Origin of the sequence: Enterobacter kobei (assembly GCF_001729765.1) — a bacterium.
GTDB lineage: Bacteria > Pseudomonadota > Gammaproteobacteria > Enterobacterales > Enterobacteriaceae > Enterobacter > Enterobacter kobei.
Genome location: NZ_CP017181.1, coordinates 3,893,495 through 4,353,403 on the forward strand (window position 1 = coordinate 3,893,495; position 459,909 = coordinate 4,353,403).

A 459,909-nucleotide genomic window follows, 5' to 3' on the forward strand; every position below is an offset into this window, starting at 1 on the left:
TCAGTGTGATGCCATTGTGCTTTACACGCGCTATATGAGCGAAAAGGCGATCATCAAACTGATGAATACCGTGCAAACGCCGCTGGTGGTCATCAACCGTGAAGTCAGTCAGGCTCCGGATCGCTGCGTGTTCTTCGAACAGCAGGATGCCGCATTTAAGGCGGTGGATTACCTGATCAATCAGGGCCATCGGGAGATCGCCTGTATTACCGTCCCTATCCACACGCCCACGGGTAAAGCGCGGCTGATGGGCTATCGCAAAGCGCTGGAAAAGCACGGTATTCGCCTGGACGAGCGTCGAATTAAGTACGGTGATGCCGGAATGACGAGAGGCTATGAGCTGTGCAAGGAGCTGATTGCCGACGGCGTGCCGTTTAGCGCCCTGTTTGCCTGTAACGATGATATGGCACTGGGTGCGTCCAAAGCGTTGCACCAGGCAGGACTCAAGATCCCGCAGGATATCTCCCTGTTCGGTTTTGACGATGCCCCAAGCGCGAAGTGGCTGGAGCCTGCGCTTTCATCGGTTTATCTGCCAATAGATAACATGATTATTACGGCCATCGATCAGGCGATCCGGCTGGCAAAAAACCAGCCGGTCGATGCGATCCCGCCGTTTACCGGCACGCTGGTATTACGCGATTCGGTCACTACCGGGCCGTACTTTACTCAGATGAGTTCTAAAGCCAGCAGTTCCTGAATGGTCTGACGACGACGGATCAACTGCGCTTTGCCGTTATCAAACAGTACTTCCGGCAGCAGCGGGCGGCTGTTGTAGTTCGAGGACATCGACGCCCCGTACGCCCCGGTGTCGTGCAGCACCAGGTAATCGCCCGGCTTCACCTCTGGCAGCGCGCGGGTTTCCACTTTTCCACCTTCCTGCTGAGTGAAGACGTCCCCCGATTCACACAGCGGGCCTGCGACAACCGTCTCGCGGCGCGGCGCATGCGTTAAATCGCGGCCATCAGCGGCCAGCGCGGTAATGTGATGATAGCTGCCGTACATCGATGGACGCATCAGGTCGTTAAAGCCCGCGTCAATCAATACGAAGTGGCGGGAGCCCATCTCTTTGACGCTGCGTACCTGCGCCACCAGCACACCGGCTTCGGCCACCAGGAAACGACCCGGCTCAATTTCCAGCTTCACGGCATGACCGAGATGGGCGGCGATTTGGTCACGCGCGGCGCTCCACAGGCCGTAATAGTGATCGGTGTCGATCGCCTCCTCTCCTTCGCGGTAAGGAATGGAAAGCCCGCCCCCGGCGGAGATCGCCTCAAGATCCTGGCCAAAATCGACAACCTGGCGCACCATCGCTCCGCAAACCTGCCCCAGATGGCCGTAATCCACGCCAGAGCCAATGTGCATGTGAATACCCACCAGCTTCAGGTTGTAACGCTGCAACACGTCAAGCGCGGCTGGCATGTCGGCATACCAGATGCCGTGCTTGCTGTTTTCGCCGCCGGTGTTCGTTTTTTGGCTATGACCGTGACCGAAACCCGGATTCACACGCAGCCAGACGCGATGACCTGGTGAAACCTGACCCAGCTGCTCCAGCATATCCACCGAACCGGCATTTACCGGCACCTGCAGTTCATGCACGCGCGCCAGCGTGGCGTCGTCAATCAGATCCGCAGTAAAGACAATCGCGTCTGGATCGGTTTTCGGATCAAATCCGGCCGCCAGCGCACGTTCGATTTCACCCAGCGAGACAGAGTCAACCTTGACCCCCTGCTCACGCATCAGGCGCAGGATGTGAATATTTGAGCAGGCCTTCTGGGCAAAACGCACCACGTCAAACTGATGCAGGGCCGCGATCTTCTCGCGAACGATCTGCGCGTCGTAGACCCATACCGGGCAACCAAACTCGGCGGGCAGGCGCAGCAGATTTTCGGCATTTAAATCGGTATCAGTTTGATTGAGCGGGCGTGGCATGGTCTTCTCCGGATAAATTCATTTTTCATGATTACGCCACAGCGGAAGGAGAATAAAAAATATCGTTTTATCGTGAGTCTATGCAAAAATGATATGGACAGTTCTCTGCTTTCAGGTGCCCTATGCCCGCTGTGAATTTACGCCATATAGAGATTTTTCACGCTGTGATGACCACCGGCAATCTCACCGAAGCCGCGCAGATGCTGCATACGTCGCAGCCGACGGTCAGCCGCGAGCTGGCGCGCTTCGAAAAGGTACTGGAACTGAAACTGTTCGAGCGCACCCGGGGCAGACTTCACCCGACGGTGCAGGGGTTGCGCCTGTTTGAGGAAGTCCAGCGCTCCTGGTACGGGCTGGACAGAATTGTCAGTGCGGCGGAAAGTCTGCGCGAGTTTCGTCAGGGCGAGCTGTCGATTGTCTGTCTTCCGGTTTTCTCTCAGTCTTTTTTACCGACCCTGCTTCAGCCTTTTCTGGCCCGCTATCCGGAGGTCAATCTCACCATCGTGCCGCAGGAGTCCCCCCTGCTTGAAGAGTGGCTTTCAGCACAGCGTCATGATTTGGGCCTGACCGAAACGCTCTCCACGCCTGCGGGAACGGCACGCACGGAGTTACTTTCTTTAGATGAAGTGTGCGTTTTGCCCGCCGGGCACCGGCTCGCCGGTAAGACAGTGATTGCACCAGAGGATTTCCACGGGGAGAACTACATTAGCCTGTCGCAAACCGACAGCTACCGGCAGCTGCTGGATACGCTTTTTGCTGAGCATCAGGTGAAACGGCGGATGGTAGTGGAAACGCACAGCGCGGCGTCAATATGTGCAATGGTGCGGGCGGGCGTCGGCGTCGCGGTCGTTAACCCGCTCACGGCGCTGGATTACGCCGGGAGCGATATCGTGATTCGCCCGTTTAGCCTATCCGTTCCGTTCACCGTGAGCCTGATCCGCCCGCTACACCGTCCGGCCTCCGCGCTGGTGGACGCATTCACCGAACACTTAATGGAGCACGCCCGCCAGGTGGCGCTTCGCTTACCTGAACGGCAAAACCCATTATGAGAGCATAAACTCCACGGCATCGGCAGCGTGAATGGCGGCGGTATCAAAGACCGGGACCGGGCTTCGCTCTGCAGGCACCAGCAGGCCGATCTCCGTGCAGCCGAAGATCACCCCTTCAGCCCCCTGCTGCGCCAGCTTTTCAATCACGCTGACGTAATACGCCCGGGAAGGCTCGCTGAAGGTACCCAGGCACAGTTCTTCGAAGATAATCTGATTGAGGCGTGCCCGGTCTTTCTCATCCGGTATCAGGCTTTCGATGCCGAACTCGCTGTGCACACGCCCGCGATAGAAATCCTGCTCCATGGTGTAGCGCGTGCCGAGCAATGCCACGCGCGACATCCCCGACGAGCGAATCGCACGTCCTGTGGCATCGGCGATGTGCAGGAATGGCAGCGAACAGCGTGCTTCAATGTGCGATGCAACTTTGTGCATCGTATTGGTACACAGCAGAATGCCCTGCGCCCCCGCACGCTCCAGCCCCAGCGCGGCATCCGCCAGTATTTCACCGGCTTTATCCCACTCTCCGCTCGACTGACAGGCTTCAATTTCATGGAAATCAACGCTGTGCAGCAGCAGACTCGCAGAATGCAGTCCGCCCAGACGCTGCTTTACCCCTTCGTTAATCAGGCGGTAATAAGGGATTGTCGATTCCCAGCTCATCCCACCTATCAGGCCGATCGTTTTCATTATCTCTCCTTATCTCTGGTATCTCTTTTAACACAACCGACGCCCATAAAAAAAGCGCTGTATTCAGCGCCTTTTTAAACCCTGCGTTTATTGTGTCAACGGCTCTGACAGCGGATGACGGGAGAGCATCGCTTCACGCAGCAACACGCTACCGCAGGCAAAGAGCCCGCCCAGGAGTGCCGCCAGAATTACAATCAGAGGTTTGCCCGGACCGTCTTTTTTCACCGGCAAAGACGGAGAAAGCTGATACCTGAAGGGTTCAAGCTTAACGTCTGCAAAGGAGAGATTTTTCAGCTGCGCCAGATAGTATTCCCGGTTCTGGAAGTCCGCGTTCAGCTCCGTCACATCTTTGAGATTTTTTTCAATCTGCAGCTTTTGCGCGATTCCGTCAGCACCGAGCGCAACGGAGTAATCCGGGTCATCTTTTACCGCCTGCCCGCTGCTGTAGACTGGCTTCTTAATGCCCGCAGCATTTGCCACTTCCAGCGAATAATTCAGCCGCTGCAGGTTAGTATTGTGAATATTGGTCAGACGCACACGGTCGAGCTTAAGCTGCTGCTCTACCTCATTCGTCCTGAGGGCGATCTGGTTACGGATATTTTGCACCGTCTCTTTTTCAACAACCGCCGCGATATAATTGATATACCCCTCCAGTACGGTTTGCGCATCACTGGCTTTCGGTGCCGTGAAGCTCAGAGTCCAGGAGACATAAGGCACTTTATCCGCATCTTTTACCTGTGCGTCATTCACCGCTTTCATTCTTTCCGCAATATTGACGACCGCACGGTGCAGTTCAAGCGCGTCAACCTCAACCTCTTCAAGCTGTGACATGACGTAAGGGGAAGAGGTCAAATACTCTTTGAGCAATGACTGCGACTGGAATTTTTTGATAAACAGGTCAAAGATTTCCGAACGTGTCACCTGCGCCTTCACGTCAAGAACCTGCAGCGCAACCATCATCTGGCGCAGCGGGTTCCACTGCGTCTGCTCTGCCGGGGTGATCACCGCTTTACTGGTCCATTTTTGCGGCAACAGAAACGCAATAGCCAGGCCTGCCAGCGCAAAGATAAAGACGATGGTGACGATGCGTTTTTTCGCGGCCAGCAGAACATCTAACAGACCCAGAAGGTCGATCTCTTTTGGAGAGATTGCGGGGGTAGCATATGAAGGAAAATCGAGATCCGTATTTTTTTTGAAATCCATTGCTGACATAGCCGTTCTTCTATTGCGATTGCAGTAAAGTTCTGCCTGGTGAGTTCAGTTTTCAGATAATACTAGGAAATGAGAATAATCTGAACGCAAGAATCGGCTATGTGTGCGCTTGCTATCAAAGTTGGTAGTTATTTACAACATGGCTCTTGTTAAACATCGATCTAGAAAAAAGCCGGGTGGCGCTAGCGCTTACCCGGCGTACATTTTGCCCACGCAGGCCCAGTAAACGTAGGGCCCCCGGTATTCACATTACACGCCGATATTACGCAGTTTTTCCCCGGCCATCAGTTTGCGTTCAATATGTTCCAGCGTCACACCTTTGGTTTCCGGAATCAGCCAGAAGGTCACGCCAATAAACGCCACGTTCAGCACCGTGTAGAGCCAGAAGGTTCCCGCAGCGCCAATGGCATCCAGCAGCGTCAGGAAGGTCGCACCAATGATCATGTTCGACACCCAGTTGGTGGTGGTGGAACAGGTGATCCCAAAGTCACGGCATTTGAGCGGCTGAATTTCGGAGCACAGGATCCACACCACTGGTGCGGCGCTCATCGCGTAACCGGCAATACACATCATGGTCATCCCGACAGAAAGCCAGGAAAGACCGCTTGAGGCCGTGCCGTTATCAAACTGCATCAGGCAGTAGCCTAGGATCAGCGTACCGAGAGCCATCACGCTAAAGCCAATTTTCAGCGCCGGTTTACGCCCGGCTTTATCGACGGTGAATACCGCAATAAAGGTGGCGAACATAAAGGTGAGCCCCACCACCAGCGTGGCAATCATCTGCTGCTCAGTGGTGGTAAAACCGGCCATTTTGAAGATGCGTGGCGCGTAGTACATGATGATGTTCATCCCGGTGAACTGCTGCATCGCCTGCAGCAACATGCCGAGGAACACCGCGCGGCGCACGTTGCGGTTGATCTTAAACAGCGCCCAGCCCCCCTGTTTCAGCTTCAGGCTTTCGCGGATTTCGTTCAGCTCTTCACGCGCTTTTTCAGAAGTATCGCGCAGCATCCGCAGCACCTCTTCCGCCTCGACGTGACGCCCTTTTTGCGCCAGCCAGCGCGGGCTATTGGGCAGGAAGATCACTAGTACAATCAGCACCACCGCAGGCAGCGCCAGCACGCCGAGCATGGCGCGCCAGTTGCCGCTGTAGCTGAAGTACGTATCGGACAGGAACGCCAGCACGATGCCCAGCGTCACCATCAGCTGATACATACTGATCATCTTGCCGCGCACATTCTCACTTGCCATCTCAGAGAGATAAAGCGGTGCCGTGTAGGAGGCGATCCCCACTGCCACGCCGAGCAGCACGCGGGAAAGCAGCAGCACCTCTACGTTGGTCGCAAATGCAGAGCCAATCGACCCCGCAACAAACAGGACGGCGCCGGCCATCAGGCTGTATTTACGCCCGAGGCGGAACGAAAGCCAGCCGTTAAACAGCGCACCGATAGCCGCACCAAGCATCATGCTGCTCACCACCCACTCCTGCAGGCGATTACTCAACGTAAAATGATCGGTAATGAACGGCAGCGCCCCGGCGATGACGCCGATATCCAGGCCAAACAGCAAACCTGCTACAGCAGCCGCAATGGAGACAAACTGGTTCATGCGTCGGGTATCGCGCAGCGCAGCGGGCATCAGGGTAGAGTCATTGATAGATGTCATATTTTTCCTGCCTCAACAGCAAAATTTGTTAAGTGAAATTACGAGAAAGCGCGGAAAAGTGTCAGGCTGGAATTCGCGAAGATATGGATGATTTCGCTATGGCATAGCGATCTGTGATGGACATTACAATTTCAACTAATCCTGAATAATCACAATATTTTACTAATCCGTTAATTTTTAAGGAATAAAAGTGTGATAGCGGTCATTTATCATTTTTCGGTATGGATTTTTCGTGTTTATCGATATGGATTTTGACAATTTTTAAGCAAAAAAAACCTCCGCTGAAGCGCAGAGGTTTTGTCAGAAGCGACGTTATCGTGCCAGCCAGCCGCCATCCACCGCAATGGTATAACCATTGATGTAGTCCGAGGCTGAGGAGGCCAGAAACACAACCGGCCCCATCAGGTCACTCGGCAGACCCCAGCGCCCGGCCGGGATACGCTCCAGAATGGCCGCACTGCGTTCTTCGTCCGCCCGCAGCTGCTGGGTGTTATTGGTGGCCATGTAGCCCGGGGCAATCGCGTTGACGTTGATATTGTGCTGCGCCCACTCGTTCGCCAGCAGACGGGTCACGCCCATCACCGCGCTTTTTGACGCCGTATAAGACGGCACGCGGATGCCGCCCTGGAAGGAGAGCATCGAGGCGATGTTAATGATCTTGCCGCCTTTTCCCTGCGCGATGAAGTGCTTTGCCGCCGCCTGAGACATAAAGAATACGCTCTTAATATTCAGGTTCATGACGTCGTCCCAGTCAGTCTCGCTGAAATTAATCGCGTCTTCACGACGGATCAGACCCGCGTTGTTGACCAGAATATCAATATGGCCCCATTCCGCCACCGCGCGCTCAAGCAGTTGCGGAATGCCGTCAATTTTACGCAGGTCGGCGGTCAGGCTAAGAAAACGACGCCCCAGCGCAGTCACGCGCTCAATCGTTTCTGTGGGTTCAACGATATTAATCCCGACGATGTCACAACCCGCTTCCGCCAGACCTAACGCCATCCCCTGACCCAGGCCGGTGTCGCAACCGGAAACCACCGCCACTTTGCCCTGCAGAGAAAATGCATCCAGAATCATGTTAGTTCCTTACTCTTCAGCGCCTGTCACCAACAGGCAGATAGATACTTAACTGCCCGCGACTAGCGCAGATCCTTAACAGCAACGTGGTCCATGTCATCGAAGACCTGGTTTTCGCCGACCATACCCCAGATGAAGGTATAGGCTTTGGTCCCTACGCCAGAGTGAATAGACCAGCTTGGTGAAATCACCGCCTGCTCGTTATGCATGACGATATGGCGCGTCTCCTGCGGCTGCCCCATCATGTGGAACACGCAGGCATCGTCGTCCATGTTGAAGTAGAAGTAGACTTCCATGCGGCGTTCATGGGTATGGCACGGCATGGTATTCCACAGGTTGCCCGGAGCCAGTTCAGTCAGCCCCATGCTGAGCTGGCAGGTTTCCAGCACATCCGGAACGAAATATTTATTGATGGTGCGACGGTTACTGGTGAGGTTATCGCCCAGCGTTACGGGCGCTGCGTCCTCAGGCGTCACTTTTTTGGTCGGATATGAGGTATGCGCAGGGGCGCAGTTGTAGTAAAACTTCGCGGGCTTACCGCCGTCGATGCTGGCAAAGACCACCTCTTTCGCCCCTTTACCGACGTACAGCGCATCGCGGTGACCAATCTCGAAGCACTGGCCGTCCACGGTAATCGTGCCCGGCCCGCCGATATTAATCACCCCCAGCTCACGACGCTCCAGAAAATAGCTCACGCCCAGCTGTTTACCCACTTCCCCGCCCACGGAGACGGTTTTTGCCACCGGCATAATGCCGCCGACAATAATGCGGTCGATATGGCTGTAGACCATGGTGTACTTGTCGGCCTCGAACACCTGCTCAACTAAAAACTCACTGCGCAGCCCCTGCGTGTCCAGCGTTTTGGCGTGCGCACTGTGAATGCTTTGTCTGACGTCCACGGTAACCTCCAGATGTGGTCATGCCCAAAAGAAGAAAATAAACGAAACAACGTTCCGTTTTCATGATGAACACATACTATCGGCATAAAATAGGCTTTTCAATTAAATTCAAAACAACGTTTCATTTTTTATTTTGTTTATAACGAAAATGACACCCGGATCACGGTTAAGAGGTATGGGAATGAAGGGAGGATAAAAAAAACCTCCCGGAGGAGGTTTCATTAATCAGGAAAGATTAGCGTTCGATGGCCAGCGCCACCCCTTGCCCGCCGCCTATACAGAGCGTTGCTATCCCTTTGCGGGCATTGCGTTTTTTCATTTCGTGGACCAGTGAAACCAGTATCCGGCAACCGGACGCCCCGATAGGGTGACCCAGCGCAATGGCTCCACCGTTTACGTTGACCCGCAGCGGATCCCACTCCAGCATTTTGCCGACCGAGATCGCCTGCGCGGCAAACGCTTCGTTCACTTCAATCAGATCCACATCGGAGAGTTGCCACCCTGCGCGATCCAGACAGCGACGGGTAGCGTAGACGGGTGCGATCCCCATCAGTGCCGGATCAACACCCACGCTGGCAAACGCCTTGATACGGGCCAGGACAGGGAGATCCAGCTCCAGGGCTTTGCTTTCACTCATCATCATAACGGCTGCGGCGCCGTCGTTAATGGAAGAGGCATTGCCCGCCGTGACCGAGCCCTGGGTTTCAAACGCAGGATTGAGTCTTGCCAGGCCTTCAGCACTGGCGTCAGTGCGCGGCTGTTCGTCAGTATCCACGACAACCACCTCGCCGTTCTGACGCTGCGTGCTGACCGGGACAATCTCGTCGCGAAAACGACCAGAATCAATCGCAGCACGCGCCTTTTGCTGGGAACTGAGCGCGTAAGCATCCTGCAATTCACGGCTGATACCGTACTCGCGCGCCAGGTTTTCCGCCGTCACGCCCATATGATAGTCATTGAACGCATCCCACAGCCCGTCATGCACCAGGCTGTCGAGCAACTGACTGTTACCTAACTGCGCGCCGGTACGACTGTCGGTGAGAACGTGCGGCGCACGGCTCATATTCTCTTGTCCGCCAGCAATAACCACATCCGCTTCACCGCATTGAATGGCTTGCGTAGCGAGATGAAGCGCTTTGAGTCCTGAACCACAGACGTCGTTGATGGTGATGGCGGATACGGTGTTGGGCAGACCGCCTTTCAGGGCCGCCTGGCGCGCAGGGTTTTGCCCGGCTCCGGCAGTGAGAACCTGCCCCAGGATCACCTCATCAATTTCGTGTGCGGCGACCCCGCTACGTTCCACCAGCGCTTTGACCACCACGCTGCCCAGGTCAACCGCCGAGTGACGCGCGAGCGCTCCCTGAAAACAGCCGATAGCTGTACGCAACGCACCCACTATGACGACATCTTTCATCACGACCTCTGTGTTAAATGACATGACGATAGTAGAGGATTGTTACTGGCAATTATCTTAATTGTTTAAAAATAGTGAGTTTAATCACAAGGATTAACGGACATCCTGCAGATACTGCCGCAGCCAGCTTCCGGCAACGCCGGGAGGGGATCGTTTATTCCACAGCAGATCGATGCCGATCGCCCTTGGCCAGCCAGGCACATTGAGCTGAACAAGGGATTTCGCGGCGGCAAATTCATCCACCAGCGCGCACGGCAACACGCACCAGCCGAATCCCTGCACTGCCATACTCAAGAGTAACAGGTAATTCGGTGCTGACCAGACGGGTCCTCGCGCAATTTCAGCCTCGCGTTCCAGATAGGTGCTAAGCCGCAGTTCGCGCCAGCCGTGCAGCTCGTCACTCTGCACTTCGGCTTGGCCCGCCAGGGGATGCGTGGTCGCAACATAAATTGCCATACGGGTCTGCATCGGCAGGCGGGTAACGCCAATGTCGGTGGGGTAACTGTCCCGCGCTTCCGTCAGCCCCACCTGCGCTCGCGCCTTTTGCAGCAGATCGATCACATCCTCTTCCTCGCCAATCAGACATTCGAACGCCGTATGGGGAAAGCGAGCGTCAAACTGCTTCATCATCTCTTCCAGCACGTCCGGGTTCAGGGTATCGGAAAGGACAAATGTCAGACGCGCCTCCGTTTGTGCCGTTAGCGACACCGCCAGTTCATCCAGCCGCGTGCTGGCGGCAAGGATGGCCTGCACATAACCCAACACCTGTTCACCCTGAGCCGTTAACACCGGCTGACGCGCCGAGCGGTCAAACAGCTCAAAACCGAGATCGGCTTCAAGATGGGCAATGGAGGTGCTGATCGTCGACTGACTTTTACGCAGCCGGCGTGCGGCGGCAGAGAAAGAGCCAGCCGCAACGGCCTCAACAAACGCGGTAAGGGCTTCAGGTGAATAGCGCATAACCTATCTACTTTATCGATGGATACCATCTTTAATATATCAGCTTTAACGATAAAAATAGGCCGCATCACCGCCCATACCGGCGAATTAATGAGGTCTACACTATGCAACATCAGGATGCACTCCACCGTAAACTGCCGGAGCGGATCTTCCATGCAGTCTGTTTCGAAGGGATTGCCACGGCGATCCTCGCCCCTACGGCCGCGTGGCTCATGCAGCGCTCCGTAGTGGAAATGGGGGGATTGACCGTTATTCTGGCCACTACCGCCATGCTCTGGAACATTATTTATAACTTCGGTTTCGACCGTTTCTGGCCAGTCCAGCGGGTAACACGCACGGCAAAAGTGCGTGCGCTGCACGCCCTGGGGTTCGAATGTGGATTTATTGTGATTGGCGTGTCGATTGTCGCTGCCGTGCTGGGCGTCACCTTGCTTCAGGCATTCACACTGGAAATAGGTTTCTTCCTGTTCTTCCTGCCCTACACCATGTTCTATAACTGGGCATACGATAACCTGCGTGAGAAATTCCTTAAGCGTCGCCAGCAACGACGCGCCCTGGCAGGCTAAATGCTCTCTGGCCGGACGCCTGTTCCGGCCAAACGCCAACGAAGCAACTGCGCTCTACGAGCATAACTATGGTAAATTGCACGCCATTCTGATGGTTTGATAGTTGAAACGTTGCTCTAATGTCGAAAATTTGGTCAAAAGATGAGACTCTCTGGAGTTTCGCTCTCTATGGCACGGCCGTGGGCGCAGGAACGCTGTTCTTGCCCATTCAGCTGGGCTCTGCAGGCGCTATTGTTCTGTTTATTACCGCCCTTGTGGCCTACCCGTTAACCTACTGGCCGCATCGCGCGCTGGCGCAATTTATTCTCTCTTCAAAAACAAAAGGCAATGAAGGGATCACCGGCGCCGTCTCGCACTATTACGGCAAGAAGATTGGCAATCTGATCACCACACTCTATTTCATCGCCTTCTTTGTGGTGGTGCAGATTTACGCGGTGGCCATCACCAACTCGTTAACCGAGCAACTGGCAAAACACCTGACGGTGGATACCGCCGTGCGCGTGCTGGTCAGTTTAGGTGTGGTGCTGGTGCTGAATCTGATCTTCCTGATGGGACGGCATATCACGATAAAGGTGATGGGCTTCCTGGTATTCCCGCTGATTGCCTATTTCCTCTTTGTCTCGATCTACCTGACCGGGAACTGGCAACCCTCGCTACTTACCAGCCAGATGGCCGTTGATCGCCATACGCTGCATCAGGTATGGATTTCCATTCCGGTGATGGTGTTTGCCTTCAGCCATACCCCGATTATCTCGACATTTGCCGTGGATCGTCGCGAGAAGTTTGCTGACGCCGCCATGGATAAATGCAAGAAGATCATGAAGGTGGCGTACCTGATTATCTGCCTGAGCGTGCTGTTCTTTGTCTTCAGTTGCCTGCTCTCGATTCCGCCGTCCTACATTGTGGCCGCCAAAGAGCAAGGGGTAACCATCCTGTCAGCACTGTCGATGATGCCCTCTTCTCCCGCATGGCTCGGCATTTCCGGGATAATCGTGGCGATTGTTGCGATGTCGAAATCGTTCCTCGGCACCTATTTTGGGGTCATTGAGGGGGCGACGGAGATCGTGAAGTCGTCGCTCAATCAGGTTGGTGTGAAAAAGAGCCGCGCCTTTAACCGCGCGATTTCCATTATGGGTGTGTCGTTAATTACCTTCGCGGTCTGCTGCATAAACCCGAACGCGATTTCGATGATTTACGCTATCAGCGGCCCGCTTATCGCCATGATTTTGTTTATCATGCCGACGCTGTCGACGTACCTGATCCCTTCTCTGAAGCCTTACCGCTCCCCTGGCAGCCTGCTGACGCTGATCGTCGGCGTGCTGTGCGTGTCGGTGATGTTTGTTGGCTAATGTTCCCGCCATACATTGTGCCGGGTAGCGCTGCGCTTACCCGGCCTACATTCCTACAGAGAATCACGCCCGGATATCGTCATATTCCCGCGTATTATCAAACTCATGTTTCGCAAACGGACACAGCGGAATAATTTTACGGTTCTCACCGCGCATCTTCTCGACCACTTTCGCCACCAGCTGTTTGCCAACGCCCTGCCCTTTCAGGCTCGGATCGACATCAGTATGCTCAATAATGCTCAGGTGCTCGCCGGTCGGCACGAAGACAATCTCCGCCACCTGATTTCCGTCTGCATCATTCACGTAAAACTTGTTATGGCCTTCCAGAATATCCATGGTTCCTCGCTTATTTTTGGCGATACTTCATCGCACCGCTCGGGCAGGTATCAATTACGCGTACAACCGTTTCGACGTCCACTTCATCAGGAATAATCCACGGTTTACGTTTCAGATTAAACAGCTTTGCGCTCCCACGCACGCAGTTACCTGAGTGTTTGCAGATCCCGGTGTTGAAGTACACGTCAATTTTCTCGCCGGTATAGGCCCGGTAACCCGCATCCAGTAGTTCTTTATCCATGACATTGCCTCTGTAATTATTCTCGTGCTGAATGAAGCATAGCCTTACGGGATCCCGATGGCTATCACGCTGAAAACGAAAAGCCAGCTCACAACTCTTTTCTTACCGGATTGCGTCCACTATTTGCACATGTCAGGCTCCATAAATATCCCCTTTTCCAAGGCTAGCGCGGGTTGAATGAAACGCAGACTCTCTTTTCAGGTAAAGCTGTTTTTAGCGCTGGTGTGCTTCTCCTGCCTGCTGTTAGTGCTGCTGGGTACGATCCTGTTTCATTTTATTGACCGGCAGCTCCATCACGATCTCGGCCAGCGCGCCCGGGTTCAGGCCAGTGAGATTGCGCTGATGCCGGGTCTGGCGGAAAAGGTGGCGGCCAGAGATATCCCCGGCATCGCCCGGTTAATTCAGCCGCTGCGTGCCGAAAGTGACGCCAGCTATATTGTGATTGGCGATACCCACGAGCAGCATCTTTATCATTCGGAATCCCCGGAGCGCATTAATTTACCGATGATCGGCGGTGATAATGCCGAAGTACTCAAGGGCAAAACCATTATTTCCGTGCGTCAGGGCGGGATTGGGGTTTCGCTGCGCAGCAAAGCGCCCATCTTCAATGCACAGCATCAGGTGATTGGCATTGTCTCGGTCGGCTATCTGACTTCGTATATCGCCAACATTAACGCCCGCATTCTCTGGCAGGCCGGTTTATACGGGATTGCCCTTCTGCTGCTGCTGTTTATTTTCTCTTGGCTGTTTACCCGCAACCTTAAAAAACAGATGTTCAGACTTGAGCCGAAAGATATTGCCCAGCTGGTTTTGCAGCAAAGGGCGCTGTTAGAAGCCATGTATGAAGGGGTATTTGCCGTCAATGAAGAGAAGCAACTGATTTTAATTAACCGCGCGGCACGAGAAATGCTGGATATTCATCGGAGTGAAAAAGATCTTATCGGCAAGCCGCTGGACGAGGTTCTGCAAACCTCGCCGGGGTTTTTAACACAGCGCTACGCCTCGGTGAGCAGCGGCCGCCACGACCAGATTGCGGTACTTAACCAGCGCGAGGTCATCGTCAACCGCGTGGCGATTGAGGTCGAGCCTGGCGTTGAAAGCGGCTGGGTATACAGCTTTCGCGACAAAAACGACATTAATACCCTCAGCAGCCAGCTCAGCCAGATCAAACGCTATGCCGACAACCTGCGCATTATGCGCCACGAACAGCTGAACTGGACCGCGACGCTGGTGGGGTTGTTGCAGATGAAACACTATGACGAAGCGATCCGCTATATCCAGGTGCAGTCGGAAGGCGCACAGCGCGTGCTGGACTTCGTGTCGGCCCATTTTGCCTCTCCGGCCTTATGCGGGCTGCTGCTCGGGAAATATGTCAGCGCACGGGAAAAAGGGGTTGAGCTACAGTTTGATCCCGCATGCCAGCTCACCCGCATGCCGTCCCGCCTCAGTGAAACGGAGCTGATGTCCATTATTGGTAATTTGCTGGATAACGCCGTGGATGCGACCCTCACCGCACCGGTCCCCGCGCCGGTAGAACTCTATATTTCCGATCGCAACCTGGAGCTGCTGATTGAGGTGGCCGACCGGGGCTGCGGGGTGGATGATGCGCTGAAGCCGCATATCTTTCGACAGGGATTCAGCAGCAAGCCGGACAGTGAAAACGACATTGTGGGTACCGAGCACGGTATCGGCCTGTTTCTGGTGGCAGGCTATATCAACAAAGCGGGCGGCAGCATTGAGATTGCCGACAATACGCCGCAGGGCACGATTTTCTCTGTATTTATTCCGAATGGGCTAAAGCATGACCCATGCACTTGATGTTGTGATCGTTGAGGATGAGCCGCACCTGGCGGAGCTGCATCGCGAGTATATTGAGCAGAACTTTCATCTGCACGTGGTGGGCATCGCCGCGTCGATTGAGCAGGCATGCAGCCTGATTCGCCAGCATCAGCCGCGGCTTATTCTGCTGGATAACTATCTTCCGGACGGCAAAGGCGTGGAGTTAATCGACACTCCCCTGCTGAAAAGCTATGAGTGCTCGGTGATCTTCATCACCGCCGCCAGCGATATGCAGACCTGCAGCCATGCCATGCGCAGCGGCGCGTTTGATTACCTGATTAAACCGGTCTTTTTCCAGCGCCTGCACGCCTCGCTGGAGCGTTTTATGCGCTTCATCCACACCGTGCAGCAGGTAAAAGTCGTTGATCAGCATGCGCTGGATCGCCTGTTTAACCTGCCTGCTGCTGAATCCCCGCACACGCCGTCGACGAAGGGCATTGAGCCTCAGACCCTGGAGCGGATCAAACGGCTGTTTGCCGATCGTCCCGACAGCGCAATGTCGGTGGAGGAGGTCGTGGAAAACGTCGGGGTCAGCAAAACCACGGGGCGTCGCTATCTTGAATACTGCGTGGAGAGTGGGTTAATCAGCGTCGAAATGCTGTACGGCAATATCGGTCATCCCAGAAGGCTATACCGTAAAGCCCCCGATAAAACGTAATCCGCGAACATTAGCCAGCAAACGTTCGCGGATTCTATGGTGTTAATTGCTGAAACGACGGTGACAATCACACTTCGGAATCATCGCCCGCTTCCCCCTATTGTGGGTGGAGGCCGATAGGCTATGTTGACAATTAGTTCCTCAAATGTAACTAAAAGGTTAACTATAATGTCGAACACATTCCGAATTTCTCTGATTACCGCTACCGTCCTGTTCTCCGCTTCTGCGCTGTCTGCCCTGCCGCAGGGCTATCCGGCTGAGTATCAAAAGGTTGTCGATGCCGCCACGAAAGAGGGCAAAGTTGTCATCTACTCCACCACCGACACCAAAGCCGCCGGGCCGCTGATCGAAGGCTTCGAAAAAACGTATCCAGGCATCAAAGTTGAATATAACGACATGAACAGCACGGAACTGTACAACCGTTTTATCAGCGAACAGGCCTCCGGTGGCGGGAGCGGTGATGTGGTCTGGAGCTCGTCCATGGACACCGGACTGAAGCTCGCCGCTGACTACGCTATGGAGTACAAATCGCCGGAGCAGAGCCAGCTGCCGAAATGGGCGGTCTGGAAAGATAAGGCGTACGGCACCACCTATGAGCCGGTGGTCTTTATCTACAACAAACGCCTGATCCCGGCCGGTGACGTGCCGGATTCACACGCCGCGCTGGCGAAGCTGATTGCCAGCCAGACGGATAAATTCAAGAGTAAAGTCACCACCTATGACATTGAGAAATCGGGTCTTGGTTTTATGCTCTCAGTGCAGGATCACAAGGCCGATCCAAATTACTTTAAAACCCTGGCCGACGTTGCCAAAGGTGGCTTAGCGGTGCAGTCGTCTACCGGCACCATGATGGAGAGGGTCTCCTCCGGTGAAAACCTGATCGGCTTCAATATCCTTGGTTCTTACGCTGAAGCGCGTGCGAAGAACGACCCGTCGCTCGGCATAGCCTATCCAAAAGATTACACCCTGGTGCTGTCGCGCGTGTCGTTCATCAGCCAGCAGGCGCAAAACAGCAATGCGGCAAAACTGTGGCTGGACTATGTGCTGTCTGAAAAAGGCCAAAGCATCCTGGCAAATCAGGCGGACATTCCATCCATTCGTAACGATATCGAAGGCAAAAACGATATCGACGGCCTGACCAAAATCCTCGGCAATGCGCTGAAGCCGATCCCGGTTGATGAATCGCTGCTGGAGTATCTGCAGCCGAAGAAACGCCTGGAGTACATCAAAGAGTGGCGTGCAGCCGCCGCCAAATAAGCGTCCTGGCGCGGCGGCGTGCGCCGTCGCGCGTCTGTTCATCTGACTGAGTTCATTTTTCCGGGCTGCAACACCAGGGATACCCCATGAATACATTACGCAGAAAGTGGCAAAGCCTGCCGCGCGGTATTGTCGTGTTGATAACCGCCCTGGTTATCTATACGCCACTGTCGTTTATCGTGATACAGAGCTTCCTGTCCGCCCCGTTCTTTTCCCCGGCAAAAGAGTGGAGCCTTGAATCATTTGGTTTTATCTTCACCGACCCTGATTTCTACAAGGCCCTGAGAAGCGGCTTTCTTCTCGCGTTCGGGCTGGTCATCATTGCCATTCCGCTGGGTGGCGTGCTGGCGTTTCTGATGGTGCGTACCGATCTGCCAGGCCGACGCCTGATCGAACCGCTGATCCTGGTCCCGATTTTCGTTTCACCGATGGTGCTGGGTTTTGGCTATGTGGTGGCTGCCGGTCCGGTGGGCTTCCTGTCCCTGTGGGCACAGGCGCTGATCGGCTTTGTGCCGTGGAACATCTATGACATGTCGAGCATCGTGGTCATTGCCGGCCTGACGCATGTTCCGCATGCCTATCTCTATATTTCCTCCGCGCTGCGTAGCGTAGGCTCCGATGTGGAAGAAGCCGCGCGCACCGCGGGCGCCTCTCCACTGCAGGTGATGACCTCCGTCAGCCTGCCGATGGTGCGGCCATCCATCCTGTACGCCATCGTGCTGCTGTTCTTCCTCGGGCTGGAAGTGTTTGGTCTGATGCTGGTACTTGGCGATCCGGAAGGCAACATGGTGCTGGCGACCTATCTGTACCAGCTGACGAACAAGCTCGGAACGCCTTCCTATCATCTGATGGCGGCGGTCGCCGTGGTGCTGATTTGCATCACTATCCCGCTGGTCATGCTCCAGCGTCGCCTGATGCGCACCGCCAACCGCTTTGTTACCATGAAAGGGAAAGCCTCTCAGGCTCGCGCGTTACCACTGGGTAAATGGCGCTGGGTGGCCGGGGCGGTGGTCGCCTTCTGGCTGACTGTCACCATCGGCGTTCCCCTGCTCGGCGTAGTGCTGCGCGCGTTCATCTCCAACTGGGGGGTGGGCGTTTCGCTGTGGGATGAGCTTTCGCTGAGTACCTTCCGCACCATCTGGGCGCAGCCTAACCTGCTGCGCGCCATCGTCAACTCGATGTCGATTGGCGTGATTGGCGGCGCACTGGCCGTCGCGTGCTACCTGTTTGTTGGTATTGCCATGCACCGTAAACCGGACAACACCACGCGGTTCCTGGATTACAGCGTGCTGGTGCCGCGCGCCGTGCCGGGATTGCTGGCGGGTCTGGCCTTTTTGTGGGTGTTTCTCTTCCTGCCGATGTGGCTGGATAACGCCCTGAAATCCGGCTGGCTTTCCGGATTCGTCTGGACCGACTGGATGCGCGAAAACGTCATCGTCTGGCTGCGCTCGCTGCGCAGCACCATTTTCAGCGTCTGGCTGGCTTATACCGTGGTGTGGATGGCTTACGGACTGAGGCTCATCTCTTCCACGCTGTTGCAGGTGGGGCCGGAGCTTGAAGAGGCGGCACGCAGCACCGGCGCGACGCGCGGGCAGATCACCCGCCATGTCACCATTCCGCTCTCCCGCTACGGGCTTATCGGCTCATGGCTGCTGATGTTCCTGATCTTTGAGCGCGAATATTCAACCGGTGTGTACCTGCTCTCCCCCGGCACGGAAACCATCGGCTCGATGCTGGTTTCCCTGTGGGCCGCGGGTGCAATTGATATCGTGGCGGCGCTCTCTTTCATTAATATCCTGCTGGTCGTGGTAGGTCTGGGCATTGCCCTTCGTTTCGGAGTGAAATTACATGATTGAATTAGCGGTTGACGATCTGCACTTAACCTACGGCGACAATCCTGTTTTAAAAGGGGTCTCCATGAACCTGAAACGCGGCGAAGTGGTCTCCCTGCTGGGCCCTTCCGGCAGCGGCAAAACCACCCTGCTGCGCGCCGTCGCGGGTCTGGAAAAACCGACCCAGGGGTCGATTGTCATTGGCCAAAATAAAGTTTATGACGGTACGCCGCGCAGCGAGGTTCCGGCGGAGGAGCGTAACCTGGGGCTGGTGTTCCAGTCCTACGCCTTGTGGCCGCACAAAACCGTATTTGAAAACGTGGCCTATCCGCTCAAGTTGCGTAAAGTCCCGGCTAAAGAGATCCAGCAGCGCGTACAGGATGTACTGGACCAGCTGGGTCTCGGCCATCTTGGTAAACGTCATCCGCACCAGCTCTCCGGCGGGCAGCAGCAGCGCGTGGCGATTGGCCGGGCGCTGGTCTATAACCCGCCGGTGATTTTGCTGGACGAGCCGCTGTCCAACCTCGACGCCAAACTGCGCGAAGAGGCCCGCGTATTTCTGCGCGAGCTGATCATTAAGCTCGGGTTATCTGCGCTGATGGTAACGCACGACCAGAACGAAGCGATGTCGATTTCCGACCGCATCCTGCTGCTCAACAACGGTAAAATCGAGCAACAGGGTACACCGCAGGAGATGTACGGTTCGCCGAAAACGCTTTTTACGGCCGAGTTTATGGGCAGTAATAACCGCCTGCATGGCAAAATCACCGAAGTACGCGACGGCAAAGCACGCATTGAAGGAAAAGACTGGGTGCTCTGGGGCCAGGCGGGTGAAGGGGTACAGAGCGGTAATGAGGCTACGGCGGTGATCCGCGTCGAGCGCGTGGCGGTGGTCGAGGGGCCGGGGGAAAATCAGCTTGCGCTGCCGCTCCTCACCAGCATGTATCTTGGCGACCGCTGGGAGTACCTGTTCCGCACGGCGGGGGATGATTATGTGATCCGCGCTTACGGGAATGAGCTTCGCGACCCGCAGCATTGTCATCTATCGCTGCCAGAGAAGCATGTCTGGATATTCCCGAAAAACTAGAGAAATCGGCCTGCCATTCAGTGGCTAAACGGGATGGCAGGCCGACACTCAAAGCGCGAATGCGCTCCGCCATACTTATTTCAATCGTTTACCTGTTTCATCAACGACCTTCTCGCCGTCTTCCTTCGCGAAAGCCGCTTTCTGCGCATCCGGAAGAATATCCAGAACCACTTCTGAAGGACGGCACAGTTTGGTTCCCAGCGGTGTCACGACAATAGGCCGGTTAATCAGGATCGGATGCTGCAGCATAAAGTCGATTAACCGATCGTCAGTAAACTTATCTTCCGCCAGCCCCAGTTCTTCATAAGGCTCGACATTTTTACGCAGCAGCGCACGTACCGTGATCCCCATATCTGCAATAAGTTTGACCAGTTCATCGCGAGACGGCGGATTCTCCAGGTAATGAATGACGGTCGGTTCATTTCCGCTGTTGCGGATCATCTCCAGCGTATTACGCGACGTACCGCAGGCCGGGTTGTGATAAATAGTGATGTTGCTCATAACAGTATCTCATTACAAAGTGAAAGAGAGACGTAGCGCCAGCGCGGCCAGCGTTACAAACAGCACAGGCAGAGTCATAACGATCCCGGTGCGGAAATAATATCCCCAGGTAATCGTCATGTTCTTCTGTGAAAGGACATGCAGCCAGAGCAGCGTTGCCAGGCTCCCAATAGGGGTGATTTTTGGCCCCAGGTCGCAGCCAATCACGTTGGCGTAGATCATCGCCTCTTTGATAACACCGGTTGCGGTGCTGCCATCAATAGAGAGCGCACCAACCAGCACGGTCGGCATGTTATTCATGATGGAAGACAGGAAAGCCGTCAGGAAGCCGGTACCCAGCGTCGCGGCCCAGAGTCCTTTATCCGCCAGCACGTTCAGCACACCTGAAAGGTATTCGGTAAGCCCGGCGTTGCGCAGGCCGTAGACCACCAGGTACATCCCCAGCGAGAAGATGACGATCTGCCAGGGTGCGCCATGCAGCACTTTGCCCGTGTTAATGGCATGGCCGCGTTTCGCCACAGCAAACAGGATGACGGCCCCCACCGCCGCAATCGCGCTCACCGGAATACCGAGCGGCTCAAGGACGAAAAAACCTACCAGCAACAGAATTAAAACGACCCAGCCGGTACGAAACGTCGCCGGATCTTTAATCGCTTTTGCCGGTGTCTTAAGAAGAGACAGCTCGTAAGTCGGCGGGATATCTTTGCGAAAGAACAGATGCAGCATCACAAGCGTGGTGACAATGGCTGCAATATCGACCGGAACCATCACCGACGCGTATTCGGTGAACCCCAGACCGAAGAAGTCTGCCGAAACAATATTCACCAGGTTTGACACAATAAGCGGCAGACTGGCGGTATCGGCAATAAACCCGGCGGCCATCACGAATGCCAGCGTGGTGCCTTTGCTGAACCCTAATGCCAGCAGCATGGCAATCACGATCGGTGTCAGAATAAGAGCAGCACCGTCGTTGGCAAACAGTGCCGCTACCGCTGCGCCGAGCAGAACGATATAGGTAAAGAGCAAACGGCCCCGACCATTCCCCCAACGCGATACATGCAGCGCTGCCCATTCGAAAAAGCCGGATTCATCAAGCAGCAGGCTGATAATAATGACGGCAATAAACGTTGCCGTCGCGTTCCAGACGATATTCCACACCACCGGAATATCGCCTAAATGCACAACGCCTGAAATCAAAGCCAGGGCTGCGCCCAGCGTCGCGCTCCAGCCGATCCCCAACCCCTTCGGCTGCCAGATAACCAAAACAAGGGTCAGGACAAAAATAGCGCCTGCCAGTAACATAAAACCTCCTGACAGAGCGGCTCTGCCGCCCTGTATTAACCAAAAAATTAACGCATCAACGCTCTGAGCTTTTCGATACCGGCAGGCTCTGACGCCAGTAGCGGAACAAGCGCTATACGGTCAGCATGCTGATGCTTAACCGCCTCAATCTGCGGCAATTCCTGCCGGGCGCGCTGGCAAAGCAATGGAGAATGCGTATCCGCAATAGAAAGGCTGTTATTGATAATCCAGCCCCACGGATGAATCCCCGCGCGTTCAAGATCGGCCTGCAAATTCGCTGCCTCCAGCACAGGAGTGGTTTCCGGAAGCGTAACCAGCAGCACTTTGGTTCGCTCCGGGTCCTGAAGCTGCATCATCGGGGTAGTAAAATGGCCTTTGTCGCCCATTTTTTTGGCAATTTCGCGGTGATAAGCCCCGGTTGCATCCAGCAGCAACAGCGTATGCCCCGTGGGAGCCGTATCCATCACCACAAACCGCTTACCTGCTTCGCGGATCACGCGGGAAAATGCCTGGAAGACGGCGATCTCTTCAGTACAGGGGGAACGTAAATCTTCTTCCAGTAGCCGTTTCCCTGCTTCGTCCAGATCTTTTCCCTTCGTCTCAAGGACATGCCGGCGATAGCGTTCGGTTTCCTCGTGTGGGTTGATCCGGCTGACCTGCAGGTTATTCAGGCTGCCATTTAGCGTTGTGCTGAGATGTGCGGCGGGATCGGAGGTGGTGAGATGGACATCAAACCCCATGTCTGCCAGCCTGACGGCGACGGCAGCCGCCATCGTGGTTTTACCCACGCCACCTTTGCCCATCAGCATAATCAGGCCGTGTTCGTTACGGGCGATATCCTCGACCAGGCCAGAGAGCGATGCGTTTTCAGGCGTATCCAGGGCGTTCGTTGCCGGGAGCGGTAATGCCTCAGAACGGCTTTCCAGCAGGCCCTTTAATGCCGACACGCCAACCATGTTGACGGGTTGCAGTAATAAGGTATCTGTCGGCAGCCCGGATAAACCGGCAGGAAGATTTGCCAGGGCCTCTTGCTCCCGTTGCCATATCGCAGCAGCCAGTGCGTCATGTTCCGCTTCGGCTGCCGGCAAAACGCCATTAATCACCAGATACTGGTTTTTCAGGCCGATCGCCGCCAGTTCTTCATGGGTGCGGGCGACTTCCTGCAAAGTGGATTTCTGCAGTCGTGCAACCAGAACCAGACGGGTACGCGCAGGATCGGATAACGCCTCTACCGCGTGTGCGTACTGCTCACGCTGTTTTTCCAGCCCGGCCATTGGGCCGAGACAGGAAGCACCGTCCGGGTTACTTTCAATGAAGCTACTCCAGGCGCCGGGAAGCTGGAGCAGGCGAATAGTGTGGCCCGTCGGCGCTGTATCAAAAATGATGTGATCGAAGCGGGTCAGCAGGGAAGCGTCTGTCAATAAACCGGTGAACTCATCGAACGCCGCAATCTCAGTCGTACAGGCGCCGGAAAGCTGCTCGCTGATGCTGTTAACGACGTCATCAGGCAAAAGCCCCTTAACAGGATCAACGATTCTGGCGCGATACTGCTGTGCAGCTTCCTGTGGGTCAATCTCCAGAGCGGAAAGCCCGGGAACGGCATTAACAGAGTGGATCGTGTTACCGATAGTTTGATCAAAGACCTGGCCGACATTGGAAGCGGGATCGGTACTCACCAGCAATACCCGCTTACCCCGTCCCGCCAGGCGGATAGCCGTCGCGCAGGAAATGGAGGTTTTGCCCACTCCGCCCTTTCCGGTAAAAAACAGGTAAGGCGGGATATTCTGTAAGAATTTCATATGTCCTCCCGACATACTTAGCAACAGGAAGTCTTCCCACCACAGCAGCCGGTGGGCGCCAGGCCCACTTTTTCCAGCGGGATCCCAAACCAGCGAGCCAGCTCAGCGCGTTTTGGATATCGCCCGGCCATTACCGTTTCACCGTCCAGCAACAGTAGCGGAAGCCCTTCTGCTCCCGAGGCTTCAAGGAAGGCTTTCGCTTTTTCGTTCTGAACGAAGCTCATGGGCTGCTGCGCCAGGTTGTAACGTTCCACCTGTACGCCGCGTCCTTTCAACCACTGCACATCCGCAGAAAAATCAACCAGAACCTGATCGACATCTGAACCACATACGCCGGTACTGCAGCACAATGCCGGGTCAAACACCGTTAACGTTTTCATTCTGAACACCTCACATTTGAAAAATCATATATGTTCAGGCAAATTTTTTTTAGAGACAAATAGCCTTACCGCTACCAGAGCAATTTGCCGTTGCCAGCTTACGGGCGATGGCCTGTACGTCGTCCTGCTGGCTTAACCAGGCTTGCTCAATCACCTGAGCAGCCCATGACGGAATATGCGGGGAAAGACGATAGTGAACCCACTTGCCCTGCTTACGATCCTGCAATAGCCCACTTTCCCGTAGCATTGCCAGATGACGGGAGATCTTGGGCTGCGACTGATCCAGCGCTGTGCAGAGATCGCATACGCACAACTCTCCCATCTCTCTGAGCAGCAGTACGATGCCCAGACGGGTTTCATCGGAGAGGTATTTGAAGAGTTGTAAGGATGTTAGTGACATCAAACCTCCTGAGTATTTACCAACAGGATACTCGGCATGAACGAAAACTCAATACACATTCGGAAAAACACATATGTTTTTAATGATGGGTTTGAATCGCGACGGATGCTTTATGCCTTATAAGAAGAATGAGACTATTAGCACTACTAATACCCGATTAAAATTAGTGACTTGCCCCATCCGATCTCACCAGTAATAATACCGCCCAGAAACGTTACCAGGATAATAATCACTCACCAAAACAAAATGAAAATCTTTTTAGAAATAGTGGCGCTGTCAGTGCTATGGCTCGTCATCGGCTGGATCTTCTGTCGTGCATGGATGCGAGGCTGCAACGGGGAAGATAAATGATCAGATTGTCGCTTGAGGAAGTATTAGAAGGACTTGAACGTCATAGCTTTATCTTTGAAGACGAACAACAGCATTCTCTGATCGTATTTATACTGACCTGCATTTACGCCCAGGCGTCACAGGGTACAGGAGGCCAGCCAGATCACTGGAATGGCTAATTACCGCACCAGGGAGTACAGTCCTTTATTTTCCGGGATAAGAAATATCAGCAGTGACTAAATGCGTCTCTGATTTATCAGTTTGGATGTGATACGCAAAATTATACCGCTCCCCAGATGTAAACTTATTACTGATCCCATAAACCAGCAAAAAAAAATAATCAGCTAAAACAGAAGCTTGTTGTTCAAGGTAAAGGGAAGAGGTTACAAGGCTTTTAAAGGAGTGGAGCGGGCGAAGGGAATCGAACCCTCGTATAGAGCTTGGGAAGCTCTCGTTCTACCATTGAACTACGCCCGCTTTGAGGTGCGTAAGGCATTATAGACCTTACGCCTCTTCATACAAGCCTCTTCACCACTAAGTGGCGATGAAATAATCACTTAGCACTTCGGTTTGCTGCCGGGTGCCGGAAGATAACGCTGCGGATCGATGGCCGTCGCCTTATAACGAATCTGGAAGTGCAGCTTCACCGAATCCGTTCCCGTGCTGCCCATGGTGGCAATCTTCTGCCCTGCTTTGACGTTTTGCCCGTTATTGACCAGCATCGTGTCGTTGTGCGCATAGGCCGTGATGTAGTCTTCGCCATGCTTAATCATGATCAGGTTACCGTAGCCGCGTAGCTGGTTACCGACATAAACCACCTTACCTGCGCCTGAGGCATAAACCGGCGTACCGCGTGCAGCGGCGATATCAATGCCTTTGTTACCCCCTTCAGACAGGGAGTACGGCAGCACCACTTTACCGCTGGCTGGCCAAATCCAGCAGCGTTGACCGACCGGTGGCCAGGAGGACTGCGGCACCGCATAGGATGGCGTCACTTTGGCGGTTTTGCCTTTCGCAGAAGATTTTTTACCCGAGGTCGAACTGCCGCTAACCTTCAGCTTCTGCCCCACTTCGATGGTATACGGTGGAGAGATGTTATTCAGACGCGCCAGATCCTTCACGCTGGTCCCCGTCGCACGCGAAATCCGATACAGCGTGTCACCGCGCTTAACGGTGTAGACCGAACCGGAATAGCTGCCCATATCCGAAGATTTACTCCCCGAACAGCCGGCCAGTAATAATGTCAGCGTCAGGCAAAAAATGGCGATGATGGGGTTTCTCGTCAGGCTTCCTGCAAACAAAACAGATCCTCGGTCAGCGTGAATGGCGCCCTATGATACCAGCCCTGGCAGAAATGGGTCAGCCCTTTTCCGCTCTGTGGGTCAAACCGTTCGTATAAGAATGCCGTATAATACTGCTCTGCTGATGGTGCAGAACCATCCGCATCGTTGGCACTGGAGCACGAATGAGTATTCAAGAACACGTTATTTTGGTAAACGACCAGGGAATGGTGATTGGCACTCAGGAAAAGTACGCCGCACACACCACCCAAACCCCTCTGCATCTGGCCTTCTCCTCCTGGCTGTTTAACGCCGAAGGGGAGTGTCTGGTCACCCGACGCGCGCTAAGCAAAAAAGCCTGGCCGGGTGTCTGGACGAATTCCGTCTGCGGGCACCCTCAAACCGGTGAAAAGACGGAAGAGGCGATTATCCGCCGCTGCCGCTATGAGGTTGGCGCTGAAATCACGGCGATTACCCCCGTGGCCGCCGAGTTTCGCTACCGCGAAACCGATCCTTCCGGGATTGTGGAAAATGAGATTTGCCCGGTATTCGCGGCACGCATTACCAGCGAACTGCGTATTAATCACGAAGAAGTGATGGAATTTGAATGGGTTAAGCTGGAATCGTTGTTCCACGCCCTAAACGCCGCGCCCTGGGGTTTCAGCCCGTGGATGGTGCTGGAAGCAACGGTCGCACGAGACGCTTTGAGAGCGTTTGCCGCGCAATAAAAAAGCCCCTTTCGGGGCTTTTTTTACATCTTAACGCCTTATTTCACCGGACGCATCGCCGGGAACAGGATCACGTCACGGATGGTGTGGCTGTTGGTGAACAGCATGACCATACGGTCGATACCAATACCCAGACCCGCCGTTGGTGGCAGGCCGTGCTCCAGCGCGGTCACGTAGTCTTCGTCGAAGAACATCGCTTCGTCATCGCCCGCTGCTTTCGCATCAACCTGATCCTGGAAGCGCTGCGCCTGATCTTCCGCATCGTTCAGCTCGCTAAAGCCGTTGCCGATTTCACGGCCGCCGATGAAGAATTCGAAACGGTCAGTGATTTCCGGGTTCTCGTCATTACGACGCGCCAGCGGAGACACTTCAGCAGGGTATTCGGTGATGAAGGTCGGCTGAATCAGGTGCGCTTCGGCCACTTCTTCGAAGATCTCGGTCACGATACGGCCCAGACCCCAGCTCTTCTCTACCTTGATACCGATGCTTTCCGCGATCGCTTTCGCAGAGTCGAAGTTATCCAGATCCGCCATGTTGGTTTCAGGACGGTATTTCTTGATTGCTTCGCGCATGGTCAGTTTTTCGAACGGCTTGCCGAAGTCGAACACTTCTTCACCGTAAGGGACCTGGGTGGTGCCCAGAATGTCCTGCGCCAGGGTACGGAACAGGGATTCGGTCAGCTCGATCAGATCTTTATAATCTGCATACGCCATATAGAGTTCCATCATGGTGAACTCTGGGTTATGACGAACGGAGATACCTTCGTTACGGAAGTTACGGTTGATCTCGAATACGCGATCAAAGCCACCTACCACCAGACGCTTCAGGTACAGTTCCGGCGCGATACGCAGGTACATGTCCAGGTCCAGGGCGTTATGATGGGTGATGAATGGACGGGCAGACGCACCGCCTGGAATCACCTGCATCATCGGGGTTTCCACTTCCATAAAGTCGCGGTTCACCATGAACTGGCGAATACCGGCCATGATCTGGGAGCGAATTTTGAAGGTCTTGCGGGATTCATCGTTAGAGATGAGATCCAGATAACGCTGACGATAGCGCGCTTCCTGATCCTGCAGGCCGTGGAATTTGTCCGGCAGCGGACGCAGCGCTTTGGTCAGCAGACGCAGCTCGGTACAGTGGATAGACAGTTCACCGGTTTTGGTTTTGAACAGTTTACCTTTCGCGCCAAGGATATCGCCCAGATCCCACTTCTTGAACTGCTCGTTGTAGATGCCTTCCGGCAGATCGTCACGGGAAACATACAGCTGAATACGGCCACCCACGTCCTGCAAAGTCACGAAGGAGGCTTTACCCATAATACGACGGGTCATCATACGGCCAGCAACGGCCACTTCGATGTTCAGCGCTTCCAGCTCTTCGTTCTCTTTACCGTCGAAGTCAGCGTGCAGTTGGTCTGAGGTGTGGTCACGACGAAAATCGTTCGGGAACGGCACGCCCTGCTCACGCAGCGCTGCCAGCTTCTCGCGGCGGGTTTTCAGTTCGTTGTTAAGATCGACTACCGCGTCAGCGCCCTGTGCTTGTTGTTCAGACATGTTGGTTCCTCATAACCCTGCTTTCAAACTTGCTTCGATAAATTGGTCCAGGCTGCCGTCCAGCACCGCCTGCGTGTTACGGGTTTCAACCCCGGTACGCAGGTCTTTGATGCGGGAGTCATCAAGGACGTAAGAACGGATCTGGCTGCCCCAACCGATGTCGGACTTGTTATCTTCCATCGCCTGTTTCTCAGCATTTTTCTTCTGCATCTCCAGCTCATAAAGCTTCGCTTTCATCTGCTTCATGGCCTGGTCTTTGTTCTTATGCTGGGAACGGTCGTTCTGGCATTGTGTTACCAGCCCGGTTGGAATGTGGGTAATACGCACCGCCGATTCCGTACGGTTAACGTGCTGACCACCCGCACCGGAGGCGCGATAAACGTCAATACGCAGGTCCGCCGGGTTAATTTCGATATCAATATCTTCGTCAACTTCCGGGTAAACAAACGCCGAGCTGAAGGAGGTATGGCGACGGCCACCGGAGTCGAACGGGCTCTTACGCACCAGACGGTGAACGCCGGTCTCGGTACGCAGCCAGCCGTAGGCGTAGTCGCCAATGATCTTGATGGTGACGGATTTAATACCGGCCACTTCACCTTCAGACTCTTCGATGATTTCGGTTTTGAAGCCGCGCGCTTCTGCCCAACGCAGGTACATACGCGTCAGCATGCTGGCCCAGTCCTGCGCTTCGGTACCGCCAGAACCTGCCTGAATATCGAGGTAACAGTCAGCGCTGTCGTATTCGCCGGAGAACATACGACGGAATTCCAGCTGCGCCAGCTTCTCTTCCAGCACGTCGAGTTCTGCCACGGCTTCGTTAAAGGTTTCTTCGTCGTCGGCTTCGACGGCCAGCTCGAGCAAACCGGAAACATCTTCCAGCCCCTGAGCCATTTGATCCAGCGTATCTACGATAGCTTCGAGAGAGGAACGCTCTTTACCCAGCGCCTGTGCGCGTTCAGGTTCGTTCCAGACGTCCGGCTGTTCCAGCTCGGCGTTTACTTCTTCAAGACGCTCTTTCTTGGCATCGTAGTCAAAGATACCCCCTAAGAACGTCAGAGCGCTCCGTGAGGTCCTGAATACGGTTTTTTACCGGATTAATTTCAAACATGGTCTGTTTTCTTTTATGGACTTGTCAAAATGCGGTGATAAGAGCGGGATTGTACCGAATCCACGCCCTTTTTTATAGAGATTACTGCCGCTAAATTGGCCAGATATTGTCGATGATGATCTGAAGGGTGCGGTTTCCGCGAAACTCGTTGATATCCAGTTTGTATGCCAGTTCGACCTCGCGCACGCCGTTGTCCGGCCAGATGGCCGTATCGACGTTGAAGGCGATGCCGTCCAGCAGCGGTCCGCCGCCAACGGGCTCAACCATGACTTTCAGATGACGCTCGCCGACGATACGTTGCTGAAGCAGGCGGAAACGGCCGTCGAACAGCGGTTCAGGGAACATCTGTCCCCACGGACCGGCATCGCGCAGCATCTGCGCCACGTCCATTGTCATCTCATGCGGTGAGAGCTCGCCGTCGGACACCACTTCTCCCTGCAACAAGGCAGGGTCAATCCAGTCGGTGACCAGTTCACCAAATAGCCGCTGAAATTCGTCAAATTTCGCCTCTTCCAGCGACAGACCCGCCGCCATCGCATGGCCGCCAAATTTGATCATCAGGCCCGGGTACAGCGTATCCAGACGCTCCAGTGCATCACGCATGTGAAGACCCTGAATCGAACGGCCAGAGCCTTTCAGCGTGCCGTCACCAGCCGGGGCAAACGCGATCACCGGGCGGTGGAAGCGCTCTTTAATGCGCGAGGCCAGAATGCCAACCACACCCTGATGCCACTCAGGATGATACATCGCCAGCCCGCCCGGCAGCGTTTCACCGCTGCGTTCGAGTTTTTCGCAAAGGGTCAGCGCTTCGGCCTGCATTCCCTGCTCTATCTCTTTACGGGTCTGGTTCAACGCGTCGAGCTCATTGGCCAGGACGCGCGCTTCGCCGATGTTATCGCACAGCAGCAGCGCCACACCGACGGACATATCGTCCAGCCTTCCGGCAGCGTTCAGACGCGGCCCGAGGGCAAAACCCAAATCACTTGCCGCCAGCTTGAGCGGATCGCGGTTGGCAATTTCCAGCAGCGCCTTAATCCCCGGACGGCACTTGCCCGCGCGAATGCGGCTTAAGCCCTGCCAGGTCAAAATACGGTTATTGGTATCGAGCGGCACGACATCCGCGACGGTACCCAGCGCCACCAGGTCGAGATATTCGGCCAGGTTTGGTATGGCGATACCGCGTGATTCGAACCAGCCCTTATCACGAAGCAGGGTCCGCAGCGCCAGCATCAGATAAAACGCTACCCCCACACCGGCGAGAGATTTTGACGGGAAATCGCAGTCGCGCAGGTTGGGATTGATGATCGCTTCAGCGTCCGGCAATGTTTCACCCGGCAAGTGGTGATCGGTGACCAACACCGGGATCCCCAGCGCGTGCGCATGATCGACACCTGCATGGGAAGAGATCCCGTTATCAACGGTCATGATCATCTGTGCCCCGCGGGCGTGAGCCTGATCGACCACTTCCGGGCTGAGGCCGTAACCGTCTTCAAAGCGGTTCGGCACAAGGTAAGTGACGTTATCGCAGCCCAGCGCGCGCAGACTCAATACGCTCAAGGCCGTACTGGTTGCGCCATCTGCATCGAAATCCCCTACCACCACAATACGCGTTCCCTCACGGAGCGCGTTGTAGAGCATTTCGATGGCTTTTTCGATGCCGTTGAGCTGCTGCCAGGGCAGCATCCCTTTGACGCTGCGTTCAAGATCCTCAGCACTGCGCACGCCGCGGCTGGCGTAGAGACGCTTCAGCAGGGGTGGGAGATCGTCTGGCAAATCAACCGGTTCAACCGCCTCGCGGCGGCGCAATTTTATCGGGGCTTTCACGCGGATTATTTACCACCAAACTGTTTCTGGTGCGCGTCGAGGAACTCTTTCATCTCTTTTGGTCCCTGGTAACCCGGCACAACATAGCCATTGCTCAGGACAATCGCTGGCGTACCGCTTACGCCGAACTGCACGCCCAGCGCGTAGTGGTTAGCAATATCGATATCGCAGGACGCAGACTTAACCTCTTTACCGCTCATCGCATCGTCAAACGCTTTGTTGCGATCTTTCGCACACCAAATCGCTTTCATGTCTTGCTCTGGCTGGCTCTGCACGCCTGCACGCGGGAAGGCCAGGTAACGCACGGTAATGCCCAGCGCGTTATAGTCTTTCATCTGCTCATGGAGCTTGTGGCAGTAGCCACAGGTGATGTCGGTGAAGACGGTAATCACATGTTTTTCCTGCGCCGCTTTATAGACGATCATCTCTTTTTCGAGCGCATTCAGGTTTTTCATCAGCAGCTGGTTGGTGACATTGACCGGCTGCGCGCCGCTCACGTCATACATTGGCCCCTGAATAATATGTTTGCCGTCTTCGGTGACATACAGCACGCCGCTGTTAGTCAGTACCGTTTTCATCCCGGCAACCGGTGCAGACTGGATGTCGCTGCTGGTAACGCCCAGTTTAGCCAGTGACTGTTTAATAGCGGCGTCATCCGCATGGGCGAACCCGGTAAAAGAGGCTGCCAGCAGGGTGAACAGCGCGAAAGACTTTTTCATAGTTGATCCCGTTACAATTTGTCGGCACTCACGCACGAGGGTGGTGCTGTTGGTGTAGCTGCCGCAGGCGTTCCGTCGCGACATGGGTGTAAATTTGCGTCGTAGAAAGATCGCTGTGTCCCAGTAGCATCTGCACCACGCGTAAATCTGCGCCGTGGTTTAACAGATGCGTCGCGAAAGCGTGACGCAATACGTGCGGCGAAAGCTTTTCACTGTCGATACCCGCCAGTGTGGCGTAATGCTTGATGCGATGCCAGAACGTTTGTCGTGTCATCTGCTGTGCGCGCTGGCTCGGAAACAGGACGTCGATAGACACGCCATTGAGCAACCATGGACGGCCATGCTCAAGATACGTTTCCAGCCAGTAAACCGCTTCTTCTCCCAGCGGCACCAGCCTTTCCTTATTTCCTTTACCGATGACGCGCACCACGCCCTGACGCAGGCTGATGTCGCTCATCGTCAGGCCAACCAGTTCAGAGACACGCAAACCGGTAGCATACAATAGCTCAAGCATGGCTTTATCGCGTAACTCCAGCGGCAGGTCAACAGCAGGTGACTGTAATAATCTCTCAACTTGTGCTTCGCTGAGATCTTTCGGCAGCCGCTGCGGGAGTTTAGGGGACGCCAGAAGCGCACTCGGATCGTCTTCCCGAATCTTCTCACGGTAGAGATGCTGGAACAGCCGACGCATCGCGCTGAGCAAGCGTGCAGAACTGGTGGCCTTATAGCCCCCTTCAACCCGTTCCGCGAGCAGCGCCTGAAGGTCGTCGCTTTGCGCACTCGCCAGCGATAATTCGCGACGCGCCAGCCACTCCACCAGCATGGTGAGATCGCGCCGATAGGCACTGAGCGTGTTCTCGGCCAGATTTTTCTCCAGCCACAGCGCATCGAGAAACTGTTCAACGAGTGCGAGATCCTTTTCCACATCGGCCCCTTTGATTCTGCAGTCAGGCCATTATGCCTGATTGCGACCGGTTTCTGGTACACTACGCACAAAGTCAAAGCATGAATTGAGATAGTTACGCGATGAATATTGGTCTTTTCTATGGTTCCAGCACCTGCTACACCGAAATGGCGGCAGAGAAAATTCGCGACATCATTGGCCCCGAACTGGTGACGTTGCATAACCTGAAAGATGACGCGGTCGCGCTGATGGAACAGTACGATGTACTGATCCTCGGTATCCCAACCTGGGATTTTGGTGAGATACAGGAAGACTGGGAAGCCATCTGGGATCAGCTCGATTCAGTCAATCTCGACGGCAAAATTATTGCGATGTACGGCATGGGCGATCAGTTGGGCTACGGCGAATGGTTTCTTGATGCACTTGGCATGCTGCATGACAAACTGGTACCGAAAGGGGCGACGTTTATCGGCTACTGGCCAACCGAAGGATACGAGTTCACCAGTCAAAAACCGATCATTGCCGACGGCCAGCTGTTTGTCGGACTCGCGCTGGATGAAACCAATCAGTACGATCTCAGCGACGAGCGCCTGCAGGCCTGGTGCGAACAGATACTTGGCGAAATGGCAGAAAAATTTAGCTAAGTGGATTACTCCTGCGTCGGCTGTTGCAACAACATCCGGCGCAGATCTCGCCATTCTGAAGCATCCATACTGTCAGCCGCCAGCCACAGGTGCTGGCAACGCCCGCCGTCCACATTGCGTAACCGTAACATCATGCCGGAGTTGAGCATCCATGGCATACCCAGAATATCCCACTCTTTTCCCTGCCAGCGCAGGCGGGAATCCATCAGTAACTTGATCTCACCCTGACGAGCATTAATGCGACGCTGGCTGCGTACGCTGTCAAAAACGACAAACGAAAGTAATAGCAGCCACAGCGGTGTATAGCTCAGGGGCCATGGCATGAGTAACACGATGGCCGCAACCAGGCCGTGGAGCATTAACGACATCCACTGCGAGCGCCACGAGACGCGAAGATCAGATTGCCACAGGACCACGTTCCCGATTCCGTGTTTGAATTAATTGCACCATCCGTTGCAACTCGGTGTCGGCGGGTTTGCCGTGGTTCATCAGCCAGTTGAATAAATCTGGATCGTCAGACTCAAGCAGGCGAACAAACAGCCGCTTATCATCATCGCTTAAGCTGTCATACTCATATTCGAAGAAAGGCATGATGGAAATATCAAGTTCACGCATGCCGCGACGGCATGCCCAGTGAATACGGGCCTTGTTGTTAATATCCATGTTCAGTTTCCTGCATTACGTTTGGCACAGTCGGGCCCCCGTTCAGTGTTCTTTATTTCTCTACGGGGACACCAGCTAGTGTAACGTGTTTTTGACCGTTTCATTACTGGAATATTGCGATCAACGAGCAGGCTTCCAGAATAACCCCTACAAAGACAGCGGATTACACTATTTTGCGTAGCGCTACGCATAACCGGTTTATGGCACAAATGGTCTGCTGAAAGCGCTTGCATTGCCAGCAGGCTCTTTTACCATTAGGCATTATCAAAGCGTTAAGCAATTCAGGATATCGTTATGGCATTTACACCATTTTCTCCTCGCCAGCCCGCCGCCTCTGCGCGTCTGCCGCTGACGCTTATTTCTCTTGATGACTGGGCGCTGGCGACGCTCGCCGGCGCCGACGCCGAAAAATACCTCCAGGGCCAGGTCACCGCCGACGTCAGCCAGATGACCGAACACCAGCACCTGCTGGCGGCGCATTGTGACCCCAAAGGCAAAATGTGGAGCAATCTGCGTCTTTTCCGCCGTCAGGACGGTTTTGCCTTTATTGAACGCCGCAGCCTGCGAGATGCGCAGCTCAAAGAGCTGAAAAAGTATGCAGTCTTTTCCAAAGTCACTATCGTCCCGGACGACGAACATGTTCTGCTGGGCGTGGCGGGCTTCCAGGCACGTGCCGCGCTGAAAAATCTGTTTGCTGAGCTGCCGGATGCAGAAAAACAGGTCGTCAGCGAGGGGGCCACCTCCATCCTGTGGTTTGAACATCCGGCGGAGCGCTTCCTGCTTGTCACGGATGCCGCAACCGCCGAACGCGTCACCGAAGCACTGCGCGGCGAAGCGCAGCTCAACAACAGCCAGCAGTGGCTGGCGCTGAATATTGAAGCCGGTCTGCCGATCATTGACGCCGCCAACAGCGCGCAGTTTATTCCACAGGCCACTAACCTGCAGGCGCTGGGCGGCATCAGCTTTAAAAAAGGCTGTTACACCGGCCAGGAGATGGTGGCGCGTGCAAAATTCCGTGGGGCAAATAAACGTGCACTGTGGACACTGGCAGGTCATGCCAGCCGCGTACCGGAAGCGGGTGAAGATTTAGAGCTGAAAATGGGCGATAACTGGCGCCGTACCGGCACCGTGTTAGCCGCCGTACAGCTGGATGATGGTCGTCTTTTAGTCCAGGCCGTCATGAACAACGACATGGAAGCCGACAGCGTGTTCCGCGTGCGTGATGATGCGAATACGTTGAGTATTGAGCCGTTACCGTATTCGCTGGAAGAGTGATGCTGTATCGCCCGGTGGCGCTGCGCTTACCGGGCCTACCGATCCCGTCGGTCGGGTAAGGCGAAGCCGCCACCCGACAACAAACTACACCTGCCCCACATACAAATAAATTGCCAAAAAATGGCACACGCTGCCGCCCAGTACAAAACCATGCCAGATGGCATGATTGTATGGAATGCGCTTGCAGACGTAGAAAATGACGCCCAGCGAGTACACTACGCCTCCCACTGCCAGCAACGTAACCCCGCCAACCGCCAGCTTAATCGCCAGTTGATACACCACAATCAGCGACAACCACCCCATGGTCAGATAGGTCACCAGTGACAACACTTTAAACCGGTGTGCAATGGTTAGCTTGAAGAGGATCCCCAGCAGCGCCAGACTCCAGATGACAATCATCAGTCCGCGCGACAGCGGCGAGTTGAGCCCCACCAGCAGAAAAGGCGTATAGGTTCCTGCAATAAGCAGATAGATAGCACAGTGGTCAAATTTCTTGAGCCATATCTTGGCCCGTTGATGCGGAATCGCGTGATAGAGCGTCGACGCCAGGAATAACAGGATCATGCTTCCGCCATACAGGCTATAGCTGGTAATCGCCATCGCGCTGGCATTGGTATCAACCGCCTGTACCAGCAATAACACTAAACCGACTATCCCAAACACCAGGCCAATGCCATGGCTGATGCTGTTGGCTACTTCCTCCGCCAGTGAATATCCCTGTGCGATTAATGGTCTGCTCGCCATACAAAACTCCGGGAAACTAAAGATGATTATTCATCGCATGACTATGCTAACTGAGAATGATTCCAGTGAACACCTGTTAGCTAAAATATTTTCCATGTAATTTTTTTACAATAAAAATCAAAAGCATAGATATATTTTTCACCTGACATTTGTTCACATTAAAATTTATGCGTTATGAATCAATAGCATAAAATTAGATCCTGCCGTCTGGCTGCATGTTATGATGGTTAAACGAGGTCTGAATGAGAGTTTTGCCACTGTGAGTATGTTCACCCACTCCGCCATTGCCAGTCTCAATAACCTGGAGATGATGGTCTACAACTATGTCATTAAAAACCGTGACAAAGTGATGTACATGACCATCCGCGAACTGGCGGATGCGGCGGGCGTCTCAACCACCACCATCCTGCGCTTTTGCCGTAAGCTCAACTGTGAAGGGTATTCTGAGTTTCGCGTGCGCTTTAAGCTCTATCTTGAACAGAACGAACCTCAGCAGGCGAATTTCGGCGCCAGCGAAATTATCAGTTTCTTTAAAAGCGTGAATAATGAAGAGTTCGACGCTTTACTGGATGACGCGGTAAATATCATTCTCTCTTCGGAGCGAATTATATTTGTCGGCGCAGGGACATCAGGATCGCTGGCAAAATACGGTGCCCGTTTCTTTTCGAATATCGGAAAATTCAGCAACCATATTGATGACCCTTATTTCCCGGTCACCAATGATATGGCGAAAAATGCACTGGCAATTGTGCTCTCTGTGTCGGGCGAGACCGAGGAGATCCTGCGCTTCGCCAGCCAGTTCAGCCTGCATCACTGCAAGGTTCTCTCCATTACCAGCCATGAACACTCGCGCCTGGCAAAACTGGCGGACTTTAATCTCTCCTGGCACGTTCCCCAGACGCGTATTGCAGGCGTCTACGACATCACCACACAAATCCCCGTTATCTATATTCTGGAATCTCTCGGACGCAAACTGGCGAAGAAACTGGCGGAATAAAACATCCTGTTTTTTTGATGTGACAAATCACAATTTCCGCGAATTGTTATATCGTGACATTCAATTTCGCTTTGCTAGACTCAAAACCAATACGTCATTTATTGAGAATAGCAGCGATGAAAAAATTGACCTTACCGAAAGATTTTCTATGGGGCGGTGCCGTTGCGGCGCATCAGGTTGAAGGCGGCTGGGACAAAGGCGGCAAGGGGCCGAGCATCTGCGACGTACTGACCGGCGGGGCGCACGGCGTGCCGCGCGAAATCACGCAGGACGTAGTGCCGGGTAAATACTACCCAAATCACGAGGCCATCGATTTCCACGGCCACTACAAAGAAGATATCAAGCTGTTTGCCGAGATGGGCTTCAAATGTTTCCGCACCTCGATTGCCTGGACGCGCATCTTCCCGAAAGGTGACGAAACGCAGCCAAACGAGGAAGGGCTGAAGTTCTATGACGACATGTTCGATGAGCTGCTGAAATACAACATCGAGCCGGTGATCACCCTCTCCCACTTCGAAATGCCGCTGCACCTGGTGCAGGAGTACGGCAGCTGGACCAACCGTAAAGTGGTCGATTTCTTTGTACGCTTCGCGGAAGTGGTTTTTGAGCGCTACAAGCACAAGGTCAAATACTGGATGACCTTCAATGAAATCAACAACCAGCGTAACTGGCGTGCGCCGCTCTTTGGTTATTGCTGCTCAGGCGTGGTCTATACCGAACATGAAAATCCGGAAGAGACCATGTACCAGGTGCTGCACCACCAGTTTGTGGCGAGTGCCCTGGCGGTGAAAGCCGCGCGCCGTATCAATCCGGAGATGAAAGTCGGCTGCATGCTGGCCATGGTGGCGCTCTATCCGTTCTCCTGCAAACCGGAAGACGTGATGTTCGCCCAGGAATCCATGCGCGAGCGCTATGTCTTTACCGATGTTCAGCTGCGTGGCTACTATCCGTCTTACGTACTGAATGAATGGGAGCGCCGCGGTTTCTCCATCAAAATGGACGCAGGCGATGAGCAGATCCTCCGCGAAGGTACCTGCGACTATCTGGGCTTCAGCTACTACATGACCAATGCGGTGAAAGCGGAAGGTGGCACCGGTGACGCGATTTCTGGCTTCGAGGGCAGCGTACCTAATCCGCACGTCAAGGCGTCCGACTGGGGCTGGCAGATTGACCCGGTGGGCCTGCGTTATTCCCTGTGCGAACTATACGAACGCTATCAGAAGCCGCTGTTTATCGTGGAAAACGGCTTCGGTGCTTACGATAAGGTGGAAGAGGATGGCAGCATCAACGATGACTATCGTATCGACTACCTGCGCGCCCACGTTGAAGAGATGATCAAAGCCGTCACCCACGATGGCGTGGATCTGATGGGCTATACGCCATGGGGCTGCATTGACTGCGTGTCATTCACTACAGGCCAGTACAGCAAGCGCTACGGTTTTATCTACGTCAATAAACACGACGACGGCACCGGCGACATGTCGCGTTCCCGTAAGAAAAGCTTCGAATGGTATAAAGGCGTGATTGCCAGCAACGGCGAGCAACTTTAACGCCGTAACGCCGGGCGGCGCTACGCTTGCACCGGCCTACAAAACCTGCGAATCGTAGGCCGGGTAAGGCGAAGCCGCCACCCGTCGTTTATTTCCCGCCCGCCAGTTCAATAAAACTGCCCGTCACGTATGACGCCTTCTCGCTCAGCAGCCAGACTATCGCCTGCGCGACCTCTTCCGGCTGGCCGCCGCGCTGCATCGGCAGTAACGATTTCACGCGATCCACCCGCCCCGGCTCCCCACCAGACGCGTGAATATCGGTATAAATCAGCCCGGGCCGCACGCAGTTTACGCGGATACCCTGCGCCGCTACCTCCAGCGATAATCCGGTAGTCAGGGAATCTACCGCGCCTTTGGAGGCCGCGTAATCGACATACTCCCCCGGCGCGCCCAGACGAGACGCGGCAGAGGAGACATTGACAATCGCGCCACCCTTGCCGCCATGTTTGTGCGACATGCGCTTTACCGCCTCACGGCAGCAGAGAAAATAGCCCGTGACATTGGTGCTCAGCACGCGGTTAATGCGTTCAGCGGACAGATTCTCAATAGTGGATTGCTCAAACAGGATGCCTGCATTATTGACCAGCGCGGTAAGGGGCTCACCTTCGCGATCGAGGCTGTCAAACATGGCCATGACCTGCGCTTCATCGCTAATGTCTGCACGCAGGGCAAATGCTTTTCCACCCGCCTCAACGATCTGATTGATGACGTCCTTTGCGGCTTTGATATTGTGGTGATAGTTCACCGCCACGGTATAACCTTCGCGAGCCAGTTGCAGCGCGGTGGCTTTGCCAATGCCGCGGCTGGCGCCGGTGACCAGTGCAATTGCCATTGTCTTCTCCCAATAAAAAAGCCGGGTGGCGGCTTCGCCTTACCCGGCTTACGTTACTACAGCAAAAAAATTACTGGTATTCGCTCATCGGCACACAGGAGCAGAACAGGTTACGGTCGCCGTATACGTCATCAAGACGCTTCACGGTCGGCCAGTATTTATTCGCCACGCCTGCCGGGAAGACAGCCAGTTCACGGGAATAACCGTGATTCCACTCGGCCACCATCTCGTGCTGGGTGTGCGGAGCGTTAACCAACGGGTTATCTTCCAGCGTCCATTCGCCGTCCTGCACGCGGTCTATCTCCATGCGGATGGCCAGCATCGCGTCAATAAAGCGGTCCAGCTCGGCTTTGCTTTCAGACTCCGTTGGCTCCACCATCAGCGTACCCGCAACCGGGAACGACATGGTTGGTGCGTGGAAGCCGTAGTCGATCAGACGCTTGGCGATATCCAGTTCGCTGATACCCGTCGCTTCTTTCAGCGGACGAATATCGAGGATGCACTCGTGTGCCACACGCCCATCGCGACCGGTGTAAAGCACCGGGAAGGCCGACTTCAGGCGAGTCGCAATATAGTTAGCATTCAGGATCGCGACCTGGCTTGCCTGTTTCAGCCCTTCCGCGCCCATCATGCGGATGTACATCCAGCTGATTGGCAGGATTGAAGCGCTACCGAACGGTGCAGCAGAGACCGCGCCCTGACGGGTCAGCATACCTTCAATCTGCACGACGCTGTGACCCGGCACGAACGGCGCCAGATGCGCTTTCACGCCGATAGGCCCCATGCCCGGACCGCCACCACCGTGTGGGATGCAGAAGGTTTTGTGCAGGTTCAGGTGCGACACGTCCGCGCCGATGAAGCCCGGAGAGGTAATGCCCACCTGAGCATTCATGTTCGCGCCGTCGAGGTACACCTGACCACCGAACTGATGCACCACTTCGCACACTTCGCGGATGGTTTCTTCGTACACGCCGTGAGTCGACGGGTAGGTCACCATGATGCAGGAGAGCTTATCGCCCGCCTGCTCGGCTTTCGCGCGCAGGTCGGCCAGGTCGATGTTACCGTTCTTATCACACGCCACGACCACCACTTCCATGCCCGCCATCTGGGCAGACGCCGGGTTGGTGCCGTGGGCAGAGCTCGGGATCAGGCAGATATCACGGTGGCCTTCGTTACGGCTTTCGTGATAGTGACGGATTGCCAGCAGCCCCGCATATTCACCCTGCGCGCCGGAGTTCGGCTGCATGCAGAGCGCGTCATAACCGGTCAGTTTCACCAGCCAGTCGGAAAGCTGGTTGATCATGACATGATACCCTTCCGCCTGCTCTGGCGGGCAGAACGGGTGCAGCTCGGAGAACTCAGGCCAGGTGATAGGGATCATTTCTGCCGCGGCGTTCAGCTTCATGGTGCACGAGCCCAGCGGGATCATCGCCTGGTTCAGCGCCAGATCTTTGCGCTCCAGAGAGTGCATATAACGCATCATCTCGGTTTCGCTGTGATAACGGTTGAACACAGGATGCGTCAGGATAGCGTCATTGCGCAGCATGCTCTCCTGAATAGAGCGGCTGTCATGCGCGACCTCTTTGTCCAGCGCATCAATATCCAGACCGTGCGCGTCACCCAGCACGACATTAAACAGGTTGACGATATCGTCGCGCGTGGTGGATTCATCAAGGGTGATGCCCACGGCGTGATGAATGTCGCTGCGCAGGTTAATTTGTGCGGCATCCGCACGTGCCAGCACCGCCGCTTTATCTGCGACGTCAACGCACAGCGTGTCGAAGTAGTGCTCATGACGCAGCTTCAGGCCTTTCTGCTGCAGGCCACAGGCCAGAATATCCGCCAGACGGTGGATGCGGCTGGCAATGCGTTTCAGCCCAACCGGGCCGTGGAAGACGGCGTACAGGCTGGCGATGTTTGCCAGCAGAACCTGAGAAGTACAGATATTAGAGTTCGCTTTCTCGCGGCGGATATGCTGCTCGCGAGTCTGCATCGCCATGCGCAGCGCGGTGTTACCGGCGGCATCTTTCGATACGCCAATAATGCGGCCTGGCATGGAACGTTTAAATTCATCTTTCGCGCCAAAGAATGCCGCGTGCGGTCCGCCGTAGCCCATCGGCACGCCGAAACGCTGGGCCGAGCCGAATACAATATCCGCACCCTGTTTGCCCGGAGCCGTCAGCAGCACCAGCGCCATAAAATCAGCGGCAACGCTGACCACCACTTTGCGGGATTTCAGCTCGGCAATCAGTGCGCTGTAATCATGCACTTCGCCGGTGGTACCCACCTGCTGTAACAGCACACCAAAGACGTCCTGGTGATCCAGCACTTTGTCAGCGTCGTCGACAATCACGTCAAAACCAAAGGTTTCCGCACGGGTACGCACCACGTCCAGCGTCTGCGGATGCACGTCCGCCGCCACGAAGAAGCGGTTGGCATTTTTCAGCTTGCTGACGCGTTTTGCCATCGCCATGGCTTCAGCTGCCGCGGTCGCTTCATCCAGCAACGAGGCGGAAGCGATATCCATCCCGGTCAGGTCGAGCGTCACCTGCTGGAAGTTCAGCAGCGCTTCCAGACGGCCCTGGGACACTTCCGGCTGATACGGGGTATAGGCGGTGTACCAGCCCGGGTTTTCCAGCATATTACGCAGGATAACCGGCGGTAACTGCACGTTGGTGTAGCCCATGCCAATGTAAGACTTATAGCGCTTGTTAAGGCCAGCGATGGCCTTCAGCTCCGCCAGTGCGGCGAATTCCGTGGTGGCTTCTCCCACCTGAGGCGGCGTGGCAAGCTGGATGTCTTTTGGCACGATCTGGCCGATCAGTGCGTTTAATGAATCCGCGCCAACCGTTTTCAGCATCTCCTGCTGTTGCTGAGCATCCGGCCCAATGTGACGTTCAATGAAAGCGCCACGGTTTTCAAGCTGGCTTAAAGTCTGTGTCATGAGCGATGGTTCCTGAAACGTGCAGTGAATCGTAGTTATCTGTAACGCTGTTGCCCGGTGGCGCTAACGCTTACCGGGCCTACGTTGATCTGTAGGCCGGATAAGCGCAGCGCCATCCGGCAAAACGTTATTCGTCTTCCAGTAATGCTTCGTACGCGGTCGCATCCAGCAGCGCGGCAACCTGAGATTCGTCACTGGCTTTGATCTTGAAGATCCAGCCACCTTCATAAGGCTCGCTGTTCACCAGCTCCGGCGAATCGCTCAGCGCGTCGTTCACGGCCACAATTTCACCGCTTACCGGTGCGTAGATATCGGATGCTGCTTTAACGGACTCCGCCACGGCGCAGTCATCGCCCGCGCTCACGGTTGCGCCCACTTCCGGCAGGTCAACAAACACCATGTCGCCCAGCAGCTCCTGCGCATGCTCGGTGATCCCTACGGTGTAAGTGCCGTCCGCCTCTTTGCGCAGCCACTCGTGTTCTTTGCTGTATTTCAGTTCTGCTGGCACATTGCTCATTGAAGTTCTCCTGATAAAAATAGTTAGGCGACCGGCTTACCGGCGCGAACAAAAATCGGTTTGGTCACGTTGACCGGCATTTCGCGGTTGCGGATTTGCACCACCGCCGTCTCGCCAATGCCTGCCGGCACGCGAGCCAGTGCAATACTGTAGCCCAGCGTCGGGGAGAAGGACCCGCTGGTGATCACGCCTTCGCGCGGATTGCCGTCGGCATCGGTAAAACGCACCGGCAGTTCTCCGCGCAGCACGCCTTTTTCCTTCATCACCAGACCAACCAGCTGTTCAGTGCCCTTCTCGCGCTGCATTTCCAGCGCTTCACGGCCAATAAACTCACGGTCAGCGGGTTCCCATGCAATGGTCCAGCCCATGTTGGCCGCCAGCGGAGAGACGCCTTCGTCCATCTCCTGACCGTAGAGGTTCATCCCCGCTTCAAGGCGCAGCGTATCGCGCGCGCCCAGGCCAGCCGGCTTCACGCCCGCTTCCACCAGCGCACGCCAGAAATCAGCTGCTTTCTCGTTTGGCATGGCAATTTCATAGCCCGCTTCACCGGTATAGCCGGTCGTGGCAATAAACAGATCGCCCGCCTGCACGCCAAAGAAGGGCTTCATCCCTTCGGTGGCTTTACGCTGCTCGTCGCTGAACAGAGGCGCGGCTTTCGCCTGCGCGTTCGGCCCCTGCACGGCAATCAGCGACAGATCGTCACGGACGGTGATGTCGATGGCATAAGGTTCGGCGTGTTGGGTGATCCAGGAGAGGTCTTTTTCGCGGGTGGCGGAGTTTACAACGAGGCGGAAGAAGTCTTCGGTGAAGTAGTAGACGATAAGGTCATCAATCACGCCACCCGAGGCGTTCAGCATACCGGTATAGAGCGCTTTCCCCGGTGTCTTCAGCTTCGCGACATCGTTCGCCAGCAGATAACGTAGAAACTCCCGGGTGCGGCTACCGCGCAGATCGACAATTGTCATATGGGACACGTCGAACATACCGGCATCGGTGCGCACCGCGTGGTGCTCATCAATTTGCGAGCCGTAGTGCAGCGGCATCATCCAGCCATGGAAATCCACCATGCGGGCGCCGCATAACACGTGCTGTTCGTACAAAGGAGTCTGTTGAGCCATCTTGTCCTCGTTGAAAAATTCACCGTGAAACCCGGTATCGGCCTCGTTTCCGAATGCCGACGCAAACGTTCTCTTTTACCTGAACTTACCACCGAAACCGGCGGTTAACCATAAGGTAAAACGGGTCATCACATTAGCTTATGACCAAAAAACGCTGAAAAGCCTACAGAGTTATTCACTGGAAAAATGCGATTAACCCCGCACAAAATTAACAATGATCTAACAGGATTTAGCACATGGTGATATTTCATGCGGAAAAACGGGCCGAATTTCCGTCACATAAAAATCATGACATTAGATTATCTAATGCGAAAAATGACGTGGAATTAGAATATTTCAAACGAGGGAATTTTCCCGGCACAGAGGCCGGGAAAAGAAAGTGTGACGGGGGTCTATTTTATTTCAGCCAGTCCGGCAGGTCGTTAAGACCCATCGCCTGACGCAGGAATTGAGGTTTGACGCCAGGGAGGGTATCGGCGAGCTTGAGCCCAATATCACGCAGCAGTTTTTTCGCCGGATTTGCCCCGGCAAACAGCTCGCGGAAGCCCTGCATGCCTGCAAGCATCATCGCCGCACTGTGCTTGCGGCTGCGCTCGTAGCGACGCAGATACACATGCTGCCCAATATCTTTACCCTCTCGCTGCAGACGACGCAGCTCTTCTACCAGCTCCGCCGCATCCATAAAGCCGAGATTAACGCCCTGCCCGGCCAGCGGATGAATGGTATGGGCCGCGTCGCCCACCAGCGCCAGACGGTGCGCGGCAAACTGACGCGCATAGCGTCCGGTTAAGGGGAAGACCTGACGCTCGCTCTCAAGAGTACAAAGCCCCAGACGGTTATCAAACGCCACGCACAGTGCCTGGTTAAAGGCCTCTGGCGTCGCCTCATGCATCTGCTGCGCTTTTTCCGGCACCAGAGACCAGACAATTGAGCAGAGATGAGGATCGCTTAACGGCAGGAATGCCAGAATGCCGTCGTTGTGGAAAATCTGGCGCGCCACGCCGCCGTGAGGCTCTTGGGTACGGATCGTCGCCACCATGGCATGATGGCGGTAATCCCAGTAGGTCAGCGGAATATCCGCTTTATTGCGCAGCCAGGAGTTAGCGCCATCAGCACCGACCACCAGACGCGCGGTGAGCATATCGCCACTTTGCAGGGTGATAAACGCCTCGTTTTCGCCCCACGCAACCTGCTGGATTTGCGCAGGCGCAACCAGCGTTACGTCGCTGCACTGCTGAGCTTTCTGCCACAGCGCGTGGTGGATCACCGCATTCTCAATGATGTGACCCAGATGGCTATAGCCCATGCTTTCATCATCAAAAGCAATATGACCAAAGCTGTCTTTGTCCCATACCTCCATGCCGTGATAGCAGCTCGCACGCTGGGCTACGATATCTGACCAGACGCCAAGGCGCGTCAGCAGCTTTTCGCTGGCCGCATTTATTGCCGACACGCGGAGTTCCGGCGGGGCATCAGGTGCGACGGGCTGAGGCTGCTTTTGCTCCAGCACGGCCACACGCAGGCCGCTGCCTTGTAATCCGCAGGCCAGGGCCAGTCCAACCATTCCGCCGCCAACGATGGCAACATCAACATTTTGCACAGTGATAACTCCTTAACGCGCGACCCAACCCAGGGTCCGCTGCGCCAGCACGTCGCGTGCCGGAATGAACAGTTCCATCGCCATCAGCCCGAGGTTGCGACCGGCAACCAGCGGCGCCCAGCGATTGGCAAAGAGATGGACTAAACCATCGGTAACGCCGATTGTCGCCTCTTTATCGGCCTGACGTCGCTTCTGGTAATGGCTGAGTACCGGGTATGCGCCGCAATCTTTCTGTTCGCTCCACGCTTGCGAAAGCGCTTCGGCCAGGCTCATCACATCCCGCAGACCCAGATTAAAACCCTGACCCGCGATGGGGTGAAGCGTTTGCGCGGCGTTGCCGACCAGCGCCACGCGGTGCGAAACAGACTGTGATGCGGTAGTTAACGACAGCGGGTATACCGCACGTTTTCCCGCATGGGTAATGCGACCCAGCCGCCAACCAAACGCTTTCTGCAGTTCACTGCAAAAACGTTCGTCGGACCAGGCCTTAACGTCTTCCGCCTTTTCCTGCGGATGGCACCAGACCAGCGAGCAACGACCATCCGACATCGGCAGCATCGCCAGCGGACCGTGCTGCGTGAAACGCTCAAACGCCCGGCCGTTGTGTTCTGCGGCAGTAGAGACGTTCGCAATGACCGCAACCTGCCCGTAAGGCTGCTGCTGCCACTCAACGCCGCACTGGGTTGCGAGCGCCGAGCGCGACCCGTCCGCCGCCACAAGAAGCTGGCCGTCGAGAACGGTGCCATTATCCAGCGTCACGCTGACCGTTTCTTCACTGCGGGTAAAGCTCGCAACGCGTGACGGACAATGCAGGATCACGCCTGGCGCGTCCTGCAACAGACGAAACAGGCGCAGGCCAACATCATGGAGTTCAACGACCTGACCCAGGGCGTCAATACGATAATCATGGGCATCCAGCGTCACAAACCCGGCATGGCCGCGATCGCTCACATGCACGGTATGAATGGCGGTGGCGCAGTCGGCAATCGCCTGCCAGATGCCAATTCGGGAAAGCTGTTGGCAGGTTCCCTGCGCCAGGGCAATGGCGCGAGAATCAAAGCCGGGGTGATTCTTCGTTTGTGGTGCAACCGCCTCAACGAGATGCACCGGAAGCTGCCCCTTCGTCAAATGCGAGATCGCCAGTGCCAGGGTGGCGCCGGTCATGCCGCCGCCAACGATAATCACGCTCATACGCGTGCCGCTGCCATCAGCGCCTCGATATCGTCTGCGTGTTTCACCACGCTCGCGGTCAGGTTTTCGTTACCGGTTTCGGTGATGACGATGTCATCTTCAATACGAATGCCAATTCCGCGGTACGCTTCGGGCACATCGGCATCCGGCGCGATATACAGCCCCGGCTCGACGGTCAGCACCATGCCCGGTTCCAGCACGCGTGAACGGTCGGTACCGTACGCCCCCACATCATGCACATCCAGCCCCAGCCAGTGGCTCAGGCCGTGCATAAAGTACGGACGATGCGCATTTTCGGCGATCAGGGTGTCCACGTCGCCTTTCAGGATGCCAAGCTTCACCAGTCCGGTAATCATGATGCGCACAACTTCGCCGGTCACCTCCTGAATGGACGTGCCCGGGCGATACAGCGTGAGCGCCGTTTCAAGTGATTCGAGAACGATGTCATAAATTGCTCGTTGCGCGGGCGAGAACTTACCGTTCACCGGGAAAGTACGGGTGATGTCACCCGCGTAGCCCTGATATTCGCAACCGGCGTCAATCAGCACCAGATCGCCATCGCGCAGCGCACTTTCGTTTTCGGTGTAATGCAGAATGCAGCCGTTCTCCCCGCCGCCGACAATGGTGTTGTATGACGGGAAGCGCGCGCCGTGACGGTTAAATTCGTGGTGAATTTCGCCTTCCAGCTGGTATTCGAACAGACCAGGACGGCATTTTTCCATGGCGCGGGTGTGTGCCAGGGCGCTGATTTCGCCAGCGCGGCGCATCACGTTCAGCTCTTCTTCAGATTTGAACAGGCGCATCTCATGCACCACCGGACGCCAGTCCGTCAGCGTGGCCGGCGCGGACAGATTCTGACGCGAGCCTTTGCGCAGCTTATCCAGAGCGGTGAAAACAATCTCATCGGCGTACGCATATTCGCCCTGTGCGTGATAAAGCACGTCGAGGCCGTTGAGCAACTGATAGAGCTGCTGATTGATTTCGCTAAACGCCAGCGCGCGGTCGACGCCCAGCTTCTCCGGTGCGGCCTCTTGCCCTAAGCGGCGGCCAAACCAGATTTCAGCGGTTAAATCGCGTACGCGGTTAAAAATCACGCTGTGGTTGTGGGTGTCATTACTCTTAATCAGCACCAGGACCGCTTCCGGCTCGTTAAAGCCGGTGAAGTACCAGAAATCGCTATTCTGGCGATAGGGGTATTCGCTGTCGGCACTGCGCGTCACTTCCGGCGCGGCAAAAATCAGCGCCGCACTGCCGGGCTGCATTTTTGCCAGCAGCGCCTGACGACGGCGCAAATACTCTTGTTGCGAGATAACCATGACACCCTCCTGTGCGTTATTTTTCTCAATGTAAGGTTGGCTTACGAACTTCCGGCGCGGTCGGCTGTGAGCGCGTAAAGTTGTCGTGGCACAGCAGCGCCGCCACGCGCACGTACTCAATAATCTCTTCGAGGGACATTTCCAGCTCTTCCTGGTCTTCCTCTTCATCGTAGCCGAGCTGGGCGATGTTACGCAGATCGTCGATCGCTTCACCCGCTTCGCCGGTCACTTTATCAAGCTTAGGCTGGGTTACGCCCAGGCCAAGCAGATAGTAGTTTACCCAACCCGCGAGCGCATCGGCACGATCGAAGACGCTGACGTCATCACCTTCAGGCAGATAAAGCTGAAAAAGGAAGCCATCGTCTTCCAGCGAATCACTGGTTGCCGCATGCATTTTACGCAGCGATTCTGCCAGCTCGTGGCCAAACGCCAGCCCTTCGTTCGTGAGGTCGTGGATCAGCGGCTGCCATGAGCTGTCGCTGTTTCCGCCGCACAGTATGCCGCTGATCAGACCGTGCATTTCGGCAGGGGTAAGTCCGACTCCCTGCTGGTTCAGTAACTGGTTTAAATCCTTGTAACCAGGCATTTCGTTCTGTATAGACATACGCATTCGTCATCAAAGGGAGGATATTCATGATATGCTACCACTTTGGACCCTGGTGATACCAGAAAAGGGCTTGTATCTTCACATCAGGGTAGCTATAGTGTCGCCCCTTCGCAGCCCCCGGGGCAGTAAGCGAAGGCAGCGCAGTCAATCAGCAGGAAGGTGGCATGTCTGCACAACCCGTCGATCTCCAGATTTTTGGCCGTTCACTGCGAGTGAATTGTCCGCCTGAACAAAGGGATGCTTTGAATCAGGCTGCGGACGATTTGAATCAGCGGTTGCAAGATCTAAAAGAACGCACTAGAGTCACAAATACTGAGCAGCTGGTTTTCATCGCCGCGTTGAACATCAGCTATGAACTGACTCAGGAAAAAGCGAAGACCCGCGACTACGCGGCTAGCATGGAGCAGCGCATTAAAATGCTCCAGCAGACCATAGAACAGGCATTGCTTGATCAAGGTCGCAATCCCGAAAGACCGGGACCAAAGTTTGAATAACACTTCTCAGTTGACTATGGTAGAGTAACTGTGAAGACAAAATTTCTCTGAGATGTTCGCAAGCGGGCCAGTCCCCTGAGCCGATATTTCATACCACAAGAATGTGGCGCTCCATGGTTGGTGAGCATGCTCGGTCCGTCCGAGAAGCCTTAAAACTATGACGACACATTCACCTTGAACCAAGGGTTCAAGGGTTACAGCCTGCGGCGGCATCTCGGAGATTCCCTCTTTCTTCTTCTACCTACTACCATGACTCAATTCCCTGAAGTTTCTGCCTCACGCCAGGATATCCGTCAACTTATTCGCCAGCGTCGTCGTGCACTTACGGCTGAACAACAGTCGCATTTTGCCCAGCAGGCCGCCGCCCGCATGATGGCGTGGCCCCCGGTGGTTATGGCTAACACGGTCGCTCTGTTCCTGTCGTTTGATGGCGAGCTCGATACCCAACCACTTATCGACCAGCTCTGGCGCGCCGGGAAGAAGGTTTATCTGCCGGTGCTGCATCCTTTTAGCAAAGGCAATCTTCTGTTTCTGCACTACCATCCGCACAGCGAGCTGGTGGTGAATCGTCTGAAAATTACCGAGCCCAAACTCGACGTGCGCGACGTGCTCCCGCTGTCACAGCTGGACGTGCTGATTACGCCGCTGGTGGCGTTTGATGAACAGGGTCAGCGCCTGGGCATGGGCGGCGGTTTTTATGACAGAACGCTGCAAAACTGGCAGCAGTACGGATTACAGCCGGTGGGGTATGCGCATGATTGCCAGGCTGTAGAAGCGTTGCCCGTCGAGAAATGGGATGTGCCGTTGCCAGCGGTGGTGACGCCATCGACGTTGTGGGAGTGGTGAAACAGGCGTGCAGCCTGATGCCCTCACCCCAGCCCTCTCCCACAGGGAGAGGGTGAAAACATAAAAAACGGTAACGATAGTTACCGTTTTGCATTTACCTCGCCACCCGACACCATCAGTAAAGCAGACGCGCGCGAATCGTCCCCGGAATAGCTTTCATGCTCTGCAGCGCTTTCTCGGCAACATCTTCATCCGCTTCGATATCAATTACCACGTAACCCATCTGCGAGTTAGTTTGCAGGTACTGGGCGGCAATGTTGACGCTCTGCTCGGCAAAGATTTGGTTGATAGCCGTCAGCACGCCAGGACGGTTTTCGTGGATGTGCAGCAGACGGCGACCACCGTGCAGCGGCAGAGACACTTCCGGGAAGTTCACCGCAGAGAGCGTGGAACCGTTGTCGGAGTATTTGCTCAGCTTACCCGCCACTTCAAGGCCGATATTCTCCTGCGCTTCCTGAGTAGACCCGCCGATGTGTGGCGTCAGGATCACGTTGTCGAATTCGCAGAGCGGAGAGTTAAACGGATCGCTGTTGGTGGCTGGCTCCGTCGGGAACACGTCAATGGCCGCCCCCGCCAGATGCTTACGCTTCAGAGCATCGCACAGCGCAGGGATGTCGACCACCGTACCGCGCGCGGCGTTGATCAGCAGTGAGCCTGGTTTCATCAGCGCCAGCTCTTCTGCACCCATCATGTTTTTGGTGGACGCATTTTCCGGCACATGCAGGCTTACCACGTCGCTCATGTTCAGCAGGTCAGAGAGATGCTGCACCTGCGTCGCATTCCCTAGCGGCAGCTTGCTTTCGATATCGTAAAAGTAGACGTGCATCCCCAGAGATTCCGCCAGAATCCCCAGCTGAGTACCGATGTGGCCATAGCCGATGATACCCAGTTTTTTACCGCGCGCTTCGTATGAGCCCGCAGCCAGTTTGTTCCACACGCCGCGGTGCGCTTTGGCGTTAGCCTCCGGAATACCGCGCAGCAGCAGCAGTAATTCGCCAATCACCAGCTCCGCCACGGAACGGGTGTTGGAGAACGGGGCGTTAAATACCGGGATACCGCGTTTGGCGGCAGCATTCAGATCAACCTGGTTGGTACCGATGCAGAAACAGCCAATCGCAACCAGCTTCTCCGCCGCAGCAATAACGTCTTCCGTCAGTTGAGTACGGGATCGCAGGCCAATGAAATGGGCATCACGGATGGACGCTTTCAGCTCTTCGGTATCGAGCGCGCCCTTGTGAAATTCGATGTTGGTGTAACCCGCCGCACGAAGGCTATCAAGCGCTTTCTGATGCACGCCCTCGACCAGCAGGAATTTAATCTTGTCTTTCTCCAGTGATACCTTTGCCATTTCCCCGACCCTGTTTTTTATCTGAACTGATGTTGTGCTGGATTGAAATCCGCTGTAGCCAACATATCAAAAAAAACTATTGCAGCAATATGAACGTTTGCGTCGGCACTCTGAAGAAAAGTCATACAGGGCAAAATGACAGAGCAAAATGCTAAGGAAATTTACAAACGTGGCAGGATCGGCAAAAGAGGTGGAAAAACGTGACACAAGTCACCGAATTTAGCTTTTAAAAAATTTTTTAGCGGGGGGAGCGCTCCCCCCGTCAGATCATTTTACGATGGTTTTCACACCGTCAGCGGTGCCGATCAGCGCCACATCCGCGCCACGGTTGGCGAACAGCCCTACGGTGACAACGCCTGGAATAGCGTTAATCGCATTTTCCAGGGCAATCGCGTCGAGAATTTCCAGGCCGTGCACGTCGAGGATCACGTTACCGTTATCAGTGACCACACCCTGACGGTATTCCGGACGACCACCCAGCTTCACCAGCTGACGGGCAACCGCACTACGCGCCATCGGGATCACTTCGACCGGCAGCGGGAAATTACCCAGAATATCGACCTGCTTGGAGGCGTCAGCGATGCAGATAAATTTGTCTGCAACGGAAGCGATGATCTTTTCACGGGTCAGCGCTGCGCCACCGCCTTTGATCATCTGCATGTGGCCGTTGATTTCGTCTGCGCCATCAACGTAAATCCCAAGACGATCCACTTCGTTGAGATCGAAAACGGTAATGCCGAGGCTTTTCAGCTTTTCCGTGGACGCATCAGAGCTCGAAACCGCGCCCTCGATCTGCCCCTTCATCGTGCCCAGCGCATCGATAAAGTGTGCCGCCGTTGACCCCGTACCAACACCGACAATGGTACCTGGCTGTACGTACTGGAGAGCGGCCCATCCTACTGCTTTTTTCAGTTCATCCTGCGTCATGATCGTTTTGCCTGTGGTGTGAAAACTCAGGGCGCATTATAGAACACGTCGAATGGATTTCGTCTGCCACAAAGGGAAAATTGTGTCATAGTGCAGATTAAGCAAAATTTAGGAGCCAGCCAGAGCAATGAAACGTCCGGACTACAGAACACTACAGGCACTTGATGCAGTTATTCGTGAACGCGGTTTTGAGCGCGCAGCGCAAAAGCTGTGTATCACCCAGTCCGCCGTATCACAGCGTATCAAACAGCTTGAAAACATGTTCGGGCAGCCGCTGCTGGTGCGTACCGTGCCGCCTCGCCCAACGGAGCAAGGTCAAAAGCTCCTCGCCCTGCTGCGCCAGGTTGAGCTGCTGGAAGACGAGTGGCTGGGTGACGAACAAACGGGCTCCACGCCGCTGCTCCTCTCTCTGGCGGTCAACGCCGACAGTCTGGCGACCTGGTTACTGCCCGCCCTTGCCCCGGTTCTGGCCGACTCCCCTATTCGCCTGAATCTACAGGTTGAAGATGAAACCCGTACCCAGGAACGTCTGCGTCGCGGTGAAGTTGTTGGGGCGGTCAGTATTCAGCCTCAGGCGCTGCCAAGCTGCCTGGTGGATCAACTGGGGGCGCTGGACTACCTGTTTGTGGGTTCAAAAGCCTTTGCGGAGCGCTACTTCCCTAACGGCGTCACCCGCGCCGCGCTGCTGAAGGCGCCTGCCGTGGCGTTTGACCATCTGGACGATATGCATCAGGCGTTCCTGCAGCAGAACTTTGACCTGCCGCCGGGCAGCGTGCCGTGCCATATCGTCAACTCGTCTGAAGCTTTTGTGCAGCTTGCGCGTCAGGGCACTACCTGCTGTATGATCCCGCATCTGCAGATTGAGAAAGAGTTGAAAAGCGGTGAGTTGATTGATTTAACGCCGGGGCTGTATCAGCGCCGGATGCTCTACTGGCATCGTTTTGCGCCGGAAAGCCGCATGATGCGCAACGTCACCGATGCACTGCTGGCGTATGGGCATAAGGTGTTGAGACAGGATTAAAAAGAAAAAGCCGGGTGGCGGCTACGCCTTACCCGGCCTACAGGTTACTGAGCCGGTTTCGGCTGTGCTGCAACGGGCTCCAGCTGGAACACCACATCCACCTGATCGTCGAACTGAATGGTTGGCTGCTCGTAAGTTTCCTGCGCAGAAACCGGTGCCGCGTCAGCCTTCATCATCCGTACCATCGGGCTTGGCTGATAGTTAGAGACGTGGTAACGCACGCTGTATACCGGGCCAAGCTTGCTCTTGAAGCCGGACGCCAGTTGTTCAGCCTGGTGAATGGCATCATCAATCGCCGCTTTACGCGCTTCGTCTTTGTATTTCTCCGGTTGCGCAACGCCCAGCGACACGGAACGGATTTCGTTCAGACCGGCCTTCAGCGCACCATCCAGCAGTGAATTCAGCTTGTCCAGCTGACGCACGGTCACTTCAACCGTACGCACGGCACGGTAGCCTTTCAGGATGCTTTTGCCGTTCTGGTAGTCGTAATCCGGTTGGGTACGCAGGTTAGCAGAGCTGATGTCTTTCTTGGCGACACCGTTCTGTTCCAGGAAGGAGATATATTGCGCAACGCGGTCGTCCGCCTGTTTTTTGGCAGAGGCGGCATCTTTCGCAGCCACGTTGACTTCAATTGCCAGGGTTGCAACATCCGGTACCGCGTCCACGCTTGCGGTGCCTGACGTGACAATGTGCGGGCCATCCGGCAGTTCACTCGCCTGCGCCGACACCGCACCTAAACTCACTAATGCCGCCAGGGCCATCACTTTAAACTTCACTGTCATTCCTCCATGTTGCGAAGAGTGCCCCAGAAACAGGGCGCATGCCAGCAAGCTTAGCGGGTCTGGCTCAGTTGTCCATAAGACAACGCTTAGTTGAGCAAACCCTGAACATGATGAACGCCCTCTTTCGCCAGCTGGAAAGCGATAAACCACATCACCAGACCGACCAGCGTATTAATGATGCGCTGGGCTTTGGCGGTCCGCAGTCGTGGCGCCAGCCACGCCGCCAGAATCGCAAGACCGAAGAACCACAGGAACGACGCGCTGACGGTTCCCAGCGCAAACCAGCGTTTAGGCTCAACGTCTAACTGTCCGCCGAGGCTACCCAGCACCACGAAGGTATCCAGATAGACATGCGGGTTAAGCCAGGTCACCGCCAGCATGGTGACGATAATCTTCCAGCGCCCCTGCTTCATCACTTCAGCGCTTGCCAGTTCGAGGTTACTGCTCATCGCCGTTTTCAACGCACCGAATCCGTACCACAGCAGGAAGGCCACACCGCCCCAGGTCACCAGCGCCAGCAGCCACGGCGACTGCATCAGAAGCGCACTCCCGCCAAAAATCCCGGCGCAGATCAGCAGCAAATCGCTCACCGCGCACAGCAGGGCAATCATCAGATGATACTGGCGGCGAATACCCTGGTTCATCACGAACGCATTCTGGGGGCCGAGGGGAAGGATCATGGCCGCACCTAAAGCAAGCCCTTGAAAGTAATAGGATAACATGACGAAATTCTCACAGTAATGTTCTGGATGCAGACTATACTGCGCGAATCACATTAGAGGAAATGGATAATATTAATTGGGGATTAGCGGGGCTTATAAAAGTAAAGCCCGGTGGCGCTGACGCTTACCGGGCCTGGGTGTGACGTTACTCTGCTTCTTTGACTTTTTTGACGTTTACGTCCATCTGCGGATACGGGAAGCTGATGCCGTTGGCGTCAAACTCACGCTTAATACGTTCCAGCACGTCCCAGTATACGTTTTGCAGATCGCTGCTTTTGCTCCAGATACGCACCACGAAGTTGATAGAGGACGCGCCCAGTTCGTTCAGGCGTATAGTCTGCTCTTTATCCTTCAGAATACGATCGTCGGAGGCAATGATGTTGCTAATCAGTGACTTCACCTGATCGATATCAGAGTCGTACGCTACGCTGATAATCAACTCATTACGACGTACCGGCTCACGGGAGAAGTTGGTGATGTTCCCGTCGATGACCTTCTTGTTCGGCACTATCACGATTTTACCGTCTATCGAACGCAGCGTGGTGGAGAAAATCTGCACATTCAGCACGGTACCCGCCGTGCCGCCAAGATCGACATATTCACCGGCGCGGAACGGACGGAAGGTGACCAGCAGAACGCCAGCCGCCAGGTTAGCGAGCGAGCCCTGAAGTGCCAGACCAACGGCCAGACCGGCGGCACCCAGCACGGCAATGACGGAGGCGGTCTGAACACCAACACGGCCTAATGCCGCAATGAGGGTAAACGCGATAATGCCATAGCGCACCAGCGCTGACAGGAAATCAGCAACCGTGGCGTCAATGTGGCGAGTGAGCATGACGCGATTGATGGCTCGGGAAACGGTACGGGCAACAATCATCCCCACGACAATAATGGCAATTGCCGCCGCAATATTCACGGCGTAGCTGATGAGCAGCGCCTGATTGCGCACCAGCCAGGAGCCAGCGTTATTGATGCTATCTACAACACCGAGATCTTCCATTTATCTTTCCTTATGCTCTTATAAACAACAAAAACCATCCCATAGCGAGACAGGCAGGTCAGTAAAGGGTAAACAAAAAGTACGCGTATTGCCAAGCAGATCACAAAAACAGGTATTGCAGGATATGGAAAAAGCATAAAAAAAGGCCCGCTATTGCGGGCCTTTTAACGCTTTCAGCAGCTCAAATTACAGAACGTCAACCGCGTTCAGTTCTTTGAATGCCTGCTCCAGACGAGTAATCATTGAAGTCTGTGCAGCGCGCAGCCATACGCGTGGATCGTAGTATTTCTTGTTCGGCTGGTCTTCGCCTTTCGGGTTGCCCAGCTGACCCTGCAGGTAAGCTTCGTTAGCTTTGTAGTACTGCAGGATACCGTCCCAGGTAGCCCACTGGGTGTCGGTATCGATGTTCATTTTCACCACACCGTAGCTGACGGAGTCTTTGATTTCCTGAGCAGAAGAACCGGAACCGCCGTGGAAGACGAAGTTCAGGCTGTTGTGAGGCAGGTTGTGTTTCTTAGAAACGTATTCCTGAGAATCACGCAGGATGGTTGGAGTCAGAACCACGTTACCTGGTTTGTAAACGCCGTGTACGTTACCGAAGGACGCTGCAATGGTGAAGCGTGGGCTGATTTTGCTCAGCTCGGTGTACGCGTAATCAACGTCTTCTGGCTGGGTGTACAGGGCAGAAGCGTCCATGTGGCTGTTGTCCACGCCGTCTTCTTCACCACCGGTGCAACCCAGTTCGATTTCCAGAGTCATGCCCATTTTGGCCATGCGCGCCAGGTACTTAGAGCAGATTTCGATGTTTTCGTGCAGTGACTCTTCAGACAGGTCGATCATGTGAGAAGAGAACAGTGGTTTACCGGTGGCTGCGAAGTGTTTTTCACCCGCGTCCAGCAGACCGTCGATCCACGGCAGCAGTTTCTTCGCGCAGTGGTCGGTGTGCAGGATAACAGGAACACCGTAGTGCTCAGCCATCTGGTGTACGTGGTGCGCACCAGAGATAGCGCCCAGGATAGCAGCACCCTGAGGAATGTCAGTTTTCACGCCTTTGCCCGCGATGAACGCAGCACCACCGTTAGAGAACTGAACGATAACCGGTGCTTTAACTTTGGCAGCGGTTTCCAGTACGGCGTTGATGGAGTCGGTACCTACGCAGTTAACTGCTGGCAGAGCGAAGTTGTTTTCTTTAGCTACCTGGAACACTTTCTGTACGTCATCACCAGTGATAACGCCAGGTTTTACGAAATCAAAAATTTTAGACATGTTGCTTAGTCCTGTATCTTCGGCCGTTAGAAAAGGTGCGAGCTCTGATAAGCGCGCTGAAAATTGGGCAGGTTTCCCTGCCCTTGAATGGCTTACTTCTTAGCGCGCTCTTCGAGCATTGCTACTGCTGGCAGAACTTTGCCTTCCACGAATTCGAGGAATGCACCGCCACCAGTGGAGATGTAGGAGATCTTGTCAGCGATACCGAACAGATCGATAGCTGCCAGGGTGTCACCACCGCCTGCGATAGAGAACGCTTCGCTGTCTGCAATAGCGTTAGCCACGATTTCAGTCCCTTTGCGGAAGTTCGGGAATTCGAACACGCCAACAGGACCGTTCCACAGGATAGTTTTTGCGTTTTTCAGGATATCAGCCAGTTTTTGTGCAGAAACGTCGCCCAGGTCCAGAATCTGCTCTTCATCTTTGATGTCGTTAACAGATTTCAGGGTCGCGGTTGCGGTTTCGGAGAACTCGGTCGCCACGCGAACGTCAGTTGGAACCGGGATGTCACAGGTGCCCAGCAGGCGTTTCGCTTCGTCAACCAGGTCCGCTTCATACAGGGATTTACCCACGTTGTGGCCTTGAGCAGCAACGAAGGTGTTCGCGATACCACCGCCAACGATCAGCTGGTCAGCGATTTTTGACAGAGAATCCAGCACGGTCAGTTTGGTAGACACTTTAGAACCACCAACGATAGCGACCATTGGACGAGCAGGTTCTTTCAGCGCTTTGCCCAGTGCTTCCAGTTCGTCAGCCAGCAGAGGACCCGCACATGCTACGTCTGCAAATTTACCGATACCGTGGGTAGAGGCCTGAGCACGGTGCGCCGTACCAAATGCATCCATCACGAAGACGTCGCACAGTGCAGCGTATTTCTTAGACAGGGTTTCGTCGTCTTTCTTTTCGCCTTTGTTGAAGCGAACGTTTTCCAGAACAACCAGCTCACCAGCAGCCACTTCAACGCCGTCCAGGTAATCTTTTACCAGGCGAACCGGGTTGGACAGTTTGTCTTTCAGGTAATTAACCACTGGCAGCAGAGAGAACTCTTCGTTGTACTCGCCTTCGGTAGGACGACCCAGGTGGGAGGTGACCATCACTTTCGCGCCCTGCTTCAGAGCCAGTTCGATGGTTGGCAGGGATGCACGGATACGCGCGTCGCTGGTCACTTTACCCTCTTTAACCGGTACGTTCAGATCAGCACGGATGAAAACGCGTTTACCAGCCAGATCCAGATCGGTCATCTTAATTACAGACATGGTGAATCCTCTCGTTGATTCTTAAAGTTTTGCAGACGCACGATGCGTCTTACCTGAAACCTTGTGCGGCCATTGCTAACGTGGTGTCGAGCATCCGGTTAGCAAAGCCCCATTCGTTATCACACCAGACCAGCGTCTTGATAAGGTGTGCGCCACTGACCCTCGTTTGCGTGCCATCAACAATAGCGCTGTGTGGGTCGTGGTTAAAATCTACTGAGACCAACGGTAATTCCGTATAGTCAACTATACCATGAAATGCTCCCTGTGCCGCTTTTTGCAGCAACAGGTTGACTTCGCAGGCTTTTACCGGTTTTTTCACCGTCACGCTCAGGTCGATTGCGGTGACGTTAATCGTCGGGACACGCACGGCAATCGCTTCAAAACGGTCATTAAACTGCGGGAAAATTCGGGTGATCCCTGCCGCCAGTTTCGTATCTACCGGGATGATTGACTGGCTCGCCGCGCGAGTGCGTCGTAAATCCGGATGGTAGGCATCAATAACCTGCTGGTCGTGCATGGCGGAGTGAATCGTGGTCACGGTGCCGGACTCAATGCCATACGCATCGTCTAACAGTTTGATGACCGGAATAATGCAGTTGGTGGTACAGGAGGCGTTGGAAACGATGAGGTGTTCAGCCTGCAGCTCATGCTGGTTGACGCCAAACACGACGGTCGCGTCGAGGTCGTTACTGCCGGGATGAGAAAACAGGACTTTTTTCGCACCGGCTGCCAGGTGAGCTTCGCCATGTTCGCGATTGCCGTAAACCCCGGTACAGTCGAGCACCACATCCACGCCCAGCTCACGCCACGGTAGCCCTGCGATACTGCTTTCATGCAGCACGCGGATGGCATCGTCACCGACAAACAGCTGCTCTCTTTCCTGGCGAACATCCCAGGCAAAGCGGCCGTGGCTGGTGTCATATTTCAACAAATGCGCCATGCCCGCAGCATCCGCCAGTTCGTTGATTGCCACCACGGTTATTTCCGCACGACGCCCGGATTCATATAAAGCACGAACCACGTTGCGCCCGATGCGACCGAAGCCATTAATCGCTACGCGTACGGTCATAGATCTCCTGCAAAGCTATCCCTGAGTTTGAGGTGGCTGAAAGAGTAATCCAGCTACGCCCGAAGGGGAATCTTTGCTATCACAAACTGCGATTGATTGGTCAATTGTCGAACATTTAATCGACTGAAACGCTTCAGCAAGAATAAGCGAATCGAGGAATAAAAGGAATGGCTGTCCAGATGAATAAGCGTGCTATATGACATGCGTCACATTTTCGGTGGAATAATGCCGGGGAGGTAAAAGCAAAACGGTAACCCAAAGGTTACCGTTTTTAGTGTTTGCACCCTCTCCCTGTGGGAGAGGGCTGGGGTGAGGGCGTCAGCCCGCACCGTACAAGCAATTACAGCAGTTCTTTCGCCTTAGCGACAACGTTATCAACGGTGAAGCCGAACTCTTCGAACAGCAATTCTGCCGGCGCAGACTCACCGAAAGTGGTCATACCGACGATAGCGCCGTTCAGGCCCACGTATTTGAACCAGTAGTCAGCGATACCCGCTTCCACTGCCACACGCGCAGAAACCGCTTTAGGCAGAACAGATTCACGGTAAGCCGCATCCTGTTTGTCGAACGCATCGGTAGACGGCATGGAGACCACGCGCGCCTTCACGCCTTCGGCAGTCAGTTTTTCCCATGCTGCAACCGCCAGTTCAACTTCAGAACCGGTCGCGATGAAGATCAGCTCAGGCTGGCCTGCACAGTCTTTCAGCACATAACCACCGCGAGCGATGTTCGCCAGCTGCTCTGGCGTACGCTCCTGCTGTGCCAGGTTCTGACGGGAGAGGATCAGCGCAGTTGGGCCGTCCTGACGCTCAACGCCGTATTTCCACGCTACCGCAGATTCAACCTGGTCACATGGACGCCAGGTGCTCATGTTCGGAGTCACGCGCAGGGAAGCCACCTGCTCTACCGGCTGGTGAGTTGGGCCATCTTCGCCCAGACCGATGGAGTCGTGGGTGTAGACCATCACCTGACGCTGTTTCATCAGCGCAGCCATACGCACGGCGTTACGCGCATACTCTACGAACATCAGGAAGGTAGAGGTGTACGGCAGGAAACCGCCGTGCAGGGAGATACCGTTGGCAATCGCGGTCATACCGAATTCACGTACACCGTAATGGATGTAGTTACCGGCAGTGTCTTCGTTAATTGGCTTAGAACCTGACCACAGAGTCAGGTTAGATGGCGCCAGGTCAGCGGAACCGCCGAGGAATTCAGGCAGCAATGGACCAAATGCTTCGATCGCATTCTGGGACGCTTTACGGCTGGCGATTTTAGATGGGTTCGCCTGCAGCTTAGCGATGAATTCGTTCGCTTTCGCGTCGAAGTCAGACGGCATTTCGCCTTTCATACGACGGGTAAACTCAGCCGCTTCCTGAGGGAAGGCTTTCGCATAGGCGGCGAATTTCTCGTTCCAGGCAGCTTCTTTCGCCTGGCCCACTTCTTTTGCATCCCACTGAGCATAGATCTCAGATGGAATTTCGAATGCAGGGTGTTTCCAGCCCAATGCTTCACGGGTCAATGCGATTTCCGCGTCGCCCAGCGGTGCGCCGTGGGAGTCATGCGTACCCGCTTTGTTCGGAGAACCGAAGCCGATGATAGTTTTGCACATCAGCAGGGACGGTTTATCGGTGACCGCGCGCGCTTCTTCTACTGCACGTTTAATCGAGTCAGCATCGTGGCCATCAACGCCGCGCACAACGTGCCAGCCGTAGGCTTCGAAACGTGCTGCGGTGTCGTCAGTGAACCAGCCCTCAACGTGACCGTCGATGGAGATGCCGTTGTCATCATAGAACGCAACCAGTTTGCCCAGCTTCAGGGTACCTGCCAGGGAGCACACTTCATGAGAAATGCCTTCCATCATGCAGCCGTCGCCCATGAACGCGTAGGTGAAGTGGTCAACAATGTCATGACCAGGACGGTTGAACTGCGCCGCCAGCGTCTTCTCAGCAATCGCCATACCCACTGCGTTAGCAATACCCTGACCCAGTGGGCCGGTGGTGGTTTCTACGCCAGCGGTGTAACCCACTTCCGGGTGACCTGGAGTTTTGGAGTGCAGTTGGCGGAAGTTTTTCAGCTCTTCAATAGGCAGATCGTAGCCAGTGAGGTGCAGCAGGCTGTAGATCAGCATAGAGCCGTGGCCGTTAGACAGCACGAAACGGTCGCGGTCAGCCCATGCCGGGTTCTGCGGGTTGTGGTTAAGGAAATCACGCCACAGGACTTCGGCGATATCTGCCATACCCATAGGGGCACCCGGGTGGCCGGATTTGGCTTTCTGTACTGCATCCATGCTCAGCGCACGAATAGCATTAGCAAGCTCTTTACGTGAGGACATTTTAACTCCAGATCGGACTGTTAAAGGCCATGCCCTTGACGACAGCGCGTTTTGGGCTACGCCGGAAAAAAGTGCCAACAATGTAACCCAAGCCGCAGGGCATGTACATGGACCATTCTTTTGCAGCTTAAGAAATCTCTGGATCATGCTCGCATGTTGCGCAATCTGCTCGCCCGCGCCTGTAGATATTCCTTATACTTATCCCGGCCCCGGCTTCGTTGCGGGTGCACTTTTCGGATTTTATTGAGATTAACAAGTACGGAAGCAACTTCATGAAAATGCGTGCAATAGTGCTGGCCCTGGGTACAACGCTCATGCTGAGCGGCTGTCAGAATATGGATTCTAACGGTCTGATGACGTCAGGCGCAGAAGCCTTTCAGGCCTACTCCCTGAGCGATGCGCAGGTTAAAGCGCTGAGCGATCAGGCCTGTAAAGATATGGACGGAAAAGCCACGATTGCGCCGGCTAACAGTACCTACACACAGCGTCTGAATAAGATTGCTTCCGCGCTCGGCGATAACATCAACGGTCAGCCGGTGAACTATAAGGTTTACATGGCTAAAGACGTCAACGCCTTCGCGATGGCAAACGGCTGCATCCGCGTCTATAGCGGGCTGATGGATATGATGACCGACAACGAAGTGGAAGCGGTTATCGGCCATGAAATGGGTCACGTTGCGCTCGGTCACGTGAAAAAAGGGATGCAGGTCGCCTTAGGCACCAACGCCATCCGTGCGGCGGCTGCCTCTGCGGGCGGTATCGTGGGCAGCCTGTCTCAGTCACAGCTCGGCGATGTCGGAGAAAAGCTGGTCAATTCCCAGTTCTCCCAGCGCCAGGAGTCCGAAGCGGATGACTACTCTTACGATCTGTTGCGCAAACGCGGAATTAATCCGTCAGGTTTAGCCACCAGCTTCGAAAAACTGGCGAAGCTGGAAGCGGGACGCCAGAGCTCCATGTTTGACGATCACCCGGCCTCAGAAGAACGTGCACAACATATTCGCGACCGTATGGCCGCAGATGGAATTAAATAATTCTGGAAGGAGGCAAATTTGCCTCCTTTTTATTTCGCATGAATTGCCAACTTAATCGCACGTATCGGTAACTCCCGCAAAACCCTCTCCATATCCGGCTCTTAGCGCTGAAACGTCTGGACACATAATTATTGCAATCATTAACCATTCGGGTAATTATCCGACCTGCAGTAATTCATTTTAATATATTAAGACAGAGACGTTCCCTCCGTGAAAAAAGAATTATCGTTAATTGGTTTAGGTTTATTCGCCGCATTACCCGCCGCTGCAAGCCAGCAATCCGACAGTCAGGGTTTTATTGACGACAGCCATCTGGACCTGTTTTTACGCAATGCGTATATCAGTCGCGACTATCATCAGGGCCAGCAGGATAAAGCCGAATGGGGCCAGGGTATTATTGCCACCTTCACATCCGGTTATACCGAAGGGCTGGTGGGCTTTGGTGTAGACGGCATTGCACAGTATGGCGTTCGTCTGGACGGTGGCCGTGGAAAAAGCGGTGCGGGCGGTATCGACTTCTTTAAACAGGAAGACGATGGCCGGGCAAAATCCGATTTAGCGAAATTTGGCGCAACCGCCAAAATGCGTATCTCAAATACCGTGCTGAGCTACGGTAGTCAGCGTCCTGAGCTGCCGATCGTGAATGCCGACAACTCCCGCCTGCTGTTTGAAAGCTACACCGGCACCCTGCTGACCTCAAAAGAGATCGACGGTCTGGAAGTCAACGCCGGTTACTTCACCGACGAGCAGCGCAAAAGTGATGACCGCCACGACAGCGGCCTGAAGAGCCTGACCTTCGGTGGCGCGAGCTACCAGTTTAACGAGCAGTTCAGCGGTGCGGTGTATGCCTCGCATAATGAAGAGGTAATGAACAAGCAGTACCTGGGCCTGAATTTCAAACAACCGTTCAGCACCGGGCAGCAGCTGGTACTCGACTTTAACGGCTATAACTCGCGTCTGGAGCAGGGTTACGCCGACAGCCTCGACACGGGCCGCAGCAACACCATCTGGAGCCTGGCAGCGAGCTATATCTGGGACATTCACACGTTCAAAGTGGCATACCAGCAGAGCAGCGGCAGCACCGGCTACAACTACGGTGGCTACCGCAACCAGGGCGGTGTGGGTGACGGCGGCAACACCATCTGGCTGGCTAACTCCTACTGGTCTGATTTCAACGGCGAAGACGAACGCTCATGGCAGGCATCGTACGGCCTGGACTTTGGCGGACTCGGCCTGCCGGGCCTGAGCTGGACCACCGCCTACGTGCGTGGCGATAACATCAAAACCTCTGAAACCAGCAACGGCAAAGAGCATGAGTGGTTCAACCAGATCCAGTACCAGGTGCAGGATGGTCCGGCGAAAGATCTGAAGCTGAAGCTGCGCTATTCCGTGCTGCGTGTCTCCAGCAACGCCAGCGATTACAACGTGGGTGGGGATGAGATCCGTGCTTACGTGGAATACCCGTTTAACGTGTTCTGATGAAAAAAGCCGGGTGGCGGCTTCGCCTTACCCGGCCTACGGTTTTTTCGCTGTTATTGAGTGAGAAACCGTAGGCCCGGTAAGCGCAGCGCCACCGGGCGATATCCACGATATCAATACAGCGTCTTCTGCGGCGGCCCGGCAAACTTCAGGGCGCCAATCTGCCCCATCCGCACTTCCACTACCGACGGGCCCGGCATCGCCAGCGCTTCTGTCATAACGGCATCAAAATCCTCGGCACGCTCAACGCTCCATGCCTGCAGGCCAATTGCCTGCGCCAGCAGCGTGAAGTCCGGCGTATGCAGCTCGTTGTAATACTGACGCCCGCCGAAATACTTATCCTGAATACCACGCATTACGCCGTACCCCCCGTCGTTCATGATCAGCAGCGTCACGTTGGCTTTCTCCTGGGCCAGCGTCGCCAGTTCGCCGAGGTTCAGACTCAGACCGCCATCACCCACCAGCCCCACAACCTTGCGCTGCGGGTTAGCTATCGCGGTGCCAATGGCCATCGGCAGCCCCATACCAATGGCTCCGGCCAGCGAGTGAATGTTCATCAGCGGGCCGTTGGCGCGGAACAGGCGGCTGCCCCACAGGCTGCCGGACACGGTGATATCGCGCACCAGCAGGCCGTCCTGCGGAAGCGCTTTCTCGATGGCATCGTTAAGTCTCGCATAGGGGCCGCACTGATCGCGCAGGCCCTGCCCGGCTTGCTCAACCGCCTGTTGAACCAGCGCGTCCCACTGCGCGTTGCCCCACTCACGCCCCTGTACGTTGTCGGCCAGCGCGCTAAGCAACGCGGAACAATCGGCTATCAGCGTGTTATCCATCAGATAATTACGGCTCGCCGCCGCCGGATCGATATCTACCTGTACCCGTGGAGACGGCAGCGCCAGCGTCCATGAGCGGGTTTCGTTGCTGCGCAGGCGTGAACCGGCGACCAGCGTAAAGTCACATTGCGCGATGAGCGCTTCAACCGATGGCGAGTTGTGAAACGCCCGCAGACTACCGCGATGGCTGTCCGGCAGCACGCCGCGCGCGTGGGTGCTGGAGATGACGGTGATGCCTGCATCCGCCAGTTTTTTCACCGCATCAGCGCTTCTCAGCGCTCCGCCGCCCAGCCACAGCAACGGCTGTTTTGCCTGCTTCAGCTGCGCCCAGAGTGCGTCAACTATCGCGGGGTCCACGGTGGCGACCGACGTCGGTTTCATCGGTGCGGTCACCAGCGAAAGCGGAATATTGGCACTCTGAATATCAATCGGGATCTCAACAGAGACCGGCCCGCACGGCGGCGTCTGCGCGTCCTGAATCGCTTTGTGCAGGATAGCTATCGCCTGGTTGGCGTTGCTGATGCGGTACGCCCGTTTGGAGCTGGCCTTCAGGAAGCTCAGCTGGTCGCGGGTTTCATGGATAAATCCGGTATCGGCATCCAGCCAGGCTTTTTCGACCTGTCCGGTTAAATGCAGCAGCGGCGTGCAGGCGTTCATCGCTTCTACCAGCGCGCCTACCGCGTTACCCGCACCCGCACCGGTGCTGGTCAGCGCCACGCCGAGACCGGAAAAACGTCCGTGGGCGTCGGCCATGGTCACGGATCCCGCTTCACCGCGCGCGGGCACGAAGCGAATGTTGCCGCGCTGCCCGACTGCATCCGCGATTGGCAGGTTGTGAATGGAGATGACGCCGTAGATGGCCTCAACCTGATACTGCTCCAGCGTTCTGGCGATGGCGTCGCCGACGGTTATCATTTCGCTCATTGCTCACCCTTTCTCAGTCGCACCAGTGGTTGACGCTGTTACCCGTCGCCAGATAAATGCTCTTTTGCTGCATCCAGGCTTTCAGCCCCTGAATGCCCTTTTCGCGGCCCAGACCGCTCTCTTTAAAGCCCCCGAACGGGGTTGAAATCGCAAAGACTTTGTAGGTGTTGATCCACACCGTGCCCGCCTCAAGCTGTTCGCTCAGGCGCAGCGCGCGCCCGGCATCGCGCGTCCAGATCCCCGCCGCCAGGCCGTACACCGAGTCGTTGGCCTCGCGGATAAGCGTGGCCTCGTCGCGAAACGGCATCGCCACCAGTACCGGGCCGAAGATCTCCTCCTGACACGTGCGGGCGCTGTTGCTCAGCCCTTCGATGAGGGTGGGCAGGAAGAAACTGCCGTTTGCCAGCTCAGGATCGGCCGGGATCTCCCCGCCGCACAGCACGCGGCCCCCTTCGCGCTTCGCCAGCTCGACGTAATCCTGCACGCTCTGACGATGTTTAGGGTTAATCAGCGGCCCGACATGGGTACCGTCAGTAAACGGATGTCCGACGCGCAGCCCGCGCGTGAGCTCAAGCAGCCGCGACATCAGCGGCGCGTAAATGCTCTCGTGGATAAACAGCCGTGAACCGGCGATGCACGCCTGCCCTGCCGAGCTAAAAATGCCGTAGCAGATGCCGCGCGCGGCCTGCTCGATGTCTGCGTCTTCCAGCACGATGGTCGGTGATTTTCCGCCCAGCTCCAGCGATGCCGGGATCAGCTTTTCCGCCGCCACGTGTGCAAGATGGCGGCCCGTAGTGGTGCCACCGGTAAAGGAGATTTTGCGCACCTTAGGGTGACGCGCCAGCGCATCGCCAATCACCGAGCCTTTACCGGGTAGCACGCTCTGCAGCCCGGCGGGCAGCCCGGCCTGTTCAAAAATACGCGCCAGCTCCAGCGCCATCAGTGGCGTGGCCTCGGCAGGTTTGAGGATCACCGCATTTCCGGCGGCAATCGCCGGGGCAACCTTTTGCATTTCGCTGGCAATCGGCGAGTTCCATGGCGTGATGGCAGCCACCACGCCGAGCGGTTCATAGCGGCTCAGGGTCAGCAGATCCGGCTGGCGTGGCGTCGGGAGTTCCCCTTCCAGCAGCTCGCAGGCAGAGGCAAAGTAGCGCGCTGTCCCTGCCGCACTCATCACCAGCCCACGCGCCTCCGCGAGCGGCTTGCCGTTATCGCGGCTCTGCATTTTCGCCAGTTCCTCGACGCGGGATTCAATCAGATCCGCGACCTTATGCAGGATCCTCGCGCGCATGTGCGGCAGGCTGCTGCGCCACGCGGGATCGCGCCACGCCCGCTCGCCGGCCTCGATTGCGTCATTCAGATCGTCGAGACTTGCCGCATTCAGCGTCGCATTGATCGACCCGTCTGCCGGGAAATGGCTCTGCATCGGGTTGCCTCCACCATGTCGCCAGTGGCCGCCGATAAAAATCTTCAGATCGTCCATCGTCGCTCCTCAGCTCAGGGCCAGCTCGCGGCAGGCGCGTACCGCGCTCAGTGCTGCAAGAGTGGAGGTTTTAGGGTTAGACGCCAGCGGCAATCCACTCAGCTCAAGATGGAACTCGCCGAACACGCCTTCGACATGCAGCGTGTGGGTATTGCGCTTCGTTGCCGGGTCGACCATCAGCTGCACGCGCGTCTCGTCCATCCCGACGCCACCGAGCGCCACCGTCGCCGCCACGTTGGCGTTCGCCGGGAACAGGCGCGCCGCCTCGCGGGCGCTGCCTTCAAAGAAAACGCTCGCCTCAGACACCGCGTTAAGGTCGATAAGCTGCTCAGCATAACTGCCGCGCCAGCTGGCCGGGCTTTTGCGCGACTGATAGGTCACGCGTTCCAGCCCGCCCTCTTTCGCCGCCGCAAGCCCGTCGATACCGGCAACCGCGCCGGAGAGCAACGTCAGCTTGCCCCCAGCACTGAGCAAACGCTGCTCCAGCGCGCTGTCCGCCAGCGCGCCGGTGGAGATCACCGCGAGATGCCAGCCGCGACGCAATATGTCCTCGCCGTACTGCGCCACCGCCTGCTGGCTGGCGCACTCCAGCACCAGATCGGGCGTGTCAGCGCATGCCACCGGCGTACCGAGCGCCATCACTGCATCACCAAACTGTGTGTGAATCGCCGCATGATGAGATTCACGCGCCACGATCCAGCCAATAGCCACGCCCGCGGGTAAACGCTCAATCACCGCCTGCGCCATGGCGCCAAAACCAATTAACATGATCTTTTTCATAATGTGTCCTTACAGGTGGCGGCAGAAGCCGCCGGAAACGTCCAGCGAGGCGCCGGTGGTGAATGACGCCAGCGGCGAGGCGAGGAACAGCAGCGCCTGCGCGGGCTCCTGCGGTTTGCCGAGACGCGCCATCGGGATGCCACGTTTACGCGCGATATCCGCCGTCCACTCCGGCCAGCTCTGACTTTTGTCCGTCCGGCTCTCAAAGCGGCGCTGCCACTGCCCGGACTCCACCATGCCGAGCAAAATGGAATTCACGCGGATACCTTTACCCACCAGCTCTTTTGAGAGCGTCAGCGTCATATTCAGCAGCGCAGCACGGGCGGCAGAAGTGGCGATCATGTGCTCCTCCGGCTGCAGCGCCAGCAGGGAGTTCACGCAGGTAATGGAGGCGATATCGGACCGCTCCAGCAGAGGCTGAAACGCCTGCACCGGGTTGATCACCCCGAACAATTTCAGTTCGGCTTCGTGCAGCCACGCTTCGCGCGGGGTATCGCTGAAATGCGCCACGTAGCCCTGCCCGGCGTTGTTGATCAGCATGTCCGCCGCGCCAAAGCGGGCCTGAACGGCATCCGCAAAGCCCTGGACTTCGGCAGCGTTTAGCACGTCGCAGCGGTAGGAGAAAATCTCGCCGTCGGGGTATTCGTTTTGCAGCGTCGCGTGGGCGCTGGCGAGCCGGTCCGGGTCTCGGCCGCAGAAAGCCACTTTTGTCCCCTCGCCCAGCAGCAGGCGCAGCGTTTCAAAGCCAATGCCAGAAGAACCGCCGGTGACTACCGCTACGCGCCCGTCAATTTGTGCATTCATCGCGCACCTCTTCGTTAATGCGTAAAAGCTGTTGGTTAAAAAACGCCGCGTTATCGAGATAGCTGGCGTGCCCGGCCTGGGGAATGGCGGTAAACGGCATGCCGTAGCGCAGTGCCAGCCCCTGCACCAGCTCGGGCTGCGTGATCGCATCCTGCTCGCCGCACCAGACCTCAAACGTGCCGGAGTAACGTTTAAGCCAGCCGTGAATATCGTCGTGTGCCAGCATCCACGCGGCGGCAAGGTAGCCTTCAGGACGCAGCTTGCGCATGCCCGACGCGACGGTGGCGATATCTTCCCCGCGGGCGCCGGGGCGCAACAGCTTCGCCGCGCGGGTCTGGGCAAGGATTTCACCGCCCAGCGCCATCTGCTGCTCGCGGCTGCGCCAGACCTGCTCGCGTTGCTCCGGTGCGGCCTGACCGTAGCCCTGCGCGGCATCTGCCAGCACCAGATGCCGCACCCGGTCGGGAAACTTCGCCGCAAAGGCGCTGGCGACCAGCGCCCCGAGAGAATGGCCGACCAGTACCGCCTGCCAGACGCCCGCGCGGTCAAGCATTGCCGCCAGTGCATCGGCGTAATCTCCCGCACTCGCCCGTTCTACGGTCAGCATCGGGCTTTCGCCATAACCGGGCATGTCCCACGCCAGCACGCGAAAACCCTTCAGTGCCATCTGCTTATGCCAGGAGGCAGCACCCGAGCTGATCCCATGCAGCAGCATCAGCGGAATGCCGCTTCCCTGTTCACGAAAACCCGTCATCATGCCCCCTTAGTTCCGCTTCACTTTTGAAAGCGGATGATCGGCGGGATAGGTCGGGATTTCCGGCTTATTGGTCCCCAGCATGACGCACATCAGCGCCTCTTCTTCCCCGTGGTTAAACAGGCCGCGATAGATACCCGGCGGGACGGAGATCAGGTCACGCTCGCGCAGCACGGTTTCGGTGTAGTGTTCGCCGTCCTGGATCATCAGCGTGATTTGCCCTTTAAGCATGAAGAACACCTCTTCCACGTCGTCATGCAGGTGCAGCGGCCCTTCACACTTCGACGGCAGCACCATGGTGGAGAAGGTGAAATGGTCCGCCTGCACGGTGTTGGTGTCGTTCGCCACGCCCGTTGCGCCGGTGCCGATGTAGCGCATCTGCGCCCGGCGATATTTCGGGTCATAGTCGGCCTGGAACTTCAGCGCGTTCCAGTCGTACTTACGGCCTTCAAAGCGCGCGATGCGCGACTCGACCCACTCTTCCATCGTCAGGTGCTCAGGTTTGATGCCTGATTTATGGGTTACGGTTGAATCAGTCATGACACTCTCCTCAGTAACGTCTCAGCAGCGGCAGTAACAGGACGCAGCCCACCGCCGCCATCACCGCCAGAAAAATCAGCCCGGAATCCATGCTGTGGGTGAAGGCGATAAGCGCCCCCATCACCGCTGGCGACAGTGCGCCCGCGAAGTTTCCCAGCCCGTTGAAAATGCCGCCCGCCGTCGCGCTCACCCGTGGATGAGTGGCCTTCGCCAGCAGGGCAAAAATGTTGGGTGCGCCAGTGCCCCACATAAAGGTGCTGAAGCTCATCGCGGCGATGATGGTCAGCGGGGTGTCGAGGTGCATGACCGCCGCCAGCCCGACAGCCGCGCCCGCCATGGAAATAAAGCAGGCTGCCGCACGCTTATCGACCCGGTCAGAGAGCCACGCGCCAATCACTTCGCCCGCCAGCATGGCGATGAACGGCATCGACGACAGCCAGCCCGCATGCTCCAAGTGAATGCCTTTGCCTTTGATCAGGTAGCCCGGCAGCCAGCCATTGATGCCCCACAGGTAGGTCAGGAAGGCGATGTTAAAGATGCAGATGATCCAGAAGTGCGGGCTGACGAACAGCTCGCGCCGCGCGGCACGCCGCTCATCCTGAGACGCCTGCGTGGTGCCAGGTTTCGCCTCCAGGCGGATACCACGCAGACCGACGCGCACGAAAATCAATACCGGCACGGTAAGCATCGCCATCACGAAGAAGGTGCTCTGCCAGCCGAAGGTGTTCAGCAGCCAGAGGGAGAGCGGAAAACCAATCGCCGCGCCCACCGGCGTGCCAAGCAGCCACAGCATGGTGGCACGCGCCTGCAGATGCTGCGGGAAGTTGTGACGCACAATGGCGAAGGCCAGCGGGAACAGCGGCCCCTCCGCCACCCCCAGCAGAATGCGCAGCACGATCATCAGCGTATAGTTGTGGGTAAAGCCCATCGCCACCATCAGCACGCACCAGATCGCCATCATCCCGGTCAGCAGGCGCAGCGGCGCGATTTTATCCCCCAGCCCGCTGAGAAAGACTGACGAAAAACCGTAGCTCAGCAGAAAGGCGCTCATCAGAATGCCGAGGCGCGTGGTGTCGAAATCGATCCCCATCGCCTGCTGGAAATGGCTGTCAGAAAACAGCGCCGCAATACTGATTTTGTCGAAAAACGCCAGCAGCACGCAGGCCAGCAGCGACAGCGGGATAGCCCAGCGCACTGCTTTTTCAGGCGTGCGGGTTCCCTCACCGCCTGCCTCAACGGGCGCGGTGTTGGTCTCTAATGTGGTCATCTCTCCCCCTACGGGTGCGGGTTAGCTATCGCAATGACATCAGTGAAAAAGTCGGGTCGGCGAGCGGTACGTCCGATAAATCCCGCCCTGCCGCCATCCAGCGTTTCGCCAGCTTGACGGTGCGCGCATCGTTAAACGCCACCAGCTGCGTCAGTCGTCCGTTTTCATCCAGCGAGAAAAAGAGCGAATCTTCACGCGCTATCGTGTTGCTGCCCGGATGCGGAATGCCGAGGATCTGAATATTGTGCTGGTATTGATCCGACCACAGCCACGGCGCGTCGTCGTAGCCTGGCGCATCGGGGTTGAGCATCGCTTTCGCCGTCGCCACCGCCTGATTCTGGGCAAATGCCCACGACTGAATGCACAAGCCGTAGTGGTGATGCTGAGCCACATCGCCAGCCGCAAAGATGAACGGATCCGAGGTACGCCCATGAGCGTCCACCACGATCCCGCGCCCGGTATGAAGCCCCGCATCGTGCGCCAGTTCCAGATTGAGATCGACGCCGATCCCGACCACCACCGCATTAAAGGTTTCGCGCTGGCCATCACAGTGAATAACCGGCAGGCCATTGTCGTCCTCCAGCTCCAGCGCGCCGCAGCCGGTACGGATGTCGACGCCCTGTTCGCGATGGATGGCCGCTAAGCGTTGCGATACTTCTCCGCTCACCGACCGCATGCACAGCGCGGGCTGCTGCTCGAACAGCGTGACCGCCACGCCGTTTTTGCGCGCGGAGGCGGCAATCTCAAGGCCGATCCAGCCGCCGCCCACAATCGCCAGGGTTTTACTCTGCGCCAGACGCCCCTTCAGACGCTGCGCGTCCTGCCAGTGGCGCAGGGTATAGACCTGCGGATGCGCCGCCCACGCCTCGCCCGGCAGACGCGCCCGCCCTCCGGTGGCAATCAAAAGAATGTTGTAACTAAGATGCGTACCGTTGCTTAAACACACCGTTTTTGTCTGACGGTCGATCTGCTCCGCACGCAGTGGGCGGTACCAGGTCAGATCCAGCGCCTGCTGTGCCTCTTCGGAAAACAGCCGCGGGAGCGCCGCGTCAGGCTCCAGCAGAGACGCCTTCGACAGCGGCGGACGTTCGTAGAAATCCCACGCTTCTTCCGCCACCACGCAAATCTCGCCCTCGAAGCCCTCGTCGCGGAGGGTTTTTGCCGCCCAGCCGCCCGCCTGACCGCCGCCGATAATGACAATGCGCGACGTCATACCGCCTCCGGCTTTTTCTGCTGACGGCGCGTGTCGTGGTCGATGCCGCCTTCCACCGCCCATTCGGTGAAGGAGACCAGCGAATGCTCCAGCTCGCGCGGCTGCCAGTTTTCGGTCAGGTAATCGTCGTTGGTGTAATACTCAAACGCGCCGCCGGTCGGGCTGTTGACGTACCAGAAATAGGCCGACGACACCGGATGACGGCCCGGCCCAATAAACGTGCTCCAGGCGTTTTTATTCATCGCGATACCGCCGCCGATCACCTCGTGGATGTCGCGCACCGTAAACGCAACGTGGTTTAGCCCGCGCTTGCGGTTCGGTAATTGCAGCAGGAACAGGTTGTGATGGCCGCCGCGCACGCCGCAGCGCAGGAATACGGCGCGATTGATGTAGCGGTCAGAGACCTGGAAGCCGAGCACTTCGCGATAGAATGTCTCCACCGCGGCCAGCTCCTCAACGAAAAACACCACGTGCCCGACGTTAATCGGCTGGGCGCGATCGTAGACCGGGCTGGGGGTGTCGATTCGGCGAGCGTCTCCCCACTGGTTAATCGGCTCAACGTTCAGCTCCACGTCGGTCTGCTGGCTGACCTGCACGCGCAGCGTCATGCCGTTCGGATCGCGGCACTCCAGGGCGTCGCCCACTTCACGAAAGCCAGGCTGCCCGGCAAGCTTCGGGCGCAGCGCATCGAGGTCTGCCGGGGTGGCCACCGCCCAGGTCATACGGCGCAGGGTGTTGCCCGCTTCAAAGGCTGGCGGCAGGTCGGGGCTGTCGATCGGATTAAGCTCCACGCGCGCGCCGCTCAGGGTGGTAAAACGCTGGCCGCTGGCATCGCCCGTCAGGCCAAAATCACGCATAAATTTGGCGCAGTGCGTCAGGTCTTCCACGCCAAATTCCAGCTTTTCAATTCCGGTTACACTCATCGTTCGTTGCCTCATCTGGCCCAAATTGGGCGTAAAACATGCCCGACGCACTGAAGCGCCTGACGTTAACTCACTGATTTAACTGGCCTGTGACAGGTACCCTAAGAAGCCAGAAATTTTATCTGCCGCGAGGCGAACCTCGTTCTGGAGCCGCTCGCGGTCGGTCTGCGGGATCTCCTCCGACGGCACCAGAATGCTGACCACCGCCGCCACGCGCTGGCTTCGGTCATACACCGGATAGACGATGGAAGAGATGCCGTGGCGGAAGAAAGACTCGCCAATCACATATCCGCGGGCTTTGTCCTGCTGCACCATCTGCCACAGGGCTTCGCGGTCGTGAAGCTGCCCCGGCGTGTTGCCCGGCAGCCGCTCGTGCGGGAACAGCTGTTCAAAATCGGCGCGGGAAATATCGGTCAATAACATGCGGCCAAGCGAGGTACAGTGCACCGGCAGACGGGTGCCAATGCTGACCTGATTGATACGCGACCCGGCGGCGCTGACGCGGGCAATGTAAATAATGTCGCGTCCGTCGCGGATCGCCAGATGGCTGCTGCACTGGCTGACATCGCGAAGCTGCTCGATCACCGGCTGGCCTACCTGCGCCACGTCCAGCGAGGCGATGTACTCAAAGCCCAGGCGCAGCACGTTCATGCCCAGCGAGAAGGTATTGGTGCGCGCATTGCGCTCCAGAAAACCCATATACTCCAGCGTCTGCACCACGCGGTAGGCAGTGGCCTTCGGCATATCCACCAGCCGGTGTAGCTCGGCAAAGGTCAGCTCGCGATGCTGCTCGCCGAAGGCCAACAGCAGCTGCAAACCGCGTTCAAGCCCCGGCACCAGATACTTCACTTCCTGATCGTTTGCCATAATCGCCATACCTTAGTTAAAGACAAAACCGCCGTTGACCGGGATCAGCTGCCCGGTGATAAACCGCGACAGATCGCTTAAGAGCCAGACCACGCTGCCGGTGACATCCTCCGGCTGCTGCGCGCCCGTTAACGCGCGGCCATTTTCGTAGAGCTGATGGCGTTCGGCGGGCACATATTCGGTGGCCTCGACGCGGGTCAGCCCCGGCGCGATAGCGTTGATTCGAATGCGTTTTTCCCCCAGCTCGCGCGCCATTGAGCGGGTCATCGCAATCACCGCCCCCTTACTGGCCACGTAGGCCATCAGGCGCGGCGCGCCCCACAGCGCGGTATCGGACGCCACGTTCACAATCCCTGCCCCTTCGCGCAGCAGCGGCACGGCGGCACGCGTCACCAGCCAGGTGCCCTTGACGTTCACGCTCATCACCCGATCCCAGAGATCCGGATCGTAATCCAGCATGTTTTTACCGCCCACGCCGGTCGCCATTGCCGCGTTGTTCACCAGACCGTCAATCTGCCCCAGTTTGCCAATGGCGCTGAATACCTGCTCGATGGACTGCGGATCGGCCAGATCGATAACGTGCGATTCGGTTACATACCCTTGCTCGCTCAGACGGTGGGCGCTTTCGGCCAGCTCGCCTTTGAGGATGTCGCACATCACCACGCAGGCACCTTGCGCAGCGCAGGCGCTGGCAAAGTGGTAACCCAGCCCGCGCGCGGCGCCGGTCACGACGATGCGCTTCCCGCTCAGCAGTCTGTTCATCAGGCGGCTCCCTGCTGCGCTTCGCGCATCGCCAGCTGTTCTTTCGCGGCCTTTTGCATCATGCGGCGCAGGCGCGAGAGCCCGACGTCGTGCTGGTAGAGGTATTCATGGTCACGGGCATTTGGCGCCAGGCTTTCCAGCACCACGCGGTCCTGCTCCAGCACTTCCCAGTGCAGTTTTTCCAGACGATTGCGGTACATAAAGCGCCACATATCGCGCTGCCAGCCCTGCACGCGGCGGATGCGCCAGAAGAAGACGCGGCAGTTGTCGTTATCTTCCGGCACCACCATGCCGACGATAAAGAAGTGGCCGCCCGGTCCGAAACGCTTCTTATACGGAATGGAGAGACGCATCCAGCAGGTGCCGCTGTTGCCCAATTCCACCCAGTCGAAATTGACGCCGCTCTGCCCCTTTTTCTCGAAGATGAAGCCGGTTTTGGTCGGCTGAAGCACCATGTCGGCCTTGCGATCCCCTTCTGCCATCGAATGTGACGACGAATGCAGATAGGTGCCGTGCATCGGGTCCATGACGTTTTCCAGCGCGTACTGGTAATTGCATTTCCACGCGGCGGTGCAGAGGAAGTTGCTGAAACTGTCCGTGTCGGCGAGCTCATCCGGGAAAGTCAGCTCGTCCGGCTGCTGGTCAGCAGTGACGCCGAACCACAGGAAAATGGCGCCGTGCGCCTCCTGCACGTTATAGCTGCGCACGCACTGCTGGCCGACCAGCGGGCATTTGTCCACGGCGGGCACATCTTTCACTTCGCCATTGCCCGCCACTTCCACGCCGTGGTACCAGCAGGCAATACGGTCCCCAAGGTTCCAGCCCATCGACAGGCGTGCGCCGCGGTGCGGACAGCGGTCTTCCAGCGCCTGCACCTGGCCGTCTTTATTGCGCCAGACCACAATCTGCTCGCCCAGGCGGGTAATCCCCACCGGCGCGGACTGCACTTCCCAGCTCGCCAGTACCGGATACCAGAGGCCGCGCAGACCTTTATCCAGATAGTTTTGTACGGTAGTCGTCATCGCGTTGTCCTCAGTAGCCGTTAACCTGTAAGAATGCCTGGAAGCTGGCGTCGCTCCAGGGCTCGCCCTGCTGGTCGTGCATGCGCACCGCGTTCAGCCCGTTCACCAGCTCCGGCAAGGTTTCAACGCCCTGCTCGAAGAGATCTTCCAGCGTCGCGATCAGGTTCATCTCCCAGTTTTCCGGCTCACGGCTGCGGGTTTGCCAGATCAGGTTCTGGTAATCGCCTGGCTTATGAATGGCACCGTTACCGCCTTCTGCAGGCGGAGTAAACTGGCGGCTTTCCGGCAGCGCCGGGTTGTAGTTCAGGGTGTCGCTCATGCCACGCTCTCCTCGACGAAGGTAATCTGGATTTGGTTTTCAAAGACCCGAACCGGGTAGCGGTTAAGGTTGCGACCACCGGGGCCATGCAGGCACTGGCCGGTTTTGACGTCGAACACCGCCTCGTGTAGCGGGCATTCCACCTTGCCATCTTCGACGAAGCCCTGGCTCAGCAGGGCATATGCGTGCGGGCATACGTCTTCCAGCGCGTAATATTCACCGTCAATCAAATAAACGCCGATCTCTTTACCGTCGACGTTGCCGCTAAAAGGGAAATCTTCCTGTACTTGTTCTGCGTCACATACGCCTATCCAGCTCATCACGATCCTCCAGGCTTTTGTTTCATATATGAAACTCTGTTTCTTATTTAATACGGTCAATATAAAAGCGATGAATGTTTCGTCAAGCGCGAATGTGACGAATTTGTTAACCAGGAGGTAATTAATTAACTAAGTGTGCAAAGGATCACGAAAAAATGCAGCGATATGAAATTTTCATTATTGCCGCGTGAAAGAATACGATTTTTCGATAGTCTAAAATTTCAAAAAACAGATATTGACTTCTTTTCTTTTTGCTCATTAAAAATAAAAAGGTGGCACGTCATCGTGTTTCACCTGTGAAACTTATTTTTACTTTATTCTTAATAAACAATGAGTTTCACAGGTGAACCATTTTACACCCGTGACAATCACTCTGATAAAAAATATTCACACGCGCAGACATAAGGCAGGCATCATGACGGCAAGATGGCAAGGTACAATTGCACTCTTATTACTCATAATTATTTCCTACATCGACCGTGTGAATATCTCGGTAATGATTTTACACCCGGAATTTGCCACACATTTTCAGTTAAATGAAAACAGAATGTTACAAGGAATGCTCATGACCTGCTTTCTGCTGGGTTATGGTTTTTCGGCTTTATTATTAACGCCAGTTATTGAAAGCAAACTTCATTATCGGCAGGGATTATTAAGCAGCATTGCGATTTGGGCCGCGGTCTGTGCGATTTCGCCCTTGCTCGGCTCGCTGATGGGGATGCTCATTGCGCGCGTGATTCTGGGGATTGCGGAGGGGCCGCTCTTTTCATTAAAAACGCGCTTTATCAGCGAGCGCTTTGACGCAGAAGAGATCGGCAAACCCAACGCGGTGACCGCGCTGGGCGTCTCGCTCGGGCTGGCGGTGGGCTTTCCACTGATCACCTGGCTGATGGCGCATCTGGGCTGGGCGGGATCGTTCTACGCGTTGGCCGTCATGAATCTTGTGCTGGGTGGCGGGTTAATCTGGCGCTTTCTGCCTGCGCCCCAGAGCCGGGGGAAGATGAAAAAGCCGGGATGGGTGCAGACCTTCACCCTTGCCTGGCAAACGCCGCTGCTGGGCTGGATCCTGTTGGTTGAAATCGCCACGCTGAGCTATCTCTGGGGGAGCAGCGCCTGGCTGCCCGCATGGCTGCGCGATGAACATCACTTCTCACTGCATGCTACGGGCCTGCTTGCAGCCATTCCCTTCCTGCTGAGCCTGGGATCGAAATTTTTGGGCGGCGTGCTGCTCGACAAAATGCGCCCGGAACAGGCACCGCTGCTGTTTGTGGTGGGAGGCGCGTTAACGGCGCTGTCCGTGGTCGCGCTGATGCTCAGCCATCAGCCTGTCTGGCTGGGGATGTTTATGTTGTCCGCCAATGCGTTCTGGGGACTTCAGGGAGCTGCGATCCCTGCGGTGATCCAACATCATGCCGCGCGGGAAGCGGTGGGTAGCGCGTATGGGATCATTAATGGCATAGGGAATATCTGTGCGGCGTTTATTCCGCTGCTGATGGGGGTGGTGATGAAATCGGTCGGGTCGGTCAGCTCTGGCTTTTCGGTCCTGGTCGTGTCGCAGGCGATCACCCTTCTGGCCGGAGGAATGTTGCTGCTGCGCATGCGTCGCGCAGCAGCAATCAGCGCCTAAGGCTTATTCGCCTTTTTTCGCCGCCTGAATGTAGAGCATTTCCAGTGCCAGGGTCGCTGCCGCCAGGGCCGTGATTTCGGACTGGTCATAGGCTGGCGCCACTTCCACCACGTCCATCCCGACGATGTTCAGATCCTTCAGGCCGCGCACCAGCTTGATGGCGCGGTCGGACGTCAGGCCACCGATCACCGGCGTACCGGTGCCTGGCGCAAAGGCAGGATCCAGGCAGTCGATGTCGAAGGTCAGGTAGACTGGCATATCGCCGACAATCTGCTTCACCTGCGCGATGATGTCGTCCACGCCGCGATCGTTCACCTGGCAGGCATCCAGCACGGTGAAGCCGTTGTCTTTGTCGAACTCAGTACGAATACCGATCTGCACGGAGTGGTTCGGATCGATCAGGCCTTCGTTCGGTGCAGTGTAGAACATAGTTCCGTGGTCAAACTCGCAGCCGTTCGCGTAGGTGTCGGTATGCGCATCAAAATGGACCAGCGCCATTTTGCCAAAGTGTTTCGCGTGGGCGCGCAGCAGTGGCAGAGTCACAAAGTGGTCGCCACCGAAGGAGAGCATACGCTTACCGGCAGCCAACAGTTTCTCGGCGTGGGCCTGCAGCTTTTCGCTCATCTCACGCGCGTCGCCGAAGGCATACACGAGGTCACCGCAGTCAACCACGTTCAGGCGCTCGCGCATGTCGAAGTTCCACGGGAAGCGGTTATGCTCCCAGGCCAGGTTGGTGGAAACCTGACGGATCGCCGCCGGGCCATGACGTCCACCGGCACGACCCGAGGTTGCCATATCGAACGGCACACCGGTGATCACCCAGTCAGCATCGCTGTCGTAGGGCTGGAAGTTCATCGGAAGGCGTAAAAAACCAAACGCGTTAGATACCAGAGAGTTGTCGTACTGATGACCTAAAGTGCTCATGTCCTGACCTCTTAAAAGTCGTTGCATTAGATACAGATGAAAAAAAATCCCCTCCGCGTCGTTAAACCCGACGAGGAAGGGATTGATGTCCTTACTGCTTTTGCCTAATGCTAGCCTCTGGAACGTGAAGATTCAAGCTCACTTTTCAAAACATAAATCAATTGTGTTGCCAGACTTTTACGGCTCCTAATTATTCACCATACCGATAAAATTCATTTTTAGAATTGATATTATCTTAACCCCCCCATTTCTTCGCATTATTTGCGTTTAAAAGTTTGAAGCAAAACTTAATTCATAAATTTAATAAATATACCATTTTAAAACTAGGAATATATTTAGGCTGGGACGATAGCGGTGGAGGAGATGACCTCTATACAATAGCCCCCCCCAATGAAATGATATGGATATTTTTATGAATAAGTTATCTAAGCTGGCAATCCTGGCCGTTCTTTCAACCATCGGTACCGCCGCGGCAGCAGAAGATGGCACGATTACTTTTGAAGGTACTATTAGCGACGCAACCTGTACTATTACCGGCGGTGACGCACAGGGCGAATCTGAAAGCCCAGACTTTACCGTTCATTTACCTTCTATTAGTACAACCGCGCTTGCAACGGATGGACAGCGTGCGGGCGATACCCCATTCCACATTACGTTAAGCGGCGCAAACTGCACCAATGGCAAAGTTGCCAGCGTATTCTTCGAACTGGCGCAAAGCACCAATATCGATGCCACCACCGGTAACCTGAAAAATACCGTGGCTAAAGCGTCAGGCGGAGCGGAGAAAGTTCAGGTTGGTTTACTGGATTCTTCAAAAGCAAAACTGAACCTGAATACTGCAAACGATAGCGCTAAAACTGTTACGGTTGCCGGTAATACGGCTCGCTTTGATTACTGGGCACAATATGTGGCGACGGGTGGTGCATCTACTGCCGGTCAAGTCTCAACCGACGTTGTGTACTCCATTAAATATCAGTAATCGCGCGCACCGCGGGTTTATCCGCTAAAAGTATCACCTAAAGGATTAGGCCAGATGTTAAAAAAACTTGTTATATCTTCTGTATTCATGATGACGCTGGCCTTTTCCTTTGCGGCCAGTGCAACGATTCAAATTATGACGACCCGCGTGGCATTCAACGCCGGGGAGAAAGAACAAACGATTCGTATTAATAACGTCAGCAAAGCGCCTGAACTGGTTCAGGTGTGGCTTTCCAGCACCGATAAGAGTGACGGCATCGCCAAAGAAGATTTGCCTTTCTTTATCACCCCACCGGCGGCCAGAATTAACGGCCAAAAGGGGAAAGTTTTCCGCATATTCCAGACGGAAGGCGCCGCCGCGAAATATCCAAAAGATCGTGAAACGGTTCTGTGGCTCAATGTCCTGGATATTCCGCCTGAAATGGCGGAAGACGTAGATAAAAATCAGCTAAAGATGGCGTTCAGAACGCTGATTAAATTTTTCTATCGCCCGGTTGGTCTGAAAGGTAATCCGATGAAAGCGGCGGATGAATTAACCTGGCAATTGAAAAAAGCAGCCAACGGTTATGACGTCGTTGGAACAAATAATTCGCCTTTCCATGTAAGCATGACAAATGTCTGGCTCAGAGATGCTCAGGGTAAAGATGTCATGATTGATGGCGAGATGATCGCGCCATATAGCACGCTGGTATATCACTTCCCGCAGGTTAACGCCGTGCAGGGGAAAGGGACATTCCAATACAATTATATTACCGATCTGGGTGCCTATATTAAGCGCACGTATAACTTCTGATTAGTAATCATATTGACCAGGACGGTGATATGTCGATGTTTTACAAGAAAACTAACATTCTGCGGGTGATTAGTGGCTTTGTCATTTCGGTGACCATTGCGCCACTCGCAGTATATGCCAGTGATACCAGTAAGCCGATGACATTTTCTCGTGGGTTTATGAAGTATTACGATAGCGGAATCGATCTGACACAATTTGACGGCGTTGAAAAAATACTGCCGGGGAAATATACGCTTGAGGTTTACAGCAACCTCAAGCCGGTTAATACCTGGACCGTTACCTTTGTGGCTGCAAATAATGAGCAGGGATTCAACGCCTGCATGACGCCCGAAATGGTCGTCCGCTTTGACGTCGACACATCAAAACTTCCCCCCGACTGGTAGCAGAATACCTGCATTATTCTCCCTGAGCTGATTAAAGGCGCGACGGTTAATTATAATGCGGTAGAAGAACAGCTGGATGTCACGATTCCTCAGGCAATGCTGCTGAATACGCCTGCGGGTTACGTAAGCCCGGAGTTATGGGATAACGGCGTACCGGCGCTGATGTCCTCCTATACCCTTAGCGCCACCAGTTCACGTTATCGCCCCGCTCAGGACAACGCGACCTATCTCTACAGCAATTTGCACAACACCCTCGCACTGGGGGCATGGCGTTTTACGACCTACGACAGCCTGAGCTCCGGCAGCGACACGGAAAATACCGGCGTACAGCATATCCAGGCCTATGCAGAGCGGGCCATTGCGCCGCTGCAATCGCAGATAGTGCTGGGCGATCTGAACACCACCGGTGATTTTTTTGACACTACCGCCCTGCGTGGCGTTCGTCTCGCCACGGACGATCGCATGCTTCCCGACTCGGTACGCAACTATGCCCCGGTGGTGCGCGGCATCGCCAACAGCAACGCCACGGTGACCATCAAGCAGGCTGGCAACACCCTGTATGAAAAAGTGGTGCCGCCTGGGGAGTTCGCCATCAGCGATCTCTATGCGACCGGCTATAACGGCGATCTTGAGGTCACCGTAAAAGAGACAAACGGCAAAGAGTCCTACTTCGTGGTCCCCTACTCCAGCGTGCCGCAGCTGCTGCGCGAAGGTTACTCCCGCTACTCTGTGGCTGCGGGTGAAATCCGCGATACCTGGCTGAAAGAGGATCCGAAAGCGGTTGAGGGCACGTTTCAGTACGGCTTATTCAATAACTTTACCGGCTACGTTGGCGGACAGAGCGCGTTCGAAGGTGATTATGCGGCGCTGATGACCGGTTTTGCGATTAACACCCGTCTGGGCGCATTAGGCGTAGACGTGACGCGCTCTTTCACCCGCTTCGAGGGGCAGCCGGACACCGCAGGCTGCGGCACGTTCTGCAATATGAGCCTGCGCATTAGCCTGGCGAAGACCCTCCCGACAACCGGGACGAACTTCAGCCTGATTGGCTATCGCTACTCCAGCGCGAATTTCTACTCCCTGAGCGACGCGGTCAGCCTGAAGCGCTCGATTGAAGCCGATGAAGAAGACTTTCTCCCGGAACGCTATCGCGAGCGACTGGAAGCCAACATCAACCAGACGCTTCCCGCCGGTTGGGGAAGCTTCTACGTCAGCGGGTTTGTGGGCAACGTCTGGAATAACGAGCAGGGCCGGAATGAAAAGTCGAACTTCGTGCTGGGCTACAACAACCAGTTTGGCATCACGACCTGGGGGATCTCCCTTGGCCGCACCAATAACGACGATGGCGACCACGAAGATACGCTCTACCTGAACGTGAGCATGCCGCTTGGCCACCACTACGAGAAGCAGGCTCGCCTGGGGGCCAACTTTAGCTATAACAGCGAAGAAGCCAACTTCCGTACCTCGCTGAACGGCTCCGCCGGGGAACGCTCACAGTTTGGCTTTGGCGGCTATTTCAGCCAGTCCAACACACCGGAAACTAACTTCGGCATGAACCTCTCCTACACGGGCGAGAGCGCCTCGGGCGGGATGACCTACAGCCAGTCCCGGGACTCCTTTATGGGAGGGGTCAACCTGAACGGCGGCGTGGTGGTGCATGAAGGCGGCATCAACTTTGTGCCGACCCTCGCAGACACCATTGGCATCGTGGAAGCAAAAGGCGCAGAAGGCTCCCGCATCTACCCGGATTCCCAGGCCGTCATCAAAGACAACGGCTACGGCATTGTCGGGTATCTGGTGCCTTACAAGTACAACGAGGTGTACGCCGACCCGAAAGGCACCGCGTATACCGTCGAGGTCGACGACACCCGCCGAACCATCGTGCCAACCTCCGGCGCGGCAGTGCTGATCAAAATGGACACCCAGGCCAATCGCCAGAGCTTTGTGCGCTTTATGCAGCCTTCCGGCGAAGTGATCCCATTTGGTGCGTCGGTACTGGACGAATCGCACAACGCGATCGGCATGGTCGGTCAAAACGGCGTGGCGATGGTGGCGCTTAAGGAAGGCCAAAACGTCTTTACCCTCCAGTGGAAGAAAAATAAAAAGCCCGCGCAGTGCGGTGCGCGTTATGTGAAGCAAGGCACTGAGGACCGACCAACCAAGGAAGAAGCGTTTAAGGCTATTGAAATTACCTGCATCAATAACGGGGCAACACCATGAAACGGATTTTTACGGCTGCGCTGATTCTTTTATCCACGGCGTTTATCTCTTTAACGTGCAACAACGCCTATGCGGCGTTGTGCACCCTCACGTCCCCGTTGGCGACGCTGAATATCATGGACGACATCACGCTTAACGTCATAAAGCAGCGTGAAGTCGGCAAGGTTTTATGGAGCAAAACCTATCAGGTGCCGGACGTCAGCTACACCTGCGACGCGTCCACCCAATCTTCATGGCATTCAAGCTATTCGCGAAGCTATATCCGGTCGCAGATTGATCATGTCTATAACACCGAAATCCCGGGGATAGGCATTCGCATGCGATGGCCCACGCAGACCGAATCTTCATGGCTGCCGGGTAACTCGGGTTCGCCGACCACGTGCTCCACCGGTTGTGGAGTGAAAAACAGTACGGTTCTGGTGGAAATGGTCCAGACCGGCTCGATGCCTGAAGGGGAATACTTTATTCCAGCGGGTAAGGTGGCGGAGGCACTGGTGATCCCGTCCGCCGATGAAAGCGAAAAACTGCCGATTATGGCCATCAACTTTGGTGTTGCCATTAAGGTGGTTACCGCCTCGTGCTCCATTTACCCCTCGGCAACAAACGTCGATTTAGGCACCTATAACATCGCCGATTTTCAAAACGACGATACTTTTCAGGGTGTTAAAAAAGACTTCAGCATCACCGTGGGCTGCCCTTCTACGGAACAAATTGGCATCACTTTCAACTCCTTAATTAACACCCCTTTAGGCGCGTTGACCGGTGTGATCGGCGTTGAAAGCGGCGATGGCTATGCAAGCAATTTCAGTATTCGCCTTTTTGAGAAGAACTCAACCGCGATCACGCTGGGTAAGGAGAAGGTCTATACCGCCTCCACGCTCACCAAAAACTATCAGGCACAAATCTATGTTGGCGGCGGGGTCGATCGTAAGACGGCCCTCACCCCCGGCAAAGTTGTCGGCGCCGTTCAATACACCGTTGTCATTAAATAACGCTCAGGGAGAGAGTGATGCGTTGTCATTTTAAAATCAAAAACGTCCTGTTTTTACTGCCTTTATTACAGGTGGCCCATGCCGCCATACTGCCCTCAGTTCAGAACAAGCAGGAACTTGACCGCCTGGAGCGGCAGAGTAACCAGTATCTGATTGAAGAGGCGAAAAGAACGGAAGCGTTGCTGCAACAGCAGCGCGCAATTCGCGGCGAAGACGCGGAGACCGGCCTGCCGGCAAATTCATCGTGGAAGTTCAACGTAACCCGGATCGAGATCCTCGACGATCATCTGTTCGACGGATCGCCGCAGCGCGAGGAGATCGTCCAGCGCTATCTGGGTAAGGATCTTGGTAAATCTGACATTTTCACCTTAGTGAAAGAGTTAACGGATTTTTATATTTCCCGTGGCTATGCCACCACTCTTATCAGTATCGACCCCGGCAACATCAAGAGCGGTACGCTTAAGCTTCGCGTGCTGTGGGGAAAGATTAACGATTTTAAGGTGAACGGCCAGACACCGGGCCTGCGTGATAGCACGCGTCTTTTTACCGCCTACCCGTTTGCCAAAGACAAGATCCTCAATATGCAGGATGTCGACCAGATGGTTGAGAACCTGATGCGGGTCTCGGAGAGGGATAATATTAGCGTTGAACCCTCAATCATTAATGGCTATTCCGATCTTAACCTGATTCATCAGCCCTCATTTCCGATTGACGCGGCGGCGGGGTTAAATAACTCCGGGAGCAAATCAGAAGGCTGGCAGCAATATTACGGCAGCCTGACGGCAAAAAATATTGCCGGATTAAACGACATTTTTAATGCGTATTACTCGTGGAACGATCTGAAAAATAATAATGATAAACAGGACTCCTGGTCATTTAGCTACAGCGTGCCGCTGGGCTATTGGGGGTTTGATACCAGCTATTACAAATCCGAATACGAAAAAGGCATCGACGGCGGCTTCGGCATTTACGATTCCGATGGCACGTCAGAGCGTGCATCCCTGCGTATCAGCCGCATGCTGATGCGTGGCGCAACGGGCAAAACCAGCGCCTGGATGAAAGTCGAACGCCGGGATAACTACAACGGCATCGAAAACGCGCGCATTGACGTTAGCTCAAAAACCTACACCTCGCTGGCGTCGGGCCTGACCTACGTTGGCGCCATGGGCGGTGGCTGGTTCTATGGCGATCTGAGCGTCACCGCGGCGGTGCCGTGGTTTGGTTCAGCCCGCGACGGCGATAAAGACCTTGAGGGTTTCGACGTCGATTATCTGAAATACAACGGCATTGCCTCCTGGACGCGCCCGCTCGCTAAGTTTGGCCGACTCGGCATGACCTACGAGCTGAACAGCGGTTTTCAGTACACGCCGGATGTGCTGGTGAGTGATGCCAAAGTGACTATCGGCGATGAATACACCGTTCGTGGTTTCAAAGACGATAACGTGATGAGCGACAGCGGCGCGTGGATTGCCAATAGCCTGCAGTTTCCTTTCGATATTGGACTGGCCGGTATTTACCAGCTGACTCCCTATATTGGCTACGACGCTGGCTTCACAAAAGATAATTGCCCGAAAGGCGTCAATGTCTGCGACAGCCAATTCATGATGGGCGCATCAGTGGGCGTTAAAGCCACTGGCAGCCATTTCTCTTCCTACGTTATGGCAGGGTGGCCCGTTAAAAAACCAGACTCAATGGAAGAAGAAACCGTCGATAACACGGTGGTTTATTACAAAACGGAAATTAACTTCTAACAAAGGGAAGAATAATGAAAAACAAAAACACACGCAGCGGAAAAATAACCACGCGCAATTTGCATAAGCGGCTCTGCCCATTATATCTGTCTTTGGCCGGCATTTTCTCGGCCCCGGTCGATGCGGCAACCACGCCTGATAATCGTCAGTCGAAAGGCCCTACCATGGGCCAGGCGGCCAACGGCACGCCCGTGGTGAATATTGCCGATCCTAATGCGAAAGGCATCTCCATGAATAAATTCAACGAATTTAACGTTGAAAAACAGGGGATGATCTTTAACAACAGCATGCAGGACGGCGTAACGAAAATTGGCGGCTATGCGGTAAAAAACGCCCAACTGCAGCACGAAGCCAGCGCCATTATCAGCGAAGTAACGGGTGCGAAAGCGTCCTACATTAACGGCACGATGGAAGTTTTCGGTAAAAAGGCCGACATCATCATTGCCAACGAAAACGGCATTAGCGTGAACGGCGCAACCACCATCAATGCCAACAGCCTGACCCTCAGCACCGGTAAAGTGCAGGCAAATAACGACGGTTCCTATAAGCTGGCGGTCGAAAAAGGGGCGGTATCCGTCACCGGTCAGGGCATTAATACCGACGGGCTGGGCTACTTTGACATCGTTAGCCGCAGCGCGCAGCTGGAAGGCGAAATTGCCGGTAAAGCAGACATCAAAGTGCTGGCGGGCCAGAACGACTACGACCTTGCGACCCGTAGCCACACCGTGCGTAACAAAGGCGACGGACGGGGTCCGGCCGTGGCTATCGACGGTAGCGCGCTTGGCTCCATGTACGGCGGAAAGATCCAGCTAATCAGCACCGAATCCGGGGCGGGCGTCCGTCATGCCGGCGGCATTATCGCCAGCAGCGATCTCGAGATCAGTGCGGATGGCGACATTACGCTCGCCAGCCTGTCGAGCGAGAAAAATATGTCGCTCTCCGGCAAGAATATCACCCTGAACAAATCCACTTCCGGCGTTCAGGCAAAAAACGACATTATCATGAACGCCCTGGCGGGCATCACGCTGAATAACGACGTGATCGCCTCAACCGGCAAAATCCGCATTGATGCCAGCTCGCTGGTGCAAAATGCCGCCTCGCTGGTAACCAACAGCACCACCACCACCGTTCCGGCGATTCAGATTAACGTCGCGGGCCAGTATACCCTGAACGGCAAACTGCAGGCGCTGGACGCCAACGGCAAGGTCATTGCAGACGGCGTCGTGACGCTGAAAAACGGCGATTTCGTTGTGAAGGTCAACGGCGTTGAAGTGCCGTTTGCCTCGCTGATCTCGGATACCCAGGTGATCAGCCACAGCGGTGACGTACAGATTACCGCAGGCAGCATGAATAACGGCGGCGGCAGCGTCCTGGCGAAAAAAGGCACCCTGCAGTTCACCCTGAAAGAGGCCTTTGTGAACAGCGGCTCCGTCAGCGCCACGGGGGACCTGACGATTGCGTCCGGCTCACTGAAGAACGACGGCGTGCTGTACGCATCCAATAACCAGACGCTCCGCGTCGGCAACCTGGACAACAACGGCCGCATCTTCGCGGAAAAACGGCTGGTGATGAACGCCAGCGCGCTGAACAACCGTGGAAACATCGGTGCGACCACTGACGCACTGCAGGTCACCACGACCGGCAATTTGACCAACAGCGGCACCCTCGTGGGTGATGCGGCAGCCGTCAGCCTGAACGTCGGCGGCGACGTCGACAACAGCGGTAACATCATCAGCAACGAAAAAGATGTCTCCCTGACTGCCAGCGGTAAATCCATCAAGAACCAGGGCAAAATCGAGGGGAAAAACGTTACCCTGACAGCGTCCAACGCCGACGCGACGCTTGAAAACAGCGGTACGCTGAACGCCAGACAAAAAGCGCAGGTGAAAGCGGCGAAGCTGAATAACAACGGCGGAACCCTGAGCGCAGCGGGCGATGTTGCGCTGAACGTCAGTAAGCAATTAAATAACACCCACGGCGGCGAGATCCTGGCGGGAGAAAACCTTACGCTGGACGGCGCGCAGACGACTGCACTGACCAACGACAATAGCCGGATCCAGGGGAAAAACGTCACCCTGACCAACATGTCCACTCTCACCAACACGGGCGACGCCGTTCTGCTCGCGAGTGGGGCGATGGATCTGTCCGGCACAACAACGCTGACCAACTCGGCCTCCGGCATTCAGGCAACGTCCATCCTGCTGGACCACATCGGCACGCTGAATAACATCAGCGATGCTACCCTCTACAGCAGCGGCAATCTCACTCTGTCCAACATCGGTACCCTCACCAACGATGCGTCTCAGCTGGTTGCAGACGGTGCGCTGGCGATGCTGAACATCACAAACGTATCCAACACCAACAGCGCCGCGATCGTCGGTAGCGGCAGCGTAACAATCAGCAATGTGGATACGCTCCACAACAGCAACAGTGCGGTGATCCAGTCTGAGCATGCCCTCAGCATGAACAACGTGGGTACGCTGAACAACAGCACTGACGCGGCGCTCCTCGCCTCGGGCAACATGACCCTGGACGGTGTGAATACGCTGAACAATGCCTCGGTGATCCTCAGCGATGGCAGCATTACGATGCAGAACGGCGACACGCTGCACAATAACGGCGTCGTGCAGGCGGGCACCGATCTGATTATCCGCAATATCCGAAGCCTGATGAACGACGGGAGCGACCATGTGCTCATGGCCCTGCGGAACCTGACGATCGAGGATGTGGATTCCCTGACCAACTCCAGCCAGGCGGTGATCACGGCCAGCATGAACACGGTGCTGAACGCCGTTGGCGTACTGACTAACCTCTCCGGTGGGGTGATTCAGGCCGTTGATGGGGCGTTAACCGTCGCGGCAAATTCGCTCCTCAACAGCGGCAGTGAAAATGGTTCGAATTCGACTCTGGTGGCGGGCGGCGATGTGATCGTGACGTCAGAGAATGTGACCAACGAGAGTGGCGCGGCCATTGTCTCGACGGATAACAACCTGACGCTGAACGTGAAGAACACCCTTAACAACAGCGATGAAGCCGTGCTCGCAGGGGCAAAAACGACCTCGCTGAATGTTCAGACAGGCAACATCAAAAACACCACTGAAGCAGTCATTGCGGGCACAAATATTGCAGTTGCGACCAAAAACCTGCAAAACGATGCCAACGCCTCCATCACCGCCGACCGGGATCTGCAGCTGACTCTCGCCAGCCTGAACAACACGGCCGGTATTCTTGAGGCCGGACGCGATCTCACGCTTAGCGTTGACAACAGCCTGACCCTCGACGCCAATAACCAGAATATCTACGCCGGACGCGCGATGGCGATCGCCACGCACGGCGACTTTACCAATAGCACCCAGATGGAAGCGATTGGCGATTTGACCGTGAATGCAGACGGTAATTTCACCAACGCCGTCTCTATCGTGACCGGAGGCGATCTCAACGTCACCGCGGGCAATATCACCAACAATGCCGGTAGCCTGCTGTGGACGATGGGCGATATGAGTCTGGAAGCCCGTAACGGTACTTTCTTCAACGGCGTGTCGGGTAACGTGCTCAGCATGGGCGATATGTCGATTATCGCGAAGGAGATCCATAACCAGGCCGGGATCATTCGCGCAGAGAAGGACGTGAATTTAGACGCGGAATCCATCAGAAACGAAAGTAGCTATACCGGCGACGAAATCTCCATGACGGGTTATCAGAACGCCAGTGCGGTATATAGCACCGTTGAGCATCTCGCGACGAAATCTAACACCATGATTAACTTCTCAATGCCGGTTGTGACCTCGGGATTGAGACTGGATCATCAGGCCGAGATCAGCGCGGGCGGCAACATTAATATTAACCAGCGCAATATCTACGACAGAAAACAGATTACAAACAAAGGTGGTCTGATTCAGGCGGCGAAAGATATTACGGTTACCGGTGATATCTACAACTCACCGGAATACGGTGAAATGTCCATTTATGATTATCTGCAGCTGCCGTTAGAGATGCAGGGCGGGCTCACCTATCAGTGGCATTTAGGCGCCTATCATACGTCAACGTGGAACTTTGATACTCTTTACCAGTTCCTCGACTTCGAGTTTGGCAATGGCGCAGCGGCCGGTAAGACAGGCAGTGATGACCCTGAAAAAGCGCTCTGGTACAACGCCGTCGTGATGACCGGCAACGAGTCCACGCTTTTCAACAAAATGATGTCCGACATCTTCGGTGAAACCTGGCAAACCACCGACTACGGTACAATGTGCGGTATCTGGGCGAGCGTAACAGCCTCCAATAATGAGGCATTAAAAAACAATAAAACCTACTTCGTTCCTTCTGAAAAAGGCGAGATCACCGCGGGCGGTAACTTTACGCATAACGGCGGCACGCTGGATAACGGTATTGCGGACGCTGGGGTGATTAACAGCCACAGCGACGTAAGCGATATCGACGTGGGTGAATACACCGTGGATACGGTCATTGCCGGTTACGATGTCCAGGTAAATACCAAGAAAATTGACGAGCTGGCGATGGGCATTAGCCCGATGCCAACCATCAAGGATATGGTCTCCATTCCGGGCATGTTTGAAGTCTCAACCGACTTTAAGAAAACCGCCGAAGCGGAAAAAAATGGCACGGCTTATCCGGGGCCAGCCAACAATATCGTTCCGATCTTTGAAACGCGTCCGTCAATGATCGATCAGAGCGCTTACACAGGATCGGATTACTTCTTCGATCAGGTGGGCTATGACCCGCAGAAGCCGGTTAACGTTATTGGTGATAACTACTTCACCTCAGAATTGATCCGCCGTGAGATCAACAGCTCGGTGGGCAGTTTCTTTTCGATCCGTGATGGTCTGGAAGGCGACGCGCTGGTGCAGGCCCTGATGGATAATGCAGGCTTGGCAGCACAGGACAGCGAGCTGGGGCTGGTTGTTGGTCAATCCCTGACCGAGGAGCAGCGCAACGGACTGGACGCCGATATCGTCTGGTTCGTCAATCAGACGGTGAACGGCGTGGACGTGATGGTCCCGGTCGTGTACCTGTGCCCTGAAACGCTTCGTCAGATGGAGAGCGGAGACGTTAACGGCGGCACCGCGACCGTTCATGCCGGTGGCGATATGAACGTCGACGCGAACAGCATCAATAACGCCAACGGTACAATCTCATCCAAAGGCGACATGACGCTGGTCTCTGATGGGGATATCAACAACGTTAGCAACGGCATGAGCGCGGGTATCTCTGCGGGCGGCGACATCAATATGTCCAGCACCAGCGGCAATATCAATAACAACGGCGCGGCGATTAACGCTGAGGGCGACGTGAACATGTCCGCAGCTCAGGGTGACATCACCATGACGGCCAGCGTAGGGCGCGATGAGAGCGGCAAGCAGGTGATCCACGCCTTTGAGGACGGCGTTACCGCAGGCGGCAGCATTAACATGGAGGCTAAATCAATCACCTCCAACGCGTCGGATATTACGGCGGGTCAGGATGTAAGCATGAAGGCCACCGACGGCGACGTCACCTTCAATGACCTGCATGAAATTGACGCCACGCGTATCATTGATAACGACGTCAGAAGCGCGCTCAACTACACGATGTCTGATACCTCAACCACCACGGGCAAAGCCATTGGCGCGAATGTTTCCGCTGGCGGCAACATGAGTATCGAGGCCAAAAACGACGTGGTGATGGAAGGGGGGACCTACAACGCCCAGACCGGCAGCATCACCGCTGAAAATGACGTGACGATCAAAACGTCCCAGGACGTTGCTCACGAAGAACAGCACAGCTCGTCACGCGAGTTTGTCATCAGCGCGGGCGTCAGCGGCGGCGGCCTGTCGGTTAACACCAGCTACGGCACCATGGACGGCGGCAGCACCGAAACGACCTCCGGCGACTATGTCAGCGCAGGATCAGAATCCGACACCTCCGCTATCGGCAAGAAGCCTGGCCGTGCGCCGGTGAATGATACGGCTGGCTTCACGTTTGGCATGAGCACCTCCAGTGACTCGTCCGTCACCGACAGCAAAAAGAACACCAATGCCGCAATCAACTTTGGCCAGTCCGGGATGATTGAAGCCGGTAAGACCGCTGACATTGGTGGGGCGGATCTCAGCGCGGGCAATGCCCTGACCATCAACGCCGAGGACGTCGCGACCACGAAATATGAAGATGAGATGAAAAACACCTCATCCCATAAAGCGACGTCGTTTGGTATCACGGGTGAAGCCCACAGCACCCTTGTAGATACCTTTGATAAAGCCGGTAACCTGATTGAAAAAGGCACCGAAGGCCAGTCTGCCAACGCCGGAACAACGGCTGCGGAAGTGCTGGGCGAGGCCTCTAACCTGCTGCTCAACGATCTGGCTGGCGGTTCCGTTACCATTGGCGGCAGTTCGTCTAAATCGCACTCGACCTCCACCTCCACGGCGGAAAACATTAACCACATCAGCGCCAATAACGTTTCGATCAACACCAAAAAAGACACCACGTTGAACGGAACAGACATTAGCGGCCAGAACGTTGAAATTAACGCAGGCGGCGATGTGAACATGAATGCGGCGAAATCCACATCCAGCTACAGCAACACCACCGAGGAGCACTCGGCGGGCATCTCGGCTGGGGTGGGCGTGGATCTCTCCGGCGTGAGCGGCGGCGCGTCTGTCGACTACAGCGGCAGCAAAGAGACCGGAACAGGCAACAGCACCAGCTACACCAACAGCACCATTACGGCAGGCGACGTCAAAATTAAGTCCGGCGGCGACATGACCATGAGCGGTGCCAACATTGACGCCAATACCGCGGACGTGGATGTTGCAGGGGATATGACCGTGAACTCCCTTCAGGATACGGTTCACACGGACAACGAGCGTGCCAACTGGGGTGCATCCGTCGGTGTAGCCGTGTCGACGAAAGGCGTGATGCCTACCGGGGCCGTTAACGGCGGCGGCGGCTCAGAGGCTTATGACTCGGCAACCACCGCGAAGCAGTCCGGCATTCACACCACGGGGGACGTGCAGGTGAAAACCGGCGGCGACCTCAACATGGCGGGGGCCAATATCGTCTCTGATAATGGCACCGGTAACGTCAACGTTGCGGGCAATATCAACGCCAAAGACCTGCAAGATACCGTTGAGCAGGACGGCCTGTACGGCGGTGGCGGCGTAGGTATCGGTGGTTTGCCGGGTAAAAAAGGCGGCATTCCATCGGCTAACATCTACGTGGATACGGTCGATGAGATCCACCGTAACGAAACGCAGAAATCCACCATTTCCGTGGGGGGCACCACCAGCAAAGGTACGACTGGCGAGATCAACACCAACAAGGATGAGATGTCCGTTGTCACCCGTGACGAAAAAGAAGCGGGTAACAATATCTCCTATACCCTTGCGGATCCTGGTATCGGTAAGAAGAAAAAAGGCAGTTACGACGTCGATACGCCGAGCGACCACCGCAATGGCGGCGGCTCGTCGAAGCATTCAGGCGATGGCACGAAGAAGAAAGAGGATACGCCAGCGAAACCTGCGCACAGCGAAGCGGTGCCTGCCGTTACGCCGTCGAAAGCGGACAATCTTAAGCCTGCGCCAAAACCGGCTGACAGCACGACGAAGACGGATACCACCCCGTCTGGAACCGCGCACAGCGAAGCGGTGCCTGCCGTTAAGCCGTCGAAAGCGGACGATCTGAAGCCTGCGCCGAAACCGGCTGACAGCACGACGAAGACGGATACCACCCCGTCTGAAACCGCTCACAGCGAAGCGGTGCCTGCCGTTACGCCGTCGAAAGCGGATGACCTGAAGCCTGCACCGAAACCGGCTGACAGCACGACGAAGACGGATACCACCCCGTCTGAAACCGCGCACAGCGAAGCGGTGCCTGCCGTTACGCCGTCGAAAGCGGATGACCTGAAGCCTGCACCGAAACCGGCTGACAGCACGACGAAGACGGATACCACCCCGTCTGAAACCGCGCACAGCGAAGCGGTGCCTGCCGTTACGCCGTCGAAAGCGGACGATCTGAAGCCTGCGCCGAAACCGGCTGACAGCACAACGCCGAAGAAAAAATGGGACGTTCCAAATACGAATTACCCAACGCTTTCTCCGGGTTCTGCAACCGGTAAAACCGGCAAAGATATGCCGAAAACGCCAGAGCACAGAAAGTGGAACGGCGACATGACCAACGGCGTGGCGCCGTCGAGCAACCCGAAAGGCACCGACGTCAAGCTCTCGCCAGGTTCGTCCACCGGTCAGACCGGCATGGACATGCCGAAAACGCCTGAGCACAAGCAGTGGAACGGCGACATGACCAACGGTGTCACGCCGTCGAGCAACCCGAAAGGCACCGACGTCAAGCTCTCGCCGGGTTCGTCCACCGGTCAGACCGGCATGGACATGCCGAAAACGCCTGAGCACAAGCAGTGGAACGGCGACATGACCAACGGCGTGGCGCCGTCGAGCAACCCGAAAGGCACCGACGTCAAGCTTTCGCCGGGTTCTTCCACCGGTCAGACCGGCATGGACATGCCGAAAACGCCTGAGCACAAGCAGTGGAACGGCGACATGACCAACGGCGTGGCGCCGTCGAGCAACCCGAAAGGCACCGACGTGAAGCTCTCGCCGGGTTCGTCCACCGGTCAGACCGGCATGGACATGCCGAAAACGCCTGAGCACAAGCAGTGGAACGGCGATATGACCAACGGCGTGGCGCCGTCGAGCAATCCGAAAGGCACTGACGTCAAGCTCTCGCCAGGTTCGTCCACCGGTCAGACCGGCATGGACATGCCGAAAACGCCTGAGCACAAGCAGTGGAACGGCGATATGACCAACGGCGTGGCGCCGTCGAGCAATCCGAAAGGCACTGACGTCAAGCTCTCGCCAGGTTCGTCCACCGGTCAGACCGGCATGGACATGCCGAAAACGCCTGAGCACAAGCAGTGGAACGGCGATATGAGCGCAACAGCACAGCCGAAGCAGTGGCTGCCGCTAATGGCGGAAACGCCAATTAATATCTATGCGAAGGTGACCATTACGTTCCAGGACGAACAGCTGAGTTAACCCCCCTCTCCCCGTCGTTCACCGGCGGGGTTTTCATGTAGCCATAAAAAAGGGTCTGACCACGGTCAGACCCTTTTCATATTTAACTGGCGGAATAATTATTCGTCTTCGAGATAAGTATACCCGTACAGCCCCGCCTCAAACTCTTCCAGGAACTGCTGCTGCAATGCATCGTCGAGACCGGTGTTTTTCACCTGGTCGCGGAACTGGGTCAGCAGCGTTTTCGGATCGAGCTGAACGTATTCCAGCATGTCTGCCACGGTATCCCCCTCGTCAGACAGCTCAACTTCCACGCTGCCGTCAGGGAAGACAAACACGTCAACCGCTTCGGTATCACCGAACAGGTTGTGCATGTTGCCGAGGATCTCCTGGTACGCCCCAACCATAAAGAAGCCCAGCATCGGCGGGTTCTCCGGGTCGTACTCCGGCATTGGCATGGTGGTGGCGATACCGTCGCCGTCAACGTAGTGGTCGATAGCACCGTCGGAGTCACAGGTGATGTCCAGCAGCACCGCGCGACGTTCCGGGGCGTGGTTCAGCCCTTCCAGCGGCAGAACCGGGAACAGCTGGTCGATACCCCATGCATCCGGCATCGACTGGAACAGCGAGAAGTTGACGTAAATCTTATCCGCCATACGTTCCTGCAGCTCGTCGATAATCGGACGGTGCGCGCGGTTGCTCGGGTCGAGCTGCTTCTGCACTTCATGGCACATGTTCAGATAAAGCTGCTCCGCCCACGCACGCTCCTGCAGGCTGAAGGTGCCTGACGAGTAGCCGACGTGAATATCGTGCAGATCCATCTGGCTGTCGTGCAGCCATTCGCGCAGGGAGCGACGCGTGCCCGGCTCGTGCATCTCCTGCCAGGTTTCCCACATGCTTTGCAGGGAACGCGGTGCATCATCCTGCGGCGGCGTCGCTTCGGAAATTTCGCTACGCTCAACGCCGATGATATTAGAGACCAGCACCGTATGGTGCGCGGTCACCGCGCGACCGGATTCGGTGATCACCGTCGGGTGCGGCAGGCCGTGCTCTTCACAGGCATCACCGATCGCCCAGATGATGTTATTGGCGTATTCATTCAGACCGTAGTTCACCGAGCAGTCAGACTGCGAGCGGGTCCCTTCGTAGTCCACGCCCAGGCCACCGCCCACGTCGAAGCACTGAATATTCACGCCAAGCTTGTGCAGCTCAACGTAAAAACGGGCTGATTCACGCACGCCGGTGGCGATATCGCGAATATTGGCCATCTGCGAACCGAGGTGGAAGTGCAGGAGCTGAATGCTGTCCAGACGACCGCGCTCGCGCAGAATCTCCACCAGTTGCAGTACCTGGTTCGCCGCGAGGCCGAATTTGGATTTTTCACCGCCGGAGGACTGCCATTTACCGGAACCCTGAGACGCCAGACGCGCACGCACGCCGAGGCGTGGCACCACGTTAAGACGTTCAGCCTCTTCCAGCACGATCGCGATTTCAGTCATCTTCTCGATAACCAGATAGACCTTGTGGCCCATCTTCTCGCCAATCAGCGCCAGACGAATGTACTCACGGTCTTTGTAGCCGTTACAGACAATGACCGAACGGGTCATGCCCGCATGCGCCAGAACCGCCATCAGCTCCGCTTTGGAGCCGGCTTCGAGGCCCAGCGGCTCGCCGGAGTGGATAAGGGACTCAATCACGCGGCGGTGCTGGTTCACCTTAATCGGGTAAACCAGGAAGTAGTCGCCTTTATAGCCGTAGGATTCACGCGCGCGCTTGAAGGCGGCGTTAATAGAACGCAGGCGATGTTGCAGGATCTGCGGGAAGCAGAACAGTGCAGGCAAACGCTGGCCCTGTGCTTCACGGGCTTTCACCAGTTTGGCGAGGTCCACGCGCGCTTCAGGGACGTCCGGATCCGGGCAAACGCTGATGTGGCCCAGTTCGTTGACGTCGTAGTAGTTATTGCCCCACCAGGCAATATTGTATGTGCGCAGCATCTTGCTGGCTTCCTGGGAGCTCATCGCAACCTCCTGCATAGAACGTAGTACACCCTGTTCGCCCGCTGACGAAGGCGAAAAAGAAGACATGTCGTCAGACATAGCGAACCTCAACTCTTTGTATTAAGTGTAAAACAGTTGACTACTATCGCAGCGTTATACGGCGATAACAACCCATAAACGGCTCCGTTTCCCAGCAGAGTATGCTGAAATCCAGACCGTGCGACCGGTTTCTTATTCATATCATTGTAAAACACGTATCCGAACTCTGTATGACAAGGTTCGGCGAAACCACGAGAAAACTCTTGTATTAACAAGAGCGCCCTTGTTCAGTTTTCACACAGCCTGACCGGCCCTGGAATCCTGAGAAGCGCCGAGATGGGTATAACATCGGCAGGTTTGCAGACTAGAAATGCGGGTTGCGGGAATCAAATGCGCGCCAGAACGGCTGCGCTGAATTAGCGGAAAACGATGGTTCATTATCTCGTATCACCTCCACGGCCGCCTCTGCTGAAACGGACCCCAAGCCAAAGCTAAAAGTTCACTGCTTAACCCGGCTGGAAGTGGCGACTCGATGAGTTCATCGAGCGCTTATTTTGTATGAGCCGCGCGCCGCGTTTTATACCGAGAAGGGGGCTAAAAAGCAAAACAAAAATGCGTGGGTTGCCAGCGCCGTCAGGAAAAATTTCCAGCAGACATTTCAACGCCGTGAGAGATGAATCAAAAAAAACTGGAAATCGGGCGAAGAAGTGACCTAAAATAGCCATCCAGATGTTAATCCATCTATACTGATTAACACTCATACTGCCAGTGTCAAAAACCTGCAGGCCTTGGTAGAATGATCTCCTTTGGCTATTCCACACAGCAGCTTGAGCTAACCAAATTCCTCTTAGGTGAAATAAAACATGGCAAAACACCTGTTTACGTCCGAGTCCGTATCAGAAGGACATCCTGATAAAATTGCTGACCAAATCTCCGATGCGGTGCTGGATGCGATCCTGGCGCAGGATCCTAAAGCGCGCGTCGCGTGCGAAACCTACGTCAAAACTGGCATGGTTCTGGTTGGCGGTGAGATCACCACCAGCGCATGGGTTGATATCGAAGAGATCACCCGTAACACGGTGCGTGAAATCGGTTATGTGCATTCTGATATGGGCTTTGATGCCAACTCTTGCGCGGTGCTGAGCGCCATTGGCAAACAGTCTCCAGACATCAACCAGGGCGTTGACCGTGCCGATCCACTGGAACAGGGCGCGGGCGACCAGGGCCTGATGTTTGGCTACGCGACCAACGAAACCGACGTGCTGATGCCAGCCCCGGTCACCTACGCGCACCGTCTGGTACAGCGTCAGGCTGAAGTACGCAAAAACGGCACCCTGCCGTGGCTGCGCCCGGATGCAAAAAGCCAGGTCACCTTCCAGTACGATGACGGCAAAATCGTTGGCATCGATGCAGTGGTACTGTCTACCCAGCATTCCGAAGAGATTGACCAGAAATCCCTGCAAGAAGCCGTGATGGAAGAGATCATCAAGCCGGTTCTGCCGACCGAATGGCTGAGCTCTGCGACCAAATTCTTCATCAACCCAACCGGACGCTTTGTTATCGGCGGCCCAATGGGTGACTGCGGTCTGACCGGACGTAAAATCATCGTTGATACCTACGGCGGCATGGCACGTCACGGCGGCGGTGCGTTCTCTGGTAAAGATCCGTCTAAAGTTGACCGCTCTGCGGCATACGCGGCACGTTATGTTGCGAAAAACATCGTTGCTGCCGGCCTGGCAGACCGCTGTGAGATTCAGGTTTCTTACGCCATCGGCGTGGCTGAGCCAACCTCCATCATGGTTGAAACCTTCGGTACCGAGAAAGTGCCTTCAGAACAGCTGACCCTGCTGGTACGCGAGTTCTTCGACCTGCGTCCATACGGACTGATTCAGATGCTGGATCTGCTGCACCCAATCTACAAAGAAACCGCGGCATACGGTCACTTTGGTCGTGAACATTTCCCATGGGAAAAAACCGACAAAGCCGCCCTGCTGCGTGAAGCTGCCGGTCTGAAATAATCGACTGACAAGAGCGTTAAAAAAGCCAGCCTTTGTGCTGGCTTTTTTTGTGTCGGGTGGCGGCTGCGCCTTACCCGACCTACGGGGTATGGAGCTTTTGTAGGCCGGGTAAGGCGCAGCCGCCACCCGGCAATGTTTGGAACCGCTTACACGCCAGTCCATGTGCCTCGCTTTCGGAATAATCTCTTTGCGTGATGGCATTTCTTGTGCTGTTACATTTCCTTTCAGTTAAGTCTGAAATGTATTCTTTCGCGATGCATATCACCTCATTTACCTCTATATTTTCAAAGCTTTAATAATTTTTACGGTTACACACCAGTGTAACCGATTACACCAATGTGATTAATCTCACATATTTTTACGGGTCACTCACCTACCCTTAACATCAATAAAACTGATAACCCAACTGGAGGGCATAATGCCTGACAATAAAAAACAGGGGCGTACGTCCAACAAGGCGATGACATTCTTCGTCTGCTTCCTCGCCGCCCTGGCAGGTTTACTTTTTGGCCTGGATATCGGCGTGATTGCTGGCGCCCTTCCCTTCATCGCAGACGAATTCCAGATTAACGCGCATACCCAGGAATGGGTGGTCAGCTCGATGATGTTTGGCGCAGCGGTTGGTGCTGTCGGCAGCGGCTGGCTCTCCTTCAAGCTCGGACGTAAAAAGAGCCTAATGATTGGTGCCATTCTCTTCGTCGCCGGTTCACTCTTCTCTGCTGCCGCCCCTAACGTTGAAGTGCTTATTCTTTCCCGCGTACTGCTGGGGCTGGCCGTCGGCGTCGCGTCCTACACCGCCCCGCTCTATCTCTCTGAAATTGCGCCAGAGAAAATTCGCGGCAGTATGATTTCGATGTACCAGCTGATGATTACCATCGGTATTCTCGGGGCTTATCTTTCCGATACCGCGTTCAGCTACAGCGGCGCATGGCGCTGGATGCTTGGCGTGATCATCATCCCGGCCATTTTGCTGCTGATTGGCGTCTTCTTCCTGCCGGACAGCCCACGCTGGTTTGCCGCAAAGCGCCGCTTCCACGATGCCGAACGGGTGCTGCTGCGCCTGCGCGACACCAGTGCGGAGGCGAAAAACGAGCTGGAAGAGATCCGCGAAAGCCTGAAGGTGAAGCAGTCTGGCTGGGCGCTGTTTAAAGAGAACAGCAACTTCCGTCGCGCAGTATTCCTCGGCGTGCTGCTGCAGGTGATGCAACAGTTCACCGGGATGAACGTCATCATGTATTACGCGCCAAAAATCTTTGAGCTGGCGGGTTATACCAACACCACCGAGCAGATGTGGGGCACCGTCATCGTCGGCCTGACCAACGTGCTGGCGACCTTTATCGCGATCGGCCTGGTGGACCGCTGGGGACGTAAACCTACCCTGACGCTGGGCTTCCTGGTCATGGCGATCGGTATGGGCGTGCTGGGCACCATGATGCACGTCGGCATCCACTCCCCAACCGCACAGTATTTTGCGGTAGGCATGCTGCTGATGTTTATCGTCGGGTTCGCGATGAGCGCCGGTCCGCTGATTTGGGTACTGTGTTCTGAGATCCAGCCGCTGAAAGGGCGTGATTTTGGTATCACCTGCTCAACTGCAACCAACTGGATTGCCAACATGATCGTCGGCGCGACGTTCCTGACCATGCTCAATACCCTGGGCAATGCCAACACCTTCTGGGTCTACGCCGGTCTGAACATCTTCTTTATTGTGTTGACCATCTGGCTGGTTCCAGAAACCAAACATGTTTCACTGGAACATATTGAACGTAACCTGATGAAAGGTCGTCCACTGCGCGAAATCGGCGCACACGACTAATCCTCTTGCGGGAGGCGCCTCTTGCGCCTCCCCGCTTCGCGCTTTATGCTCTGCCCCTATGAAAGCTCCCCGTCTCCCCATCGCCCTTCAGCAAGCCGTTATGCGCAGCCTGCGGGAAAAACTCGCCCAGGCGAACCTGAAGCTCGGTCGGAATTACCCTGAACCGAAGCTCGTCTATCAGCAGCGTGGCACCGCGGCGGGTACTGCCTGGCTGGAATCGTATGAGATCCGCCTGAACCCGGTGTTGATGATGGAAAACCAGCAGGCGTTTATTGAGGAAGTGGTGCCGCATGAGCTGGCTCACCTCCTGGTGTGGAAACATTTTGGTCGCGTCGCGCCGCACGGAAAAGAGTGGAAGTGGATGATGGAGGCAGTACTGGGCGTTCCGGCGCGCAGAACTCATCAGTTCGAGCTGGAATCTGTACGTCGCAATACGTTCCCCTACCGCTGCCAGTGTCAGCAGCATCAGCTTACCGTCCGCCGCCATAATCGCGTGGTCCGCGGCGAGGCGACCTACCGCTGCGTCAAATGCGGCGAACCGCTTATTGCGGAGTAATCATTTGAACATTCAGGAACTTTCCTGATCTGACTGATTGCATACAGGAAAAACATTCGTTACGTTGCGGGCTCGTTTTGACACGGAGTGTAAGATGTCCCGTAATTTTTCTCTCGCGGTCGCCTTTCTGACGACAGCGTTCTCAGGCCATGCTCTGGCCGATGGTATCAACAGTTTTTCCCAGGCCAAGGCAGCAGGCGTGAAGGTGAACGCCGATGTGCCGGGCGATTTCTACTGCGGCTGTAAAATTAACTGGCATGGTAAAAAAGGGGTCGTGGACCTGGAGTCCTGCGGCTATAAGGTGCGTAAAAACGAAAACCGCGCCAGCCGCATCGAATGGGAACATGTCGTTCCGGCATGGCAGTTTGGCCACCAGCGCCAGTGCTGGCAGGATGGCGGTCGTAAAAACTGTTCTAAAGATCCTGTCTACCGCCAGATGGAAAGCGATATGCATAACCTGCAGCCCGCCGTGGGTGAAGTGAACGGTGACCGCGGCAACTTTATGTACAGCCAGTGGAACGGTGGCGAAGGCCAATATGGCCAGTGCGGCATGAAGGTGGATTTTAAAGAAAAAGTCGCCGAGCCGCCTGCCCGCGCGCGCGGCAGCATCGCCCGCACCTACTTCTACATGCGTGACCGCTACGACCTCAACCTCTCCCGTCAACAGACGCAGTTGTTCAATGCGTGGGATAAGCAATATCCGGTGACGGAGTGGGAATGTCAGCGCGACGAACGCATCGCCAGAGTCCAGGGGAATCATAACCCGTACGTCCAGCGGGCTTGCCAGGCGCAAAAGAGCTAACCTACACTACGGCAATTCGCTTATCTCGCATGACATATGGAATTTCTGACTATGCGCATTCCTCGCATTTACCACCCTGAACTGATTACCGCAGGTCGCGAAATCGCCCTGTCTGACGACGCGGCCAACCACGTTGGCCGCGTGCTGCGCATGGGGGCTGGCCAGGCAATACAGCTTTTCGACGGCTCTAATCAGATTTTCGAGGCGGAAATCACCCGGGCGGATAAAAAAAGCGTACATGTGAATGTGTTGCGCGGTGAAGTGGACGATCGTGAATCGCCGCTGCACATCCACCTGGGCCAGGTGATGTCGCGCGGGGAAAAGATGGAATTCACCATTCAAAAATCCATTGAGCTGGGTGTAAGCCTCATTACGCCACTTTTTTCCGAGCGCTGTGGCGTTAAACTGGATGCGGAACGTCTGAACAAAAAGATCCAGCAGTGGCAGAAAATTGCCATTGCGGCGTGTGAACAGAGCGGCCGCAACCGCATACCGGAGATCCGCCCGGCAATGGACCTGGAGGACTGGTGTGCCGAAGAGGAGAGCGGGCTGAAGCTCAATCTTCATCCGCGCGCCAGCGCCAGCATTAATACGCTGCCGCTGCCCGTTGAACGTGTACGCCTGCTGATTGGCCCCGAAGGCGGCCTGTCGGCGGAAGAAATTGCGATGACGGCGCGTTACCAGTTTACTGATATTCTGTTGGGACCTCGCGTTCTGCGCACTGAGACAACGGCACTCACGGCCATTACCGCGCTACAGGTACGGTTTGGCGATCTGGGTTGAAGTATAAACGGAGAAGAACATGATTAAGCTCGGCATCGTGATGGACCCCATCGCAAACATTAACATCAAGAAAGATTCCAGCTTCGCTATGTTGCTGGAAGCGCAGCGTCGCGGCTATGAGCTCCACTATATGGAGATGAACGATCTTTACCTGATCAACGGTGAAGCCCGCGCGCGTACCCGCATCGTTAACGTCGAGCAGAACTACGACAAATGGTACGAGTTTGGCACCGAGCAGGATATTGCCCTGGCCGATCTCAACGTTATTCTGATGCGTAAAGATCCGCCGTTCGACACCGAATACATCTACTCCACCTATATCCTTGAGCGTGCCGAAGAGAAAGGGACGCTGATCGTCAATAAGCCGCAGAGCCTGCGCGACTGCAACGAGAAGCTTTATACCGCCTGGTTCTCAGACCTGACGCCTGAAACGCTGGTGACCCGCAGCAAAGCTCAGTTGAAGGAGTTCTGGCAAAAACACGGCGATATCATCATGAAGCCGCTGGACGGCATGGGCGGCGCGTCTATTTTCCGCGTGAAGGAAGGCGACCCGAACATTGGCGTGATTGCCGAAACCCTGACCGAACTGGGTACCCGCTACTGCATGGCCCAGAACTATCTGCCCGCCATTAAAGATGGCGACAAACGCGTTCTGGTCGTGGATGGCGAACCCGTACCTTACTGCCTGGCACGTATCCCACAAGGTGGCGAAACGCGCGGTAACCTGGCGGCCGGTGGACGCGGTGAGCCGCGCCCGTTGACAGAAAGCGACTGGGAAATTGCCCGCCGCGTTGGCCCAACGCTTAAAGCCAAAGGCCTGATCTTTGTTGGCCTGGACATCATTGGCGATCGCCTGACGGAAGTGAACGTCACCAGCCCAACCTGCATTCGCGAAATCGAAGCGGAGTTCCCGATCTCGATCACCGGAATGCTGATGGACGCTATCGAAAAACGTTTACAGAAATAATCTGTGACAGCGCCCGGCTTTATCCCCATACTGGGCGCTGTCGCTTTTTAAACCAGGAAACAGTACCTCTGACAATGAATTTACAGCATCACTTTCTTATTGCCATGCCTGCTCTCCAGGATCCGATTTTTCGCCGCGCCGTGGTTTATATTTGTGAATACAATGAAGACGGCGCGATGGGCATTATCATCAATAAGCCGCTGGAAAACCTGCAGGTTGAAGGGATTCTGGACAAGCTGAAAATCCCGGCTGAAGCGCGACTGCCGGAGATCCGGCTTGATAAACCGGTGATGCTGGGTGGACCACTTGCAGAAGATCGCGGCTTTATCCTGCATACCCCGCCGGTATTCTCTTCCAGTATCCGCATCTCCGATAACACCGTGATCACCACCTCGCGCGACGTGCTCGAAACGCTGGGTACCGCAGAACAGCCTTCCGCAGTGCTGGTGGCGCTGGGGTACTCGTCGTGGGAGAAAGGCCAGCTTGAGCAGGAAATCCTCGATAACGCCTGGCTTACCGCACCAGCGGACATGAATATTCTGTTTAAAACCCCGATAGCCGATCGCTGGCGCGATGCGGCAAAACTGATTGGCATTGATATTCTGACCATGCCTGGTGTCGCGGGGCACGCCTGATGAGCGGAACACTTTTGGCCTTTGATTTTGGTACCAAAAGCATTGGCGTCGCTGTGGGTCAGCGCATCACCGGTACCGCGCGTCCGCTCACGGCCCTGAAGGCCAACGACGGCACGCCTGACTGGAATCTTATCGAACGTCTGCTGAAAGAGTGGCAACCGGATGATGTTATCGTTGGGCTGCCGCTGAATATGGACGGCACCGAACAACCCCTTACCGCCCGCGCGCGTAAGTTCGCCAATAAAATCCATGGCCGCTTTGGCGTCTCCGTGAAGCTTCACGACGAGCGTCTTAGCACCGTCGAAGCGCGTGCTGGCCTGTTTGAGCATGGTGGCTTCCGGGCGCTCAACAAAGGCAGCGTAGACTCCGCCTCTGCCGTCATCATCCTCGAAAGCTATTTCGAACAGGGCTATTAATCTCAGGGGCCTATAGCCGCCCCTGCGCCCGTCTCTCCGCCACGCTCTGATCAAAGTTCTGCATTCCCGCCTGCTGGCCTGTTTGAATGATACCGGGCAGTTGCCACGTTTTTCCTTCACGAATCAGATTTGCCGCCGCCGGGGTATTCACCAGCAGTTCATACAGCGCGACACGCCCACCCTGCAGGTCGGGAAGCAGCCTCTGTGCCAGCACCGCACGCAGGCTACCGGCCAGCTGGTTACGTACCGGGTCTTTCTCCTGCGCCGGGAAGGTGTCCACCAGCCGCTCAATGGCCTGCGAGGCACCCCGCGTATGCAGTGTCGCCAGCACCAGATGCCCGGTCTCCGCCGCCGTCAACGCGAGACGGATCGTCTCTGCATCACGCAGCTCCCCCAGCAAAATCACATCTGGATCCTCGCGTAACGCTCCGCGCAGCGCCTCGACAAAAGACGGGCAGTGCTGACCTATTTCCCGCTGCTGAATCAGGCAGCGTTCGCTCCGGTACAGATACTCCACCGGATCTTCAAGCGTGAGGATATGCCCGTCAGTATGGTGGTTGAGAAAATCGACCATCGCCGCCAGAGTGGTGGATTTGCCGCTGCCGGTCGCCCCCGTCACCAGAATCAACCCGTTGTCACTGGATAACAGTTCCGGAATGGCACGCGGCACGCCCAGCGAAGAGAGTGGCGAACAGGTGCGTGGCAGCAACCGCAGGGCGATGGACACCCCGTTAATCTGCTTAAACGCACTCCCGCGCAGACGCTGGCCTTCTGCCACCGTCACGGCAAAATCGACCTGACCGTGAGCCCACCAGCTTCCCTGCTGCTCATCATTGAGCCACGCTTTTAATAACGCCCCGACATCTGGCGGCGGAAACGGCGCGGGTTCAAGGCGTCCTGACCGGCGCCAGCGGGGTGGCGAATCACTGCACAGGTGTAGATCGGAGACGTTATGATTTACACTAAGGGCCACCATTTCTTCCACATCCATAGACTACTCCTCGGAAAATGAACGACATTGCGCATAACCTGGCACAGGTCCGGGACAAAATCTCAGCTGCCGCAACGCGTTGCGGCCGTGCTTCAGAAGAAATTACGCTCCTTGCAGTCAGCAAAACCAAGCCTGCGAGCGCCATCGCAGAAGCGATTGATGCAGGCCAGCGCGCATTTGGTGAGAACTACGTGCAGGAAGGCGTGGATAAAATTCGCGACTTCCGGGAAAAGGGGAATACGGATCTTCAGTGGCACTTTATTGGTCCACTGCAGTCGAACAAAAGCCGTCTGGTGGCAGAGCACTTCGACTGGTGCCATACGATTGACCGTCTGCGCATTGCCACACGCCTGAACGAACAACGCCCGGCAGAGATGCCAGCGCTTAACGTGCTGATACAAATCAACATCAGCGACGAAAATAGCAAGTCCGGCATTGCGCTAAGCGAGCTGGATGCGCTGGCCGCAGACGTGGCCGCCCTGCCACGCTTAACCCTGCGTGGGCTGATGGCTATTCCGGCGCCAGAGTCAAGTTATGAAAGGCAGTTTGCCGTGGCACAGCAAATGGCTGTAGCATTTGAGGCGCTTAAAGCGCGCTACAACACGGTAGACACGCTTTCTCTGGGCATGTCGGATGATATGGAAGCCGCCATCGCGGCAGGCAGCACTATGGTGCGCATCGGTACCGCCATTTTCGGTGCGCGCGACTACTCCAAATAATAAGGAAACTTGAGGAACGCCATGAAGACGTTGACTTTCCTGCTCTCAACGGTCATTGAGCTGTATACGATGGCGCTTTTGCTGCGCGTCTGGATGCAGTGGGCCCGTTGTGATTTTTACAATCCGTTCTCCCAGTTTGTCGTGAAAATCACGCAACCTATTGTCGGGCCCCTGCGCCGTATTATCCCGGCCATGGGTCCCATCGACAGCGCTTCGCTGCTGGTAGCGTTTATTCTTAGCGTTATCAAAGCCATCGTGCTGTTTATGGTCATCACCTTCCAGCCGATTATCTGGATTGCCGCCGTGCTGATTCTGATCAAAACCGTCGGTCTGCTGATTTTCTGGGTGCTGCTGGTGATGGCCATCATGAGCTGGGTGAGCCAGGGGCGTAGCCCGGTAGAGTATGCCCTGATTCAGCTGGCCGAGCCGCTGCTGCGTCCGATCCGTAACTTACTTCCCTCTATGGGCGGCATCGACTTCTCCCCGATGATTCTGGTTCTGCTGCTCTATGTGATCAACATGGGGATCGCTGAACTGCTGCAGTCTACGGGCGACATGCTGTTGCCGGGGCTGTGGATGGCGCTATGAGTGCCGTAAGCACCTGCGCTGACGGGCTGGTTTTGCGGCTGTATATTCAGCCGAAAGCCAGCCGTGACAGTATTGTTGGACTGCATGGCGACGAGTTAAAAGTCGCCATCACCGCCCCGCCGGTTGACGGTCAGGCAAACGCGCATCTGACCAAATATCTGGCAAAACAGTTTCGCGTGGCCAAAAGCCAGGTCATCATTGAAAAAGGCGAACTGGGGCGGCATAAACAGGTAAAAATCCTCAACCCGCAATCCATCCCGACGGAAGTCGCGGCTTTGACAGAACAGGACTAAACCATGCAGAAAGTTGTTCTCGCGACCGGCAACGCCGGTAAAGTGCGCGAGTTGGCCTCGCTATTAAATGATTTTGGGCTGGATGTGGTCGCTCAGACCGATCTTGGCGTAGATTCTGCCGAAGAGACGGGGCTGACGTTTATTGAAAATGCGATCCTGAAAGCACGCCATGCCGCGCAGATTACCGGTTTGCCCGCCATTGCCGATGACTCCGGTCTGGCTGTCGATTTTCTTGGCGGCGCGCCGGGGATTTACTCTGCTCGTTATTCCGGTGTTGATGCAACCGACCAGCAGAATCTGGAAAAGCTGCTTGTTGCCCTGAAAGACGTACCGCATGAACAGCGGACCGCACAGTTCCACTGCGTGCTGGTCTATCTGCGTCACGCAGAGGACCCGACGCCGATCGTCTGCCACGGTAGCTGGCCGGGCGTGATTACCCGTGAAGCTGCGGGCAACGGCGGTTTTGGCTACGACCCGATTTTCTTTGTCCCGTCCGAGGGCAAAACCGCAGCGGAACTGACCCGCGAAGAGAAAAGCGCGATTTCCCACCGTGGGCGCGCACTGAAACTGTTACTGGAAGCACTGCGTAATGGCTAATTTGCCACCTCTGAGTCTTTATATTCACATCCCGTGGTGCGTGCAGAAATGCCCGTACTGCGATTTCAACTCGCACGCGCTGAAAGGTGAAGTGCCGCACGATGACTACGTTGCGCATCTGCTGGCTGACCTGGACGCCGATGTACCTTACGCACAGGGACGTGAAGTTAAGACCATTTTCATTGGTGGCGGTACGCCGAGCCTGCTGTCAGGCCCGGCGATGCAGACGCTGCTGGACGGCGTGCGTGCGCGCCTGAACCTGGCCGCGGATGCTGAAATTACGATGGAAGCCAACCCCGGTACCGTTGAGGCCGATCGTTTTGTCGAGTATCAGCGTGCAGGCGTGAACCGTATTTCCATCGGCGTGCAGAGCTTTAGCGAGCCAAAACTGAAGCGCCTGGGGCGCATTCACGGCCCTGAGGAAGCAAAGCGTGCGGCAAACCTGGCGACAGGACTGGGTCTGCGCAGCTTTAACCTCGATTTGATGCACGGCCTGCCGGACCAGTCGCTCGACGAAGCGCTGGACGATCTGCGCCAGGCGATTGAACTTAACCCGCCGCATCTGTCCTGGTATCAGCTCACCATTGAACCCAACACGCTGTTTGGTTCCCGTCCTCCGGTTCTGCCGGATGACGACGCGCTGTGGGATATTTTCGAGCAGGGCCACCAGTTGTTAACCGCTGCGGGGTATCAGCAGTACGAGACGTCTGCGTATGCGAAACCGGGGTATCAGTGTCAGCACAACCTGAACTACTGGCGTTTTGGCGACTACCTGGGAATTGGCTGCGGCGCGCACGGTAAGGTGACTTTCCCGGACGGTCGTATTCTGCGTACCGCCAAAACCCGCCACCCGCGAGGGTATATGGAAGGCCGTTATCTCGAGCGCCAGCACGACGTTGAGGCGGCGGATAAACCGTTTGAGTTCTTTATGAACCGCTTCCGCCTGCTGGAAGCCGCGCCGCGCGCGGAATTTGCGCGTTACACCGGTCTGCCGGAGTCAGTGATTCGTCCTCAGATTGACGAGGCGCTGGCGCAGGGGTATCTGACTGAGTGTGAAGATTACTGGCAGATCACCGAGCACGGCAAACTGTTCTTAAATTCCCTTCTTGAGCTGTTCCTCGCCGACGATTCCTGAAGGCTAATTCAGGTTTTTGCATCCCGTTCTGCCGGCTGAAGGAAAAGCTGGCAGAGTGTGGGGATGGAAAACTCAAAACAACTTCGCAAACAAATGACGCCCGAAGAATTTCGCCTCTGGTATTTGCTCAGAGGTCGTCGGTTCTTTGGCTATAAGTTTCGCCGCCAGATGCCGATTGGGCCGTATGTTGCAGATTTTGCCTGTTTTAAGGTGAAATTGATTATTGAGCTCGACGGAGGGCAACATCAAAGCAAAGAGAAATACGATTCACGTCGTACAGAGTTTTTGCATACAAATGGCTGGGAAGTCGTGCGATTCTGGAACAATGAATTTACTTCTCAGGAAGAGGAAGTGCTGACGGTTATTCTTCAAAAATTGCAGAGCCTGATGCCCTCACCCTAACCCTCTCCCACAGGGAGAGGGAACGTTTACACCCTCTCCCCTGGGGAGAGGGCCGGGGTGAGGGGCCCAGCGCGCAGAGGATTACTTCAACGTCCCCACCAGCGCCTTCCGGCTATCTTCCAGCGACACCACGCGTTTACACACGTCTTTGCCGAACTGCTGGAAATCATCTTCCTGGTTCTTCCACTCGTTCTGAATTGAGGTCTGCAAGCCACCCAGACTGCCCAGCACGCCCTGCAGCGGGTTACCGCCGCCCTTCAGGACCGCTTTAGCCCCCATCTCGTTGATGCTGTCCTGCAGAATGCCGCCCATCGCCTGGTTCACCAGCTGCTGTCCGTCAGCACGGACCTGATCAATCGCCTTGTAGTGGAACGTCAGGCCATCAGAGCGCGTCTCGATAATCCGGTTCATCTGCTCTTTGAGCTGCTTATCGAGCTTCGTCAGGCGGGAGCGCATATTGCTACTCTCCCCCACCTCTTTGGTAATGATCTTATCCAGTGCAACACGGCTTTTTTCGACGCGCGTCAGGGCTCCTTCATTAATCCATGGCAGCGCGGTACGCAAATCGGCCTGATAGTCTTTCGCCTGCTCACGCTGTGCGGCTGTCAGATTGTACTCTTTGCCGTTAAAGGTGACGTTCCCTTGCGGCGTAATCACCAGATTGCCGTTCTCGCCTTTGACCTGCACGGTTTGCGGGCTTAACACCACGTCATCACGCGGGGTGACGCTACATTTATACTCCGCATGGGCGGTGAATCCGGTTGCCATCAAAGCAACAGCCAGCAACGTTTTGCGCATCTTAAACACTCCCTCAGACAAAATGGGCCAGCTAATGCTGGCCCTTGACTGCTTTATTAGTCCCACCAAACGTCGAAAAGTTCGCTGACGCGGACATCTTCCAGCTTGTGGTCTTCAAGCCATTTACGAACCAGCGCCTGATGTTCTTCGGTGCATTTACCCACTTCCTGGGTGCAGATCAGACCTTCCCACGCCAGGTAACCGCTACCGTCGAAGGCCAGCTTGTTGGGCTCAATCACGTCGTTGATGAAGGCATCCACGTCCTGATCGATCTGTTCTATACTGGTGCCTTCCGGGAAACGCCACGCAACGGAGAAACCCACTTCCTGGAATTCTTCGATATGCATTTTTTTACGCAGACGACGGCTACGATTCTTTGCCATTATTTCACCCTCTCGAACATTAAGTCCCATACACCGTGACCAAGACGATGGCCACGCTGTTCAAATTTCGTTACCGGACGTGAATCCGGACGCGGAACATAGTCGTTGCTTTCAGACTGGTTTTTATACCCGTCCAGAGACGACATCACTTCCAGCATATGTTCCGCATAAGGTTCCCAGTCGGTCGCCATATGGAAGACGCCGCCCAGTTTCAGCTTGCTTTTCACCAGCTCGGCAAACGGTGCCTGAACGATACGGCGTTTATTATGACGTGCTTTGTGCCACGGGTCAGGGAAAAAGAGCTGAACCATGGTTAAAGAATTGTCAGGAATCATTTTGTGCAGCACTTCCACCGCGTCATGACACATGACGCGCAGGTTCTCTACACCCTCTTCATGGGCAGTTGCGAGACACGCGCCGACGCCCGGGGAGTGCACTTCAATACCGAGGAAGTTCTGCTCCGGGCGAGCTTGCGCCATGGTCACCAGAGAGGTGCCCATACCAAAACCAATCTCCAGCGTGACTGGCGCTTCGCGGCCAAACAGCCCGGCAAAGTCCAGCGGCTGCTCGCTGAACTCAACGCCCATCACCGGCCAGTAGTTGTCCAGCGCATGTTGCTGCCCTTTTGTCAGGCGGCCCTGACGACGGACAAAGCTGCGAATACGGCGCAGCGGGCGACCGTTTTCATCAAATTCCGGTGAAATGACGTCGTTTTTCATAAAAGAGTTGTCTGCTTGTGAGAATGTTCGGGAAACGGGCATTATCCAAAGTTAAGGCGTCTATGCAAGCATGGGAAAGATCCGGTTTACAGCAGATTGACGCTGTGCTGCAATCTGCGTCCCTGATTATGTGAATCGATGACCATGCAAGCCTCTCAATTTTCAGCCCAGGTGCTGGACTGGTACGACAAATACGGGCGTAAAACCCTGCCCTGGCAAATTGAAAAAACGCCTTACAAAGTATGGCTCTCCGAAGTGATGTTGCAACAAACGCAGGTCGCCACGGTGATCCCATACTTTGAGCGTTTTATGGCACGCTTCCCGACGGTAACAGACCTGGCGAATGCCCCGCTGGACGAGGTATTGCACCTGTGGACAGGCCTGGGCTATTACGCCCGCGCGCGTAATCTGCACAAGGCCGCGCAGCAGGTCGCCACGCGCCACAACGGTAAATTCCCGGAAACCTTCGATGAAGTGGCAGATTTACCCGGCGTCGGGCGTTCAACGGCGGGAGCCATTCTCTCTCTCTCTTTGGGTAAGCATTTCCCGATCCTCGACGGCAACGTGAAGCGCGTGCTGGCACGTTGCTATGCCGTGGACGGCTGGCCCGGTAAAAAAGAGGTTGAGAAACGTCTGTGGGAGATCAGTGAAGCGGTTACCCCGGCCAACGGCGTCGAACGTTTTAACCAGGCGATGATGGATCTGGGTGCGATGGTTTGCACGCGCTCAAAACCCAAGTGCGAACTCTGCCCGCTCAATACTCTCTGCGTGGCCTACGCTAACCATTCGTGGTCGCAATACCCGGGGAAAAAACCGAAGCAGACGCTACCGGAGCGCACCGGTTACATGCTGCTGATGCAGCACGGCGACGAGGTGTTCCTGGCCCAGCGTCCACCGAGCGGCCTGTGGGGCGGTCTATATTGCTTCCCGCAGTTTGAAGGTGAAGATTTGCTGCGTGAATGGCTTAAACAGCGCGGTATTGCTGCCGATAACCTGACACAGCTGACCGCGTTTCGCCATACCTTCAGCCATTTCCACCTGGATATTGTGCCGATGTGGCTTCCCGTGTCCTCATTTGCCTCGTGCATGGATGAAGGCACCGCTCTCTGGTATAACTTAGCGCAACCGCCATCAGTCGGGCTGGCGGCTCCCGTGGAGCGCCTGTTACAGCAATTACGTGCCGGTGCAATGGTTTAGCATCGACAAGAAAAAGAGGAATGAGTATGGCCAGAACGATTTTTTGTACTTTCCTGCAGCGTGACGCTGAAGGCCAGGATTTCCAGCTTTATCCGGGTGATCTGGGTAAACGCATTTATAACGAGATCTCCAAAGAAGCCTGGGGACAGTGGCAGAAAAAGCAGACCATGCTGATTAACGAGAAAAAGCTCAGCATGATGAACCCGGAACACCGCAAGCTGCTGGAACAGGAGATGGTGAACTTCCTGTTTGAAGGCAAAGACGTGCATATCGAAGGCTATACGCCTCCAGAAAAATAATATTGAGCGGCTGTTGCCGGGTGGCGCTGCGCTTACCCGGCCTACAAAACCGTAGGCCCGTGCAAGCGAAGCGCCGCCGGGCAATAGCAACGACTAAGCAAACACAACACGCACGCCCGGAATGATGAAAAAACTTTTAGCGCTAGCCCTTGTTGCGCCGTTGCTGGTCTCCTGTTCGTCAAAAAAAGGCGATGATTACAACGAAGCCTGGATCAAGGACACCAACGGTTTTGACATTTTGATGGGGCAGTTTGCCCACAACATCGAGAACATATGGGGATTTAACGAAGTTCTTATTGCCGGACCGAAGGACTACGTTAAGTACACCGACGCCTATCTGACCCGTAGCCACATCAACTTTGATGAGGGTACGATCACCATTGAAACCATCGCGGGTACTGACCCTGCGGCACGACTGCGTCAGGCGATTATCAAAACCCTGCTGATGGGTGACGACCCGGGATCTATCGATCTCTACTCCGATGCCGACGATATCACCATCTCGAAAGAGCCGTTCCTGTACGGTCAGGTTGTCGATCAAACCGGCCAGCCAATCCGCTGGGAAGGTCGCGCCACGAAATTTGCCGACTATCTGCTGCAGACGCGACTGAAGAGCCGCTCTAACGGCCTGAAGATAATTTATAGCGTCACCATCAACCTCGTGCCGAACCACCTCGACAAGCGTGCGCATAAGTATCTTGGCATGGTGCGTCAGGCATCACGTAAGTACGGCGTGGATGAGTCGCTGATCCTGGCGATTATGCAGACCGAATCGTCGTTCAACCCTTACGCAGTTAGCCGTTCCGACGCCCTGGGGCTGATGCAGGTAGTCCAGCACAGCGCCGGTAAGGACGTCTTCCGCGCGCAGGGCAAATCCGGCACGCCGAGCCGTAGCTATCTGTTCGATCCCCAGAGCAACATTGATACCGGCACGGCCTATCTGGCGATGCTGAACAATGTTTATCTCGGCGGCATCGATAACCCGACCTCACGCCGCTATGCCGTAATCACCGCCTATAACGGCGGCGCGGGCAGCGTGCTGCGCGTCTTCTCGAACGACAAAGTGCAGGCCGCAAACATCATCAACAGCATGGCGCCGGGGGATGTTTACTCAACCCTCACCACCCGCCACCCATCAGCGGAGTCCCGCCGCTATCTGTATAAGGTCAATACGGCGCAGAAGAACTATCGTCGTCGCTAAAAAACTCCCCCTCACCCTAACCCTCTCCCCAAAAGGGAGAGGGGACTTGAACACCCATACGAAAATGTTATTTGCATCACAATCCAAACTGCAAATTAATGTGGATTGCATTTTTTTGCGGGAGGTAACAAAACATATCGTTGCCAACTGATAGAATTGCATCAAATAACAACCCTGAATGTTCCAAAAACAACATATCTCCCGCTCACTTGTGAGGAAAGTAACATGAACCTTAAGCTGCAGCTTAAAATATTGTCGTTTCTGCAGTTCTGCCTGTGGGGTAGCTGGCTGACTACACTCGGCTCCTATATGTTTGTGACGCTCAAGTTCGATGGTGCGTCAATCGGTGCCGTCTACAGCTCGCTGGGTATCGCGGCGGTCTTCATGCCAACACTGCTCGGTATCGTGGCGGATAAATGGTTAAGTGCGAAATGGCTGTACATGCTTTGCCATCTGGTGGGCGCGGGGACGCTGTTTATGGCGGCCGAAGTGACCACGCCGGGGGCAATGTTTATGGTGATCCTGCTTAACTCGCTGGCCTATATGCCAACGCTTGGGCTGATCAACACCATCTCTTACTACCGCCTGAAATCTGCCGGGATGGATATCGTGACCGATTTCCCACCAATCCGTATCTGGGGCACCATCGGCTTTATCATGGCAATGTGGGGCGTGAGCTTCGCAGGCTTTGAACTGAGCCATATGCAGCTCTACATCGGTGCCGCGCTCTCCGTGCTGCTGGCGATCTTCACCCTGACGCTGCCAACCATTCCGGTTTCAAACCAGCAGAAAAACCAGAGCTGGAGCACCATGCTCGGTCTGGACGCGTTCGCGCTGTTTAAAAACAAACGGATGGCGATCTTCTTTATCTTCTCCATGCTGTTGGGCGCAGAGCTGCAGATCACCAACATGTTCGGCAACACCTTCCTGCACAGCTTCGATAACAATCCGCTGTTTGCCGGAAGCTTTATCGTTGAGCATGCGTCGGTGATGATGTCCATCTCTCAGATCTCTGAGACGCTGTTCATCCTGACCATCCCGTTCTTCCTGAGCCGCTACGGCATCAAGAACGTCATGCTGATCAGTATCGCGGCATGGATGTTGCGCTTTGGTCTGTTCGCCTACGGCGACCCGAGCGCATTCGGCACCGTACTGCTGGTGCTGTCGATGATTGTTTACGGCTGTGCCTTCGACTTCTTCAACATTTCCGGTTCCGTATTCGTGGAAAAAGAAGTGAAGCCTGAAATCCGCGCCAGCGCACAGGGCATGTTCCTGATGATGACCAACGGCTTCGGCTGTATTCTGGGCGGCGTGGTGAGCGGTAAAGTGGTAGAGATGTACACCACCAACGGCATCACCAACTGGCAGCCGGTGTGGCTGATCTTCGCCGCATACTCGCTGGTGCTGTTCTTCGCGTTCATCGCGCTGTTCAAGTACAAGCACGTGCGTGTGCCGAACGGTGCGCAGCCGATCGCGCATTGATTGTTGTGCCCGGTGGCGCTAACGCTTACCGGGCCTACAAAACCAAACCGTAGGCCGGGTAAGGCGAAGCCGCCACCCGGCTATTTTATTCCAGACAGCACCCACCCCACCGACAGCAAATCCGCGCTGCCGCCCGGACTCAGATTGCGTTCTATCAATGCGATATCCATTTTAAGCAACGCTTCGCGGTCCCAGCCGTTAGCCAGCAATTCCCGCGCGTAGTCCTGAACGTAGCGCAGCCCTTCCATGCCACCGCGCGACACCAGATTGCTGTCCTGATTGACTGACATCAGGCGTAACAGCAGGCTGTGAAGCGACCGTCCGTTCCACTGTGCCAACGCCTTACGCACCGTGGCAAAGCCGCTTTCCGCCTCACCGCGCGCGCCGGTTAAGCCGTGCTGCTGAAACTGCCGCTCGCCCGCCGTCGCCTGCCCGCTGCGCGCGGCCAACTCTCGCGACACCAGCCCGCGGCAGATGTTACCCACCTCACAACAGAGGCTGTCCGCAGAAAGATTGTTCACACGTCCGGCGGCGAAGCACAGTAAACCCAGGGCAAAAATCCCGCCTTTGTGCGTATTCACGCCGTTCGTCGCGGCGTACATCGCCTGCTCGCAGGCCATCCCCATTGGGCGGATAATCCGTAGCTGTGCGTCAGCGGGCTTATCCGCATGCGCGTTACCAAGTTCAGCAAAGCGCGCAAACCACGGCGTAATCGCCGCAATGCTGCGGGCAAACAGCGCGTGGTCCATATCGCGGTGGGAACCGTTATTGAGCTTGTCCACCAGCCCCGGTTTGGGCGTCAGCTCCAGCTCCTGCCACAGTGCCGCTTCGGCAAGCGCGGGCACGTCCGCAATGCGGGGTTTAGTCGCGAGCAAACCAGTCATCAATCATCTTCTCCACCCGGGAAACCACCTGCTCAACGGGATGGTTCCGCGAGCGGGAACAGGCATGCGCAGGTTCGTCGCAGATCAGGCAGCGTCTGAGATTTGCCCCCAGCGACTGACGCCCGACGTGGCCATGCTGAGGGCAGATAACATCCAGATCCCACAGCCTGCCGAGCGGGTGCGTCTGCTCCAGATCCGCGCAGTGCGCTTTAATTTCCGCTGCCGGATGAGCCACGCACCACAGGGCCTCGGGCCCGGTCGGAAGCCACAGCACCTGACGGTCCAGCACCTGCCAGCGGTTCTCCCATAGCAGCTGGTCGCACGTCTGGAGCGCTACGCCCATGGTGTTGCGATAGCGCAGGCTGTCTTTAATTTCCCCTGGCGTGACCAGCGTGAGGGAAATCACCGGTTGTTGATAGTGCTCAAGCATGTCAGCCTGACGCGCTGCGCGGCGCTCTTTCGCCGCCAGCAGTTCGTCCAGGCTGACACCCGTCCGCACGGGTGTCGCTACTGTCATAATCACTCCTTCACCTGTCGCACGGTGTCGATCACGCTGCCGTCGCGGTAGCGGATCACCCCGACGATTTTGTCGGTAAACTCAATCGGCTTTGGTACGCCCGTCAGCGATATCGCCCGTTCATAGAGCGCGTTGATATCCACAATCTTCAGCCCGGCAGCCATCAGCCGCTCACGTACCTCCGGGCGCGCCGGGTTAACCGCAATGCCGTGATCGGTGACCAGCACGTCGATGCTCTCACCCGGCGTGAGGCGCGTGGTAACGCGCTTCACGACCGTCGGAATGCGGCTGCGCAGCAGCGGCGCAACGACGATGGTGAGGTTCGCCGCAGCGGCCACGTCGCAGTGTCCGCCGGACGCGCCGCGCATCACGCCGTCGGAGCCGGTGATGACGTTGACGTTGAAATCAACGTCGATTTCGAGGGCGCTGAGGATCACCACGTCGAGCTGGTCGCAGCTTGCCGCCTTGCTGCCGGGGTTGGCGTAAACATTGGTGGAGATCTCCACGTGGTTCGGGTTGCGCGCCAGAGACGCCGCCGCCTGGCCGTCAAAGCACTGGGTGTCGAGCAGCTTTTCGATGAGCCCCTTCTCGTGCAAATCCACCAGGCTGCCGGTGATGCCGCCAAGCGCGAAGCGCGCCTTCACGCCGCTGCGCTCCATTTTCTCTTCCATAAAACGCGTGCAGGCGGTCGCCGCCGCGCCGGAGCCGGTCTGCATTGAGAAGCCCGGGTAAAAGTAGCCGGAATGTTCAATCACGTCCGCCGCATAGCGGGCGATCATCAGCTCGCGCGGGTTGCTGGTGACGCGCGCCGCGCCAACGCTGATTTTCGCCGGGTCACCGACGCTCTCAACCTGCACGATGTAGTCCACCTGGTCCTGCACCAGGCTGGCGGGCATATTGGGGAACGGCACCAGTTCTTCGGTCAGCAGCACCACCTTGCGGGCAAAGTGCGCATCCACCATGGCGTAGCCCAGCGAGCCGCAGCAGGATTTACCGTGGGTGCCGTTGGCGTTGCCAAACTCATCGCTGCACGGCACGCCGAGAAACGCCACGTCGATATTCAGCTCGCCGTCCTGCAAGAGCTTCACGCGCCCGCCGTGGGAGTGAATTTGCACCGGCTCGTCCATCAGCCCGTGGGAGATTGCATCCGCCAGCCTGCCGCGCATTCCGGAGGTGTAAATGCGGGTGATGACGCCGCTTTCAATATGCTCGATCAGCGCGTCATTGCAGGTCATCAGCGAGCTGGAGGCCAGCGTCAGGTTTTTGAAACCCATTCGCGCCAGCAGCGCCACGACGGTGTTGATCACCCGGTCGCCTTCGCGAAACGCGTGGTGGAAAGAGATGGTCATCCCGTCCTGCAGGCCGCAGCGCTTCACCGCCTCTTCAACGGAGGCGCAGAGTTTGCGGCTGTGCTTCGCGTCAGCATCCGCCAGCCACGGCGTCGCGCTGTGGGCGGTATCAAACGGTTTTAAGCCCCGCAGATGGGGGAAATTCATATGGAGAAGTTCAGTCTGGTTCATTCTGTCATCCTTACCGACGCACGCCGGAGGCCGCCGCGCGCTCCAGCACCACCTGCGCGTGGTTAATAATCGGTGCATCCACCATTTTGCCGTTGAGCGACACCACGCCCAGGCCGTTACGCTCGCCCTCTTCTGCCGCCTCAATCACTCGCTTCGCGTGTTCCACCTCTTCCTGCGTCGGGGCGTAAGCGTTATGCAGCAGGTCAATCTGGCGCGGGTTAATCAGCGATTTGCCGTTAAAGCCCATCTTGCGGATCAGATCGACCTCGCGCAGGAACCCGGCCTCGTCGTTAACGTCTGACCACACCACGTCGAAGGCGTCGATGCCCGCCGCGCGGGCGGCGTGCAATACGGCGCAGCGGGCGTAGAACAGCTCGGTGCCGTCGCCGCGCTCGGTCTGCATATCCATCACATAATCAAAGGCGGCCAGCGCGATGCCGATGAGGCGCGGGGAGCTGCGGGCAATCGCCACGGCATTTATCACGCCAATGGCCGATTCAATCGCCGCCATGACGCGGGTAGAGCCGACCTCGCGGCCGCACTCGCGTTCAATACGCGCCAGGTGACCCTCCAGCTCGTAGATATCGTCCGGGGTATCGGTTTTCGGCAGGCGAATCACGTCCACGCCCGCCCGCACGGCGGCTTCCAGATCCAGCAGGCCAAACGGCGTGCTCAGCGGGTTAATGCGCACCACGGTTTCGATATCCTGATACATCGGGTGCTGTAGCGCGTGGAACACCAGCATGCGCGCGGTGTCTTTCTCGCGCAGGGCAACGGCGTCTTCCAGGTCAAACATGATGGAATCAGGCCGATAGATAAAGGCGGTGGAAAGCATGGCGGCGTTGGCGCCCGGCAGGAACAGCATACTGCGGCGGAGTTTGCTCATTTCAGCGCCCCCCAGTTGATGGTTTGATCATCGGCGGCACGCATCAGCGCGCTTTGCAGGCGGGCGCGAATAACACAGTCCAGCGCCCCTTTATCTTCAATAATGATGAGTCCCTGGTGCACGTTCATGGCGCGCAATGTGTCGTTGACCACCTGGCGAATCTGCTCGCCAAACTGCTTAATCACTTCACTGTGGATGACTATCTCCAGCTCGCCGTGAGCGGGAGCGATTTTCACCATCAGGTCGCTGGACTCCTGCGTGCCGGCCCGCGCCTCCCTTACAATATTCATGATAAATTCCTGGTAGTTATGCGACTTCGGCACTCGCACGGTAATGCGTTTCGAGATGCGCGAAGGTGGAGTCCGGGACAATCTCCCGGATCCGGGAAAACTGCTGTGTCTTGAGTAAATGGCGCACTTCGGACGCGGAAATGGCGTTGCCGGTGGCCTTGATGCGCGGCATTTCCACCACCTCAATATGCGAGGCCAGCAGGTCGTGCAGCGTCTGGTTGTACTGCCGGGTGATATCGCAAAAGGGCTCCGAGCCGATGAAGCGGTGGGTGATGCCCAGCGCCGGGGCAATAAAGTCCCGGAAAATCAGCACGTCGATTTCACTCCACGCCTGCTGCACTTTGCCGGTCTCCTTCAGGAAGTAGGCCGGGAAAGTGGCGCGGGAGATGATGTACTGCGAGCCTTCATGCACCACCACGTTCGGCAGATGCGCCACGCCCGCCCGCACCATCTCAATGCGCGCGCTAAACGGGAAGAACGACGCATCTTCACGCACTACGAAGAGATGCAGCGCATCGCACTGCTGCGCCGCCTGCTCCACCAGATGGCGATGGCCGAGGGTGAAGGGATTGGCGTTCATCACTATCGCGCCAATGTTCTCCCCGCTTTTGCGCTTCGCGCGCAGGGAACGGCAGTAGCGTTCGATCCCCTGCGGGGTGTTCTCCATCAGCACCGCGTTGTTTCCGCTCTGGGCAATCGGCCAGAAGCCACTGCGGGCAAAGCGCTCCCGGTTGCACGGACGGGTGCAGAGGAAGAGGTGAAAATGGCCGCGCTCCAGCGCCGCATTTTCCACCTCAGCCAGCAGCCGCGCGCTGAGGTTCTCGCCGCGAAGCTGCTCGTTGACCGCCACGCATTTGATGACGTTGGCGGCAAGCCCTGCGCAACCCACCAGCTGCGAGCCGGACCAGGCTTCGACAAACAGTGTGATGTCGTTGTCCAGGCCCAGGCCGCTGTCTGCCAGCAGGTAGCGGATCTGGCTTAAGCGTTCCGGATGCTTCGCCACCAGAGTGTGGCGAAAATCGATGGGTTGACTGTTCATGCCGTTTTACTCAGTGTGCTGCCGCAAGCCCGACGGCGGGCGCTTCCACGATCACGTTGCTCAGATGACCGATATGCTCGATCTCCACCTCAATGCGATCGCCCTCTTTCATAAACAGCGGCGGGTTACGCTTTTTCCCCACCCCGCCCGGGGATCCGGTGATGATCACATCGCCCGGGCTGAGGCGGGTGAAGGTGCTGATGTACTCGATCAGCTCCGCAACCTTGTGGATCATGCTGCTGGTGTTGTCTTCCTGCACCATGCGGCCGTTCAGCCAGGTGCGGATTGCCAGCTGGTGCGGATCCGGGATCTCATCCGCCGTCGCCATCCAGGGGCCAAACGCGCCGGTCTGACGCCAGTTTTTTCCGGCTGTAAACCAGGTGTGCTGCCAGTCACGGGCGGAGCCGTCCATGTAGCAGCTGTAGCCCGCCACGTGGCGCAGCGCGTCGTCGCGGCTGATGTTCTCCCCACCTTTGCCGATGATCACCGCCAGCTCGCCTTCGTAGTCGAATTCACTGGAGTGGCGCGGCTTCAGCACCGGTTCGTTATGGCCGGTCTGTGAATCCGGGAAGCGGACAAACAGCGTCGGGGCCGGGTTATGCTGGTCAAACTCCTTGCGCTTGTCGGCGTAGTTCATGCCCACGCAGAGAATTTTTTCCGGCTGCTCAATCACCGGTAAGAAGGTGATAGCGCTCATCGGCACGTCCACCGCGTCGTTCAGGTAGCGGGTGGCCTGCGCCAGCCCGTTGCCCTGCAGCAGCGCCTTGAGGTCGCTGTAGCGGTCGCCGAGACGGCGGCCTAAATCAATCACGCCGTCGGCCTGGACGATGCCGTAGCTGCGTTTTCCCTGGTATAAAAAGCTTGCGAGTTTCATTGTTCTTTCCTGAAAACTTAAACGAGGAAGTTGCCCAGAATCAGCAGAGAGATAGAGACGTTAATCGCTCCGCCGATACGGGTAGCAATCTGGGCGAACGGCATCAGGCTCATGCGGTTGCCTGCGGTCAGGATCGCCACGTCGCCGGTACCGCCCTGCCCGCTCTGGCAGCAGGAGACGATGGCGACATCAATCGGATGCATACCGATCTTTTTGCCGACGAAGAAGCCGGTCGCCACCAGCGCAGAAACGGTGCTGACAATCACCAGCAGGTTGCTGACGGTGAACGCCGCCACTAGTTCGTGCCACGGGGTGATAGCCACGCCGACGGCGAAGAGGATGGGGTAGGTCACGGAAGTCTGGAAGAATTTGTAGACGACCTGCGAACCTTCCAGCAGGCGCGGAGAGGCGCCGTTGCAGAGCTTCACCAGCACCGCCATAAACAGCATGCCGACCGGGGCTGGCAGGCCAATGAGCTTGTGGCCGAGCATGCCCAGCATGTAGAGCAGCACCGCCAGCAGGGCGCCAGAGGCGATTGTGGTCACGTCCGCTTTACCAGAGAACGCAGGCTGAGAGACGGTGGTATCGGCATTGGCGCGGTTAGGCATCAGCTGGCCTTCACCGGTCAGGTGCGGGTAGCGCTTACCAAGCTGGTTCAGGCAACCGGAGATAATGATCGCAGTCAGACCGCCGAGCATCACCATCGGCAGCACGCGACCGAGCGCTACGCCCTGGTCCATGTGCAGCAGGGTGGCATAACCGATGGAAAGCGGAATTGCGCCTTCCCCGACGCCGCCCGCCATAATGGGCAGAATGATAAAGAAGAAGATCTGGAACGGCTCCAGACCCAGCGCGAGACCAACGCCCATCCCCACCAGCATGCCGACAATTTCACCGCACAGCATCGGGAAGAAGATGCGCAGGAAGCCCTGAATCAGCACCGTGCGGTTCATGCTCATGATGCTGCCGACGATAATGCAGCAGATGTAGAGATAGAGAATATTGGTGGATTTATAGAACTTCGTGGTGGACTCGACCACCACATCCGGCAGCAGGCCGTAATAGACCAGCGCGGAAGGGATAAAGGTGGCGCAAATCGCCGCCGCACCGAGCTTGCCGACAATCGGCAGGCGCTTGCCAAACTCACCGCAGGCAAAGCCGAAGAAGGCCAGGGTCGCTACCATCACCACGATGTCGCTCGGCAGCTTTCCGCCCAGACAATCAATCGCAATCAGTGCGCCCGCCAGAACAAACAGCGGCAGAGGGATAATCCCGATTTTCCAGGTATCCATAATATGCCACCAACGCTCTTTGAGCGAGGGTCGCTGAATTTCAATCGGGTCGTGGGTAACAGAGAAAGAATCGTCAGTTGTGCTCATAATAAGCCCCTTGGTTATTTTGTGCGTTCAGCTTAGAGTCACAAAGGCTTACTTTATGTGAGGGATGACATATTAAAAGCGAAGTTTTAATGGCCACTATGGTTTTAATGGTTTCTTTTATTTAATGTGATTTATGCCTTATTTATTATCGTGGTTTTTATGGTTTCTTTTCTGAATTGAACAAACAAATAACATTTATTCATATAGCCTGAACGAGGTAAGCCCTCAGGATAAATCTTTTACAGCACCCGCTGTGCAAGGGATCACAAGTTTTCGGCAAAGCGCAGGCAGCCACAGAAAAAAAGATGATATATTGGCGATCTTTGTCGCTACCTTGCGTGATAGTTATGAAAGTCTCTTTCCAGATTAAGTTGTTTATTTCGCTGGTTGCCTTTTTCTCAGTGCTTTTTGCGTTACTGGGCGGATATTATTATGCCGATGTCGGTAAGCAGCTTTATCAGGAAATGAGTGCGCGCGCAAAAATACAGGCGGAGGAGATTGCGCTTATTCCGTCATTACGCAATGAAGTTGAACAAAAAGATATCACCGCGATCCATGATTTTATGCAGAAAATGGCTGCCCATAGCGATGCCAGCTTTATTGTCATTGGAGATAACACGGGAAAGCACCTTTTTCATTCCGTCTTTGCCGACAGAGTGGGCACGACGCTGGTTGGCGGCGACAATGAGGCCGTCCTGCAGGGGAAAAGCACGACAACCATCCGTAAAGGCGGACTGGGTATTTCGCTGCGCAGTAAAGCCCCTATTTTCAACGATGCCGGGCAGGTGGTTGGCATTGTTTCCGTGGGCTATCTCACCAGCTACCTGGATACCATTACCGTCAGTAAAGTGGTCAATATCCTGATTGCCGCCGTGCTGCTGCTTTTGGCCCTCTTTATCTTCTCCTGGTTCTTTACCCGCAGTATAAAGAAGCAGATCTTCTCCCTCGAACCGCGAGAAATCGGCCTGCTGGTACGTCAGCAAAAGGCGATGATGGAATCTATCTACGAAGGGGTGATTGCCATTGATAACGAGCGGCGCATAGAAGTGATCAACCAGGCGGCGCGCAAACTGCTGGGGCTGAGCCAGCCGGCGCGTGAACTGCGCGGGCAGTTGATAAGCCAGGTGATCGACCCGGTCCCGTTCTTCGACACGCAGACGATGCTGGCTAAAGATACCCACGATGAGATTTGCCGTTTTAACGATCTCACGGTGATTGCCAGCCGGGTTCACATCATGCTTGAGGGCTCGCTGCAGGGCTGGGTGATCACCTTCCGCGATCGCAACGAAATCGACTCTCTGAGCGCCCAGCTCAGCCAGGTAAAGCGCTATGTCGATAACCTGCGCATTATGCGTCACGAGCAGTTAAACCGGATGACCACCCTCTCCGGCCTGCTGCATATGGGCCGCTATGAGGAGGCGATTGGCTATATTCAGGCGCAGTCGGAACATGCCCAGGAGCTGCTGGACTTTATCTCGTCGCGCTTCAGTTCTCCCACCCTGTGCGGCCTGCTGCTCGGGAAAGCCGCCCGAGCGCGGGAAAAAGGTGTCGAGCTGAGTTTCGACCCGGCCTGTCGGCTGGATAAGCCGTTCCTGCCGCTTGGGGAGCAAGAGTTGATTTCGATTATTGGTAACCTGCTGGATAACGCCATCGAAGCAACACAGCGCTCGCCGCTTCCCCATGCGCCAGTGGAAGTGCTGATAAAACTCAGCGAGCAGGAGCTGATTATTGAAGTCGCCGACCAGGGCGTAGGCATTAAACCGGAGATCCGTGAGCGGATCTTTGAACGCGGCATCACCACCAAAACACGCGGCGATCATGGGATTGGTCTGTATCTGATCGAAAGCTACGTTATGCAGGCTGGCGGCGCGATAGAAGTTGCCGATAATACCCCACGCGGCGCCATTTTCTCACTGTTTATCCCGGCCTCGGGAACCGTCCGGCAACTGGAAGACACCGACTATGCAACATGAACTTATCGACGTACTGATTGTTGAAGACGAGAACGAACTGGCACAGCTGCACGCGGAGCTCATCAGCAAACACCCGCGTCTGAGACTGGTGGGGATTGCCTCGTCACTGGCCGACGCGCAGGTTCAGCTTGAGCGTAAACAGCCTCAGCTGATGCTGCTGGATAACTATCTGCCGGACGGCAAAGGCATCACCCTTATCAGTAACCCGATGCTGACCCGCGCCAACTGCTCGGTGATTTTCATCACCGCCGCCAGCGATATGGACACCTGCAGCCAGGCCATCCGCAACGGCGCTTTTGACTATATCCTTAAGCCGGTTTCCTGGAAGCGCCTCAGCCAGTCGCTGGAGCGCTTTGTGCAATTTGCCGAACAGCAGCGCGTCTGGAAGATTGTCGATCAGCAAAACGTCGATTCACTGTATCAACTCCAGGCGAAGAACTACCGCCAGGACAACGGCAGCAAAGGGATTGAGGAGAATACGCTGGCCCGGGTGCAGGCGCTGTTCAACGACAAGGCGACGCACTGCTTTACCGTGGATGAGGTGGTGAGCGAAACGGGGTTGAGTAAAACCACTACCCGGCGCTATCTGGAGCACTGCGTGGAGGCGGGGTTTCTGAGCGTAGAGATGCTGTACGGGAAGATTGGGCATCCAAGGAGGATGTACAAGCGTAGTGCGGTTTGATGAAACGTTCCCTCTCCCTGTGGGAGAGGGTTAGGGTGAGGGCAGCAGCCCGCACTACCTCAACACATACCCATACAGCCGTTTAATCCCGTCCGCATCCTTCTCGCTGTATACCCCCTGCAGCTCCGGCGAGAAGCCCGGCAGCAGGTTGATGCCCTCTTCCAGCGCCAGGAAGTAACGCTGTACCGCCCCGCCCCAGACCTCACCCGGCACCACGCACAGCACGCCAGGCGGATAGGGCAGCGCCCCTTCGGCAGCAATGCGCCCTGCGGCATCCCGTATGCGAACCAGCTCCACCTCTCCGCGAATATAGGCCCGGTTTGCATCCTGCGGGTTCATTACCACCTCAGGCAAGCTCTCCTTGCGGAACATCGCCTTCTGCAGATCTTTTACGTCAAAGCTGACATAAAGATCGTGCATCTCCTGACACAACTGGCGGAGGGTGTAATCCCGGTAGCGCACCGGGTATTTCTGGTAGATGGTCGGCAGTACGTCCGCCAGCGGCGTATCGTCTTCAATATGCTGCTCGAACTGTCCCAGCATTGCCACCAGCTGCGCCAGCTTCTCGCTGCTTTCAGCTGGCGTCAGCAGGAACAGGATTGAGTTGAGATCGCATTTCTCCGGCACGATGCCGTTTTCGCGCAGGTAGTGCGCAAGAATGGTCGCCGGAATACCGAACCCGGTATATTCCCCGGTTTCGGCATCAATACCCGGCGTGGTCAGCAGCAGCTTGCACGGGTCGACAAAGTACTGCTCGCGGGCATAACCCGCAAACCCGTGCCATTTCGCCCCCGGCTCGAAGCTGAAGAAGCGGCGCTCGCTGGCAATGGCGTGCGTCGGATGATCCTGCCACGGCCGCCCCGCCACCACCGGCGGGATAAACGGCTTAATCATATGGCAGTTGGCAATGATCGCCTTGCGCGCCTCAATGCCCAGCTCAACACACTCCGCCCACAGCCTGCGCCCACTCTCGCCTTCATGAATTTTGGCATTCACATCCAGCGCTGCAAACAGCGGATAAAACGGACTGGTGGAGGCGTGCAGCATAAACGCATTGTTCAGCCGCTTATGGGGGCAGAACCGCGCCTGGCCACGAATGTGGTTATCCTTTTTATGGATCTGCGACGTTTGCGAGAACCCGGCCTGCTGCTTATGCACCGACTGGGTCACAAAAATGCCAGGATCGTTCTCGTTCAGCTCCAGCAACAGCGGAGACGTTTCCGCCATCATCGGAATAAATTGCTCGTAGCCCACCCAGGCAGAGTCAAACAGGATGTAATCACACAGATGGCCGATCTTGTCGATCACCTGACGGGCGTTGTAGATCGTGCCGTCATAGGTGCCAAGCTGGATGATCGCCAGGCGGAACGGACGCGCCTCGTCGGCTTTCTCCGGCGCAGCCTCGCGGATAAGATCGCGCAGGTACGCGTCATCAAAACAGTGCTCGTCAATCCCGCCAATAAAGCCAAATGGATTACGCGCAGCCTCAAGATACACCGGCGTGGCCCCAGCCTGAATCAGCGCCCCGTGGTGGTTGGATTTATGGTTGTTGCGGTCGAACAGCACCAGATCGCCACGCGTCAGCAGCGCGTTGGTCACCACCTTGTTGGCCGCCGACGTGCCGTTCAGCACAAAGTAGGTTTTATCCGCATTGAACACTTTCGCCGCGAACTTTTGCGCATGCTTGGCGGACCCTTCATGGATCAGTAAATCCCCGAGTTTTACGTCAGCATTGCACATGTCGGCACGAAACACGTTCTCACCGAAGAAATCAAAAAACTGTCGTCCCGCCGGATGCTTTTTGAAAAACGCCCCGTGCTGGTGACCAGGACAGGCGAAGGTGCTGTTACCCATCTCCACGTACTGGCTCAGGGTGTCGAAAAACGGCGGCAGCAGATTCTCTTCGTAACGGCTGGCAGCAGTCTCCAGTTCCAGAAACTCCTGCGCTTTCCCCGAGATGACCGCGGTAGCACCGTCAGGCACGTCCGTTTGCTCCTGCGAGAAAATAAACACCGGTAGCTGAAAGCCCGTGCGTTTCAGCAACGCGAGAATACCGCTGCGACTTTCAGCAGTTGTCATGACGACTGCCGCCACATCGGTAAAATCCGTGTTATCCAGCGTCACCTTTTCACGGTGGGTTGAGACAGTGGAGAGCAGCTCGCGGCTGACGGCAATTTTCATGGTTTTCATAGGCGCTAGTTACCCTCACCGAACGGTGAGACAGGGAGGAGAAAATTCGCGCAATAATGTCACCTTTTATTTTGAGGTGCAAGAAGGAATCAATATGCACAAAACCTTCCAAAGCTAAGCGTAATGCCCGCTTTGCGTGTCATAATCATGCAATACCAATGATTAAGTAACAGGAGTTAGCGGTGGTAATTGGACCCTTTATCAACGCCGGCGCAGTGCTGCTGGGCGGCATACTTGGCGGCGTGTTAAGCCAGCGGCTACCGGAGCGTATTCGTACCTCCATGCCGTCTATTTTTGGCCTGGCCTCGCTGGGCATCGGCATCCTTTTAGTCATCAAATGCGCCAACCTGCCCGTCATGGTGCTGGCAACGCTGCTCGGCGCACTGATTGGCGAATTTTGCTATCTGGAAAAAGGCATCAATAACGCGGTAGGCAAAGCCAAAAACCTGATTGCCCGACCCGGTAAGGCGAAAAACGGTTCGCACGAGTCGTTTATTCAGAACTACGTTGCGATCATTATTCTGTTTTGTGCCAGCGGCACCGGGATATTCGGTTCGATGCAGGAAGGGATGACGGGCGATCCGAGCATATTAATTGCGAAAGCGTTTCTCGATTTCTTCACCGCCACCATTTTTGCCACCACGCTCGGTATCGCCGTCGCGGCAATTTGCGTTCCGATGCTGCTGATTCAGCTGGCTCTCGCCACCTGCGCCGCGCTGATACTCCCGCTCACCACGCCGGCGATGATGGCAGACTTTACCGCCGTCGGCGGCCTGCTGTTGCTGGCGACCGGGTTACGCATCTGCGGGATTAAGATGTTTGCCGTGGTGAATATGCTGCCCGCGCTGCTGATCGCCATGCCGCTCTCAGCGCTCTGGACGCGCTTTTTCGCTTAAGAGTGCGGCGAAATGGCGAGAGATTGCGCAGTCCGTAACGAAAACAACATTTTTCGTTGACGGCAGGAAGCAGATCAGGTTTAATGCGCCCCGTTGCCCGGATAGCTCAGTCGGTAGAGCAGGGGATTGAAAATCCCCGTGTCCTTGGTTCGATTCCGAGTCCGGGCACCACTATTTAGAAAACCCAGCCTATGGCTGGGTTTTTGCTTTATGGCTACGGCCGATTTCTGTGCGCTGATAAGCGTGGCTTTAATGCAGGCACGCTTACGCTAATAGCCCGATAAGCTAATACAGGCGGTGGCTCTTTTTTATTACTTAATTTTGCCGGATAAATTGCTGACCTGATTTGAAAGGTTGTCGTTGCTCCGCTTCATGTCATCAAGGCTTCTTTGCAAACGCTCGATCTTACTCTCCTGCTCAGAATTCTTTCTCTCAAGCTGTAAAACCTTCTGAGTTAGCTCATCGACTTTGCGGTTGTCGGACTTCATCTTCCTCAGGCTATCCTGCATCTCCCGTAGGTCCGACTCCCTGAAATCAGAAGGCTCGATTTCATCTGCATCAGAAATTACCGGGATATATCCTCCATTAGCGCTGCTGGGTTTGATACTAACCTGAACTTTATTTAGCCCCGCAGAGTGCGCGTAACCTATTGAAGAAAAATAAAAAAAAGAAACAACACACAGACCAGACAGATATTTATTCATTTCTAACGTCCTTTTAAATTTTTCAATCACTTCCAGGAGTCTCCTTCTGGTATCACCCGCTGAGGATAAAACACATGGCTTAGCCTCTGGCAGTTCATAAACGGGGTTAAAGAGCAGAAGATACTGTTCGTTTTTCATTATAATACGCGTTTCCTCTCCCCCAAAATCCAACCGCCACCCGCTCATTTTCTGCCACCTTATATCCGCCGGTATCGAGATAAACGCGTTACCACGCACCTTATCAAAGGTATCTCCCATGCCCATCAAAGATATAATCCTGCTTAGCCCCTGCCTGTCAGGGCACCTTGTCCGCTACAACGGTACCGATAAATCCTGTTCCTCAGATCTGCTGCAACACTGGCGCGAAGAAGGCCGTCTGGTCACCCACTGCCCGGAACTGGCGGCATGGCTGGCGTTGAAAACTGCGCAGAGTCAGGGCGGGATTGAAAATCCCCGTGTCCTTGGTTCGATTCTGAGTTCGGGAACCACTGTTTAAAGAACCCGCCCAAAAGGCGGGTTTTTGCTTTTGGTCTCTTTTCAATCTAGGGATCGTTCCCAATCACATCCAGCAGTTTATTTTTAAAGATAAACAAACACGCCTCATTGAAGTTCTCCGCCCCCAGCCGTTCCGAAAGCGCCGTTCGTTTGCGGTAGAGGCTTTTCACCGACGTATTCAGCTCATCGGCAACGGCTTCCATCGACATCCCTGCCCTCAGCAACCGCAGCATGATCGCCTCGTGCGTGCTAAGCCGTAAGTTAAGCAGCCATTTGGTTGTCAGACGCCTGCCCTTCATATTGAGCACCAGATTAAACAGCGACGCCATATCCGGCGCGGTGAGCGACGTGTTCATAAACAACTTCATACTGAGTAGATTCTCTTCGCGATGTCGCATATCCATCATAACGCAGCAGATCGTTTTCCTTGTTCTGGCCGGATGGCGTATCAGGTAATCATATAAACGGAGCGGAGAACGACTATCAATCAATACAGAGTATTCGTCGGCACCATTATCAAATATGTTTCTGTCAATCGAGTCGAGCAGGATAATATCTGGAAAAAAAAGCCTCATGCCCCTGACAAGATAGCGATCCTGAGTCACTAACACTATTGAAGTTGCCACTAACCATCCCTTTTAGATTAAAGCAAGAACGCTCCTTCCGAGAGAAGGCCGCCTTCGTTTTATAGCGCTGTTATATTAACGACAAATGTATTCTGGCTTTGAACATCCCTCAATACACACATTGATGAGTAAGACTTCCTGTAGACCATCATTCAATGTCTGACATTAATTATAAATAAAAAACAATCTCAGAAAAGACACTTCGCTAAACATTAAGAATTTTTGTCATGAAACTTCCCAAACATGCACAAGAAAGTACTTTAATTGATGCTTCCAGGCCTCATTAAAAATATAAACAAATTTGTCACAATAAAAATAAAATACTTAAATATCATAATGTTATAAATACAAAACCCCTTCAATATAATCATAAAAAACCGCTCACTACAGAATTATCTCAAAACCACCCACCCTCTATTCACCATATTTATCCGGCAACATATCAGGTGTACATTACCGTTTACCCAATCCACCGAGATAAGGATCCATAATTACCTTTAAGTAAGTACCCCATAACGTTACTGCATTCAGATTTAATGTTCTCATTTATCGCCTTTAACGCACAGTTAAAAGGCAGCCGTGTTATGCAATGGATTCATGATAAACAAATGGCAAATAGATATGGAAAGATCGCTTCGCTTCAATACGTTATTCTTTTATCGCACCCCAGGATTATTGTTACTGTTATTACTCTTTCCTGTTCTGGTTCAGGCAACGGAATCCGTTTATGAACAACAGATTCAACAGGCGCGTAACGGTAATTACACGCCATTTCTTGATTATCTGCAGCATTATCAGCAACAGCACGCCCTGACGCCTGAACAGGTCGCAGACTGGTTACAGGTGGCATCCTGGGCAGGTCATGATGATGAGGTGATTGAGGTCTGGCAGCGTTATGGCATTTATATGCCGCTGCCCGCTCGCGGCGTTGCTGCCGTTGCCCAGGCCAGGAGAAATCAAAAAGCGTGGCAGCCAGCCTTATCGCTCTGGAAAGAGGCGTGCAGCCTTGCGCCGAATAACGATGATTATCGTATCGGCTATATCAAAACCCTGGCCGATGCCCGCATGGATGCACTCGCGCTGCAGGAAGCCCGGCAGCTGGTCACCCAAAACCCCACTCAGGCGCATCTTCAGACGCTCTCGTATGTCTGGTTACGCCAGGGAAAAAGCTGGGATCGGCTTCTGGCGGACACGCGCGCACTGGCTACCGCGCCAGAGAATAATGTCCTGCTCAGCGAGCTTGTCGACGCCCTGACGGATAACCGCGTGAATACCCCCGCGCTCATACTTTCACAGCGGGTGCCGCTGTCCCCGGCGGAGCGTCGCCGTCTTGAGCGTAACGCCGCCGCCGAAAGGGTTCGCCTTGCCGATGTGCCAGGCAGAACAGAAAAGGAGCGCCTGCAGCTTGCGCAATCTGCGCTGAATCGTTACGACGTTCTGCTTTCTCGCTGGAAAAGCGAGCCGCAGGCGGCGGAAGATGTCATCCTTGCGCGTATAGACCGGCTCGGCGCGCTGTACGCCCATGCTGATTATCCGCAGGTCATCAGCGAGTATCAGGATCTTACGGCAGCGCAGCACCCGGTGCCGGACTGGGCAATCGGCTGGGTTATCTCCGCGTATCTGCAGGAGAAAAACGCCGATGCCGCCTTCTCGCTTCTGCAACGCTATCCGCAATACGCCGCCGATCCGCAGGACGAAGAGCACGCACTTTTCTACGCCTGGCTGGATACCGGGCAGTATCGGGCCGCCCGCCAGTATGTAGAGCGCCAGACCCGTAACGTCCCCTGGACCCGCTACGATTTCGGTTCCCCTACCCCTCAGCCGAACGATCGATGGCTCACCGGGCAGTCTCTCCGTTTTAACTATCTGCTGGCGACCTACGCCCTGCCTGAAGCCGAAAAGCTGTCTCAGCGTCTGGCGACAACGGCGCCGGGCAACCAGGGATTGCAGATTGACTACGCCACTTTGCTACAGGCGCGGGGCCTGCCGCGTGCGGCCGAGCAGAAGCTGAAAATGGCGGAGGCACTGGAGCCATCAAATCTGGAGCTTGAGCAACAGCAGGCTTACGTCGCCATGGATCTACAGGAGTGGCAAGAGATGGATTTACTGGTCGACGACGTGCTTGCTCGCGCGCCGGTCGATCGCAGTGCCCGTCGTCTGGACAGGCTCAGAACGGTTCATCATATGTCCGAGCTGCGCCTCAATGCGAGCAAGGGTTTGCACTCCGATAACCCCGTCAGCGGTACGCACGACCTGAACTGGGACGCCACGCTCTATGGCCCGCCAGTTGCGGATAACTGGCGGCTGTTTGCCGGCACCCGCTATGCAGAGGGTAATTTCGATGAAGGCAAAGGCACCAGCCGCCACCTCCTGGGCGGCGTGGAATGGCGGCCTCGTGACCTCCAGCTCGAAGCCGAGCTCTCCAGCAACCGCTATCACGGCGCGAACAAGCCGGGGGCTCGCCTTTCCACAACTTACTTTCTCACCGATAACTGGCAGCTCAGCGGCAGCCTTGAACGCGTATCTCGCACCACGCCCTTACGGGCATTACGCAACGGGATTAGCGCCAACCGGGGGGAAGGCGGCGTGCGCTGGTATCAAAACGAGCGACGTGAGTATCAGTTTAGCGCCGCCGTCAGCCGCTTCTCAGACCACAACCACCGTCAGGAATACACCCTTACGGGTAAGGAGCGTCTCTGGCAAACCCCGTCCCTGACGCTGGATCTCGAACCGGGGATCGCCGCCAGTAAAAACAGCCTGCGGGACACGCTCTATTACAACCCGGCGCGGGATCTGTCCGTAACGGCCGCTCTGTCCGTCGATCATGAGATGTATCGCCATTACGACACCCTCTGGAGCCAGCAGTTCGTGGCAGGCGGCGGCAGCTACTGGCAGAAAAACCAGTCCGCCGGGGCCATCACCCTGCTGGGCTACGGACAACGCATCCAGTGGAACAACGTCATCGATACCGGCGTGATGCTGAACTGGGATAAACGCCCTTACGACGGCAAGCGCGAGAGCAATCTCTCCGTCACGTTTGATGCGACTTTACGCTTTTAAGGATGAATATGCTGAACATACGTTTTTCCGTGAGTGTGATACTCATCGGCTGGTTCTGCCTCAGCGCGAGCATTTGCGCCCAGGCACTCCCGTTTATTGCCCCCAAAGAGAGACCCCAGCTGGAGGCGAGCAAGCCCTGGCCAACGAATCGATTTCTGGTACTGGCCTACCACGACGTCGAAGATGATGCCGCCGATCAGCGCTACCTCTCCGTTCGCACCAGCGCGTTAAACGAGCAAATAAGCTGGCTTTTGCATAACGGCTATCACGCCATCAGCGTGCAGGACATTCTGGACGCCCATGACGGAAAAAAAACGCTGCCGCCGAAAGCCGTTTTGCTCAGTTTTGACGACGGCTACAGCAGCTTTTATACCCGCGTCTGGCCACTGCTTCAGGCCTGGAACGTCCCTGCCCTGTGGGCACCGGTAGGCAGTTGGGTGGACACGCCAGCAAATCAAAAGGTCAATTTTGGTGGTCTGATGACGCCCCGCGATCGCTTCGCAACGTGGGACATGGTGCGCGAGCTCAGCCAGTCTCCGCTGATTGAGATCGGCTCACATACCTGGGCCTCCCATTACGGTATCGTGGCTAACCCTCAGGGAAGCCGCGAGCCTGCCATCGCCAATCGCTTTTACGATAAGGCGACGGGCCGCTATGAAACCGATCGGCAGTTCAGCCAGCGGATCGGCGACGACGTGCATAAAGTGACCGAGAAAATCACGCAGGTGACGGGCAAAGCACCGCGCGCCTGGGTCTGGCCTTACGGTGCCGCCAACGGTACGTCGCTCGCCATCGCCAGACAACAGGGTTACCAGCTGGCCTTTACGCTGGAAGACGGTCTGGGGGACGTAAATGACCCTGGCAACATTCCCCGTCTGCTGATCGGCGGTAATCCTTCGCTAAAAACCTTTGCCAGTTCGGTCAGCCAGATCCAGGAACACGATCCCGTTCGCGTCATGCACGTCGACCTCGACTACGTTTACGATCCCGATCCGGCCCAGCAAACCCAAAATATCAACAGGCTGATCCAGCGAGTTTACGACATGAAAATCAGCCATGTTTTCCTGCAGGCGTTTGCCGACCCGCAGGGCGATGGCCGGATCAACGCGCTCTATTTTCCCAACCGTCGGCTTCCGGTCCGCGCCGATCTGTTCAATTTTGTCTCCTGGCAGCTCCAGACCCGTGCGGGGGTGAAAGTCTTCGCGTGGATGCCGGTGCTCTCGTTCGATCTCGATCCCTCCCTGCCGCGCGTGCAGCGTCGGGATCGTCAAACGGGCCAGCTGCACGAGGCCACTGAACCTTATATCCGGCTCTCCCCGTGGAACCCGCAGGTTCGCCAGCAGGTGACGGACATCTATGAAGATCTGGCCCGCTATAGCACCTTCAATGGGATTTTGTTCCATGACGATGCGGTGCTGACGGACGTTGACGATGCCGGACAAGACGCCGCTCAGGACACAACGCGTCAGAAAAGCCGTCTGCTGATGGGCTTTACCCGTGCGCTGGGCCAGGCGGTGAAGCACATCCGGGGACCGCAGATCAAAACCGCACGCAATATGTTCGTCTTACCCATCCTTGAGCCTGAAAGCGAAGCCTGGTTTGCACAGAATTTTGATGATTTTCTGGCGGCCTATGACTGGACGGTGCCGATGGCCATGCCGCTGATGGAGTCCGTTCCGGCGAACGAAAGCGACGCCTGGCTGACGCGTCTGGTTAACGTGGTCGCCGCTCGTCCCGGCGCGCTCGATAAAACCATTTTCGAACTGCAGGCCAGAGACTGGGAGCAAAAACCGCAGCGTGCCGTTTCCGATAAACAGCTTGTCCAGTGGATGCGCGTTCTCCAGCTGAACGGCGTCAAAAACTACGGCTACTACCCCGACGATTTCATCAACAACCAGCCTGATATCTCCCGCATCAGGCCTGAATTTTCTTCCTACTGGTACCCTGACAATGACTGATCGCATCATCGCTTTTTCTATTTTGTGTCTGGTATTCGGGTTGCCTTTAGGCGTGGCCGCCCTCTTTACCGGCGAACTGATTCTGGATTTTGTGTTCTTCTGGCCGCTGTTCATGTCCGTGCTCTGGGTCACCGGCGGACTCTATTTCTGGTTTCAGCTTGAACGCCACTGGTCGTGGGATAAAGAGACCCCGCCACCCTCGCTCGCTGGCGAGCCGCTTATTTCCATTCTGATCCCCTGTTTCAATGAGGAAAGGAACGCCAGAGAGACCATCAGCGCCGCGCTGGATCAGCGGTATAAGAATATAGAGGTTATCGCCATTAACGATGGCTCTTCTGATAACACGGCGGACGTGCTGCAGCAGCTGGCGCAGGAGCAGCCGCGCCTGCGGGTAATTAACCTCGCGGAGAACCAGGGAAAAGCCGTCGCGCTAAAAGCGGGTGCCGCGGCAGCCCGGGGCGATCTGCTGGTCTGCATTGATGGCGACGCCCTGCTCGACCGCGACACTGCGGTTTATCTGGTAGCCCCGCTGATTCAGTATCCTCACGTCGGCGCGGTCACCGGCAATCCGCGCATTCGCACGCGATCCTCGCTGATTGGGCGCATTCAGGTGGGCGAGTTCTCGTCCATTATTGGCCTTATCAAACGCACGCAGCGGATCTATGGCCGGGTCTTTACCGTGTCCGGCGTCATCGCCGCCTTTCGCCGCCAGGCGCTGGCGGACGTCGGGTACTGGAGCCCGGATATGATCACGGAAGACATCGACATAAGCTGGAAGCTTCAGCTGCGCCACTGGGATATCTTTTTCGAGCCGCGGGCGCTGTGCTGGATCCTGATGCCGGAGACGCTCAAAGGCCTGTGGAAACAGCGCCTGCGCTGGGCTCAGGGCGGCGCGGAGGTGTTTCTGGTCAACCTTCGCAAGGTTGTGCGCTGGGAGCATCATCGCATGTGGCCCCTGTTTCTGGAGTACGCGCTGTCCACGCTGTGGGCGTTCGCTTACGCGATGACGGTACTGCTGTTCATTATCAGCCAGGTCGCGCCGATTCCCGCCAGGCTGACCGTTGAGACCCTGTTCCCAACCGCGTTCACCGGTCTGCTGTTGGGCGTCATGTGCCTGCTGCAGTTCCTGGTCAGTTTGTTCATCGAGCGGCGATACGAGCGGAAGGTGGCAAGCTCGCTTTTCTGGGTGATTTGGTTCCCGATGGTGTACTGGATGATTGGCCTGTTCACTACCCTCGTCGCGTTTCCGAAAGTCATGCTTAAACGTCAGCGTGCCCGCGCGCGCTGGATCAGTCCGGACCGGGGAAAAGGAAGCATTCAATGAACGAAAATACCTTAATTTTGACTGAACATCGGCTGTTACCACGTCTTTTCGATGCCGCGTTAACTCTGGTGGCGTGGGGAGGATTTCTGTTTTTCCTGTATGCCAGGCTGTGGATGCAGTTAACCGAAGAGAGTGAACACCGGTGGAGCGTCATTATTGCCTCCTTTAATACGGTGTTGATCTATTTGCTGTTCGCCGCGCTTAACGGATGGCTGCTGATTTTGTGGTATCAGTACAACCGCCGCCGCACGCATGTAAGACGGCGTCAGCCGGGCTATTTTCACCAGGAGGAGCTGGCCCGCAGCTTTAATGTCTCACCACAGATCATCTCCGAGATGAGCCAGTACAACCTGCTGACGGTCTATCACGATCGGATTGGCCGTATTATTGATCTAAAGATCAGTCAGCAGGACGAGGAAGAAGAGTGAAGAAACGTCCCCGCAGAATGGTCTGCGGGGAGCTATTTCGAGCGGTTCTGAGTTACTTATCCTTCACCACAATCAGCGGTTCAATATCGCTCTCTTTCTTCACCACCAGCGAGTCATCTCCGCGCAGACAGGTGCCGCCGTAGTTCCCGCCGACGGTAAAGGTGCAGACCTGAATGTATTTGCCGTCAACGTTTGGCAGGCACCACAGCTGCTGGTAAATGTTTTTGCGATCGATAAACTTGCCGCTGGATTTATCCAGCAGTTCGTCCTGGGCGCTAATGAGATCGATATTGCTGCCGCAGCGTCCGGCAATCGGCTTGACGGCATAACCGGTCTGTTTCAGCAGGTCGTTAACCTCAAAATCGGTGTCGAGCAGGTAACGGTGGTTCGGGAAAAGCTGCCACAGTACCGGCAGAATGGCTTTGTTACCCGGTATCACCGTCCACAGCGGCTCAAAGACCAGCACTTCCGGACGCAGCAGGACGTCGATCAGGCGCACTTCACCCTCGGGATGTCCGGTCCGAATCGGCACGGCGGCATATTCGGTTTCGCTGACCTCGCGGATTTGCTCTATCGCCGTTTCCCACGCCCAGGTTTTCCACACGCAGTTGACGTGGCGACCTTCGTCGTCAATCAGCTGCCCGGCAGCATCCCAGCTTAGCGCCCCCAGCCCGTGCAAAATTTTGGTTTCAAACCCGGCCTGCAGCAGTGAACGCTGAATAAAGAGCGCGTGATAATCCTCTTCGACATCGTTGTCCTGCATGATGTGCACGAACGGACGCGCGTGGCTGTGTTTCCACGCGCCGGTCAGCTCTTCCAGCAACCCTTCTGCCGGGTTATGACCGTGGCCGCGATAACCGTTTTTCACCCACTCTTCGAGAATCAACCCGCCCTCGGTATGGCAGGACGCGGAGTCGGCATTGTACTCGTAGACCTTAATCCCGCGCTCATCCATGCAAAAATCCATACGGCCGGTGATCATATGGTGACGACGCCACTGCCAGGAGAGGCGCAGGCGCGGCCAGAGGATTTTTGGAATGTCGAAAAGCGCCAGCAAATTGTCGTCTTTCAGCACCTTGTCCGTCGCGTGCAGGTACATCAGGTGCAGTTCGTTGGTGGCCTTGATCAGCTCCTGCTCGGCGCTTTCGGTGATGGTGAAGTACTGGCAGGGATCTTTATTGATCACATGACCGTTCGCGCGGATATACGCCTGCTGCAGCGCGTCATTTTCGTTGAGCCATTTTCCGTCGAACTGACGTTTGTTTTTCAGCCGCGCACCGCGGATTTTCAGCAGTTCACCGTCGATTTCCGGCTGGGGAATGCTGTGTTCCGTGTCGTCGGTCTGGATCATCCAGCCGAGAATTTCCGTGTCGCTGAAGGTGTCATGGATTGTGTAACATCCGTTCTCCACGCTCAGCCGCAGCTCGCGCGTCCACTGCTGCCCGAGCGGCAGCGGGGAGTGCAGGACGTTCTGCTCTGCAATGCGCACCTTGTCGTCCAGAAGCTGGGTGATCACCGCCACGTGGCCGGTCTCATGAAACTCTCCACCCTTTTGCCAGATCAGCAGCGCCCCGGCGCGCGGCGCGCGCTTCGAGCCGTTGGCAAACGCCTGAAGGGGCAAAATGTTATCGTTCACCACCTGACGCAAAAAGCGCAGGGAGAAGATCTCCCACGCCATGCCGACGTCGGTAAACACGAAACCATAGTTGAGGAACAGGAAACGGCGGGCAAACTCAACACACTGCCATTTGTGGCCCATGTATTCGTTGCCGATATAACTGCGAAAATCCGCATCTTCCGGGTATTTTCGCGGGTCCAGACTGCTGTAATTTGAAGAGTAAATCGCCACGCCACCCGGCGCATAGCCTAACAACGTCCCGAATGGCGCATCACTGCTTAACTTTCCTTTACGCATGTATCCAACCTAAAACAGGCAGGCGGCAATTTTTTGAAGGGTTGTCGTCGTCTGCACGTTGTAATTAACCTGACAGAGGTGGAATTATCATACACCTGCCCTGTCCATTACGCTCGCATCGTTAAACGGTTCCCCTGCCACCTGCTAAACTGCCTCAACACAACACCAAAGAGGCAGGCCAACATGTCAGACGAAAACACCTATCAGCCACCGAAAGTGTGGGAATGGAAAAAGAACGGCGGCGGCGCGTTCGCCAATATTAACCGCCCGATTTCGGGCGCGACGCATGAGAAAGATCTCCCCGTGGGCTCCCATCCGCTGCAACTTTATTCGCTGGGAACACCTAACGGCCAGAAAGTGACCATCATGCTTGAAGAGCTGCTGGCGCTGGGCGTGACGGGCGCGGAGTATGACGCCTGGTTGATCCGCATCGGCGAGGGCGATCAGTTCTCCAGCGGGTTCGTTGAAGTGAACCCGAACTCGAAAATACCGGCGCTGCGGGATCACTCCACGACCCCACCAACGCGCGTCTTTGAATCCGGCAATATCCTGCTCTATCTGGCAGAGAAATTTGGTCACTTCCTGCCGAAAGATCCGGCGGGACGCACCGAAACGCTGAACTGGCTGTTCTGGCTGCAGGGCGCGGCGCCATTCCTGGGCGGCGGTTTTGGTCACTTCTACAACTACGCGCCAGTGAAAATTGAGTACGCGATCGATCGCTTTACCATGGAAGCCAAACGCCTGTTCGACGTGCTGGATAAACAGCTGGCGCGCGGCCGTTACGTGGCGGGCGAGGAGTACACCATCGCGGATATGGCGATCTGGCCATGGTTTGGCTGCGTGGCCCTGGGTAGCGTCTATAACGCCGCCGAGTTCCTGGATGCCGAAAAGTACACCAACGTCCAGCGTTGGGCGAAAGACGTGGCGAACCGCCATGCCGTGAAGCGTGGACGCATCGTTAACCGCACCAGCGGCGAGCTGAACGAGCAACTGCACGAACGCCACGCGGCGAGCGACTTCGATACCAACACGGAAGACAAGCGTCAGGCGTAATGCTTTGCCGGGCGGGTCACCGCCCGGCAGATGAGATCCTTGCCAGGGCATGATTAGCCTAAAGGTTGAGCCGCAATTGCTGGCACTATCTGGCCGTTTTTCTCGCGCAGATGTGAGAAACGACGTATCAACCGACAGCAGTCACAAAGGATCTGTTATGAAACTTATTAAAACAACGCTGGTCATCAGCGCTCTCCTTTTTTCCACCTCGGGAATGGCCATCGACAAAACCGCCGCTGGCGCGGTAGCGGGCGCTGCCATTGGCGCGGCCACAGGCAAAGATCTGAAATCCACCGTCGGCGGTGCCGTTGTTGGCGCAGGTACAGGTGCCATGTTCAAAAACGGCGAAAAAGGTAAAGACGCACGTAAGGGGGGTGCCGTGGGTGCCGTCGTTGGCGCAGGAGCGGCTGCCGTGACGGGCAAGAGTGTGCTGAAAGGAGCGGCCGTGGGTGCGGGCACGGGTGCACTGATTGGCGAAGCGACCCACTGATAAGCATTGCCGGGCAGCGCTGCGTTTGCCCGGCCACAGCGTTGTTCAATAATCCCCCCCTGCCAAATCTCTCGTTTTTGCGATCCGCTTTCTGAAAATTATCTTCCCACTCAGTTATTACGATGCAAACAATTGCCTGTCATAGCCTGAAGATTACAATGCTTTGCTTATCGTAAACTACAGGCTACAATAATGGCTAACGTTAAACACTACATTACAGCTGATGGATATGATCCTTTTGATGCATATCTGCGAAGTTTGAAAGATCCCATAGCAAAAGCCATGATTGCCACGCGTGTCGCCAGAATGTCGACGGGTAACTATGGCGATTGCAAACCATGCAGAGAGAGTGTGTCAGAGCTCAGAATTGACCGGGGACCCGGCTATCGTGTCTATTTTAGTGAAGTCTCCGATCCGGCAGATGGCGCAGTAAGTCTGGTGCTATTGACTGGAACGAAAAAAAAGCAAAATGCAGACATTGAAAGGGCCGTTGAGTACCTCAACGACTACAAGCGCAGAATATAAGAGGAAATCGCAATGGCTAAATCAGTACTTCATGATGACGCAATGGTACAACTCCTGAAAGATTCTCCGGATTTCGCGCCCGTCTATCTTCACCAGGCTTTCATTGAAATTGACGAGCCAGGAGGCTATGAGGCGTTCATGCTCGCCTTACGGCATGTGATCGAAGCCTCTGGCGGGATGACTGTTATTGCAAAACGTGCTGGTATTTCTCGCGAATCACTTTATAAATCACTCTCACCAAACGGTAACCCCTCATTTAAGCGTATCGCAGAAGTGGCATCTGCAACGGGATATCCGATTTCCCGAATTGCAACAGCAGGGTTAAACGATAATACAAGGCCGCATCAGGCGGCCTTGTAACGTTGTGTTATGCCGTCAGGCGGAACTTCTGCACCGAACGCTGAAGCTCTTCGGTCTGACGTTCCAGCGCGGCGGCTGCCGCGGAAACCTCTTCCACCAGCGAGGCGTTTTGCTGGGTGACGCCGTCCATCTGCGTAATGGCAATCCCGACCTGCGAAATGCCCTTGCTTTGCTCTTCAGAAGCGGAAGCGATTTGCTTCATAATGGTCGTCACTTCCGTCACGTCGCGTAAGATGGCATCCATGGTCGTGCCCGTGTCGCCCACCAGCTGTGCCCCCTGTTCTACGCGATTAACCGAATCAGCAATCAGCCCCTCAATTTCCTTGGCCGCGTTGGCGCTGCGGCTTGCCAGATTACGGACTTCCCCCGCGACGACGGCGAAACCGCGGCCCTGCTCGCCCGCGCGTGCCGCTTCAACGGCTGCGTTGAGCGCCAGGATATTGGTCTGGAAGGCAATACTGTTGATGACGTTGGTGATTTCAGCAATTTTCTTCGAGCTTTCGGAAATACCGCTCATGGTGGTAACCACCTCTTCCACCAGCGAACCGCCGCGGCTGGCAGTGGTTGAAGCCACATCGGCAAGCTGGCTGGCCTGACGCGCGCTTTCCGCGTTCAGTTTCACGGTGGCGGTCAGCTGTTCCATGCTGGCCGCCGTCTCTTCCAGCGCGGCAGCCTGCTCTTCGGTACGCGAAGAGAGATCGTTATTGCCGCTGGAGATTTCCGTCGCCCCGCGCCAGATATTTTCACTGCCCGAGCGAATCGTACTGACGGCTTCACGCAGGCTGTCCTGCATGGCACTCAGCAGGGGAACCAGTTGTCCCACACAGTTGCGGCCGAACGGCGCAATGGGCTGGCTGAGATCGCCCTGGGCAATCTGGCGGAACTGCTGGCGGATACGCTCCAGCGGTTTTACCAGCATCGCCACCAGGTAACGGTCGGTAAAAAGCAGAATCAGCAGACCGATAATCGTGGCGACGATAATCACCGTGCGGGTCATACTGGTCAGGCCGTCCACCACCACGCGGGTACTGTCGAGCGTGTTCGCAGCGGCAGTGTTGAACGCCTCGGCAGCCGCACCGAACGCACGGCTCAACGGTGGCGTGACGTTGTTGGCCTGCTGGCGGTAGCCTTCCAGAGCCCCCTGCTTCGCCTGCGCCATTTGCGGCGTCACGCCCTGGTCGAGCAGCGCCTGCCAGGAGCCGATCACCCGGGATGCGATCGCCTCATCCATCGGGCCGGGTGACATCGCTTTCATCTCGGCCAGTTTCTTGCCCATGTTATCCAGCGCCTGTTGGGCGGAGGACAAATCGGGCGTGCCGCCAGCGGCTTTGACTTCCATTGCGCGGCTCAGGCGGGTCACGAAGCGGAAATACTGATCGTTGCCCTGGCTCAGTACCGTCATCTGTTTCACCAGATGGCGATCAACTTCATTGCCCTCTGAAACGCGTGACAAAGACCAGGTGCTGTACAGCCCAACGCCCGCCCACATTAAACAAAAGATCCCGAGAATCGTCAGCATGACGAAGCGGATCGTGAAATTACGTAGCATATTCATAAGATTTCCTTGCCGTGAGGGTGAATTCGCCCAGAGGCGAGTACTTCTCTCTTTATCGGCAGGCAGCGCGGAAATTATAACCTTTTGTGATTATTTTTAATTAGCGCGGCTTCACAGGTCGCACAGCCATGGTTAATTATTACCTTTCAATATGAAGGGGTTAAACCCTGTCATCGCTTCTGTGAACAATTTATGATTTGATAAACGCAGAATAAAAACGCTGTTTCGAAAATTCATTAAATAAGAAAGGAGACATCATGTCCTGGCACCCTTCCCCTGACCGCTACGAGAACATGCAGTACCGCTATTGTGGAAAGAGCGGCCTGCGTCTGCCCGCGCTGTCGCTGGGTTTATGGCATAGCTTCGGCCACGTCCAGCCTCTCGATGCCCAGCGCGCACTGCTACGTAAAGCCTTCGATCTCGGCATTACCCATTTCGATCTTGCAAACAACTACGGCCCACCGGCAGGGAGCGCAGAGGAGAACTTTGGCCGCCTGCTGCGAGAGGACTTTGCCGCGTACCGCGACGAGCTCATCATCTCCACTAAAGCTGGTTACGACATGTGGCCGGGGCCGTACGGTTCAGGCGGTTCACGCAAATACCTGCTCGCCAGCCTCGATCAAAGCCTGAAACGCATGGGGGTCGAGTACGTTGATATTTTCTACTCCCACCGCGTGGATGAAAATACGCCGATGGAAGAGACGGCCTCAGCGCTAGCCCACGCCGTGCAGAGCGGCAAAGCGCTGTACGTCGGGATCTCGTCCTACTCAACGGAGCGCACTCAAAAAATGGCCGGGTTACTGCGCGAGTGGAAGATCCCGCTGCTCATCCACCAGCCGTCCTATAACCTGCTTAACCGCTGGGTCGATAAGACCGGATTGCTGGATGCGCTGGAAGCAAACGGTACGGGGTGCATCGCCTTTACCCCGCTGGCGCAGGGTCTGCTGACCGGGAAATACCTGAACGGCATTCCGGAAGGTTCTCGCATGCAGCGAGAAGGGCATAAGGTGCGCGGGCTGACAGAGAAGATGCTGACCGACGCCAACCTGAGCAGTCTTCGTCTGCTCAATGAGATGGCACAGGCGCGTGGCCAGACCATGGCGCAAATGGCGTTGAGCTGGTTACTGAAAGATGCGCGCGTAACGTCAGTGCTGATTGGTGCCAGCCGTCCGGAACAGCTTGAGGAGAACGTCCGGGCGCTGGATAACCTGCGCTTTACAGAGGACGAACTCACGCGGATTGACCAGCATGTTGCGGATGGGGAGTTGAATCTGTGGCAGGCGTCGTCGGATAAATAGTGCAGATTGATGCCCTCTCCCCTCTGGGGAGAGGGATATGCACTTTACTTCTTACTGATCTTATCCAGATACCCCATCACAAACGCCGACAGCACAAACGTCAGGTGGATAATCACGTACCACATCAGTTTATTATCCGGGACATTCTTCGCGTCCATAAACACGCGCAACAGGTGGATAGAGGAGATCGCCACAATCGACGCTGCCACTTTATTCTTCAGCGACGAGGCATCCATTTTGCCCAGCCAGTTGAGCTTCTCCTTGCGCTCGTCGATATCAAGCTGGGAGACAAAATTCTCGTAGCCGGAAAACATCACCATCACCAGCAATCCCCCCACCAGGGTCATATCCACCAGCGACAGCAGAACCAGAATCAGGTCCGCTTCAGCAATGGAAAAAATGTTCGGCAGAACATGCAGGATTTCCTGAAAAAACTTAATCGTCAGCGCGATAAGTGCCAGCGAAAGGCCAAAATAGACGGGAGCCAGTATCCAGCGGGAGGCGTACATGGCATTTTCAAAGAAGCGTTCCATAAAGTCCTGTTTGCAAAAGAAACCAGCGCCCAGTATATCTCAACGGCACTGGCTATTTGCAAGAACTCAACTGTTCATGACTTAGACGTTGTCCGGATTAACCTCCGGACGCGCATACTCCGGCCAGACCAGCACCACAAGTTCGGGGTAGGCTTCCAGACTGAACTCACGAAAACACTGGCGAAGGTTTAATACGTCCAGGTCTGAATACGAGACCTTCTCTCCGTTAAGACAGCGCTTTTTGATATTGTCGTAATATTTATAAACCGCTGAATTCAGGTCGCTGCAACGACGCTGCGCCTCAAACAGACCGGGCGTGTCATTAATTTCGGACATTTTCATACGCTTAATTGTCGCGTGTAAAAAGTCGATATATTCGTGATTTACCCGCCAGTACCAGACAGGCGTAACAGAGTTCATCAAAACAGAGAAATGGTCTTCACCTTCCTCTTTTGTCATCAGTTCAGGCTGTGGAGGTTCACTGGTGTCTTTCGACACTTTCGTTTTATTGAACTCCTGCATCAATAAAAGCACACCAGCGGTCAGTAATAGTAATGTGATGACCGTAAAAAAGATGCTGTTCATGGGTTGGCTCCATTTTTTTTGATTTTAAAATTGCCTCATGATATTGTCAACGAATCTCACGCCTTTACCAACCCCACCCTGTTGAAAATAAAGGAAATTAAAAAATGCTGCCCGACTATCTCGTCCCGGCTAAGTACCACATTACGCCTGTGGAACAGCAACCGACGGAAGAAGAAAAAAAGGCCAGTTTCACTCAGGGGAAAAGAAAGCTCTCCGATTTCGAGCCTGATATATTAATTGGTGTTTCCCGCACTGGCAAATCCCGTAATATGTTGCTGGAGGAGCACGATCGCCATATAAAAGACCGCTTATTTCGCGCTATAAAAATTGAGGCCTTCGTCCACCTGCTGAATGACCTCCAGGCTGAAGGCGAAATAGATGCCCAGAAACTAAGTCAAATAATGGCTGAAAAAACAAAAGAAATAAATGAAGCGGGCAATGAAATTTGGCTTAATCTAATTACGCGTGAAAAAAACAACCCTATTTTTTATACCCTTGGGGAAGATTAACGTGAAAGAAGTTAAAGACAACGACGTTTATTTGACTTTAGATGATAAAAAAAGTGATGAATTTATCTTAAAGCAAAATCTCGACGCCCTGAGAAACACAAAAAATATCGAGATGACGCGTATTACGCAAGACCTGGTATCGATTCCGGCGACGCTGGTGCGGCTGAAATGGCAGAATCGCCGCGAGATTTACCCGCTACAGGTCAAAGAAGAGATTTACGGTGCGGTGATAAATAGCCTCATCGAGCAGCAACCCGAGCTGAAAGAGAAGCTGCTGGGCCGGCTCGAGGCCAACTATCAGTATCTGCTTGCCAGAGAAGTCGCCACCCTGCGCCTGACGCGCAAGCTGTCAGCCGGTGAGTACCGTACCTCAAACGTCACCTGCGTTGCGCTCGACGAAGACACGCTGGCAACCTCCTCTGCCGCGCAGACGGATAATAAAAACGCATAAACCGACAGACATAAAAAAAGCCGGCTTTCGCCAGCTTCTTTACTATTTTTTGGCCGCTTTCTCTTCGCCGACCAGTCCAATCTTCAGATAACCCGCCTGATGCAGCGTGTCCATCACCTTCATCATGGTTTCGTAGTCGACGGTTTTGTCCGCACGGAAGAAGACGGTGGTGTCTTTCTTGCCGCCGGTTAGCTGATCCAGCGCCGGAATAACCGAAGCATCCGTTACCGGTTCGTTACCCAGGAACATCGATTTATCCGCTTTCACCGAAAGATAGATGGGCTTTTCCGGACGCGGCTGCGGCTGGCTGGACGAGGCCGGCAGATTCACCTTCACGTCCACCGTCGCCAGCGGCGCAGCGACCATAAAGATAATCAGCAGAACCAGCATGACGTCGATAAACGGCGTCACGTTGATCTCATGCATTTCACCGTTATCGTCCAGATTTTCGTTTAGACGCATCGCCATAATATCAACCTACGCGCAGTTTAGACGCCGCATGCACCGGTTTCACGGCGCTGGCATTCAGGTCGAGATCGCGGCTTTGCAGCAGCAGAACCTGAGCGGCAACGTCACCGAGCGTGGCTTTGTAGCTGCCAATCATACGCGCGAAAATGTTATAGATAACGACTGCCGGAATCGCCGCGACCAGACCAATCGCCGTCGCCAGCAGCGCTTCTGCGATACCGGGCGCAACAACCGCCAGGTTGGTGGTTTGAGTCTGAGCGATACCGATAAAGCTGTTCATGATGCCCCAGACCGTACCGAAAAGACCGACGAACGGCGAAATTGCGCCAATGGTAGCCAGATAACCATTACCACGTCCCATGTGTCGGCCAACGGCCGCAACGCGACGCTCCAGACGGAAACCGGTACGCTCTTTAATGCCTTCGTTATCTTCACTGCCAGCGGAGAGTTCCAGCTCGTTCTGCGCTTCGTTCACTAACAGGGTGGTCAGGCTTTTTGCGTGGAAGGATGAGGTTATATCAGACGCCTGATCCAGAGAGCGGGCTTCTGCCAACTGCTGCTGTTCCCGCTTGAGGCGACGCTTCTGCGAAAGCAGCTCGGCGCTTTTGCTGAAGAAGATAGCCCAGGTGACAACGGACGCCAGAATCAGGCCGATCATCACAATCTTAACCACGATGTCAGCATGTTGATACATGCCCCAAACGGAGAGATCCGTCTGCATCAAATTATTACCCACTCTGTATCTCCAGGACGCAAATCACAAAATCTGAACGTAATAATATCAAAACGTCGTCGAATTGATAGTAGTTCTCATTAGTATTTGCATGGTGCCGTAATTTTCGCTCACTTTCCTTGCGCTTACGCAGTAAAAATTTCTTATGCGGTTTTTTGCTAATATTTTCTGCTTATTCGATAAGCATGCGGGTGAAGTTTTTCACAATCGTGGTAGTCTGGACGTCCAGACGTATAAAAACAGGGTTAGCGAACATGACTAAGAAGCATCTTGATACCACGCTGGTACAGGCCGGACGCAGCAAAAAATATACGCAGGGTTCGGTTAACAGCGTGATTCAACGCGCCTCCTCCCTGGTGTTTGACACCGTTGAGGAGAAAAAAATCGCCACGCGTAACCGCGCAAAAGGCGGGCTGTTTTATGGCCGTCGCGGCACGCTAACCCATTTTTCTCTGCAGGAAGCGATGTGCGAGCTGGAAGGCGGTGCGGGCTGCGCGCTGTTCCCGTGCGGTGCGGCTGCGGTCGCCAATACCATTCTGGCGTTTGTGGAACAGGGCGACCATATCCTGATGACCAACACCGCCTATGAACCCAGCCAGGACTTCTGCACCAAAATACTCAGTAAACTCGGCGTCACTACCGGGTGGTTCGATCCGCTGATTGGCGCAGGCATTGCCGAACTTATTCAGCCAAACACGCGCATCGTGTTCCTGGAGTCTCCCGGTTCAATCACCATGGAAGTGCACGACGTACCGGCTATCGTGAAGGCCGTGCGCAGCAAAGCGCCGGAGGCGATCATCATGATCGACAACACCTGGGCGGCGGGCGTGTTGTTTAAAGCGCTGGAATTCGACATTGATATCTCGATTCAGGCGGCGACGAAATACCTGATTGGCCATTCAGACGGGATGATTGGCACAGCAGTATCTAACGCGCGCTGCTGGGATCAGCTGCGTGAAAATGCCTACCTGATGGGCCAGATGGTCGATGCAGATACAGCCTACATGACCAGCCGCGGTATCCGCACGCTGGGGGTTCGCCTGCGTCAACACCATGAAAGCAGCCTGAAAGTGGCAGAGTGGCTGGCTCAGCATCCACAGGTTGAGCGCGTTAATCATCCTGCGCTTGCGGGCAGTAAAGGCCATGAATTCTGGCAACGTGACTTTACGGGCAGCAGCGGGTTGTTCTCGTTTGTGCTTAAAAAACGGCTAGATAATGACGAACTGGCAAACTATCTGGATCACTTTACCCTCTTCAGCATGGCCTACTCCTGGGGCGGTTTTGAGTCCCTGATCCTGCCTAATCAGCCGGAGCAAATCGCGGCTCTGCGCCCTGGCGGCGAAGTGGACTTCAGCGGCACCCTGATTCGCCTGCACATCGGTTTAGAAAATGTGGACGATTTAATTGCGGATTTATCAGCAGGGTTTGAACGTATCGTGTAGAGTGCTCGCTGAAAATGTACTCCCCGGACGCTTTTCTTAACACTGCAAGCAGAAAAGTCTGCATGAGTTGCGCCTGCGATCAATCCCGGCAGGTATAATTGGGAGTACAATAGCGTTATCTCTGCTGTTCCACAGGAAAGTCCATGGCTGTTATTCAAGATATTATCGCGGCGCTCTGGCAACATGATTTTGCCGCACTGGCGGATCCGCACGTTATAGGCGTCGTCTATTTCGTGATGTTCGCAACGCTGTTTCTGGAAAATGGATTACTGCCAGCCTCGTTTTTACCCGGTGACAGTTTGCTTTTGCTTGCCGGGGCATTGATCGGTAAAGGCGTTATGGACTTTACGCCAACGATGGTTATCCTCACCTCTGCCGCGAGCCTGGGCTGCTGGCTGAGCTATCTGCAGGGCCGCTGGCTGGGGAATACGCGCGTCGTAAAAGGCTGGCTGGCGCAGTTACCGCATAAATATCATCAGCGGGCGACCTGTATGTTTGACCGACACGGCCTGCTGGCGCTGCTGGCCGGACGTTTTCTGGCTTTTATTCGCACCCTGCTGCCCACCATGGCGGGTATTTCCGGCCTGTCGAACCGCCGTTTTCAGTTCTTCAACTGGCTGAGCGGCCTGCTGTGGGTGGGGGTCGTGACCACGTTAGGCTACGCGCTGAATATGATCCCCTTTGTGAAACACCATGAAGATCAGGTGATGACATTCCTGATGGTGCTGCCGATTTTCCTGCTGGTAGCCGGGCTGGTGGGAACCATTGCGGTGGTGATTAAGAAAAAGTACTGCAGCGCATAAACAAAAGCCGGGTGGCGGCTACGCCTTACCCGGCCTACGTTTCTCGTCAGGCGCCCTGCATCGTTCGTATACGCGACGCATCTTCTCCCGGCGTGACGCCGAAATAGCGCTTAAACTCCCGACTAAACTGCGACGCACTCTCATAGCCCACCCGCATTGCCGCCGCGCTGGCCTTCATGCCGTCGTGGATCATCAGCATCCGCGCCTTATGCAGCCGGTAGGTCTTGAGGTATTGCAGCGGCGAGGTGCTGGTCACCGATTTAAAGTTATGGTGAAACGCCGAGACACTCATGTTCGCTTCCGCGGCGAGCTGATCGACGCTGAGGTTTTCCGTGTACTGGCTCTCAATACGCTTGAGCACGCGGCTTATCAGACTGAAGTGGGTCTGTCGGCTCACCAGCGCCAGCAGCGCTCCCCCGCCGGGGCCCAGCAGTACATGATAGAGAATTTCGCGAATGATCTGCTTGCCCAGGATACGCGCGTCCAGCGGCCGCTCCATGACGTCCAGCAGACGCTCGATGGCGCACAGGATCTCTTCAGACAGCGTGGCCGAGTTAATCCCGCTTGAAGCCATCGACGGCTGGAAGAGTTCATCTTCGCCTATCTCCATCAGCAGTTCCTGCAACTGAAGGATATCGACATTAACGCGAATACCCGCCAGCGGGACCTCCTCTGTCGCGAAAGTTTCACATTCAAAGGGTAAAGGTACTGTCAGAAGCAGATATTCATTGGTGTCGTAGCGGAACACGCGGTCATTGATATAACCAATTTTATGGCCCGAAAAGAGAAAAACGATGCCCGGCTGGTACATCACTGGCGTGCGCGTCCCGGGCTGCGTGCCATAGAGCAGACGAATATCAGGCAACGGATCGCTGACACTATTTTTATTATCTATCAGTCTCTTAATCTGCGCGGTAAGCTGAAGGCAGATCGCTTCACGGTTCATTTTTCGTTACTCCGGGTACGTTTTCCGACTTTCACAGTTTGCGCACTTTCCCGAGGTTTCTCCAGCGCTCTGTAGAAATGGGCAAGACATTGGCAGGAATGTGCATTGAGAGCCTGGTCCCGGAGCGCCACAATGTGCAGCATCAGGCAGGCATCAGTGCCGCCACGGTTTTTCACCCACTAAAGGGAACGAGCAATGAACAATTTTAATCTCCATACCCCAACCCGCATTCTGTTTGGCAAAGACGCAATCGCTGACCTGCGTGCGCAGATCCCCGCTGATGCGCGTGTCCTGATCACCTACGGTGGCGGCAGCGTGAAAAAAACCGGCGTGCTGGATCAGGTTTACAGCGCCCTGGACGGTCTGGACGTGCGTGAGTTCGGCGGCATCGAGCCAAACCCGTCTTACGAAACGCTGATGAATGCGGTAAAAATCGCCCGTGAAGAAAACATTACTTTCCTGCTGGCGGTCGGTGGCGGTTCCGTTCTGGATGGCACGAAGTTCATCGCGGCGGCAGCGCACTACGCTGACGGCGTTGACCCGTGGCACATCCTGGAAACCCGCGGCAGCGACATTAAAAGCGCAATCCCGATGGGCTCCGTGCTGACCCTGCCAGCCACCGGTTCCGAATCCAACAAAGGCGCAGTGATCTCCCGTAAAACCACCGGTGACAAACAGGCCTTTATGAACGAGCACGTGCAGCCTGTCTTCGCTATCCTCGACCCGGTTTACACCTATACCCTGCCTGCACGTCAGGTAGCGAACGGTGTGGTTGATGCCTTTGTTCACACCGTTGAGCAGTACGTGACCTACCCGGTGAATGCCAAAATTCAGGATCGTTTCGCGGAAGGCATTCTGCTGACGCTGGTTGAAGAAGGTCCGAAAGCGCTGAAAGAGCCGGAAAATTATGACGTTCGTGCCAACGTCATGTGGGCGGCAACGCAGGCGCTGAACGGTCTGATCGGCGCAGGCGTGCCGCTGGACTGGGCGACCCACATGCTGGGTCACGAACTGACGGCGATGCACGGTCTCGATCACGCTCAGACGCTGGCGGTGGTTCTGCCTGCGCTGTGGAACGAAAAACGGGATACCAAACGCGCCAAACTGCTGCAGTACGCAGAGCGCGTGTGGAACATCACCGAGGGTTCTGACGATGCGCGTATTGACGCGGCCATCGAAGCGACACGCAACTTCTTCGAAAGCCTGGGCGTACCAACGCGCCTGTCTGGCTACGGCCTGGATGGCAGTTCTATCCCTGCTCTGCTGGAGAAACTCGACGCGCACGGCATGACCCAACTGGGCGAGCACGGTGACATCACGCTGGACGTCAGCCGCCGTATCTACGAAGCGGCACGCTAAGCGTTTTTGTCCTCCCGACTTTCGTTTTTTGACATTTCGTCCAGACTTAATGCACACCCCATCGCCGGAGCCCCCCTCCGGCGATGCGCACCTGAAGGAGGAAAAATGGCAAACCAAACCGTAATCAAGCTGCAGGATGGCAACGTGATGCCCCAGTTGGGGCTAGGTGTATGGAAAGCCGGTAACGACGAGGTCGTCTCCGCCATTCATAAAGCCCTGGAAGTCGGCTATCGGTCAATTGATACCGCCGCCGCCTACAAAAACGAGGACGGCGTAGGCACTGCACTGGCCAGCGCCGGCGTCCCCCGCGATGAATTATTCATTACCACGAAACTGTGGAATGACGATCAAAAACGCCCTCGCGAAGCCCTGCAGGAGAGTCTGGAGAAACTTCAGCTCGATTTCGTCGATCTGTATCTGATGCACTGGCCGGTTCCCGCCATCGACCATTATGTTGATGCCTGGAAAGGGATGATTGAACTGCAAAAAGAGGGGCTGGTGAAAAGCATCGGCGTCTGTAACTTCCAGGTTCATCACCTGCAGCGCCTGATTGATGAGACAGGCATCGCACCGGTGATTAACCAGATCGAGCTGCACCCGCTGATGCAGCAGCGCCAGCTTCACGCCTGGAATGCGACCCACAAGATCCAGACTGAATCCTGGAGCCCCCTGGCGCAGGGTGGCGAGGGGGTCTTCGATCAGAAAATCATCCGCGACCTGGCGGATAAATACGGCAAAACGCCCGCACAGATCGTCATTCGCTGGCATCTGGACAACGGCCTGGTCGTTATTCCGAAATCAGTCACGCCATCACGTATTGCCGAGAACTTCGACGTCTGGGATTTCCGCCTGGACAAAGATGAGCTGGGTGAGATTGCGAAGCTGGAGAAGGGCAAACGCTTAGGGCCGGACCCGGATCAGTTTGGCGGTTAAAAAAAGCCGGGTGGCGGCTTCGCCTTACCCGGCCTACGTGTCTACATAAAAAACCCCGGCAAGCCGGGGTTTTTTATTTACGCTTTGCGCTTCACGGGCTTCTTCGCATTCGAATTACCGTTCGAACGCTGATGCACAATCGGCGTGTGCTTGGTCAGCGCCGGGCGCGTATTGCGGTTCTGGCGACGCGCTTCGCGCATCTCATCCAGCGTCGGGGCCGGTACCAGGCAGTCGCGGCGTGAACCGATCAGGTGTTTTTTACCCATCTCTTCCAGCGCCTGGCGGATCAGCGGCCAGTTTTTCGGGTCATGATAACGCAGCAGCGCTTTATGCAGACGACGCTGTTTATCCCCTTTTGGCACCACCACCTCTTCACTCTTGTAGCCAATCTTACTCAGCGGGTTCTTGCCGGTGTAATACATGGTCGTCGAGTTGGCGAGCGGTGACGGGTAGAAGTTCTGCACCTGATCCAGACGGAAGCGACGCTGCTTCAGCCACAGTGCCAGGTTCACCATATCCTCATCACGCGTGCCGGGGTGCGCGGAGATAAAGTACGGGATCAGGTACTGCTCTTTGCCCGCCTGCTTTGAATACGTGTCGAACAGCTCTTTAAAGCGGTCATAGCTGCCCATACCCGGCTTCATCATCTTCGACAGCGGACCTTCTTCGGTGTGCTCCGGCGCAATCTTCAGGTAGCCGCCCACATGGTGGGTCGCCAGCTCTTTGATGTAGCGCGGATCTTCCACGGCGATGTCGTAACGCACCCCGGAGGCAATCAGGATCTTCTTGATGCCCTTCAGGTCGCGCGCGCGACGATAGAGATTGATCGTCGGCTCGTGGTTGGTATCCATATGCTCGCAGATGCTCGGATAGACGCAGGAGAGACGACGGCAGGTTTGCTCCGCGCGCGGCGACTTACAGCGCAGCATATACATGTTCGCGGTTGGACCGCCAAGGTCGGAGATCACACCGGTAAAGCCTGGCACCGTGTCGCGAATCGCTTCGATCTCATTGATGATCGAATCTTCAGAGCGGCTCTGAATAATACGGCCTTCGTGCTCGGTAATAGAGCAGAATGAACACCCGCCGAAGCAGCCGCGCATGATGTTGATCGAGAAACGGATCATCTCATATGCCGGGATGCGGGCGTTGCCGTACGCCGGATGCGGTACGCGCTTGTACGGCAGCGCAAAGACACTGTCCATCTCTTCGGTGGAGAGGGGGATCGCTGGCGGGTTGATCCAGATAAAGCGCTCGCCGTGCTTCTGCATTAACGCGCGGGCACAGCCCGGGTTGGTTTCGTGGTGCAAAATACGGGACGCATGGGCGTAGAGAACTTTGTCAGCCTTGACCTTCTCGTAAGACGGCAGCAGCACGTAGGTTTTTTCCCACGGTTTCGGGCGCGGCGGCTGCACGACAATCGCCTTTGCTTCCGCTTTCTTTGGCTCAACCGGTTTATTATCCGCACACGGCAAATCTTCGCCGTACGGGTGTGGGATAGGATCGATTTTGCCCGGCATATCAATGATGCGGGAATCCACCCCGCTCCAGCCCGGCAGCGCCTCTTTCACCATGATGGCCGTATTGCGCACGTCGCGGATGCTGCTCACCGGTTCACCCTGCGAGAGACGATGCGCCACTTCCACCAGCGGACGTTCACCGTTGCCGTAGATCAGCATATCGGCTTTGGAATCCACCAGCACCGAGCGGCGAACGGTATCTGACCAATAGTCGTAATGCGCGGTGCGTCGCAGACTCGCCTCAATGCCCCCCAGGATCACCGGCACGTCTTTCCAGGCTTCTTTACAGCGCTGGGTATAGACGAGGGTAGCGCGGTCCGGACGTTTGCCCGCCACGTTATCCGGCGTATAGGCATCGTCATGGCGCAGCTTACGGTCGGCGGTATAGCGGTTGATCATCGAATCCATGTTGCCCGCGGTCACGCCGAAGAACAGGTTCGGTTTACCCAGACGCATAAAGTCGTCTTTGCTGTTCCAGTCAGGCTGGGAGATGATCCCCACACGGAAGCCCTGCGCTTCGAGCATACGGCCGCAGATGGCCATGCCGAAACTCGGATGGTCAACATAGGCATCGCCTGTGACCAGAATGATATCGCAGCTGTCCCAGCCAAGTTGGTCCATCTCTTCCCGGGACATCGGCAGGAACGGCGCCGGTCCAAAGCAGGCCGCCCAGTACTGGGGCCAGGAGAAGAGGTCACGATCCGGCTGGATCAGGGAAATGGCGCTCATAATGCTTCCGAAGAAAAAATAGACAAAAGGAGCGGGATTATACGCTGTTCATCCGTCCAATTTGAAGAAAAGGATGCAGGAAGCAGACATAAAATCGCGGAAGTCGTTAAAATACAGCGCCCTGTTAATTTTGCATCATAATTACCCCTGACGCCTCCGGTTCTCTGCCGCCGGGAGGCATTCTGGCGTGGAGTTTCCGTGTGAAGTTCAACGATTCGTTACATGTGTCTCAACTGCGGGTTGTGCTCCACCTCTGCGGTTTCCTGGTTCTGCTGTACAGCCTTTCAATGCTGCCGCCGATGGTCATTGCCCTGCTGCACAAAGAGCGGACCTACTTTGCGTTTTTAACCACGTTTCTGACCTTTTTCAGCCTCGGGGGGTTAACCTGGCGGGCGACCCGTCACGCTGGCATACAGCTGCGCACCCGTGACGGTTTCGTGATCATTGTGCTGTTCTGGCTGCTGTTTTCAGTGATCAGCGCCATGCCGCTCTGGATGGATGATGGTCTGCATCTCTCTTTTGCGGATGCGCTCTTCGAAGGGGTGTCCGGAATCACCACCACCGGGGCAACGGTGATCGGGGACGTCAGCGCCCTGCCTAAGTCGTACCTTTATTATCGCGCCCAGCTCAACTTCATTGGCGGGTTAGGCGTCATCGTGCTGGCCGTCGCGGTACTGCCGCTGCTGGGCATCGGGGGCATGAAGCTGTATCAGTCAGAAATGCCCGGGCCGTTCAAAGAGGAGCGCCTGACGCCCCGGCTTGCCGATACTGCGCGTACCCTGTGGCTGACCTATTTCGCGCTGGGCGTGACCTGCACGCTGGCCTACTGGCTGGCGGGGATGCCCGTTTTTGACGCCATCTGTCACGGGCTTTCAACTGTGTCACTGGGCGGGTTTTCTACCCGCAGCGAGAGCATTGGCTTTTATGACAGCCACGCAATTGAACTGGTTGCCGGGGCCTTTTCGCTGCTTTCTGCCTTTAACTTTACCCTCTGGTACGTCGCCATTGTCAGACGCACCCTGAAGCCGATCCGCCGCAGCCCGGAGGTCAAATTCTTTCTCAGTGCCGCCGCGGTGATTATCCTCATCACCGCCTGGCAGGTCTGGCATGCGGGAATGTACAACCCCACGGATAGCCTGGTACACGCTTTCTTCCTTGCCAGCTCGATGATGACCGATAACGGTCTCGCGACGGCCGACTATGCCCAATGGCCTGCCCACACCATCTTTTTACTGTTGAGCGCCAGCTTCTTTGGTGGCTGCGTCGGCTCGACCTGCGGCGGGATCAAAGCGCTGCGTTTTCTCATTATGTTTAAGCAGAGTATTCAGGAGATGAATCAGCTGGCCCATCCGCGCGCGCTGCTGAGTATTAAGGTGGGCAAAAGCGTGGTGAATGAACGCGTTCTGCGTTCGGTATGGAGCTTCTTTTTTCTCTACGTGATGATTACCGGATTTTTTGTCTGGGCGCTTAATCTGATGGGCTATGACCTGTTTACGTCATTCGCCACGGTTGCCGCCTGTATCAACAATATGGGACTGGGTTTTGGCGAGACAGCATCAACGTTTGGCACCTTAACCGAAGGGGCAAAACTGCTGATGTGCGCGGCAATGATCTTAGGGCGTCTGGAAATCTACCCGGTGCTGATTCTGTTCTCGCGCTTTTTCTGGCGGGCATAACACATTCCCGGCGAACCGGGAATGTCAGGGGGTTATGGCGCGGGGTTGATCAACATCTGCCCCACGGAGCCCCTATCCATCATCTCCAGCGTCTGGCTATGGAACAGGAACGGGAAGTGCGGCCACGAAGGCTGACCATAGTAGACAAGCAGTTCGACCTGACCATCCACCCAGACGGTATCTTTCCAGCCGCGATCTTCCGGGAACGGCATCGCACCGTTGACGTTACGGATCAGGAAGGACACCCCTTCAATATGGAACGACTGCGGCATATCTGAACGGACCGTCCAGCGCTCCCAGGTGCCCTGCTGGGCGGTGATGTCGATACGGTTGACGTCCCACAGCGCGCCGTTGATGCCCGGATCGTCGCCCAGGCTGATATCACGGCTGCGCACCGGCGAACCGCCCATGATCTCCTGCGGCAGCAAACGCATCGGCAGGCTATCGGTGACCAGCGGCAGCAGGCCGGTTGGACGCAGGGTTAACACCAGCGTTGAGACCAGAATGCTCGACGGCTCGAAGAACCCGCGAATACGGTCAACAATGCTCGCGGCTTCGCCACAGGTGACAGAGACTTCATCCCCGTTGGTCATATCCACCAGAATTTCCCGACGTTCCCCCGGCGCCAGCGCCAGTTGCTTAACGGAGACCGGCGCAGGTAAAAAGCCCTGGTCACCGGAGATCACGTGGAGCGGGCGGCCATCGCTCATCTGCAGCTGATAACGACGGGAGTTAGAGGCATTAAGCAAACGCAGACGCACCCAACCGCGGGAAACTTCGACATACGGGCTTTGCGCACCGTTTACCAGCAGCGTATCGCCAACAAAGCCACCGCTCCCCGGCTCGCTGTACTCCGGCGTGCCAAAGTTATCCAGGCGCTTATCCTGAATAATGATCGGGAAATCATCCACGCCGTAGTGGTTCGGGATCGGCAGCGACTTGCTGACCTCATCTTCCACCAGCCACATCCCGGCCAGACCGTTATAGACCTGCTGCGCCGTGCGGTTAGGCGTGTTAGCGTGATACCACAGCGTTGCCGCGCTCTGGCGGATCGGCAGGACGGGTGCCCAGTCGGCGTTGGGAGACATCATGCGCGCCGCGCCACCGATCAGCGGGCCTGGAACCTGTAAACCGCTGATGGTCATGGCAACATTTTCAGTGGTGCGGTTGCTGTAAATGAGCTTAACGTCATCGCCGTTCCACACGCGAACGGTTGGCCCGAGGTAGCGCCCGTTAATGCCCCATACCTGCGCGCGCGTGCCCTGGGTAAAAGACCAGTGGCTGCGCTGTAGCGTCAGAAATAGCGGCTGGCCGCGACGGGATTCAATCAACGGCGGAATGGGCAGCGGCTGTTGCTGCCCGGCGGCGCTGGCTGTCAGCGGCATCGCACCCGCACAGAGGGCAATCCCCGAAGCCTGAATAAACTGACGCCGACTGAGTGACATATAAGCTCCATCTGAAACGACTAACAACGCGGGAATTCGTTTTCCCTTTAACGCCGGATTAAATCTTACCGGCGGCTTCTCTTTCTGCGACTTCTTTGTCCAACTGCGCAATACGCTGAGCCATCAGCTCGCGGCAATGTGCTGCCAGCTCGCGTACCTGGTCTTTACCGTATTTGCGGGTATCGACAGGCGGCAACATTTCGACAATCACCAGACCATTATTCAGGCGGTTGAGATTAATCTTATTCGAAGTATTGGAAACGCACACAGGAATAATTGGAACACCCGCCGCAATTGCGGCATGAAAAGCGCCCGTTTTAAACGGCAGCAGGCCACGCCCACGGCTACGCGTTCCTTCCGGGAACATCCAGATGGATATTTTGCGCTTTTTAAAATGATTCACCACTTCCGCAATGGTGCTGTGTGCTTTTGCGCGGTTATTACGGTCGATCAGCAGGTTACCGGTCAGCCAGTACAACTGGCCAAAAAACGGGATCCACAGCAGGCTCTTTTTCCCCACCGTCACGGTCGGCGGCAGAACGATATTGGAGGCCGTCACCATATCGTAGTTGTTTTGATGGTTGGCGATATAGATGGCATTACCGAAGTTCTCTGCCCCTTCAGGCAGGCGTTTTTCAACCTTCAGACCAAACAACGGTGCAAGGCGGCCGAACATATGGCCGAAGGTGGCAACGTGCTTAGGATTGCGCGGGCTGAACAGGCAATAAATTGAGCCGAAAACACAGACCAGAATACAGTAGATAACGGTAAGAATAAGACGAACAATATATAGCATAGCGACCTCTGAAGCCCCAACAGCTGACAATTATACTTCACCTGTGGCCAGGTAAGGACTTTATTACGAGCGCGTATTGTTAATCGCAACGCACGAATTAACAACGATTTTACGGGAAATTTTATTGAACTTCCCCCTCCGGACGGAGGGGGATATCACGAGACTACTCTTCGCTGTCACCCGCGCTGCTGCGCGCCGGTGAATCTATCTCCACACGGTCGATACGCTGCAGGCCGCGCATCAGCGAACCGCGACGACCGCGTTCGCCCACCACTTTCTGCAGCTCTTCCGGGCGCAGTTTGATCTTACGCTTGCCAACATGAATGGTCAGCGTGCTCTGCGGCGGCAGCAGGAAGAGGTGCGCCAGACCATCTTCACCTTTCGCGGCTTCCGCCGACGGGATGTTGATGATCTTGTTGCCCTTCCCTTTCGACAGCTCCGGCAGGTCGCTGACCGGGAACATCAGCATGCGTCCGGCGGAGGTGATCGCCAGCAGCATATCGCTTTCGTTCTCGATCACCAGCGGCGTCATCACGCGAGCGTTGTCCGGCAGGCTAATCAGCGCTTTACCGGCACGGTTACGCGACACAAGATCGTTAAAGGTACAGATAAAGCCATAACCCGCGTCAGACGCCATCAGCAGCTTCTGGTCATCGGCTTCCATCAGCATATGATCAACCGTCGCCCCCGGCGGCAGCGTCAGCTTACCGGTAAGCGGTTCGCCCTGGCCGCGCGCGGAAGGCAGCGTGATAGGGTCGATGGCGTAGCTGCGACCGGTGGAGTCGATAAACGCCACCGGCTGGTTACTCTTGCCTTTCACCGCCGCTTTAAAGCTGTCTCCGGCTTTGTAGCTGAGACCCGGCGCGTCGATATCATGGCCTTTGGCGCTGCGCACCCAGCCGCTTTGCGACAGCACAATGGTCACCGGCTCGGAAGGCTGCATGTCATGCTCGTTCATTGCCTTCGCTTCTTCGCGCTCGTGCAGCGGAGAACGACGATCGTCGCCGAAGGCATCAGCATCCGCCTGCAGCTCTTTCTTCAGCAGGTTATTCATCTTGCGCTCGGACGCGAGGATCGCCTGCAGCTGATCGCGCTCTTTTTCCAGCTCGTTCTGTTCACCGCGGATCTTCATCTCTTCCAGTTTGGCGAGATGGCGCAGTTTCAGTTCGAGGATCGCTTCCGCCTGCGTCTCGCTGATGCCAAAGCGCGACATCAGGGCCGGCTTCGGCTCGTCCTCGGTACGGATGATCTCAATGACTTCGTCGATATTGAGGAACGCCACCAGCAAACCTTCGAGGATATGCAGGCGCTTCAGCACTTTCTCCAGACGATGGTTAAGACGACGGCGGACCGTATCGCGACGGAACGTTAGCCATTCGGAGAGGATCTCCAGCAGGTTTTTCACCGCCGGGCGTCCGTCAAGGCCGATCATGTTCAGGTTGATGCGGTAGCTTTTTTCCAGATCGGTGGTGGCAAACAGGTGGTTCATCACCTGCTCCATGTCCACGCGGTTGGAGCGCGGCACGATCACCAGACGGGTCGGGTTCTCGTGGTCAGATTCGTCGCGCAGGTCGTCCACCATCGGCAGCTTTTTATTGCGCATCTGGGAGGCGATCTGCTCGAGCACTTTCGCGCCGGAAACCTGGTGCGGCAGCGCGGTGATCACCACAGCGCCGTCTTCTTTATTCCACACCGCGCGCATGCGCACGGAGCCGCGACCGTTCTGGTAGATTTTGCGAATTTCCGCACGCGAGGTGATGATTTCCGCTTCAGTCGGATAATCCGGCCCCTGAACGATATCCAGCAGCTCGTCGAGCGACGTTTTAGGCTGCTCAATCAGGGTGATGGCGGCTTTCGCCACTTCACGCAGGTTGTGAGGCGGAATATCTGTCGCCATACCGACCGCAATACCGGTGGTACCGTTCAGCAGGATGTTTGGCAGACGCGCAGGCAGCATCTTCGGCTCCTGCATCGTACCGTCGAAGTTTGGCACCCAGTCAACGGTTCCCTGACCCAGCTCGCCCAGCAGCACTTCGGCATATTTAGAGAGACGAGATTCGGTATAACGCATCGCCGCGAAGGATTTCGGATCGTCCGGTGCCCCCCAGTTCCCCTGACCATCCACCAGCGGATAGCGGTAAGAGAACGGCTGCGCCATCAGGACCATCGCTTCATAACAGGCGCTGTCGCCGTGCGGATGGTATTTACCCAGCACGTCACCGACGGTACGGGCGGATTTCTTGAACTTGGCGGTGGCGTTCAGCCCCAGTTCGGACATCGCATAGACGATGCGGCGCTGAACCGGCTTCAGGCCATCCCCGATAAACGGCAACGCCCTGTCCATGATGACGTACATGGAGTAGTTCAGGTAGGCGTTTTCCGTGAATTCATGTAGCGCGAGGCGCTCTGCCATATCGCTCATTACGTGTGATTCCTCAACTCAGAAACCGATGGGTTTCAGGCAATATTGCCGCAGATACTACCCTATCTGACGAGTTGAGTCACAAAGAAAAAGGGCCGGGTGAGCGGCCCTTTTCGGGTTATTTGTTCAGCTTGATAACCTGCTTCACATCGATTTCAAACTCGTTCCAGTCTTTATCGACTTTACCCTGCAGCTCCACTTTATCCTGCGGGGTCACGGTCACGCCGTTCCAGCGCTTGTGGTCAATTTCGACCACCACCGTACCGGACTCATCGCGGAAGGTGTAGCGGTCATCGGACAGGCGCTCGGTAATGTTCCCGCGCAGCTTCACCCAGGCATCGTCCTTCAGATCTTTCACTTTAGCCGCGGTGGTGAGGTTGGCGTTGTTATCGACAAAACCGCCCTGCTGAGTTTGCGTCTGGGCCGGCGTGGCGGATGGGCCACTAAAACCGCCCTGAGCAGCAAAGACCGGCGCGGTGGTCATCATCATGATGGCAGTAATTGCAGCGAATTTTTTCATCGTAATCTCTCCCTTTAATGTCGTTTCGCAGTCCATTAAACAGGGTAATCCTTAACAACTTCTTAAGGGGAAAATTTATTTATTTTTACTGTACACCAGCCGCTTAGAGAGGGTTTACTGGCGGCATCAAGGAGGGAACATGCGCATTTTACTGGTAGAAGATGACAAGCTCATCGGCGATGGCATCAAAGCGGGCTTAAGCAAACTGGGCTTTAGTGTGGACTGGTTTACCGAGGGGAAAACCGGGCAGGCCGCGCTCGCTTCCGCGCCCTATGATGCCGTGGTGCTGGACCTGACGCTGCCGGAAATTGACGGTCTGGACATTCTGCGCGCCTGGCGTGAAGGCGGACACAGCGAGCCGGTACTGATCCTGACGGCGCGGGATGCGCTGAACCAGCGTGTTGAAGGGCTGCGCCTCGGGGCGGACGATTATCTCTGTAAGCCTTTTGCCCTGATCGAAGTGGCTGCCCGCCTTGAAGCGCTGGTGCGCCGCAGCCACGGCCAGACACGCAGCGAACTGCGCCACGGCAAGGTCACGCTCGATCCAGCGAGCCTTATCGCCACGCTGGATGGCGAAACGTTAACGCTTAAGCCTAAAGAGTTCGCGCTGCTGGAGCTGTTAATGCGTAACGCAGGCCGGGTACTGCCGCGCAAGCTGATCGAGGAAAAACTCTATACCTGGGACGATGACGTCTCCAGCAATGCCGTCGAAGTCCATGTTCATCATTTACGCCGCAAGCTCGGAAGCGACTTTATCCGCACCGTACACGGCATCGGTTATACCCTGGGTGACGCATGAAATTGAGCCTGAAGCTGCGCCTGACGCTGCTGTTTTTAGTCCTCTCTCTAACGGCATGGTTCGCCGCCAGCCTGGTGGCCTGGCAGCAGACCACCCACAAGCTGGATAAGCTGTTCGATACGCAGCAGATGCTGTTTGCCAAACGACTGCTGACGATGGAACTGGACGAGCTTCATGCGCCAGCGCGCATGCGAGAGGTGCCGAAAAAAGCCAAACACGGGCATCTTGACGACGACGCGCTGGCCTTTGCGATTTACGCTTCAGACGGCACGATGCTCCTGAACGACGGCGAAAACGGCCGCGATATCCCGTATCACTATCGCCGTGACGGCTTTGACGACGGACGGCTTCAGGACGATAACGACGAATGGCGCTTTTTATGGCTAACCTCGCCAGACGGGAAATACCGCGTGGTGGTCGGCCAGGAGTGGGAGTACCGGCAGGATATGGCGCTCGACGTCGTCAGCTCACAGCTGACGCCTTGGCTGGTGGCGCTGCCGGTAATGCTGCTGTTGCTTATTGTCCTGCTGAGTCGGGAACTGAAACCGCTGAAAAAGCTGGCACAGACCCTGCGCGCGCGCTCGCCGGATGCCACCGATGCCCTGCCCACCCAGGGCGTACCGGCGGAAGTGCGCCCCCTGCTCGACTCGCTGAATCATCTCTTTGCGCGTACCCAGGAGATGATGACCCGCGAGCGCCGCTTTACCTCCGATGCCGCCCATGAATTACGCAGCCCGCTGGCGGCGCTGAAGGTGCAAACCGACGTGGCGCAGCTCTCTCAGGACGATCCGCAGGCGCAGGAAAAAGCGCTGACGCAACTGCACGCGGGCATCGATCGCGCGTCCCGCCTGGTGGATCAGCTCCTCACGCTGTCGCGTCTGGACTCGCTGGACAGCCTGGACGGTGTAGAACAGATAGCGATGGCCGATTTGCTGCAGTCCGCGGTAATGGATATCTACCCTCCGGCGCAGCAGGCGGGCATTGATATTCGTCTGAACATTAACGCGCCAGAGGTGACGCGCACGGGTCAGCAACTGCTCCTGAGCCTGCTGGTACGTAACCTGCTGGATAACGCCACCCGTTACAGTCCGCGCGGCAGCGTGGTGGATGTGACGCTGGATGCGCGTCGCTTTACCGTGCGCGACAACGGCCCGGGTATTTCCCCCGATGCGCTGGCGCGTCTCGGCGAGCGCTTTTACCGTCCGCCAGGTCAGGATGCCACCGGAAGCGGGCTGGGGTTATCCATTGTGAAACGCATCGCCGCCCTGCACGGGATGCACGTCGCGCTGGGCAACGCCCCTGAAGGCGGCTTCGAAGTGAACGTCAGCTGGTAAAAGATTATTGCATTTAACGCAAAAGACTTTGCACATTTTGCTCATTTTTCCGCTCCGTCCTCGCGCGTAGAATACCCGGCATACTCTCAGTCACGAGGACAAATAATGAGCAACATTTTGATTATCAACGGCGCAAAAGAATTTGCGCACTCTAAAGGCCAACTGAATGACACCCTGACCGAGGTCGCGGATGGTTTCCTGCGCGACGCCGGGCATGATGTTAAGGTCGTGCGTGCGGACAGCGAGTATGACGTGAAGGCGGAAGTGCAGAACTTCCTGTGGGCCGACGTAGTGATTTGGCAGATGCCGGGCTGGTGGATGGGCGCACCGTGGACGGTGAAAAAGTACATGGACGACGTCTTCACCGAAGGTCACGGTTCACTGTATGCCAGCGACGGCCGCACCCGTTCAGACGCGTCGAAAAAATACGGTTCCGGCGGTCTGATTCAGGGCAAAAAATATATGCTTTCCCTGACCTGGAACGCTCCTCTGGAAGCCTTCACCGAAAAAGATCAGTTCTTTGAAGGCGTGGGCGTCGACGGCGCGTATCTGCCGTTCCACAAGGCGAACCAGTTCCTGGGGATGGATCCGCTGCCGACCTTTATCGTCAACGACGTAATTAAAATGCCGGACGTCCCGAGCTATATCGCAGAATATCGCAAGCATCTCGCGAAAATTTTTGCTTAACTGGTAGCCTGGAATTAAAGGAGTAGTAACCATGCTTACAGTAATCGCAGAAATCCGTACTCGTCCAGGTCAACATCACCGTCAGGCGGTGCTGGATCAGTTCGCGAAAATTATCCCAACCGTACTGAAAGAAGAAGGCTGCCACGGCTACGCGCCGATGGTGGACGCCGCTACTGACGCAAGCTTCCAGGCCACCGCGCCAGACTCCATTATCATGGTTGAGCAGTGGGAAACCGTCGCCCATCTTGAAGCGCATTTGCAGACCGCACATATGAAAGCGTGGAGCGATGCGGTGAAAGGTGACGTGCTGGAGACCCACATCCGTATTCTGGAGCAAGGGGTTTAAGTTCGTGGAATTTGCCGGGTGGCACTGCGTTTACCCGGCCTACAAAACCTGAACCGTAGGCCCGGTAAGCGTTAGCGCCACCGGGCTTTTTTCGCACCTTAAACCTCAACTGCTATGCTTATTCTGACTTCATGATTAACAGGAGGATGGAATGGGTCTTTTTAACTTCGTAAAAGAAGCAGGCGAAAAGCTGTGGGATAACCTGACCGATCATAAAGGCCAGGGCGACAAAATCACCGAGCACCTCAAGAAACTCAACATTCCCGGTTCAGACAAAGTCCAGGTTAACGTTACCGACGGCAAAGCCAGCGTAACGGGCGACGGGCTGACCCAGGAGCAGAAAGAGAAAATCCAGGTCGCCGTCGGGAACATCGCGGGCGTCAGCGAAGTGGAGAACAATATCACCGCGACCGATGCCAAAGATGAAGCCACCTACTACACGGTAAAATCCGGCGATACCCTGAGCGCTATCTCCAAAACCGTGTACGGCGATGCCAACCAGTACAACAAGATTTTCGAGGCCAATCGCCCGATGCTCTCCAGCCCGGATAAAATCTACCCGGGCCAGACGCTGCGTATTCCTAAAGCGTGATCCACGAGTCGGGGGGGACCCCCGACTGTTTTTAACCGCTTTTCTTCCCCGGCTTTAACCCACGATGCAACTCATTGATACGCTTCATCGACTTAATGGTGCGCTGCGGTTCGGTGGAGGCAACGGATAAAACAATCATCTCCAGACACAGCAGCACCGTGCCATGAAGCGGGATTTTACCCTTCTCTCCGCCACGCGGGACGTGGATCACCACGCTGGCCTCTTTACTGAATTGTGAGTCGGTGGCATTGGTCAGCAAAACGGTGGGGATCCCCAGGCGTTTCGCCTCGCGCAGCGTGGTTTGTCCTTCCCGATGCGCAGATTTTTGCGCCATCATGATCAGCACATCGCCGCGCTGGAGCCCAATCAACTGTTCCGCAAGCCCTATCCCGGTACGGTTGAGCGGCATGGCGGGGAGTCCCATCCGGCTGAACAATCTGGCGGTGTATTCGGCCAGAACCCCGGACGCGCCAATACCAAACAGGGCAACCTGCCTCGCCTGAGCCAGCAGTGAGACCGCCTGCGCCATCGCGAGGCGGTTGTGGGGTTCAGACAAGACGTTACAGGTATGCTGGTGCCCCTCCAGCACGAAATCAATGCTCGCATTGACGTCGCTGGTAAGCGTATTCACCGTGGTGGAGATTTTTTCGCTGGAGGTCACCACCGGACCAAACCACTGCTCCAGCGTCTGCTTGAGATCGCGCAATCCACCAAAACCGAGTGCCTGGATGGCGCGGACGACGGTGGCATCCGACGTTTTAAGCAGCGTCGCGATCTCCATCGCCGTCTGTTCCATCACCGCTTCACGATTTTCATTGATATAGCGCGCCACCAGCAGCAGCCGCGGCGTAAGCTGGTGCGCCCGCGAGCGGAGGCGGTCGCCGAAAACATCGACTTTTCGGCTCATCGTGACGCCTCCGGCAAAGGACGTCCGGCAATCTGCGACTGCACCTGCGCGGCCATGAGCCCTAACGAGGCGAACGAGTTCGAGATGGCCTCTTCGCGCGAGATCAGTACGTAGTGGCCGGTTCGGCAGGCATTCAGGAACTGACACCAGCCGGGCATGACCGCATACATTGCTGCCAGCTCATCCTGCGGTTTGCCGCCCGTATCCCCGCGCCAGGTAGCGAAAACGAAATCAGCATCCAGCTCCGGCAGCCGTTCAGCACTGACGTCAATCCGTCCGCCCTCCGGGATGGACTCAATCAGCGGCGGGAAGGTAAACCCGGCATCACGCAGGACGCGCCCCAGCGAATGGTAGCTATGCATGGCGTTGATTTTCCCCTGATTAGCCTGAATCACCGACACGGTGATTTTGCGTGTGTCGATAGTCGCCTTCAGCGCCTTGATTTGTTCCTGATAGCGGCGTTCAAGAACCTTGAGCCGCGCCTGCGTGCCCGTCAGCTGCGCCAGTTTGCGGTAGATCTCCGGCGCGCCGCCGTCGAGATGATCGATACTCACCGTCGGGGCTATTTTTTCCAGCTGCTCCACCGGCGTGTTGCGGGTCGGCTCGGTAATGATCAGGTCCGGTTTTACCGCGGCGATGGCCTCAATGTCGATATCGGCAGTGCCGATAAATTTGATGTCGGAATTATCGAAGTCGACGCCGGTCAACATGCCGCTGGACCGCAGAAAGTGGCTACCGTCCGGTCGCGTGCGGCCATGGCTCGCCACGGGCGGTACGCCAAGCTCAATCAGTGGAATGGTGATATCCAGATCGTGTAACGAGACGATCCGTTTCGGATGTACCGGTACCACCACTTTCCGGTTCAGATCGTCCGTAAACGTCTGGGTCGGCTCGGCCGCACCCACCGCAAAGCCTACCAGCACCAGCATCGCAAACAGTACGCGCATCATAGTCTCCTAAAATCTGTCCCGACGCTGCCAGAGCAGCAGCAGGAAAAAGGGTCCACCAATCAGTGAAATCACAATGCCCGCAGGCAGCTGCAGCGGGAGGAATGCCAGCCGCCCGACGTTATCCGCCAGCAGCACCAGCAGCGCCCCCAGCACGGCGCTTCCCGTCAGGAGCGCGGTTTGCCCGCCGCGCAGCAGCAGGCGCGCCATATGTGGCGCAATGAGCCCGACAAAACCAATACTGCCCACGCAGGAGACGCAGGCCGCCGTCAGCACCACCGGGGCGAGAACGCGCAGCAGCGCCAGTCGGTTTGTGCGCACCCCCAGTCCCGCCGCCGCGTGGTTGCCGAGCAGCGCCACGTCGGCAGCGCGGGCGGTTAATAACAGCAGCGCAAATGCCGGAAGCGACCAGGCCGCCGCAATGCTGACCAGCGTCCAGTTTGCCGCGTGCAGGCTTCCCGCCAGCCATAGCATCGCCGTCTGCACGTCGCGCACGTCCGCCGTGGTCATAAAGACGCCCATTGCCGCGGCGAAGGCCCATGAAACGCCGATGCCGATCAGAATGAATCGTGGACGCGAAATATCACGCGCCAGGGCCACCACCAGCAGCGCAGTGAGTAGGCCTCCGGCTATGCCGACCAGCGGCCGCCAGCCTAGTCCCAGCGCCGGAAACTGAAAAATCAGCAGCAGTACCGCCGCGCTACAACCCTCTTTCACGCCGATAAGCCCCGGGTCCGCCAGGCCATTGCGGGTAATGGACTGCATTGCCGCGCCAGCCATGCCGAGCATCGCGCCGCACAGTACCGCCATCAGCAGGCGCGGCAGACGGATATCCATCACGATGTAGTGCGTCTCTGGGGTCAGGCTTTCGGGATAAAACAGCGCTCGCCCGATGGCGGATGCGGGGACGGGAAGCGAGCCGTGCGTCAGGCCAAAAGCGGTTAGCAAGCAGGCCGCCAGCGTCAGGACGGCCAGGCACGCCAGCGCTTTTGGACGAACCAGCGCCGAGAAAGCCCCCACGCGTAACGCACGCAATCCAGCCCGGTTCATTTGAACATCCTTGCAGCCATGAAGATAAAGACGGGCGCGCCGACCAGGGCAGTCATGATGCCGGTTGCCAGCTCCCAGGGCGTAAACAGCGTGCGGGCAGCAATGTCCGCCAGCAGCAGAACCAGTGCCCCGCACAAGGCAGACAGCGGCACCATCACGCGCAGATCGACCGACACCACACGGCGAATGAGCTGCGGCACCACAAGGCCGATAAAGCCAATCGGCCCGGCGAGGGAGACCGCCGCCCCGCAGAGCAGCGCGATAGAAAGCAGAGCGAGCAGGCGGGTTTTCAGCAGCGACACGCCCAGCCCCTGCGCCATCCTGTCGCCCATCGCCAGCATATTGAGCGAGGGCGATAACCCGAGCGCCAGCACAAACCCCATGGCTGCCACCCACAGGGCAGCGGCGATCGTTTCACCGCTAAGCCCTGCTAAATCTCCCGCCAGCCAGGTCCGCATGGCGAGCAGCGTCTGTTCATCCAGAATGAGCACCGTGGCGGTAATCGACGCGGCAAACGCCGACATCGCCACGCCGCACAGGGTCACCTTCATCGGCGTGAGCCCGGCGCGGCCGGACGAGGAGAACATCAGTACCAGCAGAAACAGCGCAGCGGCGCCAGCGGCGGCAATCAGTGGGCGTCCAAACGGCAGCGTTAGCCCAAGCGCGCTCGTCAGTACCACCGCCAGTGCCGCCCCGGCATTGAGCCCCAGAATATGCGGTTCGCCGAGCGGGTTGCGGATCACGGATTGCAGCAGCACGCCCGCGACGCCGAGGGCAGCACCTGTCACCATCGCGCCGCAGAGACGCAGCAGCCGCAGTTTGATAATGATGTTATGGTCGAAATTGCGCGGGTCGAAATGGAAGAAGGCCTCCACCACCGTCTTCGGGGCGATAAAACGCGCACCGATACCCAGATGCGCAATCGCGCCCATCGCCAGCAGCAAGGTGAAAAGCAGGAAAGCCAGAGAGGTGCGCATCATGGCTGTTCCGTGACCTGGCGGAACGGCATAAAGAACGGTTTGCCGGTCAGCGGATTGATGGACATATGCACGTCGACATCAAATACCGCTTTAATCAACGCCGGCGTGCAGACGTCGCCCTCATGTAACACGCCCTCCACTTTTCCCTGGCGTAAAAAGACCAGTGAATCACCATAATTCACGGCGAAGTTAAGATCGTGCAGCACCACTACCACGGTACGTCCATGCGCGCGGGTCAGCGTATGCAGCAGCTCCAGGATCTCCACCTGGTAACGGAGATCGAGGAAGGTTGTCGGTTCATCCAGCAGGATATACGGCGTTTGCTGCGCCAGCGCCATGGCGATCCAGCAGCGCTGGCGCTGGCCGCCGGACAGGCTCTCGACAGGCCTATGGGCAAACTCCGCCGTGCCGGTCAGGCGCAGCGCCTCTTCCACTGCCCGCTCGTCTTCGTCGCTCCACTGGCGCATAAAATTCTGCCACGGGAAACGCCCGCGCGAGACCAGCTCGAAAACGGTTAACCCTTCCGGCAGCAGCGGCGACTGCGGCAGGATGCCAAGCTGGCGGGCGACCGCTTTCGTCGGCTGCGCGTGGATTGCCTTGCCGTCGAGAACGGCCGCGCCGCCCAGCGGCTGGAGTAAGCGCGCAATCGTACTCAGCAGCGTCGATTTTCCGCAGCCGTTCGCGCCCACCAGAACGGTTATTTTCTGCTGCGGGATCGTAAGGGAGATATCATCAACGATGATTTTTTTCTGGTAACCGGCAGAAAGATTCTCCAGAACCAGTCCCGGTTTTTGGGTGTTGTGAGCCACGTGAATGCCAACGTAATGAAAAACAGCAATAAATATAAATAAAAATCATTCTCTTTTGAGAGTTTGCCGCCGCGTCATGTAGTAGTCAAGTGAAGAAATACCCTTGAAAAACCAGGGATAACGGGGCATTGATACGCGATACAAAACACAAATAAGTATCTATTTTTCAATCAATTAAATGGTTAACCTTTTGTATTTTCGTCACGTTTCGCCTGTGTAGCCAATTTTTATCTTTTTTCATTTACTACTACATGACTGCATGATTGAATGATTCTCAATTACATGTTCGATGCCGGTTCTGGCTAACGAGCAGACCATTAAGGGCAATGACTCACACATTCTTCCGTGGAGGTGATTCACGGATATTTCGGGATAACAGATGTAATGGCTACGTTCACACCTTCACTCTCTGGGGTAAAAGGGCGCGCGCTCTTTTCTCTGCTGTTTATCGCACCGCTGGTACAGGCCGCAGACGCTAATACGGCTAAAGACGGCGAAACGCTTACCGTTATCGCCGATCCCACTGCCGTGGCGGAGGCCACCAACGGCTACCAGCCGCTGAACACCTCCACCGCGACGCTGACCACCATGCCCATGCTGGATATCCCGCAGGTGGTGAATACCGTCAGCGATAAAGTGCTTGCGGATCAGCACGCTACCACGCTCGATGAAGCGCTGTATAACGTCAGCAACGTGGTTCAGACCAACACCCTGGGCGGTACGCAGGATGCCTTTGTGCGCCGTGGATTTGGCGCGAACCGCGACGGCTCGATCATGACCAACGGTCTGCGTACCGTCCTGCCGCGTAGCTTCAACGCCGCTACCGAACGCGTGGAGGTGCTGAAAGGCCCGGCCTCAACGCTTTATGGCATTCTCGATCCGGGCGGCCTGATTAATGTCGTCACTAAACGCCCGGAGAAAACCTTCGGCGGCGCAATTTCTGCCACCTCCTCCAGCTTTGGCGGCGGCACCGGACAGGTTGACGTGACCGGCCCGATTGACGGGACCCGTCTGGCGTACCGCCTGACAGGGGAGTATCAGGACGAGGACTACTGGCGCAATTTCGGTAACGAACGCAGCACCTTTATCGCCCCCTCCCTGACTTGGTTTGGCGATGATGCCACGGTGACCGTGCTCTATTCCCACCGCGACTATAAAACGCCGTTCGATCGCGGCACGATCTTCGACCTCAACACCAAACAGCCGGTGAACGTCAATCGCAATACCCGTTTTGACGAGCCGTTTAACATCACTGACGGGCAGTCCGATCTCGCTCAGCTTAACGCGGAATACCGCCTTAATAGCCAGTGGACCGCGAAGTTCGACTACAGCTACAGCCAGGATAAATACAGCGATAACCAGGCCCGCGTAATGGCCTACGATGCCAAAACCGGTAACCTGACCCGTCGCGTGGATGCGACCCAGGGCTCAACCCAGCGCATGCACAGCACCCGCGCGGATTTGCAGGGCAACGTGGATATCGCGGGCTTTTACAATGAGATCCTGACCGGCGTGTCGTATGAAAATTACGATCTGCTGCGTACGGACATGATGCGCTGTAAGAACGTCAAAGGATTCAATATTTACCATCCGGTTTACGGCAAACTCGACAAGTGTACAACCGTCTCCGCCGCTGACAGCGACCAGACGCTGAAGCAGGAGAGTTACTCTGCCTACGCGCAGGATGCCCTGTACCTGACCGATAAATGGATCGCCGTCGCCGGGATGCGCTATCAGTATTACACCCAGTACGCCGGTAAAGGCCGTCCTTTCAACGTTAACACCGACAGTCGCGACGAACAGTGGACGCCAAAGCTGGGGCTGGTTTACAAACTCACGCCGTCCGTTTCGCTGTTTGCTAACTACTCCCAGACGTTTATGCCGCAGTCGTCCATTGCGAGCTATATTGGCGACCTGCCGCCGGAAACGTCGAATGCTTACGAAGTGGGCGCAAAGTTCGACCTGTTCGACGGGGTTACTGCCAACATCGCGCTGTTTGATATTCACAAACGCAACGTGCTGTATACCGAAAGCATCGGGGGCGAAACCATCGCCAAAACCGCGGGCCGCGTGCGTTCTCAGGGCGTAGAGGTGGATCTCGCCGGGTCGCTGACGGATAACACCAACATTATCGCCAGCTACGGCTATACCGACGCGAAAGTGCTGGAAGACCCGGACTATGCGGGTAAACCGCTGCCAAACGTACCACGCCATACCGGTTCCCTGTTCCTGACCTACGATATTCATAATGCGTTTGCCGGGAATACGCTGACCCTCGGCGGCGGCGGGCATGGCGTGAGCCGTCGCTCAGCGACCAACGGTGCGGATTATTATCTGCCGGGCTATTTCGTGGCGGATGCGTTTGCGGCGTACAAGATGAAGCTGCAGTATCCGGTGACGCTGCAGGTCAACGTGAAGAACCTGTTTGATAAGACCTACTACACGTCATCTATCGCGACCAATAATCTGGGCAACCAAATCGGCGATCCGCGTGAAGTGCAGTTTACGGTGAAGATGGAGTTTTGATGTAAAAAAGCCCGGTGGCGCTCACGCTTACCGGGCCTACGATCCATTCCCTCTCCCTGTGGGAGAGGGGTAGGGTGAGGGCATCAGGCCTCAATATCCGCCATATCACCCTTCTCCTGCAGCCAGTTACGTCGGTCTTCCGAACGTTTCTTGGCAAGGAGCATATCCATCATGGCATTCGTTTGCTGTTCGTCTTCGTCGCTGATGGTCAGCTGCACCAGACGGCGCGTATTCGGATCCAGCGTCGTTTCACGCAGCTGCATTGGGTTCATCTCACCCAGCCCTTTAAAGCGCTGGACGTTAGGCTTGCCCTTCTTACGCTTCAGCTGTTCCAGCACGCCCGCCTTCTCTTCTTCCGTCAGCGCGTAATAAACCTCTTTGCCGAGGTCGATACGGTACAGCGGCGGCAGCGCCACGTGGACGTGACCGTTTTTCACCAGCGTGCGGAAGTGCTTCACGAACAGCGCGCACAGCAGCGTGGCAATGTGCAGACCATCGGAGTCCGCATCCGCGAGGATACAGATCTTGCCGTAACGCAGCTGGCTCAGATCGTCGCTGTCAGGATCGATACCGATCGCTACGGAAATATCATGCACTTCCTGCGAAGCCAGCACTTCATCTGAAGAGACTTCCCAGGTGTTCAGGATCTTACCCTTAAGCGGCATGATCGCCTGATATTCACGATCGCGCGCCTGTTTGGCCGACCCGCCCGCCGAGTCCCCTTCCACGAGGAACAGCTCGGTACGGTTGAGGTCCTGTGCGGTACAGTCCGCCAGCTTGCCCGGCAGCGCAGGGCCGCTGGTCAGCTTTTTACGTACCACTTTCTTCGCCGCACGCAGACGGCGCTGGGCGCTGGAAATCGCCATTTCAGCCAGCATCTCTGCCGCCTGAACGTTCTGGTTCAGCCACAGGGTAAAGGCATCTTTCACCACGCCGGAGACGAATGCCGCACACTGACGTGACGACAGACGCTCTTTGGTCTGGCCGGCAAACTGCGGATCCTGCATCTTCACGGAGAGCACGTAGGCGCAGCGATCCCAGATATCTTCCGCCGACAGCTTCACGCCGCGCGGCAGAATGTTGCGGTATTCGCAGAACTCGCGCATCGCATCCAGCAGGCCCTGACGCAGGCCGTTGACGTGCGTACCGCCAAGCATGGTGGGAATCAGGTTGACGTAGCTTTCCGTCAGCAGCTCGCCGCCTTCCGGCAGCCACAGCAGCGCCCAGTCCACCGCTTCAGTGTCACCGCTAAAGTTACCGACGAACGGTTTTTCCGGCAGCGTCGGCAGGCCGTTTACCGCTTCGCACAGATAGTCATTAAGACCATCGGCGTAGCACCAGGTCTGCTCGGTGTTGTTGACGTGATCGGTAAAGGTGATTTCTACGCCCGGACACAGCACCGCTTTCGCTTTCAGCAGGTGCGTCAGGCGAGAAACGGAAAAACGCGGGCTGTCGAAGAAGCTTTCGTCTGGCCAGAAGTGGACGCTGGTACCGGTGTTGCGTTTGCCGCACGTGCCGACAACCTGCAAATCCTGCACCTTTTCGCCGTTTTCAAACGCGATGTTATAGACCTGACCGTCGCGACGGACGTTCACTTCCACCCGTTTGGACAGGGCGTTAACCACGGAGATCCCCACGCCGTGCAAACCGCCGGAGAACTGGTAGTTTTTGTTGGAGAACTTACCGCCCGCGTGCAGACGACACAGGATCAGCTCAACGGCAGGCACGCCCTCTTCCGGGTGGATGTCCACCGGCATGCCGCGCCCGTCGTCGATAACTTCCAGCGACTGATCGGCATGCAGGATGACGTCAACGCGTTTGGCATGGCCCGCCAGCGCTTCGTCCACACTGTTATCAATAACTTCCTGGCCCAGGTGGTTTGGGCGCGTTGTATCGGTGTACATCCCCGGGCGGCGGCGAACCGGCTCAAGCCCGGTGAGGACCTCAATGGCATCAGCGTTATAGGTTTGCGTCATGATTTAAACTAGCAATTCGCATTGATTGTCAGTGGCTGTGCAGTCCAAGAAAATCGACAATCTGGGTGAAATGATTCTCAAAGCCCGTGAAAGCATGGTTTCCGCCTTCTTCTATAGTCTGGCGGCAGGATGCGTAATACGCCACTGCCTGGCGGTAATCCAGCACTTCATCACCCGTCTGTTGCAGCAGCCAGATGAGATCCGGCGCTTCAAGCGGGTCGACCTGCATAACTTTGAGATCGTAAATATGGCGTGACTCTAGCACATATTGCTGCCCGGTGTAGGGGTTCTCGTTTTCACCAAGAAAGTCCCTCAGCAGCTCAAATGGCCGTACCGCCGGATTCACCACAACGGCCGGCAGCATAAAGCATTGCGAGAGCCAGGTGGCGTAGTACCCGCCCAGCGATGAGCCGACCACACCAAACGATTCACCGCCGTGTTCAAGCACGATGGATTCGAGCATTTCCGCCGCCTCCGCCGGATAAGGCGGCAGCTGCGGGATAATCATCTCAACATGGGGGTGATGCTCGCTCAGCCACTGGCGAAACTGTGTCGCTTTTGCGGAGCGCGGCGAGCTGTTGAATCCGTGCAGATAAAGGAGAGTAGACATCAATAGCCTTCTGAAGCGGTATCTGGTCGGAATTGCGCGCCTGCCAGACGGCAGACTTCCGTGGTCAGCGTGCCGTCGGCATGCAGTTCCAGCCAGCGCCAGCCTGGCGCGATAGTATCCAGCGTAAAGTTGGCACAGTGCGGTTTAAACTGCACGCAGGTCGACGGCGTCGCCAGCATGCGGCGCCCGTTCCAGTCGAGATCCTGTTCCTGATGAATGTGTCCGCACAGCAGATGTTTCACGCGGGGGAACTTCGTCAGCACGCGATCCAGCGCGGCGGAGTTACGCAGGCTGTGTTGATCGAGCCAGCTGCAGCCCGCCGGGAGCGGATGATGATGCAGCAACAGCAGGGTATGACGTTCAGGTTCGGCAGCCAGTTTGGTCTCCAGCCAGTCGAGTTGAAACTCGCTTAACTCACCGAGCGGGACGCCAAATACCTGGCTGTCCAGCAGCAGGATCTGCCACTTTTCACCCGCAAAAACACACTTCGCCGGAGAAATCCCCGCGTCCTGGAGCGAGCTGTACATCGCGGGCTGGAAATCGTGGTTTCCCGGCAGCCAGACGCAAGGCACGCTAAAGCTCGCGATGCCTTCAGCAAAATGCTGGTAGGCCGCGGAGGATTGGTCCTGCGCCAGATCGCCTGTTGCAACTATCAGATCGCAGTCGCGATGTTCAGCGTGAATGGCGCTAAGTACTGCCTGATAGCTCTCCCAGGTATTCACCCCGAGCAGCGTCTCATGCTTTTCGGCAAAAAGGTGGGTATCGGTGATTTGTAATATCCTGACTGGCGCCCCACCAGCAACAGTCAGGTTCAACAGGCTTTCCAAATGGTGTCCTTAGGTAGGTTTATGACGCTAACAAACCGGAATCGCCATTGCTCCATGTGCTAAACAATATCTTAGCCAGTCGGCTAAAAACTGGTTAATTTGATGCTTTTCGTCGCGTTGATGCAACTTTTTATTCGGATAATCATACCGCGCCTTGAAGCGAAAGATCTGCTGACTCGAACACACTTCAGCGACCATCGCATCATGATAGAGGCGCACCGTCATTGACGGCAGGCTCCAGTAGCTAATGCTGGGCGCCGTTTGTTCAATTTCGACCAGCGTAGTGTAGCGCGTTGATTCTGTTATCGTTAACCGATACTGCGCATTGCTCACCTGATAGCTTACCGTTTCGCCGGGTGCGTCATTTCTCGGCAGCAGGCGGCGCAATTGTGCGAAATTGGTTTCGCACAGGCGCATCATTTCTGGGAAGTCAGGTGTATAGCGCTTCATTTTTTCCACTCGTTTCGTAATGTCTGATAATGCAGTTGCAGCCATTGCAGGGCAATGACAGACGCTGCGTTGTCGATTTTCCCCTCTTCTACCCACTGATAAGCCTGTTCCCGGCTCACCACATGAACCCGAATATCTTCGTTTTCATCAGCCAGACCGTGGATCCCTTCCGCCGTCGTGGCGTCCACTTCGCCCACCATGATGGACAAGCGCTCGCTGGTGCCCCCCGGGCTCGCCAGATAACTCAACACCGGTTTTGTACGACCAACCACCAGCCCGGCCTCTTCCAGCGCCTCGCGGCGGGCGACGTCTTCAACCGTCTCGCCCTCTTCGATCATCCCGGCCACCATCTCCAGCAGCCACGGGCTCTCACTGACGTCATACGCGGCGATGCGGATCTGCTCCACCAGCACAACTTCGTCACGCACTGGGTCAAAGGGTAGCAAGACAGCCGCATGCCCGCGCTCAAAAATTTCGCGTCTGATTTCGCCGCTCATTTCACCGTTAAACAGGCGATGCCTGAAACGGTAAAGATCCATTGAAAAAAAACCGCTATAAAGCGTTTCTCGTGCAATAATTTCTACATCGTTTTTGGCGAATGTCACGGGCAACTTTTCTGGTTTTTGCATGAGTCGAGTCCTGGTAGCAATGGTGATGAAATTGTGAATTTCAAGGCTGTTTGGCTGCCGTTTGTAAGGCTATATGGTAGATTGGGTAATGACTCCAACTTACTGATAGTGTTTTATGTTCAGATAATGCCCGATGACCTTGTCATGCAGCTCCACCGATTTTGAGAACGACAGTGACTTCCGTCCCAGCCTTGCCAGATGTTGTCTCAGATTCAGGTTATGCCGCTCAATTCGCTGAGTGTAACGCTTGCTGATTACGTGCAGCTTTCCCTTCAGGCGGGATTCATACAGCGGCCAGCCATCCGTCATCCATACCACGACCTCAAAGGCCGACAGCAGGCTCAGAAGACGCTCCAGTGTGGCCAGAGTGCGTTCACCGAAGACGTGCGCCACAACCGTCCTCCGTATCCTGTCATACGCGTAAAACAGCCAGCGCTGACGTGATTTAGCACCGACGTAGCCCCACTGTTCGTCCATTTCAGCGCAGACAATCACATCACTGCCCGGCTGTATGCGCGAGGTTACCGACTGCGGCCTGAGTTTTTTAAGTGACGTAAAATCGTGTTGAGGCCAACGCCCATAATGCGGGCGGTTGCCCGGCATCCAACACCATTCATGGCCATATCAATGATTTTCTGGTGTGTACCGGGCTGAGAGGCGGTGTAAGTGAACTGTAGCTGCCATGTTTTACGGCAGTGAGAGCAGAGATAGCGCTGATGTCCGGCAGTACTTTTACCGTTACGCACCACGCCTTCAGTAGCTGAGCAGGAGGGACAACTGATGGAGATGGAAGCCACGGGAGCACCTCAAAAACACCATCGTACACTAAATCAGTAAGTTGGCACCATTACCGGTAGATTGTTGCAAATTACCGCCAGATGGCACGTAACGCCAACCTTTTGGTGTGGATGATTCTGTTAGAATCGGCAATTATTTTTTAATTAGATCAGCGCTAATACTGCTTCACAACAAGGAATGCAAATGAAGAAATTGCTCCCCATCCTTATCGGCCTGAGCCTGACGGGCTTCAGTGCAATGAGCCAGGCGGAAAACCTGTTACAGGTCTACCAGCAGGCACGTCTGGGCAACCCTGATTTACGTAAATCAGCGGCCGATCGTGATGCTGCGTTTGAAAAGATTAACGAAGCGCGTAGCCCACTGCTGCCGCAGTTAGGTTTAGGTGCAGATTATACCTACAGCAACGGTTTCCGCGACGCTAACGGCGTTAACTCCAATGCTACCAGCGCCTCACTGCAATTAACACAGACGCTGTTTGATATGTCCAAATGGCGTGCCCTGACCCTGCAGGAAAAGAGCGCGGGTATTCAGGACGTCACCTATCAGACCGATCAGCAGACGCTGATCCTGAACACGGCCACCGCGTATTTCAACGTGCTGAGCGCCATCGACGCGCTCTCCTACACTGAAGCGCAGAAACAGGCGATTTACCGTCAGTTGGATCAAACCACCCAGCGCTTCAACGTGGGTCTAGTAGCGATCACCGACGTACAGAACGCCCGTTCACAGTACGACACCGTGCTGGCTAACGAAGTGACCGCGCGTAATAACCTCGACAACGCGCTCGAAGCGCTGCGTCAGGTCACCGGCAACTACTATCCTGAGCTGGCCTCTCTGAACGTGGACAGCTTTAAGACGGATAAACCGCAGGCGGTTAACGCGCTGCTGAAAGAGGCGGAAAACCGCAACCTGAGCTTGCTGCAGGCGCGTCTGAGCCAGGATCTGGCCCGCGAGCAAATTCGTCAGGCGCAGGACGGCCACCTGCCAACCCTGAGCCTGAGCGCGTCTACCGGCGTCTCTGATACCAGCTACAGCGGCTCTAAAACCAATACGTCACAGTATGACGACAGCAATATGGGCCAGAATAAAGTGGGCCTGAGCTTCTCCCTGCCGCTGTACCAGGGTGGTCAGGTTAACTCGCAGGTGAAACAGGCGCAGTACAACTTTGTTGGCGCGAGCGAGCAGCTGGAAAGCGCGCACCGCAACGTGGTGCAGACCGTTCGCTCTTCCTTCAACAACGTGAACGCCTCTATCAGCAGCATCAATGCCTATAAACAGGCCGTGGTGTCTGCACAGAGCTCCCTGGACGCGATGGAAGCCGGTTACTCCGTGGGTACACGTACGATTGTTGACGTGCTCGACGCGACCACCACGTTGTACAACGCGAAACAGCAGCTCTCCAGCGCACGTTACCAGTACCTGATTAACCAGCTGAACATCAAACAGGCTCTGGGTACGCTGAACGAGCAGGATCTGCAGATGCTGAACAGCACGTTGGGCAAACCGGTTTCAACGTCGCCAGAAAGCGTCGCGCCTGAGAACCCGGATCAGGTTGCCGCCGTTGATAACTTCAACGCTAACGGTAGCACCCCTGCGGCACAGCCAGCCGCCGCGCGTAGCACGGCCCCCGCAAGCAGCGGTTCTAACCCGTTCCGTCATTAAGCATTGCCCGATGGCGCTTCGCTTATCGGGCCTACTTAATCGTAGGCCGGGTAAGCGAAGGGTATGAACCGGAAACATGGGTAACACTTTAGACCGGATACATGGGTAACAGTTATAACTGGCATAGAAGAGGAGACTCGCTATGCCCTGGACTGAGACCCGACCTATGCAACGCCTTGATTTTATCCGTGCCTGCCATGCAGGTACGGACTCCTTCTCCGCGCTTTGCCGTCTTTTTGGCATCAGCCGTAAAACCGGCTATAAATGGCTTCAGCGTTTTGACCCTTCTGACCTGTCATCTCTCTCGGACCGGTCGCGTGCGCCACGCTCCCACTCCCGGACGGTTCCTGATGATATCGCCGGACACCTGACTGCCCTGCGTCAAAAACACCCTGACTGGGGGCCAAAAAAACTGCGGATGTGGTTGCTCAATCATCACGTCGATTTTACCGTACCTGCCGCCAGCACTATCGGCGATATCCTCAAGCGCGAAGGCCTGGTTCCGGATAAAAAACGAAAACGCAGAACACCAGGCAATCGCCAGCCCCTGACCATCATCAGTGAGAACAATCAGGTCTGGAGCGCTGATTTTAAAGGCAAGTTCAGGCTGCTCAGCAGAGAGTACTGCCATCCTTTCACCCTGACCGATAATCACAGCCGGTATCTGCTCAGCTGCCGGGGAACACACCGTGAGAGTGAACCCTTTGTCAGAGAGTGCCTGACGGATGCGTTCCTGGAATATGGTCTGCCGGAAGTGCTTAGAACCGATAACGGCCAGCCCTTCGCGGGAACAGGAATAGCCGGATTAAGTCGTCTTGCCGTCTGGCTAATCAAGCTGGGCATCAGGCCGGAGCGTATCAGAAAGGGGCATCCGGAAGAAAATGGCCGCCATGAGCGAATGCACCGCTCCCTGAAAAGTGCGGTGAAACAGGGCAACACCTTCATGACGATGGAAGAACAACAGCGGTGGTTCAGTGACTACCGGAAAGAATTTAACTACGAAAGGCCGCATGAAGCACTGGCGGGAGCAACGCCCGGAACGGTATGGCAACCCTCAAACCGACACTGGGATGGCCGTGTTCCTGAATATGCTTATCCGGAAGGAGGTACAGTCTACAGGGTGAAATCGAGGGGGACCCTCTATATGGGAAAAAAGGGTACGGTGTTCCTGAGTGAAGCACTGACTGGGGAGTACATCATGCTGGAAGAACAAGATGATGGCCTTGAGGCCATCATCTTTAATGGGATAACGCTTGCGTACTACGACCGAAAAACCCAGAGTGTGCTCCGGATAGACTAAAAGTGTTACCTATGTTCCCGGTCTGATCTGTCACCTATGTATCCGGTCATACAGAAGCGCCACCCGGCGCAAAATCACACCCGAACGTAAGCCAACGTAAAGATCCCCCTGATTCCGCCCCTCTTCGCTTCATTTTCAACCACTCATCCTCTATCCTGAGCGTTATTACCACTGGGTCCTGGAAGACAAATATGAAACGGACAAAAACGATTAATCACGCGTCGTTCCGCAAAAGCTGGAATGCGCGCCACCTCACGCCCGTTGCGCTGGCGGTTACGGCTGTCTTTATGCTGGCAGGCTGTGAGAAAAACGACGAAACGGTTTCGCTGTATCAAAACGCAGATGACTGTTCCGCTGCAACCGGTCAGGCCGCAGAATGTAAGACGGCGTACACCAACGCGCTGAAAGAAGCGGAACGCACTGCGCCGAAGTATGCCTCACGTGAAGACTGTGTGGCGGAGTTTGGTGAAGGCCAGTGCCAGCAGACGCCAGCTCAGGCAGGTATGGCGCCGGAAAATCAGGCGCAGGCGCAGTCCAGCGGCAGCTTCTGGATGCCATTAATGGCAGGTTACATGATGGGCCGCCTGATGGGTGGCGGCGCGGGTTACCAGCAGCAGCCGCTGTTTAGCTCGAAAAACCCGGCCAGCCCGGCCTATGGTCAATATACCGATGCCAGCGGCAAAGGCTACGGCGCAGCAACCCCGGGCCGTACCGTGACCGTTCCGAAAACCGCAATGGCGCCGAAACCTGCGACCACCAACACCATTACTCGCGGTGGGTTTGGTGAGTCTGTGGCGAAACAGACCAGCATGCAGCGCAGTGCGTCAGGCACCTCTAGTCGCTCAATGGGCGGCTGATCATGGAACGAGTCAGTATTACCGAGCGCCCGGACTGGCGCGAAAAAGCGACCGAGTACGGGTTTAACTTCCACACCATGTACGGGGAACCGTACTGGTGTGAAGATGCTTACTACAAGCTCACGCTCGCTCAGGTGGAAAAGCTTGAAGACGTGACCGCAGAACTGCACCAGATGTGCCTGAAAGTGGTGGAGAAAGTCATCGACAGCGACGAGCTGATGACCAAATTCCGCATTCCAAAGCACACCTGGAGCTTTGTCCGTCAGTCATGGAAAACGAATCAGCCTTCGCTCTACTCTCGCCTCGATCTGGCATGGGACGGCGTGGGCGAGCCTAAGCTTCTGGAAAACAACGCGGATACGCCAACCTCTCTGTACGAGGCGGCATTCTTCCAGTGGATTTGGCTGGAAGATCAGATGAACGCCGGAAACCTGCCGGCAGGCAGCGACCAGTTCAACAGCCTGCAGGAGAAGCTTATCGCGCGTTTCGCCGAGCTGCGCGAGCAGTTTGGCTTCAACCTGCTGCACCTCGCCTGCTGCCGCGACACGGAAGAAGACCGTGGAACGGTGCAGTATCTGCAGGACTGTGCCGCCGAAGCCGACGTGGCGACTGAATTCCTTTATATCGAAGATATCGGTTTGGGAGAAAAAGGTCAGTTTACGGATATGCAGGATCAGGTGATCAGCAACCTCTTCAAGCTCTATCCGTGGGAATACATGCTGCGCGAAATGTTCTCCACCAAGCTGGAAGATGCGGGCGTGCGCTGGCTGGAGCCGGCATGGAAAAGCATTATCTCTAACAAAGCTCTGCTGCCGATGCTGTGGGAAATGTTCCCGAACCACTCAAACCTGCTGCCAGCGTATTTTGCAGAAGATGATTTCCCGCCGATGGAGAAATACGTCGTTAAGCCGATTTTCTCCCGCGAAGGCGCGAACGTGTCGATTATCGAAAACGGCAAAACGGTGGAAGCGGTTGAAGGACCGTACGGCGAAGAAGGGATGATCGTCCAGGCATTCTATCAACTGCCGAAGTTTGGCGACAGCTATACGCTGATTGGCAGCTGGCTGATTAACGACCAGCCCGCCGGGATTGGCATTCGCGAAGATCGCGCGCTTATCACGCAGGATCTGTCACGGTTCTATCCGCATATTTTTGTAGAGTAAGATCTGCCGGGTGGCGGCTTCGCCTGACCCGGCCTACGGTTTTGTAGGCCCGGTAAGCGTAGCGCCACCGGGCATGTTTTCACCCTACCTGCACCGACAGCATACTCAAACTACCCATCTCAATACCATCGACCGGGAGTGTCACCGGCTCCTGACCATCCCACGCGCCAAGAACGTACAGCAGCGGCAGGAAGTGTTCCGGCGTCGGGTTAGAGAGCGAACCGCCTTCGTGATCCAGATAGTTCACTAACGGGTGCTCTTCACCCGGTCCCTGCCAGGTCAGATTGGCTTTCACGTAATCGTTGAAAGCAGTAGCCCACGGGTACGGCGTATTTTCACCGTGCCAGCGTGCCGTGCGCAGGTTATGCACCACGTTGCCGCTCGCCACCAGCATGATGCCTTCATCACGCAGCGTCGCCAGCTTACGCCCCATTTCCAGATGCCAGGCTGCCGGTTTGGTGCTGTCGATGCTGAGCTGCACCATCGGGATATCCGCATCAGGATACATTTTAATCAGCACGCCCCACGAGCCGTGGTCAAAGCCCCAGGCCTCTTTATCCAGCGCTACAGGAACAGGCGCCAGCAGTTCGACCAGACGCTCTGCCAGTGCAGGCGAGCCCGGTGCCGGATAGTGCGTGTCATAAAGCGCCTGCGGGAAGCCGCCAAAATCATGTATGGTTTTTGGCGTTTCCATGGCGGTCACGCCCGTTCCCCGGGTGAACCAGTGTGCAGATACCACCACAGTCGCTTTCGGCCGCGGCAACGTCTCCCCCAGCTGACGCCAGGCGCGGGTATAGACGTTGTCTTCGAGAACATTCATTGGGCTTCCGTGGCCTATAAACAGGGCGGGCATACGGGAAGAAGTCATGATGATATCCTTACAGAAGGTGTTAATTTAATGGTGCTACATTACGCGCAATCTGGCGCAGATGAACGCAGATAAGCATGAAGATCATCATCAGGAAATTTGAACATCCGGAACAACATAAGAAAAAATGAATGTCAGTGATGAGATTGAACCTGATTCAGCGCCAGGCAGCAGGCATCGGCGGTGGCAAACATACTAAAAATTAATAAATTCAATGAAAAAATAGGTAATGACTCCAACTTATTGATAGTGTTTTATGTTCAGATAATGCCCGATGACTTTGTCATGCAGCTCCACCGATTTTGAGAACGACAGCGACTTCCGTCCCAGCCGTGCCAGGTGCTGCCTCAGATTCAGGTTATGCCGCTCAATTCGCTGCGTATATCGCTTGCTGATTACGTGCAGCTTTCCCTTCAGGCGGGATTCATACAGCGGCCAGCCATCCGTCATCCATATCACCACGTCAAAGGGTGACAGCAGGCTCATAAGACGCCCCAGCGTCGCCATAGTGCGTTCACCGAATACGTGCGCAACAACCGTCTTCCGGAGCCTGTCATACGCGTAAAACAGCCAGCGCTGGCGCGATTTAGCCCCGACGTATCCCCACTGTTCGTCCATTTCCGCGCAGACGATGACGTCACTGCCCGGCTGTATGCGCGAGGTTACCGACTGCGGCCTGAGTTTTTTAAATGGCGGAAAATCGTGTTGAGGCCAACGCCCATAATGCGGGCGGTTGCCCGGCATCCAACGCCATTCATGGCCATATCAATGATTTTCTGGTGCGTACCGGGTTGAGAAGCGGTGTAAGTGAACTGCAGTTGCCATGTTTTACGGCAGTGAGAGCAGAGATAGCGCTGATGTCCGGCAGTGCTTTTGCCGTTACGCACCACCCCGTCAGTAGCTGAACAGGAGGGACAGCTGATAGAAACAGAAGCCACTGGAGCACCTCAAAAACACCATCATACACTAAATCAGTAAGTTGGCAGCATCACCAAAAAATAGTACTCACTGATAGTCTCTTTTTTTTACACGTATTTTTACATTTATTTATTTCCTGAAAGTCAACTTTTAAATAAGACATTATTATCGCTAATATGACCTTTGTTTCACGCGACTGAAAAATCCATTTTTCGCTGTTAATCCGATACTAAAGATCACTTCAGATTATATTTTAATGTTGACTACATTTATTTTTAAGAGCAATTAATCGCACTCACTCTTTTTTCACAGGTATAATCTCATGGTAATTTTCTGAAAATTAATATTCAGAGTATGAATTCATTGGAAAAGGATATTTTCATGCATGCAGGTAAAAAAGCACTGTTAGCCGTTGCGATGGCGACAATTATCTCTGGTTCAGCATTTGCCGCCGATCAGGGCTCCGGGAAAATTAAATTTAAAGGCGTTGTTATTGACGCGCCTTGCAGCATTGCACCAGACAGCGTTGATAAAGAGGTGGATCTCGGCGAAGTGACCACCGCCGTCATCAATGCAAACAAGAAGTCCACCCCCGTAGCGGTAGATATTAACCTGCAGAACTGCGTTCTGTCAGATCCCGACGATGAGACGGCGACGCCAATAACCAAAGTGGAAGTGACGTTCAGCAGCACCGCCACCTACGCATCAGATACCAGCCTTCTGAGCAACACCTATGCAAGCGGTGCTGAAAACGTCGGTGTCCGTCTGCTGGACAACGACGAAGCAAACATCACCCTTGGCTCGGCAAAAACGGTGGATCTGCTGCCTAATTCAGACACCCAGACGCTGCACTTTAAAGCGCGCATGGAAGTGCCAACAGGTACCACTGCCACCGCGGGCCAGGTTGAAGCTAACGCCAACTATGTGCTGATGTATAAATAACGATTAAACATGATCCGTTATACCGACTGGTGATGTTTACCAGTCGGCTTTTTTATTTATTCGAGTAACAGAATGATGAAAAATAAATCACAATCGATAATCATCATTACTGCCATCTTGCTTGCGCACGCCGTCTCTGCCACTGAATTTAATATTAATGCTATCGATAAAGATTTAAGGTCGGGCATTGATCTTTCTCGCTTTAAAGAAGAGACGTCCGTTACGCCAGGACGTTATTTTGTCACCGTCGCGATCAACGATATTCCACTGGCAAACGGCTGGGAACTGACCTGGAAAGAGGTTGATAACAAAGCCGAAGTCTGTATTCCCGCAGAACTGGCAGACACCTTTGGCTTGCAGGACACTATTCGTCAGACCCTAACGCTTAAACAGGGCTGCGTGGATTTTACCCCGCAGGCGGATATTAAATTCCGCTTCGAGCAATCAACCCAAACGCTGCACGTCACCGTACCTCAGGCCATGATGCAATTTCGTCCGAACGACTGGATGCCCCCCTCCACCTGGGACAACGGCGTGGCCGGCGTGCTGCTGGACTACAACCTCTTTGCCAGCCATTATCAGCCGCAGGAAGGTAGCAGCACGGATAACGCGAACGCCTACGGTACCGCAGGTGCCAACCTGGGTGCATGGCGGCTACGTAGCGATTATCAGTACAATCAAACGCATGCCGAGGGAGGGTCAACCCATAACGGCCGCTTCTCACGCGTCTATATGTTCCGTCCTCTGCCGACGCTTGGCGCGAAACTGACGCTGGGTGAGACAGACTTTCAGTCCGCTATCTTTGATGCCTTTACCTATACCGGGGCGTCGCTGGTCAGCGATGAGCGCATGCTGCCCTGGTCTCTTCGCGGCTATGCACCGCAAATCGCCGGGATTGCGCAAACTAATGCCACCGTCACGGTGAGTCTCGCCGACCGCGTGATTTATCAAACTAAGGTGCCACCCGGCCCGTTTGTAATTCAGGATTTGAACCAATCCGTCCAGGGCACGCTGGACGTTAAAATTACCGAAGACGATGGCCGCGTGAGCACGTTTCAGGTGTCCGCCGCCTCCGTGCCCTTCCTGACGCGCAAGGGCCAGGTTCGCTACAAGCTTGCCGTGGGCAAACCCCGCGAAGATGCATCGCATGCCCTTGAAGACAGTGCCTTTATGAGCGGCGAGTTCTCGTGGGGCCTGTTCTCCAACACCTCACTGTACGGCGGCACGCTCGCCGATGGCGATAACTATCGCTCCATCGCAGCGGGCATCGGGCAAAACCTCGCGCTGATCGGGGCCCTCTCCTTCGATGTGACCCAGGCGACCAGCCAGCTCCCGAACAAGCCCTCTCAGACGGGTTACAGCTATCGCTTCAACTACAGCAAACGCTTTGATACCACGGGAAGCCAGCTTACCCTGGCCAGCTACCGCTACTCCGACCCGCAATTCCTCAGCTACGCACGCTTCCTGGACAGCGAAAATAATGACAGCCAGTCGGAAAAACAGACGTTTAGCATCACGGCCAGCCAGTACATTCCCGCGCTGTCACTCAATCTCTACCTTAGCCTGCTCCGGCAAACCTGGTGGGACGAAGCGCCATCCAATACGGGCAGCCTGACCGCGGGGTATAACTTCGATCTGGGCCGCTGGAAAAACCTTGGCGTTTCGGCATCGTTCAGCAAAACCCACTATGAAGATCGCGAGGACGACAATCAGTTCTACCTGTCTCTCAGCGTGCCGCTGGATCCTGACCATCGCCTCAGCTATGACCTGCGCAACAGCGACAACCTGAGCCAGACCCTCTCGTGGTACGACACCTCTGATAAGAACAACACCTGGGGCGTTTCTGCCGGTACCGAAAGTCAGCAGACCGATGCAGGCGCGCAGTTCAGCGGAAACTACCAGCACTACTCCCCGCTCGGCGATCTCAACGTTTCCGGAAGTTATAAGGCGAATGACTACAGCTCCCTCAGCGCCAGCTGGAATGGGTCCTTCACCGGTACGGCAAAAGGCATGGCCCTGCACCGCCGCAGCTACGGCAACGAACCGCGTGTCATGGTGAGCACGGACGGCATCAGCAATATTCCGCTAAACATGTCGCGTGACCAGACCAACGCCTTCGGGATCGGGGTGCTTCCTTCGTTCTCCAGCTACTCACCGTCGAGCGTGCAGGTCAACCTGAACGATCTCCCCGAAGGCGTAGACGTGGATAACCGCGTCATGACTTCGACCTGGACAGAAGGGGCCATCGGCTACCGCCAGATCGCCACCCGGGCGGGAAATGATGTTCTGGGCATCCTGCGAACCGCATCAGGCATGCCGCCGCTGGGCGCGCGCGTCCAGATGGCGGATAGCGGTAAAGACGTGGGTATCGTTGCCGACGAGGGCCATGTCTGGCTGGGCGCCGTACAGCCCGAGCAGCAATTCCTGGTAACCTGGGGCGACGCCAGCCAGTGTCGCTTCACGCTACCTTCACACCTCACTAACCTTTCGCAGCTTATGCTGCCGTGTCAGTAAATTATGATGAAACTCACTCCACTGAAAAGCCTGTGCCTGATGTTGATCGGTACAGCATTCGCCACCCAGGCGGCCATTAATCTGGATCGTACCCGCATCGTCTTTCCCGAAACCGACAAGGCCAGCAGCCTGAAGGTCGATAACCAGAGCAAAACACTCCCCTATCTTGCGCTCTCCTGGATTGAAGACGAAAACGGTCGTAAGGAAGACAGCCACTTTATGGTGCTTCCTCCGATCCAGCGCATTGAACCCGGATCGTCATCCCAGGTCAGGATCGTGAAGCAGGCGGCCACCAGCGCGCTGCCGAAAGATCGGGAATCGCTCTTCTACTTCAACCTGCGCGAAGTGCCACCAAAAAGCGCCAGCCTCGACGATGATCGCAGCGTCATGCAGGTCGCCATGCAGAGCCGTATCAAGCTGTTCTGGCGCCCGAAGGCTATCGTGAAAAAAGCAGGCGATCGTTCTGAAATGCGCATGGAGGTGACGGCAACGGCAAAAGGGCTGACAATTCATAACCCTACACCTTATTACCTCACCCTCGCCTGGCTAAGCAAAAATGGTAAAACCATGCTGCCCGGCTTTGACAGCCTGATGCTGGCACCCTTTGCCAGCGCCTCTGTCACCACCGGTGGCTATCACGGCAGCTATTACAGCATTGGTTATATCGACGATTACGGCGCACTGCGAAAGCTTGACGCGACCTGTCAGGGGACGTCGACCTGCCAACTTAAGGATGCGAAGGCCACAAGCGATGCGAAAGCTCACTAATGTTTTGATCGCGATGCTGCTGGCGCTGCTGCCCTTAAAAGCCGCGCTGGCGCTCGATTGCTATCTGGGCGCTCAGGGCGGCCCGGTGGAAGAGACAAAAACGATCAGTCCGTTTGCTATCCCCAGCAATGCACAGGTGGGGCAAAAGATCTGGGAATCTGACGACATTAAAATCCCGGTCACCTGTAACCACGATGTGGCCGGCAGCTTCGAAAAAGAGGACGTCTATGCCTGGGTCAACCCCTATCCAGCCGCTTCCGACCCTTACTACGAGCTGGGGGTCACCTATGAAGGCATGGATTATGACGCGACGGGGCAACCAAACGGCGTAGATACCCGCCAGTGCCTTGATAATAACAACATCACCATGTACACCCCGGAACAAATTAAGCAAATGGGGTGGGAGAACCGGCTATGCTCAGGCAATGCCAATGATATTCACACCACGCGCACGTTCATTGCCCGACTGCGCCTTTACGTTCGTATAAAGGCCGTTCCGCCGCACGGCTACAAAAGTTCGCTGGGGGACTACGTCGTGGTGCAGTTTGACGGAAAAGGCGGGGTTAACCAGATGGCCGATGCAAAAAACCTCAAGTACCACATTAACGGGTTACAAAACATTACCGTCCTCGACTGCGGCGCAACCTTCAGTATTTATCCTGAGAACCAGGAGATTGATTTCGGTACCTTCAGTGCTCGCGACATCGTGAATCAGCAAACGCGCAACCGCACCTTTACGGTTAAAACCACGAAAGTGCAGGACGCCCAGTGTTCAGATGGCTTTAAAATGGACTCATCGTTTTACACGACGGAGTCGCTCTCCGAAAACGACACTGCCCTGTTGATTGGAAATGGCTTAAAGCTACGTATCCTCAATGGAACCCAGCCTTATACCTTCAACCACTACGAAGAGTATGCGGATTTCACCGGGAGTACGTTGAACTATGAACAAACCTATACCGCGGAGCTCTCCCCAGACGCGGGAAAAGCCATTCAGTCAGGTCCGTTCGAAACGGTGGTGCTGTTTAAAATTAACTACCACTAGCCACAAAAAAGCCGGGTTTCCCCGGCTTTTTCACATCAGCGGTTTCAGCTGGCTTTGCGCTCGTGCGCCTGGCGGTACTCCACCAGATCTTCAATCGTGACTACCGGCATGTTGTGCAGACGCGCAAAGGTAATGCACTCCGGCGCGCGCGCCATGGTGCCATCATCGTTAGTCAATTCACACAGCACGCCAGCAGGTTTAAAGCCTGCCAGGGTCACCAGATCGATAGTCGCTTCGGTATGACCACCACGGGTCAGCACGCCGCCCGGCTGCGCACGCAGCGGGAAGACGTGGCCAGGACGGTGCAGATCGGAGGGTTTCGCCCCATCCGCAATGGCTGCACGCACGGTGGTCAAACGGTCAGCCGCCGACACACCGGTGGTTACGCCATGTGCAGCTTCAATGGTCACGGTAAAACCGGTCCCGAAGGCGCTGGTGTTATTTTCAACCATCATTGGCAGATCAAGCTGCTGGCGGCGTTCTTCGTTGATACACAGGCATACGATGCCGCTACCGTGACGGATGGTCAGCGCCATCTGCTCAACGGTCATGTTTTCGGCAGCGAAAATCATGTCGCCTTCGTTTTCACGGTTTTCATCGTCAAGCACCATCACACCGCGGCCTTCGCGCAGTGCATCCAGTGCATGTTCAACACGTTGAATTGAAGTGCCAAAAGAGGAAAGTAGCGTCTGATTCATGGTAAAAAAACCTCATTAACATTATGGTTACCAGAATCAGGGCAGTCTTAGGAGCGCCGAACAAGCGGCAAAAAGATAACGTGAGCGGGCCCATGCCCGACTGGATCGTTACTCTCTCCCATCCGGACTCTAACCGTCGGCCCCGGAATTACACCGGATCTGCTGACCTTTGAGTAGTCACCCAAAGCGCTCGCGGGCTTTCAGCGTGAAGCTGATTTACCGCCGGTGGGGAATTTCGCCCCGCCCTGAGAATAAGCGAGATAACTATAACGCTATTGATTATGCTGGGCAATGCATAAGCATCAAACAATTTTGTTTACCCCGGGCATGACGCGCTACAATGGACACTGACACCTTTCCATCAAGGGAAACGACAATGATTGACCCAAAGAAAATTGAGCAAATTGCGCGTCAGGTTCATGAATCCATGCCAAAAGGCATTCGTGAATTTGGTGATGACGTTGAGAAGAAAATCCGCCAGACGCTGCAGGCGCAGTTGGTTCGCCTTGATTTAGTTAGCCGCGAAGAGTTCGACGTGCAGACGCAGGTTCTGCTGCGCACCCGCGAGAAGCTGGCGCTGCTGGAACAGCGTCTGAGCGAGCTGGAAAACCGTCATGCACCGGAAGAAGTGAAGCCGGCACCGGCGATTCCACCGGTGGATGATCAGGCATAAGTGCGGCCTGTTGTGCCCGGTGGCGCTTCGCTTACCGGGCCTACATGATCCCGGCGCAGCCGCCACGCGACATGAAAAAAACGGGCCAACTGGCCCGTTTTTTTTACTGACTGTCTTTCTGGATCTTCCTGATGATGTTGGTGGTTGAACATCCGTCCTCAAAGTTGAGCACCATCACTTCACCACCGTTGGCCCAGACCTCTTCGCTACCCGCGATTTGCTCCGGCTTGTAATCACCGCCTTTGACCAGCAGGTCCGGCAGAATGCCAGCAATCAGGCGCTGCGGGGTATCTTCTTCAAACGACACCACCCAGTCCACCGCTTCCAGCGCGCCGAGCACAATCATGCGCTGCTCCAGCGGGTTCACCGGACGTGTTTCGCCTTTCAGACGTTTGGTCGACGCATCGCTGTTGACCGCCACAATCAGACGATCGCCCAGCTTGCGCGCATTCGCCAGATAAGAGACGTGACCCGCATGCAGAATGTCGAACACGCCGTTGGTCATCACCACTTTCTCGCCGCGTTTACGCGCAGCGGCAACAGCCACTTTCAGCTCATCTTCGGTCATGACGCCAAAACCGGTGTCGGCACGCCCGCGCACCGCGTTTTCCAGCTCGATAGGGGAAACGGTTGAGGTCCCGAGTTTGCCGACGACCACACCCGCCGCAGCGTTCGCGAAGTAGCAGGCCTCTTCCAGGGAGTTACCCGCTGCCAGCGTCGCCGCCAGCACGCCGATCACCGTATCACCGGCTCCGGTCACGTCGTACACTTCCTGCGCCTGGGTTGGCATATGCAGCGGCGCTTTGCCCGGCTGCAGCAACGTCATCCCCTGCTCGGAGCGGGTCACCAGCAGCGCAGAAAGCTCGAAGTCAGCAATGATCTTCATGCCGCGTTCAACCAGTTCTTCTTCGGTTTTGCACTTGCCCGCCACCGCTTCGAACTCAGAGAGGTTTGGCGTCAGCAGCGTCGCGCCGCGATAGCGCTCAAAATCGGTGCCTTTCGGATCAATCAGCACCGGCACGTTAGCGTTACGCGCCAGCTGAATCATCGTCTGCACGCTCGCCAGCGCACCTTTAGCGTAGTCGGACAGCACCAGCGCACCGATATTACCCAGCGCCTGGTTAATGCGCTCGTGCAGCGGCTCAGGATCAACGCCTTCAAACCCTTCTTCAAAGTCGAGGCGGATCAGCTGCTGGTTGCGCGACAGCACGCGCAGCTTGGTAATCGTTGGGTGGGTCGGAACAGAAACGAAGTCGCACTTCACGTTCACGTCCGCCAGCGACTTGCTCAGCGCACGCGCCGCATCGTCGATGCCGGTCAGGCCAACCAGACGCGACTGCGCGCCCAGGGAGGCAATGTTCATCGCCACGTTTGCCGCGCCGCCGGGACGCTCTTCAATGGTGTCGACCTTAACCACCGGTACCGGCGCTTCCGGAGAGATACGGCTGGTTGGCCCATACCAGTAGCGATCCAGCATCACATCCCCGACAACCATTACTCCAGCACGTTCAAACTCTGGCAGTGTTACTTTCATTCCTGACTCCAGAAAGATTCACAATTTGCGCGCGATAATATCACACTTGATTTGTTACGCACGGCTCCACCAGCCATTTCTGCCAGCTTGCCGTCACCTGGGCGCGCTCTGCGGCAAAACAGTCCAGCGCGACATGTCCCGGCTGCTCCTGCAACGCCAGGTGATGAAGTTCATCGCGCAGCGTGGTGTAGGCGCGGGTTAAGGCCTGCGCCTCTTGCTCGTCCATAATATCGTTTTGCGCCAGCAGTTCCAGAATACGCACGTTATCCGACCAGCGCGTCAGCTTCGGCTTATCGTGTGCGTGCAGCAGCACCAGATACTGAGTGATAAATTCAATATCGGTAATACCACCCTCGTCGGCTTTAATATCAAAGCGATCGCGATGCTTATTGCCCAGATGCGCGCGCATTTTCTCGCGCATCTCGCGCACCTCAGTCTGCAACGTACTGCCCTCGCGCGGGGTGGTCATGACCGCCTTGCGAATCGCATCGAACTGCGCGTGCAGCTGCGGATCGCCATAGACCACGCGGGCACGCACCAGCGCCTGATGCTCCCACGTCCAGGCTTCGTTTTTCTGATAATCGGCGAAGGATTCCGTTGAGGTCACCAGCATGCCCGCCGCGCCGGACGGGCGCAGGCGCGCATCCACTTCATACAGAATGCCGGACGAAGTGCGGGTGCTGAACAGGTGCATAATGCGCTGGGCCAGGCGCAGATAGAACTGACGCCCGTCGATTTCGCGCTCGCCGTCGGTCATCACGTCCGCCGGGCAATCATGCAGGAAGATCAAATCCAGATCGGAACTGTATCCCAGCTCCCAGCCGCCGAGCTTGCCGTAACCCACCACCGCGAAGCCGCGCCCTTCTCGATCGGCCAGATGTTTTGGCTGACCGTAGCGGGCTACCATCTGCCCCCACGCCTGATGGACAACCGCGTCAATAATCGCTTCCGCAAGCCAGGTTAAGTGATCGCTCACTTTCATCACCGGCAGCGTTCCGGCAATATCGGCCGCCGCCACGCGCAGCATCTGTGCCTGTTTAAACTGGCGCAGCGCCTCCAGCTGTTGCTCTTCGTCCTCTTCAGGCACGCGCAGCAAATACTGGCGCAGCTCGTCACGATACGCATCCGTCGCCGTCGGCTGATAGAGCGTGTTCGGGTCGAGCAGTTCGTCCAGCAGCAGCGGGTAACGCGCCAGCTTGTTCGCCACCATCGGCGACGCGGCGCAGAGCGTTATCAGGTGCTTCAGCGCGCCCGGAAACTCGCTCAATAGCTCAAGATAGGTGGTACGCGTGATAATCCCGCTCAGCAGCGGCATCATGCGCGACAGCGGCACCGGCGCGTCTTCTCGCGAGCAGACCTCGCTCAGCAGATGCGGCATCAGATGATCCAGCACCTGACGACCGCGCGGCCCGATGGCGCGTTTGTTTAGTTCGAGACGGAAATCGGCAATTAAGGCCACCACACGATGGCGGGCATCATCGCTTAAGTGCGTCAGCACCGGCGTGGTGTCATCTTCCTGGAGCGCATCCTGCCACAGCTCGCGCCAGTGCTCGGAGAGCGCATCATCCGGGGATTCACTTTCATCGTCGCCAATCAGATCGTTAAAGATGCGGCGCACGCCTGCCATGTGTGCGTCCAGCGTTTCGGTCAGTGCCGCCCAGTCGTCCGCACCCATGCCCCAGGCCAGACGCGCCCGGTTCAGCTCATCGCCCGGCAATGTCTGCGTCTGCTCGTCATTGATGCTTTGCAGCAAATTTTCCAGACGGCGCAGGAAAAGATAGGCTTCGCGCAGGGTTTGCGCGTCGCCGTCCGGCAGCAGGTGCAGTTGCTCAATGGCGCTCAGCGTCGGCAGAAGCGAGCGCGACTGCAGCGACGGCTCTCGCCCGCCGCGAATGAGCTGGAAGACCTGAACGATAAATTCAATTTCACGAATGCCGCCCGCGCCGAGCTTAATATTGTCCTTCAGCCCACGGCGGCGAACCTCGCGGGCAATCATCCCTTTCATATTACGCAGGGACTGGATCACGCTGAAATCAATGTAGCGGCGGAAAACGAACGGGCGCAGCATGGCGCGAAGTTCGTTAGCATAAGCGTCGTCGCTGTCGCCCATGATCCGCGCTTTGACCATTGCGTAACGCTCCCAGTCGCGCCCCTGTTCCTGGTAATAATCCTCCAGCGCGGCAAAGCTCAGCACCAGTGGACCGCTGTCGCCAAACGGGCGCAGGCGCATGTCAACGCGGTAGACAAAGCCGTCCTGCGTCGGCTGGTCCAGTGCCTTGATCAGACGCTGGCCGAGGCGGGTAAAGAACTGGGCGTTGTCCAGCTCGCGGCGCCCGCCGCGCGTCGAGCCGTTTTCCGGCCAGGCAAAAATCAGGTCGATATCTGAGGAGAAGTTCAGCTCGCAACCGCCCAGCTTCCCCATCCCCAGAATCAACAGCGGCTGCGGAACCCCTTCTTCACTGCACGGCGTGCCCCACTCTTTACAGCAGGCGGCGTAGAGCCAGTCTCGCGCGGCGATGATCAGCGTTTGCGCCAGCTCGCTCAACTGCTGCAACGTACTCTCTTCGCTCACCAGCGCCAGCGACTGCGCCCAGGCAATGCGTACCATCACCCGGCGGCGAAACTGACGCAGAACGCGCATCAGCGTCGCTTCATCAGCCACATCTGCCAGCGCGGCTTGCAGCCAGCTGGCATACTGCCGCCACTCGTTCGCCTGCGGCGGTGCGCTCTCCAGCTCTGCCAGCCAGTCCGGGTTGGCACTCACACTTTCCTGAACAAAATCACTGAACGTGAGCACGCTTTTGGCCTGCTCACTTAACGATGACGCCGGTAAAGACTCGGGCAGACGTTCGCAAACGGTCTGCCAGTGCTGCTGTAACTGCGAAGAAAGCGGCATATCAGGGGTTCCTTGCCAGAATTAACGTTTTCCGCTGTGCAGCCAGTACGGATCCTGCGAAATGGCCTCGTTGCGGAAATGCTCGATCTCAATCTGCTGACGGGTTTCAATGGCATGCTTGAGCCCCTGCCAGTTTTCCAGCCAGGCCTGCGCCTTCACGCCCTCATACGCCCCCGACAGCAGCAACATGCTGTCGATATTACGCGCCAGACGGGGAAGCTGATCGCCGTACTGGTCACCCAGCGGATGTGCGAAGGTCGTTCTCAGTTCGGCAGCGTGACGGGATAGATGGATATCCGCGAAGCGTTTAAAATTATCCGCGATTTTGGTCTGCGCTTTTGCATCCAGGAAGCTGCGCCAGCCGCGCGTCACCAGAAACTCGGTCAGCGCCAGTTTTGCCGCGGCGTTTTGCGGGCTGTAGATCACCGTTTGCGCGGAGACATCGGAATGCATCAGCGTTTCAGTTTGGGTCAGCAGGTCACGTAAGTGAGCACTTGCTTTACGCGGTACGATACCGCCAAACAGTGCTAGGGCATGACGCACCAGCCCTATGGCGGCCAGCACCTGTTTGCTGGCATTTTTCACGTTACGCGCCCAGAGTTCCTCATGGTACTGCCATTGAGAGAGGGCCAGCTCCAGCGCCGCTTCCATGCCCTGTTCAATGCTGGCCTTCGGAACAACACGCAGAATCGGGGTCTCTCTCAGCAGGCGTGGCGCATTCCCGGCCGCCAAATGGTAACCGCGCGCCGCTTTACTCAGGCTGCCCTGACGTAAACCCGGCTGGCTCACCAGCTTGCGCGCCAGTTTCAGCACGTCGCTGGCATCCCCTTCCAGCAGTTCCAGCTCCAGCTCGCAAATAGGCTCCTGGAACTCACCCGCCTTCACTTCGCCTAAATCCAGCGCGATTTCAATGCGGCTCTTACCTTCCGTCACCAGCCATTTCTCACGGCAAAAATCGGTGCTGAACAGCGGCTGTACCTGCTCTGCCAGCGTGGCAGGCCGTTCACCTTCCGGCCAGACCTCCGCCGGGAAACGATCCAGCTCAAGTTCTGGCTTACTGATGTCGATATTGTATTCCGGGCGCTGGTGCAAACCGCCGACCACGCGGCCGGCGATTTTCATCGTCATCTCGTAGCGCCCGTTTGCGCCGCGGATGCGCAGCCCCATATCGTGGCTACGCAGCCAGTTGTCCGGCGTTTCGTAGTAGATGTTGAGCAACTGTACGGGTTCATGGTGCTCGCCGGAGAGCGTATGCAGATGCTGGCGGAGCGCGTCAACGCTGTCTTTTTCGACGATAAATTTTAATTCGATTTCCTGAGCCATAGCCTTGTACTTTTGCGGGCGTCACAGACGCGTCAATGAGGGCGAACTTCCTCGCCATTTGTTTGTCAGTACATAGTATTTTGCGCCAAATTGCCATGCAATGAGCAATTTGACGGGCGTAAATGTGTAGAGTCGTGACACAGATGATTCTGATTGCTGACGAATGCTTTGCGTAGAGACACTGTTGCCACTACTATCGTTCCACTATTTATGAAAATAACGACTAATGATGCTTAAATTACGCCTGATTGGACTTACTTTACTCGCTTTTAGCGCCGCAACCGCAGTGCACGCTGAAGAGAAGCGTTACGTTTCTGACGAACTGAACACCTGGGTACGCAGTGGCCCCGGAGATAATTATCGCCTCGTGGGCACGGTGAATGCCGGCGAGGAAGTCACCCTGTTACAGACCAACGCGGACACCAACTATGGTCAGGTTCGCGACAGTACCGGTCGTACTTCCTGGATCCCGCTGAAAGAGCTGAGCACCGTACCAAGCCTGCGCACGCGCGTTCCGGATCTGGAAAACCAGGTGAAGACCCTGACCGACAAGCTGAACAACATCGACGGTACCTGGAACCAACGCACCGCAGAGATGCAGCAGAAAGTGGCACAGAGCGACAGCGTGATTAACGGTCTGAAAGAAGAGAATCAAAAACTCAAAAACGAGCTGATCGTCGCGCAGAAAAAGGTAAACGCCGCGAATCTGCAGCTTGATGACAAGCAGCGCACCATCATCATGCAGTGGTTTATGTATGGCGGCGGCGTGCTGGGCGTGGGTCTGGTGCTGGGTCTGGTCCTGCCGCATCTTATCCCAAGCCGCAAGCGTAAAGACCGCTGGATGAACTAATTCGTCTTCTCTGCCAGACTTACGTATCATTCTGGAAAAGAGAAAACGGGAGAGTTGGGCGTGAAGAGTTATCTGGTCGGTGGTGCGGTACGTGATGCGTTGTTAGGTCTGCCGGTCAAAGATAAAGACTGGGTCGTCGTTGGCGCCACCCCGGAAGAGATGCTCGACGCGGGCTACCAGCAGGTAGGCCGCGATTTTCCCGTGTTTCTTCATCCGCAAAGCCGCGAAGAGTACGCTCTGGCGCGTACCGAACGGAAATCCGGCTCCGGCTATACGGGTTTCACCTGCTACGCCGCGCCGGACGTGACGCTGGAGCAGGATTTGCTGCGCCGCGATCTCACCATTAACGCCCTGGCACAGGACGAAAACGGCCAAATCATCGATGCCTACGGCGGGCGGGATGACCTGCGCAACCGTCTTTTACGTCACGTCTCCCCGGCATTTTCTGAAGATCCGCTCCGCGTTCTGCGCGTGGCGCGCTTTGCCGCGCGTTACGCCCATCTGAGCTTCCGCATTGCGGATGAGACGATGGCGCTGATGACGGCCATGACCGAGGCGGGCGAATTAGAACACCTGACGCCGGAGCGCGTCTGGAAAGAGACGGAAAATGCCCTGACCACCCGCAACCCACAGGTCTTTTTCCAGGTCCTGCGTGACTGCGGCGCACTAAAGGTGCTGTTCCCTGAAATCGACGCGCTGTTTGGCGTACCCGCGCCGGCAAAATGGCATCCGGAAATTGATACCGGTGTGCACACGCTGATGACGCTGAGCATGGCGGCCATGCTCAGTCCTGAAGTAGACGTGCGTTTTTCCACCCTCTGCCACGATCTCGGCAAAGGCTTAACGCCGAAAGAATTCTGGCCACGGCATCATGGTCACGGCCCGGCAGGCGTAAAGCTGGTAGAAGGGCTTTGTCAGCGCCTGCGCGTGCCGAATGAGATCCGTGACCTGGCAAAACTGGTCGCTGAATTCCACGACCTGATCCACACCTTCCCGATCCTGAAACCCGCCACTATCGTGAAGCTGTTCGATAATATCGACGCCTGGCGCAAGCCGCAGCGCGTGGAGCAGATCGCACTCACCAGCGAAGCCGACGTTCGCGGCCGCACCGGGTTTGAAGCATCCGATTACCCTCAGGGGCGACTGCTGCGCGAAGCGTGGATTGTGGCAAAAGCGGTGCCGACGAAAGACGTTGTCGAGGCAGGATTTAAAGGCCCGGAAATTCGTGAAGAGCTGACGAAACGGCGAATTGAGGCCGTAACGGCGTGGAAGGAAAAACGTTGCCCTCAGCCGAAAGACTGAGGGCAGTGGGTCATCAGAAGAAGACCACGTAAACGGCAGCCGCGACAATAAAGCGGTAGATCGCGAACGGAATGAACGAGATACGCTTAATCAGCTGCAGGAAGGTTTTGATGGCAATCAGCGCCACGATAAAGGCGGTGACAAAGCCCACGGCAAACATCGGAATGTCACCCGTGGTCAGGAAGCCAATGCTTTTGTAGAGATCCAGCGCGGTGGCGCCCATCATCATTGGCACCGCCAGCAGGAACGAGAACTCCGACGCCGCGTAACGGCTCACGCCCATCAACATCCCGCCGGAAATCGTTGCCCCAGAACGGGAGAAGCCCGGCCACAGCGCCAGACACTGGAAGCAGCCAATGATAAATGCCTGACGATACGTCATATCGTCCAGCCCTTCCGCACGCGGGGTTTTAGGCTTCAGCACTTCGGCAGCAATCAGCAGGAAGCCACCGACCACCAGCGCGTACATCACGTTAATAGGGTTAAACAGCGATTTGATGGCATCGTGGAAAACCAGGCCCAGCACCACTGCGGGGATCATCCCGAGCAGAATATGAATGAGCGTCAGGCGCCCCGAGCCTTCGCCTTCACGCTGCGGCAGACGGCCAAAGTGGATGCCGATCAGGCCAAACAGGCGACGCCAGAACATCACGACCACCGCCAGAATAGAACCGAGCTGAATGACGACTTCAAACGTCTTTGCGGTATCGCCTTCAAAGCCCAGCAGATGGCCAACGATAATCATATGGCCCGTACTGGAAACTGGCAAAAACTCCGTCAATCCTTCGACCACACCCAGTATTGCCGCCACCAGCAGCGAGTGCATATCGCTCATCTATAAACCCCTAAAAAGATATAAAAAAAACGGTCGCCCCAACGGCTCCCGTGAAAGATACAGCTATAAGACCGATATAACCTAAAATGGTTTAGCAATTATGACGTTAAATCTTGCCTTTCAGATTTGTGCCACGCTCGATAATCACGCCCACATTGGCCGCACGCGCTACCGCTCCCGGCTTGCTCAGCTTGATGCGCACCCACGGTGAGTTGAATTTGGTCAGCAGCAGTTCCGCCACCTCTTCCGCCACACGTTCCACCAGCGCAAAACGCTGTCCTTCCACATGGCCGATGACCGTTTCACTGATGTCGGCGTAGCTCAGACAGTCATTCACATCATCGCTTTTTGCTGACTTGCGGTTATCCCAGCCCATTTCGATATCGAACACTAACTTCTGCTCGATGGTCTGTTCCCAGTCGTAAACACCAATTGTGGTGATTACCGAAAGTTGCTCTATAAATACAATATCCATCACGACCTGCCTGCTTTTTGGCTAAACCGGATACCACTTCCGGCGAATTATGCGTATTATCCACAGATGCTGAGAATACAGATACATTTTCAAAACGGAACAGCGTTATGAGTGCAATCGCGCCTGGAATGATCCTCCTCGCCTATCTTTGCGGCTCAATCTCCAGCGCCATCCTGGTCTGCCGCATTGCCGGGTTACCTGACCCGCGTGAAAGTGGTTCCGGGAATCCGGGAGCGACCAACGTACTTAGAATTGGCGGCAAGGGAGCAGCCGTAGCGGTTTTGATTTTTGATGTTCTGAAAGGGATGCTACCCGTCTGGGGCGCTTATGCGCTGGGCGTCACGCCGTTCTGGCTGGGGCTCATTGCGATTGCGGCCTGCGTCGGCCACATCTGGCCCGTTTTCTTCGGTTTTAAAGGTGGTAAAGGCGTTGCAACCGCCTTTGGCGCTATCGCCCCTATCGGCTGGGATCTTACCGGCGTAATGGCGGGCACCTGGCTGCTCACCATCTTGCTGAGCGGTTATTCCTCGCTCGGCGCCATCGTCAGCGCGCTCATTGCCCCGTTTTACGTCTGGTGGTTCAAACCCCAGTTCACCTTCCCGGTGTCAATGCTCTCCTGCCTGATCCTGCTGCGTCATCACGATAATATTCAGCGTCTGTGGCGTCGTCAGGAGACCAAAATCTGGACGAAGCTCAAGCGAAAGAAAAAAGATCCGGAGTAAAACGCGCAACGCCGGCAGCAGAAAACGTATCCATAAGCGACTCATATGACAGCCTTCATTTCCGCCAGGGCATACTGAAACGTATCCCGATGGTGTGGAAATGGATGCAGCATGTTAGCAGCTCAGGTCACTGATAATACGTATAAAGGCTGGCAGGCATCGCTTGCCCTGCTGTTTTGTCACACCCCTGAGAAAACCCTCCTGCACGCCGCCCACCACGTCGGGCCGCTCACCGTTCAACGCCCGTTTTATCCCGAAGGGGAAACCTGTCACCTCTATTTACTGCATCCGCCCGGCGGCATTGTGGGCGGCGATACGCTGGACATTTCCGTTCGGCTGGACGCCAAAAGCCACGCGCTTATCACCATGCCCGGCGCCAGTAAGTTCTATCGCAGCAGCGGCCCGCAGGCCTGTCTGAATCAACACTTTTATCTCGATGATGGATCCACGCTGGAGTGGCTGCCGCAGGATACCATCCTCTTTCCCGGTGCCAATGCCGCACTGCGCTCCGTCTTCCACCTGAAGGGCTCCAGCACGCTGCTGGCGTGGGAGTTGTATTGCCTGGGTCGCCCGGTAATCGGTGAAACCTTCAGCCACGGCACGCTGGAGAGCCGCCTTGAGGTCTGGGTGGACGATGAACCGCGCCTGATTGAGCGCCAGCACCTGAGCGACGGCGATCTTGCGCCCGTTGCCGGACATCCGTGGCTCGGCACGCTGCTGTTCTATCCGGCCGGGGAAACGCATCTTGATACGGTCCGCGAGCGCCTCGCACCGCTGGGAAATTATGCAGGTGCAACGCTTACCGACGATCTGCTGTCGGTGCGTTTCCTCTCCCACGATAACCTGATTTGCCAGCGGGTGATGCGCGACATCTGGCAGTCGCTTCGCCCGCTTCTCACCCCTAAAAATGCCTGTTCGCCGCGTATCTGGCAGACATAAGAGAAACGTTATGGAACTGACCCCCAGAGAAAAAGACAAGCTGTTGCTGTTCACCGCCGCGCTGGTTGCCGAACGCCGCCTTGCGCGCGGGGTTAAGCTCAATTATCCAGAATCGGTCGCGCTGATCAGCGCCTTTATTATGGAAGGCGCGCGCGATGGCGAAACCGTCGCCTCGCTGATGGAAGCGGGTCGTCACGTTCTGACGCGCGACCAGGTAATGGAGGGCGTACCGGAGATGATCCCGGATATTCAGGTGGAGGCCACCTTCCCGGACGGCTCCAAGCTCGTCACCGTCCACAATCCGATCGTCTAAGGAGCACGTCATGATCCCTGGCGAATACCAGATCCAGCCCGGCACGGTTGCCCTCAACGTCGGGCGTGAAACCCAACAAGTGATTGTTGAAAACCACGGCGACAGGCCGATACAGGTCGGATCGCACTATCACTTTTACGAGGTCAACCCGGCGCTGAAGTTCGACCGGGAAGCCACCAGAGGCTACCGGCTGAATATTCCGGCAGGCACCGCCGTGCGTTTCGAGCCCGGCCAGAAGCGGGAAGTCATGCTGGTACAGGTGACGGGCGCGCAGCGTATTTTCGGGTTTCGCGGCGAGGTGATGGGGGAGGTGAAAAATGGCTGACATTTCACGCCGGGCGTATGCCGATATGTTCGGCCCCACCACCGGCGATAAAGTGCGGCTGGCCGACAGCGAGCTATGGATCGAAGTGGAAGACGATCTCACGGTCTACGGTGAAGAGGTCAAATTCGGCGGCGGAAAGGTGATCCGCGACGGTATGGGCCAGGGGCAGATGACCGCCGACGACTGCGTGGATCTGGTGCTCACCAACGCGTTGATCGTCGATCACTGGGGGATCGTGAAAGCCGATATCGGCGTCAAGAACGGGCGGATCTTTGCCGTCGGTAAAGCCGGTAACCCGGATATTCAGCCCGGCGTGACGATCCCAATCGGCGCCGCAACGGAAGTGATTGCCGCCGAAGGGAAGATCGTGACCGCGGGCGGGATCGACACCCATATTCACTGGATCTGCCCGCAGCAGGCGGAAGAGGCGCTGGTCTCCGGCGTGACCACCATGATCGGCGGCGGCACCGGCCCTGCGGCGGGCACCAACGCCACCACCTGCACGCCAGGGCCGTGGTACATCGCGCGTATGCTGCAGGCAGCCGATACGCTACCAGTGAATATCGGCCTCCTCGGCAAAGGTAATGGCTCTAACCCGGACGCCCTGCGCGAGCAGGTCGCGGCTGGCGCCATTGGGCTGAAGATCCACGAAGACTGGGGCGCAACGCCCGCGGCGATCAACTGCTCGCTGGAGGTTGCCGAAGAGATGGATATTCAGGTGGCGCTGCACAGCGACACGCTGAACGAGTCCGGGTTTGTCGAGGACACGCTGGCCGCGATTGGCGGGCGCACCATCCACACCTTCCATACCGAAGGCGCGGGTGGCGGCCATGCGCCGGATATTATCACCGCCTGCGCGCATCCGAATATTCTGCCCTCCTCCACCAACCCGACGCTGCCCTACACGGTGAACACCATCGACGAGCATCTCGACATGCTGATGGTCTGCCACCACCTCGACCCGGATATTGCCGAGGACGTGGCGTTTGCCGAGTCGCGCATTCGCCGGGAGACCATCGCCGCTGAAGACGTGCTGCACGATATCGGCGCGTTCTCGCTCACTTCGTCAGATTCACAGGCCATGGGCCGCGTGGGAGAAGTGATTATCCGTACCTGGCAGGTTGCGCACCGCATGAAGGTCCAGCGCGGCGCCCTGCCGGAAGAGACCGGCGATAACGACAACTTCCGCGTGAAGCGCTATGTCGCTAAGTACACCATCAACCCGGCGCTGACCCACGGCATCGCCCATGAGGTCGGTTCCATTGAGGCGGGCAAGCTGGCGGATCTGGTGGTCTGGTCACCGGCGTTTTTTGGCGTCAAACCTGCCACCATCGTCAAAGGTGGAATGATCGCCTGCGCGCCGATGGGCGATATTAACGCCTCGATCCCCACGCCGCAGCCGGTGCATTACCGCCCGATGTTTGGCGCGCTGGGTGCCGCGCGCCACGCCACCCGGCTGACGTTTATCTCCCAGGCCGCCAGCGCGAACGGCGTCCCGCAGCAGCTCAATCTGCAAAGCGCCACGGCGGTGGTGAAAGGCTGCCGGACGGTGAAGAAGACCGACATGATCCACAACGGTTTACTACCCAATATTACCGTCGATTCGCAAACCTACGAGGTGCGCGTCGACGGTGAACTGATAACCAGCGAACCGGCCGACGTTCTGCCGATGGCGCAACGCTATTTCCTGTTCTGAGGAGTGATGATGATCTATTTAACCCAACGCCTGGACCACGCGCACCCGATTACCGCCAGCGTCACGCTGCCGATTGACGTGCGGGTGAAAAGCCGCGCCCGCGTGGCGCTGAACGACGGCCGCGACGCCGGGCTGATGTTGCCGCGCGGCCTGCTGCTGCGCGGGGGCGACCTGCTGACGACAGACGACGGTAGTGAGGTCATCGAAGTGATCGCAGCGGCAGAGTCGGTCTCCGTGGTGCGCTGCGCCGACCCGTTCCTGCTCGCCCGCGCCTGCTACCACCTGGGCAACCGCCACGTGCCGCTGCAGATCATGCCCGGCGAATTGCGCTATCACCACGATCACGTTCTCGACGACATGCTGCGCCCGTTCGGGCTGGAGGTGACCTTCGACTCCCTGCCGTTTGAACCGGAAGCGGGCGCCTATGCCAGCGATGCCCACAGCCATAGCCACTCTCACGCTCATTCACATTAAGGATTAATTATGCGCAAGCTCCTCCCCCTGTTACAGCTGGCCTTTTCCGTTCCGGCGCTCGCCCATCCAGGCCATGGTGCCGACAGCTTCCAGGCCGGTTTTTTCCATCCCCTGACCGGGCTCGATCACCTGCTGATGCTTACCGGCGCGGGCGTGCTCTCGGCGCTGAGTGGCCGCAAACTCCTGCTACCGTTTGCCACTCTCGGGATGATGCTCGTTGGCGCTGTTGCAGGCAGTCTGCTCGGCGGATTTAGCGGCATGGAGATGCTGATTATCGCCTCGCTGGCGGTCTGCGGCGTGATGATGTTTAAAACTGAAAACCGTCTGCTGCTGGCGGTACCTGCTCTGGCGATGTTCCACGGCTGGGCACACGGTGTGGAGATGTCCGGCCACAGCTTCTGGCTCTTCACCAGCGGGTTTATGTTCGCCAGCGCCACGGTGCTGTGCGCCAGCTTCGCGGCAGGATTACTGCTGCGCCGTCATGACGGCCTGCGTAAAATGTTCGGCGGTGGGTTGATTGTCTCTGCCCTGCTGGCGTTGATGAGCTGATGGAGCACGCCCGCCAGTGGCTGCGCCTGATGCAGCTCTCCAGCAGTAGCCTGCCGGTTGGGTCGTTTACCTGGTCGCAGGGGCTGGAGTGGGCGGTAGAGGCAGGCTGGGTCACGAATGCCGACGCCTTTAAACGCTGGCAAATCCAGCAGATGGAGCAGAGCTTTTACTGCGTCGATCTGCCGCTCTTTACTCGCCTGTATCTCGCCTGCGAACAACAGGATTGGGTGGCGGCAAAACGCTGGACGGCATACCTGCTCGCCTGCCGGGAAACGCGCGAGCTGCGCGATGAGGAGCGCAACCGTGGCGCGGCCTTTACGCGCCTGATTAAAAGCTGGGAGCCTGACTGCCCGACTGAATGGCTGACACTGTGTATGCAGAGCCAGCTCTGCGGCATGGCGTGGCTCGGCGTGCGCTGGGGCATTGGCGCGCGCGAACTGGCGCTCAGTCTCGGCTACAGCTGGATTGAGAGCGCGGTGATGGCGGGCGTTAAGCTGGTGCCGTTTGGGCAGCAGGCGGCGCAGCAGCTGATTATCGACCTGAGCGACCACTTCGCCGCCGGGTTCGAAGAGGCATTTTTACGTGACGACGACGCACTGGGTGCAGCCACGCCGCTGTCTGCCATCGCCTCCGCTCGCCACGAAACACAATATTCACGACTATTCCGTTCCTGAGGAGTCAACATGGCTGATTACAAACATCCCCTGCGCGTCGGCGTCGGCGGCCCGGTAGGGTCGGGTAAAACCGCCCTGCTGGAAGCGCTCTGCAAGGCAATGCGCGATACATATCATCTGGCGGTAGTCACTAACGATATCTACACCAAAGAGGATCAGCGCATCCTGACCGAGGCGGGCGCACTGGAGCCGGAGCGCATTGTTGGCGTGGAGACCGGCGGCTGCCCGCATACCGCCATCCGCGAAGATGCCTCGATGAACCTGGCGGCGGTGGAAGCGTTAAGCGAGAAATTCGGCAATCTGGACCTGATCTTCGTAGAAAGCGGCGGGGATAACCTGAGCGCGACGTTCAGCCCGGAACTGGCGGATCTCACTATCTACGTGATCGACGTGGCCGAAGGGGAAAAAATCCCGCGTAAGGGCGGGCCGGGGATCACCAAATCTGACTTTCTGGTGATCAACAAAACCGATCTCGCACCCTACGTGGGTGCGTCGCTCGACGTGATGGCGCGCGATACCAACCGCATGCGTGGCGAGCGTCCGTGGACGTTTACCAATCTGAAAGCGGGTGACGGTCTGGCGACGATTATTGCGTTTCTGGAAGAAAAAGGGATGTTGCGGGTGTAATGCGGTTTATCGCCGGGTGGCGGCTTCGCCTGACCCGGCCTACGGTTTTTGTAGGCCCAGTAAGCGCAGCGCCACCGGGCAAAAAACTCACGCCTCAGGCAGTTCCGCCAGCGGCCAGCGCGGACGCACGGACACGCTCAGGTCAGACGTTGCCCCCGCGTTAAGACGCACCATCCCGGCGTAAGCGATCATCGCGCCGTTATCGGTACAGAACTCTGGACGGGCATAAAACACTTCCCCGCGACGCTTTTGCATCATCTCAGCCAGCTTCGCGCGCAGCGTGCGGTTGGCGCTGACGCCGCCCGCCATCACCAGACGCTTAAAGCCGGTCTGATCCAGCGCGCGCTTGCACTTGATCATCAGCGTATCGACCACCGCATCTTCGAACGCGCGGGCGATATCGGCACGGGTCTGTTCGCTGTCGTCGTTATTACGAATCGTATTCGCCGCGAAGGTTTTCAGCCCGGAGAAGCTGAAGTCCAGCCCTGGACGGTCGGTCATCGGACGCGGGAAGACAAAGCGCCCTTCCGTTCCTTGCGACGCCATTTTCGAGAGCATCGGGCCGCCAGGATAATCCAGCCCCAGCAGCTTGGCGGTTTTGTCGAACGCTTCACCGGCGGCGTCGTCGATCGACTCGCCCAACAGCGCGTATTTGCCAATGCCCGTTACGCTAATCAGCTGCGTATGACCGCCGGAAACCAGCAGCGCAACAAAGGGGAACTCAGGCGGATTCTCTTCCAGCATCGGCGCCAGAAGGTGACCTTCCATATGGTGAACCGGAATGGCCGGCACGTCCCACGCGAACGCCAGCGAACGGCCTACCGTCGCGCCAACCAGCAGCGCGCCCACCAGACCCGGACCCGCGGTATAGGCCACGGCATCAATATCAGTTGAACGTAACCCGGCCTCTTTCAGCGCCGCCTGAATCAGGGGAACCGTTTTACGCACGTGGTCACGAGAGGCCAGTTCCGGCACGACGCCGCCGTAGTCAGCGTGCAATTTCACCTGACTATACAGTTGGTTGGCCAGAAGGCCTTTTTCGTCGTCGTAAATGGCGATGCCGGTTTCATCGCAGGATGTTTCAATACCCAGTACACGCATGACTTGTTTTACCTCGTTTCACTACCGCGCAGTGTAGAGCCTGGGCGGGGTGATGTAAAACTTTGTTCGCCCCAGGAAGAAGGCTCGTGTATACTCCTCACCCTTATTAAAGTCCCTTTCAAAATCGCATCGGTGCTTTACAAAGCAGCAGCATTTGCAGTAAAATTCCGCACCATTTTGAAATAAGCTGGCGTTGATGCCAGCGGCAAACCGAATTTATTAAAGGTGAGAGTTACATGCCGGTAATTAAAGTACGTGAAAACGAGCCGTTCGACGTAGCACTGCGTCGCTTCAAACGTTCATGCGAGAAAGCAGGTGTTCTGGCTGAAGTTCGTCGTCGTGAGTTTTATGAAAAACCAACGACCGAACGTAAGCGCGCTAAAGCTTCCGCTGTGAAACGTCACGCGAAGAAACTGGCTCGCGAAAACGCACGCCGTACTCGTCTGTACTAATCGCTTGAGGGCCTCAGCCCTCAATTGACAGACAGGGTAGTAGTCGTAAGGCCGTGCTTCCGGAAGGAATGCGCGGCTTGTTTTCGTTTATAAGTCGCTTAAATTTTTGGGGCATATGGCCGGAAGAATCCCACGCGTTTTCATCAACGATCTGCTTGCCAGAACCGACATCGTCGATCTCATCGACGCGCGGGTAAAGCTGAAAAAGCAGGGCAAGAACTACCATGCGTGCTGTCCGTTCCATAACGAAAAAACCCCCTCTTTCACCGTTAACGGTGAAAAGCAGTTCTACCATTGCTTTGGCTGTGGCGCACACGGTAATGCCGTCGATTTTTTGATGAACTACGACAAGCTCGAGTTCGTTGAAACCGTCGAAGAGCTGGCGGCGATGCATAACCTTGAAGTGCCGTATGAAGCAGGCAGTGGGCCAAGTCAGATCGAGCGCCATCAACGGCAAACGCTGTATCAACTGATGGATGGCCTGAATTCGTTTTACCAACAGTCTCTTAAGCACTCTGCGGCTGAGCCTGCGCGTCAATACCTGACAAAGCGCGGACTGAGCGACGATGTGATTGCGCGTTTCGCTATTGGTTACGCCCCGCCCGGCTGGGATAACGTGTTAAAACGTTTTGGCGGCAATAGCGAAGATCGTAAGTCTCTCATCGACGCAGGCATGCTGGTCACCAACGACCAGGGACGAAGCTACGACCGCTTCCGTGAACGGGTGATGTTCCCGATCCGCGATAAGCGTGGCCGGGTGATTGGTTTTGGTGGTCGCGTGCTGGGTGATGCCCTGCCGAAATACCTCAACTCCCCGGAAACCGATATTTTCCATAAGGGCCGCCAGCTTTACGGTCTTTATGAGGCGCAGCAGGATAACGCGGAACCTCCGCGTCTTCTGGTCGTCGAAGGCTATATGGACGTTGTCGCGCTGGCGCAGTACGACATTAACTACGCGGTGGCGTCATTAGGAACGTCCACGACGGCAGACCATATCCAGCTGCTGTTTCGCGTCACCAACAACGTGATTTGCTGTTACGACGGTGACCGCGCAGGACGCGATGCCGCCTGGCGTGCGCTGGAAACGGCGCTACCGTATATGACCGACGGGCGTCAGCTACGCTTTATGTTCCTGCCAGACGGCGAAGACCCGGATACGCTGGTGCGTAAAGAGGGCAAAGCGGCGTTTGAAGCGCGGATGGATCAGGCTCAGCCGCTCTCCACGTTTCTGTTTAACAGCCTGATGCCGCAGGTGGATTTAAGTACCCCTGACGGGCGCGCGCAGCTCAGTACGCTGGCGCTGCCGTTAATCAGCCAGGTGCCCGGCGAAACGCTGCGTATCTATCTGCGTCAGGAGTTAGGCAACAAGCTCGGCATTCTGGATGACAGCCAGCTTGAACGTTTAATGCCTAAACAGGCTGAAAACGGCACGGTTCGCCCCGCGCCTCAGCTAAAACGCACAACCATGCGTATACTGATAGGGTTACTGGTACAAAACCCCGAACTTGCTCCGCAAGTGCCATCGCTGGCGGGTTTGAACCACGAAAAATTGCCCGGACTTGGCTTATTTTCAGAACTGGTCAACACGTGTTTGTCTCAGCCAGGTCTGACCACCGGACAACTTTTAGAACATTATCGCGGCACAAAAGAGGCCGCTACCCTTGAAAAATTGTCGATGTGGGACGATATAGCAGATAAGGACATTGCAGAAAAAACGTTCACCGACTCGCTCAACCATATGTTTGATTCGATGCTTGAGTTGCGCCAGGAAGAGTTGATAGCTCGCGAGCGCACGCACGGCTTAAGCAGCGAAGAACGCCGGGAACTCTGGATGATTAACCAGGAACTGGCGAAGAAATAAGTGAAAGACAAAAGTATTTAACGGCTTAAGTGCCGAATATCGATCGGGGAGCCCCCGGCAGCCGCACTGAGAGGCAGCGGCAAAAATATAAGTACGCCCTCGCTTTAAAGGTTGGCAGCCCCATCGCCGACACCAATCAAACGAATTAAGTGTGGATACCGTCTTATGGAGCAAAACCCGCAGTCACAGCTGAAACTTCTTGTCCAACGCGGTAAGGAGCAAGGCTATCTGACCTATGCCGAGGTCAATGACCATCTGCCGGAAGATATCGTCGATTCAGATCAGATCGAAGACATCATCCAAATGATCAATGACATGGGCATTCAGGTGATGGAAGAAGCACCGGATGCCGATGATCTGTTGCTGGCTGAAACCTCCAACAATACCGACGAAGATGCGGAAGAAGCTGCCGCACAGGTACTGTCCAGCGTTGAATCTGAAATCGGGCGTACCACTGACCCGGTCCGCATGTACATGCGTGAAATGGGTACCGTTGAACTGTTGACTCGCGAAGGCGAAATTGACATCGCAAAACGCATCGAAGACGGGATCAACCAGGTTCAGTGTTCTGTTGCCGAATACCCTGAAGCGATCACCTATCTGCTGGAGCAGTACGATCGCGTTGAAGCGGAAGAAGCGCGCCTGTCTGACCTGATCACCGGTTTTGTTGACCCGAACGCGGAAGAAGATCTGGCGCCTACCGCGACTCACGTTGGTTCCGAACTGTCTCAGGAAGAGATGGATGACGACGAAGACGAAGATGAGGAAGAAGACGACGACAGCGCGGACGATGACAACAGCATCGACCCGGAACTGGCGCGTGAGAAGTTTGCCGAGCTGCGTACCCAGTACGAAGTCACGCGTGACACCATCAAAGCGAAAGGCCGCAGCCATGCCGCCGCGCAGGAAGAGATCCTGAAACTGTCTGAAGTATTCAAACAGTTCCGCCTGGTGCCAAAACAGTTCGACTACCTGGTAAACAGCATGCGCGTGATGATGGATCGCGTACGCACCCAGGAACGCATCATCATGAAGCTGTGCGTTGAGCAGTGCAAAATGCCGAAGAAGAACTTCATCACCCTCTTCACCGGCAACGAAACCAGCGAAACCTGGTTCAACGCCGCTATCGCGATGAACAAGCCGTGGTCTGAAAAACTGCACGACGTGAAGGACGATGTCTATCGTGGTCTGCAAAAGCTGCATCAGATTGAAGAAGAGACCGGCCTGACCATCGAGCAGGTCAAGGACATCAACCGTCGTATGTCTATCGGTGAAGCGAAAGCCCGCCGTGCGAAGAAAGAGATGGTTGAGGCGAACTTGCGTCTGGTTATCTCTATCGCCAAGAAATACACCAACCGTGGCCTGCAGTTCCTGGATCTGATCCAGGAAGGCAACATCGGTCTGATGAAAGCGGTAGATAAGTTCGAATACCGTCGTGGTTACAAGTTCTCCACCTACGCTACCTGGTGGATCCGTCAGGCTATCACCCGCTCTATCGCGGATCAGGCGCGCACCATCCGTATTCCGGTGCATATGATTGAGACCATCAACAAACTCAATCGTATCTCCCGCCAGATGCTGCAGGAGATGGGCCGTGAGCCAACGCCGGAAGAGCTGGCTGAGCGCATGCTGATGCCGGAAGACAAGATCCGTAAAGTGCTGAAGATCGCCAAAGAGCCAATCTCCATGGAAACACCAATTGGTGATGATGAAGATTCGCATCTGGGTGATTTCATCGAGGATACCACCCTCGAGCTGCCGCTGGACTCTGCCACCACCGAGAGCCTGCGCGCTGCGACGCACGACGTTCTGGCCGGCCTGACCGCCCGTGAAGCAAAAGTGCTGCGTATGCGTTTCGGTATCGACATGAACACCGACCACACGCTGGAAGAAGTGGGTAAACAGTTCGACGTGACCCGCGAACGTATCCGTCAGATCGAAGCGAAGGCGCTGCGTAAGCTGCGTCATCCAAGCCGCTCTGAAGTGCTGCGTAGCTTCCTGGACGACTAACTTGTCCTGACAGTGAAAAAGCTCCCTTCGGGGAGCTTTTTTTTGTTTATTCCCTCTCCCTGTGGAAGAGGGTCAGGGTGAGGGCATCAGGCCGCAGAGTCCCTAAAGCCCTCGCACCATTAGCGCCTCATCCAGCTCCCGATACGCCTCCACCAGCTTATCCAGCGTTGCCCTGTTAAGCCCGCTTGGATTCGGCAGCACCCACACCTGCGTCACGCCGATGGTAATGCTCTGCTTACCCCATTTAGCGCCGCGCTGGCTGAACGCCTGCTCGTAGGCCTGCTTGCCGAGGATCGCCAGCGCTGCGGGCTGATAGTCCTCTATCTTTTTGACCAACTCCCGTCCGCCGCTGCGGAGCTCATGCAGGTTGACCTCGCTCGCCTGCACCGTCGGGCGCTCAACAAGCATAGTAATGCCGCAGCGCGTATCCAGCAGGTGCTGTTCCTCTTCGGGCCTGAGTAATCTGTCGGTAAACCCGGCCTGGTGGATCACTTTCCAGAAGCGATTGCCCGGATGGGCGAAGTGAAAGCCGGTGTGCGCCGAGGACTTACCCGGGTTGATTCCGCAGAACACCACCCGCAGGCCAGGGGCCAGAATATCGTTGATCATTTTTACTCCCGATCAATCCATCGTAAGGGAAGTATAAAGGATTGATTATGCATTGTTTATAAAAACAGCAGGCAGGTGTGAATGGCTGGATTGCTGTAGAGAGTTACTTTATAATTCACCGCCACGGCCCCTTAGCTCAGTGGTTAGAGCAGGCGACTCATAATCGCTTGGTCGCTGGTTCAAGTCCAGCAGGGGCCACCAAATTTTAGCTTTAGAATCATATAATTAAGCCACTCTCGCGAGTGGCTTTTTTGTTTATAAGTGTTTGAGTGTCGCAAAAGTGTCGCAGTAGTTGCTACTAGAAACTCATTTATCAGCGCCTCTATCACCATTCCTCTGCTTTTCCTACTGAAGCTTTTTAATCATCGGAATGAGCTTTTTCGCCTTTTCTTTTACATAGTCGTCAAGATGAAGTTGCAAGCGCTCGTCGGTAATGACTCCAACTTACTGATAGTGTTTTATGTTCAGATAATGCCCGATGACCTTGTCATGCAGCTCCACCGATTTTGAGAACGACAGTGACTTCCGTCCCAGCCTTGCCAGATGTTGTCTCAGATTCAGGTTATGCCGCTCAATTCGCTGAGTGTAACGCTTGCTGATTACGTGCAGCTTTCCCTTCAGGCGGGATTCATACAGCGGCCAGCCATCCGTCATCCATACCACGACCTCAAAGGCCGACAGCAGGCTCAGAAGACGCTCCAGTGTGGCCAGAGTGCGTTCACCGAAGACGTGCGCCACAACCGTCCTCCGTATCCTGTCATACGCGTAAAACAGCCAGCGCTGACGTGATTTAGCACCGACGTAGCCCCACTGTTCGTCCATTTCAGCGCAGACAATCACATCACTGCCCGGCTGTATGCGCGAGGTTACCGACTGCGGCCTGAGTTTTTTAAGTGACGTAAAATCGTGTTGAGGCCAACGCCCATAATGCGGGCGGTTGCCCGGCATCCAACACCATTCATGGCCATATCAATGATTTTCTGGTGTGTACCGGGCTGAGAGGCGGTGTAAGTGAACTGTAGCTGCCATGTTTTACGGCAGTGAGAGCAGAGATAGCGCTGATGTCCGGCAGTACTTTTACCGTTACGCACCACGCCTTCAGTAGCTGAGCAGGAGGGACAACTGATGGAGATGGAAGCCACGGGAGCACCTCAAAAACACCATCGTACACTAAATCAGTAAGTTGGCACCATTACCCAAAACCGGATAGCCGAACAGCGGTAGGCAATTTGGCTATCGCGTTTGAGCATTATAACGAGCACCACCCGCACAGCGCCTTGGGATACCGTTCACCCCGGGAATTTCTGCGCAGTCGGGTATCACAATCCTAAGCGGGAAAAAGTGTCTGGACCTATGGGGTCAAATCCAGTAGATTTTAAGTTTAAGCTTTGGGAAATCAACAAGACGGCATAGCGAATGATCCCCTCTGGCAAACCAAGCCGACTGTCGCCGAGGCTAATCCCTCTTGTGGTTTTTTTGAGCGGCCTGTGCTCCACCGTAGTGCTTTACCAACTCATCGTCGAGTCCGTCGATCAACGACAACAGGTCTACTTCGACTTCCGCGCCCGGGAGGCTGCTGAGCGCATCGAGAACCGCATGGCCACCTACCAGCAGGTCCTGCGGGGCACGGCCGGGTTCTTTGATGTGCATGATGATGTCGGACGTGAAGATTTCCGAAGGTATTCCGATCGCCAGGCTCTGGACCAGTACCTGCCTGGCATCCAAGGCGTGGGCTTCGCCAGGGCCATCCGGCCTGCCGATCTGCAAACCCACATCGATCAGGTCCGCGCCGAAGGCTTTCCCTCTTACACGGTGCAACCAGCAGGCCAACGAGACCTGTATTCCTCGATCGTGTATCTGGAGCCGTTTTCGGGACGCAACCTGCGTGCCTTCGGCTTCGACATGTATTCAGAACCCGTGCGGCGCGAGGCCATGCAGCGCTCGGTAGATACGGGTGCCATCGCGCTTTCGGGGCGTGTGCGTCTCCAGCAGGAAACGGGGGTTCAGGAGCAGTCGGGGTTCCTGATCTACCAGGCGATCTACGCTACTGACCAGCCAGCGGCAACCGTAGCAGAGCGCCGGGAACAACTGTGCGGCTGGGTCTATGCATCGTTTCGCATGACAGACTTCCTGCAGGGTCTCCTCGGAGAGCAGGAGCGTGACCTGATCATCGACATCTTCGACGGCGAAGAGATGGTTGAAGCGACACGAACTCACTTTGGCAGTTCAGGGCGTACCGATATCCGTCCAAGGTTTGAATCGGTGCATCGGCTGCGCATGATGGGACAAACCTGGACCGTTCGCGTGCATGGCAGCACGAGCCTTCTGCAACGGGTGGACAGAGGGCTACCGATCGTGATCGCGGTAACCGGTGTCTTGCTCAGTGCCATGCTGGCTGGGCTGATGTTTTTGCTGGTGTCGGGTCGGTCCCGGGCAGAAGCGGCGGCCCGCGCGATGACAGAAGACCTGTCTATGGAGAGGTCTCGATTGAGTGCCATTCTTGAAGGCACCCGGGTCGGCACCTGGGAGTGGAATGTCCAGAGCGGTGAAACCGTCTTCAATGAGGAATGGGCGAGGATCGTTGGATACAAGCTCCAAGAGCTTGAGTCGATCTCCATCGGGCACTGTTGCAAATAGTCGGTGGTGATAAACTTATCATCCCCTTTTGCTGATGGAGCTGCACATGAACCCATTCAAAGGCCGGCATTTTCAGCGTGACATCATTCTGTGGGCCGTACGCTGGTACTGCAAATACGGCATCAGTTACCGTGAGCTGCAGGAGATGCTGGCTGAACGCGGAGTGAATGTCGATCACTCCACGATTTACCGCTGGGTTCAGCGTTATGCGCCTGAAATGGAAAAACGGCTGCGCTGGTACTGGCGTAACCCTTCCGATCTTTGCCCGTGGCACATGGATGAAACCTACGTGAAGGTCAATGGCCGCTGGGCGTATCTGTACCGGGCCGTCGACAGCCGGGGCCGCACTGTCGATTTTTATCTCTCCTCCCGTCGTAACAGCAAAGCTGCATACCGGTTTCTGGGTAAAATCCTCAACAACGTGAAGAAGTGGCAGATCCCGCGATTCATCAACACGGATAAAGCGCCCGCCTATGGTCGCGCGCTTGCTCTGCTCAAACGCGAAGGCCGGTGCCCGTCTGACGTTGAACACCGACAGATTAAGTACCGGAACAACGTGATTGAATGCGATCATGGCAAACTGAAACGGATAATCGGCGCCACGCTGGGATTTAAATCCATGAAGACGGCTTACGCCACCATCAAAGGTATTGAGGTGATGCGTGCACTACGCAAAGGCCAGGCCTCAGCATTTTATTATGGTGATCCCCTGGGCGAAATGCGCCTGGTAAGCAGAGTTTTTGAAATGTAAGGCCTTTGAATAAGACAAAAGGCTGCCTCATCGCTAACTTTGCAACAGTGCCGATTTTGGCGTTTTCCGATTCCTCCATGGCGAACACAAAAGATTTATCCAGCTTTATTCCGTCGAACGGGAAGCGTTTCAGATAGCTTAATGCCGAGTAGCCGGTTCCAAAGTCATCAATCAAAAAGCGTACGCCGATATCCTTCAGCTGCTTCATGGTTTCCAGCGTGATATCCGGATTGGAAATCGTCACGTTTTCGGTAATTTCTAACTCCAGCCGGGACGGTTTAAGCCCCGATTTTTGCAGCGCAGCCTTTACCCGTTTCGCCAGGCCACGGGTATTAAACTCCACCGCCGAAATATTGACCGAAATAACCAAATCGGGCGAGAGATGCACCATATCTTTACAGGCTTTCTCCAGCACCACATCACTCATGAAAACGATCAGGCCCGTCTCTTCCGCAAGCGGGATGAACTGATCCGGCATCAGTAAACCGAGACGCGGATGCTGCCAGCGAACCAGTGCTTCGACAGCAGCGATACGCGAGGTTTTAATGTCGTAACGGGGCTGATAAACCAGCTGAAACTGGTCTGTGCATAACGCTTCACGAAACTCTTTTTCCATTTCCCGGCGCTGAATTAAGTACTCGCCCATGTTGGGTTCGTAAAACACCCAGTTATTGCGACCGGTATTTTTCGCTTTATACAATGCGATATCGGATAACCGAATCAGATCGCTGGCGTTCATTGCATCCTGAGGCGCCAGTGCAATCCCCATACTCACGCTGATATACACTTCATTGCCGTTAACGATAAAAGGCCGGCTTATTTCACTGGCAATGCGCTGGCAGAGCGTCTCTATGTCTTTACGCACATAAATATCCGGCAGAATAAGGATAAACTCATCTCCGCCCTGCCGGGCAACCAGATCGATTTTACGGGTACAGGACCGCAACCGGCTGGCGACTTCATTGAGTAACGCATCGCCCGCATTGTGGCCGAATAAATCATTTACCGGTTTGAATTTATCCAGGTCGAGGCTGATCATGGCCAGGGGATGATCCGGATCGGGTAAAGAACGCAGCTCACTTTCCAGAAACTCTTTCATTCTGACCCGGTTTGGTAGGCCGGTTAATTCATCATGCCGCGATAAATACTCGGCACGCTCCTGCGCCTCCACTTCCAGAGTGACATCGGTCACCGTACCGCGAAAGCCCATAGAACCATCATCCATAATGGCGCGCTTCGCCACCACATTGCAGTAACGCTGATGGCCCTGAGCTGAGAAATAGCGGGCCTTTTTGAGCGTGTAATTACTGCTCGTCTGCGGATTCAGCAGCCAGTGATGAAAAAGGATTTTGTCGCTGTGGATGAAATCCAACATGTTCCGCCCAAGCCAGTCGTCAGAATGATGACCGGTAACGCCGGAAAAACGGTCGGATAACCACGTTAGCCGTGCCTCGCTGTCCGCTTCCCAAATCCAGTCGGTGGTGGCTTCAATGACGTCGCGAAAGCGTCGTTCACTTGCCGTAAGCGCTTGTCGGCTTTGCTCAAGCAGGAAAACATTTTCGTCATTAATTTGCGCTTTGATTAACGCACCACGCCGCATCAACCAGGTAAATGCAATGGTCGATAACATCAGAATGATGATTAACGGCAGCTCCCGGTTCATCAGCGCTCTGCCCGGATCGTCGCTTCGCCACTCAATCAGAACATCGCCATTATCAATGGGTAAAATAAGCTGAGCTTCCCGGTAGTCGGCTTTCAGGTGTGGCTCCATTCTGCCGAACGTATGCGCATTATGAATGCCGTATTCGTTGCCCATTTTCTCCAGTTTAACGGGCGTTAACACGTCGGCGAAAATCAGTACCGAGGCATCTTCCGCCACCGGCGTGATGCTTTCATCGTCTCCCGACGTGATCCGGGCCGCCGCCAGTAAGGTGAGTTGCCCGTTGGTCATCATAAGGCGTGAGACGGCTTTACCCTGGCTTTGTGAGAGGTCGTTAAAAAGTTCTTTGGTGATGTTCCGGTTAAGCCATTTCTCGAAAGGCTGGCTGACAAGATTTCCTTCAATGACGCTATAACGCGTCTCCCCGGCGGGAGACAAAACAAATACGCCTTCATACTGGTAATTCGTGTAAAGCGATTCACCAAGGTTCTGGCTGTCCCATGCCCATTTAACATTCACCTGCTTGTGCAAATTATTATACGCTTCGCCCCAGTCGGCATTATCCATTAAATTTGTGCGTATCTTTTCCTGCCGGTTAGTGAGGGCTTTTTGCAAAAGTAAACTGCTGCGCGCGTCTGCTTTATTATTAAGATTATCCGCGATATATAAAAGATTCACTATTGCCGCCAGAAAGAGACTGCTCAGCAACGCCGCGGTAATAATAAAATTTTTCTTTACTATGCCACTGGTTTCTCCTGAAAAACTACTTACTTTGTTGAAGCGCTGCCAGTTCATTTTCCCCATCTCTTAACGGGTGAGAGTCCATTGGCCTGAAATAGGCACAGCCCGCAGAGGCAGTATCGGCAGAAACGGATTTTTATTTAGTGCCAGCTTTCTGTTTTGCTAAGGAAGGTGCGAATAAGGGCACTGTTGCAAAGTTAGCGATGAGGCAGCCTTTTGTCGGTGATGCTGCCAACTTACTGATTTAGTGTATGATGGTGTTTTTGAGGTGCTCCAGTGGCTTCTGTTTCTATCAGCTGTCCCTCCTGTTCAGCTACTGACGGGGTGGTGCGTAACGGCAAAAGCACTGCCGGACATCAGCGCTATCTCTGCTCTCACTGCCGTAAAACATGGCAACTGCAGTTCACTTACACCGCTTCTCAACCCGGTACGCACCAGAAAATCATTGATATGGCCATGAATGGCGTTGGATGCCGGGCAACCGCCCGCATTATGGGCGTTGGCCTCAACACGATTTTCCGCCATTTAAAAAACTCAGGCCGCAGTCGGTAACCTCGCGCATACAGCCGGGCAGTGACGTCATCGTCTGCGCGGAAATGGACGAACAGTGGGGATACGTCGGGGATAAATCGCGCCAGCGCTGGCTGTTTTACGCGTATGACAGGCTCCGGAAGACGGTTGTTGCGCACGTATTCGGTGAACGCACTATGGCGACGCTGGGGCGTCTTATGAGCCTGCTGTCACCCTTTGACGTGGTGATATGGATGACGGATGGCTGGCCGCTGTATGAATCCCGCCTGAAGGGAAAGCTGCACGTAATCAGCAAGCGATATACGCAGCGAATTGAGCGGCATAACCTGAATCTGAGGCAGCACCTGGCACGGCTGGGACGGAAGTCGCTGTCGTTCTCAAAATCGGTGGAGCTGCATGACAAAGTCATCGGGCATTATCTGAACATAAAACACTATCAATAAGTTGGAGTCATTACCCTTTTGCAGTACGAGTTTTAATGATTCATTTTTTTTCAAATGCCGCAGATTAAACCGGGAAGGCAAGGAGCGCTGAAGAGTAGCGATCTCGTTCGATTCCAGCCCCGAGCGGGTGGCTGAAAGGTAGGCATTTTCTTTTACGACATCGGTAGAATACATTTACTGGAATTCGCCGTTAGCATGAACACTGCGGCGTATGCTAGGGGTTTTCAGGAGGCGTGTCATCTGTCAGTTAATCGGGAGCACCGTTGATGGTCGTCATTTTTGTAACATATCTTGTTTCCCGTTTGCTCCTGAAGCTCTGGGAACTGTATGACCAGCCCGACGGTGATGATTAACGGGACTGAAACAGGTTACGGCAGAGCAATATGGGGCTCATGTCCTGCTACGTAACCCGTCAGTAAAGCCCTGCTGCGCACCTGACGCTAAGCACTAACCCGCTTGCAGTTACCTGGTCGAATACAGCCCGCGAAGCTTTCTTGCCTGCGTCTGATGTGCTTCCGCACCGGCATTATTGACCTGCTCATGCACGAGAGCGGCTTTTTCTCCGGCATTCAGTTCGTTAAAAGAAGAAGACGAGGTCTTTGAATTTGCATCACTGCCGGACAGCATTTTTTTATGTTCCTCAATCATTTTCTGATGCGCATAGGACGCGCTGTTGTTCATAAATGAATGAGCAACAATGGCCCTTTCATGTTCATTCATTTCAGAGAATGAGGGCGTGTTGTTTTTATTAACCCTGTCCGGTAAGTTTTCATGCGTCGAGGAATTCACATGACTGACGGCTGAGGCATTATTAACAAATCGATGTGCTTCATGGGCAATATCACTGGACTGAGCAAAAGCTGCCCCACAAAATAAAGCTGTAAACGCAGTGGTAGTGATTAATATATTCATGTGTAATTACCTTCTGAGGTACATAAAAGATGTCCTTATGATCATATATAAAAATAATCAACCTGTGGGGAAGATGACGTAAATGTAATACAGCTATGTACATTACACGATTGTAATGAATTTGTTTCTTAAGGTGTGCTAGATTCATTTCATTGTAAGTGGATGAACCAGTAATTTAATTTAAATCGGTTCTCGAATTCTGTCAGTAACCATACTTTAAATAAGGGAATGCGCATGCTGTTGAAAACGTCTCGACGAACTTTCCTGAAGGGGTTAACCCTCTCTGGCGTAGCCGGAAGTCTTGGCGTATGGAGTTTCAATGCGCGTTCCAGTCTGAGCCTGCCAGTTGCCGCATCCCTGCAGGGTACTCAGTTTGACCTGACCATTGGTGAAACGGCCGTCAATATCACGGGCAGTGAGCGTCAGGCCAAAACAATCAATGGAGGCCTGCCGGGGCCCGTTCTTCGCTGGAAAGAAGGTGACACCATTACCCTGAAGGTCAAAAACCGTCTTAATGAACAGACGTCCATTCACTGGCACGGCATTATTCTTCCGGCCAATATGGATGGTGTTCCGGGGCTGAGTTTTATGGGCATAGAGCCTGATGATACCTACGTTTACACCTTTAAGGTTAAGCAGAACGGGACTTACTGGTACCACAGCCATTCCGGTCTGCAGGAACAGGAGGGGGTATACGGTGCCATTATCATCGATGCCAGGGAGCCAGAACCGTTTGCTTACGATCGTGAGCATGTGGTCATGTTGTCTGACTGGACCGATGAAAATCCTCACAGCCTGCTGAAAAAATTAAAAAAACAGTCGGATTACTACAATTTCAATAAACCAACCGTTGGCTCTTTTTTCCGCGACGTGAATACCAGGGGGCTGTCAGCCACCATTGCCGATCGGAAAATGTGGGCTGAAATGAAAATGAATCCGACTGACCTCGCGGATGTCAGTGGCTACACCTACACCTATCTCATGAACGGGCAGGCCCCGCTGAAAAACTGGACCGGACTGTTCCGTCCCGGTGAAAAGATACGCTTACGGTTTATCAACGGCTCGGCAATGACCTATTTCGATATCCGTATCCCCGGGCTGAAAATGACGGTCGTGGCTGCAGATGGCCAGTATGTAAACCCGGTTACCGTTGACGAATTCAGGATTGCCGTTGCCGAAACCTATGATGTCATTGTGGAGCCTCAGGGTGAGGCCTATACCATCTTCGCACAATCCATGGACAGGACCGGTTACGCTCGAGGGACACTGGCCACGAGAGAGGGGTTAAGTGCTGCCGTTCCCCCCCTCGATCCCCGTCCTCTGTTGACCATGGAAGATATGGGTATGGGGGGAATGGGACATGATATGGCAGGAATGGACCACAGCCAGATGGGAGGCATGGATAACAGCGGAGAGATGATGTCTATGGACGGTGCTGACCTTCCGGATAGCGGGACATCCTCCGCGCCCATGGATCACAGCAGCATGGCCGGTATGGATCATTCCCGGATGGCCGGAATGCCGGGTATGCAAAGTCATCCTGCGTCAGAAACGGATAACCCACTGGTTGATATGCAGGCGATGAGCGTCTCTCCGAAATTAAATGATCCGGGTATTGGTCTTCGAAATAACGGAAGAAAGGTTCTCACGTACGCGGATTTGAAAAGCCGCTTTGAGGATCCTGACGGACGTGAACCTGGCCGTACCATAGAACTGCATTTAACCGGCCACATGGAAAAGTTTGCCTGGTCATTTAACGGAATCAAGTTTTCAGATGCCGCACCGGTGCTGCTGAAATACGGTGAGCGGCTCAGGATCACGCTGATCAACGATACCATGATGACTCACCCCATTCACCTGCATGGTATGTGGAGCGATCTGGAAGATGAAAACGGTAATTTCATGGTTCGTAAACACACAATAGATGTTCCCCCTGGTACAAAACGCAGTTACAGAGTGACAGCAGATGCGCTTGGCCGCTGGGCGTATCACTGCCATTTGCTCTATCACATGGAAATGGGAATGTTTCGTGAAGTCCGGGTGGAGGAATGATGCGAATGAAGAGAAATTTGAAGGCCATACCTGTTCTGGTCGCCGGTTTGTTTACCTCACCGCTTTCTATTGCGGCGGGCTCCGTCTCTGCAGATCCCCACGCCGGGCACGACATGTCTGCCATGCAGATGCCAGCAGATGAGAATTTCACTGAGATGACGTCAATGGAGCCCATTGTAACTGAGAGCAGAACGCCAATTCCGCCTGTTACCGATGCCGACCGGAAGGCTGCATTCGGCAATTTACAGGGGCATGCGATTCACGACAGTGCGATTAATTATCTGGTTCTGCTGGATCAACTGGAATGGCAACGGTCGGATAACACCAACAATTTCAGCTGGAGTGTTAACAGCTGGATTGGAGGCGACACAGATCGGATTTGGCTAAAGAGTGAAGGTGAACGAAGCAATGGGGAAACGGAGGCGGCTGAAGCGCAGTTACTCTGGGGACATGCGGTTGGCCCATGGTGGGATTTGGTTGCGGGTGTCAGGCAGGATTTCAGACCTGCTTCTGCCCGGACCTGGGCTGCTGTCGGTTTTCAGGGGCTGGCACTCTATAATTTTGAGTCTGAAATTACGGGTTTTGTCAGTAATGGCGGAAAAGCAGCCCTTCGTCTGGGAGGAGAATACGACGTTTTACTGACTAACCGGCTCATACTCCAGCCATCCTATGAGGTGAATTTCTACAGTCAGGATGATGAATCGCGGGGTCGCGGCAGGGGACTGACTGACACAGAGCTGGGGCTCCGGCTGCGCTATGAAATACGCCGTGAGTTTGCACCCTATATAGGCGTTTCCTGGAATCAACTTTACGGGAAAACATCCGATATGGCGAAAAGAGAAGGTGAGAAAGACCATCAGGTAGTATTCCTGGCGGGAGCCAGAATCTGGTTTTAACGCACTGATATAAAACACTCAACTAAACAGGTAAATAAAATGTCGATTTTAAATAAAGCCATTCTTACAGGTGGCCTCGTTATGGGCGTTGCTTTCTCTGCTATGGCCCATCCGGAATTAAAAAGCTCTGTGCCACAGGCTGATTCAGCCGTAGCGGCCCCGGAAAAGATTCAGCTTAATTTCTCGGAAAATCTGACCGTGAAATTCTCAGGTGCAAAATTAACGATGACGGGTATGAAAGGCATGTCATCACATTCTCCGATGCCGGTCGCGGCAAAAGTGGCGCCAGGCGCTGACCCTAAATCGATGGTCATTATTCCGCGAGAGCCTTTACCCGCTGGCACTTATCGTGTTGACTGGCGCGCGGTTTCTTCAGATACGCACCCTATTACCGGTAATTACACCTTTACAGTGAAGTAATATTATGAACGACCTGATTATGATTGTTATTCGTTTTCTTCTTTATCTGGATTTGATGGTAATATTTGGATTGCCATTTTTTCAGATATATGGAATAAGCGGTGTCAGACATGAAACCTATAACCTGACTAATTTCAGGTCGTTTATAACCTTTGCTGTTGTTACAGGCATCATTCTTACTGGCATTAATATGCTCCTGGTATCTAATGCCATGAGTGGAGTAACTGACCTCAGAGAATTATCCATCCATGTTATCGAGATGGTGATAGAAGAAACTGATGTGGGTATTAGCTGGATTGTCAGGCTCTGTGCCCTGTTTACCACACTCGGTGCTTTGTTCCTTTACACTAATAAGAGAGTATTGTCCTGCCTGCTGATGACGATGAGTGGGGGCGTGGCGCTGGCTACACTTGCCTGGGGAGGACACGCCGTTATGCATGACGGTCTGCATTACTATCTCCATTTACTGAGCGATCTGACCCATCTCGGTGCTGCAGGTGCCTGGACAGGTGCTCTGGTTGCATTTGCTATCCTGCTGATGCGCAGAAACGAGCATAATGCACAGAGCGTCATTGTGATATCTGACTCCCTGGCAAAATTTGCCACGGCAGGAACGGTGATTGTTGTAGCCCTGATCCTGAGTGCGCTGGTCAACTATCTGTATATTGCTGAGGGTAACTTAACTCCCTTATTCAACAGTTCCTGGGGGAGGATATTGCTTGCCAAGACGGCTCTGTTTGTTCTGATGCTTCTTCTGGCTGCAGCAAACCGGTTTCACCTGGGTCCCCGGCTTGAAGTTATGGTCAGGGAAGGGAATTATGATCGCAGCGTTGCCCTGATGCGAAACAGCATCCTGACAGAATTCGTTGTTGCGATTATCATTCTGGGCGCCGTAGCGTGGCTCGGAATGCTTGCTCCGTCTCAGGTCAGCTAGGGGACAGCCAAAGCTCATGCGTGAGATTTTTACTTTCATATCAGCGAGTTGACCATGCAGCGTATTTTAATCGTTGAAGACGAACAAAAAACAGGTCGTTACCTGCAGCAGGGACTGGTTGAGGAAGGCTATCAGGCCGATCTCTTTAATAATGGCCGCGATGGTCTCGGGGCCGCGTCGAAGGGACAGTATGATTTGATAATACTGGACGTGATGCTGCCTTTCCTCGACGGGTGGCAAATCATCAGCGCACTGAGGGAGTCCGGGCACGAAGAACCGGTCCTGTTTTTAACCGCAAAGGACAACGTGCGGGACAAAGTGAAAGGACTGGAGCTTGGCGCAGATGACTACCTGATTAAGCCCTTTGATTTTACGGAGCTGGTTGCACGTGTAAGAACCCTACTGCGCCGGGCACGCTCGCAGGCCGCAACAGTCTGCACCATCGCCGATATGACCGTTGATATGGTGCGCCGGACCGTGATCCGTTCGGGGAAGAAGATCCATCTCACCGGTAAAGAATACGTTCTGCTTGAGTTGCTGCTGCAACGCACCGGAGAAGTGTTACCCAGGAGTCTTATCTCGTCCCTGGTCTGGAACATGAATTTTGACAGTGATACGAATGTGATTGATGTCGCCGTGAGACGTCTGAGAAGTAAAATTGATGATGACTTTGAGCCAAAACTGATCCATACCGTTCGCGGTGCCGGATATGTCCTGGAGATCAGAGAAGAGTGAGGTTCAAAATTTCCCTGACCACACGCCTGAGCCTGATTTTTTCTGCGGTGATGCTTACGGTATGGTGGTTATCAAGTTTTATCCTGATTAGCACCCTTAATGGCTATTTCGATAATCAGGACCGAGATTTTCTGACAGGTAAACTTCAGCTCACCGAAGAGTTTCTTAAAACAGAGACGTTCCGGAACAAAACGGATATTAAGTCATTATCAGAAAAAATAAACGATGCGATGGTAGGGCACAATGGTTTATTCATTTCTATAAAAAACATGGAAAATGAAAAAATTGTTGAACTCTATGCCAAAAATTCTGTTGTTCCAGCGGTCCTGCTTAATAAGTCGGGTGATATTCTCGACTATATGATCCAGACGGAAGAAAATAACACCGTGTACCGCAGTATCTCGCGGCGGGTTGCCATGACGCCGGAACAGGGTAAAAGCAAACATGTCATCATTACGGTTGCCACGGATACTGGGTATCACACCCTGTTTATGGACAAACTCAGTACCTGGCTGTTCTGGTTCAATATCGGTCTGGTCTTTATTTCTGTTTTTCTGGGCTGGCTGACCACACGTATTGGTCTGAAACCGTTACGGGAAATGACCAGTCTGGCTTCCTCCATGACTGTACACAGCCTGGATCAGCGTCTAAATCCCGATCTGGCTCCGCCGGAAATCTCTGAGACCATGCAGGAGTTCAATAATATGTTTGATCGCCTGGAGGGGGCATTCCGGAAACTGTCAGATTTCTCGTCTGACATCGCGCATGAGCTGCGCACACCAGTCAGTAATCTGATGATGCAGACGCAGTTTGCACTGGCTAAGGAAAGGGATGTTTCGCATTACCGCGAAATTTTATTCGCTAACCTGGAAGAACTGAAAAGGTTGTCACGAATGACCAGTGACATGCTTTTTCTGGCACGTTCAGAGCATGGTCTGCTGCGGCTGGATAAACATGATGTGGATCTGGCAGCCGAACTGAATGAATTACGTGAGTTGTTCGAGCCCCTGGCAGACGAAACAGGAAAGACAATCACGGTTGAAGGAGAGGGCGTTGTTGCCGGAGACAGCGATATGCTCCGACGTGCTTTCAGTAACCTGCTTTCCAATGCAATCAAGTATTCTCCCGATAACACCTGTACAGCGATACACCTTGAGCGTGACAGTGACTGTGTGAACGTGATGATTACGAATACGATGTCCGGCCAGGTTCCCGCTAATCTGGAACGTTTGTTTGACCGGTTCTATCGCGCAGACTCATCAAGGTTCTACAACACGGAAGGCGCGGGGCTGGGATTATCAATTACAAGGTCGATCATTCATGCTCACGGCGGCGAGCTGTCAGCAGAACAGCAGGGGCGGGAAATTGTGTTCAGTGTGCGTCTGTTAATGGATTAATACCGTTATTCAGGAGAAACCCGGAAGGTGACAAAAATGTCATCGTTCAGTCACGCGATAAACAGAGGCGGTTTTTTATAATCAGCCATAAATCAGGACAGCGTGATAATTCAATCGCCCGGTTCCTGGCGTGATGATCAACCAGCCCTGAGATCAAATGCTTTCTCTGTTATAAGCATTGATTGTTCGGGTATGAAAACACCGGAGACCCAACCATGAAAAAGATCCTTGTATCCTTTATTGCCATGATGGCTGTCGCTTCATCTGCCTGGGCTGCAGAGACAATGAACATGCATGACCAGGTAAATAATGCCCAGGCGCCTGCCCATCAGATGCAATCATCCGCTGAAAAAAGTGCAGTTCAGGGGGAGAGCATGAAAATGATGGATATGAGCGGTCACGATCAGGCCGCAATGTCCCATGAAATGATGCAAAACGGCAATTCTGCTGCCCATCAGGACATGGCTGAAATGCATAAAAAAATGATGAAATCCAAGCCAGCAGCTTCTAACGAAACAGCAAAATCATTTTCCGAAATGAACGAGCATGAGAAAGCCGCTGTTGTGCATGAGAAGGCGAATAATGGTCAATCTTCCGTTATTCATCAGCAGCAGGCTGAAAAGCATCGCAGCCAGATCACCCAGAATTAACCCGCAGCTCCACTTGTTAGACCCTCATTTGACGCCGAAGTCACTGGCTTACGCTCCCGTCCGGGAGCGTTTTTTTTAAACCAAATGAAAGATTATGTCTGTGTATGATTAATCGTAGTCTGCGGCCTGTTATGAACTAAATGAACGACGGACTAAATTTAACATAAGATAGATTACACGAACTAAGTAATTGATTTTTATGTATTTAAAGTTTCTTGCCCGATTATATCCAGGGTTCATGCCGTGCCGTATCCTGAGACTGGCTGAGAATACGTATGACCGTAACCACCGAATGCGATGGCACAAAATAGATCATGTGCTGTTCCACCGGCAACGAGCAGATATCTTCTCCCAGCTCTGCGCGATGCGTGCCGATGTCATGCATGGCCAGCACATCAAACACTGCGGCTATACGCCCGATATACGCATCCGCCTGAACAACCCCGAACTGTCTGAAGCTGTAGTCCCAGATAGCCTCCAGATCTTCTTCTGCTTTTGGTGTCAGCTCAATCTCTTTCATTTGCCATCCTGGCCCTGACATTATTCAGGAATGCATCCTTGTTCCATGGTTTCGCCTCGCCGCTGCTGATGCCTTCGGCCAGCAGATCGCGCAGTTCCTGAAGGCGTGATTCAGCTTGCTTCTCGCGCAGCAGCCGCAGCGCGTCACGCATGACTTCGCTCTGGGTTCGGTAATCACCGGCCTTAACCAGGGAATCGATAAATTCACGCAGCTCATCACCCACGTCCACCGTCATTGTACGGGCCATAACCCCTCCGTTTCATTATGTAAGATTTGTTCTTACATCAGTATATCATTTTAGCATCAGGCTTCCATGCTCAGTGATCGAGACTATGGACTGCATTTATGAGATCAACAGGGATGCGAAATCAGGTAATGACTCCAACTTATTGATAGTGTTTTATGTTCAGATAATGCCCGATGACTTTGTCATGCAGCTCCACCGATTTTGAGAACGACAGCGACTTCCGTCCCAGCCGTGCCAGGTGCTGCCTCAGATTCAGGTTATGCCGCTCAATTCGCTGCGTATATCGCTTGCTGATTACGTGCAGCTTTCCCTTCAGGCGGGATTCATACAGCGGCCAGCCATCCGTCATCCATATCACCACGTCAAAGGGTGACAGCAGGCTCATAAGACGCCCCAGCGTCGCCATAGTGCGTTCACCGAATACGTGCGCAACAACCGTCTTCCGGAGCCTGTCATACGCGTAAAACAGCCAGCGCTGGCGCGATTTATCCCCGACGTATCCCCACTGTTCGTCCATTTCCGCGCAGACGATGACGTCACTGCCCGGCTGTATGCGCGAGGTTACCGACTGCGGCCTGAGTTTTTTAAATGGCGGAAAATCGTGTTGAGGCCAACGCCCATAATGCGGGCGGTTGCCCGGCATCCAACGCCATTCATGGCCATATCAATGATTTTCTGGTGCGTACCGGGTTGAGAAGCGGTGTAAGTGAACTGCAGTTGCCATGTTTTACGGCAGTGAGAGCAGAGATAGCGCTGATGTCCGGCAGTGCTTTTGCCGTTACGCACCACCCCGTCAGTAGCTGAACAGGAGGGACAGCTGATAGAAACAGAAGCCACTGGAGCACCTCAAAAACACCATCATACACTAAATCAGTAAGTTGGCAGCATCACCAGAATTTGCGGTGCGCAAGATTCTGGAGAAACTCAGAGTCAGGGTCACAACGCAAACCGGCAGGGCATTCTGGCATTATGTTCAGGGCTGGCTGTTAACCGCGTGTCGCCAGGGGAATATACAGCATGAATCATTCATTACCCGACATTCTTCCCACTATCCGGAACGCCAGCCAGCTCAGTCCCGCTGCACTCGATATGGTCAAACTTCTCGCACTTCTGGCCATGATTATCGACCACACCAATACGGTGTTTCTGTCGTCTGCCTTGCCGGTGATGTATGCGCTTGGCCGGATGGCCTTCCCCCTGTTCACGCTTATATGGGCGATGAACGTACAGCGCCCCCCGGAACGACTGCAGAAGAGAGCCAATCGTCTGTGGATCTGGGCAATCATAACGCAGCCGGTGTTCAGCCTGGCCTTCCAGAATCAACAGCCCTGGTGGGCCCTGAACATTCTGTTCGTGTTTGCAGGCGTCACGCAGTTGCTTGCCCTGCAGTACCGGCACGGCCGGAAAGGAATGCTTGCCGGGTATCTGCTCCTGGCCCTTATGATTTGGCCCCTGCAGCCGGCAAGTTACGGGCTGGCAGGAATAACGCTGGCCATCAGTATGGCAACGGTTTCTGGCAGCGATACACCCGGAGTGCAGCGGCTGGCAGCCATCACTGCCGTGCTGTCACTGATTTGTTTAAACGGGTTATCGCATCTCCTGGATATGCCCGCAGAAACATTATTACTGGCCACGCTGCCTACTCTGGCATTCCCCCTGGCAGTGGTTTCATTCTGCAGGCAAATCTGTCCGGAGGGCCGTAGGCGTTTCATGCCGCGTAATTTCTTTTATTATGCTTACGCCGGCCACCTGGGGATTATTGGTCTGGTACAGTCTACTTTTGGCTGATTTAGAATGACGTGATGGCTATCAGTGAGAAAGAGCTGATAGCCGTAACCACCTGTCAGGTTATCGGTCGGGCTTAACTGGTTATTAGCGCAGGGCATGTTAAACTTCCCGCAGGGAAAAGGAGAGAAGCATGAACCATGAAAGTGATCTGATGAACCACGGCTTCAGTGAAGAGGACATTGTCCGACTGCGGGCCAGTTCAGCTAAAACGGGTACGGAAATGGATACTCTGCTGAACGATCTGGCAAACCGTTTTAAGGCCCTGATATGGGTGCTGTCAGTCATGTTACTGATTCTTGTGGCCACACTTTTGGCTGGCTCGAGGGTGCATGCAATTTCCTTTGGCGTGGCTATTCTTGTTCTTGGCACTCTGTTTACGATTACCATGCCTTTGAAGCTGGCCTATAAATCATGGCATTACCGCCGGAATCTCATTTCCCAGCGTCATCAGAAGTGATCAGATCGAAAACAACCTTAGCCTTTACCCCCCATCCCACAATTTTCATTGTCAGTTTACCCCGGGACATGGTGTCGATTTTCCGGTAAAAATCGGTGCTGATATAGTTAAACAGACGCCATGTCCCTGGTCTGGCCATTAATCCATAGACACTGTAGATATTGCCTGCAAGCGCGATCCCGTTGTATATCCCTAACCCTGTTGATCGTTCAAATCCCATGAATTTAGCGATGTTCATAGCACCATCACCAAACATACCCTGCGTGTCAGGTTCATTCAGGAACTGACGACCAACTTCACGGGTTATCGTGTTGGCCGAGTCGACAATCAGAATAGCCCCGGCAAGAACGCCTACGGGGGTCATTGAGGAAGTCAGCACGAAGCCAAATACGCCCTGCATACCTGCCAGCACCACTTTAATTCCTGAGATGACATAACCGACCATCCGGTCTTCATCCCTGACGTATTTGATCTGGGCATATAGTTTCGCATAACCGGTCTGGAGCTGCCGGCTCTGCTCAAGCAGACTGCTGTTTTCTGCCTGCAGGTTACGCAGGCAGGTCATGCACTCTTCGTCAGACTTTGCCCGCCGGGCACGCTCAAATTCGCCATTAATGACAGATTTAATTTCATCGATGAATTTGAGACGCGTCAATCCATCCCCCAGATGTCGGGCGCCAACAATATTAGCGGTATTGACGAGTTTGCGGGCCTCCAGATTAATCATGGTTTCTGCCCAGACTCGAGCCTGGCTTTTGTTTCCCGGAAGAATTATATCCATTTTTCTCATCCTGATTGAAAATCACCCGTTAAAGCTTATCGCGCTCCCGGATTTAGGCAACCCTGCTTTAAAGGGTACATATATGCCGCGAAGCGGCATGGAGACGCCAGCCGGAGCTGAACCGGGTGATTCTGGTGAGGGGCGTCGTAACCGGCATCAGCCGTTACGGATTGATAGGTTCTGCCAATCCCATCCCTTTCCCTGCAAAGCCATACCCGCTTAAAACTTTCTGATTGCTAATGTGCGCGGTCGGAGTGAGTCCGTCAAGGCCAGAGGCCGCTGACGGGCTGTATCTCCGCGTTAGCGCCGTGAGGCGCTTACGAGCGTGTACCGCGAACTTACCGCGAATCGACTTACAGCCATAGCTATTTCTAGTTACAACATCCCTCTTAAAGCGAAGTTGTTCCGGCCCTTTGGGCCGGGGCGGCGTCGGTTTAGCAGGGGTTAGGTATGTATGCGGTGCCGGGTTCTGGCCAGAAAGGGGCCCGGCGCTTGCGACGGGAGGTACTTTTGATTTTGTTCTGAGCGCGAGGCCGTGAGGCCGCTGCATGCGAAGGCATTTTTCGTTATCCACAGAGTGACTGCAGACAAAGATCTACTCTGGAATGAAATGAACAGAGAGATAAAAACGGTGAAGTAAGACTGTTTTGCGGAATGTCTTTTATTCGTTTCCGGGTTACTTCACTTATTCGTTTGCGGATTTCTGTGTAAAATAAAGAGACAGTGGCCACTGGGGGCCATAACGACAAGCAGAACGTCATGGTGACCGGAAGGAGAACGGAGTGAAGGTTGAAAAATGAGCAGGGTGGCCGAAAAAAACCAGCACGAAAAGCCCCGGTGAGGGGCCCGTAAACAAGAAGACTGTTGTGTCGTCTGTGACTAGTCCGGGGGAGAAAGCGCCAGATCCAGCTGGTAAAGATGCTGGATGGCCAGAGCCTTCAGGCGCTCAGATGTGCACCAGTACGCTTCGTCAGGCGGGAGGGTGCGGTAAATCCATTCAGACATTGCATGGAGTCGTTCATCTGCCGGCAGCTTAATCAGATTGTTGGCACGTTTACGCTCCGCGCCTTTTTTGCGGCGGTAAACGAGTGCCTCCCGACGCTTACGGTCAGACCAGCATTTCCGCGCAGAGTGGGCCTGAACATCATCATGTTCGCTCATCACTACTTCCCGGATCAGCTGCTCACGCTCGGCGCTCTGACGGAGCTTCTTCTCCTGCTCTTTAAACAGCTTGTCCATATCGACGCCCAGCATCTGGAATCCCAAGGGGGTTATATAGACATACGTTGGCAACCAGGTGCGGGATTCACGATCCCAGGCGCGTTCTTCTGCGAGGCCCAGAACGCCAAACCGTACCTGTTCCTCAATAAGCCGTGAAAGGCGTGACACCGTCACCTCCGTTTCAGGAATGACATTGCCTTTTGGGTCCTTTGCACTGAGTTCTTTTGCAAGACGGGAGATACACATGCCGACGGTATGCTTGCCGGCATCACAGAAGCTGATGAGCACTGGCCAGAGCGCATCGAGCAGGCGCTGACGTTCCGGACGGAAGCCATATTTACGTCCCGCCTTACGGCGGCCGGCGACATAGAGAGGGTGACGAGAAACATGCATGCGCAGGCTGACCTGCCCGGTTTCTTTGTCTTTTTTCACCAGGCGATTGTAGGCATGACCGAGCTGTCCGGAGAGCTTTTTATAATGCTCCGGGCGATACCAGGCCGGGTTCTCACATTTGGCTTTTGTGGAATGCTCACCGCGTTTGCGGCGGGTCAGTTTTTTGACCGGTGCAATGAGGAAATTACCCTGAGTGCCGGCATCGACATCCTGGCAGAAACGGGTTAGCTCATCTTTCGGTAGATCTGACCAGTGAACAGAAATCTGATTGTCATTCACGGCGGCCTGTTCTTATGGCGGCCGGGTGTTGTGTTATGTGGTGCATGCGTTATAATCCTTCACAGGCCACGCGCCTGCTTTTGGACCCCCTGATATCTGTGTCTTCCGCCAAGATGATGACAGATGTCGGGGGGTTTGTGCATTCAGGCTCCGGGAAATCCCGTTACCTGCTCCTGAACGTTTTACTGGACACGTCCTGTCCCTGTCTGTTTCCGGAAGTCCGCATTTCTTCCGTAAAACCATCTTTTGCCACCCGCCTGCCTCACCACAAAGCAGTCAAACCGTCAGTTTGAGTTAGGACACAAAAGTAATCTGAATCAACAATCTGTCCCACCACAAGACGATCGCTGACGATCCGAATACTACCTTCTCATCAGTAACTTTTCCAGATGTTAGACCAGATAACAATCCATAGTTTTCATGCTAATTGTCCGGATGAGACTGCTAGCAAGCATCGCACGCAGTAAATTCAGGGCGTTGGGTTTGATTTGGTAGGCCAGAGCAAGGAAAATAATTTAGAGGAAGAGCTTTACCTAATAGTTGCAAGTTGACTCTTTCGTATGTTCACTGCACTTAAAAAACCGTATAGCTTTTGCTATACAGAATCCATATGATATGCTTGTAAAGCAATCGCTATACAAGGAGCGCACTCATGAAATCAGATGTTCAGCTCAACCTTAGAGCTAAAGAATCTCAAAGAGCACTTATTGATGCTGCAGCAGAGATTCTCCATAAATCACGCACGGACTTCATCCTGGAAATGGCATGTCAGGCTGCGGAGAATGTGATCCTCGATCGTCGCGTATTTAATTTTAACGATGAGCAGTATGCAGAGTTTATCGATATGCTCGATGCACCGGTTTCGGATGAGGCGGCTATTGATAAACTTCTGGCAAGGAAACCTCAGTGGGACGTGTAACAGCACCAGAACCATTATCCAGCTCCCATCAACTAGCAGAGTTCGTCAGTGGTGAGGCAGTACTTGATGACTGGCTTAAACAGAGGGGATTAAAAAACCAAGCTCTTGGTGCAGCACGAACGTTCGTCGTTTGTAAAAGAGACACTAAACAGGTTGTCGGTTTTTACTCTCTGGCCACCGGCAGCGTTAACCACGTGGAAGCAATGGGAAGCCTCAGGCGCAATATGCCAGATCCAATTCCCGTAATCATACTTGCTCGCCTGGCAGTTGATGTTTCATACCGTGGCCAAGGGCTCGGGGCCGATTTACTGCATGATGCAGTTCTGCGCTGTTACCGTGTAGCTGAGAATATTGGAGTCCGTGCGATTATGGTTCATGCACTGACTGAAGAAGCCAAAAACTTTTATCTTCACCATGGCTTTAAGGCATCACAAACTCAGGAACGGACATTGTTTTTAAAGTTACCACAGTGAGGTTTGAGGAAGAAAGGGGCTTGTTCGATATTTAAGATATTGATGTATAATGATTTTACTATTGAATTTAACATAATCTTTGTTATGCGCACCTGTATTGTAGGGGCTCAATGCTAATGTCTATTAGGGGGCTGCGGATGTTTTCCTGGACTGTTATGTTGTGATCCCAAGATGCTGCCGGTACTTCACAGGACTCATTGCACCTAATGATAGCTTGATACGTTTCTCGGGTAATGACTCCAACTTACTGATAGTGTTTTATGTTCAGATAATGCCCGATGACTTTGTCATGCAGCTCCACCGATTTTGAGAACGACAGTGACTTCCTGCCCAGCCTTGCCAGATGCTGCCTCAGATTCAGGTTATGCCGCTCAATGCGCTGCGTATATCGCTTGCTGATAACGTGCAGTTCTCCCTTCAGGCGTGATTCATACAGCGGCCAGCCATCCGTCATCCATACCACGACCTCAAAGGCCGACAGCAGGCTCAGAAGACGCTCCAGCGTGGCCAACGTGCGTTCACCGAATACGTGCGCCACAACCGTCCTCCGTATCCTGTCATACGCGTAAAACAACCAGCGCTGGCGTGATTTAGCGCCGACGTAACCCCACTGTTCGTCCATTTCCGCGCAGACAATCACATCACTGCCCGGTTGTATGCGCGAGGTTACCGACTGCGGCCTGAGTTTTTTAAGTGTCGTAAAATCGTGTTGAGGCCAACGCCCATAATGCGTGCACTGGCGCGACATCCGACGCCATTCATGGCCATATCAATAATTTTCTGGTGTGTACCGGGCTGAGAGGCGGTGTAAGTGAACTGTAGCTGCCATGTTTTACGGCAGTGAGAGCAGAGATAGCGCTGATGTCCGGCAGTACTTTTACCGTTACGCACCACGCCTTCAGTAGCCGAGCAGGAGGGACAACTGATGGAGATGGAAGCCACGGGAGCACCTCAAAAACACCATCATACACTAAATCAGTAAGTTGGCACCATTACCGGCTTTGTGGTAAAAATAACAGCTGCGGGCAAGTTGCAGAACGCTTAGCAACTCAGCAACGGGGTGCTTTTTCTTAAGGGCATCAACTATCAGGGTTTTCTCCCTATTTTTCAGTTTCAGAAAGCTGATGCCCAGATCTTTTTTTATCAGTTCATTCGCCTTTGTCAGTATGTCACGTTCGAGCTGCAGCTGATGAACCTGCTTCCTGAGACGCTGGATTTCACCGAGTAAAGTATCCTGATTTTTATCCTGAGGGGCTGCCTTTCGTTTGCGCATGGATTGATAAGCCTCGTCACTGATAAGGTCTTTCTTCCATTTGTACAGGACCGGGACGCTGACGCCTATGCTTTGTGCAACTTTACGCACGGTTCCACGTCGGTTACAGAGCTCCCGGACGGCCTGAGACCTCTCTTCCGGGCTGAAGCATTTGCTTGTGCCTGAGCGAATGACCAGGGGACGCGCATTTGGGTAAAACTCTTCAATCCAGCGCTTTAGAATTTCGTTACTGGGGTAGCCGATGGCTCGGCGAGTGTACGACAGGCAACCACCGTGAGTAAGATAATGCTCAACAGCAGCAATTTTCTGTGTACGTGAATAGCGTTCTCTTGGTTTTAATTCCCTGGGTAAATCGCCCTTCTCTTCATAAATCCGAACCCAACGGCCCAGCTGTTTTGTGGAAGGATATCCCAGCTCCATGACGACAACGGAGGCTTTCTTTCCGTACCGGTAATAGAGTTCGACGGCCCGAATCCGGTCCTCGTATGAATGCATAAATTAACTCCTGAAGGTCCAGGAATTTGTCCGCACTTCCCCTATTTCAAATGCAGGTCGCTACACCTATAGACATGATCAGCGCAAGCACGTCTCAGATGTCCAAACGGTACGGATTTATATATGTTGACCCGGATGATATGGGGAACGGAACACTAAAACGCTCCCGTAAGAAAAGCTTCCACTGGTATAAAAAAGTCATCGCCACGAACGGAAAAGACCTCAGTAGTTAACACAGCACACCCCTGGCAGCACTGTGCTGTCAGGGCGTCTCATAATTCCGCGCGGATACCTCCCGGCCCTACTGTGCATTATTCCCGGGTACGGTCTTTCACCCAACGGCGGTATAATGCCGGATTCATGCCGGTCATCCGGCTGAAGACCCTCCTGAAACTGCCTTCATCCGCGTAACCTGCATCAGCTGCGATCTGCTTTATGGTTTTAGCAGATGTTTCAAGTGCCAGCCTTGCCATTTCACACCTGATCCTGTCGATAAACTGTTTCGGTGACTCGCCTGTTTCCGCCTTTATACGCCTGTGAAAGGTTCGCTCCGAAATGGCAAGGCGCCGGCACAGCTCTCTTGTGGTAAGCAGCGTTGATGCTTCCTGCCTTATAAAAAATTCTGCACCGGGCAGAATACTGTCCGGCCGGCTGAGGTGCGCGGTGGGCATATAAACAGCCCTTGCGGGAGGCGTTGTATCCACTACAGCAAATTCTGCTGCAATACGCGCAGCCTCCGTCCCCTCAAGCTGACGCACAACGTGTAAGGCCACATCAATCCATGAAAGCGGCCCACCAGCCGTAACTATACGGTTATCCTCAGTCAGAGCATTGCCCCAGATGGCGTTTGCCTGGGGGTAACGGCGCTTGAGCTCATCGTACAGCCACCAGGTTGTCGTACATTTTCTGCCGTTGAGCAGCCCCGCCTCGCCCAGCATAAACACTCCGCTGCACGAGCCACAAGCCAGGGCGCCATGCACGTACTGTTGCCGTATCCATGACGCTATGCTGCCCAGTTTACCGAGCTGTGGCGGCGTGTTTGATGCATCGGGTACAAACCCGGGGATCAGAACCGCATCGCATGAATTGATATCTGCCAGTGCCGCATCGGCGGTCAGTAACCGCCCGCTTCCGTCGGTCACTGGCTGCCCGTCCGGACTTGCTGTCATGATATCAAAGGGTGACGGCTCCTTGCGAGCAGCTGATATGGCTCTTCCGGCAAGAGAGAACATATCAGCCAGCCCGGTATAGCCTGAAGCAAGGCATCCCGGGGAAGCAATAATGACTATCTTTTTCATCTCAGTCCTGTAATTGGCCGAAAAAGCCGGTTTAATGGCAGATTCGCCACAGTGCCATGTTGCCTAACCCTGATACAATAATTCTCGTAAGAAAGCCATGATTATTACAACAGGAGAAAGAAACAATGAGTACAACAGCAGGACTGATTTCATTTAAAGCGAGAGAAGGAAAAGGCGCTGAAGTAGCAGAGCGCATAGCCGCTGCTTTGCCTCATGTTAATGCAGAAGAGGGCACCACTCACTGGCTGGTGATCCGCTCAGAAACGAGTCCTGAAACGGTTTTCCTTGTAGATCTGTTCAGTAGTACAGACTCAAGGGAACTCCATATGTCCGGTGAAGCAGCTAAACAAATATTCGCTACCGTACCCGCTCTGCTGGCAGAAGAGCCACACATTCATCCTGCGGTTTTGATTGCGGCAAAAGGTATTTAATTCGGTACGTTGGACTGACCCCGCCACTCGAGTTCTTCCATGAAGCAGATGACCTTCGCCGACGCCGAGTATGCCGGCAAGGGCAAGCAGACCCGCAAGGAACTGTTCCTGATCGAGATGGATCAGGTGGTGCCGTGGAAAGGGCTGATTGCCCTGATCGAACCGCATTATCCGAAAGGCGAAGGTGGTCGCCCGGCGTATCCCTTGATGGCGATGCTGCGTATCCATCTGATGCAGAACTGGTTCGGCTACAGCGATCCGGCCATGGAAGAAGCGCTGTACGAGACGACCATCCTACGTCAGTTCGCCGGACTGAGCCTGGAGCGTATTCCTGACGAAACCACCATCCTCAACTTCCGTCGTCTGCTGGAGAAACATGAGCTGGCAGCCGGCATCCTCTGCGTGAACAATGGCTACCTGGGGGATCGCGGTCTGTCGCTGCGCCAGGGCACTATCGTCGATGCCACGCTGATCCACGCGCCCAGTTCAACCAAGAACCAGGACGGCAAGCGCGACCCGGAAATGCACCAGACCAAGAAGGGGAACCAGTATTACTTTGGCATGAAGGCGCACATCGGCGTTGATGATGAATCGGGGCTGGTACACAGCGTGGTGGGCACGGCAGCCACCGTGGCGGATGTCACCCAGGTCGACAAACTGCTGCACGGCGACGAGAACGTCGTCTGCGCCGATGACGGCTACACAGGCGTCGAAAAGCGCTCCGAGCATGCCGACCGAGAAGTGATCTGGCAGGTCGCAGCACGCCGCAGCACCTACAAGATGCTCGATAAACGCAGCGCCCTGTACAAAGCCAAGCGCAAGATCGAGAAGGCCAAGGCGCAAGTGCGAGCGAAGGTAGAGCCCCCGTTTCGCGTGATCAAGCGGCAGTTCGGCTACACCAAGGTACGTTTCCGAGGGCTGGTGAAGAACACTGCACAACTGGTGACGCTGTTTGCCCTGTCGAGCCTATGGATGGCCCGCCGACAATTGCTGGCAAGCGCAGGAAAGGTGCGCCTGTAATGCGGAAAATGGCCGTCGCAAGGTGCTCGCGACGGCTGAAAGCACCGAAATGAGCGAGTGATCCGATCGTTTTTGATCGGTTCACCGCTTTCAAAATCAGCAGTGGCTGAAGTCAGCCGGAAATACAGGGCTACTTCAGACCATCCCTAGCTAGGGCTCGTAGTTCGGCGCAAGGCTGAAGTCACTTGGCTGCTTCGCTGTGCAGATCCATGACCCACTTTCCATCAAACTCCCGGTTGTAGTTCCACAAGCATCTCGCGAGTCTTGCCGGCCCGCTCCACTAACAAGACCACAACATCTCCAACGTTCTTGTCGTCTAGCCGGGCCTGTAATGTGGTGACGTCGTCAACGGCGATACCGTCGATGCTGATAACGCGATCGCCGGGCACGATGCCGCCTGCGGTGACCTCGACGCCGACGAGCCCGGCCCTGTGCGCCGCCGAGCCCGGCGTCACGCGCAATACGAATACGCCCTTACTGCCGGTCAGCGCCTGCAGACGCGCGTTGAGCTGCTCATCCACCTCGATGCCCAGCGCCGGACGGATGTACTTGCCGGTCTTTATGAGTTGCGGCACCACGCGCATGACGGTATCGACCGGCACCGCAAAGCCTATGCCGGCCGAGGCGCCAGACGGACTGTAGATGGCGGTATTGATTCCGATCAGCCGCCCAGCCGAATCGAGCAGCGGGCCACCGGAATTGCCGGGGTTGATGGCGGCGTCGGTCTGGATCAGGTGATCGATGGCCGGGCCGCCCGCTTCTCCCGGCAACGAGCGGTCGAGCGCGGAGACGATACCAGTGGTGAGCGTCCAGTCCAGGCCGAAGGGGTTGCCGATAGCGAACACCTTCTGACCCACCTTGAGGTCGGCACTGGTGCCGACCGGCACGGCCGGCGGGCGCTTGAAACCGACGCCGATCTTGAGCACGGCGATGTCGTGCGCGGGGCTCGTCCCCACCAGCGCGGCCTGGTAGTCGCGGCCGTCGGCCAGTTTGACGGTGGCTTCGGACGCGCCCTGGATGACGTGGAAGTTGGTGACGACGTGGCCGGCGTCGTCCCAGATGAAGCCCGAGCCAGTGCCGCGCGGCACGGAGAACACGTTGCGCGTCCAGACATCGCGTACTAATTGCGCGGTGGTGATGTAGACCACCGAGGCGCGCGATTTTTCGAACAGTTCGATGGTGGTTTTCTCGTCCGCCGCCAGATCGCCACGCGCCATCACGGTGCGTTCTGCTGCCTCGCGCGGACTGAACCATGCCTCGATGGCGGGCAGAAACTGCCACAGCAGCATGAGCGCGGCAATGCAGGCGGTGATGAAGAGCCCGCGCCGGACGAAGCGGTCCGGCGCGGGGCGTTGGTACGGGTCGAGATAGGCCATGAGACGTCTCCTGTTGATGGGCAATCAGCGCCACAGCCCGCTCAGGCGCCAGCGCGGTGGGCGCGTCGCCAAAGCGGATTCCGGCAAAAAATGGGGCGCGCGGAGTGGCAACGCTGATGCTGGACCAGGCGCCAACGTCAGCAGGCGTGCGATGCGCTCTTGCGTTGCCGGACGCGTGCGCAAGCAGGAGGGCTCGGGATTGCCCCATCCCGGCCATAGCCAGGCACGCCAGGAGCGGCTGACCCGCTCGATTTTCGCCAGCGCGGACGCCAGCCCCTGCGGGTCGCCAGTCAGTTCCGCCGCAAGGCGGTCAGCGTCGAACTCACGCACGCGAGACAAGCCGAGCTGTGCGAGCAGGGCCAGCTGGGGCGATGCGGCCAGTAACAATAGACCAGGCCAATAGACCTCCGCCGCGCCAACCAGCTGCGCGGGCAGGCTGAGCAGGATCGCGATCTGTCCCATAAGGGCCAGTAGGCTCGTGAGGCGACTGTTGGAATCCGCCAGCCCCATGACACGCAGATCCTCATTAGCGATGTGCGCGACCTCGTGCACGAGCACACCCGCCAGCTCGCGTGGGCTCAGGCTGCGCAGCAGGCCATCGGTGAGGGCGATCGATGCCTCCTGCTTCGATCCGGTGGCGAAGGCGTTGACGACGGCACTGGGCACATAGTGCGGCACCGGCGTGGCGGGCAAACCGGCACGGGCGGACAGCTCGCGCAACAGGGCCCACATCTCGTGGGCTTGTTGCGGGTGCAAGGCCCGTACGCGGTACAGGCGCAAGCTCAGCGCCGACGCGGCTACCGGTTCCAGCAGCAACGCACCTGCAACGGCAAACAGCGCGAGCCACAGGCAGCCTTCCCCAAATGGCAGTCTCCCTGCTGCGGCTGCGATCCCGACCAGGGTCAGGACCAACAGCCCGGTCTGCAGGCGGTTGAGCCAGCGGTGTTGCAAGAGCGCAGGGCGCGGATCACTCGGATGATGACGGGTCATGCTCAGAGGTCTCGGCGGCGCGGTCGCCGCGCTTGCGCAGCAGCCAGTAGGTCGCACCCAGAGCCAGCGTGGCGCCTGCCAGCGCGGCTATCTTTGCGGGACTCGCGTCGGAGTCGAGGATCACGAACTTGCGGGAGAGTGCGATCACCGCGATCAGGACCACCGTCTTGACCTGGATGATGCTGTCCCGACGCAGCGCCACGCGCACGATGGAATGCTTGAACTCCATCGCGATCAAGAGCGTCATGATCATGCCGAACACGCTCTGGAATACCTTGTGGTCCAGGGGATTGAAGGCATCGAGAACCAGCAGCGTGAAGACGATGGAGATGAGCTGGAACAGCGACACCACGATGATGACGGCGATCACCGCCGACAGCACGAGCGCGACGACCTGCTCGAAGCGCTCGTAAAAACTCATGATGGCCAATTGGTCACGCAAGACCTGAAATGGGTTAAGGCGTTTTGATTTCATGACTATGAACTCCCTGGAAAACGGCTGCTGTCGAGACGGCGGCGCATTGCGCTGATGTGTCCTTCAATCAACTCGGTCGACATGCCAAGCGTCGACATCACCTGTTCCGCCAGCCCAATAGCTGCGGCAAAGGATTGCTGATACACGCGCACGTTAGGCATGGCGCGAAATGCATCGGCCGCGGTCGTACTTCTGCATGACACCCACAAGGTCAGCGCCGGACGGCGCTCGGCAATCGCCTGGGCGATGCGCAACGCTTGCTGGGCATGGGCGAACGTTAGCACCACCAAGTGCGCATGCGTCAAGCCGGCAGCCAGCAAGGTATCGGGCCGACTGGCATCGCCATGGAACACCGGCGCGCCGGCGGCACGCGCGGCCTCTACCTTCTGCGCGTCCGCCTCCAGCAGCAGATGCGCCACGCCGGCGTGGCGAAGAATCTCGCTGACTGTCAGGCCAAGCTCGCCCGCGCCGCAAACGATGACATGGTCTCGATATCGCGTCGTCTGCGCGGCGATCTCGACTTCTTCAGCCTGGGGTGGCTGAATGACGCCGCCGGTGCGGCTCAAGAACCGGGCAAGTACATCGTGATGGCGGATCAGTAGCGGTGCCAGGGCCATGCTGAGCACCAGCGCGACCAGCATGGGTTGGACGACGGTCGCGGGGATCAGATGCTGCTGCAAGACCGTGCCCAACAACAGCAGGGCGAACTCGCCGCCGTGCCCCAACGCTATGCCCGTGCGCCAGGCATCGAGGGCGGACAGGCGCGTCGCCCGCAAGGCCAGCGTATTGAGCAGGATCTTGACCGGTACCAGCACCACCAGCCACGCCAGCACCGCCAGCGGTGCCGAAAGAATCTGTGCTGCGTCCAGTTGCAGGCCGATGGTCACGAAGAACACGCCCGACAACACATCGCGAAACGGCCTGAGGTGGCTTTCCATGTGGTGCCGGAAGTCGCTCTCGCCCAGCACCATCCCGGCGAGGAAGGCCCCCAGGGCGGCGGATACGCCGACCGCGTGCGCAGCAGCGGCGGCAGCCACTACCACGCACAAGGAGACGAGCACGAACGATTCCTCGTGGCCCCGCCGCGCCACCCAGCCCAGCAGGCCATGCAACAGACGGCGCGAGACGAGGGCCGCTGCCGCGAACAGCAGCAGCACACCGAATACTTCGAGCAGCACATGCTCGATCTTCGGCGACTCGCCGCGCGCCCAGATCGCCAGCAAGGCCAGCAGGGGCACGCTGGCCAGGTCCTGAAAGACCAGCACGGCGATGGCACTGCGTCCGTGGCGGGTGGTGAGCTCGCCTTGGTCGGCCAGTTGTCGGCTGACCAGCGCCGTGGACGACATGGCCGCCGCAGTGCCGAGCAGCGCGGCGCTCTGGCCGGGCTGCCCCAGCCACATCAATAGCAGGATCAGCGGCGGGGCCACGGCGATCATCTGCAGAGCGCCCGCCATCAGCACCGTCCTGCGGGCGAGCCAGAAGTCTCCGAGGGAGAATTCCAGTCCGACCATGGACAACAGCAGCGCCACGCCCAGCTCGGACAGAAAGCTCAGCGTCTCCCCCGGCGCGATCACGCCGATGACTGAGGGGCCCAGTACAACGCCGACAGAGAGATACCCCAGCAAGGCGGGCACTCTGAACGCCGCCGTCGCCATCGCCGCTAGGCTGCAAGCCGCCAGCAGGATTAGCGTAGTGCCGAGCAAGCCCTGCATCGGTCAGCGTCCCACTTGCGTCGACGTCCAGCGCACGATGTCCTGCGCGCCCATCACGCCGGCCTGACGGGCGATCTCCCGCCCACCCTGGAACAGGGCGAGCGTCGGGATGCTGCGGATACCGAACTGCGCGGCCAGGTGGGGCTCAGCCTCGGTATTCACCTTCGCCAGCCGGATCCTCGGTTCGAGCTGGTGCGCCGATTGCTGGAACTGTGGCGCCATCATCTTGCACGGCCCGCACCATGGCGCCCAGAAATCGACCAGCAGCGGCAGATCGCTGCGCTCCACGTGGCGCGAGAACGTCGCCGTGGTCGACTCGATGGGCTCGCCCGTGAACAAGGGCTGCTGGCAGCGGCCACAGTTGGGATGTTCCGATAGCTTCGCAGTCGGTACGCGGTTGATGGACTGGCAATGCGGGCAGACGAGGTGAAGATCATTCTTCATGGTTCGCCTCCTTGGACCACAGTGAGGCTGCCTCGCTTCGGGTCACAGACAATGCCGACCAATCAACGCCTTGGAGCCAATCGTTCCCGTTTTTGCTTACTCCGGCCTCTTCCAGATGAGCAGCGATGAATGCTTCGGCCTGCATGAGCCACCTTCGGACAGCATCTTCCTTACTAGGAATCAGCAGGATTTCAGAGACGCTGCTGGCATTCAGCCCGTCCACACGGATAAGCAGAAAAATGCGCCGCCACAAACGCGGCATGTCCTTCAGCAGGTCAAATGCAAAAGCGAACTCGCTCGACCGATCAATCAGCTCCTCCTGTTCCGCGATCGTTGCGACATCGGGATGCTGACTGCCAGCGAAAATATCGGCCAGCTTGAGTGTGTCATCGTGCTGATAAAATTCGAAGATTTCCTCTTCCACCATGGCCTCGGCCACGTCTTGGGCATCCGGTTCGACCGGCGCGTCCAGAGAAACGAATTCGCCAAATTGCCGGCTGCTTGCCACTTCGTTATCCAGGACGGCGAACAGATGCTTCAAAAGACCGGTGTAAGCCTCTTTTTCCCCCGGCACGGATTGCCATTCCACCTTAGCTCGGACAATCGCTTCATCCACCACGTCGCGCAGCGTCGGATAATCGCGCGGTAAATCGCCGACAGCCCGCAGATAAGCCAGCTCACGCCTTGCGACAGCCTCAAGTTTCGACAGTAGAGGCATTCGGGTCACCTCGGCCTCATGGGCGGCTGATGCGGGTTTTGCGGCAATCCGCACCTTGAGCTCGCGCAAGCGCTCGCGTCGTGCTTTGCGCTTGATTTGATCCTGAGCATGCAGTCGGTCAAAATGCTTCTTGGCCTGACGGAACAACGACTGTGCGAGCATCTGCGCGAGGGGCGTCAGCTCGTCATGTGATGCAGTAACGCTGACAATCTTTTTGCCGGGCAGGTGCATATAGCCACTGGCCAAAAATTGCCGCTTGATCTTGTCGCGATCAAGGACGATTTGAAGTCGCGCTGAATCTTTAGTGTGTTTGTCGAGCAATGGCTTGAGGGCGTGCTCGATCACATTTCCCAAAGCTCTCTGCCAAGGTTCATGAAACTCTTTGTCGATAGCTCGATAGCTATATTGTATCTGCATGTATGACTCCTTCGATGTCATTTCTATGGAGGCATGAATCGAGGATGCTCATATCCATAGATTTTGGTTTGGCACGCTCTTACCCCAGGCGCGTTTTGCGAAGACTCCAACTCAAGAACAAAAGCGTGACGCCATAGACTGCCGCATGGAAACCCAACAGCCAGCCTGCGGCCACGAATGACTCGACCGGACGGGTAAAAAATATCCACAAGACGATAGCACCAAGGATAATCGAGAGCAGTCCACTGAGGGCAAGCCAGATTTCACCCTTGATTTCCCGACGCAGCCGAACGGCGGCGGATATCTCCAGCACACCGGTGAAAATCGCCCAGAAGCCCACGCTAGCCCATAAAAAAGAAGCCAAGACTATCGTGGCGACCCAAGGAGCAACCAGGACGACGACGCCCATAAGTATGCCGACAATGCCGCTGAACAGCAGCCAGCCCCAGCGCTCTTTTTTCTGGATATGGCGCACCGCTGCAAACAAGTTGAACGCGCCATTGACCAAGGAAAATGCGCCGAACATGATGGTCATGGCCAACAGAGCCGATTGTGGCATCCAGAACGCGAGGGCTGCAAAAATCAATGCCAAGACACCGCGCAGCACAAAAAGCCACCAATTTTGGCTCAGCGAACACAGTGCTTTGGTGGGGTCATCCGCATTGGAATTGGCGATGGTGTCTGTGTTCATGCAATATCTCCTAAAGATCTATACAAAATAAAAAATCAAACACTCATGGGACAAGAGAGGGGGCGCTATGCGCCCCCTCTCCAGCGGTTTCAGAACAACCTGGACAGTTTTGCCTTGACTTCATCGAGCCAGCCTTTTCCGCAGCCTCCCCCTCCCGTCTTTTCCTTGATTTTCTTGAGTTCAGCGTACAGGGGCTCAAAGTCCTTCCTTTTTCCATAGCCCAGCAGTTCTGCCATTTCCAACTGCTGCCGGGCTTCGTTCAACAATGTCTCCAGGCGCTCATTGGATGCTTCGCTGCGCTGACCATCTTCTACCAGGGGCTCGGCGCGCTTCAGGAGCAGCTTCGCACGCAGGACGGGCAGCGGAAGCACGCTGCGCTCCTCGACCAGCGTGCTGAGCGCTGACTGCAGCGCGGCTTTGGCTTCTTCGATCTTGCCCTGATCGATCAGCGGCACGACTGCCTTCACGGCTGCGGGATAGGACGCCAAAGGGATGTTGGTGACCGTGATCACGATTTCACTGGCCAGCAAAGCCAGCACGTGGCGAGCCTGTTGCACCTCGCCATGTTTGAGGGCATCCAGCGCCTCGTCGGTCATCGCCTCAATGGTTTCCGTGTTGGCGAACAAGTCGTGCACGATGGTGCGCACATCAACGCCGGCCAGGGCGAGCGTGGGTTCGCGCGCGACGATCAGCTCCAGCTTTCCCGTCACTTCGGCCAGCGTTGCCAATGCGCGTGCAGTGTCCTTGCCGTCAAGTGCGGCCAGCGCTGATTTGGTCAGCGACAAGGCCGAGACTGCCTCATCGAGGACTTGTTTACGTTTGTCTGCCGCCTGCGAGTCCGTTTCTTTCTGAACCTCAGGCTGTACCTCCGTGACGACTTCAGGCTTGGACTCTGGACTGACAGGAAGGCTGCTTACCGCGGCCTGTTCGTTTTTTCCTTCGTTCGTCGCATTGGGATTCGGTGTTTGCTCATTCATGGTGATATGCCTCGTATGAGATAGTGAAAATAGGCGAATCTATTGGGGCTCAATGCGAACATCGCGAGACTGACCGACAGAGCAGTCAGCCCCTTCATCACCTCAAAACAGCTTTTGGATGCGCGTCTTCAACTCGTCGAACCATCCCTTGCCGCTTTTGCCACCAGCCGACTTTTGCTCAATGGACTTCACCTGATCGAAGATGGGTTTGAAGTCCGCCTTCTTGCCATAACCTAGGATCTGCGCCATCTCGATCTCCGTGCGCACGGACGACAGCAAGGTGCTGAGCTCCTCGTTCTGCTTGGCATCGCGCCTGTCGGTCTCGGCCAGCTTTTCAGCTTTTGCCATCGCGGCTTCGGCCCGTAGCACGGGCAGAGGAAAGGCGACCGAGGTCACCACCAGCGTGTTCAGTGCTCGGGCGAGTTCCGCTTTGGCGTTGTCGATCTTGCCGCTGTCGATGAGCCGTGCGGCCGACTTGATCGCTGCCGGGTACGTTGCCATCGGAAGGTTGTCGGTTTGGATTACGATTTCGCTGGCCAGATTGGCAACGATGGGCCGGGCCTTTTGCACCTCGCCATCACCCAACAACTCCCGAGACAACTTGACCGCTTTCTTTACCGATTCCACGTTGGCGTGGATATCGTGGGTGATGACGCGTACATCGACCGGCGCCAAAGCAAGTTTGGCGTCGCGTGCCAATACCAGTTCCAGCTTTCCGCTGGCCAGTTCCAGCGCAGCAAGCGCCTCCTTGGTCTTGTTTGCATCAAGGAGGGTCAAAGCCTCCTGGGTCTTGGTGAGCGCCGTGATGGCGTCTTGAGTGAGCTCGGCACGCTTTTTATCGGCTTCCCGGGCGGCCTTGTCATCTACCTGTGGCTGTGCCGCCTTGGATGCGGCAGAGGGTGCTGCAGCACCTGGGCTAGAACCTGCCGCCGATTGGGCCAGAGCCGGTCCGCTCAGTCCGACGACGACCGCCAGGGCAAGTGCGGAGAAGGTGTATTGTGGCTGTTTGATATTCATGATCTTGGGCTCTTGATTGAAGTTAGTTGACTGAGATTTCAATCTGTTTCGGTTTGGCTTGCTCGGCCTTGACAAGCCGCACTTCCAGCACGCCGTCTTTCATGGAAGCCGTCACCTTGGTCGGATCAACGTTGTCAGGCAAGACAAAGCTGCGCACAAAGCGGCCATAGGCACGTTCGATGCGGTGGAACTTCTTGCCCTGCTCCTCTTTTTCCAGTTTGCGCTCGCCGCTGATGGTGAGCACACCGTTTTCCGCGCTGACGCGCACGGCATCCTTGGGGACCTCCGGCAGATCCAGCTTGAGGAGGAATGCGTTCTCATCCTCGCTGATGTCCGCCATTGGAGCCCAGTCCGCCGTGGTCATGGCTTCGTTGCCGGTACGGGCGCCCTGTCGCTGAGGTATTCGTCCGAACATCGTCGCCAGGCGGTTTTGCAATTCATCCAGTTCCCGGAAGGGGTCCCACGGAGTCAATGCAGACATGTCGGTTCTCCTTGAACAATGCCGACGAATTGGATGACGCACTGAACAGAGCCGTCGGTTTACTCTGAATGGCACCTACTACTGTTTTCAGTTCCGAACAAGTCCTTGAGTCAATTGACGGATATCGCTTTCGTCGAGCGTTTCCCGCGCCAGCAGCTCGCGCGCACAGCGCTCCAGCACCGCGCGGTTGATGTCGAGAATCCGGTAGGCGCGCTCGAACACGCCCATCACGATGTCGCGGATAGCCTGATCGATGCGCGCCTGGGTCGATTCGGCCACCCGGCAACAGCCTTGGCCAGCAATGTCTTGCCGGTGCCCGGTGGGCCGACCAGCAACACGCCCTTGGGAATGCGCGCCCCGAGACGGCCATAGTCCTGCGGATTCTTCAGGAAATCGACGATCGCGACCAGCTCCGCCTTGGCCTCATCCCCCCCCCGCCACATCGGCGAACGTCACACCGGTGTTCTTTTCCACGAACACCTTGGTGCGGCTCTTACCGATGTTGAGAAACCCGCCCATGCCCTGCTTCTCGGCGAAGCGGCGGAACAGGAAGAACCAGACGCCAAAGAAGGATACCGCTGGCAGGATCCACGACAGCACATCGCTCAGCCAGGTGCTCTCCAACACGCGGGCATAGGGTACGTCGTACTTCGACAGGCGATCGGCAAGATCGGGTTCGACCCTCGTTGCCACGATCGTCGTCTTGCCCCGGCTGTCCGGCGACTTCAGGCGCCCGGTCACCGTACGATCCGACACCAGCACTTCGGCCACGCGCCCCTCGTCCAGCGCCTTCTCGAACTCGCTGTAGGGCACCGGCTCGACGGTTTTCGCCGTCTGCCAGTAGCTCTGCAAACTCAGCAACAGCAGGAGGGCAACGATCCAGTAGCCGGTATTCCATTGATTCTTTTTTTCCATGGACCGTGTTCCTCGAAAGTCGAGTTGCCAGAGGATCATGTGAACAGACGGGCCGCACCGTCACGCAAACGGATGGCCAGCGAGCGGGAGGGCAGTGCCGCCGCTGATGAGCAGCCCCCACGGCGTGGCCGACCGCGGATCACGCTTGTAGACGACCGCGTGACCCGCGGCCACGACCGCCACCGCGATCGATGCCAGGGAGGCTGCCCATGCCAGGCTGATGGAGTCGGACACGGCAGCCTCGCCCGCCATCAAGATGCGTCGCTCGCCGACTTCTTCTTGCTCGAGTCTTTGCCAGCGTCGCCGTGCGGCGTCTCGGTCGCCTTCGCGACATCCGGCTGCTCCGGCTCGGCCGGGGTCTGCGGTGGCTCTTTGCGTTCGAACACCACGCGTTCGGCCTTGTCGTCCCAGCGTGCGCTGGCGTGATCGCCCTTGCCGATGCCGCCACCGAGCATCTCGCGCGCCAGCGCAGTTTCCAGCTCGCTGCGGATCAGGCGCTTGAGTTCACGCGCACCGAACTCGGGCTTGTAGCCTTCTTCCGCGAAATGGTCGATCAGCGTCTGATCGAAAGTGAGCGTCACGCCCTGGCTGGCGGCGCTGCGCGCCACGCGATCGAGCTGCAGGCCGACGATGTGGCGGATCTCCTCCTTGCCCAGCGCATGGAAGACGATGATCTCGTCGATGCGGTTGAGGAACTCGGGCCGGAAGTGGCCGCGCAGCACGTCCATGACCTCGGCCTTGGTCTTTTCGTACTCCTCGCCAGCCGCCTCACGCGCCTTCAGCCGTCGCTGGATGATGTCCGAACCCAGGTTGGACGTGGCGATGATGATGGTGTTGGTGAAATCCACCACCCGGCCCTTGCCGTCGGTGAGGCGACCGTCGTCGAACACTTGCAGCAGGATGTTGTAGACGTCAGGGTGTGCCTTCTCGATCTCGTCGAGCAGCAGCACGCTGTAGGGCTTGCGCCGCACCTTCTCGGTGAGCTGACCGCCTTCGTCGTAACCGACATAGCCCGGAGGCGCGCCCACCAGCCGCGCCACGGTATGGCGTTCGCCATATTCCGACATGTCGATGCGCAACAGGGCATGCTCATCGCCGTAGATCGATTCGGCCAATGCCTTGGCGAGCTCGGTCTTGCCCACCCCGGTCGGGCCCAGAAACAGGAAGGTAGCCACCGGTTTACTGCCTTCGCGCAGGCCGGCGCGGGATAGCCGCACGGCATCGGCCACGGCACGGACCGCCTCGTCTTGTCCCACCAGGCGCTCGTGCAGCCGTTGTTCCAAGTGCAGCAGCTTTTCGCGCTCTTCCACCGTCAACTCGTTGACCGGGATGCCGGTCAGGCGCGAGACAACCTGCGCCACGTGTTCCGCCTTGACCTCGGCACTGCCGGAGGCCCGCTCCCGCTCCCAGTCCTCGACGAGCTTCTTGAGCTCGGCCTCCTTGGCTTCGATGCGCTTGCCGAGCTCGGCGGCCTGGTCGTACTGCTTGCGCGCGGCCACGTAATCCTGTTCACGCCGTAGCTGGTGCAGTTCGGACTCCAGCTCCTGCACGGCCACCGGCCGGGCCGTGGCCGACAGCTTCACGCGCGCGGCCGCCTGGTCGAGCAGGTCGATCGCCTTGTCCGGCAGGAAGCGCGCCGTGATGTAGCGGTCGGACAACTCGGCTGCCGCGATGATCGCGTCCTCGGAGATGCTGACCTTGTGGTGCGCCTCGAAGGTGTCGCGCAGGCCGCGCAGAATCATGATGGCCTGGGCCACCGTCGGCTCGGGCACCGTCACCGGCTGGAAGCGCCGCTCCAGTGCAGCATCCTTCTCGATGTATTTCTGGTACTCGTTCAGCGTCGTGGCGCCGATCAGGTTGAGTTCACCGCGCGCCATCATCGGTTTGAACACGTTGGCCACGTCCAGCCCGCCTTCGCCACCGCCCTGGCCGGCACCGACGATGGTGTGCACCTCGTCGATGAACAAAATCAGCTCGCCCTGGTGCTCGGTCACCTCCTTCAGCACCTTCTGCACGCGCTCCTCGAACTCGCCGCGATATTTGGCGCCGGCCACCATGGCGTTGATGTTGAGTTCCACCAGGCGCTTGTCGCGCAAGGTCTCGGGCACTTCACCCGCCACCATGCGCTGCGCCAGCCCTTCGACGATGGCGGTCTTGCCCACACCCGGCTCGCCGATCAGCACCGGGTTGTTCTTCTTGCGCCGGGCCAGCACCTCGATGGTGGTTTCGATCTCCTGCGCGCGGCCGATCACCGGGTCGAGCTTGCCGTCGCGCGCCATCTTGGTCAGGTCGCGCGAGTACTTGTCGAGTTCTGGCGTGTTGGTCGGCGTCTCAGCGCGGCCATCCTCGGCGCCCTTGCCGACCACCTTGTTGACCTGTTGGCGCAGCGCCTGCGGCGTCAGGCCGTAGCGGCGCAGCAGGTTGGCGGCCAGCCCTTCGCCTTCCTCGGCCAGACCGATCAGGAAATGCTCTGGACCGACATAAGAATGGCCGAGTTCATTGGAGGCCACGAAGGCGCGGCTGAGCGCATCCTTCACGCGCGGCGACACGCCGATCTCGCCCTCGAAGGGCTTGTCCCCGCGCTTGGCCTCAGACTCGATCTGCCGCTTGAGGTCATCGACCTTGATCTTGAACTGACCCAGGATGGTCTTGACCACGTCGCTGTCGGCCAGCGCCAGCAGCAGATGTTCGGTATCCACCTCGGAGCGGCCAAATTCGGCAGCGTGTTTGGCGGCCTCCTGCAGCAAGGCTTCCGACTGTTCGCTGATGCGGCTGGCCAGCCCACTGCCGCGACGGCGCGGCGCACCCGAACCTGCGGTGGCGGGCTCGCCAAACGAGGCATCGACCACGTCATCGGTATCGGCGGCAACTGGCGTCGCGTCTTCGCCGATGCGGAAGAAGTCACTGCCGAGGAAGTCCTCGAACAGGCCGCTGCGCGAGCCGAACAAGGCTTCCAGCGGCGAAACGGTGCGCTTTTGCTGGCGCACTAATTGCCGGTAATGGTCGTCGCACAACAGCATGGTGCTGTTACGACCGTTGAGATTGGCTTCCACCCGCACGGTGGCGGGTTGGCCGCAGACCTGGCATTGTTTTCTGGCCATGCTGATGCTCCTGAGAAGGTTGACAAGGTTGAGGAGACGAGGCATCGCGAGCCGCGACTCCTCGTCTCGTGCCGGGTTTTTCTTGTGACGAACGAGCCGGCGACGTCAGCCGTTGATCGGGATCGAGCGTCCCTGCTTCGGCGCGCTGACCTCGCGCTTGTCGATCGTGATCGTGAGCACCCCGTTCTTGAACGATGCCTTGATCGAATCCTGGTTGGCGTCGTCAGGCAGGTTCAAGGCACGCTGAAAGCTGCCGTAGGAGCGCTCCACACGGTGGAAGCCACCTTCCTTCTTCTCCTGTTCCTGGCGCTTCTCGCCACGCACCATCAGCACGTCGTTGTCGAGAGTTATCTGGATGTCCTTCTCCTCGACACCGGGCACTTCCAGGGTAATCTTGTACTGCTTGTCGGTTTCCTGGATGTCCAGGGCCGGCTTCAGCATGCCCGACCAATCGGATGGCCACTGCGGCATGTTCAACGCCGGAAAACCGAAGCCCCGGAATGCGTCATCGAACAGCCGGTCGATTTCCCGATGCAGTTGCAGGATCGGGCTGACTGGCCCGCTCGCCGCTGGCAGGTCATTGCGCTGCACCGGCAGGGAAGAGGCGGTCTGCTGCTCTTGCTGCTCGTTCTTGAACCAGTTCCAGGGAGCCAACTTCTTGAAATCGATGTCCATGTCATACCTCCAGAAAAATTGGAAAACGAGTTACTCAAGCCCTTTGCCTGCTGCGACGGGCAGTGCGCCCAGGCGACACGGGCTGCTCGGATGACTTCTGCTGTTCACGCTTGCGCATCACCTCCTTCTTTGCTCCGGCTCGGGTCTGATCATTGATGCACTGATCGATTTCACTTTGACGAAGCCGCCACGTCCCGCCCACCTTGAAAGCCGGAATTTCCCCGTGTGCGGCGAGCCGATAAAGCGTCCGCTTGCCGACTTTCAAGTACGCAGCCAATTCATCGAGCGTGAAAATCACCTGTAGGTGCGCTTTCATCTCACCCTCTCCAATCGCGTCGCTTTGCGGTTCCGGCCAAGGAAATCCTTGCAATACTTTGTAATATTAGACCTACTATGAATAACTTCAAGAGTCAATGTGCAGCGTTCTCCCGCCCCATTGATGCAGGTCAACTGCTCAGGCAAGGCACAGGGGGGCGGTCTGATCAGGCAATGGACAGCGCCTGGCTCGTCAGCCTGCGTGTACCACAGGCGCCTCGATCAAACACCGATCCTCACGTTGTAGCCGAGTGCCCGCAGCCCCTTGCTCGTCTGCATGTTCCTTGGCGGAAACTCGTCTGGGCGCGCCCAGACGACGATTTCCCCGAGGCTGCTCAGGCTAACGTGCGGAATTGCCCAGTCGTCGCTGCGGATCGCGTTCCAGAGTCGGGCCGAAACACTTCCGTTGCCCCAGACAACGTAGTTCAACAGTATCCGTCCGGCCAACACACCTTCCCGACACCGCCGCCGAAGGCCATGGCCCATCAAGCGGATTTTCCATGCGCCCTCAGCGCCGTACCTACAGCAAATCTTTCAAGGCTCATGTCATTCAGGAGTGTTCTGAACCCGGTGCCTCCATCGCAAACATCGCCTTGGGCTACAGCCTCAATGCCAACCTCGACCACAAATGGATTCGGCTGCCTACCCAGAAAACCACGGCTATCCAGCCAGCGTTCATCCCGTTGCCTTCTCAAATGCTCGGCGTGGGTTCGCATACTCAAGCGCGCTGCTGCGATCATGAGTTTGATCCAGTCGGCCCGTAATAATGGGCACGATCCGTATGCCTATCTCAAGGATGTGCTGACACGGTTGCCGTCCCTGTAACAGCCTGAAGTTGACCTGGGTAATCAAATACCGGTGTAGTGATTAGGAAACAGGGCTCGGATAACATCATGGCGCAGGTCACCCTGATCTTGACCCTCCATCTCCGAACAGCTTTTGTATCTTAAGTTAACGATGTCCGCTGCCGGTATTCCCTCGGGGAGTGATATCCCAGCGCGCTGTGCGGGTGGCTTCCATTTCAATCAGATGTCCTTCCTGCTCCGCTACTGAAGGCGTGGTGCGTAACGGCAAAAGCACTGCCGGACATCAGCGCTATCTCTGCTCTCACTGCCGTAAAACATGGCAACTACAGTTCACTTACACCGCCTCTCAGCCCGGTACGCACCAGAAAATCATTGATATGGCCATGAATGGCGTTGGATGCCGGGCAACCGCCCGCATTATGGGCGTTGGCCTCAACACGATTTTACGTCACTTAAAAAACTCAGACCGCAGTCGGTAACCTCACGCATACAACCGGGCAGTGACGTCATTGTTTGCGCGGAAATGGACGAACAGTGGGGTTATGTCGGCGCTAAATCACGCCAGCGCTGGTTGTTTTACGCGTATGACAGGATACGGAGGACGGTTGTGGCGCACGTATTCGGTGAACGCACGTTGTCCACGCTGGAGCGTCTTCCGGGCCTGCTGTCGGCCTTTGAGGTCGTGGTATGGATGACGGATGGCTGGCCGCTTTATGAATCACGCCTGAAGGGAGAACTGCACGTTATCAGCAAGCGATATACGCAGCGCATTGAGCGGCATAACCTGAATCTGAGGCAGCATCTGGCAAGGCTGGGCAGGAAGTCACTGTCGTTCTCAAAATCGGTGGAGCTGCATGACAAAGTCATCGGGCATTATCTGAACATAAAACACTATCAGTAAGTTGGAGTCATTACCTTCTTTGCCGCCGGACATTGTCCGGCGCAACACCAAACCGGTCTGGCGGGCTGAGCCAATCCCGCAGGCAAATTCAGCCCTTACCGGATGGCTCAGCCCCCTACTCATTGGAATTGGATATTCAACTTTCAGGGGCTACTGCGCCAGACTTCAGTCTTTAAAGTGATTGACTTAGCGCCTGGCACACTCAATTTATTTAGGTAGCGGGCCTAATTGCACCCCATCAGGATAATACTTCCAGCCATCGCGAATTTTGACATTTTCATCCCACGGAAGTTTGTATTCGCCATTGGCAAGATCGCGCACCCAGGTCAGGTAATTCTCGCGTTCGCCTCCCGGTTTGCCGACATAGCCCCGGCAGCCAAGGTTGAAAATATTGTTTTCCAACGCCCAGTTTTCACGCGCTTTATCCACCAGGCGCGGGAACAGCTCTGCGGTAACAATTTCCCATGGGTTGCGGTGCCCCTGCTGAATGACGTTACCGTCATAATTGCAGACCGTACCCTCGCCGAAGTAATAAAAGACATCGTCATAACCGGCCAGATTCACCGAAACGGTATACATCAGGTTTTGCCAGGCATTCGTCCGGTTTGTCCAGATCCACTGATCGTTCACCTGCGTGGAATAGCCCGAAATACGGATATAGACATTGCAGCCTTTATAAGCAGCCTCACGCGCCAGTTCCGGGAACATGCCGTCATGGCATATGCAGACGGCGAGTTTAGAACCTTTAGGCCCATCGCATACCGGCATTCCCATATTTCCCGGCATCCAGGGCTCAATCGGAACCCATGGTTGCAGCTTGCGGTAATGCAGAGCGATATCGCCCCGATCGTTAATGATAATAGCGGTGTTGTACGGTGGAAGAGACGGGTCTTCATTGCGCTCCATTAAGGAAAATACCCCCCAGATGCCGTTGCGGATACAGGCCTCTTTGAACTGACCAATCTCCGGGCTATCGAGAGTGAGTAACATCTCGTCATAGGTCCAGATTTTAGTATTCAGTCCCTGGGTTGAATATTCCGGGAAGACGATAACATCAAGTCCCGGATATCCGGCTTTGGTGGAGTCAACGGCCTTACAAATCTTATCGACCTGTATCTGGATATCCTCCGGTCCTTTAATAACGGGAACGGGGTATTGGATGGCGGCAATTAATAACGCTTCATCCCAGGAGCTTACACTTCCGGTGCTACCCATAGCAGACCTCTCGTAGTTAAGTTGGTGATATAAATTTAAACCGACAGATATGACGCAATTTGTTCTTCATCAGCACCAGAACGCGCCTGTTGATGAACAATATTGCCTTTCTCAATAACAACAATTTTATCTGACACATCGAGTACAAAGCTTAAAACCTGCTCGGAAACTAATATGGTCAACCCTTCTGCATCACGAATCTTACGTAATATTTTTGCCATTTCTTTAATAATTGACGGTTGAATTCCCTCCGTTGGTTCATCCAGCAAAAGTAATTTGGGTTTACCGGCGAGAGCTCTGGCCATAACGAGCTGCTGCTGCTGACCACCGGAAAGATTTCCCGCCATCCGTTTGCGCATTTCTTTCAGCACAGGGAAATAGTCATACAGGTATTCAGGAACCTGTAACGAACGGGATTGGCGAATCCCCGTTTTTATATTTTCTTCAACCGTCATGGTTGAAAATACCATTCGCCCCTGCGGGACAAAGCCAATGCCATGCTGAACGCGCTGGTAACTAAGCAAGCCGGTAATATTTGTACCGGCAAACTCTAACTCACCGGCACAGGACGGTATCATACCAATCAGTGATTTCATCAGCGTGGTTTTACCCATACCATTGCGCCCTACCAGAGCGACGATTTCACCCTCTGCTAACGTCAGATTCAGTCCACTGATGACCTGGCTCTGACCATATGCGACAGCATAATCAGAAATTTTCAGCATCCGTGTCTCCTTAATGACCAAGATAAACGTCAATAACCCGAGGGTCGTTTTTGACTTTATTGATGCTACCTTCCGACAATACTTTTCCCTGGTGCATGACGGTGACATGATCGGCAATGTCTTCGACGAACTGCATGTCGTGTTCAATCACCAGTACAGAACGTCCCCCGGCAATTTTGCGCAGGAGCTGCGCGGTTTTTTGGCGTTCGGCGACAGACATGCCTGCCACGGGTTCGTCCAGCATCATGAGCTTAGGATCTTGTATTAGTAGCATCCCTATTTCTAACCACTGCTTTTGCCCATGGCTGAGAAGGTCAGCCTGCGTATGTAGGTAATCGGCAAGGAAAATTTCGCCAGCAACCTGTTCGACCGCAGCGATTATTTCTGGCGTGCGACGAAAGAACATGGCGCCCAACGCGGTTCTGGCTTTGGGATAAGATAACTCGAGATTTTCAAATACCGTTAAGTTCTCATAGATTGATGGATTCTGGAATTTACGCCCAACCCCTTCATGAACAATTTTATTTTCCCGAAGTTTACTCAGTTCCTTATTGCGAAATTTGATGCTGCCGCTGGTTAGCTTTGTTTTCCCGCAAATGAGATCAAGCACTGTTGTCTTACCCGCGCCATTTGGGCCAATAATAACGTAAATCTGCCCCTCATCGATGTACATTGAAAAATCATCGACGGCTTTGAAGCCATTAAATGAAACGGTTAATCCCTCTACCGCTAAAATTATTTCTTTTATCGGATTTTTCATTTCAGCACTCCGGTGTTTACTCTGGGTTTGGTCATACTCTTTTTGCGCAGCAGCGACATCACGATCGGGTGAATATATTGCTGATAAAGCCCTGCCAGTCCTTTCGGGAAAATCAGCACGACGGCAATAAAGAGCAGGCCCATGGCAATCGTCCAGAGTTCAGGAAAAGACTCGGAAATACTGCTCTTGGCGGCATTGACGATAAGGGCGCCATATACTGCCCCCAGCAAAGAACCTCGCCCGCCCACGGCACAGAAAACGACCATTTCAATTGAAGCAACAGTGCCAATAAACCCTGGCGACATGAACCCTACTTGCAGAGTGAACATCGCGCCACCGATCGCCGAAAACAGAGCGCTAATGCAGAAAACCACCGTTTTGATATTCGCGACATCATAACCAGAGAAACGAACGCGGTCTTCCTTATCGCGAATGGCAACCATCAGTCGGCCGAGCTTGCTATTCACAATAAAATAGCCCGCGCTCACAACCAGCATCAGTAAAACAGCATTAATAAAGTAGAGGATATAGCGTGCAGAATCAGTACGGATATCCCAACCTAAAAGCGTGCGTAAATCCGTGATGCCGTTAATTCCCCCGGTGTAACCCTGTTGTCCGATAATAAGAATCGTCAGGATCGCGGAGATAGCCTGGGTGATAATAGCGAAGTACACACCGCCAACGCGGCGTTTAAACATTGCGCTGCCGAGAATCAATGCGCAAATAGTGGGCACGATTAAAATAGCCAGAATTGTCAGACTAAAAGAATGGAATGGCTGCCAGAACGAGGGCAAAGCGGTTAGCTGATTCCAGTCCATAAAATCCGGGATGCCCGGGGTGGTTTGCATTTTTGTTTCCGCTGGCGAGGAAGCTTCCAGCTTGAGAAACATGGCCATACAATAACCGCCGAGGCCAAAAAAGATGCCCTGCCCCAGGCTCAGAATACCGCTGTAGCCCCAACAAAGTACCAGCCCGACGGCAACAAATGCATAAGTCAGGTATTTACCGATCAGGTTTAAACGGAAAAGATCCAGGGTTAGCGGCATGACGATAAAAATAAGGCCTATCACCAGGGCAATACCCAGTAGCGGATAATTTTGCATGCGTTTCATCATAAACTCCTAGCGGCGGACCCGGTTGGCGAAAAGACCTTGCGGACGCAATAGCAGAATGCCGACCACGATCAGTAGCGTAATCACCTTCGCCATTGAACCGCTCAGGAAAAACTCCAGCGTGGATTGCGATTGTGAAATGGCAAATGCGGAGGCGAGCGTGCCGAGCAAACTTTGCGCGCCGCCAAACACCACCACCAGGAAGGTGTCAACGATATACTGCTGGCCAGCCGTTGGACCTGTTGAGCCGATCATGGTAAAGGCGCTTCCGGCGATCCCGGCGATGCCGCACCCAAGTGCGAAGGTTCGACTATCGACCTGAGCCGTATTAATACCCACCGCGCTGGCCATCTGGCGGTTAAGTACCACCGCGCGGACTTTTATTCCCCAGGCGGAGAAATAAATCAGCCAGGCCGTAAAAGCGGTAATAACTACGGTCAGCAGCAGAACAAATACCCCATTAACAGGAATATCAATATTGTCGGCAAACTGATACGACCCCATTAGCCATGAAGGTAAGTCAACGCCGACTTCGCGGGGACCAAATAGCGAACGATAGCACTGCTGTAGAATCAGGCTCAGACCCCATGTCGCCAGCAGCGTGTCGAGGGGGCGTTTATACAGATGCCGTATCAGGATTTTCTCAACGAGCGTACCCAGCAAGGCGGTACACAGGAAAGCAAGGGCAATGGCAACAAAGAAGTAGATGCCGAAGATTGAAGGCAGATAAGCGCTGAAAAACTTACCGGTCAACCATGTGACATAAGCACCCAGGATCATGAACTCGCCATGAGCCATATTAATCACGCCCATCTGGCCAAAAATAATAGCGAGTCCAAGCGACATCAGAACAAACACGGCGAACAGGCTGAGCCCCGAAAACCCCTGCATGACAAAAATGGAAGCCAAATCGGCGAAGTTATAATCGCTGAACATGGAAGTATCCTCGGTGAAGTCAAAGACCCCCCACGCTATATGGGGGGAAGCGTCGGTTAGTCTTTCGGGAATGGGTTCGGTTCGATAAGTTCTGGCGTCTGATAAATCACGTCGTACTGCCCATCCGCACGAGCGCGACCGATAACCGTTTTGGACCACAGATGATGGTTATCATGGATGCGTACATACCCTTCCGGCGCATCTTTGAACTCAATACCGGGCGAGGCCTTACGAATTTTGTCCACGTCGAACGAGCCAGCTTTCTCAACCGCCGCTTTCCATAACCATGGGCCAAGATAGGCCGCCTGAGTGACATCGCCGATAACCATGTCATTACCCCAGCGCTTTTTAAATGCGGCGACAAAGCTTTTATTTTCCGGATTATCCATACTCTGGAAATACTTCATCGAGGCATAGGCGCCGACGATATTTTCGCCGCCAATACCGCGGATCTCATCTTCCGTGACGGAGATGGTCAGCAGCAGCGGTTTCTCCTGCGTCATATCGATCCCCGCCGCCTTCAATTGCTTATAGAAGGCCACATTCGAACCGCCGACAACAATGGCATAGATAACATCAGGCTTCTTGAGTTTTATTTTGTTAATAACCGAATTGAACTGCGTATTACCGAGTGGGTAATAATCTTCGCCAACGACTTTCAGCCCCAGCTTTTCAATATGGTGACGGGCGATTTTGTTTGCAGTACGCGGCCAAATATAATCAGAGCCAAGCAGGTAGAAGGTTTTTGCATGTTTATTTTTAACTACCCAATCAATGCCGGAGATTATCTGTTGAGTAGCTTCCTGTCCGGTATAAATAACGTTTGGCGATTGCTCAAGCCCTTCGTAAAAGGTTGGGTAATAGAGCATGCCGTTATATTGCTCAAGTACCGGCAGCATGGCTTTGCGGGAAGCCGAAGTCCAGCCGCCGAAGATAGCGGCGACCTTATCACTGACCAGTAACTTACGCGCTTTTTCTGCAAAGGTCGGCCAGTCGCTGGCCCCGTCTTCCTGTACATATTCAATTTTTCTCCCCAGTACCCCTCCGGCAGCGTTAATCTGCTCAATAGCCAGCTTTTCAGCCTGAATCGAGCCGGTTTCACTGATGGCCATCGTGCCTGTGGATGAATGCAGTATCCCGACCTTGACGCTATTGTCGGTGACCGCCAGGCCCGTGGTATTAACCACTGACGTCGCCGGGGCGGCGATGGCCGTATTAGCTGCCATCATCAGGCCGGCAATCGCCAAAAGTTTCGCTTTGAGGCACGCCTGGTGAAACCGGCCTGGGCTCGGGATTTTCATATTGCTATGTGGCTGGGGTAAATCACGAATGTTCATGGTAGCCCTCATAATCGTTATGGTTCATCTCAACTGGGGCTATCATGCGAGAGAGTCCAGCAATCCAACAATGCGCGAGGTAACGCAGCGGCTACGTCATTTAACGTATTGGTTAATTCTCATAATCAAGACATGCTCACGTGCGCGATAACAAGAAAATACTAAGACGCGCCTGTGGTTAAGTTCAGCATTTTTATCATTTCAGGAGCAGTGAATGACCGTTCAGCAAAAGGCGTTTAAATCGCGCAGACGCTACAACCAGTGGGTGACCAATCAGACTCTCGAGGATTTTGCGCTCCGCTATACGCCGGTCTCGGCACGACGCTGGAGCGCAAAGCGAGTTGTTATGACAGCGCTCAGCGCAATTACCTTTTTGGCGCTTGAAGCCATTGGCGGCGCGCTGACGTTAACCTATGGATTTAATTATGTGGGGGTGGCGGTTATCTTAGTTAGCATTATTATCTTTGCGCTATCAATGCCGATTGCCATTAATGCCGCAAAAAACGGCCTGGATATTGATTTGCTGACCCGCGGCGCCGGATTTGGCTACCTTGGTTCCACGGTGACCTCGTTAATCTATGCTTCTTTCACCTTTATATTTTTCGCCCTGGAAGCCGCTATTATGGCGATGGCGCTTAATATGCTGTTTGGCCTGCCATTGCACTTTGGTTATCTGATTGGTTCCGTTGTTGTTATTCCCCTCGTCACCTGGGGGTTCACTTTTATTTCCCGTTTTCAGCAGTTCACCCAGTTTTGCTGGCTGGCGCTACAGCTATTACCCTTTATTTTCATTTTAATACGTGAACATCATGTGCTGCAAAACTGGATCGACTTCCCTGGTTTTATTACAGCCCGCGATGGTTCTTTCGATTTCCTTCAGCTCGGCGCCGTCTGTTCCGTACTGCTCTCACTGGTAAGTCAAGTGGGAGAGCAGGTCGATCAGGTTCGTTTTTTACCAAAGCCACAACATCCGGCCCGCTGGAGATGGTATGGCGCAGTAATTGCCGCAGGTCCGGGGTGGGTTGTCATCGGCGCCATCAAGATCCTGCTCGGCTCCTTCCTCGCCGTGCTGGCGTTTAATTACGGACTCGGCGCGGAAGTGGCCAGCGAACCCACCCATATGTATCTGGTGGCATTTAGCTATGTCACCCATTCATCATCAACGCTACTGGCATTAACCGGTATTTTTGTGGTGCTCTCCCAGCTCAAAATTAACGTCACCAATGCATATGCCGGCTCGATCGCATGGTCTAATTTTTTCCTGCGCCTGACCCATCGTCATCCAGGGCGCGTCGTGTGGCTGTTTTTTAATGTCGGTATTGCTCTGTTATTGATGGAACTTGGCGTTTATCGCGTATTTGAGGATATCCTGGGCATTTATGCGGTGGCGGCCACATCCTGGCTTGGCAGCGTGGTTGCCGATCTCACGTTAAATAAGTGGCTTAAATTACGACCCGCGGAAATAGAGTTTCGCCGGGCCTATCTCTACGATATCAATCCTGTCGGCATCGGTTCGATGACGCTCGCCATGCTCTGCGGTCTCTCAGCCTGGATGGGATGGCTTGGTCATCCTCTACAGGTTTTTGCCTCAATGTTATCGTTGTGTCTGACGTTTATCACCGCCCCCTTCATCGCCTGGCTGACTCGCGGACGTTACTATTTTTCCCGGACGCCGGTGCAGGTCACGGCAACGGAATGCTGTGTCTGCGGTAATTATTTTGAAAAACCAGAGATGAGCTATTGTCCTTTTTATCAGGGCAGTATTTGCTCACTATGTTGTTCTCTCGATGTCCAGTGCAACGATACTTGCAAACCTCATGCGCGCTATACGGAACAGGCTTCAAAGCTTATCGGGATATTTATTAAAGAAAAATCATTACGCAAAATTGATCCCAGAGTGTGGAGTTTTATCAGCATTTTGCTGTTATTCAGTTCCGTCATCGGTCTGCTTTTGATGCTGGTTTTCGCTCAGATGCGCGATGAATTCGGCAGCGAGCAGGACCTTCTCGCCGCGGCGTTATGGAAAGTTTTTTTTATCCTGCTTATCGTAACCGGCGTCACCACCTGGCTATTTGTCCTGACAAATAAAAGTCGCCAGATTGCGCAAGAGGAATTGCGCCTGCAAAGCGACCGTCTGATGAAAGAAATTATTGCCCATGAAGCGACGGACCGGCAATTGCAGCAGGCAAAGGAAGATGCCGACGATGCTAATCAGGCCAAAAGCCGCTATCTCACCGGCATTACTCATGAACTCAGAACGCCGCTCAATGCGATGCTGGGTTATGCGCAATTACTCGAACGTGCTGATGATATCCCCCCAGCCCGGCAGCGCGGTATCGGTATTATGCGCAGAAGCGGCGAGCATCTGGCTAATCTAATTGAGGGATTACTGGATATTTCGAAAATTGAAGCGGGAAAATTAGAAATATATCGTGAAGAAGTGCGCATTGGCGATTTGGTGCAGCAACTGGTCGCCATGTTTGAACAACAGGCCAGCGATAAAGGACTGACATTTCACTACAACGCCCCACACTGGCTGCCCGAGGCGGTGATGACGGATGAGAAACGCCTCCGGCAAATTCTTATCAATCTGCTTTCTAATGCGGTTAAATTCACGGACAGAGGCAGTGTAACCCTCGATTTCCAGTATCGTAGCGAGGTGGCGTTTTTCTCGGTTCACGATACCGGCATCGGCATCGCCCCTGAGAACCTGGAACGCATCTTTAAGCCTTTCGAACGCGTATCCGGCGATAGTCGTCGGATCGGGACGGGCCTTGGGCTGACGATTACCCGGCTTCTGACTTATATCATGGGTGGCGATCTCCAGGTGGAAAGCATCCGTGGCGAAGGCACAACGTTTAAACTCACCCTGATGCTGCCAAGCTATAGCGGGGATGCCTACCAACCCGCCGAGCCTGCGGTAATCACCGGATATCCAGGCAAGCGACACACCCTGCTGGTAGTTGACGATGATGAATCCCATCGGCAGCTGATGATGGATTTACTCACGCCCATAGGCTTCACGCTGCTAACAGCCGAAAATGGTCATGTCGCGCTACATTTAGCCCGGCAAAATCATATCGACCTTCTTCTTCTGGATGTTGCAATGCCTGAAATGTCGGGGTGGGAACTGCTACGTCAGTTACGTAATAAGGGACAATTAGCGCCGGTAATTATGATTTCTGCGGAAGCGGATGAGGGTAAATGCCGCCATTTCACTGGCGAAGGGGAAGTTCGCTACCTGGTTAAACCGCTGCGTTTCCCTTTACTACTGGAGAACATCGGTGAAATATTGCATCTCCAGTGGCGCACGGAATGTCAGCCGCCAAAGCAGCCGGAAATACATGAACCACGCTCGCAGCTTACCCGTGTCCAGATTGAGTCGTTAAAAGAGATGGCCAGATTGGGTTATGTGAGAGGGTTTCGTGAACTGCTGGACAAACATATTTCCGCTAACCAGATCAGCAAAGCCGAGGGCGAAAAATTTGCCGAGTTGCTGAGGCGCTTTCGATTCAAAGAGATAGTCGAGAGTCTTGAACGCCCGGAGGGAGAGAAAAATGGCAATAGCAAAGCCGACGGTACTTATCGTCGATGATGATATCAACACGGTAAGTATGTTGAATGACACGCTTGATGAAGCCGGTTTTACCGTTCTGGTCGCTCTGGAGGGTAATCAAGCCCTTTCGATAACCAGCCAGATAACCCCGGATATCATTCTGCTTGATGCCGTAATGCCGCATCTGGATGGGTTTTCAACCAGTAAGCGCCTGCGGCAAAATCCGGGGCTGCGGCATACCCCGATTATTTTCATGACAGGCCTGAGTGATACGCAGAATATCGTTGATGCATTTGATGCCGGGGTGGTCGATTACGTAATTAAGCCGATACGCACGGAAGAGCTGGTTGTCAGAATGCGTACCCACTTGCGGAACTCAAAATTAACGGTCAGTGCCTATAGCGCGATGGATTCCGTTGGCCAGACCTTATGTGTTTTTAGCAAAGAGGGGCAACTACGCTGGGCCACGCCCAATGCATGGCAACTGATGAAAAACTTCAGCGATACCGGGTATGAACCCAATAAAAAAATAGTAAACCGGATCATCGGTTGGCTGAACAATACGGAAGGTTTAAAAATACCCTTAGATCTTTCATCGCAAGGCATCGCTCTGAAATTCTATCTTTCACGCCGGACCGCTGAAGGAGAAAGTTTGCTACGTATTGAAGAGATCAAAGGACATGAAGAAGTCGAAGCGGTGAAACGCCTGAAAAACAACCTAGGGCTGACGCAACGAGAAGCCGAAGTCCTCCTGTGGATTGCCAGGGGAAAAACAAACCGCGAAATTGGCGATATTTTAAACCTTAGCCCCAGAACCGTGAATAAACACCTTGAAATTGTATTTCCAAAGCTGAGTGTGGACAATCGCACCGCAGCGGCAGCGTTGGCAATAAATTCGCTATATGCCAGGGAGAAAATGTAGCGACAATGAGGCGTATTCGCGCAGACCTGCCCTGACATTTTTATCAGGCAGAACTGGCACCCTCATGTCCACGTCTCCGTCACCTGTGGCGGTATCGATGAGCACGGGAAGTGGAAGAAAATCAGCTTCCGTAAGGATGCCATGCGCGCCCGCTGGATGTGGAATATCCGCCAGCTTCTGCTGAGCGTCTAGTTCGAAGGCGTGGCCCTGCCGCCGTCCCTGTCACATATCACCACCGAATCACAATGGCGCAGTCTGATACTGACGGCCGGAGGCGACTACTGGCACGTCTACATGTCAAAAAAGACGGACGGTGGCAAAAACACCGTGAAATACCTGGGGCGTTACCTGAAAAAGCCGCCGATAGCGGGCTCCCGGCTGGCGCACTACGCCGGAAGTGCCACGCTGAGCTTTCGCTACCACGACCACAACACGGGCGAGCTGGCCACAGAGAGGCTGACGCAGAGGGACATCGTGGCGCGCCTGAAACAGCACATCCCGGAGAAGTTCTTCCGTAAGCGTACAGCGAGTGACCTGCCCCCAGGATTAGATACAACCGTCAGTTAGTAAGGTCGGTTTGTTTACCTTCACATTTTCCATTTCGCCACCGTGCTGCAAACTCTGATGGCGTCTGATAATTCAGTGCTGAATGTGGACGACACTCGTTATAATCCTGCCGCCAGTCATTAATGATTTTCCTTGCGTGAACGATATCGCTGAACCAGTGCTCATTCAGGCATTCATCGCGAAATCGTCCGTTAAAGCTCTCAATAAATCCGTTCTGCGTTGGCTTACCCGGCTGAATTAAGCGCAACTCAACACCATGCTCAAAAGCCCATTGATCCAGTGCGCGGCAAGTGAACTCCGGCCCCTGGTCAGTTCTTATCGTCGCCGGATAGCCTCGGAACAGTGCAATGCTGTCCAGAATACGCGTGATCTGAGGCTTTGTTGAATAAATCAGCTTCAGGACGAGTGACTCTGTAGCTGACCGGGTTTTCAGGCAATACGCACGCTTTCTGGCATACCAGCCTTCGTTATTTTATTCAGCGCACGCACCATGCCCAAAGCCTCTGCTACCTGACCATCGTAATCACACAGCGTCAGTGAACCTCCGAACAGTTGCTTTACCCTGTACATGGCCGTCTCCGCTATCGAGCGACGGTTGTAATCTGTTGTCCATTTCCACCGGGCATTACTCCCGGTCAGCCGCTGATTCGCTACTGCACGGTTACGGTCTGCGTACTCTACGGGCCAGTAACCCGCTCCTTTTCGGGGCGGGATGAGGGCACTGATTTTCTTGCGCCGCAGTTCATCGTGACAGAGTCGGGTGTCGTAAGCGCCGTCTGCTGCGGCTGCCCTGATTTTTCTGTGTGTCTGCCGGATAAGACCCGGGAAAGCTTCTGAGTCCGTGACGTTGTTCAGAGACAGGTCCGCGCAGATGACTTCATGTGTTCTGCTGTCAACGGCCAGATGCAGCTTCCGCCAGGTACGACGGCGCTCTTTGCCGTGATTTTTGACTTTCCATTTGCCTTCACCAAAAACCTTCAGCCCGGTGGAATCAATCACCAGGTGTGCGATTTCACCCAGGGTGGGTGTTTTGAAACAGACATTAACCGACTTTGCCCGCTTGCTGACACTGCTGTAATCCGGGCAGCGCAACGGAACGTTCATCAGGGCAAAAATGGAATCAATAAAACCCTGCGCAGCCCGCAGGGTCAGCCGGAACAGGCGTTTAATCATCAGGACGGTGGTGATGGCAAGGTCAGAATAACGCTGAGGTCTTCCCCGTGATGAAGGCGTTGCCGACTCATACCAGGCATGAATCGCTTCATCGTCCAGCCAGAAAGGGAGGGAGCCACGGTTGATGAGGGCTTTGTTGTAGGTGGGCCAGTTGGTGATTTTGAACTTTTGCTTTGCCACGGAACGGTCTGTGTTGTCGGGAGGATGCGTGATCTGATCCTTCAACTCAGCAAAAGTTCGATTTATTCAACAAAGCCGTTTGACCGTATCATTCTTAGCCAAATGCGCTAAGGCTAAAATTTAGTATGAGTAGTGATAAGCACTTTTCCTCAACAGGAAAATATCAACCTCCGTTTGCTTAATGAAGGTCTGCTTATCGCTCACAACTGCCCGTCATGCCAGCTCAAAAAACAGGCTTAACGTAGGATATTTAATGAGATGGTCACTCCCTCCTTCCCAGTACTATGCTGAGGACAGGCTTTCATTCGGAGAACCATCATGGAAAACATTGCGCTTATTGGTATCGATCTGGGTAAGAACTCTTTCCATATTCATTGTCAGGATCATCGTGGGAAGGCCGTTTACCGTAAAAAATTCACCCGACCAAAGCTAATCGAATTTCTGGCGACATGCCCGGCAACAACCATCGCGATGGAAGCCTGTGGCGGTTCTCACTTTATGGCACGCAAGCTGGCAGAGTTAGGGCATTTTCCAAAGCTGATATCACCGCAATTTGTCCGCCCATTCGTTAAAAGCAACAAAAATGACTTCGTTGATGCTGAAGCTATCTGTGAAGCAGCATCACGTCCATCTATGCGTTTCGTGCAGCCCAGAACCGAATCTCAGCAGGCAATGCGAGCTCTGCATCGTGTCCGTGAATCCCTGGTTCAGGATAAGGTGAAAACAACTAATCAGATGCATGCTTTTCTGCTGGAATTTGGTATCAGCGTTCCGCGAGGTGCTGCCGTTATTAGTCGACTGAGTACCCTTCTTGAGGACAGTAGTTTGCCTCTTTATCTCAGCCAGTTACTGCTGAAATTACAACAGCATTATCACTATCTTGTTGAGCAGATTAAAGATCTGGAATCTCAGTTGAAACGAAAGTTGGACGAAGATGAGGTTGGACAGCGCTTGCTGAGTATTCCCTGCGTTGGAACGCTGACTGCCAGTACTATTTCAACTGAGATTGGCGACGGGAAGCAGTACGCCAGCAGCCGTGACTTTGCGGCGGCAACAGGGCTGGTACCCCGACAGTACAGCACGGGAGGTCGGACGACATTGTTAGGGATTAGCAAGCGGGGCAACAAAAAGATCCGAACTTTGTTGGTTCAGTGTGCCAGGGTATTCATACAAAAACTGGAACACCAGTCTGGCAAGTTGGCCGACTGGGTCAGGGAGTTGTTGTGTCGGAAAAGCAACTTTGTCGTCACCTGTGCTCTGGCAAACAAGCTGGCCAGAATAGCCTGGGCACTGACGGCGCGACAGCAAACTTACGAAGCATAAAGGCAGAAATACACCAGTTTAAACAATCATTCATCTGGTTTTGCGAATACTGATATTGATGATACTAACGGCCCACCGGCCTGTTGAGGAACCTGTAAAACGGAAAGGCTCATTGAAGCCGTATATTTTCTGGAGGTTCATCAGGCGCGGAACTCATCGAGGCGCGGGAATAAAATCCCATTCAGACGCCGGATAGATTCAAGCAAGCCAACTTGTCGTCAAAATCGGTGTTGCAAAAACGGGAGTGACCATAGATTCCGTTTTCCAAGCGGACCCCTATCAAAGGATTTATCTGTCGACCATCGTCATCAAAAGCAGCATCGAGACTGGAGCGTGAAAGATAAATGCCGTTTATGCTGTCATTCAGGGTAACTGCATAGTCGGTAGTTCCAGCACATATCTTTCGCCGTTTCCAGAGCATGGGTCAACCGGAACAGGTCATTCTGCGCAGACAACTCCCCGGAGCTGGAACGCCAGAGGTAGTTCAGCTTACGGGCCAGTTTAGCATTGACGCCCAGCTGTCGGCCCTGTTTCAGAAGCCACTCGATGTCAGGGGCCACGTCACGCGAAAAACGACGTTGCTTCAGTGCTGTCGCCAGCCAGCGGGTGAGAAAGAGATTTTCCTGTACCGGTGACACAACGTCACCGTTTTGCCTGGCTAACGCCAGCGCCACCAAGGCGCACCACGCCAAATGTGCTGATTTTTCTGTCAGATTCACTGGGGAGTTTTTTCCTTTGTTTTGGGAGCTGAATATATCTTAACCGGAGGCGGGTTTCATCCGGAACCGTAGCCCCTGGACTGAACATCAGGTCCGGACTGGCGAGCAGTGCGCAGCCAGTCTTCTGAATGCCGCTTTGCGGCATGGAGGCGCCAGATGAGGTTACATGCGTCTGTGGAGTCAAATGGCGCCGAAAGCCCGACGTAGCCGGTTACCGGACTATAAATTCTGCCCGTTTGCCCCCTGTCCTGGTTAGCTCTACCCCGCTATCTCGCCCTTTCGGGCGAGGTGTAGTCAAGGACACTCCGGTCCGGCGCTGGTTTGATCGCCGGGTTTTAAGGGATGTGGTGATATACGGATCCGTCTCCTATCTTCCGAATCTCGCGTAAGCGTTAACGTCAACCAACGCATCACTAGGGCTACGTCACTTGTGGCTCGTTGATGTTATGAGGTTGCCGTGTCTTCTGCGCTTTCCCCCTCCAACCCCACTAGGACAACTTCCCGCTGGGGCTTGTACGTCAGCATTGTGCTGATTGGCGCTAATCTGCGCGCCCCCATTACGAGCCTCGGGCCGGTTCTTCCCGATATTCAACGCGCCTTACACCTCGGAGGTCTTGGGGCGGAAGCAGCTGGCACCGACGGCAAACATCTCCAATTCAATGCGCAGCTGGCGACAAACCATTTCCATCAATTAGGGCTGGCCGCCTTGTGAATTCCAGAAAACGATCTTGCGAATACCTGTGCGCCAGGCGCTTTTAGCCATTTCAAAACACACTTTCCCCAGAACATCATATGGCAACGAAAGTGTGTCAGGGTAAGCTAGGTGTTCGTCAGATTTACCTACAGGCAAAGTGGCCAACACCAGCATCGGTAAATTGGCAGGCAGTAATTCTACAGCTCGCTCAATAATGCTGGCATTAATGGCAGCAAACACCCGAACCGGCAGATGAGCTCCGTGTTGTTCTACGGCGCAAATAGGTAGTACGGCGACGATATTCGCCATATCCAGTTTACTGAATTCCCGCGTGGTGAGATCACACCACTAGGGAGAAGACGGTTTAAGCATGTTTACCTCCGGTTTTGTCTAACAATAAAAGATACGGTACGTTGCATTTAGGGCATTTTAGACCGGCTCTATGTCCTGCTATGTGCTAACTTTTCCAGTTTAATGGCCTTTCGTCGAGTTGTGTGGCAACAGTGTTGCCACCGGCGGAAATCCGCCGGTTTGAATGCTTTTTTGTTCAGCAGGCGACGAGGTGCCCGTCGCCAAAATCGGTAAAGCGCTGCGGTACTCTCTGATAGCCGATGGGTTTGATCGGTTCTGGTCTTATCGGCATTGCGCTGGTGGCTCGGGGTTGCCGTCTTTGCTGAACGTCAGGTATAGGAACGGCGCTGAGCAAGTGCTGAGTATAAGGATGCTGCGGATGGTGCAACACTCGATCTCGTGGGCCGATCTCCACGAGCTGGCCGCCAAACATCACCGCTACCCGGTGGCAGATGCGCTCCACCACCGCCATATCATGGGAAATAAACAGATAGCTGAGCCGATAGCGCTGACGCAAATCTTCCAGCAGCGTCAGCACCTGCGCCTGTACTGAAACATCCAGCGCGGAAACCGATTCATCGGCGATGATCACTTTCGGGTTCAGCGCCAGCGCGCGGGCAATGCAAATGCGCTGGCGCTGGCCGCCGGAAAACTGGTGCGGATAACGCCGCATCGCTTCCGCTGGCAGGCCGACCTGCTGCAATAGCTGCACCACCCGCTCCGTGCGCTGTTCTGCGGGCATCTGCTCATGAATCAGCAGCGGCTCCCCAACCAGGTCGAAAATAGTTTTGCGCGGATTGAGCGCCGCCCAGGGATCCTGAAACACCATCTGCAAATCGCGGCGTACCGCTCTTAACGCCTCGTCCTTCAGGCCGTGCAGCTCCTGTCCGTTAAGCTGCGCGCTGCCGCTAAATGGCACCATATTCATCAGCGCTTTTGCCGTCGTCGATTTACCGCAGCCGCTTTCACCGACAATGCCCAACGTCTCGCCGGGGAAAAGATCGAAGCTGACGCCATCGACGGCATGGACTTCGCGACGCACGCGCAGGCCGTCGCCGCGCACCGGAAAGCGCACGCTGAGGTCGCGGACGCTGAGCAACGGTCGAGTCGCCTCGACCGGCGCCAGCGCGGGCGCCTGGCCCAGCACCGGTACCGCCTGCAACAGCTGGCGGGTATAAGCCGCCTGCGGCGAGGTAAACAGCGTTTTTGCCGGAGCCTGCTCCATGATTTTGCCGTGACTCATGACCAGCACATCATCGGCCATTTCTGCCACCACTCCCATATCGTGGGTGATCAACAGCAGGCTGGTGGAAAACGCCTGCTGCAGTTCGCGCATCAACTCGAGGATCTGCGCCTGAATAGTGACGTCGAGGGCCGTAGTCGGCTCATCGGCAATCAGCACCTGTGGCTGGCACAGCATTGCCATGGCGATCATCACCCGCTGGCGCATACCGCCGGAAAGCTCGTGCGGATACTGTTGCAGGCGCTTCTCCACATGACTGATTTTGACCGCGTCCAGCATCGTGCTGACCCGGCTGCGCCGTTCACGGCGGCCCAGCACTTCGTGGCGTTGCAGCGTCTCTTCCAGCTGCTGGCCCACCGTCATCAGCGGATTGAGCGAGGTCATCGGTTCCTGAAAAATCATGGCAACCGACTTGCCGCGCAGCAGCTGCATTTGCCGCTCCGGCAGGCTGAGCAAATCCTGGTTATCAAAAATAATCGCGCCGCCTGGAATCTGTGCCTCCTCCGGAAGCAAACCCATGATCGCCAGCGAAGTCAGCGATTTACCGCTGCCCGACTCGCCGGCAATGCACAGAGTTTTTCCCGGCCAGAGCGCAAAGCTGACGTCATCCACCACCCGCTGTGTACCAAACTGGATCGACAGGCGCTCGACCGAGAGCAGCGGCGCCGGAAATAGGACTGCTGACATAACGCTCCTAATTAAACACGCTGTTGGGAAAATAGAACGACACCACCCAGTTAGGCCGATCGACGATTTCGCTGATGCGCAGATCGCCGCACACGGAGCAGAGCATATAGGCCTCTTCCGCCGACATCCCTTGTTCGCGGCACAGCGCATCGATGGTATAGCTTACCGCGTCGCGGGCGGCGGTCATCAGGTCAGGGCCAATGCCGGTGAAGGCGCTGTAGCCGTGCCGATCCAGATGTTGGGTCACTGGGCCAGGGGTGGCGAAACGCGGCGTTTTCAGCGGCATATCTTTAACCACTTCCAGCTTCACCACCACGTCCATCGCGCTTTCAATCGCCGTGCCGCAGACTTCACCATCGCCCTGCGCGGCGTGGGTGTCACCAATAGAAAACAACGCGCCTTCTACTTCCACCGGTAGCCATAATGTGCAGCCAGCGGCCAGATCGCGAATATCCAGATTGCCGCCCACGCGGCGCGGCGGCACCACCGAATGATGGCCCGCGGCGGCGGGAGCGACGCCGAGGGTACCGGCGAAGGGTTTCAGCGGTACGCGGCCATATCGGCCAAAGGCGCAGGGGGTTAAGCCCTGGCGGTCATATTGCCACAGCGTCAGCGCCGGATCAGAAAACTGATCGGCCAGCAGGCCGAAGCCCGGGATATTCGCAGTCCAGCCAAAGCCGCTGGGACGAAAGGATTCCAGCGTCACCTTTAGCGCATCGCCCGGCTGAGCGCCTTCCACATAGACCGGGCCACTGACCGGGTTGAGCTTATCAAACGGCAGCGTTGGGATATCCGCTGCGGTAGAACCGGCGTTGAACCAGCCGTTAGCCGCATCCAGGCAGTGAAACTCCAGTTGGCTGCCGGAAGCTACGTGCAGGACCGGGCTCAGGCTGTTATCCCAGCCGAAATGATGTTGAGCATGATGAATGGTCTTCACCAGACAATTTTGGCACATCCTGACTCTCCTTTAAGCAGCGGCGCCATCCCGGCGCCATCAAATTATTTCAGTCCGATATAGTCGTAGTTGACTGGTACATGCACTGGATCGACATACAGAGCGTCCTCGCCCCCCATGCGTGCGGAATGTACGGTGTAGCGCTTCTCGTTGAATACCGGCACCCAGGGCGCGTCATCCATTGCAGTGATGAAGATTTTGCGCCAGGCTTCAATGCGCGCGTCCTGCTGGTCGGGTTTCACCATGCTGTCCGCCGCGGCCGCCTGCGCGTCCAGCGCTTTGTTGCAGTAGCGCGCCCAGTTCCAGCCGCCCTCTACCGCCCCGGCGCAGCCGAGGATCGGGCCATAGAAGTTGGAGGGATCCGGGAAATCGGCGATCCACGCCATGCCGCCGGACCAGACCATCGGCGCTTGGCTGGCGGAGCCGCCCGCCGCAATCACATTCGCCTGCGCCAGGGATTTGATGCTGGCGTGGATGCCCACTTTGGCCAGATCCTGCTGGATAGACTGGGCGATACGCGGCTGCGGATCGGTATTCATCACGTACAGTTCGGTAGCAAAACCGTTGGGGAAACCCGCTTCGCTGAGCAGTTGCTTCGCTTTTGCCGGGTCGTAGCTGAAACCCTGATATGCCTTGTCATAACCGGGCATGGCGGGTGGCAGTGGCTGGTTGGCCGGCGCCGCGCGTCCATTAATGATGCGCACGATGCGATCTTTGTTGACCGCCATGTTCACCGCCTGGCGGACTTTGAGATTATCGAAAGGCGGCAGCGTGGTTTTCATCGTCACGTAGCCGGTCTGCAACTGGTCGCCGGTGACCATCAGGCCCTTATAGGCCGGGTTGTTTTTAAACGACAGAAACTGTGCGGGCGGTACGCCGTCGCCGGCAATATCCACTTCGCCTTTTTCCAGCCGCAGCAGAGCGACCGAGGGATCCTGTCCCATTTCGAACTTTATGTGATCCAGCCGCGGCACGCCGGCTTTAAAGTAGTTCGGGTTTTTGCGGAAGATCAGCTCCTGGCCCAGCTTCCACTCCTGGAGCTCAAACGCGCCGCTGCCGACCGGATGCTTGCCGAAGTCGGCGCCCCATTTCTCCACCTCCTCACGGGGAACCACCGAGGCAAAGTTCAGCGCCAGCACATGCAGGAAGGTGGCGTTGGGCTCTTTCAGAGTGATTTTTACCGTATGATCGTCGACGACCTCGATACCGCTCAGGGTCGTGCTTTTACCGCTGGCCTCCTCGTCATAGCCCGCGATGGGACTGAAGAACCCGGCGCCCGGACTTTGGGTTTTCGGGTTGACTGTGCGTTCCAGAGAATATTTCACGTCCGCCGCCGTGACCTCGCGGCCGTTGTGGAATTTCACCCCTTTGCGTAGCACAAAGGTGTAGACCTTGCCGTCCTCGGAAATGGCGTAGCTCTCCGCCAGGTCGTTCACCAACTCGGTGGTGCCGGGACGATAGTCCATCAGGCCGTCGAACAGGCTTTTGATCATCGACCAGTTTTGCCAGTCATAGCCAATGGCCGGATCGAGGGTCGCCACGTCGTTCTGGTAGGTCACCACGATATCGCCGCCGGTCTTCTCGTCAGCCTGCGCGCCATAAGAGAAACAGGCCGCGGCCACCGCCATTGTCAATAACGCATTTTTCATCATCTTCCCCTGCTACTTTTTGACATCAATGCGCGGATCGACCCACGGCAGCACCAGATCCGCAATAAGGTTGCCGCCAACAATGGCAACCGCTGACACGGTGGTTACCCCGACAATCACCGGGATATCCACCTGTTGAATCGCCTGCCAGGCCAGCTGACCGATACCCGGCCAGCCAAAGACCGATTCGACTACCACCAGTCCGCCCATAAAAATGCCGATATCAATGCCTATCATCGGAATTAGCGGCAGCACGGCATTCGGCAGCACGTGACGCAGCAGTACGCGGGTTCGGCCCAGCCCTTTGGCCCGCGCGGTACGGATAAAATCCTGATGCAGCACCTCAATCATCGACGAGCGCAACATGCGTGAATACCAGCCGCTGCCGAGCAGGCCGAGGGTTAGCGCCGGTAGCGCCAGATGGCTGAAGCCGCCATAGCCTCCCATCGGGAACCAGTTGAGTACCACGGCGAAAAGATAGAGAAAAAGCATCGCGGCGATGAACTGCGGCGCCGAAACACCGATAAAGGAGAGCGCCATCAGAAGCCGGTCCGCCAGCCCGCCGCGTTTTAACGCCGCCAGGGTGCCGAGGGCGATCCCCAGTACCAACTCGCAGAGAATACCCGCCGCCATCAGCTGCAGTGACGGCCCGATACGGGCGGAAACCAGTTCACTCACTTCGCTGCGCTGAATAAACGAGCGTCCCAGATCGCCGTGCAGCAGCCCCTGCAGATAACGCCAATATTGCTGATAAAACGGCAGATCCAACCCCAACTGATGGCGGATGTTTTCGACTACTTCCGGCGTGGCACTGCGCCCGGCGATTTGGCGCGCTGGATCGGCGGGCAACATAAACAGCAGCAAATAGCAGATCAACGTAACGCCAAGCAGGATCAGCCCGGCATGCAACAGACGTTTTCCCAGAAATAGCATTAGTTTCGTCCTTTTAAGCCGGGATCGAGGGCGTCGCGCAGGGCGTCACCAGCGATATTGAAAGAGAGCGACAGCAGCACAATCGCCGCGCCGGGAAAGAACACCAGCCAGGGAGCCGAAGTAAAATAGCTCTGGCTTTCAAAGATGATGTTGCCCCAACTCGGCGTTGGCGGCTGTACCCCCACCCCGAGGAACGATAGAGTAGCTTCCAGCAGGACTGTGGTGGAGATGCCTAGTGTGGCCCAGACCAGCACCGTTGGCGCCAGATGTGGAATTAAATGCACGCCGAGAATACGCAACGTTCCGGCCCCCAGGGTGCGTTCCACGGCGATAAAGTCGCGGGCGCTAAGCGCGCTAGTTTCGGCGTAGATAACCCTGGCGATCTGCACCCAGTTCACCATGGCGATCACCAGGGACACGATCCAGACACTTGGCTGGAAAATCGCCGCCAGGGCAATCGCCAGCAGCAGTGCGGGAAACGCCATCATCAGATCGGTAAAGCGCATCAGCAGCCCTCCGATACGCCCCTGCAGATAACCTGCGCTAAGCCCTACCAGGACGCCGATCAGTACTGCAGTGCCGTTGGCGACAACACCGATGAGTAACGAAGTACGAGCTCCGTAAATTAAACGCGAGAAGAGATCGCGTCCCAGCAGATCGGTTCCCAGCCAGTAAGTGCTGTTGGGAGAAAGCGGTGCGCCTTCCAGGCTCAGTCCCTCGACAAACTGTTCATCGGGATCGAAGGGGGTGAGCCAGGGGGCAAACAGCGCGCTCATCACCACCAGGAGAATAAACAGCAGCGAGAGCAGCAGGGCTGGCCGGCGCAGAAAATATCCGACTCTATTCATTGTGCTCCCCGCTTGCCGGACGACATTCGTAGCAGCCACTTCTGCGCCACCTGTGCCACCGACTGGTTCGTACACATTGATTCCGAGCGCAGGCGAACCCATGCCTGTTGTTCATCAATACTTTCCGCTTGCATCTGGGCCGCCAGAGCTTGGGTAATCTGCGGCATTGCTGCCAGACGCTGGCGCAGTAGCATCTGTTGCTGTTGAATGTCATGCAACTGCTGACGCAGCCCCACTGCCATCATCAGGGTGGTATAGATGGCTCGCTGTGTAATAGGCTTGGTAAGGAGCGCTGTTGCCCCTAACTCCAGCGCGCGCTGTACCTGGTAAAGTCCCTCATGTGAGGTCAGCGCGATCACCGGTATTCCCGCCAGATTGATCTGGCTCAGGGTTAGCGGGCTGGCGAATGCCTCCAGTTCCACCAGTACTGCACAGGGGGTGAGAGGAGGTAAAGCCTCATCTCCGGTCAGGTGATGCCAGCGGATACCCATCCGCGTCAGGTTTTTTTCCAGCGCTTCGCGACTCCTTGCTTCACAGTCTACCAGCAGGAGCGGCTGAGCATCTAAATCCGGGGACAGCAGCGTTTTCATTTAACAATCCTCAGAGCAGGTCTGGCTGCAACCGTTCGGCTTTCACGTAGCTCGGTCGCGGAGAGATAGGGATCGGGCATAACCGGCAGCGGTTCGCGATGCAGTATCTGAAAGCAAGTTTGTTGCAACTCAGCGATGTAGCAGGGCAAACAGGCGTGGTTGTTTCGAGCCATTACTGAGCGAGCGCCCGGAGAATCAACGTCGTGCTGACGATGCAGTGCCGCCAGCACCGCACCCGGCTCGCTGTTTCCGGCCTCGCGCAGGCTATTGGCAAACAGCCTTACTGCCCGCCAGCCGCCGATATAGTAGTGGGAGATGCGCTGTGCGCCATGTTGCAGGTGCTGCCGCGCGCAAAAATCGAGATCGACGCTCTCAAAAAACGGTCCGCAGGAAAGCAAACGTACCGCCCTTAGTGGCGCGACTTCGGCGACTTCGGCTTCGGTAAAATTACAGCTGAGCACCGCTAACGTCCGCCGATCGCGAAGACAGGCCTCGTCCAGTGCGCGCAGAAACGCATAAGAGGTTTCGCCTACCAGGTTATTGAGCACAAAATCTACCTCTGTGCTGAGAATCGCCTCAATCAACTCGGTCACGTTGCTGTTTCTCAGGTGCAGATATTTTTCGCCCACCACCGTACCGCCGGAACCTTCCACTACCTCACGGGCGATACGATTGCTTTCCCAGCCCCAGACGTAGTTAGAGCCGATCAGCCAGGAGCGATTTCCGAACATATCCAGCGCCAGCCGCAGGAGTGGCAGCAGAGTCTGGTTCGGACAACCGCCCAGATATACGACCTGCTCGCAGCTCTCGAACCCCTCGTAAGGACAGCCATACCACAGCAGCAGGTTATGCTGCTCCAGGTCCGGGATAATCTCCTTCCGACTGGCAGAGGTAATGGTTCCGAAGATATGGCGGATGCCGTGAGCGATAAAGGTGCTCACCGCTTCACTGTAGGCTGCGAGTTCACCCGCAGGGTTGATATGTCGGGCCCGCAGCTGAAAAGGATAAGCAGGATCGGCATTGATTTCCTCTAAGGCATGGCGCGCACCAAGCAGTGTGCTGTTCGCCAGGTGGCTGTAGGTACCTTCTGTGGAAAGCAAAATTCCAATATCAATAGTTTGCACGTATGTTTGCTCTCTGCATTAATAAAAAAGCCTGATTGTCCTTATTAGGACAATCAGGCTTCATTACCTGTCGATATTTAATGGATTCAAGGCTTAAGGGTTGCCCCTGCTTGCATATACCCGACATGAAAAATTCATGCCATTTTTAAAGCACAGTTAAATCAATGGATTATTTATTTTTGGAGACACTTTTGCACCAATGGGATGCGGCTTGCTCAGTTATGGTGCAATTTTCTGATGCAGTCTGGTCTCTTCAACATGAGGTGGAGTAATGCACACCTGTTTTAGTTCCACGCACTTTTTGAGAGTTCCGGTTTTTCAGCCATCAGCAGGTGATCCTCCGGCGTCAGGTTATTCAGGGATTCATGGGGACGCTCTGGATGGAAGATCCTCGTGACGAAGCCGAATTTGCCCCCGGCCACGTGCTTTTTTTCGAGCGTAATGTTGTCCATGCATTACCAACCCTTCTTGAAGAACCCGTAATATTTCTGTCATTGGCCAGCCCTCGTCGTGATCCTGAAGATATTACCTTTGTTGACCCGAAAGATGGCACTGCCAGAACCTTTATGGCCAGAAATAATGAGTCAGCATAATTTATTTCCTAGTCCATTCATATGAAAACACTGGCGGAAGAGGGCTATGCACCGAGGTAAAGGGAGGCAATCCGTCGTCAGATGAAGTGGTTTACTGAATTTGGCCACCTGAACAGAGGTGATATGCTCACCTCAGAACAACACAGGTGTCATAATGAAAAAAAGAAATTTCAGCGCAGAGTTTAAACGCGAATCCGCTCAACTGGTCGTTGACCAGAACTACACCGTGGCAGATGCAGCCAGCGCTATGGATGTCGGCCTTTCCACAATGACGCGATGGGTGAAACAATTACGTGATGAACGGCAGGGCAAAACACCAAAAGCCTCCCCCATTACCCCGGAACAAATTGAAATCCGTGAGCTCAGGAAAAAGCTACAACGTATTGAAATGGAAAATGAAATATTAAAAAAGGCTACCGCGCTCTTGATGTCAGACTCCCTGAACAGTTCTCGATAATCGGGAAACTCAGGGCGCGTTATCCTGTGGCCACTCTCTGCCATGTGTTCGGGGTTCATCGCAGCAGCTACAAATACTGGAAAAACCGTCCTGAAAAGCCAGACGGCAGACGGGCTGTATTACGCAGCCAGGTACTTGAACTGCATGGCATCAGCCACGGCTCTGCCGGAGCAAGAAGCATCGCCACAATGGCAAGCCGGGGTGTCCGGATCATGCAGAAGGTTCGCCTGATTCTCCATGACGTTGAGTGCAAACATCTTCTGCTTACGTGTTTCCTGCTGTTCCTGCAGCTTATTACTGACGGTCACCAGAATCTCCGGGTGAGATACCAGATAGTCGGCAGCGATTTCGCCGATACGAGCTTCCTGCTCCGGGCTGAATACCGGCTGAGGTGCTGAAGCGTGTGCCGTTGAAATAAAGCTAATGTATGTTGTAACTATTAATGCGGCTAATTTTTTTGCTTTCATTGTCTGATTCTCATGGTTAAAAGGGGGATTTCAGAAAATGCTAACGCCGTGGTGATTCAGTACCAGAATAAGCCGTATGTTCGGCTGAACGGCGGCGACTGGGTGCCCTATCCGCAGTAGGTTATTTCCCCTCGCCCTGGCCCTCTCCCCAAAGAGGAGAGGGGACCGTTCGTGCTCGCATTTTTGTGGGGATTCCTCACCCCTCAAGGGAGAGGGTGAGGAGACATCACCAGGAAAAGCGGAAAATTACTGTTGCTGCTGTGCCAGCCAGACCAACATTTTCAGACTGGCAGAATAATAATCATCCTGTGCGTTGATTTGCGGCTCGCCAGACGTTTGACCCATCGTCAAATCACGTACCGCCAGCAAACCGCCATTCATATTGTACGGGGCGGTATCGTTGGTTGTAACGTTCACCCAGGCCGGGGTGCGGCTACGATCATAACCCTGCCACCAGTTGCGCCACGGCGTCAGCAGCGAACTTTGCGGGTTCCACCATGAGAGATACAACGGAATACGAATGGCGTCGAAACTCATGCGCGGCGGCCACTCTTTAGCAGGGCTCAGTTTGCCATCCGCCGACAGTGATACCCAGTCGGTAGGCAAATGCGATTGACCCCAGCCCATTTTGCCAAGCAGTGTAGTGCTATCACGGATCAGATCATTCCAGACCACCAGATGGCTACGGTTGGCGAACGCTTTCCATGCCGGGAAGATAAAATAGGACGGGTTCAGGTTCACATAACTGTTGAGATTGAACCCCTTCGCCCCCGGCAGCATCACCCGATAACCCGCATAATTGATCACCGTATGTTTAATCATCGCCTGGGTAATGGCATCCGATGCGGTGGCATAGCTGTTATCATTCCAGCGCTGACTGGCTTTTAACAACGCCCATGCAATTAACGCATCGCCATCCGTTGCGTCATTCTTATCGGCAATCGGATCCGGCTCGACGGGATTAAAACGCCAGTAGAACAGACCATTGTCCTTGTTCCTGAGCGTCTTATCTGTCCATCCCCAGATGCGGTCAAACGCCGCTTTATCATTGCTGGCCACCGCCATCAGCATGGCGAAACCCTGGCCTTCCGTGTGAGAGACGTTTTTATTGCCGGTATCAACAATACGGCCATCCGTCATCAGAAAGCGCGCTTTGTACGCTTCCCAGGCCTGTCCCGCCTGTGAAAACGAGGAAAAAAGCACACTAACCATCATCACCATCATGGCGAAAACGCGTTTAAACATACTCAGACTCATTGTGGGTTAGCGTAGCGGAACACAACGTCCGATACGGAGTAAAGCCGTTCGCGGCTAAAAGCGAGATGCGATTGCCCGCCCTGTCCCTGCAGCCAACGGGAATAAAGCCCTTCCAGTATGGCGCAAAATGCGTAACACCAACGCGTCTGGCTGTTCTCATCCCGGGAGACCGGTAACCCCTGATGGCGGAACGATAATCCCTCTTCGCTGGCATCAATATCAATATAGCCCCAATTAAACTCCGCAAGCAGCGCGTTGATGTTGGTTTCGAGTTCGCCGATGGTTTGTGAGGCAGGCAGAGGAAAACGTTCCGCCAGCGATGCCCCCATCTGGCGCAAGAAGGGTTGGCTTTCCGCTTCCCCCACGTTTCTCACCATGCCATCAACCATTACCGACAGCAGGTCAAACCAACCGGCCGGCGTTTGCTGCCGTTGAAAATAAGACAGCAGTAAAGGATTAGCCGTACTCGACGTCATTATTTATCTCCCAACATATAGCGGAACCAGATCCCGGCAGTACTTTCGTTATAGTCGCCAAAGGTGTCGTAACCGACCCTACCGCCGACGGTCATGTTCTTGTTCAGGTTGTAATCAATCCCTGCCCGGAAGGTATAGCCAATCCCGTTTTGCGATTTGCTGCCGTACTGCGCTTCTTTTGCAAAACCAGTTTTCACGTAATCTGTTAAAGCGCTTTGCATTGCGGAGTCTGTCGGGAAGTAATTGCTAGCATCCTGGGTGTAGGATTGATACCCCACAGAGCCTCCAAGGCTAAGCTTCCAGTTGTCAATTTTCTGTGAAAAATCAACTGGCAATGACACGCTGACATAATTTTGGGGGCTAAAATAGCCGCCCTGCCCGAAAGTGAAGTAACTGAGGTTTTTCGAGAAATCCATCCAACTGACGCTTAAACCTGTTTGCAGTTGACGGAAATCATCATGCCATGGGCGCAGATAGACTCCGGCGTCTGCGTTCATACTGGTGTTGCTCGCCACATTTTCACCAATGTAACTGTAACCACCACCGCCAACGAAGAAGCCTGCGTCACCGTCGTCATAGCTTAATTGCACGGTACCGCCGTTTTTAGTCACCTGGCCCCAGGTTTTGCCTGAGTAAGCGTCTTTCAAACCAACATACGAGAGCAAACTATCAGTCACGGCGCGGCGCTCGCCGGTGAAGATCAATGAGAGGTAGTTAGATAACTTAGGTGACCATTTCACCCCACCGACCAGTGTATTCAGATCCTGGCCCAGCGGCGTGCTGCCAATATCCAGGCGATAGCTGTCACCGCTAAGCGCCATATTAAGCTCTACACCGTTCCCATTTTGCGAGTCTGTTGAAACATCGCCTGGCTGCGAGACGTCAGCCTTTAGTGAGGAACGGTTCAGATAGTTTCGTAGCGCCCCCCCCTCTGCGGCATTTAGCGCGGCAAGGTTCGTCAAACCTCTCGATGTGAATTGACCAAAATCGGCCGAAGAGACCTCGCTAAGCCCATCCAATGCAGCGGCAGCCGGATGCAACACCAAATATTGCGCTTTCTGATCTGCTGTCATGCTCGCCAGCGAATTGATCTCATTATTGATTGTCGATGCTAAATTTGATGCCGCATTCGCCAGCGGGTTCGAGCCATAGCGTCGCCAGGCATCGCCAGAAGCACTCCCGGCACTCAGGGTGATCGGCGTGGCGGTAAACTCGAAGCGCGACTCACCAAACGGCGAACTTGACCAGGTCAGCGGCGTTTTGGCTTCGGTCAGTTTACTGGTGCCCGACTCACCGTCACGGCCACGGATATCGACCTCGCCCTGCAACCACATCCCTTTCTTCTCATCAAGCTCCTGCATCATGTTATCAACCTGACGCAGCGTGCGGCTTTGCGCGGTCTCGACCGGCAAATCGGTACGGGTTGTGCCCGGTAAACTGCTCCCCGGCTCACGAGCCACTTGCGCGACCTGCCACGGCAGAATAGTGCCGTACAACGCCTGTGGAGAACTCGACTGCGGCGGCGTTTTACTGGTGGTAGTAAACGGATTATCTGCCAACAGTATGCCGCCAATCGTCGGCGTAGCGGCGCTATTAGACGACTCCAGCCCCACCAGCTTGCCGCGTGCGCTACGTAAGTAGGTCATCGCCTGCTGGTGGTTGCCTTTTGCCTCTTCCAGACGCGCCAGCAACAGCATGCGTTCCGGTGAGCTGTCGCTACGCAGACCGCTGGCAAGGGTAGTAGCTTTCTGCACGTTATTCTCGGACAGCGCAACGTCGATAGCCCCCACACGTGCCGCCTGATCCTCGGTATCACGGGTCATCAGGTAGTCATAGAGCACGCCCGCTTCTTTGTTCATTTTGCCTGTCTGGTACAGACGGCCCATGGCGAACATCAAATCGGTGTTTTGCGGGTCGCTTTGCAGCGCACGGATCAGCTTGTCATACGCCGCGGCGTAGTTGCCCTCTTCACGCAGTTTGTCGGCTTCATTAATCACGTAGCCATTGCGGATCCCCGCAAGCTGAGCAGGCGTACTGCGCGCCTGTAGCTCCGGGTTCGACATCAGGGTTTGCGCTTCCTGAGTAAGCCCCGCCTGGTTCAGTACCGCTATCTGATCGGCATAATCCCCGGCGTTGCCTTCTACGCCATCTTTAATACTGTTGCGCACCAGCGATACGGCGGTGGTGATGTCACCCGAACGGGCAAGCATCCGCGCCAGTTTCCCTGCATCGACCGGGCTTTTCGGCGGCTGACTGGCCAGCGCTTTCAGCGTATTGGACGCCGCGGTCATGTTCCCTTGTGAAAGGTAACGTTCTGCCGTCGCCATTTGCAGGTTGTAATTCACACTTTCCGCCAGATCGCGCATCTGGCTATTACGGCTGGACGGCGGAATACGCGCCAGCAGAGAGTTGGCCTGCTGCCAGGCCCCGCTTTCGCTGGCATAGAGCGCAGCGGCGTACAGTGAATTGCTGTTAGCACCATCGCGACCCGCCGGGATCATCACCGTGGCCGCTTCACCTTCCTGCCCGGATTTTTGCAGCAGGCGGGCAAGGTCAAGACGCAACCACGGATCATCCGGCACGCGGGCAACGCCCTGGCGCAGTACCGAAATCGCCTGGTCAGTATTACCGGCCTGGACCAGTTGCTGTGCCTGACGGCGAATCGGATCGCCAGGCGCCCCCGCGACCACACGCGGCTGCAGTTTTTCCTGCAGGCTGGCGGGTAAAGTGCGCAGCATCGCCTGCGCTTCTTCCGTTTTATTCTGGTCGCGCAGGACGTAATAGAGGTTTTCCCTTGCCGGGGCGTTCTGCGGCTGCTCGTTGAGAAGACCTCGCAGGGTCTGTTCGGCCTGCGAAAAGTCTTTGTTCTGCCGCAGTACAGAAGCACGGAACAGTTTTCCTGCCGTGCCACGCTCCCCGCTCTCTTGTGCCAGCGGGGCCGAAAGCGCCAGCGCCTGGCTAATATTACCCTCTTTCAATGCCTGCTGAGCCTGGGCGAGCTGACCGTAAAACGCCGCGTCTGCGGCCTGATTTTTACGCTCATCAGAAGCATCCCCGCCCTGACTGGCTGCCCGATTCAGATACTGTGCCGCCGCTTTGTAATCACCGCTACGCTGGGCGATGTAGCCCATCCCGGCAAGGGCGTCAGCATCGTTAGGGTTGGTTTGCAGCACCTGCTCAAATTTGTTTTTTGCCGCACTGTTATCACCGCTGTTCAGCGCGGTATAGCCCGCGCCTTTCGCCGCGCCGCCGACATTTTTACGGTAATAGTTTTGGACATCAGTATCCTGCGGATGCCGCTGTAGCCAGGTGTCGTAGAAGCGCTCATCGCCTGCCTGCGGCCCCAGCCATAACAGCGCCTGACGCAACCCGTCATCGGCCTCTTTACTGCCGCTGGCCATCGGTTCGAGCAACAAAATGCCGTCGCGGCGTGTCTCTTCACGCCAGGTCAGGATTTTGCCGAGTGCAATGCGCGCCGAGGTATCCTGCGGGTTATGCATCACGAAATTTTTCAGTTGCGACACGGCCTGCGGATAAAGAGTTTTATCTCCCGCCATCGTCTGGTAGTACTCAGGGGCGAGGCTGGGTGGCGGCGTATCGCCGTTAAACATGCTGCGCCAGGTCGCCAGCGCCGCCGGTACGTTACCGCTGCGCGCCTGCTGGCGGGCAAGGCTCAATTGCCCCTGCGGAACCTGCGTCAGTTGTTTGGCATTATCCAGCGCCTGCAACCCCGGATCGTCAGGAGAAACCTGCGCCAGCCGCGAACGCCACTGGGACGAGACTTGCAGATCGCCATTTTGCTGCGCCCATAACGCCATCAGGTACATCGCCTGGGTGTTATTGGCATCCACCATCAACACTTTACGCAGCGACTCCATCGCCAGGTCATCGTGGGATTTCTCATGCCAGTAATTCGCCTGGTCAAATAAGGCTTTGAGCGCGGCATCATTCGCGGCGGCATGGGCCAGCCCTGGTATACCGAAAGTGAGCGCGCTGGACAGGCACAGCGTCGTCAAACGGCGGGCGGTTTTTATCATCATTCTTGTCACCCTCTTATTTGCGGTTGTCCAAATCCAGACGTCGTTTCGCGCGGTTTCTCAGCCAGACAAAGAGCACCGAGCCAACGATACAACCAAATAGCAGCCCTAAAATCGCCAGCAGCGCCGAGTGCTGATTTGCATACCAAATCACCCGCATTTGCGTTGGCATCTCGCCACTCGGGAACTGCTCACCCACGCGGAAGCTGCGCACGCCGTTCTCATTGGTGATCACCGCTGCGTCGCCACGGATCCCGGCGTTAATTTTCGCTGAGGCGAGGTCACCGTGCAGACGTGAGAGCTGCTCGTCATTGCTGCCGATAGCCAGTACCACCAGACGATCGTTATTCCACGGTGAACGGAAGCTGACAAACCCGCGCCAAGCTTCGTTGGAGGAGAAGTAGCGGTCGGCTTCCAGCCCGTCTGATGCCCAGTCCCCTGCTATCCAGCGTTTGATACGCTCCCAGGTCGTTGGCTCACGTACGCCCAACGTCGAGTCGTGCATCACAAACGGCGAGGTATTGAGGATCGCGCGGTTAAAGTCATGCTGATCCAGGCCCGTGACCGCCAGCACATCGCGGTCGTTTAGCAGTTCAACACCCGCCCCGCCAGTGGGTACGCCGAGCAACACGCGGTTGCGGCCCAGCGCCGTTCCCGTCGCGTTACCGGAACGTGCCGCCATATCTAAAAGCGTGGCAATCTGCGTTTCAGTCGGTTTTTCCGGCAGCATCAGCACCGTTTCCGAATAATCCGCAAGCCGGGTGAACGGGAAGGACGCGCCCACAAAATAAGAGAGGTTCGGCAACAGCGCGAAGTGACGCGTATGGCTGAGATCAATCCACGAGTCGTCTTCGATACGGCTCTTAATGTTATTGTTCAGCAGCACGCTACACGGGGCGCTCGCCTTGGGTTGAATGTTGAAGTACAGCGAGAGCTGGTTGTCGCCATAGATCATGTACGGCTCCAGCGGCATATCAAACTTCTCCTGGCGCGCATCACCGCCAAGCTTATGCCACAACGTTTCCAGCGCCCCCTGCTTATTCACCGGCAGGTTATGCAGGAAAGTATCGTTCATGGTCATGCTGAGCCACGAACGGTCTTCATCAATCCAGCTTTCCGTCGGGAAACGGTAACCAATGTGCAGAGGAATCGTTTCGCCATCCCACAGGAACAGATCCGGTGCCGCACGGAATGCTACGCGCAACGCATCGTGCCACAGCCCCGTGGTGGTCAGGCTCTGATCTTTACGGATCAGTTCTGACAGTTTTACCGGACGATCGGTAGGGATCCAGCGCGGCGCATCGTAAGGTTTACTCGCCGGGATCGTTTGGGTGGTGACATCCACCGACGGCGTCTGCATGGCGAAATTGCCACGGGTTAAACGCCATGCCGCCGCACGCAGGCTGGCATCATCTTTACCCACCACCAGCAGCAGCTTATAAACCGGGTTTGCCGGGTTATCGACCACTTTGAGTAGCGGCTGCTCGGTAGCCGGCAGCGTCAGGCCACCAATTTGCTCGCCCGGATGACCAATCAGGATGCCGTTCTTTTCCGGCAAGCGGTCATGATAGGCGGCAAACGACACGCCACGGTAGTCTGCCTGGATCCCCATCCACGATGAGATCAGCGCACTGGCGCTTAAGGTATCGCCACTGAGCTTCGCCGGGAAAGCCATGGCGATCGCCGCCGGGGTCATTTGCATGCTGTCAAAGAACGGGCGCGGGAAGTGGCTTAAATCAGCGCCAATGTCCAGTTGCTGCCCTTCCAGCTCGAAACGGGAATCCGCCATGATGGTGACGCGATATTTATCGCTCAGGTCGCGCTGGCACTGCATGGCATCGCCATCGTTGATTTTAAAGCTCAGGTTGTTGCTCGACACCATCAGTGCGGAGGGAATATCCAACTGATAACGCGCGGTGTCGCTGTCGGTCACGGTCAGCGGTACCGTCCCCAGCGGCTGACCATTTAGCATCAACTGCATGGTGGCATTGCGCGCCACCATCGCGGGCGACACTTTCAGGTTCAGTTCAAGGCGCGCCGTGGTAATCACCTGGTCCACGGGCAGGGTAAAGGAGGCGCCCCCCTGGAACTGACCACCCGTCAGGGAAATCCCTTCCGGGAAACCCATCTGCGCGAGACTGATGCTGTTAACCACCGAAGGAATAAATACCGGTGCGCCCGGCGGCGGCACGGGTGGCGTCTCCGCCGGCTCGTTTAATTTCAGTAGCGACTCGATGGAGGTGTCTTCGGCATGCAGCGGCATCATAAAAAGTGCGCCGACCAGCACAGCCAGTGTTGTCAGACGTTTCATGCGTTGCCCTCCTCCTGGGAAGCGGCCTGGTCCTGGCTGGCGCGCAAACGGCGATTTTCTCGACGGTCTTTCCAGGTCAGCCAGAAGAGGTCAAACACACAACGCATAATGGTTCCCAACGAACGGAACGGGTTGTCCTGAGGTTTCGGTGGGTGAATCCATGCATCCGCACGGGAGAGCACCACGCGCACCAGTTCACGACGGCGGGCGAGCGGGATGTCTTCAAACATCAGACGAATCGATTCTTCATCCGTGGCGATGGTTTTTACCGGAATGAGGATCGCGCCGGATTGCAGCAGCAGCTCAATCTCTTCAATCTCATCATCGAGATGGCGATCATCCGGTGCCACAATACGGCAGCCGCCCATCGACAGGTCAGCGGTATGGCTGCGCGACACCACGCCGCTGGCATGGTGGAGCAGTACCGGGATTTCCGCATCAATACGAATGGTTTTGCGCGTCTGTCGGGTTTCGCGCGCAACGGCAATCGCGGCCAACAGAAAGATCAGACTGTACAACCCCCAACCGACGTTTAGGGCGATAACGCGCGGATCCACGCCAAAGTAGTCATGAGCACAGGCGCGAACGATACCGGCAATCACTCCGGCCGCCAGCAGCAGGGCGATAATCAAATGCGGGCGCACCACGCTAAAATCAAAGTACCCCACGTCCAGCAGCGCACCCTTGTCGGTCACGTTGAATTTGCCGCGTTTCGGGAAAAACATCGTCACCACAGTCGGCAATGCAATGTGGAAGGCCAGCACCAGGTCGTAGATCTCCCCCAGAAGCTATAGCGATGCCGCCCGTTCATGCGCGAGTTGACGTAAATCGCGAGGAACAGATGCGGGAGCGCATAGGCGAAAACCAGGCTCGCTGAGGAGTGAATGATGTTCAGGTTAAACAACAGATAGGCCAGCGGCGCGGTCAAAAACGCAATACGCGGCAGCGCGAACTGGTAGTAAAGCATGGCGCTCAGATAGCACAGGCGCTGTTGGATAGTCAGGCCGCGACCAAACAGCGGGTTATCCAGACGGAAAATCTGCGTCATCCCACGCGCCCAGCGGGTACGCTGGATAACGTGCAGCACCAGACGTTCAGTCGCCAGACCGGCAGCCAGTGGGATATCCAGGAATGCCGAGCCCCAACCACGGCGCTGCAACTTGAGTGCGGTGTGAGCATCTTCGGTAACGGTTTCTACGGCAAAACCGCCAATCTCTTCCAGCGCGCTACGGCGAATCACCGCACAGGAGCCGCAAAAAAAGGTGGCGTTCCAGTTGTCGTTGCCCTGCTGAATCGGTCCGTAGAACAGCGACCCTTCGTTAGGGATGTTACGTCCAACGGAGAGGTTACGCTCGAACGGGTCCGGCGAGTAGAAATAGTGCGGTGTCTGCACCAGCGCCAGTTTCGGATCTTTCAGGAAACCACCCACCGTCGCCTGCAGGAAGATGCGTGTCGCAACGTGGTCGCAGTCGAACACGGTAATCAACTCACCCTGCGTCAGCTTCATGGCGTGGTTGAGGTTACCGGCTTTGGCGTGATTGTTGTCGTTACGCGTGATGTACCCGACGCCAACGTCTGCGGCAAAAACAGCAAACTCGCGGCGTTTGCCGTCATCCAGCAGGTAGATATTCATCTTATCGCTAGGATAATCAATGCATTGCGCCGCCAGCACCGTATCACGCACCACATCCAGTGGTTCGTTATAGGTAGGAATATAGACATCCACCGTCGGCCACTGGGTCATATCATCCGGCAGCGGCACAATTTCGCGTTTTAACGGCCAGACCGTCTGCAGATAGCTCAGCAGCAACATGACCCAGACGTAGACCTCCGCCAGAAACAGCCCCATCCCAAGAATGGTTTCAATTTCGGAATTAAAATGCAGGGTTTGCGTCAGGCGGAAATACATATAGCGCGTCGATAATAAAATCGACATGACCACCATAATGACAGACACACTGCGTTTTTTGCTAAACCCCATTAAAAACAGCACACCGATACTGAGCAGACCAAAAATATACTGTTTCTGGCTGTCCATAGGCGTAATGATGACCAGCAGCGCAACAGGTAGCATTGCCAGTACCAGCAAAACATAAAGGAACTTTTTCATAGGTTGCCCTGCGCGAATTAGAAGCCAGACATTTTCGGTTTACTGTGAACCGTGCCGTCTCCGATTTTTACGCCTAAGATTCCGGCGACTCTTTTTGCAATGAGTTCGATATCGAATGCAGCGGCGGATGCAGGACTAAAGTCGAAAACCGACTGCTGCGAGGCATTCGCTTCTATGACGCTTTCATCACGATGAATAACGCCTAAAAGTTGATTACCTAATTTCTGTTCCATAAATGCGGTGACATCCCGGCTGACCTGACGACGGTTGTCGCTCTGGTTGAGCACGAAGTAATGGCCCGCTTTTCGATTGAGGACATCCCCGGTCAGACGGTGATTTTCAACGTGAGGCAACAGGGAAAGAGAGGCGGTATCTGCCTGCATGATGACCAGATGCAGATCGGCCAGGCGCGACATGGCTTTCAATGCAGCAGAGGGACCGGGAGGAAAATCGGCCACAATGATCAGGCCCGGATAATTCAGCAACGTGTTGAGGCCACGAATCAGAAAATGTTCGTCATTCGTCAGACGTTCTTCAAATACCAGGCGTTGATCTTCGCTGGCTTCGCCATAAGGCAACACAAAGATATTCCCGCCTGCGGTCAATACGAACTGACTCCAGTCCGAGGACTCGGCTGATTTGGCGACATAACCGCGCTCGTCAGACAGCGGCACGCCAAAGTGCAGACGCAGTGCGTTCTGCACGTCAAAATCCAGCGCCAGGACCTTACTGCCAGAACGCGCAAGGGCGTAAGCCAGATTAGCCGTGAGCGTCGTTTTCCCAACACCACCCTTCGGTGAACAAACACAAATCAACGGCATGAAGCGATCCTTTCTAGCAAAGATTGTAAAGGTTGGTTTTTTTCTACGGTGGGTTTTGCTTCTGGCGCTTTCGTTGCAAACAGCCGGGAATAATCAGCAGGCGCTGTCGCAGACGGAGCAGGTGCGGTGGTGGTCGTTGGTACAACCGGGTTAGCCGCCGGTTGGGCAGAAGGCGCAACGGGTGCCGCCGATTGCGATGCAAGTTGTCCGGCAACTTCACGGAAAATAGACGGGGCGGTCACCGCCGGTAAGTCTGTGTCGACAGGAGGAAGAACGCTTTCGGTGCTGGTTTCGGTGCTGGTTTCGGCGCTTTCAATACTGTCGATAGTATCGATACTTTCGACGCGCTCATGACGTTCGTCGCTCGCGAAGACATCCGGGGCGACAGCCTGCGGTTGCGGCAGCGAAACGTGACCACCCATCGCCAGTTTAGACTCCTCTGTTGCAGGAGCTAGCTGATTCATGATCGCCCAACTTCCATGGTCAGGAGAGAGGTTCTGCGCCGACAGATCCTTGAATTCGTATTTTTGGTTGCGGGTCTTATCCTTAAACCTCTGCAAATCATCATAATGGTTCATAGCTATACTCATGATTTACAAAATAAACTATATACCCACCACCTACATAACCTGAGCGATCAGTTATTGGTAGATTCGTTTTATAATTAGGCTGCTCGCCTGTTGTGTGGGTACGTAGATGCTTTGGCTATTAACAATTCGCCTTATTATCGCGTGATTAAATTACACCAGTGCTAAGGAAGGTGCGAATAAGCGGGGAAATTCTTCTCGGCTGACTCAGTCATTTCATTTCTTCATGTTTGAGCCGATTTTTTCTCCCGTAAATGCCTTGAATCAGCCTATTTAGACCGTTTCTTCGCCATTTAAGGCGTTATCCCCAGTTTTTAGTGAGATCTCTCCCACTGACGTATCATTTGGTCCGCCCGAAACAGGTTGGCCAGCGTGAATAACATCGCCAGTTGGTTATCGTTTTTCAGCAACCCCTTGTATCTGGCTTTCACGAAGCCGAACTGTCGCTTGATGATGCGAAATGGGTGCTCCACCTTGGCCCGGATGCTGGCTTTCATGTATTCGATGTTGATGGCCGTTTTGTTCTTGGTCGAGCTGGGTGCCTCAATGATGGTGGCATCGACCAAGGTGCCTTGAGTCATCATGACGCCTGCTTCGGCCAGCCAGCGATTGATGGTCTTGAACAATTGGCGGGCCAGTTGATGCTGCTCCAGCAGGTGGCGGAAATTCATGATGGTGGTGCGGTCCGGCAAGGCGCTATCCAGGGATAACCGGGCAAACAGACGCATGGAGGCGATTTCGTACAGAGCATCTTCCATCGCGCCATCGCTCAGGTTGTACCAATGCTGCATGCAGTGAATGCGTAGCATGGTTTCCAGCGGATAAGGTCGCCGGCCATTACCAGCCTTGGGGTAAAACGGCTCGATGACTTCCACCATGTTTTGCCATGGCAGAATCTGCTCCATGCGGGACAAGAAAATCTCTTTTCTGGTCTGACGGCGCTTACTGCTGAATTCACTGTCGGCGAAGGTAAGTTGATGACTCATGATGAACCCTGTTCCATGGCTCCAGATGACAAACATGATCTCATATCAGGGACTTGTTCGCACCTTCCCTAACACGCTGTTTATTTCTAGCAAATATATAAATTTCACCTGTACACATGCTATCTTTTTTTTCCCAAAAAATCATTAAAGTAGTTAATAGCAACTCATTACGTTGAACATCAACCTAAGAATCAACTTAATGTGGATAACTAACACAAAAAACCAAATAATACACGGCATGCAGGGTTTTACACCAGTATGAATAGTGAGCGATTTAATTATTGGTTACCTACTGAAATATATAGAAATACTTATTTCATTTAGAACCGGGGTAATGACTCCAACTTACTGATAGTGTTTTATGTTCAGATAATGCCCGATGACCTTGTCATGCAGCTCCACCGATTTTGAGAACGACAGTGACTTCCGTCCCAGCCTTGCCAGATGTTGTCTCAGATTCAGGTTATGCCGCTCAATTCGCTGAGTGTAACGCTTGCTGATTACGTGCAGCTTTCCCTTCAGGCGGGATTCATACAGCGGCCAGCCATCCGTCATCCATACCACGACCTCAAAGGCCGACAGCAGGCTCAGAAGACGCTCCAGTGTGGCCAGAGTGCGTTCACCGAAGACGTGCGCCACAACCGTCCTCCGTATCCTGTCATACGCGTAAAACAGCCAGCGCTGACGTGATTTAGCACCGACGTAGCCCCACTGTTCGTCCATTTCAGCGCAGACAATCACATCACTGCCCGGCTGTATGCGCGAGGTTACCGACTGCGGCCTGAGTTTTTTAAGTGACGTAAAATCGTGTTGAGGCCAACGCCCATAATGCGGGCGGTTGCCCGGCATCCAACACCATTCATGGCCATATCAATGATTTTCTGGTGTGTACCGGGCTGAGAGGCGGTGTAAGTGAACTGTAGCTGCCATGTTTTACGGCAGTGAGAGCAGAGATAGCGCTGATGTCCGGCAGTACTTTTACCGTTACGCACCACGCCTTCAGTAGCTGAGCAGGAGGGACAACTGATGGAGATGGAAGCCACGGGAGCACCTCAAAAACACCATCGTACACTAAATCAGTAAGTTGGCACCATTACCCGATTTCATAAAGATGTGGCTTACTATCGTGTAATGAAAATTAGCATTGAATCTTGATTACCATCGGGCATTGCTCAATGAATTACACACAATTTGGTTCAAACAATACTAAAAATTTTTTCAGCCTTTTTAAAATGCTGATCTCGATTCAAACCCGCACCAGCCACGGCTTTGCTGGTTTTTCTTTGTCTGCCGCCTATCGCGCCACTTGATCTTTCCGCCTCACACAAAATAAAAAATTTCCTTATTTATCTGTTGGTTACGATTTTCGTTAGATCCTACGCAGATCCCTAAAACTGAAAAACACTGAAATTCTTTTCAATCTTTTCAGTTCTGGTTTTCCGCAAAGCCGCCAGCTCTGGCGCGGTCTGGCGGTGCGGTTTGAAGAAAAATAAAACTGAAAAATTTTTATGATCCAAAAACCGCAGGCGGGTGCCGGTGTAGTGCGATTTTGGTCTGCGAAAGATTTTTTTGGCCATGCTGTGACGCGCCAGCGCCCTGCTGTGCGCACGATCTGTTTTAAGGGTGGCTCTGAGTGCCTTAAAAGGCTGAACGCGGCAGAGCGCCGCTGGCAGCGCGTAGCGATAGCCGCTTGTGATGTAAGAAAAGAGATATCCCCGCCAGGGGATGAAGGGCATAAAAAAACCCGCTTTCGCGGGTTATGTTCTGGACAGGTTTACTTGCCAATCACCGGGGAGTATTTGCCGTTCAGCGTGTCCGCTTTCGTTCCGGTGTTCCGTATGGCTCCCGCGTTGGTCGGTGCTCCCGTATTGCTGTGCGTGTGGCTTGCCGTTTGCTCTGCCAGCTCTTTCACCACGTCGAGCGTGTCGAGCATCAGCTGCGCCACGTTGATTGTGCCAGAGTCAATCCACACTACCGGGGCAATAATCTGCTGTTGCACGACCGCCACGCTTTTGCGTATCTGCCCAATTTTCTCGATCGGGTCTTTACCCGTTGTGACTGTCTGACTCCCGGCAATGTCTGCTTCATCATTGCCGCCGATACTCGCCACACGGTTATTCACTGCCTGGCTGTAATCCTCCGTGCATACCTGCTGAATGGCTCCGGTCAGTAGTGTGGACGTGCCCAGCACGGTAATTTTATCCGTAGCCTTACCGTGGTTTCGCGGCTGACCAGCTCCCGCTGTTCCGAAGCGGCCTTAACAACCCGCGCCATTGAGGTTTCACTGATCGTCTGGTCTGTCTGCCTCACCCAGTCACCCGCCAGGGTGACGCGCTGAGACACTTCCGCACGCTGCTGTTGCAGCTGCTCGCCAGGCTGGATATCCGGTAAGCTGGGTCCCTCCGGTACGGTCTGCCGCACAAAGGGTTTACCCGGCCTTCCGCCAGTAAAAGCAATTTCAACCAGTGTCCCTTCAGGTGGAAACTGGTACATCCCGGAATCGTTACCCGCCATAGGAACCGGCAGAGGCACAGCTGAGTAAGCAGGCGTGTCTTTATCCGGGTTCCAGACTGTCACGCCGCCAGTCAGCGGTCGACCAGCCCAAGACAAACACCAGCGAAACCAATACCTGCCACAGGCCGTTTGTCATCAGCGCATCCCGTTATGTTCCAGGCTGAAGTGATTACCAGCCGGACGGGATTTGAAACGCCCGCCCCACGTTCCGCCCAGCGATTCCCAGTATTCACCCAGCGGCAGATAATCAGCCGTGTCCGTTTTGTACTGGCCATTCACGTACAGGTTAAAATCCACGGCCAGACGCTGTGTGTGCAGACTGTTGGTGATACCGCTGCCTTTTTTAGCGTTCAGCGCCGCCTGTTCCGGCGTACGGTACGCCTCGCCAAAAGTCAGGCGATAGCAATGCTCTTCAGCCCAGTGGATCAGAATGGGCACCATCACGGTAACCCTCACATCATGCTACTGGCGCTGTTAGTCACGATATCGACGGCAGCAGCAAGAACCGGCGCAGACTGGAGGCGGCTTTCAACGGTGTAAGCCAGAACGGAAAGGGAACGGATGGCATCACGGGCACGATCAAGAATTTGTGTGCAGCGTGCGGCGGTCATGTGCTCAGTTGAAACGGCTTCCCCAGCGATTGCCCTCACATTGGCGGCGGCACTTAACGCGCAAAACTGCATGTTGGCTTCAATGGCGTTATTGACAGGAACGGACGGGAGGCTGTTAATCTGCCCCAGCATTCTATCTAATAGCCGCGAATCTTCGGTGTAATCGGTGATAGCCAAAAGCTCATCGCAGGTCAGGCGGTGCGGTTGAACCGGATTTAACTTATTGCGGAGGATCTGCGGACGCATACCAACGGCAGCGGCTACATCTTCCAGATTGTGCGCTAGTGCAAACGCTCAGCAAGCAGCATCAAAATGAGCATGTTTAGAAGTCTGATAATCAAACATTGTTAGCTCCTCCCTAATCCGTAGGATGAATTACGCGTTAAGCGAAACATCACATTCGCTTAACGCCATTACGGTTAAGGTGACCATGTTCACTTCAACCAGCCCTTTTTTCTGTGCACCTTTAGGCTTGATAGGGAGTTTTCCGTAGGAAATCAAATTCTCAGCAGTACTTCGCGACATGCCAGTACGGCGGCAATATGCATCAAGTGGAATGTATGGATCGGGGATCACGATTGTAATGTTGGGACGCATAATGCAAACTCCTCTTGCTGTGGATACGCCAATATCCACTGTTATTAACCTATACTCGTAAAAAGCTACAACAAGGAGAGTCCAGATCGCATTAAGCGACAAATAAATCGATTTATCGCATTTTGCGAAAACCTGACTAAATTATGGGCAAATTCTCTTACGGACAAATCAGCCACAGCAATGAAGTACTCGACAGAGTGATTAATGCTTATGGCTTACGTCTAAGCTGATGCTTGCCGATCACTTTGGAATGGCATCGAGTAGCCTGGCTGGACGCTACAAACGAGGCGGCTTTCCCGCTGACATGGTAGTTAGGTGTGTAGCTGAAACTGGCGCATCGTTAGGGAAGGTGCGAATAAGCAGGTCATTTCTTCCCAAGCTGACTCGCTGATTAAAATTTCGCGGATCTGGGCCGATTTTTTTCCCGCAAACACATCGAATCAGCCTATTTAGGCTATTTTTTCCACCATTTCTGGCGTTATTTCCGGTTTTTACTGAGATCTCTCCCACTGACGTATCATTTGGTCCACCCGAAACAGGTTGGCCAGGGTGAATAACATCGCCAGTTGGTTATCGTTTTTCAGCAGCCCTTTGTATCTGGCTTTCACGAAGCCGAACTGCCGCTTGATGATGCGAAACGGGTGCTCCACCCTGGCACGGATGCTGGCTTTCATGTATTCGATGTTGATGGCCGTTTTGTTCTTGCGCGGATGCTGCTTCAAGGTTTTTACCTTGCCGGGACGCTCGGCGATCAGCCAGTCCACATCCACCTCGGCCAGCTCCTCGCGCTGTGGCGCTCCTTGGTAGCCGGCATCGGCTGAGACAAATTGCTCCTCTCCATGAAGCAGATTACCCAGCTGATTGAGGTCATGCTCGTTGGCCGCGGTGGTGACCAGGCTGTGGGTCAGGCCACTCTTGGCATCGACACCAATGTGGGCCTTCATGCCAAAGTGCCACTGATTGCCTTTCTTGGTCTGATGCATCTCCGGATCGCGTTGCTGCTCTTTGTTCTTGGTAGAGCTGGGTGCCTCAATGATGGTGGCATCCACCAAAGTGCCTTGGGTCATCATGACGCCTGCTTCGGCCAGCCAGCGATTGATGGTCTTGAACAATTGACGGGCCAGTTGATGCTGCTCGAGCAGGTGGCGGAAATTCATGATGGTGGTGCGATCCGGCAGGGCGCTATCCAGGGATAATCGGGCAAACAGGCGCATGGAGGCGATTTCGTACAGGGCATCTTCCATGGCACCGTCGCTCAGGTTGTACCAATGCTGCATGCAGTGAATACGCAGCATGGTCTCCAGCGGATAGGGCCGTCGGCCATTGCCCGCCTTGGGATAAAACGGCTCGATGACAGCGGTCATATTCTGCCATGGCAGAATCTGCTCCATGCGGGAGAGGAAAATCTCTTTTCGGGTCTGACGGCGCTTAGTGCTGAATTCACTATCGGCGAAGGTGAGTTGATGGCTCATGATGTCCCTCTGGGATGCGCTCCGGATGAATATGATGATCTCATATCAGGAACTTGTTCGCACCTTCCTTAGAATGGCTTGCTACTGGTCAAGACAGGAAATTTGACGACGAAGAACTCGACATTATAAAAATGCCTCGTCGAAAAATCGTTGATGGCCTTCTTTACGATGCTGGCAGGTACATGTTGGATAAGGTCTCATTCCTCCCGGGAGTCCCTTTACCTAAGTCCCCAATCTGCGTCCAGGAAGATAATAGCCAATTTATCGTGGATACCTTATTTACTGAGGTTTATGACGATCAGTGGTTGGTTGAAATTGAAGGTAAAATAAGCATTTGCACACTTACCCGCATCCCAATTAAGAAAGTCAGAGTAAGTGGCGTCGGCATGGCCTTTGATTGTGCAATAGAAGATATAAAAATTCTTGGTAGGGTTGTATTAACAATAAGATAAGCATAAGGATTTGAAGATGATTGACTACAAAACAGCATCAAAAGACCAACTCAAAGCGGAGATGAAACGCTTAGCTGGCGTTGTATCTGACACGCCCTTTGGTACAAAAAAAGAATTCTTTCACCTCCCTGAAATTTTGAACTCGGGCGAACGTCCGGTGGCCATTGCCAGTGGCATGATGGACGGCAACACCTGGCTCATCACACTGACAAATAAACGCGTAATTTTCCTTGATAAGGGCATGATTTTTGGTGTTAAGCAGGTTGACATCAACCTCAACAACATTGTGAGCGTAGGCGGCAAGACGGGGCTTATGTTTGGTGAAATTATGATTTCTACTAGCGGCCAAAACTACACAATCAAAAATGTCATGAAAGGCTCAGTTATACCCTTCACAAATTTAGTGAACGAAACAAAAAACTCTCTGAATGCTCCTGCCTCGCAACAACAAGAACCGACCAAAGACACTCAATCATTCGATGATCAAATGGCGAAAATTGAACGTCTTGCAAAAATGAAAGAAGAAGGGATTCTTACAGAAGAAGAATTCCAGCAGCAGAAAAAATTCATTTTGAATGGTTAATTTATGTCTGTAAGAAAGTTAGCTTACGGCCAACGGGTTGCTGATTTTTACACTGTAGACAGAACTGATGGTAAAGACGGCAAGCGGGTTCGTAGGAAGTTTGTCACTAAAGGCGAAGCGCTGGCGTTTGAAAATTACACACTGCAAAAATTTGAGGACACGCCCTGGTTAGGCCAGGGCAAAGACAAACGTCGTCTTTCGGATATAGTCCATCTATGGTTTGAGCGCCATGGAATAACTTTGCGTGACGGCGAGAAACGTAAAAGCAACATGCTCTGGGCAGATCTGTGCATAGGGTCGCCCCTGGCTACTGAATTCTTAGCCCAGCTTTTCACCGCGTACCGGGCAAAAAGGCTCGATGGCCATTTTGCCCGTACTAAGCGCGTTACTCAGGTTTCGCCTCGCACCATGAACTTAGAGCACGCGTATTTCCTCGCGGTGTTCAATGAATTGAAACGACTTGGCGAATGGGAAGCGCCAAACCCGCTAGATAACATTCGACAGTTCAGAACAGAAGAAAGTGAGATGGCCTTTCTTACTGGAGAGCAGATTGACAGTCTCTTAGAAGAAAGCCACCACAGCTCTGCTAAAGATTTGGAGATGATTGTCAGAATTTGCCTGGCTACTAGTGCTCGCTGAATGACGGGCGCCCCCTTGTTGTCCCCTGAGTTTTCCTCCTGGCATTCGCCAGGCTATATTCCTCCTCTGATTTTTTGCGGCACCCTGTGCAAGCACACACGCAATCAATCAAATGTAGTCCGTCCTGCCGCTCACCCTCACAAACCCTAAAAACTAAAGAAATCCCCCATCGCGCCGATCATCATCCGTGTGTATTATTTCCTGTAGCGTTGCCCACAACTACCCTTAACTCAAATACTTAAGCGCCAAAGCGAAAGGCATCATGAGCACACCGATCAAACGGCTAGAAATCATTAAAAATGCCATTGAACTGGAAGATGACGACATCATCCAGAGCCAGCTGACACGGCTGAAGAATGAAGCGTTTGACGATGAGCTACAGGCAATCGTCGTGGCGCTTGAGCAGAAGAACTACACCGCCGCCATCAGGGCCATTACCGCCTGGCTGCAGGACCAGCGCGCCATTACCCCGTGGCGCGACCCGCAAGTGGCAGCCAGCAAGCTGGAGCTGAAGGCGCTGGAAGAGCGTCTGCGCGATCTCATCGATCGCCGCAACGCGCGGGTGCAGCAGCTTGATGAGTTCAACGATCTCTATTTCTCCCGTCTGGGTCCCCTGATGCAGCAGATCCTCGCTCTGCGTAAAACCCTGGCGGAGCTGAACCTGCGTCGTCAGCAGGCGGAGGCGCGTCGTCGCGAGGAAGATTACCGTCGCTGCCAGCGCTATATGGCGCAGGCGGTAGAGGTGCTGGCGACGCTCACCCAGCGCTGGCGCGATCTGCCAGCCGACTCCGTGCAGGCGGCTGAGGCGCGCAAGCATCTGGAGCAGCAAAGTAATCTGATTGCTAATTTGCTGGCCGAGGCGCTGGAGCTGGAGAGTGGCCTAACGCGCGAAGAGGAGCCTGTTCGCCAGGCGCGTGACGAAGCCAACGAAGAGTACGAGAAGTATCGCGAGCAACATCACGATGTCGAAATGCGGCTGCGCAAAGGGAAGCTCCTCTCTGAAGAAGATCAGAACGAACTCAAGCGTCTCTGGCGGCAGGCGAGCAAACTCTGTCATCCGGACCTGGTGGCGGACGACCTGAAAGAGGAAGCCAACGCGATGATGGTGCAGCTCAACCAGGCCAAACAGCGTGGCGACGTCAAGGCTATTCGCTCGCTGGTCGCCCGCCTGCAGCAGGGCTTCGAGCCGCTGATGGCCAGCGACAGGCTGAACGATCTGGAACGTATCCGCAAAAAAATGGCGCAGGTACGCGAGCAAATCGACACCTTAGTGAACGAGCTGGCGGAGCTGGAGAAAGAAGAGTCCTGGCTGCTGGTGTCGTCGCTGAGCAATATGGAGGCGTACTTTGCTCAGCAGGAGAAAGCCCTGCACGAGGTTCGCGCCTCGCTCGAACACCAGGTGAACGAAGCGCAGATGGATTCAGCAGCCTGATTATTTAGCGTGCCAGTAGGCGCTGGCACGCACCAACTGTTGATCAATCGCGTCAGTGTCAAACTGACGGCTCAGGCTTTTTACTACCTTTCCTTCCCCGGTCAGCCAGATAAAGTACTCTTCCGCCGGAACGGTCAACGCCGCCAGACGATCCGCCACCGCCTGCTCGCTGTGGCCCACTACCCAGGTGATGTCGACGTCGCTCAGGTGCGCCAGATAGTCCTTATATGCGTCGTTCCCGACCGTTACTACCGCGTGAATTTCTGGGCGAACCGGCAGTTTAGCAAGACTCTCTAAGCGTCGACGTAGCGCAGGCATACCGGATTCATCACACACGTACAGTTGCCAGGCGTAATCTTCCGGCACCACCAGCGAACCGCGCGGCCCACCAATGGTCAACGTGTCCCCCGCTTTCGCCTCAACCGCCCAGTTGCTGGCAATGCCGCCGTCATGAATGAAGAAATCGAGCACCAGTTCATGGCGAGACTCATCATACAGCGGCGTATAGTCGCGCGTCTGCGGACGCACGCCATCGCCCCAGTCGATGCCTTCATCAGTCACCACGGGCGGCACAAACGCCGCCCCCAGTGCCGGGAAAAAGACTTTGGTGTGGTCGTCGAAGCCGCGGGAGCTAAACCCCTCCAGCGCCTCGCCACCTAATACAACACGCTGGAAACCCGCGCTCACGCGTTCCACGCGGAGCACCGTCAGCTCGCGAAAACGCAGGTCATTACGAACACGCTGTGGGTAACGGGTAGATGCCATTTTTAGCCCCTTCTCTGATGAATACGATATATCTAAATTATTTTTTAAATGATAATGATTACTAATCAGTAAAAAAGCAAGATCTTTTAGATTGCATCTGAATATATCTTAGATATAGTTTAGATATATCAAATTGAAGGAATTACTATGCGACACGAACATGATGGCGGCGGACGCCGACCGCGCTTTTTCGGCCACGGCGATCTGCGGCTGGTGATTCTGGATATCCTGACCCGCAATGCGAGCCACGGCTATGAGCTGATCAAAGAGATTGAGAACCTGACCCAGGGTAATTACACCCCGAGCCCTGGGGTGATCTACCCGACGCTGGATTATCTGCAGGATCAGACCTTTATCACGATTACGGAAGAAGAGAACGGCAGAAAGCGAATTGCGATTACCGTGACGGGCCAGCAGTGGCTGGATGAGAACCAGGAACAGCTTGAGCACATACAGGCACGCATCAAAGCGCGTTCTGTCGGCTTCCAGCTGCGCAAAAACCCGCAGATGAAGCGGGCGCTGGATAACTTTAAAGCGGTGTTAGACCTGAAGGTGAATCAGGGAGAGCTCAGCGACGCGCAGCTTAAGCAGATTATCGGCGTCATTGACCGCGCGGCGCTCGAGATCTCCCAGCTGGATTAAGACGGAGCGTGTTCGCTCACGCGGAAGACGCGTACCAGCTCTTTCAGGTGCATCGCCTGTTCGTTAAGCGATGCCGCCGCGGCGACGGACTCCTCCACCAGCGCGGAGTTCTGCTGGGTGGTGGCATCAATCAGGCCAATCGCGCTGTTAATCTGCGAGATCCCTTCCGTCTGCTCATGGCTGGCCTGGCGGATCTCACGCAGGATGACGTCCATCTCTTCCACGTTGCCCACCATCCCGTTGATCAGCGCGCTCGCTTTTTCCACCAGGTTCATGCCGTCCTGGGTCTGACTGGTGGAGCTCTCAATCAGCTCACGGATTTCGCTGGCCGACGATGCGCTCTTCTGGGCAAGCTGGCGCACCTCACCGGCTACCACCGCAAAGCCACGACCGTGCTCACCGGCGCGCGCTGCTTCCACGGCCGCGTTCAGCGCCAGAATGTTGGTCTGGAAAGCAATGGCGTCGATCAGGTCGATAATGTCGGACATCCGGTTCGACGTCTCGTTAATCAGGCGCATTTTGCTGGTCACCTGCTTCATCATCTCACCGTTGTTTTTGACCACCGTGGCAGCATCTGCCGAGAGGTTGGTCGCTTCGCCAGTGTGCGAGGCGGTGTTTTTCACCGTCGCGGTGATCTGCTCCATCGAGGCTGCTGTCTGTTCAACGGAACTTGCCTGCTCTTCCGTGCGCGCGGCGAGATCCTAGTTACCCGCAACGATCTGCGCGGCTGCGCTGGAGATATTCTCCGAGCCGGTTTGCACCTGCTGCACAATGTCCAGCAGACGGTTTTTCATCTCCATCAACGCATGCAGCAGTAAGCCCGTTTCGTCTTTGCCGTGCGGCGTGATGCTGCCCGTCAGATCGCCCTCTGAAATGGCCTTCGCAAAATTCACCGCCTCGCCGAGCGGACGGGTGATAGCGCGCACGATAAACCAGCCGATCAGGCTGCCTGCCGCGACGCTAAAGAGGGTGATGAGGATCAGCAGCAGTCGGTTAGACCTGAAATCCCCTTCTACCTGCGCGCCTGCATTCTGCATCTCGCTGTTTTGAATGGCAATCAGCTCCTTCACCTTCGCTTTATAAGCCTGCTGCACGGCAAGGGTGGTGGTCATCATCTCTTGAATGGCACCCGCACGATTGTTGTTCTGCACCGCCTGCAGGATGCGATAGCGCGAGTCCAGATACTGCTGGCGCACACTACGGATATCCGCCAGCACCTGCTGAGACTTTTCATCCTGCAACGCGTTGTTCAGCTCGCCCAGGATCACCGTGATGTGCTCGCTGATCTCTTTCAGGTGCTGCTGAGATTGCCCCGTGTAAGTTCCCTGCTCGTCCAGCAGCATCAGCTGTTGAGTGCTAATAAATTCCTGGAAGTTATCGATTAACTGGTTCGCTTTTACCGTGGTCGGATAATCACGGGTAATAATGGATTGCATCCCATTATTTGCCCGGTTCAGACTCAGCAGAGACAGGCTCGCGCTGATTGCCATCAGGACAATAAAGAACCCAAACGCCAGAAATAATTTCGTGCCGATCTTTACGTCATGTAAGAACATATTTACTCCATCGATGTGATTATTTCTCAGACGATTGCTGTTATCGGTAACGAATTCGCTAACTTTATGACTTTGATCGTTTTTTTATTTCATAACCATCACAATGGATAGGCAGAGACTATTAATTTCGTCTCATCGATCGTTACCAGACCACCAGAAGCGTGTTTTGCAAAACAGCATCATGGGAAACTGACTTAGGCAGGAATAAATAACTGAGGCACTTTTTTTAGTTATTTAATATTATATTAACAATAAAGCACATTAATAGTCACAAGCAGCCATAAAAAAGCCGTTTATTCCTTACTGAATAAACGGCTTTTCCGGAACTTTACTGACTCAATGGAGCACGGTTACCGCATCCTTCAGACGCCCGGCACGGTGTTTCACCATGGCAGAAATGTGCGCGCTCTCCTCGACCAGGTCGGCATTTTTCTGCGTGATGCTGTCCAGCTCGGCCACCGCACGGGTTAATTCTGAGAGCCCGGTGGCCTGCTCGGAGGTGGAGTGACTGATCTGAGCGATAAGCTGCGTCACGTTTTTCACCTGCTCGACAATGTCATCCATCGTGCGGCCAGCGGCGTGCACCTGCTCGGAGCCGGACTGCACTTTGCTGGCGCTGGCATCAATGAGTTTACGAATATCGTTAGCCGCACTGGCGCTGCGGCTGGCGAGATGGCGGACTTCGCCCGCGACCACGGCAAACCCTTTCCCCTGCTCACCCGCCCGTGCCGCTTCAACTGCCGCATTGAGCGCCAGGATATTGGTCTGGAAAGCGATGTCGTTTATCAGGGAGGTAATCGAGCCAATTCGCTGCGTGCTGTCGGCGATGTCATCCATGGTTTTGACCACGGTCTGCATCGCATTGCCGCCCTTCGTCGCCGCACTGCTCGCGGCAACGGAGAGTTTATCCACCTCGGCGGCAGTTTCAGAGTTGCTCTGCACGGACGCGGCCATCTGGTTCATCGTTGCGACGGTCTGCTGCACATTCGCTACCGTCTGACGCGTACGATCGTTCAGATCTTCATTACCCCGGGCCAGCCTGTCGCTGCCGTCACGCACGCTCACCACCTGGCTCGAGACGTCGTTGATCAACCAGCGGCACATCAGCCCAAGCTGGCCTATCGCGCGCAGGGTCAGTCCCAGCTCGTCACTGCGGTTCAGATGCTGCACGCTGTTGCGCTCCCCGGTAGCCACCCTCAGCGCCTGTCGCGCCACGTTTTCGACCGGACGCACAATCTGTTGCTCAAACAGCAGCGTCCCCAGCAGCATGACCACCGCAGCCGCAACGAGCGGCATCCACCCTGCGGAGGTGGCGACCAGCGTGGCGGCGAGGAAGGCAAAAAGCACCGCCATTACGCTACGCACCCGCCAGCGCAGAGGCATGGCCGGCAGTTTACCCAGCCAGCCCTTTCCCACCACCAGTCCTTTATGAATACGTTTCTTACAGCTGCCGTCATTCAGCGCGCGGTAGAGCGGCTCCACGGAGGCTATCTCTTCCGCCGTGGCTTTGGTGCGGATCGACATATAGCCCGTCACCTTCCCGTGACGCACCATTGGCACCGCATTCGCGCGCACCCAGTAGTGGTCACCGTTTTTGCGCCGATTTTTGACAATCCCGCTCCACGGTTCCCCCTGTTGCAGGGTGTACCACATATCGGCAAAGGCGGCTTTTGGCATATCAGGGTGGCGCACCATATTGTGCGGCTGGCCCGTCAGCTCATCAAGCGGGTAACCGCTCACCTGCACAAACGTGTCGTTGGCGTGGGTAATGTAGCTGTGGATGTCTGTGGTAGACATTAAGGTGGTGTCATCGTCCAGAGGGTATTCATTCTGGGTGACATAGGTTGGAGAGGACATTGTGAGCATCCCTTGCAGGTTATTTGAATGTTAAATTTGTGGGTAATTGTTTTTTCGGCGGTAACCAATTTATCTTTAGTTGTTAAACTTGATGGAGATCGCAGATTTCACTTAAACCGCACTTTTTGTGAGAATTTATAATTCATTGATTTGAAATACTTTCTCCTAGAAATTACCTGCAAAGCATGACCTGTTAACGCCCGCTTAAGTGGCATGCATTGCACTCCTTTCGTGCAATTGCGCTTTTATGCCCCGTCCTGCACGTGCTGTGCCTTATCGCTAAATCCCGTTTCGGTTGTATCGGCATGATTAAATATTGTGCAACATAATTTTAACCTGGCGTTTATCCCGATTTTCGTTAAGTCCTCTGAAGTGGCGTAATCCCTGCAATACTTAAACCAGTATCATGTGATACGCGATCCCCGGGAGCATATTTTGAACAGGTTACCTTCCAGCGCCTCGGCTCTTGCCTGTACCGCGCACGCATTGAATCTCATAGAGAAGCAAACGCTTGATCATGAGGAGATGAAACAACTTAACCGAGAGGTCATCGATTACTTTAAAGAGCACGTCAATCCAGGATTTCTGGAATATCGCAAATCTGTTACCGCCGGCGGGGATTACGGAGCCGTAGAGTGGCAAGCGGGAAGTCTGAACACGCTTGTCGACACCCAGGGACAGGAGTTTATCGATTGCCTTGGTGGTTTTGGTATCTTCAACGTGGGGCACCGTAATCCAGTTGTGGTTTCCGCCGTACAGAATCAACTTGCGAAACAACCTCTCCATAGCCAGGAACTGCTCGACCCGCTTCGCGCCATGCTCGCGAAAACGCTGGCGGCCTTAACGCCCGGCAAACTGAAATACAGCTTCTTTAGTAACAGCGGCACGGAATCGGTCGAAGCGGCGATTAAACTCGCCAAAGCGTACCAGTCGCCGCGTGGGAAATTCACCTTCATTGCCACCAGCGGCGCGTTCCACGGTAAATCCCTGGGCGCACTGTCGGCGACCGCTAAATCCACCTTCCGCAAGCCGTTTATGCCGCTGCTGCCGGGCTTCCGCCACGTGCCGTTCGGCGACGTTAACGCCATGCGCACCGCGCTGAGTGAATGCCGTAAAACCGGCGATGACGTGGCGGCGGTGATCCTGGAGCCGATTCAGGGCGAAGGCGGCGTGATCCTGCCTCCGCAGGGCTATTTGCCTGCCGTGCGTCAGCTGTGCGATGAGTTTGGCGCCCTGCTGATCCTCGACGAAGTCCAGACCGGGATGGGACGCACCGGCAAGATGTTTGCCTGCGAGCACGAGAACGTTCAGCCAGACATTCTGTGTCTGGCGAAAGCGCTCGGCGGCGGCGTGATGCCAATTGGTGCTACGGTAGCCACCGAGGAGGTATTCTCGGTGCTGTTCGACAACCCGTTCCTGCATACCACGACCTTTGGCGGTAACCCGCTGGCCTGTGCGGCGGCGCTGGCGACCATCAACGTGCTGCTGGAACAAAACCTGCCTGCGCAGGCGGAGCAGAAAGGCGACATGCTGCTGGATGGCTTCCGCCAGCTGGGCCGGGAATATCCGGATCTGGTGCAGGATGCACGCGGCAGAGGGTTATTGATGGCGATTGAGTTTGTCGACAACGAAATCGGCTATAGCTTCGCGAGCGAGATGTTCCGCCAGCGGGTACTGGTGGCCGGAACGCTCAACAACTCGAAAACCATCCGTATTGAACCGCCGCTGACGCTGACGATTGAGCAGTGCGAGCAGGTGCTGAAAGCGGCACGTAAAGCGCTGGCAGCACTGCGTGTGAGCGTGGAAGAGGCGTAAAAAGCGCCGGGTGACGCTACGCTTACCCGGCCTAAGCAAGCCCGGTAAGCGTTAGCGCCGCCGGGCAGTTTTTTACCGGTGAAACTCCGCCACCGTCATGGTGAAGCGAAGCACGGTATCGCCTTCATTCCCGTAGCCGTGTGCGGCTTCCGTTTTCGCCACCGCCGACGCGCCAGCCTCAACCTGCGTCACCGTCTCGCCCACCGTCAGCGACAATACCCCCTCGTTCACGTGTAGCAGTTCACATGTGCCTGCCGGGTGCCCCGGTGAAGAGAAGTGTTCCCCCGGCTGCATCTCCCACTGCCACAGTTCAATCATGTCCGGGCCAGCGGTACCCGCCAGTAATCTGGCAGAACCGCCCTTTGCGCCCTGCCACAGAACCGGGATGGCCTGTTTTTCAATAACATGCACGACCGGTTCGCTGGAGACGTTAACAATATCCGCCACGGAAACGCCCAGCGCGGCAGCCAGTTTGCACAGGATAGCGATACTGGGATTGGCGGCCCCCTTTTCGATCTCCACCAGCATGCCTTTGCTGACGCTGGCGCGGCGGGATAGCTCATCCAGCGACAATTTTTTATCTTTACGCCAGTTGCGGATGCGGTTCGCCACGGCCAGGCTTACCTGGGCAACATCGGCCCCCTGCTCAGTCATTATATTGACTTTATCAGTCATTGGTCACTACCATGGTATAAAACAGTCGATACAGGATTATTTATGTCTCTCGTTACGCCGTCAATAGACCCGCGTCTTGCCGGGATTGCCCCGGGCTTTCGGGCGCTGAGCATTCTGGTTGAAGCCGCACAGATTACCCATCCAGAAGTTGCCCCCGCCGCGCTGACGCAGGCTTGCCAGCAGGTGTTGAATGATGATGTACCGTGGGCACAAGCGCATCTCGCCGCCTGGGATGAGGTATTTAAAAACTTTGGCGCGAAGCCAAAACGTACCCCCTGCTCGGCCTCCGCACTGCGAAAGCGGGTGCTTAAAGACGGTTCGCTACCTTCACTCGACCCGGTAGTGGACATCTATAATGCGGTCAGTATTCGCTACGCCATTCCGGTAGGGGGCGAGAATCTCGCGGCCTATTCCGGTGCGCCGCGCCTGACGCTGGCCGAGGGCAATGAACCCTTTGACACCCTGAAAGAGGGCCAGCCGGTGGTGGAATACCCGGATGCTGGCGAGGTCATCTGGCGCGACGATATGGGCGTCACCTGTCGTCGCTGGAACTGGCGACAAGGGATACGTACCCGTCTTGATAGCCAGGCGCAGACCATGTGGTTTATTCTCGAAAGTCTGCCAACGATGCCGTCAGGTGCGCTCGAAGAAGCGGGCGAGGAGCTGGTCAGCAATCTGCAACGATTAATGCTAGGCGCAACGGCTCAGGTTCAACTGCTGGAACTGTAAGAGGACAACACGATGTTTCACGGGTTAAGTGCGTTTCCGTTAACGCCCCTGAAAGAGGGGAAGTTTGACGAGCAGGCCTTTATCAACCTGCTTCGCCCCCTGGTCGACGCGGGGGTGGATTCGCTGGGTATTCTGGGTTCAACGGGCAGCTATGCCTACCTCACCGTTGAGGAGCGCACGCATATTACCCGCTGCGCGGTGGAACATGCCAATGGCATTCCGGTCATGGTCAGTATTGGCGCACTGAGACTGGATGACATTCTGCGTCTGGCTGAGCACGCGCAGAAGGCGGGAGCATCCAGCGTGCTGATGGCACCGGTGTCGTACCAGCGTTTGACGACGGACGAGGTATATTCGCTATATGAGACGGTAACTCGCCAGCTCTCCGTCCCGCTGTGCGTTTATGATAATCCCGCCACCACCGGGTTTGAGTTTAGCGACGAGCTGATGTTTGCCGTGGCGGCGCTGCCCAATATTGGCTCGGTGAAAATGGGCCACATGCCGGAGGATGTGTCGCGGGTGCGGGCGCGTCTTCCGAAGACGGTCACGCTGGGGATAAGCGGCGACTGGCGGGCAGCATCCGCCCTGCAGGCCGGGTTTGACGTCTGGTATTCCGTCGTCGGCGGGCTGTTCCCTCAGGCGGCACTGGCAATTGCGCACTCGAAAGACAGCATGGAATCAGAACGTCTGGAGCCACTGTGGGCGCTGTTCCGCCGTTACGGCAGCGTGCGGGTGATGGCAGCGGCAGCCGAGATGATGGGAAAAGTGGAGGCACCGGCGCTCCCCTTCCCACTGCAGGCGATTCAGGGTGAGCCGCGCGAGGCGCTTGCTGCGATCCTGGCGGACCTGAAGCTGGCCTGAAAAATGCCGGGTGGCGCTAGCGCTTACCCGGCCTACAAAACTTCATCAATCTGTTGCGTCCCCGATCAAACGTGGAATCTCGCAATAATGATTCCTTTTCCAGTATGAGATATCATTTCCCGATAATCGGCCAGCCACCTCTGAGGGACCATGCGCTATTTTTTTCTGGAATGGGTCAATCCTTTCGAAATCATGATGCTTAATTCGCTTGCTCAGGATCATCCCGTTAAGCAAATTAATCGCATTATGCGACGTTATAAATCAATCAATGCCCTGTTACCAGGCAACGCATTAAAAAAATGGCATAAACGCACCCACTGTGCTGTGAAATTATCAGCAATCAAGCCCGATGATATTGCGATTTGCAATGGATACAGCGTCTTTCCATTCCTGGATTATGTCGCCAGTATGCCTTGTAAAAAAGTGCTGATTCTCCGCGACTCCGTTGAAGCCCTGACACGGAAACGACGTCACCTTGGGCAACTGGCTCAGGATCAAGATTACATCGAGACCGTTCGCCCGGTCTTTGATGCTATTTATAGCTTTGATCCCGCCGATTGCGAACGTTATAACCTGCGTGCGATTGAGCAGTTTTTGCCCTTTAGCTGGAAAGAAATCGAGCAGTTTCAAAAACAAAATCCAACTGAAAATAAAAGCTGTTTTTTTGTCGGTGGCTATGAACCCATTCGCGCAAATGTTGTGCGCACATTGACGCCGGTACTCGAAAATTGCGGCTACAAGACAGATTTCTACCTGCTGGATAAGTACGATAACCAGGGTAACTATCCCGATAATTGTCAAAATAAAAAACTGAGTTATCAGGAAAATATTGAAAAAGCCAAACGCTGCTCTGTCATGCTGGAAATAAACAAACCTGAGCAACAGGGATTAACTCTCCGCGCTCTGGAAGCCCTGATTCTGAATAAGAAGCTGATCACCACAAACGCGTCGATTAAAAACATGGCGCTTTACCATCCCGACCGTATTTTCATTTTTAACGGTGTAAATACCGAGAGTCTGGAAGCGTTTCTTCACAGCGGCCTGCCTGAAAGAGATGAAAAACTCCTCAGACAATATTGTGCAGACAGCCTGCTCACAACGTTACAAAAGCATCATCCCTGATCGATGCTTGCCCGGCAGACCGGTCTACCGGGCAAAAAAAACTACTCCGGCAACAACCCCACAAAACTGCGTTTTTTGCGCGGCTCCGACATCAGGTCCTCAAGCTTATCCACGCACGCCAGATAGTGCGGCGTCTGCTTATGCGCCAGCACCGCCGCTTCGTCTTTATAGGCTTCGTAGATAAAGAACCGGGTTTTCACCCTCGGATCCTGCAGGACGTCAAAACGCAGGTTTCCCGGCTCCTTAATCGCCCCTTCATGGTTGGCGCGAAACACCGTCAGAAACTCGTCCACCCGCTCGGGTTTGATGTTGATCTCCACTAACGTCACGTTCATTTTGCTTCTCCCTGTTTCTCTTCCTGCCAGAACTGGAACGCTTCACGGGCGCTCATGTTCTCGTGAACTACTTTTTTCACTGCCTTCAGCATGGCGAGCGGCGCGCTGGACTGGAAGATATTGCGCCCCATGTCCACACCGGATGCGCCCTGGTCAATCGCGCGCCAGCACATCTCCAGCGCCTCGTGCTCCGGCAGCTTTTTGCCGCCGGCGATGACGATCGGCACCGGGCAGCTGGCGGTGACTTTTTCAAAGCCCTCATCCACATAATAGGTTTTGACGAACTGCGCCCCCATTTCGGCGGCAATGCGGCTGGCAAGTGAGAAATACCGCGCGTCGCGCGCCATCTCTTTCCCCACCCCTGTCACCGCGAGGGTTGGCATGCCGTAGCGGGCACCGGCGTCGACAAGCTTGATGATGTTGTTGATCGACTGATGCTCGAACTCGCTGCCAATGTAGACCTGTGCTGCGACCGCACAGACGTTCAGCCGGAGCGCATCTTCCATTGCCACCGCCACGCACTCGTTGGACAATTCGCCCAGAATTGAGTTACCGCCGGAGGCGCGCAGCACAACCGGTTTGTTGGTGGCCGCAGGCACGGTGCTCCGCAGGATACCGCGGGTACACATCAGCACATCGGTTTCGCCAAACAGCGGCGCAATGGAGAGATCGATACGCTCAAGGCCGGTGGTCGGCCCCTGGAAATAACCGTGGTCAAAGGCCAGCATCACCGTGCGGTTGCTTTGCGGGTTGAAGATGCGCGAAAGCCTGGACTGCATCCCCCAGTCCAGCGAACCACAGCCCTTCAGGGTAAACGGCACATTCTGCTGTGGCGTGCCGATGCCAAAATCCTTCCCGTCTTTGATGTCGTCTAAATCAGCCATTTGTTCCCCCGTCAGAAATCGTATTTGTTGATGTTCTCTTTAGTGAACACCACGCGTTCCGGCAGCAGCACGATGCCGTTACCTTTCGCCTCATACTGGTAGCCCTGCACGCTGTTCGGTTCGACCTTCAGCGTACCGATCTCTTTCACGTCCACGCTGTCGCCAACGTTAAGATCGCCTTTTTTCAGTAAACGATCGGCGACATTGACCGCAATTTTGCCCTGTTGCACCACGTCCCACAGGCCGAAGGCTTTTACCGTGCCGCGCTCCACGTATGGACGCATGACGTTTGGCGTGCTGAACCCGACAATCGCCACCCCTTCCCGCTTCAGATTTTCTGCTGCCTGCGCAGCGGCTGGCAGGGCGTTGGCATCCGGGGCGATGATCGCATCCAGATCCGGATACGCTTTTAAGATCCCCTCGGCGGTTTGCAGGGATTTGGTGGCATCGTTATAGCCAAACTGAGTGGTCACGATCTGCCACTGAGGATGATCTTTCTCGATTTTAGCCTTCGCCTCTTTCACCCACTGGTTCTGGTCGGTGACCGTCGGGCTGGAGTAGAAGAATGCCACTTTGGCATTCGGTTTGGTGACCTGCTTGCCCGCCATCTCCACCAGCAGGCCGCCGAGCTGTTCCGGCGTCCCCTGGTTGATATATATGCTGCGGCACTCCGGTTTGGTGTCGGAATCCCAGGTCAGCACTTTGACGCCGCGCTGCATCGCGCGTTTTAAGGCCGGGCAGAGGCCGTCCGGCGACACGGCAGAGACGATAATCGCGTTGTAGCCCTGGTTAACGAAGTTGTTGATGAGCTGCACCTGTCCGGAAACGCTCGGCTCGGTTGGACCGTCATAGGTGACGTCCACGCCGAGGTCTTTCCCCGCCTCTTTCGCACCGTTGCCGCCGCTGGTGAAGAAGCCAACCCCCACCAGTTTCGGGATAAAGGCAATCCGATCCGCCGCCTGCGCCGAGGCGAAGCTGAGGGCCATTGCCAGGACTATCAGTTTTGTTTTCATCTTACGCTCCGGAAAGTTTTCTAAAGAGAGAACGCACCCATTCGCGGTGCAGACTCAGCGAACGACCCATCACCACCACAACCAGCAGCGCTCCTGAAAGCGCGCTCGATACCTGGTTAGGGATGCCGACCATCTGTAAACCCTGTTGCAGGTACCCCACCAGCAGCGCCGCCAGCGCCGTACCGACAACCGAACCTGACCCGCCGTAGATATTCGCCCCGCCGAGTACGGCGGCGGTGAGCGCAGGCATCAGCAAATCGCGCCCCAGATCTGACCGCGCGGAACCGAAATAGGAGACCATGACCAGCGCGGCAATGGCCGAGGCCACGCCCACCAGACCGTACAGCGCGTAGGGCATACCGTTAACCGACAGCGCCGCATAGCGTGCCGCTCGCGGGTTCTGGCCAATCAAAAACAGATGACGGCCAAAGCGCCCGCGGTGGGTAATCAGCCAGAAGAAAACGGTAATCACAGCGAACAGCACCAGCGGGAGCGGCAGGCCAACGACCGTGAGATTCGCGAACGCGGTAAAGCTGTCCGGGAAGCCGCCGATGCCCTCATAGCCCGTCGCCCCCGCCATGCCGGAAAGCAGCAACGCCCCGCCACCGTAGAGATAGAGCGTGCCGAGGGTAATCACCAATGGACTGATGCCGGTGTAGTGGATCAGCGCCGCATTCACCAGCCCGCACAGCAGGCCGAGCAGCAGCGTCAGCGGAATGGCCACCGCCATCGGCCACCCGGCCTGCATCATCACCCCCAGCGCGATGGCGCACAGGCCGATGGTCGAACCCAGCGAGATGTCGATCCCGCCGCTGATAATGACAAGCGTGAGCGGCAGCGCCACGATACCGATACAGATGAAGTCGCTGGTGCTGAACAGCAGCATATTGATGTCGAGCATGCGCGGGTTAATAGCGCCAAAGAGCAGGATCTCCAGCACCAGCAAAACCAGCAGCGCGCTTTCCCAGTTAAGCTTCATTTACGCCACCTCTTTTTTGCGTTTGGGAAAGGGAGTGACGTGCTTTCCCCCTCTGTGACCTGGCTGGAAGCGGCCGTATTTCAGCGCCCGCTGATGGCGTGCCAGCGCCTGACGCAGCCGCCCGTCGAGCACCAGTACGCCCAGCAGCACCAGCCCGGCGATAAAGTCATTCCACCAGGCTGGCAGCCTGAACAGCACCAGTACGGTGTCGATTTGGGTGAGGAAGAAAGCCCCAAGCAAGGCACCGATCAGCGTGCCGGTGCCGCCCAGCAGAGAGATCCCCCCGAGCACGCAGGCGGCGATGGCCTTCATCTCCAGCCCGCTGCCGGTCTGGTTGGGGACAAAACCAATTTGCGCGGCAAAGACAATCCCTGCGCAGGCCGCCAGCATGCCGTTCAGGGTAAAGGCGAGCATGCGGGTGCGGTTCACCGCTACGCCCAGCTGACGCGCGGCGGCGAGGTTATCCCCCACCGCGTAGAAATCACGGCCGAACGCGGTACGCGACAGCGTCCACGCGCCCGCGGCTGCGATAATTAACACCACCATACCGAGTGGCGACATGCCGATGGCAAGCGGTTCAGAGAGAGATTTCAGCCCCGGCGGCAACCCTTCAATCCACTTCCCGCCCGTCCAGAGCAGCATCGCCCCGCGATACAGCCCCAGCGTGCCGAGGGTGGCGACAATCGCCGGGATGCGCAGCCCCACCACCAGCACGCCGTTGAACGCCCCGGCCAGTGCGCCAATCGACAGTGCGAAGAGGATGGAAACGGGCAGGCTGTAGCCGCCATTGAGCGCCACGCCGACGGCGATTGCCGACAGCCCAACGGTCGAGCCCACCGAGACGTCAATATTGCGGGTCAGCATGACCAGCGCGGCACCGATGGCCAGCAGGATCAGGATCTGGGCACTGGCGAAGATCATCCCCAGCGTTTGCAGGCTGAAGTAAGACGGGTTCAGCGCCACCAGCACGGCAAACAGTGCCAGAATGGCGAGAAACGCGCTCAACTCACGGTTCTTTAATAAGGTCTTCATGATTGCCCTCCGAACGCCAGCGCCATCATCCTGTCGAGGCTAACGGCATGGCGCGGCAGCTCGCCGCTGAGTACGCCCTGATGCATCACCAGTACGCGATCGGCAAGGCCCGGGAACTCATCGAGATCGCTTGAGATCATCAGTACCGCGACGTTCTGCGCGGCCACGCTTTTGATGAGCTGGTAGATATCGGCGCGCGCGGAGACGTCCACGCCACGCGTCGGTTCATCGACAATAAGGAGTAAAGGATTGGCCTCCAGACAGCGCGCCAGCAGTACCTTCTGCTGGTTGCCGCCGGAGAGCGTACGCACGGTTTGATCCGCATGGTTGAGCTTAATCCCGAGCGCACGGTGATAGCGCTCTACCACCGCCGACTCCCGCTTGCGCTGCTGCCAGAGAGACGGCTCGTTCAGCACCACGGTGTTCCAGCGGATCGGCGCGTCGAGGAACAGGCCGGAAACCTGCCTGTCTTCCGGCAGGTAAACCAGCCCTTTTTCCAGACGTGAACCAGGCGGATCGGCAGTGATTTCCTGATTCTCCAGCCAGACGCGCCCCCCGCGCACCGGACGCAGGCCGTAAAGCGTTTCGGCAAACTCGGTGCGCCCGGATCCCACCAGCCCGGCCAGGCCGACGATCTCACCGGCGAAGATCTCAAGACTCAGATCGATAAACCCCTCCCCGGTGAGATCCTCCACGCGCAGCACCGGGAAATCCTGCGGCTGGGTGCGGCGGTTGCCCGGCAACGCCAGCCACAGCTTTTGCGTCTCGCTCAGAGATTTTTCCCGACTCACTGGCGTCATGGCGGCAATCAGGGCGTTATCGTCAAACTGCGCGGTTTCACCGCTCAGCACCACTGCACCGTCGCGCATCACCGAGATGTGGCTCGAAAGCAGGCGAATTTCCGGCAGCTTATGCGAGATAAAAACAATGCCGACGCCAAGCGCCTGCAACGCGCGGATCTGGCGGAAGAGGCGTTCGGTTTCGCCGGGCGTGAGCGAGGCGGTGGGTTCGTCGAGGATCAGGATCCTGGCGTTGCGCATTAATCCGCGGAGGATCTCTACCATCTGCTGATCCGCCACTTCCAGTGTGCTGGCGGTGGCATCAAGGTTAAGCTGGCATTGCAGCTGCTGGAGCTTATCGGCCAGGCGCGGTTCCAGATCCCGTTCACGGGGCAGGCGAAAGAGGATGTTTTCCCGCACCGTCAGGTTGGGGAACAGCAGCGGCTCCTGCGGTACCAGATAAATGCCGAGCTTATGCGCCTGCGCTGGCGTAAGCCGTGCAAAAGACTCCCCCGCAACCGAAAGTTCACCGCTGTCGGGCGTTTCAACTCCGGCGATGATCTTCATCAGCGTCGATTTTCCCGCACCGTTCCCGCCCATCAGGGCGTGTACCTGGCCCGCGAGCAGCGTGAAATCAATGCCTTTTAACACCGGCACGCCCGAGAACTGTTTGCTGATCCCCCGCGCTTCAATAAGTGGTGTCATCATCGCTCCGCTATTGAACAAATGATTTTTAGATTTAATAATGTTCAAAAGCGTAGACGGTGAACTATATTTACAACCGTGCAGGGATCACAGTTTTATTGATTAAGATCCAGATAAAACAGAAACCCACTTAAAGATCCGTTTTGTCGCGTGGCTCACATTTTCCCTTCGCGTCATCACGAACATATGATCTAAATTTTTATAAGAGTTCAATTATGAGCGATAAACGCACTGCGGAAGAAGGACGGTTTGCCGGGCTGGCGCTGGCGGAAGAGGAGCTGGTGGCGCGCGTGGCCTGGTGCTATTACCACGACGGGCTGACCCAGAACGACATCGGTGAGCGACTCGGGCTGCCGCGTTTGAAGATCTCCCGTCTGCTGGAGAAAGGCCGCCAGTCCGGGGTGATCCGCGTGCAGATCAACTCCCGTTACGAGGGCTGTCTGGCGCTGGAAACCGAACTACAGCAGCGCTTTGGGCTGAAGCTGGTGCGCGTGATGCCCGCCCTGAATACGCCGCCGATGAACGTGCGGCTGGGCATTGGCGCGGCGCAGTCGCTAATGGGCGTGCTGGAGCCCGGCCAGCTGTTGGCGGTGGGATTTGGTGAAACGACCATGAGCAGCCTACAGCACCTGAGCGGCTTTATCAGCTCGCAGCAGATCCGCCTGGTGACGCTCTCCGGCGGCGTCGGGCCGTATATGACCGGTATCGGCCAGCTGGACGCGGCCTGCAGCGTCAGCATGATCCCCGCCCCGCTGCGCGTGTCATCCGCCTCCGTTGCCGGGATCTTAAAACGTGAAACCAGCGTGCGGGACGTGATCCTCGCCGCCACCGCCGCCGACGTGGCGGTGGTCGGCATTGGTTCGGTGAACCAGCGCCGTGACGCCACGATACTGCGCTCCGGCTATATCAGCGAAGGTGAACAGCTGATGTACGCCCGCAAAGGCGCAGTCGGCGACATTCTCGGTTATTTCCTTAATGCCGAGGGGGAATGCGTTGAGGAGCTGGAGATCCATAAAGAATTACTCGGCGTCACGCTCGATGAACTGGCGCAACTGCCTACCATCGTTGGCGTGGCCGGCGGGGAAGAGAAAGCCGATGCGATTTATGCCGCACTGAAGGGTCGCCGTATCAATGGCCTGGTGACGGAGGAGACGACAGCCCGCGCGGTGCTGGCCCTGACGTAACGGGGATGCCCTGCGCTAACAACGAGGCAAGCTCATGAGTTACCTTTTAGCGTTAGATGCAGGGACCGGCAGCGTTCGCGCCGTGATTTTCGATTTACAGGGCAGCCAGATTGCCGTCGGTCAGGCCGAGTGGAAGCACCTGAGCGTGGAGAACGTACCGGGATCGATGGAGTTCGATCTCGACACCAACTGGCGGCTGACCTGCCAGTGCATTCATCAGGCGCTGGAGCGTGCGCACCTGACCGCGGCGGATATCCAGTCCGTTGCCTGCTGCTCCATGCGCGAAGGGATTGTGCTGTACGACCGCAACGGCGAGGCCATCTGGGCCTGCGCCAACGTCGACGCCCGCGCCAGCCGCGAGGTGGCCGAGCTCAAAGAGATCCACGACAACCGCTTTGAATCCGAAGTATATGACGTCTCCGGGCAAACTCTCGCCCTGAGCGCCATGCCGCGCCTTCTGTGGCTGGCGCACCATCGCCCCGACATTTACCGCAAGGCCGCGACCATCACCATGATCAGCGACTGGCTGGCGGCGAAGCTTTCCGGCGAGCTGGCGGTGGATCCCTCCAATGCGGGCACCACGGGCATGCTGGATCTCTTTTCCCGCGACTGGCGTCCGGCGCTGCTCGACATGGCCGGGCTGCGCGCCGATATTCTCTCCCCGGTGAAAGAGACCGGCAGCGTACTGGGAGCGATTACCCATGAAGCCGCGCAGCAAAGCGGCCTGCGCGAAGGCACGCCGGTGGTAATGGGCGGTGGCGACGTGCAGTTGGGCTGTCTGGGGCTGGGCGTGGTCCGCGCCGGACAAACGGCGGTGCTGGGCGGCACCTTCTGGCAGCAGGTGGTGAACCTGCCGCAGGTGCGCACCGACCCCGATATGAATATCCGCGTGAACCCGCACGTCATCCCCGGCATGGCCCAGGCGGAGTCGATCAGCTTCTTCACCGGGCTGACCATGCGCTGGTTCCGCGACGCCTTTTGCGCAGAAGAAAAGCTGATTGCCGGGCGGATGGGAGTGGACACCTATACTCTGCTGGAAGAGATGGCGAGCCGCGTGCCGGCAGGCTCCCACGGGGTGATGCCGATCTTCTCCGACGCGATGCATTTCAAGCAGTGGTACCACGCCGCGCCGTCGTTTATTAACCTCTCTATCGACCCGGAAAAGTGCAACAAAGCGACGCTGTTCCGTGCCCTGGAAGAGAATGCGGCAATCGTTTCGGCCTGCAACCTGGCGCAGATTTCGCGCTTCTCCGGCGTGACGTTTGAAAGTTTAGTTTTTGCGGGCGGAGGGGCAAAAGGCGCCCTGTGGAGTCAGATCTTAAGCGACGTCACCGGGTTGCCGGTACGCGTGCCGGAAGTGAAAGAGGCGACAGCGCTCGGCTGCGCGATTGCGGCAGGCGCAGGCGCGGGATTATTTGCAGATATGGCCTCAACGGGCGAGCGGCTGGTGAAGTGGAGCCGCGAGTTCACGCCAAATCCCCAGCATCGTGAGCTGTATGACGGCATGATGCAAAAATGGCAGGCGGTGTATGCCGACCAGCTTGGGCTGGTGGATAGCGGGCTGACCACATCGATGTGGCAGGCCCCGGGATTGGTACGGGCAGCGGCGCCGTAAAATACGCCGGATGGCGCTGCGCTTATCCGTCCTGGGGTTTTGTAGCCCCGGTAAGCGCAGCGCCACCTGGGAAGTTCTTTGAGATCTATCACAATCATTCGATCCCACTTTTACCTTTCCGCTGCCGCTGGCTAAATTAGTAACTCATCCGACCACATAACAATAATTTTACACTGGAAGAGACTATGAGCCGCTACCCGTCGTTGTTCGCCCCCCTGGATCTGGGGTTCACCACCCTTAAAAACCGCGTGTTAATGGGCTCGATGCACACTGGGCTGGAAGAGCGTCCGGACGGTGCCAAGCGTCTGGCGGCCTTCTACGCCGAGCGCGCGCGGCATGGCGTGGCGCTGATTGTCACCGGTGGCGTAGCACCTGCGTCTTCAGGCGTGACGATGGAAGGTGGCGCGGTGTTGAACGATGCGAGCCAGCTTGCACATCACCGTATCGTTACCGACGCGGTTCACAAAGAGGGCGGCAAAATCGCCCTGCAAATCCTGCACACCGGGCGCTACAGCTATCAGCCGAAACTGGTCGCGCCGTCGGCCATTCAGGCGCCGATTAACCGCTTCACACCGCATGCCCTCAGCCACGACGAGATCATAGCGCTGATTGACGACTTCGCCCGCTGCGCGGCGCTGGCGCGTGAAGCAGGTTATGACGGCGTCGAAGTTATGGGCTCAGAAGGTTATCTGATCAACGAATTCCTTGCCGCCCGCACTAACCAGCGCGAGGACGAATGGGGCGGCGACTATGTCCGCCGCATGCGCTTTGCCGTTGAAGTTGTGCGTGCGGTGCGCGAACGAACAGGAACAGATTTTATTATCATCTTCCGCCTGTCGATGCTCGACCTGGTGGAGGGCGGCGGGACGTTCGACGAAACCGTGCAGCTGGCGCAGGCGATTGAAGCCGCTGGTGCCACCCTCATTAACACCGGGATTGGCTGGCACGAAGCCCGTATTCCGACCATCGCCACACCGGTGCCGCGCGCGGCATTCAGCTGGGTGACGCGCAAGCTGAAAGGCAAAGTGTCTGTTCCGCTGGTCACCACCAACCGCATTAACGACCCGCAGGTGGCGGACGATGTGATATCGCGCGGCGATGCCGACATGGTGTCGATGGCGCGGCCGTTCCTTGCGGATGCCGAGCTGCTGTCCAAAGCGCAAAGCGGACGCGCGGATGAGATCAACACCTGCATCGGCTGTAACCAGGCCTGCCTGGATCAGATCTTCGTCGGCAAGGTGACCTCCTGCCTCGTCAACCCGCGAGCCTGCCACGAAACTAAAATGCCGGTCGTTCCGGCGGCCAGCATAAAACGCCTGGCCGTCGTGGGCGCAGGCCCGGCGGGCCTGGCGTTTGCAGTGAATGCCGCCTCGCGCGGCCACAGCGTGACGCTTTTTGACGCCGCAGGCGAGATTGGCGGGCAGTTTAATATCGCCAAACAGATCCCCGGCAAAGAGGAGTTCTACGAGACCCTGCGCTACTACCGCCGGATGATCGACCTGACGGGCGTCGAGCTCCGGCTCAATCAGTTTGTCAGCGCGGCGGATCTGATCGGTTTTGATGAGGTGATCCTGGCAAGCGGGATCGTACCGCGAACGCCTGCGATCGCAGGTATCGATCATCCAAAAGTGCTGAGCTATCTCGACGTATTGCGTGACAAAGTGCCGGTCGGGAAAAGCGTAGCGATTATCGGCTGCGGCGGAATTGGCTTTGATACCGCCATGTACTTAAGCCAGCCGGGTGAGGCTACCAGCCAGAACATTGCCGAGTTTTGCGTGGAATGGGGTATCGACACCAGCCTGAGCCAGTCCGGCGGCCTGCGTCCGGAAGGACCGCAATTGCCGAAAAGCCCGCGTCAGATTGTGATGCTGCAGCGTAAAGCCAGCAAGCCGGGCGAAGGACTGGGTAAAACCACGGGCTGGATCCATCGGGCAACCCTGCTTTCACGCGGGGTGAAGATGATCCCGGCGGTGAGCTACGAAAAGATCGACGACGAGGGTCTGCACGTTACGATCGGCGGCGAACCGCAGCTGTTGCGTGTGGATCATGTGATTTTGTGTGCCGGGCAGGAGCCGAGAAGGGATCTGGCGGATCCGCTGCGAGAAGCCGGAAGAACTGTGCATTTGATTGGCGGGTGCGATGTGGCGATGGAGCTTGACGCACGGAGGGCGATTGCACAGGGGACGAAGCTGGCATTAGCGATTTGATTTCTTGCCCGGTGGCGCTGGGTATGAACCGGAAACATGGGTAACACTTTAGACCGGATACATGGGTAACAGTTATAACTGGCATAGAAGAGGAGACTCGCTATGCCCTGGACTGAGACCCGACCTATGCAACGCCTTGATTTTATCCGTGCCTGCCATGCAGGTACGGACTCCTTCTCCGCGCTTTGCCGTCTTTTTGGCATCAGCCGTAAAACCGGCTATAAATGGCTTCAGCGTTTTGACCCTTCTGACCTGTCATCTCTCTCGGACCGGTCGCGTGCGCCACGCTCCCACTCCCGGACGGTTCCTGATGATATCGCCGGACACCTGACTGCCCTGCGTCAAAAACACCCTGACTGGGGGCCAAAAAAACTGCGGATGTGGTTGCTCAATCATCACGTCGATTTTACCGTACCTGCCGCCAGCACTATCGGCGATATCCTCAAGCGCGAAGGCCTGGTTCCGGATAAAAAACGAAAACGCAGAACACCAGGCAATCGCCAGCCCCTGACCATCATCAGTGAGAACAATCAGGTCTGGAGCGCTGATTTTAAAGGCAAGTTCAGGCTGCTCAGCAGAGAGTACTGCCATCCTTTCACCCTGACCGATAATCACAGCCGGTATCTGCTCAGCTGCCGGGGAACACACCGTGAGAGTGAACCCTTTGTCAGAGAGTGCCTGACGGATGCGTTCCTGGAATATGGTCTGCCGGAAGTGCTTAGAACCGATAACGGCCAGCCCTTCGCGGGAACAGGAATAGCCGGATTAAGTCGTCTTGCCGTCTGGCTAATCAAGCTGGGCATCAGGCCGGAGCGTATCAGAAAGGGGCATCCGGAAGAAAATGGCCGCCATGAGCGAATGCACCGCTCCCTGAAAAGTGCGGTGAAACAGGGCAACACCTTCATGACGATGGAAGAACAACAGCGGTGGTTCAGTGACTACCGGAAAGAATTTAACTACGAAAGGCCGCATGAAGCACTGGCGGGAGCAACGCCCGGAACGGTATGGCAACCCTCAAACCGACACTGGGATGGCCGTGTTCCTGAATATGCTTATCCGGAAGGAGGTACAGTCTACAGGGTGAAATCGAGGGGGACCCTCTATATGGGAAAAAAGGGTACGGTGTTCCTGAGTGAAGCACTGACTGGGGAGTACATCATGCTGGAAGAACAAGCTGATGGCCTTGAGGCCATCATCTTTAATGGGATAACGCTTGCGTACTACGACCGAAAAACCCAGAGTGTGCTCCGGATAGACTAAAAGTGTTACCTATGTTCCCGGTCTGATCTGTCACCTATGTATCCGGTCATACACTGCGCTTACCGGGCCTACAAAACCGTAGGCCTGTGCAAGCGCAGCGCCGCCAGGCAAAACAACCTTAACGACGACGCCCCAGCTTCACCGCCTTCAGCACCACAAACTTGTTGTTCGTCGCGATGGTGACGCAGTTGCCGAAAATTTTCTTCAGCTTGTGGAAGTAGTCCAGGTGGCGGTTCGCCACGATATACAGCTCGCCGTTGATTTTCAGACAGCGGCGCGCATGGTGGAACATCTCCCAGGCGACGTTATCCGTCAGAGCATGCTTCTGATGGAACGGCGGGTTACAGAACACGGCGTTGAAGCGGAACGGCTCCACGCCGGAGAGCGCGTTGTTGATCATAAACTCGCAGCGATCCAGCGCCTCTGGCAGGTTAGTTTCCACGTTCAGACGGCTGGAGGCCACCGCCATTGGCGATTCGTCGCTAAACACCACGCTGGCGTCCGGGTTTTTCGCCAGCAGCGTCAGGCCAATCACACCATTCCCGCAGCCCAGGTCGACGATCTCCCCTTCCAGATTTTCCGGCAGATGTTCCATAAAGAAGCGTGCGCCGATATCGAGGCCGGTACGGGAGAAGACGTTCGCATGGTTGTGGATGGTCCAGTCGGTGCCTTCCAGCTTCCAGCTCAGCGTCTCTGGCGCGTCGGCCAGCTCCGGTGCGCTAAACGTACAGTTGATCAGGCGCGCTTTTTTCCAGGCAAGCGTAGTGGTGGTTGGACCGAGGACTTTCTCGAACAGCTCCAGCGTCGACGTGTGGATATCGCGTGCCTTGGCACCCGCGATAATACGGGTTTCTGGCGTGACGACTTTTCGCAGCGCGCGCAGCTGTTGCTCCAGCAGCGCCATGGTTTTTGGCACTTTGATCAGCACTACACCCGGCGCCTGCGGGTACTCCGCGGTGCTGTCGAGGAACTTCACGCTGGATTCGTCGATTTCGTTATGGCGCAGGTTTTCACGCGTCGCCAGCTCGCTTAAGTAAGAATCGCCGATGCTGTAAGGTTTGTGCTCCGCCAGCGCGCAGCCCAGCGCGCCGAATGCATCATTCAGGATCAGAACCGGCCCGAGGATTTCGGTATCATCCAACTGCTGCAGCAGATACTCATCCGCCGCTTCCCACGCCTGAAGCGGGTTAACGTCGTCCGTTTCCGGGAAACGTTTAAGGTTGAGTGAACGGAAACCGTTGTCTAAGTGGCTCATCGGCCCTCCTGAATGGTAAAATTTGGCGTATCCCTGAAAAGGGTGCGTGAGTATACCCGTTTTATTGTCGATTTGGGGCGTTGATGAACCAACTTACTTATCTCCAGGGCTACCCGGAGCATTTACTTTCTCAGGTTCGCAGCCTGATTGCCGAGCAGAAGCTGGGCGCGGTGCTGGAAAAACGCTACCCCGGTACGCACGATTTCACGACCGATAAAGCCCTCTGGCAGTATACGCAGGATCTGAAAAGCCGGTATCTGAAGAGCGCGCCGCCGATCAACAAGGTGATGTACGACAACAAAATCCACGTTCTGAAAAACGCGCTCGGCCTGCACACCGCTATCTCCCGCGTGCAGGGCGGCAAGCTGAAAGCCAAAGCCGAGATCCGCGTGGCGACGGTTTTCCGTAACGCACCGGAAGCCTTTCTGCGGATGATCGTGGTCCATGAGCTGGCGCACCTGAAAGAGAAAGAGCACGACAAAGCGTTCTATTCCCTGTGCTGCCACATGGAGCCGCAGTACCACCAGCTGGAGTTTGATACCCGGCTGTGGCTGACGCATTTATCGTTAAAGAGTAATGCGCAGTAACGCACGCGAATTGTCATGATGACGTGCTACAGTGGTTAAAGGTTCCCCGCTACGGAGTACGTAAACGTTTATGATACGTTTCGCAGTCATTGGAACGAACTGGATCACGCGCCAGTTCGTCGACGCCGCCCACGAAACCGGCAAACTTAAACTCACCGCAGTCTATTCCCGCAGCCTTGAGCAGGCGCAGAGTTTTGCGAATGATTACCTCGTCGAGCATCTCTTCACCTCTCTCGACGAGATGGCGCAAAGCGACGCCATAGACGCGGTGTATATCGCCAGCCCGAATTCCCTGCACTTCCCCCAAACGAAGCTGTTTCTCAGCCATAAAAAGCATGTGATTTGCGAGAAGCCGCTGGCGTCGAATATCCAGGAAGTGGAAGCCGCCATCGCGCTTGCCCGTGAAAACCAGGTGGTGCTGTTCGAAGCGTTCAAAACGGCCAGCCTGCCGAATTTCCTGCTATTGCAGCAGTCGCTGCCGAAAATAGGCAAAGTGCGTAAAGCCTTCATCAACTACTGCCAGTACTCGTCGCGCTATCAGCGTTATCTGGACGGCGAGAACCCCAATACCTTTAACCCGGCCTTCTCTAACGGCTCGATTATGGATATCGGTTTTTACTGCCTGGCCTCTGCAATCGCGCTGTGGGGCGAGCCGCACGGCGTCACGGCCACGGCCAGCCTGCTGGAAAGCGGTGTGGATGCGCACGGCGTCGTGGTGCTGGATTACGGCGATTTCAGCGTCACGCTGCAGCACTCTAAAGTCAGTGATTCTGTGCTGCCGAGCGAAATTCAGGGCGAAGCCGGGTCGCTGGTGATTGAGAAGATTTCCGAGTGTCAGAAAGTGAGCTTTGTGCCGCGCGGCGGTAAAGCGCAGGAGCTGACGCAGCCTCAGCATATTAACACTATGCTCTATGAGGCAGAGGTCTTCGCCCGTCTCGTGGAAGACAACGAAGTGAATCACCCGGGCCTCGCGGTGAGCCGCACCACGGCGAAGCTGCAAACGGAGATCCGCCGTCAGACCGGCGTGGTGTTCCCTGCAGACGGCGTGGGCGCAGAAGCTATCGCGTAAAGCTGTGTAATGAAAAGGCGCAGACCATTGACGAAACCGATGGTCTGACATATTTTGTTACCTGCAAAGGGGAGTAACTTCTTCGCCGGTGGATCGTCATTACGATGCGTGCAAAATCGCATCCGGTCGCCGGGCAACCTTCGTGGTTGTAAGTGAGACCTTGCCGGAAGGCGAGGTCTATGCATAAAAAGCTAACGGCTATCGTCTTCTGACCATAGCCGTTTTTGTTTTTTATGTGTAAGGAAAATAGTATGCATTCTGTCGGCACTCCAATGTTGTGGGGCGGATTCGCGGTTGTCGTGCTCATCATGCTGGCGATCGACCTCTTTTTGCAGGGGCGTCGCGGTGAGCACGGCATGTCCATAAAGCAAGCCGCCGTCTGGTCCCTGGTATGGGTCACCCTCTCTCTGCTCTTCTGTGCTGCCTTCTGGTGGTATCTGGCCTCAACCGAAGGCCGCGCGGTGGCCGATCCTCAGGCGCTCGCCTTCCTCACCGGCTATTTGATTGAAAAAGCCCTCGCGGTCGATAACGTCTTCGTCTGGCTGATGCTGTTCAGTTACTTTGCCGTGCCTGCGGCGCTGCAGCGCCGTGTGCTGGTCTATGGCGTGCTGGGCGCGATTATCCTGCGTACGATCATGATCTTCGCCGGTAGCTGGCTGATTACCCAGTTCGAATGGCTGCTGTACGTCTTCGGCGCGTTCCTGCTGTTCACCGGGGTCAAAATGGCGCTGGCGAAAGAAGACGGCTCCGCGATTGGCGATCGCCCTCTGGTGAAGTGGTTCCGCAGCCACCTGCGCATGACGGATAAGATCGAGAGCGAGCACTTCTTCGTGCGCAAGAACGGTCTGCTGTTTGCCACCCCGCTGCTGCTGGTGCTGATTCTGGTTGAGCTGAGCGACGTGATTTTCGCCGTAGACAGCATTCCGGCCATCTTTGCAGTGACGACTGATCCGTTCATCGTCCTGACCTCTAACCTGTTCGCGATCCTTGGCCTGCGCGCCATGTACTTCCTGCTGGCAGGTGCCGCAGAGCGCTTCTCGATGCTGAAGTATGGCCTGTCGGTGATCCTCGTGTTCATCGGTATCAAGATGCTGATCGTCGATTTCTACCATATCCCGATCGCTATCTCGCTCGGCGTGGTGTTCGGCATTCTGATCGTGACGCTGATTATCAATACCTGGGTTAACCGCCAGCACGATAAGAAGCAGCAGGTTTAGTGCGTTTTGCCGGGTAAGCTCAGCGCCACCCGGCACTTCCGTTAACCAATAGTTAAAAAACATGACGCAACACGTAAAATCCAGCATTTTACTCTTCCGCCTTGCCCTGCTTTCCCTGATACTCAACCAGGCAAACAAATACTTACATCCGGACATAAATGTGACTTAGAGCACATACAGGATGGAACGCAATTTCACTCAGGAATAACGTATGAGCACACAATCAAGCGGTCTGTTCGCGCGCCTGGCGCAGGGCAGCCTCGTTAAACAAATTCTCGTCGGGTTGGTACTGGGCATTCTGCTGGCAATGGTGTCAAAACCCGCTGCAGAAGCCACCGGGCTTCTCGGCACCCTCTTTGTTGGCGCCCTGAAGGCCGTCGCACCGGTTCTGGTTCTGATGCTGGTCATGGCCTCCATTGCCAACCACCAGCACGGACAAAAAACCAACATTCGCCCTATTCTGTTCCTGTATCTTCTGGGAACCTTCTCCGCTGCCTTAACGGCCGTGGTATTTAGCTTCCTGTTCCCGTCTACGCTGCACCTGACCAGCGCGGCCGGTGACATCACACCGCCGTCCGGCATTGTGGAAGTGCTGCGCGGTCTGCTGATGAGCATGGTATCCAACCCCATCACTGCGCTGATGAACGCGAACTACATCGGCATCCTGGTCTGGGCGATTGGTCTGGGCTTCGCGCTGCGTCACGGCAACGAGACCACGAAAAATCTGGTCAACGATTTATCGAATGCCGTCACCTTTATGGTGAAACTGGTGATTCGTTTTGCGCCAATCGGTATTTTTGGGCTGGTCTCCTCCACTCTGGCCACCACCGGTTTCGACGCGCTGTGGGGCTACGCGCAGCTGCTGGTTGTTCTGGTCGGCTGTATGCTGCTGGTGGCGCTGGTGATCAACCCGCTGCTGGTGTTCTGGCAGATCCGCCGCAACCCGTATCCACTGGTGCTAACCTGCCTGCGTGAGAGCGGGGTGTATGCCTTCTTCACCCGCAGCTCTGCGGCAAATATCCCGGTTAACATGGCGCTGGCGGAGAAGCTGAATCTGGACCGCGATACCTATTCCGTGTCGATCCCGCTGGGTGCGACCGTGAACATGGCGGGCGCGGCAATCACCATCACCGTGCTGACCCTGGCAGCGGTACATACCTTAGGTGTTCCGGTCGATCTACCAACGGCGCTGCTGCTGAGCGTGGTGGCTTCTCTGTGTGCCTGTGGCGCGTCCGGCGTGGCGGGTGGCTCGCTGCTGCTGATCCCACTGGCATGTAACATGTTCGGTATCCCAAACGAGATCGCCATGCAGGTTGTGGCCGTCGGCTTTATCATCGGCGTATTGCAGGACTCCTGCGAAACGGCGCTGAACTCCTCAACCGATGTGCTGTTCACCGCAGCGGCCTGTCAGGCGGAAGACGCGCGTTTAGCGAAGAACGCTCTGCGAGGTTAACAGCAAAGCGGCAACCTCTGGTTGCCGCTTTTAATGTTTTCACCCTCTCCCCGTGGGAGAGGGCCGGGGTGAGGGCACCAGCCCGCACTCAACCTAAAGCGTCACACCACTCTTAAAGATCGCCAGCTCGCGAAAATCGTTCTTCTCATTGCAGGTCTGTCTGCCGCTGGCAAACGCCACGATGGCGTCCACGAACTCCGTCAGCAGCTGCGGCATCGCTTTGCCGTGAATCAGCTGGCCTGCGTCGAAATCAATCCAGTGCTTTTTCTTCGCCGCCAGCTCGCTGTTGGTCGCGATTTTGACCGTCGGCACAAAGCCACCATACGGCGTGCCGCGACCGGTACTGAACAGCACCATGTGGCAGCCAGCCCCCGCCAGCGCGCTGGTGGCGACCGCATCGTTACCCGGTGCGCTCAGCAGGTTCAGACCGTGGGTTTTCAGGCGCTCGCCGTAACGCAGGACGTCCACGACCTGGCTCGCCCCCGCTTTCTGGGTACAGCCGAGGGATTTCTCTTCAAGCGTCGTGATCCCGCCCGCTTTGTTACCCGGCGACGGGTTCTCATAAATCGGCTGATTATGGGCGATGAAGTACTGTTTGAAGTCGTTCACCATGGTGACGGTCTTCTCAAACGTCTCTTCGTCGCGGCAGTGGCTCATCAGAATGCGCTCTGCGCCGAACATTTCCGGCACCTCGGTCAGCACCGTTGTGCCGCCGTTAGCGATCACGTAATCCGAGAAGCGGCCCAGCATCGGGTTCGCCGTGATGCCGGACAGGCCATCGGACCCGCCGCACTCCAGACCAAACTTCAGCTCGCTTAGCTTGCCCGGCTGGCGTTTATCGTGACGCATCACCTCGTACAGCTGGTGCAGATGTTCCACGCCCGCCTCCACTTCGTCATCCTGGTGCTGACACACCATAAAATGAACGCGCGCCGGGTCAAATTCGCCCAGCGTGTCGCGGAAGGCATCGACCTGGTTGTTTTCACAGCCGAGGCCAATCACCAGCACCGCTCCCGCGTTAGGGTGGCGCACCATGTTTTGCAGCATGGTGCGGGTGTTGATATGGTCGTCGCCGAGCTGCGAACAGCCGTAGGTATGGCTGAAGAGATGTACGCCGTCGGTACCCTCGGCATCGTGTGTCTCTTTCAGAAAACGCGTCTGGATCTGGCGTGCGATGCCGTTCACGCAGCCGACGGTTGGAAGGATCCACAGCTCGTTGCGGATCCCCACCTCACCGTTCGCACGACGGTAGATCTGCACGTCCCGATCCGCCGCCTGCTCTTCTTCCGACTGAAAATCAGGTTGATAGCTGTACTCGTCAAGATCGCTCAGATTTGTGCGGGTGTTGTGGGAATGAATATATTCACCCGGCGCAATATCCGCCAGTGCATGACCGATGGGCAAGCCGTACTTCACCACGTTCTCCCCTTTCGCAATGGGGATCAGGGCAAACTTGTGTCCACGCCCAACGGCCTGGCGTAACGTCACCGACTGGTTGTTGAAGGTCACTTCCGTCCCTTCGGTTAAATCTGCCAGCGCGACGGCAACGTTATCCAGCGAATGGATTTTGATGTATTGCATATCAACCTCAGACGGCCTTAGTTCAGTTCAATGGCGAAGTAGTCACGCGCATTGTTAAAGCAGATGTTTTTCACCATGTCGCCCAGCAGCTGGATATCGGCTGGCGCTTCGCCTGCGTGAACCCAACGGCCAATCATCTGGCACAAAATGCGGCGGAAATATTCATGGCGCGTATAGGACAGGAAGCTGCGGCTGTCAGTCAGCATGCCGACAAAGCGGCTCAGCAGGCCAAGCTGTGCCAGCTGCGTCATCTGACGCTCCATGCCATCTTTCTGGTCGTTGAACCACCAGCCGGAACCGAACTGCATCTTGCCCGGCATCCCTTCGCCCTGGAAGTTGCCAATCATGGTGCCCAGCACTTCGTTATCGCGCGGGTTCAGGCAGTACAGGATGGTTTTGGGCAGCAGGTTTTGCTCGTTCTGTTTGCTCAGCAGTTTAGATAACTCTTCCGCCAGCGGGCGATCGTTGATGGAGTCGAAGCCCACGTCAGCACCGAGCAGTTTGAACTGACGCTGGTTGTTGTTGCGCAGCGCGCCGATGTGGTACTGCTGTACCCAGCCGCGACGGGCGTATTCCGCACCGAGGAACACCAGCACCGCCGTTTTAAACTGCGCCACGTCGTGCTCGTTAAGCGTTTCACCCGAGAGACGACGCGCCAGAATGCTGTCCAGCTCGGCTTCGCTGGCGTCCGCAAACAGCACCACGTCCAGCGCATGGTCAGAGACTTTACAGCCATGTGCCGCAAAGTGATCCAGACGTTTGGTCAGCGCGGTTTGCAGATCGGCGAAACGGCGGATATCGGTATCGGACACCTCGGCCAGCTTCGCCATGTAATCGTTGAAGGTGGCCTGTTCGATGTTGAAAGCTTTGTCCGGGCGCCAGCTTGGCAACACTTTAATATCGAAAGAGGTATCTTTCGCCACGACAGCGTGATGTTCCAGGGAGTCAATGGGATCGTCGGTGGTACCCACCATCTTCACGTTCATCTGCTTCATGATACCGCGTGCGGAGAAGTTATCCTGCGCCAGCAGTTCGTTGCACTGGTCCCAGATTTCATCCGCAGTGGCAGGTGAAAGCAGTTTTCCGGTGATGCCAAACGGACGGCGCAGTTCCAGATGGGTCCAGTGAAAGAGCGGGTTGCCGATCGTGTGTGGAACGGTCGCGGCCCAGGCGTCAAACTTCTCGCGGTCGCTGGCGTCGCCGGTACACAGGCGCTCAGCCACACCGTTGGTGCGCATCGCACGCCATTTATAGTGGTCACCCTTCAGCCAGATGTCATACAGGTTTTTGAAACGGTAATTTTCGGCAACCTGCTGCGGCGGCAAGTGGCAGTGGTAGTCGAAAATCGGCTGGTCTTTGGCATAGTCATGGTACAGACGGCGAGCAAATTCGGTATCTAGCAGAAAATCGTCGGTCATAAACGGCGTCATTATCGTCATCCTCATTACGGGAGCGTCAGAAAGCGTATGTTCATATGCTGCAAAGTTATCACACCAATTTCCATCGGCAGACGTTTTTTTCGTGAGTAAGATCAATAAACGCCAACAAATACCCCCCCCTGAATGACGTAAACTCTTCTCCACCCCGCGCCAGTACTGGCTTCATCCGCAAAGCAGAATGCCCACACAAATAATCATACATTTGTGATGTCACTCACCTTTTAAAGTTGTATGACAAGTTATCTTTTCGCCGTCGCAAACCATAAGCCGACGGAATGCATTGCCGGTGTGAAACATCGGATTTAACGGTACGGATACCGACTGAAAGACGCTTACTGATGGCAAAGTTCGGGCCGTTCCGGAAACACCTTCCGGCTACGCCCCTCCCGTTACACAGCAGCTCCCGGAAACGGTTGAGAGGTTGCCGTGCTCTGGCACGGAAATAACATAACGATGAGGTTTTAGATGCGTAAAATTAAAGGGTTACGTTGGTATATGATCGCACTGGTGACGCTGGGCACCGTGCTGGGCTACCTGACGCGTAACACCATAGCGGCGGCGGCGCCTACGCTAATGGAAGAGCTGCACATTTCAACCCAGCAATATTCCTACATCATTGCGGCCTACTCCGCGGCTTATACCATTATGCAGCCGGTTGCTGGCTATGTTCTGGATATTTTAGGCACCAAAATCGGCTATGCCTTCTTCGCCGTCACCTGGGCCATTTTCTGTGGCGCAACGGCGCTGGCAGGCAGCTGGGGCGGGCTCGCGCTGGCGCGTGGTGCAGTAGGTGCCGCCGAAGCGGCAATGATCCCGGCAGGGCTGAAAGCCAGCTCCGAATGGTTCCCGGCGAAAGAGCGTTCTATTGCTGTCGGATACTTCAACGTGGGGTCGTCGATTGGCGCGATGATTGCACCGCCGCTGGTGGTGTGGGCTATCGTGATGCACAGCTGGCAGCTGGCGTTCATTATCTCAGGCGTGCTGAGCTTCGCATGGGCAATGGCGTGGCTGATTTTCTACAAGCATCCGCGCGACCAGAAAAAACTCTCCGAAGAAGAACGCGAATACATTATTGGCGGTCAGGAAGCGCAGCATCAGGTCAACAACGGCAAGAAACTGTCCGTCTGGCAGATCCTGGGCACCCGTCAGTTCTGGGGTATTGCCCTGCCGCGCTTCCTCGCTGAGCCTGCCTGGGGGACGTTCAACGCGTGGATCCCGCTGTTCATGTTTAAGGTCTACGGCTTTAACCTGAAAGAGATCGCGATGTTCGCCTGGATGCCGATGCTGTTCGCCGATCTGGGCTGTATCGTGGGTGGCTACCTGCCTCCGCTGTTCCAGCGCTGGTTTGGTGTGAACCTGATTGTCTCCCGTAAAATGGTCGTGACCATGGGCGCGCTGCTGATGATTGGACCGGGGATGATTGGCCTGTTCACCAGCCCTTACGTGGCTATCGCGCTGCTGTGCGTTGGCGGTTTTGCTCACCAGTCACTTTCCGGCGCGCTGATTACACTCTCGTCTGACGTCTTCGGCCGTAATGAAGTCGCCACCGCTAACGGCCTGACCGGGATGGCGGCATGGACTGCAAGTACGCTGTTTGCGCTGGTAGTGGGTGCCCTGGCAGACACCATCGGCTTTAGCCCGCTGTTCGCCGTGCTGGCCGTCTTCGACCTGATGGGTGCGGTAGTGATCTGGACGGTACTGAAAAACAAATCCGCCGAGGAGCTGCAGAAAGAGACGCTCGGGAAACCGGCCACGCAGAGTTAGCATCGCTGTGCCGGGTGGCGGCTTCGCCTTACCCGGCCTACAAAACCCGTAGGCCCGTGCAAGCGAAGCGCCGCCGGGCATTAAAGGCCGCTCCGTAGCGGCTTTTTTCATGTCAAAATCTGGAGAGTGGCACGCAGAAGTGGTATAACAAATCATCTGCCGTACCCTGCCTGGAGCGCATATGGACATCACCGAACCACGTCGTTTATATCAACAACTTGCTGCGGAGCTGAAAGATCGCATCGAGCAAGGCGTCTATCTTGTCGGTGATAAACTTCCCGCCGAGCGTTTCATTGCCGATGAAAAAAGCGTGAGCCGTACCGTCGTGCGTGAAGCCATTATCATGCTGGAAGTGGAAGGCTATGTTGAGGTCCGCAAAGGCTCCGGTATTCATGTGATTTCCAATCAGCCTAAACACTCTCCGGTAACGGATGAAAGTCTGGAATTCGCCAGCTATGGTCCGTTTGAGCTGCTCCAGGCTCGCCAGTTAATCGAAAGCAATATTGCCGAATTTGCCGCGACGCAGGTGACCAAGCAGGACATCATGAAGTTAATGGAAATCCAGGAGAACGCCCGCAAAGAAAAATGTTTCCGGGATTCTGAGTGGGACCTGCAGTTTCACGTCCAGGTTGCGCTGGCAACCCAGAATACGGCGCTGGCGGCAATCGTTGAGAAAATGTGGACTCAGCGCGTTCACAACCCTTACTGGAAAAAACTGCACGATCATATCGATTCCCGCACCGTCGACAACTGGTGTGACGATCATGATCAAATCCTTAAGGCGCTGATTCGTAAAGATCCTCACGCGGCAAAACTGGCGATGTGGCAACATCTGGAAAACACCAAGCAGATGCTGTTCAATGAAACCAGCGACGACTTCGAATTTAACGCGGACCGCTATCTTTTTGCTGATAATCCAGTGGTTCATCTTGATACGGCACCCAGTGCCGCAAAATAGATGACCTTTCTGCTGGCAGGCGCTTCGCTGCGCCTTCCGGCTTAAGTGGGTAAGCAAAACATATATAGTGTCAGCCTTTGTAAATCCCCTCGCTCACTTCCAGGGCTTACGCCAAAATCACCTCACCCTGCAAATTCTGTGACGCAGAACGTTGGGCTTTGTTACAATTGGATTCACTTCGTTATTTTGTAAGTTAGTGCTTGCTAACCAGCCAATTAACAGGGAACAGTGTTGGCCACACCGCAATGTGTCCGCGAGCGACCATAATGAAATCACAACAATGTCGCCGTACTGTTTGTCCCGGCTAACAGGCGTGACGTTAACCGATTTCCAGGAACACTGAATGGAACTTTTGACTCAACTACTGCAAGCCCTCTGGGCGCAGGATTTTGAAACGCTGGCCAACCCTTCCATGATTGGCATGCTCTATTTTGTCTTATTTATGATCCTGTTCCTGGAGAATGGTTTGCTGCCTGCGGCCTTCTTACCGGGTGACAGTTTGCTGGTGCTTGTCGGTGTGCTGTGTGCCAAAGGGGCAATGGCATTCCCGCAAACCGTTTTATTACTGACCATCGCGGCCAGCCTCGGCTGCTGGGTAAGTTATATCCAGGGAAGGTGGCTGGGCAATACCCGGATCGTACAGAACTGGCTTTCTCATCTGCCGGCGCATTACCACCAGCGGGCGCATCACCTTTTCCATAAGCACGGGCTTTCCGCACTGCTGATGGGCCGCTTTATTGCCTTTGTGCGCACCCTGCTGCCCACCATTGCCGGGCTGTCCGGGTTGAGCAGCACGCGCTTCCAGTTCTTTAACTGGATGAGCGGCCTGCTGTGGGTGCTGATCCTGACGACGCTGGGCTATGCGCTGGGTAAAACGCCGGTCTTCATGAAATATGAAGATCAGCTGATGTCTTGTCTGATGCTGCTTCCAGTGGTTCTGCTGGTCTTCGGCCTGATTGGCTCGCTGGTCGTTCTGTGGAAGAAAAAGTACGGAGCGCGAGGTTAACGATGGTTATCTCTCCCCTCGCCCTGCGCCGTTCTGCCTGTGCATTCATTGTACTGATGTTCCTCTGCGCCCTTCTGCTGGCCTGGAGCGCGCTTTCACATGAGGAATCTACGCTGGCCATTCGTCCGGTTAATCAGGGCGCCAGCGTGCCCGACGGTTTCTCTGTCTGGCATCATCTGGACGCGAACGGGATCCGCTTTAAAAGCATTACGCCGAAAGACGATGTGCTACTGATCAAGTTTGACTCCCGCACGCAAAGCGCCGCGGCGAAAGCGGTTCTTGACCGTACGCTGCCGCGTGGGTATATCATTGCCCAGCAGGAAGATGACAACCAGCCAGCGGCGTGGCTGTCATTGATTCGCGATACGTCGCATCGGTTTGGATAATTACCAGGATTCCGAATCTTTTCACTCACTTTGGTGAATCCCCCGTTTACTTACTATGCTTAAGTACGCGGAGCACCCCTCGAATGTACTCCGCATCATTCTGGAAAGCGGCTTACGCCGCAACACAATGGAAGGTTTCGATAATGAAATTCCGCATGACTCTGGCTCTGGCCCTTTTTTCTTTAAGCACAGCGACCTTCGCCAACTCTCTCTGTCAGGAGAAAGAACAGGATATTCAGCGTGAGATCGGTTATGCCGAAAAGCATAACAATCAGCACCGTGTTGATGGTCTTAAAAAAGCGCTGAGCGAAGTGAAAGCAAACTGTACAGACAGCAAGCTACGTGCCGATCATCAGAAAAAAATCGCTGAACAGAAGGACGAGATAGCCGAGCGCCGTCAAGACCTGCAGGAAGCGAAAGAGAAAGGGGATGCGGAAAAAATTGCTAAGCGCGAGAAGAAGTTGAAAGAAGCGCAGGACGACCTGAAAGCGCTGGAAGCTCGCGATTATTGAGTTAACGGAAATCTCAACAGGAGAGAATCATGTCAAAAGATACGACGTCTGAACATCTGCGCGCTGAACTGAAATCCCTGGCCGATACCCTTGAAGAGGTGTTGAACTCTTCCGCCGACAAGTCGAAAGAAGAAGTGAGCAAGCTGCGTAGCAAAGCGGAGCAGGCGCTGAAAGAGAGCCGCTACCGCCTGGGTGAAACCGGTGATGCACTGGCAAAACAGACCCGTGAAGCGGCGGCTCGCGCGGACGAATATGTGCGCGATAATCCATGGACGGGGGTAGGTATTGGTGCCGCCGTCGGTGTGGTACTGGGTGTTCTTCTGACGCGTCGTTGATATGGAAGATCCTCGTCACGCACAAGGGCCTGCTAACAACGTCCTCGGCATCGGCCAGCGTATTTTAACCACGCTGGTCGGGATTGCCGAAACGCGCGTCCGGCTGGCAGTGGTCGAGCTGGAAGAGGAGAAAGCAAATCTCTTCCAGATGCTGCTGATGCTCGGCCTGACCATGCTCTTCGCCGCGTTTGGTCTGATGAGCCTGATGGTGTTAATCATCTGGGCCATTGATCCGCAGTATCGACTCAACGCGATGATTGCCACCACCGTCGTTTTGCTGGTCGCCGCGTTGATTGGCGGCATCTGGACGCTGCGCAAAGCACGCAAGTCGACTTTCCTGCGCCATACGCGTCAGGAGCTGGCTAACGATCGCGCCCTGCTGGAGGATGACAAGCCGTGAGCGACAAAGCCGAACGTCAGAAGCGCAAAGCCTACCTGTTGAGTCAGATCCAGCAGCAACGGCTGGATCTTTCTGCCAGCCGTCGCGACTGGATTGACGCGACGCGGCGGTTTGACCGTGGCTGGAATACCTTTCTGAGCCTGCGTTCATGGGCGCTGGTCGGCAGTAGCGTAATGGCTATCTGGACGGTTCGTCATCCAAATATGCTCATCCGCTGGGCACGCCGCGGTTTTGGTGCCTGGAGCGCCTGGCGTTTGGTGAAAGCGACGTTGCGTCAGCAGCAGCTGAGGTAGCCTTCTCGCCGGGTGGCGGCTTCGAGGTAAAAGCAAAACGGTAACTCAGGTTACCGTTTTTGTTTTTGCGCCCTCTCCCCGTGGGAGAGGGTTGGGGTGAGGGCACCAGCGCGCACCTGTTTTTACTCAATATCTTTGAAGAAGATTGACAGTTTTCCTTGCTAACAATTGTCACCCGCCCCGTTTATTATCCTCTCCATCGACAGCAAATCCGCGGTATCTACCCGGAATTGCACACAAATAAAGTTCAGCCGCTGATGTGGTTTCCTGGAGAGTAAAATGAAAAAATTAGAAGATGTTGGTGTACTGGTAGCGCGTATTCTGATGCCAATCCTGTTTATCGTAGCGGGTTGGGGAAAAATCACCGGTTATGCGGGTACCCAGCAGTACATGGAAGCCATGGGCGTGCCGGGGTTCCTGCTGCCTCTGACCATTCTGCTTGAGTTCGGCGGCGGCCTGGCGGTTCTGTTCGGTTTCCTGACCCGTACTACCGCGCTGTTTACCGCGGGCTTCACCGTGCTGACAGCGTTCATCTTCCACAGCAACTTTGCGGAAGGCGTGAACTCTCTGATGTTCATGAAAAACCTGACCATCGCGGGTGGCTTCCTGCTGCTGGCAGTCACTGGCCCGGGCGCATACAGCATCGACCGCCTTCTGAATAAGAAGTGGTAAGCACGCTATACTGAATAAACACAAAGCGAGGAGACATCTCCTCGCTTTTGCTATCTGACGGAGGAGAAAAAATGGGACAACTCGTAGACGGCGTCTGGCAGGATGTCTGGTATGACACAAAATCCACCGGAGGACGCTTTAAGCGCTCTGTTTCGGCCTTCCGTAACTGGCTGACCGCCGATGGCGCACCTGGCCCGAGCGGTGAAGGCGGCTTCGCGGCCGAGAAAGATCGTTATCATCTTTATGTTTCTCTGGCCTGCCCGTGGGCACACCGCACGCTGATTGTGCGCAAACTTAAAGGCCTTGAATCCCTCATTCCGGTTTCGGTGGTCAACCCGCTGATGCTGGAAAACGGCTGGACGTTTGACAGTGATTTCCCCGCCGCGACCGGCGACGATCTTTACCACCACGATTTCCTCTACCAGCTTTATTTGCGCGCCGATCCGCACTACACCGGACGCGTTACTGTCCCGGTACTGTGGGACAAGAAAAACCAGACGATTGTCAGCAACGAATCTGCGGAAATCATCCGCATGTTCAATACCGCGTTTGATGCACACGGCGCCCGCGCCGGGGACTACTACCCGGTTGAGCTGCGCGATAAAATTGACGAGCTGAACAGCTGGATCTACGACAACGTCAACAACGGTGTCTATAAAGCCGGGTTTGCGACCAGCCAGGAAGCCTATGACGACGCGGTCGGGAAAGTGTTTGAATCGCTGGAGCGTCTGGAGCAGATCCTCGGCCAGCATCGCTATCTGACAGGCGACCGCCTGACGGAAGCCGATATTCGTCTGTGGACCACGCTGGTGCGCTTTGATCCGGTCTATGTCACTCACTTTAAGTGCGACAAGCATCGTATCAGTGACTATCTGAACCTGTATGGTTTCCTGCGCGACATCTACCAGATGCCGGGCATTGCCGAAACGGTCGACTTCGACCATATCCGCACCCACTATTTCCGCAGCCACAAGACCATTAATCCGACGGGCATTATCTCCATCGGCCCGTGGCAGGATCTGGATGAGCCGCACGGTCGCGACGTGCGTTTTGGATAAATATCAAGGGCATCACCAGATGCCCTTTTTTAATTCACAATCTCCATCTATCCTTATCTCGATCGCTTAAAAAACAAGTGATTGACCGATTATTGAGGCAAGGAAAAATGGACTGGTATTTAAACGTACTGCGCAACTATATTGGATTTGGTGGCCGCGCCCGCCGCAAAGAGTACTGGATGTTCATTCTGGTGAACTTCATCTTCGCGCTGGTGCTAAGCATCGTGGATAAAATTCTGGGCTGGGAGTGGGCGAGCGGGGAAGGCGTTCTCACCTCAATTTACGGCTTATTTATTCTGTTGCCTTCCTGGGCCGTGCAGTTTCGACGCCTCCACGATACCGATCGTTCGGCGTGGTGGCTGTTGCTGCTGCTGATCCCGATCGTGGGATGGATTGTGATTTTGATCTTCAACTGCCAGTCCGGTACGCCGGGCGAAAACCGCTTTGGTCCGGATCCTAAGATCGCTGCGTAAATTATTGCCCGGTGGCGCTTACGCTTACCGGGCCTGCACGCTTATTTGTTGTGGTGCGCAAAGAGTTTGGGTATTTCGCGCAGGCACCACGATTTGGCTTCGCCCATGCTGTCGCGACGCCAGGCCATAATAATGTCCACTTCGCTGGTGTACTCCGGGCTCACAACGCGCAGACGCCCTTCCGCAATATCTTTTTCCACAAACGGATACGGCATGGTTGCCACGCCAAGCCCGGCCAGCAGCGCCTGTCGTTTGTCTTCCAGTGAAGTGACCGTCAGACGAGGCTGTTTATCCAGCAGCTGCACCGTCAGCACCGGACGTTCACGCGCGGTATCAGCGACCGCCACGCCGCGATACTTCACGCGCGTCACTTCAGAGAGCGGCTCTGGCTCCTGGTGAATCGGGTGATTGGGTGCGGCAACGTAAACGTTCATCACGCTGTAGAGCTTGCGCGAGTTGATTTCCGACGACGAGCGGAAGTGCATATCCGGCGCAATAACGATATCCGCCCTGCCCGTCTCCAGGCGCTCCCACGCGCCTGCCAGCACTTCGGTAATGATCGACAGCTGCGTGTTCGCTTTATCAGCCAGACGGTCAACCAGCGGGAACAGCGCTTCAGTAGGCACCAGCGCTTCGGTCACTAACGTCAGATGGGTTTCCCAACCGCGCGCCAGCGCTTCGGCATCGGTCGTTAACTTATCCGCCGCTTCCAGCAACACGCGACCGCGCTCCAGCAGCATTCGGCCCACGTTGGTGAATTTTGTTCGATGACCGGAGCGGTCAAACAGCACCACGTCCAGCTCCTCTTCCAGCTTCTGCATGGTGTAACTCAGCGCCGACGGAACGCGCCCCAGTTCATCAGCGGCTGCCGCAAAACTGCCGCGCCGGTCAATCGCGTCCATGACGCGAAGCGCCTCAAGCGTCAATGCTCTCTCTTTAGCCATCTCGTTCTCATTCAGGAAATTTGAACATACCGGGCAGAATATCTGGCTAACAATGCAGCGTCCATACCTTTACCATTGTTTTAGTGTAAAGAGAGGTCAAGTTTATGATTACGACAAGAACAGCTAAACAGTGCGGACAAGCCGATTTCGGCTGGCTGCAGGCCCGCTACACCTTTTCTTTTGGACACTACTTTGACCCTAAACTCCTCGGTTACGCTTCATTACGCGTGTTGAATCAGGAAGTGCTCGCCCCTGGCGCGTCCTTCCAGCCGCGTACGTACCCGAAAGTCGATATCCTGAACCTGATCCTGGAAGGCGAGGCAGAATACCGCGATAGCGAGGGCAATCATGTCCAGGCAAAGGCTGGCGAAGCGTTGTTAATTTCGACGCAGCCGGGCATCAGTTACAGCGAGCATAACCTCAGCAAAGATAAAACGCTGACCCGTATGCAGTTGTGGCTGGACGCCTGCCCTGAGCGGGAAAACCCGCTGGTACAAAAGGTAGATTTAACGGGCGATAAGCAGCAGCTGATTGCGTCGCCTGATGGCAGCAAAGGCAGCCTGCAGCTGCGTCAGCAGGTATGGCTGCATCATATCGAACTGAAGAAAGGTGAGCAGGCGAGCTTCCAGCTTCATGGACCGCGTGCGTATTTACAGTCCATCCACGGTACGGTGCATGCCGTAACGCATACGGAAGAGAAAGAGGCACTCACCTGTGGTGACGGGGCGTTTATTCGTGATGAAGCGAATATTACCCTGGAGGCCGATACGGCATTGCGGGCGCTACTGATTGATTTACCGGTGTAATTAACCTTACCCCTCTCCCAAACGGGAGAGGGGTATTCTTTACACCTTACTCGCCATAATCTCGATAATCTGCCGATCCGTTGCCTGCATCGAGCGGCACGCCAGTGCGCACAGGTTGGAAATAGACTGTTCCACATCGTGCGCCACAATCCCCTCATTGCCCGTTACGGCAGAATCGTCCAGCGCCATCATGACTGCTTTCCAGGCACTGTTGACGCTGGTGGAGACTTTCATCGCGCAGCTATTGGAGGCGCCATCACAGATCATCCCACTGACATCCCCGATCATACTGCCGATTGCCATCGCAACCGTCTTGTAGCTTCCGTCCATCAGCCACGCCATACCTGCCGCTGCGCCCATTGCCGCCGTCGTTGCTGCACACAATGCGGACAAGCGCGGAAGCTGGTAGTGGATATAAATGGCCGACAGATGTGAAAGCATCAGCGCCCGCGCCAGCCGCTCGTCGTCAGCCTGAACGTGTTCAGCCACAACAACAACCGGCATAGTCGCGGTGATCCCCTGGTTTCCTGACCCGGAATTACTCATCGCTGGCAGTGTCGCACCGCCCATGCGGGCATCCGAGGCCGCGCTAGTGCGGATAACAATATCTGAACCCAGATCCTGTGCCATCCATCCGCGGGTGCGCTGTTTATCGAGCGTCGCACCAATGTGCAACCCCCATTGCCCGCTGAGCCCTTCGCGTGAGAGCGCATCGTTCAAACGCCCGGCATCAAGGATAAACCGGATCGCATCGAACGGGACCTGCTCGACAAACTCCAGGATCTGCGAAAGCGTCGTGGTTGACAGCACCGCCAGGGGGTCACTCCCTGCCTCTGCCTGTTGATCGTCCAGCCTGAAGCGCGTTTCGCCCTGACACACCACTTCCACCACACGGGTATGCCCGCCCGCGATAGTCACCATCGCCGAGGCATCACCGGCGTATACACAGGCTCGTGAATAGAGAATCTCTTCGCACGGTTCCTGAAGTTTCACCTGCACCTGACCGGCATTCAGCAGCGCTTTAGCCCGTACCAGCGCATCCGCGCTGGCATCTTTCAGTACCTCCAGCCCCGCCTGCGCATTACCACCGATGGCGCCCAGCGCCGCCGCAATCGGCAACCCGACCATGCCGGTACCCGGCACCGTTACGCCCAGCCCGTTCTTCATCAGGTTCGGCGATACCCACGCCTCAATCTGTGTTACGTCGCCTGACAGGTGCTCTGCGGCAATTGCACAAGCCAGCGCCAGAGAAACGGGTTCGGTGCACCCCAGTGCAGGTTTAACTTCTTCCTGCACCACGCGAATAAATTGATTCCATAAAGGATGAGTTTGCTCAGACATCGTTACGACCTTAATTACCCTCAGGAGAATGCGAGGAAAGGAGAAACACAAAGCAGCAGCCCGGTGATAACAATAATCACCAGCGACACGCCTTTATATTTATGCAGTGCTGGCACTTTATAGACCAGCCATGCAGGGATCAGGCAGCCCACCATGCCGAAGATAGGGCTACAAATGGAGGTGAAGCTCAATACCGGCGCGTTTAAGACAATCGCGCTCCAGGCCAGCAGAATGGCGAATAACATGATGCCGCGCTGGACGGTGCTTTCATTGATTTTCTCTGTTGGCATTTTGCGGCGCAGGACGTTCATCACGATCCCCTGCGTGGCCTCACGAAAGCCCAGATAGACGCCGAAGAATGCCGTCATCACGGCAAAGATATTGAGAATTACGCTGACGATTTTGACCCAGCCCGCACCGTCGCCGCTGATAAATTGCGCCGCGATCGCCAGGGCAGAGATATTCTGCTCGTAGGCTTTGACCGCTTCGTCGTGTCCCATTGCCAGGGTGAAAGAGACAGCGTAAAAGAAGACCGTCACAAACAGTACGCCAAAAGCGATATTCATTGCCCGCAATGCTTTGTGTCGCGCCACTTCAACGGACTTTTCCCGTGAGCGGTACGAGATAACCATCGGGCTTAAAGTCTGAATAAACAGAATGGAGGTTAAGGTAAAGGGCAACGTAATAATGGCGTTTTTAATCAGCAGACCCACCGGTGGCAGCATGCCCACATTGGCTAAATGCCAGAGGCCAATCATCGACAGCCCCAGCGCGGCAACCACGAATAGTTTGGTCAGCACCATCAGGCTGGAGACCTTAAACAGCAGCTTTTCACCGCGTGAAGAAATGGCGACCAGAATGCAGATCAGGAATAAACCGTAGAACGGATTGTCAGACAGCAACCCGTCGGTCACACCGAAAGTATGCAAATACGATGCGCTGTCGTTGGTGATGGCAGTGGAATAAACAAACATCCAGATCACCAGCATCACGAAATAGAGCGCACCTAATAGGATGCCCCAGTTTTTACCTAAGGAAGGTGCGAATAAGCAGGTCATTTCTTCCCAAGCTGACTCGCTGATTAAAATTTCGCGGATCTGGGCCGATTTTTTTCCCGCAAACACATCGAATCAGCCTATTTAGGCTATTTTTTCCACCATTTCTGGCGTTATTTCCGGTTTTTACTGAGATCTCTCCCACTGACGTATCATTTGGTCCACCCGAAACAGGTTGGCCAGGGTGAATAACATCGCCAGTTGGTTATCGTTTTTCAGCAGCCCTTTGTATCTGGCTTTCACGAAGCCGAACTGCCGCTTGATGATGCGAAACGGGTGCTCCACCCTGGCACGGATGCTGGCTTTCATGTATTCGATGTTGATGGCCGTTTTGTTCTTGCGCGGATGCTGCTTCAAGGTTTTTACCTTGCCGGGACGCTCGGCGATCAGCCAGTCCACATCCACCTCGGCCAGCTCCTCGCGCTGTGGCGCTCCTTGGTAGCCGGCATCGGCTGAGACAAATTGCTCCTCTCCATGAAGCAGATTACCCAGCTGATTGAGGTCATGCTCGTTGGCCGCGGTGGTGACCAGGCTGTGGGTCAGGCCACTCTTGGCATCGACACCAATGTGGGCCTTCATGCCAAAGTGCCACTGATTGCCTTTCTTGGTCTGATGCATCTCCGGATCGCGTTGCTGCTCTTTGTTCTTGGTAGAGCTGGGTGCCTCAATGATGGTGGCATCCACCAAAGTGCCTTGGGTCATCATGACGCCTGCTTCGGCCAGCCAGCGATTGATGGTCTTGAACAATTGACGGGCCAGTTGATGCTGCTCGAGCAGGTGGCGGAAATTCATGATGGTGGTGCGATCCGGCAGGGCGCTATCCAGGGATAATCGGGCAAACAGGCGCATGGAGGCGATTTCGTACAGGGCATCTTCCATGGCACCGTCGCTCAGGTTGTACCAATGCTGCATGCAGTGAATACGCAGCATGGTCTCCAGCGGATAGGGCCGTCGGCCATTGCCCGCCTTGGGATAAAACGGCTCGATGACAGCGGTCATATTCTGCCATGGCAGAATCTGCTCCATGCGGGAGAGGAAAATCTCTTTTCGGGTCTGACGGCGCTTAGTGCTGAATTCACTATCGGCGAAGGTGAGTTGATGGCTCATGATGTCCCTCTGGGATGCGCTCCGGATGAATATGATGATCTCATATCAGGAACTTGTTCGCACCTTCCCTAAGTAACCGCTAATTACGCTTGGGTAGTCTTTGCATTCCGGAGACTCCGCCAGCGTATTAATAAACAAACGCTGGAACAGATACATGGCCGGATAACCAATAATCGACGAGAGCAAAAAGACCCACAATCCCATTAATCCAACCTGCACAGGGAGAAAAACAATCCCCGCGCCAATGGCCATCCCGATACTCATGATGACCCACCCCGTGTCGGTGCTGTCGAATTTAATCGCTTCTCGCCACTCGCTTTCACTCATTCCCGCCCGCCTTGCCGCAGGGGAATCATTCACAATCACACTGCTGTTTGTTGCCGTATCCATTGGGTACTCGCTTATTTTGTAGGGTAACCAGTTGTTTTTATTAGATTCCGATCGCCAGCGATTGCGAGTCAGAGAATGCAGGTGTGTGTTATTGATGTGGGAAGATCATATCCGGAGCGAGGGAGAAAAAAGTCACAAGTTTTATGGGGATTTTCAAAGGCTGGAGGAAAAATTTCTTTTTTTAATTCTTTAAATGCATAACTTTTCTAAAAGTGACGACGATCAAGAAATAAAAACCCGCGCCGTGCGCGGGTAGGAAATCACTCAGCCAGCGCGTTAGCCATATCGGTTTTGACCTGCTTACGCTGCTCCGGCGTCAGCACCTGGCTGACGTCAAAGTAATATTTCACTCGGTAGTAGCGCGCCTGCTGCTCAATCTTACTGAAGGCAGAGAGCTGGCTTTTCACCGTGCTTTCGTCCCATTTACCCGCCTGGAACATGTCGATCAGCGCGCCGTCCTTCACGCCCGTCATTGGGATCTTGCTGACGTTTTGCTCCAGTTGCTGATGCAACTCTTTAATCTTATTAATCTGCTCATTGCTGAGCTTCAGGTGCTGTACCAGCGGATCCTGCGATGGAGACGGGGCTGCCTCAACGTTCGCGGCCTGCGCGGTAAAACTGCACACCGCCAACGACGCTGCAATCAAAGCAATACGGGTCATTTTCATCATCTTACTGTCCTTACATTTTGTTATTGGGAAAAGCAGGAACATTGTTTTTCAAGAGCGGATGAATATGTGTGAGTAATTATATAAACAATTTTGTATGTTTAGCGGGCAAAAAAGTGCCCCCTGCGTTGAGGGGGCATGTGAACACACTTTTAGATAGATTGAGTAAACGTCCTCGATATCACATCCTGCTGCTGCTCGCGCGTCAGGGCATTAAAGCGCACGGCATAGCCTGACACACGAATGGTCAGATTCGGGTAATTTTCCGGATGCGCAATGGCGTCCAGCAGCATTTCCCGGTTCATTACGTTGACGTTCAGGTGCTGCCCGCCTTCAATGGCCGCTTCATGGTGGAAGTACCCGTCCAGCAGCCCCACCAGGTTGGTTTTGCGCACCAGCTCATCTTTGCCCAGCGCCTGCGGCACGATAGAGAAGGTGTAGGAGATCCCGTCCTTCGCATAGGTGAACGGCAGCTTGGCCACCGACGTCAGCGAGGCCACCGCCCCTTTTCTGTCACGGCCGTGCATCGGGTTCGCGCCAGGGGCAAACGGCGTGCCGCCGCGGCGACCGTCCGGCGTATTCCCGGTCTTCTGACCGTAAACCACGTTGGAGGTAATGGTCAGAATAGACTGGGTCGGCACCGCATTGCGATAGGTCGGCAGCGCCTGAATTTTCTTCATAAAGCGCTCAACCAGGTCGCAGGCGATGCTGTCCACGCGGTCGTCGTTGTTGCCGTACTGCGGATAGTCACCTTCGATGACGAAATCAACCGCCAGACCGGTGTGGTCGCGCACCGGTTTCACCGTGGCGTATTTAATCGCGGAAAGAGAGTCCGCCGCGACCGACAGCCCGGCGATGCCGCAGGCCATGGTGCGATAGACGTCACGGTCATGCAGCGCCATCAGTGAGGCTTCGTAGCTGTACTTATCGTGCATGTAGTGAATGAGATTCAGCGCGCTGATGTACTGCACCGCCAGCCAGTCCATAAAGTGATCGAGGCTGGCCATCACGGTGTCGTAATCCAGCACCTCATCCAGCAATGGCGCGGTTTTCGGGCCGACCTGAATCTTCAGCTTCTCATCCACTCCGCCGTTGATGGCGTACAGCAGCGTTTTCGCGAGGTTGGCGCGGGCGCCAAAGAACTGCATCTGCTTGCCGATCACCATCGGGCTGACGCAGCAGGCAATGGCGTAGTCGTCGCTGTTGAAGTCGACTCGCATCAGATCGTCGTTCTCGTACTGCAGTGAGGAGGTGACAATCGACACCTGCGCGGCATATTTCTTAAACGCAATCGGCAGCTGTTCAGACCAGAGGATCGTCAGATTGGGCTCCGGCGCAGGCCCCATGGTGTGCAGGGTGTGCAAATAGCGGAAGCTGTTTTTGGTGACCAGCGTGCGGCCGTCCAGCCCCATTCCGCCAATCACTTCCGTCGCCCAGATCGGATCGCCCGAGAAGAGCGTGTCAAACTCCGGCGTGCGCAGGAAGCGGACCATGCGGATCTTCATGATGAAGTGGTCGATCAGCTCCTGCGCCTGCACCTCATTTAGCCGTCCGTCCTGCATGTCGCGCTCAATGTAGATATCAAGGAACGACGCCGTGCGCCCCAGCGACATCGCCCCGCCGTTCTGGGATTTCACCGCCGCCAGGTAGGCAAAGTAGACCCACTGCACCGCTTCCTGCGCGTTCATCGCCGGACGTGCGATATCAAAGCCGTAGTTCGCCGCCATCTGCTGGATCTGGAGCAAAGCACGCTTGTGCTCCGCCAGCTCTTCACGCAGGCGGATCGTCGCTTCGAGATCGTCACCGCGTTCCAGCTTCGGCTGGAGATCCGCAAACTGCAGCTCACGCTCGCGCACCAGATAGGTGATGCCGTACAGCGCCACGCGTCGGTAGTCACCGATGATGCGCCCGCGTCCGTAACCGTCCGGCAGACCGGTCAGCACGCCGGATTTACGGCAGCGCATCATCTCCGGCGAGTAGACGTCAAACACACCCTGGTTATGGGTTTTACGCAGGTCGGTAAACAGGTATTCAAACTGCGGATCCATCTCGCGGCCATAGGCTTCAAACGAGCTGCGGATCATGTTGATCCCGCCATACGGATGCAGGGCACGCTTGAGCGGTTTATCGGTTTGCAGCCCGACGATCGTCTCCAGATCCTGATCGATATAACCCGGCCCGTGAGCGGTAATGGTGGTGGCAATGTTAGTATCAAAATCTACCGGGGCGTGGGTGGCATTCTCCTGACGAATGCCGACCATCACCTTCTGCCACAGCGCCGTCGTTGCTGGCGTCGCCTGCGCGAGGAAAGCTTCGTCGCCTTCATAAGGGGTGTAGTTATGCTGAATAAAATCGCGCACGTTGACGGCGTTTTTCCATTCTTCACCGCGAAAGCCAGCCCATGCGTCGCTGTAGGGCGCGACGCCTGTATCGATTGTTACGTTCATGTGTTTCTCGCTATATCAGGCGTAAGCCGCAGCCGGAGTGACCTTCCCAAGACGGAGGGCGTCCAGCGCGATCATTTTTTCTTCATTGGTAGGGACAACCGCGCAGACTACGCGGGAGGAATGGGTGCTGATGACGCGCTCGCCCGCGCTGCCCGGCAGGGCATTTTTAGCCTCGTCGAGGAGGATGCCGAAGACCTTCAGATGCTCCGCCACCAGCGCGCGGATCAGTTTCGAGTTTTCGCCAATACCACCGGTAAAGATCACGCCATCCAGACGATGCAGCGATGCCGCGTGACCGGCGATATGCCGCGCAATCCGGTGGACAAAGGTGTGGATCGCCAGCTGCGCCCGTTGATTGCCTTCGTGCCAGGCTTTCTCCAGCGCGCGTAAATCGGAGGAGATGCCGGATATCCCCAGCAACCCTGACTCTTTGTTAACCACGCGCTCCAGATCATCAAATGACTGGCCGGTTTGCTGGGCAATCCACGCCATCGCGCCAAAATCCACGTCGCCGCAGCGCGTGCCCATCACCAGCCCTTCCAGCGGCGTCATGCCCATGGAGGTATCGACGCTCTCACCGTTGCGCACCGCGCAGATGGAGGCCCCGTTACCAAGATGAGCAATCACCAGCCCGCTGTCGTCGGGGGACAGCCCGAGAAGCGTATGCGCCTGTCCGGCCACGTAACGATGGGAAGTGCCGTGAAAACCGTAACGCCGTACGCCCAGCGCTTCAAAATAGCGGTACGGCAAGCCGTACAGATACGCCTGAGGCGGCAGCGTCTGATGGAAGCTGGTATCGAATACCGCCACCTGCTGCACGCCCGGGAACAACCGCTCTGCGGCTTCCACGCCGCTTAAGTTGGCGTAGTTATGCAGCGGTGCCAGCGGGGAAACCTGACGGATCTGCTCAATCACCTCTTTCGTAATCAGGGTCGACTCGCTGAAGAGGTCGCCGCCGTGCGCAATACGGTGGCCAATTAAGGCCACGCTGCTCATCAGGTTGCGCTTCTCCAGCTCCAGGGCGATGGCTGCCAGCGCCCCTTCGTAGTCCTGGTGAGCCAGTTTGACTGGCTCACCCCCGTTCACGGAAATAAAGGCCTTTTCGGTGTTGATACCGTCCGCAATGCCCGTCATCAGGGCCTCACAGCTGCTGGCGTCGAGCACCGAAAACTTAACAGAGGACGAACCGCAGTTAATAACCAGTACTACCGGAAACTCAATCATCATATGACTCCGCTCTTCCTGAGCTATGGGTTAGAACAGTTTGTAAACAATATTCAGAATGGTCAGCAGGCCCACAACCGTGACGAAGATGTTCTCGGGTTTGCCCTTATATTTCGCCATGGCTGGCGCTTTGCGGATGGCGTACATCGGCAGCAGGCACAGCAGAGAGGCGATGATCGGTGCGCCCATGGCTTCGATAAGGTCGAGAATGTTCGGGTTGGCATAGGCCACAACCCAGGTGGAGCCCATGATGAAGACCATGCTGATGGTGTTCAGCTTGCCAACGGAAACCTTCTTCTTATCCCCCTTATAACCGAACTTGAGGATCAGGCCGTTCAGCCCTTCCAGCGTGCCCAGATAGTGCCCAAAGAAGGATTTAAAGATAGCGACCAGCGCGATGATGGACGCACCGTATTCCAGCACCGTGGCAAATGTCGATTTGGTTCCCGACATGGAGGCAAAGTGGTTCGCCAGATAAGAGAGCACCGGAATGTTCTGCGCTTTGGCATCCGCCATGTTCTGCGGAGAGAGCGTAAACAGGCAGCTAAAGGCGAAGAACATCACCACGGCGACCATCAGCATGCTGGCGCGACCGATGATTTTGGAACATTTCTGCTCGGTAAACGCTTTACCGAACTCGGGCTCGTACTCTTCACGCTTGGAGACCACAAATGAGGAGACGATGGGCGAGAAGTTGAAGGAGAAGACCATGATGGAGATCCCCAGCCACACCGTGACCAGAATGCCGTCATGACCGGTAAAGGAAATATCGCTCAGGTTGACCTGGTCGATCACCGCCGAGTTCCAGTATGGGATCAGCGACAGGGAAATCAGCACCAGGCTGGCGATGAACGGGAACACCAGGAAGCTCATCACCTTCACCATCAGATCTTTACCAAACCAGATCACAAAGGCCATCAGCAGCAGCAGGAACAGCGCCACTACACCACGGTTCAGCGCAGGCAGCTGGAGCTGGTTTTCCCAGAACGTCATAAAGGTGTTGGTAATGGTCACGCCGTAAATCCACAGCAGTGGGCAAATGGCAAAGAAGTAGAGGAAGGTGATGACCACCCCGCCGGTCTTGCCGAAGTGCTCTTCCACCGTTTCGGTAATGTTGCCGGAGACATTACTCCCGGACAGGCACAGACGCGCCAGCGCGCGGTGACAGTAAAATGCAATCGGGAACGCGAGGACCAGCATCAGCAGGATGGGGATCAACCCGCCAAAGCCTGCGCGAATAGGGAAGAACAGCACGCCTGCGCCAATGGCGGTTCCGAACAGGCCCAGCGTCCAGGTGGTATCAGACTTACGCCAGGAGGACGTTTTTGTCTGGCCAACGATAATGCTTTCTGTGTTGCTCATAGGTCACCTTTATGCGTCAACGAAGCCGGTAATTTGGGAAACACGGGAGAGATCGATATTGCCGCCGGAAATAATGCAGACGGTTTTTCGGCCCTGAATATAGTGGTCAAGTTTGCCGCTTAATAATGCCGCGCAGGCCAGCGCGCCAGCACCTTCCGTCACCACTTTATTTCGCTGAATAAGCGCAATCATGCTGTTGCGAATATCGTCTTCGCTCACCAGCACAATGTCATCAACCAGTTCGCGGACGATTTCGAAGGTTAATTTACCCGGACGAGATACGTCGCAACCGTCAGCTAATGTACCGGTGACGCGATGGTTGATGATTTCTCCGGCCTGGTATGATGCCGCCATCCCATGAACATTTTCAGACTGTACGCCAATAATATTAATGGTCGGGTTAATGGATTTAATGGCCGTTGCAATCCCGGCAATTAATCCGCCACCGCCGATGGGAACAATCACGTTATCCACATCATACAAATCTTCGAGAATTTCCAGGCCAATGGTGCCCTGTCCGGCGATCACTTTCGGATCGTCATACGGCGGGATAAAAATGCGCCCTTCCATCTCGACGATTTCACTCACTTTCGCGATGGTGTCATTGAAGTTCTCGCCGTGAAGCACCACTTCAGCCGAGTAGTCACGCGTCGCGGCTACTTTAGACTTTGGCGCGCCCATCGGCATCACCACTTTGCCGTCAATGCCGAGCATTGCACACGAGAGCGACACACCCTGCGCGTGGTTTCCCGCCGAGCAGGCGACGACGCCCTTACGCTTTTCAGCATCGGTCAGCGAGCTTAATTTATTAAACGCACCGCGAATTTTAAACGAGCCGGTACGCTGCATATTTTCAAACTTCAGGAATATTTCACCCTTACAGCGTTCGCTGAGATAATTCGAACGCGGCATGCCGGTTTTATAGATTTTACCCGCCAGGCGTTTTCTGGCGTCCTGAATATCTTCAATCGTTACCGGAAGGTCGTAGGTAATGTGCATAATATCCTCGTTATAATAATTCATTCTTTTCAGGCAAAGTCAGGGTATCAGAGCATAAAATTATCTCTGGGTGTTTTTTATAAAATGTTTATTGCTTCTAAGGAGATCAATATTTCATCGTCGTCTTTCACCGGTGAGTGAGGCATATTTTTTTGCCAGTTCAACCAATACTGACGCGGATTTTTTAATTCTGTAATTTTTCGACCACACGGCGGCATAACGCGCCACGGGTAATTCATCCTCTACCGGCAGAACAATAAATTGATCCGAGCCGAACGGAGCAATCATGTCGCGTGGAATCACCGTCAGATAATCGGCATTCAGGACAAGGTTATAAATGGTGACCACGGAATCGGTCTGGACGATGTTTTCAATACTGATGTGGTTGTCTTGCAGAGTGGTCAGAAGTTCTTTGTAGTAGCCCATATCGGTTTGCGGCATCACCCACTGCTCATGCGTGAGCGATGCCAGTGTCGTCGGGCCGGTGCACGTTCGTGATTTACTGGCGACCAGCACAAATTCTGACTCAAACAAGGGCTCGACGTGCAGATCCTGCAGCAGCATCTCATCACTCAGCGTGCCGATGGCGAAATCCAGCCGACCATCGCGAATGGCTGGCAGGAAAGAGGAGAGCTGGGCTTCATACATAGATACGCGCGCTTTCGGGAACACTTCCTTGAATTTTTTGATCATTTCGGACAGGAAGGTGAAACCAATCAGTGATGGGTAGCCAAAGGAAACGTCCATCACGGTGCTGAAACTCAGGCTGTTGATCTCGCTCACCATGTTTTTCATTTCGCGGGTGATCGACTCTGAGTAGGAGAGCAGCACCTGGCCTGCGGCAGTCAGTTTTACGCCCGTGTTTTTACGCACCATGACTTCCACGCCGAAGTAGGATTCGATATCGCTGATGATTTTGCTGACGGCGGGTTGCGTCAGGCCCAGTTGTCTTGCAGCAGAACCTATGGAGCCACTTTTAATGACTTCCTGAAATACCACGAGGTGCTGTGTTTTCGGTAGAATAATAGTGTTCATAATATTCTGCGCTTATTTCCCTATGACGCAGCGGATTCTACCCAATATTGTTTCAGGGGGTATGTGCTGTTACTCACAATTTGCCTTCCCGCGTTATTCACCGGAACAACAAAAAACATAAAAAACCTTTATAATTAATCAGTTAAGCTTGTCAGATCACACCATTACGCTGACATCGATCAATAAAACTAACACTAATAAATTTATTTTATGGCGATAACCTGGATAAATTTTCCTGCGTTAATAAAATCAATAAAGACGATCTTTCAGGCAATTAAAGACCAATAAATAACCGTTATTCAGTTGAAACATTCTTTCAATTTATCAATTTTTACAGATGCTTTTAGGCTGGCTTTCGATAAAAAGAGGAATACGTCACACATTCGCAGGATGAATGTTTTTAAATGCAATATGTAGATATCAAACATGAAAACATATTGAATCATTAAGACAACAATCGCAACAAATTAACAACACCGTGGATTCACCCATTTTCAGCGCGAAATTTTGTGATAACGATCGCCTGTAGATTGCTTGAGGCCACTGAAGAGATAAAAACAGTGAAATGTGCTTAATGTCGCAAATATGAGAATTGATGTCGTTTGTGGGGTTGTCGGGTGGCGCAGCACTTAACCGACCTACAACCACCTGAAAGCAAAAACCCCGCCGAAGCGGGGTTTTTTAAGAAGTTGAAGCTGACCGATAAGCCGGGTTCTGTCGTGGACAGTCATTCATCTAGGCCAGCAATCGCTCACTGGCTCAAGCAGCCTACCCGGGTTCAGTACGGGCCGTACCATGTGAACCCCTATTTGGCCTTGCTCCGGGTGGAGTTTACCGTGCCACGGACTGTTACCAGCCGCGCGGTGCGCTCTTACCGCACCCTTTCACCCTTACCTGATCCCGCTTGCGCGGGCCATCGGCGGTTTGCTCTCTGTTGCACTGGTCGTGGGTTTCCCCCCCAGGCGTTACCTGGCACCCTGCCCTATGGAGCCCGGACTTTCCTCCCCTCCGCCCGTCTCCCCCGAAAGGGACGACGACGAAGCGGCGACTGTCTGGTCAGCTTCGGCGCGCAGTATAGAGGGTTTGCGCGCCGCTGTCACCTTCAGGCGCAGACAAGACGTAATTAACGCGCGACTTCTACCTTTGCCAGTTTTTCGTAGTAGCACACAATCGCGCTGTGATCGGCCGTGCCCAGACCATCTGCACGCAACGCCTGCATCATCTCCATCACCGCCGCGGTCAGCGGCAGCTGTGCGCCTACACCGTGGGACGTATCGAGCGCGTTCGCCAGATCTTTAATGTGCAGGTCGATACGGAATCCCGGCTTGAAGTTACGGTCCATCACCATCGGCGCTTTGGCATCCAGCACGGTACTTCCCGCCAGACCACCGCGAATCGCCTGATAGACCAGGTCCGGGTTAACGCCCGCTTTGCTTGCCAGCGTCAGCGCTTCAGACATCGCGGCGATGTTCAGCGCCACAATGACCTGGTTCGCCAGCTTGGTCACGTTGCCCGCGCCAATTTCACCCGTATGCACCACGGAGCCTGCCATCGCTTTCATCAGGTCATAGTATTTATCGAAAATAGCTTTATCCCCGCCGACCATCACCGACAGCGTGCCGTCGATCGCTTTCGGCTCACCGCCGCTGACCGGCGCGTCCAGCATATCCACGCCCTTCGCTTTTAGCGCCTCGCTGATTTCACGACTTGCAAGCGGTGCGATAGAGCTCATATCAATCAGCACCAGGCCAGGCTTTGCGCCCTCAATGATGCCGTTCTCCCCCAGCGCGACCTCTTTAACATGCGGGGAGTTTGGCAGCATGGTAATGATGACATCGCACTGCTCAGCAATCGCTTTGGCGGTGGAGGCGGTTTCTGCGCCAGCCGCCATCACCTCGGCCACAGATTGCGGATTATGATCGGAGACCACCAGTGAGTAACCCGCTTTGATGAGGTTCTTACTCATTGGTTTACCCATGATCCCCAGGCCAATAAAACCCACTTTCAGCGTCATAACTGTTTCCTCAATGATGGTTATTTTTTAAAAGCGTCCGCTAATTTCTGCGTCGCTGAGCGGAACACCCCGAGATCGCTGCCGACGGCAACAAAGGTGGCTCCCCACTCCAGATAACGTCGGGCGTCGGCTTCAACCGGCGCCAGTATGCCGCTCGGTTTACCGTGTGCTTTGGCGCGAGCAAATATGTGCTGGATCGCACGCTGCACGTCAGGGTGGCTGGCATTGCCCAGGTGGCCAAAGGCGGCAGCCAGATCGCTTGGGCCGACAAAGATACCGTCCACACCGTTTGTGGCTGCAATAGCGTCGAGGTTTTCAACCCCCTGCTGGCTCTCAATCTGCACCAGAACAGTGATGTTGCTATTGGACTGCGCGAAGTAGTCCGGCACGGTGCCGAACATGTTGGCGCGGTGTGAGACGGAGACGCCGCGGATCCCTTCCGGCGGGTAGCGCGTTGACGCCACAGCCAGCGCCGCTTGTTCCTGGGTTTCCACAAACGGGATGAGGAAATTGTAGAACCCGATATCCAGCAAACGTTTGACGATCACCGGGTCATTGGTTGGCACTCGCACCACCGGGGCGCTGGCGCTGCCTTTCAGGGCCATCAGTTGCGGAATAAAGGTGCTGATATCATTTGGCGCATGTTCGCCGTCGAGCACCAGCCAGTCAAAACCAGCAAGGCCCAGCACTTCAGTACTTATTGGGTTTGCCAGCGCAGACCAACAGCCAATCTGGATCTGGTGCGCCGCGAGGGCCGTTTTAAACGTATTCGGGAAGATATTGTTATTCATCACTTATACCTTTTTAATTCCGCAGTTTGAGCCGGGATTATTTATTGCGAAACATATTGTTTTTATATTTATTTCTCTGACTGAATGTTGGCAATATAAAATCGTCCTTCAGTATAATCGTCACTTCACAACAGCACATTGTTTTTATGCTCAAGTATTGCGCCTCATTTCAACGCCATTTTGAGCATATGCCCAACGCTGTGGGCGCTAATGCACAGAATCAGGGATTAGTTAGCCTGACGCGATCGCGATCACATTTTTAACTGTCTTCTGCTGACATCCTTTATTTCCTCGAGAATAAAACGATTATCCAACGGGTTAAATTTACTATCTGACACTTTGCCGGAGAAATGTGAATAATGGCCGATATTGAAATGAGAGAGGCATCGCCGACGGCGTTTTATATAAAAGTTCACGATACGGATAACGTGGCGATTATTGTCAATGACAATGGCTTAAAAGCGGGAACACGCTTCCCGGACGGACTGACGTTAATTGAACATATTCCCCAGGGGCACAAAATCGCACTGGTCGATATTCCTGCCCATGGGGAGATCGTGCGTTACGGTGAAGTCATCGGCTATGCCGTTCGCGCAATTCCGCAGGGAAGCTGGATTGAGGAGTCGCTGGTTGAGCTGCCAAAAGCGCCACCGCTGAACACCCTGCCACTTGCCACCCGCGTACCGGAACCGCTTCCCCCACTGGAAGGCTATACCTTTGAAGGCTATCGCAATCCGGACGGCAGCGTCGGTACCAAAAATCTTCTTGGTCTCACCACCAGCGTACACTGCGTGGCGGGCGTAGTGGATTACGTGGTGAAAATCATCGAACGCGATCTGCTGCCGAAATACCCGAACGTCGATGGCGTGGTTGGCCTGAACCATCTCTATGGCTGTGGCGTAGCGATCAACGCGCCAGCGGCGGTCGTGCCGATCCGTACCATTCATAATATTGCCCTCAACCCGAATTTTGGCGGCGAGGTGATGGTGATTGGCCTGGGATGCGAAAAACTCCAGCCTGAGCGTCTGCTGCAGGGTACCGAAGACGTCAAAGCCATTCCGGCAGACGAGGCCAGCATTGTACGCCTGCAGGACGAACGCCACATTGGGTTCCGGTCTATGGTCGACGATATTCTGCAGGTTGCCGAGCGTCATCTCGATAAGCTCAACCGACGCCAGCGCGAAACCTGCCCCGTGTCTGACCTGGTGGTGGGAACCCAGTGCGGCGGCAGCGATGCGTTCTCTGGCGTGACGGCCAACCCGGCGGTGGGCTTCGCGTCCGACCTGCTTGTTCGTTGCGGTGCGACGGTGATGTTCTCTGAAGTGACCGAAGTCCGTGATGCCATCCATTTACTGACGCCGCGCGCCGTCAATGAAGACGTGGGCAAGCGCCTGCTTGAGGAGATGGCCTGGTACGATAACTATCTCGACATGGGTAAAACCGACCGTAGCGCGAATCCGTCTCCGGGAAACAAAAAAGGGGGCCTGGCGAACGTCGTGGAAAAAGCCCTGGGTTCGATTGCTAAATCCGGCCAAAGCGCAATTGTGGAAGTCCTCTCTCCGGGACAGCGGCCGACCAAACGCGGCCTGATCTACGCGGCAACGCCTGCCAGCGATTTTGTTTGCGGCACCCAGCAGGTGGCATCCGGCATTACGGTGCAGGTCTTTACCACAGGACGCGGCACGCCGTATGGCCTGATGGCAGTCCCGGTGATCAAAATGGCGACGCGCACCGAGCTGGCAAACCGCTGGTACGACTTAATGGATATCAACGCGGGAACCATCGCCACCGGAGAAGAGAGCATTGAGGACGTGGGCTGGAAGCTATTCCACTTCATTCTGGACGTGGCAAGCGGGCGGAAGAAAACGTTCTCGGACCAATGGGGATTACATAACCAGCTGGCGGTGTTTAACCCGGCACCAGTGACGTGAGTTCACTATAAACCTCTTTCAGCATGGCTTCGGCCATGCTTTTTTTTGCTTTCGTTTCTTTCGCATTCTTATCTTTCATTTCGAATCTTTCATTTCTAAGATACTAATCACAAAAAAACATTCCGAAACCCTATATTGTCTTTCGCACAAACAAAACGAAAGGTTTCGGAGGAAAGATGTATATCATCTCGTCAAAAGCGATGCTGATAAAGGCACAGCGTGAAGGTTACGCGGTCCCTGCATTTAATATTCATAATCTCGAAACACTGCAGGTAGTCGTCGAAACGGCCTCAGAGATGCGGTCTCCTCTGATTGTCGCGGGCACACCCGGTACGTTTAGCTATGCCGGAACCGGGAATGTGGTAGCCATTGCTGGCGATCTGGCCAAAACGTACAACCAGCCACTGGCGATCCACCTCGATCATCACGAAGATTTCGACGATATCGCGCAGAAAGTACGGAGCGGGATCCGCTCTGCAATGATCGACGGCTCTCATCATCCGTTCTCTGAAAACGTATTGCTCGTAAAGAAAGTGACGGACTACTGCCACCGCTACGACGTTAGCGTAGAGGCTGAACTTGGCCGTCTTGGCGGTCAGGAGGATGACCTTGTCGTCGACAGCAAAGATGCGCTCTACACCAATCCACAACAGGCTCGCGAGTATGTTGAGCTGACGGGTATCGACTCGCTGGCTGTAGCCATCGGCACCGCGCACGGCCTGTATAAAGCTACGCCAAGGCTGGATTTCGAACGCCTGGCAGAGATCCGTAATCTGGTTGATATCCCGCTGGTACTGCACGGTGCCTCAGGATTGTCGACAGAAGATATCCGTAAGGCTATTAGCCTCGGGATCTGCAAGGTCAATGTCGCCACAGAACTCAAAATCGCCTTCTCGAATGCGCTGAAAACCTATCTCGCTTCATATCCCGATGCCAGCGACCCCCGTCATTACATGGTACCCGCCAAAAGTGCCATGCAAGAGGTCGTACGCAAGGTTATTGCCGATTGTGGTTGTGAAGGAAAGCTCTAACGACGAAAGATTAATGTCCTAATCCGGAGGAAATGTGAAAGATATTATTGCCCGCCATAAAGCGGGAGAGCATGTCGGTATTTGTTCTGTCTGTTCCGCACACCCGCTGGTCATTGAAGCTGCACTGCGTTTTGATTTGAATACCGACAATAAAGTGCTGATTGAGGCCACTTCAAATCAGGTGAATCAGTTTGGCGGCTATACCGGCATGACTCCTGCTGATTTTCGCGATTTTGTATTGAATATCGCCAGGGACGTTGGTTTTCCCCGAGAACGCCTGATTCTTGGAGGGGATCACCTGGGGCCTAACTGCTGGCAAAACGAACCGGCTGAAGCAGCGATGGAAAAATCCGTTGAGCTGATCAAAACCTATGTCGCTGCCGGATTTACCAAGATCCATCTGGATGCTTCCATGTCATGCGCCGACGACCCCGTCCCGCTAGCACCAGTAGTGGTAGCCCAGCGGGCTGCACAGTTATGCAAAGCTGCAGAAGAGACGGCTAATGAGGAACAAAAAGCGGCACTAACCTACGTTATTGGCACTGAAGTTCCCGTACCGGGTGGGGAAGCCAGCAGTATTAACTGCGTGCATGTTACCCGTGTTGAAGATGCCGCACAGACGCTCGATACCCACCGAGCTGCCTTTAGCGCACTCGGTCTGGAAGATGCTATGACACGCGTGATCGCTATCGTGGTGCAACCGGGCGTGGAGTTCGACCATACCCAAATCATTCCCTATCAACCCCACGCGGCCGAGGCACTATCCGGCTGGATCCGCCAGACACCAATGGTCTACGAGGCGCATTCAACCGACTACCAGACCCGTCAGGCTTATCAGGCCCTGGTGCGCGATCACTTCGCGATCCTGAAAGTGGGCCCGGCGCTCACCTTTGCTCTGCGTGAAGCCATCTTTGCCCTGGCACAAATGGAGAGAGAACTTATCGCCCCTGAGCAGCGCAGCCACGTGCTGGAGGTGATTGACGAAGTGATGCTGAACGAGCCGGATTACTGGAAAAAGTATTACCGTCCAACCTGGAGCCAGGCGATGGTGGATATCCATTTCAGTCTTTCTGATCGCATTCGCTACTACTGGCCGCATCCACGTATCCGTCAGGGCGTGGAGAAATTACTCACCAACATGAGTAATACCTCCCTGCCGTTGGGTCTTATTAGCCAGTTTATGCCCGTTCAGTTCGAACGATTGTCAATGAATGAGATCGTTGCAACACCGCACAATCTCATCATCGACAAAATACAGGATGTATTACGTGCCTATCGATTTGGCTGTACCCCTGAATACGTCTGATGCCCGGAGAGTCTATGAGTCACGTTTTTGTCCGTACCGGAATTGAGTTTGAAAACTGTCAGCTTGCGCTGGCGCACATTGGTGAGGAGATGCTGGCGAAAGGTGTTGTGCATGCCACTTACCCAGCCGCACTTCTCGAAAGGGAGATCAACTACCCCACCGGCATAACCCTTGAACGCCATGCGGTTGCAATCCCGCATTGTGAGGCGGTACATGCCAAAATCCCCGCGATTTACCTGATTCGCCCGGACAAACCGGTGAATTTTCAGCAGGCTGATGATGATGGAGAGGTCGCCGTTTCACTCATCATCGCATTAATTGTTGAAAACCCTGCGGCGCAAATAAAACTGCTGCGCCGTCTTTTCAGCGAGCTACAAAACCCGGACACGCTGGACCTGTTGTTGGTCACACCAGCCGATCGCCTGGCCGAGCAATTCCGGGAGACGATCCTTGAGCCTGACTACTGTGCACAGGCTTCATAACATACTGATAATAAAAAGGAGTACCCTATGAAACGTAAAGTTATTGTTGCCTGTGGTGGTGCCGTAGCAACCTCAACCATGGCGGCTGAAGAGATCAAAGAACTGTGTGAAGCCCACCACATAGCGCTTGATCTGGTCCAGTGTCGGGTGACGGAAATTGAAACCTATATGGACGGTGCAGACCTCATTTGCACCACGGCAAAAGTCGACAGATCGTTTGGTGACATTCCGGTAGTTCATGGGATGCCGTTTGTATCGGGCGTCGGTATCGAAGCCCTGCAACAAAAAATCCTCACTATTCTCGAGGGATGAAATCATGTTTACCGAAATCATGCGGTATATCCTCGACCTCGGTCCCACCGTCATGCTGCCCATCGTTATCATTATCTTCTCAAAACTTTTGGGGATGAAACTGGGCGATTGCTTCAAGTCCGGCCTGCATATCGGCATAGGCTTCGTGGGAATTGGATTGGTCATTGGCCTGATGCTCGACTCCATTGGTCCGGCAGCTAAAGCGATGGCGGAACAATTCCAGATTAACCTTCACGTAGTGGATATCGGCTGGCCAGGTTCTTCACCCATGACCTGGGCCTCACAAATCGCACTGGTGGCGATCCCGATAGCGATCGGCGTCAATGTCATCATGCTGGTCACTCGTATGACCCGTGTAGTGAACGTGGACATCTGGAACATCTGGCACATGACCTTCACCGGCGCAATGCTGCACCTGGCCACTGGCTCTTACTGGCTGGGGATCCTTGGTGTGGTGGTTCACGCAGCCTTTGTCTACAAGCTGGGTGACTGGTTTGCCAAAGACACGCGAGACTTCTTCGGCCTGGAAGGAATTGCTATTCCACACGGCTCGTCGGCGTATCTCGGTCCCGTCGCGGTGCTGGTCGATACGATTATCAACCACATTCCTGGTCTTAAGCGGATCCACTTTAGCGCCGACGATGTCCAGAAACGTTTTGGTCCGTTTGGCGAACCGGTCACCGTCGGTTTTGTCATGGGACTGGTCATTGGCATGCTGGCAGGCTACGACGCGAAATCCGTTCTGCAACTGGCAGTGAAAACCGCTGCAGTGATGCTGTTGATGCCGCGGGTCATCAAGCCGATTATGGATGGCCTGACGCCGATTGCTAAACACGCTCGCAAACGCCTGCAGGCCAAATTTGGTGGTCAGGAGTTCTTAATTGGTCTTGATCCCGCACTGCTGCTGGGTCATACGTCAGTGGTTTCCGCCAGTCTCATTTTCATCCCGTTAACCATTCTGATTGCGGTGCTGGTGCCAGGTAACCAGGTGCTACCTTTCGGCGACCTTGCGACTATCGGTTTCTTCGTGGCAATGGCGGTCGCGATTCACCAGGGTAATCTGTTCCGTACACTCATCTCCGGCGTCATCATCATGGGGATCACACTATGGATCGCCACACAGACCATCGGCCTGCATACCCAGCTTGCACAGAACGCTGGTGCGTTAAAAGCAGGTGGGCTTGTGGCATCCATGGATCAGGGTGGTTCGCCAGTCACCTGGTTGCTCATCCAGCTCCTTACCTGGCAAAACGTGGTGGGATTCATTGTGATTGGCGCGATCTACTTCACAGGCGTACTGCTCACCTGGCGACGTGCCCGGACGTTTACGACGGCAGAGAAAAACGCCGCTAACCCGCAAAGCCAGACGGTATCTTAATATCCGGGGAGCCATGCTCCCCTTCTTTTCTGGAGTAAATCATGAAATCAGTGGTAATTCACGCTGAGGGCAGCGTGCGCGTTGAAGAACGTCCGATCCCTCAAATACAGGATGCGGATGAAGTTCTGGTGCGCATTGTTTGCTCAGGGTTATGCGGCTCAGATATCCCGCGTATTTTTGCCAAAGGGGCACACTATTATCCTATCATCCTTGGCCATGAATTTAGCGGACACGTCGAAGCCTGTGGTGCAGATGTAAAGGACCTCCAGGCGGGAGATGCTGTGGCCTGCATTCCACTTCTGCCCTGTTTTTCCTGCCCAGAGTGTGGGCAAGGCTACTACTCGCTGTGTAAGCAGTACCAGTTTGTCGGCTCACGCAGTGACGGTGGCAATGCCGAATATATTGTCGTGAAGCGCGCGAACTTGTTCCGCCTGCCAGCAGAGATGGCAATCGAAGACGGGGCATTTATCGAACCTGTCACCGTAGGTTTGCACGCGTTTCATCTGGCTTCAGGCTGCAAAGGTAAAAATGTCATTATCGTCGGAGCGGGGACGATCGGTCTGCTGGCGATGCAGTGCGCGTTGGCGCTCGGGGCAAAGAGCGTAACTGCGATTGATATCAACGACGATAAACTCGCCCTGGCGAAAACACTGGGTGCGACTCATGTATTCAACAGCCGTACCTTGAGCACCGATGACATTCTCAACGCGCAGAGTGACAGTCGATTTGATCAACTGGTGCTGGAGACCGCAGGAACACCACAAACTGTCTCGCTTGCCATTGATATTGCTGGCCCTCACGCACAAGTTGCGCTGGTCGGTACATTGCATCATGACCTGAATTTATCTGCCGCAACCTTTGGCAAAATATTACGTAAGGAACTGACGCTTTTGGGTAGCTGGATGAACTACTCTGCACCGTGGCCAGGGGAAGAGTGGGAAACAGCAGTCCGCCTGCTCACCGGGAAAAAACTGCAACTGGAGCCGCTCATTGCTCATACTGGCGACAGTGAAAGCTTCGCTCAGGCCGTGCAGGCACTGAATGGGGCACCGATGCAGGGCAAAATTATGCTGCGTTTCGCCTAATCTCTCGAGCCAGCAACCTGAGCTGGCTCACATTTGCTTTCGAATATAGCCTTACACCTTTCGCATACCTTCGATTAGAATAGGAACAGTTAATTATCAGGCAAATCAATATGAACTCATTTGAGCGAAGGAACAAAATCGTTGACCTCGTCAACGCTCAGGGTAGCGTGATGGTGCAGGATCTTTCTAACCTGTTCGGCATCTCGGAAGTGACCATTCGAACCGACCTGCGCCTGCTGGAAGAAAAAGGCTTAGTCACGCGCTTCCATGGAGGCGCAGCAAAACCGGGCAGTAACCTGGCTGAAAGTGAGAATCAGGAAGTCGTACTGGAGGAGCGTTACCAGCTGGCAAGCGACCCGAAAAAACGTATTGCTCAGGCCGCCGCAGCCCTGATCGAAGAAGGAATGACGATTATTTTAGACAGCGGCAGTACCACTATGCTGATAGCCGAAGCCCTGTCGAGAAAAGCCAATATTACCGTCATTACCAACAGCTTGCCCGCTGCGTTTGCTCTTTCGGAAAATAAAGATATTACGCTGGTGGTTTGCGGCGGCACGGTTCGCCATAAGACGCATTCAATGCACGGTACCATTGCCGAGCGTTCGCTTGCAGGTATTAGCGCGGACTTGATGTTTGTTGGGGCGGACGGTATTGATGCGACAAACGGCATCACCACCTTCAATGAAGGCTATTCCATCAGCAGCGTGATGGCCGCCGCCGCCCATAAAGTGATTGCCGTACTCGATGCGAGCAAGTTTAATCGTCGCGGGTTTAACCAGGTACTGCCAATGGAGAAGATTGATTGTGTGATTACGGATGATGGGATCGGAAAACATGATAAAGATCTGCTGAGCAAAACGGGCACTGAGGTCATTACGGTTTAGCTAACAACGCAGGTCAGCGCATGACCTGCGCAATTTTCTTTTCCGACATTTATACCGACATTTTATAAAGTTGCAGGCAAAGTAAGGCGCAGCCGCCGCCCGGCAAAAAGACGGCTGGGGCTTACTCCCCCTGCTGCTCCAGCGCGTACTTATACAGGGCATTCTTCTTCACGCCGTGAATTTCCGCCGCCAGCGCAGCCGCTTTTTTAAGCGGCAATTCGGCCTGTAGCAATGCCAGCGTGCGCAGCGCATCGGCTGGCAGGGCATCCTCTTCTGCTTTATGCCCTTCGACAATCAGCACCATCTCACCTTTGCGGCGGTTTTCGTCTTCCTTCACCCACGCCAGCAGTTCACCCACCGGTGCGCCGTGAATGGTTTCCCAGGTTTTGGTCAGCTCGCGCGCCAGCACGACGTAGCGGGACTCACCCCAGACGGTAACCATATCGTCCAGGCTTTCCAGCAGGCGGTGGGTGGATTCGTAGAAAATCAGGGTGCGCGGTTCCGCTTCCAGGTCTTTTAAGACGTCGCGACGGCCTTTAGATTTGGCGGGCAGAAAACCTTCATAGCAGAAACGGTCAGACGGCAGACCTGCGGCGCTTAACGCAGCAATCGCGGCGCACGGTCCCGGCAGGGGCACAACGCGAATGCCGGCTTCACGGCAGGTACGCACCAGATGGTAGCCGGGGTCGTTAATCAGCGGCGTTCCCGCGTCGGAGACCAGCGCAATGTTCTGCCCCTCCTTGAGCTTCGCCACCAGCGTGTCGGCTTTTTGTTGCTCATTGTGATCGTGCAGGGCAAACAAACGGGCGTTAATCGCGAAATGCTGCAGCAGTAAACCGGTATGACGAGTGTCCTCAGCCGCAATTAAATCAACGGCTTGCAATACAGTGAGTGCACGTTGGGTAATATCAGACAAATTCCCGATAGGAGTAGGTACAATATAAAGCTGGCCTTGAGAATTATCTGCCGTTTCGTGTTGTTTCATTGTTTCGTCCGTATTGCCGATTTAATATTGAGCATTGCGTAAAAAAAATCACTGGATACAGTATGGTACCGTTAACGTTTCTTCGAAAAAAAGCCACGCGCAGCGTGCCGCTTCTGCTGGCAGCCCTGATCTTTGCAGGCTGCGGCACCCAGGCACCTGACCAGAGCACCGCCCATCTTGAGGGTTCCGCTCAGGCTGATTCTGGCTTTTATCTGCAACAAATGTCGCAGAGTTCAAATGATACCAGGATCAACTGGCAATTACTCGCCATTCGTGCACTGCTGAAAGAGGGAAAAACCCAGCAGGCTGCAGAGCTGTTCGGCCAGCTGCCGAAAGATCTTAACGATACCCAGCGTCTTGAGCAGAGCCTGCTCTCTGCCGAGCTGAAGGTCGCGCAGAAAGAGTATGACAGCGCGAAAAAGATCCTGGGTAGCATCGACCTGAGCGCGCTGGATAAAAACCAGCAGGCACGCTTCTGGCAGGCGGGTATCACCGCTGAACAGGGGCGTCCTTCCCTGACGCTGCTCCGCGCGCTTATCGCTCAGGAACCGCTGCTTGCCGGTGCCGACAAGCAGAAAAATATTGATGCCACCTGGCAGGCTCTTGCCGCCATGACCCCGGATCAGGCAAAGGCGCTGGTCATCAACGCGGATGAGAACGTGCTGCAGGGCTGGCTTGATCTCCAACAGATGTGGTTTAACAACCGCACCGACCCTAAGATGCTGAAGGCCGGTATTACCGACTGGCAGACTCGCTACCCGCAAAACCCGGGCGCCAAAATGCTGCCAACCCAGCTGGTGAACGTGCAGAACTTTAAGCCAGCATCGACCAGCAAAATTGCACTGCTTCTGCCGCTGAATGGTCAGGCGGCGGTGTTTGGCCGTACGATTCAACAGGGCTTTGAAGCTGCGAAAAACGGCACTATGCCGGTGACGGGCAGCGCGGTGCCGGTGCAGGCAGCACAGGCGGCCAACGTGAACGATGTTGTCAGCCCTTCCGCCGCCGAGACCAGCGATCTCATCACGGCGCAACCCCCGGCGCAAGGCACGATGCAAAACCCGGTGACCGCACCGACGACGCCTCCGCCTGCTGCAGAACCAGCAACACAGGCGCCAGTGGAGACACCTGCTTCTCCTGCAGCGCCTGAGGCAACAGCAGAACAAACTCAACAACAGCCAGCACAACCAACCACTCCACCTGCCGCGCAGCCGCAGGCCGTGGCGACCACCAGCGCTAATCCTGGCACCGAACTGAAAATTTACGACACCAGTTCGCAGCCGCTTGACCAGGTACTGGCTCAGGTGCAACAGGACGGGGCGAGCATCGTTGTCGGTCCGCTGTTGAAAAACAACGTGGAAGAGCTGATGAAGAGCAATACCACGCTGAACGTGCTGGCGCTCAACCAGCCGGAGCAGGTTCAGAACCGGGCCAATATTTGCTACTTCGCGCTCTCTCCGGAAGACGAAGCTCGCGATGCGGCACGTCATATCCACGAGCAGGGTAAACAGGCTCCACTGTTGCTCATCCCGCGCAGTACGCTGGGCGATCGCGTAGCGAATGCCTTCGCCGATGAGTGGCAGAAGCTGGGCGGCGGTATCGTGCTGCAGCAGAAATTCGGTTCCGTCTCAGAACTGCGCGCGGGCGTAAACGGCGGAGCGGGTATCGCGCTTAACGGCAGCCCGGTGACCGCCAGCCTGCCACAGCAGCAGGGCGTGACCATTGGTGGGCTGACCATCCCTGCCCCACCTACCGATGCGCAGATCGGCGGCGGTGGAAAAGTGGATGCGGCTTATATCGTTGCCACACCGCAAGAGATCGCCTTTATCAAACCAATGATTGCGATGCGTAACGGCAGCCAGAGCGGCGCAACGCTCTATGCCAGTTCCCGCAGCGCGCAAGGCACCGCTGGCCCGGATTTCCGTCTGGAAATGGACGGCCTGCAGTACAGTGAAATTCCGATGCTCGCGGGCAGCAACCCGGCGCTGATGCAGCAGGCGCTGAGCAGCGTACGTAACGATTACTCATTGGCGCGTCTGTATGCCATGGGGGTCGATGCATGGGCGCTGGCGAACCACTTTACCCAGATGCGTCAGGTACCGGGCTTTGAGCTTAACGGCAACACCGGCGATCTGACCGCGACGCAGGACTGCGTGATCAACAGGAAGTTATCATGGCTCAAATACCAGCAGGGACAAATCGTCCCGGCCAGTTAAGCCGTAAAGAGACCGGCGATGCGTGGGAGTTAAAAGCGCGTCGCTGGCTTGAAGGCAAAGGACTGCATTTTATCGCCGCTAACGTTCGCGGACGTGGCGGCGAAATTGATCTGATCATGAAAGAGGGTCAGGTGATTGTGTTTGTAGAAGTCCGCTTTCGACAGTCTTCCCGTTTTGGCGGTGCTGCCGCCAGCGTGACGCTCGCCAAACAACATAAATTATTACAGACTGCCCACTTGTGGCTTGCCCGCCATAATGGGAGTTTTGATACTGTGGATTGCCGGTTCGATGTGATAGCCTTCACCGGAAATGAGATCGAATGGCTTAAAAACGCTTTTGGCGAAGACGCATAATTACGATTTAAAAGGGATAACGTGCTCGAAAGAATTAAAGTGTGCTTCACAGAAAGCATCCAGACTCAGATTGCCGCGGCGGAAGCCCTTCCGGACGCGATCTCTCGTGCTGCAATGACGCTGGTGCAATCCCTGCTTAATGGCAACAAAATCCTCTGTTGTGGCAACGGTACCTCAGCCGCCAACGCACAGCATTTTGCTGCCAGCATGATTAATCGTTTTGAAACCGAACGCCCGAGTTTACCTGCCATTGCACTTAATACCGATAATGTGGTCTTAACAGCGATTGCTAACGATCGTCTGCATGACGAAATTTACGCAAAGCAGGTGCGCGCCCTGGGGCATGCCGGTGATGTGCTGCTGGCCATCTCCACGCGCGGCAACAGCCGGGACATTGTCAAAGCCGTTGAAGCCGCGGTCACCCGAGACATGACTATCGTCGCCTTAACCGGCTATGACGGTGGTGAACTGGCGGGTCTGCTGGGGCCGCAGGATGTGGAAATCCGCATTCCGTCTCACCGAAGCGCACGCATTCAGGAGATGCATATGCTCACGGTAAACTGCTTATGCGATTTGATCGATAACACGCTTTTCCCTCACCAGGATGATTAAGGAGTTTTTATGAAGGCTTTATCGACCCTCGCAGTCCTTATGTCTGCATTGCTGCTTCAGGGATGTATCGCTGCGGCTGTCGTGGGTACTGCCGCAGTAGGCACAAAAGCGGCGACCGATCCACGCTCTGTAGGAACGCAGGTGGATGACGGTACGCTGGAGCTGCGCGTCAACAGTGCGCTGTCGAAAGACGAACAAATTAAGAAAGAAGCGCGTATCAACGTGACGGCTTATCAGGGCAAAGTCCTGCTGACGGGTCAGTCACCGAATACCGAACTCTCCAGCCGCGCGAAGCAGATCGCCATGGGCGTTGAGGGCACTACGGAAGTCTTCAATGAAATCCGTCAGGGCCAGCCAATCAGCCTGGGTACGGCGTCGTCTGACACCTGGATCACCACAAAAGTCCGTTCCCAGCTGCTGGGTTCAGATCAGGTGAAATCCTCAAACGTAAAAGTGACGACCGAAAACGGTGAAGTGTTCCTGCTGGGTCTGGTTACCGACCGTGAAGGGAAAGCGGCAGCGGATATCGCCAGCCGGGTCAGCGGCGTGAAGCACGTCACCACCGCGTTTACTTACATCAAATAAAAAAACCTCACTGTAGGCCCGGTAAGCGTTGTGTATGACCGGATACATAGGTGACAGATCAGACCGGGAACATAGGTAACACTTTTAGTCTATCCGGAGCACACTCTGGGTTTTTCGGTCGTAGTACGCAAGCGTTATCCCATTAAAGATGATGGCCTCAAGGCCATCATCTTGTTCTTCCAGCATGATGTACTCCCCAGTCAGTGCTTCACTCAGGAACACCGTACCCTTTTTTCCCATATAGAGGGTCCCCCTCGATTTCACCCTGTAGACTGTACCTCCTTCCGGATAAGCATATTCAGGAACACGGCCATCCCAGTGTCGGTTTGAGGGTTGCCATACCGTTCCGGGCGTTGCTCCCGCCAGTGCTTCATGCGGCCTTTCGTAGTTAAATTCTTTCCGGTAGTCACTGAACCACCGCTGTTGTTCTTCCATCGTCATGAAGGTGTTGCCCTGTTTCACCGCACTTTTCAGGGAGCGGTGCATTCGCTCATGGCGGCCATTTTCTTCCGGATGCCCCTTTCTGATACGCTCCGGCCTGATGCCCAGCTTGATTAGCCAGACGGCAAGACGACTTAATCCGGCTATTCCTGTTCCCGCGAAGGGCTGGCCGTTATCGGTTCTAAGCACTTCCGGCAGACCATATTCCAGGAACGCATCCGTCAGGCACTCTCTGACAAAGGGTTCACTCTCACGGTGTGTTCCCCGGCAGCTGAGCAGATACCGGCTGTGATTATCGGTCAGGGTGAAAGGATGGCAGTACTCTCTGCTGAGCAGCCTGAACTTGCCTTTAAAATCAGCGCTCCAGACCTGATTGTTCTCACTGATGATGGTCAGGGGCTGGCGATTGCCTGGTGTTCTGCGTTTTCGTTTTTTATCCGGAACCAGGCCTTCGCGCTTGAGGATATCGCCGATAGTGCTGGCGGCAGGTACGGTAAAATCGACGTGATGATTGAGCAACCACATCCGCAGTTTTTTTGGCCCCCAGTCAGGGTGTTTTTGACGCAGGGCAGTCAGGTGTCCGGCGATATCATCAGGAACCGTCCGGGAGTGGGAGCGTGGCGCACGCGACCGGTCCGAGAGAGATGACAGGTCAGAAGGGTCAAAACGCTGAAGCCATTTATAGCCGGTTTTACGGCTGATGCCAAAAAGACGGCAAAGCGCGGAGAAGGAGTCCGTACCTGCATGGCAGGCACGGATAAAATCAAGGCGTTGCATAGGTCGGGTCTCAGTCCAGGGCATAGCGAGTCTCCTCTTCTATGCCAGTTATAACTGTTACCCATGTATCCGGTCTAAAGTGTTACCCATGTTTCCGGTTCATACCGTTGCGCCACCGGGCTTTTTTTTCACAGAAGCGCAATGCTTCCCACCAGCACCCCACTTAACGCTACCAGCCCCGCTGTCAGCCACAGCGCTTTTGCCGGGAAAGACTTACGCAGCATGACAAGCGACGGCAAACTAATGGCCGGCAAGGTGATAAGCAGCGCCAGCGCGGGCGCGGTGCCCATGCCAGCCAGCATCATGGTCTGAACAATCGGAATTTCAGCCGCCGTTGGGATCACAAACAGGCAGCCAGCAACGGCCATCGCAATCACCCACATCAGCGTGTTATCAATCGCGCCATCCGCATGCGGGAACAGCCAGACGCGCGCCGCACCGAGCACCAGAACCGCCAGGATATAAACCGGAATGGTGCTCCAGAAAAGTTGCCACAGCGCTTTACCCCAGCGGGCAAAGAAACCGCCCTGCGGCTCGCTGATGTCCAGCTCAACAGAAGCGGGCTCTGGCGCTTTCTCTTTCACCAGATTTTGCACCAGCGTCGCCACCACCAGCACCGTCAGCAGCCCGGCAACCAGGCGGATAGCCGCAAAATGCCAGCCGAGCACAAAGCCCATAAACACCAGCGTTGCCGGGTTGAGCAGCGGGTTGCCCATCCAGAACGCCAGCGCACCGCCCATCGAGACACGCTGACGGCGCATTCCTGCGGCCACAGGGGCTGCACAGCATGAACACATCATGCCCGGCAGAGAGAAAATCGTCCCCAGCAAGGTGCCCTGAAAGCGTGGCTGCCCGAGGGTTTTCACCAGCCAGTTTCGCGGAATAAGTACCTGAATCAGCGACCCTAACAAGACGCCTAATACCGCAGCTTTCCAGACAGCCAGGAAGTAGACCATGGCGTAATCCCACGCCGCCTTCAGCGGGCTGGCATCCGCCTGCGCGAGTATCGATTTACCAATGCTGTGCGTTTCGGCGGCGGTGAAGGCCTTGCCATAGTACGGCTGCCATTTCACATACCAGAGGCCAATGATGACCACGAGAAAGAAGAGTGCGGGCTTCCACCATTGGACAGGTGTCGCCGCCTGAGATGAAGACTGACCAGTCATACCATTCCCCGGAGAGTGTTATTGAATAAGCCGGAGAAGTTTACGCCTCGCCCTGCGCGATTTCACGCAGTTTTGCCGAAGGGATGATATTGACCCCTTCCTGCGACGGTGCCAGCGCCTCTTTCAGCATCGCCTGCGCGACATCCCGCGCCTCAATGGACTTCCAGTTACCCGGCAGGATGCGAAACAGCGGAGCGAAAACAAACTCGTTAAAGCGCCGTTCGTCGCGGTGCCCCATCAGCATAGAAGGCCGCACAATGGTCAGATATTCCCACTTCTGGGCAATCAGCGCCTCTTCCATCTTGCCCTTCACCTGGTTGTAAAAAAACGGCGAGCCGTTGCTCGCGCCGTGAGAACTGACCACCAGAAAATGCTTTGCCCCCAATTTTTTCGCCGTCAGTGCGGTATCCACCACCAGGGTGTAATCCGCATGGACAAAGGCTTCTTTACTGCCCGCCTCACGCCGCGTCGTACCGAGGCAGCAAAAGGCGATATCAATCGGGTCCTGCACCTGCGCCAGCGCGTCGGTGAGCTGCGGGTCGTGCGGGTTAAAGACGCCGGAGATATCCAGCAGCGGGCGACGCGTCGGTGCGGCGATATAGTTAATATGGCGATCCTGGATCAGCAGCCGCAGCAGATGCCCGCCGACCAGCCCGGTTGCGCCCGTAATCAGTACCTGGCTCATCGTATCCCCTTTACAGAATTGTCCGTTTGCGAACTCAGCGTGGTCGACCACACTTAGAAGTCTGTTACAGGTAAGTATTTACCACAAGCGGAGAAAAATCAGTCTGAAGCCAAAACAACGGAGGAAGCATGGGCAAGAAAATCGCAGTCTTGATTACCGACGAGTTTGAAGATTCAGAATTCACCTCTCCTGCAGAGGCATTCCGCAAGGCGGGACATGAGGTCATTACCATTGAGAAAGAAGCGGGCAAAACGGTGAAAGGCCATAAGGGCGAAGCCAGCGTGACCATCGACGAAACCATCGATAACGTCAGCCCGTCTGATTTCGACGCCCTGCTGTTACCCGGCGGCCATTCACCGGATTCCCTGCGCGGGGACGAGCGTTTCGTCACTTTCACACGTGACTTTGTCGCTACCGGAAAACCGGTCTTTGCTATCTGTCACGGCCCGCAGCTGCTGATCAGCGCCGACGTGGTCCGCGGACGTAAGCTGACGGCGGTGAAACCGATCGTGATCGATCTGAAAAATGCGGGGGCTGAGTTTTACGATCAGGAAGTGGTCAACGACAAAGACCAGTTGATCACCAGCCGGACCCCGGACGATCTTCCGGCGTTTAACCGGGAAGCGCTACGCCTGCTCGGCGCGTAGCCAGTGAAGCTTCTTGCCAAAGCCCAGCGTGTTGTCGGTAAATTTCAGCTCATCGAGGCGGATTTCCCACACCGGGGCTTTTAACGCAGCGGCAACCGGGAAGCGGCGCGTGTAGTGCTTACGGCGCGCGTCGCTCTCTTCTCCCTCCAGCCGACGGATCTCTCCCTTGAACTGCACGCCACGGATCAGCGCGACCGTTTTGGGCTGGCCATTTACCGTACCCGCCACCTTCGCCTGCTGGCCGGTCATTTGCGCATGCCGCGTTTTGTCTTCGCTCATGACATAGAAGGCTACGCGCTCGGGATCGTAGTAATAAAAGGCGTTCGCGCACCACATCTCTTCGTCTTTACAGACGCACCAGGTGACGACATGCTGCTTCGCCAGCCAGCGGTTAATGGCTGCCAGTGTTTCCATTTTCGCTCTCTCTCATGCTATGGTGCGTTCACCTTAACATACTGAATCTGTTTACCGTGTGCTGGTTTCTCTATCTCGTCCGAACCGCTGATAACGCACTCTACACCGGGATCACTACCGATGTGGCGCGGCGTTTTTTACAACATCAAACGGGGAAAGGGGCAAAAGCGCTGCGGGGGAAAGGTGAACTTCAGCTGGCTTTTTACGCCGCCGTCGGCGACAGGTCGCTGGCGCTCAGGCTGGAATACCGGATTAAACAGCTGACGAAGCGCCAGAAAGAGCGCCTCGTTACCGGAGACGGCTCATTTGAGGCGCTACGCGAAAGCCTGCTCAGAAACGATTGAAGTGATCGTGGTAATCAACCAGGCCACTCACACCGTTCAGGGCATCATCCGCCAGGCGATGTACCTGGAAGGAGGATTCGGTACCCGGCCAGCGGCAGCGCAGATCGTAATGCGCGGCCTGCTCGAAGCCTAAGCGGCCATAAAATGCCGGATCGCCCAGCGTGACCACGGCGGCATAGCCAAACTCATTCAGCGAGTCCAGCCCTTCATACACCAGCTGGCGCGCCAGGCCCTGGCCGCGATAGTTCTCATCGACCGCCAGCGGTGCCATGCCTACCCACTGCAGATCTTCGCCCTGAACGATTACCGGGCTGAAGGCAACATAGCCAACAACCTGACCTTCGTCATCGGTGGCTACCAGCCCTAAAGTAATCAGGCCGTCTTCACGGAGATCGTGGACCAGTTGGGCCTCCGCATCGCTCTCAAAAGCGCGGCGTAACAACGCATCGATACCCGGTGCATCAATCCCAATTTCGACTCGAATCAGCATGGCTCACCTACTGAAGTGTGTTTACTGTCAGGCGGGGTTTTCAGCCCGGCCTCAACGAAATCTGCCATTTGCATCAGCATCACGCGCAGCGCTTTCGGCATCTGCTCCAGCTCAATGGCATCCATTAAATTTTTCACGTACAGACCCAGCTCCGTATCGCCTTCAATGACCAGACGGCGCTGGAAGAATAACGTATCCGGGTCCTGTTTACGCGCGGCGATCATCAGCAGATCGCTGGCACTGGCGCTAAAGCTCACATCCGCCTCGGCGGACTCACGCACAATGAGTTGATCATTCTCAACCGAGGTAAACCAGCGCAGCCCGATGTCACGCACCTCAATGCTCAGCCAGCGGCCTTCCAGAAACTCCAGCTCGCCGTCCTGCAGCGCCTGGCGGAATTGCCAGCTCAGGACCTGCTCGAGCACCTGACGTTTTAGCGCGAACGGCGCCAGTTTCACCGGCACGCTCAGCATTGATGGACCGAATTGTACGAGACGTGAACGCAGTTTATCCAGCACGAGCTTTACTCCCTGATAGCAATAGTCCCGCTATTTTGCCATATCCGACGCACAACATAGCGGCGTAAATCAACAAACCGTCGTCCGGTGACGCTCATTATTGGTGTCATCAATACGCCATTAGCTGCCTTAAATCAAAAATTGTCGCCCAGGGGTTAATTAAAATCCCAGCTCGTTAACAATTTTGCGATCGACTACATCAGGATAATTTATGGAGCTGCTCTGCCCTGCCGGTAACCTACCGGCGCTTAAGGCGGCCATCGAAAATGGGGCCGATGCGGTCTATATCGGGCTGAAAGATGATACCAACGCCCGCCATTTTGCTGGCCTCAACTTTACGGAGAAAAAGCTTCAGGAAGCCGTTAACTTCGTTCACCAGCACCGCCGCAAACTGCATATTGCCATTAATACCTTTGCGCATCCTGACGGCTATGCCCGCTGGCAGCGCGCGGTAGATATGGCCGCACAGCTGGGTGCCGATGCGTTAATCCTGGCCGACCTCGCCATGCTTGAGTATGCGGCAGAACGCTATCCGCATATTGAGCGCCACGTCTCTGTTCAGGCATCAGCCACGAATGAAGAGGCCGTGCGTTTTTATCATCAACACTTTGACGTCGCTCGCGTGGTGCTGCCCCGCGTGCTCTCCATTCATCAGGTTAAGCAACTCGCGCGCGTCACGCCAGTGCCGCTGGAAGTTTTTGCCTTTGGCAGCCTGTGCATCATGGCCGAAGGCCGTTGCTACCTTTCTTCTTATTTAACCGGTGAATCACCCAATACCGTTGGGGCCTGCTCTCCTGCCCGCTTTGTCCGCTGGCAACAAACCCCGCAGGGGCTGGAATCACGCCTGAATGAAGTGTTGATTGACCGCTATCAGGACGGCGAAAACGCGGGTTATCCAACGTTATGCAAAGGCCGATATCTGGTTGACGGTGAGCGCTACCACGCGCTGGAAGAGCCTACCAGCCTCAACACGCTGGAGCTGCTGCCGGAACTGCTGGCGGCGAATATTGCCTCGGTAAAAATTGAAGGTCGCCAGCGTAGCCCGGCCTATGTGAGCCAGGTGGCGAAAGTCTGGCGTCAGGCTATCGACCGCTGCATGGCGGACCCGCAAAACTATGCTCCGCAGGCAGCCTGGATGGAAACGCTCGGTTCTATGTCCGAAGGCACGCAAACGACGCTTGGCGCGTATCACCGTAAATGGCAGTGAGATAACCATGAAATATTCATTAGGACCGGTGCTCTACTACTGGCCAAAAGAGACGCTGGAAGATTTTTACCAACAGGCCGCCACCAGCAGCGCTGATGTGATTTATCTCGGTGAAGCCGTGTGCAGCAAGCGCCGCGCCACCAAAGTGGGCGACTGGCTGGAGATGGCGAAAAGTCTCGCCGGAAGCGGTAAACAGGTGGTGCTCTCGACGCTCGCGCTGGTGCAAGCCTCGTCCGAACTGGGTGAACTGAAACGCTACGTTGAAAACGGTGAGTTCCTGCTGGAAGCAAGCGACCTGGGCGTGGTGAACATGTGCGCCGAACGTAAGTTACCGTTCGTCGCGGGTCATGCACTGAACTGCTATAACGCCGTCACGCTGCGCCTGCTGCTCAAACAGGGAATGACGCGCTGGTGTATGCCGGTGGAACTCTCCCGCGACTGGCTGGTAAACCTGCTGACGCAGTGTGACGATCTCGGCATTCGCAATCAGTTTGAAGTGGAAGTGCTGAGCTACGGCCATCTTCCGCTGGCTTATTCCGCGCGCTGCTTTTCCGCGCGTTCGGAAGATCGCCCGAAAGACGAGTGTGAAACCTGCTGCATCAAGTACCCGAACGGGCGCAGCGTGCTATCCCAGGAAAATCAGCAGGTGTTTGTCCTGAACGGGATCCAGACCATGAGCGGCTATGTCTATAACCTGGGCAACGAACTGGCGTCGATGGACGGCCTGGTGGACATAGTGCGTTTATCCCCTCTGGATACCGGCGTGTTCGCGATGCTGGACGCCTTCCGCGCAAATGAAACCGGCGCAGCTCCGCTGCCGCTAACGGCAAACAGCGACTGTAATGGTTACTGGAAACGCCTGGCCGGGCTGGAACTGCAGGCCTAAAAAAGGCTCACTTTGTTAACAACGGTTATCATTTTTTAATGCAGTATTAAAGATTGACCGTCGACAAAGTGAGCTGTTATGACTGACAAAACCCTTCCGTTTTCGGTGCTGGACCTGGCGCCGATCCCACAAGGCTCCTCTGCCAGAGAAGCCTTTTCGCATTCTCTCGATCTGGCTCAACTGGCTGAAAAGCGTGGCTACCATCGCTACTGGCTGGCCGAGCACCACAACATGGTTGGCATTGCCAGCGCCGCCACCTCGGTTCTGATTGGTTATCTGGCGGCGAACACAACGACATTGCACCTGGGCTCCGGTGGCGTGATGCTGCCGAACCACGCCCCGCTGGTGATTGCCGAGCAGTTTGGCACGCTGAATACCCTCTATCCTGGCCGTATTGATTTGGGGCTGGGTCGTGCGCCGGGTAGCGACCAGCCGACCATGCGCGCCCTGCGTCGCCATATGAGCGGCGATATCGACAACTTCCCGCGCGATGTGGCTGAACTGGTTGACTGGTTTGACGCGCGCGATCCGAACCCACACGTGCGCCCGGTGCCGGGCTACGGCGAGAAGATCCCGGTGTGGCTGCTGGGTTCAAGTCTTTATAGCGCGCAGCACGCCGCGCAGCTGGGTTTGCCGTTTGCGTTTGCCTCGCATTTCGCACCGGATATGCTGCATCAGGCTCTGCATCTCTATCGTACGAACTTTAAACCGTCTGAACGTCTGGAGAAACCGTACGCGATGGTGTGTATTAACATCATTGCCGCCGACAGTAATCGCGATGCTGAATTCCTGTTTACCTCCATGCAGCAGGCGTTTGTGAAGCTGCGCCGCGGTGAGACCGGGCAACTTCCACCGCCAGTGGAGAATATGCATCAGCTGTGGTCTGCCTCTGAGCAGTATGGCGTGCAGCAGGCGCTGAGCATGTCGCTGGTGGGGGATAAAGCGAAAGTGCGGCACGGTCTGGAAGCGGTGCTGCGTGAAACGCAGGCGGATGAGATTATGGTTAACGGCCAGATTTTCGATCACCAGGCGCGTTTGCATTCGTTTGATTTGGCGATGCAGGTGAAAGAGGAGTTGGTGGGGTAGTTTTTTGCTTTGCTCCCTCTCCCTTTGGGAGAGGGTCGGGGTGAGGGGGCAAGCCGCACGTTTTACTGGTATACCGGCAACAGATTAAAGCTCGACAGCACGTGAACCACCGCGTTACCCACCCCAAATACCAGGATCAGTGCAATCATCGGTTTGCCACCCCAGACGCGGAATTTAGGGCTACCGAAGCGTTTACGTGATTTACGCGCCAGCAGCGCCGGCACAATCGCCGCCCAGATGGTTGCCGCCAGACCCGCATAGCCGATGGCGTACAGGAAACCGTTCGGCCACAGCAGCCCCCCCGCAACGGGCGGCAGGAACGTCAGCAGCGCCGTTTTGAAACGTCCCATCGCGGAATCATCAAAGCCAAACAGATCCGCCAGGTAGTCAAACAGGCCCAGCGTCACGCCCAGGAAAGAGCTCGCCACCGCAAAGTTAGAGAAGATCACCAGCAGCAGATCCAGGCTGCGGCTGTTCAGCACGCCGCTCAGCGCCTGCACCAGCACGTCGATGTTACCGCCCTTCTGGGCAATGCCGATAAATTCCGGACGCGGGATGTTGCCCATCGTCCCCAGCAGCCAAATCACATACAGACCCAGCGCCAGCAGCGTACCGTAGACAAGACACTTCACAATGGTACGGGGATCTTTGCCGTAGTACTTCATCAGGCTCGGCACGTTACCGTGGTAACCGAACGACGCCAGACAGAACGGCAGCGTCATCAGCAGGTACGGGGTGTAGGAAGTATTCGCTTCCGCGACATTAAACAGCGTGGCGGGCGTGACGTGCCCCAGCAGGCTACCGAAGGTCAGGAAGAAGGTGATGACCTTGGCGCCCAACACAATCGCCGTCATGCGGCTCACCGCTTTGGTACTCATCCAGACGATAAAGGCCACGCCCAGAGCAAAACACAGACCCGCCAGACGCGCCGGAACGTTTAGCGACATCTCAGCAAAGGTGTGGTGCAGTATCGAACCGCTCGCGGAAATGTACGCGTAGGTCAGAATGTAGAGCACAAACGCGATGGAAAGCCCGTTTACCAGGTTCCAGCCCTTGCCCAGCAGATCTTTGGTGATGGTGTCGAAGCTGGAGCCAATGCGGTAGTTGAGGTTCGCCTCAAGGATCATCAGCCCGGAATGGAGCATACAGAACCAGGTAAAGACCAGCGCCGCCAGCGACCAGAAGAACCACGCACCGGACATGACCACAGGCAGGGAAAACATCCCGGCACCTATAATGGTTCCGCCGATGATCACCACGCCGCCAAGCAGCGAAGGTGACGTTTGGGTGGTGGTTAGTGTCGCCATACAGCCTTTTCTCCAGTCAATTATGCGGTTCTGCATTTTAGTGTGACGCACTGTACCAGTACAAGAGTACAAAGGGAATAAAAAAAGCCCCGATAGCATTTATCGGGGCTGTATATTTTACTTTACGTCAGAAGCGTAAGGCTTACGCGTCACCGAAACGACGACGGCTGGTGCCTTCTTCACGACGTGGGCCACGGTTTTCGCGGCGCTCGCCGGAGAAACGACGACCTTCACCACCGCGACCTTCTGTGCGACCGCCTTCACGACGCTCTCCGCCGAAACTGCGACCACCGCCACGACGTTCACCGCCACGGTCAGGACGTGGCTGAGCATCGCCCAGCAGCTGCATGTTCATCGGCTTGTTCAGGATGCGGGTGCGAGTAAAGTGCTGCAGTACTTCACCCGGCATACCTTTTGGCAGCTCGATGGTAGAGTGGGATGCGAACAGCTTGATGTTACCGATGTAACGGCTGCTGATGTCGCCTTCGTTAGCGATAGCGCCAACGATGTGACGAACTTCAACACCATCATCACGGCCCACTTCAATGCGGTACAGTTCCATATCGCCCGCTTCACGACGTTCACGACGTGGACGGTCTTCACCACCACGCTCTGGACGGTCACCACGTGGGCCACGATCGTTACGGTCGCCACGACGTTCAAAGCGATCGTCACGGTCACGGAATTCACGCTTAGGACGCATTGGCGCATCAGGTGGCACGATCAGAGTACGTTCGCCCTGCGCCATTTTCAGCAGTGCCGCAGCCAGGGTTTCCATGTCCAGCTCTTCGCCTTCAGCCGTAGGCTGAATCTGCGACAGCAGTGCACGGTACTGATCCAGATCGCTGCTTTCCAGCTGCTGCTGTACTTTCGCGGCGAATTTTTCCAGACGGCGTTTGCCCAGCAGTTCTGCGTTTGGCAGTTCAGCTTCTGGAATAGTCAGCTTCATGGTGCGTTCGATGTTACGCAGCAGACGACGCTCGCGGTTCTCAACGAACAGCAGCGCACGGCCCGCACGACCCGCACGACCGGTACGGCCGATACGGTGAACGTAAGACTCGGAATCCATCGGGATGTCGTAGTTAACAACCAGGCTGATACGCTCAACGTCCAGACCACGTGCTGCTACGTCGGTTGCAATAAGGATATCCAGACGACCGTCTTTCAGGCGCTCCAGCGTCTGCTCACGCAGAGCCTGGTTCATGTCACCGTTCAGTGCAGCGCTGTTGTAGCCGTTACGCTCCAGCGCTTCAGCCACTTCCAGGGTCGCGTTTTTGGTACGCACGAAGATAATCGCCGCATCAAAATCTTCCGCTTCCAGGAAACGTACCAGCGCTTCGTTTTTGCGCATGCCGTACACAGACCAGTAGCTCTGGCTGATGTCCGGGCGAGTGGTGACGCTGGACTGAATACGCACTTCCTGAGGATCTTTCATGAAGCGTTTGGTGATACGACGAATCGCCTCTGGCATGGTGGCAGAGAACAGCGCGGTCTGATGACCTTCTGGGATCTGCGCCATGATGGTTTCGACGTCTTCGATGAAGCCCATACGCAGCATTTCATCTGCTTCGTCCAGTACCAGACCGCTCAGTTTAGAGAGATCCAGCGTACCGCGCTTCAGGTGATCCAGCAGACGGCCCGGCGTACCGACAACAATCTGTGGGCCCTGGCGCAGGGCGCGTAACTGCACGTCATAACGCTGGCCACCGTAAAGGGCTACCACGTTTACGCCGCGCATATGTTTAGAGAATTCCGTCATGGCTTCAGCAACCTGAACAGCCAGTTCACGGGTTGGGGCCAGGACAAGGATCTGCGGTGCACGCAGGTCCGGATCGATGTTGTTCAGCAGCGGCAGCGAAAACGCTGCAGTTTTACCGCTACCAGTCTGGGCCATGCCCAGCACGTCACGACCAGAAAGCAGGTGTGGGATACACTCAGCCTGGATCGGAGATGGTTTTTCGTAACCCAGATCGTTAAGGGCTTCAAGGATAGGAGCCTTCAGGCCCAGATCTGCAAAAGTGGTTTCGAATTCAGCCATGTAGTACAAGTGCCTCGATATTAATGGCGGCCAGTCTACTTAGCTCATCGTGAAAATGATTAGCAATTTTCATTGAAAAGTGTGAACCGGCTCAAAGTAGGTGTATTGACGAACAACAACGCCCTCACCAGTTAAGGTGATGGCAATCAAAAGATTACGGGCTGATGTTTATGTCGTCAGCTATTGCTGGTCCGATTCTGCCAGGTCGTCTTGCTCCTGGCCCAAGAGCGATAATTCCAACAATGCATAACGGTGCTCAACGAAGTTGTGTACGTTGTTAGCAACCGCTAATTTGAACAGTGCCGTAGCGCTGTCCTTATCCCCCAGACTTAGGTAGTACTTACCTAAATAGAAGTTGGTTTCACTGAGATGCTCAGCGAGCGAGGTGTTATCCGTTGCGTCCGCCTTGAGGCGTTCCATCAGCGTTGCTTCGCTAATGTTGCCCAGGTAGAACTCGACAATGTTCCATCCCCACTGTTCCTTGTCCGATTTATCGAAGCGCTGTTTCAGGGCCTCTTTTGCCTGCTTCTCATCGAGCTTCTGCTCAACGATGTAAAGCCACAGGCTACGGAAAGGATCATTAGGATCGTCTTGATAAAACGCCAGCAGATCATCTTGCGCTAACTTATCACGACCGCCGTAGTACAATGCGATACCGCGATTCAAGTGCGCGTAGTTGTAAGTTGGATCAAGCTCAAGTACAGAATCAAACGCTTCATAGGCAGCATCAAAATTGCCTGCCTGCGTTAAATAAATGCCTAAGTAATTGAATACTTCAGGCATATCAGGTCGGATAGCCAGCGCTTGTGAAAAATCATTTCGCGCCAATGCCCTCAGACCGAGACTATCATACAACACTCCGCGCTCATATAAAAGCTGTGCGCGTTCGTCATCGGTTAAAGCCCGACTGGCAAGAATTTGTTCCATGCGTGCCAGAATCACTTCCTGCTGCAAAGTCGGTTGCAATGGCACTGCGAGGACTTCGCTCTTACGCCAGGCAGAGTTGCTGCATCCTGCCAGCGTTAAAGCTGTCGCAACGAAACACCAGCGCAAAAAAGGCTTCATTTCCCACTCCCGAAGACAACTATTGGATGAACGTCCTGTCCCCCGGCGGCTTAACAAGGCGTCCTGCCTGATACCAGGCCCTCCGCAATGCGGAGGGCAAATGGCAACCTTACTCGCCTTGCTGTTCAGCAGCCGGAGTTTCCGGCGCCGCAGCAGGCTGAGACTGCTCGGTTGCTTCTTTAATGCTCAGACGGATACGGCCCTGGCGGTCAACTTCCAGAACTTTAACCGGTACTTCCTGACCCATCTGCAGGTAATCGGTCACTTTCTCAACGCGCTTGTCAGCGATCTGAGAGATGTGAACCAGACCTTCTTTACCGCCACCGATGGCAACGAACGCGCCAAAGTCAACGATACGGGTCACTTTACCGTTGTAGATACGGCCCACTTCGATTTCAGCGGTGATCTCTTCGATACGACGGATAGCGAATTTCGCTTTCTCGCCGTCGGTTGCTGCGATCTTCACAGTACCGTCATCTTCGATTTCGATGGTGGTGCCCGTCTCTTCGGTCAGCGCACGGATTACGGAACCGCCCTTACCGATAACATCTTTGATCTTGTCTGGATTGATCTTGATGGTGTGGATACGTGGAGCGAACTGAGAAATGTCGCCACGCGGCGCGTTAATCGCCTGTTCCATCACGCCCAGGATGTGCAGACGCGCACCTTTAGCCTGGTTCAGAGCAACCTGCATGATCTCTTTAGTGATACCTTCAATTTTGATATCCATCTGCAGTGCAGAGATACCGTCGCGGGAACCCGCCACTTTGAAGTCCATATCGCCGAGGTGATCTTCGTCACCCAGAATGTCAGACAGAACAACGAAGTTGTCGCCTTCTTTCACCAGGCCCATTGCGATACCCGCAACAGCGGCTTTGATCGGCACGCCTGCATCCATCAGTGCCAGAGAAGCACCACATACGGAAGCCATGGAAGAAGAACCGTTAGATTCGGTGATTTCAGACACCACACGTACGGTGTACGGGAATTTGTCAGCTTCTGGCATCACGGCCAGCACGCCGCGCTTCGCCAGACGACCGTGACCAATTTCACGACGCTTCGGCGAGCCAACCATGCCGGTTTCCCCTACGGAGTACGGAGGGAAGTTGTAGTGGAACAGGAAGTTGTCAGTGCGCTCGCCCATCAGTTCGTCGATGATCTGTGCGTCACGAGCGGTACCCAGGGTCGCGGTGACCAGGGCCTGCGTTTCACCACGGGTAAACAGTGCGGAACCGTGAGTACGTGGCAGTACGCCAGTACGCACATCCAGACCACGGATCATGTCTTTTTCACGGCCATCAATACGCGGCTCGCCGGCCAGTACGCGGCTACGAACAACGTTTTTCTCGATAGCGTGCAGGATTTCGCCAATTTCGTTAGCGTCCAGCGTTTCGTCTTCAGCAACCAGGGTCGCGGTCACTTCAGATTTGATCACATCAACCTGAGCATAGCGCTCCTGTTTGTCGGTGATGCGGTACGCGTCGCTCAGACGAGACTCTGCCAGTGCCGCAACACGTGCGTTAAGCGCGTCGTTTGCTGCTTCTGGCTGCCAGTCCCAACGTGGCTTACCGGCTTCTTTCACCAGGTCGTTGATGTTCTGGATAACGATCTGCTGCTGATCGTGGCCGAAGACCACAGCGCCCAGCATCTGGTCTTCGCTCAGCAGTTCTGCTTCGGATTCAACCATCAGAACCGCCGCTTCAGTACCGGCAACAACCAGGTCCAGCTTACTTTCTTTCAGCTCTTCCTGAGTTGGGTTCAGCACGTACTGGTCATTGATGTAACCCACGCGCGCGGCACCGATTGGGCCATTGAATGGAATACCAGACAGTGACAGGGCTGCAGATGCACCGATCATCGCAACGATGTCCGGGTTAACCTGTGGGTTAACGGAAACTACGGTTGCGATAACCTGTACTTCGTTAACGAAGCCTTCCGGGAACAGCGGACGAACCGGGCGGTCAATCAGACGCGCGATCAGAGTTTCGCCTTCGCTTGGACGGCCTTCACGACGGAAGAAACCACCAGGGATTTTACCGGCAGCGTAGGTACGCTCCTGGTAGTTAACGGTCAGCGGGAAGAAGTCCTGACCTGGTTTAGCTTTTTTCTGGCCCACTACGGTGACGAACACCGCGGTGTCATCCATGCTTACCATAACGGCAGCAGTAGCCTGACGTGCCATCATGCCGGTTTCCAGCGTGACGGTATGTTGACCATACTGGAATTTACGAACGATCGGATTCAGCAAAATTCTGTCCTTTCTTAAATGTATGACAGCACACCACCGGCGTGCTGTCGATTTAACCCGACCTTCTTCGCATCCTCGCGACTAATGACAACCGACACCCCCATGGGTGAAGCCTCTCATTAGCCGCGCGAACCTCTGCAATGAAGATCATTTATAGCAACAATACAATAGTTTCCAGTGAATTGCTGCCGTCTGGTTGAAAAAAGGGGCCATCAGGCCCCCTTTTCTGAAACTCGCAAGACTTAGCGACGCAGACCCAGACGCTCGATCAGCGCGGTGTAACGTGCAACATCTTTACGTTTCAGGTAGTCGAGCAGTTTACGACGCTGAGAAACCATACGCAGCAGACCACGACGGCTGTGGTGATCTTTTTTGTGCTCTGCAAAGTGACCCTGCAGGTGGTTAATCTGTGCAGTCAGCAGAGCAACCTGAACTTCGGTAGAACCGCTGTCGTTAGTACCACGACCAAACTCAGAAACGATTTTAGCTTTAGCTTCAACGCTTAGAGACATTTTAAAACTCCAAAGTATAAAGAATGTAAGGGTGCCGATCTCTAATTCAGCGACCCCATGTACGCCTCGCAGATTGTTAAACAATTTACCAGGCGTTAAGCGGCAATATTCTACTCGTCTCCCCTGCTTATCGCAAGATGAGGCGTTATCACCGTCACGCGTCGACCGGATATTCGACGACCAGACGACGCGGCGCAACGCGCCCTTCGCCATCCATTTCGCCCATGCCGATAAACTTACCGTCGTCACCTTCGGTCACGCGCACCAGCCCTTCCAGCGGAGCTTCCGCCGTGCGAACCGGGTTGCCGTTCTTAAAGTAAACGGACGATGTTAAAGGAAGATTAACCACCGGGAAGTCCGCTGCCGGACTGTCCATTGGCATCAGCAAGGGATCCAGCAACGCTGCTGGCGCGATCCCCTGTACTTCCGCCTGTTCAACCAGCTCGCGCAGGTGCTCAAGCGTCACCATTCGCTCAACCGGATACTTACTCACAGCCAGACGGCGCAGGTAAATAACATGCGCACCGCAGCCCAGTTTTTCACCGAGGTCGTCGATGATGGTACGAATGTACGTCCCTTTGGAACATTGCACTTCCAGCTCCAGCTCATCACCTTCGTGGCGAATAAAGAGCAGCTCATACACGGTTATCGGACGAGCTTCGCGCGGAACGTCAATGCCCTGACGCGCATATTCGTAGAGTTTCTTGCCCTGGTATTTCAGGGCGGAATACATCGACGGCACCTGCATCGTGTCCCCGCGGAAGCTCTCCAGCGCAGCGTCAAGCTGTTCAGCACTGAAGGTCACCGGACGTTCTTCCACGACCAGGCCATCCGCGTCGGAGGTATCCGTGCGCTGGCCGAGCTTCGCGATAACGCGGTAACGCTTATCGGAGTCGAGCAGATACTGGGAAAACTTTGTCGCCTCTCCCAGGCAGATCGGCAGCATACCGGTCGCCAGCGGATCGAGCGCGCCGGTGTGGCCCGCCCGGTTGGCGTTATAAAGACGCTTCACTTTTTGCAGCACGTCGTTGCTGGATGCCCCCTGCGGTTTGTCCAGCAGCAGCACGCCATGCACGTCGCGACCACGACGACGAGGACGACTCATTAGTCCTCCTTGCTGTCGTCCGTCGGGTTAACACGACGTTCGTCGTCATGTTTCACCACGCTGGTCACCAGATTGGACATACGCATACCTTCTACCAGCGAGTTGTCGTAGAAGAAGGTCAGCTCAGGCACGATACGCAGACGCATCGCTTTGCCGAGCAGAGAGCGGATAAACCCGGAGGCTTCCTGCAGCGCTTTAATGCCGTTCTTCACGGCCGCTTCGTCCTGATCGTTCAGGAAGGTGACGAACACTTTGGCGTAGGCCAGGTCACGGGACATTTCCACGCCGGACACGGTGGTCATCACGCCGATGCGAGGGTCTTTAATTTCGCGTTGCAGGATAAGCGCGATCTCTTTTTGCATTTCCTGCGCCACGCGCTGTGGGCGACCAAATTCTTTCGCCATAATAAATTCTCCAGACAAAAAAGGGGCTTAAGCCCCTTTTGAAATAATTGCCGGATGGCGCTTCGCTAACCCGGCCTACGATCTCAATTAATCGATGCTGCGTTGGATCTCGATGATTTCGAACACTTCGATCATATCGCCAACGCGTACGTCGTTGTAGTTCTTCACACCGATACCACATTCCATGCCGTTACGGACTTCGTTAACGTCATCTTTGAAGCGGCGCAGAGATTCCAGCTCACCTTCGTAGATAACCACGTTGTCACGCAGTACGCGGATTGGGTTGTGACGCTTGATGGTACCTTCGGTAACCATACAGCCCGCGATCGCACCGAATTTCGGTGATTTGAACACGTCACGCACTTCAGCCAGACCGATGATCTGCTGTTTCAGCTCAGGAGACAGCATGCCGCTCATCGCCGCTTTCACTTCGTCGATCAGGTTATAGATGACGGAGTAGTAGCGCAGATCCAGGCTTTCCGCTTCGATCACGCGGCGAGCAGAAGCATCAGCACGCACGTTGAAGCCTACCAGGATGGCGTTGGACGCAGCAGCCAGGGTCGCGTCGGTTTCGGTGATGCCACCTACGCCAGAACCGATGATCTTCACTTTCACTTCGTCGGTAGACAGTTTCAGCAAGGAGTCGGAGATCGCTTCCACAGAACCCTGAACGTCAGCTTTCAGCACAACGTTCACTTCGTGAACTTCACCCTCGGTCATGTTAGCAAACATGTTCTCGAGTTTAGATTTCTGCTGACGAGCCAGTTTAACTTCACGGAATTTGCCCTGACGATACAGTGCCACTTCACGCGCTTTCTTCTCGTCACGCACGACGGTCACTTCGTCACCGGCAGCCGGCACACCGGACAGACCGAGGATTTCAACTGGAATGGACGGACCCGCTTCCAGCACTTCCTGACCCAGTTCGTTACGCATCGCACGAACACGACCGTATTCGAAGCCACACAGAACGATATCGCCCTTAAGCAGGGTACCTTCACGAACCAGAACGGTTGCAACCGGGCCACGACCTTTATCCAGGAAGGATTCGATCACCGCACCGCTCGCCATACCTTTACGCACGGCTTTCAGCTCCAGAACTTCAGCCTGCAGCAGGATAGCGTTCAGAAGGTCGTCAATACCGGTACCCGCTTTAGCAGATACTGGGATGAACTGTGCTTCACCGCCCCACTCTTCCGGCATAACGCCATACTGAGACAGTTCGTTTTTAACACGGTCCAGATCGGCTTCTGGCTTATCGATTTTGTTGACTGCAACAACCAGAGGCACCTGCGCCGCTTTCGCGTGCTGGATAGCTTCGATGGTTTGCGGCATTACGCCGTCGTCTGCAGCAACAACCAGCACAACGATATCCGTTGCCTGAGCACCACGAGCACGCATAGACGTAAACGCTGCGTGGCCTGGGGTATCCAGGAAGGTAATCATACCGTTGTCGGTTTCTACATGGTAAGCACCGATGTGCTGGGTAATACCACCCGCTTCGCCAGAGGCAACTTTCGTAGAACGAATGTAGTCAAGCAGAGAAGTTTTACCGTGGTCAACGTGACCCATAATGGTCACAACCGGTGCACGCGGTTCAGCCGCAGCGCCAGTATCACGGTCGCTCATTACGGCTTCTTCCAGCTCGTTTTCACGACGCAGGATAACTTTGTGGCCCATCTCTTCGGCAACCAGCTGCGCGGTTTCCTGGTCGATAACCTGGTTGATGGTCGCCATTGCACCCAGCTTCATCATCGCTTTGATGACCTGAGAGCCTTTAACCGCCATCTTGTTCGCCAGTTCGCCAACGGTGATGGTTTCGCCGATCACGACGTCACGGTTAACAGCCTGAGCGGGCTTCTGGAAGCTCTGCTGCAGAGCGGAACCTTTACGCTTGCCACCTTTACCACCGCGAACAGCAGCGCGTGCTTCTTCACGATCGGCTTTGGATTCAGCGTGCTTGTTACCTTTCTTCGCCGGACGCGCAGCTTTTGCATTACGACCACGGCCACGGCCGCCTTCTACTTCACGGTCGTTGTCATCTTCAGCCTGACGTGCGTGCTGAGAAGTGGTGACGTGATAGTCGCTGGTGTCTTCAGTCGGTTCAACGGTATTCACACCGTTCTTCTCGTTTTCTTCTGCCATACGGCGTGCTTCTTCAGCGACGCGGCGAGCTTCTTCTTCGAGCTTGCGGCGTGCTTCTTCTTCGGCTTTACGCTTCAGTTCGGCAGCTTCATTTTCACGACGGGCTTTTTCAGCCTGGGCAGTTTTGGTCATTTCGTCTGTCTGTTGATTGCTCACTTTGTCTTTTTCCGCAGCGTCACGCTTCACTTTATCACTGGCGTCGCGTTTCGCTTTTTCTGCGGCCTCACGTTCAGCTTTTAATTCTGCCTCGCGTTTGGCGGCAGCTTCCGCCTCACGCTGAGCTTGTTCTTCCGCTTCACGCTGTGCCTGCTCTTCCGCGGCAAGGCGTTCTGCCTCTTGCGGATCACGTTTTACAAAGGTGCGCGTCTTGCGGACTTCAATTTGTACCGATTTACTTTTGCCACCGGTACCAGGAATATTCAACGTGCTGCGCGTTTTGCGCAGCAGCGTTAACTTGTCAGGCGTAGAACCGTGCTCACGGTTCAGGTGCGTTAACAAGGTTTGTTTTTCTTGCGCGGTCACCGAGTCATCAGCGGACTTCGGGATCCCTGCATCAGCAAATTGCTGTACCAGGCGGTCCACGGAGGTCTGAATCTCAGCAGCCAGCGATTTTACAGTTACATCAGTCATGCTGTTCCTTCCTGCTACAGTTTATTACGCTTCGTCGCCGAACCAGCAAATATTACGTGCGGCCATGATGAGTTCGCCGGCTTTCTCGTCGGTTAAACCTTCGATATCAGCCAGGTCATCAACGCCTTGCTCAGCGAGATCTTCCAGCGTACAAACACCACGGGCAGCCAGCTTGAACGCAATCGCACGATCAAGACCTTCCAGATTCAGCAGGTCATCAGCCGGCTTCTTATCGCCAAGGCTTTCTTCCTGAGCCAGTGCCAGGGTGGTCAGTGCGTTTTTAGCGCGTTCACGCAGGGCTTCAACGGTTGGTTCATCCAGACCGTCAATTTCCAGCAGCTCTTTCATTGGCACATAGGCCAGTTCTTCCAGCGTAGAGAAACCTTCCTCAACCAGAACAGTGGCGAAATCTTCGTCAATGTCGAGGTATTTGGTGAAGGTATCGATCGCCGCATGGGCTTCAGCCTGATGCTTGGCCTGCAGGTCGTCAACGGTCATTACGTTGAGTTCCCAGCCGCTCAGCTGTGACGCCAGACGTACGTTCTGACCGTTACGGCCAATCGCCTGCGCCAGGTTGCCCGCTTCAACAGCGATATCCATGGTGTGTTTGTCTTCGTCAACAACGATAGACGCCACATCTGCCGGAGCCATTGCGTTGATCACGAATTGCGCCGGGTTGTCATCCCACAGAACGATATCAATACGTTCGCCGCCCAGCTCGGTAGATACCGCCTGAACACGCGCACCACGCATACCGACGCAAGCACCGACCGGGTCGATACGCTTGTCGTTCGTTTTCACCGCAATTTTCGCACGGGAGCCCGGATCGCGAGCCGCCGCTTTGATTTCGATGACTTCTTCACCGATTTCCGGTACTTCGATACGGAACAGTTCAACCAGCATTTCCGGTTTAGAACGGGTCACGAACAGTTGAGCACCACGCGCTTCAGGACGCACGGCGTACAGCACACCACGGATACGGTCGCCCGGGCGGAAGTTTTCACGCGGCAGCATGTCTTCACGCAGGATCACCGCTTCAGCGTTACCCGGCATCCCTTCGGATTTGATCTCCAGAGAGATGTTGTCGCGGTTTACTTTCTTCACCACGCCGGTAATGATTTCGCCTTCCTGATCGCGGAACTGATCAACCACCAGTGCGCGCTCGGCTTCGCGCACTTTCTGCACGATAACCTGTTTCGCGGTCTGGGTAGTGATACGGTCAAAGGTGACAGATTCAATCTGATCTTCAACGTAGTCACCCACGTTCAGACTTTCGTCTTCAAAACGTGCCGCTTCCAGCGTGATCTCTTTGGTCGGCTGGGTCACTTCTTCAACAATTACCCAACGACGGAATGTATCGAAGTCACCGCTTTTACGATCGATTTCTACGCGAACATCGATCTCTTGTTCGTATTTTTTCTTGGTTGCTGTAGCCAGTGCACTTTCCAGCGCTTCGAAAATCTTCTCACGCGGCAGTGATTTCTCGTTGGAAACGGCTTCAACAACAGCCAAAATTTCTTTGTTCATCGCGGGCTTTTCACCTCAATCCAGACTGTTAAAAGTGGGGAACCAGGTTCGCCTTCTGGATATTACTCAGCGCGAACACTTCATCTTTGCCTTCGACTGTCACCGTGATCATTTCACCATCAACGGCTTTGATAATTCCCTGCCATTTACGGCGGTTCTGTACGGCCATACGCAGAACGAGAGCCACTTCTTCACCGGTAAAGCGCACATAGTGCTCGGCCGTGAACATCGGACGATCGAGGCCAGGTGAGGAAACTTCCAGGTTGTACGCAACGGTAATTGGGTCTTCAACATCAAGAACCGCACTCACCTGGTGGCTGACATCAGCACAATCATCAACATTGATGCCATCTTCACTATCAATATAGATGCGCAGCGTCGATGTACGGCCGCGAACGAATTCGATGCCGACCAGTTCGTAGCCCAGTGCTTCGACCGGTGCAGTAATCATCTCTGTTAATTTTTGCTCTAATGTGGACAAGCCCACCCCCAAGACATAAAAAAAGGGCGTAAAGCCCAGTTATTCTGTAGTCAGATAACAAAAAACCCCGATAAATCGGGGCTTTAGATAACTGAACCCTATAGCCACAACTGTGGCCTGGAGCACTCTCCGAAAGAATTTTTTCAAATCCAGCTACGAAGGCTCTGAGTCTTCACAGTATATTTGAAAAAGAACTTTATGGGAAAGTGGTTGCGGGGGCCGGATTTGAACCGACGACCTTCGGGTTATGAGCCCGACGAGCTACCAGGCTGCTCCACCCCGCGCCTGAAACGTGGCAAATTCTACGCGTTTTGGACAGAATTTGCAAATAATGCTGGGATTTGGTACCGAAGACGGGACGTAAAATCGGCGTTTAGTATATTGATAGTTGACCCCACCTGTCAACCCAACTTCCATCAGACGAAACAGACCAAATTTTTTACAAAAAACGCACGAGTCTCTTCCGGTATTCGATAAAAGATGATTAAATGAATACTCACTTATTTTGCATAAAAATGCACAAGAGAGCGAAAGCGGTCTCTAATCAGTCAATCAAGCAGGGTTTTATTCTATGACGACGATTCTCAAGCATCTTCCGGTAGGACAACGTATTGGCATCGCTTTCTCAGGCGGCCTGGATACCAGCGCTGCACTGCTGTGGATGCGCCAGAAGGGAGCGGTTCCGTATGCATATACTGCGAACCTGGGTCAGCCGGATGAGGACGACTACGATGCTATTCCTCGTCGCGCGAAAGAGTATGGCGCAGAAAACGCGCGCCTGATTGACTGCCGTAAGCAACTCGTCGCGGAAGGTATTGCGGCTATTCAGTGTGGTGCGTTCCATAACACCACCGGCGGTCTGACCTATTTCAACACCACTCCACTGGGTCGCGCCGTTACCGGCACGATGCTGGTTGCCGCGATGAAAGAAGATGGCGTGAACATCTGGGGTGACGGCAGCACCTATAAAGGTAACGATATCGAACGTTTCTATCGTTATGGCCTGCTGACCAACGCCGAGCTGCAGATCTACAAACCCTGGCTGGATACCGACTTCATCGACGAGCTGGGTGGCCGTCATGAAATGTCCGAGTTTATGATTGCCTGCGGCTTTGACTACAAGATGTCCGTTGAGAAAGCCTACTCCACCGACTCCAACATGCTGGGTGCGACGCACGAAGCGAAGGACCTGGAATTCCTGAACTCCAGCGTGAAGATCGTTAACCCAATCATGGGCGTGAAGTTCTGGGATGAGAACGTGAAGATCGCGGCAGAAGAGGTGACCGTACGTTTCGAGCGTGGTCATCCGGTTGCCCTGAACGGCAAAACGTTCTCTGATGACGTAGAGCTGATGCTGGAAGCGAACCGCATTGGCGGCCGTCACGGTCTGGGCATGAGTGACCAGATTGAGAACCGTATTATCGAAGCGAAAAGCCGTGGCATTTATGAAGCCCCGGGGATGGCGCTGCTGCATATCGCTTATGAGCGTCTGCTGACCGGGATCCACAACGAAGACACCATTGAGCAGTATCACTCTCATGGTCGTCAGCTGGGTAAACTGCTGTATCAGGGTCGCTGGTTCGATCCGCAGGCACTGATGCTGCGTGATGCGCTGCAGCGCTGGGTGGCGAGTGCCATTACCGGTGAGGTCACTCTGGAACTGCGTCGCGGCAACGACTACTCCATCCTGAACACCGTGTCTGACAACCTGACCTATAAAGCAGAGCGTCTGACCATGGAGAAAGGTGAGTCGGTGTTCTCGCCAGATGACCGTATTGGTCAGCTGACCATGCGTAACCTGGACATCACCGATACCCGTGAAAAGCTGTTCAATTATGTTGAGAATGGTCTGCTCTCCGCAAGCTCCGGTAACGGCCTGCCGCAGGTGGAAAACCTGGAGCACAGCGATAAGAAGTAATCGCTATTCAGAAATGCAGAAGGCACTCTTAGGGTGCCTTTTTTATGCCCTTTTGTAGGGCGGGTAAGCGCAGCGCCACCCGCCATTTTGCCCGGTGGCGCTGCGCTTACCGGGCCTACGAAAACAAAAAGTACAGACGAAAAAAAAGACGTCTTTCGACGTCTTTCTTCTGGAATATTGGTACCGAGGATGGGACTCGAACCCACAAGCCCGTTAGGGCACTACCACCTCAAGGTAGCGTGTCTACCAATTCCACCACCTCGGTACGGAATACTTACTGCGGGATATCGCTGGTTGGCTTCGCCGGTGCAGCTGGCTGAGTCTGCTCAGTTTTCGCTGGCGCGCTCAGGTTTTCCCACTCGCTTCCTTTACTGGTCTTGTTGCTGTTGATATTGCCCAGCACCAGACTGATGATGAAGAACAGCGTAGCCAGAATCGCTGTCGTACGGGTCATGAAGTTCGCAGAACCACTTGAACCGAACAGCGTACCGGAAGCGCCTGCTCCGAAGGAGGCTCCCATATCAGCGCCTTTACCTTGCTGCAGCATAATCAGCGCTACGAGAGCGATGGCTACAATAAGGAAAATAACTAAAAGAGCTTCGTACATAATCAACCTGTTCCTTGCGGATTTGCCGCATACCAATGCTTCGACCAATTAGCAGGATTTTTGTTTCCCACTGAAGCGGGTGTGAATACTAACCAAAGCGAATGGCCTTCGCAAGGGCATTTTTGAGCCATTGTATCAACTGCGGAAAAAAACAGCAAAAAGCCATTAATTGCTTAAAACAAAGGCGACAAAAGTCGCCTTTTTAAACAGTTAGCGTGCAAGTTTATGCAGCTTTAACGGCATCAGCAATACGGTGGGCAAATTCAGTCACCTGCGCTTCATCCTCACCTTCCACCATAACGCGAATCAGTGGTTCAGTTCCGGACTTACGCAGCAGCACGCGGCCACGGCTTCCCAGCGCCGCTTCAACGTCAGCCATTACCGCTTTCACATTGTCATTTTCCAGCGGATCGCCTTTACCTGCCGTGAAACGCACGTTCACCAGGATCTGCGGGAACATTTTCATGCCGCTGCAGAGATCGTGCAGGCTCATATGGTTACGGGCCATCGCTGCGACGACCTGAAGCGCAGCCACGATGCCGTCACCGGTGGTGGTTTTGTCGAGCAGGATCACGTGGCCTGAGTTTTCTGCGCCAATGCGCCAGCCTTTCTCCTGAAGCTTCTCCAGCACGTAACGGTCACCCACTTTCGCGCGAACAAACGGGATACCCAGCTGTTTCAGCGCCAGCTCCAGGCCCATGTTGCTCATCAGCGTGCCGACGGCACCACCGCGCAGTTGACCCTGACGCAGCCCTTCACGGGCGATGATGTAGAGGATCTGATCGCCATCAACCTTGTTGCCTTCGTGGTCGACCATGATCACGCGATCGCCGTCGCCATCCAGCGCAATACCCAGGTCGGCCTTCTCTGCCAGCACGCGCGCCTGCAGGGCACGCACGTCCGTCGCACCAACCTGCTCGTTAATGTTCAGACCATCCGGCTCGCAGCCAATGGTGATCACTTTGGCGCCCAGCTCGCGGAATACGTTTGGCGCAATGTGGTAGGTTGCACCGTTGGCGCAGTCCACCACAATTTTAAGGTGGGCAAGGCTCAGTTCGTTCGGGAAGGTGCCTTTGCAAAACTCAATATAGCGACCCGCGGCATCGACGATACGGTTTGCTTTACCCAGCTCTGCGGAGTCCACGCAGGTGATCTCTTTTTCCATTTCGGCTTCAATGGCTTCTTCCACTTCATCCGGCAGCTTGGTGCCATCAATGGAGAAGAACTTGATGCCGTTGTCATAGAACGGGTTATGGGAGGCCGAAATCACAATTCCCGCTTCCGCGCGGAAGGTACGGGTCAGATACGCAACAGCCGGCGTTGGCATTGGGCCAGTAAAGGAAGCTGACAGCCCCGCGGCTGCCAGTCCGGCTTCCAGCGCCGATTCCAGCATATAACCTGAAATACGGGTATCTTTACCAATAATGATCTTACGGGAACCATGACGTGCGAGTACCTTGCCAGCAGCCCAGCCAAGCTTAAGGACAAAATCAGGCGTGATAGGCGCATCGCCGACACGCCCACGGATACCATCGGTCCCAAAATATTTACGATTACTCATAGCGTTTGTTTTCCTTCGCTGCCAGTGTGGCTTCCACCACGCGCATGGCTTCTACTGTTTCTTTGACGTCATGGACACGAATAATATGCGCGCCTTGCATCGCCGCAATGACCGCGCAGGCCAGACTACCACTCAGGCGCTCGCTCGGCCCTACGTTAAGCAATTGGCCAATCATCGATTTTCTCGACATCCCCACCAGCAGCGGCAGGCCGAAGTGATGGAATTCCGATAAGCGCGCAAGCAGTGCATAGTTGTGGGAGAGATTTTTACCGAAACCGAACCCCGGGTCGAGCAGCAATTTCTCTTTTGGGATGCCTGCACGCTCACAGCGTTCAATATGCTCAATAAAGAAGCGATTCACATCAGCAAAGACATCGTCATACTTCGGCGCCTCCTGCATGGTTTTCGGCTGCCCCTGCATGTGCATCAGGCACACAGGCAACCCTGTCTCAGCAGCGGCTTCGATTGCACCGGGTTCAGTCAGCGAGCGGATATCATTAATAATGTGAGCACCCACTCTCGCCACTTCACGAATCACTTCTGGTTTGGAAGTATCGACGGAGATCCATACCTCAAAACGTTGTGCGATTGCCTCAACGACCGGCACCACGCGCGCCAGCTCTTCTTCCACCGATACATCCGCTGCCCCTGGGCGCGTCGATTCACCGCCGACATCAATGATGGTAGCACCTGCGTTGATCATTAAATTCGCGTGCTTAACCGCGTCGATAAGCGTGTTGTGCGTGCCGCCGTCAGAGAAGGAGTCAGGGGTAACATTCAGGATACCCATCACATGAGGATGTGAGAGATCGAGATGCGAGTCCTGGGCGAAGAGTTTCATGGCTAAATCCCTGGTATCAATATGGTTAAATGAAAAAGAAAAACCCCGGAGCAAGCTCCAGGGTTTGAGATACAGACAAACGCTTCAACAGCAGTGACTTACTTGTCGCCCAACTGTTCTGACATGGTGTTGCCCGGGTTCGGCGTACGCGGTTCATCGACCGGACGCGGCGCACGCGGGGTGCCATTGTTGTCAGAATTGTTGGAAGCACCTGGGTCTTCCCAGCCTGCTGGCGGACGCACTTCGCGGCGAGCCATCAGGTCGTCAATCTGCGGTGCATCGATGGTCTCATATTTCATGAGCGCATCTTTCATCGAATGCAGGATGTCCATATTGTCGTTCAGGATCTGACGCGCGCGACCGTAGTTACGTTCAATCAGCGCTTTCACTTCCTGGTCGATGATACGAGCCGTCTCATCGGACATATGTTTCGCTTTTGCCACGGAGCGGCCCAGGAATACTTCACCCTCTTCCTCTGCATAAAGCAGCGGACCGAGTTTGTCGGAGAAGCCCCACTGAGTGACCATGTTACGTGCCAGGTTTGTCGCCACTTTAATGTCGTTCGACGCACCGGTAGAAACATGTTCCGGCCCGTAGATGATCTCTTCCGCCAGACGACCACCGTACAGGGTTGAAATCTGGCTTTCCAGTTTCTGACGGCTGGCGCTGATCGCGTCGCCTTCAGGCAGGAAGAAGGTCACACCCAGCGCACGACCGCGCGGAATAATCGTCACTTTGTGTACCGGATCGTGCTCCGGTACCAGGCGGCCAATAATCGCGTGACCGGCTTCGTGATATGCCGTGGACTCTTTCTGCGCTTCCGTCATCACCATGGAGCGACGTTCCGCACCCATCATGATTTTGTCTTTCGCTTTCTCGAACTCCACCATGGACACCACGCGCTTGTTACCGCGAGCGGCGAACAGAGCAGCTTCGTTGACCAGGTTAGCCAGATCCGCACCGGAGAAGCCCGGGGTACCACGCGCAATAATTGCCGCGTCGATATCTGGCGCCAGCGGTACGCGACGCATGTGCACTTTCAGAATCTGTTCACGACCACGAACATCTGGCAGACCGACCACAACCTGACGGTCGAAACGGCCTGGACGCAGCAGCGCCGGGTCAAGTACGTCCGGACGGTTAGTTGCGGCGATAACGATAATACCTTCGTTACCTTCGAAGCCGTCCATCTCAACCAGCATCTGGTTCAGAGTCTGTTCACGTTCATCGTGACCACCGCCCAGGCCCGCGCCACGCTGGCGGCCTACGGCGTCGATTTCATCGATGAAGATAATGCACGGTGCTGCCTTCTTAGCCTGCTCGAACATGTCACGCACACGAGATGCACCCACACCCACGAACATTTCGACGAAGTCAGAACCTGAAATAGTAAAGAACGGTACCTTCGCTTCACCTGCGATAGCTTTCGCCAGCAGGGTTTTACCGGTACCCGGAGGGCCGACCATCAGCACGCCTTTCGGGATCTTACCGCCCAGTTTCTGGAAACGGCTCGGCTCGCGCAGGTATTCAACCAGTTCACCGACTTCTTCTTTCGCTTCGTCACAACCTGCAACGTCAGCGAACGTAGTCTTAATCTGGTCTTCCGTCAGCATACGCGCCTTGCTCTTACCGAACGACATGGCACCTTTGCCACCGCCGCCCTGCATCTGGCGCATAAAGAAGATCCAGACGCCGATGAGAAGCAGCATCGGGAACCAGGAAATGAAGATTGAAGCCAACAGGCTTGGTTCTTCTGGCGGCTCGCCTACCACTTTGACGTTTTTGGTCAGAAGGTTATCAAGCAGCTTAGGATCGTTCACCGGGATGTAAGTCGTGTAACGGTTACTATCTTTCTTGGTAACGTTGATCTCACGTCCGTTGATACGCGCTTCGCGAACCTGGTCCTGATTGACCTCCTGCAGGAAGGTAGAATAATCCACCTTGCGGCCATTCGACTCGCTGGGCCCAAAGCTCTGGAATACTGACATCAGCACAACGGCAATGACCAGCCAGAGTATTAGGTTTTTCGCCATGTCACTCAAGGGATTAACCTCATATTACAACTGTGTTAAAAACAGCGTCAGGATACTCTATATCCAGTTTCATTCAAACTTTCGCCTGAAATCTACCGGTTATCATTTTCGCCCGGTCGCTACAATATACACTTCGCGGGAACGGGCCCGGGAAGAGTCCGGCTTACGAACTTTGACCTTCGCAAACAGGGAGCGAATTTCCTTAAGATACTCCTCGAAACCTTCGCCCTGAAACACCTTCACAACAAAACTACCACCAGGCGCTAGTACATCACGACACATTTCTAACGCTAGCTCCACCAGATACATGGCGCGGGGGATATCCACCGCCGGTGTTCCACACATATTTGGTGCCATATCTGACATGACAACCTGGACCTTACTGTCACCTACACGATCAAGTAACGCTTTAAGCACTAATTCATCACGAAAGTCGCCCTGAAGGAAGTCGACACCGACGATAGGATCCATTGGTAAAAGATCGCACGCGATGATTCGGCCCGTTCCGCCGATCTGCGTTACCGCATACTGGGACCATCCGCCAGGTGCCGCACCGAGGTCAACAACCGTCATCCCCGGCTTAAAAAGTTTGTCACTTTGCTGTATTTCATCAAGTTTAAACCAGGCACGGGAACGCAACCCCTTTTTCTGCGCCTGTTGAACATATTTATCGCTAAAGTGTTCCTGAAGCCAGCGGCTGGAGCTGGCAGAACGCTTTTTACCTGTCATTTAACATTTCCGTCCTGGTTCATCGTTACCTGCCTGTGACGTAAATTTCTACGCAGCTATTTGGCGATATAAGGGAGATGGCGGTAGAATGAACCGTTTTCAATCCCAACGTAAGCAAAAATATACGATGAATCTGAGTACTAAACAAAAACAGCACCTTAAAGGTCTGGCACATCCGCTCAAGCCTGTAGTGATGCTTGGCAACAATGGTTTGACCGAAGGGGTGCTTGCCGAGATTGAACAAGCGCTGGAACACCACGAGCTGATCAAGGTGAAAATCGCCTCTGAAGACAGAGACACTAAAAACCTGATCGTGGAAGCCATCGTGCGCGAAACCGGCGCCTGTAATGTACAGGTCATCGGTAAAACGCTGGTGCTCTACCGCCCATCTAAAGAGCGTAAAATCTCGCTGCCACGCTAAGGATATCCTGAATCGAACACATTTTCTGTGTGAAACGAGGGATTTCTGTCAGCAGGCGAGCAAAATGCCATGCTCCTTGAGTTGATAAAAGGCCGCTATGCGGCCTTTTTCTTTTCTTTACAATGTATCAACATCTTACCAGAGATGCGAATTACAGGTATTCAACCTTAATAATTTCGTATTCCACTTCACCGCCAGGCGTGCGAATGGTAACAACATCATCCTGCTCTTTGCCAATCAGGCCGCGAGCAATCGGAGAGTTCACGGAAATCAGGTTCTGTTTGAAGTCTGCTTCATCATCACCCACGATGCGATAGGTCTGCTCTTCGTCGTTGTCCAGGTTCAGCACGGTCACGGTTGAACCAAAGATCACACGCCCATTGTTAGGCATCTTGGTGATATCGATAACCTGCGCATTGGACAGTTTTGCTTCGATATCTTTGATACGTCCTTCACAGAAGCCCTGCTGCTCACGCGCCGCATGGTATTCAGCGTTCTCCTTCAGGTCGCCATGCTCACGCGCATCCGCGATAGCGGCGATAATTTCAGGGCGACGAACGGATTTCAGGAAATCCAGCTCTTCGCGCAGTTTTTCGGCACCACGTAAGGTCATCGGAATAGCTTGCATTTGTTATACCTCTTAAACATTCCTGTTGGGAGCAGTGTTCCCTGCCCCTGCCCCCCTAAGCGGGCAAGAAGCAAAAAGAAAACCGACCCGGGAGCAACGCCCCAGGTCAGCAGCAATTTTTCAATTTGATACGCATTTTACCGCGAAGTTCACTATGGGTCATCGTTTACTTTGCAGTGCTATGCACCGTAGTATGACGGTTTGTTTTCGGGTTGTTAGCGCGAGATTATGCGATTTTCCAGATTTATCATCGGATTGACTACCAGTATAGCGTTCAGCGTTCAGGCCGCGAATGTTGATGAGTACATTAATCAGCTACCCGCAGGTGCTAACCTTGCATTGATGGTGCAGAAGGTCGGGGCGCAGACGCCAGAGATTGACTATCACAGTCAACAGATGGCGCTGCCTGCCAGTACCCAAAAGGTGATCACGGCCCTCGCCGCGCTGCTTCAGCTCGGCCCTGACTTTCGTTTTACCACCACGCTTGAGAGCAAAGGCAACATTGAGGGCGGTGTACTGAAGGGCGATCTTATTGCCCGTTTTGGCGGCGATCCGACCTTTAAGCGCCAGGATATCCGCAATATGGTGGCGGTGCTGAAAAAATCCGGTGTGACGAAAATCGAGGGTAACGTGCTGATCGACACCTCGATTTTTGCCAGCCATGATAAAGCGCCAGGCTGGCCGTGGAACGACATGACGCAATGCTTTAGCGCACCACCCGCCGCCGCGATTGTTGACCGCAACTGCTTTTCAATTTCCCTTTACAGCGCGCCCAAACCGGATGATTTAGCGTTTATCCGCGTGGCATCCTACTACCCGGTGACCATGTTTAGCCAGGTGCGTACGCTGGCCAAAGGCTCCCCGGATGCCCAGTATTGTGAACTGGACGTGGTGCCTGGCGATCTTAACCGTTTCACGCTCACCGGCTGTCTGACCCAGCGCGCCGATCCCCTGCCGCTGGCCTTTGCAATACAAGATGGCGCGAGCTACGCGGGTGCCATTCTGAAGGATGAACTGAAGCAGGCAGGCATTAGCTACTCCGGTACGCTGCTCCGCCAGACGCAGGTCAACCAGCCCGGAACGGTCATCGCCAGCAAACAGTCGCCTCCGCTGCACGATTTGCTGCGAATTATGCTGAAAAAGTCTGACAACATGATTGCTGATACGGTGTTCCGCATGATCGGCCACGCGCGTTTTGGCGTGCCGGGAACCTGGCGCGCGGGCTCAGACGCTGTGCGCCAGATCCTGCGCCAACAGGCGGGAATCGATCTGGGTAATACCATTGCTGTCGATGGTTCCGGATTATCGCGTCATAATTTGATCGCACCGGCAACCATGATGCAAGTGCTTCAGTACATTGCACAACATGACTCTGAGCTAAACTTTATTTCAATGCTGCCGCTTGCCGGGCATGACGGTTCTCTGCAGTATCGCGCCGGGCTTCACGCGGCCGGCGTAGATGGCAAAGTATCCGCTAAAACAGGTTCACTGCAGGGCGTTTACAATCTTGCAGGGTTCATCACGACAGCCAGCGGACAACGCATGGCCTTCGTACAGTATCTTTCCGGCTATGCCGTCGAACCGACCGATCAGCGCAACCGTCGTATTCCGCTGGTTCGCTTCGAAAGCAGGCTTTATAAAGACATTTATCAGAATAACTAGCGATGAAACTACTCATAGTTGAAGATGATCTGTTATTGCAGGAAGGACTCGCGCTGGGGCTTGCCAACGAAGGGTATGCTCTGGATTGTGCCGGTACCGCGGCAGAGGCGGATTCCCTGATCCAGAGCGGCGAGTACAGTCTGGTGATCCTCGATTTGGGTTTGCCGGACAAAGACGGCGCGACGCTGCTCACCCAATGGCGTCGGCGCGGCATCGCTAACCCGGTGTTGATCCTGACAGCACGCGATGCGATTGAAGATCGTATTACCGGCCTCGATGCTGGCGCAGATGACTATCTGGTGAAGCCCTTTGCGCTCGCAGAACTTCAGGCCCGCGTGCGGGCGCTTATCCGGCGCTATCAGGGGCACAGCGATAATCTGCTGACGGACGGCGACATCACGCTCAATCTGCAAACCCAGCAGGTACTGCGTCAGTCCCAGCCCGTTGAAGTGACCCCAAAAGAGTTCGCCCTCCTGACCCGCCTGATTATGCGCAGCGGGCAAACGGTGCACCGTGAAACGCTGCAACAGGACATTTACTCCTGGCAGGACGATCCCGGCTCTAACACCCTGGAAGTCCACATCCATAACCTGCGTCGCAAGCTTGGCAAAGACAGGATAAAAACCGTCCGCGGCGTTGGCTATCGTCTGGAGAGCCAGAAATGAACAGCATGCGTCGGCGATTAATGGTGTTGCTGGCGGTCATTCTGTTATTTTTCCAGCTGATAAGCGTGATTTGGTTGTGGCATGAAAGCCGTGAGCAGATTGGCTTTCTGGTGAATGAAACGCTGTCTGCAAAAGCCCGCAATAACCATGTCGAAAAAGAGATCCGCGAGGCGATTGCATCTCTTCTGGTCCCTTCCCTGGTGATGGTCAGTTTCACACTGCTGTTTTCATTCTGGGCGGTCACCTGGATAACCCGGCCTCTGAATAAACTCCGCGACAGCCTCGCTAATCGTTCGGCGGATAACTTAACGCCGCTGCCTATGTATTCCGACATGGAAGAAATAGGCGCCGTTACCACCTCTCTCAACCAGCTACTCGCCAGGCTGGACAGTACCATTCAGCAGGAGCGTCTCTTCACCGCAGACGCCGCCCACGAACTGCGAACGCCACTGGCCGGGATCCGGCTTCATCTGGAGTTAATGGCGCAGTCAGGCTCTCCGCAGGCAACAACGTTAATCAGCCGTATCGATCAGCTCATGCATACCGTTGAACAACTGCTGATGCTGGCCCGTGCCGGACAGGCGATGGCGAGCGGTCACTATGAGACCATTAACTGGACGGACACGATCATAACGCCCCTTGGTCTTGAGCATGAAGCCAAAGAACATACGGTGATATGGCCGGCCAAAAGTACCCTTACGGTGCAGGGTGACGCGGTGCTTTTGCGACTGATGCTGCGTAACCTGCTGGAAAATGCCGGACGTTACAGTCCACCAGGCACAACAATCACCGTGGCACTAACCGAGGTTGCGGGAGGTACGCTGGTCAGCGTGAGCGATCAGGGGCCCGGCATCGATGAAGCACATCGACAGTCGATCACCGAGCCGTTCCGTCGGCTTGATCAGCGCTACGGCGGTAGCGGCCTGGGCCTGAGTATCGTACAGCGTATCCTGCAACTCCACCGCGGTAAGCTGGCGCTGGAGAACGGTGCTGAAGGCGGCCTGATAGCAAGCTGCTGGCTCCCCTCAACGCTGGAATAAAAAAAGCCCCCGGAATGGGGGCTTTAGACAGATATCAGTGCTTGTAGATGAACTCGACACCTTCTTCGTCGTCTTCATCCCAGTCATCGTCCCAGTCGTCTTCCTCTTCCGCTTCCAGCTCTTCGAGCTGCTGACGGTGGTAGTCATCCCACATGAATTCGACTTTTTCTGGCTGTTTCGCTTCTTCAGCCTGAACGACCGGGTTTTCGATGATAAAGGTCATCACATCCCAGCAGAGGTCTTTCACGCCAACCTGGCTTGCCGCGGAGATCAGGTAGTATTTATCTTCCCAGCCCATCGCTTCAGCAATCGCTTTAGCTTTCGCTTCCGCTTCAGCTTTATCCATCAGGTCGATCTTGTTGAAGACCAGCCAGCGCGGTTTAGACGCCAGTTTTTCGCTGTATTTTTCCAGCTCACCGATGATGATCCGGGCATTTTCAACCGGATCGGAACCATCAATAGGATCGATATCAATGAGGTGCAGCAGTACGCGGCAACGCTCAAGGTGTTTCAGGAAGCGAATGCCGAGACCGGCACCTTCCGCTGCACCTTCGATCAGACCCGGGATGTCAGCAACAACGAAGCTCTTCTCGTTATCCATACGGACAACACCCAGGCTCGGTACCAGCGTGGTAAACGGATAGTCCGCCACTTTTGGTTTCGCCGCAGAAACCGCGCGAATAAAGGTCGATTTACCGGCATTTGGCATACCCAGCATGCCCACGTCTGCCAGTAGCATCAGCTCCAGCTGCAGATCGCGCTTATCGCCCGGCGTTCCCATCGTTTTCTGACGCGGAGTACGGTTAACGGACGATTTGAAGCGGCTATTGCCCAGACCGTGCCAGCCGCCTTTTGCAACCATCAGGCGCTGACCGTGTTTGGTCATGTCACCCATGGTTTCACCGGTGCCCTGGTCAATCACGCGCGTACCAACCGGCACTTTAATGGTCACGTCTTTACCGCGTTTACCGGTACAGTCGCGGCTCTGACCGTTCTGACCACGTTCAGCGCGGAAGGATTTTTCGAAACGGTAGTCGATCAGCGTGTTGAGGTTCTCATCCGCCTCCAGCCACACATCACCACCATCCCCGCCGTCGCCGCCATCCGGGCCACCTCGAGGAATATATTTTTCACGGCGGAAGCTCACGCAACCGTTGCCGCCATCACCAGCCACAACCAGGATCGTTGCTTCATCAACAAACTTCATTTTACTCTCCGTAACTCATTCGCCTGAGCGGGGACCGCTTCATTTTTGCGCCAACGTCCCCAAAGACGATGACCAATGGCGGAATACATCGCGCCCGCAACCACGACAAACGCACCGAGATAGCCCAACAGGTTGAGCATCGGTCTGACGAAGACATCGGGCCAGGCCATTGATAACAAATCTGAAAATAACAGGGTAAACAGCGGAGTCAGCGTGATCAATGCGCTAACCTGTGCTGCCTGCCAGCGCGCCATTGCTTCAGCAAGCGCGCCATAACCAACCAGCGTGTTAAGCCCACAAAAAATGAGGCACGCCAGCTGCCAGTCGCTCAGCTGGGTAATGACCCCCGGCTTTGCTAACGGCAATAATGCAACTGTACATAAAGTGTACAGCAAAAAAAGGATCTGCTGTGAGGCCAGGCGCCGCAATAACACCTTTTGCGCGACGCCATAGCTTACCCAGACCGTAGCTGCTCCCACACCAAAAATCACACCCCAGGTGTAATCCGTCAGGCGGGTAAAAATTTCGATCAGGCTGGTGTTAAAGAACATCACCAGACCACACAGCAACATGCTCGCCCCGATAATCTGCGTCCCACGCATCTTCTCCTTGAGGATAAACACGCTGGCGACCATCATGCCCACAGGTGAAAGCTGACCAATCACCTGTGACGCTGTAGGGCTAAGATACTGCAGAGAAGAGCTGAACAGGATGAAGTTACCAAACAGACCGCCCGTCGCGATAGCCAGCAGCACCAGCCAGCGCGGTTTGCGGAAAAGTCGCAAAGGCGGAAGCTTACCTTTGATAGCCAGAATGGCGCCGAGGCCGATGCTTGCCATCAGAAAGCGATAAAAGACCACCGTAGGCGGCTCCATCACTTCCAGTACTTGCTTCATTGCAATTGGCAGCGCACCCCAGCACATTGCGGTCGTGAGCGCCAAAAGAATACCAATGCCGGCCTGCTGCTTCATGCCCGTTTTCCCTACAGAAAATTTTCCGGGTTTCCAATGTAAAAAGCCCCGCAACACGTTGCGGGGCTTTAATCCGTTACCGGACCGAGAAAACCTTACTCAGCAACGATGCTGATGTATTTACGGTTGTTCGGGCCTTTAACTTCAAATTTCACTTTACCGTCTGCTTTAGCAAACAGAGTGTGGTCACGACCGCAACCTACGTTGTTGCCAGCGTGGAATTTGGTACCACGTTGACGAACAATGATGCTACCCGCCAGAACGGATTCGCCACCGAAACGCTTAACGCCCAGGCGTTTAGCTTCTGAATCGCGACCGTTACGTGTGGAGCCGCCAGCCTTTTTATGTGCCATTTAAATCTCTCCTCAGGTCTTAGGCGCTGATGCCAGTAATTTTCACATCAGTGAACCACTGACGGTGGCCCTGCTGCTTACGGTAGTGTTTACGACGACGAAACTTAACGATTTTAACTTTCTCGCCACGACCGTGAGCAACAACTTCAGCTTTGATAACGCCGCCATCAACGAAAGGAACGCCGATTTTGACTTCTTCACCGTTTGCGATCATCAGAACTTCTGCGAACTCAACAGATTCGCCAGTTGCGATGTCCAGCTTTTCCAGGCGAACGGTCTGACCTTCGCTTACTCGGTGTTGTTTACCACCACTTTGGAAAACCGCGTACATATAAACTCCGCTTCCGCGCACATCCTCGTATGATTCAGAGTGCGCTATAAATATTCACAATAGGGCGCGAATATTACGCAAAACGCGAGCCTTTGACAAGTGCTACCATCAATACATGAAGAAAAAAAACACAACACGTACGGTAACGTTTATCTGAGCCGTTTTTTCAGTACAATCAGCACTACTATTGATAAACCGAAACCCTTCGTTACCCCATTGAAGATGGGATCAACAGGATGAAAAGCCCGGCTTTTGCGATGAATTTAGAAAAAATCAATGAGTTAACCGCGCAAGATATGGCGGGTGTGAATGCAGCAATCCTGGAGCAACTCAACTCTGACGTTCAGTTGATCAATCAGTTGGGCTATTACATTGTCAGCGGCGGCGGTAAACGCATTCGCCCGATGATTGCCATTCTGGCTGCCAGAGCCGTTGGCTATCAGGGAAATGCCCACGTCACGATCGCCGCACTGATCGAATTTATTCACACAGCGACGCTTCTGCATGACGATGTTGTGGATGAATCCGATATGCGTCGCGGTAAGGCCACGGCCAATGCCGCCTTCGGTAATGCCGCCAGCGTTCTGGTCGGGGATTTTATCTATACCCGCGCCTTCCAGATGATGACCAGCCTGGGCTCGCTGAAAGTGCTGGAAGTGATGTCAGAAGCCGTAAACGTCATCGCTGAAGGCGAAGTGCTGCAGCTGATGAACGTCAACGATCCGGATATCACTGAAGAAAACTACATGCGCGTCATCTACAGCAAAACAGCACGCCTGTTTGAAGCGGCCGCGCAGTGCTCCGGCATTCTGGCTGGCTGTTCTGAGGCTCAGGAAAAAGGGCTCCAGGACTATGGTCGCTATCTGGGGACAGCCTTCCAGCTAATTGATGATTTGCTGGACTACAGTGCGGACGGCGAAACGCTCGGCAAAAACGTGGGCGATGACCTGAACGAAGGCAAACCGACCCTGCCGCTGCTCCATGCGATGCGCAACGGAACTGCAGATCAGGCGAAAATGATCCGTGAGGCGATCGAACAGGGAAATGGTCGCCATCTTCTGGAACCGGTACTGGAAACTATGGCGATCTGCGGTTCACTGGAATGGACGCGTCAGCGTGCCGAAGAAGAGGCTGATAAAGCCATCGCTGCCCTTCAGGTTATTCCAGACAGCCCGTGGCGTGATGCCCTTATTGGCCTTGCCCACATCGCTGTTCAACGCGATCGTTAATCCTTTCACGCCTCCCCGTTTCCATCTCGGGGAGGTTCTAAAACACCCCAGTAAATTCCGTATTCATGTAAATTCATCGGTTTAGAGACCGCATGAATAAAGGCATGTCTTATTCTGAATATCCCTTCAAGTAACGCGAACTTTTTAGAACAAGAGTTTGAAATGGGTATAGTAAGCCAGTCGTTTCAGAAGAAACGGCGTAGGTGAATCCGCACTTAAGGACAGCGTTATGGATACGAAATTTATCGACTGGCATACGGCAGATATCATTGCGGCACTGCGCAAAAGAGGGACGTCACTGGCAGCAGAGTCCCGCCGCCATGGTCTGAGTTCTTCCACCCTGGCCAACGCCCTGACCCGCCCCTGGCCAAAGGGAGAATTAATTATCGCGACGGCGCTGGAAACGCACCCGTGGGTGATCTGGCCCTCGCGCTACCACGATCCCATTACCCATGAATTCATCGACAGAACGCGCATGATGCGCCAGAGAAAGTTAAAGAAAGAACCACAGGAATAACGCGCTTTTTAGCAGGAACAGCAACCCCCCGGTCATCTCTGGCAGGGGGCTGCCGGAACGATTACTCGCCCTTCACACGCTCGATATTGGCACCCAGCGCGCGCAGTTTGTCTTCGATACGCTCATAACCACGATCGATGTGGTAAATACGATCCACCACCGTAGTACCTTCCGCAATACACCCCGCCAGCACCAGGCTTGCAGACGCACGCAGATCGGTTGCCATCACCTGAGCACCTGACAGTTTCTCCACGCCGTGGCAAATCACGGTATTGCTCTCGATCTCAGCATGCGCACCCATACGGATCAGTTCCGGTACGTGCATAAAGCGGTTCTCGAAAATGGTCTCTGTGATGAAGCCTGTCCCTTCGGCAACCAGGTTCAACAGGGTGAACTGCGCCTGCATGTCCGTTGGGAACGCCGGATGCGGCGCCGTACGTACATTGACCGCTTTTGGACGCTGACCGTGCATATCGAGGCTGATCCAGTCTTCGCCGATTTCGATATCCGCGCCTGCATCACGCAGTTTCGCCAGCACCGCATCCAGGGTATCAGGCTGCGCGTTGCGACAAACAATCTTACCGCCAGAGATCGCTGCGGCCACCAGGAAGGTGCCGGTTTCGATACGGTCGGGCAGAACGCGATACACACCGCCGCCCAGACGCTCAACGCCTTCGATGGTGATACGGTCAGTACCCTGGCCGGAGATCTTCGCCCCCAGCGCCACGAGGAAGTTGGCAGTATCCACAATCTCTGGTTCACGCGCGGCGTTTTCGATGATGGTCGTGCCTTCTGCCAGCGTTGCCGCAGACATGATGGTGACGGTTGCGCCCACGCTCACTTTGTCCATGACAATGTGCGCGCCTTTCAGACGACCGTTGACGGAGGCTTTAACGTAACCTTCTTCCAGCTTGATCTCAGCGCCCAGTTTCTCCAGACCATAGATATGCAGATCAACCGGACGCGCACCGATGGCGCAACCGCCCGGCAGTGAAACCTGACCCTGACCAAAACGAGCCACCAGCGGGCCAAGCGCCCAGATGGATGCACGCATGGTTTTCACCAGATCGTAAGGCGCAGAGAAGTTGTTCACGTTGCTGGCATCGATCCAGACGGAACCGTTACGCTCAACTTTCGTGCCCAGCTGGGTGAGCAGCTTCATGGTGGTGTCGATATCTTTCAGCTTCGGTACGTTCTGAATTTCTACCGGCTCTTCCGCGAGCAGCGCAGCAAAGAGGATTGGCAGCGCGGCGTTTTTCGCGCCAGAAATTGTGACTTCGCCCTGGAGACGCGTTGGCCCCTGTACACGAAATTTATCCATTGTGTGCTCTCTTATAAATTCAACCGTGCTGCGGGCCTGTCGCCCTCAGCTCAAAAACCGTTTAGTTTGCGATCGCGTGCCCACTCTTGCGGGGTGAACGCTTTAATCGACAGGGCGTGGATGCGGTTATCCGCAATATATTCCATCAGCGGCGCGTACACAGCCTGCTGTTTCTTCACACGGCTCATACCGTCGAACATCTCACCCACAGCAATAACCTGGAAGTGACTGCCATCGCCAGTGACGTGGGCTTCCTGAAGGGAGAGTGCATTCATCAGCACTGTCTGGATTTCATGATTTTCCATGGGTTCTTAATCATCTGATAGTGAAAACAAGCCCAACATCTTAGAGCAAAGTGGCGTCGTCTTAAACAAGCAAAAAGCCCCGACGATGAAACTGTCAGGGCTTTCGGAAGTAACGCACTGAAAATATTAACGAGGCAGGACGTCCGGAGGCAAATTGTAGAGTTGGGCAAGGGTAACGACATTATCGCTCGCGCCATGAAGCCTGACGCTTGTCCCCTGCTTTTTCCCCACAGCGACCAGATGGGCGAGCAGCGCAACACCTGCCGTATCCACCCGCGTGACGTCGGTTAAGTCGATGAGCGTCACGCCCTGCATCGCGTCGTGGCGTTTATCCCACAGTGGGTTCAGCAGGTCCTGATCAAGTTCACCGGACAGCTTTAACGTCTCACCTTCACGCGACCAGCTGAGTTGCTGCGACATTACTTTTTCTCGTCCAGAGTAATTTTCTGACGCGCAATAGACTGCAGTTGCGCGGTCAGGCCATCAATACCTTTGGTGCGCAGCAGGTCACTCCACTCGTTCTGTTTGGTGGTGATCATGCTTACCCCTTCGGCAATCATGTCATAGGCCTGCCAGTGCCCGGTCTGGCTGTTTTTACGCCACTGGAAATCCAGGCGCACCGGTGGACGGCCGTTAGGATCGTTGATCGTCACGCGGATAGGCACAATGGTGGCATCACCCAGCGGCTGCTCGGGAGCAATCTGATAGGTCTGGCCGTGGTACATCGCCAGCGCCTGACCATACGCCTGTTTCAGGTATTCACGGAACGCAGCAAAGTAGGCTTCACGCTGCGCAGGCGTCGCATCTTTGTAATAACGTCCCAGCACCAGCGCACCAGCATATTTGATCTGCACATAGGGCAGCAGTTCCTGGTCTACCACGTCACGCAGATAATCAGGATTCGCGCGAATTTTTGGCTGTTCGTTTTTGAGACGGTCGAAGGTTTTCTTCGCAGCTTCGTCCATCAGTTTGTACGGGTTGCTTTGATCCGCAGCATGAGCCGCAGTCAGGGGAGCAATGACCAGCATGGCAACCATTAACAGTCGTTTAAACATGAATGACTTCTCCTGAATTAATTCGTCGCACCTGGGGTCGGCGCAGCGTTGGTATGGTCTTCACTCTGCGCAGGGGCATCGTCAGACTTTTTATCATCCCCTTTACTGTTGTAAAGGAACTGACCAATCATATCTTCCAGCACCATCGCGGACTTCGTATCCTGGATAACGCTACCGTCTTTAAGGATAGTCGTTCCAAGCTCAGGGTCTTCAAAGCCAACGTTGAGTGCCAGGTATTGCTCTCCCAGCAGGCCGGAAGTACGGATTGACAGGGAGCTGGTGTCCGGAATGTGGTTGTAACGCTCTTCGATATCCATCGCAACGCGCGGCAGATACGTTTTCTCATCAAGCGTTATGTCTGATACACGCCCAATAACAACGCCACCAATACGCACCGGTGAGCGCGCTTTCAGGCCGCCGATATTATCGAAGGTGGCATAGACACGGTACGTCGGCTCGGTGCGCACTGAGGTGATATCCGCCGCTCGCAGACAGATAAACAGTGCGGCCAGCAGCGCCAGCAGCAGAAACACGCCGACCCAAATTTCATTTTTTCTCGTTTGCATGAACTCAATTCCCAAACATCAGTGCGGTGAGCACAAAATCCAGACCCAGTACGGCCAGCGACGAATGTACGACAGTACGTGTAGTTGCACGGCTAATGCCCGCCGACGTCGGAATGGCATCATAACCATTGAACAAGGCGATCCAGGTGACCGTAATGGCAAATACCACGCTTTTAATCAGGCAGTTAACCAGATCCATTCGCAGATCGATGGCATCCTGCATGGCGGACCAGAAGAAACCGGCATCAATGCCTTTCCAGTGGACCCCCACCAGCGAACCACCCCAGATCCCCACGGCGACAAACAGAATAGTCAGTAGCGGTAACGAGATCACCCCCGCCCAGAAACGCGGAGAGATGACCCGACGCAGCGGGTCGACCGCCATCATCTCCATGCTGGAGAGTTGCTCGGTGGCGCGCATCAGGCCAATTTCTGCCGTGAGTGCTGATCCTGCACGACCGGCGAACAGCAGCGCCGCCACAACCGGCCCCAGTTCACGCAGCAGTGAGAGCGCCACCAGCATCCCGAGGCTGGTTTCCGCACTGTAGGTGGTCAGAACGAGGTAGCCCTGCAGCCCCAGCACCATACCGATAAACAGGCCGGAGACAATGATGATGAGCATCGACAGCACACCGACATTATAAAGCTGCCGCACCAGCAGAGGCGCGTGCTTGCGAAACTCCGGCTTGCCAACCAGCGCGTTGAATAACATTAATCCGGCACGCCCGAACGTCCTGATGGTTTTTATGCCACGGTGTCCAAGGGCGGCCAACGCATTTAACAGCATGAGTGGCTTAACTCCCTAATCCCAGTAAATCGTCACGATAATCGCCCGCCGGGTAGCGGAACGGTACGGGTCCGTCAGCAATACCATCGAGGAATTGCCGCACGCGCGGATCGCAATTTTCCTGAAGCGCCTGGGCGCTGCCGTGTGCGACGATCTTTTTGTCCGCCACGATATAGGCGTAATCGGCAATGCTCAACACTTCCGGTACATCGTGAGACACCACAATACAGGTTACGCCGAGCGCGCTGTTCAGTTCAGAGATAAGCTTCACCAGCACGCCCATCGTGATGGGATCCTGTCCGACAAACGGTTCGTCGAACATGATTAAATCGGGTTCTAATGCAATGGCTCGCGCCAGTGCGGCACGTCGCGCCATCCCGCCAGACAGTTCTGAAGGCATCAGTTTGGCAGCCCCCCGCAGACCGACAGCTTCAAGCTTCATCATCACCGTGCTTTTCAGCAGTTCAGGCGGCAGGCTGGTATGTTCGCGCAGCGGATAAGCCACGTTATCAAAGACGTTCATGTCGGTGAACAGCGCCCCCGACTGAAAGAGCATACTCATACGTTTGCGGACAGTATACAGGCGCGAGCGCGACATCTCCGGGATGTTTTCGCCATCGAAGAGGATTTCACCGCTATCAGGTGGTATCTGCCCACCAATAAGGCGCAGAAGGGTCGTTTTACCGATCCCGGACGGCCCCATGATGGCGGTAATTTTGCCACGCGGTACGGTCAACGAAATATCATCGAATATCAATCGATTACTACGCGAGAAACTCACACCGCGGACATCGACTAAATTCGCCATCGTTTGGCTCATTTATGGTTCCTTTCTTACCCTGCTCACGTTTAAGCGTGCAGCCTGAATCAGCCCTAAACTCAGCATTTTTACAGAATATTAGCCATTGAGGTTAGCGAAAGCTGGCATTTGTTTTACTTTTCCGGCGCATAAAGTCAAAATTAGGAATTCGTTACGCCTCAGACCGTATGCAGTCCAGCCATTCCCGCGCGATGGACCGACAAGTATACCTGAAGAAAGGACTTTTGATGCTTTTAGCAACAGCACTGTTAATAATTGGTTTACTTTTGGTGGTCTACAGTGCTGACCGTTTAGTGTTTGCTGCATCAATCCTGTGTCGCCTGACGGGCGTACCGCCGGTTGTCATCGGGATGACCGTTGTCAGTGTTGGCACGTCGCTTCCTGAAATCATCGTCTCTGTCTCGGCATCGTTGCACGGTCAGTTAGACCTTGCAATTGGCACCGCGATTGGCTCTAACATCGTCAACATCTTACTGATCCTGGGCCTGGCGGCGCTGCTCCATCCATTTCGCGTGCATTCTGATGTTCTGCGCCGGGAATTGCCGCTAATGTTAATCGTAAGTCTGCTGGCAGGCTGCGTATTTTATGATGGCGTACTGAGCTACAGCGACGGCATTTTCCTGCTGGCGCTGGCCGTCATTTGGCTGCTGTATAGTGTTAAAATCGCCCGCCAGGCTGAGAAACTGGGTCATGACAGCCTCACGCGTGAGCAGGTCGCCGAACTCCCGCGCGAAGGTACGCTACCGGTCGCCCTGCTCTGGCTTGGCGTCGCGCTGATTATTATGCCGATGGCAACGCGCATGGTCGTGGATAACGCGACGGTGTTGGCGAACTTTTTCGCCATGAGTGAACTGACGATTGGCCTGACGGTGATTGCTATCGGCACCAGCCTGCCGGAGCTGGCCACCGCCATTGCGGGGGCACGTAAAGGGGAAGATGACATTGCCATTGGTAATATCATCGGTTCCAACATATTTAATATCGCGATTGTGATGGGTCTGCCGGCCCTGATTACGCCAGGGCCCTTCAACCCTCTGGCATTCTCTCGCGATTACGGAGTGATGTTGTTGGTCAGCGTGATATTCGCCCTGCTCTGCTGGCGGCGGCAACGACAGATCGGCAAAGGCGCAGGTGCGCTGCTGACAGGTGGATTTATCGTATGGATGGCGATGCTGTACTGGCTCTCGCCTCTTCTCTCTGGGTAAACGGAAACGCATTATGTCGCAAATAGAATTGCAGCCGGGTTTTGACTTTCAGAAAGCAGGCAAAGACGTTCTGGAGATTGAACGTGAAGGTCTGGCGCAGTTAGATCAGTACATTAATCAGGATTTTAGTCTGGCCTGTGAGAAGATGTTTTACTGTGCCGGTAAAGTCGTGGTGATGGGGATGGGCAAATCCGGTCATATTGGCCGCAAAATGGCGGCAACCTTTGCCAGCACCGGAACCTCCTCCTTCTTTGTCCACCCGGGAGAAGCCGCACACGGCGACCTGGGGATGGTCACGCCGCAGGATGTTGTCATCGCGCTGTCCAACTCCGGTGAATCCAATGAAATCCTGGCGCTAATCCCGGTACTGAAGCGTCTGCAGGTGCCGCTGATTTGCATGACCAGCCGCCCGGAAAGCAGCATGGCGCGTGCAGCCGATATTCACCTGTGCGTAAAAGTACCCAAAGAAGCCTGTCCTCTCGGTCTGGCGCCAACGTCCAGTACCACCGCGGCCCTGGTCATGGGCGATGCACTTGCCGTTGCGTTGCTGGAAGCGCGTGGTTTTACGCCGGAGGACTTCGCGCTTTCCCACCCGGGTGGCGCGCTGGGGCGCAAGCTGCTGCTTCGGGTAAACGACATTATGCACACCGGGGATGAGATCCCTCACGTCAGTAAAGAGGCCTCCCTGCGTGATGCGCTGCTGGAAATCACCCGCAAGAATCTGGGCATGACGGTCGTGTGTGACGACCTGATGAAAATTCAGGGGATCTTCACCGATGGCGACCTGCGTCGCGTGTTCGACATGGGTGTAGATGTCCGTACACTTGGCATTGCCGATGTGATGACGCCCGGCGGGATTCGCGTGCGTCCGGGTACGCTGGCCGTGGATGTGCTGAACCTGATGCAGTCCCGCCATATCACCTCCGTTATGGTTGCCGATGGCGACCAGTTGCTGGGTGTGGTACATATGCATGATCTGCTGCGCGCAGGCGTAGTGTAATGAAGGATAAGACAATGAGTAATGCGGGTGCATCCCTTGCAACCTGTTATGGACCGGTTAGTACCCAGATGATGGCAAAGGCGGAAAATATTCGTCTGCTCATCCTTGATGTCGATGGCGTACTCTCCGATGGCCTGATTTACATGGGCAATCATGGCGAAGAGCTGAAAGCGTTTAACGTCCGCGATGGCTACGGAATTCGCTGCGCGCTCACCTCGGGTATCGAGGTGGCTATCATCACCGGGCGGAAAGCTAAACTGGTAGAAGACCGCTGTGAAACCTTAGGGATTACCCATCTGTATCAGGGGCAATCCGATAAAATGGCAGCGTTCAACGATTTACTGGGTAAACTGGCGATCGCGCCGGAAAACGTGGCCTATGTCGGGGACGATTTGATTGACTGGCCAGTGATGGCTGAAGTCGGTCTCAGCATTGCGGTTGCTGACGCTCACCCGCTGCTGCTCCCACGCGCTGACTACGTTACCCACATCAACGGTGGCCGCGGTGCCGTACGTGAAGTCTGCGACCTGCTTCTGCTGGCGCAGGGCAAGCTTGATGAGGCCAAAGGGCAATCAATATGAGTAAAACCAGACGTTGGGTTATCATTCTGCTTTCGCTTGTCGCACTGGTATTGATTGGCGTGAACCTGGCCGATCGCGACGATACGCAAAAGGAAGTGATCAACAATAACGATCCAACCTACAAAAGCGATCACAGCGACACCGTGGTCTATAGCCCGGAAGGTGCGCTGAACTATCGCCTGGTTGCCCAGCATGTGGAATATTTTTCCGATGAGGGCGTTTCGTGGTTTACCCAACCCGTCATGACCACATTCGATAAAGACAAAGTGCCGACGTGGTCAATTAAGTCAGATCGGGCCAAACTGACAAATGACCGTATGCTTTATCTGTATGGCCACGTTGAAGTCAACGCCCTGACCGCTGACTCGCAACTGCGGAAAATTACGACCGATAATGCCCAGATCAACCTGGTAACCCAGGACGTGACCTCGCAGGATCTGGTCACACTGTATGGCACAACATTTAATTCCAGCGGTTTAAGAATGCGCGGGAACTTACGCAGCAAGAACGCCGAGCTGATTGAAAAGGTTAGAACCTCCTATGAAATTCAAAACAAACAAACTCAGCCTTAAAGTAATTATCGCCAGCGCGATGCTGGCGGCCAGTCTCCCCGCGCTTGCTGTAACGGGCGATACCGACCAGCCGATCCACATCGAGTCTGACACTCAGTCCCTCGATATGCAGGGTAACGTCGTCACCTTCACGGGTAACGTCGTGATGACGCAGGGCACCATCAAAATTAACGCTGATAAAGTGGTCGTTACCCGTCCGGGTGGCGAGCAGGGCAAAGAGATCATTGATGGTTACGGCAACCCGGCCACCTTCTACCAGATGCAGGACAACGGCAAGCCGGTGAAAGGCCGCGCCTCGCATATGCACTATGAGCTGGCGAAAGACCTGGTTATCCTGACCGGAAACGCGTATCTGGAACAGCTGGACAGCAACATTACCGGCGACAAGATCACCTATCTGGTGAAAGAGCAAAAAATGCAGGCCTCCAGCGAGAAAGGCAAACGCGTAACCACCGTGCTGGTTCCGTCTCAGCTGCAGGATAAAGGCAAGGGTCAGGCCCCGGCACAGAAGAAGAGTAACTAATTCGTTATGGCAACATTAACTGCAAAAAATCTCGCGAAGGCCTATAAGGGCCGCCGTGTCGTAGAAGATGTCAGTCTGACCGTCAACTCCGGCGAAATTGTGGGCCTGCTTGGCCCTAACGGTGCGGGTAAAACCACCACCTTCTACATGGTGGTTGGCATTGTCCCGCGTGATGCCGGCAACATCATCATCGATGATGAAGACATCAGCCTGCTGCCACTGCACGCGCGCGCGCGTCGTGGCATCGGCTATCTGCCGCAGGAAGCCTCTATTTTCCGCCGCCTGAGCGTCTTTGATAACCTGATGGCGGTTCTGCAAATTCGTGACGACCTGACCAGCGAACAGCGTCAGGATCGCGCCAACGAGCTGATGGAAGAGTTTCACATCGAGCACCTGCGCGACAGCCTGGGTCAGGCATTGTCCGGCGGTGAACGCCGTCGTGTTGAGATTGCGCGCGCGCTGGCTGCAAACCCTAAATTTATCCTTCTGGATGAACCGTTTGCCGGTGTTGACCCAATCTCCGTCATCGACATTAAACGTATCATTGAGCATCTGCGTGACAGCGGGCTTGGCGTGCTGATCACCGACCACAACGTGCGTGAAACGCTTGCCGTCTGTGAGCGCGCGTACATTGTGAGCCAGGGCAATCTGATCGCCCACGGTACGCCGCAGCAGATCCTCGAAAACGATCATGTTAAGCGCGTCTATCTTGGGGAAGACTTCAGACTCTGATAGGGTAGAGGTAACGTAACGCCGAACCGGAGAAAAATGCTCTGAACATGAAGCAAGGTTTGCAATTAAGGCTCAGCCAACAACTGGCGATGACGCCGCAGTTACAGCAGGCAATTCGTCTGTTGCAACTGTCCACCTTAGAACTCCAGCAGGAGCTCCAGCAAGCGCTGGACAGCAATCCCCTGCTGGAGCAAGCCGATCTTCATGATGAGGTAGATACACAGCAGTCCCAGGATACAGAATCGCTCGATACCGCAGATGCACTCGAACAAAAAGAGATGCCGGACGAGCTTCCTCTGGATGCCAGCTGGGATGAAATTTATACCGCCGGCACCCCTTCCGGTACGCGTGCAGACTACCAGGACGATGAGCTGCCGGTTTATCAGGGCGAAACCACCCAGTCGCTGCAGGATTACCTGATGTGGCAGGTGGAGCTGACCCCGTTCTCCGATACCGATCGTGCCATTGCCACCTCCATTGTCGACGCCGTTGATGACACCGGCTATCTGACCGTCACGCTGGACGACATTCTGGAGAGCATGGGCGATGAAGAGATTGAGCTGGAAGAGATTGAAGCCGTTCTGAAACGTATTCAGCGTTTCGATCCCGTAGGCGTGGCAGCGAAAGATCTGCGCGACTGCCTGCTGATCCAGCTTTCTCAGTTCAGCAAAGAGACGCCATGGCTCGACGAAGCACGCTTAATCATCAGCGATCATCTGGATCTTCTCGCTAACCACGACTTTCGTAGCCTGATGCGCGTTACGCGCCTCAAAGAAGAGGTGCTGAAAGAGGCGGTGAATCTGATTCAGTCGCTCGATCCGCGGCCTGGTCAGTCGATCCAGACCAGTGAACCCGAGTACGTGATCCCGGACGTGCTGGTCAGAAAACATAACGACCGCTGGGTCGTTGAACTGAACTCTGACAGCATCCCTCGCCTGCAAATCAACCAGCAGTACGCCTCCATGTGCACCAGCGCGCGCAACGACGCCGATAATCAATATATTCGTAGCAACCTTCAGGAAGCGCGATGGTTGATCAAGAGTCTGGAGAGCCGAAATGATACCCTGCTTCGCGTGAGCCGCTGTATCGTCGAACAGCAGCAGGCATTCTTTGAGCAGGGCGAAGAATATATGAAACCGATGGTACTGGCGGATATCGCTCAGGCCGTCGAGATGCATGAATCAACCATTTCCCGCGTCACCACGCAGAAGTATCTGCACAGTCCGCGCGGTATTTTTGAGCTTAAGTATTTCTTCTCCAGCCACGTGAGTACCGAGGGCGGCGGCGAAGCGTCGTCAACGGCGATTCGCGCACTGGTGAAGAAGTTGATCGCCGCGGAGAACCCCGCGAAGCCACTGAGTGACAGTAAGTTAACCACCATGCTGTCCGATCAGGGTATTATGGTGGCACGTCGTACTGTTGCGAAGTATCGAGAGTCTTTATCCATTCCGCCGTCAAACCAGCGTAAACAACTGGTCTGACACAACCGATAAGGAAGACACTATGCAGCTCAATATCACAGGACACAATGTCGAGATTACTGAGGCCTTACGTGATTTTGTGAACGCTAAGTTCGCGAAACTCGAGCAGTATTTCGAAAGGATCAACCAGGTCTACGTTGTGTTGAAAGTGGAGAAAGTGACTCATATCTCGGATGCGACCCTGCATGTAAACGGGGGTGAACTCCATGCCAGTGCGGAAGGGCAAGACATGTACGCTGCTATCGACGGCTTGATTGATAAGCTTGCGCGACAGCTCAATAAACATAAAGATAAACTGAAACAACACTAATTGTCCGGGCAGTTAACGGGTGCAGGACGGCCTGTTGTGAAAAACAACAGGCCATTTGTACAGTTAGCGCTTAGGTGAAATTATGATGAACAACGATTCCGCTCTTCAACTGAGCAATGTCCTTAACCAGGAATGTACCCGCAGTGCCGTTCACTGCCAGAGCAAAAAACGTGCGCTGGAGATCATCAGTGAACTGGCTGCAAAACAGCTGGGCCTGCCGCCGCAGGTGGTGTTCGAAGCGATCCTGACCCGTGAAAAGATGGGCAGTACCGGTATCGGCAACGGCATCGCGATCCCGCACGGCAAACTGGAAGAGGACACCCTGCGTGCCGTCGGTGTGTTTGTGCAACTGGAAACGCCAATTGCCTTTGATGCCATTGATAATCAGCCCGTCGATCTCCTCTTCGCGCTGCTGGTTCCTGCCGACCAGACCAAAACCCATCTACACACGCTTTCGCTGGTCGCTAAACGTCTGGCCGATAAAACCATCTGCCGTCGACTGCGCTCAGCCCAAAGTGATGAAGAGCTTTATCAGATTATCACTGAAGCAGAAGGCAATCAGGATGACGCGTAACCAGGAGATGGCCTTCACATCTGTTGTCCTGAGGAGAAACGGAACATGGTGCTGATGATTGTCAGCGGTCGTTCAGGGTCGGGGAAATCCGTTGCCCTGCGCGCGCTGGAAGACATGGGTTTTTACTGCGTAGATAACCTGCCGGTGGTGTTATTGCCCGATCTGGCGCGTACCCTGGCGGAGAGACAAACCTCTGCTGCCGTCAGTATCGACGTTCGTAACATGCCCGAGTCGCCTGAAATCTTCGAGCAGGCAATGAGTAACCTGCCTGACGCATTCTCGCCTCAGCTGCTGTTTCTCGATGCCGATCGCAATACCCTGATCCGCCGCTACAGCGATACCCGGCGTTTGCACCCGCTTTCCAGTAAAAATCTCTCGCTGGAAAGCGCCATCGACGAAGAGAGCGATCTGCTGGAACCGCTGCGTTCACGCGCCGACCTGATTGTCGATACCTCAGAGATGTCCGTTCATGAACTGGCGGAAATGCTGCGTACCCGCCTGCTGGGCAAACGCGAGCGCGAACTGACGATGGTGTTCGAATCCTTTGGCTTTAAGCACGGTATTCCGATTGATGCGGACTATGTTTTCGACGTGCGCTTCCTGCCGAACCCGCACTGGGATCCTAAACTGCGTCCTATGACCGGCCTGGATAAACCCGTAGCGGCGTTCCTCGACAGGCACACAGAAGTTCACAATTTTATCTACCAGACGCGAAGCTACCTTGAGCTATGGTTACCTATGCTGGAGACAAACAATCGTAGCTACCTGACGGTGGCGATTGGCTGTACCGGCGGTAAACATCGTTCGGTCTACATTGCCGAACAGCTGGCCGACTATTTCCGCTCGCGCGGCAAGAACGTTCAGTCCCGTCATCGCACGCTGGAAAAACGTAAAACATGACCGTAAAACAAACCGTTGAGATCACCAACAAGCTGGGAATGCACGCACGCCCGGCGATGAAACTGTTTGAGCTGATGCAGGGTTTTGATGCAGAAGTTCTGTTGCGCAATGATGAAGGCACCGAAGCGGAAGCGAACAGCGTTATCGCCCTGCTGATGCTGGATTCTGCCAAAGGGCGCCAGATTGAGGTCGAAGCCACCGGCCCTCAGGAAGAGGAAGCGCTGGCGGCGGTGATTGCGCTGTTTAATGCCGGGTTTGACGAAGATTAGGTCTGCCATTCTGGCGGGTGGCGCTGCGCTTACCCGCCCTACATGAGTTTATTGTTCTCCATAAACCCTTCCCCTCCCAACTGACGCATCTGGCGCATGATCCACGCCTGACGGCTTCGCACGTAGCCTGATGGGGCACTGGCCTTAAAGCGAAGAGGATTAGGCAGTACAGCGGCTAACAGCGCGGCCTCCGACATGCTTAGCCTGCTGGCAGGTTTATTAAAATAGCGTTGTGATGCAGCTTCGACACCAAATACCCCCTCCCCAAACTCGGCAATATTGAGATAGACGGTCAGAATGCGCTTTTTGCTCCAGACTGTTTCCATTCCCAGGGTCAGCCCCGCTTCCAGCCCTTTTCGCACCCAGCTTCGGCCATCCCACAGGAAAAGATTTTTTGCCGTCTGTTGCGACAGGGTAGACGCACCGCGCACGCGATTTTCATGGCGTTCGTTATGGGCAAGCGCCTTTTCAATCGCGGCCACATCGAACCCCCAGTGCTCCGGGAACTTCTGATCTTCCGCCGCGATGACTGCCAGCCCCATCCACGGTGAGATCTCGTCCGTACTCACCCAGTCAGAATGCGCGACATAGCCAAAATCACCGGAGAACCACGCGCTGAGCTGACGCTCAACCATAACGGCTGAAAACGGTACTGGCAAAATGCTGAACACGGCCAGTCCGCCTCCCCAGAACACCGCCAGCACGAGTACGATGCGCAAAAGAAGGTATTTCACCCATTTTCCTGCGGAAGACTGTCGGCTCATGCCGTCAGCACCAGTACCCGGGCTACCAGTTTTTCAATACCCTCAGCCGCTTGCGCGATATTCTGCGCCAGCATGTACGCGGGCGTGGTGACGATTTTGTTCTCTTCATCCACGACAATGTCGTCGACCGGGCACGGAACGTGTTCGCCCCCCATCTCCTCGATGACCTCAGCAGTATCGATATCGGTCCCGATTGTCAGCCGTAACGGGAAATCAAAAATGTTTGGCAGCATGGCCGGTGCAATGCAGATAAAGCCCAGCGGCTTACCCGCCGCATGCATCGCCTGCGCCAGCGCTTTTAAATCCGCGTCCACCTTGCAAGCCGCGCCTTCAGCAGCAAAAGTGCTGAGATTTTTCGCGGCACCGAAGCCACCCGGCACAATGAGCGCATCCAGTTCAGCAGCATTTGCCTGGGCCAGCGGACGAATTTCTCCCCGGGCAATACGCGCGGCTTCAATCAACACATTACGGGTTTCGGCCATTGGCTCGCCGGTCAGATGGTTAATGACATCCGCCTGATTTTTATCTGGCGCAAAACACATCACCTCTGCGCCCTGTTTTGCCAGGGCCAGTAGGGTAATTACGGCTTCATGTATCTCTGAGCCATCATAAACACCGCATCCGCTCAGGACGACACCCATTTTTTTCATCTTGACGATCCTTCTTTGCAACTTGCTGAAGCACATTAATAATTTTGATTAAAACGCTATGCTTCACACATTTCACTGATTCATGTAACAAACCATTTAAGATTTGCTATCTTATCTGCGTGCGGCCTAAATTTTTCAGGCGGCGCCCATTCGAAAATAACGTTTAAAAACAGGCGCAGCCACGATTTCCCTGGTGTTGGCGCAGTATTCGCGCACCCCGGTTAAACCGGGGTCATTTTTTTCTGGCGTCCACCCAGGCTTTAAGCACCGCCACATCGTTCTGCCACTCTTGTTTCATCTCTTCAACCCAATCACCCACGTTATCTTCCCAGGCGGGTAAATCAGGCGACTGAATCTGTTGGCCCAGCTGCTGCAGGTGGCGTAACCCGACCGAGCCGGCGGCCCCTTTGATTTTATGCCCTTCTTCCACGATGCCCTTCTGGTCCCGTGCCGTCAGGTTTGACTCCAGCACGCTCAGATAGCCCGGCATCATTTTTTCAAACACAGCCAGACCGTCGGTAATCAGTTTCGGGCCGACCAGGTCAATGTACTGTTCCAGCATCGCGGTATCGAGTATCGTTTGGGCTTTTGCGCTATCAACAGACGTCATGGTGCTCTCCTCTTCATCACGGGTATCCCAGAACTTCTTGATCATGGCGGTCAGAGCAGGCACCGCCAGCGGCTTGCTGAGTACATCGTCCATACCGGCGTCGAGATACTCTTTTTTGTCTTTCAGTACGTTTGCCGTTAGCGCCACCAGCGGCGGCAGTTCGTCAGCCGCGTACTGACGCGTCAGTTCACGCGAAATATCCAGCCCGGTCATATCCGGCAACTGGATATCCAGCAGAACGAGGTCATATTCGCCCGGTGTAAACATCTCCAGCGCGGCTTTACCGGTCATTGCCACATCCACGCTGTTGCCCAGTTTTTCCAGCACAGAGCGCGCCACAATGACGTTCAGCTCAATATCTTCCACCAGCAGGACGTGCAGGGCTGGCAGCGGCATATCGTCGTTTTCAAAGGTATCCTCAACTTCTTCCGCCACCGCTGGCGCATGCACCGTCAGCGTAAAGGTTGATCCTTTGCCCGGCTGGCTGGCAACGGTAATATCACCGCCCATGCTCTTCGCCAGCCGTTTAGACACCGCCAGGCCAATACCGGTCCCGGTGGCAGGTTTTCCGCCGTTGCTGTCCTTCACCTGGTAGTACATCGCGAAAATTTTGTCCTGCTCTTCCTGTGGAATACCGATCCCGGAGTCCTCCACCTCGAAGTGCAGCATGTCGCCTGCGTCATAGCGGATACGCACCGCCACCTGCCCTTTCTGGGTAAATTTCACCGCGTTGCTGATCAGGTTCCACAGGATCTGGCGCAACCGCGTACCGTCGGTAACCACTTTATGCGGCAGCGGCAGGGTGGGCTCCATGACGAACCTCAGCCCTTTCTGCTGCGCCTGAAGACCAGACAGATTTTCCAGATCGGCAAGGAAACTGGTGAAATCAATCGGCTGGTTATCAAGCTGAACCTTACGGCGTTCCATCTTATCCATATCGATAATATCGTTGAAGATATTACCCAGCGTAACCGCCGAGACATGAATTGTTTTCAGGTACTTTTCCTGCTCTGCAGTGAGATCGGTATCCAGCAGAATACGGCTCAGCCCCACAATGCCATTGAGCGGCGTACGCAGTTCGTGGCTAATGGTGGAGATGAAGGTGGTTTTATCGCGGCTGGCGCGCTCCAGGGCATCCTGATAGCGCTTACGCTCGGTGATATCACGGCCGAAGCCCATCAGGCCGTGGCGTTTCCCTACGCGGTCATAATAGGGCACCTTACGGATCTCAAAGCAGGCTTTGCGGCCATCCGGATAATCCAGCCACTGCTCGTAGGTCAGCGAGACGTTATGGCGGAACACTTTTTCGTCCGTTTCCATGACCTTGGCGGCCGCCTCCTCAGAGTAAACGTCCTGCGGCTTCAGATGAATCAACTGCTTCTCGCTTTTTCCGGTCAGGAGTTCCATTGCCCGGTTACAGCCGGAAAACTCTTTATCTTCGTTACGGTAGAACACCAGATCCGGCGAAGCATCCAGGAACGAACGCAGGAAAGAGGATTGCTGCTCAAGCTGGATCTGCGTCACCTCGCGCTCTTTCATTTCAACTTTCAGCTGTTCCAGCGTGGCCTGACGCTCCGCCTCCGCCTTCTCACGATCTGAAATTTCCTGATTCAGCTGCGCAATATTGTCTTTAAGCTGAACGTTGAGTTTCAGATCGCGCTCGCGCATCTCCTCCAGTTTATCCACCAGTTTTGACAAGCGCTGACGAGACTCCTCAAGCTGTTCAACCACGACGGAAAGGAAATAGACGGCCCAGGGGGTAATAAGCAAGCCAAAGAAGATAGAGCGGATGACGTCGATACTCTCGACCTGGCCATGCAGAACCATGGTGACAGCCATTTGCACGACAATGGCCAGTACGACCAGCGCCAGCGCCAGCAGCATGGAGAAACGCACCAGCCCAAGCTTCATCATCAGGTCGACGTAATACTGGGCAAGCATTCGAATTTGCTTCATAGAGGATCCCTTCACGACTTTATCGCTCAATAATACTCAAATTCGGGGCAGGACGTTGAAGGTTGTGAGAAAAAGTGCGGGGTGAAACAGGAGATTAGCCTCGCTCCCGGTCAACCGGAAGCGAGGAGAGGTCTGTCAGGAGCGTTTCAAAAGCAGCCAGAGGCTGATCAGGAAGAAACTGGCACTCGGTAGCAGCGCGCCAATAATCGGCGGGATACCGTACACCAGCGTCAGCGGTCCGAAGATTTGATCGAGAACGTAGAAGACAAAGCCGAAGCTGATCCCCGTCACCACGCGCACGCCCATCGGTACGCTACGCAGCGGACCGAAGATAAACGACAGCGCCATCAGCATCATTACCGCCACGGACATCGGCTGGAAGATCTTGCTCCACATGTTGAGCTGATAACGTCCGGCATCCTGCCCGCTCGCCTTCAGGTACTTCACATAGTTGTGCAAGCCGCTGATAGAGAGCGCATCAGGATCCAGCGCCACGACGCCGAGTTTATCCGGCGTGAGGTTGGTCTTCCACGTGCCGCTGACGGTCTGCGAACCGGTGATCTGTTTTGGATCGGTCAGGTCAGATTCATCCACCTGCGACAAACGCCACTGCTTATGTTCGGGGTCAAACTTTGCCGAAGAGGCATGTCGTACTGACTCCAGGCGGCGCTGGTCATTGAAGGCGTAGATGCTCACGCCGCCCAGTTCATCATCGCCTTTTACCCGTTCGATGTAGACGAAGTTTTTACCATCTTTCGCCCACAGCCCTTGCTGCGTCGAGAGTAGTGAACCACCGTACATCGCCTGAGCACGATAGTTACGCGCCATCTGCTCGCCCTGCGGTGCCACCCACTCACCAATCGCCATGGTCAACAGCACCAGCGGGATAGCGGTTTTCATTACCGACAGCGCAACCTGCATACGGGTAAAGCCTGAGGCCTGCATCACCACCAGCTCGCTGCGCTGTGCCAGCATGCCCAGCCCGAGGAGTGCCCCCAGCAGGGCCGCCATTGGGAAGAAGATCTGCACATCTTTTGGCACGCTGAGCAGGGTGTACATCCCCGCGCCCAGCGCGTCATAACTGCCCTGCCCGGCTTTTTTCAGCTGGTCGACAAATTTGATAATGCCGGAGAGCGACACCAGCATGAACAACGTCATCATGATGGTGGTAAAAATGGTTTTACCGATATAGCGGTCAAGAACGCCAAACGCCTGCATTAGATGGCTCCTTTACGCGAAAATCGGGCACGTATGCGGCGCACTGGCACCGTATCCCACAGGTTTAATCCCAGCGCCAGTAAGATGTACAAGCTGTTAACGAACCACGTCCAGACCATAGGATCCAGCTTACCCTTCGCGCCGTTAGAGCGAATAGAGGTTTGCAGCAGGAAATAGATCAGGTAAAGCAGCATCGCTGGCAGCATAGAGAGCACGCGCCCCTGACGCGGGTTCACCACGCTCAGCGGAACCACAATCAGTGCCATCATAAACACGGTGAATACGAGCGTAATACGCCAGTGGAACTCCGCACGCGCTCTGTCGGTGTCAGTGTTCCACAATGTACGCATATCCATTTGCTCGGTATCCGTCGGATCGAGCGCCACCGCCTGATGGCCGATAATAGCCTGATAGTTCTGGAAATCCGTAATACGGAAGTCGCGCAGCATCGCGGTGCCTTCAAAGCGAGTGCCTTTATTCAGCGTGACAATCTGCGAACCATCCTTACTCTGAGCCAGCTGACCGGAATCGGCCACCACGACGGATGGACGTGCGTTACCTTTAGGTCGCAGCTGGGCCAGGAATACATCGTTGAATTTACTGCCGTCAACGCTCTCAATGAACAGCACAGAGTTACCGTCGGTCGCCTGCTGGAACTGCCCCTGCGCTAACGCCGCCATGCCGGGGTTCGCTTTCGCTTCGGCCAGCACTTCGTCCTGATGACGAGAAGACATGGGGCCCGCCCACATCACATTCACTGCCGCCACGATCCCCGTGAACAGCGCCAGTATCATCGCCGCTTTCACCAGTACGGCTTTGCTCAGGCCACAGGCATGCATCACCGTGATTTCACTCTCGGTGTACAGCTTGCCGAGCGTCATGAGCAGGCCGAGGAAAAGACTCAGCGGCAGGATCAGCTGCGCCATTTCCGGGATCCCTAAACCAAGCAGGGAAAGCACCAGATTCGTTGGAATTTCGCCGTCAACGGCCGCACCGAGGATCTTAACCAGCTTCTGACAGAAAAAAATCAGCAGCAGGATGAAGAGGATCGCCAGTTGGCTTTTGAGCGTCTCCCGCACCAGATATCTTATGATTATCACTTTAAATACGCCCGTAAAAACCCGTCTCTTTGCTGGAAAATCGCTTGTTTCATGGCTTAAACGTCATTTATTCTCTTGAGTCGTCGAAATCATCGCTAAGATTAAAACATCCGGCGGATTCACGCTTCAGGACTTTTTCTGACGTGTCGAAACCGTAGTAACGTAAGATTAACACGAAGTCACCACAACAGCGGACATGAGTTACGAAAGGTTTCAATTCTATCCGTAGCAGCCGCTGTTGTCTTTAAGATTCAGGAGCGTAGTGCATGGAGTTCAGTGTAAAAAGCGGTAGCCCGGAGAAACAGCGGAGTGCCTGCATCGTTGTGGGTGTCTTTGAACCACGCCGACTCTCCCCGATCGCCGAGCAACTCGATAAAATCAGTGACGGCTATATCAGCGCCCTGCTGCGCCGTGGCGAACTGGAAGGCAAACCTGGGCAGACGCTGTTACTGCACCATGTTCCAAACGTCCTGTCAGAGCGTATTCTACTGATTGGCTGCGGCAAAGAGCGCGAGCTGGACGAGCGTCAGTATAAGCAGGTCATTCAGAAAACCATCAATACGCTGAATGATACCGGTTCAATGGAAGCCGTCTGCTTCCTGACCGAGCTGCACGTTAAAGGCCGTAACACTTACTGGAAAGTCCGTCAGGCGGTCGAAACCGCAAAAGAGAGCCTGTACAGCTTCGATCAGCTGAAGACCAATAAAAGCGAGCCGCGTCGTCCGCTGCGTAAAATGGTCTTCAATGTGCCAACCCGTCGCGAACTGACCAGCGGCGAACGCGCTATTCAGCATGGTCTGGCGATTGCCGCCGGTATTAAAGCGGCGAAAGACCTCGGCAACATGCCGCCGAACATCTGTAACGCTGCCTATCTGGCCTCTCAGGCGCGCCAGCTGGCAGACTCCTACAGCAAAAACGTCATCACTCGCGTCATCGGTGAACAGCAGATGAAAGAGCTGGGGATGCACTCCTATCTGGCGGTCGGCAACGGCTCGCAGAACGAATCCTTAATGTCGGTCATCGAATACAAGGGCAACCCGTCGGAAGATGCGCGCCCTGTCGTGCTCGTCGGTAAAGGCCTGACCTTCGACTCCGGCGGCATCTCCATCAAGCCTGCCGAAGGCATGGATGAGATGAAGTACGACATGTGCGGCGCGGCGGCGGTTTACGGCGTGATGCGCATGGTCGCGGAGCTCCAGCTGCCCATTAACGTGATCGGCGTTCTGGCAGGCTGCGAAAACATGCCTGGCGGACGCGCCTATCGTCCGGGTGACGTGCTGACCACGATGTCAGGCCAGACCGTTGAAGTGCTGAACACCGATGCCGAAGGCCGTCTGGTGCTGTGCGACGTGCTGACCTACGTTGAGCGCTTCGAGCCTGAAGCGGTGATTGACGTCGCCACATTGACGGGTGCCTGCGTGATTGCACTGGGCCACCACATCACCGGACTGATGTCGAACCACAATCCGCTGGCGCACGAGCTTATCGGGGCATCTGAACAGGCTGGCGATCGCGCATGGCGTCTGCCGCTGGGTGACGAGTACCAGGAACAGCTGGAGTCTAACTTTGCGGATATGGCGAACATCGGCGGTCGTCCTGGCGGGGCTATCACCGCGGGCTGCTTCCTGGCACGCTTCACCCGCAAGTATAACTGGGCACACCTGGATATCGCGGGTACCGCATGGCGCTCCGGTAAAGCCAAAGGCGCCACCGGTCGTCCGGTGGCGCTGCTGTCGCAGTTCCTGCTCAATCGTGCGGGTTTTAACGGCGACGAGTGATGTAAAACGCCGGGTAGCGGCTTCGCCTTACCCGGCCGACAACGTCGCTCAACCGTAGGCCGGGTAAGCGTAGCGCCACCCGGCTTTGCATTTAAATCCACGACAAGAAGCCCCATATATGAAGAATGCAACGTTCTACCTTCTGGACAACGACACCCATCAGGATGGCCTCAGCGCCGTCGAACAGCTGGTGTGTGACATTGCCGCAGAACGTTGGCGCGCAGGTAAACGCGTTCTGATTGCCTGTGAAGATGAACAGCAGGCGATTCGCCTTGATGAAGCCCTGTGGGCCCGCCCACCGGAGAGTTTTGTCCCGCACAACCTGTCGGGCGAAGGTCCGCGCGGTGGCGCCCCGGTCGAGATCGCCTGGCCACAAAAGCGCAACAGCAGCGCGCGCAATATTCTCATTAGCCTGCGGGCAGACTTTGCAGATTTTGCCACCGCTTTCACAGAAGTGGTAGACTTTGTCCCTTACGAAGAATCTTTGAAACAACTGGCGCGCGAACGCTATAAAGCGTACCGCCTGGCTGGTTTTAACCTGAATACGGCAACCTGGAAATAATGGAAAAGACATATAACCCACGCGATATCGAACAGCCGCTTTACGAGCACTGGGAACAGCAGGGCTATTTCAAGCCTAACGGCGACGAAAGCAAAGAGTCCTTCTGCATCATGATCCCGCCGCCGAACGTCACCGGCAGTTTGCATATGGGACATGCTTTCCAGCAGACCATCATGGACACCATGATCCGCTACCAGCGCATGCAGGGTAAAAACACCCTGTGGCAGGCGGGGACTGACCACGCGGGTATCGCGACCCAGATGGTGGTTGAGCGTAAAATTGCCGCTGAAGAAGGAAAAACCCGCCACGACTACGGTCGCGACGCCTTCATCGACAAAATCTGGCAGTGGAAAGCGGAATCCGGCGGCACCATTACCCGTCAGATGCGCCGCCTCGGCAACTCCGTGGACTGGGAGCGCGAGCGCTTCACCATGGATGAAGGCCTGTCCAATGCCGTGAAAGAAGTTTTCGTCCGTCTGTACAAAGAAGACCTGATTTACCGTGGCAAGCGCCTGGTGAACTGGGATCCGAAACTGCGTACTGCCATCTCTGACCTGGAAGTGGAAAACCGCGAGTCGAAAGGCTCCATGTGGCACATCCGCTATCCGCTGGCCGACGGCGCAAAAACCGCAGACGGTAAAGATTATCTGGTCGTTGCCACCACCCGTCCGGAAACCCTGCTGGGCGATACCGGCGTGGCCGTTAACCCGGAAGATCCGCGTTATAAAGATCTGATCGGCAAATTTGTGGTGCTTCCGCTGGTAAACCGCCGTATTCCGATTGTGGGCGACGAACACGCCGACATGGAAAAAGGCACTGGCTGCGTGAAAATCACTCCGGCGCACGACTTCAACGACTATGAAGTGGGTCGTCGTCACGCCCTGCCAATGATCAACATTCTGACCTTCGACGGTGATATCCGTGAAAGCGCAGAAGTGTACGACACCAAAGGCAACGAATCTGACGTTTACTCCAGCGAGATCCCGGCTGAATTCCAGAAACTGGAACGTTTTGCCGCGCGTAAAGCGATTGTGGCTGCCGTTGACGCACTCGGCCTGCTGGAAGAGATTAAACCTCACGACCTGACCGTGCCGTACGGCGATCGTGGTGGCGTAGTTATCGAGCCAATGCTGACCGACCAGTGGTACGTCCGTGCCGATGTGCTGGCGAAACCGGCGGTGGAAGCGGTTGAAAACGGCAGCATCCAGTTTGTGCCGAAGCAGTACGAAAACATGTACTTCTCCTGGATGCGTGATATTCAGGACTGGTGTATCTCCCGTCAGCTGTGGTGGGGTCACCGCATCCCGGCATGGTATGACAACGAAGGCAACGTCTACGTTGGCCGCAGCGAAGACGAAGTGCGTCAGGAAAACAACCTGAGCGCTGACGTTGCGCTGCGTCAGGACGAAGACGTACTGGATACCTGGTTCTCTTCCGCGCTGTGGACCTTCTCCACCCTTGGCTGGCCTGAGAACACCGACGCGCTGCGTCAGTTCCACCCAACCAGCGTGATGGTGTCCGGTTTCGACATCATCTTCTTCTGGATTGCGCGCATGATCATGATGACCATGCACTTCATCAAAGACGAAGACGGCAAGCCTCAGGTTCCGTTCCATACCGTCTATATGACCGGTCTGATCCGTGATGATGAAGGCCAGAAGATGTCCAAATCCAAGGGTAACGTTATCGACCCACTGGATATGGTTGACGGTATTTCGCTGGAAGATCTGCTGGAAAAACGTACCGGCAACATGATGCAGCCGCAGCTGGCAGAGAAAATCCGCAAGCGCACCGAGAAGCAGTTCCCGAACGGGATTGAGTCTCACGGTACCGACGCCCTGCGCTTCACCCTGGCGGCGCTGGCCTCGACCGGCCGCGACATCAACTGGGACATGAAGCGTCTGGAAGGTTACCGTAACTTCTGTAACAAGCTGTGGAATGCCAGCCGCTTCGTGCTGATGAACACCGAAGATCAGGATTGCGGCTTCAACGGCGGCGAGATGACCCTGTCCCTGGCGGACCGCTGGATCCTGGCGGAATTCAACCAGACCGTGAAAGCGTTCCGTGAGGCGCTGGACAGCTACCGCTTCGATATCGCAGCGGGCATTCTGTATGAATTCACCTGGAACCAGTTCTGCGACTGGTACCTGGAGCTGGCGAAGCCGGTGATGAACGGCGGTTCTGAAGCGGAGCTGCGCGGCACGCGCAACACGCTGATTACCGTTCTGGAAGGTCTGCTGCGCCTGGCGCATCCGGTCATTCCATTCATTACCGAAACCATCTGGCAGCGCGTGAAAGTGATTGCAGGTATCAATGCCGATACCATCATGCTGCAGCCGTTCCCGGAATTCGATGCTGCGCGCGTTGATGAAGCCGCTGCTGCCGATACCGAATGGCTGAAGCAGGCGATTGTTGCCGTGCGTAACGTTCGTGCAGAAATGAACATCGCCCCGAGCAAGCCGCTGGAACTGCTGCTGCGCGGCTGCAGCGAGGCTGCCGTGCGTCGCGTGAACGAGAACAGCACCTTCCTGAAAACGATGGCGCGTCTGGAAAGCATCACCGTGCTGCCTGCAGATGACAAAGGTCCGGTTTCCGTGACCAAAATCATCGACGGCGCCGAGCTGCTGATCCCGATGGCAGGTCTGATCGACAAAGATGCTGAGCTGGCGCGTCTGGCGAAAGAAGTGGCGAAAGTCGACGTAGAAATTGGCAAAATCGAAAGCAAACTGGCGAACGAAGGCTTTGTCGCCCGTGCGCCGGAGGCGGTCATTGCCAAAGAGCGTGAACGTCTGGTTGCCTTCGCGGATGCGAAGACCAAGCTGATTGAGCAGCAGGCGGTTATTGCTGCCCTGTAATGCTTTTACCCCTTACGCTTCAGGGCGTAAGGGGTACCCTTCCTGAAAACTCCTCGCTTGCACTCCCTTTTCTGCGGTGCTATTAACAGCAGTTGTGTGTCAATTTTTGTCATGAGTAATACTATGAGCGTGATTACCCCCGTCGCGACGACGATGCGTCGGATCACTGAGCAGGACAATCCGGCTATTGCCACCGTTATCCGCACCGTTTCTGCGGAGTATGGGCTGACAGCGGATAAAGGCTATACCGTTGCTGACCCCAATCTTGACGAGCTTTTTCAGCTCTACAGCCAACCGGGCCACGCCTATTGGGTCATAGAGCAGGACGGCCAGGTAGTAGGCGGTGGCGGCGTTGCGCCGCTGAGCTGCAGCGAGCCGGACATCTGTGAGCTACAGAAAATGTATTTCCTGCCGTCCGCTCGCGGACAAGGGCTGGCAAAAAAACTGGCGCAGCTCGCCCTTGATCATGCTCGTACTCAGGGTTTTACGCGCTGTTACCTCGAAACAACCGCCTTCCTCAAAGAGGCCATCGGCCTGTATGAACATCTTGGCTTTGAGCATATCGATGCGCCGCTGGGCTGCACGGGCCACGTCGACTGCGAAGTGAGAATGCTGAAAAATCTGTAAATTTTGTTCCTGCCCCCTTCTGTTAAGCGGCCGTAAACTGAATGCTCTACACTCTCAGTTCACACCACAATGGGGGAAACACGATGTCGAAGATAAAAAGCTACGCCGCACCGCAGGCGGGTGCAGAACTTGAGCTGTACGAATACGATGCGGGCGAACTAAAAGCAGAAGACGTCGAAGTGCAGGTTGATTACTGCGGGATCTGTCACTCGGATCTCTCGATGATCGACAACGAATGGGGCTTCTCGAGCTATCCACTGATTGCCGGGCATGAAGTCATTGGTCGCGTCGCGGCGCTCGGTAGCGCCGCCCAGGACAAAGGGCTGAAGGTCGGCCAGCGCGTAGGTATTGGCTGGACGGCACGCAGCTGCGGTCATTGTGATGCTTGTATCAGCGGCAACCAGATCAACTGCCTTGAAGGCGCGGTGCCAACCATTCTGAACAAAGGCGGATTTGCCGATAAACTGCGTGCCGACTGGCAATGGGTTATCCCCCTGCCGGAGAGCATTGATATTGAATCCGCCGGTCCGCTGCTGTGTGGCGGTATCACCGTCTTTAAACCACTGCTGATGCACCACGTCACTGCGACCAGCCGCGTAGGCGTCATTGGTATTGGCGGCCTGGGACATATTGCCATCAAACTGCTGCACGCAATGAGCTGTGAAGTGACGGCGTTCAGCTCGAACCCGGCAAAAGAACAGGAAGTGCTGGCGATGGGTGCGGATAAAGTGGTGAACAGCCGCGATCCTGAGGCGCTGAAGGCGCTGGCGGGTCAGTTTGATCTGATCATCAACACCGTCAACGTCGATCTCAACTGGCAGCCATACTTTGAAGCGCTGGCCTACGGCGGTAACTTCCACACCGTGGGTGCGGTGATGAAGCCTCTGCCGGTTCCGGCGTTTACCCTGATCGGCGGGGATCGCAGCGTATCCGGTTCCGCAACCGGTACGCCGTACGAGTTGCGCAAGCTGATGAAGTTCGCCGGACGCACCAAAGTGGCGCCCACCACCGAGCTTTATCCGATGTCGAAAATTAACGAAGCTATCCAGCACGTACGCGACGGGAAAGCCCGGTATCGCGTGGTGTTGAAAGCGGATTTTTGATGTGAGTTTGCCGGGTGGCGGCTTCGCCTTACCCGGCCTACTTTTACCGCTGTGCCAATACGTTAAATACTTCTGCCACCGCAACCGCCCCCGGATCCATCACGCCATCCAGGTTCTCTTTGTTCACATACGACGAGCGCCCTGCTCCTGCTTTCTCCATTTTTGCCGTTGCTTCTGCCCCCTGCTGCGCTGCCTGCGCCGCTGCCTGAAGATCATTTTTCTGCAACGCCTCCAGCGCCGGTTGTAGCGCATCGATCAGGGTGCGATCGCCGAGATCCGCGCCGCCATACTGCTTCATTTGCGCCAGCCCGCTCAGCAGCGCATCCGGAAGCGATTTTCCGTCATGCAACTTTTGCCCGGCTGCCGTAAAGAAGATCGACATCAGTACGCCACTCGATCCGCCCATCACCGTTGCCAGCCGCTCCCCTACCAGCAGCAGAAGCTTAGAGACATCATCAAGCGGAAGCGCATGCTCCTCCAGACGCTGCGCAATATCCCGCGCGCCTTGCGCAAAGGTGGAGCCGGTATCGCCGTCGCCCACTTTGGCATCCAGCGCGTTCAGACGATTTTCCAGTTGGATCAGCGTCCTGGCTACCGAGGAGACAGACTTTTCGACCTGTGGGTTTTCCGACGGAGTGTATTCCACGCGGTCATGGATGGCACTATGTGCGACGGTACGCAGTGGCGCAAACGCCACGGGTTTCTGCCAGCCCAGCGTTTCCACCTCTTCATGAAGCGCTTTTTCGAACAGATCGTTGAGCTTCAGCAGCGTCAGCGAAAAACCCTTCATATCCAGAGCGCTTACCAGCGGGGCCGGGCCAATAAGATAAGCAATACTCTCTTTCAGCGCCGAGTGCGCCAGCTCTTTGGTCAGTAACGCCATTTCCAGCGCCGATACGCCACCAAGATTGTTAATCAGCACCGCAAAGCGCCCTTCACCCGCCTGCGCTTTCAGCGGGGTCACCAGCGTGTCGATAATCGCTTTGCTGTTTTGTGTGTCGACAACGGAAGCGCCCGGCTCACCGTGGATCCCCAGCCCCAGCTCGACATGACCCTGCTTAATGCGTCCCTCTTCATCGTCACTGCCCGGCAGGTTGCAGGTTTGCATCGCCACGCCCAGACTCCAGAGGTTATCGCAGGCCTGTTGCGCAATATCCCGCACTTCACTCAACGATTTCCCCTGCTCCGCCGCATAGCCCGCAATCTTATGCACCAGCGCCGTACCGGCAATACCGCGCGGCTGTTTGTTGTCGGGCAGCGCGATATCGTCCGCCACAATCACCATTTCGACCTTCAGCCCGTAACGTTTGGCCTTCTCGGCCGCCAGACCGAAGTTCAGCCGATCGCCGGTGTAATTTTTGACAATCAGCAGACAGCCGCGATCGCCCGTGACCGCGACAATGGCATTCAGCACCGCATCCACGCTCGGCGAGGCAAACAGATCGCCGCAGACGGCAGCCGTCAGCATGCCTTTGCCGACAAACCCGGCATGCGCGGGCTCGTGGCCAGAGCCGCCGCCGGAGATCACCGCCACGCGGCTTTTGTCCCAGTCACCGCGCGCGACAATCCTGATGGCAGGATCAATATCGAGTTTGACGAGATTCGCGTGTGGCGCAGAAAGCAGTATGCCTTCAATGGCATCGTTGACCAGCTGTTTGCGATCGTTAAAGAAGAATCTGGACATAGTTTCCCACTATTTTGTTAACCGTATGCAAAAGCATAGTCCGCGCTGGATAATGCGCCGCAAAGTCAGCAATTTACTCAGCCATTTTGCCGTCAGGTTGCCTATACTCCACCCAGGACTAAGAGAGGAAGCGCATTATGAGTACACCATTGTTAATTGCCCGGACGCTGGAAAAAGAGCTGTATCTGCTGCCCGCGATGGCGAACCGCCACGGCCTGATCACCGGCGCGACCGGGACGGGGAAAACCGTCACCCTGCAGAAGCTGGCGGAGTCGCTTTCAGAGATTGGCGTGCCGGTCTTTATGGCTGACGTGAAAGGCGATTTAACCGGTGTGGCTCAGGAGGGTACCGCCTCTGAAAAATTGCTCGAGCGGCTGAAGAATATTGGCATCACGGACTGGACGCCGCACGGCAACCCGGTGGTGGTATGGGATATCTTCGGTGAGAAAGGCCACCCGGTCCGCGCCACCGTCTCCGACCTCGGCCCGCTGCTGCTCGCCCGTCTGCTTAACCTTAACGATGTCCAGTCCGGGGTACTGAATATTATCTTCCGCATCGCCGATGACCAGGGACTGCTGCTGCTCGATTTCAAAGATCTGCGGGCCATTACCCAGTACATCGGGGATAACGCTAAATCTTTCCAGAACCAGTACGGCAATATCAGCAGCGCTTCTGTCGGCGCGATTCAACGCGGGTTGCTCACTCTTGAACAACAGGGTGCCGAACACTTCTTTGGTGAACCGATGCTGGATATCAAAGACTGGATGCGCACCGACAGCAGCGGCAAAGGCATCATCAACATTCTGAGCTCAGAGAAGCTCTACCAGATGCCGAAACTCTACGCCGCCAGCCTGCTGTGGATGCTCTCCGAGCTTTATGAACAGCTGCCCGAAGCGGGTGACCTGGAAAAACCGAAGCTGGTGTTCTTCTTTGACGAAGCGCACCTGCTGTTCAACGACGCCCCACAGGTCTTGCTGGATAAGATTGAACAGGTCATCCGCCTGATCCGCTCCAAAGGCGTCGGCGTCTGGTTTGTCTCGCAAAACCCGTCGGATATCCCCGATAACGTGCTCGGGCAGCTCGGCAACCGCGTCCAGCATGCCCTGCGCGCCTTCACGCCAAAGGATCAGAAAGCGGTGAAAGCCGCCGCGCAAACCATGCGTGCGAATCCAGCCTTTGATACCGAAGCCGCCATTCAGGCGCTGGGCACCGGTGAAGCGCTGATATCGTTCCTTGATGCGAAGGGCAGCCCATCCATCGTGGAACGTGCGATGGTGATTGCGCCCTGCTCGCGTATGGGGCCCGTCACTGATGATGAACGTAACGGCCTGATTAACCATTCTCCGGTTTACGGTAAGTACGAAGACGAGGTGGATCGCGAGTCCGCGTTTGAGATGCTGCAAAAAGGCGTGCAGGCAACAACGGAGTCCCAGGATGCCCCTGCCGCAAAAGGGCAGTCCGTCGCCGTAGATGATGGCATTCTCGGTGGACTCAAAGACATTCTGTTTGGCAGCACCGGTCCGCGCGGCGGCAAACGCGACGGCGTGGTGCAAACCATGGCGAAAAGCGCGGCGCGGCAGGTCACCAATCAGATTGTACGCGGCATGCTGGGGAGTTTGTTAGGCGGCCGTCGCCGGTAGACGGGGAACCCACGGGCGCCCCAGCGCCGAACCCTGTACGCCGTTTTCCTGCAGATAGCGGTCAATTTCCACCATCCCCGTCCAGCGGTTCTCACACCAGAGCGGTGCCAGAAGCGTTGGACGGCGGGCGCTGGCCGAGATGCGATGGTAAACAATCTCTGGCGGCGTGTGGCGAATCATCTCCCCCGCGGTCACCGTATAGTCCTCAAGCTCAATACCGCTCAACCGCCCCGCTTGCCAGGCTTTCGCCATAATGCTTCCCGTAACGATGTGCAGCGGATGCAGCTTGATACCGTCCACGCCTGTCTCAACGACCTTTTCCAGCGTCTCCAGGCCGTGCTGCTGCCCTTCGCCAGGGAGACCGACAATCAGGTGTGAACAGACCTTCAACCCACGCGCGCGCGCGAGGCGTGTGGTGCGCTGGTAACAGGCGAAATCATGGCCACGGTTAATGCGGTGCAGGGTTTTGTCATGTGCGGTCTGCAAGCCCAGTTCCAGCCAGATCTCGTAGCCTTGCTCCTTATACTCGCTGAGCAAGTCCAGCACCGCTTCCGGCACACAGTCCGGACGCGTACCGACGCACAACCCCACAATGTTCGCCTGCGTGACTGCCTGCTGATACATGGACCGCAGCACCTGCACTTCCGCCCAGGTACTGGTGTACGCCTGGAAATAGGCCAGATACTGCTTTGCGCGGTTAACCCGGCTGGCCTGATGTGCGAGCTGCTCTGCAATAGATTTATGCTGCTGAGCTTCGTCAGCAAAGGAGGCCACGTTACAGAAAGTGCAGCCACCGCGCCCGATGGTGCCATCGCGATTCGGACAGCTAAAACCGCCGTGCAGCGTCAGCTTGTGAACCTTTTGCCCGTAGCGCTGCAAAAGATCCCCACCAAACATATTGACTAATTTCTGTAACTGCATAATCTGATAGACCGTCCCAAAGAAAGGGGACAAGCCTGCCATTTTTAGCCTCTGTCGGCGATGACCTGGATCAATCGCCCTGGACGGCCTTTATCTATATGAATAAATACTCAGGATTACTGCAGTTTCATTCACACCACCTGTGATTACTTTTCCTTATGTTCTGATTGTTTTTTTCATTTATAGCGCCAGCACTGAAAAACAGTGACTTTATGCGGGTTTAGAACCCATGCCAGATTATTGTTCTGCGTTAAAACCACTATTCAGCACGCTACGTTGATAATACCGCTTACATATAGTGAGACAGATCACACTCCGTTGCGGTCTACAAGGGCTTTTAATCAATGTAAAAATAGTTAAATATCCTTTATTTACAAACACATAGTCACTCTTTAGCACATTTTTGGATAAATAAGATTGCCATTTGACCTGTGTACCAATTCCCGATAAGTTGGAAATCCGCTGGAAGCTTTCTGGATGAGCGGCCTGCTCATCATATTTATGCAGTAATTGAGATTCCCTCTGAAGCAAGTCCTCAAACTTGTTTACCTGCGCGAAAGGATGAAAAGAGGGCGAATGCGAGGTACGCGTATGAAGCGCAAACCCCGTCGCCATGCTCTTTCTGCGCCTGTGCGCCACGGTAAAGTTCAGAGAGAAGCCCGACGAGCCTGGGGAGGTTCACTGATATGTTGTACGATAAATCCCTTGAGAAGGATAACTGTGGTTTCGGCCTGATCGCCCACATAGAAGGCGAACCTAGCCACAAGGTAGTGCGTACCGCTATTCACGCACTGGCCCGTATGCAGCACCGTGGCGCCATCCTTGCTGATGGTAAAACCGGCGACGGTTGTGGCCTGCTGCTGCAAAAACCGGATCGTTTCTTCCGTATCGTTGCGGAAGAGCGCGGCTGGCGTTTAGCCAAAAACTACGCTGTCGGTATGCTGTTCCTGAACCAGGATCCTGAAAAGGCTGCCGCTTCACGCCGCATCGTCGAAGAAGAACTTCAGCGTGAAACCCTGTCGATTGTCGGCTGGCGCGATGTGCCAACCAACGAAGGGGTGCTCGGTGAAATCGCCCTCTCCTCACTGCCTCGTATTGAGCAGATTTTTGTTAACGCGCCTGCGGGCTGGCGTCCGCGCGATATGGAACGCCGCCTGTTTATCGCCCGTCGCCGCATTGAAAAACGTCTCCAGGACGATAAAGAGTTCTACGTCTGTAGCCTCTCCAACCTGGTCAATATCTATAAAGGTCTGTGTATGCCGGCTGATCTGCCGCGCTTTTACCTGGACCTGGCGGACCTGCGTCTGGAATCGGCCATTTGCCTGTTCCACCAGCGCTTCTCCACCAACACCGTTCCACGCTGGCCGCTGGCGCAGCCGTTCCGCTATCTGGCGCACAACGGCGAGATCAACACCATCACCGGTAACCGCCAGTGGGCTCGCGCCCGTACTTATAAGTTCCAGACGCCACTGATCCCTGACCTGCACGACGCTGCGCCGTTCGTGAATGAAACTGGCTCGGACTCAAGCTCCATGGACAACATGCTGGAGCTGCTGCTGGCGGGCGGGATGGACATCGTGCGCGCCATGCGTCTGCTGGTGCCACCGGCATGGCAGAACAACCCGGATATGGACCCTGAGCTGCGCGCCTTCTTCGACTTTAACTCCATGCACATGGAGCCGTGGGACGGCCCGGCGGGCATCGTTATGTCCGACGGTCGTTTTGCCGCCTGCAACCTGGACCGTAACGGTCTGCGTCCGGCGCGATACGTCATCACAAAAGACAAGCTCATCACCTGTGCCTCTGAAGTCGGTATCTGGGATTACCAGCCTGATGAAGTGGTCGAGAAAGGCCGCGTCGGTCCGGGCGAGCTGATGGTTATTGACACCCGCGGTGGGCGCATCCTGCACTCTGCCGAAACCGATCACGATCTGAAGAGCCGTCATCCATACAAAGAGTGGATGGAGAAGAACGTGCGTCGTCTGGTGCCGTTTGAAGATTTGTCGGACGAAGAAGTGGGCAGCCGCGAGCTGGACGACGATACGCTAGCAAGTTTCCAGAAACAGTTTAACTACAGCGCGGAAGAGCTGGACTCGGTTATCCGTGTGCTCGGTGAAAACGGCCAGGAAGCAGTCGGCTCCATGGGTGACGATACCCCATTTGCCGTGCTCTCCAGCCAGCCACGCATCATTTATGACTACTTCCGCCAGCAGTTCGCGCAGGTTACTAACCCGCCAATCGATCCGCTGCGTGAAGCCCACGTGATGTCCCTGGCCACCAGCATCGGTCGCGAGATGAACGTCTTCTGCGAAGCCGAAGGCCAGGCGCACCGTCTGACCTTTAAATCGCCGATCCTGCTGTACTCCGACTTCAAACAGCTCACCACCATGACCGAGGAGCACTACCGCGCCGACACGCTCGACATTACGTTTGACGTGAACGACGCGAGCCTCGAAGAGACGGTGAATGCGCTGTGTGACAAAGCCGAACAGATGGTGCGTAACGGTACCGTTCTGCTGGTGCTGTCTGACCGCAATATCGCGAAAAACCGTCTGCCGGTGCCTGCGCCAATGGCGGTGGGTGCTATCCAGACGCGTCTGGTGGATAAGAGCCTGCGCTGCGATGCCAACATTATTGTTGAAACCGCCAGCGCCCGCGACCCGCACCACTTTGCCGTGCTGTTAGGTTTTGGCGCGACGGCGATCTACCCGTACCTGGCCTACGAAACGCTGGCCCGTCTGGTGGATACCCGCGCGATCGACAAAGATTACCGTACTGTGATGCTGAACTACCGTAACGGCATCAACAAAGGCCTGTACAAGATCATGTCCAAAATGGGCATCTCGACCATTGCCTCTTATCGCTGTTCGAAGCTCTTTGAAGCGGTCGGCCTGCATGATGACGTGGCAAATCTCTGCTTCCAGGGCGTGGTTAGCCGTATCGGTGGAGCCGGTTTTGCTGACTTCCAGCAGGATCTGGTGAACCTGTCCAAACGTGCCTGGCTGGCACGTAAGCCGCTGGATCAAGGCGGTCTGCTGAAATACGTTCACGGTGGTGAATACCACGCCTATAACCCGGACGTGGTGCGCACGCTGCAGCAGGCGGTGCAGAGCGGTGAATACAGCGATTATCAGCAGTATGCTGAGCTGGTGAACAACCGTCCGGCGGCGACGCTGCGCGATCTCATTGCCCTGAATCCGGGTGATGAAGCGGTCAGCATTGACGACGTTGAGCCTGCTTCCGAGCTGTTCAAACGCTTCGACACCGCGGCAATGTCCATTGGCGCACTGAGCCCGGAAGCCCACGAGGCGCTGGCCGAAGCCATGAACAGCATCGGCGGTAACTCCAACTCCGGTGAAGGCGGTGAAGATCCGGCGCGTTACGGCACCAATAAAGTGTCCCGTATCAAGCAGGTGGCATCCGGTCGTTTTGGCGTGACGCCTGCGTACCTGGTCAACGCCGACGTGATTCAGATTAAAGTCGCTCAGGGTGCGAAACCGGGCGAAGGCGGTCAGTTGCCGGGGGATAAAGTTACCCCGTACATCGCCAAACTACGCTACTCGGTGCCGGGAGTGACGCTGATCTCCCCGCCACCGCACCACGATATCTACTCTATCGAGGACTTAGCGCAGCTGATTTTCGACCTGAAACAGGTCAACCCGAAAGCGATGATCTCCGTGAAGCTGGTTTCCGAACCGGGCGTGGGCACCATCGCTACCGGCGTGGCGAAAGCCTATGCGGATCTTATCACCATCGCCGGCTATGACGGCGGCACCGGCGCAAGCCCGCTCTCCTCCGTGAAATACGCGGGCTGCCCGTGGGAGCTTGGCCTGGTGGAAACCCAGCAGGCGCTGGTGGCTAACGGTCTGCGTCACAAGATCCGCCTGCAGGTGGACGGCGGCCTGAAAACGGGTCTCGACATCATTAAAGCGGCGATCCTCGGCGCGGAAAGCTTCGGCTTCGGTACCGGCCCAATGGTTGCGCTCGGCTGTAAATACCTGCGTATTTGCCACCTGAACAACTGCGCAACCGGCGTTGCTACCCAGGACGAGAAGCTGCGTAAGAACCACTATCACGGTCTGCCGTTCAAAGTGACCAACTACTTTGAGTTCATCGCCCGCGAAACCCGCGAGCTGATGGCGCAGCTGGGCGTGAAACGCCTGGTGGACCTGATTGGCCGTACCGACCTGCTGAAAGAGCTGGACGGTTTCACCGCTAAGCAGCAGAAGCTTGAGCTGTCTAAGCTGCTGGAAACCGCGCAGCCGCACCCTGGCAAAGCAGTCTACTGCACCGAGAACAACCCGCCGTTCGATAACGGCGTGCTGAACGCGCAGCTGTTGCAGCAGGCGAAACCGTACGTGGACGACAAGCAGAGCAAAACGTTCTGGTTTGATATCCGCAACACCGACCGCTCCGTGGGCGCCTCCCTCTCCGGCTACATCGCGCAAACGCACGGTGACCAGGGGCTGGCGGCGGATCCGATTACCGCGCACTTCAGCGGTACAGCGGGTCAGAGCTTCGGCGTATGGAACGCAGGCGGCGTTGAGCTGTATCTGACCGGCGATGCCAACGACTACGTCGGTAAAGGCATGGCGGGTGGTCTGCTGGCAGTGCGCCCTCCGGTCGGCTCTGCCTTCCGCAGCCACGAAGCGAGCATCATCGGTAACACCTGTCTGTACGGCGCGACCGGCGGTCGTCTGTTCGCCGCGGGCCGTGCGGGTGAGCGTTTTGCGGTGCGTAACTCCGGTGCCATCACCGTGGTGGAAGGCATTGGCGATAACGGTTGTGAATACATGACGGGCGGGATTGTTTGCGTTCTGGGTAAAACCGGCGTGAACTTTGGCGCAGGCATGACGGGCGGTTTTGCCTACGTCCTGGATGAAGACGGTGAGTTCCGCAAACGCGTGAACCCGGAACTGGTGGAAGTGCTGGACGTTGATACGCTGGCTATCCATGAAGAACACCTGCGCGGTTTGATTACCGAACACGTGCAGCATACCGGTTCTTCGCGCGGCGAAGAGATCCTGGCGAACTGGCCGGCGTTCTCAGCGAAATTTGCGCTGGTTAAACCGAAGTCCAGCGATGTTAAAGCCCTGTTGGGTCACCGTAGTCGTAGCGCAGCAGAGCTGCGCGTGCAGGCGCAGTAAGGAATTCAGATGAGCCAGAACGTATACCAGTTTATCGACCTGCAGCGTGTTGATCCGCCAAAGAAACCGCTGAAGATCCGTAAAATTGAATTTGTTGAGATTTACGAGCCGTTTTCAGAAGGCCAGGCCAAAGCGCAGGCAGACCGCTGCCTGTCCTGCGGTAACCCTTATTGCGAATGGAAATGCCCGGTCCATAACTACATCCCGAACTGGCTGAAGCTGGCCAACGAAGGGCGTATTTTTGAAGCCGCCGAACTCTCACACCAGACCAACACCCTGCCGGAAGTGTGCGGCCGCGTATGTCCTCAGGACCGCCTGTGTGAAGGTTCCTGTACCCTGAACGACGAGTTTGGTGCGGTGACCATCGGTAACATTGAGCGCTACATCAATGATAAAGCGTTCGAGATGGGCTGGCGTCCGGATATGACCGGCGTGAAGCAAACCGATAAGCGCGTGGCGATCATCGGTGCGGGCCCGGCGGGCCTGGCCTGTGCGGACGTGCTGACCCGCAACGGCGTGAAGGCGGTGGTCTTTGACCGTCATCCGGAAATCGGTGGTCTGCTGACCTTTGGTATTCCGGCCTTCAAGCTGGAAAAAGAGGTCATGACCCGTCGCCGTGAAATCTTCACCGGCATGGGCATTGAGTTCAAACTGAATGTGGAAGTGGGCCGCGACGTGCAGCTCGACGATCTGCTGAAGGATTACGACGCGGTGTTCCTCGGCGTGGGCACCTATCAGTCCATGCGCGGCGGTCTGGAGAACGAAGACGCGCCGGGCGTGTTTGATGCCCTGCCGTTCCTGATTGCCAATACCAAGCAGATTATGGGCTACGGCGAAACCGCCGACGAACCGTTCGTCAGCATGGAAGGCAAACGCGTGGTGGTGCTGGGCGGCGGTGATACCGCGATGGACTGCGTGCGAACCTCTATTCGTCAGAATGCGGCGCACGTCATCTGCGCCTACCGCCGTGACGAAGAGAACATGCCGGGCTCTAAACGCGAAGTGAAAAACGCGCGTGAAGAGGGCGTGGAATTCCAGTTCAACATCCAGCCTCTGGGTATTGAAGTGAATGCTAACGGCAAAGTGAGCGGCGTGAAGATGGCGCGCACGGAGATGGGTGCGCCGGATGCGAAAGGCCGTCGTCGTGCAGAGATTGTCGCAGGCTCTGAGCATGTGATCCCGGCTGATGCCGTGGTGATGGCGTTCGGTTTCCGTCCTCACAGCATGGAGTGGCTGGCGAAGCACAGCGTTGAGCTTGACTCTCAGGGTCGTATTATCGCCCCTGAAGGCAGCGATAACGCTTTCCAGACCAGCAACCCAAAAATCTTCGCGGGTGGCGATATCGTTCGCGGATCTGACCTGGTGGTGACAGCCATTGCCGAAGGGCGTAAAGCGGCCGACGGGATTATGAACTACCTGGAAGTGTAAGAAAAAAGCCGGAGGGTATTTACCCTCCGGCTTTTTTTATGCGGTTTACAGCCATTGATTATCACCCTACCCCGCATGCAGCTCCGCTTTTAAGGAGTGCCGCGAAGAGAAGGGTTACTTCGTCAATAAACTCCAGGACAAATCACTTTCCAGCGTAGTTTGATCTGTCAGATGGCTGAACGCGCTATCGTTGAGAACCGGCGAGAGCGTTACGTTGAAACTCATCTGCTGGCCGGAAGGAACCTGGTTATTCTCAAGCGCAATCACCGCCTCGTTATTACGCAGGTAGAGAGGTGTCGGCGTACCGTTTTCAGGCGTAAAATTTAGCTGATCAACTGTTTTACCCACACTGTAACTTTTGCCATCGACGGTCATGTTGTCAATTTTGACCGCGACACCACCGGACTGCCCAAAAAGAAACCGCCCCTTATCTCCAGCTGTACCGCGCAGTAACACCGCCATCTGCTGAGTCTGAGGACAGAAAACGTTGACCGTGATGTCACGATCGGCCATTTTGTGCCAGTCCTGTTGCGTCGCTTCGATCGTATCCCGACGCATCTCGTGATAATCCACCACCGGCTGTGAGAGGCTGATCTGGCAGTCTTCAGCATGGGTTACCCCTGTCATACCGAGCATCAGCAAGGCTACTAAGCCCGATAAGTGTCGACTGTTCATCGGCAGACTCCGTTCACTTCTTCGTAGAAGGCATTTTCGTCACGCTTATCAGCCAGAGTGTAATCAATCTTACACAGTCGGTTATTGTTACCGTCTAGCGCGTAGAGGGCGCTCAGCTGATCGGCATCGTTAATAAAGACGTGGCCATCATCAACCGTGGTCACGATATAGTTACCTTTCTCATCAACAATCGAGATCCCTTTATTCAGGGGCTGACCGTTAGCCTGCTTTACGCTCAGCATGACGCGGCGGCTGTTGAGTACTTTGAAATCAATCTCGCTGACCGAAGCATGGCCTGCGGCGATATATTTCGTGCCGTTAGCAAGCGTCATACTCTGCGGCAGCTTGTTAGCATCAATTTCTATGCGGGAGTTATGCCATTCGTTGAGAGAAGGCACCACGGCCTGGCCCCATGGATCGGTCCAGACGGTGCCTTGCGGAGTGGAAATTTCAACGCCGCTCTTCTTCTCGCTCAGTCTGGCAATCGCGAAGGTATCCTGAATCGAATACGGCGAGAAAGTCACGCCCTCTTTATGCATGGCCACGCCACCCGACAATGTCGCACTGTAGTTCCGCTGATTATCACCACTGGCTCCGCTCCCCACGCTTAGCTGCGTATAGTGGAGGTTAGTGTTGATGTTGCCATTGAAGCTGTTGTCTTTGGTATCCTGATCGCGATCGGCTGAGATGTAATAGTGCGTATTGTCTCCCAGCGAGCCGCTGTTAGACACGCCATAGGTGGTGCTATCACCCTGTTTACGCATATAGGAGCTGATCGACTGACTGCCACCGAGCGGGATGCTCACGTTGACGTAGAACATCTCATTGTCCTGATCGTCATCGACATTACCGACCGCACTTTGCCAGTTCATGGACACTGACGCGTACGAAAAGGTCTTGCCCCAGGACAGCAGGAGATAACGTGAGTCATCCCTACCACCATTGGTCTGGTTGTAGTTGAACCCTGCGCTAAACACCCCCGCCAGAGGGGAGGAGAAACGAACGTTGCCAGAATAGGTATTGTCATATCCCTGATAATCGTCATCCATTGCGTCAGCCATTTCGCGGTACTCGCCGCTGTAATGCGTCGCACTGCCTGAAAGACCGACATACTCGTTCAGGATATAATCACTTTGCAGATCGGTTTTTACTCCGCTGCTGCTGTCACCAAAGCTTGCACTGCTGACTGCTGCGCCCGTTGAAAGAGTCCAGTCATCGTTTATCAGGAACTCTGTTCTGCCGCCTGCTGCCTGGTAGTTTTCCGCAGCTGCACCAGAAGCCAGGAGATTCATCCACGGTGAGATGCGCCAGCCGTCAGAAATGTTCATTACCAGCGGATCGCTATATTCGCTTTCGATGCTGCGCACCTGACCTACAGAAAGGGTCAGCCCCTGTGGGCGTGAAAGGTTGCGCGCCCTTACCTGAGACGCCGGGACAATAAACCGGTTAGTCGCACCATCGGACTCTACCACCGAGACGTCCAGATCCACATTGTTGCGAACCACGGGCACGTCATCCAGCGTGAAGGGGCCAGCAGGGACAAGGGTACTGAAGACCAACTGCCCGTTCTGGCGGACTTCTACACGTGCCTGGGAAGACTGGGCGATACCGGAAACACTCACGCCAGAGCTTGTTTTCGCCAGGCCGCTGGTTGGCATAAACTGCACGCCGGTAATCGGCACGCCGCTCAACACGTTAGACATGGCGTTGATTTCACCCACCTGCATCGTCATCTTCTGCGCGGCAAATACATGTTCTGCATAGGTGTAAATGCTTTCAGCATTTCGGCTACCGTTGTCATCCGTCAGGATATAACGGCTGCGCAGCGCCCAGTCCATCGTGTTGAATCCGGCTTCCAGGCTGGCCTGAGAGTAGCGGCTAGTGTCGTTGTCGCCATAGTCGTTATGGGTACTGAACAATGAATAGTTCAGCAGCGCCGCCGTTCCGCCATGCTGAAAGTTTTTGATATCTGCTGACAGACTGTTCACCGCTTCAGCTGGCAGATAGAGTTCAACGGCTTCCTGGTTAGGCAAAGCGTTGATGATGGCTTTAGGATAGTTATCACGAATATCGTGACACGCCTCATCAGACTTTATTGGCACAGGCATCAGCCCGGCAAACTCCATGAGATCGTTGTCAAAGCAAAGCACGCCATCTTTGTTGAAACGAACTGCAGCCATTCCTCGCTCTTTCCCATTGATCTTCACCGAAACGGAGTGGGTTCCGGGTAAAAATCGCGGTGCTTCAGCGAAGTAATGGTTGAGATCTGTATTCAACCCCAGCGTTTGCATAATCCCCGTATCGAAGGTGACTTCCCTCGCCAGGACGGATGTCGAATCAAGTAATACCAGAGGTAATGTGCCGCAAAGAATGGCGCGGACACAAAATGCAAGGCGGCTTTGTTTAATCACCGTCATATCCCTATTTATTTAATTCCGATGTAAAGCTCGGTACCTCAACGCCATAGCGGCTGGCCGGGAAAAACTTAACGCTGCTGTCACCGCTGACTTTCTTTTTCATATCAGCCGTTAGCGTTTCGCCAGGAAGAATGTAGGTTTTGGACAGAGTGGCACTCACACCTGAAGGCAGCAGCATTACGTTCTGCCCAAGACGGACCACATATTTGCTAGGGTTTTTCACGGTGACAGACGCGCCGTTTGAAGACCACTTAAGGAACTTCCAGGCATCAGTAACCACTCCCAGAGATGCCGGACGAATAAGCACGGGGATATCCTGGCGAATGTTTATACCGATCTTGATTTTTTTATCATCGTTTTTAGGTGGAATACCGTCGAACGTGACGCGTTTATAATGCTCAACGTCCAACGGTTGTTTATTCTGAAGAATAAAGCGCAACTGCTGCGTCTGACCTAGCTCAAGACGTACCACTGGCTGCGTCGCAATAAGCTTAAGACCGGTATCATCCGGCAGATCAACGACATTCGTATATAAAAGTGAAGGGTGCGAGTCGGTATTCTTGACGTTTATCGTTCCACTGTGCGTCGCTTCATCAATGATTAACAGACTGGTTTCAGGCACCATGCCTTCTGCATGTACAGCAACACTGGCAGACAATAATGTGGCAGTAATAAGTGTATTAATTAAAGTGAATTTTAAACCTTGCATAATAATATCTCCTTGAAAGCAACAACAGAACAGTCCATGTTTATCGCTCCGTTAAAAAGAGAGTAAATGCAGCGCATTTACTCTCCGGTAATTAAATAACATTTACTCGATTAAAAAGTCTTACAGATAACGCAGACTGATTGTTACCTGACCGTCAAGCTGGGTGTCATCAGTGATCGCCAGCGTGGTGGTATCCTGGATCGCCAGGGAGGTTACCAGTGGGAAGGTTGCAGTTTCGAACGCCAGAGGAGCCAAAGAGCCAACAGTCGCAACGGTGAAATCACGATAGTTGTCGCCCTGAGTAGAACCGTTGCTGCTCTTAGTCCATACACCTGCAGAGCCCTGCTGGTAAATTGGATCAACAGTAGCACCATCAGCCACTACGCTGTCAGTTTTAACAAACATTGAATAAGAACCGATGCTTACTGGTGTTGCACCTGTAGTTTTACCGACACCATAAAGCTGGCTTTCAGAAGTCTGAGAATCCCCACCAAACATGCCATTCTCAACTTCGAGTTTCGCGTTTGAATCTTTGCGATCGTCAACCATGTTCCAGGAGACTTTCGTTGCCGCGGTGCAATTAATGGTCAGGTCGATATTTTTCTGACCCAGCTGGTTAACCGCTGTAGCACTCAAATTGCCCAGATTAATTGTACCGTAGTCAACGGTACCACCATTACTTAATGTTGGCGTACATGCTGCATTTGTCAGCGTACCCTTAACCTTCAGAACAGCGGTAGGGTTAGCAGCAAATGCTGATGTTACACACAGAGAAAGGGCGGTAGCGAGTAATACTTTTTTCACTTGTTAATCCTTAACATACGAGAAATTGCAATATTAAATCACGTAATGGTAAATGCCTTTACCGATTACTGATTGTAGTCATGCTTGTCAGCATGCGCCCATAATATTATTTTTATAAATACATGCAATTTAGCAAAATTAATTTTGATATTAAGAATATCAAAAAAATGATTATTTCCTTAATTTATTAAGGAATTACTCGTTTAAAAAGGAGATTAACATCAAAAAAATAATATTACCCAAAATTTACCTTTACTTTTATCACTGTTTTGATATTGGCTTAAATCACAATAATTCACAGGAATTATAAATCCATTTAATTATTAACCAAGTGATGAAGAATCAAGAGGTATAAACAATGCTTGTTTATACCTATCGTCACGATTATTTGAAATAAGAATAAAAAAAAGCCAGTGATATCACTGGCTTTTAATAAACAGGCCGCAAGCGGATTTATTTCACTACGCGTAGTGCTGGACGACCACCGCGCGGCGGCGGTGTGTCATCAGGATCGTCGTCGTCGTGATGGTCGGGCTTATCGCCGTCGATCACCGACATGACCGTTTCACCTTCAGCGCCAGCTTCTTCATCGTCATTGACGTGAATTGCGTCTTCGTCATACGCCGCTTCCGGCTCAAACATGGTGCCTGCACCGTTTTCACGCGCATAAATCGCCAGCACCGCAGCCAGCGGCACAGAAACCTGACGCGGTACACCGCCGAAACGCGCGTTAAAGCGCACTTCGTCGTTGGCCAGTTCGAGGTTACCCACCGCGCGTGGCGCGATGTTCAGTACGATTTGTCCGTCGCGTGCATATTCCATTGGAACCAGCACGCCCGGCAACGTCACATCCACAACCAGGTGCGGCGTGAGCTGGTTATCCAGCAGCCATTCATAGAAGGCGCGCAGCAGATACGGACGGCGTGGGGTCAGTTGTGACATTTCCACAGTCATTAGCCTCGGCCGAGACGCATTTCACGTTCCGGTTCAGTTAAAGATGCCAGGAAAGAGTCGCGCTCAAATACGCGGGTCATATAGCCCTTCAGCTCTTTCGCGCCAGGACCGCTGAACTCTACGCCCAGGGTTGGCAAACGCCACAGCAGCGGCGCCAGGTAGCAATCCACCAGGCTGAACTCATCGCTCAGGAAGAAGGGTTTTTGACCAAATACAGGGGCAATGGCCAGCAGCTCTTCGCGCAGTTGCTTACGCGCTGCATCGGCTTCAGAAGCGGAACCGCTGGTGATGACGTTCATCAGCGAGTACCAGTCTTTTTCGATACGCTGCATGTACAGGCGGCTTTCACCACGCGCAACAGGGTAAACAGGCATCAGCGGCGGATGCGGGAAACGCTCATCCAGGTATTCCATAATGATACGGGATTCCCACAGGGTCAGCTCGCGATCCACCAGCGTCGGTACGCTTTGGCTCGGGTTGAGATCGATCAGATCCTGAGGCGGGTTATCCTTTTCCACATGCTCGATCTCAAAACTGACACCTTTCTCGGCCAGCACGATACGAACCTGATGGCTATAAATGTCAGTAGGACCAGAAAACAGCGTCATTACCGAACGTTTGTTGGCAGCGACAGCCATGAAAACCTCCAGGTATATTCAGAATTTTTACTGCTACCGGCCCAACAGGGGCCAGCCAGATGTTGTATCGCCCATCCCAGAGAAGACACATTGTTCAGGAATCGAACAAAAATCGAGTATTCACCGACATTTGGGCAGAAAATTGGATGATAGTTTACCAGATTTTGATGGCTTTGTGGTGAGGGGATTCTGGAAAAGAGGAAAAAGAGAAGATATATGCATGGATATTGTGGATAACCTGCGCATTATCCATAAAAAAACCCGCCGAAGCGGGTTTTTCGCCAATCGTTCTGCGTAAGCAGAATGGATTAACGTTTGGAGAACTGTGGACGACGACGTGCTTTACGCAGACCCACTTTCTTACGTTCAACCTGACGAGCGTCACGAGTAACGAAGCCAGCTTTACGCAGTTCAGAACGCAGGGATTCGTCGTACTCCATCAGAGCGCGGGTGATACCGTGACGGATCGCACCAGCCTGACCGGAGATACCACCACCTTTAACGGTGATGTACAGATCCAGTTTTTCTACCATGTCAACCAGTTCCAGCGGCTGGCGAACTACCATGCGGGCAGTTTCGCGACCGAAGTATTGTTCCAGAGAACGCTGGTTGATTACGATTTTACCACTGCCCGGTTTGATGAAAACGCGAGCTGCGGAACTTTTGCGGCGACCAGTGCCGTAGTATTGATTTTCAGCCATTGCCTATAATCCCGATTAGATGTCAAGAACTTGCGGTTGCTGTGCCGCGTGGTTGTGCTCGTTGCCTGCGTAAACTTTCAGTTTACGGAACATAGCACGACCCAGCGGGCCTTTTGGCAGCATGCCTTTAACCGCGATTTCAATCACACGCTCAGGACGGCGAGCAATCATCTCTTCAAAGGTCGCTTCTTTGATACCACCGATGTGGCCGGTGTGGTGGTAGTACATTTTGTCAGTACGCTTGTTGCCGGTTACAGCAACTTTATCAGCGTTCAGAACGATGATGTAATCACCGGTATCAACGTGCGGAGTGTATTCCGCTTTATGCTTACCGCGCAGGCGACGAGCCAGTTCAGTAGCCAGACGGCCCAGAGTTTTACCGGTCGCGTCAACAACATACCAGTCGCGCTGTACGGTTTCTGGTTTAGCTGTAAAAGTTTTCATTAAAAGCTTACCCAAATAATAAGTTACACGTTGGTGAACACCCAAACGTTTAGTCAGTTGAGGTTCACACGACAAAGTCCGGCAAACCTACCCCTTCGAATAGCACATGCCGACACATAGAAAGTTTCGGGAAAAAAACCTTCTCGTAACGTGGGGTCGCAAGATTATAGAGAAGTTGAGGTCAAAGATCGACCCTTAAATGTGATTTGGAATGGGTTTTTCGGGGGTTAAGTATTGTGCGGTCTGGTGCCCTCACCCCCGGCCCCTCTCCCACAGGGAGAGAGGAGCATTTACCTCACCCCCAGCCCCTCTCCACGGGAGAGGGTGGCATTTATGGCATATGCTCCCGCTTCAGGTATTCCTCGCTCTGCATCTCCTGCAGCCGCGACAGGCAGCGCTGGAACTCAAACTTAAGGCGCTCGCCCTGGTAGATCTTATATAAAGGTACCTCGGCGCTGACCACCAGCTTAACGTGGCGCTCATAAAACTCGTCCACCAGGGCAATGAAGCGTCGCGCTTCACTTTCCATCAGTTTCGTCATCACCGGCACATCCAGTACCATCACGGTGTGGAAGAGACGCGAAAGCGCAATGTAGTCGTGCTGACTACGGGCATCCACGCAGAGCGTCGTAAAGGAGACCGCCAGCGTTTGGTTTTCGACGCCGAGCGTTGGCAGCGGGCGATGGTTTATCTCCAGCGTCGGTGCATGTTCACGTTTTGTGCCCGCCAGCGCCAGCCACAGTTTATCCATCTCGCGGGTAGTCTCCGCATTGAGCGGCGAAAGCCACAAATGGGCCTGGGTCAGCGTGCGTAACCGGTAATCCACCCCGGCATCCACGTTCATGATGTCGCAGTGTTGCTTAATAGCATCAATAGCGGGTAAGAAGCGCGCCCGTTGCAGGCCGTTGCGATAGAGCTCGTCGGGCGGAATATTCGAAGTCGCCACCAGCGTGATCCCTCGGGCGAACAGGGCTTTCATCAGGCCGCCTAGCAGCATGGCGTCGGTGATGTCAGACACAAAAAACTCATCGAAGCAGAGCACGTCTGTTTCCGCCTTGAATCTGTCGGCCACAATCTCCAGCGGATCGCTTTTGCCCTGCAGCGCGGTCAGTTCCTCATGCACCCGCAGCATAAAACGGTGAAAGTGCAGACGCTGCTTACGTGCGCCAGGCAGGCTGAGATAGAACAGGTCCATCAGCCAGGTTTTTCCGCGCCCGACCCCGCCCCACATATATAAACCACGCACCGGAGCCTGAGTCTGTGGCGTTTTTTTACCGAGCAATCGTCCAAATGCCGCTTTTAGCCCACTGCTCTGATCAACGTCAGCGGGTTTTGCCGTGAGTTCCTGATAAATCATCTCCAGGCGGTTTACCGCCTCACGTTGAACATCATCTGGTTGGTGCGTGCCCTCGTTAAGGGCCTGTTGATATCGCGACGCAGGGGACAGGTTTTGCATAATCTTATTGTTATTCCTTCAATTAACGCTCACCAGCAGGCGTGACTGATGAAAAAAAGGCCGTTCTACACTACGCGATGATACGTCAGGATTCCACTTCTGCGGAAATAGCGGTTATAGTGGCATTATCAGGCACAGGCAGGAGCCGAGCCAACACCCTACGGAACAACAAGACAACGGGAGAAGTTCATGACCTGGGAATATGCGCTAATCGGTTTAGTCGTCGGCATCGTGATCGGTGCTGTGGCCATGCGTTTCGGTAACCGCAAATTGCGTCAGCAGCAGTCACTGCAGTACGAACTGGAAAAGAACAAAGCAGAGCTGGAAGAGTATCGCGAAGAGCTGGTTAGCCACTTTGCCCGTAGCGCTGAGCTGCTGGACAATATGGCAACCGACTACCGTCAGCTGTATCAGCATATGGCGAAGAGCTCCAGCAGCCTGCTGCCGGAAATGACCGCGGAAACGAACCCGTTCCGCAACCGTCTGGCAGACTCGGAGGCCGGTAACGATCAGGCTCCGGTTCAGATGCCTCGTGACTATTCTGACGGCGCATCCGGTCTGCTACGCGGTGGCGCAAAACGCGATTAATCGCACAACCTGAATATATTTTACGGGCGCATCCCTTGCGCCCGTCCTTTCTTCCCGTCCCCAGCTATTATTTAGTCAAACGCCTCATTGTTCAGCGGTATAAAATTCAATAACATCATTATGATTTTGGGCCGTTCTTCTTTCATTCCAGGATACGAGAGTCAGCATCAATGAAGAAAAAAAACCAGCTGTTGAGCGCTTTAGCGTTAAGTGTCGGGTTATCCCTCTCGGCGTCCTTCCCTGCCAGTGCGGCGTTGCCCTCACAGGTGCCGGGACAAGCAGCCATTCCAAGCCTCGCGCCGATGCTGGAAAAAGTGTTGCCTGCGGTTGTCAGCGTGCAGGTTGAAGGCACGGCAGTACAAAGCCAGCGCGTACCGGAAGAACTGAAAAAATATTTTGGCGATGAGGGCCCTGACCAGCAGGCACAACCCTTTGAAGGTCTGGGTTCCGGCGTCATTATTGATGCGGCCAAAGGCTATATCCTGACCAACAATCATGTCATCAGCCAGGCCGATAAAATCAGCGTACAGCTGAACGATGGTCGCGAATTTGACGCCAAACTGATTGGCGGCGATGACCAGAGTGACATCGCACTGCTGCAGGTACAAAACCCGAGCAACCTGACCCAGATTGCCATTGCGGATTCCGACAAACTCCGCGTCGGTGATTTTGCCGTTGCCGTGGGCAACCCCTTTGGTTTAGGACAAACCGCCACCTCCGGCATTATCTCTGCGCTGGGGCGTAGCGGCCTGAATCTGGAAGGTCTGGAAAACTTTATCCAGACCGATGCCTCGATCAACCGCGGGAACTCCGGCGGGGCGTTGCTCAACCTTAACGGTGAGCTGATTGGGATTAACACAGCGATACTGGCGCCGGGCGGCGGCAGTATCGGGATCGGCTTTGCTATCCCGAGCAATATGGCCAAAACGCTGGCACAGCAGCTTATCCAGTTTGGCGAAGTCAAACGCGGGCTGTTGGGTATCAAAGGCATGGAGATGAGTGCGGATATTGCGAAAGCGTTCAATATTAACGTGCAGCGTGGTGCTTTTGTCAGTGAAGTGCTGCCAAACTCCGGCTCGGCAAAAGCAGGCATCAAATCAGGCGATGTAATCGTCAGCCTCAACGATAAGCCATTGAGCAGCTTTGCTGAATTGCGCTCGCGTATTGCCACGACTGAGCCCGGTGCGAAGGTGAAACTCGGTCTGATCCGTGACGGTAAGCCGTTGAACGTCGAAGTGACGCTGGATAAGAGTACCTCGTCATCGGCCAGCGCGGAGCTTATCGCCCCTGCGCTGCAAGGGGCAACGTTGAGCGACGGGCAACTGAAAGACGGTACGAAAGGCATTCGCATCGACACCGTTGAGAAGAGCAGCCCTGCCGCGCAGGCCGGATTGCATCAGGAAGACGTCATCATTGGCGTAAACCGTAATCGCGTGCAATCCATCGCTGAACTTCGCAAAGTGCTGGAGAGCAAGCCGGCGGTCATTGCCCTGCAGGTGATGCGCGGCAATGAGTCCATCTACATTCTGTTGCGCTAAGCATTTGCTATCCCGGACATCACCGCTGCGTGTGATGTCCGGATAACTCATGTTATGCTGCAAATCGTTCCTTTTATCACGACACGCGCATCATGCTTTCAAAGCTCTTACGTTCCATTGTTATCGGTTTGATTGTCGCTGGCCTGCTGCTGCTGGCGATGCCGTCTTTGCGTCAGTTCAATAAACTGTCCGCTCCCCAGTTCGACAGCGCGGATGAAACGCCAGCAACCTATAACACGGCCGTTCGCCGTGCCGCCCCTGCCGTGGTTAACGTTTATAACCGCGGCCTCAATAGCTCGGCCCATAACCAGCTTGAGATCCGCACGCTGGGCTCCGGGGTGATTATGGACGAGCGCGGCTACATTATTACCAACAAACATGTGATCAACGATGCCGACCAAATCATCGTTGCCCTGCAGGATGGCCGCGTGTTTGAAGCATTGCTGGTGGGTTCTGACAGCCTGACCGACCTTGCCGTGCTCAAAATCAATGCCACCGGGGGTTTGCCGGTCATTCCGATTAACCGCAAACGCACGCCACACATTGGCGACGTGGTCCTGGCTATTGGTAACCCTTACAACCTCGGCCAGACGATCACGCAGGGGATTATCAGCGCAACCGGTCGAATTGGCCTTAACCCGTCAGGGCGGCAGAATTTCCTGCAAACCGATGCGTCAATCAACCACGGTAACTCGGGTGGCGCGCTGGTTAACTCGCTGGGCGAACTGATGGGCATCAATACCCTCTCGTTCGATAAGAGCAACGACGGCGAGACGCCGGAGGGGATCGGCTTTGCTATTCCCTTCCAGCTGGCGACCAAGATTATGGATAAGCTGATTCGCGACGGGCGCGTCATCCGCGGCTATATCGGCATTGGCGGGCGCGAAATTGCACCGATGCATACCCAGGGCGGCGGTATCGATCAGATTCAGGGCATTGTGGTCAACGAGGTATCGCCTGGCGGTCCGGCGGCTAACGCGGGGATTCAGGTGAATGATGTCATTGTCTCGGTTAACGGCACACCGGCCGTCTCTGCCCTGGAGACGATGGACCAGGTGGCAGAAATTCGTCCGGGTTCGATCATCCCTGTTGAAGTCATGCGTAACGATAAAAAACTGACGCTGCATGTGACGGTTCAGGAATATCCGGCAACAAACTGACAGCCATAAAAAAACCGAAGCCAGTCAGTGCTTCGGTTTTTTTTTGCCGGGTGGCGCTAACGCTTACCCGCCCTACGGCAGTTGGCTCGTTTTACTTATTAACGAACTCTTCGCCCAGCGTGATATCTTTCTTCAGCGTATCCAGCATGCCTTCCATCGCGTTTTGCTCAAACGCGCTCAGCGTACCGATAGACTTACGTTCTTCAATACCATTTTTACCCAGCAGCAGCGGCTGAGAGAAGAAGCGGGCATGTTCGCCATCGCCTTCAACGTAAGCGCATTCAACAACGCCTTTTTCGCCCTGCAGAGCGCGAACCAGTGACAGACCGAAACGTGCCGCCGCCTGGCCCATAGACAGCGTTGCAGAACCGCCACCCGCCTTCGCTTCCACCACTTCGGTGCCCGCGTTCTGGATACGTTTGGTCAGGTCAGCCACTTCCTGCTCGGTAAAGCTCACGCCTGGGATCTGCGACAGCAGAGGCAGAATGGTGACACCAGAGTGACCGCCAATGACAGGCACTTCCACTTCTGTTGGCTGTTTGCCTTTCAGCTCAGCAACAAAGGTGTTGGAACGGATGATATCCAGCGTGGTCACGCCGAACAGTTTGTTTTTATCGTAAACACCTGCTTTCTTCAGCACTTCTGCCGCGATAGCGACGGTGGTGTTCACTGGGTTAGTGATGATGCCGATGCACGCTTTCGGGCAGACTTCAGCGATCTGCTGCACCAGGTTTTTCACGATGCCCGCGTTGACGTTGAACAGATCTGAACGATCCATGCCTGGCTTACGCGCCACGCCTGCAGAAATCAGCACCACATCAGCACCCTGCAGTGCAGGACGTGCATCTTCACCGGAGAAGCCTTTGATTTTTACAGCTGTCGGGATGTGGCTCAGGTCAACCGCCACACCTGGGGTTACCGGAGCAATATCGTACAGGGAGAGTT

426 protein-coding genes, 5 tRNA genes, 2 other RNA genes, 23 pseudogenes and 1 riboswitch (2 of these 457 only partly in view) are annotated in these 459,909 nt (G+C 55.3%); of the genes and pseudogenes, 202 read left to right on the top strand and 254 right to left on the bottom strand.

What is annotated here, in order from left to right:
• Positions 1–697, top strand: partial view of a LacI family DNA-binding transcriptional regulator gene (locus tag BFV64_RS18835; protein ID WP_014885091.1) — the 3' portion only. It extends 341 nt beyond the left edge of the window; the window shows 697 of its 1,038 coding nt (coding positions 342–1,038); its start codon lies off the left edge, out of view; it ends in the stop codon at positions 695–697.
• On the opposite strand, the gene lysA is transcribed toward BFV64_RS18835, so the two are convergent.
• A complete protein-coding gene (lysA, locus tag BFV64_RS18840; protein ID WP_069602348.1) occupies positions 667–1,929 on the bottom strand; it encodes a diaminopimelate decarboxylase in 1,263 nt (420 codons plus the stop codon). The two genes, BFV64_RS18835 and lysA, sit on opposite strands and share 31 nt — an antisense overlap.
• A 122-nt stretch (positions 1,930–2,051) precedes the next feature.
• Here lysA and BFV64_RS18845 point away from each other — a divergent pair, with 122 nt between their 5' ends.
• Positions 2,052–2,978, top strand: coding sequence for a LysR family transcriptional regulator (locus BFV64_RS18845; protein ID WP_023331224.1), 927 nt, complete (start codon positions 2,052–2,054; stop codon positions 2,976–2,978).
• On the opposite strand, the gene BFV64_RS18850 is transcribed toward BFV64_RS18845, so the two are convergent.
• The 7 genes from BFV64_RS18850 to BFV64_RS18880 form a co-directional block, all read right to left on the bottom strand.
• Complete coding sequence (locus BFV64_RS18850) at positions 2,973–3,665, bottom strand: aspartate/glutamate racemase (RefSeq protein WP_023331225.1); 693 nt, start codon at positions 3,663–3,665, stop codon at positions 2,973–2,975. The genes BFV64_RS18845 and BFV64_RS18850 overlap by 6 nt on opposite strands.
• Positions 3,666–3,752: 87 nt before the next feature.
• Entirely contained in the window at positions 3,753–4,877 is a 1,125-nt protein-coding gene (wzz(fepE), locus tag BFV64_RS18855; RefSeq protein ID WP_023331226.1) for an LPS O-antigen length regulator Wzz(fepE), read from the bottom strand.
• A gap of 249 nt (positions 4,878–5,126) precedes the next feature.
• Positions 5,127–6,542, bottom strand: a complete 1,416-nt coding sequence (gene araE / locus BFV64_RS18860) for an arabinose-proton symporter AraE (RefSeq protein WP_045281957.1) — start codon at positions 6,540–6,542, stop codon at positions 5,127–5,129.
• A gap of 312 nt (positions 6,543–6,854) precedes the next feature.
• Positions 6,855–7,616, bottom strand: coding sequence for a 2-dehydro-3-deoxy-D-gluconate 5-dehydrogenase KduD (gene kduD, locus BFV64_RS18865; RefSeq protein WP_014885097.1), 762 nt, complete (start codon positions 7,614–7,616; stop codon positions 6,855–6,857).
• 62 nt (positions 7,617–7,678) lie between these two features.
• Positions 7,679–8,515: a 5-dehydro-4-deoxy-D-glucuronate isomerase gene (gene kduI, locus BFV64_RS18870; protein WP_014885098.1), complete on the bottom strand. Its 837-nt coding sequence runs from the start codon at positions 8,513–8,515 to the stop codon at positions 7,679–7,681.
• Positions 8,516–8,750: 235 nt separating this feature from the next.
• Positions 8,751–9,929, bottom strand: coding sequence for an acetyl-CoA C-acetyltransferase (locus BFV64_RS18875; protein WP_014885099.1), 1,179 nt, complete (start codon positions 9,927–9,929; stop codon positions 8,751–8,753).
• A gap of 93 nt (positions 9,930–10,022) precedes the next feature.
• Positions 10,023–10,889 (bottom strand): LysR family transcriptional regulator, encoded by an 867-nt coding sequence (locus tag BFV64_RS18880; RefSeq protein WP_045281958.1) that lies wholly within the window; start codon positions 10,887–10,889, stop codon positions 10,023–10,025.
• A gap of 104 nt (positions 10,890–10,993) precedes the next feature.
• Between BFV64_RS18880 and BFV64_RS18885 the strand changes: the two genes are divergently transcribed.
• Both BFV64_RS18885 and BFV64_RS18890 read left to right on the top strand, forming a co-directional pair.
• Positions 10,994–11,455, top strand: coding sequence for a multidrug/biocide efflux PACE transporter (locus BFV64_RS18885; RefSeq protein ID WP_023331229.1), 462 nt, complete (start codon positions 10,994–10,996; stop codon positions 11,453–11,455).
• Positions 11,456–11,574: 119 nt separating this feature from the next.
• Entirely contained in the window at positions 11,575–12,804 is a 1,230-nt protein-coding gene (locus BFV64_RS18890; RefSeq protein WP_045281959.1) for an amino acid permease, read from the top strand.
• A gap of 63 nt (positions 12,805–12,867) precedes the next feature.
• Here the strand turns inward: BFV64_RS18890 and BFV64_RS18895 are convergent, their stop codons facing one another.
• A complete protein-coding gene (locus BFV64_RS18895; protein ID WP_014071634.1) occupies positions 12,868–13,140 on the bottom strand; it encodes a GNAT family N-acetyltransferase in 273 nt (90 codons plus the stop codon).
• A 10-nt stretch (positions 13,141–13,150) separates the two neighbouring features.
• Positions 13,151–13,381, bottom strand: a complete 231-nt coding sequence (gene yjdI / locus BFV64_RS18900; protein ID WP_069602349.1) for a 4Fe-4S mono-cluster protein YjdI — start codon at positions 13,379–13,381, stop codon at positions 13,151–13,153.
• A 177-nt stretch (positions 13,382–13,558) separates the two neighbouring features.
• Between yjdI and BFV64_RS18905 the strand changes: the two genes are divergently transcribed.
• From BFV64_RS18905 to BFV64_RS18925, 5 genes are all read left to right on the top strand, one after another.
• Positions 13,559–15,199 (top strand): ATP-binding protein, encoded by a 1,641-nt coding sequence (locus tag BFV64_RS18905; protein WP_045281960.1) that lies wholly within the window; start codon positions 13,559–13,561, stop codon positions 15,197–15,199.
• Positions 15,183–15,878, top strand: a complete 696-nt coding sequence (locus tag BFV64_RS18910; RefSeq protein ID WP_045281961.1) for a response regulator — start codon at positions 15,183–15,185, stop codon at positions 15,876–15,878. The genes BFV64_RS18905 and BFV64_RS18910 overlap by 17 nt, the downstream gene beginning before the upstream one ends.
• A 168-nt stretch (positions 15,879–16,046) precedes the next feature.
• Positions 16,047–17,135 (top strand): ABC transporter substrate-binding protein, encoded by a 1,089-nt coding sequence (locus BFV64_RS18915; protein ID WP_045134116.1) that lies wholly within the window; start codon positions 16,047–16,049, stop codon positions 17,133–17,135.
• A gap of 86 nt (positions 17,136–17,221) precedes the next feature.
• Entirely contained in the window at positions 17,222–18,991 is a 1,770-nt protein-coding gene (locus BFV64_RS18920) for an ABC transporter permease (protein WP_023331232.1), read from the top strand.
• Positions 18,984–20,054 (top strand): ABC transporter ATP-binding protein, encoded by a 1,071-nt coding sequence (locus BFV64_RS18925; RefSeq protein WP_045134115.1) that lies wholly within the window; start codon positions 18,984–18,986, stop codon positions 20,052–20,054. The genes BFV64_RS18920 and BFV64_RS18925 overlap by 8 nt, the downstream gene beginning before the upstream one ends.
• A 75-nt stretch (positions 20,055–20,129) precedes the next feature.
• Here the strand turns inward: BFV64_RS18925 and arsC are convergent, their stop codons facing one another.
• The 7 genes from arsC to actS all read right to left on the bottom strand — a co-directional run bounded on the left by arsC (position 20,130) and on the right by actS (position 26,067).
• Positions 20,130–20,555 carry a glutaredoxin-dependent arsenate reductase gene (gene arsC, locus BFV64_RS18930; protein ID WP_014885108.1) on the bottom strand — a complete coding sequence of 142 codons (426 nt, stop codon included), beginning with the start codon at positions 20,553–20,555 and terminating at the stop codon, positions 20,130–20,132.
• Positions 20,556–20,567: 12 nt separating this feature from the next.
• On the bottom strand, positions 20,568–21,857 hold the full coding sequence (gene arsB / locus BFV64_RS18935) for an arsenite efflux transporter membrane subunit ArsB (RefSeq protein ID WP_045134114.1): 1,290 nt from the start codon (positions 21,855–21,857) through the stop codon (positions 20,568–20,570).
• Positions 21,858–21,904: 47 nt separating this feature from the next.
• Positions 21,905–23,656: an arsenite efflux transporter ATPase subunit ArsA gene (arsA, locus tag BFV64_RS18940; protein WP_045134113.1), complete on the bottom strand. Its 1,752-nt coding sequence runs from the start codon at positions 23,654–23,656 to the stop codon at positions 21,905–21,907.
• A 17-nt stretch (positions 23,657–23,673) separates the two neighbouring features.
• Positions 23,674–24,036, bottom strand: coding sequence for an arsenite efflux transporter metallochaperone ArsD (gene arsD, locus BFV64_RS18945; protein ID WP_014885111.1), 363 nt, complete (start codon positions 24,034–24,036; stop codon positions 23,674–23,676).
• Between the two features lie 49 nt (positions 24,037–24,085).
• Entirely contained in the window at positions 24,086–24,436 is a 351-nt protein-coding gene (gene arsR, locus BFV64_RS18950; protein ID WP_014885112.1) for an As(III)-sensing metalloregulatory transcriptional repressor ArsR, read from the bottom strand.
• 733 nt (positions 24,437–25,169) lie between these two features.
• Positions 25,170–25,243 (bottom strand) — tRNA-Gly (locus tag BFV64_RS18955).
• A gap of 80 nt (positions 25,244–25,323) precedes the next feature.
• Positions 25,324–26,067, bottom strand: a complete 744-nt coding sequence (actS, locus tag BFV64_RS18960) for an amidase activator ActS (protein WP_041163068.1) — start codon at positions 26,065–26,067, stop codon at positions 25,324–25,326.
• Positions 26,068–26,231: 164 nt separating this feature from the next.
• On the opposite strand from actS, the gene idi reads away from it, so the two are divergent.
• Entirely contained in the window at positions 26,232–26,774 is a 543-nt protein-coding gene (idi, locus tag BFV64_RS18965; protein WP_014885129.1) for an isopentenyl-diphosphate Delta-isomerase, read from the top strand.
• Positions 26,775–26,812: 38 nt separating this feature from the next.
• Here idi and lysS read toward each other — a convergent pair whose 3' ends face one another.
• The 5 genes from lysS to xerD all read right to left on the bottom strand — a co-directional run bounded on the left by lysS (position 26,813) and on the right by xerD (position 32,906).
• Positions 26,813–28,330 carry a lysine--tRNA ligase gene (gene lysS, locus BFV64_RS18970; protein WP_014885130.1) on the bottom strand — a complete coding sequence of 506 codons (1,518 nt, stop codon included), beginning with the start codon at positions 28,328–28,330 and terminating at the stop codon, positions 26,813–26,815.
• Between the two features lie 9 nt (positions 28,331–28,339).
• Positions 28,340–29,438, bottom strand: a protein-coding gene (gene prfB, locus BFV64_RS18975; RefSeq protein ID WP_096059326.1) for a peptide chain release factor 2 whose coding sequence is annotated in 2 segments (ribosomal slippage) — positions 28,340–29,362 and positions 29,364–29,438 — 1,098 coding nt in all. Because the reading frame shifts where the segments join, the coding sequence is not laid out codon by codon here.
• Between the two features lie 90 nt (positions 29,439–29,528).
• On the bottom strand, positions 29,529–31,262 hold the full coding sequence (gene recJ, locus BFV64_RS18980) for a single-stranded-DNA-specific exonuclease RecJ (protein WP_032635612.1): 1,734 nt from the start codon (positions 31,260–31,262) through the stop codon (positions 29,529–29,531).
• Positions 31,263–31,267: 5 nt separating this feature from the next.
• The gene (gene dsbC / locus BFV64_RS18985) at positions 31,268–31,981 is read right to left on the bottom strand and encodes a bifunctional protein-disulfide isomerase/oxidoreductase DsbC (RefSeq protein WP_045134112.1); all 714 of its coding nucleotides are present in this window, start codon (positions 31,979–31,981) and stop codon (positions 31,268–31,270) included.
• Positions 31,982–32,009: 28 nt separating this feature from the next.
• On the bottom strand, positions 32,010–32,906 hold the full coding sequence (gene xerD, locus BFV64_RS18990; protein WP_014885134.1) for a site-specific tyrosine recombinase XerD: 897 nt from the start codon (positions 32,904–32,906) through the stop codon (positions 32,010–32,012).
• Positions 32,907–33,007: 101 nt separating this feature from the next.
• Between xerD and fldB the strand changes: the two genes are divergently transcribed.
• Positions 33,008–33,529, top strand: coding sequence for a flavodoxin FldB (fldB, locus tag BFV64_RS18995; protein WP_014885135.1), 522 nt, complete (start codon positions 33,008–33,010; stop codon positions 33,527–33,529).
• 5 nt (positions 33,530–33,534) lie between these two features.
• Here the strand turns inward: fldB and BFV64_RS19000 are convergent, their stop codons facing one another.
• Both BFV64_RS19000 and sdhE read right to left on the bottom strand, forming a co-directional pair.
• Positions 33,535–33,945, bottom strand: a complete 411-nt coding sequence (locus BFV64_RS19000) for a protein YgfX (RefSeq protein WP_014885136.1) — start codon at positions 33,943–33,945, stop codon at positions 33,535–33,537.
• Positions 33,926–34,192 carry an FAD assembly factor SdhE gene (gene sdhE / locus BFV64_RS19005; protein WP_010435322.1) on the bottom strand — a complete coding sequence of 89 codons (267 nt, stop codon included), beginning with the start codon at positions 34,190–34,192 and terminating at the stop codon, positions 33,926–33,928. The genes BFV64_RS19000 and sdhE overlap by 20 nt, the downstream gene beginning before the upstream one ends.
• A gap of 294 nt (positions 34,193–34,486) precedes the next feature.
• Between sdhE and ygfZ the strand changes: the two genes are divergently transcribed.
• Positions 34,487–35,467, top strand: a complete 981-nt coding sequence (ygfZ, locus tag BFV64_RS19010; RefSeq protein ID WP_014885137.1) for a tRNA-modifying protein YgfZ — start codon at positions 34,487–34,489, stop codon at positions 35,465–35,467.
• 84 nt (positions 35,468–35,551) lie between these two features.
• On the opposite strand, the gene trhA is transcribed toward ygfZ, so the two are convergent.
• A complete protein-coding gene (trhA, locus tag BFV64_RS19015; RefSeq protein WP_023331242.1) occupies positions 35,552–36,211 on the bottom strand; it encodes a PAQR family membrane homeostasis protein TrhA in 660 nt (219 codons plus the stop codon).
• 265 nt (positions 36,212–36,476) lie between these two features.
• Between trhA and BFV64_RS19020 the strand changes: the two genes are divergently transcribed.
• Positions 36,477–37,208, top strand: coding sequence for a MurR/RpiR family transcriptional regulator (locus BFV64_RS19020; protein ID WP_014885139.1), 732 nt, complete (start codon positions 36,477–36,479; stop codon positions 37,206–37,208).
• A 116-nt stretch (positions 37,209–37,324) separates the two neighbouring features.
• Positions 37,325–38,758 carry a 6-phospho-beta-glucosidase BglA gene (gene bglA / locus BFV64_RS19025; protein WP_014885140.1) on the top strand — a complete coding sequence of 478 codons (1,434 nt, stop codon included), beginning with the start codon at positions 37,325–37,327 and terminating at the stop codon, positions 38,756–38,758.
• A gap of 88 nt (positions 38,759–38,846) precedes the next feature.
• Here bglA and BFV64_RS19030 read toward each other — a convergent pair whose 3' ends face one another.
• The 8 genes from BFV64_RS19030 to BFV64_RS19065 all read right to left on the bottom strand — a co-directional run bounded on the left by BFV64_RS19030 (position 38,847) and on the right by BFV64_RS19065 (position 48,880).
• Positions 38,847–39,590 (bottom strand): SDR family oxidoreductase, encoded by a 744-nt coding sequence (locus BFV64_RS19030; RefSeq protein WP_014885141.1) that lies wholly within the window; start codon positions 39,588–39,590, stop codon positions 38,847–38,849.
• 70 nt (positions 39,591–39,660) lie between these two features.
• Entirely contained in the window at positions 39,661–42,534 is a 2,874-nt protein-coding gene (gene gcvP / locus BFV64_RS19035) for an aminomethyl-transferring glycine dehydrogenase (protein ID WP_032635606.1), read from the bottom strand.
• Between the two features lie 127 nt (positions 42,535–42,661).
• Positions 42,662–43,051 carry a glycine cleavage system protein GcvH gene (gene gcvH / locus BFV64_RS19040; protein WP_014885143.1) on the bottom strand — a complete coding sequence of 130 codons (390 nt, stop codon included), beginning with the start codon at positions 43,049–43,051 and terminating at the stop codon, positions 42,662–42,664.
• 23 nt (positions 43,052–43,074) lie between these two features.
• Positions 43,075–44,169 carry a glycine cleavage system aminomethyltransferase GcvT gene (gene gcvT, locus BFV64_RS19045; RefSeq protein WP_063614145.1) on the bottom strand — a complete coding sequence of 365 codons (1,095 nt, stop codon included), beginning with the start codon at positions 44,167–44,169 and terminating at the stop codon, positions 43,075–43,077.
• 397 nt (positions 44,170–44,566) lie between these two features.
• Positions 44,567–45,769 carry an FAD-dependent 2-octaprenylphenol hydroxylase gene (gene ubiI / locus BFV64_RS19050; RefSeq protein WP_045281994.1) on the bottom strand — a complete coding sequence of 401 codons (1,203 nt, stop codon included), beginning with the start codon at positions 45,767–45,769 and terminating at the stop codon, positions 44,567–44,569.
• A gap of 12 nt (positions 45,770–45,781) precedes the next feature.
• Positions 45,782–46,960, bottom strand: a complete 1,179-nt coding sequence (ubiH, locus tag BFV64_RS19055; RefSeq protein ID WP_045134107.1) for a 2-octaprenyl-6-methoxyphenyl hydroxylase — start codon at positions 46,958–46,960, stop codon at positions 45,782–45,784.
• Positions 46,957–48,270, bottom strand: a complete 1,314-nt coding sequence (pepP, locus tag BFV64_RS19060) for a Xaa-Pro aminopeptidase (RefSeq protein WP_086527817.1) — start codon at positions 48,268–48,270, stop codon at positions 46,957–46,959. The genes ubiH and pepP overlap by 4 nt, the downstream gene beginning before the upstream one ends.
• Positions 48,271–48,301: 31 nt before the next feature.
• Positions 48,302–48,880, bottom strand: coding sequence for a YecA/YgfB family protein (locus BFV64_RS19065; protein ID WP_137984549.1), 579 nt, complete (start codon positions 48,878–48,880; stop codon positions 48,302–48,304).
• A gap of 167 nt (positions 48,881–49,047) precedes the next feature.
• Between BFV64_RS19065 and zapA the strand changes: the two genes are divergently transcribed.
• The 3 genes from zapA to BFV64_RS19080 all read left to right on the top strand — a co-directional run bounded on the left by zapA (position 49,048) and on the right by BFV64_RS19080 (position 50,223).
• A complete protein-coding gene (gene zapA / locus BFV64_RS19070) occupies positions 49,048–49,377 on the top strand; it encodes a cell division protein ZapA (protein WP_006811891.1) in 330 nt (109 codons plus the stop codon).
• A 41-nt stretch (positions 49,378–49,418) separates the two neighbouring features.
• A non-coding RNA gene (gene ssrS, locus BFV64_RS19075) (6S RNA) lies at positions 49,419–49,602 on the top strand.
• Between the two features lie 24 nt (positions 49,603–49,626).
• Complete coding sequence (locus tag BFV64_RS19080; RefSeq protein WP_014885149.1) at positions 49,627–50,223, top strand: 5-formyltetrahydrofolate cyclo-ligase; 597 nt, start codon at positions 49,627–49,629, stop codon at positions 50,221–50,223.
• A 115-nt stretch (positions 50,224–50,338) separates the two neighbouring features.
• Here the strand turns inward: BFV64_RS19080 and serA are convergent, their stop codons facing one another.
• Together serA and rpiA are read right to left on the bottom strand one after the other, a co-directional pair.
• A complete protein-coding gene (gene serA, locus BFV64_RS19085; RefSeq protein ID WP_014885150.1) occupies positions 50,339–51,571 on the bottom strand; it encodes a phosphoglycerate dehydrogenase in 1,233 nt (410 codons plus the stop codon).
• A gap of 267 nt (positions 51,572–51,838) precedes the next feature.
• Positions 51,839–52,498 carry a ribose-5-phosphate isomerase RpiA gene (gene rpiA / locus BFV64_RS19090; RefSeq protein ID WP_014885151.1) on the bottom strand — a complete coding sequence of 220 codons (660 nt, stop codon included), beginning with the start codon at positions 52,496–52,498 and terminating at the stop codon, positions 51,839–51,841.
• Between the two features lie 127 nt (positions 52,499–52,625).
• Here rpiA and argP point away from each other — a divergent pair, with 127 nt between their 5' ends.
• A complete protein-coding gene (gene argP / locus BFV64_RS19095; protein ID WP_008499727.1) occupies positions 52,626–53,519 on the top strand; it encodes a DNA-binding transcriptional regulator ArgP in 894 nt (297 codons plus the stop codon).
• A 44-nt stretch (positions 53,520–53,563) separates the two neighbouring features.
• Here argP and BFV64_RS19100 read toward each other — a convergent pair whose 3' ends face one another.
• The 7 genes from BFV64_RS19100 to tkt all read right to left on the bottom strand — a co-directional run bounded on the left by BFV64_RS19100 (position 53,564) and on the right by tkt (position 61,946).
• Positions 53,564–54,295 (bottom strand): oxidative stress defense protein, encoded by a 732-nt coding sequence (locus BFV64_RS19100; protein WP_069602351.1) that lies wholly within the window; start codon positions 54,293–54,295, stop codon positions 53,564–53,566.
• Positions 54,296–54,387: 92 nt separating this feature from the next.
• Positions 54,388–55,023 carry an arginine exporter ArgO gene (argO, locus tag BFV64_RS19105; protein WP_023338768.1) on the bottom strand — a complete coding sequence of 212 codons (636 nt, stop codon included), beginning with the start codon at positions 55,021–55,023 and terminating at the stop codon, positions 54,388–54,390.
• A 145-nt stretch (positions 55,024–55,168) separates the two neighbouring features.
• Positions 55,169–56,023, bottom strand: coding sequence for a small-conductance mechanosensitive channel MscS (mscS, locus tag BFV64_RS19110; protein WP_023331254.1), 855 nt, complete (start codon positions 56,021–56,023; stop codon positions 55,169–55,171).
• Positions 56,024–56,209: 186 nt separating this feature from the next.
• The gene (gene fbaA, locus BFV64_RS19115; protein WP_014885155.1) at positions 56,210–57,289 is read right to left on the bottom strand and encodes a class II fructose-bisphosphate aldolase; all 1,080 of its coding nucleotides are present in this window, start codon (positions 57,287–57,289) and stop codon (positions 56,210–56,212) included.
• Positions 57,290–57,381: 92 nt separating this feature from the next.
• Entirely contained in the window at positions 57,382–58,545 is a 1,164-nt protein-coding gene (gene pgk / locus BFV64_RS19120) for a phosphoglycerate kinase (RefSeq protein WP_014885156.1), read from the bottom strand.
• Positions 58,546–58,594: 49 nt separating this feature from the next.
• Entirely contained in the window at positions 58,595–59,614 is a 1,020-nt protein-coding gene (gene epd, locus BFV64_RS19125; protein WP_014885157.1) for an erythrose-4-phosphate dehydrogenase, read from the bottom strand.
• Positions 59,615–59,954: 340 nt separating this feature from the next.
• Complete coding sequence (gene tkt / locus BFV64_RS19130; protein WP_014885158.1) at positions 59,955–61,946, bottom strand: transketolase; 1,992 nt, start codon at positions 61,944–61,946, stop codon at positions 59,955–59,957.
• A 272-nt stretch (positions 61,947–62,218) separates the two neighbouring features.
• Here tkt and loiP point away from each other — a divergent pair, with 272 nt between their 5' ends.
• Both loiP and BFV64_RS19140 read left to right on the top strand, forming a co-directional pair.
• Positions 62,219–62,977 (top strand): metalloprotease LoiP, encoded by a 759-nt coding sequence (loiP, locus tag BFV64_RS19135; RefSeq protein WP_023331256.1) that lies wholly within the window; start codon positions 62,219–62,221, stop codon positions 62,975–62,977.
• A gap of 210 nt (positions 62,978–63,187) precedes the next feature.
• Positions 63,188–64,456 (top strand): OprD family outer membrane porin, encoded by a 1,269-nt coding sequence (locus BFV64_RS19140; protein WP_069602352.1) that lies wholly within the window; start codon positions 63,188–63,190, stop codon positions 64,454–64,456.
• Between the two features lie 113 nt (positions 64,457–64,569).
• Here the strand turns inward: BFV64_RS19140 and BFV64_RS19145 are convergent, their stop codons facing one another.
• The 14 genes from BFV64_RS19145 to BFV64_RS19210 all read right to left on the bottom strand — a co-directional run bounded on the left by BFV64_RS19145 (position 64,570) and on the right by BFV64_RS19210 (position 77,264).
• Positions 64,570–66,210, bottom strand: coding sequence for a thiamine pyrophosphate-binding protein (locus tag BFV64_RS19145; RefSeq protein ID WP_045281992.1), 1,641 nt, complete (start codon positions 66,208–66,210; stop codon positions 64,570–64,572).
• Between the two features lie 13 nt (positions 66,211–66,223).
• A complete protein-coding gene (locus BFV64_RS19150; RefSeq protein WP_069602353.1) occupies positions 66,224–67,693 on the bottom strand; it encodes an aldehyde dehydrogenase in 1,470 nt (489 codons plus the stop codon).
• 9 nt (positions 67,694–67,702) lie between these two features.
• The gene (locus BFV64_RS19155; RefSeq protein WP_023331260.1) at positions 67,703–68,473 is read right to left on the bottom strand and encodes an aspartate dehydrogenase; all 771 of its coding nucleotides are present in this window, start codon (positions 68,471–68,473) and stop codon (positions 67,703–67,705) included.
• A gap of 9 nt (positions 68,474–68,482) precedes the next feature.
• Entirely contained in the window at positions 68,483–69,277 is a 795-nt protein-coding gene (locus BFV64_RS19160) for an SDR family oxidoreductase (protein WP_045134098.1), read from the bottom strand.
• Positions 69,261–70,031: an alpha/beta fold hydrolase gene (locus BFV64_RS19165; RefSeq protein WP_023337743.1), complete on the bottom strand. Its 771-nt coding sequence runs from the start codon at positions 70,029–70,031 to the stop codon at positions 69,261–69,263. Before BFV64_RS19165 ends, BFV64_RS19160 begins: the two co-directional genes overlap by 17 nt.
• Before the next feature lie 9 nt (positions 70,032–70,040).
• Complete coding sequence (locus tag BFV64_RS19170; RefSeq protein WP_014885166.1) at positions 70,041–70,571, bottom strand: cupin domain-containing protein; 531 nt, start codon at positions 70,569–70,571, stop codon at positions 70,041–70,043.
• Between the two features lie 10 nt (positions 70,572–70,581).
• Positions 70,582–71,838, bottom strand: coding sequence for an MFS transporter (locus BFV64_RS19175; protein ID WP_023338769.1), 1,257 nt, complete (start codon positions 71,836–71,838; stop codon positions 70,582–70,584).
• Between the two features lie 25 nt (positions 71,839–71,863).
• Positions 71,864–73,051 (bottom strand): NAD(P)/FAD-dependent oxidoreductase, encoded by a 1,188-nt coding sequence (locus tag BFV64_RS19180; RefSeq protein ID WP_045281990.1) that lies wholly within the window; start codon positions 73,049–73,051, stop codon positions 71,864–71,866.
• Positions 73,048–73,974 (bottom strand): VOC family protein, encoded by a 927-nt coding sequence (locus tag BFV64_RS19185; RefSeq protein WP_014885169.1) that lies wholly within the window; start codon positions 73,972–73,974, stop codon positions 73,048–73,050. Before BFV64_RS19185 ends, BFV64_RS19180 begins: the two co-directional genes overlap by 4 nt.
• Before the next feature lie 78 nt (positions 73,975–74,052).
• Positions 74,053–74,841, bottom strand: a complete 789-nt coding sequence (locus BFV64_RS19190) for an IclR family transcriptional regulator (protein WP_014885170.1) — start codon at positions 74,839–74,841, stop codon at positions 74,053–74,055.
• Positions 74,842–74,853: 12 nt separating this feature from the next.
• Positions 74,854–75,603 carry an SDR family oxidoreductase gene (locus tag BFV64_RS19195; RefSeq protein ID WP_045281989.1) on the bottom strand — a complete coding sequence of 250 codons (750 nt, stop codon included), beginning with the start codon at positions 75,601–75,603 and terminating at the stop codon, positions 74,854–74,856.
• A complete protein-coding gene (locus tag BFV64_RS19200; RefSeq protein WP_014885172.1) occupies positions 75,603–76,625 on the bottom strand; it encodes a Rieske 2Fe-2S domain-containing protein in 1,023 nt (340 codons plus the stop codon). Before BFV64_RS19200 ends, BFV64_RS19195 begins: the two co-directional genes overlap by 1 nt.
• 10 nt (positions 76,626–76,635) lie before the next feature.
• Positions 76,636–76,944 carry a recombinase-like helix-turn-helix domain-containing protein gene (locus BFV64_RS19205; protein ID WP_014885173.1) on the bottom strand — a complete coding sequence of 103 codons (309 nt, stop codon included), beginning with the start codon at positions 76,942–76,944 and terminating at the stop codon, positions 76,636–76,638.
• Positions 76,941–77,264 carry a Rieske (2Fe-2S) protein gene (locus tag BFV64_RS19210; protein ID WP_014885174.1) on the bottom strand — a complete coding sequence of 108 codons (324 nt, stop codon included), beginning with the start codon at positions 77,262–77,264 and terminating at the stop codon, positions 76,941–76,943. The genes BFV64_RS19205 and BFV64_RS19210 overlap by 4 nt, the downstream gene beginning before the upstream one ends.
• Positions 77,265–77,679: 415 nt before the next feature.
• Between BFV64_RS19210 and BFV64_RS19215 the strand changes: the two genes are divergently transcribed.
• Entirely contained in the window at positions 77,680–78,891 is a 1,212-nt protein-coding gene (locus BFV64_RS19215; RefSeq protein WP_023337748.1) for an MFS transporter, read from the top strand.
• Positions 78,892–78,894: 3 nt separating this feature from the next.
• Here the strand turns inward: BFV64_RS19215 and speB are convergent, their stop codons facing one another.
• Positions 78,895–79,815, bottom strand: coding sequence for an agmatinase (gene speB / locus BFV64_RS19220; RefSeq protein ID WP_002434404.1), 921 nt, complete (start codon positions 79,813–79,815; stop codon positions 78,895–78,897).
• Positions 79,816–80,227: 412 nt separating this feature from the next.
• Between speB and BFV64_RS19225 the strand changes: the two genes are divergently transcribed.
• From BFV64_RS19225 to BFV64_RS19250, 7 genes and pseudogenes are all read left to right on the top strand, one after another.
• On the top strand, positions 80,228–80,794 hold the full coding sequence (locus BFV64_RS19225) for a fimbrial protein (protein WP_228371844.1): 567 nt from the start codon (positions 80,228–80,230) through the stop codon (positions 80,792–80,794).
• 54 nt (positions 80,795–80,848) lie between these two features.
• Positions 80,849–81,586 (top strand): fimbrial biogenesis chaperone, encoded by a 738-nt coding sequence (locus BFV64_RS19230; protein WP_014885177.1) that lies wholly within the window; start codon positions 80,849–80,851, stop codon positions 81,584–81,586.
• Between the two features lie 137 nt (positions 81,587–81,723).
• A pseudogene (locus BFV64_RS19235) lies at positions 81,724–83,868 on the top strand (fimbria/pilus outer membrane usher protein); the annotation flags it as partial.
• 54 nt (positions 83,869–83,922) lie between these two features.
• Positions 83,923–84,189, top strand: coding sequence for a FimD/PapC C-terminal domain-containing protein (locus tag BFV64_RS25970; protein ID WP_235611149.1), 267 nt, complete (start codon positions 83,923–83,925; stop codon positions 84,187–84,189).
• Entirely contained in the window at positions 84,186–85,181 is a 996-nt protein-coding gene (locus BFV64_RS19240) for a fimbrial protein (protein WP_014885179.1), read from the top strand. Before BFV64_RS25970 ends, BFV64_RS19240 begins: the two co-directional genes overlap by 4 nt.
• 17 nt (positions 85,182–85,198) lie before the next feature.
• Entirely contained in the window at positions 85,199–86,932 is a 1,734-nt protein-coding gene (locus tag BFV64_RS19245; protein WP_069602354.1) for a ShlB/FhaC/HecB family hemolysin secretion/activation protein, read from the top strand.
• A 14-nt stretch (positions 86,933–86,946) separates the two neighbouring features.
• A complete protein-coding gene (locus BFV64_RS19250; protein WP_235611127.1) occupies positions 86,947–95,976 on the top strand; it encodes a two-partner secretion domain-containing protein in 9,030 nt (3,009 codons plus the stop codon).
• A gap of 98 nt (positions 95,977–96,074) precedes the next feature.
• On the opposite strand, the gene speA is transcribed toward BFV64_RS19250, so the two are convergent.
• From speA to BFV64_RS19260, 4 genes are all read right to left on the bottom strand, one after another.
• Positions 96,075–98,051 carry a biosynthetic arginine decarboxylase gene (gene speA / locus BFV64_RS19255; protein ID WP_014885182.1) on the bottom strand — a complete coding sequence of 659 codons (1,977 nt, stop codon included), beginning with the start codon at positions 98,049–98,051 and terminating at the stop codon, positions 96,075–96,077.
• A gap of 8 nt (positions 98,052–98,059) precedes the next feature.
• Positions 98,060–98,191, bottom strand: coding sequence for an acid stress response protein YqgB (yqgB, locus tag BFV64_RS24610; protein WP_127312443.1), 132 nt, complete (start codon positions 98,189–98,191; stop codon positions 98,060–98,062).
• Positions 98,192–98,285: 94 nt separating this feature from the next.
• A complete protein-coding gene (locus BFV64_RS26170) occupies positions 98,286–98,429 on the bottom strand; it encodes a hypothetical protein (protein ID WP_418251728.1) in 144 nt (47 codons plus the stop codon).
• Between the two features lie 68 nt (positions 98,430–98,497).
• Positions 98,498–98,716 (bottom strand): hypothetical protein, encoded by a 219-nt coding sequence (locus tag BFV64_RS19260; RefSeq protein ID WP_014885183.1) that lies wholly within the window; start codon positions 98,714–98,716, stop codon positions 98,498–98,500.
• A 138-nt stretch (positions 98,717–98,854) separates the two neighbouring features.
• On the opposite strand from BFV64_RS19260, the gene metK reads away from it, so the two are divergent.
• The 8 genes from metK (at position 98,855) to ruvX (ending at position 105,984) form a co-directional block, all read left to right on the top strand.
• Entirely contained in the window at positions 98,855–100,009 is a 1,155-nt protein-coding gene (gene metK, locus BFV64_RS19265) for a methionine adenosyltransferase (protein WP_014885184.1), read from the top strand.
• A 418-nt stretch (positions 100,010–100,427) separates the two neighbouring features.
• On the top strand, positions 100,428–101,825 hold the full coding sequence (gene galP, locus BFV64_RS19270) for a galactose/proton symporter (protein WP_014885185.1): 1,398 nt from the start codon (positions 100,428–100,430) through the stop codon (positions 101,823–101,825).
• A 58-nt stretch (positions 101,826–101,883) separates the two neighbouring features.
• Positions 101,884–102,381: a SprT family zinc-dependent metalloprotease gene (locus BFV64_RS19275; RefSeq protein WP_014885186.1), complete on the top strand. Its 498-nt coding sequence runs from the start codon at positions 101,884–101,886 to the stop codon at positions 102,379–102,381.
• Positions 102,382–102,475: 94 nt separating this feature from the next.
• Positions 102,476–103,183, top strand: a complete 708-nt coding sequence (endA, locus tag BFV64_RS19280) for a deoxyribonuclease I (RefSeq protein ID WP_045134810.1) — start codon at positions 102,476–102,478, stop codon at positions 103,181–103,183.
• Positions 103,184–103,234: 51 nt separating this feature from the next.
• Positions 103,235–103,966, top strand: coding sequence for a 16S rRNA (uracil(1498)-N(3))-methyltransferase (gene rsmE, locus BFV64_RS19285; RefSeq protein ID WP_023337758.1), 732 nt, complete (start codon positions 103,235–103,237; stop codon positions 103,964–103,966).
• Positions 103,967–103,985: 19 nt separating this feature from the next.
• Positions 103,986–104,933, top strand: coding sequence for a glutathione synthase (gene gshB, locus BFV64_RS19290; RefSeq protein ID WP_023331278.1), 948 nt, complete (start codon positions 103,986–103,988; stop codon positions 104,931–104,933).
• Between the two features lie 74 nt (positions 104,934–105,007).
• Positions 105,008–105,568 (top strand): YqgE/AlgH family protein, encoded by a 561-nt coding sequence (locus BFV64_RS19295; protein WP_069602355.1) that lies wholly within the window; start codon positions 105,008–105,010, stop codon positions 105,566–105,568.
• Complete coding sequence (gene ruvX, locus BFV64_RS19300; protein ID WP_006811925.1) at positions 105,568–105,984, top strand: Holliday junction resolvase RuvX; 417 nt, start codon at positions 105,568–105,570, stop codon at positions 105,982–105,984. The genes BFV64_RS19295 and ruvX overlap by 1 nt, the downstream gene beginning before the upstream one ends.
• 10 nt (positions 105,985–105,994) lie before the next feature.
• Here the strand turns inward: ruvX and BFV64_RS19305 are convergent, their stop codons facing one another.
• Positions 105,995–106,975: a type IV pilus twitching motility protein PilT gene (locus BFV64_RS19305; protein WP_063943590.1), complete on the bottom strand. Its 981-nt coding sequence runs from the start codon at positions 106,973–106,975 to the stop codon at positions 105,995–105,997.
• Between the two features lie 17 nt (positions 106,976–106,992).
• On the opposite strand from BFV64_RS19305, the gene BFV64_RS19310 reads away from it, so the two are divergent.
• From BFV64_RS19310 to BFV64_RS19335, 6 genes are all read left to right on the top strand, one after another.
• Positions 106,993–107,694, top strand: a complete 702-nt coding sequence (locus BFV64_RS19310; RefSeq protein ID WP_014885191.1) for a YggS family pyridoxal phosphate-dependent enzyme — start codon at positions 106,993–106,995, stop codon at positions 107,692–107,694.
• Between the two features lie 21 nt (positions 107,695–107,715).
• On the top strand, positions 107,716–108,282 hold the full coding sequence (locus tag BFV64_RS19315) for a YggT family protein (RefSeq protein WP_014885192.1): 567 nt from the start codon (positions 107,716–107,718) through the stop codon (positions 108,280–108,282).
• A complete protein-coding gene (gene yggU / locus BFV64_RS19320; RefSeq protein ID WP_014885193.1) occupies positions 108,279–108,575 on the top strand; it encodes a DUF167 family protein YggU in 297 nt (98 codons plus the stop codon). Before BFV64_RS19315 ends, yggU begins: the two co-directional genes overlap by 4 nt.
• A 3-nt stretch (positions 108,576–108,578) precedes the next feature.
• Entirely contained in the window at positions 108,579–109,172 is a 594-nt protein-coding gene (locus tag BFV64_RS19325) for an XTP/dITP diphosphatase (protein WP_063943588.1), read from the top strand.
• Complete coding sequence (gene hemW / locus BFV64_RS19330) at positions 109,165–110,307, top strand: radical SAM family heme chaperone HemW (RefSeq protein ID WP_014885195.1); 1,143 nt, start codon at positions 109,165–109,167, stop codon at positions 110,305–110,307. The genes BFV64_RS19325 and hemW overlap by 8 nt, the downstream gene beginning before the upstream one ends.
• Positions 110,308–110,370: 63 nt before the next feature.
• Positions 110,371–110,709 carry an endonuclease domain-containing protein gene (locus BFV64_RS19335; RefSeq protein ID WP_069602356.1) on the top strand — a complete coding sequence of 113 codons (339 nt, stop codon included), beginning with the start codon at positions 110,371–110,373 and terminating at the stop codon, positions 110,707–110,709.
• Positions 110,710–110,790: 81 nt separating this feature from the next.
• Here BFV64_RS19335 and BFV64_RS19340 read toward each other — a convergent pair whose 3' ends face one another.
• Genes BFV64_RS19340 through trmB form a run of 3 tightly spaced genes read right to left on the bottom strand, consistent with a single transcriptional unit; the run spans position 110,791 to position 112,609 of the window.
• Positions 110,791–111,507 carry a YggN family protein gene (locus BFV64_RS19340; protein ID WP_014885197.1) on the bottom strand — a complete coding sequence of 239 codons (717 nt, stop codon included), beginning with the start codon at positions 111,505–111,507 and terminating at the stop codon, positions 110,791–110,793.
• Between the two features lie 56 nt (positions 111,508–111,563).
• A complete protein-coding gene (locus BFV64_RS19345) occupies positions 111,564–111,890 on the bottom strand; it encodes a YggL family protein (protein ID WP_063943586.1) in 327 nt (108 codons plus the stop codon).
• Positions 111,890–112,609: a tRNA (guanosine(46)-N7)-methyltransferase TrmB gene (gene trmB / locus BFV64_RS19350; protein ID WP_014885199.1), complete on the bottom strand. Its 720-nt coding sequence runs from the start codon at positions 112,607–112,609 to the stop codon at positions 111,890–111,892. Before trmB ends, BFV64_RS19345 begins: the two co-directional genes overlap by 1 nt.
• A 144-nt stretch (positions 112,610–112,753) precedes the next feature.
• Between trmB and mutY the strand changes: the two genes are divergently transcribed.
• The 4 genes from mutY (at position 112,754) to BFV64_RS19370 (ending at position 116,788) form a co-directional block, all read left to right on the top strand.
• Entirely contained in the window at positions 112,754–113,806 is a 1,053-nt protein-coding gene (gene mutY / locus BFV64_RS19355; protein WP_169809475.1) for an A/G-specific adenine glycosylase, read from the top strand.
• A gap of 26 nt (positions 113,807–113,832) precedes the next feature.
• Positions 113,833–114,105, top strand: a complete 273-nt coding sequence (locus BFV64_RS19360) for an oxidative damage protection protein (RefSeq protein ID WP_003862425.1) — start codon at positions 113,833–113,835, stop codon at positions 114,103–114,105.
• A gap of 124 nt (positions 114,106–114,229) precedes the next feature.
• Positions 114,230–115,306, top strand: coding sequence for a membrane-bound lytic murein transglycosylase MltC (gene mltC, locus BFV64_RS19365; protein WP_014885201.1), 1,077 nt, complete (start codon positions 114,230–114,232; stop codon positions 115,304–115,306).
• A 225-nt stretch (positions 115,307–115,531) separates the two neighbouring features.
• Positions 115,532–116,788, top strand: a complete 1,257-nt coding sequence (locus BFV64_RS19370) for a nucleoside permease (protein WP_014885202.1) — start codon at positions 115,532–115,534, stop codon at positions 116,786–116,788.
• Positions 116,789–116,868: 80 nt separating this feature from the next.
• On the opposite strand, the gene citG is transcribed toward BFV64_RS19370, so the two are convergent.
• From citG to BFV64_RS19410, 8 genes are read right to left on the bottom strand one after another with little or no spacing between them, the layout of a single operon-like run.
• Positions 116,869–117,672: a triphosphoribosyl-dephospho-CoA synthase CitG gene (citG, locus tag BFV64_RS19375; protein ID WP_047344499.1), complete on the bottom strand. Its 804-nt coding sequence runs from the start codon at positions 117,670–117,672 to the stop codon at positions 116,869–116,871.
• Entirely contained in the window at positions 117,650–118,189 is a 540-nt protein-coding gene (gene citX, locus BFV64_RS19380) for a citrate lyase holo-[acyl-carrier protein] synthase (RefSeq protein ID WP_014885204.1), read from the bottom strand. The genes citG and citX overlap by 23 nt, the downstream gene beginning before the upstream one ends.
• Before the next feature lie 2 nt (positions 118,190–118,191).
• Entirely contained in the window at positions 118,192–119,709 is a 1,518-nt protein-coding gene (gene citF / locus BFV64_RS19385) for a citrate lyase subunit alpha (protein ID WP_014885205.1), read from the bottom strand.
• Positions 119,710–119,719: 10 nt separating this feature from the next.
• Complete coding sequence (citE, locus tag BFV64_RS19390; RefSeq protein ID WP_014885206.1) at positions 119,720–120,595, bottom strand: citrate (pro-3S)-lyase subunit beta; 876 nt, start codon at positions 120,593–120,595, stop codon at positions 119,720–119,722.
• Entirely contained in the window at positions 120,592–120,885 is a 294-nt protein-coding gene (gene citD, locus BFV64_RS19395) for a citrate lyase acyl carrier protein (protein WP_045134816.1), read from the bottom strand. The genes citE and citD overlap by 4 nt, the downstream gene beginning before the upstream one ends.
• 16 nt (positions 120,886–120,901) lie before the next feature.
• Complete coding sequence (citC, locus tag BFV64_RS19400) at positions 120,902–121,924, bottom strand: [citrate (pro-3S)-lyase] ligase (RefSeq protein WP_069602357.1); 1,023 nt, start codon at positions 121,922–121,924, stop codon at positions 120,902–120,904.
• Positions 121,925–121,934: 10 nt separating this feature from the next.
• Positions 121,935–122,798, bottom strand: coding sequence for a fumarylacetoacetate hydrolase family protein (locus BFV64_RS19405; protein WP_045134818.1), 864 nt, complete (start codon positions 122,796–122,798; stop codon positions 121,935–121,937).
• A 17-nt stretch (positions 122,799–122,815) separates the two neighbouring features.
• Positions 122,816–124,177: a 2-hydroxycarboxylate transporter family protein gene (locus tag BFV64_RS19410; protein ID WP_014885210.1), complete on the bottom strand. Its 1,362-nt coding sequence runs from the start codon at positions 124,175–124,177 to the stop codon at positions 122,816–122,818.
• 347 nt (positions 124,178–124,524) lie between these two features.
• Between BFV64_RS19410 and BFV64_RS19415 the strand changes: the two genes are divergently transcribed.
• Both BFV64_RS19415 and BFV64_RS19420 read left to right on the top strand, forming a co-directional pair.
• Positions 124,525–126,150, top strand: coding sequence for an ATP-binding protein (locus BFV64_RS19415; protein WP_045134819.1), 1,626 nt, complete (start codon positions 124,525–124,527; stop codon positions 126,148–126,150).
• Positions 126,140–126,832, top strand: a complete 693-nt coding sequence (locus BFV64_RS19420; RefSeq protein WP_023337769.1) for a response regulator — start codon at positions 126,140–126,142, stop codon at positions 126,830–126,832. The genes BFV64_RS19415 and BFV64_RS19420 overlap by 11 nt, the downstream gene beginning before the upstream one ends.
• A 54-nt stretch (positions 126,833–126,886) precedes the next feature.
• Here BFV64_RS19420 and BFV64_RS19425 read toward each other — a convergent pair whose 3' ends face one another.
• The gene (locus tag BFV64_RS19425) at positions 126,887–129,022 is read right to left on the bottom strand and encodes an ornithine decarboxylase (RefSeq protein WP_045134820.1); all 2,136 of its coding nucleotides are present in this window, start codon (positions 129,020–129,022) and stop codon (positions 126,887–126,889) included.
• A gap of 182 nt (positions 129,023–129,204) precedes the next feature.
• Here BFV64_RS19425 and BFV64_RS19430 point away from each other — a divergent pair, with 182 nt between their 5' ends.
• Together BFV64_RS19430 and BFV64_RS19435 are read left to right on the top strand one after the other, a co-directional pair.
• Positions 129,205–129,918, top strand: a complete 714-nt coding sequence (locus BFV64_RS19430; protein WP_023331294.1) for a DUF554 domain-containing protein — start codon at positions 129,205–129,207, stop codon at positions 129,916–129,918.
• A gap of 95 nt (positions 129,919–130,013) precedes the next feature.
• A tRNA-Phe gene (locus BFV64_RS19435) sits at positions 130,014–130,089 on the top strand.
• A 140-nt stretch (positions 130,090–130,229) separates the two neighbouring features.
• On the opposite strand, the gene BFV64_RS25975 is transcribed toward BFV64_RS19435, so the two are convergent.
• On the bottom strand, positions 130,230–130,889 hold the full coding sequence (locus tag BFV64_RS25975; RefSeq protein WP_235611128.1) for a hypothetical protein: 660 nt from the start codon (positions 130,887–130,889) through the stop codon (positions 130,230–130,232).
• Between BFV64_RS25975 and BFV64_RS19445 the strand changes: the two genes are divergently transcribed.
• Positions 130,879–131,118: a 2-thiouracil desulfurase family protein gene (locus tag BFV64_RS19445; RefSeq protein ID WP_059373196.1), complete on the top strand. Its 240-nt coding sequence runs from the start codon at positions 130,879–130,881 to the stop codon at positions 131,116–131,118. The genes BFV64_RS25975 and BFV64_RS19445 overlap by 11 nt on opposite strands.
• A 46-nt stretch (positions 131,119–131,164) precedes the next feature.
• Here the strand turns inward: BFV64_RS19445 and BFV64_RS19450 are convergent, their stop codons facing one another.
• Positions 131,165–131,692 (bottom strand): helix-turn-helix domain-containing protein, encoded by a 528-nt coding sequence (locus BFV64_RS19450; protein WP_069602358.1) that lies wholly within the window; start codon positions 131,690–131,692, stop codon positions 131,165–131,167.
• Between the two features lie 672 nt (positions 131,693–132,364).
• Here BFV64_RS19450 and pgaA point away from each other — a divergent pair.
• The 4 genes from pgaA to pgaD are packed head-to-tail and all read left to right on the top strand — an operon-like array spanning position 132,365 to position 138,513.
• On the top strand, positions 132,365–134,803 hold the full coding sequence (gene pgaA, locus BFV64_RS19455) for a poly-beta-1,6 N-acetyl-D-glucosamine export porin PgaA (protein WP_063614124.1): 2,439 nt from the start codon (positions 132,365–132,367) through the stop codon (positions 134,801–134,803).
• A gap of 8 nt (positions 134,804–134,811) precedes the next feature.
• Positions 134,812–136,761, top strand: a complete 1,950-nt coding sequence (pgaB, locus tag BFV64_RS19460; RefSeq protein ID WP_069602359.1) for a poly-beta-1,6-N-acetyl-D-glucosamine N-deacetylase PgaB — start codon at positions 134,812–134,814, stop codon at positions 136,759–136,761.
• Positions 136,754–138,085 carry a poly-beta-1,6-N-acetyl-D-glucosamine synthase gene (pgaC, locus tag BFV64_RS19465; protein ID WP_069602360.1) on the top strand — a complete coding sequence of 444 codons (1,332 nt, stop codon included), beginning with the start codon at positions 136,754–136,756 and terminating at the stop codon, positions 138,083–138,085. The genes pgaB and pgaC overlap by 8 nt, the downstream gene beginning before the upstream one ends.
• Positions 138,082–138,513: a poly-beta-1,6-N-acetyl-D-glucosamine biosynthesis protein PgaD gene (gene pgaD, locus BFV64_RS19470; protein ID WP_014885222.1), complete on the top strand. Its 432-nt coding sequence runs from the start codon at positions 138,082–138,084 to the stop codon at positions 138,511–138,513. Before pgaC ends, pgaD begins: the two co-directional genes overlap by 4 nt.
• A gap of 52 nt (positions 138,514–138,565) precedes the next feature.
• On the opposite strand, the gene gss is transcribed toward pgaD, so the two are convergent.
• Positions 138,566–140,428, bottom strand: coding sequence for a bifunctional glutathionylspermidine amidase/synthase (gss, locus tag BFV64_RS19475; RefSeq protein ID WP_045134825.1), 1,863 nt, complete (start codon positions 140,426–140,428; stop codon positions 138,566–138,568).
• Positions 140,429–140,611: 183 nt separating this feature from the next.
• On the opposite strand from gss, the gene yghU reads away from it, so the two are divergent.
• From yghU to BFV64_RS19495, 4 genes are all read left to right on the top strand, one after another.
• Positions 140,612–141,481, top strand: a complete 870-nt coding sequence (gene yghU / locus BFV64_RS19480; protein ID WP_014885224.1) for a glutathione-dependent disulfide-bond oxidoreductase — start codon at positions 140,612–140,614, stop codon at positions 141,479–141,481.
• Between the two features lie 157 nt (positions 141,482–141,638).
• The gene (locus BFV64_RS19485; RefSeq protein ID WP_014885225.1) at positions 141,639–141,971 is read left to right on the top strand and encodes a YMGG-like glycine zipper-containing protein; all 333 of its coding nucleotides are present in this window, start codon (positions 141,639–141,641) and stop codon (positions 141,969–141,971) included.
• Between the two features lie 192 nt (positions 141,972–142,163).
• Complete coding sequence (locus tag BFV64_RS19490; RefSeq protein ID WP_014885226.1) at positions 142,164–142,496, top strand: type II toxin-antitoxin system RelE/ParE family toxin; 333 nt, start codon at positions 142,164–142,166, stop codon at positions 142,494–142,496.
• A gap of 12 nt (positions 142,497–142,508) precedes the next feature.
• Entirely contained in the window at positions 142,509–142,856 is a 348-nt protein-coding gene (locus BFV64_RS19495; protein WP_014885227.1) for a helix-turn-helix domain-containing transcriptional regulator, read from the top strand.
• Between the two features lie 7 nt (positions 142,857–142,863).
• On the opposite strand, the gene BFV64_RS19500 is transcribed toward BFV64_RS19495, so the two are convergent.
• On the bottom strand, positions 142,864–144,411 hold the full coding sequence (locus tag BFV64_RS19500) for a methyl-accepting chemotaxis protein (RefSeq protein ID WP_014885228.1): 1,548 nt from the start codon (positions 144,409–144,411) through the stop codon (positions 142,864–142,866).
• Between the two features lie 257 nt (positions 144,412–144,668).
• On the opposite strand from BFV64_RS19500, the gene BFV64_RS19505 reads away from it, so the two are divergent.
• Positions 144,669–145,709, top strand: a complete 1,041-nt coding sequence (locus BFV64_RS19505) for an aldo/keto reductase (protein ID WP_023331302.1) — start codon at positions 144,669–144,671, stop codon at positions 145,707–145,709.
• A 44-nt stretch (positions 145,710–145,753) separates the two neighbouring features.
• On the opposite strand, the gene BFV64_RS19510 is transcribed toward BFV64_RS19505, so the two are convergent.
• Positions 145,754–146,242 (bottom strand): TIGR00645 family protein, encoded by a 489-nt coding sequence (locus tag BFV64_RS19510; RefSeq protein WP_014171606.1) that lies wholly within the window; start codon positions 146,240–146,242, stop codon positions 145,754–145,756.
• A gap of 81 nt (positions 146,243–146,323) precedes the next feature.
• On the bottom strand, positions 146,324–146,827 hold the full coding sequence (locus BFV64_RS19515) for an ESA_00282 family adhesion-associated protein (RefSeq protein WP_008499806.1): 504 nt from the start codon (positions 146,825–146,827) through the stop codon (positions 146,324–146,326).
• 104 nt (positions 146,828–146,931) lie between these two features.
• Here BFV64_RS19515 and BFV64_RS19520 point away from each other — a divergent pair, with 104 nt between their 5' ends.
• A complete protein-coding gene (locus BFV64_RS19520; protein WP_014885230.1) occupies positions 146,932–147,336 on the top strand; it encodes a hypothetical protein in 405 nt (134 codons plus the stop codon).
• A 1-nt stretch (position 147,337) separates the two neighbouring features.
• The gene (locus BFV64_RS19525) at positions 147,338–147,787 is read left to right on the top strand and encodes a hypothetical protein (protein WP_014885231.1); all 450 of its coding nucleotides are present in this window, start codon (positions 147,338–147,340) and stop codon (positions 147,785–147,787) included.
• A gap of 42 nt (positions 147,788–147,829) precedes the next feature.
• Here BFV64_RS19525 and exbD read toward each other — a convergent pair whose 3' ends face one another.
• A complete protein-coding gene (gene exbD / locus BFV64_RS19530; RefSeq protein ID WP_069602361.1) occupies positions 147,830–148,255 on the bottom strand; it encodes a TonB system transport protein ExbD in 426 nt (141 codons plus the stop codon).
• Between the two features lie 4 nt (positions 148,256–148,259).
• The gene (gene exbB, locus BFV64_RS19535) at positions 148,260–148,991 is read right to left on the bottom strand and encodes a tol-pal system-associated acyl-CoA thioesterase (protein ID WP_069602362.1); all 732 of its coding nucleotides are present in this window, start codon (positions 148,989–148,991) and stop codon (positions 148,260–148,262) included.
• Positions 148,992–149,242: 251 nt separating this feature from the next.
• On the opposite strand from exbB, the gene metC reads away from it, so the two are divergent.
• Together metC and yghB are read left to right on the top strand one after the other, a co-directional pair.
• Positions 149,243–150,430, top strand: coding sequence for a cystathionine beta-lyase (gene metC, locus BFV64_RS19540; protein ID WP_014885234.1), 1,188 nt, complete (start codon positions 149,243–149,245; stop codon positions 150,428–150,430).
• 143 nt (positions 150,431–150,573) lie between these two features.
• Positions 150,574–151,233 carry a DedA family general envelope maintenance protein YghB gene (gene yghB, locus BFV64_RS19545; RefSeq protein WP_014885235.1) on the top strand — a complete coding sequence of 220 codons (660 nt, stop codon included), beginning with the start codon at positions 150,574–150,576 and terminating at the stop codon, positions 151,231–151,233.
• 46 nt (positions 151,234–151,279) lie between these two features.
• Here the strand turns inward: yghB and BFV64_RS19550 are convergent, their stop codons facing one another.
• A complete protein-coding gene (locus tag BFV64_RS19550) occupies positions 151,280–152,179 on the bottom strand; it encodes an AraC family transcriptional regulator (protein WP_069602363.1) in 900 nt (299 codons plus the stop codon).
• A 195-nt stretch (positions 152,180–152,374) separates the two neighbouring features.
• Here BFV64_RS19550 and yqhD point away from each other — a divergent pair, with 195 nt between their 5' ends.
• Positions 152,375–153,538, top strand: a complete 1,164-nt coding sequence (gene yqhD / locus BFV64_RS19555; RefSeq protein WP_069602364.1) for an alcohol dehydrogenase — start codon at positions 152,375–152,377, stop codon at positions 153,536–153,538.
• Positions 153,539–153,643: 105 nt separating this feature from the next.
• Entirely contained in the window at positions 153,644–154,471 is an 828-nt protein-coding gene (dkgA, locus tag BFV64_RS19560) for a 2,5-didehydrogluconate reductase DkgA (RefSeq protein WP_014885238.1), read from the top strand.
• Between the two features lie 77 nt (positions 154,472–154,548).
• Here dkgA and BFV64_RS19565 read toward each other — a convergent pair whose 3' ends face one another.
• Positions 154,549–156,720, bottom strand: a complete 2,172-nt coding sequence (locus BFV64_RS19565) for a YgiQ family radical SAM protein (protein ID WP_023338788.1) — start codon at positions 156,718–156,720, stop codon at positions 154,549–154,551.
• Positions 156,721–156,920: 200 nt separating this feature from the next.
• Here BFV64_RS19565 and BFV64_RS19570 point away from each other — a divergent pair, with 200 nt between their 5' ends.
• Positions 156,921–158,396 (top strand): TrkH family potassium uptake protein, encoded by a 1,476-nt coding sequence (locus BFV64_RS19570; protein ID WP_014885240.1) that lies wholly within the window; start codon positions 156,921–156,923, stop codon positions 158,394–158,396.
• Between the two features lie 32 nt (positions 158,397–158,428).
• Here the strand turns inward: BFV64_RS19570 and ftsP are convergent, their stop codons facing one another.
• From ftsP to BFV64_RS19590, 4 genes are all read right to left on the bottom strand, one after another.
• On the bottom strand, positions 158,429–159,841 hold the full coding sequence (gene ftsP, locus BFV64_RS19575; RefSeq protein WP_023331309.1) for a cell division protein FtsP: 1,413 nt from the start codon (positions 159,839–159,841) through the stop codon (positions 158,429–158,431).
• 58 nt (positions 159,842–159,899) lie between these two features.
• On the bottom strand, positions 159,900–160,637 hold the full coding sequence (gene plsC, locus BFV64_RS19580; protein WP_069602365.1) for a 1-acylglycerol-3-phosphate O-acyltransferase: 738 nt from the start codon (positions 160,635–160,637) through the stop codon (positions 159,900–159,902).
• 163 nt (positions 160,638–160,800) lie between these two features.
• Positions 160,801–163,059 (bottom strand): DNA topoisomerase IV subunit A, encoded by a 2,259-nt coding sequence (parC, locus tag BFV64_RS19585; RefSeq protein WP_014885243.1) that lies wholly within the window; start codon positions 163,057–163,059, stop codon positions 160,801–160,803.
• Between the two features lie 118 nt (positions 163,060–163,177).
• Positions 163,178–163,579 carry a YgiW/YdeI family stress tolerance OB fold protein gene (locus BFV64_RS19590; RefSeq protein ID WP_023337800.1) on the bottom strand — a complete coding sequence of 134 codons (402 nt, stop codon included), beginning with the start codon at positions 163,577–163,579 and terminating at the stop codon, positions 163,178–163,180.
• A gap of 139 nt (positions 163,580–163,718) precedes the next feature.
• Here BFV64_RS19590 and qseB point away from each other — a divergent pair, with 139 nt between their 5' ends.
• From qseB to lysM, 5 genes are all read left to right on the top strand, one after another.
• Positions 163,719–164,378, top strand: coding sequence for a quorum sensing response regulator transcription factor QseB (qseB, locus tag BFV64_RS19595; RefSeq protein WP_014885245.1), 660 nt, complete (start codon positions 163,719–163,721; stop codon positions 164,376–164,378).
• Positions 164,375–165,712: a quorum sensing histidine kinase QseC gene (gene qseC / locus BFV64_RS19600; protein ID WP_069602366.1), complete on the top strand. Its 1,338-nt coding sequence runs from the start codon at positions 164,375–164,377 to the stop codon at positions 165,710–165,712. Before qseB ends, qseC begins: the two co-directional genes overlap by 4 nt.
• A gap of 105 nt (positions 165,713–165,817) precedes the next feature.
• Positions 165,818–166,399, top strand: coding sequence for an NAD(P)H-dependent oxidoreductase (locus BFV64_RS19605; RefSeq protein ID WP_014885247.1), 582 nt, complete (start codon positions 165,818–165,820; stop codon positions 166,397–166,399).
• 31 nt (positions 166,400–166,430) lie between these two features.
• Positions 166,431–166,745 carry a putative quinol monooxygenase gene (locus BFV64_RS19610; protein ID WP_008502984.1) on the top strand — a complete coding sequence of 105 codons (315 nt, stop codon included), beginning with the start codon at positions 166,431–166,433 and terminating at the stop codon, positions 166,743–166,745.
• A gap of 151 nt (positions 166,746–166,896) precedes the next feature.
• Entirely contained in the window at positions 166,897–167,337 is a 441-nt protein-coding gene (gene lysM / locus BFV64_RS19615; RefSeq protein ID WP_014885249.1) for a peptidoglycan-binding protein LysM, read from the top strand.
• 31 nt (positions 167,338–167,368) lie between these two features.
• Here the strand turns inward: lysM and BFV64_RS19620 are convergent, their stop codons facing one another.
• From BFV64_RS19620 to BFV64_RS19640, 5 genes are read right to left on the bottom strand one after another with little or no spacing between them, the layout of a single operon-like run.
• Positions 167,369–168,244: a MurR/RpiR family transcriptional regulator gene (locus BFV64_RS19620; RefSeq protein WP_059373189.1), complete on the bottom strand. Its 876-nt coding sequence runs from the start codon at positions 168,242–168,244 to the stop codon at positions 167,369–167,371.
• The gene (locus BFV64_RS19625; RefSeq protein WP_059373187.1) at positions 168,241–169,191 is read right to left on the bottom strand and encodes an iron-siderophore ABC transporter substrate-binding protein; all 951 of its coding nucleotides are present in this window, start codon (positions 169,189–169,191) and stop codon (positions 168,241–168,243) included. Before BFV64_RS19625 ends, BFV64_RS19620 begins: the two co-directional genes overlap by 4 nt.
• Before the next feature lie 9 nt (positions 169,192–169,200).
• Positions 169,201–170,241 (bottom strand): FecCD family ABC transporter permease, encoded by a 1,041-nt coding sequence (locus BFV64_RS19630; protein ID WP_059373185.1) that lies wholly within the window; start codon positions 170,239–170,241, stop codon positions 169,201–169,203.
• Positions 170,238–171,221: a FecCD family ABC transporter permease gene (locus BFV64_RS19635; protein WP_014885253.1), complete on the bottom strand. Its 984-nt coding sequence runs from the start codon at positions 171,219–171,221 to the stop codon at positions 170,238–170,240. Before BFV64_RS19635 ends, BFV64_RS19630 begins: the two co-directional genes overlap by 4 nt.
• Positions 171,218–172,030 carry an ABC transporter ATP-binding protein gene (locus BFV64_RS19640; protein ID WP_023337806.1) on the bottom strand — a complete coding sequence of 271 codons (813 nt, stop codon included), beginning with the start codon at positions 172,028–172,030 and terminating at the stop codon, positions 171,218–171,220. Before BFV64_RS19640 ends, BFV64_RS19635 begins: the two co-directional genes overlap by 4 nt.
• Before the next feature lie 384 nt (positions 172,031–172,414).
• Here BFV64_RS19640 and BFV64_RS19645 point away from each other — a divergent pair, with 384 nt between their 5' ends.
• Positions 172,415–174,556, top strand: a complete 2,142-nt coding sequence (locus BFV64_RS19645) for a TonB-dependent siderophore receptor (protein WP_069602367.1) — start codon at positions 172,415–172,417, stop codon at positions 174,554–174,556.
• A gap of 83 nt (positions 174,557–174,639) precedes the next feature.
• Here the strand turns inward: BFV64_RS19645 and parE are convergent, their stop codons facing one another.
• From parE to BFV64_RS19675, 6 genes are all read right to left on the bottom strand, one after another.
• Positions 174,640–176,532 carry a DNA topoisomerase IV subunit B gene (parE, locus tag BFV64_RS19650; protein WP_014885256.1) on the bottom strand — a complete coding sequence of 631 codons (1,893 nt, stop codon included), beginning with the start codon at positions 176,530–176,532 and terminating at the stop codon, positions 174,640–174,642.
• A 28-nt stretch (positions 176,533–176,560) separates the two neighbouring features.
• Positions 176,561–177,142 carry an esterase YqiA gene (gene yqiA / locus BFV64_RS19655; RefSeq protein WP_023331317.1) on the bottom strand — a complete coding sequence of 194 codons (582 nt, stop codon included), beginning with the start codon at positions 177,140–177,142 and terminating at the stop codon, positions 176,561–176,563.
• On the bottom strand, positions 177,142–177,969 hold the full coding sequence (gene cpdA / locus BFV64_RS19660) for a 3',5'-cyclic-AMP phosphodiesterase (RefSeq protein WP_069602368.1): 828 nt from the start codon (positions 177,967–177,969) through the stop codon (positions 177,142–177,144). Before cpdA ends, yqiA begins: the two co-directional genes overlap by 1 nt.
• A gap of 27 nt (positions 177,970–177,996) precedes the next feature.
• Positions 177,997–178,419 carry a DUF1249 family protein gene (locus BFV64_RS19665; protein WP_003862516.1) on the bottom strand — a complete coding sequence of 141 codons (423 nt, stop codon included), beginning with the start codon at positions 178,417–178,419 and terminating at the stop codon, positions 177,997–177,999.
• Positions 178,416–179,048, bottom strand: coding sequence for an ADP-ribose diphosphatase (gene nudF / locus BFV64_RS19670; RefSeq protein WP_008502974.1), 633 nt, complete (start codon positions 179,046–179,048; stop codon positions 178,416–178,418). Before nudF ends, BFV64_RS19665 begins: the two co-directional genes overlap by 4 nt.
• 99 nt (positions 179,049–179,147) lie before the next feature.
• A protein-coding gene (locus BFV64_RS19675; protein ID WP_223216367.1) for an IS1 family transposase occupies positions 179,148–179,845 on the bottom strand; the annotation gives its coding sequence in 2 pieces (ribosomal slippage) (positions 179,148–179,596 and positions 179,596–179,845; 699 coding nt in all).
• Between the two features lie 178 nt (positions 179,846–180,023).
• On the opposite strand from BFV64_RS19675, the gene tolC reads away from it, so the two are divergent.
• The 4 genes from tolC to BFV64_RS19695 all read left to right on the top strand — a co-directional run bounded on the left by tolC (position 180,024) and on the right by BFV64_RS19695 (position 184,828).
• Positions 180,024–181,508 carry an outer membrane channel protein TolC gene (tolC, locus tag BFV64_RS19680; RefSeq protein WP_086527700.1) on the top strand — a complete coding sequence of 495 codons (1,485 nt, stop codon included), beginning with the start codon at positions 180,024–180,026 and terminating at the stop codon, positions 181,506–181,508.
• 142 nt (positions 181,509–181,650) lie between these two features.
• Positions 181,651–182,808: a DDE-type integrase/transposase/recombinase gene (locus tag BFV64_RS19685; RefSeq protein WP_045282386.1), complete on the top strand. Its 1,158-nt coding sequence runs from the start codon at positions 181,651–181,653 to the stop codon at positions 182,806–182,808.
• Between the two features lie 191 nt (positions 182,809–182,999).
• On the top strand, positions 183,000–183,665 hold the full coding sequence (locus BFV64_RS19690) for a DUF1190 family protein (protein ID WP_014885260.1): 666 nt from the start codon (positions 183,000–183,002) through the stop codon (positions 183,663–183,665).
• A gap of 2 nt (positions 183,666–183,667) precedes the next feature.
• A complete protein-coding gene (locus BFV64_RS19695; RefSeq protein WP_047625622.1) occupies positions 183,668–184,828 on the top strand; it encodes a glutathionylspermidine synthase family protein in 1,161 nt (386 codons plus the stop codon).
• Positions 184,829–184,907: 79 nt separating this feature from the next.
• Here BFV64_RS19695 and ygiD read toward each other — a convergent pair whose 3' ends face one another.
• Entirely contained in the window at positions 184,908–185,696 is a 789-nt protein-coding gene (ygiD, locus tag BFV64_RS19700) for a 4,5-DOPA-extradiol-dioxygenase (RefSeq protein WP_069602369.1), read from the bottom strand.
• Positions 185,697–185,936: 240 nt separating this feature from the next.
• Positions 185,937–186,634 (bottom strand): IS1-like element IS1B family transposase gene (locus BFV64_RS19705; RefSeq protein ID WP_095033700.1). Its coding sequence is split into 2 segments (ribosomal slippage): positions 185,937–186,385 and positions 186,385–186,634, totalling 699 coding nucleotides; the frame shifts between segments, so codons are not numbered across the junction.
• A 361-nt stretch (positions 186,635–186,995) separates the two neighbouring features.
• On the opposite strand from BFV64_RS19705, the gene BFV64_RS19710 reads away from it, so the two are divergent.
• The 4 genes from BFV64_RS19710 (at position 186,996) to BFV64_RS19725 (ending at position 191,883) form a co-directional block, all read left to right on the top strand.
• The gene (locus tag BFV64_RS19710; RefSeq protein WP_047625623.1) at positions 186,996–187,556 is read left to right on the top strand and encodes a fimbrial protein; all 561 of its coding nucleotides are present in this window, start codon (positions 186,996–186,998) and stop codon (positions 187,554–187,556) included.
• Positions 187,557–187,631: 75 nt separating this feature from the next.
• Positions 187,632–190,070: a fimbria/pilus outer membrane usher protein gene (locus BFV64_RS19715; protein ID WP_069602370.1), complete on the top strand. Its 2,439-nt coding sequence runs from the start codon at positions 187,632–187,634 to the stop codon at positions 190,068–190,070.
• Positions 190,071–190,076: 6 nt separating this feature from the next.
• Complete coding sequence (locus BFV64_RS19720) at positions 190,077–190,838, top strand: fimbrial biogenesis chaperone (RefSeq protein ID WP_069602371.1); 762 nt, start codon at positions 190,077–190,079, stop codon at positions 190,836–190,838.
• Complete coding sequence (locus BFV64_RS19725; RefSeq protein ID WP_069602372.1) at positions 190,822–191,883, top strand: type 1 fimbrial protein; 1,062 nt, start codon at positions 190,822–190,824, stop codon at positions 191,881–191,883. Before BFV64_RS19720 ends, BFV64_RS19725 begins: the two co-directional genes overlap by 17 nt.
• 44 nt (positions 191,884–191,927) lie before the next feature.
• Here BFV64_RS19725 and ribB read toward each other — a convergent pair whose 3' ends face one another.
• Positions 191,928–192,581, bottom strand: coding sequence for a 3,4-dihydroxy-2-butanone-4-phosphate synthase (ribB, locus tag BFV64_RS19730; protein ID WP_014885267.1), 654 nt, complete (start codon positions 192,579–192,581; stop codon positions 191,928–191,930).
• Positions 192,582–192,687: 106 nt separating this feature from the next.
• Positions 192,688–192,838, bottom strand: a riboswitch (FMN riboswitch).
• A gap of 119 nt (positions 192,839–192,957) precedes the next feature.
• Here ribB and ubiK point away from each other — a divergent pair.
• Complete coding sequence (gene ubiK, locus BFV64_RS19735; RefSeq protein WP_014885268.1) at positions 192,958–193,254, top strand: ubiquinone biosynthesis accessory factor UbiK; 297 nt, start codon at positions 192,958–192,960, stop codon at positions 193,252–193,254.
• A gap of 103 nt (positions 193,255–193,357) precedes the next feature.
• Here the strand turns inward: ubiK and hldE are convergent, their stop codons facing one another.
• From hldE to BFV64_RS19750, 3 genes are read right to left on the bottom strand one after another with little or no spacing between them, the layout of a single operon-like run.
• A complete protein-coding gene (gene hldE / locus BFV64_RS19740) occupies positions 193,358–194,788 on the bottom strand; it encodes a bifunctional D-glycero-beta-D-manno-heptose-7-phosphate kinase/D-glycero-beta-D-manno-heptose 1-phosphate adenylyltransferase HldE (RefSeq protein WP_014885269.1) in 1,431 nt (476 codons plus the stop codon).
• Positions 194,789–194,828: 40 nt separating this feature from the next.
• Positions 194,829–197,684, bottom strand: coding sequence for a bifunctional [glutamate--ammonia ligase]-adenylyl-L-tyrosine phosphorylase/[glutamate--ammonia-ligase] adenylyltransferase (glnE, locus tag BFV64_RS19745; RefSeq protein ID WP_069602373.1), 2,856 nt, complete (start codon positions 197,682–197,684; stop codon positions 194,829–194,831).
• A gap of 21 nt (positions 197,685–197,705) precedes the next feature.
• Positions 197,706–199,007: a CYTH domain-containing protein gene (locus BFV64_RS19750; protein WP_014885271.1), complete on the bottom strand. Its 1,302-nt coding sequence runs from the start codon at positions 199,005–199,007 to the stop codon at positions 197,706–197,708.
• A 229-nt stretch (positions 199,008–199,236) separates the two neighbouring features.
• On the opposite strand from BFV64_RS19750, the gene BFV64_RS19755 reads away from it, so the two are divergent.
• Both BFV64_RS19755 and BFV64_RS19760 read left to right on the top strand, forming a co-directional pair.
• The gene (locus BFV64_RS19755) at positions 199,237–199,857 is read left to right on the top strand and encodes a TIGR04211 family SH3 domain-containing protein (protein ID WP_014885272.1); all 621 of its coding nucleotides are present in this window, start codon (positions 199,237–199,239) and stop codon (positions 199,855–199,857) included.
• A 60-nt stretch (positions 199,858–199,917) separates the two neighbouring features.
• Positions 199,918–201,159 (top strand): multifunctional CCA addition/repair protein, encoded by a 1,242-nt coding sequence (locus tag BFV64_RS19760; RefSeq protein WP_050861953.1) that lies wholly within the window; start codon positions 199,918–199,920, stop codon positions 201,157–201,159.
• Between the two features lie 13 nt (positions 201,160–201,172).
• Here the strand turns inward: BFV64_RS19760 and bacA are convergent, their stop codons facing one another.
• Both bacA and folB read right to left on the bottom strand, forming a co-directional pair.
• Positions 201,173–201,994: an undecaprenyl-diphosphate phosphatase gene (gene bacA / locus BFV64_RS19765; protein ID WP_014885274.1), complete on the bottom strand. Its 822-nt coding sequence runs from the start codon at positions 201,992–201,994 to the stop codon at positions 201,173–201,175.
• 106 nt (positions 201,995–202,100) lie between these two features.
• On the bottom strand, positions 202,101–202,469 hold the full coding sequence (folB, locus tag BFV64_RS19770) for a bifunctional dihydroneopterin aldolase/7,8-dihydroneopterin epimerase (protein ID WP_014885275.1): 369 nt from the start codon (positions 202,467–202,469) through the stop codon (positions 202,101–202,103).
• 107 nt (positions 202,470–202,576) lie between these two features.
• Here folB and plsY point away from each other — a divergent pair, with 107 nt between their 5' ends.
• The 9 genes from plsY to ureG all read left to right on the top strand — a co-directional run bounded on the left by plsY (position 202,577) and on the right by ureG (position 208,788).
• The gene (gene plsY, locus BFV64_RS19775) at positions 202,577–203,191 is read left to right on the top strand and encodes a glycerol-3-phosphate 1-O-acyltransferase PlsY (protein WP_014833311.1); all 615 of its coding nucleotides are present in this window, start codon (positions 202,577–202,579) and stop codon (positions 203,189–203,191) included.
• A gap of 111 nt (positions 203,192–203,302) precedes the next feature.
• The gene (locus BFV64_RS19780; protein ID WP_045281431.1) at positions 203,303–204,130 is read left to right on the top strand and encodes an urease accessory protein UreD; all 828 of its coding nucleotides are present in this window, start codon (positions 203,303–203,305) and stop codon (positions 204,128–204,130) included.
• 10 nt (positions 204,131–204,140) lie between these two features.
• Positions 204,141–204,443 carry an urease subunit gamma gene (locus tag BFV64_RS19785; RefSeq protein WP_003862556.1) on the top strand — a complete coding sequence of 101 codons (303 nt, stop codon included), beginning with the start codon at positions 204,141–204,143 and terminating at the stop codon, positions 204,441–204,443.
• A gap of 10 nt (positions 204,444–204,453) precedes the next feature.
• A complete protein-coding gene (locus BFV64_RS19790; protein WP_069602374.1) occupies positions 204,454–204,768 on the top strand; it encodes an urease subunit beta in 315 nt (104 codons plus the stop codon).
• On the top strand, positions 204,761–206,464 hold the full coding sequence (gene ureC / locus BFV64_RS19795; RefSeq protein ID WP_014885278.1) for an urease subunit alpha: 1,704 nt from the start codon (positions 204,761–204,763) through the stop codon (positions 206,462–206,464). The genes BFV64_RS19790 and ureC overlap by 8 nt, the downstream gene beginning before the upstream one ends.
• Positions 206,465–206,473: 9 nt before the next feature.
• Positions 206,474–206,938, top strand: coding sequence for an urease accessory protein UreE (gene ureE, locus BFV64_RS19800; protein ID WP_023337818.1), 465 nt, complete (start codon positions 206,474–206,476; stop codon positions 206,936–206,938).
• A gap of 9 nt (positions 206,939–206,947) precedes the next feature.
• A complete protein-coding gene (locus BFV64_RS19805) occupies positions 206,948–207,487 on the top strand; it encodes a HupE/UreJ family protein (RefSeq protein WP_069602375.1) in 540 nt (179 codons plus the stop codon).
• The gene (locus tag BFV64_RS19810) at positions 207,487–208,161 is read left to right on the top strand and encodes an urease accessory protein UreF (RefSeq protein ID WP_014885281.1); all 675 of its coding nucleotides are present in this window, start codon (positions 207,487–207,489) and stop codon (positions 208,159–208,161) included. The genes BFV64_RS19805 and BFV64_RS19810 overlap by 1 nt, the downstream gene beginning before the upstream one ends.
• A 9-nt stretch (positions 208,162–208,170) precedes the next feature.
• Positions 208,171–208,788: an urease accessory protein UreG gene (ureG, locus tag BFV64_RS19815; protein ID WP_014885282.1), complete on the top strand. Its 618-nt coding sequence runs from the start codon at positions 208,171–208,173 to the stop codon at positions 208,786–208,788.
• Between the two features lie 87 nt (positions 208,789–208,875).
• Here ureG and tsaD read toward each other — a convergent pair whose 3' ends face one another.
• Positions 208,876–209,889 (bottom strand): tRNA (adenosine(37)-N6)-threonylcarbamoyltransferase complex transferase subunit TsaD, encoded by a 1,014-nt coding sequence (tsaD, locus tag BFV64_RS19820; protein WP_014885283.1) that lies wholly within the window; start codon positions 209,887–209,889, stop codon positions 208,876–208,878.
• A 236-nt stretch (positions 209,890–210,125) separates the two neighbouring features.
• Here tsaD and rpsU point away from each other — a divergent pair, with 236 nt between their 5' ends.
• The 3 genes from rpsU (at position 210,126) to rpoD (ending at position 214,212) form a co-directional block, all read left to right on the top strand.
• Complete coding sequence (gene rpsU, locus BFV64_RS19825) at positions 210,126–210,341, top strand: 30S ribosomal protein S21 (protein WP_001144069.1); 216 nt, start codon at positions 210,126–210,128, stop codon at positions 210,339–210,341.
• Between the two features lie 115 nt (positions 210,342–210,456).
• Positions 210,457–212,202, top strand: coding sequence for a DNA primase (dnaG, locus tag BFV64_RS19830; RefSeq protein ID WP_014885284.1), 1,746 nt, complete (start codon positions 210,457–210,459; stop codon positions 212,200–212,202).
• Positions 212,203–212,367: 165 nt separating this feature from the next.
• Positions 212,368–214,212: an RNA polymerase sigma factor RpoD gene (gene rpoD, locus BFV64_RS19835; protein WP_014885285.1), complete on the top strand. Its 1,845-nt coding sequence runs from the start codon at positions 212,368–212,370 to the stop codon at positions 214,210–214,212.
• A 102-nt stretch (positions 214,213–214,314) separates the two neighbouring features.
• On the opposite strand, the gene mug is transcribed toward rpoD, so the two are convergent.
• Positions 214,315–214,821, bottom strand: a complete 507-nt coding sequence (gene mug, locus BFV64_RS19840; RefSeq protein ID WP_014885286.1) for a G/U mismatch-specific DNA glycosylase — start codon at positions 214,819–214,821, stop codon at positions 214,315–214,317.
• Between the two features lie 125 nt (positions 214,822–214,946).
• Here mug and BFV64_RS19845 point away from each other — a divergent pair.
• Positions 214,947–215,022, top strand: a tRNA-Ile gene (locus BFV64_RS19845).
• 243 nt (positions 215,023–215,265) lie between these two features.
• Here the strand turns inward: BFV64_RS19845 and BFV64_RS19850 are convergent.
• Positions 215,266–215,963 (bottom strand): IS1 family transposase gene (locus BFV64_RS19850; RefSeq protein ID WP_223216367.1). Its coding sequence is split into 2 segments (ribosomal slippage): positions 215,266–215,714 and positions 215,714–215,963, totalling 699 coding nucleotides; the frame shifts between segments, so codons are not numbered across the junction.
• A gap of 54 nt (positions 215,964–216,017) precedes the next feature.
• Here BFV64_RS19850 and BFV64_RS25570 point away from each other — a divergent pair.
• From BFV64_RS25570 to BFV64_RS19860, 3 genes and pseudogenes are all read left to right on the top strand, one after another.
• Positions 216,018–216,193, top strand: a pseudogene (locus tag BFV64_RS25570) (integrase core domain-containing protein); the annotation flags it as partial.
• 44 nt (positions 216,194–216,237) lie between these two features.
• Positions 216,238–217,458: a CHASE domain-containing protein gene (locus tag BFV64_RS19855; protein ID WP_069602376.1), complete on the top strand. Its 1,221-nt coding sequence runs from the start codon at positions 216,238–216,240 to the stop codon at positions 217,456–217,458.
• Between the two features lie 46 nt (positions 217,459–217,504).
• A complete protein-coding gene (locus BFV64_RS19860) occupies positions 217,505–218,209 on the top strand; it encodes an IS6-like element IS26 family transposase (protein ID WP_001067855.1) in 705 nt (234 codons plus the stop codon).
• On the opposite strand, the gene BFV64_RS19865 is transcribed toward BFV64_RS19860, so the two are convergent.
• Positions 218,100–220,547, bottom strand: a complete 2,448-nt coding sequence (locus BFV64_RS19865) for a bifunctional diguanylate cyclase/phosphodiesterase (protein WP_235611129.1) — start codon at positions 220,545–220,547, stop codon at positions 218,100–218,102. The two genes, BFV64_RS19860 and BFV64_RS19865, sit on opposite strands and share 110 nt — an antisense overlap.
• Positions 220,548–220,886: 339 nt before the next feature.
• Here BFV64_RS19865 and BFV64_RS19870 point away from each other — a divergent pair.
• A protein-coding gene (locus BFV64_RS19870; RefSeq protein WP_235611130.1) for an IS1-like element IS1B family transposase occupies positions 220,887–221,584 on the top strand; the annotation gives its coding sequence in 2 pieces (ribosomal slippage) (positions 220,887–221,136 and positions 221,136–221,584; 699 coding nt in all).
• On the opposite strand, the pseudogene BFV64_RS24655 reads toward BFV64_RS19870, so the two are convergent.
• Together BFV64_RS24655 and BFV64_RS19875 are read right to left on the bottom strand one after the other, a co-directional pair.
• Positions 221,570–221,758: pseudogene (locus tag BFV64_RS24655) on the bottom strand (peptidoglycan DD-metalloendopeptidase family protein); the annotation flags it as partial. The gene BFV64_RS19870 and the pseudogene BFV64_RS24655 sit on opposite strands and share 15 nt — an antisense overlap.
• A 288-nt stretch (positions 221,759–222,046) precedes the next feature.
• A complete protein-coding gene (locus BFV64_RS19875; RefSeq protein ID WP_001023257.1) occupies positions 222,047–222,496 on the bottom strand; it encodes a copper resistance protein in 450 nt (149 codons plus the stop codon).
• A gap of 234 nt (positions 222,497–222,730) precedes the next feature.
• On the opposite strand from BFV64_RS19875, the gene pcoA reads away from it, so the two are divergent.
• The 7 genes from pcoA (at position 222,731) to pcoE (ending at position 229,580) form a co-directional block, all read left to right on the top strand.
• On the top strand, positions 222,731–224,548 hold the full coding sequence (gene pcoA / locus BFV64_RS19880; RefSeq protein WP_000925242.1) for a multicopper oxidase PcoA: 1,818 nt from the start codon (positions 222,731–222,733) through the stop codon (positions 224,546–224,548).
• Positions 224,549–224,553: 5 nt separating this feature from the next.
• Complete coding sequence (gene pcoB / locus BFV64_RS19885; protein ID WP_074133539.1) at positions 224,554–225,444, top strand: copper resistance outer membrane transporter PcoB; 891 nt, start codon at positions 224,554–224,556, stop codon at positions 225,442–225,444.
• 39 nt (positions 225,445–225,483) lie between these two features.
• The gene (pcoC, locus tag BFV64_RS19890; RefSeq protein ID WP_000025662.1) at positions 225,484–225,864 is read left to right on the top strand and encodes a copper resistance system metallochaperone PcoC; all 381 of its coding nucleotides are present in this window, start codon (positions 225,484–225,486) and stop codon (positions 225,862–225,864) included.
• 55 nt (positions 225,865–225,919) lie between these two features.
• Complete coding sequence (gene pcoD, locus BFV64_RS19895; protein WP_229692861.1) at positions 225,920–226,798, top strand: copper resistance inner membrane protein PcoD; 879 nt, start codon at positions 225,920–225,922, stop codon at positions 226,796–226,798.
• A 54-nt stretch (positions 226,799–226,852) separates the two neighbouring features.
• Entirely contained in the window at positions 226,853–227,533 is a 681-nt protein-coding gene (gene pcoR, locus BFV64_RS19900; protein ID WP_001188930.1) for a copper response regulator transcription factor PcoR, read from the top strand.
• A complete protein-coding gene (gene pcoS / locus BFV64_RS19905) occupies positions 227,530–228,930 on the top strand; it encodes a copper resistance membrane spanning protein PcoS (RefSeq protein ID WP_032638101.1) in 1,401 nt (466 codons plus the stop codon). The genes pcoR and pcoS overlap by 4 nt, the downstream gene beginning before the upstream one ends.
• 215 nt (positions 228,931–229,145) lie before the next feature.
• Positions 229,146–229,580, top strand: a complete 435-nt coding sequence (pcoE, locus tag BFV64_RS19910) for a copper resistance system metallochaperone PcoE (RefSeq protein WP_004388336.1) — start codon at positions 229,146–229,148, stop codon at positions 229,578–229,580.
• Positions 229,581–229,803: 223 nt separating this feature from the next.
• On the opposite strand, the gene BFV64_RS19915 is transcribed toward pcoE, so the two are convergent.
• From BFV64_RS19915 to BFV64_RS19925, 3 genes are all read right to left on the bottom strand, one after another.
• On the bottom strand, positions 229,804–230,100 hold the full coding sequence (locus BFV64_RS19915; RefSeq protein WP_032638098.1) for a type II toxin-antitoxin system RelE/ParE family toxin: 297 nt from the start codon (positions 230,098–230,100) through the stop codon (positions 229,804–229,806).
• A complete protein-coding gene (locus BFV64_RS19920) occupies positions 230,087–230,347 on the bottom strand; it encodes a type II toxin-antitoxin system ParD family antitoxin (protein WP_013087106.1) in 261 nt (86 codons plus the stop codon). The genes BFV64_RS19915 and BFV64_RS19920 overlap by 14 nt, the downstream gene beginning before the upstream one ends.
• Positions 230,348–230,486: 139 nt before the next feature.
• Positions 230,487–231,184, bottom strand: a protein-coding gene (locus BFV64_RS19925; protein WP_235611130.1) for an IS1-like element IS1B family transposase whose coding sequence is annotated in 2 segments (ribosomal slippage) — positions 230,487–230,935 and positions 230,935–231,184 — 699 coding nt in all. Because the reading frame shifts where the segments join, the coding sequence is not laid out codon by codon here.
• A gap of 180 nt (positions 231,185–231,364) precedes the next feature.
• Here BFV64_RS19925 and BFV64_RS19930 point away from each other — a divergent pair.
• The gene (locus tag BFV64_RS19930; protein ID WP_032638097.1) at positions 231,365–232,135 is read left to right on the top strand and encodes a TraX family protein; all 771 of its coding nucleotides are present in this window, start codon (positions 231,365–231,367) and stop codon (positions 232,133–232,135) included.
• 130 nt (positions 232,136–232,265) lie between these two features.
• Positions 232,266–232,592 (top strand): hypothetical protein, encoded by a 327-nt coding sequence (locus BFV64_RS19935; RefSeq protein WP_032638096.1) that lies wholly within the window; start codon positions 232,266–232,268, stop codon positions 232,590–232,592.
• Here BFV64_RS19935 and BFV64_RS19940 read toward each other — a convergent pair.
• Both BFV64_RS19940 and repA read right to left on the bottom strand, forming a co-directional pair.
• Entirely contained in the window at positions 232,567–233,373 is an 807-nt protein-coding gene (locus BFV64_RS19940; RefSeq protein ID WP_032638095.1) for a DUF4225 domain-containing protein, read from the bottom strand. The two genes, BFV64_RS19935 and BFV64_RS19940, sit on opposite strands and share 26 nt — an antisense overlap.
• Before the next feature lie 879 nt (positions 233,374–234,252).
• Entirely contained in the window at positions 234,253–235,266 is a 1,014-nt protein-coding gene (repA, locus tag BFV64_RS19945; RefSeq protein ID WP_069602377.1) for a plasmid replication initiator RepA, read from the bottom strand.
• Between the two features lie 652 nt (positions 235,267–235,918).
• On the opposite strand from repA, the gene BFV64_RS19955 reads away from it, so the two are divergent.
• Both BFV64_RS19955 and BFV64_RS19960 read left to right on the top strand, forming a co-directional pair.
• Positions 235,919–236,185, top strand: a complete 267-nt coding sequence (locus BFV64_RS19955; RefSeq protein WP_007869691.1) for a type II toxin-antitoxin system TacA family antitoxin — start codon at positions 235,919–235,921, stop codon at positions 236,183–236,185.
• On the top strand, positions 236,173–236,658 hold the full coding sequence (locus BFV64_RS19960) for a GNAT family N-acetyltransferase (protein WP_013087269.1): 486 nt from the start codon (positions 236,173–236,175) through the stop codon (positions 236,656–236,658). The genes BFV64_RS19955 and BFV64_RS19960 overlap by 13 nt, the downstream gene beginning before the upstream one ends.
• Before the next feature lie 244 nt (positions 236,659–236,902).
• On the opposite strand, the gene BFV64_RS19965 is transcribed toward BFV64_RS19960, so the two are convergent.
• Positions 236,903–237,600 (bottom strand): IS1 family transposase gene (locus tag BFV64_RS19965; protein ID WP_232931421.1). Its coding sequence is split into 2 segments (ribosomal slippage): positions 236,903–237,351 and positions 237,351–237,600, totalling 699 coding nucleotides; the frame shifts between segments, so codons are not numbered across the junction.
• 55 nt (positions 237,601–237,655) lie between these two features.
• Positions 237,656–238,426 (bottom strand): annotated as a pseudogene (locus BFV64_RS25105) (IS3-like element ISKpn38 family transposase); the annotation flags it as partial.
• Between the two features lie 65 nt (positions 238,427–238,491).
• Between BFV64_RS25105 and BFV64_RS19985 the strand changes: the two are divergent.
• A pseudogene (locus BFV64_RS19985) lies at positions 238,492–238,659 on the top strand (family 1 glycosylhydrolase); the annotation flags it as partial.
• Positions 238,660–238,737: 78 nt separating this feature from the next.
• Here the strand turns inward: BFV64_RS19985 and BFV64_RS19990 are convergent.
• Positions 238,738–239,724 carry a GlxA family transcriptional regulator gene (locus BFV64_RS19990; protein WP_069602379.1) on the bottom strand — a complete coding sequence of 329 codons (987 nt, stop codon included), beginning with the start codon at positions 239,722–239,724 and terminating at the stop codon, positions 238,738–238,740.
• Between the two features lie 125 nt (positions 239,725–239,849).
• On the opposite strand from BFV64_RS19990, the gene BFV64_RS19995 reads away from it, so the two are divergent.
• Positions 239,850–240,155: a putative quinol monooxygenase gene (locus BFV64_RS19995; protein ID WP_023328886.1), complete on the top strand. Its 306-nt coding sequence runs from the start codon at positions 239,850–239,852 to the stop codon at positions 240,153–240,155.
• 39 nt (positions 240,156–240,194) lie between these two features.
• Positions 240,195–241,175 carry an IS5 family transposase gene (locus BFV64_RS20000; RefSeq protein WP_069602380.1) on the top strand — a complete coding sequence of 327 codons (981 nt, stop codon included), beginning with the start codon at positions 240,195–240,197 and terminating at the stop codon, positions 241,173–241,175.
• A gap of 224 nt (positions 241,176–241,399) precedes the next feature.
• Here BFV64_RS20000 and BFV64_RS20005 read toward each other — a convergent pair whose 3' ends face one another.
• The 17 genes and pseudogenes from BFV64_RS20005 to BFV64_RS25580 form a co-directional block, all read right to left on the bottom strand.
• Positions 241,400–242,551 carry a S1C family serine protease gene (locus BFV64_RS20005; RefSeq protein WP_003847784.1) on the bottom strand — a complete coding sequence of 384 codons (1,152 nt, stop codon included), beginning with the start codon at positions 242,549–242,551 and terminating at the stop codon, positions 241,400–241,402.
• Between the two features lie 24 nt (positions 242,552–242,575).
• Complete coding sequence (locus BFV64_RS20010) at positions 242,576–243,541, bottom strand: zinc metalloprotease HtpX (protein WP_069602381.1); 966 nt, start codon at positions 243,539–243,541, stop codon at positions 242,576–242,578.
• Positions 243,519–244,016: a heat resistance protein PsiE-GI gene (gene psiE-GI, locus BFV64_RS20015; protein ID WP_060657179.1), complete on the bottom strand. Its 498-nt coding sequence runs from the start codon at positions 244,014–244,016 to the stop codon at positions 243,519–243,521. The genes BFV64_RS20010 and psiE-GI overlap by 23 nt, the downstream gene beginning before the upstream one ends.
• A gap of 2 nt (positions 244,017–244,018) precedes the next feature.
• Positions 244,019–245,728, bottom strand: a complete 1,710-nt coding sequence (gene kefB-GI / locus BFV64_RS20020) for a heat resistance system K+/H+ antiporter KefB-GI (protein ID WP_069602382.1) — start codon at positions 245,726–245,728, stop codon at positions 244,019–244,021.
• 3 nt (positions 245,729–245,731) lie between these two features.
• On the bottom strand, positions 245,732–246,172 hold the full coding sequence (gene trx-GI, locus BFV64_RS20025; protein ID WP_069602383.1) for a heat resistance system thioredoxin Trx-GI: 441 nt from the start codon (positions 246,170–246,172) through the stop codon (positions 245,732–245,734).
• Positions 246,162–247,307 (bottom strand): hypothetical protein, encoded by a 1,146-nt coding sequence (locus BFV64_RS20030; RefSeq protein WP_004118192.1) that lies wholly within the window; start codon positions 247,305–247,307, stop codon positions 246,162–246,164. The genes trx-GI and BFV64_RS20030 overlap by 11 nt, the downstream gene beginning before the upstream one ends.
• A gap of 79 nt (positions 247,308–247,386) precedes the next feature.
• Positions 247,387–247,998 (bottom strand): heat resistance membrane protein HdeD-GI, encoded by a 612-nt coding sequence (gene hdeD-GI / locus BFV64_RS20035; RefSeq protein WP_069602384.1) that lies wholly within the window; start codon positions 247,996–247,998, stop codon positions 247,387–247,389.
• An 89-nt stretch (positions 247,999–248,087) separates the two neighbouring features.
• Positions 248,088–248,975: a heat resistance protein YfdX2 gene (gene yfdX2 / locus BFV64_RS20040; RefSeq protein WP_004118195.1), complete on the bottom strand. Its 888-nt coding sequence runs from the start codon at positions 248,973–248,975 to the stop codon at positions 248,088–248,090.
• 102 nt (positions 248,976–249,077) lie between these two features.
• On the bottom strand, positions 249,078–249,992 hold the full coding sequence (gene yfdX1, locus BFV64_RS20045; protein ID WP_001022486.1) for a heat resistance protein YfdX1: 915 nt from the start codon (positions 249,990–249,992) through the stop codon (positions 249,078–249,080).
• A 22-nt stretch (positions 249,993–250,014) separates the two neighbouring features.
• Positions 250,015–250,473 carry a small heat shock protein sHSP20-GI gene (hsp20-GI, locus tag BFV64_RS20050; RefSeq protein WP_001275372.1) on the bottom strand — a complete coding sequence of 153 codons (459 nt, stop codon included), beginning with the start codon at positions 250,471–250,473 and terminating at the stop codon, positions 250,015–250,017.
• 87 nt (positions 250,474–250,560) lie between these two features.
• Positions 250,561–250,752: a hypothetical protein gene (locus BFV64_RS25575; RefSeq protein WP_004118789.1), complete on the bottom strand. Its 192-nt coding sequence runs from the start codon at positions 250,750–250,752 to the stop codon at positions 250,561–250,563.
• A pseudogene (locus BFV64_RS20055) lies at positions 250,752–251,388 on the bottom strand (ATP-dependent metallopeptidase FtsH/Yme1/Tma family protein); the annotation flags it as partial. The pseudogene BFV64_RS20055 and the gene BFV64_RS25575, both read right to left, overlap by 1 nt.
• Before the next feature lie 60 nt (positions 251,389–251,448).
• Positions 251,449–251,640: a hypothetical protein gene (locus tag BFV64_RS20060; RefSeq protein WP_017146640.1), complete on the bottom strand. Its 192-nt coding sequence runs from the start codon at positions 251,638–251,640 to the stop codon at positions 251,449–251,451.
• Positions 251,640–254,489 (bottom strand): heat shock survival AAA family ATPase ClpK, encoded by a 2,850-nt coding sequence (clpK, locus tag BFV64_RS20065; RefSeq protein ID WP_069602385.1) that lies wholly within the window; start codon positions 254,487–254,489, stop codon positions 251,640–251,642. The genes BFV64_RS20060 and clpK overlap by 1 nt, the downstream gene beginning before the upstream one ends.
• 105 nt (positions 254,490–254,594) lie before the next feature.
• A complete protein-coding gene (gene hsp20, locus BFV64_RS20070) occupies positions 254,595–255,164 on the bottom strand; it encodes a small heat shock protein sHSP20 (RefSeq protein WP_069602386.1) in 570 nt (189 codons plus the stop codon).
• A gap of 34 nt (positions 255,165–255,198) precedes the next feature.
• On the bottom strand, positions 255,199–255,480 hold the full coding sequence (locus tag BFV64_RS20075; RefSeq protein ID WP_000643630.1) for a helix-turn-helix domain-containing protein: 282 nt from the start codon (positions 255,478–255,480) through the stop codon (positions 255,199–255,201).
• A 221-nt stretch (positions 255,481–255,701) separates the two neighbouring features.
• Positions 255,702–255,965, bottom strand: a complete 264-nt coding sequence (locus BFV64_RS25580) for a hypothetical protein (protein ID WP_004118208.1) — start codon at positions 255,963–255,965, stop codon at positions 255,702–255,704.
• A gap of 14 nt (positions 255,966–255,979) precedes the next feature.
• Here BFV64_RS25580 and BFV64_RS25585 point away from each other — a divergent pair, with 14 nt between their 5' ends.
• The 3 genes and pseudogenes from BFV64_RS25585 to BFV64_RS20095 all read left to right on the top strand — a co-directional run bounded on the left by BFV64_RS25585 (position 255,980) and on the right by BFV64_RS20095 (position 257,186).
• A complete protein-coding gene (locus BFV64_RS25585; protein WP_071978066.1) occupies positions 255,980–256,243 on the top strand; it encodes a transposase in 264 nt (87 codons plus the stop codon).
• Positions 256,200–256,304, top strand: a pseudogene (locus BFV64_RS25590) (transposase domain-containing protein); the annotation flags it as partial. The gene BFV64_RS25585 and the pseudogene BFV64_RS25590, both read left to right, overlap by 44 nt.
• 184 nt (positions 256,305–256,488) lie before the next feature.
• Positions 256,489–257,186, top strand: a protein-coding gene (locus tag BFV64_RS20095) for an IS1 family transposase (protein ID WP_228716336.1) whose coding sequence is annotated in 2 segments (ribosomal slippage) — positions 256,489–256,738 and positions 256,738–257,186 — 699 coding nt in all. Because the reading frame shifts where the segments join, the coding sequence is not laid out codon by codon here.
• Between the two features lie 207 nt (positions 257,187–257,393).
• Here BFV64_RS20095 and BFV64_RS20100 read toward each other — a convergent pair.
• From BFV64_RS20100 to urtA, 6 genes are read right to left on the bottom strand one after another with little or no spacing between them, the layout of a single operon-like run.
• Complete coding sequence (locus BFV64_RS20100) at positions 257,394–258,401, bottom strand: formamidase (RefSeq protein ID WP_004181997.1); 1,008 nt, start codon at positions 258,399–258,401, stop codon at positions 257,394–257,396.
• Positions 258,402–258,436: 35 nt separating this feature from the next.
• Positions 258,437–259,126, bottom strand: a complete 690-nt coding sequence (urtE, locus tag BFV64_RS20105) for an urea ABC transporter ATP-binding subunit UrtE (RefSeq protein ID WP_004181996.1) — start codon at positions 259,124–259,126, stop codon at positions 258,437–258,439.
• 10 nt (positions 259,127–259,136) lie between these two features.
• Positions 259,137–259,886 (bottom strand): urea ABC transporter ATP-binding protein UrtD, encoded by a 750-nt coding sequence (urtD, locus tag BFV64_RS20110; protein ID WP_004181995.1) that lies wholly within the window; start codon positions 259,884–259,886, stop codon positions 259,137–259,139.
• The gene (urtC, locus tag BFV64_RS20115; protein ID WP_032638062.1) at positions 259,883–260,998 is read right to left on the bottom strand and encodes an urea ABC transporter permease subunit UrtC; all 1,116 of its coding nucleotides are present in this window, start codon (positions 260,996–260,998) and stop codon (positions 259,883–259,885) included. Before urtC ends, urtD begins: the two co-directional genes overlap by 4 nt.
• A gap of 9 nt (positions 260,999–261,007) precedes the next feature.
• Positions 261,008–261,934, bottom strand: a complete 927-nt coding sequence (gene urtB, locus BFV64_RS20120; RefSeq protein WP_004181993.1) for an urea ABC transporter permease subunit UrtB — start codon at positions 261,932–261,934, stop codon at positions 261,008–261,010.
• A 56-nt stretch (positions 261,935–261,990) separates the two neighbouring features.
• The gene (gene urtA, locus BFV64_RS20125) at positions 261,991–263,160 is read right to left on the bottom strand and encodes an urea ABC transporter substrate-binding protein (RefSeq protein ID WP_227508467.1); all 1,170 of its coding nucleotides are present in this window, start codon (positions 263,158–263,160) and stop codon (positions 261,991–261,993) included.
• 325 nt (positions 263,161–263,485) lie between these two features.
• Between urtA and BFV64_RS20130 the strand changes: the two genes are divergently transcribed.
• The 3 genes and pseudogenes from BFV64_RS20130 to BFV64_RS20140 all read left to right on the top strand — a co-directional run.
• Positions 263,486–266,866, top strand: a complete 3,381-nt coding sequence (locus BFV64_RS20130; RefSeq protein ID WP_069602389.1) for a hybrid sensor histidine kinase/response regulator — start codon at positions 263,486–263,488, stop codon at positions 266,864–266,866.
• On the top strand, positions 266,829–267,749 hold the full coding sequence (locus BFV64_RS20135) for a response regulator (protein ID WP_004181990.1): 921 nt from the start codon (positions 266,829–266,831) through the stop codon (positions 267,747–267,749). The genes BFV64_RS20130 and BFV64_RS20135 overlap by 38 nt, the downstream gene beginning before the upstream one ends.
• A 45-nt stretch (positions 267,750–267,794) precedes the next feature.
• Positions 267,795–268,265 (top strand): annotated as a pseudogene (locus tag BFV64_RS20140) (transposase); the annotation flags it as partial.
• A 43-nt stretch (positions 268,266–268,308) separates the two neighbouring features.
• On the opposite strand, the pseudogene BFV64_RS20145 reads toward BFV64_RS20140, so the two are convergent.
• Together BFV64_RS20145 and BFV64_RS20150 are read right to left on the bottom strand one after the other, a co-directional pair.
• Positions 268,309–268,689: pseudogene (locus BFV64_RS20145) on the bottom strand (integrase core domain-containing protein); the annotation flags it as partial.
• Between the two features lie 56 nt (positions 268,690–268,745).
• Positions 268,746–269,669 (bottom strand): IS5 family transposase, encoded by a 924-nt coding sequence (locus tag BFV64_RS20150; protein ID WP_069602391.1) that lies wholly within the window; start codon positions 269,667–269,669, stop codon positions 268,746–268,748.
• Between the two features lie 318 nt (positions 269,670–269,987).
• Here BFV64_RS20150 and BFV64_RS20155 point away from each other — a divergent pair, with 318 nt between their 5' ends.
• Positions 269,988–270,992 carry an IS110-like element IS5075 family transposase gene (locus tag BFV64_RS20155; protein WP_000427614.1) on the top strand — a complete coding sequence of 335 codons (1,005 nt, stop codon included), beginning with the start codon at positions 269,988–269,990 and terminating at the stop codon, positions 270,990–270,992.
• A 181-nt stretch (positions 270,993–271,173) separates the two neighbouring features.
• Here the strand turns inward: BFV64_RS20155 and BFV64_RS20160 are convergent.
• The 10 genes and pseudogenes from BFV64_RS20160 to BFV64_RS25980 form a co-directional block, all read right to left on the bottom strand.
• Positions 271,174–271,711 (bottom strand): annotated as a pseudogene (locus BFV64_RS20160) (DUF2913 family protein).
• A gap of 691 nt (positions 271,712–272,402) precedes the next feature.
• A pseudogene (locus BFV64_RS20165) lies at positions 272,403–272,735 on the bottom strand (creatininase family protein); the annotation flags it as partial.
• 217 nt (positions 272,736–272,952) lie between these two features.
• Complete coding sequence (locus BFV64_RS20170; protein WP_069602392.1) at positions 272,953–274,686, bottom strand: ABC transporter ATP-binding protein; 1,734 nt, start codon at positions 274,684–274,686, stop codon at positions 272,953–272,955.
• A gap of 7 nt (positions 274,687–274,693) precedes the next feature.
• Entirely contained in the window at positions 274,694–275,641 is a 948-nt protein-coding gene (locus BFV64_RS20175) for an acetamidase/formamidase family protein (RefSeq protein ID WP_004118225.1), read from the bottom strand.
• A gap of 44 nt (positions 275,642–275,685) precedes the next feature.
• Positions 275,686–277,290, bottom strand: a complete 1,605-nt coding sequence (locus BFV64_RS20180) for an ABC transporter substrate-binding protein (RefSeq protein WP_004152278.1) — start codon at positions 277,288–277,290, stop codon at positions 275,686–275,688.
• Positions 277,291–277,302: 12 nt separating this feature from the next.
• The gene (locus BFV64_RS20185; protein WP_004118227.1) at positions 277,303–278,223 is read right to left on the bottom strand and encodes an ABC transporter permease; all 921 of its coding nucleotides are present in this window, start codon (positions 278,221–278,223) and stop codon (positions 277,303–277,305) included.
• On the bottom strand, positions 278,223–279,071 hold the full coding sequence (locus BFV64_RS20190) for an ABC transporter permease (RefSeq protein WP_004118228.1): 849 nt from the start codon (positions 279,069–279,071) through the stop codon (positions 278,223–278,225). The genes BFV64_RS20185 and BFV64_RS20190 overlap by 1 nt, the downstream gene beginning before the upstream one ends.
• Positions 279,068–279,661 (bottom strand): ANTAR domain-containing response regulator, encoded by a 594-nt coding sequence (locus tag BFV64_RS20195; RefSeq protein ID WP_004118229.1) that lies wholly within the window; start codon positions 279,659–279,661, stop codon positions 279,068–279,070. Before BFV64_RS20195 ends, BFV64_RS20190 begins: the two co-directional genes overlap by 4 nt.
• On the bottom strand, positions 279,658–280,785 hold the full coding sequence (locus BFV64_RS20200) for a transporter substrate-binding protein (RefSeq protein WP_004118840.1): 1,128 nt from the start codon (positions 280,783–280,785) through the stop codon (positions 279,658–279,660). The genes BFV64_RS20195 and BFV64_RS20200 overlap by 4 nt, the downstream gene beginning before the upstream one ends.
• 284 nt (positions 280,786–281,069) lie before the next feature.
• Positions 281,070–281,171: pseudogene (locus BFV64_RS25980) on the bottom strand (integrase); the annotation flags it as partial.
• Between BFV64_RS25980 and BFV64_RS25695 the strand changes: the two are divergent.
• Positions 281,166–281,378: a hypothetical protein gene (locus tag BFV64_RS25695; RefSeq protein WP_161989521.1), complete on the top strand. Its 213-nt coding sequence runs from the start codon at positions 281,166–281,168 to the stop codon at positions 281,376–281,378. The pseudogene BFV64_RS25980 and the gene BFV64_RS25695 overlap by 6 nt on opposite strands.
• Before the next feature lie 154 nt (positions 281,379–281,532).
• Positions 281,533–282,035 (top strand): annotated as a pseudogene (locus BFV64_RS25115) (IS3-like element ISEc52 family transposase); the annotation flags it as partial.
• Here BFV64_RS25115 and BFV64_RS20220 read toward each other — a convergent pair.
• Positions 281,955–282,302, bottom strand: a complete 348-nt coding sequence (locus tag BFV64_RS20220; protein ID WP_265736939.1) for a hypothetical protein — start codon at positions 282,300–282,302, stop codon at positions 281,955–281,957. The pseudogene BFV64_RS25115 and the gene BFV64_RS20220 overlap by 81 nt on opposite strands.
• A gap of 27 nt (positions 282,303–282,329) precedes the next feature.
• Between BFV64_RS20220 and BFV64_RS25985 the strand changes: the two are divergent.
• Positions 282,330–282,422 (top strand): annotated as a pseudogene (locus tag BFV64_RS25985) (hypothetical protein); the annotation flags it as partial.
• A gap of 126 nt (positions 282,423–282,548) precedes the next feature.
• On the opposite strand, the gene BFV64_RS20225 reads toward BFV64_RS25985, so the two are convergent.
• From BFV64_RS20225 to BFV64_RS20270, 9 genes and pseudogenes are all read right to left on the bottom strand, one after another.
• A complete protein-coding gene (locus BFV64_RS20225) occupies positions 282,549–283,547 on the bottom strand; it encodes a family 8 glycosyl hydrolase (RefSeq protein ID WP_025760133.1) in 999 nt (332 codons plus the stop codon).
• 8 nt (positions 283,548–283,555) lie between these two features.
• A complete protein-coding gene (gene bcsD, locus BFV64_RS20230; protein WP_025760132.1) occupies positions 283,556–284,035 on the bottom strand; it encodes a cellulose biosynthesis protein BcsD in 480 nt (159 codons plus the stop codon).
• Positions 284,035–288,075, bottom strand: coding sequence for a cellulose biosynthesis protein BcsC (locus tag BFV64_RS20235; RefSeq protein ID WP_032672713.1), 4,041 nt, complete (start codon positions 288,073–288,075; stop codon positions 284,035–284,037). Before BFV64_RS20235 ends, bcsD begins: the two co-directional genes overlap by 1 nt.
• 13 nt (positions 288,076–288,088) lie before the next feature.
• Entirely contained in the window at positions 288,089–290,383 is a 2,295-nt protein-coding gene (bcsB, locus tag BFV64_RS25120; RefSeq protein ID WP_069602393.1) for a cellulose biosynthesis cyclic di-GMP-binding regulatory protein BcsB, read from the bottom strand.
• Positions 290,380–292,493: pseudogene (gene bcsA / locus BFV64_RS25125) on the bottom strand (UDP-forming cellulose synthase catalytic subunit). Before bcsA ends, bcsB begins: the two are co-directional and overlap by 4 nt.
• 17 nt (positions 292,494–292,510) lie before the next feature.
• Positions 292,511–293,314 carry a cellulose biosynthesis protein BcsQ gene (gene bcsQ, locus BFV64_RS20255; RefSeq protein ID WP_025760128.1) on the bottom strand — a complete coding sequence of 268 codons (804 nt, stop codon included), beginning with the start codon at positions 293,312–293,314 and terminating at the stop codon, positions 292,511–292,513.
• The gene (gene bcsO / locus BFV64_RS20260) at positions 293,305–293,892 is read right to left on the bottom strand and encodes a cellulose biosynthesis protein BcsO (RefSeq protein WP_047028230.1); all 588 of its coding nucleotides are present in this window, start codon (positions 293,890–293,892) and stop codon (positions 293,305–293,307) included. The genes bcsQ and bcsO overlap by 10 nt, the downstream gene beginning before the upstream one ends.
• Before the next feature lie 323 nt (positions 293,893–294,215).
• Positions 294,216–294,887: an IS5 family transposase gene (locus BFV64_RS20265; RefSeq protein ID WP_069602396.1), complete on the bottom strand. Its 672-nt coding sequence runs from the start codon at positions 294,885–294,887 to the stop codon at positions 294,216–294,218.
• A gap of 345 nt (positions 294,888–295,232) precedes the next feature.
• A protein-coding gene (locus BFV64_RS20270) for an IS1 family transposase (RefSeq protein ID WP_223216367.1) occupies positions 295,233–295,930 on the bottom strand; the annotation gives its coding sequence in 2 pieces (ribosomal slippage) (positions 295,233–295,681 and positions 295,681–295,930; 699 coding nt in all).
• Positions 295,931–296,062: 132 nt separating this feature from the next.
• Here BFV64_RS20270 and BFV64_RS26025 point away from each other — a divergent pair.
• Positions 296,063–296,197 (top strand): hypothetical protein, encoded by a 135-nt coding sequence (locus BFV64_RS26025; protein WP_256046264.1) that lies wholly within the window; start codon positions 296,063–296,065, stop codon positions 296,195–296,197.
• Positions 296,198–296,275: 78 nt separating this feature from the next.
• On the opposite strand, the gene BFV64_RS20275 is transcribed toward BFV64_RS26025, so the two are convergent.
• The 5 genes and pseudogenes from BFV64_RS20275 to BFV64_RS20295 all read right to left on the bottom strand — a co-directional run bounded on the left by BFV64_RS20275 (position 296,276) and on the right by BFV64_RS20295 (position 298,609).
• On the bottom strand, positions 296,276–296,623 hold the full coding sequence (locus BFV64_RS20275) for a hypothetical protein (protein ID WP_069602397.1): 348 nt from the start codon (positions 296,621–296,623) through the stop codon (positions 296,276–296,278).
• A gap of 38 nt (positions 296,624–296,661) precedes the next feature.
• Positions 296,662–297,452 (bottom strand): annotated as a pseudogene (locus tag BFV64_RS25990) (hypothetical protein); the annotation flags it as partial.
• 84 nt (positions 297,453–297,536) lie between these two features.
• Complete coding sequence (locus BFV64_RS20285; RefSeq protein ID WP_069602398.1) at positions 297,537–297,842, bottom strand: M15 family metallopeptidase; 306 nt, start codon at positions 297,840–297,842, stop codon at positions 297,537–297,539.
• An 11-nt stretch (positions 297,843–297,853) separates the two neighbouring features.
• Positions 297,854–298,357: pseudogene (locus BFV64_RS20290) on the bottom strand (phage regulatory CII family protein).
• A 30-nt stretch (positions 298,358–298,387) separates the two neighbouring features.
• Complete coding sequence (locus BFV64_RS20295; protein ID WP_014885294.1) at positions 298,388–298,609, bottom strand: hypothetical protein; 222 nt, start codon at positions 298,607–298,609, stop codon at positions 298,388–298,390.
• A 143-nt stretch (positions 298,610–298,752) separates the two neighbouring features.
• On the opposite strand from BFV64_RS20295, the pseudogene BFV64_RS24720 reads away from it, so the two are divergent.
• Positions 298,753–298,952 (top strand): annotated as a pseudogene (locus tag BFV64_RS24720) (helix-turn-helix domain-containing protein); the annotation flags it as partial.
• Here the strand turns inward: BFV64_RS24720 and BFV64_RS26080 are convergent.
• Both BFV64_RS26080 and BFV64_RS20300 read right to left on the bottom strand, forming a co-directional pair.
• Complete coding sequence (locus BFV64_RS26080; RefSeq protein WP_335671932.1) at positions 298,886–299,119, bottom strand: hypothetical protein; 234 nt, start codon at positions 299,117–299,119, stop codon at positions 298,886–298,888. The pseudogene BFV64_RS24720 and the gene BFV64_RS26080 sit on opposite strands and share 67 nt — an antisense overlap.
• Complete coding sequence (locus BFV64_RS20300; protein WP_000019445.1) at positions 299,101–300,081, bottom strand: IS5-like element ISKpn26 family transposase; 981 nt, start codon at positions 300,079–300,081, stop codon at positions 299,101–299,103. The genes BFV64_RS26080 and BFV64_RS20300 overlap by 19 nt, the downstream gene beginning before the upstream one ends.
• A gap of 65 nt (positions 300,082–300,146) precedes the next feature.
• Here BFV64_RS20300 and BFV64_RS20305 point away from each other — a divergent pair.
• From BFV64_RS20305 to BFV64_RS20320, 4 genes and pseudogenes are all read left to right on the top strand, one after another.
• A pseudogene (locus BFV64_RS20305) lies at positions 300,147–300,533 on the top strand (S24/S26 family peptidase); the annotation flags it as partial.
• A gap of 16 nt (positions 300,534–300,549) precedes the next feature.
• Entirely contained in the window at positions 300,550–301,116 is a 567-nt protein-coding gene (locus BFV64_RS20310) for a PH domain-containing protein (RefSeq protein WP_014885296.1), read from the top strand.
• Between the two features lie 3 nt (positions 301,117–301,119).
• A pseudogene (locus tag BFV64_RS20315) lies at positions 301,120–301,752 on the top strand (phage integrase); the annotation flags it as partial.
• A gap of 265 nt (positions 301,753–302,017) precedes the next feature.
• Positions 302,018–303,187, top strand: coding sequence for a coiled-coil domain-containing protein (locus BFV64_RS20320; RefSeq protein WP_069602399.1), 1,170 nt, complete (start codon positions 302,018–302,020; stop codon positions 303,185–303,187).
• Here BFV64_RS20320 and BFV64_RS20325 read toward each other — a convergent pair whose 3' ends face one another.
• Positions 303,188–303,952: a siderophore-interacting protein gene (locus BFV64_RS20325; RefSeq protein WP_069602400.1), complete on the bottom strand. Its 765-nt coding sequence runs from the start codon at positions 303,950–303,952 to the stop codon at positions 303,188–303,190.
• Between the two features lie 147 nt (positions 303,953–304,099).
• On the opposite strand from BFV64_RS20325, the gene BFV64_RS20330 reads away from it, so the two are divergent.
• The gene (locus tag BFV64_RS20330) at positions 304,100–304,594 is read left to right on the top strand and encodes a PadR family transcriptional regulator (RefSeq protein WP_014885300.1); all 495 of its coding nucleotides are present in this window, start codon (positions 304,100–304,102) and stop codon (positions 304,592–304,594) included.
• Here BFV64_RS20330 and BFV64_RS20335 read toward each other — a convergent pair.
• Positions 304,591–306,150, bottom strand: a pseudogene (locus tag BFV64_RS20335) (methyl-accepting chemotaxis protein). The gene BFV64_RS20330 and the pseudogene BFV64_RS20335 sit on opposite strands and share 4 nt — an antisense overlap.
• 336 nt (positions 306,151–306,486) lie before the next feature.
• Positions 306,487–308,007 (bottom strand): methyl-accepting chemotaxis protein, encoded by a 1,521-nt coding sequence (locus BFV64_RS20340; RefSeq protein ID WP_069602401.1) that lies wholly within the window; start codon positions 308,005–308,007, stop codon positions 306,487–306,489.
• 435 nt (positions 308,008–308,442) lie between these two features.
• Here BFV64_RS20340 and ygjG point away from each other — a divergent pair, with 435 nt between their 5' ends.
• Positions 308,443–309,822 (top strand): putrescine aminotransferase, encoded by a 1,380-nt coding sequence (gene ygjG / locus BFV64_RS20345; RefSeq protein ID WP_032635487.1) that lies wholly within the window; start codon positions 308,443–308,445, stop codon positions 309,820–309,822.
• A gap of 72 nt (positions 309,823–309,894) precedes the next feature.
• Here the strand turns inward: ygjG and BFV64_RS20350 are convergent, their stop codons facing one another.
• On the bottom strand, positions 309,895–310,497 hold the full coding sequence (locus BFV64_RS20350) for a helix-turn-helix domain-containing protein (protein WP_023331347.1): 603 nt from the start codon (positions 310,495–310,497) through the stop codon (positions 309,895–309,897).
• Between the two features lie 42 nt (positions 310,498–310,539).
• On the opposite strand from BFV64_RS20350, the gene BFV64_RS20355 reads away from it, so the two are divergent.
• The 3 genes from BFV64_RS20355 to BFV64_RS20365 all read left to right on the top strand — a co-directional run bounded on the left by BFV64_RS20355 (position 310,540) and on the right by BFV64_RS20365 (position 313,209).
• Positions 310,540–311,226 carry a B3/B4 domain-containing protein gene (locus BFV64_RS20355; protein WP_069602402.1) on the top strand — a complete coding sequence of 229 codons (687 nt, stop codon included), beginning with the start codon at positions 310,540–310,542 and terminating at the stop codon, positions 311,224–311,226.
• Between the two features lie 12 nt (positions 311,227–311,238).
• The gene (locus BFV64_RS20360; RefSeq protein ID WP_069602403.1) at positions 311,239–312,087 is read left to right on the top strand and encodes a dihydrodipicolinate synthase family protein; all 849 of its coding nucleotides are present in this window, start codon (positions 311,239–311,241) and stop codon (positions 312,085–312,087) included.
• 150 nt (positions 312,088–312,237) lie between these two features.
• Positions 312,238–313,209 (top strand): WaaS/CpsH family glycosyltransferase, encoded by a 972-nt coding sequence (locus BFV64_RS20365; protein ID WP_045268585.1) that lies wholly within the window; start codon positions 312,238–312,240, stop codon positions 313,207–313,209.
• 41 nt (positions 313,210–313,250) lie between these two features.
• Here BFV64_RS20365 and lsrG read toward each other — a convergent pair whose 3' ends face one another.
• From lsrG to lsrA, 6 genes are read right to left on the bottom strand one after another with little or no spacing between them, the layout of a single operon-like run.
• Entirely contained in the window at positions 313,251–313,544 is a 294-nt protein-coding gene (gene lsrG, locus BFV64_RS20370; RefSeq protein WP_023331350.1) for a (4S)-4-hydroxy-5-phosphonooxypentane-2,3-dione isomerase, read from the bottom strand.
• Positions 313,541–314,428 carry a 3-hydroxy-5-phosphonooxypentane-2,4-dione thiolase gene (lsrF, locus tag BFV64_RS20375; RefSeq protein ID WP_014885309.1) on the bottom strand — a complete coding sequence of 296 codons (888 nt, stop codon included), beginning with the start codon at positions 314,426–314,428 and terminating at the stop codon, positions 313,541–313,543. The genes lsrG and lsrF overlap by 4 nt, the downstream gene beginning before the upstream one ends.
• Before the next feature lie 11 nt (positions 314,429–314,439).
• Complete coding sequence (gene lsrB / locus BFV64_RS20380; protein ID WP_014885310.1) at positions 314,440–315,441, bottom strand: autoinducer 2 ABC transporter substrate-binding protein LsrB; 1,002 nt, start codon at positions 315,439–315,441, stop codon at positions 314,440–314,442.
• 1 nt (position 315,442) lies between these two features.
• Entirely contained in the window at positions 315,443–316,420 is a 978-nt protein-coding gene (lsrD, locus tag BFV64_RS20385; protein ID WP_045134798.1) for an autoinducer 2 ABC transporter permease LsrD, read from the bottom strand.
• Positions 316,421–317,452: an autoinducer 2 ABC transporter permease LsrC gene (gene lsrC / locus BFV64_RS20390; RefSeq protein ID WP_023338805.1), complete on the bottom strand. Its 1,032-nt coding sequence runs from the start codon at positions 317,450–317,452 to the stop codon at positions 316,421–316,423.
• Complete coding sequence (gene lsrA / locus BFV64_RS20395; RefSeq protein ID WP_069602404.1) at positions 317,449–318,936, bottom strand: autoinducer 2 ABC transporter ATP-binding protein LsrA; 1,488 nt, start codon at positions 318,934–318,936, stop codon at positions 317,449–317,451. Before lsrA ends, lsrC begins: the two co-directional genes overlap by 4 nt.
• Before the next feature lie 215 nt (positions 318,937–319,151).
• Between lsrA and lsrR the strand changes: the two genes are divergently transcribed.
• The 4 genes from lsrR (at position 319,152) to BFV64_RS20415 (ending at position 325,202) form a co-directional block, all read left to right on the top strand.
• A complete protein-coding gene (gene lsrR / locus BFV64_RS20400; RefSeq protein WP_023338807.1) occupies positions 319,152–320,120 on the top strand; it encodes a transcriptional regulator LsrR in 969 nt (322 codons plus the stop codon).
• 34 nt (positions 320,121–320,154) lie between these two features.
• Positions 320,155–321,735, top strand: a complete 1,581-nt coding sequence (gene lsrK, locus BFV64_RS20405; protein ID WP_047625402.1) for an autoinducer-2 kinase — start codon at positions 320,155–320,157, stop codon at positions 321,733–321,735.
• A gap of 185 nt (positions 321,736–321,920) precedes the next feature.
• Positions 321,921–323,942, top strand: a complete 2,022-nt coding sequence (locus tag BFV64_RS20410) for an NADPH-dependent 2,4-dienoyl-CoA reductase (RefSeq protein ID WP_069602405.1) — start codon at positions 321,921–321,923, stop codon at positions 323,940–323,942.
• A gap of 102 nt (positions 323,943–324,044) precedes the next feature.
• Entirely contained in the window at positions 324,045–325,202 is a 1,158-nt protein-coding gene (locus BFV64_RS20415) for a DDE-type integrase/transposase/recombinase (RefSeq protein ID WP_069601972.1), read from the top strand.
• Between the two features lie 118 nt (positions 325,203–325,320).
• Here the strand turns inward: BFV64_RS20415 and rlmG are convergent, their stop codons facing one another.
• Entirely contained in the window at positions 325,321–326,457 is a 1,137-nt protein-coding gene (gene rlmG, locus BFV64_RS20420; RefSeq protein WP_014885317.1) for a 23S rRNA (guanine(1835)-N(2))-methyltransferase RlmG, read from the bottom strand.
• Positions 326,458–326,540: 83 nt separating this feature from the next.
• On the opposite strand from rlmG, the gene BFV64_RS20425 reads away from it, so the two are divergent.
• The 4 genes from BFV64_RS20425 to sstT all read left to right on the top strand — a co-directional run bounded on the left by BFV64_RS20425 (position 326,541) and on the right by sstT (position 330,783).
• The gene (locus BFV64_RS20425; RefSeq protein WP_014885318.1) at positions 326,541–327,044 is read left to right on the top strand and encodes a YgjP-like metallopeptidase domain-containing protein; all 504 of its coding nucleotides are present in this window, start codon (positions 326,541–326,543) and stop codon (positions 327,042–327,044) included.
• A 70-nt stretch (positions 327,045–327,114) separates the two neighbouring features.
• Complete coding sequence (locus BFV64_RS20430) at positions 327,115–328,113, top strand: Gfo/Idh/MocA family protein (protein ID WP_014885319.1); 999 nt, start codon at positions 327,115–327,117, stop codon at positions 328,111–328,113.
• Positions 328,114–328,364: 251 nt separating this feature from the next.
• On the top strand, positions 328,365–329,330 hold the full coding sequence (locus BFV64_RS20435) for a TerC family protein (RefSeq protein WP_069602406.1): 966 nt from the start codon (positions 328,365–328,367) through the stop codon (positions 329,328–329,330).
• A 211-nt stretch (positions 329,331–329,541) separates the two neighbouring features.
• Entirely contained in the window at positions 329,542–330,783 is a 1,242-nt protein-coding gene (gene sstT / locus BFV64_RS20440; protein WP_023331360.1) for a serine/threonine transporter SstT, read from the top strand.
• Positions 330,784–330,876: 93 nt separating this feature from the next.
• On the opposite strand, the gene BFV64_RS20445 is transcribed toward sstT, so the two are convergent.
• Entirely contained in the window at positions 330,877–332,364 is a 1,488-nt protein-coding gene (locus BFV64_RS20445; RefSeq protein ID WP_023337835.1) for a UxaA family hydrolase, read from the bottom strand.
• Positions 332,365–332,381: 17 nt separating this feature from the next.
• Positions 332,382–333,794 (bottom strand): glucuronate isomerase, encoded by a 1,413-nt coding sequence (gene uxaC / locus BFV64_RS20450; RefSeq protein WP_014885323.1) that lies wholly within the window; start codon positions 333,792–333,794, stop codon positions 332,382–332,384.
• Between the two features lie 474 nt (positions 333,795–334,268).
• Here uxaC and BFV64_RS20455 point away from each other — a divergent pair, with 474 nt between their 5' ends.
• From BFV64_RS20455 to BFV64_RS20505, 11 genes are all read left to right on the top strand, one after another.
• On the top strand, positions 334,269–335,567 hold the full coding sequence (locus BFV64_RS20455) for an MFS transporter (protein WP_023331362.1): 1,299 nt from the start codon (positions 334,269–334,271) through the stop codon (positions 335,565–335,567).
• 181 nt (positions 335,568–335,748) lie between these two features.
• The gene (gene exuR / locus BFV64_RS20460; RefSeq protein WP_014885325.1) at positions 335,749–336,525 is read left to right on the top strand and encodes a transcriptional regulator ExuR; all 777 of its coding nucleotides are present in this window, start codon (positions 335,749–335,751) and stop codon (positions 336,523–336,525) included.
• Positions 336,526–336,868: 343 nt separating this feature from the next.
• The gene (gene yqjA, locus BFV64_RS20465; protein ID WP_014885326.1) at positions 336,869–337,531 is read left to right on the top strand and encodes a DedA family general envelope maintenance protein YqjA; all 663 of its coding nucleotides are present in this window, start codon (positions 336,869–336,871) and stop codon (positions 337,529–337,531) included.
• Between the two features lie 2 nt (positions 337,532–337,533).
• On the top strand, positions 337,534–337,917 hold the full coding sequence (gene mzrA, locus BFV64_RS20470) for an EnvZ/OmpR regulon moderator MzrA (RefSeq protein WP_014885327.1): 384 nt from the start codon (positions 337,534–337,536) through the stop codon (positions 337,915–337,917).
• Positions 337,918–338,060: 143 nt separating this feature from the next.
• Complete coding sequence (locus BFV64_RS20475) at positions 338,061–338,429, top strand: DUF1090 domain-containing protein (RefSeq protein ID WP_014885328.1); 369 nt, start codon at positions 338,061–338,063, stop codon at positions 338,427–338,429.
• A gap of 29 nt (positions 338,430–338,458) precedes the next feature.
• On the top strand, positions 338,459–338,764 hold the full coding sequence (locus BFV64_RS20480) for an ElaB/YgaM/YqjD family protein (protein ID WP_008503141.1): 306 nt from the start codon (positions 338,459–338,461) through the stop codon (positions 338,762–338,764).
• A gap of 1 nt (position 338,765) precedes the next feature.
• Positions 338,766–339,164 carry a phage holin family protein gene (locus BFV64_RS20485; RefSeq protein ID WP_014885329.1) on the top strand — a complete coding sequence of 133 codons (399 nt, stop codon included), beginning with the start codon at positions 338,766–338,768 and terminating at the stop codon, positions 339,162–339,164.
• A complete protein-coding gene (locus BFV64_RS20490) occupies positions 339,161–339,457 on the top strand; it encodes a YqjK-like family protein (protein WP_014885330.1) in 297 nt (98 codons plus the stop codon). Before BFV64_RS20485 ends, BFV64_RS20490 begins: the two co-directional genes overlap by 4 nt.
• Positions 339,458–339,736: 279 nt before the next feature.
• The gene (locus BFV64_RS20495; RefSeq protein WP_014885331.1) at positions 339,737–340,129 is read left to right on the top strand and encodes a DoxX family protein; all 393 of its coding nucleotides are present in this window, start codon (positions 339,737–339,739) and stop codon (positions 340,127–340,129) included.
• 71 nt (positions 340,130–340,200) lie between these two features.
• On the top strand, positions 340,201–341,187 hold the full coding sequence (locus BFV64_RS20500; protein WP_014885332.1) for a glutathione S-transferase family protein: 987 nt from the start codon (positions 340,201–340,203) through the stop codon (positions 341,185–341,187).
• A gap of 107 nt (positions 341,188–341,294) precedes the next feature.
• Positions 341,295–341,660 carry a DUF805 domain-containing protein gene (locus tag BFV64_RS20505; RefSeq protein ID WP_014885333.1) on the top strand — a complete coding sequence of 122 codons (366 nt, stop codon included), beginning with the start codon at positions 341,295–341,297 and terminating at the stop codon, positions 341,658–341,660.
• A gap of 41 nt (positions 341,661–341,701) precedes the next feature.
• On the opposite strand, the gene BFV64_RS20510 is transcribed toward BFV64_RS20505, so the two are convergent.
• The gene (locus tag BFV64_RS20510) at positions 341,702–342,604 is read right to left on the bottom strand and encodes a LysR family transcriptional regulator (protein WP_014885334.1); all 903 of its coding nucleotides are present in this window, start codon (positions 342,602–342,604) and stop codon (positions 341,702–341,704) included.
• A gap of 104 nt (positions 342,605–342,708) precedes the next feature.
• Between BFV64_RS20510 and BFV64_RS20515 the strand changes: the two genes are divergently transcribed.
• On the top strand, positions 342,709–343,410 hold the full coding sequence (locus BFV64_RS20515; protein ID WP_014885335.1) for a pirin family protein: 702 nt from the start codon (positions 342,709–342,711) through the stop codon (positions 343,408–343,410).
• A gap of 39 nt (positions 343,411–343,449) precedes the next feature.
• On the opposite strand, the gene BFV64_RS20520 is transcribed toward BFV64_RS20515, so the two are convergent.
• The 13 genes and pseudogenes from BFV64_RS20520 to garL all read right to left on the bottom strand — a co-directional run bounded on the left by BFV64_RS20520 (position 343,450) and on the right by garL (position 357,843).
• Positions 343,450–344,751, bottom strand: coding sequence for an L-cysteine desulfidase family protein (locus tag BFV64_RS20520; RefSeq protein WP_014885336.1), 1,302 nt, complete (start codon positions 344,749–344,751; stop codon positions 343,450–343,452).
• Between the two features lie 20 nt (positions 344,752–344,771).
• Positions 344,772–345,785, bottom strand: a pseudogene (locus BFV64_RS20525) (SLC5/6 family protein); the annotation flags it as partial.
• Positions 345,786–345,932: 147 nt separating this feature from the next.
• On the bottom strand, positions 345,933–346,913 hold the full coding sequence (locus BFV64_RS20530) for an IS5-like element ISKpn26 family transposase (protein WP_000019445.1): 981 nt from the start codon (positions 346,911–346,913) through the stop codon (positions 345,933–345,935).
• Between the two features lie 63 nt (positions 346,914–346,976).
• Positions 346,977–347,303, bottom strand: a pseudogene (locus tag BFV64_RS20535) (hypothetical protein); the annotation flags it as partial.
• Between the two features lie 260 nt (positions 347,304–347,563).
• Positions 347,564–347,974, bottom strand: coding sequence for a Spy/CpxP family protein refolding chaperone (locus tag BFV64_RS20540; protein ID WP_023338812.1), 411 nt, complete (start codon positions 347,972–347,974; stop codon positions 347,564–347,566).
• Positions 347,975–348,123: 149 nt separating this feature from the next.
• Positions 348,124–350,418 carry a formate C-acetyltransferase gene (pflB, locus tag BFV64_RS20545; protein WP_063667108.1) on the bottom strand — a complete coding sequence of 765 codons (2,295 nt, stop codon included), beginning with the start codon at positions 350,416–350,418 and terminating at the stop codon, positions 348,124–348,126.
• A 15-nt stretch (positions 350,419–350,433) separates the two neighbouring features.
• Positions 350,434–351,642, bottom strand: coding sequence for a propionate kinase (gene tdcD / locus BFV64_RS20550; RefSeq protein WP_063667141.1), 1,209 nt, complete (start codon positions 351,640–351,642; stop codon positions 350,434–350,436).
• A 30-nt stretch (positions 351,643–351,672) separates the two neighbouring features.
• Positions 351,673–353,004 carry a threonine/serine transporter TdcC gene (gene tdcC / locus BFV64_RS20555; RefSeq protein ID WP_014885343.1) on the bottom strand — a complete coding sequence of 444 codons (1,332 nt, stop codon included), beginning with the start codon at positions 353,002–353,004 and terminating at the stop codon, positions 351,673–351,675.
• Positions 353,005–353,013: 9 nt separating this feature from the next.
• The gene (gene tdcB, locus BFV64_RS20560) at positions 353,014–354,003 is read right to left on the bottom strand and encodes a bifunctional threonine ammonia-lyase/L-serine ammonia-lyase TdcB (RefSeq protein WP_023331369.1); all 990 of its coding nucleotides are present in this window, start codon (positions 354,001–354,003) and stop codon (positions 353,014–353,016) included.
• Positions 354,004–354,117: 114 nt separating this feature from the next.
• Positions 354,118–355,038 carry a transcriptional regulator TdcA gene (tdcA, locus tag BFV64_RS20565; protein WP_059373469.1) on the bottom strand — a complete coding sequence of 307 codons (921 nt, stop codon included), beginning with the start codon at positions 355,036–355,038 and terminating at the stop codon, positions 354,118–354,120.
• Between the two features lie 687 nt (positions 355,039–355,725).
• An RNA gene (rnpB, locus tag BFV64_RS20570) (RNase P RNA component class A) lies at positions 355,726–356,102 on the bottom strand.
• A 59-nt stretch (positions 356,103–356,161) separates the two neighbouring features.
• A complete protein-coding gene (gene garR / locus BFV64_RS20575) occupies positions 356,162–357,052 on the bottom strand; it encodes a 2-hydroxy-3-oxopropionate reductase (protein WP_045281417.1) in 891 nt (296 codons plus the stop codon).
• Positions 357,053–357,072: 20 nt separating this feature from the next.
• Complete coding sequence (gene garL / locus BFV64_RS20580) at positions 357,073–357,843, bottom strand: 2-dehydro-3-deoxyglucarate aldolase (RefSeq protein ID WP_045281416.1); 771 nt, start codon at positions 357,841–357,843, stop codon at positions 357,073–357,075.
• Between the two features lie 359 nt (positions 357,844–358,202).
• On the opposite strand from garL, the gene garD reads away from it, so the two are divergent.
• From garD to BFV64_RS20620, 8 genes are all read left to right on the top strand, one after another.
• Positions 358,203–359,774, top strand: a complete 1,572-nt coding sequence (garD, locus tag BFV64_RS20585; RefSeq protein ID WP_045281415.1) for a galactarate dehydratase — start codon at positions 358,203–358,205, stop codon at positions 359,772–359,774.
• Between the two features lie 176 nt (positions 359,775–359,950).
• The gene (locus BFV64_RS20590; RefSeq protein ID WP_014885349.1) at positions 359,951–360,805 is read left to right on the top strand and encodes a tagatose bisphosphate family class II aldolase; all 855 of its coding nucleotides are present in this window, start codon (positions 359,951–359,953) and stop codon (positions 360,803–360,805) included.
• Positions 360,806–360,839: 34 nt separating this feature from the next.
• Entirely contained in the window at positions 360,840–362,111 is a 1,272-nt protein-coding gene (gene gatZ / locus BFV64_RS20595; protein ID WP_014885350.1) for a tagatose-bisphosphate aldolase subunit GatZ, read from the top strand.
• A 14-nt stretch (positions 362,112–362,125) separates the two neighbouring features.
• Positions 362,126–362,593 (top strand): PTS galactitol transporter subunit IIA, encoded by a 468-nt coding sequence (gatA, locus tag BFV64_RS20600; protein WP_069602408.1) that lies wholly within the window; start codon positions 362,126–362,128, stop codon positions 362,591–362,593.
• 27 nt (positions 362,594–362,620) lie between these two features.
• Positions 362,621–362,905, top strand: coding sequence for a PTS galactitol transporter subunit IIB (gene gatB / locus BFV64_RS20605; protein ID WP_014885352.1), 285 nt, complete (start codon positions 362,621–362,623; stop codon positions 362,903–362,905).
• Positions 362,906–362,909: 4 nt separating this feature from the next.
• Positions 362,910–364,283: a galactitol-specific PTS transporter subunit IIC gene (locus BFV64_RS20610; RefSeq protein ID WP_014885353.1), complete on the top strand. Its 1,374-nt coding sequence runs from the start codon at positions 362,910–362,912 to the stop codon at positions 364,281–364,283.
• Between the two features lie 41 nt (positions 364,284–364,324).
• Entirely contained in the window at positions 364,325–365,368 is a 1,044-nt protein-coding gene (gene gatD, locus BFV64_RS20615) for a galactitol-1-phosphate 5-dehydrogenase (protein ID WP_069602409.1), read from the top strand.
• A gap of 110 nt (positions 365,369–365,478) precedes the next feature.
• Positions 365,479–366,252, top strand: a complete 774-nt coding sequence (locus BFV64_RS20620; RefSeq protein ID WP_014885355.1) for a DeoR/GlpR family DNA-binding transcription regulator — start codon at positions 365,479–365,481, stop codon at positions 366,250–366,252.
• 121 nt (positions 366,253–366,373) lie between these two features.
• On the opposite strand, the gene rsmI is transcribed toward BFV64_RS20620, so the two are convergent.
• Complete coding sequence (gene rsmI / locus BFV64_RS20625; protein WP_014885356.1) at positions 366,374–367,237, bottom strand: 16S rRNA (cytidine(1402)-2'-O)-methyltransferase; 864 nt, start codon at positions 367,235–367,237, stop codon at positions 366,374–366,376.
• Positions 367,238–367,299: 62 nt separating this feature from the next.
• On the opposite strand from rsmI, the gene BFV64_RS20630 reads away from it, so the two are divergent.
• Genes BFV64_RS20630 through dolP form a run of 4 tightly spaced genes read left to right on the top strand, consistent with a single transcriptional unit; the run spans position 367,300 to position 371,000 of the window.
• Complete coding sequence (locus BFV64_RS20630) at positions 367,300–369,450, top strand: penicillin-binding protein activator (protein WP_069602410.1); 2,151 nt, start codon at positions 367,300–367,302, stop codon at positions 369,448–369,450.
• On the top strand, positions 369,408–369,803 hold the full coding sequence (locus tag BFV64_RS20635) for a YraN family protein (RefSeq protein ID WP_014885358.1): 396 nt from the start codon (positions 369,408–369,410) through the stop codon (positions 369,801–369,803). Before BFV64_RS20630 ends, BFV64_RS20635 begins: the two co-directional genes overlap by 43 nt.
• 21 nt (positions 369,804–369,824) lie before the next feature.
• The gene (gene diaA, locus BFV64_RS20640; protein ID WP_003861754.1) at positions 369,825–370,415 is read left to right on the top strand and encodes a DnaA initiator-associating protein DiaA; all 591 of its coding nucleotides are present in this window, start codon (positions 369,825–369,827) and stop codon (positions 370,413–370,415) included.
• 9 nt (positions 370,416–370,424) lie between these two features.
• Positions 370,425–371,000, top strand: a complete 576-nt coding sequence (dolP, locus tag BFV64_RS20645) for a division/outer membrane stress-associated lipid-binding lipoprotein (RefSeq protein ID WP_014171764.1) — start codon at positions 370,425–370,427, stop codon at positions 370,998–371,000.
• A gap of 84 nt (positions 371,001–371,084) precedes the next feature.
• On the opposite strand, the gene BFV64_RS20650 is transcribed toward dolP, so the two are convergent.
• The 3 genes from BFV64_RS20650 to BFV64_RS20660 form a co-directional block, all read right to left on the bottom strand.
• The gene (locus tag BFV64_RS20650) at positions 371,085–372,242 is read right to left on the bottom strand and encodes a DDE-type integrase/transposase/recombinase (protein WP_045282386.1); all 1,158 of its coding nucleotides are present in this window, start codon (positions 372,240–372,242) and stop codon (positions 371,085–371,087) included.
• Between the two features lie 104 nt (positions 372,243–372,346).
• Positions 372,347–373,384, bottom strand: a complete 1,038-nt coding sequence (locus BFV64_RS20655; protein ID WP_014885359.1) for a permease — start codon at positions 373,382–373,384, stop codon at positions 372,347–372,349.
• A gap of 40 nt (positions 373,385–373,424) precedes the next feature.
• Positions 373,425–374,069: an NAD(P)H-binding protein gene (locus tag BFV64_RS20660; RefSeq protein ID WP_045281412.1), complete on the bottom strand. Its 645-nt coding sequence runs from the start codon at positions 374,067–374,069 to the stop codon at positions 373,425–373,427.
• Positions 374,070–374,197: 128 nt separating this feature from the next.
• Between BFV64_RS20660 and BFV64_RS20665 the strand changes: the two genes are divergently transcribed.
• On the top strand, positions 374,198–374,716 hold the full coding sequence (locus BFV64_RS20665) for a type 1 glutamine amidotransferase domain-containing protein (RefSeq protein WP_014885361.1): 519 nt from the start codon (positions 374,198–374,200) through the stop codon (positions 374,714–374,716).
• Here BFV64_RS20665 and BFV64_RS20670 read toward each other — a convergent pair.
• Positions 374,696–375,130: a YhbP family protein gene (locus BFV64_RS20670; protein ID WP_023331387.1), complete on the bottom strand. Its 435-nt coding sequence runs from the start codon at positions 375,128–375,130 to the stop codon at positions 374,696–374,698. The genes BFV64_RS20665 and BFV64_RS20670 overlap by 21 nt on opposite strands.
• A 14-nt stretch (positions 375,131–375,144) precedes the next feature.
• On the opposite strand from BFV64_RS20670, the gene BFV64_RS20675 reads away from it, so the two are divergent.
• Positions 375,145–375,474 carry a GIY-YIG nuclease family protein gene (locus BFV64_RS20675; protein WP_023331388.1) on the top strand — a complete coding sequence of 110 codons (330 nt, stop codon included), beginning with the start codon at positions 375,145–375,147 and terminating at the stop codon, positions 375,472–375,474.
• Here the strand turns inward: BFV64_RS20675 and BFV64_RS20680 are convergent.
• A complete protein-coding gene (locus tag BFV64_RS20680; protein WP_045281411.1) occupies positions 375,461–375,964 on the bottom strand; it encodes a GNAT family N-acetyltransferase in 504 nt (167 codons plus the stop codon). The two genes, BFV64_RS20675 and BFV64_RS20680, sit on opposite strands and share 14 nt — an antisense overlap.
• A complete protein-coding gene (ubiT, locus tag BFV64_RS20685; protein ID WP_014885365.1) occupies positions 375,958–376,482 on the bottom strand; it encodes a ubiquinone anaerobic biosynthesis accessory factor UbiT in 525 nt (174 codons plus the stop codon). Before ubiT ends, BFV64_RS20680 begins: the two co-directional genes overlap by 7 nt.
• A gap of 211 nt (positions 376,483–376,693) precedes the next feature.
• On the opposite strand from ubiT, the gene ubiU reads away from it, so the two are divergent.
• The 3 genes from ubiU (at position 376,694) to BFV64_RS20700 (ending at position 379,661) form a co-directional block, all read left to right on the top strand.
• Entirely contained in the window at positions 376,694–377,689 is a 996-nt protein-coding gene (ubiU, locus tag BFV64_RS20690; RefSeq protein WP_014885366.1) for a ubiquinone anaerobic biosynthesis protein UbiU, read from the top strand.
• A gap of 7 nt (positions 377,690–377,696) precedes the next feature.
• Positions 377,697–378,575: a U32 family peptidase gene (locus BFV64_RS20695; RefSeq protein ID WP_045134772.1), complete on the top strand. Its 879-nt coding sequence runs from the start codon at positions 377,697–377,699 to the stop codon at positions 378,573–378,575.
• A gap of 78 nt (positions 378,576–378,653) precedes the next feature.
• Positions 378,654–379,661, top strand: coding sequence for a luciferase-like monooxygenase (locus BFV64_RS20700; RefSeq protein WP_069602411.1), 1,008 nt, complete (start codon positions 378,654–378,656; stop codon positions 379,659–379,661).
• Between the two features lie 62 nt (positions 379,662–379,723).
• On the opposite strand, the gene mtr is transcribed toward BFV64_RS20700, so the two are convergent.
• The 12 genes from mtr to BFV64_RS20755 form a co-directional block, all read right to left on the bottom strand.
• On the bottom strand, positions 379,724–380,968 hold the full coding sequence (mtr, locus tag BFV64_RS20705; RefSeq protein WP_045134771.1) for a tryptophan permease: 1,245 nt from the start codon (positions 380,966–380,968) through the stop codon (positions 379,724–379,726).
• A gap of 142 nt (positions 380,969–381,110) precedes the next feature.
• Positions 381,111–383,006: a DEAD/DEAH family ATP-dependent RNA helicase gene (locus tag BFV64_RS20710; RefSeq protein WP_014885369.1), complete on the bottom strand. Its 1,896-nt coding sequence runs from the start codon at positions 383,004–383,006 to the stop codon at positions 381,111–381,113.
• Positions 382,999–383,079, bottom strand: a complete 81-nt coding sequence (gene yrbN / locus BFV64_RS25605; protein ID WP_097397692.1) for a protein YrbN — start codon at positions 383,077–383,079, stop codon at positions 382,999–383,001. The genes BFV64_RS20710 and yrbN overlap by 8 nt, the downstream gene beginning before the upstream one ends.
• Before the next feature lie 107 nt (positions 383,080–383,186).
• Positions 383,187–384,071, bottom strand: coding sequence for a lipoprotein NlpI (gene nlpI, locus BFV64_RS20715; RefSeq protein WP_013098912.1), 885 nt, complete (start codon positions 384,069–384,071; stop codon positions 383,187–383,189).
• A gap of 109 nt (positions 384,072–384,180) precedes the next feature.
• On the bottom strand, positions 384,181–386,319 hold the full coding sequence (gene pnp / locus BFV64_RS20720; RefSeq protein WP_023331391.1) for a polyribonucleotide nucleotidyltransferase: 2,139 nt from the start codon (positions 386,317–386,319) through the stop codon (positions 384,181–384,183).
• Positions 386,320–386,561: 242 nt separating this feature from the next.
• A complete protein-coding gene (gene rpsO / locus BFV64_RS20725) occupies positions 386,562–386,831 on the bottom strand; it encodes a 30S ribosomal protein S15 (RefSeq protein ID WP_003861789.1) in 270 nt (89 codons plus the stop codon).
• 154 nt (positions 386,832–386,985) lie between these two features.
• The gene (gene truB, locus BFV64_RS20730) at positions 386,986–387,936 is read right to left on the bottom strand and encodes a tRNA pseudouridine(55) synthase TruB (RefSeq protein WP_045134770.1); all 951 of its coding nucleotides are present in this window, start codon (positions 387,934–387,936) and stop codon (positions 386,986–386,988) included.
• Positions 387,936–388,340 (bottom strand): 30S ribosome-binding factor RbfA, encoded by a 405-nt coding sequence (gene rbfA / locus BFV64_RS20735; protein WP_014885372.1) that lies wholly within the window; start codon positions 388,338–388,340, stop codon positions 387,936–387,938. Before rbfA ends, truB begins: the two co-directional genes overlap by 1 nt.
• A gap of 87 nt (positions 388,341–388,427) precedes the next feature.
• Entirely contained in the window at positions 388,428–391,115 is a 2,688-nt protein-coding gene (gene infB, locus BFV64_RS20740; RefSeq protein ID WP_069602412.1) for a translation initiation factor IF-2, read from the bottom strand.
• A gap of 24 nt (positions 391,116–391,139) precedes the next feature.
• On the bottom strand, positions 391,140–392,642 hold the full coding sequence (gene nusA / locus BFV64_RS20745; protein ID WP_014885374.1) for a transcription termination factor NusA: 1,503 nt from the start codon (positions 392,640–392,642) through the stop codon (positions 391,140–391,142).
• Between the two features lie 28 nt (positions 392,643–392,670).
• Positions 392,671–393,123, bottom strand: coding sequence for a ribosome maturation factor RimP (gene rimP / locus BFV64_RS20750; RefSeq protein WP_014833432.1), 453 nt, complete (start codon positions 393,121–393,123; stop codon positions 392,671–392,673).
• A 207-nt stretch (positions 393,124–393,330) separates the two neighbouring features.
• Positions 393,331–393,407 (bottom strand) — tRNA-Met (locus BFV64_RS20755).
• A 287-nt stretch (positions 393,408–393,694) separates the two neighbouring features.
• Between BFV64_RS20755 and argG the strand changes: the two genes are divergently transcribed.
• Complete coding sequence (gene argG / locus BFV64_RS20760) at positions 393,695–395,041, top strand: argininosuccinate synthase (RefSeq protein ID WP_014885375.1); 1,347 nt, start codon at positions 393,695–393,697, stop codon at positions 395,039–395,041.
• A gap of 178 nt (positions 395,042–395,219) precedes the next feature.
• Here argG and BFV64_RS20765 read toward each other — a convergent pair.
• The 6 genes from BFV64_RS20765 to rlmE all read right to left on the bottom strand — a co-directional run bounded on the left by BFV64_RS20765 (position 395,220) and on the right by rlmE (position 400,812).
• A tRNA-Leu gene (locus BFV64_RS20765) sits at positions 395,220–395,306 on the bottom strand.
• 9 nt (positions 395,307–395,315) lie between these two features.
• Complete coding sequence (gene secG, locus BFV64_RS20770; protein WP_003861803.1) at positions 395,316–395,648, bottom strand: preprotein translocase subunit SecG; 333 nt, start codon at positions 395,646–395,648, stop codon at positions 395,316–395,318.
• Positions 395,649–395,871: 223 nt separating this feature from the next.
• A complete protein-coding gene (glmM, locus tag BFV64_RS20775; RefSeq protein WP_014885376.1) occupies positions 395,872–397,209 on the bottom strand; it encodes a phosphoglucosamine mutase in 1,338 nt (445 codons plus the stop codon).
• Entirely contained in the window at positions 397,202–398,050 is an 849-nt protein-coding gene (gene folP, locus BFV64_RS20780; protein WP_014885377.1) for a dihydropteroate synthase, read from the bottom strand. The genes glmM and folP overlap by 8 nt, the downstream gene beginning before the upstream one ends.
• A gap of 98 nt (positions 398,051–398,148) precedes the next feature.
• Entirely contained in the window at positions 398,149–400,083 is a 1,935-nt protein-coding gene (gene ftsH, locus BFV64_RS20785; RefSeq protein ID WP_013098921.1) for an ATP-dependent zinc metalloprotease FtsH, read from the bottom strand.
• 102 nt (positions 400,084–400,185) lie between these two features.
• Positions 400,186–400,812, bottom strand: coding sequence for a 23S rRNA (uridine(2552)-2'-O)-methyltransferase RlmE (rlmE, locus tag BFV64_RS20790; protein ID WP_003861812.1), 627 nt, complete (start codon positions 400,810–400,812; stop codon positions 400,186–400,188).
• A 127-nt stretch (positions 400,813–400,939) separates the two neighbouring features.
• Between rlmE and yhbY the strand changes: the two genes are divergently transcribed.
• The gene (yhbY, locus tag BFV64_RS20795; RefSeq protein ID WP_003861814.1) at positions 400,940–401,233 is read left to right on the top strand and encodes a ribosome assembly RNA-binding protein YhbY; all 294 of its coding nucleotides are present in this window, start codon (positions 400,940–400,942) and stop codon (positions 401,231–401,233) included.
• Between the two features lie 151 nt (positions 401,234–401,384).
• Here yhbY and greA read toward each other — a convergent pair whose 3' ends face one another.
• On the bottom strand, positions 401,385–401,861 hold the full coding sequence (gene greA, locus BFV64_RS20800) for a transcription elongation factor GreA (protein ID WP_014171793.1): 477 nt from the start codon (positions 401,859–401,861) through the stop codon (positions 401,385–401,387).
• A gap of 228 nt (positions 401,862–402,089) precedes the next feature.
• On the opposite strand from greA, the gene dacB reads away from it, so the two are divergent.
• Genes dacB through pmrB form a run of 3 tightly spaced genes read left to right on the top strand, consistent with a single transcriptional unit; the run spans position 402,090 to position 405,228 of the window.
• Complete coding sequence (dacB, locus tag BFV64_RS20805) at positions 402,090–403,523, top strand: serine-type D-Ala-D-Ala carboxypeptidase (protein WP_014885378.1); 1,434 nt, start codon at positions 402,090–402,092, stop codon at positions 403,521–403,523.
• Positions 403,524–403,525: 2 nt separating this feature from the next.
• Positions 403,526–404,188: a two-component system response regulator PmrA gene (pmrA, locus tag BFV64_RS20810; RefSeq protein ID WP_014885379.1), complete on the top strand. Its 663-nt coding sequence runs from the start codon at positions 403,526–403,528 to the stop codon at positions 404,186–404,188.
• Positions 404,185–405,228: a two-component system sensor histidine kinase PmrB gene (gene pmrB / locus BFV64_RS20815; RefSeq protein ID WP_023331397.1), complete on the top strand. Its 1,044-nt coding sequence runs from the start codon at positions 404,185–404,187 to the stop codon at positions 405,226–405,228. Before pmrA ends, pmrB begins: the two co-directional genes overlap by 4 nt.
• Before the next feature lie 34 nt (positions 405,229–405,262).
• Here the strand turns inward: pmrB and cgtA are convergent, their stop codons facing one another.
• From cgtA to rplU, 4 genes are all read right to left on the bottom strand, one after another.
• On the bottom strand, positions 405,263–406,435 hold the full coding sequence (cgtA, locus tag BFV64_RS20820; protein WP_014885381.1) for an Obg family GTPase CgtA: 1,173 nt from the start codon (positions 406,433–406,435) through the stop codon (positions 405,263–405,265).
• Positions 406,432–407,406, bottom strand: a complete 975-nt coding sequence (locus tag BFV64_RS20825; RefSeq protein WP_014885382.1) for a DMT family transporter — start codon at positions 407,404–407,406, stop codon at positions 406,432–406,434. The genes cgtA and BFV64_RS20825 overlap by 4 nt, the downstream gene beginning before the upstream one ends.
• Positions 407,407–407,501: 95 nt before the next feature.
• Positions 407,502–407,759 carry a 50S ribosomal protein L27 gene (rpmA, locus tag BFV64_RS20830; RefSeq protein WP_004385076.1) on the bottom strand — a complete coding sequence of 86 codons (258 nt, stop codon included), beginning with the start codon at positions 407,757–407,759 and terminating at the stop codon, positions 407,502–407,504.
• 19 nt (positions 407,760–407,778) lie between these two features.
• Positions 407,779–408,090 carry a 50S ribosomal protein L21 gene (gene rplU, locus BFV64_RS20835; protein WP_003025032.1) on the bottom strand — a complete coding sequence of 104 codons (312 nt, stop codon included), beginning with the start codon at positions 408,088–408,090 and terminating at the stop codon, positions 407,779–407,781.
• A gap of 257 nt (positions 408,091–408,347) precedes the next feature.
• Between rplU and ispB the strand changes: the two genes are divergently transcribed.
• Together ispB and sfsB are read left to right on the top strand one after the other, a co-directional pair.
• Positions 408,348–409,319, top strand: a complete 972-nt coding sequence (ispB, locus tag BFV64_RS20840) for an octaprenyl diphosphate synthase (RefSeq protein ID WP_032629753.1) — start codon at positions 408,348–408,350, stop codon at positions 409,317–409,319.
• 229 nt (positions 409,320–409,548) lie between these two features.
• Positions 409,549–409,836, top strand: coding sequence for a DNA-binding transcriptional regulator SfsB (gene sfsB, locus BFV64_RS20845; RefSeq protein ID WP_014885384.1), 288 nt, complete (start codon positions 409,549–409,551; stop codon positions 409,834–409,836).
• 61 nt (positions 409,837–409,897) lie between these two features.
• On the opposite strand, the gene murA is transcribed toward sfsB, so the two are convergent.
• From murA to mlaF, 7 genes are all read right to left on the bottom strand, one after another.
• Positions 409,898–411,157, bottom strand: coding sequence for a UDP-N-acetylglucosamine 1-carboxyvinyltransferase (gene murA, locus BFV64_RS20850; RefSeq protein WP_014885385.1), 1,260 nt, complete (start codon positions 411,155–411,157; stop codon positions 409,898–409,900).
• Between the two features lie 50 nt (positions 411,158–411,207).
• The gene (ibaG, locus tag BFV64_RS20855) at positions 411,208–411,462 is read right to left on the bottom strand and encodes a BolA family iron metabolism protein IbaG (RefSeq protein WP_008501458.1); all 255 of its coding nucleotides are present in this window, start codon (positions 411,460–411,462) and stop codon (positions 411,208–411,210) included.
• 126 nt (positions 411,463–411,588) lie between these two features.
• Positions 411,589–411,882 carry a lipid asymmetry maintenance protein MlaB gene (mlaB, locus tag BFV64_RS20860; protein WP_014885386.1) on the bottom strand — a complete coding sequence of 98 codons (294 nt, stop codon included), beginning with the start codon at positions 411,880–411,882 and terminating at the stop codon, positions 411,589–411,591.
• Positions 411,882–412,517 carry a phospholipid-binding protein MlaC gene (gene mlaC / locus BFV64_RS20865; protein ID WP_014885387.1) on the bottom strand — a complete coding sequence of 212 codons (636 nt, stop codon included), beginning with the start codon at positions 412,515–412,517 and terminating at the stop codon, positions 411,882–411,884. The genes mlaB and mlaC overlap by 1 nt, the downstream gene beginning before the upstream one ends.
• A 17-nt stretch (positions 412,518–412,534) precedes the next feature.
• A complete protein-coding gene (gene mlaD / locus BFV64_RS20870; RefSeq protein ID WP_014885388.1) occupies positions 412,535–413,083 on the bottom strand; it encodes an outer membrane lipid asymmetry maintenance protein MlaD in 549 nt (182 codons plus the stop codon).
• Between the two features lie 4 nt (positions 413,084–413,087).
• Positions 413,088–413,870: a lipid asymmetry maintenance ABC transporter permease subunit MlaE gene (gene mlaE / locus BFV64_RS20875; protein WP_010436044.1), complete on the bottom strand. Its 783-nt coding sequence runs from the start codon at positions 413,868–413,870 to the stop codon at positions 413,088–413,090.
• Positions 413,871–413,877: 7 nt separating this feature from the next.
• Positions 413,878–414,690 carry a phospholipid ABC transporter ATP-binding protein MlaF gene (mlaF, locus tag BFV64_RS20880; RefSeq protein WP_014885389.1) on the bottom strand — a complete coding sequence of 271 codons (813 nt, stop codon included), beginning with the start codon at positions 414,688–414,690 and terminating at the stop codon, positions 413,878–413,880.
• A gap of 227 nt (positions 414,691–414,917) precedes the next feature.
• Between mlaF and BFV64_RS20885 the strand changes: the two genes are divergently transcribed.
• The 11 genes from BFV64_RS20885 (at position 414,918) to npr (ending at position 422,837) form a co-directional block, all read left to right on the top strand.
• Entirely contained in the window at positions 414,918–415,895 is a 978-nt protein-coding gene (locus BFV64_RS20885) for a calcium/sodium antiporter (protein WP_014885390.1), read from the top strand.
• 13 nt (positions 415,896–415,908) lie between these two features.
• A complete protein-coding gene (kdsD, locus tag BFV64_RS20890; protein ID WP_014885391.1) occupies positions 415,909–416,895 on the top strand; it encodes an arabinose-5-phosphate isomerase KdsD in 987 nt (328 codons plus the stop codon).
• Between the two features lie 14 nt (positions 416,896–416,909).
• The gene (gene kdsC / locus BFV64_RS20895) at positions 416,910–417,476 is read left to right on the top strand and encodes a 3-deoxy-manno-octulosonate-8-phosphatase KdsC (protein ID WP_023331400.1); all 567 of its coding nucleotides are present in this window, start codon (positions 416,910–416,912) and stop codon (positions 417,474–417,476) included.
• The gene (gene lptC, locus BFV64_RS20900) at positions 417,473–418,048 is read left to right on the top strand and encodes an LPS export ABC transporter periplasmic protein LptC (RefSeq protein WP_014885393.1); all 576 of its coding nucleotides are present in this window, start codon (positions 417,473–417,475) and stop codon (positions 418,046–418,048) included. Before kdsC ends, lptC begins: the two co-directional genes overlap by 4 nt.
• Positions 418,017–418,571 (top strand): lipopolysaccharide ABC transporter substrate-binding protein LptA, encoded by a 555-nt coding sequence (gene lptA, locus BFV64_RS20905; RefSeq protein ID WP_023331402.1) that lies wholly within the window; start codon positions 418,017–418,019, stop codon positions 418,569–418,571. Before lptC ends, lptA begins: the two co-directional genes overlap by 32 nt.
• 6 nt (positions 418,572–418,577) lie before the next feature.
• Positions 418,578–419,303: an LPS export ABC transporter ATP-binding protein gene (gene lptB / locus BFV64_RS20910; RefSeq protein ID WP_014885395.1), complete on the top strand. Its 726-nt coding sequence runs from the start codon at positions 418,578–418,580 to the stop codon at positions 419,301–419,303.
• Positions 419,304–419,350: 47 nt separating this feature from the next.
• On the top strand, positions 419,351–420,784 hold the full coding sequence (gene rpoN, locus BFV64_RS20915) for an RNA polymerase factor sigma-54 (RefSeq protein ID WP_014885396.1): 1,434 nt from the start codon (positions 419,351–419,353) through the stop codon (positions 420,782–420,784).
• Positions 420,785–420,806: 22 nt separating this feature from the next.
• Positions 420,807–421,094 (top strand): ribosome hibernation promoting factor, encoded by a 288-nt coding sequence (gene hpf, locus BFV64_RS20920; protein WP_014171818.1) that lies wholly within the window; start codon positions 420,807–420,809, stop codon positions 421,092–421,094.
• Between the two features lie 82 nt (positions 421,095–421,176).
• On the top strand, positions 421,177–421,668 hold the full coding sequence (ptsN, locus tag BFV64_RS20925) for a PTS IIA-like nitrogen regulatory protein PtsN (protein ID WP_008501443.1): 492 nt from the start codon (positions 421,177–421,179) through the stop codon (positions 421,666–421,668).
• Between the two features lie 45 nt (positions 421,669–421,713).
• A complete protein-coding gene (gene rapZ, locus BFV64_RS20930) occupies positions 421,714–422,568 on the top strand; it encodes an RNase adapter RapZ (RefSeq protein ID WP_014885397.1) in 855 nt (284 codons plus the stop codon).
• The gene (gene npr / locus BFV64_RS20935) at positions 422,565–422,837 is read left to right on the top strand and encodes a PTS phosphocarrier protein NPr (RefSeq protein ID WP_003861872.1); all 273 of its coding nucleotides are present in this window, start codon (positions 422,565–422,567) and stop codon (positions 422,835–422,837) included. The genes rapZ and npr overlap by 4 nt, the downstream gene beginning before the upstream one ends.
• 38 nt (positions 422,838–422,875) lie before the next feature.
• On the opposite strand, the gene mtgA is transcribed toward npr, so the two are convergent.
• The 5 genes from mtgA to lptF all read right to left on the bottom strand — a co-directional run bounded on the left by mtgA (position 422,876) and on the right by lptF (position 429,135).
• On the bottom strand, positions 422,876–423,601 hold the full coding sequence (gene mtgA / locus BFV64_RS20940) for a monofunctional biosynthetic peptidoglycan transglycosylase (protein ID WP_045281407.1): 726 nt from the start codon (positions 423,599–423,601) through the stop codon (positions 422,876–422,878).
• Positions 423,598–424,251 (bottom strand): isoprenoid biosynthesis glyoxalase ElbB, encoded by a 654-nt coding sequence (gene elbB / locus BFV64_RS20945; protein ID WP_045281406.1) that lies wholly within the window; start codon positions 424,249–424,251, stop codon positions 423,598–423,600. The genes mtgA and elbB overlap by 4 nt, the downstream gene beginning before the upstream one ends.
• A 232-nt stretch (positions 424,252–424,483) precedes the next feature.
• Positions 424,484–426,817: an aerobic respiration two-component sensor histidine kinase ArcB gene (gene arcB / locus BFV64_RS20950; RefSeq protein ID WP_014885400.1), complete on the bottom strand. Its 2,334-nt coding sequence runs from the start codon at positions 426,815–426,817 to the stop codon at positions 424,484–424,486.
• A 135-nt stretch (positions 426,818–426,952) separates the two neighbouring features.
• Entirely contained in the window at positions 426,953–428,035 is a 1,083-nt protein-coding gene (lptG, locus tag BFV64_RS20955) for an LPS export ABC transporter permease LptG (protein ID WP_014885401.1), read from the bottom strand.
• Entirely contained in the window at positions 428,035–429,135 is a 1,101-nt protein-coding gene (lptF, locus tag BFV64_RS20960; RefSeq protein WP_014885402.1) for an LPS export ABC transporter permease LptF, read from the bottom strand. Before lptF ends, lptG begins: the two co-directional genes overlap by 1 nt.
• A gap of 266 nt (positions 429,136–429,401) precedes the next feature.
• Here lptF and pepA point away from each other — a divergent pair, with 266 nt between their 5' ends.
• The 5 genes from pepA to ahr all read left to right on the top strand — a co-directional run bounded on the left by pepA (position 429,402) and on the right by ahr (position 436,060).
• Positions 429,402–430,913 (top strand): leucyl aminopeptidase, encoded by a 1,512-nt coding sequence (gene pepA, locus BFV64_RS20965; protein ID WP_014885403.1) that lies wholly within the window; start codon positions 429,402–429,404, stop codon positions 430,911–430,913.
• A 118-nt stretch (positions 430,914–431,031) separates the two neighbouring features.
• The gene (gene holC, locus BFV64_RS20970) at positions 431,032–431,475 is read left to right on the top strand and encodes a DNA polymerase III subunit chi (protein WP_069602413.1); all 444 of its coding nucleotides are present in this window, start codon (positions 431,032–431,034) and stop codon (positions 431,473–431,475) included.
• Positions 431,475–434,330 carry a valine--tRNA ligase gene (locus tag BFV64_RS20975; protein WP_014885405.1) on the top strand — a complete coding sequence of 952 codons (2,856 nt, stop codon included), beginning with the start codon at positions 431,475–431,477 and terminating at the stop codon, positions 434,328–434,330. Before holC ends, BFV64_RS20975 begins: the two co-directional genes overlap by 1 nt.
• A gap of 123 nt (positions 434,331–434,453) precedes the next feature.
• The gene (locus BFV64_RS20980; RefSeq protein ID WP_014885406.1) at positions 434,454–434,957 is read left to right on the top strand and encodes a GNAT family N-acetyltransferase; all 504 of its coding nucleotides are present in this window, start codon (positions 434,454–434,456) and stop codon (positions 434,955–434,957) included.
• An 83-nt stretch (positions 434,958–435,040) separates the two neighbouring features.
• Positions 435,041–436,060, top strand: a complete 1,020-nt coding sequence (gene ahr / locus BFV64_RS20985; protein ID WP_045281405.1) for an NADPH-dependent aldehyde reductase Ahr — start codon at positions 435,041–435,043, stop codon at positions 436,058–436,060.
• A 43-nt stretch (positions 436,061–436,103) separates the two neighbouring features.
• On the opposite strand, the gene BFV64_RS20990 is transcribed toward ahr, so the two are convergent.
• Positions 436,104–437,744, bottom strand: a complete 1,641-nt coding sequence (locus BFV64_RS20990) for a dihydroxyacetone kinase subunit DhaK (protein ID WP_045134764.1) — start codon at positions 437,742–437,744, stop codon at positions 436,104–436,106.
• Between the two features lie 137 nt (positions 437,745–437,881).
• Here BFV64_RS20990 and BFV64_RS20995 point away from each other — a divergent pair, with 137 nt between their 5' ends.
• Positions 437,882–439,384 (top strand): helicase HerA-like C-terminal domain-containing protein, encoded by a 1,503-nt coding sequence (locus BFV64_RS20995; protein WP_014885409.1) that lies wholly within the window; start codon positions 437,882–437,884, stop codon positions 439,382–439,384.
• On the opposite strand, the gene mnmL is transcribed toward BFV64_RS20995, so the two are convergent.
• The gene (gene mnmL / locus BFV64_RS21000) at positions 439,364–440,305 is read right to left on the bottom strand and encodes a tRNA modification radical SAM protein MnmL/YtqA (RefSeq protein WP_127341531.1); all 942 of its coding nucleotides are present in this window, start codon (positions 440,303–440,305) and stop codon (positions 439,364–439,366) included. The two genes, BFV64_RS20995 and mnmL, sit on opposite strands and share 21 nt — an antisense overlap.
• Positions 440,306–440,991: 686 nt before the next feature.
• Here mnmL and gltB point away from each other — a divergent pair.
• Both gltB and gltD read left to right on the top strand, forming a co-directional pair.
• Entirely contained in the window at positions 440,992–445,452 is a 4,461-nt protein-coding gene (gltB, locus tag BFV64_RS21005) for a glutamate synthase large subunit (protein ID WP_059373484.1), read from the top strand.
• A 9-nt stretch (positions 445,453–445,461) separates the two neighbouring features.
• Entirely contained in the window at positions 445,462–446,880 is a 1,419-nt protein-coding gene (gene gltD / locus BFV64_RS21010; RefSeq protein ID WP_045134760.1) for a glutamate synthase subunit GltD, read from the top strand.
• Positions 446,881–446,994: 114 nt separating this feature from the next.
• On the opposite strand, the gene BFV64_RS21015 is transcribed toward gltD, so the two are convergent.
• The 9 genes from BFV64_RS21015 to zapE form a co-directional block, all read right to left on the bottom strand.
• The gene (locus BFV64_RS21015; protein WP_014885413.1) at positions 446,995–447,555 is read right to left on the bottom strand and encodes a DUF1120 domain-containing protein; all 561 of its coding nucleotides are present in this window, start codon (positions 447,553–447,555) and stop codon (positions 446,995–446,997) included.
• Entirely contained in the window at positions 447,552–449,972 is a 2,421-nt protein-coding gene (locus BFV64_RS21020; RefSeq protein WP_069602414.1) for a fimbrial biogenesis usher protein, read from the bottom strand. The genes BFV64_RS21015 and BFV64_RS21020 overlap by 4 nt, the downstream gene beginning before the upstream one ends.
• A 4-nt stretch (positions 449,973–449,976) precedes the next feature.
• Positions 449,977–450,681: a fimbria/pilus chaperone family protein gene (locus BFV64_RS21025; protein ID WP_069602415.1), complete on the bottom strand. Its 705-nt coding sequence runs from the start codon at positions 450,679–450,681 to the stop codon at positions 449,977–449,979.
• A gap of 120 nt (positions 450,682–450,801) precedes the next feature.
• Entirely contained in the window at positions 450,802–451,485 is a 684-nt protein-coding gene (locus BFV64_RS21030) for a DUF1120 domain-containing protein (protein WP_059372552.1), read from the bottom strand.
• Between the two features lie 453 nt (positions 451,486–451,938).
• Positions 451,939–452,433 (bottom strand): ClpXP protease specificity-enhancing factor, encoded by a 495-nt coding sequence (gene sspB / locus BFV64_RS21035; RefSeq protein ID WP_014885417.1) that lies wholly within the window; start codon positions 452,431–452,433, stop codon positions 451,939–451,941.
• 5 nt (positions 452,434–452,438) lie between these two features.
• Positions 452,439–453,077: a stringent starvation protein SspA gene (gene sspA, locus BFV64_RS21040; RefSeq protein WP_014885418.1), complete on the bottom strand. Its 639-nt coding sequence runs from the start codon at positions 453,075–453,077 to the stop codon at positions 452,439–452,441.
• Between the two features lie 308 nt (positions 453,078–453,385).
• Positions 453,386–453,778, bottom strand: a complete 393-nt coding sequence (gene rpsI, locus BFV64_RS21055; RefSeq protein WP_003860436.1) for a 30S ribosomal protein S9 — start codon at positions 453,776–453,778, stop codon at positions 453,386–453,388.
• A 15-nt stretch (positions 453,779–453,793) separates the two neighbouring features.
• Entirely contained in the window at positions 453,794–454,222 is a 429-nt protein-coding gene (gene rplM / locus BFV64_RS21060) for a 50S ribosomal protein L13 (protein WP_003860434.1), read from the bottom strand.
• A 331-nt stretch (positions 454,223–454,553) separates the two neighbouring features.
• A complete protein-coding gene (zapE, locus tag BFV64_RS21065) occupies positions 454,554–455,678 on the bottom strand; it encodes a cell division protein ZapE (RefSeq protein WP_023331414.1) in 1,125 nt (374 codons plus the stop codon).
• Positions 455,679–455,867: 189 nt separating this feature from the next.
• On the opposite strand from zapE, the gene zapG reads away from it, so the two are divergent.
• The 3 genes from zapG to degS all read left to right on the top strand — a co-directional run bounded on the left by zapG (position 455,868) and on the right by degS (position 458,964).
• A complete protein-coding gene (gene zapG / locus BFV64_RS21070; protein ID WP_010436126.1) occupies positions 455,868–456,266 on the top strand; it encodes a Z-ring associated protein ZapG in 399 nt (132 codons plus the stop codon).
• A gap of 170 nt (positions 456,267–456,436) precedes the next feature.
• Complete coding sequence (degQ, locus tag BFV64_RS21075) at positions 456,437–457,804, top strand: serine endoprotease DegQ (protein WP_023331415.1); 1,368 nt, start codon at positions 456,437–456,439, stop codon at positions 457,802–457,804.
• A gap of 92 nt (positions 457,805–457,896) precedes the next feature.
• The gene (gene degS / locus BFV64_RS21080; protein ID WP_014885421.1) at positions 457,897–458,964 is read left to right on the top strand and encodes an outer membrane-stress sensor serine endopeptidase DegS; all 1,068 of its coding nucleotides are present in this window, start codon (positions 457,897–457,899) and stop codon (positions 458,962–458,964) included.
• A 91-nt stretch (positions 458,965–459,055) separates the two neighbouring features.
• Here the strand turns inward: degS and mdh are convergent, their stop codons facing one another.
• On the bottom strand, positions 459,056–459,909 hold the 3' portion of the coding sequence (gene mdh, locus BFV64_RS21085) for a malate dehydrogenase (protein ID WP_014885422.1). The gene runs 85 nt beyond the window's last position; the window shows 854 of its 939 coding nt (coding positions 86–939); its start codon lies off the right edge, out of view; its stop codon occupies positions 459,056–459,058.

What these genes read in the sequence shown, in the direction of transcription:
- pflB (WP_063667108.1), bottom strand. Translation starts at nt 350,418, where the DNA reads ATGAACGTAACAATCGATACAGGCGTCGCGCCCTACAGCGACGCATGG.
- folP (WP_014885377.1), bottom strand. Translation starts at nt 398,050, where the DNA reads ATGAAACTCTTCGCCCAGGACTCGCATCTCGATCTCTCACATCCTCAT.
- BFV64_RS20430 (WP_014885319.1), top strand. Translation starts at nt 327,115, where the DNA reads ATGATACGTTTCGCAGTCATTGGAACGAACTGGATCACGCGCCAGTTC.
- holC (WP_069602413.1), top strand. Translation starts at nt 431,032, where the DNA reads ATGAAGAATGCAACGTTCTACCTTCTGGACAACGACACCCATCAGGAT.
- rplU (WP_003025032.1), bottom strand. Translation starts at nt 408,090, where the DNA reads ATGTACGCGGTTTTCCAAAGTGGTGGTAAACAACACCGAGTAAGCGAA.
- pepA (WP_014885403.1), top strand. Translation starts at nt 429,402, where the DNA reads ATGGAGTTCAGTGTAAAAAGCGGTAGCCCGGAGAAACAGCGGAGTGCC.
- BFV64_RS19215 (WP_023337748.1), top strand. Translation starts at nt 77,680, where the DNA reads ATGACGGCAAGATGGCAAGGTACAATTGCACTCTTATTACTCATAATT.
- pcoC (WP_000025662.1), top strand. Translation starts at nt 225,484, where the DNA reads ATGTCGATTTTAAATAAAGCCATTCTTACAGGTGGCCTCGTTATGGGC.
- gcvT (WP_063614145.1), bottom strand. Translation starts at nt 44,169, where the DNA reads ATGGCTCAACAGACTCCTTTGTACGAACAGCACGTGTTATGCGGCGCC.
- ureG (WP_014885282.1), top strand. Translation starts at nt 208,171, where the DNA reads ATGGCTGATTACAAACATCCCCTGCGCGTCGGCGTCGGCGGCCCGGTA.
- serA (WP_014885150.1), bottom strand. Translation starts at nt 51,571, where the DNA reads ATGGCAAAGGTATCACTGGAGAAAGACAAGATTAAATTCCTGCTGGTC.
- BFV64_RS19205 (WP_014885173.1), bottom strand. Translation starts at nt 76,944, where the DNA reads ATGAGCGACACCCTGAACTACAACCCGGCGCTGCCGGAAAGCCGCCAG.
- BFV64_RS26025 (WP_256046264.1), top strand. Translation starts at nt 296,063, where the DNA reads ATGAATTACACACAATTTGGTTCAAACAATACTAAAAATTTTTTCAGC.
- ftsH (WP_013098921.1), bottom strand. Translation starts at nt 400,083, where the DNA reads ATGGCGAAAAACCTAATACTCTGGCTGGTCATTGCCGTTGTGCTGATG.
- yrbN (WP_097397692.1), bottom strand. Translation starts at nt 383,079, where the DNA reads ATGAAAATTGCTAATCATTTTCACGATGAGCTAAGTAGACTGGCCGCC.
- BFV64_RS20510 (WP_014885334.1), bottom strand. Translation starts at nt 342,604, where the DNA reads ATGGCTAAAGAGAGAGCATTGACGCTTGAGGCGCTTCGCGTCATGGAC.
- yfdX1 (WP_001022486.1), bottom strand. Translation starts at nt 249,992, where the DNA reads ATGAATATCAAACAGCCACAATACACCTTCTCCGCACTTGCCCTGGCG.
- tsaD (WP_014885283.1), bottom strand. Translation starts at nt 209,889, where the DNA reads ATGCGTGTACTGGGTATTGAAACATCCTGCGATGAAACCGGCATCGCC.
- BFV64_RS20000 (WP_069602380.1), top strand. Translation starts at nt 240,195, where the DNA reads ATGAAGCAGATGACCTTCGCCGACGCCGAGTATGCCGGCAAGGGCAAG.
- citF (WP_014885205.1), bottom strand. Translation starts at nt 119,709, where the DNA reads ATGAACCAGACTGAACTTCTCCATATGAATTTCCCCCATCTGCGGGGC.
- BFV64_RS20365 (WP_045268585.1), top strand. Translation starts at nt 312,238, where the DNA reads ATGCGCTATTTTTTTCTGGAATGGGTCAATCCTTTCGAAATCATGATG.
- BFV64_RS20175 (WP_004118225.1), bottom strand. Translation starts at nt 275,641, where the DNA reads ATGTGCCAAAATTGTCTGGTGAAGACCATTCATCATGCTCAACATCAT.
- bacA (WP_014885274.1), bottom strand. Translation starts at nt 201,994, where the DNA reads ATGAGCGATATGCACTCGCTGCTGGTGGCGGCAATACTGGGTGTGGTC.
- BFV64_RS19190 (WP_014885170.1), bottom strand. Translation starts at nt 74,841, where the DNA reads ATGGCAAACGATCAGGAAGTGAAGTATCTGGTGCCGGGGCTTGAACGC.
- BFV64_RS19030 (WP_014885141.1), bottom strand. Translation starts at nt 39,590, where the DNA reads ATGGCAATTGCACTGGTCACCGGCGCCAGCCGCGGCATTGGCAAAGCC.
- BFV64_RS19250 (WP_235611127.1), top strand. Translation starts at nt 86,947, where the DNA reads ATGAAAAACAAAAACACACGCAGCGGAAAAATAACCACGCGCAATTTG.
- tdcA (WP_059373469.1), bottom strand. Translation starts at nt 355,038, where the DNA reads ATGAACACTATTATTCTACCGAAAACACAGCACCTCGTGGTATTTCAG.
- rpsI (WP_003860436.1), bottom strand. Translation starts at nt 453,778, where the DNA reads ATGGCTGAAAATCAATACTACGGCACTGGTCGCCGCAAAAGTTCCGCA.
- lsrR (WP_023338807.1), top strand. Translation starts at nt 319,152, where the DNA reads ATGAGCGATAAACGCACTGCGGAAGAAGGACGGTTTGCCGGGCTGGCG.
- pgk (WP_014885156.1), bottom strand. Translation starts at nt 58,545, where the DNA reads ATGTCTGTAATTAAGATGACCGATCTGGATCTGGCTGGTAAACGCGTT.
- ubiU (WP_014885366.1), top strand. Translation starts at nt 376,694, where the DNA reads ATGGAGCTGCTCTGCCCTGCCGGTAACCTACCGGCGCTTAAGGCGGCC.
- lsrK (WP_047625402.1), top strand. Translation starts at nt 320,155, where the DNA reads ATGAGTTACCTTTTAGCGTTAGATGCAGGGACCGGCAGCGTTCGCGCC.
- BFV64_RS19750 (WP_014885271.1), bottom strand. Translation starts at nt 199,007, where the DNA reads ATGGCTCAGGAAATCGAATTAAAATTTATCGTCGAAAAAGACAGCGTT.
- zapA (WP_006811891.1), top strand. Translation starts at nt 49,048, where the DNA reads ATGTCTGCACAACCCGTCGATCTCCAGATTTTTGGCCGTTCACTGCGA.
- kduD (WP_014885097.1), bottom strand. Translation starts at nt 7,616, where the DNA reads ATGATTCTGGATGCATTTTCTCTGCAGGGCAAAGTGGCGGTGGTTTCC.
- tkt (WP_014885158.1), bottom strand. Translation starts at nt 61,946, where the DNA reads ATGTCCTCACGTAAAGAGCTTGCTAATGCTATTCGTGCGCTGAGCATG.
- hsp20 (WP_069602386.1), bottom strand. Translation starts at nt 255,164, where the DNA reads ATGGACATCGATTTCAAGAAGTTGGCTCCCTGGAACTGGTTCAAGAAC.
- BFV64_RS19500 (WP_014885228.1), bottom strand. Translation starts at nt 144,411, where the DNA reads ATGAATATGCTACGTAATTTCACGATCCGCTTCGTCATGCTGACGATT.
- BFV64_RS20075 (WP_000643630.1), bottom strand. Translation starts at nt 255,480, where the DNA reads ATGAAAGCGCACCTACAGGTGATTTTCACGCTCGATGAATTGGCTGCG.
- degQ (WP_023331415.1), top strand. Translation starts at nt 456,437, where the DNA reads ATGAAGAAAAAAAACCAGCTGTTGAGCGCTTTAGCGTTAAGTGTCGGG.
- tdcD (WP_063667141.1), bottom strand. Translation starts at nt 351,642, where the DNA reads ATGATTGAGTTTCCGGTAGTACTGGTTATTAACTGCGGTTCGTCCTCT.
- BFV64_RS18850 (WP_023331225.1), bottom strand. Translation starts at nt 3,665, where the DNA reads ATGAAAACGATCGGCCTGATAGGTGGGATGAGCTGGGAATCGACAATC.
- BFV64_RS19780 (WP_045281431.1), top strand. Translation starts at nt 203,303, where the DNA reads ATGTTAGCAGCTCAGGTCACTGATAATACGTATAAAGGCTGGCAGGCA.
- BFV64_RS19935 (WP_032638096.1), top strand. Translation starts at nt 232,266, where the DNA reads ATGAACCATGAAAGTGATCTGATGAACCACGGCTTCAGTGAAGAGGAC.
- citX (WP_014885204.1), bottom strand. Translation starts at nt 118,189, where the DNA reads ATGACAGTAGCGACACCCGTGCGGACGGGTGTCAGCCTGGACGAACTG.
- sdhE (WP_010435322.1), bottom strand. Translation starts at nt 34,192, where the DNA reads ATGGATATTAACAACAAGGCCCGTATTCACTGGGCATGCCGTCGCGGC.
- BFV64_RS19315 (WP_014885192.1), top strand. Translation starts at nt 107,716, where the DNA reads ATGAAGACGTTGACTTTCCTGCTCTCAACGGTCATTGAGCTGTATACG.
- pcoA (WP_000925242.1), top strand. Translation starts at nt 222,731, where the DNA reads ATGCTGTTGAAAACGTCTCGACGAACTTTCCTGAAGGGGTTAACCCTC.
- rpoN (WP_014885396.1), top strand. Translation starts at nt 419,351, where the DNA reads ATGAAGCAAGGTTTGCAATTAAGGCTCAGCCAACAACTGGCGATGACG.
- hdeD-GI (WP_069602384.1), bottom strand. Translation starts at nt 247,998, where the DNA reads ATGAACACAGACACCATCGCCAATTCCAATGCGGATGACCCCACCAAA.
- pcoD (WP_229692861.1), top strand. Translation starts at nt 225,920, where the DNA reads ATGGTAATATTTGGATTGCCATTTTTTCAGATATATGGAATAAGCGGT.
- yfdX2 (WP_004118195.1), bottom strand. Translation starts at nt 248,975, where the DNA reads ATGAATGAGCAAACACCGAATCCCAATGCGACGAACGAAGGAAAAAAC.
- yqiA (WP_023331317.1), bottom strand. Translation starts at nt 177,142, where the DNA reads ATGTCTACTCTCCTTTATCTGCACGGATTCAACAGCTCGCCGCGCTCC.
- nusA (WP_014885374.1), bottom strand. Translation starts at nt 392,642, where the DNA reads ATGAACAAAGAAATTTTGGCTGTTGTTGAAGCCGTTTCCAACGAGAAA.
- BFV64_RS19995 (WP_023328886.1), top strand. Translation starts at nt 239,850, where the DNA reads ATGAGTACAACAGCAGGACTGATTTCATTTAAAGCGAGAGAAGGAAAA.
- sstT (WP_023331360.1), top strand. Translation starts at nt 329,542, where the DNA reads ATGAGCACACAATCAAGCGGTCTGTTCGCGCGCCTGGCGCAGGGCAGC.
- BFV64_RS20655 (WP_014885359.1), bottom strand. Translation starts at nt 373,384, where the DNA reads ATGACTGGTCAGTCTTCATCTCAGGCGGCGACACCTGTCCAATGGTGG.
- pmrA (WP_014885379.1), top strand. Translation starts at nt 403,526, where the DNA reads ATGAAACTACTCATAGTTGAAGATGATCTGTTATTGCAGGAAGGACTC.
- BFV64_RS25580 (WP_004118208.1), bottom strand. Translation starts at nt 255,965, where the DNA reads ATGGGCCATGGCCTTCGGCGGCGGTGTCGGGAAGGTGTGTTGGCCGGA.
- BFV64_RS20180 (WP_004152278.1), bottom strand. Translation starts at nt 277,290, where the DNA reads ATGAAAAATGCGTTATTGACAATGGCGGTGGCCGCGGCCTGTTTCTCT.
- BFV64_RS19920 (WP_013087106.1), bottom strand. Translation starts at nt 230,347, where the DNA reads ATGGCCCGTACAATGACGGTGGACGTGGGTGATGAGCTGCGTGAATTT.
- BFV64_RS18880 (WP_045281958.1), bottom strand. Translation starts at nt 10,889, where the DNA reads ATGCGCTATTCACCTGAAGCCCTTACCGCGTTTGTTGAGGCCGTTGCG.
- ahr (WP_045281405.1), top strand. Translation starts at nt 435,041, where the DNA reads ATGTCGAAGATAAAAAGCTACGCCGCACCGCAGGCGGGTGCAGAACTT.
- BFV64_RS18915 (WP_045134116.1), top strand. Translation starts at nt 16,047, where the DNA reads ATGTCGAACACATTCCGAATTTCTCTGATTACCGCTACCGTCCTGTTC.
- BFV64_RS19305 (WP_063943590.1), bottom strand. Translation starts at nt 106,975, where the DNA reads ATGGATGTGGAAGAAATGGTGGCCCTTAGTGTAAATCATAACGTCTCC.
- ruvX (WP_006811925.1), top strand. Translation starts at nt 105,568, where the DNA reads ATGAGCGGAACACTTTTGGCCTTTGATTTTGGTACCAAAAGCATTGGC.
- gatD (WP_069602409.1), top strand. Translation starts at nt 364,325, where the DNA reads ATGAAATCAGTGGTAATTCACGCTGAGGGCAGCGTGCGCGTTGAAGAA.
- ptsN (WP_008501443.1), top strand. Translation starts at nt 421,177, where the DNA reads ATGATGAACAACGATTCCGCTCTTCAACTGAGCAATGTCCTTAACCAG.
- BFV64_RS20220 (WP_265736939.1), bottom strand. Translation starts at nt 282,302, where the DNA reads ATGAAAGCAAAAAAATTAGCCGCATTAATAGTTACAACATACATTAGC.
- BFV64_RS19645 (WP_069602367.1), top strand. Translation starts at nt 172,415, where the DNA reads ATGGCTACGTTCACACCTTCACTCTCTGGGGTAAAAGGGCGCGCGCTC.
- arsB (WP_045134114.1), bottom strand. Translation starts at nt 21,857, where the DNA reads ATGTTACTGGCAGGCGCTATTTTTGTCCTGACCCTTGTTTTGGTTATC.
- BFV64_RS20590 (WP_014885349.1), top strand. Translation starts at nt 359,951, where the DNA reads ATGTATATCATCTCGTCAAAAGCGATGCTGATAAAGGCACAGCGTGAA.
- dnaG (WP_014885284.1), top strand. Translation starts at nt 210,457, where the DNA reads ATGGCCGGAAGAATCCCACGCGTTTTCATCAACGATCTGCTTGCCAGA.
- pgaD (WP_014885222.1), top strand. Translation starts at nt 138,082, where the DNA reads ATGAACGAAAATACCTTAATTTTGACTGAACATCGGCTGTTACCACGT.
- trmB (WP_014885199.1), bottom strand. Translation starts at nt 112,609, where the DNA reads ATGAAAAACGACGTCATTTCACCGGAATTTGATGAAAACGGTCGCCCG.
- mlaC (WP_014885387.1), bottom strand. Translation starts at nt 412,517, where the DNA reads ATGTTTAAACGACTGTTAATGGTTGCCATGCTGGTCATTGCTCCCCTG.
- BFV64_RS19415 (WP_045134819.1), top strand. Translation starts at nt 124,525, where the DNA reads ATGAAAGTCTCTTTCCAGATTAAGTTGTTTATTTCGCTGGTTGCCTTT.
- mzrA (WP_014885327.1), top strand. Translation starts at nt 337,534, where the DNA reads ATGGTTATCTCTCCCCTCGCCCTGCGCCGTTCTGCCTGTGCATTCATT.
- BFV64_RS19505 (WP_023331302.1), top strand. Translation starts at nt 144,669, where the DNA reads ATGTCCTGGCACCCTTCCCCTGACCGCTACGAGAACATGCAGTACCGC.
- BFV64_RS20100 (WP_004181997.1), bottom strand. Translation starts at nt 258,401, where the DNA reads ATGGGTAGCACCGGAAGTGTAAGCTCCTGGGATGAAGCGTTATTAATT.
- urtE (WP_004181996.1), bottom strand. Translation starts at nt 259,126, where the DNA reads ATGCTGAAAATTTCTGATTATGCTGTCGCATATGGTCAGAGCCAGGTC.
- BFV64_RS19160 (WP_045134098.1), bottom strand. Translation starts at nt 69,277, where the DNA reads ATGAATGCACAAATTGACGGGCGCGTAGCGGTAGTCACCGGCGGTTCT.
- gshB (WP_023331278.1), top strand. Translation starts at nt 103,986, where the DNA reads ATGATTAAGCTCGGCATCGTGATGGACCCCATCGCAAACATTAACATC.
- BFV64_RS20235 (WP_032672713.1), bottom strand. Translation starts at nt 288,075, where the DNA reads ATGATGATAAAAACCGCCCGCCGTTTGACGACGCTGTGCCTGTCCAGC.
- rpsU (WP_001144069.1), top strand. Translation starts at nt 210,126, where the DNA reads ATGCCGGTAATTAAAGTACGTGAAAACGAGCCGTTCGACGTAGCACTG.
- rpoD (WP_014885285.1), top strand. Translation starts at nt 212,368, where the DNA reads ATGGAGCAAAACCCGCAGTCACAGCTGAAACTTCTTGTCCAACGCGGT.
- urtD (WP_004181995.1), bottom strand. Translation starts at nt 259,886, where the DNA reads ATGAAAAATCCGATAAAAGAAATAATTTTAGCGGTAGAGGGATTAACC.
- zapG (WP_010436126.1), top strand. Translation starts at nt 455,868, where the DNA reads ATGACCTGGGAATATGCGCTAATCGGTTTAGTCGTCGGCATCGTGATC.
- mlaE (WP_010436044.1), bottom strand. Translation starts at nt 413,870, where the DNA reads ATGCTGTTAAATGCGTTGGCCGCCCTTGGACACCGTGGCATAAAAACC.
- yghU (WP_014885224.1), top strand. Translation starts at nt 140,612, where the DNA reads ATGTCAGACGAAAACACCTATCAGCCACCGAAAGTGTGGGAATGGAAA.
- BFV64_RS19245 (WP_069602354.1), top strand. Translation starts at nt 85,199, where the DNA reads ATGCGTTGTCATTTTAAAATCAAAAACGTCCTGTTTTTACTGCCTTTA.
- BFV64_RS19425 (WP_045134820.1), bottom strand. Translation starts at nt 129,022, where the DNA reads ATGAAAACCATGAAAATTGCCGTCAGCCGCGAGCTGCTCTCCACTGTC.
- BFV64_RS20500 (WP_014885332.1), top strand. Translation starts at nt 340,201, where the DNA reads ATGGGACAACTCGTAGACGGCGTCTGGCAGGATGTCTGGTATGACACA.
- BFV64_RS20185 (WP_004118227.1), bottom strand. Translation starts at nt 278,223, where the DNA reads ATGCTATTTCTGGGAAAACGTCTGTTGCATGCCGGGCTGATCCTGCTT.
- BFV64_RS20630 (WP_069602410.1), top strand. Translation starts at nt 367,300, where the DNA reads ATGGTACCGTTAACGTTTCTTCGAAAAAAAGCCACGCGCAGCGTGCCG.
- BFV64_RS20435 (WP_069602406.1), top strand. Translation starts at nt 328,365, where the DNA reads ATGCATTCTGTCGGCACTCCAATGTTGTGGGGCGGATTCGCGGTTGTC.
- BFV64_RS19345 (WP_063943586.1), bottom strand. Translation starts at nt 111,890, where the DNA reads ATGGCAAAGAATCGTAGCCGTCGTCTGCGTAAAAAAATGCATATCGAA.
- BFV64_RS19720 (WP_069602371.1), top strand. Translation starts at nt 190,077, where the DNA reads ATGAAACTCACTCCACTGAAAAGCCTGTGCCTGATGTTGATCGGTACA.
- BFV64_RS25585 (WP_071978066.1), top strand. Translation starts at nt 255,980, where the DNA reads ATGCGCCCTCAGCGCCGTACCTACAGCAAATCTTTCAAGGCTCATGTC.
- BFV64_RS19990 (WP_069602379.1), bottom strand. Translation starts at nt 239,724, where the DNA reads ATGAAAAAGATAGTCATTATTGCTTCCCCGGGATGCCTTGCTTCAGGC.
- citD (WP_045134816.1), bottom strand. Translation starts at nt 120,885, where the DNA reads ATGAATATTGTAAGGGAGGCGCGGGCCGGCACGCAGGAGTCCAGCGAC.
- BFV64_RS18875 (WP_014885099.1), bottom strand. Translation starts at nt 9,929, where the DNA reads ATGAAAGATGTCGTCATAGTGGGTGCGTTGCGTACAGCTATCGGCTGT.
- BFV64_RS19360 (WP_003862425.1), top strand. Translation starts at nt 113,833, where the DNA reads ATGGCCAGAACGATTTTTTGTACTTTCCTGCAGCGTGACGCTGAAGGC.
- lsrB (WP_014885310.1), bottom strand. Translation starts at nt 315,441, where the DNA reads ATGAAAACAAAACTGATAGTCCTGGCAATGGCCCTCAGCTTCGCCTCG.
- rplM (WP_003860434.1), bottom strand. Translation starts at nt 454,222, where the DNA reads ATGAAAACTTTTACAGCTAAACCAGAAACCGTACAGCGCGACTGGTAT.
- BFV64_RS20155 (WP_000427614.1), top strand. Translation starts at nt 269,988, where the DNA reads ATGGAAAACATTGCGCTTATTGGTATCGATCTGGGTAAGAACTCTTTC.
- BFV64_RS20410 (WP_069602405.1), top strand. Translation starts at nt 321,921, where the DNA reads ATGAGCCGCTACCCGTCGTTGTTCGCCCCCCTGGATCTGGGGTTCACC.
- degS (WP_014885421.1), top strand. Translation starts at nt 457,897, where the DNA reads ATGCTTTCAAAGCTCTTACGTTCCATTGTTATCGGTTTGATTGTCGCT.
- kdsD (WP_014885391.1), top strand. Translation starts at nt 415,909, where the DNA reads ATGTCGCAAATAGAATTGCAGCCGGGTTTTGACTTTCAGAAAGCAGGC.
- arsD (WP_014885111.1), bottom strand. Translation starts at nt 24,036, where the DNA reads ATGAAAACGTTAACGGTGTTTGACCCGGCATTGTGCTGCAGTACCGGC.
- BFV64_RS18845 (WP_023331224.1), top strand. Translation starts at nt 2,052, where the DNA reads ATGCCCGCTGTGAATTTACGCCATATAGAGATTTTTCACGCTGTGATG.
- BFV64_RS20480 (WP_008503141.1), top strand. Translation starts at nt 338,459, where the DNA reads ATGTCAAAAGATACGACGTCTGAACATCTGCGCGCTGAACTGAAATCC.
- BFV64_RS20475 (WP_014885328.1), top strand. Translation starts at nt 338,061, where the DNA reads ATGAAATTCCGCATGACTCTGGCTCTGGCCCTTTTTTCTTTAAGCACA.
- BFV64_RS19715 (WP_069602370.1), top strand. Translation starts at nt 187,632, where the DNA reads ATGAAAAATAAATCACAATCGATAATCATCATTACTGCCATCTTGCTT.
- BFV64_RS20170 (WP_069602392.1), bottom strand. Translation starts at nt 274,686, where the DNA reads ATGTCAGCAGTCCTATTTCCGGCGCCGCTGCTCTCGGTCGAGCGCCTG.
- BFV64_RS20195 (WP_004118229.1), bottom strand. Translation starts at nt 279,661, where the DNA reads ATGAAAACGCTGCTGTCCCCGGATTTAGATGCTCAGCCGCTCCTGCTG.
- bglA (WP_014885140.1), top strand. Translation starts at nt 37,325, where the DNA reads ATGAAAAAATTGACCTTACCGAAAGATTTTCTATGGGGCGGTGCCGTT.
- plsY (WP_014833311.1), top strand. Translation starts at nt 202,577, where the DNA reads ATGAGTGCAATCGCGCCTGGAATGATCCTCCTCGCCTATCTTTGCGGC.
- citG (WP_047344499.1), bottom strand. Translation starts at nt 117,672, where the DNA reads ATGACTGGTTTGCTCGCGACTAAACCCCGCATTGCGGACGTGCCCGCG.
- BFV64_RS19335 (WP_069602356.1), top strand. Translation starts at nt 110,371, where the DNA reads ATGGAAAACTCAAAACAACTTCGCAAACAAATGACGCCCGAAGAATTT.
- secG (WP_003861803.1), bottom strand. Translation starts at nt 395,648, where the DNA reads ATGTACGAAGCTCTTTTAGTTATTTTCCTTATTGTAGCCATCGCTCTC.
- loiP (WP_023331256.1), top strand. Translation starts at nt 62,219, where the DNA reads ATGAAAATGCGTGCAATAGTGCTGGCCCTGGGTACAACGCTCATGCTG.
- rapZ (WP_014885397.1), top strand. Translation starts at nt 421,714, where the DNA reads ATGGTGCTGATGATTGTCAGCGGTCGTTCAGGGTCGGGGAAATCCGTT.
- speA (WP_014885182.1), bottom strand. Translation starts at nt 98,051, where the DNA reads ATGTCTGACGACATGTCTTCTTTTTCGCCTTCGTCAGCGGGCGAACAG.
- BFV64_RS25970 (WP_235611149.1), top strand. Translation starts at nt 83,923, where the DNA reads ATGCAGCCTTCCGGCGAAGTGATCCCATTTGGTGCGTCGGTACTGGAC.
- BFV64_RS20610 (WP_014885353.1), top strand. Translation starts at nt 362,910, where the DNA reads ATGTTTACCGAAATCATGCGGTATATCCTCGACCTCGGTCCCACCGTC.
- BFV64_RS19155 (WP_023331260.1), bottom strand. Translation starts at nt 68,473, where the DNA reads ATGAAAAAGATCATGTTAATTGGTTTTGGCGCCATGGCGCAGGCGGTG.
- BFV64_RS19565 (WP_023338788.1), bottom strand. Translation starts at nt 156,720, where the DNA reads ATGAGCGCCATTTCCCTGATCCAGCCGGATCGTGACCTCTTCTCCTGG.
- BFV64_RS19145 (WP_045281992.1), bottom strand. Translation starts at nt 66,210, where the DNA reads ATGAGCGAAATGATAACCGTCGGCGACGCCATCGCCAGAACGCTGGAG.
- rlmE (WP_003861812.1), bottom strand. Translation starts at nt 400,812, where the DNA reads ATGACAGGTAAAAAGCGTTCTGCCAGCTCCAGCCGCTGGCTTCAGGAA.
- BFV64_RS19260 (WP_014885183.1), bottom strand. Translation starts at nt 98,716, where the DNA reads ATGGCTATTTTAGGTCACTTCTTCGCCCGATTTCCAGTTTTTTTTGAT.
- exuR (WP_014885325.1), top strand. Translation starts at nt 335,749, where the DNA reads ATGGACATCACCGAACCACGTCGTTTATATCAACAACTTGCTGCGGAG.
- BFV64_RS26170 (WP_418251728.1), bottom strand. Translation starts at nt 98,429, where the DNA reads ATGAACCATCGTTTTCCGCTAATTCAGCGCAGCCGTTCTGGCGCGCAT.
- bcsB (WP_069602393.1), bottom strand. Translation starts at nt 290,383, where the DNA reads ATGAAACGTCTGACAACACTGGCTGTGCTGGTCGGCGCACTTTTTATG.
- yqgB (WP_127312443.1), bottom strand. Translation starts at nt 98,191, where the DNA reads ATGAATAAGAAACCGGTCGCACGGTCTGGATTTCAGCATACTCTGCTG.
- BFV64_RS20885 (WP_014885390.1), top strand. Translation starts at nt 414,918, where the DNA reads ATGCTTTTAGCAACAGCACTGTTAATAATTGGTTTACTTTTGGTGGTC.
- ygfZ (WP_014885137.1), top strand. Translation starts at nt 34,487, where the DNA reads ATGGCATTTACACCATTTTCTCCTCGCCAGCCCGCCGCCTCTGCGCGT.
- BFV64_RS20680 (WP_045281411.1), bottom strand. Translation starts at nt 375,964, where the DNA reads ATGCTGATTCGAGTCGAAATTGGGATTGATGCACCGGGTATCGATGCG.
- lsrF (WP_014885309.1), bottom strand. Translation starts at nt 314,428, where the DNA reads ATGGCTGATTTAGACGACATCAAAGACGGGAAGGATTTTGGCATCGGC.
- BFV64_RS21020 (WP_069602414.1), bottom strand. Translation starts at nt 449,972, where the DNA reads ATGACGGTGATTAAACAAAGCCGCCTTGCATTTTGTGTCCGCGCCATT.
- pcoR (WP_001188930.1), top strand. Translation starts at nt 226,853, where the DNA reads ATGCAGCGTATTTTAATCGTTGAAGACGAACAAAAAACAGGTCGTTAC.
- BFV64_RS19695 (WP_047625622.1), top strand. Translation starts at nt 183,668, where the DNA reads ATGGAACGAGTCAGTATTACCGAGCGCCCGGACTGGCGCGAAAAAGCG.
- dkgA (WP_014885238.1), top strand. Translation starts at nt 153,644, where the DNA reads ATGGCAAACCAAACCGTAATCAAGCTGCAGGATGGCAACGTGATGCCC.
- exbD (WP_069602361.1), bottom strand. Translation starts at nt 148,255, where the DNA reads ATGGCGATGCGTCTAAACGAAAATCTGGACGATAACGGTGAAATGCAT.
- BFV64_RS20130 (WP_069602389.1), top strand. Translation starts at nt 263,486, where the DNA reads ATGACCGTTCAGCAAAAGGCGTTTAAATCGCGCAGACGCTACAACCAG.
- BFV64_RS20190 (WP_004118228.1), bottom strand. Translation starts at nt 279,071, where the DNA reads ATGAATAGAGTCGGATATTTTCTGCGCCGGCCAGCCCTGCTGCTCTCG.
- bcsQ (WP_025760128.1), bottom strand. Translation starts at nt 293,314, where the DNA reads ATGCCGTTGATTTGTGTTTGTTCACCGAAGGGTGGTGTTGGGAAAACG.
- BFV64_RS20060 (WP_017146640.1), bottom strand. Translation starts at nt 251,640, where the DNA reads ATGGCGGGCGAGGCTGCCGTGTCCGACTCCATCAGCCTGGCATGGGCA.
- BFV64_RS19620 (WP_059373189.1), bottom strand. Translation starts at nt 168,244, where the DNA reads ATGAGCCGAAAAGTCGATGTTTTCGGCGACCGCCTCCGCTCGCGGGCG.
- lsrC (WP_023338805.1), bottom strand. Translation starts at nt 317,452, where the DNA reads ATGAAGACCTTATTAAAGAACCGTGAGTTGAGCGCGTTTCTCGCCATT.
- BFV64_RS20710 (WP_014885369.1), bottom strand. Translation starts at nt 383,006, where the DNA reads ATGGCTGAATTCGAAACCACTTTTGCAGATCTGGGCCTGAAGGCTCCT.
- BFV64_RS18910 (WP_045281961.1), top strand. Translation starts at nt 15,183, where the DNA reads ATGACCCATGCACTTGATGTTGTGATCGTTGAGGATGAGCCGCACCTG.
- BFV64_RS19080 (WP_014885149.1), top strand. Translation starts at nt 49,627, where the DNA reads ATGACTCAATTCCCTGAAGTTTCTGCCTCACGCCAGGATATCCGTCAA.
- BFV64_RS19625 (WP_059373187.1), bottom strand. Translation starts at nt 169,191, where the DNA reads ATGCGCGTACTGTTTGCGATGCTGGTGCTGGTAGGCTTTGCGGTGGGT.
- truB (WP_045134770.1), bottom strand. Translation starts at nt 387,936, where the DNA reads ATGAGTCGTCCTCGTCGTCGTGGTCGCGACGTGCATGGCGTGCTGCTG.
- BFV64_RS19755 (WP_014885272.1), top strand. Translation starts at nt 199,237, where the DNA reads ATGCTTAAATTACGCCTGATTGGACTTACTTTACTCGCTTTTAGCGCC.
- dsbC (WP_045134112.1), bottom strand. Translation starts at nt 31,981, where the DNA reads ATGAAAAAGTCTTTCGCGCTGTTCACCCTGCTGGCAGCCTCTTTTACC.
- gltB (WP_059373484.1), top strand. Translation starts at nt 440,992, where the DNA reads ATGTTGTACGATAAATCCCTTGAGAAGGATAACTGTGGTTTCGGCCTG.
- bcsO (WP_047028230.1), bottom strand. Translation starts at nt 293,892, where the DNA reads ATGAACCATTATGATGATTTGCAGAGGTTTAAGGATAAGACCCGCAAC.
- pcoB (WP_074133539.1), top strand. Translation starts at nt 224,554, where the DNA reads ATGAAGAGAAATTTGAAGGCCATACCTGTTCTGGTCGCCGGTTTGTTT.
- BFV64_RS19275 (WP_014885186.1), top strand. Translation starts at nt 101,884, where the DNA reads ATGAAAGCTCCCCGTCTCCCCATCGCCCTTCAGCAAGCCGTTATGCGC.
- BFV64_RS19420 (WP_023337769.1), top strand. Translation starts at nt 126,140, where the DNA reads ATGCAACATGAACTTATCGACGTACTGATTGTTGAAGACGAGAACGAA.
- BFV64_RS19605 (WP_014885247.1), top strand. Translation starts at nt 165,818, where the DNA reads ATGAGCAACATTTTGATTATCAACGGCGCAAAAGAATTTGCGCACTCT.
- BFV64_RS19020 (WP_014885139.1), top strand. Translation starts at nt 36,477, where the DNA reads ATGTTCACCCACTCCGCCATTGCCAGTCTCAATAACCTGGAGATGATG.
- BFV64_RS20995 (WP_014885409.1), top strand. Translation starts at nt 437,882, where the DNA reads ATGAGTACACCATTGTTAATTGCCCGGACGCTGGAAAAAGAGCTGTAT.
- BFV64_RS20415 (WP_069601972.1), top strand. Translation starts at nt 324,045, where the DNA reads ATGCCCTGGACTGAGACCCGACCTATGCAACGCCTTGATTTTATCCGT.
- BFV64_RS21025 (WP_069602415.1), bottom strand. Translation starts at nt 450,681, where the DNA reads ATGCAAGGTTTAAAATTCACTTTAATTAATACACTTATTACTGCCACA.
- BFV64_RS20675 (WP_023331388.1), top strand. Translation starts at nt 375,145, where the DNA reads ATGCTATGGTGCGTTCACCTTAACATACTGAATCTGTTTACCGTGTGC.
- ribB (WP_014885267.1), bottom strand. Translation starts at nt 192,581, where the DNA reads ATGAATCAGACGCTACTTTCCTCTTTTGGCACTTCAATTCAACGTGTT.
- mltC (WP_014885201.1), top strand. Translation starts at nt 114,230, where the DNA reads ATGAAAAAACTTTTAGCGCTAGCCCTTGTTGCGCCGTTGCTGGTCTCC.
- elbB (WP_045281406.1), bottom strand. Translation starts at nt 424,251, where the DNA reads ATGAAAAAAATGGGTGTCGTCCTGAGCGGATGCGGTGTTTATGATGGC.
- ftsP (WP_023331309.1), bottom strand. Translation starts at nt 159,841, where the DNA reads ATGTCACTCAGTCGGCGTCAGTTTATTCAGGCTTCGGGGATTGCCCTC.
- BFV64_RS20005 (WP_003847784.1), bottom strand. Translation starts at nt 242,551, where the DNA reads ATGGCCTATCTCGACCCGTACCAACGCCCCGCGCCGGACCGCTTCGTC.
- BFV64_RS18925 (WP_045134115.1), top strand. Translation starts at nt 18,984, where the DNA reads ATGATTGAATTAGCGGTTGACGATCTGCACTTAACCTACGGCGACAAT.
- BFV64_RS20010 (WP_069602381.1), bottom strand. Translation starts at nt 243,541, where the DNA reads ATGACCCGTCATCATCCGAGTGATCCGCGCCCTGCGCTCTTGCAACAC.
- cgtA (WP_014885381.1), bottom strand. Translation starts at nt 406,435, where the DNA reads ATGAAGTTTGTTGATGAAGCAACGATCCTGGTTGTGGCTGGTGATGGC.
- ubiH (WP_045134107.1), bottom strand. Translation starts at nt 46,960, where the DNA reads ATGAGCGTGATTATCGTTGGCGGCGGCATGACCGGCGCCACCCTGGCA.
- BFV64_RS19065 (WP_137984549.1), bottom strand. Translation starts at nt 48,880, where the DNA reads ATGTCTATACAGAACGAAATGCCTGGTTACAAGGATTTAAACCAGTTA.
- urtC (WP_032638062.1), bottom strand. Translation starts at nt 260,998, where the DNA reads ATGAAACGCATGCAAAATTATCCGCTACTGGGTATTGCCCTGGTGATA.
- BFV64_RS19340 (WP_014885197.1), bottom strand. Translation starts at nt 111,507, where the DNA reads ATGCGCAAAACGTTGCTGGCTGTTGCTTTGATGGCAACCGGATTCACC.
- rbfA (WP_014885372.1), bottom strand. Translation starts at nt 388,340, where the DNA reads ATGGCGAAAGAATTTGGTCGCCCACAGCGCGTGGCGCAGGAAATGCAA.
- gatB (WP_014885352.1), top strand. Translation starts at nt 362,621, where the DNA reads ATGAAACGTAAAGTTATTGTTGCCTGTGGTGGTGCCGTAGCAACCTCA.
- BFV64_RS19165 (WP_023337743.1), bottom strand. Translation starts at nt 70,031, where the DNA reads ATGACGGGTTTTCGTGAACAGGGAAGCGGCATTCCGCTGATGCTGCTG.
- folB (WP_014885275.1), bottom strand. Translation starts at nt 202,469, where the DNA reads ATGGATATTGTATTTATAGAGCAACTTTCGGTAATCACCACAATTGGT.
- BFV64_RS20825 (WP_014885382.1), bottom strand. Translation starts at nt 407,406, where the DNA reads ATGAAGCAGCAGGCCGGCATTGGTATTCTTTTGGCGCTCACGACCGCA.
- BFV64_RS19690 (WP_014885260.1), top strand. Translation starts at nt 183,000, where the DNA reads ATGAAACGGACAAAAACGATTAATCACGCGTCGTTCCGCAAAAGCTGG.
- BFV64_RS19450 (WP_069602358.1), bottom strand. Translation starts at nt 131,692, where the DNA reads ATGAGGCTTTTTTTTCCAGATATTATCCTGCTCGACTCGATTGACAGA.
- BFV64_RS20295 (WP_014885294.1), bottom strand. Translation starts at nt 298,609, where the DNA reads ATGCGTCCCAACATTACAATCGTGATCCCCGATCCATACATTCCACTT.
- BFV64_RS20620 (WP_014885355.1), top strand. Translation starts at nt 365,479, where the DNA reads ATGAACTCATTTGAGCGAAGGAACAAAATCGTTGACCTCGTCAACGCT.
- pgaB (WP_069602359.1), top strand. Translation starts at nt 134,812, where the DNA reads ATGCTGAACATACGTTTTTCCGTGAGTGTGATACTCATCGGCTGGTTC.
- urtB (WP_004181993.1), bottom strand. Translation starts at nt 261,934, where the DNA reads ATGTTCAGCGATTATAACTTCGCCGATTTGGCTTCCATTTTTGTCATG.
- BFV64_RS20695 (WP_045134772.1), top strand. Translation starts at nt 377,697, where the DNA reads ATGAAATATTCATTAGGACCGGTGCTCTACTACTGGCCAAAAGAGACG.
- BFV64_RS20635 (WP_014885358.1), top strand. Translation starts at nt 369,408, where the DNA reads ATGGCTCAAATACCAGCAGGGACAAATCGTCCCGGCCAGTTAAGCCGT.
- BFV64_RS20650 (WP_045282386.1), bottom strand. Translation starts at nt 372,242, where the DNA reads ATGCCCTGGACTGAGACCCGACCTATGCAACGCCTTGATTTTATCCGT.
- BFV64_RS20225 (WP_025760133.1), bottom strand. Translation starts at nt 283,547, where the DNA reads ATGTTTAAACGCGTTTTCGCCATGATGGTGATGATGGTTAGTGTGCTT.
- tdcC (WP_014885343.1), bottom strand. Translation starts at nt 353,004, where the DNA reads ATGAGCAACACAGAAAGCATTATCGTTGGCCAGACAAAAACGTCCTCC.
- nlpI (WP_013098912.1), bottom strand. Translation starts at nt 384,071, where the DNA reads ATGAAGCCTTTTTTGCGCTGGTGTTTCGTTGCGACAGCTTTAACGCTG.
- BFV64_RS19295 (WP_069602355.1), top strand. Translation starts at nt 105,008, where the DNA reads ATGAATTTACAGCATCACTTTCTTATTGCCATGCCTGCTCTCCAGGAT.
- BFV64_RS20425 (WP_014885318.1), top strand. Translation starts at nt 326,541, where the DNA reads ATGAACCAACTTACTTATCTCCAGGGCTACCCGGAGCATTTACTTTCT.
- garL (WP_045281416.1), bottom strand. Translation starts at nt 357,843, where the DNA reads ATGAATAACAATATCTTCCCGAATACGTTTAAAACGGCCCTCGCGGCG.
- BFV64_RS19790 (WP_069602374.1), top strand. Translation starts at nt 204,454, where the DNA reads ATGATCCCTGGCGAATACCAGATCCAGCCCGGCACGGTTGCCCTCAAC.
- BFV64_RS19490 (WP_014885226.1), top strand. Translation starts at nt 142,164, where the DNA reads ATGGCTAACGTTAAACACTACATTACAGCTGATGGATATGATCCTTTT.
- BFV64_RS19635 (WP_014885253.1), bottom strand. Translation starts at nt 171,221, where the DNA reads ATGATGCGCACCTCTCTGGCTTTCCTGCTTTTCACCTTGCTGCTGGCG.
- BFV64_RS19310 (WP_014885191.1), top strand. Translation starts at nt 106,993, where the DNA reads ATGAACGACATTGCGCATAACCTGGCACAGGTCCGGGACAAAATCTCA.
- trx-GI (WP_069602383.1), bottom strand. Translation starts at nt 246,172, where the DNA reads ATGAAGAATGATCTTCACCTCGTCTGCCCGCATTGCCAGTCCATCAAC.
- BFV64_RS20515 (WP_014885335.1), top strand. Translation starts at nt 342,709, where the DNA reads ATGATTACGACAAGAACAGCTAAACAGTGCGGACAAGCCGATTTCGGC.
- garD (WP_045281415.1), top strand. Translation starts at nt 358,203, where the DNA reads ATGGCCGATATTGAAATGAGAGAGGCATCGCCGACGGCGTTTTATATA.
- lysS (WP_014885130.1), bottom strand. Translation starts at nt 28,330, where the DNA reads ATGTCTGAACAACAAGCACAGGGCGCTGACGCGGTAGTCGATCTTAAC.
- rpsO (WP_003861789.1), bottom strand. Translation starts at nt 386,831, where the DNA reads ATGTCTCTAAGCGTTGAAGCTAAAGCTAAAATCGTTTCTGAGTTTGGT.
- BFV64_RS20700 (WP_069602411.1), top strand. Translation starts at nt 378,654, where the DNA reads ATGACTGACAAAACCCTTCCGTTTTCGGTGCTGGACCTGGCGCCGATC.
- yhbY (WP_003861814.1), top strand. Translation starts at nt 400,940, where the DNA reads ATGAATCTGAGTACTAAACAAAAACAGCACCTTAAAGGTCTGGCACAT.
- fldB (WP_014885135.1), top strand. Translation starts at nt 33,008, where the DNA reads ATGAATATTGGTCTTTTCTATGGTTCCAGCACCTGCTACACCGAAATG.
- fbaA (WP_014885155.1), bottom strand. Translation starts at nt 57,289, where the DNA reads ATGTCTAAAATTTTTGATTTCGTAAAACCTGGCGTTATCACTGGTGAT.
- BFV64_RS19710 (WP_047625623.1), top strand. Translation starts at nt 186,996, where the DNA reads ATGCATGCAGGTAAAAAAGCACTGTTAGCCGTTGCGATGGCGACAATT.
- lptB (WP_014885395.1), top strand. Translation starts at nt 418,578, where the DNA reads ATGGCAACATTAACTGCAAAAAATCTCGCGAAGGCCTATAAGGGCCGC.
- BFV64_RS20030 (WP_004118192.1), bottom strand. Translation starts at nt 247,307, where the DNA reads ATGCAGATACAATATAGCTATCGAGCTATCGACAAAGAGTTTCATGAA.
- arcB (WP_014885400.1), bottom strand. Translation starts at nt 426,817, where the DNA reads ATGAAGCAAATTCGAATGCTTGCCCAGTATTACGTCGACCTGATGATG.
- rsmE (WP_023337758.1), top strand. Translation starts at nt 103,235, where the DNA reads ATGCGCATTCCTCGCATTTACCACCCTGAACTGATTACCGCAGGTCGC.
- clpK (WP_069602385.1), bottom strand. Translation starts at nt 254,489, where the DNA reads ATGGCCAGAAAACAATGCCAGGTCTGCGGCCAACCCGCCACCGTGCGG.
- BFV64_RS19875 (WP_001023257.1), bottom strand. Translation starts at nt 222,496, where the DNA reads ATGAATATATTAATCACTACCACTGCGTTTACAGCTTTATTTTGTGGG.
- BFV64_RS19810 (WP_014885281.1), top strand. Translation starts at nt 207,487, where the DNA reads ATGGAGCACGCCCGCCAGTGGCTGCGCCTGATGCAGCTCTCCAGCAGT.
- BFV64_RS20330 (WP_014885300.1), top strand. Translation starts at nt 304,100, where the DNA reads ATGCGACACGAACATGATGGCGGCGGACGCCGACCGCGCTTTTTCGGC.
- yqjA (WP_014885326.1), top strand. Translation starts at nt 336,869, where the DNA reads ATGGAACTTTTGACTCAACTACTGCAAGCCCTCTGGGCGCAGGATTTT.
- galP (WP_014885185.1), top strand. Translation starts at nt 100,428, where the DNA reads ATGCCTGACAATAAAAAACAGGGGCGTACGTCCAACAAGGCGATGACA.
- BFV64_RS20445 (WP_023337835.1), bottom strand. Translation starts at nt 332,364, where the DNA reads ATGCAATACATCAAAATCCATTCGCTGGATAACGTTGCCGTCGCGCTG.
- BFV64_RS19725 (WP_069602372.1), top strand. Translation starts at nt 190,822, where the DNA reads ATGCGAAAGCTCACTAATGTTTTGATCGCGATGCTGCTGGCGCTGCTG.
- BFV64_RS19180 (WP_045281990.1), bottom strand. Translation starts at nt 73,051, where the DNA reads ATGACGTCGCGCATTGTCATTATCGGCGGCGGTCAGGCGGGCGGCTGG.
- hsp20-GI (WP_001275372.1), bottom strand. Translation starts at nt 250,473, where the DNA reads ATGTCTGCATTGACTCCGTGGGACCCCTTCCGGGAACTGGATGAATTG.
- hldE (WP_014885269.1), bottom strand. Translation starts at nt 194,788, where the DNA reads ATGAAAGTAACACTGCCAGAGTTTGAACGTGCTGGAGTAATGGTTGTC.
- BFV64_RS19785 (WP_003862556.1), top strand. Translation starts at nt 204,141, where the DNA reads ATGGAACTGACCCCCAGAGAAAAAGACAAGCTGTTGCTGTTCACCGCC.
- BFV64_RS20325 (WP_069602400.1), bottom strand. Translation starts at nt 303,952, where the DNA reads ATGGCATCTACCCGTTACCCACAGCGTGTTCGTAATGACCTGCGTTTT.
- BFV64_RS20310 (WP_014885296.1), top strand. Translation starts at nt 300,550, where the DNA reads ATGATTGACTACAAAACAGCATCAAAAGACCAACTCAAAGCGGAGATG.
- argO (WP_023338768.1), bottom strand. Translation starts at nt 55,023, where the DNA reads ATGTTATCCTATTACTTTCAAGGGCTTGCTTTAGGTGCGGCCATGATC.
- BFV64_RS19225 (WP_228371844.1), top strand. Translation starts at nt 80,228, where the DNA reads ATGAATAAGTTATCTAAGCTGGCAATCCTGGCCGTTCTTTCAACCATC.
- citC (WP_069602357.1), bottom strand. Translation starts at nt 121,924, where the DNA reads ATGAACAGTCAACCCATCGATTTTCGCCACACTCTGGTGGCGAAGCAT.
- dacB (WP_014885378.1), top strand. Translation starts at nt 402,090, where the DNA reads ATGCGATTTTCCAGATTTATCATCGGATTGACTACCAGTATAGCGTTC.
- mutY (WP_169809475.1), top strand. Translation starts at nt 112,754, where the DNA reads ATGCAAGCCTCTCAATTTTCAGCCCAGGTGCTGGACTGGTACGACAAA.
- BFV64_RS19630 (WP_059373185.1), bottom strand. Translation starts at nt 170,241, where the DNA reads ATGAACCGGGCTGGATTGCGTGCGTTACGCGTGGGGGCTTTCTCGGCG.
- gcvP (WP_032635606.1), bottom strand. Translation starts at nt 42,534, where the DNA reads ATGACACAGACTTTAAGCCAGCTTGAAAACCGTGGCGCTTTCATTGAA.
- BFV64_RS20975 (WP_014885405.1), top strand. Translation starts at nt 431,475, where the DNA reads ATGGAAAAGACATATAACCCACGCGATATCGAACAGCCGCTTTACGAG.
- ureC (WP_014885278.1), top strand. Translation starts at nt 204,761, where the DNA reads ATGGCTGACATTTCACGCCGGGCGTATGCCGATATGTTCGGCCCCACC.
- mug (WP_014885286.1), bottom strand. Translation starts at nt 214,821, where the DNA reads ATGATCAACGATATTCTGGCCCCTGGCCTGCGGGTGGTGTTCTGCGGA.
- mtgA (WP_045281407.1), bottom strand. Translation starts at nt 423,601, where the DNA reads ATGAGCCGACAGTCTTCCGCAGGAAAATGGGTGAAATACCTTCTTTTG.
- BFV64_RS19590 (WP_023337800.1), bottom strand. Translation starts at nt 163,579, where the DNA reads ATGAAAAAATTCGCTGCAATTACTGCCATCATGATGATGACCACCGCG.
- pgaC (WP_069602360.1), top strand. Translation starts at nt 136,754, where the DNA reads ATGACTGATCGCATCATCGCTTTTTCTATTTTGTGTCTGGTATTCGGG.
- BFV64_RS20265 (WP_069602396.1), bottom strand. Translation starts at nt 294,887, where the DNA reads ATGAGTCATCAACTTACCTTCGCCGACAGTGAATTCAGCAGTAAGCGC.
- BFV64_RS20665 (WP_014885361.1), top strand. Translation starts at nt 374,198, where the DNA reads ATGGGCAAGAAAATCGCAGTCTTGATTACCGACGAGTTTGAAGATTCA.
- BFV64_RS20300 (WP_000019445.1), bottom strand. Translation starts at nt 300,081, where the DNA reads ATGAGCCATCAACTCACCTTCGCCGATAGTGAATTCAGCACTAAGCGC.
- BFV64_RS19485 (WP_014885225.1), top strand. Translation starts at nt 141,639, where the DNA reads ATGAAACTTATTAAAACAACGCTGGTCATCAGCGCTCTCCTTTTTTCC.
- BFV64_RS19325 (WP_063943588.1), top strand. Translation starts at nt 108,579, where the DNA reads ATGCAGAAAGTTGTTCTCGCGACCGGCAACGCCGGTAAAGTGCGCGAG.
- lptG (WP_014885401.1), bottom strand. Translation starts at nt 428,035, where the DNA reads ATGCAGGCGTTTGGCGTTCTTGACCGCTATATCGGTAAAACCATTTTT.
- hpf (WP_014171818.1), top strand. Translation starts at nt 420,807, where the DNA reads ATGCAGCTCAATATCACAGGACACAATGTCGAGATTACTGAGGCCTTA.
- BFV64_RS19150 (WP_069602353.1), bottom strand. Translation starts at nt 67,693, where the DNA reads ATGGACGATCTGAAGATTTTTATCGGCGGCCACTGGCGACATGGTGGA.
- uxaC (WP_014885323.1), bottom strand. Translation starts at nt 333,794, where the DNA reads ATGACGCCGTTTATGACCGACGATTTTCTGCTAGATACCGAATTTGCT.
- lsrD (WP_045134798.1), bottom strand. Translation starts at nt 316,420, where the DNA reads ATGAAGCTTAACTGGGAAAGCGCGCTGCTGGTTTTGCTGGTGCTGGAG.
- BFV64_RS19230 (WP_014885177.1), top strand. Translation starts at nt 80,849, where the DNA reads ATGTTAAAAAAACTTGTTATATCTTCTGTATTCATGATGACGCTGGCC.
- gltD (WP_045134760.1), top strand. Translation starts at nt 445,462, where the DNA reads ATGAGCCAGAACGTATACCAGTTTATCGACCTGCAGCGTGTTGATCCG.
- BFV64_RS20455 (WP_023331362.1), top strand. Translation starts at nt 334,269, where the DNA reads ATGCGTAAAATTAAAGGGTTACGTTGGTATATGATCGCACTGGTGACG.
- BFV64_RS19175 (WP_023338769.1), bottom strand. Translation starts at nt 71,838, where the DNA reads ATGACCACATTAGAGACCAACACCGCGCCCGTTGAGGCAGGCGGTGAG.
- kefB-GI (WP_069602382.1), bottom strand. Translation starts at nt 245,728, where the DNA reads ATGCAGGGCTTGCTCGGCACTACGCTAATCCTGCTGGCGGCTTGCAGC.
- murA (WP_014885385.1), bottom strand. Translation starts at nt 411,157, where the DNA reads ATGGATAAATTTCGTGTACAGGGGCCAACGCGTCTCCAGGGCGAAGTC.
- BFV64_RS18920 (WP_023331232.1), top strand. Translation starts at nt 17,222, where the DNA reads ATGAATACATTACGCAGAAAGTGGCAAAGCCTGCCGCGCGGTATTGTC.
- urtA (WP_227508467.1), bottom strand. Translation starts at nt 263,160, where the DNA reads ATGGCAGCTAATACGGCCATCGCCGCCCCGGCGACGTCAGTGGTTAAT.
- BFV64_RS20285 (WP_069602398.1), bottom strand. Translation starts at nt 297,842, where the DNA reads ATGGTGCCCATTCTGATCCACTGGGCTGAAGAGCATTGCTATCGCCTG.
- BFV64_RS19550 (WP_069602363.1), bottom strand. Translation starts at nt 152,179, where the DNA reads ATGAACCGTGAAGCGATCTGCCTTCAGCTTACCGCGCAGATTAAGAGA.
- mtr (WP_045134771.1), bottom strand. Translation starts at nt 380,968, where the DNA reads ATGGCGACACTAACCACCACCCAAACGTCACCTTCGCTGCTTGGCGGC.
- yghB (WP_014885235.1), top strand. Translation starts at nt 150,574, where the DNA reads ATGGCTGTTATTCAAGATATTATCGCGGCGCTCTGGCAACATGATTTT.
- BFV64_RS19805 (WP_069602375.1), top strand. Translation starts at nt 206,948, where the DNA reads ATGCGCAAGCTCCTCCCCCTGTTACAGCTGGCCTTTTCCGTTCCGGCG.
- citE (WP_014885206.1), bottom strand. Translation starts at nt 120,595, where the DNA reads ATGAGCAAACTCCGCCGCAGTATGCTGTTCCTGCCGGGCGCCAACGCC.
- sspA (WP_014885418.1), bottom strand. Translation starts at nt 453,077, where the DNA reads ATGGCTGTCGCTGCCAACAAACGTTCGGTAATGACGCTGTTTTCTGGT.
- BFV64_RS19410 (WP_014885210.1), bottom strand. Translation starts at nt 124,177, where the DNA reads ATGAGCACAACTGACGATTCTTTCTCTGTTACCCACGACCCGATTGAA.
- BFV64_RS20990 (WP_045134764.1), bottom strand. Translation starts at nt 437,744, where the DNA reads ATGTCCAGATTCTTCTTTAACGATCGCAAACAGCTGGTCAACGATGCC.
- BFV64_RS19405 (WP_045134818.1), bottom strand. Translation starts at nt 122,798, where the DNA reads ATGAAACTCGCAAGCTTTTTATACCAGGGAAAACGCAGCTACGGCATC.
- parC (WP_014885243.1), bottom strand. Translation starts at nt 163,059, where the DNA reads ATGAGCGATATGGCAGAGCGCCTCGCGCTACATGAATTCACGGAAAAC.
- BFV64_RS19665 (WP_003862516.1), bottom strand. Translation starts at nt 178,419, where the DNA reads ATGAAGCGCTATACACCTGACTTCCCAGAAATGATGCGCCTGTGCGAA.
- BFV64_RS19200 (WP_014885172.1), bottom strand. Translation starts at nt 76,625, where the DNA reads ATGACGACTACCGTACAAAACTATCTGGATAAAGGTCTGCGCGGCCTC.
- ubiK (WP_014885268.1), top strand. Translation starts at nt 192,958, where the DNA reads ATGATTGACCCAAAGAAAATTGAGCAAATTGCGCGTCAGGTTCATGAA.
- rsmI (WP_014885356.1), bottom strand. Translation starts at nt 367,237, where the DNA reads ATGAAACAACACGAAACGGCAGATAATTCTCAAGGCCAGCTTTATATT.
- BFV64_RS20495 (WP_014885331.1), top strand. Translation starts at nt 339,737, where the DNA reads ATGAAAAAATTAGAAGATGTTGGTGTACTGGTAGCGCGTATTCTGATG.
- endA (WP_045134810.1), top strand. Translation starts at nt 102,476, where the DNA reads ATGTCCCGTAATTTTTCTCTCGCGGTCGCCTTTCTGACGACAGCGTTC.
- kdsC (WP_023331400.1), top strand. Translation starts at nt 416,910, where the DNA reads ATGAGTAATGCGGGTGCATCCCTTGCAACCTGTTATGGACCGGTTAGT.
- BFV64_RS19195 (WP_045281989.1), bottom strand. Translation starts at nt 75,603, where the DNA reads ATGAACAGACTGCTGAGCGGGAAGCGCATCGTCGTGACCGGCGCCGCG.
- araE (WP_045281957.1), bottom strand. Translation starts at nt 6,542, where the DNA reads ATGACATCTATCAATGACTCTACCCTGATGCCCGCTGCGCTGCGCGAT.
- yqhD (WP_069602364.1), top strand. Translation starts at nt 152,375, where the DNA reads ATGAACAATTTTAATCTCCATACCCCAACCCGCATTCTGTTTGGCAAA.
- BFV64_RS20505 (WP_014885333.1), top strand. Translation starts at nt 341,295, where the DNA reads ATGGACTGGTATTTAAACGTACTGCGCAACTATATTGGATTTGGTGGC.
- argP (WP_008499727.1), top strand. Translation starts at nt 52,626, where the DNA reads ATGAAACGTCCGGACTACAGAACACTACAGGCACTTGATGCAGTTATT.
- BFV64_RS20340 (WP_069602401.1), bottom strand. Translation starts at nt 308,007, where the DNA reads ATGTCCTCTCCAACCTATGTCACCCAGAATGAATACCCTCTGGACGAT.
- BFV64_RS20135 (WP_004181990.1), top strand. Translation starts at nt 266,829, where the DNA reads ATGGCAATAGCAAAGCCGACGGTACTTATCGTCGATGATGATATCAAC.
- BFV64_RS18895 (WP_014071634.1), bottom strand. Translation starts at nt 13,140, where the DNA reads ATGGATATTCTGGAAGGCCATAACAAGTTTTACGTGAATGATGCAGAC.
- hemW (WP_014885195.1), top strand. Translation starts at nt 109,165, where the DNA reads ATGGCTAATTTGCCACCTCTGAGTCTTTATATTCACATCCCGTGGTGC.
- gatA (WP_069602408.1), top strand. Translation starts at nt 362,126, where the DNA reads ATGAGTCACGTTTTTGTCCGTACCGGAATTGAGTTTGAAAACTGTCAG.
- lysM (WP_014885249.1), top strand. Translation starts at nt 166,897, where the DNA reads ATGGGTCTTTTTAACTTCGTAAAAGAAGCAGGCGAAAAGCTGTGGGAT.
- yggU (WP_014885193.1), top strand. Translation starts at nt 108,279, where the DNA reads ATGAGTGCCGTAAGCACCTGCGCTGACGGGCTGGTTTTGCGGCTGTAT.
- mlaF (WP_014885389.1), bottom strand. Translation starts at nt 414,690, where the DNA reads ATGAGCCAAACGATGGCGAATTTAGTCGATGTCCGCGGTGTGAGTTTC.
- tdcB (WP_023331369.1), bottom strand. Translation starts at nt 354,003, where the DNA reads ATGCACATTACCTACGACCTTCCGGTAACGATTGAAGATATTCAGGAC.
- ureE (WP_023337818.1), top strand. Translation starts at nt 206,474, where the DNA reads ATGATCTATTTAACCCAACGCCTGGACCACGCGCACCCGATTACCGCC.
- BFV64_RS19515 (WP_008499806.1), bottom strand. Translation starts at nt 146,827, where the DNA reads ATGAACAGCATCTTTTTTACGGTCATCACATTACTATTACTGACCGCT.
- BFV64_RS19930 (WP_032638097.1), top strand. Translation starts at nt 231,365, where the DNA reads ATGAATCATTCATTACCCGACATTCTTCCCACTATCCGGAACGCCAGC.
- metK (WP_014885184.1), top strand. Translation starts at nt 98,855, where the DNA reads ATGGCAAAACACCTGTTTACGTCCGAGTCCGTATCAGAAGGACATCCT.
- rpiA (WP_014885151.1), bottom strand. Translation starts at nt 52,498, where the DNA reads ATGACGCAGGATGAACTGAAAAAAGCAGTAGGATGGGCCGCTCTCCAG.
- tolC (WP_086527700.1), top strand. Translation starts at nt 180,024, where the DNA reads ATGCAAATGAAGAAATTGCTCCCCATCCTTATCGGCCTGAGCCTGACG.
- BFV64_RS20275 (WP_069602397.1), bottom strand. Translation starts at nt 296,623, where the DNA reads ATGCCCTTCATCCCCTGGCGGGGATATCTCTTTTCTTACATCACAAGC.
- pmrB (WP_023331397.1), top strand. Translation starts at nt 404,185, where the DNA reads ATGAACAGCATGCGTCGGCGATTAATGGTGTTGCTGGCGGTCATTCTG.
- BFV64_RS19240 (WP_014885179.1), top strand. Translation starts at nt 84,186, where the DNA reads ATGAAACGGATTTTTACGGCTGCGCTGATTCTTTTATCCACGGCGTTT.
- BFV64_RS20485 (WP_014885329.1), top strand. Translation starts at nt 338,766, where the DNA reads ATGGAAGATCCTCGTCACGCACAAGGGCCTGCTAACAACGTCCTCGGC.
- mscS (WP_023331254.1), bottom strand. Translation starts at nt 56,023, where the DNA reads ATGGAAGATCTCGGTGTTGTAGATAGCATCAATAACGCTGGCTCCTGG.
- nudF (WP_008502974.1), bottom strand. Translation starts at nt 179,048, where the DNA reads ATGCAAAAACCAGAAAAGTTGCCCGTGACATTCGCCAAAAACGATGTA.
- ygiD (WP_069602369.1), bottom strand. Translation starts at nt 185,696, where the DNA reads ATGACTTCTTCCCGTATGCCCGCCCTGTTTATAGGCCACGGAAGCCCA.
- BFV64_RS19915 (WP_032638098.1), bottom strand. Translation starts at nt 230,100, where the DNA reads ATGAAAGAGATTGAGCTGACACCAAAAGCAGAAGAAGATCTGGAGGCT.
- BFV64_RS25695 (WP_161989521.1), top strand. Translation starts at nt 281,166, where the DNA reads ATGGAAGATCCTCGTGACGAAGCCGAATTTGCCCCCGGCCACGTGCTT.
- qseB (WP_014885245.1), top strand. Translation starts at nt 163,719, where the DNA reads ATGCGCATTTTACTGGTAGAAGATGACAAGCTCATCGGCGATGGCATC.
- epd (WP_014885157.1), bottom strand. Translation starts at nt 59,614, where the DNA reads ATGACCGTACGCGTAGCGATTAATGGCTTCGGTCGCATCGGGCGCAAC.
- mnmL (WP_127341531.1), bottom strand. Translation starts at nt 440,305, where the DNA reads ATGCAGTTACAGAAATTAGTCAATATGTTTGGTGGGGATCTTTTGCAG.
- qseC (WP_069602366.1), top strand. Translation starts at nt 164,375, where the DNA reads ATGAAATTGAGCCTGAAGCTGCGCCTGACGCTGCTGTTTTTAGTCCTC.
- psiE-GI (WP_060657179.1), bottom strand. Translation starts at nt 244,016, where the DNA reads ATGAAATCAAAACGCCTTAACCCATTTCAGGTCTTGCGTGACCAATTG.
- BFV64_RS19170 (WP_014885166.1), bottom strand. Translation starts at nt 70,571, where the DNA reads ATGACTGATTCAACCGTAACCCATAAATCAGGCATCAAACCTGAGCAC.
- lptC (WP_014885393.1), top strand. Translation starts at nt 417,473, where the DNA reads ATGAGTAAAACCAGACGTTGGGTTATCATTCTGCTTTCGCTTGTCGCA.
- BFV64_RS19610 (WP_008502984.1), top strand. Translation starts at nt 166,431, where the DNA reads ATGCTTACAGTAATCGCAGAAATCCGTACTCGTCCAGGTCAACATCAC.
- idi (WP_014885129.1), top strand. Translation starts at nt 26,232, where the DNA reads ATGAGTATTCAAGAACACGTTATTTTGGTAAACGACCAGGGAATGGTG.
- zapE (WP_023331414.1), bottom strand. Translation starts at nt 455,678, where the DNA reads ATGCAAAACCTGTCCCCTGCGTCGCGATATCAACAGGCCCTTAACGAG.
- BFV64_RS19860 (WP_001067855.1), top strand. Translation starts at nt 217,505, where the DNA reads ATGAACCCATTCAAAGGCCGGCATTTTCAGCGTGACATCATTCTGTGG.
- BFV64_RS19210 (WP_014885174.1), bottom strand. Translation starts at nt 77,264, where the DNA reads ATGAGCTGGATAGGCGTATGTGACGCAGAACAAGTACAGGAAGATTTC.
- BFV64_RS19940 (WP_032638095.1), bottom strand. Translation starts at nt 233,373, where the DNA reads ATGGATATAATTCTTCCGGGAAACAAAAGCCAGGCTCGAGTCTGGGCA.
- gss (WP_045134825.1), bottom strand. Translation starts at nt 140,428, where the DNA reads ATGCGTAAAGGAAAGTTAAGCAGTGATGCGCCATTCGGGACGTTGTTA.
- infB (WP_069602412.1), bottom strand. Translation starts at nt 391,115, where the DNA reads ATGACTGATGTAACTGTAAAATCGCTGGCTGCTGAGATTCAGACCTCC.
- gcvH (WP_014885143.1), bottom strand. Translation starts at nt 43,051, where the DNA reads ATGAGCAATGTGCCAGCAGAACTGAAATACAGCAAAGAACACGAGTGG.
- BFV64_RS19520 (WP_014885230.1), top strand. Translation starts at nt 146,932, where the DNA reads ATGCTGCCCGACTATCTCGTCCCGGCTAAGTACCACATTACGCCTGTG.
- bcsD (WP_025760132.1), bottom strand. Translation starts at nt 284,035, where the DNA reads ATGACGTCGAGTACGGCTAATCCTTTACTGCTGTCTTATTTTCAACGG.
- plsC (WP_069602365.1), bottom strand. Translation starts at nt 160,637, where the DNA reads ATGCTATATATTGTTCGTCTTATTCTTACCGTTATCTACTGTATTCTG.
- BFV64_RS18890 (WP_045281959.1), top strand. Translation starts at nt 11,575, where the DNA reads ATGTCGAAAATTTGGTCAAAAGATGAGACTCTCTGGAGTTTCGCTCTC.
- rlmG (WP_014885317.1), bottom strand. Translation starts at nt 326,457, where the DNA reads ATGAGCCACTTAGACAACGGTTTCCGTTCACTCAACCTTAAACGTTTC.
- pcoE (WP_004388336.1), top strand. Translation starts at nt 229,146, where the DNA reads ATGAAAAAGATCCTTGTATCCTTTATTGCCATGATGGCTGTCGCTTCA.
- BFV64_RS20530 (WP_000019445.1), bottom strand. Translation starts at nt 346,913, where the DNA reads ATGAGCCATCAACTCACCTTCGCCGATAGTGAATTCAGCACTAAGCGC.
- BFV64_RS19185 (WP_014885169.1), bottom strand. Translation starts at nt 73,974, where the DNA reads ATGAGTGTAACCGGAATTGAAAAGCTGGAATTTGGCGTGGAAGACCTG.
- BFV64_RS20355 (WP_069602402.1), top strand. Translation starts at nt 310,540, where the DNA reads ATGTCTCTCGTTACGCCGTCAATAGACCCGCGTCTTGCCGGGATTGCC.
- parE (WP_014885256.1), bottom strand. Translation starts at nt 176,532, where the DNA reads ATGACGCAAACCTATAACGCTGATGCCATTGAGGTCCTCACCGGGCTT.
- lysA (WP_069602348.1), bottom strand. Translation starts at nt 1,929, where the DNA reads ATGCCACGCCCGCTCAATCAAACTGATACCGATTTAAATGCCGAAAAT.
- rpmA (WP_004385076.1), bottom strand. Translation starts at nt 407,759, where the DNA reads ATGGCACATAAAAAGGCTGGCGGCTCCACACGTAACGGTCGCGATTCA.
- npr (WP_003861872.1), top strand. Translation starts at nt 422,565, where the DNA reads ATGACCGTAAAACAAACCGTTGAGATCACCAACAAGCTGGGAATGCAC.
- mlaB (WP_014885386.1), bottom strand. Translation starts at nt 411,882, where the DNA reads ATGTCGCAGCAACTCAGCTGGTCGCGTGAAGGTGAGACGTTAAAGCTG.
- arsR (WP_014885112.1), bottom strand. Translation starts at nt 24,436, where the DNA reads ATGTCACTAACATCCTTACAACTCTTCAAATACCTCTCCGATGAAACC.
- BFV64_RS18905 (WP_045281960.1), top strand. Translation starts at nt 13,559, where the DNA reads ATGAAACGCAGACTCTCTTTTCAGGTAAAGCTGTTTTTAGCGCTGGTG.
- BFV64_RS19370 (WP_014885202.1), top strand. Translation starts at nt 115,532, where the DNA reads ATGAACCTTAAGCTGCAGCTTAAAATATTGTCGTTTCTGCAGTTCTGC.
- BFV64_RS20670 (WP_023331387.1), bottom strand. Translation starts at nt 375,130, where the DNA reads ATGGAAACACTGGCAGCCATTAACCGCTGGCTGGCGAAGCAGCATGTC.
- yjdI (WP_069602349.1), bottom strand. Translation starts at nt 13,381, where the DNA reads ATGGATAAAGAACTACTGGATGCGGGTTACCGGGCCTATACCGGCGAG.
- mlaD (WP_014885388.1), bottom strand. Translation starts at nt 413,083, where the DNA reads ATGCAAACGAGAAAAAATGAAATTTGGGTCGGCGTGTTTCTGCTGCTG.
- arsA (WP_045134113.1), bottom strand. Translation starts at nt 23,656, where the DNA reads ATGAAATTCTTACAGAATATCCCGCCTTACCTGTTTTTTACCGGAAAG.
- BFV64_RS19955 (WP_007869691.1), top strand. Translation starts at nt 235,919, where the DNA reads ATGAAATCAGATGTTCAGCTCAACCTTAGAGCTAAAGAATCTCAAAGA.
- ibaG (WP_008501458.1), bottom strand. Translation starts at nt 411,462, where the DNA reads ATGGAAAATCATGAAATCCAGACAGTGCTGATGAATGCACTCTCCCTT.
- BFV64_RS18885 (WP_023331229.1), top strand. Translation starts at nt 10,994, where the DNA reads ATGCAACATCAGGATGCACTCCACCGTAAACTGCCGGAGCGGATCTTC.
- BFV64_RS20350 (WP_023331347.1), bottom strand. Translation starts at nt 310,497, where the DNA reads ATGACTGATAAAGTCAATATAATGACTGAGCAGGGGGCCGATGTTGCC.
- argG (WP_014885375.1), top strand. Translation starts at nt 393,695, where the DNA reads ATGACGACGATTCTCAAGCATCTTCCGGTAGGACAACGTATTGGCATC.
- metC (WP_014885234.1), top strand. Translation starts at nt 149,243, where the DNA reads ATGACTAAGAAGCATCTTGATACCACGCTGGTACAGGCCGGACGCAGC.
- garR (WP_045281417.1), bottom strand. Translation starts at nt 357,052, where the DNA reads ATGACGCTGAAAGTGGGTTTTATTGGCCTGGGGATCATGGGTAAACCA.
- sfsB (WP_014885384.1), top strand. Translation starts at nt 409,549, where the DNA reads ATGGATACGAAATTTATCGACTGGCATACGGCAGATATCATTGCGGCA.
- glmM (WP_014885376.1), bottom strand. Translation starts at nt 397,209, where the DNA reads ATGAGTAATCGTAAATATTTTGGGACCGATGGTATCCGTGGGCGTGTC.
- dolP (WP_014171764.1), top strand. Translation starts at nt 370,425, where the DNA reads ATGAAGGCTTTATCGACCCTCGCAGTCCTTATGTCTGCATTGCTGCTT.
- arsC (WP_014885108.1), bottom strand. Translation starts at nt 20,555, where the DNA reads ATGAGCAACATCACTATTTATCACAACCCGGCCTGCGGTACGTCGCGT.
- BFV64_RS20520 (WP_014885336.1), bottom strand. Translation starts at nt 344,751, where the DNA reads ATGTCTGAGCAAACTCATCCTTTATGGAATCAATTTATTCGCGTGGTG.
- pgaA (WP_063614124.1), top strand. Translation starts at nt 132,365, where the DNA reads ATGGAAAGATCGCTTCGCTTCAATACGTTATTCTTTTATCGCACCCCA.
- BFV64_RS19685 (WP_045282386.1), top strand. Translation starts at nt 181,651, where the DNA reads ATGCCCTGGACTGAGACCCGACCTATGCAACGCCTTGATTTTATCCGT.
- BFV64_RS20540 (WP_023338812.1), bottom strand. Translation starts at nt 347,974, where the DNA reads ATGATGAAAATGACCCGTATTGCTTTGATTGCAGCGTCGTTGGCGGTG.
- BFV64_RS19510 (WP_014171606.1), bottom strand. Translation starts at nt 146,242, where the DNA reads ATGGAACGCTTCTTTGAAAATGCCATGTACGCCTCCCGCTGGATACTG.
- BFV64_RS20980 (WP_014885406.1), top strand. Translation starts at nt 434,454, where the DNA reads ATGAGCGTGATTACCCCCGTCGCGACGACGATGCGTCGGATCACTGAG.
- BFV64_RS19495 (WP_014885227.1), top strand. Translation starts at nt 142,509, where the DNA reads ATGGCTAAATCAGTACTTCATGATGACGCAATGGTACAACTCCTGAAA.
- greA (WP_014171793.1), bottom strand. Translation starts at nt 401,861, where the DNA reads ATGCAAGCTATTCCGATGACCTTACGTGGTGCCGAAAAACTGCGCGAA.
- glnE (WP_069602373.1), bottom strand. Translation starts at nt 197,684, where the DNA reads ATGCCGCTTTCTTCGCAGTTACAGCAGCACTGGCAGACCGTTTGCGAA.
- BFV64_RS19855 (WP_069602376.1), top strand. Translation starts at nt 216,238, where the DNA reads ATGATCCCCTCTGGCAAACCAAGCCGACTGTCGCCGAGGCTAATCCCT.
- lsrA (WP_069602404.1), bottom strand. Translation starts at nt 318,936, where the DNA reads ATGACACCACTTATTGAAGCGCGGGGGATCAGCAAACAGTTCTCGGGC.
- speB (WP_002434404.1), bottom strand. Translation starts at nt 79,815, where the DNA reads ATGAGCACTTTAGGTCATCAGTACGACAACTCTCTGGTATCTAACGCG.
- BFV64_RS20660 (WP_045281412.1), bottom strand. Translation starts at nt 374,069, where the DNA reads ATGAGCCAGGTACTGATTACGGGCGCAACCGGGCTGGTCGGCGGGCAT.
- BFV64_RS21015 (WP_014885413.1), bottom strand. Translation starts at nt 447,555, where the DNA reads ATGAACAGTCGACACTTATCGGGCTTAGTAGCCTTGCTGATGCTCGGT.
- lptA (WP_023331402.1), top strand. Translation starts at nt 418,017, where the DNA reads ATGAAATTCAAAACAAACAAACTCAGCCTTAAAGTAATTATCGCCAGC.
- BFV64_RS19445 (WP_059373196.1), top strand. Translation starts at nt 130,879, where the DNA reads ATGCCCATCAAAGATATAATCCTGCTTAGCCCCTGCCTGTCAGGGCAC.
- BFV64_RS20320 (WP_069602399.1), top strand. Translation starts at nt 302,018, where the DNA reads ATGAGCACACCGATCAAACGGCTAGAAATCATTAAAAATGCCATTGAA.
- ispB (WP_032629753.1), top strand. Translation starts at nt 408,348, where the DNA reads ATGAATTTAGAAAAAATCAATGAGTTAACCGCGCAAGATATGGCGGGT.
- lsrG (WP_023331350.1), bottom strand. Translation starts at nt 313,544, where the DNA reads ATGAACGTGACGTTAGTGGAGATCAACATCAAACCCGAGCGGGTGGAC.
- trhA (WP_023331242.1), bottom strand. Translation starts at nt 36,211, where the DNA reads ATGGCGAGCAGACCATTAATCGCACAGGGATATTCACTGGCGGAGGAA.
- BFV64_RS20360 (WP_069602403.1), top strand. Translation starts at nt 311,239, where the DNA reads ATGTTTCACGGGTTAAGTGCGTTTCCGTTAACGCCCCTGAAAGAGGGG.